Source organism: Pseudomonas sp. LBUM1652 (assembly GCF_059716105.1).
In genome coordinates this window covers 3,312,573-3,773,945 of record NZ_CP166804.1, presented here as the reverse complement: position 1 = coordinate 3,773,945, position 461,373 = coordinate 3,312,573, and the positions used below count along the sequence as shown (strand labels likewise).

Annotated in this window: 389 protein-coding genes, 3 tRNA genes, 1 pseudogene and 2 riboswitches (2 of these 395 running past the window's edge); of the genes and pseudogenes, 185 read left to right on the top strand and 208 right to left on the bottom strand. The window is 59.1% G+C overall.

All coding sequences use genetic code 11. The annotated features are described in order from the left end of the window. The 3 genes from preA to hydA form a co-directional block, all read right to left on the bottom strand. Nucleotides 1-1,182: the 5' portion of an NAD-dependent dihydropyrimidine dehydrogenase subunit PreA gene (gene preA, locus ACA069_RS16950; protein ID WP_497614476.1), read on the bottom strand. The gene continues 93 nt to the left of window position 1, outside the view; 1,182 of the gene's 1,275 nt are visible here — the first part of the coding sequence; it begins with the start codon at nt 1,180-1,182; its stop codon lies off the left edge, out of view. Further along, nucleotides 1,183-2,550, bottom strand: coding sequence for an NAD(P)-dependent oxidoreductase (locus ACA069_RS16945; protein ID WP_187681189.1), 1,368 nt, complete (start codon nt 2,548-2,550; stop codon nt 1,183-1,185). Nucleotides 2,551-2,707: 157 nt separating this feature from the next. Next, on the bottom strand, nt 2,708-4,147 hold the full coding sequence (gene hydA, locus ACA069_RS16940; protein WP_497614474.1) for a dihydropyrimidinase: 1,440 nt from the start codon (nt 4,145-4,147) through the stop codon (nt 2,708-2,710). A gap of 624 nt (nt 4,148-4,771) precedes the next feature. Between hydA and ACA069_RS16935 the strand changes: the two genes are divergently transcribed. Together ACA069_RS16935 and ACA069_RS16930 are read left to right on the top strand one after the other, a co-directional pair. Further along, nucleotides 4,772-6,256, top strand: coding sequence for an NCS1 family nucleobase:cation symporter-1 (locus ACA069_RS16935; protein WP_497614473.1), 1,485 nt, complete (start codon nt 4,772-4,774; stop codon nt 6,254-6,256). Nucleotides 6,257-6,388: 132 nt separating this feature from the next. After that, on the top strand, nt 6,389-7,672 hold the full coding sequence (locus tag ACA069_RS16930; protein ID WP_187681186.1) for a Zn-dependent hydrolase: 1,284 nt from the start codon (nt 6,389-6,391) through the stop codon (nt 7,670-7,672). An 86-nt stretch (nt 7,673-7,758) separates the two neighbouring features. Here ACA069_RS16930 and ACA069_RS16925 read toward each other — a convergent pair whose 3' ends face one another. Both ACA069_RS16925 and ACA069_RS16920 read right to left on the bottom strand, forming a co-directional pair. Further along, nucleotides 7,759-8,625, bottom strand: coding sequence for a CAP domain-containing protein (locus tag ACA069_RS16925; protein WP_497614471.1), 867 nt, complete (start codon nt 8,623-8,625; stop codon nt 7,759-7,761). Between the two features lie 242 nt (nt 8,626-8,867). Beyond that, entirely contained in the window at nt 8,868-9,638 is a 771-nt protein-coding gene (locus tag ACA069_RS16920) for an alpha/beta hydrolase (protein WP_497614469.1), read from the bottom strand. Nucleotides 9,639-9,750: 112 nt separating this feature from the next. On the opposite strand from ACA069_RS16920, the gene ACA069_RS16915 reads away from it, so the two are divergent. Further along, nucleotides 9,751-10,695 (top strand): aldo/keto reductase, encoded by a 945-nt coding sequence (locus tag ACA069_RS16915; RefSeq protein ID WP_497614467.1) that lies wholly within the window; start codon nt 9,751-9,753, stop codon nt 10,693-10,695. A gap of 7 nt (nt 10,696-10,702) precedes the next feature. On the opposite strand, the gene ACA069_RS16910 is transcribed toward ACA069_RS16915, so the two are convergent. Further along, the gene (locus ACA069_RS16910) at nt 10,703-11,596 is read right to left on the bottom strand and encodes a LysR family transcriptional regulator (RefSeq protein ID WP_497614465.1); all 894 of its coding nucleotides are present in this window, start codon (nt 11,594-11,596) and stop codon (nt 10,703-10,705) included. 95 nt (nt 11,597-11,691) lie between these two features. On the opposite strand from ACA069_RS16910, the gene ACA069_RS16905 reads away from it, so the two are divergent. Then, nucleotides 11,692-12,168 (top strand): (R)-mandelonitrile lyase, encoded by a 477-nt coding sequence (locus ACA069_RS16905; protein WP_497614463.1) that lies wholly within the window; start codon nt 11,692-11,694, stop codon nt 12,166-12,168. A gap of 90 nt (nt 12,169-12,258) precedes the next feature. On the opposite strand, the gene paoC is transcribed toward ACA069_RS16905, so the two are convergent. The 4 genes from paoC to ACA069_RS16885 form a co-directional block, all read right to left on the bottom strand. Continuing rightward, the gene (gene paoC / locus ACA069_RS16900) at nt 12,259-14,457 is read right to left on the bottom strand and encodes an aldehyde oxidoreductase molybdenum-binding subunit PaoC (RefSeq protein WP_497614462.1); all 2,199 of its coding nucleotides are present in this window, start codon (nt 14,455-14,457) and stop codon (nt 12,259-12,261) included. After that, the gene (locus ACA069_RS16895; RefSeq protein ID WP_401264438.1) at nt 14,454-15,410 is read right to left on the bottom strand and encodes an FAD binding domain-containing protein; all 957 of its coding nucleotides are present in this window, start codon (nt 15,408-15,410) and stop codon (nt 14,454-14,456) included. The genes paoC and ACA069_RS16895 overlap by 4 nt, the downstream gene beginning before the upstream one ends. Beyond that, nucleotides 15,407-16,030: an aldehyde dehydrogenase iron-sulfur subunit PaoA gene (gene paoA / locus ACA069_RS16890; protein WP_401264441.1), complete on the bottom strand. Its 624-nt coding sequence runs from the start codon at nt 16,028-16,030 to the stop codon at nt 15,407-15,409. The genes ACA069_RS16895 and paoA overlap by 4 nt, the downstream gene beginning before the upstream one ends. A gap of 279 nt (nt 16,031-16,309) precedes the next feature. After that, nucleotides 16,310-18,064: an L-lactate permease gene (locus tag ACA069_RS16885; protein ID WP_497614460.1), complete on the bottom strand. Its 1,755-nt coding sequence runs from the start codon at nt 18,062-18,064 to the stop codon at nt 16,310-16,312. 244 nt (nt 18,065-18,308) lie between these two features. Between ACA069_RS16885 and ACA069_RS16880 the strand changes: the two genes are divergently transcribed. After that, complete coding sequence (locus ACA069_RS16880; protein WP_187680490.1) at nt 18,309-18,521, top strand: hypothetical protein; 213 nt, start codon at nt 18,309-18,311, stop codon at nt 18,519-18,521. Nucleotides 18,522-18,564: 43 nt separating this feature from the next. Here the strand turns inward: ACA069_RS16880 and ACA069_RS16875 are convergent, their stop codons facing one another. Beyond that, nucleotides 18,565-18,840 carry a hypothetical protein gene (locus ACA069_RS16875; protein WP_305438430.1) on the bottom strand — a complete coding sequence of 92 codons (276 nt, stop codon included), beginning with the start codon at nt 18,838-18,840 and terminating at the stop codon, nt 18,565-18,567. A 283-nt stretch (nt 18,841-19,123) separates the two neighbouring features. Here ACA069_RS16875 and ACA069_RS16870 point away from each other — a divergent pair, with 283 nt between their 5' ends. Further along, a complete protein-coding gene (locus ACA069_RS16870; RefSeq protein WP_497614458.1) occupies nt 19,124-20,203 on the top strand; it encodes a hypothetical protein in 1,080 nt (359 codons plus the stop codon). Nucleotides 20,204-20,205: 2 nt separating this feature from the next. Further along, nucleotides 20,206-20,559, top strand: coding sequence for a DUF1428 domain-containing protein (locus ACA069_RS16865; RefSeq protein WP_187680494.1), 354 nt, complete (start codon nt 20,206-20,208; stop codon nt 20,557-20,559). 110 nt (nt 20,560-20,669) lie between these two features. Here ACA069_RS16865 and ACA069_RS16860 read toward each other — a convergent pair whose 3' ends face one another. Next, a complete protein-coding gene (locus ACA069_RS16860) occupies nt 20,670-20,864 on the bottom strand; it encodes a hypothetical protein (RefSeq protein ID WP_497614456.1) in 195 nt (64 codons plus the stop codon). Nucleotides 20,865-20,969: 105 nt separating this feature from the next. Here ACA069_RS16860 and thpR point away from each other — a divergent pair, with 105 nt between their 5' ends. Beyond that, the gene (gene thpR, locus ACA069_RS16855; RefSeq protein ID WP_187680496.1) at nt 20,970-21,488 is read left to right on the top strand and encodes an RNA 2',3'-cyclic phosphodiesterase; all 519 of its coding nucleotides are present in this window, start codon (nt 20,970-20,972) and stop codon (nt 21,486-21,488) included. Between the two features lie 236 nt (nt 21,489-21,724). On the opposite strand, the gene ACA069_RS16850 is transcribed toward thpR, so the two are convergent. The 5 genes from ACA069_RS16850 to ACA069_RS16830 form a co-directional block, all read right to left on the bottom strand. Beyond that, a complete protein-coding gene (locus ACA069_RS16850) occupies nt 21,725-22,822 on the bottom strand; it encodes a polyamine ABC transporter substrate-binding protein (RefSeq protein WP_401264451.1) in 1,098 nt (365 codons plus the stop codon). Nucleotides 22,823-22,929: 107 nt separating this feature from the next. Next, nucleotides 22,930-23,805: an ABC transporter permease subunit gene (locus tag ACA069_RS16845; protein ID WP_401264454.1), complete on the bottom strand. Its 876-nt coding sequence runs from the start codon at nt 23,803-23,805 to the stop codon at nt 22,930-22,932. Next, nucleotides 23,802-24,683 (bottom strand): ABC transporter permease subunit, encoded by an 882-nt coding sequence (locus ACA069_RS16840; RefSeq protein ID WP_187680546.1) that lies wholly within the window; start codon nt 24,681-24,683, stop codon nt 23,802-23,804. Before ACA069_RS16840 ends, ACA069_RS16845 begins: the two co-directional genes overlap by 4 nt. A gap of 29 nt (nt 24,684-24,712) precedes the next feature. Next, entirely contained in the window at nt 24,713-25,855 is a 1,143-nt protein-coding gene (gene potA / locus ACA069_RS16835) for a polyamine ABC transporter ATP-binding protein (RefSeq protein ID WP_187680499.1), read from the bottom strand. A gap of 249 nt (nt 25,856-26,104) precedes the next feature. Continuing rightward, nucleotides 26,105-26,866, bottom strand: coding sequence for a gamma-glutamyl-gamma-aminobutyrate hydrolase family protein (locus ACA069_RS16830; protein ID WP_187680500.1), 762 nt, complete (start codon nt 26,864-26,866; stop codon nt 26,105-26,107). 282 nt (nt 26,867-27,148) lie between these two features. Between ACA069_RS16830 and ACA069_RS16825 the strand changes: the two genes are divergently transcribed. The 4 genes from ACA069_RS16825 (at nt 27,149) to ACA069_RS16810 (ending at nt 32,533) form a co-directional block, all read left to right on the top strand. Next, nucleotides 27,149-28,525: a glutamine synthetase family protein gene (locus ACA069_RS16825; protein ID WP_489881479.1), complete on the top strand. Its 1,377-nt coding sequence runs from the start codon at nt 27,149-27,151 to the stop codon at nt 28,523-28,525. 263 nt (nt 28,526-28,788) lie between these two features. Further along, a complete protein-coding gene (locus ACA069_RS16820) occupies nt 28,789-30,279 on the top strand; it encodes an aldehyde dehydrogenase (RefSeq protein WP_497614453.1) in 1,491 nt (496 codons plus the stop codon). 52 nt (nt 30,280-30,331) lie between these two features. Continuing rightward, nucleotides 30,332-31,615 carry an NAD(P)/FAD-dependent oxidoreductase gene (locus tag ACA069_RS16815; RefSeq protein WP_187680503.1) on the top strand — a complete coding sequence of 428 codons (1,284 nt, stop codon included), beginning with the start codon at nt 30,332-30,334 and terminating at the stop codon, nt 31,613-31,615. 369 nt (nt 31,616-31,984) lie between these two features. Beyond that, on the top strand, nt 31,985-32,533 hold the full coding sequence (locus tag ACA069_RS16810) for a cupin domain-containing protein (protein ID WP_042558757.1): 549 nt from the start codon (nt 31,985-31,987) through the stop codon (nt 32,531-32,533). A gap of 337 nt (nt 32,534-32,870) precedes the next feature. Here the strand turns inward: ACA069_RS16810 and ACA069_RS16805 are convergent, their stop codons facing one another. From ACA069_RS16805 to ACA069_RS16795, 3 genes are all read right to left on the bottom strand, one after another. Then, nucleotides 32,871-33,113 carry an acyl carrier protein gene (locus tag ACA069_RS16805; RefSeq protein ID WP_497614450.1) on the bottom strand — a complete coding sequence of 81 codons (243 nt, stop codon included), beginning with the start codon at nt 33,111-33,113 and terminating at the stop codon, nt 32,871-32,873. Nucleotides 33,114-33,396: 283 nt separating this feature from the next. Beyond that, nucleotides 33,397-33,684, bottom strand: coding sequence for a fructose-bisphosphate aldolase (locus tag ACA069_RS16800; RefSeq protein ID WP_497614449.1), 288 nt, complete (start codon nt 33,682-33,684; stop codon nt 33,397-33,399). 610 nt (nt 33,685-34,294) lie between these two features. Continuing rightward, a complete protein-coding gene (locus ACA069_RS16795) occupies nt 34,295-34,726 on the bottom strand; it encodes a hypothetical protein (RefSeq protein WP_497614447.1) in 432 nt (143 codons plus the stop codon). A 221-nt stretch (nt 34,727-34,947) separates the two neighbouring features. Here ACA069_RS16795 and ACA069_RS16790 point away from each other — a divergent pair, with 221 nt between their 5' ends. The 3 genes from ACA069_RS16790 (at nt 34,948) to ACA069_RS16780 (ending at nt 37,103) form a co-directional block, all read left to right on the top strand. After that, entirely contained in the window at nt 34,948-35,370 is a 423-nt protein-coding gene (locus tag ACA069_RS16790) for an HD domain-containing protein (RefSeq protein ID WP_401269402.1), read from the top strand. A 141-nt stretch (nt 35,371-35,511) separates the two neighbouring features. Then, a complete protein-coding gene (locus ACA069_RS16785) occupies nt 35,512-36,531 on the top strand; it encodes an AbrB family transcriptional regulator (RefSeq protein ID WP_497614445.1) in 1,020 nt (339 codons plus the stop codon). A 125-nt stretch (nt 36,532-36,656) separates the two neighbouring features. Then, on the top strand, nt 36,657-37,103 hold the full coding sequence (locus ACA069_RS16780; RefSeq protein ID WP_497614443.1) for a hypothetical protein: 447 nt from the start codon (nt 36,657-36,659) through the stop codon (nt 37,101-37,103). Here ACA069_RS16780 and ACA069_RS16775 read toward each other — a convergent pair. From ACA069_RS16775 to ACA069_RS16765, 3 genes are read right to left on the bottom strand one after another with little or no spacing between them, the layout of a single operon-like run. Next, entirely contained in the window at nt 37,088-38,113 is a 1,026-nt protein-coding gene (locus ACA069_RS16775) for a DUF2955 domain-containing protein (RefSeq protein WP_497614442.1), read from the bottom strand. The genes ACA069_RS16780 and ACA069_RS16775 overlap by 16 nt on opposite strands. Further along, a complete protein-coding gene (locus ACA069_RS16770) occupies nt 38,103-39,221 on the bottom strand; it encodes an HlyD family secretion protein (protein ID WP_497614440.1) in 1,119 nt (372 codons plus the stop codon). The genes ACA069_RS16775 and ACA069_RS16770 overlap by 11 nt, the downstream gene beginning before the upstream one ends. Beyond that, nucleotides 39,214-40,767 (bottom strand): efflux transporter outer membrane subunit, encoded by a 1,554-nt coding sequence (locus tag ACA069_RS16765; RefSeq protein WP_497614438.1) that lies wholly within the window; start codon nt 40,765-40,767, stop codon nt 39,214-39,216. Before ACA069_RS16765 ends, ACA069_RS16770 begins: the two co-directional genes overlap by 8 nt. 118 nt (nt 40,768-40,885) lie before the next feature. Between ACA069_RS16765 and ACA069_RS16760 the strand changes: the two genes are divergently transcribed. Both ACA069_RS16760 and ACA069_RS16755 read left to right on the top strand, forming a co-directional pair. Further along, nucleotides 40,886-41,404 (top strand): transporter suffix domain-containing protein, encoded by a 519-nt coding sequence (locus ACA069_RS16760; protein ID WP_497614436.1) that lies wholly within the window; start codon nt 40,886-40,888, stop codon nt 41,402-41,404. Between the two features lie 253 nt (nt 41,405-41,657). Further along, nucleotides 41,658-42,443 (top strand): DeoR/GlpR family DNA-binding transcription regulator, encoded by a 786-nt coding sequence (locus tag ACA069_RS16755; RefSeq protein ID WP_497614434.1) that lies wholly within the window; start codon nt 41,658-41,660, stop codon nt 42,441-42,443. A gap of 103 nt (nt 42,444-42,546) precedes the next feature. On the opposite strand, the gene ACA069_RS16750 is transcribed toward ACA069_RS16755, so the two are convergent. From ACA069_RS16750 to ACA069_RS16725, 6 genes are all read right to left on the bottom strand, one after another. Continuing rightward, nucleotides 42,547-43,830 carry an NAD(P)/FAD-dependent oxidoreductase gene (locus tag ACA069_RS16750; RefSeq protein WP_401269423.1) on the bottom strand — a complete coding sequence of 428 codons (1,284 nt, stop codon included), beginning with the start codon at nt 43,828-43,830 and terminating at the stop codon, nt 42,547-42,549. Between the two features lie 59 nt (nt 43,831-43,889). Beyond that, nucleotides 43,890-45,254, bottom strand: a complete 1,365-nt coding sequence (locus ACA069_RS16745) for a glutamine synthetase family protein (protein ID WP_187680516.1) — start codon at nt 45,252-45,254, stop codon at nt 43,890-43,892. A gap of 539 nt (nt 45,255-45,793) precedes the next feature. Then, nucleotides 45,794-47,137 carry a chromate efflux transporter gene (gene chrA / locus ACA069_RS16740; RefSeq protein WP_497614432.1) on the bottom strand — a complete coding sequence of 448 codons (1,344 nt, stop codon included), beginning with the start codon at nt 47,135-47,137 and terminating at the stop codon, nt 45,794-45,796. Nucleotides 47,138-47,229: 92 nt separating this feature from the next. After that, nucleotides 47,230-48,129 carry a bestrophin family protein gene (locus ACA069_RS16735; protein ID WP_497614430.1) on the bottom strand — a complete coding sequence of 300 codons (900 nt, stop codon included), beginning with the start codon at nt 48,127-48,129 and terminating at the stop codon, nt 47,230-47,232. A gap of 35 nt (nt 48,130-48,164) precedes the next feature. Then, the gene (gene moaA, locus ACA069_RS16730; RefSeq protein WP_497614428.1) at nt 48,165-49,163 is read right to left on the bottom strand and encodes a GTP 3',8-cyclase MoaA; all 999 of its coding nucleotides are present in this window, start codon (nt 49,161-49,163) and stop codon (nt 48,165-48,167) included. Nucleotides 49,164-49,315: 152 nt separating this feature from the next. Continuing rightward, nucleotides 49,316-50,167 carry a CAP domain-containing protein gene (locus tag ACA069_RS16725; RefSeq protein ID WP_489881259.1) on the bottom strand — a complete coding sequence of 284 codons (852 nt, stop codon included), beginning with the start codon at nt 50,165-50,167 and terminating at the stop codon, nt 49,316-49,318. A gap of 199 nt (nt 50,168-50,366) precedes the next feature. Between ACA069_RS16725 and ACA069_RS16720 the strand changes: the two genes are divergently transcribed. Beyond that, nucleotides 50,367-50,987: a cell wall hydrolase gene (locus ACA069_RS16720; RefSeq protein WP_497614426.1), complete on the top strand. Its 621-nt coding sequence runs from the start codon at nt 50,367-50,369 to the stop codon at nt 50,985-50,987. On the opposite strand, the gene ACA069_RS16715 is transcribed toward ACA069_RS16720, so the two are convergent. Beyond that, entirely contained in the window at nt 50,984-51,871 is an 888-nt protein-coding gene (locus ACA069_RS16715) for a LysR family transcriptional regulator (RefSeq protein ID WP_497614424.1), read from the bottom strand. The genes ACA069_RS16720 and ACA069_RS16715 overlap by 4 nt on opposite strands. Before the next feature lie 103 nt (nt 51,872-51,974). Here ACA069_RS16715 and ACA069_RS16710 point away from each other — a divergent pair, with 103 nt between their 5' ends. Next, nucleotides 51,975-53,387 (top strand): MFS transporter, encoded by a 1,413-nt coding sequence (locus ACA069_RS16710; protein ID WP_497614422.1) that lies wholly within the window; start codon nt 51,975-51,977, stop codon nt 53,385-53,387. Nucleotides 53,388-53,506: 119 nt separating this feature from the next. Here ACA069_RS16710 and ACA069_RS16705 read toward each other — a convergent pair whose 3' ends face one another. From ACA069_RS16705 to ACA069_RS16690, 4 genes are all read right to left on the bottom strand, one after another. Continuing rightward, on the bottom strand, nt 53,507-54,913 hold the full coding sequence (locus ACA069_RS16705; protein WP_497614420.1) for a heavy metal sensor histidine kinase: 1,407 nt from the start codon (nt 54,911-54,913) through the stop codon (nt 53,507-53,509). Beyond that, nucleotides 54,910-55,581, bottom strand: a complete 672-nt coding sequence (locus ACA069_RS16700) for a heavy metal response regulator transcription factor (RefSeq protein WP_187680525.1) — start codon at nt 55,579-55,581, stop codon at nt 54,910-54,912. The genes ACA069_RS16705 and ACA069_RS16700 overlap by 4 nt, the downstream gene beginning before the upstream one ends. A 12-nt stretch (nt 55,582-55,593) precedes the next feature. Continuing rightward, nucleotides 55,594-55,851 (bottom strand): DUF2790 domain-containing protein, encoded by a 258-nt coding sequence (locus tag ACA069_RS16695; RefSeq protein WP_401269444.1) that lies wholly within the window; start codon nt 55,849-55,851, stop codon nt 55,594-55,596. Nucleotides 55,852-56,093: 242 nt separating this feature from the next. Then, nucleotides 56,094-56,807: a murein L,D-transpeptidase catalytic domain family protein gene (locus ACA069_RS16690; protein WP_497614418.1), complete on the bottom strand. Its 714-nt coding sequence runs from the start codon at nt 56,805-56,807 to the stop codon at nt 56,094-56,096. 152 nt (nt 56,808-56,959) lie between these two features. Here ACA069_RS16690 and ACA069_RS16685 point away from each other — a divergent pair, with 152 nt between their 5' ends. Next, nucleotides 56,960-58,576 (top strand): L,D-transpeptidase family protein, encoded by a 1,617-nt coding sequence (locus tag ACA069_RS16685; protein ID WP_497614416.1) that lies wholly within the window; start codon nt 56,960-56,962, stop codon nt 58,574-58,576. Nucleotides 58,577-58,579: 3 nt separating this feature from the next. On the opposite strand, the gene ACA069_RS16680 is transcribed toward ACA069_RS16685, so the two are convergent. Next, complete coding sequence (locus ACA069_RS16680; protein ID WP_187680529.1) at nt 58,580-59,095, bottom strand: HvfX family Cu-binding RiPP maturation protein; 516 nt, start codon at nt 59,093-59,095, stop codon at nt 58,580-58,582. A 198-nt stretch (nt 59,096-59,293) separates the two neighbouring features. Between ACA069_RS16680 and ACA069_RS16675 the strand changes: the two genes are divergently transcribed. The 3 genes from ACA069_RS16675 to ACA069_RS16665 all read left to right on the top strand — a co-directional run bounded on the left by ACA069_RS16675 (nt 59,294) and on the right by ACA069_RS16665 (nt 62,493). Further along, a complete protein-coding gene (locus ACA069_RS16675; protein WP_497614414.1) occupies nt 59,294-60,178 on the top strand; it encodes a LysR substrate-binding domain-containing protein in 885 nt (294 codons plus the stop codon). Nucleotides 60,179-60,277: 99 nt separating this feature from the next. Continuing rightward, complete coding sequence (gene aguA, locus ACA069_RS16670) at nt 60,278-61,393, top strand: agmatine deiminase (RefSeq protein ID WP_489881252.1); 1,116 nt, start codon at nt 60,278-60,280, stop codon at nt 61,391-61,393. A 2-nt stretch (nt 61,394-61,395) separates the two neighbouring features. Next, entirely contained in the window at nt 61,396-62,493 is a 1,098-nt protein-coding gene (locus tag ACA069_RS16665; RefSeq protein ID WP_497614412.1) for an extracellular solute-binding protein, read from the top strand. Between the two features lie 100 nt (nt 62,494-62,593). Here ACA069_RS16665 and ACA069_RS16660 read toward each other — a convergent pair whose 3' ends face one another. The 3 genes from ACA069_RS16660 to ACA069_RS16650 are packed head-to-tail and all read right to left on the bottom strand — an operon-like array spanning nt 62,594 to nt 65,125. Next, on the bottom strand, nt 62,594-63,211 hold the full coding sequence (locus ACA069_RS16660) for a DNA-3-methyladenine glycosylase family protein (RefSeq protein WP_497614411.1): 618 nt from the start codon (nt 63,209-63,211) through the stop codon (nt 62,594-62,596). Nucleotide 63,212: 1 nt separating this feature from the next. After that, on the bottom strand, nt 63,213-64,010 hold the full coding sequence (locus tag ACA069_RS16655; protein WP_497614409.1) for an isocitrate lyase/PEP mutase family protein: 798 nt from the start codon (nt 64,008-64,010) through the stop codon (nt 63,213-63,215). 32 nt (nt 64,011-64,042) lie between these two features. After that, entirely contained in the window at nt 64,043-65,125 is a 1,083-nt protein-coding gene (locus ACA069_RS16650) for a bifunctional transcriptional activator/DNA repair enzyme AdaA (RefSeq protein WP_497614407.1), read from the bottom strand. A gap of 109 nt (nt 65,126-65,234) precedes the next feature. Here ACA069_RS16650 and ACA069_RS16645 point away from each other — a divergent pair, with 109 nt between their 5' ends. From ACA069_RS16645 to ACA069_RS16625, 5 genes are all read left to right on the top strand, one after another. Further along, nucleotides 65,235-65,678, top strand: a complete 444-nt coding sequence (locus tag ACA069_RS16645) for a VOC family protein (protein WP_497614405.1) — start codon at nt 65,235-65,237, stop codon at nt 65,676-65,678. A 130-nt stretch (nt 65,679-65,808) separates the two neighbouring features. Further along, a complete protein-coding gene (locus ACA069_RS16640; protein WP_497614403.1) occupies nt 65,809-66,423 on the top strand; it encodes a biliverdin-producing heme oxygenase in 615 nt (204 codons plus the stop codon). After that, the gene (locus ACA069_RS16635) at nt 66,420-68,657 is read left to right on the top strand and encodes an ATP-binding protein (RefSeq protein WP_497614401.1); all 2,238 of its coding nucleotides are present in this window, start codon (nt 66,420-66,422) and stop codon (nt 68,655-68,657) included. Before ACA069_RS16640 ends, ACA069_RS16635 begins: the two co-directional genes overlap by 4 nt. Before the next feature lie 147 nt (nt 68,658-68,804). Continuing rightward, a complete protein-coding gene (locus ACA069_RS16630) occupies nt 68,805-69,392 on the top strand; it encodes a LysE family translocator (RefSeq protein WP_497614399.1) in 588 nt (195 codons plus the stop codon). Between the two features lie 163 nt (nt 69,393-69,555). Continuing rightward, a complete protein-coding gene (locus tag ACA069_RS16625; RefSeq protein ID WP_497614397.1) occupies nt 69,556-71,961 on the top strand; it encodes a YncE family protein in 2,406 nt (801 codons plus the stop codon). Nucleotides 71,962-72,009: 48 nt separating this feature from the next. Here the strand turns inward: ACA069_RS16625 and ACA069_RS16620 are convergent, their stop codons facing one another. The 3 genes from ACA069_RS16620 to ACA069_RS16610 all read right to left on the bottom strand — a co-directional run bounded on the left by ACA069_RS16620 (nt 72,010) and on the right by ACA069_RS16610 (nt 74,055). Beyond that, complete coding sequence (locus ACA069_RS16620; RefSeq protein ID WP_497614396.1) at nt 72,010-72,843, bottom strand: helix-turn-helix transcriptional regulator; 834 nt, start codon at nt 72,841-72,843, stop codon at nt 72,010-72,012. A gap of 62 nt (nt 72,844-72,905) precedes the next feature. Next, nucleotides 72,906-73,574 (bottom strand): class I SAM-dependent methyltransferase, encoded by a 669-nt coding sequence (locus ACA069_RS16615; RefSeq protein ID WP_497614394.1) that lies wholly within the window; start codon nt 73,572-73,574, stop codon nt 72,906-72,908. A 115-nt stretch (nt 73,575-73,689) separates the two neighbouring features. Beyond that, nucleotides 73,690-74,055 carry a DUF6124 family protein gene (locus ACA069_RS16610; RefSeq protein ID WP_497614392.1) on the bottom strand — a complete coding sequence of 122 codons (366 nt, stop codon included), beginning with the start codon at nt 74,053-74,055 and terminating at the stop codon, nt 73,690-73,692. 401 nt (nt 74,056-74,456) lie between these two features. Here ACA069_RS16610 and ACA069_RS16605 point away from each other — a divergent pair, with 401 nt between their 5' ends. After that, nucleotides 74,457-74,858: a GFA family protein gene (locus tag ACA069_RS16605; RefSeq protein WP_497614390.1), complete on the top strand. Its 402-nt coding sequence runs from the start codon at nt 74,457-74,459 to the stop codon at nt 74,856-74,858. Between the two features lie 124 nt (nt 74,859-74,982). Here the strand turns inward: ACA069_RS16605 and ACA069_RS16600 are convergent, their stop codons facing one another. Then, nucleotides 74,983-75,813 (bottom strand): alpha/beta fold hydrolase, encoded by an 831-nt coding sequence (locus ACA069_RS16600; protein ID WP_497614388.1) that lies wholly within the window; start codon nt 75,811-75,813, stop codon nt 74,983-74,985. Between the two features lie 240 nt (nt 75,814-76,053). On the opposite strand from ACA069_RS16600, the gene ACA069_RS16595 reads away from it, so the two are divergent. From ACA069_RS16595 to ACA069_RS16580, 4 genes are all read left to right on the top strand, one after another. Further along, nucleotides 76,054-76,509, top strand: coding sequence for a (2Fe-2S)-binding protein (locus ACA069_RS16595; protein ID WP_003224136.1), 456 nt, complete (start codon nt 76,054-76,056; stop codon nt 76,507-76,509). A 20-nt stretch (nt 76,510-76,529) separates the two neighbouring features. Then, complete coding sequence (locus ACA069_RS16590; RefSeq protein WP_497614385.1) at nt 76,530-78,692, top strand: xanthine dehydrogenase family protein molybdopterin-binding subunit; 2,163 nt, start codon at nt 76,530-76,532, stop codon at nt 78,690-78,692. 1 nt (nt 78,693) lies between these two features. After that, a complete protein-coding gene (locus tag ACA069_RS16585) occupies nt 78,694-79,272 on the top strand; it encodes a hypothetical protein (protein WP_497614383.1) in 579 nt (192 codons plus the stop codon). A gap of 61 nt (nt 79,273-79,333) precedes the next feature. Next, a complete protein-coding gene (locus tag ACA069_RS16580; RefSeq protein ID WP_497614381.1) occupies nt 79,334-80,299 on the top strand; it encodes a sensor domain-containing diguanylate cyclase in 966 nt (321 codons plus the stop codon). A 21-nt stretch (nt 80,300-80,320) separates the two neighbouring features. Here ACA069_RS16580 and ACA069_RS16575 read toward each other — a convergent pair whose 3' ends face one another. The 9 genes from ACA069_RS16575 to gloB all read right to left on the bottom strand — a co-directional run bounded on the left by ACA069_RS16575 (nt 80,321) and on the right by gloB (nt 94,643). Then, on the bottom strand, nt 80,321-83,755 hold the full coding sequence (locus tag ACA069_RS16575; RefSeq protein WP_497614379.1) for a hypothetical protein: 3,435 nt from the start codon (nt 83,753-83,755) through the stop codon (nt 80,321-80,323). Nucleotides 83,756-83,913: 158 nt separating this feature from the next. Then, complete coding sequence (gene fabI / locus ACA069_RS16570) at nt 83,914-84,708, bottom strand: enoyl-ACP reductase FabI (protein WP_095059904.1); 795 nt, start codon at nt 84,706-84,708, stop codon at nt 83,914-83,916. 19 nt (nt 84,709-84,727) lie between these two features. Beyond that, nucleotides 84,728-86,338: an ABC transporter ATP-binding protein gene (locus ACA069_RS16565; protein ID WP_497614376.1), complete on the bottom strand. Its 1,611-nt coding sequence runs from the start codon at nt 86,336-86,338 to the stop codon at nt 84,728-84,730. A gap of 1 nt (nt 86,339) precedes the next feature. Then, entirely contained in the window at nt 86,340-87,359 is a 1,020-nt protein-coding gene (locus ACA069_RS16560) for an ABC transporter permease (protein ID WP_497614374.1), read from the bottom strand. Nucleotide 87,360: 1 nt separating this feature from the next. Continuing rightward, entirely contained in the window at nt 87,361-88,434 is a 1,074-nt protein-coding gene (locus ACA069_RS16555; RefSeq protein WP_095190979.1) for a microcin C ABC transporter permease YejB, read from the bottom strand. Between the two features lie 4 nt (nt 88,435-88,438). Further along, nucleotides 88,439-90,280, bottom strand: coding sequence for an extracellular solute-binding protein (locus tag ACA069_RS16550; protein ID WP_497614373.1), 1,842 nt, complete (start codon nt 90,278-90,280; stop codon nt 88,439-88,441). After that, on the bottom strand, nt 90,277-92,109 hold the full coding sequence (locus ACA069_RS16545; RefSeq protein ID WP_497614371.1) for an extracellular solute-binding protein: 1,833 nt from the start codon (nt 92,107-92,109) through the stop codon (nt 90,277-90,279). Before ACA069_RS16545 ends, ACA069_RS16550 begins: the two co-directional genes overlap by 4 nt. Before the next feature lie 203 nt (nt 92,110-92,312). After that, on the bottom strand, nt 92,313-93,776 hold the full coding sequence (locus tag ACA069_RS16540; RefSeq protein WP_497614369.1) for a transglycosylase SLT domain-containing protein: 1,464 nt from the start codon (nt 93,774-93,776) through the stop codon (nt 92,313-92,315). A gap of 99 nt (nt 93,777-93,875) precedes the next feature. Beyond that, nucleotides 93,876-94,643 (bottom strand): hydroxyacylglutathione hydrolase, encoded by a 768-nt coding sequence (gene gloB, locus ACA069_RS16535; RefSeq protein WP_187678655.1) that lies wholly within the window; start codon nt 94,641-94,643, stop codon nt 93,876-93,878. A 66-nt stretch (nt 94,644-94,709) separates the two neighbouring features. On the opposite strand from gloB, the gene ACA069_RS16530 reads away from it, so the two are divergent. Further along, the gene (locus tag ACA069_RS16530) at nt 94,710-95,468 is read left to right on the top strand and encodes a class I SAM-dependent methyltransferase (RefSeq protein ID WP_187678654.1); all 759 of its coding nucleotides are present in this window, start codon (nt 94,710-94,712) and stop codon (nt 95,466-95,468) included. Between the two features lie 92 nt (nt 95,469-95,560). After that, nucleotides 95,561-96,022: a ribonuclease HI gene (gene rnhA / locus ACA069_RS16525; protein WP_187678653.1), complete on the top strand. Its 462-nt coding sequence runs from the start codon at nt 95,561-95,563 to the stop codon at nt 96,020-96,022. A gap of 36 nt (nt 96,023-96,058) precedes the next feature. Here the strand turns inward: rnhA and ACA069_RS16520 are convergent, their stop codons facing one another. Together ACA069_RS16520 and ACA069_RS16515 are read right to left on the bottom strand one after the other, a co-directional pair. Further along, nucleotides 96,059-97,039, bottom strand: a complete 981-nt coding sequence (locus tag ACA069_RS16520) for a TerC family protein (protein ID WP_187678652.1) — start codon at nt 97,037-97,039, stop codon at nt 96,059-96,061. A gap of 172 nt (nt 97,040-97,211) precedes the next feature. Further along, nucleotides 97,212-98,000 (bottom strand): AraC family transcriptional regulator, encoded by a 789-nt coding sequence (locus ACA069_RS16515; protein WP_187678651.1) that lies wholly within the window; start codon nt 97,998-98,000, stop codon nt 97,212-97,214. Between the two features lie 84 nt (nt 98,001-98,084). Between ACA069_RS16515 and ACA069_RS16510 the strand changes: the two genes are divergently transcribed. Together ACA069_RS16510 and ppk2 are read left to right on the top strand one after the other, a co-directional pair. Next, nucleotides 98,085-99,083: a bile acid:sodium symporter family protein gene (locus ACA069_RS16510; protein WP_187678650.1), complete on the top strand. Its 999-nt coding sequence runs from the start codon at nt 98,085-98,087 to the stop codon at nt 99,081-99,083. 93 nt (nt 99,084-99,176) lie between these two features. Then, nucleotides 99,177-100,010: a polyphosphate kinase 2 gene (gene ppk2 / locus ACA069_RS16505; RefSeq protein ID WP_187678649.1), complete on the top strand. Its 834-nt coding sequence runs from the start codon at nt 99,177-99,179 to the stop codon at nt 100,008-100,010. Between the two features lie 135 nt (nt 100,011-100,145). Here ppk2 and ACA069_RS16500 read toward each other — a convergent pair whose 3' ends face one another. Then, nucleotides 100,146-100,754 carry a LuxR C-terminal-related transcriptional regulator gene (locus ACA069_RS16500; protein ID WP_489881335.1) on the bottom strand — a complete coding sequence of 203 codons (609 nt, stop codon included), beginning with the start codon at nt 100,752-100,754 and terminating at the stop codon, nt 100,146-100,148. A 113-nt stretch (nt 100,755-100,867) separates the two neighbouring features. Here ACA069_RS16500 and ACA069_RS16495 point away from each other — a divergent pair, with 113 nt between their 5' ends. Beyond that, on the top strand, nt 100,868-102,493 hold the full coding sequence (locus ACA069_RS16495) for an ATP-binding response regulator (protein ID WP_489881334.1): 1,626 nt from the start codon (nt 100,868-100,870) through the stop codon (nt 102,491-102,493). A 1-nt stretch (nt 102,494) separates the two neighbouring features. On the opposite strand, the gene yecR is transcribed toward ACA069_RS16495, so the two are convergent. From yecR to ACA069_RS16460, 7 genes are all read right to left on the bottom strand, one after another. Further along, nucleotides 102,495-102,803, bottom strand: a complete 309-nt coding sequence (gene yecR / locus ACA069_RS16490; protein WP_489881333.1) for a YecR family lipoprotein — start codon at nt 102,801-102,803, stop codon at nt 102,495-102,497. Nucleotides 102,804-102,836: 33 nt separating this feature from the next. Next, on the bottom strand, nt 102,837-103,151 hold the full coding sequence (locus ACA069_RS16485) for a hypothetical protein (RefSeq protein ID WP_401266988.1): 315 nt from the start codon (nt 103,149-103,151) through the stop codon (nt 102,837-102,839). 194 nt (nt 103,152-103,345) lie between these two features. Further along, on the bottom strand, nt 103,346-103,915 hold the full coding sequence (locus ACA069_RS16480; RefSeq protein ID WP_497614364.1) for a hypothetical protein: 570 nt from the start codon (nt 103,913-103,915) through the stop codon (nt 103,346-103,348). Nucleotides 103,916-104,482: 567 nt separating this feature from the next. After that, nucleotides 104,483-105,655: a cystathionine gamma-synthase gene (locus tag ACA069_RS16475; RefSeq protein ID WP_401266994.1), complete on the bottom strand. Its 1,173-nt coding sequence runs from the start codon at nt 105,653-105,655 to the stop codon at nt 104,483-104,485. After that, a complete protein-coding gene (locus ACA069_RS16470; protein ID WP_187678643.1) occupies nt 105,652-107,028 on the bottom strand; it encodes a pyridoxal-phosphate dependent enzyme in 1,377 nt (458 codons plus the stop codon). The genes ACA069_RS16475 and ACA069_RS16470 overlap by 4 nt, the downstream gene beginning before the upstream one ends. A gap of 215 nt (nt 107,029-107,243) precedes the next feature. Then, nucleotides 107,244-108,179: a Ppx/GppA family phosphatase gene (locus ACA069_RS16465; protein WP_187678642.1), complete on the bottom strand. Its 936-nt coding sequence runs from the start codon at nt 108,177-108,179 to the stop codon at nt 107,244-107,246. Between the two features lie 253 nt (nt 108,180-108,432). Then, nucleotides 108,433-109,335, bottom strand: coding sequence for a LysR substrate-binding domain-containing protein (locus ACA069_RS16460; RefSeq protein WP_489881328.1), 903 nt, complete (start codon nt 109,333-109,335; stop codon nt 108,433-108,435). 166 nt (nt 109,336-109,501) lie between these two features. On the opposite strand from ACA069_RS16460, the gene ACA069_RS16455 reads away from it, so the two are divergent. The 4 genes and pseudogenes from ACA069_RS16455 to map all read left to right on the top strand — a co-directional run bounded on the left by ACA069_RS16455 (nt 109,502) and on the right by map (nt 111,549). Continuing rightward, nucleotides 109,502-110,110, top strand: a complete 609-nt coding sequence (locus ACA069_RS16455) for a LysE family translocator (protein WP_305438332.1) — start codon at nt 109,502-109,504, stop codon at nt 110,108-110,110. Nucleotides 110,111-110,239: 129 nt separating this feature from the next. After that, a pseudogene (locus ACA069_RS16450) lies at nt 110,240-110,389 on the top strand (helix-turn-helix domain-containing protein); the annotation flags it as partial. Between the two features lie 144 nt (nt 110,390-110,533). Beyond that, complete coding sequence (locus ACA069_RS16445; protein ID WP_007918027.1) at nt 110,534-110,761, top strand: ParD-like family protein; 228 nt, start codon at nt 110,534-110,536, stop codon at nt 110,759-110,761. After that, nucleotides 110,758-111,549: a type I methionyl aminopeptidase gene (gene map / locus ACA069_RS16440; RefSeq protein ID WP_497614361.1), complete on the top strand. Its 792-nt coding sequence runs from the start codon at nt 110,758-110,760 to the stop codon at nt 111,547-111,549. Before ACA069_RS16445 ends, map begins: the two co-directional genes overlap by 4 nt. A 57-nt stretch (nt 111,550-111,606) precedes the next feature. Here the strand turns inward: map and ACA069_RS16435 are convergent, their stop codons facing one another. From ACA069_RS16435 to ribBA, 5 genes are all read right to left on the bottom strand, one after another. Further along, the gene (locus ACA069_RS16435) at nt 111,607-112,761 is read right to left on the bottom strand and encodes an ABC transporter ATP-binding protein (protein WP_497614359.1); all 1,155 of its coding nucleotides are present in this window, start codon (nt 112,759-112,761) and stop codon (nt 111,607-111,609) included. A gap of 17 nt (nt 112,762-112,778) precedes the next feature. Continuing rightward, on the bottom strand, nt 112,779-113,588 hold the full coding sequence (locus ACA069_RS16430; RefSeq protein ID WP_007918021.1) for an ABC transporter permease: 810 nt from the start codon (nt 113,586-113,588) through the stop codon (nt 112,779-112,781). 6 nt (nt 113,589-113,594) lie between these two features. Then, nucleotides 113,595-114,542: an ABC transporter permease gene (locus ACA069_RS16425; RefSeq protein WP_489881337.1), complete on the bottom strand. Its 948-nt coding sequence runs from the start codon at nt 114,540-114,542 to the stop codon at nt 113,595-113,597. Further along, complete coding sequence (locus ACA069_RS16420) at nt 114,539-115,564, bottom strand: ABC transporter substrate-binding protein (protein ID WP_401267023.1); 1,026 nt, start codon at nt 115,562-115,564, stop codon at nt 114,539-114,541. Before ACA069_RS16420 ends, ACA069_RS16425 begins: the two co-directional genes overlap by 4 nt. Nucleotides 115,565-115,922: 358 nt before the next feature. Beyond that, complete coding sequence (ribBA, locus tag ACA069_RS16415; RefSeq protein WP_401267025.1) at nt 115,923-117,032, bottom strand: bifunctional 3,4-dihydroxy-2-butanone-4-phosphate synthase/GTP cyclohydrolase II; 1,110 nt, start codon at nt 117,030-117,032, stop codon at nt 115,923-115,925. A gap of 68 nt (nt 117,033-117,100) precedes the next feature. Here ribBA and ACA069_RS16410 point away from each other — a divergent pair, with 68 nt between their 5' ends. Next, nucleotides 117,101-117,394 carry a DUF1330 domain-containing protein gene (locus ACA069_RS16410; RefSeq protein ID WP_187678630.1) on the top strand — a complete coding sequence of 98 codons (294 nt, stop codon included), beginning with the start codon at nt 117,101-117,103 and terminating at the stop codon, nt 117,392-117,394. Here ACA069_RS16410 and ACA069_RS16405 read toward each other — a convergent pair whose 3' ends face one another. The 7 genes from ACA069_RS16405 to ACA069_RS16375 form a co-directional block, all read right to left on the bottom strand. Then, nucleotides 117,395-117,958: an NUDIX hydrolase gene (locus ACA069_RS16405; RefSeq protein WP_187678629.1), complete on the bottom strand. Its 564-nt coding sequence runs from the start codon at nt 117,956-117,958 to the stop codon at nt 117,395-117,397. A 1-nt stretch (nt 117,959) separates the two neighbouring features. After that, entirely contained in the window at nt 117,960-118,712 is a 753-nt protein-coding gene (locus ACA069_RS16400; protein WP_187678628.1) for a GntR family transcriptional regulator, read from the bottom strand. A gap of 58 nt (nt 118,713-118,770) precedes the next feature. Beyond that, nucleotides 118,771-119,160, bottom strand: a complete 390-nt coding sequence (locus tag ACA069_RS16395) for a carboxymuconolactone decarboxylase family protein (RefSeq protein ID WP_095125671.1) — start codon at nt 119,158-119,160, stop codon at nt 118,771-118,773. 133 nt (nt 119,161-119,293) lie between these two features. Next, nucleotides 119,294-119,779 (bottom strand): flavin reductase family protein, encoded by a 486-nt coding sequence (locus tag ACA069_RS16390; protein ID WP_221734027.1) that lies wholly within the window; start codon nt 119,777-119,779, stop codon nt 119,294-119,296. A gap of 12 nt (nt 119,780-119,791) precedes the next feature. Then, nucleotides 119,792-121,273 (bottom strand): aldehyde dehydrogenase, encoded by a 1,482-nt coding sequence (locus ACA069_RS16385; RefSeq protein WP_187678626.1) that lies wholly within the window; start codon nt 121,271-121,273, stop codon nt 119,792-119,794. Then, entirely contained in the window at nt 121,270-122,103 is an 834-nt protein-coding gene (locus tag ACA069_RS16380) for an alpha/beta fold hydrolase (RefSeq protein WP_401267039.1), read from the bottom strand. Before ACA069_RS16380 ends, ACA069_RS16385 begins: the two co-directional genes overlap by 4 nt. A 31-nt stretch (nt 122,104-122,134) precedes the next feature. After that, a complete protein-coding gene (locus tag ACA069_RS16375) occupies nt 122,135-122,725 on the bottom strand; it encodes an amino acid synthesis family protein (RefSeq protein ID WP_401267042.1) in 591 nt (196 codons plus the stop codon). Nucleotides 122,726-123,186: 461 nt separating this feature from the next. Between ACA069_RS16375 and ACA069_RS16370 the strand changes: the two genes are divergently transcribed. Together ACA069_RS16370 and ACA069_RS16365 are read left to right on the top strand one after the other, a co-directional pair. Next, nucleotides 123,187-124,230, top strand: a complete 1,044-nt coding sequence (locus ACA069_RS16370; RefSeq protein ID WP_401267044.1) for a WD40/YVTN/BNR-like repeat-containing protein — start codon at nt 123,187-123,189, stop codon at nt 124,228-124,230. Continuing rightward, nucleotides 124,227-126,611: an efflux RND transporter permease subunit gene (locus tag ACA069_RS16365; protein WP_497614353.1), complete on the top strand. Its 2,385-nt coding sequence runs from the start codon at nt 124,227-124,229 to the stop codon at nt 126,609-126,611. Before ACA069_RS16370 ends, ACA069_RS16365 begins: the two co-directional genes overlap by 4 nt. Before the next feature lie 76 nt (nt 126,612-126,687). On the opposite strand, the gene ACA069_RS16360 is transcribed toward ACA069_RS16365, so the two are convergent. Continuing rightward, nucleotides 126,688-127,407: a FadR/GntR family transcriptional regulator gene (locus tag ACA069_RS16360; protein ID WP_016984384.1), complete on the bottom strand. Its 720-nt coding sequence runs from the start codon at nt 127,405-127,407 to the stop codon at nt 126,688-126,690. 187 nt (nt 127,408-127,594) lie between these two features. Further along, nucleotides 127,595-129,331, bottom strand: coding sequence for an IlvD/Edd family dehydratase (locus tag ACA069_RS16355; protein ID WP_187678622.1), 1,737 nt, complete (start codon nt 129,329-129,331; stop codon nt 127,595-127,597). Between the two features lie 194 nt (nt 129,332-129,525). Here ACA069_RS16355 and ACA069_RS16350 point away from each other — a divergent pair, with 194 nt between their 5' ends. The 8 genes from ACA069_RS16350 to ACA069_RS16315 all read left to right on the top strand — a co-directional run bounded on the left by ACA069_RS16350 (nt 129,526) and on the right by ACA069_RS16315 (nt 136,171). Further along, nucleotides 129,526-130,848, top strand: a complete 1,323-nt coding sequence (locus tag ACA069_RS16350) for an MFS transporter (protein WP_497614351.1) — start codon at nt 129,526-129,528, stop codon at nt 130,846-130,848. A 53-nt stretch (nt 130,849-130,901) separates the two neighbouring features. After that, a complete protein-coding gene (gene araD1 / locus ACA069_RS16345) occupies nt 130,902-131,894 on the top strand; it encodes an AraD1 family protein (RefSeq protein ID WP_497614349.1) in 993 nt (330 codons plus the stop codon). Between the two features lie 9 nt (nt 131,895-131,903). Then, nucleotides 131,904-133,484, top strand: coding sequence for an aldehyde dehydrogenase (NADP(+)) (locus ACA069_RS16340; RefSeq protein ID WP_497614347.1), 1,581 nt, complete (start codon nt 131,904-131,906; stop codon nt 133,482-133,484). A gap of 178 nt (nt 133,485-133,662) precedes the next feature. Continuing rightward, nucleotides 133,663-133,953: a DUF5629 family protein gene (locus ACA069_RS16335; RefSeq protein ID WP_187678618.1), complete on the top strand. Its 291-nt coding sequence runs from the start codon at nt 133,663-133,665 to the stop codon at nt 133,951-133,953. Further along, nucleotides 133,940-135,115, top strand: coding sequence for a lactonase family protein (locus ACA069_RS16330; protein WP_401267062.1), 1,176 nt, complete (start codon nt 133,940-133,942; stop codon nt 135,113-135,115). Before ACA069_RS16335 ends, ACA069_RS16330 begins: the two co-directional genes overlap by 14 nt. A 156-nt stretch (nt 135,116-135,271) precedes the next feature. Beyond that, nucleotides 135,272-135,451, top strand: coding sequence for a hypothetical protein (locus ACA069_RS16325; RefSeq protein WP_435036303.1), 180 nt, complete (start codon nt 135,272-135,274; stop codon nt 135,449-135,451). Between the two features lie 253 nt (nt 135,452-135,704). Next, nucleotides 135,705-135,917 (top strand): hypothetical protein, encoded by a 213-nt coding sequence (locus tag ACA069_RS16320; RefSeq protein ID WP_187678616.1) that lies wholly within the window; start codon nt 135,705-135,707, stop codon nt 135,915-135,917. Further along, on the top strand, nt 135,914-136,171 hold the full coding sequence (locus ACA069_RS16315) for a hypothetical protein (protein ID WP_401267068.1): 258 nt from the start codon (nt 135,914-135,916) through the stop codon (nt 136,169-136,171). Before ACA069_RS16320 ends, ACA069_RS16315 begins: the two co-directional genes overlap by 4 nt. 176 nt (nt 136,172-136,347) lie before the next feature. On the opposite strand, the gene ACA069_RS16310 is transcribed toward ACA069_RS16315, so the two are convergent. The 3 genes from ACA069_RS16310 to ACA069_RS16300 are packed head-to-tail and all read right to left on the bottom strand — an operon-like array spanning nt 136,348 to nt 141,811. Then, complete coding sequence (locus tag ACA069_RS16310) at nt 136,348-136,932, bottom strand: glutathione S-transferase (protein WP_497614343.1); 585 nt, start codon at nt 136,930-136,932, stop codon at nt 136,348-136,350. After that, nucleotides 136,929-140,570: an SbcC/MukB-like Walker B domain-containing protein gene (locus ACA069_RS16305; protein ID WP_497614341.1), complete on the bottom strand. Its 3,642-nt coding sequence runs from the start codon at nt 140,568-140,570 to the stop codon at nt 136,929-136,931. The genes ACA069_RS16310 and ACA069_RS16305 overlap by 4 nt, the downstream gene beginning before the upstream one ends. Next, the gene (locus ACA069_RS16300) at nt 140,567-141,811 is read right to left on the bottom strand and encodes an exonuclease SbcCD subunit D C-terminal domain-containing protein (protein WP_497614339.1); all 1,245 of its coding nucleotides are present in this window, start codon (nt 141,809-141,811) and stop codon (nt 140,567-140,569) included. Before ACA069_RS16300 ends, ACA069_RS16305 begins: the two co-directional genes overlap by 4 nt. 453 nt (nt 141,812-142,264) lie before the next feature. Between ACA069_RS16300 and ACA069_RS16295 the strand changes: the two genes are divergently transcribed. After that, entirely contained in the window at nt 142,265-142,738 is a 474-nt protein-coding gene (locus ACA069_RS16295) for a PM0498 family protein (RefSeq protein ID WP_497614337.1), read from the top strand. A gap of 49 nt (nt 142,739-142,787) precedes the next feature. Continuing rightward, nucleotides 142,788-143,135 (top strand): DUF7957 family protein, encoded by a 348-nt coding sequence (locus tag ACA069_RS16290; protein ID WP_497614335.1) that lies wholly within the window; start codon nt 142,788-142,790, stop codon nt 143,133-143,135. A gap of 81 nt (nt 143,136-143,216) precedes the next feature. Here the strand turns inward: ACA069_RS16290 and ACA069_RS16285 are convergent, their stop codons facing one another. From ACA069_RS16285 to ACA069_RS16245, 9 genes are all read right to left on the bottom strand, one after another. After that, on the bottom strand, nt 143,217-144,854 hold the full coding sequence (locus tag ACA069_RS16285) for a BatD family protein (RefSeq protein WP_497614333.1): 1,638 nt from the start codon (nt 144,852-144,854) through the stop codon (nt 143,217-143,219). Next, nucleotides 144,851-146,587, bottom strand: coding sequence for a tetratricopeptide repeat protein (locus ACA069_RS16280; protein WP_497614331.1), 1,737 nt, complete (start codon nt 146,585-146,587; stop codon nt 144,851-144,853). The genes ACA069_RS16285 and ACA069_RS16280 overlap by 4 nt, the downstream gene beginning before the upstream one ends. Then, nucleotides 146,584-147,663, bottom strand: a complete 1,080-nt coding sequence (locus tag ACA069_RS16275; protein ID WP_497614329.1) for a vWA domain-containing protein — start codon at nt 147,661-147,663, stop codon at nt 146,584-146,586. Before ACA069_RS16275 ends, ACA069_RS16280 begins: the two co-directional genes overlap by 4 nt. Beyond that, entirely contained in the window at nt 147,656-148,153 is a 498-nt protein-coding gene (locus tag ACA069_RS16270) for a DUF4381 domain-containing protein (RefSeq protein WP_187678608.1), read from the bottom strand. The genes ACA069_RS16275 and ACA069_RS16270 overlap by 8 nt, the downstream gene beginning before the upstream one ends. Next, nucleotides 148,150-149,094, bottom strand: coding sequence for a DUF58 domain-containing protein (locus ACA069_RS16265; protein ID WP_497614326.1), 945 nt, complete (start codon nt 149,092-149,094; stop codon nt 148,150-148,152). Before ACA069_RS16265 ends, ACA069_RS16270 begins: the two co-directional genes overlap by 4 nt. 5 nt (nt 149,095-149,099) lie before the next feature. After that, entirely contained in the window at nt 149,100-150,059 is a 960-nt protein-coding gene (locus tag ACA069_RS16260; RefSeq protein ID WP_003218556.1) for an AAA family ATPase, read from the bottom strand. A 214-nt stretch (nt 150,060-150,273) separates the two neighbouring features. Beyond that, the gene (locus tag ACA069_RS16255; RefSeq protein WP_497614324.1) at nt 150,274-151,983 is read right to left on the bottom strand and encodes an ATP-binding cassette domain-containing protein; all 1,710 of its coding nucleotides are present in this window, start codon (nt 151,981-151,983) and stop codon (nt 150,274-150,276) included. 26 nt (nt 151,984-152,009) lie between these two features. Further along, entirely contained in the window at nt 152,010-153,203 is a 1,194-nt protein-coding gene (locus ACA069_RS16250; protein WP_497614322.1) for a YcaO-like family protein, read from the bottom strand. 544 nt (nt 153,204-153,747) lie between these two features. Beyond that, nucleotides 153,748-154,104 carry a hypothetical protein gene (locus ACA069_RS16245; RefSeq protein WP_401267098.1) on the bottom strand — a complete coding sequence of 119 codons (357 nt, stop codon included), beginning with the start codon at nt 154,102-154,104 and terminating at the stop codon, nt 153,748-153,750. Here ACA069_RS16245 and ACA069_RS16240 point away from each other — a divergent pair. The 3 genes from ACA069_RS16240 to ACA069_RS16230 all read left to right on the top strand — a co-directional run bounded on the left by ACA069_RS16240 (nt 154,103) and on the right by ACA069_RS16230 (nt 161,236). Next, the gene (locus ACA069_RS16240) at nt 154,103-154,252 is read left to right on the top strand and encodes a hypothetical protein (protein WP_497614320.1); all 150 of its coding nucleotides are present in this window, start codon (nt 154,103-154,105) and stop codon (nt 154,250-154,252) included. The genes ACA069_RS16245 and ACA069_RS16240 overlap by 2 nt on opposite strands. 213 nt (nt 154,253-154,465) lie before the next feature. Continuing rightward, nucleotides 154,466-155,860, top strand: a complete 1,395-nt coding sequence (locus ACA069_RS16235) for a hypothetical protein (RefSeq protein ID WP_497614318.1) — start codon at nt 154,466-154,468, stop codon at nt 155,858-155,860. Nucleotides 155,861-156,340: 480 nt separating this feature from the next. After that, nucleotides 156,341-161,236 (top strand): NAD-glutamate dehydrogenase, encoded by a 4,896-nt coding sequence (locus tag ACA069_RS16230; RefSeq protein ID WP_497614316.1) that lies wholly within the window; start codon nt 156,341-156,343, stop codon nt 161,234-161,236. A gap of 174 nt (nt 161,237-161,410) precedes the next feature. Here the strand turns inward: ACA069_RS16230 and ACA069_RS16225 are convergent, their stop codons facing one another. The 4 genes from ACA069_RS16225 to pdxR form a co-directional block, all read right to left on the bottom strand. After that, complete coding sequence (locus ACA069_RS16225) at nt 161,411-162,124, bottom strand: ATPase (RefSeq protein ID WP_497614314.1); 714 nt, start codon at nt 162,122-162,124, stop codon at nt 161,411-161,413. Between the two features lie 237 nt (nt 162,125-162,361). Further along, nucleotides 162,362-162,763 (bottom strand): cupin domain-containing protein, encoded by a 402-nt coding sequence (locus tag ACA069_RS16220; RefSeq protein ID WP_497614313.1) that lies wholly within the window; start codon nt 162,761-162,763, stop codon nt 162,362-162,364. Between the two features lie 198 nt (nt 162,764-162,961). Further along, nucleotides 162,962-163,255, bottom strand: coding sequence for a putative quinol monooxygenase (locus tag ACA069_RS16215; protein WP_497614311.1), 294 nt, complete (start codon nt 163,253-163,255; stop codon nt 162,962-162,964). A gap of 123 nt (nt 163,256-163,378) precedes the next feature. Continuing rightward, nucleotides 163,379-164,812 (bottom strand): MocR-like pyridoxine biosynthesis transcription factor PdxR, encoded by a 1,434-nt coding sequence (gene pdxR, locus ACA069_RS16210; RefSeq protein WP_497614309.1) that lies wholly within the window; start codon nt 164,810-164,812, stop codon nt 163,379-163,381. A 314-nt stretch (nt 164,813-165,126) separates the two neighbouring features. On the opposite strand from pdxR, the gene ACA069_RS16205 reads away from it, so the two are divergent. After that, nucleotides 165,127-165,567: a carboxymuconolactone decarboxylase family protein gene (locus ACA069_RS16205; protein WP_497614308.1), complete on the top strand. Its 441-nt coding sequence runs from the start codon at nt 165,127-165,129 to the stop codon at nt 165,565-165,567. Between the two features lie 193 nt (nt 165,568-165,760). On the opposite strand, the gene ACA069_RS16200 is transcribed toward ACA069_RS16205, so the two are convergent. Continuing rightward, nucleotides 165,761-166,105 carry a hypothetical protein gene (locus ACA069_RS16200; RefSeq protein WP_497614306.1) on the bottom strand — a complete coding sequence of 115 codons (345 nt, stop codon included), beginning with the start codon at nt 166,103-166,105 and terminating at the stop codon, nt 165,761-165,763. A gap of 207 nt (nt 166,106-166,312) precedes the next feature. Here ACA069_RS16200 and ACA069_RS16195 point away from each other — a divergent pair, with 207 nt between their 5' ends. The 3 genes from ACA069_RS16195 to ACA069_RS16185 are packed head-to-tail and all read left to right on the top strand — an operon-like array spanning nt 166,313 to nt 168,497. Beyond that, complete coding sequence (locus ACA069_RS16195) at nt 166,313-166,978, top strand: STN domain-containing protein (protein ID WP_497618258.1); 666 nt, start codon at nt 166,313-166,315, stop codon at nt 166,976-166,978. Further along, on the top strand, nt 166,975-167,526 hold the full coding sequence (locus ACA069_RS16190) for a sigma-70 family RNA polymerase sigma factor (RefSeq protein WP_497614304.1): 552 nt from the start codon (nt 166,975-166,977) through the stop codon (nt 167,524-167,526). Before ACA069_RS16195 ends, ACA069_RS16190 begins: the two co-directional genes overlap by 4 nt. Before the next feature lie 32 nt (nt 167,527-167,558). Beyond that, a complete protein-coding gene (locus ACA069_RS16185; RefSeq protein WP_497614302.1) occupies nt 167,559-168,497 on the top strand; it encodes a FecR family protein in 939 nt (312 codons plus the stop codon). A 495-nt stretch (nt 168,498-168,992) separates the two neighbouring features. Here the strand turns inward: ACA069_RS16185 and ACA069_RS16180 are convergent, their stop codons facing one another. Both ACA069_RS16180 and gspH read right to left on the bottom strand, forming a co-directional pair. Further along, entirely contained in the window at nt 168,993-169,601 is a 609-nt protein-coding gene (locus ACA069_RS16180) for a type II secretion system protein GspJ (protein WP_497614300.1), read from the bottom strand. Beyond that, entirely contained in the window at nt 169,598-170,044 is a 447-nt protein-coding gene (gene gspH / locus ACA069_RS16175) for a type II secretion system minor pseudopilin GspH (RefSeq protein ID WP_187678592.1), read from the bottom strand. The genes ACA069_RS16180 and gspH overlap by 4 nt, the downstream gene beginning before the upstream one ends. 120 nt (nt 170,045-170,164) lie before the next feature. Here gspH and ACA069_RS16170 point away from each other — a divergent pair, with 120 nt between their 5' ends. Continuing rightward, the gene (locus tag ACA069_RS16170; RefSeq protein WP_497614298.1) at nt 170,165-170,593 is read left to right on the top strand and encodes a type II secretion system protein N; all 429 of its coding nucleotides are present in this window, start codon (nt 170,165-170,167) and stop codon (nt 170,591-170,593) included. Nucleotides 170,594-170,865: 272 nt separating this feature from the next. Continuing rightward, nucleotides 170,866-171,864 carry a TIR domain-containing protein gene (locus ACA069_RS16165; protein ID WP_497614297.1) on the top strand — a complete coding sequence of 333 codons (999 nt, stop codon included), beginning with the start codon at nt 170,866-170,868 and terminating at the stop codon, nt 171,862-171,864. Nucleotides 171,865-171,987: 123 nt separating this feature from the next. Here the strand turns inward: ACA069_RS16165 and herA are convergent, their stop codons facing one another. Together herA and ACA069_RS16155 are read right to left on the bottom strand one after the other, a co-directional pair. Further along, nucleotides 171,988-173,751, bottom strand: a complete 1,764-nt coding sequence (gene herA, locus ACA069_RS16160; RefSeq protein ID WP_497614295.1) for an anti-phage-associated helicase HerA — start codon at nt 173,749-173,751, stop codon at nt 171,988-171,990. Then, nucleotides 173,748-174,998 (bottom strand): DUF4297 family anti-phage-associated protein, encoded by a 1,251-nt coding sequence (locus ACA069_RS16155; RefSeq protein WP_497614293.1) that lies wholly within the window; start codon nt 174,996-174,998, stop codon nt 173,748-173,750. Before ACA069_RS16155 ends, herA begins: the two co-directional genes overlap by 4 nt. Nucleotides 174,999-175,869: 871 nt before the next feature. Here ACA069_RS16155 and ACA069_RS16150 point away from each other — a divergent pair. Then, nucleotides 175,870-176,229, top strand: coding sequence for a DUF6124 family protein (locus ACA069_RS16150; protein WP_401266902.1), 360 nt, complete (start codon nt 175,870-175,872; stop codon nt 176,227-176,229). 350 nt (nt 176,230-176,579) lie between these two features. Here ACA069_RS16150 and ACA069_RS16145 read toward each other — a convergent pair whose 3' ends face one another. Continuing rightward, nucleotides 176,580-177,062, bottom strand: coding sequence for a GNAT family N-acetyltransferase (locus ACA069_RS16145; RefSeq protein ID WP_497614291.1), 483 nt, complete (start codon nt 177,060-177,062; stop codon nt 176,580-176,582). Nucleotides 177,063-177,585: 523 nt separating this feature from the next. Between ACA069_RS16145 and ACA069_RS16140 the strand changes: the two genes are divergently transcribed. Next, nucleotides 177,586-177,945 (top strand): DUF6124 family protein, encoded by a 360-nt coding sequence (locus ACA069_RS16140; protein ID WP_497614289.1) that lies wholly within the window; start codon nt 177,586-177,588, stop codon nt 177,943-177,945. 157 nt (nt 177,946-178,102) lie between these two features. On the opposite strand, the gene ACA069_RS16135 is transcribed toward ACA069_RS16140, so the two are convergent. From ACA069_RS16135 to gspI, 4 genes are all read right to left on the bottom strand, one after another. Next, on the bottom strand, nt 178,103-178,492 hold the full coding sequence (locus ACA069_RS16135; protein ID WP_497614287.1) for a hypothetical protein: 390 nt from the start codon (nt 178,490-178,492) through the stop codon (nt 178,103-178,105). Between the two features lie 141 nt (nt 178,493-178,633). Beyond that, a complete protein-coding gene (locus ACA069_RS16130) occupies nt 178,634-179,203 on the bottom strand; it encodes a LemA family protein (protein ID WP_401266897.1) in 570 nt (189 codons plus the stop codon). Nucleotides 179,204-179,206: 3 nt separating this feature from the next. Next, a complete protein-coding gene (locus ACA069_RS16125; protein ID WP_497614285.1) occupies nt 179,207-180,316 on the bottom strand; it encodes a hypothetical protein in 1,110 nt (369 codons plus the stop codon). A gap of 428 nt (nt 180,317-180,744) precedes the next feature. Next, on the bottom strand, nt 180,745-181,131 hold the full coding sequence (gene gspI, locus ACA069_RS16120) for a type II secretion system minor pseudopilin GspI (RefSeq protein WP_497614284.1): 387 nt from the start codon (nt 181,129-181,131) through the stop codon (nt 180,745-180,747). Nucleotides 181,132-181,279: 148 nt separating this feature from the next. Between gspI and gspG the strand changes: the two genes are divergently transcribed. From gspG to ACA069_RS16070, 10 genes are all read left to right on the top strand, one after another. Continuing rightward, complete coding sequence (gene gspG / locus ACA069_RS16115; protein ID WP_497614282.1) at nt 181,280-181,738, top strand: type II secretion system major pseudopilin GspG; 459 nt, start codon at nt 181,280-181,282, stop codon at nt 181,736-181,738. A gap of 8 nt (nt 181,739-181,746) precedes the next feature. Then, nucleotides 181,747-182,703, top strand: coding sequence for a type II secretion system minor pseudopilin GspK (gspK, locus tag ACA069_RS16110; RefSeq protein WP_497614281.1), 957 nt, complete (start codon nt 181,747-181,749; stop codon nt 182,701-182,703). Further along, complete coding sequence (gene gspL, locus ACA069_RS16105) at nt 182,700-183,878, top strand: type II secretion system protein GspL (RefSeq protein ID WP_497614279.1); 1,179 nt, start codon at nt 182,700-182,702, stop codon at nt 183,876-183,878. The genes gspK and gspL overlap by 4 nt, the downstream gene beginning before the upstream one ends. After that, nucleotides 183,871-184,419 (top strand): type II secretion system protein M, encoded by a 549-nt coding sequence (locus ACA069_RS16100; RefSeq protein WP_497614278.1) that lies wholly within the window; start codon nt 183,871-183,873, stop codon nt 184,417-184,419. The genes gspL and ACA069_RS16100 overlap by 8 nt, the downstream gene beginning before the upstream one ends. Continuing rightward, nucleotides 184,416-186,794, top strand: coding sequence for a type II secretion system secretin GspD (gene gspD / locus ACA069_RS16095; RefSeq protein ID WP_497614276.1), 2,379 nt, complete (start codon nt 184,416-184,418; stop codon nt 186,792-186,794). Before ACA069_RS16100 ends, gspD begins: the two co-directional genes overlap by 4 nt. Then, entirely contained in the window at nt 186,791-187,207 is a 417-nt protein-coding gene (locus tag ACA069_RS16090; RefSeq protein ID WP_497614274.1) for a hypothetical protein, read from the top strand. Before gspD ends, ACA069_RS16090 begins: the two co-directional genes overlap by 4 nt. Continuing rightward, entirely contained in the window at nt 187,204-188,610 is a 1,407-nt protein-coding gene (gspE, locus tag ACA069_RS16085; protein WP_497614272.1) for a type II secretion system ATPase GspE, read from the top strand. Before ACA069_RS16090 ends, gspE begins: the two co-directional genes overlap by 4 nt. Next, on the top strand, nt 188,610-189,821 hold the full coding sequence (gene gspF, locus ACA069_RS16080; RefSeq protein ID WP_187678575.1) for a type II secretion system inner membrane protein GspF: 1,212 nt from the start codon (nt 188,610-188,612) through the stop codon (nt 189,819-189,821). Before gspE ends, gspF begins: the two co-directional genes overlap by 1 nt. 416 nt (nt 189,822-190,237) lie before the next feature. Next, on the top strand, nt 190,238-191,341 hold the full coding sequence (locus ACA069_RS16075; protein ID WP_401266878.1) for a substrate-binding domain-containing protein: 1,104 nt from the start codon (nt 190,238-190,240) through the stop codon (nt 191,339-191,341). Nucleotides 191,342-191,515: 174 nt separating this feature from the next. Continuing rightward, nucleotides 191,516-204,001: a filamentous hemagglutinin family protein gene (locus ACA069_RS16070; protein WP_497614269.1), complete on the top strand. Its 12,486-nt coding sequence runs from the start codon at nt 191,516-191,518 to the stop codon at nt 203,999-204,001. 153 nt (nt 204,002-204,154) lie between these two features. On the opposite strand, the gene ACA069_RS16065 is transcribed toward ACA069_RS16070, so the two are convergent. After that, the gene (locus ACA069_RS16065; RefSeq protein WP_497614267.1) at nt 204,155-205,102 is read right to left on the bottom strand and encodes a SphA family protein; all 948 of its coding nucleotides are present in this window, start codon (nt 205,100-205,102) and stop codon (nt 204,155-204,157) included. A 211-nt stretch (nt 205,103-205,313) separates the two neighbouring features. On the opposite strand from ACA069_RS16065, the gene ACA069_RS16060 reads away from it, so the two are divergent. The 11 genes from ACA069_RS16060 to ACA069_RS16010 all read left to right on the top strand — a co-directional run bounded on the left by ACA069_RS16060 (nt 205,314) and on the right by ACA069_RS16010 (nt 216,076). Beyond that, nucleotides 205,314-206,354: an AraC family transcriptional regulator gene (locus tag ACA069_RS16060; protein ID WP_497614265.1), complete on the top strand. Its 1,041-nt coding sequence runs from the start codon at nt 205,314-205,316 to the stop codon at nt 206,352-206,354. Nucleotides 206,355-206,586: 232 nt separating this feature from the next. Beyond that, nucleotides 206,587-207,474 carry a Dyp-type peroxidase gene (locus tag ACA069_RS16055; protein ID WP_187679784.1) on the top strand — a complete coding sequence of 296 codons (888 nt, stop codon included), beginning with the start codon at nt 206,587-206,589 and terminating at the stop codon, nt 207,472-207,474. 27 nt (nt 207,475-207,501) lie between these two features. Next, on the top strand, nt 207,502-208,470 hold the full coding sequence (locus tag ACA069_RS16050; protein WP_497614263.1) for a Gfo/Idh/MocA family protein: 969 nt from the start codon (nt 207,502-207,504) through the stop codon (nt 208,468-208,470). 220 nt (nt 208,471-208,690) lie between these two features. Continuing rightward, nucleotides 208,691-209,443 (top strand): GntR family transcriptional regulator, encoded by a 753-nt coding sequence (locus tag ACA069_RS16045; RefSeq protein WP_016774450.1) that lies wholly within the window; start codon nt 208,691-208,693, stop codon nt 209,441-209,443. Beyond that, nucleotides 209,440-211,170 carry a fumarate reductase/succinate dehydrogenase flavoprotein subunit gene (locus ACA069_RS16040; protein WP_489879454.1) on the top strand — a complete coding sequence of 577 codons (1,731 nt, stop codon included), beginning with the start codon at nt 209,440-209,442 and terminating at the stop codon, nt 211,168-211,170. Before ACA069_RS16045 ends, ACA069_RS16040 begins: the two co-directional genes overlap by 4 nt. Before the next feature lie 26 nt (nt 211,171-211,196). Further along, complete coding sequence (locus ACA069_RS16035) at nt 211,197-211,442, top strand: 4Fe-4S dicluster domain-containing protein (protein WP_003225615.1); 246 nt, start codon at nt 211,197-211,199, stop codon at nt 211,440-211,442. A 143-nt stretch (nt 211,443-211,585) separates the two neighbouring features. Continuing rightward, on the top strand, nt 211,586-212,989 hold the full coding sequence (locus ACA069_RS16030; RefSeq protein WP_497614260.1) for an ABC transporter substrate-binding protein: 1,404 nt from the start codon (nt 211,586-211,588) through the stop codon (nt 212,987-212,989). Between the two features lie 219 nt (nt 212,990-213,208). Then, the gene (locus tag ACA069_RS16025) at nt 213,209-213,994 is read left to right on the top strand and encodes an ABC transporter permease (RefSeq protein WP_187679787.1); all 786 of its coding nucleotides are present in this window, start codon (nt 213,209-213,211) and stop codon (nt 213,992-213,994) included. Further along, on the top strand, nt 213,994-214,842 hold the full coding sequence (locus tag ACA069_RS16020; protein ID WP_497614259.1) for an ABC transporter ATP-binding protein: 849 nt from the start codon (nt 213,994-213,996) through the stop codon (nt 214,840-214,842). Before ACA069_RS16025 ends, ACA069_RS16020 begins: the two co-directional genes overlap by 1 nt. Next, the gene (locus ACA069_RS16015) at nt 214,839-215,801 is read left to right on the top strand and encodes a HEAT repeat domain-containing protein (protein ID WP_497614257.1); all 963 of its coding nucleotides are present in this window, start codon (nt 214,839-214,841) and stop codon (nt 215,799-215,801) included. Before ACA069_RS16020 ends, ACA069_RS16015 begins: the two co-directional genes overlap by 4 nt. After that, nucleotides 215,798-216,076 carry a DUF971 domain-containing protein gene (locus ACA069_RS16010; RefSeq protein ID WP_489879459.1) on the top strand — a complete coding sequence of 93 codons (279 nt, stop codon included), beginning with the start codon at nt 215,798-215,800 and terminating at the stop codon, nt 216,074-216,076. Before ACA069_RS16015 ends, ACA069_RS16010 begins: the two co-directional genes overlap by 4 nt. A gap of 34 nt (nt 216,077-216,110) precedes the next feature. Here the strand turns inward: ACA069_RS16010 and ACA069_RS16005 are convergent, their stop codons facing one another. Beyond that, on the bottom strand, nt 216,111-216,848 hold the full coding sequence (locus tag ACA069_RS16005) for a TorF family putative porin (RefSeq protein WP_497614255.1): 738 nt from the start codon (nt 216,846-216,848) through the stop codon (nt 216,111-216,113). 91 nt (nt 216,849-216,939) lie between these two features. Continuing rightward, nucleotides 216,940-218,682: an amidohydrolase gene (locus tag ACA069_RS16000; protein WP_497614253.1), complete on the bottom strand. Its 1,743-nt coding sequence runs from the start codon at nt 218,680-218,682 to the stop codon at nt 216,940-216,942. 103 nt (nt 218,683-218,785) lie between these two features. Here ACA069_RS16000 and ACA069_RS15995 point away from each other — a divergent pair, with 103 nt between their 5' ends. The 12 genes from ACA069_RS15995 to ACA069_RS15940 all read left to right on the top strand — a co-directional run bounded on the left by ACA069_RS15995 (nt 218,786) and on the right by ACA069_RS15940 (nt 233,586). Further along, nucleotides 218,786-219,703: a LysR family transcriptional regulator gene (locus ACA069_RS15995; RefSeq protein WP_497614251.1), complete on the top strand. Its 918-nt coding sequence runs from the start codon at nt 218,786-218,788 to the stop codon at nt 219,701-219,703. A gap of 38 nt (nt 219,704-219,741) precedes the next feature. After that, a complete protein-coding gene (gene lexA / locus ACA069_RS15990; RefSeq protein ID WP_497614249.1) occupies nt 219,742-220,359 on the top strand; it encodes a transcriptional repressor LexA in 618 nt (205 codons plus the stop codon). Then, nucleotides 220,359-220,976: a translesion DNA synthesis-associated protein ImuA gene (gene imuA / locus ACA069_RS15985; RefSeq protein ID WP_497614247.1), complete on the top strand. Its 618-nt coding sequence runs from the start codon at nt 220,359-220,361 to the stop codon at nt 220,974-220,976. Before lexA ends, imuA begins: the two co-directional genes overlap by 1 nt. A gap of 7 nt (nt 220,977-220,983) precedes the next feature. Then, a complete protein-coding gene (locus ACA069_RS15980) occupies nt 220,984-222,399 on the top strand; it encodes a Y-family DNA polymerase (RefSeq protein WP_187679796.1) in 1,416 nt (471 codons plus the stop codon). Next, a complete protein-coding gene (locus ACA069_RS15975; RefSeq protein ID WP_497614245.1) occupies nt 222,396-225,473 on the top strand; it encodes an error-prone DNA polymerase in 3,078 nt (1,025 codons plus the stop codon). Before ACA069_RS15980 ends, ACA069_RS15975 begins: the two co-directional genes overlap by 4 nt. Nucleotides 225,474-225,642: 169 nt before the next feature. Further along, entirely contained in the window at nt 225,643-226,329 is a 687-nt protein-coding gene (locus ACA069_RS15970; RefSeq protein ID WP_161986630.1) for a CsgG/HfaB family protein, read from the top strand. 29 nt (nt 226,330-226,358) lie between these two features. Continuing rightward, on the top strand, nt 226,359-226,727 hold the full coding sequence (locus ACA069_RS15965) for a DUF4810 domain-containing protein (RefSeq protein ID WP_497614243.1): 369 nt from the start codon (nt 226,359-226,361) through the stop codon (nt 226,725-226,727). Then, nucleotides 226,724-227,383 (top strand): DUF799 domain-containing protein, encoded by a 660-nt coding sequence (locus tag ACA069_RS15960; RefSeq protein WP_497614241.1) that lies wholly within the window; start codon nt 226,724-226,726, stop codon nt 227,381-227,383. The genes ACA069_RS15965 and ACA069_RS15960 overlap by 4 nt, the downstream gene beginning before the upstream one ends. A gap of 213 nt (nt 227,384-227,596) precedes the next feature. Further along, nucleotides 227,597-228,286 carry a GntR family transcriptional regulator gene (locus ACA069_RS15955; protein ID WP_187679800.1) on the top strand — a complete coding sequence of 230 codons (690 nt, stop codon included), beginning with the start codon at nt 227,597-227,599 and terminating at the stop codon, nt 228,284-228,286. A gap of 134 nt (nt 228,287-228,420) precedes the next feature. Next, nucleotides 228,421-230,532, top strand: coding sequence for a hybrid sensor histidine kinase/response regulator (locus ACA069_RS15950; protein ID WP_497614239.1), 2,112 nt, complete (start codon nt 228,421-228,423; stop codon nt 230,530-230,532). 29 nt (nt 230,533-230,561) lie between these two features. Further along, nucleotides 230,562-233,195 (top strand): excinuclease ABC subunit UvrA, encoded by a 2,634-nt coding sequence (locus ACA069_RS15945; protein ID WP_497614237.1) that lies wholly within the window; start codon nt 230,562-230,564, stop codon nt 233,193-233,195. 121 nt (nt 233,196-233,316) lie between these two features. Continuing rightward, the gene (locus ACA069_RS15940; RefSeq protein ID WP_497614235.1) at nt 233,317-233,586 is read left to right on the top strand and encodes a hypothetical protein; all 270 of its coding nucleotides are present in this window, start codon (nt 233,317-233,319) and stop codon (nt 233,584-233,586) included. Nucleotides 233,587-233,649: 63 nt separating this feature from the next. On the opposite strand, the gene ACA069_RS15935 is transcribed toward ACA069_RS15940, so the two are convergent. Continuing rightward, entirely contained in the window at nt 233,650-234,171 is a 522-nt protein-coding gene (locus ACA069_RS15935) for a DUF4142 domain-containing protein (RefSeq protein ID WP_187679804.1), read from the bottom strand. Between the two features lie 206 nt (nt 234,172-234,377). On the opposite strand from ACA069_RS15935, the gene ACA069_RS15930 reads away from it, so the two are divergent. Together ACA069_RS15930 and ACA069_RS15925 are read left to right on the top strand one after the other, a co-directional pair. After that, the gene (locus tag ACA069_RS15930) at nt 234,378-234,620 is read left to right on the top strand and encodes a DUF465 domain-containing protein (protein ID WP_187679805.1); all 243 of its coding nucleotides are present in this window, start codon (nt 234,378-234,380) and stop codon (nt 234,618-234,620) included. A gap of 109 nt (nt 234,621-234,729) precedes the next feature. Then, entirely contained in the window at nt 234,730-234,894 is a 165-nt protein-coding gene (locus ACA069_RS15925) for a hypothetical protein (protein WP_187679806.1), read from the top strand. A gap of 62 nt (nt 234,895-234,956) precedes the next feature. Here ACA069_RS15925 and ACA069_RS15920 read toward each other — a convergent pair whose 3' ends face one another. The 6 genes from ACA069_RS15920 to ACA069_RS15895 all read right to left on the bottom strand — a co-directional run bounded on the left by ACA069_RS15920 (nt 234,957) and on the right by ACA069_RS15895 (nt 241,394). Next, on the bottom strand, nt 234,957-236,033 hold the full coding sequence (locus ACA069_RS15920) for an SMP-30/gluconolactonase/LRE family protein (protein WP_497614233.1): 1,077 nt from the start codon (nt 236,031-236,033) through the stop codon (nt 234,957-234,959). Beyond that, entirely contained in the window at nt 236,030-237,175 is a 1,146-nt protein-coding gene (locus tag ACA069_RS15915; protein WP_497614232.1) for a sterol desaturase/SRPBCC family protein, read from the bottom strand. The genes ACA069_RS15920 and ACA069_RS15915 overlap by 4 nt, the downstream gene beginning before the upstream one ends. 112 nt (nt 237,176-237,287) lie before the next feature. After that, a complete protein-coding gene (locus tag ACA069_RS15910; RefSeq protein WP_497618256.1) occupies nt 237,288-238,151 on the bottom strand; it encodes a LysR family transcriptional regulator in 864 nt (287 codons plus the stop codon). Between the two features lie 239 nt (nt 238,152-238,390). Then, the gene (locus tag ACA069_RS15905; protein ID WP_497614230.1) at nt 238,391-240,109 is read right to left on the bottom strand and encodes a hydrogenase maturation protein; all 1,719 of its coding nucleotides are present in this window, start codon (nt 240,107-240,109) and stop codon (nt 238,391-238,393) included. 195 nt (nt 240,110-240,304) lie between these two features. Beyond that, nucleotides 240,305-240,619 (bottom strand): SCP2 sterol-binding domain-containing protein, encoded by a 315-nt coding sequence (locus tag ACA069_RS15900; protein ID WP_103302367.1) that lies wholly within the window; start codon nt 240,617-240,619, stop codon nt 240,305-240,307. A gap of 64 nt (nt 240,620-240,683) precedes the next feature. Then, on the bottom strand, nt 240,684-241,394 hold the full coding sequence (locus tag ACA069_RS15895) for a histidine phosphatase family protein (RefSeq protein ID WP_497614228.1): 711 nt from the start codon (nt 241,392-241,394) through the stop codon (nt 240,684-240,686). A gap of 204 nt (nt 241,395-241,598) precedes the next feature. On the opposite strand from ACA069_RS15895, the gene sohB reads away from it, so the two are divergent. Continuing rightward, nucleotides 241,599-242,630, top strand: a complete 1,032-nt coding sequence (gene sohB / locus ACA069_RS15890; protein ID WP_497614226.1) for a protease SohB — start codon at nt 241,599-241,601, stop codon at nt 242,628-242,630. A 64-nt stretch (nt 242,631-242,694) separates the two neighbouring features. Here sohB and ACA069_RS15885 read toward each other — a convergent pair whose 3' ends face one another. Continuing rightward, nucleotides 242,695-243,189: a DUF934 domain-containing protein gene (locus tag ACA069_RS15885; RefSeq protein ID WP_187679813.1), complete on the bottom strand. Its 495-nt coding sequence runs from the start codon at nt 243,187-243,189 to the stop codon at nt 242,695-242,697. Next, nucleotides 243,173-244,831 (bottom strand): nitrite/sulfite reductase, encoded by a 1,659-nt coding sequence (locus ACA069_RS15880; RefSeq protein WP_497614224.1) that lies wholly within the window; start codon nt 244,829-244,831, stop codon nt 243,173-243,175. Before ACA069_RS15880 ends, ACA069_RS15885 begins: the two co-directional genes overlap by 17 nt. Before the next feature lie 523 nt (nt 244,832-245,354). Here ACA069_RS15880 and ACA069_RS15875 point away from each other — a divergent pair. After that, entirely contained in the window at nt 245,355-246,428 is a 1,074-nt protein-coding gene (locus tag ACA069_RS15875; protein ID WP_497614222.1) for an ABC transporter substrate-binding protein, read from the top strand. Between the two features lie 6 nt (nt 246,429-246,434). Here ACA069_RS15875 and ACA069_RS15870 read toward each other — a convergent pair whose 3' ends face one another. Both ACA069_RS15870 and metH read right to left on the bottom strand, forming a co-directional pair. After that, nucleotides 246,435-246,653: a DUF2970 domain-containing protein gene (locus tag ACA069_RS15870; RefSeq protein ID WP_401266795.1), complete on the bottom strand. Its 219-nt coding sequence runs from the start codon at nt 246,651-246,653 to the stop codon at nt 246,435-246,437. A gap of 126 nt (nt 246,654-246,779) precedes the next feature. Then, a complete protein-coding gene (gene metH / locus ACA069_RS15865; protein WP_497614220.1) occupies nt 246,780-250,490 on the bottom strand; it encodes a methionine synthase in 3,711 nt (1,236 codons plus the stop codon). A 156-nt stretch (nt 250,491-250,646) separates the two neighbouring features. On the opposite strand from metH, the gene ACA069_RS15860 reads away from it, so the two are divergent. The 3 genes from ACA069_RS15860 (at nt 250,647) to nfuA (ending at nt 254,701) form a co-directional block, all read left to right on the top strand. Next, nucleotides 250,647-252,929: a fatty acid cis/trans isomerase gene (locus tag ACA069_RS15860; protein ID WP_497614218.1), complete on the top strand. Its 2,283-nt coding sequence runs from the start codon at nt 250,647-250,649 to the stop codon at nt 252,927-252,929. Nucleotides 252,930-253,022: 93 nt separating this feature from the next. Then, nucleotides 253,023-254,024, top strand: coding sequence for an acyltransferase family protein (locus ACA069_RS15855; protein WP_497614216.1), 1,002 nt, complete (start codon nt 253,023-253,025; stop codon nt 254,022-254,024). Nucleotides 254,025-254,116: 92 nt separating this feature from the next. Then, the gene (gene nfuA / locus ACA069_RS15850; RefSeq protein ID WP_003225494.1) at nt 254,117-254,701 is read left to right on the top strand and encodes a Fe-S biogenesis protein NfuA; all 585 of its coding nucleotides are present in this window, start codon (nt 254,117-254,119) and stop codon (nt 254,699-254,701) included. A gap of 208 nt (nt 254,702-254,909) precedes the next feature. On the opposite strand, the gene cobM is transcribed toward nfuA, so the two are convergent. From cobM to ACA069_RS15830, 4 genes are all read right to left on the bottom strand, one after another. Next, entirely contained in the window at nt 254,910-255,656 is a 747-nt protein-coding gene (gene cobM / locus ACA069_RS15845; RefSeq protein ID WP_489879480.1) for a precorrin-4 C(11)-methyltransferase, read from the bottom strand. A gap of 80 nt (nt 255,657-255,736) precedes the next feature. Then, the gene (locus ACA069_RS15840) at nt 255,737-256,150 is read right to left on the bottom strand and encodes a cobalamin biosynthesis protein (protein ID WP_187679821.1); all 414 of its coding nucleotides are present in this window, start codon (nt 256,148-256,150) and stop codon (nt 255,737-255,739) included. Further along, on the bottom strand, nt 256,147-256,848 hold the full coding sequence (locus tag ACA069_RS15835) for a CbtA family protein (protein WP_489879481.1): 702 nt from the start codon (nt 256,846-256,848) through the stop codon (nt 256,147-256,149). The genes ACA069_RS15840 and ACA069_RS15835 overlap by 4 nt, the downstream gene beginning before the upstream one ends. 11 nt (nt 256,849-256,859) lie before the next feature. Beyond that, the gene (locus ACA069_RS15830) at nt 256,860-257,057 is read right to left on the bottom strand and encodes a CbtB domain-containing protein (protein ID WP_187679823.1); all 198 of its coding nucleotides are present in this window, start codon (nt 257,055-257,057) and stop codon (nt 256,860-256,862) included. Between the two features lie 121 nt (nt 257,058-257,178). Then, a riboswitch (cobalamin riboswitch) is annotated at nt 257,179-257,401 on the bottom strand. A gap of 363 nt (nt 257,402-257,764) precedes the next feature. On the opposite strand from ACA069_RS15830, the gene ACA069_RS15825 reads away from it, so the two are divergent. The 7 genes from ACA069_RS15825 to ACA069_RS15795 all read left to right on the top strand — a co-directional run bounded on the left by ACA069_RS15825 (nt 257,765) and on the right by ACA069_RS15795 (nt 269,067). Continuing rightward, on the top strand, nt 257,765-257,944 hold the full coding sequence (locus ACA069_RS15825; RefSeq protein ID WP_497614213.1) for a hypothetical protein: 180 nt from the start codon (nt 257,765-257,767) through the stop codon (nt 257,942-257,944). A gap of 321 nt (nt 257,945-258,265) precedes the next feature. After that, nucleotides 258,266-258,481, top strand: a riboswitch (cobalamin riboswitch). Nucleotides 258,482-258,580: 99 nt separating this feature from the next. Continuing rightward, on the top strand, nt 258,581-259,651 hold the full coding sequence (gene cobW / locus ACA069_RS15820) for a cobalamin biosynthesis protein CobW (protein WP_497614211.1): 1,071 nt from the start codon (nt 258,581-258,583) through the stop codon (nt 259,649-259,651). A 3-nt stretch (nt 259,652-259,654) separates the two neighbouring features. Beyond that, on the top strand, nt 259,655-263,503 hold the full coding sequence (gene cobN, locus ACA069_RS15815; RefSeq protein ID WP_497614209.1) for a cobaltochelatase subunit CobN: 3,849 nt from the start codon (nt 259,655-259,657) through the stop codon (nt 263,501-263,503). Nucleotides 263,504-263,743: 240 nt separating this feature from the next. After that, the gene (locus ACA069_RS15810; protein ID WP_187679826.1) at nt 263,744-264,748 is read left to right on the top strand and encodes a magnesium chelatase ATPase subunit I; all 1,005 of its coding nucleotides are present in this window, start codon (nt 263,744-263,746) and stop codon (nt 264,746-264,748) included. Nucleotides 264,749-264,768: 20 nt separating this feature from the next. Beyond that, on the top strand, nt 264,769-265,413 hold the full coding sequence (locus ACA069_RS15805; protein ID WP_497614207.1) for a vWA domain-containing protein: 645 nt from the start codon (nt 264,769-264,771) through the stop codon (nt 265,411-265,413). A 160-nt stretch (nt 265,414-265,573) separates the two neighbouring features. Then, a complete protein-coding gene (locus ACA069_RS15800) occupies nt 265,574-267,220 on the top strand; it encodes a phospholipase D-like domain-containing protein (protein WP_497614205.1) in 1,647 nt (548 codons plus the stop codon). A 287-nt stretch (nt 267,221-267,507) separates the two neighbouring features. Beyond that, the gene (locus ACA069_RS15795; RefSeq protein ID WP_401263839.1) at nt 267,508-269,067 is read left to right on the top strand and encodes a TerC family protein; all 1,560 of its coding nucleotides are present in this window, start codon (nt 267,508-267,510) and stop codon (nt 269,065-269,067) included. An 88-nt stretch (nt 269,068-269,155) separates the two neighbouring features. On the opposite strand, the gene ACA069_RS15790 is transcribed toward ACA069_RS15795, so the two are convergent. After that, nucleotides 269,156-269,599 carry a thioredoxin family protein gene (locus ACA069_RS15790; protein ID WP_497614203.1) on the bottom strand — a complete coding sequence of 148 codons (444 nt, stop codon included), beginning with the start codon at nt 269,597-269,599 and terminating at the stop codon, nt 269,156-269,158. A 348-nt stretch (nt 269,600-269,947) separates the two neighbouring features. Between ACA069_RS15790 and ACA069_RS15785 the strand changes: the two genes are divergently transcribed. The 8 genes from ACA069_RS15785 (at nt 269,948) to ACA069_RS15750 (ending at nt 276,585) form a co-directional block, all read left to right on the top strand. Continuing rightward, a complete protein-coding gene (locus ACA069_RS15785; protein WP_497614201.1) occupies nt 269,948-270,796 on the top strand; it encodes a transporter substrate-binding protein in 849 nt (282 codons plus the stop codon). Nucleotides 270,797-270,848: 52 nt separating this feature from the next. Then, on the top strand, nt 270,849-271,511 hold the full coding sequence (locus ACA069_RS15780) for an amino acid ABC transporter permease (RefSeq protein WP_305438150.1): 663 nt from the start codon (nt 270,849-270,851) through the stop codon (nt 271,509-271,511). Nucleotides 271,512-271,520: 9 nt separating this feature from the next. After that, the gene (locus ACA069_RS15775) at nt 271,521-272,183 is read left to right on the top strand and encodes an amino acid ABC transporter permease (RefSeq protein WP_497614199.1); all 663 of its coding nucleotides are present in this window, start codon (nt 271,521-271,523) and stop codon (nt 272,181-272,183) included. Continuing rightward, nucleotides 272,180-272,977, top strand: a complete 798-nt coding sequence (locus ACA069_RS15770) for an amino acid ABC transporter ATP-binding protein (protein ID WP_187679948.1) — start codon at nt 272,180-272,182, stop codon at nt 272,975-272,977. Before ACA069_RS15775 ends, ACA069_RS15770 begins: the two co-directional genes overlap by 4 nt. Nucleotides 272,978-273,008: 31 nt before the next feature. Next, a complete protein-coding gene (locus ACA069_RS15765; RefSeq protein WP_007912330.1) occupies nt 273,009-273,398 on the top strand; it encodes a RidA family protein in 390 nt (129 codons plus the stop codon). A gap of 147 nt (nt 273,399-273,545) precedes the next feature. After that, nucleotides 273,546-274,310: an IclR family transcriptional regulator gene (locus tag ACA069_RS15760; protein ID WP_187679954.1), complete on the top strand. Its 765-nt coding sequence runs from the start codon at nt 273,546-273,548 to the stop codon at nt 274,308-274,310. Nucleotides 274,311-274,352: 42 nt separating this feature from the next. Next, a complete protein-coding gene (locus ACA069_RS15755) occupies nt 274,353-275,567 on the top strand; it encodes an amino acid deaminase (protein WP_497614195.1) in 1,215 nt (404 codons plus the stop codon). A gap of 85 nt (nt 275,568-275,652) precedes the next feature. Further along, on the top strand, nt 275,653-276,585 hold the full coding sequence (locus ACA069_RS15750) for a sugar kinase (RefSeq protein ID WP_497614193.1): 933 nt from the start codon (nt 275,653-275,655) through the stop codon (nt 276,583-276,585). 70 nt (nt 276,586-276,655) lie between these two features. Here ACA069_RS15750 and ACA069_RS15745 read toward each other — a convergent pair whose 3' ends face one another. Both ACA069_RS15745 and ACA069_RS15740 read right to left on the bottom strand, forming a co-directional pair. Further along, on the bottom strand, nt 276,656-276,931 hold the full coding sequence (locus ACA069_RS15745; protein ID WP_007912322.1) for a peptidylprolyl isomerase: 276 nt from the start codon (nt 276,929-276,931) through the stop codon (nt 276,656-276,658). Between the two features lie 51 nt (nt 276,932-276,982). Then, the gene (locus ACA069_RS15740) at nt 276,983-279,520 is read right to left on the bottom strand and encodes a PAS domain-containing hybrid sensor histidine kinase/response regulator (RefSeq protein WP_401263850.1); all 2,538 of its coding nucleotides are present in this window, start codon (nt 279,518-279,520) and stop codon (nt 276,983-276,985) included. Nucleotides 279,521-279,650: 130 nt separating this feature from the next. On the opposite strand from ACA069_RS15740, the gene ACA069_RS15735 reads away from it, so the two are divergent. Beyond that, nucleotides 279,651-280,763 carry a PilT/PilU family type 4a pilus ATPase gene (locus ACA069_RS15735; RefSeq protein ID WP_497614191.1) on the top strand — a complete coding sequence of 371 codons (1,113 nt, stop codon included), beginning with the start codon at nt 279,651-279,653 and terminating at the stop codon, nt 280,761-280,763. Between the two features lie 66 nt (nt 280,764-280,829). Here ACA069_RS15735 and ACA069_RS15730 read toward each other — a convergent pair whose 3' ends face one another. From ACA069_RS15730 to ACA069_RS15685, 10 genes are all read right to left on the bottom strand, one after another. Further along, on the bottom strand, nt 280,830-282,785 hold the full coding sequence (locus tag ACA069_RS15730) for an acetoacetate--CoA ligase (RefSeq protein WP_497614190.1): 1,956 nt from the start codon (nt 282,783-282,785) through the stop codon (nt 280,830-280,832). A 35-nt stretch (nt 282,786-282,820) separates the two neighbouring features. Then, the gene (hbdH, locus tag ACA069_RS15725) at nt 282,821-283,594 is read right to left on the bottom strand and encodes a 3-hydroxybutyrate dehydrogenase (RefSeq protein ID WP_489879497.1); all 774 of its coding nucleotides are present in this window, start codon (nt 283,592-283,594) and stop codon (nt 282,821-282,823) included. 7 nt (nt 283,595-283,601) lie between these two features. Then, nucleotides 283,602-284,993: a GntP family permease gene (locus tag ACA069_RS15720; RefSeq protein WP_187679939.1), complete on the bottom strand. Its 1,392-nt coding sequence runs from the start codon at nt 284,991-284,993 to the stop codon at nt 283,602-283,604. 293 nt (nt 284,994-285,286) lie between these two features. Beyond that, entirely contained in the window at nt 285,287-286,693 is a 1,407-nt protein-coding gene (locus tag ACA069_RS15715; RefSeq protein ID WP_489879499.1) for a sigma-54 interaction domain-containing protein, read from the bottom strand. Between the two features lie 96 nt (nt 286,694-286,789). Next, nucleotides 286,790-288,364: an ABC transporter ATP-binding protein gene (locus ACA069_RS15710; RefSeq protein ID WP_497614187.1), complete on the bottom strand. Its 1,575-nt coding sequence runs from the start codon at nt 288,362-288,364 to the stop codon at nt 286,790-286,792. A gap of 9 nt (nt 288,365-288,373) precedes the next feature. Next, nucleotides 288,374-289,396, bottom strand: a complete 1,023-nt coding sequence (locus ACA069_RS15705; protein WP_305438116.1) for an ABC transporter permease — start codon at nt 289,394-289,396, stop codon at nt 288,374-288,376. Next, a complete protein-coding gene (locus ACA069_RS15700) occupies nt 289,396-290,457 on the bottom strand; it encodes a microcin C ABC transporter permease YejB (RefSeq protein WP_187679935.1) in 1,062 nt (353 codons plus the stop codon). Before ACA069_RS15700 ends, ACA069_RS15705 begins: the two co-directional genes overlap by 1 nt. Next, nucleotides 290,457-292,325 carry an extracellular solute-binding protein gene (locus ACA069_RS15695; RefSeq protein WP_497614184.1) on the bottom strand — a complete coding sequence of 623 codons (1,869 nt, stop codon included), beginning with the start codon at nt 292,323-292,325 and terminating at the stop codon, nt 290,457-290,459. Before ACA069_RS15695 ends, ACA069_RS15700 begins: the two co-directional genes overlap by 1 nt. Nucleotides 292,326-292,458: 133 nt before the next feature. Continuing rightward, entirely contained in the window at nt 292,459-292,740 is a 282-nt protein-coding gene (locus ACA069_RS15690; protein WP_401263861.1) for a peptidylprolyl isomerase, read from the bottom strand. Between the two features lie 95 nt (nt 292,741-292,835). Further along, entirely contained in the window at nt 292,836-293,705 is an 870-nt protein-coding gene (locus tag ACA069_RS15685; protein WP_489879594.1) for a lipase family alpha/beta hydrolase, read from the bottom strand. Nucleotides 293,706-294,040: 335 nt separating this feature from the next. Between ACA069_RS15685 and ACA069_RS15680 the strand changes: the two genes are divergently transcribed. After that, nucleotides 294,041-295,126 (top strand): hypothetical protein, encoded by a 1,086-nt coding sequence (locus tag ACA069_RS15680; RefSeq protein ID WP_497614182.1) that lies wholly within the window; start codon nt 294,041-294,043, stop codon nt 295,124-295,126. 47 nt (nt 295,127-295,173) lie between these two features. On the opposite strand, the gene ACA069_RS15675 is transcribed toward ACA069_RS15680, so the two are convergent. After that, nucleotides 295,174-296,250: a 3-deoxy-7-phosphoheptulonate synthase gene (locus ACA069_RS15675; RefSeq protein ID WP_497614180.1), complete on the bottom strand. Its 1,077-nt coding sequence runs from the start codon at nt 296,248-296,250 to the stop codon at nt 295,174-295,176. Between the two features lie 618 nt (nt 296,251-296,868). Here ACA069_RS15675 and ACA069_RS15670 point away from each other — a divergent pair. From ACA069_RS15670 to ACA069_RS15630, 9 genes are all read left to right on the top strand, one after another. Then, entirely contained in the window at nt 296,869-297,630 is a 762-nt protein-coding gene (locus ACA069_RS15670) for a carbon-nitrogen hydrolase family protein (protein ID WP_497614178.1), read from the top strand. Further along, nucleotides 297,627-298,070 carry a GNAT family N-acetyltransferase gene (locus tag ACA069_RS15665; RefSeq protein WP_497614176.1) on the top strand — a complete coding sequence of 148 codons (444 nt, stop codon included), beginning with the start codon at nt 297,627-297,629 and terminating at the stop codon, nt 298,068-298,070. The genes ACA069_RS15670 and ACA069_RS15665 overlap by 4 nt, the downstream gene beginning before the upstream one ends. 127 nt (nt 298,071-298,197) lie before the next feature. Beyond that, nucleotides 298,198-298,839: a response regulator transcription factor GacA gene (gacA, locus tag ACA069_RS15660; RefSeq protein WP_016984198.1), complete on the top strand. Its 642-nt coding sequence runs from the start codon at nt 298,198-298,200 to the stop codon at nt 298,837-298,839. Between the two features lie 2 nt (nt 298,840-298,841). Then, the gene (uvrC, locus tag ACA069_RS15655) at nt 298,842-300,665 is read left to right on the top strand and encodes an excinuclease ABC subunit UvrC (protein WP_401263868.1); all 1,824 of its coding nucleotides are present in this window, start codon (nt 298,842-298,844) and stop codon (nt 300,663-300,665) included. A 32-nt stretch (nt 300,666-300,697) separates the two neighbouring features. After that, a complete protein-coding gene (pgsA, locus tag ACA069_RS15650) occupies nt 300,698-301,258 on the top strand; it encodes a CDP-diacylglycerol--glycerol-3-phosphate 3-phosphatidyltransferase (RefSeq protein WP_007950102.1) in 561 nt (186 codons plus the stop codon). Between the two features lie 60 nt (nt 301,259-301,318). Beyond that, nucleotides 301,319-301,394, top strand: a tRNA-Gly gene (locus tag ACA069_RS15645). 45 nt (nt 301,395-301,439) lie between these two features. After that, nucleotides 301,440-301,513, top strand: a tRNA-Cys gene (locus tag ACA069_RS15640). A 194-nt stretch (nt 301,514-301,707) separates the two neighbouring features. Then, a tRNA-Leu gene (locus ACA069_RS15635) sits at nt 301,708-301,794 on the top strand. 180 nt (nt 301,795-301,974) lie between these two features. Next, on the top strand, nt 301,975-302,850 hold the full coding sequence (locus ACA069_RS15630) for a LysR family transcriptional regulator (RefSeq protein ID WP_497614173.1): 876 nt from the start codon (nt 301,975-301,977) through the stop codon (nt 302,848-302,850). Between the two features lie 78 nt (nt 302,851-302,928). Here the strand turns inward: ACA069_RS15630 and ACA069_RS15625 are convergent, their stop codons facing one another. The 9 genes from ACA069_RS15625 to ACA069_RS15585 form a co-directional block, all read right to left on the bottom strand. Beyond that, nucleotides 302,929-303,213, bottom strand: coding sequence for a hypothetical protein (locus ACA069_RS15625; protein ID WP_489879506.1), 285 nt, complete (start codon nt 303,211-303,213; stop codon nt 302,929-302,931). A 261-nt stretch (nt 303,214-303,474) separates the two neighbouring features. Then, the gene (locus tag ACA069_RS15620; RefSeq protein ID WP_123449131.1) at nt 303,475-303,705 is read right to left on the bottom strand and encodes a hypothetical protein; all 231 of its coding nucleotides are present in this window, start codon (nt 303,703-303,705) and stop codon (nt 303,475-303,477) included. Nucleotides 303,706-303,825: 120 nt separating this feature from the next. Then, a complete protein-coding gene (locus ACA069_RS15615; RefSeq protein ID WP_187679926.1) occupies nt 303,826-304,056 on the bottom strand; it encodes a hypothetical protein in 231 nt (76 codons plus the stop codon). A 71-nt stretch (nt 304,057-304,127) separates the two neighbouring features. After that, nucleotides 304,128-305,765: an ABC-F family ATP-binding cassette domain-containing protein gene (locus tag ACA069_RS15610; protein ID WP_497614171.1), complete on the bottom strand. Its 1,638-nt coding sequence runs from the start codon at nt 305,763-305,765 to the stop codon at nt 304,128-304,130. A 146-nt stretch (nt 305,766-305,911) separates the two neighbouring features. Beyond that, nucleotides 305,912-306,949 (bottom strand): DNA topoisomerase IB, encoded by a 1,038-nt coding sequence (locus ACA069_RS15605; protein ID WP_497614170.1) that lies wholly within the window; start codon nt 306,947-306,949, stop codon nt 305,912-305,914. 72 nt (nt 306,950-307,021) lie between these two features. Continuing rightward, the gene (modC, locus tag ACA069_RS15600) at nt 307,022-308,101 is read right to left on the bottom strand and encodes a molybdenum ABC transporter ATP-binding protein (protein WP_187679923.1); all 1,080 of its coding nucleotides are present in this window, start codon (nt 308,099-308,101) and stop codon (nt 307,022-307,024) included. Nucleotides 308,102-308,104: 3 nt separating this feature from the next. Then, complete coding sequence (gene modB / locus ACA069_RS15595) at nt 308,105-308,785, bottom strand: molybdate ABC transporter permease subunit (RefSeq protein ID WP_187679922.1); 681 nt, start codon at nt 308,783-308,785, stop codon at nt 308,105-308,107. Continuing rightward, nucleotides 308,786-309,553 (bottom strand): molybdate ABC transporter substrate-binding protein, encoded by a 768-nt coding sequence (gene modA, locus ACA069_RS15590; protein WP_497614167.1) that lies wholly within the window; start codon nt 309,551-309,553, stop codon nt 308,786-308,788. 168 nt (nt 309,554-309,721) lie between these two features. Beyond that, nucleotides 309,722-310,786 carry an NAD(P)H-dependent flavin oxidoreductase gene (locus ACA069_RS15585; protein ID WP_497614165.1) on the bottom strand — a complete coding sequence of 355 codons (1,065 nt, stop codon included), beginning with the start codon at nt 310,784-310,786 and terminating at the stop codon, nt 309,722-309,724. A gap of 304 nt (nt 310,787-311,090) precedes the next feature. Between ACA069_RS15585 and acuI the strand changes: the two genes are divergently transcribed. Further along, nucleotides 311,091-312,074 carry an acrylyl-CoA reductase (NADPH) gene (gene acuI, locus ACA069_RS15580; RefSeq protein ID WP_497614163.1) on the top strand — a complete coding sequence of 328 codons (984 nt, stop codon included), beginning with the start codon at nt 311,091-311,093 and terminating at the stop codon, nt 312,072-312,074. 8 nt (nt 312,075-312,082) lie between these two features. Here the strand turns inward: acuI and ada are convergent, their stop codons facing one another. The 5 genes from ada to ACA069_RS15555 form a co-directional block, all read right to left on the bottom strand. After that, nucleotides 312,083-313,150, bottom strand: coding sequence for a bifunctional DNA-binding transcriptional regulator/O6-methylguanine-DNA methyltransferase Ada (ada, locus tag ACA069_RS15575; protein ID WP_187679918.1), 1,068 nt, complete (start codon nt 313,148-313,150; stop codon nt 312,083-312,085). 87 nt (nt 313,151-313,237) lie between these two features. Continuing rightward, the gene (gene alkB / locus ACA069_RS15570; RefSeq protein ID WP_497614161.1) at nt 313,238-313,903 is read right to left on the bottom strand and encodes a DNA oxidative demethylase AlkB; all 666 of its coding nucleotides are present in this window, start codon (nt 313,901-313,903) and stop codon (nt 313,238-313,240) included. A gap of 5 nt (nt 313,904-313,908) precedes the next feature. Continuing rightward, entirely contained in the window at nt 313,909-314,619 is a 711-nt protein-coding gene (locus ACA069_RS15565; protein WP_497614159.1) for a 2OG-Fe(II) oxygenase, read from the bottom strand. Between the two features lie 93 nt (nt 314,620-314,712). Then, on the bottom strand, nt 314,713-314,889 hold the full coding sequence (locus tag ACA069_RS15560; RefSeq protein WP_187679915.1) for a hypothetical protein: 177 nt from the start codon (nt 314,887-314,889) through the stop codon (nt 314,713-314,715). Nucleotides 314,890-314,917: 28 nt separating this feature from the next. After that, the gene (locus ACA069_RS15555) at nt 314,918-315,220 is read right to left on the bottom strand and encodes a DUF1883 domain-containing protein (RefSeq protein ID WP_042559354.1); all 303 of its coding nucleotides are present in this window, start codon (nt 315,218-315,220) and stop codon (nt 314,918-314,920) included. 210 nt (nt 315,221-315,430) lie between these two features. Between ACA069_RS15555 and ACA069_RS15550 the strand changes: the two genes are divergently transcribed. Both ACA069_RS15550 and ACA069_RS15545 read left to right on the top strand, forming a co-directional pair. Then, nucleotides 315,431-315,787: a hypothetical protein gene (locus ACA069_RS15550; RefSeq protein ID WP_187679914.1), complete on the top strand. Its 357-nt coding sequence runs from the start codon at nt 315,431-315,433 to the stop codon at nt 315,785-315,787. Nucleotides 315,788-315,858: 71 nt separating this feature from the next. Then, the gene (locus tag ACA069_RS15545; protein WP_187679913.1) at nt 315,859-316,089 is read left to right on the top strand and encodes a hypothetical protein; all 231 of its coding nucleotides are present in this window, start codon (nt 315,859-315,861) and stop codon (nt 316,087-316,089) included. Between the two features lie 3 nt (nt 316,090-316,092). Here the strand turns inward: ACA069_RS15545 and ACA069_RS15540 are convergent, their stop codons facing one another. Beyond that, entirely contained in the window at nt 316,093-316,374 is a 282-nt protein-coding gene (locus tag ACA069_RS15540; protein WP_497618255.1) for a hypothetical protein, read from the bottom strand. Nucleotides 316,375-316,530: 156 nt separating this feature from the next. After that, nucleotides 316,531-316,722, bottom strand: a complete 192-nt coding sequence (locus ACA069_RS15535) for a hypothetical protein (protein ID WP_401263892.1) — start codon at nt 316,720-316,722, stop codon at nt 316,531-316,533. Between the two features lie 258 nt (nt 316,723-316,980). Here ACA069_RS15535 and galU point away from each other — a divergent pair, with 258 nt between their 5' ends. Then, on the top strand, nt 316,981-317,820 hold the full coding sequence (galU, locus tag ACA069_RS15530; RefSeq protein WP_105345983.1) for a UTP--glucose-1-phosphate uridylyltransferase GalU: 840 nt from the start codon (nt 316,981-316,983) through the stop codon (nt 317,818-317,820). A gap of 129 nt (nt 317,821-317,949) precedes the next feature. Beyond that, on the top strand, nt 317,950-319,308 hold the full coding sequence (gene gorA, locus ACA069_RS15525; RefSeq protein ID WP_497614155.1) for a glutathione-disulfide reductase: 1,359 nt from the start codon (nt 317,950-317,952) through the stop codon (nt 319,306-319,308). Here the strand turns inward: gorA and ACA069_RS15520 are convergent. Beyond that, nucleotides 319,305-320,321: a DNA-binding protein gene (locus ACA069_RS15520; RefSeq protein WP_497614153.1), complete on the bottom strand. Its 1,017-nt coding sequence runs from the start codon at nt 320,319-320,321 to the stop codon at nt 319,305-319,307. The two genes, gorA and ACA069_RS15520, sit on opposite strands and share 4 nt — an antisense overlap. A 177-nt stretch (nt 320,322-320,498) precedes the next feature. Between ACA069_RS15520 and ACA069_RS15515 the strand changes: the two genes are divergently transcribed. The 3 genes from ACA069_RS15515 (at nt 320,499) to ahpF (ending at nt 323,826) form a co-directional block, all read left to right on the top strand. Beyond that, nucleotides 320,499-321,437, top strand: a complete 939-nt coding sequence (locus ACA069_RS15515; protein WP_497614151.1) for a site-specific integrase — start codon at nt 320,499-320,501, stop codon at nt 321,435-321,437. Between the two features lie 138 nt (nt 321,438-321,575). Next, nucleotides 321,576-322,139, top strand: coding sequence for an alkyl hydroperoxide reductase subunit C (ahpC, locus tag ACA069_RS15510; protein WP_034154256.1), 564 nt, complete (start codon nt 321,576-321,578; stop codon nt 322,137-322,139). A 124-nt stretch (nt 322,140-322,263) separates the two neighbouring features. Further along, complete coding sequence (gene ahpF, locus ACA069_RS15505) at nt 322,264-323,826, top strand: alkyl hydroperoxide reductase subunit F (RefSeq protein ID WP_401263899.1); 1,563 nt, start codon at nt 322,264-322,266, stop codon at nt 323,824-323,826. A 94-nt stretch (nt 323,827-323,920) separates the two neighbouring features. Here ahpF and gloA read toward each other — a convergent pair whose 3' ends face one another. Continuing rightward, on the bottom strand, nt 323,921-324,442 hold the full coding sequence (gene gloA, locus ACA069_RS15500) for a lactoylglutathione lyase (protein ID WP_497614148.1): 522 nt from the start codon (nt 324,440-324,442) through the stop codon (nt 323,921-323,923). Nucleotides 324,443-324,582: 140 nt separating this feature from the next. Here gloA and ACA069_RS15495 point away from each other — a divergent pair, with 140 nt between their 5' ends. Further along, the gene (locus ACA069_RS15495; RefSeq protein WP_497614146.1) at nt 324,583-325,101 is read left to right on the top strand and encodes a DUF4946 domain-containing protein; all 519 of its coding nucleotides are present in this window, start codon (nt 324,583-324,585) and stop codon (nt 325,099-325,101) included. Nucleotides 325,102-325,318: 217 nt separating this feature from the next. On the opposite strand, the gene ACA069_RS15490 is transcribed toward ACA069_RS15495, so the two are convergent. Both ACA069_RS15490 and ACA069_RS15485 read right to left on the bottom strand, forming a co-directional pair. Continuing rightward, nucleotides 325,319-325,684, bottom strand: coding sequence for a histone-like nucleoid-structuring protein, MvaT/MvaU family (locus ACA069_RS15490; RefSeq protein WP_187679905.1), 366 nt, complete (start codon nt 325,682-325,684; stop codon nt 325,319-325,321). A 236-nt stretch (nt 325,685-325,920) separates the two neighbouring features. Beyond that, nucleotides 325,921-327,456 carry an EAL domain-containing protein gene (locus ACA069_RS15485; protein WP_497614144.1) on the bottom strand — a complete coding sequence of 512 codons (1,536 nt, stop codon included), beginning with the start codon at nt 327,454-327,456 and terminating at the stop codon, nt 325,921-325,923. 493 nt (nt 327,457-327,949) lie between these two features. Between ACA069_RS15485 and hppD the strand changes: the two genes are divergently transcribed. Then, nucleotides 327,950-329,026: a 4-hydroxyphenylpyruvate dioxygenase gene (gene hppD / locus ACA069_RS15480; RefSeq protein WP_401263907.1), complete on the top strand. Its 1,077-nt coding sequence runs from the start codon at nt 327,950-327,952 to the stop codon at nt 329,024-329,026. Between the two features lie 65 nt (nt 329,027-329,091). On the opposite strand, the gene rarD is transcribed toward hppD, so the two are convergent. From rarD to ACA069_RS15460, 4 genes are all read right to left on the bottom strand, one after another. Continuing rightward, nucleotides 329,092-329,973, bottom strand: coding sequence for an EamA family transporter RarD (gene rarD / locus ACA069_RS15475; protein ID WP_401263908.1), 882 nt, complete (start codon nt 329,971-329,973; stop codon nt 329,092-329,094). Nucleotides 329,974-330,084: 111 nt separating this feature from the next. Next, nucleotides 330,085-332,196, bottom strand: a complete 2,112-nt coding sequence (locus tag ACA069_RS15470) for an acyltransferase family protein (RefSeq protein ID WP_497614142.1) — start codon at nt 332,194-332,196, stop codon at nt 330,085-330,087. A gap of 107 nt (nt 332,197-332,303) precedes the next feature. Beyond that, nucleotides 332,304-333,317, bottom strand: a complete 1,014-nt coding sequence (locus ACA069_RS15465; RefSeq protein WP_489879524.1) for an aldo/keto reductase — start codon at nt 333,315-333,317, stop codon at nt 332,304-332,306. 68 nt (nt 333,318-333,385) lie between these two features. Further along, a complete protein-coding gene (locus ACA069_RS15460; RefSeq protein WP_489879525.1) occupies nt 333,386-334,285 on the bottom strand; it encodes a LysR family transcriptional regulator in 900 nt (299 codons plus the stop codon). Nucleotides 334,286-334,383: 98 nt separating this feature from the next. On the opposite strand from ACA069_RS15460, the gene ACA069_RS15455 reads away from it, so the two are divergent. Beyond that, nucleotides 334,384-334,740, top strand: coding sequence for a VOC family protein (locus ACA069_RS15455; protein ID WP_187679899.1), 357 nt, complete (start codon nt 334,384-334,386; stop codon nt 334,738-334,740). A gap of 80 nt (nt 334,741-334,820) precedes the next feature. Here the strand turns inward: ACA069_RS15455 and ACA069_RS15450 are convergent, their stop codons facing one another. Further along, nucleotides 334,821-336,131: an MFS transporter gene (locus ACA069_RS15450; RefSeq protein WP_497614139.1), complete on the bottom strand. Its 1,311-nt coding sequence runs from the start codon at nt 336,129-336,131 to the stop codon at nt 334,821-334,823. A 170-nt stretch (nt 336,132-336,301) separates the two neighbouring features. Here ACA069_RS15450 and ACA069_RS15445 point away from each other — a divergent pair, with 170 nt between their 5' ends. The 4 genes from ACA069_RS15445 (at nt 336,302) to ACA069_RS15430 (ending at nt 341,810) form a co-directional block, all read left to right on the top strand. Then, a complete protein-coding gene (locus ACA069_RS15445; RefSeq protein ID WP_497614138.1) occupies nt 336,302-337,423 on the top strand; it encodes a sugar diacid recognition domain-containing protein in 1,122 nt (373 codons plus the stop codon). A gap of 175 nt (nt 337,424-337,598) precedes the next feature. Next, nucleotides 337,599-338,738 (top strand): glycerate kinase, encoded by a 1,140-nt coding sequence (locus ACA069_RS15440; RefSeq protein WP_497614136.1) that lies wholly within the window; start codon nt 337,599-337,601, stop codon nt 338,736-338,738. Between the two features lie 217 nt (nt 338,739-338,955). Further along, nucleotides 338,956-340,581 (top strand): methyl-accepting chemotaxis protein, encoded by a 1,626-nt coding sequence (locus ACA069_RS15435; protein WP_187679895.1) that lies wholly within the window; start codon nt 338,956-338,958, stop codon nt 340,579-340,581. Nucleotides 340,582-340,622: 41 nt separating this feature from the next. Further along, on the top strand, nt 340,623-341,810 hold the full coding sequence (locus ACA069_RS15430; protein ID WP_401263919.1) for a pyridoxal phosphate-dependent aminotransferase: 1,188 nt from the start codon (nt 340,623-340,625) through the stop codon (nt 341,808-341,810). A gap of 71 nt (nt 341,811-341,881) precedes the next feature. Here ACA069_RS15430 and ACA069_RS15425 read toward each other — a convergent pair whose 3' ends face one another. The 5 genes from ACA069_RS15425 to ACA069_RS15405 form a co-directional block, all read right to left on the bottom strand. Continuing rightward, nucleotides 341,882-342,859, bottom strand: a complete 978-nt coding sequence (locus ACA069_RS15425; RefSeq protein ID WP_497614133.1) for a 2-hydroxyacid dehydrogenase — start codon at nt 342,857-342,859, stop codon at nt 341,882-341,884. A 13-nt stretch (nt 342,860-342,872) separates the two neighbouring features. Beyond that, nucleotides 342,873-344,171, bottom strand: coding sequence for an MFS transporter (locus ACA069_RS15420; RefSeq protein WP_401263923.1), 1,299 nt, complete (start codon nt 344,169-344,171; stop codon nt 342,873-342,875). A gap of 55 nt (nt 344,172-344,226) precedes the next feature. Beyond that, nucleotides 344,227-345,246, bottom strand: a complete 1,020-nt coding sequence (locus tag ACA069_RS15415; protein WP_497614131.1) for a sugar kinase — start codon at nt 345,244-345,246, stop codon at nt 344,227-344,229. Continuing rightward, nucleotides 345,239-346,021, bottom strand: a complete 783-nt coding sequence (locus tag ACA069_RS15410) for a sugar phosphate isomerase/epimerase family protein (RefSeq protein WP_497614129.1) — start codon at nt 346,019-346,021, stop codon at nt 345,239-345,241. The genes ACA069_RS15415 and ACA069_RS15410 overlap by 8 nt, the downstream gene beginning before the upstream one ends. A gap of 111 nt (nt 346,022-346,132) precedes the next feature. After that, a complete protein-coding gene (locus ACA069_RS15405) occupies nt 346,133-347,158 on the bottom strand; it encodes a LacI family DNA-binding transcriptional regulator (protein ID WP_489879533.1) in 1,026 nt (341 codons plus the stop codon). Between the two features lie 230 nt (nt 347,159-347,388). Between ACA069_RS15405 and ACA069_RS15400 the strand changes: the two genes are divergently transcribed. The 3 genes from ACA069_RS15400 (at nt 347,389) to ACA069_RS15390 (ending at nt 352,917) form a co-directional block, all read left to right on the top strand. Next, complete coding sequence (locus ACA069_RS15400) at nt 347,389-348,213, top strand: hypothetical protein (RefSeq protein ID WP_489879534.1); 825 nt, start codon at nt 347,389-347,391, stop codon at nt 348,211-348,213. A 150-nt stretch (nt 348,214-348,363) separates the two neighbouring features. Further along, nucleotides 348,364-350,373, top strand: a complete 2,010-nt coding sequence (locus tag ACA069_RS15395; RefSeq protein WP_497614127.1) for a hypothetical protein — start codon at nt 348,364-348,366, stop codon at nt 350,371-350,373. Between the two features lie 144 nt (nt 350,374-350,517). Beyond that, nucleotides 350,518-352,917, top strand: coding sequence for an autotransporter outer membrane beta-barrel domain-containing protein (locus tag ACA069_RS15390; RefSeq protein ID WP_497614125.1), 2,400 nt, complete (start codon nt 350,518-350,520; stop codon nt 352,915-352,917). 63 nt (nt 352,918-352,980) lie between these two features. Here ACA069_RS15390 and ACA069_RS15385 read toward each other — a convergent pair whose 3' ends face one another. The 4 genes from ACA069_RS15385 to ACA069_RS15370 form a co-directional block, all read right to left on the bottom strand. Next, nucleotides 352,981-353,442 carry a hypothetical protein gene (locus tag ACA069_RS15385; protein WP_497614123.1) on the bottom strand — a complete coding sequence of 154 codons (462 nt, stop codon included), beginning with the start codon at nt 353,440-353,442 and terminating at the stop codon, nt 352,981-352,983. Between the two features lie 379 nt (nt 353,443-353,821). Further along, complete coding sequence (locus ACA069_RS15380; protein WP_489879538.1) at nt 353,822-354,463, bottom strand: DUF1345 domain-containing protein; 642 nt, start codon at nt 354,461-354,463, stop codon at nt 353,822-353,824. Between the two features lie 171 nt (nt 354,464-354,634). Then, the gene (locus ACA069_RS15375) at nt 354,635-357,733 is read right to left on the bottom strand and encodes a multidrug efflux RND transporter permease subunit (protein ID WP_497614121.1); all 3,099 of its coding nucleotides are present in this window, start codon (nt 357,731-357,733) and stop codon (nt 354,635-354,637) included. A gap of 15 nt (nt 357,734-357,748) precedes the next feature. After that, a complete protein-coding gene (locus ACA069_RS15370; RefSeq protein ID WP_489879540.1) occupies nt 357,749-358,906 on the bottom strand; it encodes an efflux RND transporter periplasmic adaptor subunit in 1,158 nt (385 codons plus the stop codon). 293 nt (nt 358,907-359,199) lie between these two features. On the opposite strand from ACA069_RS15370, the gene ACA069_RS15365 reads away from it, so the two are divergent. Together ACA069_RS15365 and ACA069_RS15360 are read left to right on the top strand one after the other, a co-directional pair. Then, entirely contained in the window at nt 359,200-359,901 is a 702-nt protein-coding gene (locus ACA069_RS15365; RefSeq protein WP_187678934.1) for a response regulator, read from the top strand. A gap of 4 nt (nt 359,902-359,905) precedes the next feature. Further along, a complete protein-coding gene (locus ACA069_RS15360; protein WP_497614119.1) occupies nt 359,906-361,207 on the top strand; it encodes an ATP-binding protein in 1,302 nt (433 codons plus the stop codon). A gap of 31 nt (nt 361,208-361,238) precedes the next feature. On the opposite strand, the gene pncA is transcribed toward ACA069_RS15360, so the two are convergent. Genes pncA through ACA069_RS15340 form a run of 4 tightly spaced genes read right to left on the bottom strand, consistent with a single transcriptional unit; the run spans nt 361,239 to nt 363,755 of the window. Beyond that, nucleotides 361,239-361,865, bottom strand: coding sequence for a bifunctional nicotinamidase/pyrazinamidase (gene pncA / locus ACA069_RS15355; RefSeq protein WP_497614117.1), 627 nt, complete (start codon nt 361,863-361,865; stop codon nt 361,239-361,241). A gap of 51 nt (nt 361,866-361,916) precedes the next feature. After that, nucleotides 361,917-362,675, bottom strand: a complete 759-nt coding sequence (locus tag ACA069_RS15350; protein ID WP_489879543.1) for an anti-sigma factor family protein — start codon at nt 362,673-362,675, stop codon at nt 361,917-361,919. After that, nucleotides 362,672-363,199, bottom strand: coding sequence for an RNA polymerase sigma factor (locus ACA069_RS15345; RefSeq protein ID WP_316249771.1), 528 nt, complete (start codon nt 363,197-363,199; stop codon nt 362,672-362,674). Before ACA069_RS15345 ends, ACA069_RS15350 begins: the two co-directional genes overlap by 4 nt. A gap of 22 nt (nt 363,200-363,221) precedes the next feature. Continuing rightward, the gene (locus tag ACA069_RS15340) at nt 363,222-363,755 is read right to left on the bottom strand and encodes a tetratricopeptide repeat protein (protein ID WP_401263943.1); all 534 of its coding nucleotides are present in this window, start codon (nt 363,753-363,755) and stop codon (nt 363,222-363,224) included. Between the two features lie 159 nt (nt 363,756-363,914). Between ACA069_RS15340 and ACA069_RS15335 the strand changes: the two genes are divergently transcribed. Next, on the top strand, nt 363,915-364,688 hold the full coding sequence (locus ACA069_RS15335) for a class I SAM-dependent methyltransferase (RefSeq protein WP_497614116.1): 774 nt from the start codon (nt 363,915-363,917) through the stop codon (nt 364,686-364,688). A 61-nt stretch (nt 364,689-364,749) separates the two neighbouring features. On the opposite strand, the gene ACA069_RS15330 is transcribed toward ACA069_RS15335, so the two are convergent. The 4 genes from ACA069_RS15330 to eco all read right to left on the bottom strand — a co-directional run bounded on the left by ACA069_RS15330 (nt 364,750) and on the right by eco (nt 366,741). Then, complete coding sequence (locus tag ACA069_RS15330) at nt 364,750-365,085, bottom strand: DUF2834 domain-containing protein (protein WP_497618253.1); 336 nt, start codon at nt 365,083-365,085, stop codon at nt 364,750-364,752. A 232-nt stretch (nt 365,086-365,317) separates the two neighbouring features. After that, on the bottom strand, nt 365,318-365,758 hold the full coding sequence (locus ACA069_RS15325; protein ID WP_497614114.1) for a hypothetical protein: 441 nt from the start codon (nt 365,756-365,758) through the stop codon (nt 365,318-365,320). A gap of 170 nt (nt 365,759-365,928) precedes the next feature. Then, entirely contained in the window at nt 365,929-366,234 is a 306-nt protein-coding gene (locus ACA069_RS15320; RefSeq protein WP_150591961.1) for an NIPSNAP family protein, read from the bottom strand. Between the two features lie 21 nt (nt 366,235-366,255). Further along, nucleotides 366,256-366,741 (bottom strand): serine protease inhibitor ecotin, encoded by a 486-nt coding sequence (gene eco, locus ACA069_RS15315; protein ID WP_497614113.1) that lies wholly within the window; start codon nt 366,739-366,741, stop codon nt 366,256-366,258. Nucleotides 366,742-367,112: 371 nt separating this feature from the next. Between eco and ACA069_RS15310 the strand changes: the two genes are divergently transcribed. After that, nucleotides 367,113-367,382 carry a DUF1652 domain-containing protein gene (locus tag ACA069_RS15310; RefSeq protein ID WP_489879548.1) on the top strand — a complete coding sequence of 90 codons (270 nt, stop codon included), beginning with the start codon at nt 367,113-367,115 and terminating at the stop codon, nt 367,380-367,382. On the opposite strand, the gene ACA069_RS15305 is transcribed toward ACA069_RS15310, so the two are convergent. The 6 genes from ACA069_RS15305 to ACA069_RS15280 all read right to left on the bottom strand — a co-directional run bounded on the left by ACA069_RS15305 (nt 367,379) and on the right by ACA069_RS15280 (nt 376,158). Then, complete coding sequence (locus tag ACA069_RS15305; protein ID WP_401263950.1) at nt 367,379-367,777, bottom strand: hypothetical protein; 399 nt, start codon at nt 367,775-367,777, stop codon at nt 367,379-367,381. The two genes, ACA069_RS15310 and ACA069_RS15305, sit on opposite strands and share 4 nt — an antisense overlap. A 90-nt stretch (nt 367,778-367,867) precedes the next feature. Continuing rightward, nucleotides 367,868-368,137 (bottom strand): DUF2790 domain-containing protein, encoded by a 270-nt coding sequence (locus tag ACA069_RS15300; RefSeq protein ID WP_497614111.1) that lies wholly within the window; start codon nt 368,135-368,137, stop codon nt 367,868-367,870. An 800-nt stretch (nt 368,138-368,937) separates the two neighbouring features. Next, nucleotides 368,938-370,014 (bottom strand): tetratricopeptide repeat protein, encoded by a 1,077-nt coding sequence (locus ACA069_RS15295; RefSeq protein WP_497614110.1) that lies wholly within the window; start codon nt 370,012-370,014, stop codon nt 368,938-368,940. Continuing rightward, a complete protein-coding gene (locus ACA069_RS15290; RefSeq protein ID WP_497614108.1) occupies nt 369,914-373,216 on the bottom strand; it encodes a hypothetical protein in 3,303 nt (1,100 codons plus the stop codon). Before ACA069_RS15290 ends, ACA069_RS15295 begins: the two co-directional genes overlap by 101 nt. A gap of 33 nt (nt 373,217-373,249) precedes the next feature. Next, nucleotides 373,250-374,113, bottom strand: coding sequence for a DUF4123 domain-containing protein (locus tag ACA069_RS15285; RefSeq protein WP_497614107.1), 864 nt, complete (start codon nt 374,111-374,113; stop codon nt 373,250-373,252). Then, nucleotides 374,104-376,158: a type VI secretion system Vgr family protein gene (locus tag ACA069_RS15280; RefSeq protein WP_497614106.1), complete on the bottom strand. Its 2,055-nt coding sequence runs from the start codon at nt 376,156-376,158 to the stop codon at nt 374,104-374,106. Before ACA069_RS15280 ends, ACA069_RS15285 begins: the two co-directional genes overlap by 10 nt. A gap of 375 nt (nt 376,159-376,533) precedes the next feature. Here ACA069_RS15280 and ACA069_RS15275 point away from each other — a divergent pair, with 375 nt between their 5' ends. Further along, nucleotides 376,534-377,835 carry an OprD family porin gene (locus ACA069_RS15275; protein WP_497614104.1) on the top strand — a complete coding sequence of 434 codons (1,302 nt, stop codon included), beginning with the start codon at nt 376,534-376,536 and terminating at the stop codon, nt 377,833-377,835. 179 nt (nt 377,836-378,014) lie between these two features. On the opposite strand, the gene ACA069_RS15270 is transcribed toward ACA069_RS15275, so the two are convergent. The 14 genes from ACA069_RS15270 to ACA069_RS15205 all read right to left on the bottom strand — a co-directional run bounded on the left by ACA069_RS15270 (nt 378,015) and on the right by ACA069_RS15205 (nt 396,243). Next, nucleotides 378,015-378,635 carry a transglycosylase SLT domain-containing protein gene (locus ACA069_RS15270; protein ID WP_497614102.1) on the bottom strand — a complete coding sequence of 207 codons (621 nt, stop codon included), beginning with the start codon at nt 378,633-378,635 and terminating at the stop codon, nt 378,015-378,017. 45 nt (nt 378,636-378,680) lie between these two features. Further along, the gene (locus ACA069_RS15265; RefSeq protein ID WP_497614100.1) at nt 378,681-379,619 is read right to left on the bottom strand and encodes a carbohydrate kinase family protein; all 939 of its coding nucleotides are present in this window, start codon (nt 379,617-379,619) and stop codon (nt 378,681-378,683) included. Between the two features lie 13 nt (nt 379,620-379,632). Beyond that, nucleotides 379,633-381,129 carry a xylulokinase gene (gene xylB, locus ACA069_RS15260; RefSeq protein WP_497614098.1) on the bottom strand — a complete coding sequence of 499 codons (1,497 nt, stop codon included), beginning with the start codon at nt 381,127-381,129 and terminating at the stop codon, nt 379,633-379,635. Nucleotides 381,130-381,261: 132 nt separating this feature from the next. Further along, the gene (locus ACA069_RS15255; RefSeq protein WP_497614096.1) at nt 381,262-382,734 is read right to left on the bottom strand and encodes a mannitol dehydrogenase family protein; all 1,473 of its coding nucleotides are present in this window, start codon (nt 382,732-382,734) and stop codon (nt 381,262-381,264) included. 18 nt (nt 382,735-382,752) lie between these two features. After that, nucleotides 382,753-383,856, bottom strand: coding sequence for an ABC transporter ATP-binding protein (locus ACA069_RS15250; protein ID WP_401263972.1), 1,104 nt, complete (start codon nt 383,854-383,856; stop codon nt 382,753-382,755). Nucleotides 383,857-383,889: 33 nt separating this feature from the next. After that, the gene (locus tag ACA069_RS15245; RefSeq protein WP_489879559.1) at nt 383,890-384,720 is read right to left on the bottom strand and encodes a carbohydrate ABC transporter permease; all 831 of its coding nucleotides are present in this window, start codon (nt 384,718-384,720) and stop codon (nt 383,890-383,892) included. 8 nt (nt 384,721-384,728) lie between these two features. Then, on the bottom strand, nt 384,729-385,655 hold the full coding sequence (locus tag ACA069_RS15240) for a carbohydrate ABC transporter permease (protein ID WP_489879560.1): 927 nt from the start codon (nt 385,653-385,655) through the stop codon (nt 384,729-384,731). Between the two features lie 153 nt (nt 385,656-385,808). After that, a complete protein-coding gene (locus tag ACA069_RS15235; RefSeq protein ID WP_401263978.1) occupies nt 385,809-387,119 on the bottom strand; it encodes an ABC transporter substrate-binding protein in 1,311 nt (436 codons plus the stop codon). Between the two features lie 319 nt (nt 387,120-387,438). Further along, nucleotides 387,439-388,344 carry an AraC family transcriptional regulator gene (locus ACA069_RS15230; protein WP_489879562.1) on the bottom strand — a complete coding sequence of 302 codons (906 nt, stop codon included), beginning with the start codon at nt 388,342-388,344 and terminating at the stop codon, nt 387,439-387,441. Nucleotides 388,345-388,437: 93 nt separating this feature from the next. After that, entirely contained in the window at nt 388,438-389,349 is a 912-nt protein-coding gene (locus tag ACA069_RS15225) for a phosphatidylinositol-specific phospholipase C domain-containing protein (protein ID WP_497614095.1), read from the bottom strand. Nucleotides 389,350-389,453: 104 nt separating this feature from the next. Further along, the gene (locus ACA069_RS15220; RefSeq protein ID WP_497614094.1) at nt 389,454-390,344 is read right to left on the bottom strand and encodes a phosphatidylinositol-specific phospholipase C domain-containing protein; all 891 of its coding nucleotides are present in this window, start codon (nt 390,342-390,344) and stop codon (nt 389,454-389,456) included. Nucleotides 390,345-390,462: 118 nt separating this feature from the next. Then, nucleotides 390,463-391,761: a glycosyltransferase gene (locus tag ACA069_RS15215; RefSeq protein ID WP_497614092.1), complete on the bottom strand. Its 1,299-nt coding sequence runs from the start codon at nt 391,759-391,761 to the stop codon at nt 390,463-390,465. Nucleotides 391,762-391,876: 115 nt separating this feature from the next. Beyond that, nucleotides 391,877-395,704, bottom strand: coding sequence for a M35 family metalloendopeptidase (locus tag ACA069_RS15210; RefSeq protein WP_497614090.1), 3,828 nt, complete (start codon nt 395,702-395,704; stop codon nt 391,877-391,879). A 179-nt stretch (nt 395,705-395,883) separates the two neighbouring features. Further along, nucleotides 395,884-396,243, bottom strand: a complete 360-nt coding sequence (locus ACA069_RS15205; RefSeq protein WP_497614089.1) for a response regulator — start codon at nt 396,241-396,243, stop codon at nt 395,884-395,886. Nucleotides 396,244-396,507: 264 nt separating this feature from the next. Between ACA069_RS15205 and ACA069_RS15200 the strand changes: the two genes are divergently transcribed. From ACA069_RS15200 to ACA069_RS15175, 6 genes are all read left to right on the top strand, one after another. After that, a complete protein-coding gene (locus ACA069_RS15200; RefSeq protein ID WP_497614087.1) occupies nt 396,508-400,005 on the top strand; it encodes a response regulator in 3,498 nt (1,165 codons plus the stop codon). Further along, a complete protein-coding gene (locus tag ACA069_RS15195) occupies nt 400,005-400,838 on the top strand; it encodes a CheR family methyltransferase (RefSeq protein ID WP_187678970.1) in 834 nt (277 codons plus the stop codon). The genes ACA069_RS15200 and ACA069_RS15195 overlap by 1 nt, the downstream gene beginning before the upstream one ends. Continuing rightward, complete coding sequence (locus ACA069_RS15190) at nt 400,835-401,428, top strand: chemotaxis protein CheB (RefSeq protein ID WP_497614084.1); 594 nt, start codon at nt 400,835-400,837, stop codon at nt 401,426-401,428. Before ACA069_RS15195 ends, ACA069_RS15190 begins: the two co-directional genes overlap by 4 nt. Further along, nucleotides 401,422-402,636, top strand: a complete 1,215-nt coding sequence (locus tag ACA069_RS15185; RefSeq protein ID WP_497614082.1) for a hybrid sensor histidine kinase/response regulator — start codon at nt 401,422-401,424, stop codon at nt 402,634-402,636. Before ACA069_RS15190 ends, ACA069_RS15185 begins: the two co-directional genes overlap by 7 nt. Before the next feature lie 44 nt (nt 402,637-402,680). Next, complete coding sequence (locus tag ACA069_RS15180) at nt 402,681-403,058, top strand: response regulator (protein WP_401263995.1); 378 nt, start codon at nt 402,681-402,683, stop codon at nt 403,056-403,058. A 568-nt stretch (nt 403,059-403,626) separates the two neighbouring features. Then, the gene (locus ACA069_RS15175; RefSeq protein WP_497614080.1) at nt 403,627-406,047 is read left to right on the top strand and encodes an RHS repeat domain-containing protein; all 2,421 of its coding nucleotides are present in this window, start codon (nt 403,627-403,629) and stop codon (nt 406,045-406,047) included. Between the two features lie 49 nt (nt 406,048-406,096). Here ACA069_RS15175 and ACA069_RS15170 read toward each other — a convergent pair whose 3' ends face one another. The 7 genes from ACA069_RS15170 to ACA069_RS15140 all read right to left on the bottom strand — a co-directional run bounded on the left by ACA069_RS15170 (nt 406,097) and on the right by ACA069_RS15140 (nt 418,638). Next, nucleotides 406,097-407,767: an ATP-binding protein gene (locus tag ACA069_RS15170; protein WP_497614079.1), complete on the bottom strand. Its 1,671-nt coding sequence runs from the start codon at nt 407,765-407,767 to the stop codon at nt 406,097-406,099. Then, nucleotides 407,764-409,266 (bottom strand): ATPase domain-containing protein, encoded by a 1,503-nt coding sequence (locus ACA069_RS15165; protein WP_401263999.1) that lies wholly within the window; start codon nt 409,264-409,266, stop codon nt 407,764-407,766. Before ACA069_RS15165 ends, ACA069_RS15170 begins: the two co-directional genes overlap by 4 nt. Nucleotides 409,267-409,397: 131 nt before the next feature. Beyond that, nucleotides 409,398-410,453, bottom strand: coding sequence for a tetratricopeptide repeat protein (locus tag ACA069_RS15160; protein WP_489879572.1), 1,056 nt, complete (start codon nt 410,451-410,453; stop codon nt 409,398-409,400). Between the two features lie 294 nt (nt 410,454-410,747). Further along, complete coding sequence (locus ACA069_RS15155) at nt 410,748-412,169, bottom strand: efflux transporter outer membrane subunit (RefSeq protein WP_497614077.1); 1,422 nt, start codon at nt 412,167-412,169, stop codon at nt 410,748-410,750. Then, nucleotides 412,166-415,357, bottom strand: coding sequence for an efflux RND transporter permease subunit (locus tag ACA069_RS15150; protein ID WP_489879573.1), 3,192 nt, complete (start codon nt 415,355-415,357; stop codon nt 412,166-412,168). Before ACA069_RS15150 ends, ACA069_RS15155 begins: the two co-directional genes overlap by 4 nt. Before the next feature lie 15 nt (nt 415,358-415,372). Then, on the bottom strand, nt 415,373-416,626 hold the full coding sequence (gene mexE / locus ACA069_RS15145; protein ID WP_401264004.1) for a multidrug efflux RND transporter periplasmic adaptor subunit MexE: 1,254 nt from the start codon (nt 416,624-416,626) through the stop codon (nt 415,373-415,375). 272 nt (nt 416,627-416,898) lie between these two features. After that, complete coding sequence (locus ACA069_RS15140; protein ID WP_497614075.1) at nt 416,899-418,638, bottom strand: dipeptidase; 1,740 nt, start codon at nt 418,636-418,638, stop codon at nt 416,899-416,901. 325 nt (nt 418,639-418,963) lie between these two features. Here ACA069_RS15140 and ACA069_RS15135 point away from each other — a divergent pair, with 325 nt between their 5' ends. Next, complete coding sequence (locus ACA069_RS15135; protein ID WP_497614073.1) at nt 418,964-420,139, top strand: sugar transporter; 1,176 nt, start codon at nt 418,964-418,966, stop codon at nt 420,137-420,139. Nucleotides 420,140-420,218: 79 nt separating this feature from the next. Here ACA069_RS15135 and ACA069_RS15130 read toward each other — a convergent pair whose 3' ends face one another. Next, nucleotides 420,219-421,133 carry a LysR family transcriptional regulator gene (locus tag ACA069_RS15130; protein ID WP_262410342.1) on the bottom strand — a complete coding sequence of 305 codons (915 nt, stop codon included), beginning with the start codon at nt 421,131-421,133 and terminating at the stop codon, nt 420,219-420,221. A 270-nt stretch (nt 421,134-421,403) separates the two neighbouring features. Here ACA069_RS15130 and ACA069_RS15125 point away from each other — a divergent pair, with 270 nt between their 5' ends. The 4 genes from ACA069_RS15125 to pgm all read left to right on the top strand — a co-directional run bounded on the left by ACA069_RS15125 (nt 421,404) and on the right by pgm (nt 427,649). Then, nucleotides 421,404-422,426: a zinc-dependent alcohol dehydrogenase family protein gene (locus ACA069_RS15125; protein ID WP_187678982.1), complete on the top strand. Its 1,023-nt coding sequence runs from the start codon at nt 421,404-421,406 to the stop codon at nt 422,424-422,426. Between the two features lie 551 nt (nt 422,427-422,977). Continuing rightward, on the top strand, nt 422,978-424,444 hold the full coding sequence (locus ACA069_RS15120; protein WP_497614071.1) for a hypothetical protein: 1,467 nt from the start codon (nt 422,978-422,980) through the stop codon (nt 424,442-424,444). Nucleotides 424,445-424,493: 49 nt separating this feature from the next. Beyond that, nucleotides 424,494-425,897 carry an aminotransferase-like domain-containing protein gene (locus ACA069_RS15115; RefSeq protein ID WP_497614069.1) on the top strand — a complete coding sequence of 468 codons (1,404 nt, stop codon included), beginning with the start codon at nt 424,494-424,496 and terminating at the stop codon, nt 425,895-425,897. A gap of 105 nt (nt 425,898-426,002) precedes the next feature. Beyond that, nucleotides 426,003-427,649, top strand: coding sequence for a phosphoglucomutase (alpha-D-glucose-1,6-bisphosphate-dependent) (pgm, locus tag ACA069_RS15110; protein WP_497614067.1), 1,647 nt, complete (start codon nt 426,003-426,005; stop codon nt 427,647-427,649). A 73-nt stretch (nt 427,650-427,722) separates the two neighbouring features. On the opposite strand, the gene ACA069_RS15105 is transcribed toward pgm, so the two are convergent. After that, nucleotides 427,723-428,418, bottom strand: coding sequence for a pirin family protein (locus ACA069_RS15105; RefSeq protein ID WP_187678986.1), 696 nt, complete (start codon nt 428,416-428,418; stop codon nt 427,723-427,725). Nucleotides 428,419-428,695: 277 nt separating this feature from the next. Between ACA069_RS15105 and ACA069_RS15100 the strand changes: the two genes are divergently transcribed. Then, nucleotides 428,696-431,170: a UvrD-helicase domain-containing protein gene (locus tag ACA069_RS15100; protein WP_497614065.1), complete on the top strand. Its 2,475-nt coding sequence runs from the start codon at nt 428,696-428,698 to the stop codon at nt 431,168-431,170. Nucleotides 431,171-431,220: 50 nt separating this feature from the next. Here ACA069_RS15100 and ACA069_RS15095 read toward each other — a convergent pair whose 3' ends face one another. Next, a complete protein-coding gene (locus tag ACA069_RS15095) occupies nt 431,221-431,493 on the bottom strand; it encodes a DUF1652 domain-containing protein (protein ID WP_187678988.1) in 273 nt (90 codons plus the stop codon). A 264-nt stretch (nt 431,494-431,757) separates the two neighbouring features. On the opposite strand from ACA069_RS15095, the gene ACA069_RS15090 reads away from it, so the two are divergent. From ACA069_RS15090 to ACA069_RS15025, 14 genes are all read left to right on the top strand, one after another. Next, nucleotides 431,758-432,573 (top strand): AraC family transcriptional regulator, encoded by an 816-nt coding sequence (locus ACA069_RS15090; protein WP_497614063.1) that lies wholly within the window; start codon nt 431,758-431,760, stop codon nt 432,571-432,573. A 52-nt stretch (nt 432,574-432,625) separates the two neighbouring features. Continuing rightward, nucleotides 432,626-434,032 (top strand): NAD(P)/FAD-dependent oxidoreductase, encoded by a 1,407-nt coding sequence (locus ACA069_RS15085; RefSeq protein WP_401264017.1) that lies wholly within the window; start codon nt 432,626-432,628, stop codon nt 434,030-434,032. 54 nt (nt 434,033-434,086) lie between these two features. After that, complete coding sequence (locus ACA069_RS15080; protein WP_187678991.1) at nt 434,087-434,431, top strand: cupin domain-containing protein; 345 nt, start codon at nt 434,087-434,089, stop codon at nt 434,429-434,431. Between the two features lie 55 nt (nt 434,432-434,486). Beyond that, complete coding sequence (locus ACA069_RS15075; RefSeq protein WP_187678992.1) at nt 434,487-435,572, top strand: polyamine ABC transporter substrate-binding protein; 1,086 nt, start codon at nt 434,487-434,489, stop codon at nt 435,570-435,572. Between the two features lie 401 nt (nt 435,573-435,973). After that, a complete protein-coding gene (locus tag ACA069_RS15070) occupies nt 435,974-437,440 on the top strand; it encodes a serralysin family metalloprotease (protein ID WP_489879581.1) in 1,467 nt (488 codons plus the stop codon). A gap of 92 nt (nt 437,441-437,532) precedes the next feature. Then, nucleotides 437,533-437,961 (top strand): AprI/Inh family metalloprotease inhibitor, encoded by a 429-nt coding sequence (locus tag ACA069_RS15065; RefSeq protein ID WP_489879582.1) that lies wholly within the window; start codon nt 437,533-437,535, stop codon nt 437,959-437,961. Between the two features lie 204 nt (nt 437,962-438,165). After that, nucleotides 438,166-439,944 carry a type I secretion system permease/ATPase gene (locus ACA069_RS15060; RefSeq protein ID WP_497614059.1) on the top strand — a complete coding sequence of 593 codons (1,779 nt, stop codon included), beginning with the start codon at nt 438,166-438,168 and terminating at the stop codon, nt 439,942-439,944. Then, nucleotides 439,941-441,290 (top strand): HlyD family type I secretion periplasmic adaptor subunit, encoded by a 1,350-nt coding sequence (locus ACA069_RS15055; RefSeq protein WP_187678996.1) that lies wholly within the window; start codon nt 439,941-439,943, stop codon nt 441,288-441,290. The genes ACA069_RS15060 and ACA069_RS15055 overlap by 4 nt, the downstream gene beginning before the upstream one ends. Before the next feature lie 2 nt (nt 441,291-441,292). Then, nucleotides 441,293-442,660 (top strand): TolC family outer membrane protein, encoded by a 1,368-nt coding sequence (locus ACA069_RS15050; RefSeq protein WP_187678997.1) that lies wholly within the window; start codon nt 441,293-441,295, stop codon nt 442,658-442,660. Between the two features lie 125 nt (nt 442,661-442,785). Next, a complete protein-coding gene (gene eprS / locus ACA069_RS15045; protein ID WP_497614057.1) occupies nt 442,786-445,737 on the top strand; it encodes an autotransporter serine peptidase EprS in 2,952 nt (983 codons plus the stop codon). A gap of 204 nt (nt 445,738-445,941) precedes the next feature. Beyond that, a complete protein-coding gene (locus ACA069_RS15040; protein WP_497614055.1) occupies nt 445,942-449,028 on the top strand; it encodes an autotransporter domain-containing protein in 3,087 nt (1,028 codons plus the stop codon). Nucleotides 449,029-449,090: 62 nt separating this feature from the next. Then, nucleotides 449,091-450,779 (top strand): polyurethane esterase, encoded by a 1,689-nt coding sequence (locus tag ACA069_RS15035; protein WP_497614053.1) that lies wholly within the window; start codon nt 449,091-449,093, stop codon nt 450,777-450,779. A 209-nt stretch (nt 450,780-450,988) separates the two neighbouring features. Then, nucleotides 450,989-452,842 carry a polyurethane esterase gene (locus tag ACA069_RS15030; RefSeq protein ID WP_497618251.1) on the top strand — a complete coding sequence of 618 codons (1,854 nt, stop codon included), beginning with the start codon at nt 450,989-450,991 and terminating at the stop codon, nt 452,840-452,842. Nucleotides 452,843-453,117: 275 nt separating this feature from the next. Then, nucleotides 453,118-453,492, top strand: coding sequence for a hypothetical protein (locus ACA069_RS15025; protein ID WP_497614051.1), 375 nt, complete (start codon nt 453,118-453,120; stop codon nt 453,490-453,492). 99 nt (nt 453,493-453,591) lie between these two features. Here the strand turns inward: ACA069_RS15025 and ACA069_RS15020 are convergent, their stop codons facing one another. Continuing rightward, on the bottom strand, nt 453,592-453,816 hold the full coding sequence (locus ACA069_RS15020; RefSeq protein WP_187681354.1) for a YgdI/YgdR family lipoprotein: 225 nt from the start codon (nt 453,814-453,816) through the stop codon (nt 453,592-453,594). Between the two features lie 194 nt (nt 453,817-454,010). On the opposite strand from ACA069_RS15020, the gene ACA069_RS15015 reads away from it, so the two are divergent. The 4 genes from ACA069_RS15015 (at nt 454,011) to ACA069_RS15000 (ending at nt 460,505) form a co-directional block, all read left to right on the top strand. Further along, the gene (locus ACA069_RS15015; protein WP_497614049.1) at nt 454,011-455,663 is read left to right on the top strand and encodes a VRR-NUC domain-containing protein; all 1,653 of its coding nucleotides are present in this window, start codon (nt 454,011-454,013) and stop codon (nt 455,661-455,663) included. Then, on the top strand, nt 455,660-457,978 hold the full coding sequence (locus tag ACA069_RS15010) for an ATP-dependent DNA helicase (protein WP_497614047.1): 2,319 nt from the start codon (nt 455,660-455,662) through the stop codon (nt 457,976-457,978). The genes ACA069_RS15015 and ACA069_RS15010 overlap by 4 nt, the downstream gene beginning before the upstream one ends. Before the next feature lie 5 nt (nt 457,979-457,983). Beyond that, a complete protein-coding gene (locus ACA069_RS15005) occupies nt 457,984-459,903 on the top strand; it encodes a hybrid sensor histidine kinase/response regulator (RefSeq protein WP_497614045.1) in 1,920 nt (639 codons plus the stop codon). Between the two features lie 65 nt (nt 459,904-459,968). Next, entirely contained in the window at nt 459,969-460,505 is a 537-nt protein-coding gene (locus tag ACA069_RS15000; protein WP_187681350.1) for a hypothetical protein, read from the top strand. A 54-nt stretch (nt 460,506-460,559) separates the two neighbouring features. Here the strand turns inward: ACA069_RS15000 and ACA069_RS14995 are convergent, their stop codons facing one another. Together ACA069_RS14995 and ACA069_RS14990 are read right to left on the bottom strand one after the other, a co-directional pair. Then, complete coding sequence (locus tag ACA069_RS14995) at nt 460,560-460,856, bottom strand: hypothetical protein (protein WP_497614043.1); 297 nt, start codon at nt 460,854-460,856, stop codon at nt 460,560-460,562. 153 nt (nt 460,857-461,009) lie between these two features. Further along, a protein-coding gene (locus ACA069_RS14990) for a cation:proton antiporter (protein WP_497614041.1) crosses the window boundary here: on the bottom strand, nt 461,010-461,373 show its 3' portion. The gene runs 980 nt beyond the window's last position; the window shows 364 of its 1,344 coding nt (coding positions 981-1,344); its start codon lies beyond the right edge, outside the window — the gene reads right to left on this strand; the stop codon is at nt 461,010-461,012.

Genomic DNA, 461,373 nt, shown 5'->3' with positions numbered 1-461,373 from the left:
CACCGGACAGGTGATCTGACACAAATTGCAGCCCACACACTCGTCATCGATCACTTCGTATTTATGCGTCCCGTCTGCTTGCTTCAGGCTACTGATCGCCTGATGTGAAGTGTCTTCGCAGGCAATGTGGCAACGCCCGCAACCGATGCACGCCTCCTGATCAATCTTCGCGATCACCTGATAGTTGATATCCAGATACTTCCAGTCCGTGGTGTTGCCCACGGCGCGTCCGGAAAACTCGGCAATGTTGGCGTAGCCCTGACTGTCCATCCAGCGTGACAGGCCATCCTTCATCTCCTCGACAATACGGAAGCCATGCAGCATCGCCGCCGTGCACACCTGCACCGCGCCGCTGCCCAGTGCCATGAATTCCGCCGCATCGCGCCAACTGCCGATGCCGCCGATCCCGCAGATCGGTAAACCTTGGGTCTGCGGATCACGAGCGATTTCCGCGACCATGTTCAGCGCAATCGGTTTGACCGCTGAACCGCAGTAACCGCCGTGGGTGCTTTTGCTGCCGACGGTGGGCAGGGCGACCATGTGTTCCAGGTCGACGCTGGTGATCGAGTTGATGGTGTTGATCAGCGACACCGCATCGGCGCCACCCCGATGCGCGGCGCGGGTGGCGACGCGGATGTCGGTGATGTTCGGCGTCAGTTTGACGATCACTGGCAGCGAGCAGTAGGTCTTGCACCAGCGCGTCACTTGCTCGACGTACTCCGGCACCTGACCGACCGCCGCGCCCATGCCGCGTTCGGGCATGCCGTGGGGGCAGCCGAAATTCAGTTCGATGCCATCGGCACCGGTGGCTTCCACCAGCGGCAGGATGTGTTTCCACGACTCTTCGACGCACGGCACCATCAGTGAAACGATGAGGGCGCGATCCGGCCAGTCCTTTTTCACCTGGGTGATTTCACGCAGGTTGATCTCCAGCGAGCGGTCGGTGATCAGCTCGATGTTGTTGATGCCCAGCACTTCTCGGTTGTTACCGTAGTGCGCCGAGTAGCGCGAAGAGACGTTGACCGCCGCCGGGTCTTCACCCAGGGTTTTCCAGACCACGCCACCCCAGCCGGCCTCGAAGGCACGAACCACGTTGTAGGCTTTGTCGGTCGGCGGCGCGGAGGCCAGCCAGAACGGATTGGGCGCTTTGATGCCGGCGAAGACTATCGAGAGATCGGCCATTTACGCAGCCTCCACGTTGAGCATCAGTTGAGCGTTGATGGCCTCGGCGGCCAGTTTGCCGTGCTGCACCGCTTGCACGGTGAGGTCCTGATCGAGGCTGGTGCAATCACCGCCGGCGTACACACCGGGGATGCTCGTGCGCAGATTTTCGTCGACCTGAATTCGCTCGCCCTGACGCTTGAGTTCACGCGCCAACGGGTCGGCGAGAGCGCTGCCGTCGAAGGCCTGGCCGATGGCTTTGAAGATCGCATCAGCAGCCAGCTCGAAGGTTTCCCCGGTGGTTTGCAGGCGACCGTCGACCAGATCGGTACGGGCGAAACGCATGCCGCGGACCTTGCCCTGTTCGTCGAGCAAAACCTCCTCCGGTTGTGCCCAGGTCAACAGGCGTACCTGATTGGCCTTGGCGATGTCTTGTTCGTGGCCGGTAGCGCCCATGTCCGTGACACCACGGCGATACACCAGATTGACATCGCGGGCCCCCAGGCGCGCCATTTGCACGGCCATGTCGATCGCGGTGTTGCCGGCGCCGAGGACGATGCAGCGCTCGGCCAGTGGCAGTTGCGTCAGGTCATCGGCCTGGCGCAGTTCGCGGATGTAGTCAGTGGCGGCGAGCAGTCCGGGAGCGTCTTCGTGAGCCAGACCAAGTTGCTTGCTGGCGTTGAGACCGAGGCCGAGGAACACGGCGTCGAACTGCTGATGCAATTCGCTGAGGGTCAGGTTGTCGCCGAGTTTGTGTCCGTGACGGATTTCGATACCGCCGATTTGCAGGAGAAAATCCAGCTCCTTCTGCGCGTAGTCGTCGACCAGTTTGTACTTGGCGATCCCGTATTCATTCAGGCCGCCAGCCTTCTCCCGCGCTTCGAAAATCACCACGTCATGCCCGTGCATGGCGCTGCGGTGAGCGCAGGACAAACCCGCCGGCCCGGCGCCGACCACGGCGATGCGTTTGCCAGTGTTAGCGGCGCGCTGGAATGGGTGTTCAGTGAAATTCGCGTTGTCCACGGCGTAGCGCTGCAACAGGCCGATCAGCACTGGCGCGCATTCCTGGGCGTTGTTGCGCACGCAGGCTTGCTGGCAAAGGATTTCAGTGGGACAGACTCGCGCGCAACTGCCGCCAAGGATGTTCGCCGAAAGGATTTTCTGCGCAGCACCGGGCACGTTGTCCTGATGGATATTGCGGATGAACGAAGGGATGTCGATCTCGCTCGGGCACGCATTGACGCACGGCGCGTCGTAGCAATACAGGCAGCGCGAGGCTTCCAGATGCGCCTGCCGAGCGTTGAGCGGCGGTGCCAGATCGGTGAAATGGCCGGCGAGGGCGGCCGCGCTTTCGTGCGGATGCGGGAGATGGTTCAGGGTCTCGATCACGGTTTTTTGCCTCACGGTTATTGAGGTGCTCTGCCTCTGATGGGCAGTGGTTTTTGTGTCGTTAGGGAGGGCCTCTTCGCGAGCAGGCTCGCTCCCACAGGGGAATGCATTTCAAATGTGGGAGCGAGCCTGCTCGCGAAGGCCAAAGGCCGGGATTTCAGCGTTTCACAGCAGTAGGCTTGTGCAACTCAGCCCGCTTGCTCAGCAAATCAAACACCGCCGGATACGCCGGCCGTTCGATGTAGCGTCCGGCCCCGCGCTCGGCACGCAGGTCGCCATTGGCCCAGACCACGCGGCCCTGGCTGACGGTGTGGCTCGGCACGCCGCGCACGGTCTTGCCTTCGAAGATGTTGAAGTCCACCTGCTGATGGTGGGTCTTGGCGGAAATCGTGCGGGTGCCTTGCGGGTCCCACAGCACCAGATCGGCATCGGCGCCGACCCGGATCGCACCTTTGCGCGGATAGAGGTTGAAGATCTTCGCGGTGTTGGTGGAGGTGAGGGCGACGAAGTCCTGCATCGAAAAGCGGCCGCTGTTGACGCCTTCATCCCACAGCACCGCCATGCGGTCTTCGATGCCGGCGGTGCCGTTGGGAATCTTGCTGAAGTCGTCGCGCCCGGCGGCTTTTTGTTCCGCGCAGAAGCAGCAGTGATCGGTCGCGGTGGTGTGCAGATTGCCGTTTTGCAAACCGTGCCACAGCGCTTCCTGATGCCCGCGCGGGCGGAACGGCGGGCTCATCACGTAACCGGCGGCGGTCTGCCAGTCCGGGTGTTGGTAGACGCTGTCATCGAGCAGCAGATGCCCGGCCAGGACTTCGCCGTAAACCGGTTGACCCTTGCTGCGTGCGTAGGTGATTTCGTCGAGAGCTTCCTTGGTCGAGACGTGTACCAGGTACAGCGGCGTGCCAATGGTTTCGGCGATACGAATGGCCCGGCTCGCCGCTTCACCTTCAACCTGCGAAGGACGCGACAGCGGATGCGCTTCCGGCCCGGTGATGCCCTGGGCCATCAATTTGCGTTGCAGGTGATAAACCAGCTCGCCGTTTTCCGCATGCACCGTTGGTACGGCACCGAGTTCCAGACAACGCTCGAAGCTCGCTACCAGCGTGTCATCGGCGGCCATGATCGCATTTTTGTAGGCCATGAAATGCTTGAAGCTGTTGATCCCGTGATGGCTGACCAGCTCGGCCATTTCCTCGCGCACCTGTTCGCTCCACCAGGTGATCGCGACGTGAAAGCCATAGTCCGATGCGGATTTCTCCGCCCAGCCGCGCCACTGATGAAACGCTTCCATCAACGACTGCTGCGGATTGGGAATCACAAAGTCGATGATCGATGTGGTGCCCCCGGCCAGACCCGCAGCGGTGCCGCTGAAGAAGTCTTCGCTGGCCACGGTGCCCATGAACGGGAGTTGCATGTGAGTGTGTGGATCGATGCCGCCAGGCATCAGGTATTGACCGCTGCCGTCGAGCACTTCGGCACCGGCGGGAATATCGAGGTTTTCACCAATGGCTTTGATCACGCCGTCGGCGCAATAGACGTCGGCGCGATAACTTTCATCATGGGTAATAACGGTGGCGCCACGGATCAACAGAGACATTCCGAGTTCCTCGCAGGCATGACCGACTGGTGTCGGTTCTAAATGTTTTATTGATGTACGGCGGTGAAGGGCGTATTCCTGTCAGCGCTGTCAGGAATAGAAACTAGTCGCAGTTTTGCAATAGATCAAGATTATTTTTTATAAGCTTATGACTGTTTTAAGTTATTGAAAAACAACGATAAAAATGGAAAATCACCAAAATGGTGAGGCTGCTCACCATTTTGACGCACTTGACAGGATGGAAATATGAGCAAGATTTCCTATGTGAAATCAGCCGCTTGAAGTTGAGCTGCGGTCGATCGCCAAGGAAGAAAAAAAGTGCAGTGCACCAGTTTGAGTCCTGACAGTTCGGACAACTTGCCCGGCGTTAAGCCTGAGCGTTCAGACAAGTTTTCGAAGACTCACCCGGTCAATAATTAAAACTGATAAATATCAGAAAGTTGCAAAGCGTTTAATGCACGGCCCAAGCGTTCAGCGCGGCACCCGGCACGTTTATTGATGCCGCCGCTGACACCATGGCCGGGGCATGAAAGTTGTCAGTTCCTCCGGCCATCGTCCGGCTCGCACCGTTATGTGCAGCCGCCTGATGAGCAAAAAAATAATCAGAAGAACAGTGGAGCGGCCATGCAACAGATCAGATCGCAAGTGACCGAGCGCGACGGCTTGTTTGAGCTTGAAGCCGGCAGCGACGTCCTCGACAGTCCCCGTTACAACCATGACATGGCACCGACCAAGGTGCGCGAACGAACCTGGAACAAATGGCACATCACCGCGCTGTGGGTCGGCATGTCGATCTGCGTGCCGACCTACACCCTCGGCGGCGTGCTGACAGCCTACTTCGGCCTGACCGTCGGCGAGGCGCTGCTGGCGATTCTGTTTGCCAACCTCATTGTGCTCATCCCCCTGACGCTCAACGCCTTTCCCGGCACCAAATACGGCATTCCGTTCCCGGTTCTGCTGCGCTCATCGTTCGGCATTCTCGGTTCCAACGTGCCGTGCCTGATTCGCGCGCTGGTGGCGTGTGGCTGGTTCGGCATTCAGACCATGTTTGGCGGGCTGGCGATTCACCTGTTTCTCGGCTCGGTGTTCGAGGGCTGGAAATCCCTCGGCGGGACCGGGGAGGTGATCGGCTTCATGATCTTCTGGGCGTTGAACCTGTGGGTGGTGATTCGCGGCGCCGAGTCGATCAAGTGGCTCGAAACCCTGTCCGCGCCGTTGCTGGTGGCAGTCGGCATCGGCCTGCTGGTGTGGGCGATGCCCAATGTGTCGATGACCGAGTTGTTGGCGATCCCGCCGAAACGTCCTGAAGGCGCCAGCGTGGTCAGTTACTTCGCTGCCGGGCTGACGGCGATGGTCGGCTTCTGGGCCACGCTGTCGCTGAACATTCCCGACTTCAGTCGCTACGCCAAAAGCCAGAAGGATCAAATCCTCGGGCAGATCTTCGGCCTGCCGCTGACCATGTTCCTGTTCGCCTCCCTCGGCGTGATCATGACCGCAGCGTCAGTGAAACTGGTGGGCGTAACCGTCTCTGATCCGGTCAGCCTGATCGGCCACATTCAGAGCCCGGTGTGGGTCGCGGTGGCCATGGCGCTGATCATCATCGCCACGCTGTCGACCAACACCGCCGCCAACATTGTCTCGCCGACCAACGACTTCCAGAACATCGCGCCCAAGGTCATCAACCGCACCAAAGCCGTGCTGCTGACCGGCGTTGTCGGGTTGGTGTTGATGGGGCATGAGCTACTGAAAAAGCTCGGGCTGATCGTCTCCGATGTGAGTCTGGAAACCGTGTATTCGAATTGGCTGCTGGGCTATTCGAGTCTGCTCGGGCCGATTGCCGGGATCATGGTGGTCGACTATTTCCTGATCAAGAAACAGCAACTGGATCTGGCCGGGTTGTACCGCGACGACGTGTATCCGGCGTGGAACTGGGCCGGTTTTCTCGCGTTCGGCGTTCCGGTGGTGTTGACCTTGCTGTCGCTTGGAAGCGATGCGTTCAGCTGGTTCTACAGCTACGGCTGGTTTACCGGCTCGGCGCTGGGCGGAATTATTTATTACGGGTTATGCGTGATGCGCGGTAACCCGGCGATGGCTAAAGCGCCTTCGTAATGATCGTTCCCACGCTCTGCGTGGGAATGCAGCCCGGGACGCTCTGCGTCCCAACAGCGGACGCAGAGCGTCCATGGATGAGTTCCCACGCAGAGCGTGGGAACGATCGGCATCAACACTGAGGAGATCCCCATGAACGCAGCCGTAGACGTTCTGCAATCGACCCATCAGCACATCAACCGCGACCGCCTCTGGGCGTCGCTGATGGAACTGGCCAAACTCGGCGCTACGGTCAAGGGCGGGGTCTGTCGCCTGGCCCTGACCGACCTCGACCGCCAGGCCCGCGACCTGTTCGTGCAATGGTGCAAGGACGCCGGATGCAGCGTCACGATCGATGAAGTCGGCAACATCTTCGCCCGCCGGCCTGGGCGTAATCCGAACCTGCCGCCGGTGATGACCGGCAGCCACATCGACACCCAACCCACCGGCGGCAAATTCGACGGCTGCTTCGGCGTACTGGCCGGCGTCGAAGTGCTGCGTACCCTCAATGACCTCGGCGTGGAAACCGAAGCACCGCTGGAAGTGGTGGTGTGGACCAACGAAGAAGGCTCGCGCTTCGCCCCGTGCATGATGGGCTCCGGCGTGTTCGCGGAAAAATTCACCCTCGAAGAAACGCTGGCCAAAGTCGATGCCGATGGCGTCACCGTTGGCGAAGCGCTCAATGCCATCGGCTATGCCGGCCCGCGCAAGGTTAGCGGGCACAAGGTCGGCGCTTATTTCGAGGCGCACATCGAGCAAGGCCCGATCCTCGAAGACGAACAGAAAACCATCGGCGTGGTGCTCGGCGCATTGGGGCAGAAGTGGTTCGACCTCAAGCTGCGCGGCGTCGAAGCCCATGCCGGCCCGACCCCGATGCACTTGCGCAAAGATGCCCTGGTCGGCGCCTCGGTCATCGTCGGTGCGGTCAACCGCGCCGCCCTTGGCCATCAGCCCCATGCCTGCGGCACCGTCGGTTGCCTGCAAGCCTATCCCGGCTCGCGCAACGTCATCCCCGGCGAGGTGCGCATGACCCTCGACTTCCGGCATCTTGAACCGGCACGCCTGGACTCGATGATCGCCGAAGTGAAACAGGTCATCGACGCGACTTGCGAAGAACATGGCCTGACCTATGAACTGACGCCGACGGCCGACTTCCCACCGCTGTATTTCGAAAAGGGCTGCGTGGACGCTGTGCGTGGCGCCGCCAAAGGCCTGGGCCTGTCGCACATGGACATCGTCAGCGGCGCCGGTCACGACGCAATCTTCCTCGCCGAACTCGGCCCGGCCGGAATGATCTTCGTGCCGTGCGAAGGAGGGATCAGCCACAACGAAATCGAAAACGCCGCGCCGGATGATCTGGCAGCGGGGTGTGCGGTGTTGTTGCGCGCGATGCTAGCGGCTTCGGCGGCTGTGGCGGGAGGGCAACGCGCGGCCTGATTTCTTTCATGAAGAGGTGCGACGTTGCCGTCCCTGCAAGGCAATTCAGGAGTGTGCAACGTCGTTCATCAACGTGATGACTTCGATCAAGGCGCACCAAACAGCATCGTCCAGTAAACCCCTTCATCACTACGCGCTTCACTGGCGAAGCCGGCGCCGACTTGGGTAAAAATCGGGCTCATCAGGTTGGCGCAATGGCCAGGGCTTGCCAGCCATCCGGCCATGGCTTTGCCCGGTGAACTCTGTCCGGCTGCGATGTTTTCACCAATTTGCCGACCTCGATAGCCGGCGGCGCGGGCGCGATCGGCAGGCAGGTCACCGTCCGGATCGCGATGGGCGAAATAGTTGCCGTAGGCCATGGCCTTGCTGTGCCCTTGGGCAGCGGCGCCGAGGGCGGCATTCCAGCTCAAGGGCCGGGCAGCGGCGAAGCGCTGGCGTCCACACATTCTTGGGCGGGCGCGGGCGGCGTTGACTTCGGCCAGCAGGGCTTTGCCGACGCTGCGGTTATCGCCGACACGGCTGTCGAGCACCGGCCGCGCCAACACCACTTGCCATTCGCTGCGCGCACGGCTGATGCCGATGTCGGCGTATTGAGTGTCCAGCAACGCGCCGCAGTAGTCGCTTTGCAGCCTGTCGAACGCTTCTTCGGCATCCTGCGCCCCGACAATGCGAATGCTGCGCACCGCCACAGCCGAGTACCCGGAAGACTTCAACGCTTCACGCAAGCCGCCGCCATATCGGTAGCCGACCGGCAAGGCCAGGTTCGACTTCAACGCCAACGGTGCCAGCCGTTGCGCGGGACGCCGATCGCAGCGTTGCGGGTGGGCACGGTAGTCGTTGATGGCCGCCACCAATTGGCGCTCGGCGCCGGCATGGGCAGTTTCGGCGAGCAGGGGCGAAAGGATCAGCAGGCACAGCGAAACGAAGCGAGACGAACGGACGGCGTGGCGCATGGGACGGGCAGCTCTGGAGAGGGACGGTGCTTGAGTGGGTTGGTCGCAGAACGCGGCGCGAATAGGACTGGGGTTTTTTGACTTGGTTCAGTAGGTAGCGTCTTCGCGAACAACGGCTCACACAAAATCCTGTAGGAGCTGTCGAGTGAAACGAGGCTGCGATCTTTTGATCCTGTTTTTTAAGATCAAGATCAAAAGATCGCAGCGTGCCGCAGCTCCTACAGGGTTGCCGTGCAGTGGTCTCAACGATTCAACCTGTCCGCCATCCACTGCAGATACTGCCTGCGCTCGGAAATCGAGTTATGACCCGAATCCGGCACCACCTTGAGCACGGCCACCCCCTTGGGAAAATTGCCCAGCAACTGCTCGGTACTGGCCCGGGGAATCACCTCGTCATCACTGGCCGCCAGCAGCAACGTCGGCACGCGGATATGCGCGGCGTACTTGCCCGACTCAAAGCGATCCTTGAGCAACCACTTCACCGGCACCCATGGATATTGCCGCGCGGCGATTTCTTCGAGACTGTTGTAGGGCGTTACCAGAATCAACTGCTGCACCGGCCGTTGACTGGCCAGACGCACCGCGACGCCCGATCCCAGACTGCGCCCGACCACGGCAATCTGCGGATGACTGGCAGATACCTGATCGAACAGCGCCAGCGCATCCTCGGCAATGGCTTCCTCGGAGGGCGAACCGCCGCTGCCGGCAAACCCCCGGTAGTTCAGCAGGTACAGCGCGTAATCAGGAAACGCTTGGGCAAACTCCGGCAGGTTGCGCGACACGTCCTCGGCGTTGCCGCCGAAATAGATCAGCGCCCGCGGCCCGTCGCGCTCGCGGGTGTTGACCCAGATATCGGCATCCGGCATCGACAGTTTCAGCCGTGAATCGGTGGTACTGACCGCACTGGGCTGCGGAAACCAGATCAACGAGCGCTGAAAAAAGAACAGTGCCGCGCACAGCGCCAGGTAAACGGCGACGATCAATGCGACGAGTGACATCAGGGTTCGGGACATTCGGCTACTTTTAACGGGGTGTGCGGGTTCGTTGTCGCAGTGTAGTCCAGCGCTTCACGCGGCCAGCGTTCGAACACAACGTGCAACAGATCCGCGGAGCAGGGGAACCAGCATGAGCCACACTGAGGGTTACTCCCGTCGCCGATTGATCACGCTGGCTGCCGGGGTGTCGGCGGTCTTCACCTTTGATCGGGCGCTGGCCACTGCCACATCGTCCGCCGCTACCGGAGGCCAAGCCATGCAGACTCGTGTCATCCCATCAAGCGCCGAGCCACTGCCCATGGTGGGGCTGGGCACGTATCGCGGCTTTGACGTCGCCCCTGGCGATCCGGCTTATAAGCAACTGCCAGCGGTGCTCGACGAACTGTTCGCCAAGGGTGGCACTGTGGTCGACAGCTCGCCGATGTATGGCCGCGCCGAAGAAACCACCGGTGAACTGCTGTCGATCCACGAACCGCGCTCACCGGCGTTTCTGGCTACCAAGGTATGGACGCGCGGACGTAAGGAGGGCATCGCGCAGATGGAGCAGTCATTCAGCCTGCTGCGCGCCGAGCGCATCGACCTGATGCAGATCCACAACCTGCTCGACTGGCAAATCCACTTGCCGACGCTGCGGGAATGGAAGGAACAAGGGCGCATTCGCTACATCGGCATCACCCATTACACGCCCTCGGCGTACGAAGAAGTTGAAGCGGTGCTGAAGACTGAACAACTGGATTTCCTGCAGATCAACTACGCCCTTGATGACCGTGGCGTGGAAAAACGCATTCTGCCGCTATGCCGTGAGCGCGGTGTCGCGGTGATCTGTAACCGGCCATTCGGCGGCGGTGGCTTGCTCGCCCGGCTCAAAGGCAAACCGCTGCCGGCGTGGGTGTCGGACGTGCAGGTCAACAGTTGGCCGCAACTGGCGCTGAAGTTTCTGCTGGCGCACCCGGCCGTTACTTGTGTGATTCCGGGTACCGGTAATCCACGGTATATGGCCGATAACGTCAAGGCAGGGTTCGGGCCGATGTTGACGGATGCGCAGCGTCATCAGTTGATTGCGTTAGTGGGCTAGGCCGATTTCAACCGCGATAACGCAACGCCTCCAGCAACAGCGCAAATGCCGGCGCCGCCTGGCGTCGGCTCGGGTAGTAGAGGTGATAACCGGCAAATGTCGGGCACCAGTCTTCCATCACCTGCACCAGCCGACCCTCCGCCAGATACGGCGCGACGATGTTTTCCGGGATATAGCTCAGGCCGAAGCCGTCCAGTGCGGCGTCGAGCAACGGGTAGACACCGTTCAGGGTGATCTGGCCGGAAACCCGCACCTTGAGGCTTTCACCATCCTTTTCAAATTCCCAGGTGTACAGCCCGCCGTTGGTGGGCAGGCGCAGATTGTTGCAGGCGTGTTCGGTCAGATCGCGGGGAGTTTGTGGGGCCGGATGCCTGGCGAAGTAGGCGGGCGAACCGACCACGGCCATGCGCATGTCCGGGCCGATGCGGGTGGCGATCATGCCTTGGGCAACGTCTTCGCCCAGACGTATACCGGCATCGAAGCCTTGGCCTGCGATGTCGACGAAACCGTAATCGCAACAGACTTCGACGGCGATGTCCGGGTACTTCGGTAAAAACTCCTTGAGCACCGGGCGCAGCAGCCAGTCCAGCGAATGGTCAGTCGCGCTGATGCGGATTTTGCCCGCCGGGGTTTCGCGCAAATTGCTCAGGGCCGCCAGCTCCTGCTCGATCTCTTCGAAGCGTGGGCCGACGGTTTGCAGCAGGTGCTCACCGGCCTCGGTGGGGGAAACGCTACGGGTGGTGCGGGTCAGCAGGCGCAGGCCGAGGCGTGCTTCGAGGGCGCGGATGGTATGGCTGAGCGCCGATTGCGAGACGCCGAGTTTGGCGGCGGCTTTGGTGAAGCTGCGCTCACGCGCCACGGCGAGGAAGGCGAGCAGGTCACTGGCGTTTTCCCGAAGCATTAATGAGTTTCCTGCATAAGTTTTTTCGAATTCTAGTCGATTATCTGAAGAGTCATGGTCGGTAAAGTTCAGGCATCACTTTTGGAGATATCGCCATGAACCCGATTGCTGCTTCTGCGCTGACCCTTTCCTTGCTGGCTGGCGATGTTCAGGCCAATGAAGCGCCGCGAGTGACCGTCACGCCCAATGGATCACAACCTTCAGTCCGCGGCCCGGCGGATTGGTTCACCGGAATTGTGCGGGTCGACGCGCCGTTCAAAGGTTCGGATCAGGCGCGGGTCAGTGGCGCCACGGTGACGTTCGAACCGGGTGCGCGCACAGCGTGGCACACCCATCCGTTGGGGCAGACGTTGATCGTCACCGCAGGTGCCGGTTATGTGCAGGAGTGGGGGCAGCCGGTTCGCGAAATTCGTCCAGGGGATACGGTGTGGATTGCTCCGGGTGTGAAGCATTGGCATGGCGCGGCGCCGAGCACGGCAATGACGCATATCGCGATTGCTGAAGTGCTGGATGGCAAGGTGGTGGAGTGGATGGAGCAGGTCAGCGAGGCGCAGTATCCCCGCGCTGAATAACCCCTTTGTAGGAGCTGCCGAAGGCCGCGATCTTTTGCTTTTTAAAGATCAAAAGATCGCAGCCTTCGGCAGCTCCTACAGGGTGAGATGTCAGATCATCTCCGGCAACGACGAAAGAATCTTGTCCAACGTAATCGGATATTCCCGCACCCTGGCCCCGGTGGCGTTGTAGATCGCATTCGCCACCGCCGCACTCACACCGCAAATCCCCAACTCACCAACACCCTTGGCCTTCATCGGCGAAGAAATCGGATCCGTCTCATCGAGGAAAATTACCTCCTGATGCGGAATATCGGCGTGCACCGGCACCTCATACCCGGCCAGGTCGTGATTGACAAAAAATCCAAGCTTCTTGTCCACTGCCAGCTCTTCCATCAGAGCCGCACCAACACCCATGGTCATCGCACCAATCACTTGGCTGCGCGCTGATTTGGGGTTGAGAATCCGCCCGGCCGCGCACACCGCAAGCATCCGTCGCACGCGCACTTCACCGGTCGCAGCGTCCACTGCGACTTCAACGAAATGCGCGCCAAACGTCGACTGCTGATACTGCTTGGCAAGGTCAGCGAATTCGATGCTGTCCTCCGCTTGCACCACGCCATTTTCTGCGGCGTGACGCAACGGCACACTTTTGCTGCCGAGCCGTACCTGACCGTCTACAAACTCGGCTTCACCGGCCGCCATGCCTAATTTGCCGGCCACCGCCTCACGCAGTTTCACACACGCGGCATACACCCCGGCCGTCGAGCAGTTGGCGCCGAATTGCCCACCAGAGCCGGCCGATACCGGGAAGTTCGAGTCGCCCAGCCGCACCACGACGTCGTCGATACCAACGCCCATCATCTCGGCCGCCGTTTGCGCGATGATCGTGTAGCTGCCGGTGCCGATGTCGGTCATGTCGGTTTCAACGGTGATCTTGCCGTCGCGTTCCAGTCGCACCCGCGCGCCGGATTTCAACAGCAGGTTGTTGCGGATCGCCGCGCCGACGCCCATGCCGATCAGCCAGCGACCTTCGCGACGTGAACCGGGTTTTGCGTTGCGTTTATCCCAGCCGAACTTCTCGGCACCGGTTTGCAGGCATTCGATCAGTAGTCGCTGGGAGAACGGCCGCTCGGTTTTCACCGGGTCGACCTGAGTGTCGTTGAGGATGCGGAACTGCACCGGGTCGAGTTTGAGTTGTTCGGCCATTTCGTCCATGGCGATTTCCAGCGCCATCAGGCCCGGGGTTTCGCCCGGTGCGCGCATGGCGTTGCCTTCGGGCAGATCCAGCGGTGCCAGGCGCATGGTGACCAGGCGGTTTTCGCCGGCGTAGAGCAATTGACTCGGTTGCGCCGCGACTTCGACCTTGCCGTCTTGCAGATTGCCCGACCAGCCTTCGTGGGCGATGGCCGTGAGTTTGCCGTCCGCCGTGGCGCCCATGCGGATGCGCTGGATGGTCGCCGGGCGATGGGTGGTGTTGTTGGCGATTTGCGGCCGCGCGAGGGCGACTTTCACTGGTCGGTTGGCCATGCGCGCACCGAGGGCAGCGAGGATCGCGTCGGCGCGGATGAACAGTTTGCCGCCGAAACCGCCGCCAATGTACGGCGAGATCAAGCGGACTTTCTCCTTGGGCAGACCGAGGGTTTCGGCGATGTCGCTGACGCTCCAGGCGATCATCTGGTTGGACGTCCACAGGGTCAGTTGATCGCCTTTCCACGCGGCCAGTGTCGCGTGCGGTTCCATCATCGCGTGGGACTGATCGGGGGTGGTGTAGGTCTGGTCGAACTGCACCGGGGCGGCAGCGAACGCCGTGGCAAAATCCCCGTGTTTGACGTCTGGCAGTTCTTCTTTCTGTTCGACACCCTGATCGCGAACGCTGGCCAGATCGAACTCGCCCTTGGCCGTGACGTAATCGACTTTGACCAGTTGCGCTGCGGCGCGGGCCTGTTCAAAAGTCTCGGCAACGACCAGCGCAACGGCCTGGTGATAGTGCTGAATTTCCGGCCCGGCCAGCAGATGCGCCGAGTTGTATTGGCCCTTGCCGAGTTTGCCGGCATTGGCGGCGGTGACGATGGCCAGAACCCCGGGGGCGGCTTTCGCCTCGTCGAGATCAATGTTGTTGATGCGGCCCTTGGCGATGGCCGAACCGACCATGAAACCGTAAGCCTGATTGGCCACCGCCTCATGCTGCTCGTAAGCGTACGGCGCCTGGCCGCAGGTTTTCAGTTTGCCTTCGATGCGGTCGGTGGGTTTGCCAATGACCTTCAATTGGTCGATCGGGTTGGTGGTGGCGGGCGTGTCGAATTTCATGCTTCGTCCCTCGCTTGGGCCAGCACCGAGCCGAGTGTGCGCTCGACCAGGGTCAGTTTGAATTGGTTGTCGTGGGTCGGCGTGGCGCCGTCGAGCAGGCGTTCGCTCACGACTTTGGCGCCCTTGGGCAGCAACGCCTCGGCGGCTTCCACCCGCCATGGTTTCGGCGCGACGCCACCGACGGAGATGCGGCCGCTGCCGTCCTTTTGCAGGATCAAACCGACGGAAACCAGGGCAAACGCGTAAGACGAACGATCGCGCACCTTGTGATAAACGTGGGTGCCGCCCACGGGCGCCGGCAGCGTCACGGCAGTGATGAACTCGCCGGGCGTAAGGCTGGTTTCAATATTGGGCGTATTGCCCGGCAACTGATGGAAATCGACCATGGCGATGCTGCGAGTGCTGCCATCGGGTCTGACCGTTTCAATCTGCGCATCGAGAGCGCGCATCGCAATCGCCATGTCGCTCGGGTGGGTGGCGATGCAGGCATCGCTGACGCCGATGATCCCCAGTTGTCGACTGACCCCGCCAATCGCCGAGCAGCCACTGCCGGGATTGCGTTTGTTGCAGGCTTGATTCGTGTCGTAGAAGTACGGACAGCGCGTGCGTTGCAGCAGGTTGCCGGCCGTGGTCGCCATGTTGCGCAACTGCCCGGAAGCACCGGCAAGCAAGGCGCGGGAGAGCAGGGCGTAGTCTTTTCGCACGCGCGCGTCGGCGGCCAGATCGGTATTGCGCACCATGGCGCCGATACGCAAACCGCCCTCGGGCGTGGCTTCGATCTGGTCCAGCCCCAGGTGATTGATATCGATCAGGTGCAGCGGGGTTTCGATGTCGAGTTTCATCAAGTCCAGCAAGTTGGTGCCGCCGGCGATGAACTTTGCGCCTTCCACTTGCGCAGCTTGTGCTGCGGCTGCGGCGGGGGAGTCGGCGCGGCTGTAATTGAACGCTCTCATGCCGGCACCTCCGCGACTTCGGTGATGGCTTCGATGATGTTCGAGTAGGCGCCGCAACGGCAGATATTGCCGCTCATGCGTTCCTGGAATTCGCTGGCGATCAGTTGCGGCGGCTCGGTCAGACTGGCGCTGGCGTGGCTGGGAATGCCATCGCGGATTTCCTGGATGACCGCCACCGCCGAACAGATCTGCCCCGGCGTGCAGTAACCGCACTGATAACCGTCGTGCTTGATGAACGCGGCTTGCATCGGGTGCAGGTTGTCCGGCATGCCGAGGCCTTCGATGGTGGTGATCTCGCTGCCTTCATGCATCACCGCCAGGGTCAGGCAGGAATTGATCCGCCGGCCATCGGCGATCACGGTGCAGGCGCCGCACTGGCCGTGGTCGCAGCCTTTTTTGCTGCCGGTCAGGTGCAGGTGTTCGCGCAGGGCGTCGAGGAGTGTGGTGCGGTTGTCGACTTCAAGGGCCTGAGGCTTGCCATTGACTTGAATGGTCACTTTGCTCATGGCCGGTTGCTCCAGATTGGCCGCGTAGGCCTTGAGGCTGATAAAGGGGGGCATCGCGAACGCCGTCGCGGTCACGGCGCCGAGGATCAGAAATTTACGTCGGGAAATCGGCATGGTTCGATTCCTTTTTCTCTCAATCAGGCGGCAGGGTTGCGAATGGCCCATAAGGGCGCGCCGGCATGCTTGCCAGTCTCGTTCTAGGAGTGACCGCTGGAGGGAGGAAAAGGTTTTTGCGGATTTGCGCTATAGAGTTATGCGCAGGATTCATCAATGCACTACACGACACTTCCCCCTGTGGGAGCTGGCTTGCCAGCGATGGGGTTGTGTCAGTCTGCCTATTGCTTAAATGACACACTGCCATCGCGGGCAAGCCCGCTCCCACAAGGGTTGTGTTTACTGCCCGCCGACGACCATGTAGGTGAACGGCGCCACATACGCCTGCAGCGTCACCAACCCGCCGACCAGAATCGCCAGCACAATCGAATGGAAGAACACATAGCGCAGAATCTCGCCCTCATGCCCGTACCATCGGGTGGCGGTGGAGGCGACCACAATCGACTGCGCATCGACCATTTTGCCCATCACCCCACCGGAGCTATTGGCGGCGGCCATCAGCACCGGGCTGATCCCGAGCTGTTCCGCCGTCACCCGTTGCAAGCCGCCAAACAGCACGTTCGAGGCGGTATCCGAGCCCGTCAGTGCCACGCCAAGCCAGCCGAGCAAGGTGCCGAACATCGGGTAGAAAATCCCCGTCGCCGCAAACGCCAGGCCCATGGTTGCGTCCAGCCCCGAGTAGCGCGTGAGGAACCCCAGCGCCAGCATCGCCGCAATGGTGATCAGCGAAAACCGCACCACCCACAGCGTGCGCAGGTATTGCTTGATCAGTTGCGGGATCGAGTAACCCATCAGCAAGCCGCCGACAATCGCCGCCAGCAGGATCCCGCTGCCGGTGGAGGTGAGCCAGGTGAACTTGTAGACCGCTTCTTCAGCTTTCGGCGCCGCCACTACTGGCGGGACTTTTTCGATTTGCAGGTGCAGATTGGTGAAGGTGATGGCCGGAGCGAAAATCGGATTGGCCTCGCGCAGCGGTTTGCCCTGCGGATCAAGCTTGGCCGATTGCGTGACCGGATCGATGGCAGGGCGGGTGTCGAACATATTCTTGAAGCCCTGAGTGCCCCAGGCGAACACGAACACGGTGAGGATGATCCACGGCATCCACGCGCGCATCACCGCCGGGCGCGCCTGATCGCTGAACGCTGCGCTGGCGGTGACTTTCTCTTCGTCGACTTTGGAATTGTCGACCCGCCCGGACAGCGCCGCCGAGGTATGGATCGTCGCCGGTTTCCAGACCTTCAAAAACAGCGTCAGACTGGCCATGGAAATCAGCGCAGCAATCACATCCACCAGCATCGGCCCGTGATAGTTCGATACCAGGAATTGCGGCACGGCGAAACTGACACCGGCCACCAGAATCGCCGGCCAGATCTCGAGCATCTTGCGCCAGCCGGCAAAGGCCCAGATCAGCCAGAACGGCACCAGCACCGAGAAGAACGGCAACTGCCGACCGACCATCATCGACAGCTCCATCTCATCCAGCCCGGTGACTTTGGCCAGGGTGATGATCGGCGTGCCGAGGGCGCCGAAAGCCACCGGCGCGGTGTTGGCAATCAGTGCCAGACCGGAGGCCGCCAGCGGTGAGAAGCCCAAACCAATCAGAATTGCCCCGGTCACTGCCACCGGTGTACCGAAACCGGCCGCCCCTTCGAAAAACGCACCGAAGCAGAAGGCGATCAGCAGCAACTGCAAGCGTCGGTCATCGGTGATCCGCGCCAGTGAATCCTGCAGCACTTTGAAGGAGCCGTTCTCGGTGGTCAGGCGATGCAAAAAGATGATGTTGAGGACGATCCAGCCGATCGGCAGCAGACCGTTGGCCGCGCCGAACAACGCCGCCGAACCGGCCATGCTCGCCGGCATGCCGAAGGCGAAGATCGAGATCAACAAGGCCGAAGCCAGCGCCAACAGGGCGGCCAGATGCGCCTTGACGTGGAAGAACGCCAGCGCCGCCAGCATCACGACCACCGGCACAGCGGCCATGAGCGTGGAGATCATCGGGTTGCCGAACGGGTCGTAAATCTGCTGCCAAACCATGGTGCACCTCTGCTTTTTGTTATTGAGGGCGCAGTTACATTGCGTGGTGATGGGTTGGGAGCAGTATAGGTGGCATTACGCCGCCGTTTGGCCGATCAGGACGAGGCGATAAACGGTCGTGGGCGGGCACTGAATCAAAGCCGATTTGCCCGGTCGTATTTGCGGCAGCGCGCACCGAGTCCCGGAGGCGAGGGCAGCGCTGGCCGATTCCGTCGTCAAAACCTTGGTTTTAGGGAAGTATTGAATGAAGCGCGCTACAACGATGCTGTTGACCGTGACTGCCGCCGTACTGCTGAGTGGCTGTATTGCGGACTTTGATGATGATCACCGCCATGGCCGGCATTACGACCGCGACCATGGGCGCAATTACGACCATGATCGTCGGGATAACCGTTGGGATGACCGCGATGACCGCCGCGATGGCCGTCGCTATCACCGCGATCGGGATGACGACTGATTGAACAAGAGAGGGCGTTCCCGCAAAGGAACGCCCTCGGTTCTCAAGAAAAATGAGCGCTCGCCTGGACGCGGGATCGCGCAGGCACTGAGGCCTCGATGTCCAGCAAATGGGTGGCGAGAATGTCGCTCAGAAAACGGAACTGATCGTTGATGCCGACCACTTCATTGCTGAAATGGTTAGTGGCGGCGGGCATCAGCAGATCTTCGAAATCTTCGTTGAACACCAACGTCTGCGCCTTGCGGTTTACGACGTGTTGTTCGTAGTAGTTGCTGCCGAACACCGGGAAACTCACGGAGAGTGCGATGGTGTGAATCATGATGTGTACTCCTCGTTGTGGTTCGGATGGCGCAATCGTGCCTTCGCCGGCCGGTGGGCGGAAGGCAATCGTCGCGATGGTGAATATCGACGGTATTGATGGTCGGGATTTTCACTGGGTTTGCCGGCCCCATCGCGAGCAGGCTCGCTCCCACATTTGAAATGCATTCCCCTGTGGGAGCGAGCCTGCTCGCGAAGGGGCCAGCCCAGCCACAACCAGACAAACGGCCCCCCACCGGCACCTATACTCAAATCTGTCTCTCCCGTTTCAAGGACATCCCACCGTGAACCTGCGCGCGCTGGTCGTCGCCGCACTGTGTCTGTTGGCCGGCTGTGCCTCTACGGCGCGGGCCCCGGTAACGGCGCCTGCCGTGGTGGTGTCGCCCGCGACCTGGCAGCGGATCGACCGCGAGATCGTCAGCGCTTCGCAACAATCCACCGAGCAGGTCAAGCTGTTCGCCCGTGGTTCGATGGAACATTGGCGCACTCGCGTCTATCAGCAAACTGAAGAAAATTTCATCCCGTGGTTCAGCAGCTACTGGACCCAGGAATGGCTGTCGATGAAGGTCAGTTGGTACACGATCAGTGCCGGCGGTGAGCAGGACGCTTCGGCCAAAAAGCTGGCGGCGTATCTGCTTGATCAATATCAGGAAAAGGTGCTCGCGCCGGTCGCCGTGGAAATCGATCCGGACGCGATCCTCAGTCAGGCCACGGCGTTCTATGCGCAACTGATGGCCCAGCAAATGCCGCTCATCGCCCAGCGTCACGGCGTGCCGGTTGCCCAGCTCAACGGTCGCTTGCAGAGAGTCCCGGCCATCGCCCTCGGCCCGCCAGCGGCGCGGGATGCCTCGTTGTATAAGGTCATCAGCACAGAGCCGTTGAACACGCTGCCGGCCTACGCCGCGTTGATCGACAAGATTCACACCGACGGCGGCGCCAAAGGCATCGCCTCGACCGATGCCGGCATGGCGCCCGTGGCCAAACGCGCGAGCCAACGCATCGAAGCGGAAATGGCCCCGCGCGGCGCGGCCAGTGCGGTGGCCGCAGCGGCGGGCAAACTGGCCGGGGCGATGATTTCCGTGGGGGTGATGGGCATCCGCGCCATTATCCAGGCCAACGACCGCCCCGACAGTGAAGCGCTGATCCGCAGCAGCCTGGGCAACACCTTCGACAAGGCCTGGCTGAAACTGGTGCAAAACCCGACCACCGGCGTGATGGCCGGCACGCTGCACATGGCCGGGCAGGTCGAGCGCAATCTGGGTGGGGGAGAAGAGCCGTCGGTCGGGCTGGGGGTGAATCGTGTCGAATGGCAGCCACCGCAATCGACTACCCAGCAGATCGAACCCACCGTACAAGGAGAATGAACATGGCTTACATCGATATTTTTGTAGCGCCGGTCCCGACTGCCAATCGTGAACAGTACAAAAAACACGCCGAAATCGCGGCAAAAATCTTCAAGGAGTACGGCGTCCTGAGTGTGGCGGAATGCTGGGGTGATGATGTCCCCGACGGCAAAGTTACGTCGTTCCCGATGGCGGTCAAACTCAAGGACGGTGAAACCGTGGCGTCGGGCTGGCTAATCTGGCCGGACAAGGCCACCCGCGATGCGGGCATGGCGAAAATGATGGAGGACCCCCGCATGCAACCGGACGTCAACCCGATGCCGTTCGATGGGCAGCGGATGATCTTCGCCGGGTTCAAATACCTCATTGAACCTTGATTCCCTTGTAGGAGCTGTCGAGTGAAACGAGGCTGCGATCTTTTGATTTTGTTATGAAAGATCAAGATCAAAAGATCGCAGCGTGCCGCAGTTCCTACGGGTAACCGGGGTCACTCGGAGGAGTGGGTGATCCGGCAGCCCTTGCGGTTGCGTATCTGCTCGTCCGTTGGCCGTTCGCGGACGAACGCAAAACGCGGTTCGCCTTCGCTGTAATGCACCAGCCAGCCCCATTCCAGTTCGGCTTCATCCTGCCCGGGGCTCGGTGGTCTGGCCCACCACGGTTCTTTGCTGAGGATCTCGCGCATGGCGTCCTCCGGTTGATGGCAATCCTTGAACTATAGACTTGTGTGGCGAGTCGTCAGAAAGGGACGGGTAGAATCGGCGATCACGAACCTTAAAGGAGTCAGGCCATGACGGATGAAAAGCGGCTGTTCTTTGCCCTCGACTGCCCACCAGCGCAGCGCAAGGCGATTGCTCAGTGGCGCAGCGAGTTGAGCCTGCGAGCCGGCAAGTCAGTGCCTGCGGATAACTTTCATCTGACGTTACTGTTTCTCGGCGCAGTGCCGTTGGCGCAGATTGGCGAGGTCTGCGAGGCCGCCAGCAAGGTACGCACGCCGGGGGAGGCGTTGAAAATTTCGCTGGATCGCGTGCAGGTCTGGCACCGTGCCGGGGTGTTGTCATTGGCGCCCGAGCAGGCACCGCAGGCGTTGCTGCGCCTGGTCTATGCGCTGGAACAGGCCATGCTGCCATTTGGTTTTGAAGAGCCGTCGCACGAGTTTCGCCCGCACCTGACGCTTGCCCGGGACTATCGCGCACCAGAGCCGGAGTCCGCCACGCCGCCTGAGTTCTTGCTGCGTGCCGAGCGTTTTGCCTTGTTCGAATCGCACAAGGGTCGTTACCGGATTGTGCAGGAATGGCCGCTGACCTGAGTGACAAAAAAAGGCGCCCGAGGGCGCCTGAAATTCACCTGAGCCGAGGGAGCCAGGTGAGGCCGTTCATTTGCAGGGTGCAGCGGTGGTAAGGCGCTGCGTGAACGGGAAAGCACTGCACAAAACCAGTGTGGGAGCGAGCCTGCTCGCGAAAGCTGTGGGTCAGGCAATGAATGGGTTAAGTGTGCCGACGCCTTCGCGAGCAGGCTCGCTCCCACAGTTGATTTGCGCTTGAATCACTTGCCGAGCTTCACCCGCGTCCAGCCGCGGGTCATGATGCGCTGGGTCGCTATCGGCTGATCGGGCACCGCATACAGCGTCGCCATCACCGCTTGCGACGGGTAAGAGCCCGGGTCGTTGCGGATCGCTTCGTCCACCAGCGGCGTGGCGGCCGAGTTGGCGTTGCTGTAGCCGTTGCTGTTGGTGATCTCGGCGATGATGTCCGGACGCATCAGGAAGTCCATGAACAGGTACGCGTTGTCGACGTTCGCCGCATCGCGCGGGATCGCGACCATGTCGTAGAAGCTGCCGGCGCCTTCCTTCGGAATGCTGTAGTTGATCTTCACCTTGTTGCCCGATTCCACCGCGCGGGCCTTGGCCTGCAGCACGTCACCGGAGTAACCGACCGCCACGCAAATGTTGCCGTTGGCCAGGTCCGAGATGTACTTCGAGGAATGGAAGTACGCCACGGATGGGCGGATTTTCATGAACAGCGCTTCGGCTTCGAGGATGTGCGCCTTGTCCTTGTCGTTCACCGGATAACCCAGGTAGTGCAGGGCGGCCGGGAGCATTTCGGTCGGCGAATCGAGGAAGCTGATACCGCAGGCTTTCAGCTTTTCAGCGTTCTCGGGCTTGAACAGCAAGTCCCAGGAATTGGTCGGGGCGTTGGCGCCGAGCACTTCCTTGACCTTGTCCGGGTTGAAACCGATGCCGATCGAGCCCCACATGTACGGAAACGCGTGAGCGTTGTCCGGATCACTGGCGGCGGCGTTTTTCAGCAGCACCGGGTTGAGATTCTTCCAGTTCGGCAGCTTCGATTTGTCCAGCGGCTGATAGACGCCAGCCTTGATCTGCTTGGCCAGGAAACTGTTGGATGGCACGACGATGTCGTAGCCGGATTTGCCCGCCAGCAAGCGCGCCTCAAGGGTTTCGTTGCTGTCGAAGACGTCGTAGGTCACACGGATGCCGGTCTCGTCTTCGAACTTCTTGACGGTGTCCGGCGCGATGTAATCGGACCAGTTGTAAACACGCAGCACCTTGTCGTTGGCTTGGGCGCCCATGACCATTGCGCCCATTAAGGACAGTGTCAGCAGAGTCCTGCCAAGCATTTTCATCGGTACAACTCCATTCTTTTTATTCACATTACGGAAAGCCCCTCACCCTAACCCTCTCCCAGAGGGAGAGGGGACTGACCGAGGGGCTGATTCCAGTTCCTGCAGGGTTATGCGGTGGCGGCGCGTGGCGGTTGCTGCCACGACTCGTTCGCGGTCTGATCCATCGCGTCCTGAATCGCACGTTTGCGGTTGGCTTCTGCCTTGCGGCCGAAGTACCAGACGAGGAAGGTCACCAGCGACACCGCCAGCAAAATCAGGCTGGCCACGGCGTTGATCTCAGGCTTCACGCCCAGACGCACCGCCGAGAACACTTCCATCGGCAGGGTGGTGGAGCCGGGGCCGGAGACGAAGCTCGCCAATACCAGGTCATCCAGCGACAGGGCAAAAGACATCATCCCGCCCGCCGCCAGCGACGGCGCGATCATCGGAATGGTGATCAGGAAAAACACCTTGAACGGCTTCGCCCCAAGATCCATCGCCGCTTCTTCGATCGACAGGTCCAGTTCACGCAGGCGGGCGGAGACTACCACCGCCACATAGGCTGCACAAAACGTGGTGTGGGCGATCCAGATCGTGACGATGCCACGCTCCTGCGGCCAGCCGATCAACTGCGCCATTGCCACGAACAGCAGCAACAGCGACAGGCCGGTGATCACCTCAGGCATCACCAACGGCGCGGTGACCAGACCACCAAACAGCGTGCGGCCCTTGAAGCGAGTCACGCGAGTCAGCACAAACGCCGCCAGCGTGCCCAAGGCGACAGCGGCAATCGCCGTGTAGCAGGCGATTTCCAGCGAGCGCAGCACCGAGCCCATCAGTTGCGTGTTGTCGAGCAGGCCGACGTACCACTTCACCGACCAGCCGCCCCATACCGTCACCAGTTTCGAGGCGTTGAACGAGTAGATCACCAGGATCAGCATCGGCAGGTAGATAAACGCCAGGCCGAAGATCAGCATGAATTTTGCAAAACCGAAGCGTTTCATCCCCGTGCCTCCATCTCTTTGGCCTGGCTGCGGTTGAACAGCAGAATCGGCACAATCAGGATCAACAGCATCACCACCGCCAGGGCAGACGCCACCGGCCAGTCGCGGTTATTGAAGAACTCTTGCCACAGCACACGACCGATCATCAGCGTCTCCGGGCCACCCAGCAGTTCCGGAATCACAAACTCACCGACCACCGGAATGAACACCAGCATGCAACCGGCAATAATGCCGTTCTTGGCCAGCGGCACGGTGATTTTCCAGAAGTTGTTGAAGTTGCTCGAACCCAGATCCGACGCGGCTTCCAGCAGGCTGCCGTCGTGCTTCACAAGGTTGGCGTACAGCGGCAACACCATGAACGGCAGGTAGGCGTAAACCACGCCGATATACACCGCCGTGTTGGTGTTGAGGATCTCGATCGGGTGATCGGTGAGCCCGGTCCACATCAGAAACCCGTTGAGCAAACCGTTGTTGCTGAGAATGCCCATCCACGCATACACGCGGATCAGGATCGCCGTCCAGGTCGGCATCATGATCAACAGCAGCAGGACGTTTTGCGTTTCCTTGCCGGTTTTGGTGATCGCGTAGGCCATCGGGAAACCGATCACCAGGCACATCAACGTGCTGAGTGCTGCGACCTTCAGCGAACCGAGGTAGGCGGACAGATACAGCTCGTCTTCGCCGAGCATGGTGTAGTTGCCGATGTTCAGCAGCAGCTGGAATTTCTGTTCGGCATAGGTGTAGATCTCCGAGTACGGCGGGATCGACAGCGCGGCTTCCGAGAAACTGATCTTCATCACCAGGAAAAACGGCAGCATAAAGAACAGGAACAGCCAGATGAACGGAATGCCGATTACCAGTTTTCGTCCGCTGGGCACCAGGCGCAGGAATTGCTGATTGAAGGTTCTCATGAGCGCAGTACCACGCCGCTGTCGTCTTCCCACCAGACGTAGACCGTGTCGTCCCAGGTCGGTCGCGCGCCACGGCGTTCGGCGTTGGCCATGAACGACTGGACGATCTTGCCTCCAGGCAATTGGACGTAGAACACCGAGTGACCGCCGAGGTAGGCGATGTCATGCACTTTGCCTTCGGACCAGTTGTAGCGAGTCTCTGGCTTGATCGTGCTGACGAGCATTTTTTCCGGACGAATCGCGTAGGTGATCGACTTGTCCTGCACCGAGGTGCTGACGCCGTGGCCGACGTAAATCTTCTGCTGCAAGTCCGGGCTGTGGATGATCGCGTGACCTTCAAGGTCTTCCACCACAGTGCCGTCGAAAGCGTTCACGTTACCGATGAACTCGCAGACCATACGACTGACCGGCGCTTCATAGATGTCGACCGGGCTGCCGATCTGGGCGATCCAGCCCAGGTGCATGATCGCGATGCGCTCGGCCATGGTCATGGCTTCTTCCTGGTCGTGGGTCACCATCACGCAGGTTACGCCGACGCGTTCGATGATCTCGACCAGTTCCAGCTGCATTTGCGAACGCAGCTTTTTATCCAGCGCACCCATCGGCTCATCGAGCAGCAGCAGCTTCGGACGCTTGGCCAAAGAGCGGGCGAGGGCGACGCGCTGGCGCTGACCGCCGGACAACTGATGCGGTTTGCGTTTGGCGTATTGGGTCATGTGCACCAGACGCAGCATTTCTTCGACGCGGGCGTCGATTTCGCTGGCCGGCAAACGGTCCTGCTTGAGGCCAAAGGCGATGTTCTGCGCGACGGTCATGTGTGGGAACAACGCGTAGGACTGGAACATCATGTTGATCGGCCGCTCATAGGGCGGCATGTCGGTGATGTCCACGCCGTCGAGCAGAATTCGCCCTTCAGTCGGGCGCTCGAAACCGGCGAGCATGCGCAGCAGGGTCGATTTGCCCGAACCGGAGCCGCCGAGCAGGGCAAAGATTTCACCCTGATGGATCTCCAGGGACACATCGTCCACGGCCGTGGTTTCGTCGAACTTCTTGGTCACGCGATCGACTTTCACCAGAACCTTTTTCGGTTGCTGATGACCTTCAAGAGCCTTCCTGTAAGTGCTGGAGGCGTTTGCCATGTGAAACTCCCAACAGATTTCAGTCGCCGGGCCAATGTGGCCTGGCTTAAGTGGATTGCAAGCCCAGGGCAACAATCCCCGTCACCACACGGCAGCGGGTTGCCCATTGCTTGTTCGGCGCCGCCGTCCTGGCTGCCTGGGTCGTACTTGTTGTTATTACGGTTTGTTGTTTTCACGGATGACGGATGCGCACACGCACAGCCGCCGACCCCGTGGGGGCAGTCAACAGTTATTGAATCCTGGGTTGTGTCAGCGCTTGTTGCGTCGCGCGGCCCGTTGCCGACAAGCCTCACCGAATGCCTGGAAAATCTTCAGGTAGTTCGGGTTGTCCAGCACCTGCCATTCCGGGTGCCATTGCACACCGAGGGCGAAGGTCGGGCTGTGCTCCACCGAGATCGCCTCGATCAGACCATCCGGCGCCACCGCTTCGGCGCGCAGGCCGGGAGCGAGGCGGTCGATGCCCTGACTGTGAATCGAGTTCACCTGGAACTCGCCCGGCAACTCCAGCGCTTCGAACACGCCGCCGCCAAGCACCGTGACGGCGTGAGCCGGTGCGTATTGCACAGCCACGTCCGGGCTGTCGGCTTCGCGGTGATCGAGCATGCCCGGCAGCTCATGCACCTTCTGATGCAGGCTGCCGCCGAAGGCCACGTTCATTTCCTGGAAGCCACGGCAAATGCCCAGCACCGGAACGCCCGCCGCAATGGCTGCACGCAATAAAGGAAGGGTGGTGGCATCCCGCGCCGGATCGTGATCCGTACCGGGAGCGCTGGCCGGGCCTTGATAGTGGAAAGGTTCCACATTCGAAGGAGAGCCGGTCAGCATCAGACCGTCGAGTTGACCGAGCAGGTCTTCGATTTCAGTCAGGTTGCCAAGGGAAGGAATGACCACCGGCAACCCCAGCGCCGCAACGCTGACAGCGCGAACGTACTTGTCGCCGCTGATGTGATAGGGGTGCAGGCCAATCTGTTTGACGCACGCTGTAACGCCGATCAATGGCTTGAATGCCATTTTTATTCACCTCGAAGTTTGACACTTGAACGAGCTTTTCCGGAGCTTAGCCTCGTTGATTTTAATTAACAACCGCCATGTAAAAAATTCTAAACGCCGCTCATCAAATCGTCAGGGTTTCTGGGCGTCTGGCGCTCGTATTGGCACGCAAGTGTTAAAAAAAGCCCTAAAAATAAAGGCTGAGCGGCAAGCTGTTCGCTATTGACTTCACTTTGCCGTTCGGGTTGACTGGCTCGGCGAAACAGCGGTGAACATAATAATTAACAGCTAAATAGGTGCATCATGTCGGTCCCTCTGCGTACCGTTCAACTCAACGAAGCAAACGCATTCCTTAAGAAATATCCTGAGGTTTTGTACGTCGACCTTCTGATTGCGGATATGAACGGTGTGGTGCGCGGCAAGCGCATCGAACGCACCAGTCTTCATAAGGTTTACGAGAAAGGCATCAACCTGCCGGCCTCGCTCTTCGCCCTCGACATCAATGGCTCCACGGTGGAAAGCACTGGCCTGGGTCTGGACATCGGCGACGCCGACCGCATCTGCTACCCGATCCCCGGCACCCTGAGCATCGAGCCGTGGCAGAAGCGCCCAACCGCGCAATTGCTGATGACCATGCACGAACTTGAAGGCCAGCCGTTCTTTGCTGACCCGCGTGAAGTGTTGGCCAACGTCGTGCGCAAGTTCGATGACATGGGCCTGACCATCTGCGCCGCGTTCGAACTGGAGTTCTACTTGATCGACCAGGACAACGTGAACGGCCGTCCGCAGTCGCCGCGTTCGCCGGTTTCGGGCAAGCGCCCGGTGTCGACTCAGGTCTACCTGATCGACGACCTCGACGAGTACGTCGACTGCCTGCAAGACATCCTCGAAGGCGCGAAAGAGCAGGGCATCCCCGCTGACGCCATCGTCAAGGAAAGCGCCCCGGCGCAGTTCGAAGTCAACCTGCATCACGTCTCCGATCCGATCAAGGCGTGCGACTACGCCGTCCTGCTCAAGCGTCTGGTGAAAAACATCGCCTACGACCACGAGATGGACACCACCTTCATGGCCAAGCCGTATCCGGGCCAGGCGGGCAATGGTCTGCACGTGCACATTTCGATTCTGGACAAAGAGGGCAACAACATCTTCGCCAGCGAGGATCCCGAGCAGAACGCCGCGCTGCGACACGCGATCGGCGGTGTGCTGGAGACCCTGCCTGCGCAAATGGCGTTCCTCTGCCCGAACGTCAACTCGTACCGCCGCTTCGGCGCACAGTTCTACGTGCCGAACTCGCCGAGCTGGGGCATCGATAACCGCACGGTTGCGGTACGTGTGCCAACCGGTTCCGCCGACGCCGTGCGTATCGAGCATCGCGTAGCCGGTGCTGACGCCAACCCGTACCTGCTGATGGCCTCGGTGCTGGCTGGTATTCACCATGGCCTGACCAACCAGATCGAACCGGGCGCGCCTGTCGAAGGCAACAGCTACGAGCAGAACGAGCAGAGCCTGCCGAACAACCTGCGCGACGCCCTGCGCGAGCTGGACGACAGCGAAGTCATGGCCCGCTACATCGATCCGCTGTACATCGACGTCTTCGTCGCGTGCAAGGAAAGCGAGCTGGCCGAGTTCGAAAACTCGATCTCTGACCTTGAGTACAACTGGTATCTGCATACGGTGTGATTGTTTGAGGGCCCCAAAAGCCCCTCACCCTAACCCTCTCCCAAAGGGAGAGGGGACTGACGGAGTTGTCTTGAGATATTCAGCGACCTGAACGATCCAGTCGATTATGGATTCGGCAAAGATTTTTCAGGTCGGCGGAGATTCTGAGCATCCCCCAATCGGTCCCCTCTCCCACCGGGAGAGGGCTAGGGTGAGGGCAGCCATCTCAAGCCAGACATCACAGCCAGACAACACCCCCAATTCCCCCTTGTCGAGCCACAACAATGACTACAACCCGCAACGACTGGGAACAACGCTTCCAGTCCCTGAGCATCGAATCCCGCGCCTTCATCAACGGCGAATACCGCCCTGCGATCAGCGGCGACACCTTCGAATGCCTGAGCCCCGTTGACGGCCGTTTCCTCGCCTCGGTGGCCAGCACCGATGAAGCCGACGCCAACCTCGCCGTTGAAGTCGCACGCCAGTCTTTTGAATCCGGCATCTGGGCGAAAAAAGCCCCGGCCGAGCGCAAGCGCATCCTGATCCGATTCGCCGATCTGATCCTGCAACACCAGGAAGAGCTGGCGCTGCTCGAAACCCTGGACATGGGTAAACCGATCAGCGATTCCATGAGCATCGACATCCCGGCGACCGCCAACGCGATCCGCTGGAGCGCCGAAGCCATCGACAAGATCTACGACGAAGTCGCCGCCACGCCGCACGACCAACTGGGTCTGGTTACTCGCGAACCGTCCGGTGTTGTCGCCGCAATCGTGCCGTGGAACTTCCCGCTGATCATGGCCAGCTGGAAGTTCGCCCCCGCGCTGGCCGCCGGTAACTCGTTCATCCTCAAACCTTCGGAAAAGTCGCCGCTGACTGCCATCCGCATCGCTCAGTTGGCGTTGGATGCAGGCATTCCAAAAGGCGTGTTCAATGTTTTGCCAGGCTTCGGTCACACCGTCGGCAAAGCATTGGCGCTGCACATGGACGTCGACGTGCTGGCCTTCACTGGCTCCACGGCGATTGCCAAGCAACTGATGATTTATGCCGGCCAAAGCAACATGAAGCGCGTCTGGCTCGAAGCAGGGGGCAAGAGCCCTAACGTGGTGTTCGCCGACGCACCGGACTTGCGCGCGGCAGCACAAGCGGCGGCCGGCGCCATTGCCTTCAATCAGGGCGAAGTCTGCACTGCCGGTTCGCGCCTGCTGGTCGAGCGTTCGATTCGCGAGCAGTTCATCCCGATGCTGGTGGAAGCGCTGCAAGCGTGGAAACCCGGTCACGCCCTCGACCCGGCCACCACTGTCGGCGCCGTGGTCGATCAGCGCCAACTCGACAACGTGCTGCGCTACATCAGCATCGGTCGCGAGCAGGGCGCTGAACTGATCGCCGGCGGCAAACGCACTCTCGAAGAAACCGGTGGCTTGTACGTCGAGCCGGCGCTGTTCGACGGCGTGACCAATGCCATGACCATCGCCCAGGAAGAAATCTTCGGCCCGGTCCTGTCGCTGATCACCTTCGACACCGCTGAAGAAGCACTGCAAATCGCCAACGACAGCATCTTCGGCCTCGCCGCCGGGGTCTGGACCAGCAACCTGAGCAAGGCGCACACCTTCGCCCGAGGCCTGCGCGCCGGCAGCGTGTGGGTCAACCAATACGACGGCGGCGACATGACGGCGCCGTTCGGTGGCTTCAAACAATCAGGTAACGGTCGCGACAAATCGCTGCACGCGTTCGACAAGTACACCGAGCTGAAAGCAACCTGGATCAAGCTCTGATTTTTCTAAAGCGGTGGTCGCCTTCAATGGGCGACCCTCGGAGAACAATAAAATGAAACAACAACACGTCAACAGCTACTACGCCGCCACCCGCAACGAAGTCATCGACTTCCCGGTTCTGGAAGAAGCGGTGGATTGCGATGTCTGCATCATCGGCGCCGGCTACACCGGCCTGTCCTCGGCACTGTTTCTCAGCGAGGCCGGCTATAAAGTGACCGTGCTTGAAGCGGCGAAAGTCGGCTACGGCGCCAGCGGTCGCAATGGCGGTCAACTGGTCAACTCCTACAGCCGCGACGTCGATGTGATCGAAGAGCGCTACGGCGACAAGACCGCAGAAATCCTCGGCAGCATGATCTTCGAAGGCGCCGACATCATCCGTTCGCGCATCAAGGACTACGACATCAAATGCGACTACCGCCCGGGCGGCATCTTCGCAGCGATGAACAAGAAGCAGCTCAACGGCTTGGCCGAACAGAAGCGCAATTGGGAACGCTACGGCAACCACAACCTGAAGATGCTCGATGCGGCGGACATTCGTCGCGAAGTCGGCTCCGACGCCTACGTCGGCGGCCTGCTCGACCTGCAGGGCGGTCACGTTCACCCACTGAACCTGGCCCTCGGTGAAGCCGCCGCCATCGTGCGTCTGGGCGGCAAGATCTATGAACAATCCGCCGCCGTGGAAATCACCTACGGCGAGCCAAACGTTGTGCGTACCGCCAAAGGCCTGGTGCGCGCCAAGTACCTGCTGATCGCCGGCAACGCCTACCTGCCGCAAGGCCTCGACAACCGCGTGACCGCGAAAAGCATGCCGTGCGGCTCACAGATCGTCGTCACCGAACCGTTGACCGTAAAACAGGCGCGCAGCCTGATCACCAACAACTACTGCGTCGAAGACTGCAACTACTTGCTCGATTACTACCGCCTCACTGCCGACAACCGACTGCTCTACGGCGGCGGCGTGGTCTACGGCGCCCGTGAACCGGACGACATCGAACAGCTGATCCGCCCGAAGATCCTCAAAACCTTCCCGCAGCTCAAAGACGTGAAAATCGATTACCGCTGGACCGGCAACTTCCTGCTGACCATGTCACGCATGCCGCAATTCGGCCGCATCGAGAAAAACGCCTACTACATGCAAGGCTACAGCGGCCACGGCGTCACCTGCTCGCACCTGGCTGGCAAACTGATCTCGGAAATGATCCGCGGCGACGCCGAACGCTTCAACGCCTTCGCCTCGCTCCCACACATGCCAATGCTCGGCGGCCGCACCTTCTCCGCACCGCTGACAGCCCTCGGCGCGGTCTACTACTCCCTGCGCGACCGCTTCGGCCTCTAAGTTAGCAATGTTCAAAATGTGGGAGCTGGCTTGCCAGCGATGACGGCCTGACAACCTCCACAAAGCTAACTGACACAAAAGAGATCCAACTGTGGGAGCGAGCCTGCTCGCGAAAGCGCCATATCAGCCAACATACATGTCGTCTGACACACCGCTTTCGCGAGCAGGCTCGCTCCCGCAGTGACTCTACTACCAAGGTAAGAAAGACTTTTCCCCCACCATCCATCGAACCTGCTGAGCTACACCATCAAACGTGATTTAATAGCCGCCTTTCACGGTTCCGGGACACGGGAGCAACGTGATCCGCGCCCCGGCGCGTCACCCGCCACCCACCCCCATTACCCTTAAGTACCTCAACATAAGGCAGTCATGGATACGGGTTCTCGACTCAAACTAGTACGCGAAAGCTACAAACTCTCCCAGCGCGAGCTGGCCCGGCGTAGCGGCGTGACCAATGCCACCATCTCCCTGATCGAACAGAATCGCGTCAGCCCCTCCGTCAGCTCCCTGAAAAAGCTGCTCGAAGGCATCCCGATGTCCCTGGCCGACTTCTTCACCTTCGACCAACCGCCGCGTGAGCATCAATACGTCTTCCGCGCCAACGAACAACCCGACCTCGGCCGCCATGGCCTGCGCCTGCTGCTGATCGGCGCCTCCGTGCCGAGCCGGCAGATGCGCTTGCTGCGCGAGCAATACGCACCGGGCGCGAGCTCCGGGGAAGAGCCGATTGTGCATTCGGAAGGTGAGGAGTGTGGGTTGGTGACGCGCGGGACTGTTGAGTTGACCGTGGATGGCTCGGTGAGTGTTTTGAATGCGGGGGATGGGTATTACTTTCCGACCACGCTGCCGCATAAGTTCCGGAATATCGGGGCGGATGAGGCTGAGATTATTAGTGCGAATACGCCGGCGAATTTTTGAAGAAAAGGATTTAATTCGTATAAAAATTTCCATGAAAGAGAAACCGCAGAGTAGCGGTTTCTCTTTTGAAGTTTGAGTTTAAATTTATCTTTGCTGGCAGCGGCCATCGCGTTTATCGGCTTCTTTACAGTCCTGTGAGTACACAGCTTTATCCCCGCGTACCGAATGGTCATTATGTACATTGCTAGCCATCGATGGGCTGCTGTATTTCCGTTGTCTAACTATCGTTGATCAGGACCATGACTGAACCTATAGAAACAACCGATAGAATCCGATATCTCATAGGGAAAGGATTCTGATGTTTGGAGTTGCAAGTGAAGTTTCTCAGGTGTTTTTGTCAAGGAAGATTGTTTTCGGCTAGATAATTTATAATTTCCTGAATGCTTGTTGCTTCATTTATTGTTCCTTCAGGGATGTCGATATGATATTCATCCTCTAACTCAAATATTATGCTGGATATATTTATGGTGTCTGCTTTTAAACTGTCTAGTCTGGCGTAGTTTTTTACAGCGCTCATGTCGTTTTTTAGTTCGGCTTGAACGATTTCTCTAACTTTCTCTTCAATTTTTTGAGTATTCATTGCAAGATTCCTTTAGTTTCTGTCTTAAGGGTTTGAATGCTGAAACTACCCTCGGCTGTAGTCTTTGCCTACTGTCAGAAATTACAGGGTTTAAGCTTTTTTTAGATATCTTTGTAATAACGGTGATAGTCGCTAATTCTATTTTGGTTTTAGTTCTCTGCTTGCTTTGTTGAAAAGGTGACTGTTGAAAAGGTGACAGATCTATTTTGTTAATGATCTGTCACCAGTGCTAATTATTGATCACTCGTGGTTGGGGGGGAGCCATTCCCACACTATTTTTCCTCTATATGGCGCTGTCAAACCCTCGTTGCTCAATAACCCGAAACACATCACTTACGTCCTGCACCATGATTCTGGCGATGTTGGTGACGGTGTTGATGTCACGCTCGGCGTAATCGGGGAGGCTGGTGCAGGCCATGAGGTCGAGGTATTTGAGGACGGCGTTGAGGCGTTCGGCGAGGCAGGCGTGAAGTTCACGCAGTGGGGAGTCGACGTCGATCAGGAGGACAGGGTGGTCGGTGGCTGGGTGGGACATGTGGGCGTAGTGGTGGAGCGGTTTTATTGTGGTCATGGTGTTAATCCTTAGTGAAGAAGAATTGCCACCGTTGTGCTGCGAATCAAAAGGGTGGCAGCTATGCGCGGGTTCGCAGACCGGAGAATTAACACCATGACCCGGCAGACCCGGAGGTCTCCCACGCACAACCGCCATAAAAACGTAGGCAGCCGGGAGCCGGCCGAGCCTGACGGAACAAGGTGTCAATCTTAAGGGCTGCGAAACCCTATCGCTAATTTAAGTTAGCGACAGCCCCACTCTAGGCAGCAATTCCCGCATCCACAACCGACCTGTAGGACGCAAACCCAACCCTGTGGCGAGGGGATTTATCCCCGATCGGCGACGCAGTCGTCGTAATCCGGGGCGTGCGGGGTGTCTGGAGAAATGAACTCGCCGGGTTGGGGCCGCTTCGCAGCCCATCGGGGATGAATCCCCTCGCCACAAGGGGTGTTTTCCTACGAGTTTTTCAGACTTCAAATTCGGTCGAATCTCAAATCATGGCTTTGTATGTTTGGTACAGGGGCTGCTTCGCAGCCCAGCGGGAGCAAGCTCCCTCGCCACGGTGATTGCATCGATATTTAAAAAGGGACACCCAGCGGTGTCCCTTTTTATGTGCGCTAAACAGCCGTTACTTCGCCTTCCAATCCCCACCCCCACTTTCACAATCAATCTTCGCCTGCCCCAGATTCTCCGCACCGTAGTAATAAGTAGTCACCTGCGCACCATCAGGAATATTCAACGCCTTGGCGTTTTTATCCTTGCTGGTGGAGTGCGGGTTGGCCAGGGATTCCTGGGTGAGGGTGGCGATGCAGGTGGCCTGGTAATGGTCATCGCACTGTTGGACCTTTTTCTTGACGGCGTTGACCATGTCTTTGCTTTCGTTGCTGCACGACCAGTCGATGGAATTGACGGGCACACCCTCATATTCGTAGCAGCTATGGCTCGAGACGGTGGGCACGGAGGCGCTGGAGGAGCGGGTTTCGACGTCGCAGCCTTCGGCCATGACGCAGGTGGGGATGACGCTGAAAGTGGCGATCAGAAGCAGGAATCGAATGTTCATCGGGCTTTCCTCTTCAATGGCGCCGGTTCTGATCAATGAGTGGGCGCTTATGGTTTCGAGATAGCGCAGGGGAAGGAGGTTCAATCAGGTTTTTGATTTGCGCTGTTCGAGTAGACTGAGAAACAATCGGACACATCTAGCGCCCCAAGGATTGGAATATTGCCCATGATTGAAATCTGTAGCCGCAATGGCACATCCGTTTCGCGCATTCGGAGACTTCCATGACGCAAACACTGGAACGCGCAATCGCCATCGCCGCCACTGCGCACGCGGGGCAGGTGGACAAGGGCGGGGCGCCGTACATTCTGCATCCGCTGAAAGTGATGTTGCGCATGACCACGCTGGAGGAACGCATCGTCGCGGTGCTGCACGATGTGGTCGAGGATTGCGATATCAGCCTGGATGACCTTCGCAAGGAAGGTTTCAGCGAAGAGGTGCTGAGCGCTATCGAATCAGTTACCAAAGTGCCGGGCGAGTCCTATGAGGATTTCGTCGAGCGCGCGGCGCAAAACCCGATCGGCCGGGTCGTGAAACTGGCGGATCTGGAAGAGAACAGCGACCTGTCGCGGATCGCCTCGCCGAGTTGGGAGGATCTGGAACGAGTCGAAAAATACCGTCGCGCAATCGGTCGGTTGCGCTCATAAAAATGGACACGCCCCTGTAGGAGCTGCCGAAGGCTGCGATCTTTTGATCTTGTTTTTTAGATTCAAAGTCAAAAGATCGCAGCCTGCGGCAGCTCCTACACGGGATCGTGTCGGGTCAGTTGAATAGCCAGGAAGGCGAATATGAAATCCATTCTATGTTTGTTGATCGCCGCCGGTTTTGGAGCTGTGTTGCAGTCTCTGGGTGTACCTCATGGCTTGCTGCTGGGGTCGATCCTCGTTACTGCGTTCGTCGTCACTAAATCCGGTTTTGCACCCGCGACACCTTATGGTTTGGGCTACATCCAGGTCACGCTGGGCATCGCCACCGGGCTGATGTTCGAAGCGTGGGACAGTGCGACGGCGTCGACGATGTTGCCGAGTCTCGGCGTGTTGCTGCTGTGCTTGACGGTGCAGATTGCCTTGGCCGGATGGTGGCTGACGCGCGGGGCAGGGTGGAACCGCACGGATGCGCTACTCGCGGTGTATCCGGGGGCACTGGCGGCGGTGTTCGATTTGCTCGAGTCGGAGAAGGCGTCGAGCAAGGTGATCATCGTGCACCTGATGCGATTACTGCTGATCACCGTGCTGGTGAGCTTTTTGATTCCGGGGCAGGTGTCGGTGGCTGCTGTTGAAAGCGATCCGTTGACCACCGGCATGGCGTTGACGGTTTTCTCGGTAATCGGCTTGAGCGTCGTGCTCGGTCGATTGCTGCTGGTGATCGGCGTGCCAGCGCCCTTCATGCTCACGGCGATCATCATCACTGCAGTCTTTGTAAAAGCAGGCTGGTTGCACGGTTTTCACATGCCCGACTGGAGCTTGAATCTGGCGGCGCTGATTCTCGGCGTGCGCATCGGCTCGCGGTTTCAGGGTTTGGGCGTCAGGGAATTGGGCCTGCATGGCCGCACGGCGCTGGTCTCGGTCGGGGTGATGATCGTGGTGGCGGCGGCATTTGCCGAAGGGGCGGCGCGATGGTTGGGCAGCGATCCGCTGTCTCTGTGGCTGGCGTACATGCCGGGGGCGATCGAGACGATTGCGATTGTCGCGTTTGCCGGCGGGCTGAATGTGGTGTTTATCCTCACTCACCACTTGGCGCGGATGGTGCTGCTGCATTTTGCGCCGGCGTTGTTGGTGCAGGTGCGGCGGGTGCGGGAAGAGTCCTGATTACACATCATCCGTCGCGGTGAGGGAGTTTGCTCCTTCACCGCTTAAATGAGTTTGTCACTGGTGAACTACACTATTTGATTACCCCGCATCACAGCCAACGCCAGGCCCCGCCGGAGGTAATCATGAACCGTTTGTCGTCCACCGCTCTCTTGATCGCCGCTCTTTGCGCCACGCAAGCCAATGCGCAAACCATCGTCCCGCTCAAGGGCCAGACTTCGCAACAAACCCAGATCGACATGAACGACTGCCATTCGGTCGCCGCCAGTTCCACCACTTCAACCCCGCAAACCGGTGGTCGCCTGAGGGGCGCTGCCGTCGGTGCTGCGGCCGGTGCAACAGCGGCTGAGGTGCGCGGCCGTCAGCACGATGAGTTTTATGATGCGGTCGACGATGATCGCAAGCAGGATTACCGGCAGAACCGCGCCGGGCAATCGGCTGCCGCCGGCGCGGTGGTGGGTGGTGCGCGACAGCGTCAGGATCGACGTGCGCAGAGCAAGACTGATGCAGCAGCCAGTTCCAGTGCTTACACCGGGTGTCTGCAAGGGCGCGGCTATCAGGTCACGCCTTGACGGCTGGGTTTGTGCGCTTCGAGCAGGCGCATCATCAACGCGCTGTAGAGCGTCACCAGAATGAACAGACCCATGCGCACGGCGAACGCGCTGTAGACGTCTTTGCCCGCGGCGCTGTCCTGCACCGATTGGCCGAGCAGGATGATCATCGTCACCAAGGTGTTGAGCCAGAAGCCGGGGCTGAAGGTTGTCGGGCTGAGGCGATAGAGTTTGCGCGCCAGCCACAGCCCGAACAGCAGCGTCCACAGAAAGAACATCCACACATGCACGAACAGGCTCAAGCCACACCAGAGCAGCACGGCCAGCAAGCCTCCGAGCAGGGTCGAGCCGAGCAGTTCGCGCCCGGCGTGATGGGTGTGGGGCGTGGAGCTTTGCTGGCCGAGGCTGACGGCTTTGAGGATGATCGGCAGGTAACTGGCCGGGTCGCTCAGGGCCAGTAGAAACGTCGGCAGCACGATCAGCGTGGCGCGCAGGGCTACGCGCGGGACTTCGTCGGCAGGCATTGCGGGCGGCTTGGGCGGGACGGGGCTATCAGGCCGCTCAGGAAACAGCGCGTGGCTGACACCGACCACCGCGACCGCCAGCAACAAGCCTTTGACGAGGGCGCCGATCACCGCCATCGCCAGATCGAATTCGGCAAATCCGGCGGCAGAAATCATGGTCATGCCGATCACCAGAAAGGTCACGATCAACGGGTTACCGCCGCGCAGGCCAAAGCGAAACACCACAAACAAACCGAGCCCAATCAACAACACACCACTCACCGGGTAATAGCGCAGCAACGGCACCAGCAGCAGGCCGATGCTTGTTGTCAGCGCGGCAACCAGTGCCAACACTATCGCGCCTTTGAGCGGTAATGGCCTTGGCAGACTGGCCAGCAACAACACCGCCAGCACGGGCGAAATAAACGCCAGCGGAAGCGCCAGCGCATAACTGGCGGCGGTACACAGCGCGGTGCCGAACGCCAGGCGCAAGGCCCGTTGCGCCGGGACGCTGCGCTCAGTAGGCATACGACAGCCAGCTCATCAGCCCGACAAACAAGCGCCCCAACGGGTTGAGCGGATTGCCTTCGCTGGGGAAGGCCATGACTTCCGCCTGACCGCCGGCACGGATGGCGCGGCTGTCGATCAGGCGTTTTTTCGCCTCTTCAGTGAATTCGATGATCACCGGAAAACGTTGCGCCGGACGCAGCCAGTCGCGGCTGTTCTGGATGCTCGGCAGGGTGCCGGGCGCCGGCGTCTGGCCGACACTGACGCCATAGCCGACGCTGCGCACCCGGCCGTCGAGGACTTCGCCGGGCAGTGCGTCAAGGACGATGGCCACCGGGGTTCCAGGTTGCACGCGGCCGAGGTTGTTTTCGGTCAGGTCAGCGCTGATCCATACGTCGTGGATCGCTATCAGGGTCATCAGCGGGCTGCCGGCGGCGGTGAACTGGCCGACGTCGGTGCGCAGGTCGGTGATCAACCCGGCCGAGCGTGCGCCGATGCGGGTGTTGGCCAGATCCAGCTCGGCTTTGGCCAGTGCCGAGGCGGCGCTGCGTAACTGCGCGTTGGTGTCGGTATTGCCACCTTCCTGTTCCTGCGCCCGTTGCACTTCGGCGCGGGCGGCGGCAACTTGGGCGACCGCTTGTTCACGGTTGGCTCGCGACACCTCAAGAAGACGGACGGAGACCGTGCCGGGATCTTGTTTGTACAAACCCTCGAGGCGCTGATTGTCCTGTCGTGCCTTGAGTTCGTTGGCTTGCGCGGCCCTTAAGGAAGCCTGTGCCGAGGCGATTCCGGCGCTGCTCGCGCCGACCTGACGTCGGGTCGATTCCAGATCGGCTTTTGCTCGATCGACGGCGATTTGCAGCGGCTGTGGATCAAGTTCGAAGAGGGTGTCGCCCGCTTTCACATCCTGGTTGTTGCGCACGTTGACCCGAATCACCCGACCCGCGACTTCCGCCGCCACCGGAATCACGAACGCACCGACCCGCGCCTGCTGGGTGTAGGGCGTGTAGCGGTCGGCGAGCAGATACCAGGCCAGGCTCAGTACGATCAGCAGTAGCACCCAGCGGATGCCTTTTTTCGCTGCGTCGGGCCGGGCAGGGGCAGGAGCGGGCGTCGTGTTTTCAGTCATGGCGGCTTTCCTGCGATGGAAGGGGATACGCCGGTTGGGCGGGTGGCGCGGTGAGCAAATCGCCCCAATCGGTGCGTTGTTGCATCTGTTGTCGGGTCGGCTCGTCAATCTGCGGCGCGTTGCTCTGCCAGCCGCCTCCGAGGGATTTGTACAGCGCGATCAGATTGCTCACGGCGTTGCTGCGGCTGACCAGATAGTTGTCCTGTAACTCCAGCAGCGCACGTTGGGCGTCGAGCACTCGCTGAAAGTCCGAATAACCTTCGCGGTATTGCGTGTTGGCCAGCACCAGCGAACGCCGCGCTGCGCCTTCGGCCTCACGCAAAATGCGTTCGCGTTCCAGCGCCTTGCTCAAGCCACTGGCGGCGTCGTCAGCCTCGCGCGCGGCTTGCCGAACCTTGTCGCGATAGGCTTCGATCAGTTGTTGCAAGCGTGCGTCCTGCACCCGTACGTTATTGCGGATGCGGCCGTAATCGAAGATGTTCCAGCGCAGGCTCGGGCCGCCAATCAGGTCGAGGCTGCGTGGGGTGGCGCCGAGGGAATCAGTCGACCAGACGATGCTGCCGAGCAAGGTCAGCGACGGGTACAGATCAGTCTCGGCAACACCGACCAGCGCCGATTGCGCGGCGACATTCAGCTCCGCCGCGCGCACGTCCGGGCGGCGCAGCAGCAGGTTGGCCGGGACGTCTTGCAGCACGGCGCGATCCAGCAATGGAATCAGCCCGGTTTGTTCGGCCAGCATCGCTGCGCCACCGGGCGGCTGGCCGACGAGCACCGCCAGGGCATTGCGCGTGCGCAGCAATTGGTCTTCGAATGCCGGAATGCTGCTCAGCGTGCCGAGGTATTGGGTTTTCGCCTGTTGCAGGTCGAGTTCGGCGCTCTGGCCGCTGGTGAAAAGCTTTTCGGTGATCTCGAAATTGCGTTTTTGCTGGACGGCGTTTTCCCGGGCGACGCGCAGTCGTGCTTCGGTGGTGCGCAGGGAAAAATAGGTGTCGGCGACTTGCGCGCGCAGCAGTACAAGGGCGTCTTCGTAGTTGGCCTGAGCGGCGAAGTAGCTGGCATCGGACGATTCGATGGCGCGACTGAAGCGCCCCCAGAAATCCAGCTCCCAACCGATATCGAAAGCGGCGCTGTGTTGCCAGAAGTGCAGATCCTGCGGGTTGCTGCCGCCGGACTGGTGGCGGTCGATGTAGAGGCTGTCGACCCCGACCTGTTGCAGTTGCGGGTAGCGGCCGCTTTCGGCGATGCCCAGTTGGGCGCGGGCTTCGAGCACCCGCAGGCCGGCGATTTTCAGGCTGCTGTTATGTGCATCCGCTTCGGCAATCAGGCGATCCAGCACCGGGTCGGCGAATACCTGCCACCACTGGCGCAGGTCTGGCTGGGCCGCACGTTCGCTGGCCTGCTCCAGCGCTGCGCTGTTCCATTGCTTGCTCCAGGCTTCGGCCGGCGGCTGGAAATCCGGCCCCAGACGCACACAGCCGCTGAAGCTCAGCGCGCCGAGCAACAACAGGTGACCGGGCCGCGTCAGCAGGGCTGTCGGTGCAGGCATTGCGTGTGTCCCCAATCGCCAATATCACTGGAGCATAGACCGCGAATTGCAGGTTGTTCGGGCGAATCTGCTGCTACGCTTTTCAGGCACGGCATCCCGCCAAAACAGGTACGAAACCATGGACACTGCCCAAGATCCGGTAACGCCGACCACCACCGCCAACTGGCGCTTCAAGGTCGGTGTGGCGATCATCTGCCTGATGCTCGGTTCGTGGCTGATGGTGCCACTGGCCGCCGCCCTCGATGTGCCCGGCTCGAAAGTGGCGGCGCTGACCGGTGTGCTGTTTATCAGTAACAAAGTGCTGTTGCTGCTGGTGATCGCGGTGATGGGCAAGGCCGGATTCGCCGAACTCAAGCGCAAGATCGGCGGTTATGTCTCGGGGATGATTCCGACACCGGTCGACGAGGTCGGGCCGCTGCGGCACAGGATCGGCGTGGTGATGTTTTGCCTGCCGTTGCTTGTCTCGTTTCTGGAACCGTATTTCGATAACTTCTGGCCGGGGTTGCGGCCCAATCTGTGGCAGCTGCAATTGCTTGGGGATCTGATGTTCGTTGGCAGTTTCTTTGTGCTGGGCGGCAATTTCTGGGAGAAGGCCCATGCGCTGTTTGTGCGTAAGGCGCGGGTGGTATCGGCCTGACGCCTCAGGCGTGGCCCAAAGCGATCGCGAACGACACGACGATCATGCAAGCAAACGCGAAATTGAGATTCATAAGGTGGTCATCCTGAGCCTGTTGAGAGTGGGGATATTCTGAACAGGCTGAATGCAAAGGAAAAATTCGGCTTTGTGATTCCAATGATCGAAACAATTGATATCCGCCGATTTGTGTTTACCCGAGGCTTTCGCTAGTCTCGGTGAAAACCTGCAACTACAAGCATAAACAGGCAGATCCATGCACGATCATTCGGTCACCGAACTTCCCTCCCTGCGCCGGCAGAAAATCCTCCTGATCCTCGAACGTGACGGCAAGGTCATGGCCTCCGAGTTGAGCCAGCATTTCGCCGTGTCCGAGGACACCATCCGCCGCGACCTCGCCGAGCTGGATAACGCCGGCCTGGTGCAGCGGGTACACGGCGGCGCGTTGCCGAGGCCGAAAGACACCGGCAAGGATTACTTCACCCGCATCAGTGAGACCGACGAGGTGAAAACCCGCCTGGCGCAACTCGCTGCCGGGAGGGTGAAGGATGGCCAGATCGTGCTGTTCGATTCCGGCACTACCACGTTGCAGATCGCGCGTTCGTTGCCGGCGGATATCAAGATCACAGCGGTGACCACCTCGCCGATGACCGCCATCACCCTCGCCGAATACAAGGGCATCAAGGTAATCCTGGCGGGCGGGCAGTTGAACCTGGCGACGATGTCGGTCAGCGGCCACGAGACCGTGCGCCTGCTGCAAAGCATCAAGGCTGATCTGCTGTTTACCGGGGTGTGTGCGATTCATCCGGAGGTGGGGTTGAGTTCGCTGTATTTCGATGAGGTTCCGGTGAAGCAGGCATTGTTCGAGAGCGCCGCGCAGGTGATCGCGGTGACCACGGCGGACAAGTTGGGCGCGGTGGAGCCGTTTGTGGTGGCGCCGTGCATGCGGGTGCATACGTTGATTACCGAGCGGCACCTGGCGTCGGGGAGTGTCGAGGATTACCGGCGATTGGGGATCGAGGTGGAGCAGTTGCCGGATTGAGGTTTGTAGTGAGGCTGCCGGCCTCTTCGCGAGCAGGCTCGCTCCCACATTGGAATGCATTTCAAATGTGGGAGCGAGCCTGCTCGCGAAAGGGCCAGTGCAATCAACGCAACTTTTCGAGCATCTGGTAGTACCACATCCCCGCCGCCAGTAACGGATTGCCCAGCAAATCCCCCATCGGCACGCGAATGTGCTGGCACGCCGCAAACGTATCGAACTGCTCCATCTGCCCGGTGATCGCCCGACTCATGATTTCGCCCATGATGTGGGTCGAGGCGATGCCGTGCCCGGAGTAACCCTGGCAGTACCAGACATTGTCCGAAAGCTTGCCCAGTTGCGGGATGCGGTTGATCACGATGCCCATCGCGCAGCTCCACTGGTAGTCGATCTGCACGCCTTTGAGCGCCGGGAAAGTCTGCTCGATGCACGGGCGCAGTTCGGCGGCGATGTCGCGCGAGTCCTTGCCGCTGTAGTTGGCGCCGCCGCCGAACAACAAGCGGCCGTCGGCGGTGAGGCGGTAGTAATCGAGGACGAAACGGCAGTCGTACACCGCCAGATCTTCAGGGTTGATCTGCCGCGCCAGATCGCCGAGCGGGGCCGTGGTGACGATGCCGCCCATGGCCGGAAAAATCTTGCCCTTGAGCTGGCCTGGTTCGAGTTTGTGATAGACGTCGCCGGCGAGCATCACTTGATTGGCGTCGATCTGGCCGTGGGCGGTTCTGACCCCAGGCGTATCGCCGTGAATGATCTCCAGCACTTCGCTGTTTTCGAAGATCAGCGCACCCAGACTTTCCGCCGCTCGCGCTTCGCCGATGCACAGATTGAGCGGGTGCAGGTGCATGTTGCGGGTGTTCTTGATCGCGCCGTGGTAGAGGTCACTTTGCAGCAGGTCGCGTACTTGGCTGCGGTCGAGCAGGCTGACTTCATCACCCAGTCCGCGTCGCACGGCTTCTTCGTAATCGCTGCGCAGATCGGTCATGTGGCTGGGTTTGTAGGCGGCGTGCAGGTGACCGTGTTTGAGGTCACAGGCGATGCCGTATTTCTCTACGCGCTGTTTGATGATCTCGTGCCCGCGCCAGCGCAGATGCCAGATGAAATCGTCGACCTCATCACCCAGTTTCGGGCGCATCTGTTTGCGCATCGCGCCATCGCCAGAGAGGCTGCCGGTGACCTGGCCGCCATTGCGCCCGGTGGCACCCCAGCCGATTTTGTTGCTCTCGACGATGGCGACTTTCAGGCCTTTTTCGGCGAGTTCGACAGCGGTGGCGACGCCGGTGAAACCGCCGCCGATGATCACCACATCGACCTTGTGCCGGCCTTGCAGGGTCGGGTAGTCGGTGTCCTGGTTGAGGGTGGCGGTGTAGTAGGAATTGCAGCGATTGGTCATGTCAGTGTCCACACAAAATTCGAGTTCGGTACGCGGTCCCACAGGGGAGATGTGAATATTCAGGCTTCAGTCAGATACCAGCGCCAATCCTGCTCACCCACTTCAGCCATGAACTGCCGGTACTCAGCGCGCTTCACCGCCAGATAAACCCCAAGAAACTCCTGCCCCAACGCATCCCGTGCCCAACTTGAATTTTCCAGCGCCTGCAGCGAAGTCAGCCAATCGGTTGGCAGTAATTCCTTCGCTTGCGCATAGCCGTTGCCCTCGACCGGTGCGCCCGGATCAAGGTTTTCGCGAATGCCGCGATGAATGCCGGCAAGGATCGCCGCTGCCGCCAGATACGGGTTGGCGTCGGCGCCGCAGATACGGTGTTCGATGTGTCGGGTGTTGGCCGGGCCGCCGGGCACGCGCAGGCTGACGGTGCGGTTGTCGACACCCCAGGTCGGCGCCAGTGGCGCATAGCTGTTGGCCTGAAAACGGCGATAAGAGTTGGCATTCGGGCAGAACAGCAGCAGCGAATCGAGCAAGGACGCGAGCATCCCGCCAATCGCCGTGCGCAGCAGCGGGGTACCGGCCGGGTCTTCGGAGGCGAACAGGTTGCGGCCTTCGGCATCGGCGAGGCTGACGTGCATGTGCATGCCGGTGCCGGCCAGATCATCGAACGGCTTGGCCATGAATGTCGCTTGCATGCCGTGCTTGTGCGCCACGGCTTTGACCAGGCGCTTGTAGCGCACCGCTTGATCCATCGCCTCCAGCGCATCGCCATGTTCGAGGGTGATTTCTACCTGACCCGGCGCGTATTCCGAGATCGCCGTGCGCGCCGGAATGCCATGCAGTTTGCAGGCGCCGTAAAGGTCGGCGAGGAACGGTTCGATCTGCTCCAGTTCACGCAAACCGTAGACCTGGGTGTGTCGCGGTCGACCGCCGTCAGCATCCAGCGCCGGTTGCGGGCGGCCGTTGTGATCGCGTTTGGCGTCGAGCAGATAGAACTCCAGTTCGCAGGCCATCACCGGGTAATAACCCTCGGCTTTGAGCGCGTCGACCACCTTGATCAACAGGTGGCGCGGGTCGGCGATGCTCGCCGGCATGCCCTCGGTGGGATGCATGCTGACCTGCACCGCAGCGGTCGGAATCTGCCGCCACGGCAGGCGCACCAGACTGCCTTCCAATGGATAGGCGCGGCAGTCGATATCGCCGACATCCCAGACCAGACCGGAGTTTTCGACGTCTTCACCCTGCACGGTCAGGCCGAGAATAGTGCTGGGCAGCGGGCGGCCGCTTTCATACACGGCGAGCAGTTCTTCACGGTGCAACAGCTTGCCGCGCGGTACGCCGTTGGCATCGAGGATGAACAGTTCGATCATGTCGATATCGGGGTTCTGTTCAAGGAACAGGCGTGCGTCTTCAATGGCTGCGAATTTCATAATCAATCACTCACGGTGGCGCCGCGAAGGCGCGCAGATTCGGGCCGGACGCGATGGATGGCGTCCTGGCAGGGATTTCAAAAAGGTCTTCAGTCAGTCAGACGCGACGATGAACCTGTGGCGAGGGGATTTATCCCCGATGGGGCGCGAAGCGGCCCCCAAAAGGCGTGACTGCTACGCAGTCCATCGGGGATAAATCCCCTCGCCACAGGCCATCATCCAGTTTGTGTTGTTGACTGACGGTAATCAGGAAATCAGCAGGCGATATCCGGCGGGCGTGCGGAGTGACGCAGCTTGGAACGGCGCAGGGCCATGGGGAGATTGACGATGCGATTCATGCGCGGCCTCTTTGACAGAGGGCGCACACAGCGGAGACGTTCAACGATTTTGGTTGTTGTAGTGACGTACTCATGACGCGTGTTTCCGTTGGCGGAAAACGTCGGTGGCGGGACTGACCCGCCGACCGGTGTGCCCGGATAGTAAGGGGCATTCCTCGGGCGTGTAAACGATTGATTGCGCATCGGCGATGCGACGGATGTTTAGCGCAGCAGGTGAAAGCCCAGCCCGACAAGGGCGCAAACGATCAACACTTCAATCACACCACGCTTGAAAACGAACAGCGCCAATGCCGCCATGACTGCCAGCGCTATCGAAAAAACATCCGGTTGCCCGGCGAAACCGCTCGGCCAGAACACGTGATACGCGAAAAAACACGCGAGGTTGAGAATCACCCCGACCACTGCCGCCGTGATCGCGGTCAGCGGCGCAGTGAACTTCAGTTCATTGTGAGTCGATTCCACCAACGGCCCGCCGGCGAGAATGAACAGAAACGAAGGCAGAAAGGTGAACCACGTCACCAGCGTCGCTGCCATTGCGCCAGCGGCGAACGAATGTTCCGCGCCGAATACCGGTTGCACATAACCGCCGATGAAGCCAACAAACGCCACCACCATGATCAACGGCCCCGGCGTGGTTTCGCCAAGCGCCAGGCCGTCGATCATCTGCGTCGGCGTCAACCAGCCGTAATGCCCCACCGCGCCCTGATAGACGTAGGGCAACACCGCATAGGCCCCTCCAAAGGTCAGTAATGCGGCTTTGGTGAAGAACCAGCCCATCTGCGTGAAGGTGCCGTCCCAGCCGAACAACGCCGTCAGCAAGGCCATGGGCAAACACCACAGCGCCGCGCCGACCAATGTCAGCCGCGAGAGCCGCGACAGACTGAATCGAGCGTGTTCGGGCGTCGGGGTGTCGTCATCAATCAACGCCGGGCCAAAGGATTTTTCACTGCTGCGCTGGCCGCCGTTATCGAATCGCTGCGGCGCCAGACGCCCGCCGAGATAACCGATCAACGCGGCGCCGAGCACGATCAGCGGGAACGGCACATTGAACGCAAAAATCGCCACGAACGAGGCCCCGGCAATCGCCCAGAGCCAGCCATTTTTCAAGGCTCGCGAGCCGATGCGATGGGCCGCGTGCAGCACAATCGCCGTCACCGCCGGTTTGATCCCGTAAAACACCCCGGCCACCGCCGGCACGTCACCGTAGGCGATGTACAGCCATGACAGCGCAATCAGGATAAACAGCGACGGCAGCACAAACAGCACGCCCGCAATCACGCCGCCCCAGGTGCGATGCAACAACCAGCCGATGTAGGTCGCCAGTTGTTGAGCCTCGGGGCCGGGCAGCAACATGCAGTAGTTGAGGGCGTGGAGAAAACGTCGTTCGGAGATCCAGCGGCGGCGTTCGACCAACTCCTGATGCATGATCGCGATTTGCCCGGCGGGGCCGCCGAAACCGATACAGCCGAGCTTGAGCCAGAAGCGCCAGGCCTGACGCAGGGTGACGGGATCGGGGCGGGGAAGATCCTGCGGCGGTGTACTCAAGTGCGGCTCCTGAGTCGAATTCTGGCGGAGCGGCTATCTAATCAGGCTTTTGTTAAATCCAATAGTGCTCAGACAAGGCTGTGACTGGCCGATCAACTCAGGACGTAATCGACGGGCGTCAACGCCGGTGGCAGTTGCGCAACACCCAGTTCAGCCAGAATGTCGCGCTCGATCGTGCGGACCAGGGCATCGGTTGGCAGGTCGTTTTCATCGCGGCCGAATGGGTCTTCCAACTCATCGGCTATCGCATCCAGACCGAAAAAGGTGTAGCTGACAATCGCGGTGAACAGCGGCGTCAGCCAGCCCAGTGGCTCGGCCATGGCGAACGGTAACAGGATGCAGAACAGGTAAATCGTGCGGTGCAGCAGCAAGGTATAGGGGAAGGGCAGCGGCGTGTTCTTGATCCGCTCGCACACGGCTTGAGCTTGCGTGAGGCTGGTCAGGTGATTGGCCAGCAGCATGTAGCGCCATTCGCTTAATGCGCCGGCCTGTTGCAGATCGGAGCATTGTTCGCCGATCCGGTGCAGGATCTGTGCGCTGTAGTCGGGCACCTGAGCGTCGGGTTTCGGGTCGACCCACGCGCCGCTGGCCGCCGCCTCGTCTTCACGCCGCAGTCGCGCGTTGAGGGAGTGGGCGAAGCCGCACAGATTGAGCAGCAGCGGCCGGCGTTGCTCCGATTCGCGGATGATGTGGGTTTCGCGAATGATCGAGCGGATATGCACGATCACTTCGCCCCAGGCCTTGCGCGCTTCGTACCAGCGGTCATAGCAGGCGTTGTTACGAAAACTCATGAAGATCGACAGCGACAAGCCCAGCAGCGTGAAGGGCGTGGCGTTGACCTTGGTGAAGCTGCTGGGATGGAGGATTTCCACCAGCACAATCGCCGACGCCAGCAGGGTGACCATCAGGGTGCGCAAGGCGATTCGCTTGGCAATCGAACCCTTGAGGGTAAAAAGGATGGCGAACTGACTGACCTTGGGTCTGATGATCATGCTGGGTGATCCCGATTACGCGTGGACGTGACGCATCAACCGCCGGTCATGTTCATGAATCGCACGATTTGTACGTCATCGTTCACTTCAAAGTTGTGCCTGTAGGGCTTGAGCTTCATCGCTTCGATGATCGCTTTCTCCAGACGTTCCGGTTGCCCGGGATGGGCGCGTAGCACGGCTTTCAAGTCCAGCGAATGCTCGTTACCTAGACACAGTAGCAAACGCCCCTCCACCGTCAGCCTCACCCGGTTACAGGTAGCGCAGAAGTTGTGGCTGTGCGGAGAAATAAAACCCAGGCGAATCTGCGGGGCTTCGGCCAGCCGCCAGTAGCGCGACGGGCCTTGGGTCGATTCGGCGGAGTCGATCAGGGTGTAGCGTTCGGCGATCCGTTCGCGCACTTGTGCGCTAGAGAAAAACGATTCGGCGCGGCTGTGTTCGTCAATCACGCCCAGCGGCATTTCTTCAATGAAAGAAATGTCCAGCTCACGGTCGATGGCGAAGCTCACCAGATCATTGATCTCTTGATCATTTCGGCCCTGCATCACCACGCAGTTGAGTTTGGTGCGAGTGAAACCGGCCTTGCGCGCGGCATTGATACCCTCGATGACCTGTGCCAGATCGCCGGTGCGGGTCATCTGTTTGAAGCGCTCAGGGCAGAGGCTGTCGAGGCTGATGTTGAGGCGTTTAACGCCGGCGTCGAACAGCGGTGCGGCGAGTTTGCCCAGTTGTGAGCCGTTGGTGGTCAGGCACAATTCGCGCAGGCCGGGCAGGGCGGCGATCTGCTCGCACAGTTGCACCACGCCGGGACGGATCAGCGGTTCGCCGCCAGTGAGACGGATCTTGCGCGTGCCCAGTGCGACGAAGCTTTGTGCCAATTGGTAGATTTCCTCCAGCGTCAGCACTTGCTGGCGCGGCAGAAACTGCATGTCTTCAGCCATGCAATACACACAGCGAAAGTCGCAACGGTCGGTCACCGACATGCGCAGGTAGTCGACGCGGCGATTGAAGCCATCGATCAAGACGCGCTCTGACATGACAGCCTCGCTGTGGGGAAAACCGCTAACCGCGGATCTGGACGGCGCAGGGTATGGGCAATGTCGAACAGCGTCCAATCACTCTTAATGACCGGGTGATTGATGCCGTCGATGATCAGCAGAACACCACAAAAAGACTGTGGGCTTGGGATTTACTGCGCCCCAAACATCGCCGTCCAGTAAATCCCTGCATCGCTCCTCGGGTCGGTCGCATAAGCGGCGCCGAGTTCCTTGTACTGCGGGTTCATCAGGTTGGCGCAGTGGCCGGGGCTGGCGAGCCAGCCGTCGACGACTTTGCCCACAGTGTCCTGGCCGGCGGCGATGTTTTCGCCGACCAGTTGACCGCTGTAGCCGGCCAGTTCGGCGCGGTCACCGGGGGTGCGGCCGTCGCGGTCCTTGTGGTCGAGGTAGTTTTTGTTGGCCATGTCGCGGCTGTGATCCTGGGAGACCGTGCCCAGCGTCGCGTTCCAGGCCAGCGGTGCGGCAGCGGCGAAGGCCTGGCCGCCGCACTGGCGTGGCTGGCTGCGTGCGGCGTTGAGCTGCTCAAGCAGTTTTTGCCCTTCACCCTGCGCATCGCCAAGTTTGGCCGACAACAATGGCCGCGCCAGCACAACGCGCCAATCGCGATCAGCGCGGCTGACACCGACATCGACGAACTGCGGATCGAGCACCACCTGACAGAAACTTTCTTGAATCGCCTGCATCGCCGACGCCGCATCGCGCGGGCCGTTGAGGGTGATCGCCTGTACGTTGACCATCGGGTAACTGGCGCTGGCCATGGCTTGCTGCAAATTGACAGCCCCACTGGCCGGTAGCCGCAGTCGCGGATCGGCCGACAGCGGTGGCAGTTCGCTGGATGCCTGAGCACCGCAACGTTGCGGTTCGCTGCGGTACTTGTTGATCGATTCGATCAGTTGCGACTCGTCGCTGGCCATGGTCGAGGCGGCAAAGGCCAGGCCGGCGGACAACGCGGCAAAGCGCAAAACGGATGGCATGAAGCGCATGGAGATCTCCCTTGAGCTGAATGCGCCCATGATGCGCGAAACGCCCCCGGTGGGTGCAATGTCTTTTTCTTGATTCGGCGGATTTTTCAGCGGAACGTTGCCCGCGATTTTGCCGTCTACACTCAGCCAAGACCCCGGGATGCGGGCGTCTCCCCTGCGTAACACCTTGCCCGACTCGGGCCCTGCCGGAAGAGCTGACATGGCATTGAAATGGTTGATTGGATGCGTTGCGTTAACCCTGTTGGCCGGCACTGCCATGGCCACCGATCAAACGCCGATCAAGGCAAAAGCCGAAGAGAAAGCCCAGGTGCTGGAAGAGAAAGCAGCGGACAAAGTCAGCGCGGCACCGGCGCCCAAATCCGAAGCCATCACCCCGACCGAAGTGCAAGCGGTGGACCCGGCCGGCGCCGCACCGCTGGATGATCCGATCACGTGCCTGGCGCGCAGTATCTACTGGGAAGCCAAAGGCAGGGACACCCCGGAGATGGAAGCCGTGGCCAGCGTGGTAATGAATCGCCTCGGCCATGAAGGTTTTCCCGACACCGTTTGCGCCGTGGTCAAGCAAGGCTCGGAAACCAAAAGCTGCCAGTTTTCCTGGTGGTGTGACGGGCGTCCGGATCAGGTCAAGGAGGATGCCGAATACGCGCTGGCCAAGGAAATCGCCGGCAAGGCGTTGAACCGTCAGCTCAAGGATCGCACCAACGGCGCGTTGTATTTCCATGATCGCAACGTGCATCCGAGTTGGGCCAAGGAATACCGGAAAACCGCCGAGACGAAAAAATTCCTGTTCTACAAACCCGCTGGCGGTGACGCGCGTTAGGCACAGACTTCCCGCACGCAGTTGCGCAACCAGCGATGCGCCGGGTCGGCATCCATGCGCGGATGCCAGAGCATGGACACGCTGATGGGCGGCATCTCGAAGGGCAGGGCGAAACTGTGCAGGCCGGTGCGCAGTTTGCTGGTGTGACGTTCCGGCACGGTGGCAATCAGGTCTGATTCACGAACCAGTGTGAGTGCCGCTGAAAATCCGCCGAATGAAGTGACAATGTCCCGCGTCAGGCCCAAGGCGAGTAACGCTTCATCGACCGGGCCGCTGCTGCGTCCGCGTCGTGAAATGAGAATGTGCTCTCCACCGGCAAAGCGCTTGGCGCTGATCTTGCCCGAACCCAATGGATGCCCCTCACGGACCACCCCGATCCAGTGATCTTCAAAGAGGATGCGGCTGTGCAGCGTCGGGTCGGTGCTGTCGTCGACCACACCAGTCTCCAGATCCACCCGGCCTTCGCGCAGCGGCGTGCTGTCCTTGTCGGCTTTCTGCACAAAGCGCAGGCGCACGCCGGGCGCTTCTTGCGCGATGCGGGCGAGCAGGGCAGCGGCGAAGGTTTCGACAAAACCGTCGGTGTTGCGCAGGGTGAACGTGCGCTGCAACTGGCCGGGATCAAGCACTTCGGCGGGACGCAAGACCGCCTCGGCGTCCTGCACCAGATGACTGACCCGCTCGCGCAACTCCAGCGCGCGCGGGGTCGGCACCAGCCCACGACCGGCGCGCACCAGCAACGGATCGCCGGTGGTTTCGCGCAGACGGGCCAGAGCACGGCTCATGGCCGACGGGCTCAGGCGCAGACATTTGGCGGCGCGGGCGACACTGCCTTCACGCAGCAGCACGTCGAGGGTGATCAACAGGTTCAGATCCGGTGCAGTCATGATATGGCGTTCTGTGCAGGTATTAAGTGCAAAGCATGCGTCTTGCGCCTTGTATTGTCGAGGCTCAGGCTACGACACATTAACTTTGCACAGTGAATGCGCCATGCCTCGACCACCCCTGAACACCACAGCCCGCTGGGCCCTGACCAGTCTGGCGCTGTCGATGTTGATGCCGTCGCTGGACACCAGCATTGCCAACGCCGGGTTGCCGATTCTGGCGGCGGCGTTTGAGGCGACGTTTCCACAGGTGCAGTGGATCGTTCTGGCTTACTTGCTGGCGATCACCACGTTGATTGTCAGTGTCGGGCGTTTAGGGGATGGCTTCGGGCGGCGGCGATTGCTGTTGATCGGCATCGGCATTTTTACTGCCGCGTCGTTGGCCTGCGCGCTGGCCCCGGGGCTGGGCTGGCTGATCGGCGCACGGGCGGTGCAAGGCCTTGGCGCGGCGATCATGTTCGCCTTGACGGTGGCGCTGGTGGCCGATGCGGTGCCCAAGTCCCGGGCGGGCAGTGCGATGGGATTGTTGGCGACCATGTCGGCCACCGGCACCAGCCTCGGCCCGTCGCTGGGCGGGTTGTTGATGACGCATGCCGGCTGGCATTCGATTTTTCTGCTCAACGTGCCGTTGGGCTTGCTCAATGCGTGGCTGGTGTATCGCTATCTGCCGGCGGATCGGCCAGTCCGGGTGCGTATTGCGTTTGATTATTTCGGCACCGGGTTATTGATGCTGACGCTGGCGGCCTATGCGCTGGCGATGACCCTTGACGGATTCACCCCGGCGTTGCTGCTGATCAGCCTGTGCGGCGCGGGATTGTTCATTGCGGTCGAGATGAAGACCAAGGCACCGCTGATTCGCTTGTCACTGTTCGCCGACCTGCGGCTGAGTGGCAGTCTGGCGCTGACGCTGCTGGTGACGACGGTCATGATGACCACGCTGGTGGTTGGCCCGTTTTACCTGAGCCGAGGGTTGGGCCTGACCAGCACGGTGGTCGGATTGGTGTTGTCGGTCGGGCCTTTGTTGGCGGCATTCGGCGGCGTACCAGCCGGGCGCTTGGTGGATCGCTTCGGCGCGCGGAGAGTGGTGCCCGGCGCGTTGCTCGCAATGGCCTGCGGTTGCAGCCTGTTAGCGCTGTTGCCGATGAGTTTCGGCCTGCCTGTGTACCTGCTGCCGATGACGGTGATCGCCGCTGGTTATGCGTTGTTCCAGGCAGCCAACAATACCGGTTTGATGGCCGGGGTCAGCCAGGATCAGCGCGGCGTGGTGTCGGCACTGCTCGGGTTGGCGCGCAATCTGGGCTTGATCACCGGAGCGGCGGCGATGGGCGCGGTGTTTGCCGTGGCCACTGGCGATCCGACCCAAGCCCCTGCTGCCGTTATTGCCACTGGGTTGCACATCACCTTCGGCGTCGCCACGGCCCTGATGGTCACGGCCCTGATCATCAGCCGAGCGCAGATCAACTGTAGGAGCGAGCCTGCTCGCGACAGCGGCGGCACAGTCAAAATCTCACCTGACTGACCCACCACCACTTTCTGTAGGAGCTGCGGCACGCTGCGATCTTTTGATTGCAAAGATCAGGATCAAAAGATCGCAGCCTCGTTTCACTCGACAGCTCCTACAGGGACTTGTGGTGGATGTCAGCCCCGGGATTCGCGAGCGGGGAAAAACAGTTCGAAGCACGTCTCGCCATCGACGCTGCTCACAGCATAGCGACCGTGATGCAACTGCATGATCGTCGCGACGATCGACAGGCCCAGCCCATTCGATTGCGCAGAGCGCTCGCGCGACGGGTCGACGCGGTAGAAACGTTCGAACAGTCGCGCCAGATGTTCCGGCGCAATCGTTACGCCCCGGTTGCGCACCCGCAGATAACTGCCGTCTGCCTCGGCAAACGCCTCGACCTGTACCGTCGAATCCGCCGCGCCGTACTTGATCGCATTGGCGCACAGGTTGGCCAGTGCCCGGCGCAGCAACATCGGCTCGGCCCAGATCACGCCGCTGCCTCGCGCCTCGATGCACACACCGACATCCGCCGCCAAGCCTTCAAAGTAATCGGCGATGCGTTGCATCTCATCGCTGGCGTCCAGCTCCTGACGTTGATTCAAGGCACTGGCCGGGTCGGTGCGCGCCAGAAACAGCATGTTGTCGAGCATGCGCGTCAGCCGCTCAAGCTCCTCGACATTGGAGGCGAGCAACTGCTGATACGCCTCGACGCTGCGGTTCTGATGCAGCGCGACCTGAGTCTCGCCGAGCAGGTTATTGATCGGTGTGCGCAGTTCATGGGCCATGTCGGTGGACACCTGGCTCAACTGCGCAAAGCCCTTGGCGAGGCGGTCGAGCATGGCGTTGAACGCCTCGATCATCGGCTGCAACTCTCGCGGTGCGCCATGGCTGCCGAGACGCTCACCGAGGTTGCCGACGCCGATACCGTGGGCGTGGTTGGCCAAGCGCCGCAACGGTAACAGTCCGCGATACACCAGCAGACAGCCAATCACCGCCAACATCAGCGCCGCCAGCGACGCGAAGCCATAAACACTCAAACGATAATTGGCGAGCATCGCCGTGCGCTCGCTCATCAGGCGCCCGGACTGTACTTGCAGATTGCCCAGATCGCCGGAATCGATGCTTGCCGCCACGGCCGAAAACGGCACACCGTTGACGTCGGGCAGATGCTGCACATCGTTCAGCGACAGCGGCCGGTCAATCGGCACCGCCGGCAAATTTGGCGTGGCCAGGTTACCGGGGTTGACCACCAACAGCGGCGGCTGGCCCGGCGCGCCGATGGTCAGCAGCGCTTCGTGGTTGCCGAGCATGTTCTGGAACAGCGCCGGTTTGTTCTTGATCAGCTCAAGGGTGTTGCTGTCGTTGAGGAAATTGCGCAACTGATCAACGCGACTGACCAGCGCCGTGTCGTCGCGCCGGATGAGTTGTTCTTCAAGCTCGCTGTACAGCGCCGCGCCGAGCCCGGCCAGTGAGGCAAAGGCGAGCAGGGCGAACACCAGTGCCAGGCGCAGGGTCAGGGAATACGGGCGGTTGGCGCTCATGGCTGAGTATCGAAGCGGTAGCCGATCCCGCGCACGCTGTGGATCAGCTTGAGCTGGAACGGGTCGTCAATCTTCGCCCGCAAGCGGCGCACGGCGACGTCGACCACGTTGGTATCACTGTCGAAATTCATGTCCCACACCCGTGAAGCGATCAGGGAGCGCGCGAGCACTTGCCCGGTGTGGCTGGCGAACAGTTGCAGCAGGGCGAACTCCTTGTTGGTCAAGGTGATCCGCACCCCGGCGCGGGTCACGCGGCGCTTGAGCACGTCTATCTGCAGATCGGCCACTTGCAGTTGTTCGTCTTCATGAATCGGCCCGCGTCGGGTCAGGGTGCGCAGGCGCGCCACCAGTTCGGCGAAGGAAAACGGCTTGATCAGGTAATCGTCGGCGCCCAGTTCCAGGCCCTTGACCCGGTCGGCAATGTCATCGCGGGCGGTGAGGAAGAGCACCGGCGTGTCGGCTTCCTTGCGCAGCCGGCGCAGGACTTCCCAGCCATCCATTTTCGGCATCATCACATCCAGCACGATCACGTCGAAGCTGTGCTCCAGCGCCAGATGCAGTCCGTCGGCGCCATCCCGGGCCAGGCTTACGCTGTAGCCCAGTTCCTGCAAACCGTTGAGCAGATAATTGCCGGCCTTGGGTTCGTCTTCGACAACCAGAATATTCATGGGCGATCAGTCTCAATGGTCGTTGGTGCAGCCGGTGCCTTGTACTTGATAGTCCAGCACATGTTCACGGCCCTGATGATCGAGGTAGTTCAGTTGCGCCGGAATCACGCCGCAGGCCTGTGAAATATCGGTGCTGGACAGGACTTTGTCGACATCCAGGTGCACGAAGAAGCCGGTTTTGTCATGAATCACGGCGGTGGCAGGCGTATCGGCGGCGAATACTGAACCGGTGGCGAGGAGGGCGGAGAAGGCGAGGATCAGGGTTTTCATGATGAGTCACTCAGTGGCTGAAGTTGATCGGCATTGGCGCCGGGACAACTTCAGGCTACCGAGCGATCCGCACGGCAAACCGACAACTGAATGACAAAGTTGTAATGAAACGAATTGCACAACGTCACCCCTGTAGGAGCTGCCGAAGGCTCGGGCCGCGATCGGACGATCTTTTGATTTTTTCAAAAAAAACAGATCAATAGATCGCAGCCTTCGGCAGCTCCTACAGGGTTTTGCGGTGTTTAGCTGGCGTGAGTACTCAAAATGCTCGCCACCTGCTGCGGCTGGCAATTGAGGTACGGCGACTTTTTCAGCCAGCGCTGATCCGGGTACCACGAAAACATGAACTGGCCGTCCTTGAGTTTGTCGATCACCTGCTTGGCAATCTGCGGCCGAACCGCCGGGCAACCCTGACTGCGGCCGATGCGACCCTGACGTTTGCTCCACAACGGATTCACATAGTCGGCGGCGTGGATGACGATGGCGCGGTCGCGGGCCATGTCGTTGAAGCCCGGTTCCAGGCCGTCCATGCGCAGCGAATAACCGTGAGTGCCACTGTAGCTTTCCTGAGTGCGGAACAGGCCGAGGCTGGACTGATAACTGCCTTCGACATTGGAAAACTGCGTGGCGAAGTTTTCCCCGGAATTGGAGCCGTGGGCGACCAGATCGCGCAGCACCAGTTTTTTCCGGTTGAGGTCGAAAATCCACAGTCGGCGCTCAGTGGACGGTTGCGAATAATCGATGATTGCCAGGTGGCGGGAAGGTTTGGCGCCGTTGTTGACCGCACATTGCATGGCGCTCAAGGCACCTTTCAGCGCTTGGGCATTGAGTTCTGGCGCGGCGTGCGCGAGGCTGGTGAACAAAACCGGCGATGGTTTGCCGGCGGCGAAAGCTGGGCTGGTCACGGCGACAAGGGGCACGGTGCTCAGCAGAAGTCGGCGCAAAAACGTCAACATTTATAAAGTGTCCTCAGCTTGCTACTTATTTGGCACTTTGGCTCCTGACGTCCAGTCGTAACCTGCAGGCCGGAAGATTCGAGCCTGACTGTTCAGCGCACCTGATGTAAGGTTGGCCATCATCTGGATGGCCATGGATTGGAGTAAAGCAGTTGTTCAAAAAGTACGCATGCTACTTGAGCATTTGTTTGCTCGCTGCGCCGTTTGTCGCTTGTGCCGATGAGCCGCTGCCACCCTTGCAGACGCTGCCGACGCCACCGGCCGAAATGCCGGTCGAGCCGCAAAGCCCTTTGCAGGCCGTGATGATCGGTCTGCGACAGTCATGCCCGGCGATTGCAACGCAGCTCAATGGCCCGGCGCTGGAACAGTTGAAAGGCTTCTACCAACAGCAGGACTGGATGCCGGTGTGGGCCAGTGAGTCGGGACGATTGCAGGCGTTACAGGGGCAATTGCAGTTGTTGGCCGACGATGGCCTCAGCCCAAAACGCTATCCGGTCGCCACCACTGCACCGCAGGACGGCGAGTTGTGCGCTGACATCGACATCAGCCGCTATTACCTGCAAGCGCTGCAGGATCTGCATTACGGCCGTCTGCTGCAATCGCACTTCGAACCGCTGTGGCACGCCGACGAAGCGCCGCGTGACCGTCAGGCGGAATTACTCGCCATCGCCGTACCGGGCATGCATGACATTCCGGCGGCGTTCGATCTCGCCCGGCCGCGTCTGGCGCAATACCTGAATCTGCGTCAGCTCTACGCCGCGCGAAGGATCACAGCCTTGCCGCAATGGCAGTCGGTCGGCAACGGCCCGCTGCTGCGCCCGTCCATGGAAGACAAACGCGTGCCGGAACTGGCGCTGCGTCTGCACAGCGAAGGCTATCTGACCGATTACATCGCCACGCCCGGCAATGCCTACGAAGGCGTGTTGGTGGAGGCGGTGAAAAGCTTCCAGGCCAACCATTCGTTGCAGGCTGACGGCGTGGTCGGGCCGGGCACGATTGCCGAACTGAACATAAGCCCGCTGACCCGCCGCGACCAACTGCGGGTCAACCTCGAACGTTTCCGTTGGATGGCCCAGGACATGGAGCCTGATGGGCTGCTGGTCAACGTCGCTGCGGCCGAGCTGATGCTGTATCAGGGCGGCCAGCCAGTCTGGCAGACACGCACCCAGGTTGGCCGTGCCGAGCGCCAGACACCGTTAATCAAATCCCGCGTCACGCGTCTGACCCTGAACCCGACCTGGACGGTGCCGCCGACCATCTGGAAGGAAGACAAACTGCCGGAGATTCGCAAGGACCAGACCTTCCTCAGCCGCCAGAACCTGCAAGTGCTCGATGCCAACGGCCAGCCGCTGGCCGCTGCGGACATCGACTGGGACAATCCTGGCAATATTCTCCTGCGTCAGGACGCCGGGCCGCGCAATCCGTTGGGGCAGATGGTCATTCGCTTCCCCAATCCGTTCTCGGTGTACCTGCATGACACGCCGAGCAAGGCGCTGTTCGACAAGGGGCCGCGGGCATTCAGCTCCGGTTGTGTGCGGGTCGAGCACCCGATGCAACTGCGCGATCTGCTGCTCACACCGGCGGAAAAGGCCCGCACCGAGACCTTGCTCGCCACCGGCACCACCCACGAGTTCCGCTTGTCGGCGCCGGTGCCGATCCTGATGACCTACTGGACCGCGCAAGTCGACAACGCCGGCCACGTGCGCTACGCGCCGGACATCTACAGCCGTGACAACGCGTTGTTGGTTGGGCTGGATCGCGCACATTGAGTCTCAGCGGGTGCTTCGCTTCCAGAACACCCGCGCCAGCCAGGCATCGACACTCAACTTGCCGGCCCCGGCGAAGACCAGCGGCACCAAAGCGGCCAGGTAAATCGCCGGCAGCTTGAAGTTGCCGAAGCCCTTGTTGGTGATCGCATAACCCTGCGCCAGCTCGCTCAACGACGACCAGTCGGCGGGCCAATGCACGGCGGCGGTGGCCACGACAGTCACCACAATCAGCGCGATGGCCGAAATTCGTGTGCCGAAGCCAATCAGAATCGCCAAGGCACAAATCAGCTCGGCCCACATCGACAGTTCCCAGTTCAGCGTCGCCGGCAGGTGGTCGAAGGGAAACGGGAAGCGCTCCTGAATGTCTTCGAACCAGTTCTGGCCGTTGAACTTCTCCAGCCCCGACTCGAAAAATTCCCAGGCGATAAACAGGCGCAAAGTCAGCGGCGCGAGCCAGGTGCCGGCGCGGTCGAGGTTCAGGTGCAGGCCTTTGAGGGCGGAGGAAAGGGTCGAGGTCATGGCAGTTCTCCGGTGGATTCTGGAAGTTGAATCGACCGGTGCATTTGAGCCTTGGGGTGTATCGGTGATGTGTCGTCGGGGTGGGGAATTGTGCGGTGTGTGTGTCTGCGGTGGGGCGATATACAGTGCGATACAGTCTGCACGTTGGACGCGCATCACCTGTCCGGTCAGCATGGCCGAAAAAACGGATCAAACCCCATGCGACGACTCCCCTCACTGGCCGCCCTGCGTACCTTCGAATGCGCCGCCCGCCATGCGCATTTCGGCCGGGCGGCGGCTGAGCTGTGTGTCACCGACAGCGCCGTCAGCCATCAGATCCGGCAACTGGAAGAACAGCTCGGCGTCTCACTGTTCATCCGCGAAGGTCGGCAGATTCGCCCGACCATCGCCGCCGGGCGTCTGATGCAAAGCCTGCAACAGGCCTTTGAACTGATCGGCGATGCCTGCGATGAACTGCGCGACCCGTCTTCGCTGGCGGTACTGCGCCTGGCCGTCACCGCTGAGCTTTCGCAGAAGTGGTTGATGAGTCGCCTCAGCGATTTTTACGCGCGCTATCCGCACATCACTTTGCACCTCTACGAACAACCCATCGACGCCAGCGCGCCGGGCGAGGATATCGATCTGGCGATCACCTACGGCACCGGCCCGGTGGACAGCAGCGCCTATTTCGTTCGCCCTTTGCCTGCGTTGCAATTCTTCCCGGTGTGCAGCCCCGGACTGTTCAACCAAGGCACCCTGAAAAACCCGAAGGATCTGGCTCGCCACTGCCTGCTGCACGATGATCAGGACGGCAAGACCTGGACCGCGTGGCTGACCAGCCATGCCGGCGATCAGCGCCCGCAACGCCAGTTGTATTTCGCCCACGCCGGGTTGGCGCTGGAGGCGGCGGCGCAAGGGCAGGGCGTGGCGATGGGCGACAATCTTACTGCCCAGGAAGACTTGCAGAACGGTCGGCTGGTGCGGCCATTTACTTCCAGCATGACGGCGCTGGGCCAATACGCGCTGGTTTGCGAACGGGTGCGACTGGAGCGTCCGGCAGTGGCGCAGATGCTTGAATGGTTCAACGATCAACTGGCTGATTGATGAGTTGAATTCAACTGTTCCGCAATAATCATCGTTGGCGGGCGTGCTGCGGACGACCTTAGCCTGTGGTCATTCCCATCCCGAAGACGAGGTTTGACCATGGCACGTTTGCTCGACTCCACCCCCAAACACGACGGCTTTCGTCTGCCCGGCGAATTCGAAGCCAAGTCTGGCTGCTGGCTCGGCTGGCCAGAGCGCACCGATGTCTGGCGCAACGGCGCCAAGCCAGCGCAGAAAGTCTGGGTGCAGATCGTCACGGCCATTTCGCAAAGCGAACCGGTCACCGTGTGCGCTTCTGCCGCGCAATTCGCTACCGCCCGCCGGCAGTTGCCGCCGCAAGTGCGCGTGGTGGAAATGACCTGCAACGACACCTGGTTTCGCGACAGCGGCCCATGCTTTGTGGTCAACGATCAGAGCGGTGAAGTGCGCGGTGTCGACTTCGAATTCAACGCCTACGGCGGTCTCGACGGCGGCCTGTATTACCCGTGGGACAAGGATGATCAGATCGCCAGCAAGATCCTTGAGATCGAACGCTTCGACCGTTATCGCGCGCCGTTGATTGCCGAACTTGGCGGCATCCAGAGCGACGGCCAGGGCAGCATCCTCACCACCGAACAATGCCTGCTCAACCGCAATCGCAACCAGCATCTGGGCAAGGACGAAGTCACCCGGCGCTTGACCGATTATCTCGGTGCCGAGCAAGTGATCTGGCTGCCACGGGGCTGCAAGTTCGATGAAACCGACGGCCATGTCGATGACCTTGCTTGCTTTGTTCGTCCCGGTGAAGTGGTCCTGCAATGGACCGACAACCGCGATGATCCGCAGTGGGAAATCTATCAGGAGGCCTACGACATCCTGCGTAGCACCCGCGACAGCCGTGGCCGCGAGTTGATCGTGCACAAATTGCCGCAGCCGGACGTGTTGGAGTGGACTGCCGAGGAGGCCGAAGGTCTCGATCAGCAAGACAGCACCCACACCCGGCAGGCCGGTACGAAAATCTGCGCGTCGTACATCAACTACTACGCCGGCAATAGTTCGATTGTCGTTCCCCTGTTTGGTGATCGCCAGGACAACATCGCCTTGGCGACCCTGGCCGAACTGTTCCCGCAGCACAAAATCGTCGGCATCGAAAACTCCCGGGAAATCCTCCTCGGCGGCGGCAACGTCGCGTGCATCACCATGCCGCAATACGCCGGCCTGAAGAAGGGAGCCTGAGCATGGGCCTGCACAAACTGACTCAAGCGTTAATGCTGGTGCTTGCACCCTTGTGTGTGCAGGCCGCCGACACCGCCAAACCGGTGGTCAATCTGTATATATGGGGTGAGTACCTGGCCCCGGATACCCTGAAGAATTTCGAGGCGAAAACCGGTATTCATGTGGTCGCCGATCATTTTGATTCGCTGGAAACGGTGGAGACCAAACTGCTCACCGGGCGCAGCGGTTACGACCTGGTGCTGACCGCCGGCCAGCACCTGTCGCGAGCCATCGAGAGCGGTGCGATCCAGCCGCTGGACAAGGCGAAAGTGCCGCACTTCGCCGGGGTTGGTGAGGAGTTTCGCCAGCACATGGCGGTGTTCGATCCCGGCAACCGTTATGCCGGGATTTACGCTTGGGGCACCACCGGTGTGGGGTATCAGGAGCAGGCGATCAAGCAGCGTTTGCCTGACGCGCCGACGGACAGTTGGGCGATGTTGTTCGACCCGGCGGTGGTCTCGAAATTCGCCGATTGTGGGGTGAGCCTGCTCAACGATCCCAACGAAGTGTTTGCTGCGGTCATGAAGTACATGGGCCTGGACATCAACCGGCAGAACCTTGATGACCTGAAACTCGCCGAGCAGCAACTGGCGAAAATCCGTCCGTATATTCGCTACTTCGACAACGACCTGAACATCAGCGACCTGGCCAACGGCAATACCTGCGTGGCGATGTCGTGGAATGGCAACGTTGCCATCGCCGCCGGGCAGGCGCAGGCGGCCGGCAAACCGTTCAAACTCAGTTATCGGATACCGAAGGAGGGCACGCTGATCTGGTTCGACGCCATGGTCATCCCCAAGGACGCACCGCACCCACAGGCAGGGCTGGCGTTGATGGATTATCTGATGACGCCGGAGGTGATTGCGCCAATCACCGACACCATTCACTACGCCAATGCGATCACGGCGGCGGACGGGTTGGTGGAGGCGGCGATTCGCAATGATCCGGGGACGTATCCGTCGGCCGACGTGAGGGCTTCGTTGTACAGCAAGAATGACAACGGCAAGGCGTTCAATCGGGCGTTGATTCGGGCGTTCAGTCGCTTGAAGTCTGGCCTGTAAATGGGTGTTAAATCGACTGACGCCTTCGCGAGCAGGCTCGCTCCCACAGGGAACTGCATTTCAAATGTGGGAGCCTGCTCACGAAGAACGATAACGCGGTCTAAGGCTTGGACACCCGCCACAAATACCAAGCCGCTACGGTCCGATAGGGACTCCACGCCACCCCAATCTCGACCATTTGCCTGCGCGTCGGCTGCACCTCCAGCCCCTTCAGCCGCCGATAGCCTTCGCGCACACCGAAATCATCCGCCGGCAACACATCCATCCGCTCCAGGCTGTAAATCAACAACATCTCCACCGTCCAGCGCCCGACGCCGCGCAAGCTGACCAGCCGCTCGATCAGCACTTCGTCGTCCATGGCCAGCGCCGTGGCGTAATCCGGCACCACGCCGTCCAGCGTGGCTTGGGCAATGCCTTGAATCGTCGCGATCTTGCCCGCCGAAAACCCGCAGCCGCGCATTCGATCAAAGTCGGTCGCAAGAATCTGCTCAGGCCGAGGAAACGACTGACCGGGAAACAACCCGACCAACCGCCCGATAATCGCATCCCCGGCCTTGGCATGCAGTTGCTGATAGGCAATCGCCCGCACCAGCGATTCGTAAGGATCACGCGCCGGATGCGGTTGATGCAGGCAAGGTCCGACAACCGCGACGTGCCGCTGCCAATCAGCATCGAGCGCGGCCAGAAATTCAGTTGCAGCCTGATAGACCTCGACCATGCTATTTCAGCAATCCGTTGACTTCGCCGTAGGAGAACGCCTTCAGATCGTGGGTATCGAGTTTGCCGGTGTCGAGGAAGCTTTTCACCAGCCCGCCCATCGCGCCATACATGAACTCGGCAATGCCGGAGCCGGCGCTCAAGCGGTGTACGCCCAGTGCTTGCAGCTCGGCAGGCGAGGGCAGGCCGGCTAAGCCCAGCACGTTGACCGGCAACGCAGTGCCCTTGCAGATGGCTTCAATCTCGTAGGCAGCGGTGACGCCTGCAGCAAACAGACCATCGGCGCCGGCGGCCTGATACAACGCGGCACGACTCAGGGTTTCGGCGACGCGGTCTTCGGCTGGCACCAGACCTTTGAGGTAAACATCGGTACGGGCATTGATGAACAGCTTCACATCGCGTTTATTGGCGACTTGCCGCGCCAGTTCGATCTTGCGCGCCAGCAATTCGGGATCAGCCGATCCGTCCTCGATATTGATCCCGACGGCGCCCGCTGCAATGAGCGCGTCGAGCACTTCGGCCACGCGCCCGAGGTCATCGGAGTAACCGGCCTCGACGTCGACGGTCAACGGCACGCTGATCACCCGGGCAATCGACTCCACGGTGGAAACCAGGCGTTCGAGGGGCAGGGTGTTGCCGTCCGGATAACCGTGCGCCCAGGCCACGGCGGCGCTGCTGGTGGCCACGGCTTTACCGCCCAGATGTTCGACCAGTCGCGCACCGGTGGCGTCGCCTACGTTGGTCAGGATCAGCAAGCCTTGCTGGTGCAATTGGTGAAACTGCGTGTCGAGCGCGTTCATCAAAATCCCTTCTTGTCGGTAGTGTCGAATCGTCAGAAAGCCAGTTGTTGCGTGATTTGCATCGCGGCGTTTTCCAGCCTCAGCAGAAACGCCTTGCGCGGCTGTCCTCCACCATAGCCGGTGAGCGAGCCATCCGCGCCGATCACCCGATGACACGGCACCACAATCGCCAAGCGGTTGTGCCCGTTGGCCAGGCCGACTGCGCGACTGGCGCCGGGTTTTCCCAAACCGGCGGCAATCGCGCCGTAGGTGGCGGTGTGGCCATAGGGGATTTGCAGCAGATGTGCCCAGACCTGACGGTCGAACGGGCTGCCGGGCAAGTGCAGGGCGACAGCAAACGCGGTCAGTCGGCCGGCGAAATACTCCGCCAGTTCGCCCTCGATCTGCTGCAAATGCGCATTGTGTCCCGGGGCGACTGCGTAGCCGTAACGGTTCTGCAGCTCTTCTACTTCGCGGGTCAGCGCCGGCCGATCAAGAAACTCCAGCAATACAAGTCCACGACGTTCGGCCATGGCAATCATCGGCCCCAGCGGCGTGGTCAGACGCGTGAACAGCAACGGCTCGCTGGCCGCCGCACGGCCCGGGGTGATGTGGAACGACTTCTGGAACGCGTCGCGAAAGCCGCTGAGGGATTCGTAGCCGGAGTCGAACGCCGCGTGATCGATCGAGGTGCCTTGCCTGATCCCGCCCAGTGCCATGCCGAGCCGACGGGTGCGCAACCACGCATGGAAAGTCATGCCGAAATGCTGCTTGAACCAGCGCCGCAGTTTCAGCGGCTCAATGCCTTCGGCGAGCAGTTGCGCATCGCTCCAGCGCATCTCGGGATCGGCCTCTACCGCGTTGAGCAGGCGCTGCACCCAGTCCGGCGCAATGGCCGCCGCGTCCAGCGGCTTGCAGCGCAAACACGCGCGATAGCCTGCAGACATGCATTCATCGGCATGGGCGAAGAATTCGACGTTTTCCGGTTTCGGCTTGCGCGCCGTGCAGCTGGGGCGGCAGAAGATCCCGGTGGTTTTCACGGCCGTGAAGAACACGCCTTCATAGGCGGTGTCACTTTCGAGCATGGCGCGAACCATTTCGGCGTGGGGCGGCAGGGCAGCGGTTTGTATGTTCATGGCGTGAGAGTAAAACCAGTTTGTCGATGGCTCCACCGAAAAATCGACAGTGAATTTTTTTGTATTTGCACCACAATCAACGGGTCGCTGAATGTAAGGAATCCAACCCATGCAACCGTTCGTCATTCAACACATCGATCACATCGTATTGCGCGTCGCGGACCTGCAACGCAGCATCGACTTCTACGGCCGTGTGTTCGGCGCCGAAGTGGTCAAATACAACGAGCCGCTGGGGCTGGTGCACCTGCGCGCCGGCACTTCGATGATCGATCTGGTCGATCTGCAAGGCGAACTCGGGCGAAAGGGAGGGGGAGCGGCGGGAGGCAAGCGGCGCAACGTCGATCACTTCTGCCTGCGCATCGAGCCGTTTGATGAGGCGGCCTTGACCGAACACTTGCTGGAACATGGTCTGACCGTGGAAAAAGCCGCCACCCGCTTCGGTGCCGAGGGCAATGGCCTGTCGCTGTACTGTTTTGATCCGGATGGCAATCAGGTCGAACTCAAAGGCCCGTCCCCAGACAAGTCGAACTTTCCGGACACGAGCCGAGTCTGAACGGATCTGAGGGTGATGGTTGCGCCAGATAACGCTATCTATCCGGCGAGCATAGGCGTAAGCCATGTAAGTTCCGCCCTTGTGTTGCGAACCCGAATGGCCCCAGGCGGCCCCACCAAGAGCGATATACATGCCAGCAAAGGCCCGTGAAATTTATGTGCCTCCCGTGCTGCAAGATCTGCGAGCCGGCACTGCCGAACTGCACATCGCACTGGAAAAACGCCTTCCTTTTTTCTCCGATACCCTCGATGCGCAAGCTTTTGGGCGCCTGATGCAGGCCTATTACGGTTTCTACGCGCCTCTGGAAAACGCATTGCAGCGCAGCGGTTCAGTCCCCGACGATTTTGATCTGACGCCACGTCTCAAGACCCACACGCTGCGCGGTGACCTGCGTGCACTGGGTATGGCAGACGCCGCGCTGGCAAGCCTGCCGATCTGCCAGCAGTTGCCGCTGATCGACTCCAGCGCTGCCTGCCTTGGCGTGTTGTACGTGCTTGAAGGCGCAACCCTGGGCGGGCAGATCCTGCGCCGGGAAATCGCCGCGCGTCTGGCTGTGGATGCCGACAACGGCGCGGCATTTCTGGATATTTACGGTGCCTCGACCGGTCGGCGCTGGCGTGATTTCATCGAATACCTGGGCAGTCGCCCGATGGACGCCACCGAGCGTGAGGCCGTCGTGTGTGCCGCCCAATCTACATTCAGCTGTTTCGAGCGCTGGCTCGAATGCCAGGAGGTACTGGCGTGACCGAGCAAGAAAAAGAGACTTTTGAACAACTGCTGAGCAATTGTGCCGATGAGCCGATTCGTTTCCCCGGCGCGATCCAGCCCCACGGCTTGCTGCTGACCCTGAGCGAGCCTGCGCTGGACATCATTCAAGTCAGCGCCAACGTCGAAACCCTGCTGGCCCGCGCGCCAGAAGAGCTCATTGGTCAGCCGCTGGAGCGCCTGATCGGCGACGTGGATGCCCAGGCCGTGCGCGTGGCGTTGCAGCAACCGGCACTCTTCGATGTGCCACCGCTGCGTTTTCAGCTCAACGGCACGGCGTTCGAAGGCTTGCTGCATCGCCATCAAGGCGTGTTGATTCTGGAGCTGGAAATCCACGCGGAGAACTTCCAGCCACGCAACGTTGCCGGTAATCAAACCCTCTTGGGGCGGATGCTCCAGCGCCTGCACGCGGCGACCACGTTGCAGGCGCTGTACGACATCAGCGTCCAGGAAATCCAGGCCCTGACCGGTTACGACCGAGTGCTGATCTACCGTTTCGAGGAGGAGGGCCACGGTCAGGTCATCGCCGAAGCCTCCTCCCCGTCGATGGAAGTGTTCAATGGCCTGTTCTTCCCGGCCTCGGACATTCCCGAGCAGGCCCGCGAGTTGTACCGCACCAACTGGCTGCGGATCATCCCCAATGCCGACTATCAACCGGTGCCGCTGGTGCCGAAGCTGCGTCCTGACACGCAGACGCCGCTGGATTTGAGTTTTGCCACGCTGCGCAGCGTGTCGCCGATTCACTGCCAATACATGAAGAACATGGGCGTGCTGTCGTCGATGAGCATTTCCCTGCTCAAGGGCGACAAGCTGTGGGGCCTGATCAGTTGCGGCAATCGTCAGCCGTTGCATGTGCCGCATGAATTGCGCAGCGCATGCCAGACCATCGGGCAAGTGCTGTCTTTGCAAATCAGCGCGATGGAATCTCTGGAAATCAGCCGTCAGCGAGAAGAGAAGCTCGATGCGCTGGCGCTGCTCAACCAAGCGATGATCGATTCGCCGCAAAACGTTTTCGATGGCCTTGCAAACCTGCCGCAAACCCTCATGGCGCTGACCAATGCGGGCGGTGTCGCGATCATTGAAGACAAGCAGATGCACCATTACGGTATCTGCCCGGAACCCGATGAGATCCGCGCTCTGCACAAATGGCTGCAAGAGAGCGGCCAGTCGGTGTTCGCCAGTCATCACCTGGCCAGCGTTTATCCGCCGGCCGCGCAATATCAGCAGGTAACCAGCGGCGTGCTAGCCATGAGTCTGCCCAAACCGGTGGCAAACGGCGTGCTGTGGTTCCGTCCCGAGGTGAAAGAAAACATCAACTGGAGCGGTGATCCGCGCAAACCGCTGGCGCTGGAAAATTCCGACGCCGGGTTGCATCTGCGTCCGCGCACGTCGTTCGAAATCTGGAAAGTCGAGATGGCCGGTATCTCCACCAAGTGGAGCCACGGCGACCTGTTCGCCGCCAACGACCTGCGCCGTTCGGCGCTGGAAAACGATCTGGCCCGCCAGGTGCGCCGCGAGCAGGATGCGGTGCACGCCCGTGATGAGTTGGTGGCAGTTGTCTCGCACGACCTGCGCAACCCGATGACGGTCATTTCGATGCTCTGCGGTCTGCTGCAAAAGGACTTTAGCTCCGAAGGTCACCATCCCTCGCGGCGCATCTCCACGGCCATCGACACCATGCAACAGGCCGCCGCACGCATGAATACGCTGCTGGAAGACTTGCTCGATACTTCGAAAATCGATGCCGGACGCTACACCATTACGCCGCAGCGGCTCGACGTGGGGCAGATGTTCGACGAAGCTCAAGCCTTGCTCGGGCCGCTGGCGCAGGACAAGGACATCCGCATTTCCTTCGAGGCCGATCCCGGCCTGCGTATCCATGCCGACCCCGAGCGCTTGTTTCAGGTTCTGTCTAATCTGGTCGGCAACGCGATCAAGTTCACCCCGCGCCTGGGCGCAGTCGATGTGCTGGCCAAATCTGTGGGCAGCGATATTGTTTTCACCGTGCGCGACAGTGGCGAAGGCATTCCCAAGGAAAACCTGGCCCGTGTCTTCGACCGTTACTGGACTGTGAAAGAGGGCAATCCGACCGGCACCGGCCTGGGTTTGTACATCAGCCAAGGCATTGTCGAAGCCCATGGCGGGCGGATTTTCGCCGAAAGCGAGGTGGGGCAGGGCAGCGAGTTCCGCTTCACCGTGCCGCGTCTGGACTGATCGCCGAAACACCTGAACCCCGTGTAGGAGCAGCCTGCGGCAGCTCCTGTACAGAGTGTGTTGTTGGCAGGGTGATTTTCTTCAATACCGGGGGCGGGGCGCTGGTTACCGTGAGCGCCTTGTTCCCCGATTTGAAGCAGGTGTGCGATGAGTCTGATTGTTTCGATGGCGGCGTTTGCCCTGGCCGCGTCCATTACCCCCGGCCCGGTCAACATCGTCGCGCTGAGTTCCGGCGCGCAGTTCGGCTTTCGCGCCAGCCAGCGGCATGTCCTCGGTGCGACGCTGGGGTTTGTGTTGCTACTGCTGCTGATGGGCCTTGGCCTGCATGAAGTCCTCAAGCTCTGGCCGTTCATGACCCGCGTGGTGCAACTGGCCGGGGTAGCGTTTCTGCTGTTCATGGCCTGGAAACTGGCGACAGACAACGGGCAACTGAATGTTGGCGATTCGGCACGCGCACCCTCGATGCTCTATGGCGCGGTCATGCAGTGGCTCAACCCGAAAGCCTGGCTGGCCTGCGTGGCCGGGATGGGCGCGTTTGTTGCCGATGGCGAGGCCCGGTTGGTCTGGCAGTTTACGGCGGTGTATCTGGTGATCTGCTATGTGTCGGTGGGCTGCTGGGTGTATGCCGGGACGTTCCTGCGCGGCTATCTGAGCAACGCGGCGGGGATGCGCCTGTTCAACAGGCTGATGGCGGGGTTGTTGGTGGTGAGTGCGATTTATCTGTTGTTGCCGTAGCAGCCAGGCAAGGTCACCCGATCGCAGACTTTTTTGGGGCTGACCGTCCGTCAGAAAACGCTGTCTACCTGTAATTTCTGACAGTGGGCGACACATTTACTCCGGGTGTTTAATCCCTTGTATAGCGGCCGCCTTGCGGCCCCATTATCAAGGACGGTTCCTCATGACATCTGATCAAGCAATCCCTGGCGTGCTCGTGCTCTATCCGCTGAAATTCGCCGGGGCGACCTCTGGCGTGATTGTCGATCCCGCACCGCCGGCCGGGACGCCGGTTGAAGGGCTGCCGCAATCGAGTTTCAAGGAAGTCATCAGGCGTGATGGCAGTCGGGAAGGGGCGGTGCAGGCTATCGTAGACCCGCCGACGGGCGGCAGTTATCTCAATATTGCGCTGTATGTGAAGGGGCCCCGGGATACACAACGGCAGTTGCTGGAACGCAAACCGGTGCCAACGGCTGATCAGAATAAGCAGACGTCGTTCAACGTCTTCCAGTCATCGCTCAATGATGGTGTGCACGTGTTCACGTATGACGTCGAGCGCGTGAGCGGGAATGCCTCCACTTCGACGGAATCATGGGCGCTTTACTACCGAGACCTTCCCGGTGGCAACGATGTGCCCGGCAGCGGCGCTCACCCCGACCTGACGCTCAGCCTGCCGGCGGAGTTGGGCGATCCCCCGCAGATCGGCAAGGACGAGGTCGACAAGGGGGTCCCCATTACGTTGTCCTATTCATTCATGAAAGCGTATGACCTGATCACGCTTGAGTTGAGCCGGGAGCGCTTCACTTACACCGTACAACCCGGCCAGGAAGGCCGGCCTTACGTGATTACCGTGACCCGGGCGATGTTCGAGCAGGCGGGTAGCAATGTGCGGTTTCCGATCGCCTACACCGTGGTCGATCAGGTCAACAACCCGACGGACAAGCGCCGTTGGTCAAGAACCATCGAGGCGAATGTCGACACCGAGCGCGCGACGCTGGTGGCGCCGGATTTAAGTGAGGATCCTGACGATCCGGCAGATGATCCTGACACCATTGACCTGGGAAAACTGAAGGATTTTCTCTATGTGCAGGTTCATGTTTTTGAACCATTGTGGGCAAAGGATGATGAAATTCGCGTGAGCTATACCTGCACGCCGCCTTCCGGATTAGCGGTGACGCACAGCGCCGAGGCAACGGTGGTCCGTTTGCCGTTTACGTATAAGTTGCAGGTGCCTGCGGCCAAGGTGCTCGCGGGTGGCAACGTGTCGGTGACGTATGAGCAAGTCAGGGGGGGCAAGGTGTTTGGCGTTTCCCGCGCGGCCGAGGCATGGGTCATCGGGCAAGGGGTTCCCGATGCGCAATTGAAGTTCCTCAACGAACCTTTCGTGGCGGCTGTGGCAGGGCGGTTGAAAGACATCAGGCTGAGCTTGACGCGATCGGGCAATCCCGTCGTTGGAGTCATTGCCGTGACTCTCCCGGACGGCACGACGTTTGCCGATGGCGCAGGGGGGACGCGCGAACTTACGACGCAAACGGACGGTACGCTGACGGTAAGCGGCGTAAAAGCGGCGATTACCCCGGGCGCCTATTCACTGACCGCAGCCTTTGGTAATGCCATCGCCACGGCGGAGCTGACCATCAATCAATACGGTCCGCTTGGGCCGATCGCAATGCCCCCCACAATCCGCGGTATCACACTCAGTTCGGACGGTAACTTCGCTTACGTCAATGGAACCGGAGCGTTGCATGTGATCGATACCGCAAGTTCCAGGTTGCTGACGCCAACGACTCTGCCGACCGGGTCGGGAGAAATCGTCCTCGACCTCTCCGGTTCACGTGCTTTTGCCTGCTGCTACGACGGTAACGTGGCGGTCATTGATACGGCCGGTTCCGCAGTAATCGCCAGGATTCCAGCGGCGGGTTATCCGGCCGGAATTGTATTGAGCAAGGACGGTTCAAAGGCGTTTGTCAGCACCTGGACCGGTAATACCGTTGTGGTGATCGATACTCTGAATTTAGAGGCAATCAAGACCATTACTGTTGGCCGAAGCCCCCGAGGGATGGACATATCGCCGGACGGTCGTCTGGTATACGTGGCTAATTACGAAAGCCAGACCGTTTCCGTCATTGACGCGCAGACACTCGAGGGTGTCCGAACGGTGCAAGTGAATATGGGCATTCACGATGTCGCGATCAGTCCGGATGGCAACAGTCTTTACGTCGGTGGAGGTCTGCCTAATCAAGGATCCGTGGTGCAATTGGACACGCGCGACTGGTCGAGGATCAGATCCATTTCCTTCCCTCAGTACGTCTCTGGTCTTGCCGTTAACCACGCCGGCACCAGAGCCTATGTTTGCGGATGGGGAAACCGAATCAGCACGGTTGACACGGCAACTGGCATCGTCATCGATACACCCATGGTTGGCACGGGGCCGGTGGCGGTTGCGATCAGCAATGACAATGCGCGAGCATTCGTGTTGTGCCCCTCGGGCAACACGGTATCAGTCATCTCGTTGGCGGAGGGCGCCGGTTTTGGCGCACAGAGCTTTAATGAACCGGGCGGAGAAGACATCATCCCGTTGCCATGGTAGCCGTCTGCGCCTGCCGGGGAGTTGCGATCCTCTGATCATGCTCTCGAGTCAGCCGCGATATTGGCCGGGGGTCGTCGCCAGATGCTGTTTGAACGCCCGTTGAAAGTGCGCTTGATCGGCAAACCCGGCTTCGAGCGCTACATCCGCAATCAACTGTCCTCTGCGCAACCGCTCGCGGGCGAACTGGATGCGCTGGTTGACCACAAACGCGTGCGGCGTCATGCCGTAATGCTGTTTGAAAGCGCGGATCAGGTAGGACGGTGACAGCTGCGCCGCGCTGCAAATGTCGTCGAGGCTCAGCAGCTCGGTGCAGTGTTCGCGGATGAAATCGGCGGCGCGTTCAAGCTTGAAATTCGGTTCTCGCACGGGCGCTTGCGCCGGGTTCAAGCGCAGTTGCAGATCGGTGAAAAACTCCACCGCGGCGCTGTGTTTGCGCAAGACATCCTGTTGGTCATTGACCAGCACCTCATACAACCCGTTGAGATCATTGAACAGCCTGGCGTCGTCGAGATGCGTGGTCGCGAAGCGACGAAATTCCACGTCGGCGGCAAACCCCAGTTGATGCTGCAAATCCGTCAGCCATGGCGTTTCCACGTACAGCATCACGTATGACCACGGCTGATCATCGATCGGATTGCACGCATGCACATCACCGGGATTCATCAACACCACGGTGCCCGCCGCCACTTCGAACTGCGTCTGTTCGTGCACATACGTGCTGCGCCCGGCGGTGATCGCACCGATAGAAAAATGCGCGTGAGAATGCCGCGCATAGCAAACCTCGCGCCCATCGGCGATGGCCCGCGCCTCGATAAAGGGCAGGGCGTCGTCGCGCCAGAAGCGTGGGGCTTTTTCAGGGTTTTTCGCGGCAGCGTGTTTCATCGAAGTCATCCCGGCAGGCCAGTGGCCGATTGTATTAGCTCTGGCCGGCAAAGGCTCTGAAACTAGCACCGCTCAGCCACTAGCAGCAAAGACTGCGGCACAGGGCTTTGCGGATGCTGTGGCTCTTGCAGTGCGGCCAGTTGAAATCCGGCCATGTCCAGCGCGTTGACCCAGCTCGACAACGTACGAAAGTACCAGGGCATCGGTTGCCACTGGCCCTTGAACCCGGCGAACGTCTCTTCCCGCCAGCCGTCCTGATAATCACCCGCCGCGACGACCCAAGGGTGCAATGTCTGAATCACCAGTGCGCCGCCGGGCACCAGCAACGCGTTCATCGCGGCGAGCAACGGGATGATGTCCTGTTGCAGCAAAGAGAAATTCGCACAGATGAGGTCATAGTCGCGACCGATGTCCACCGTAGCCTCAACCAACGCTTCATAACTGGCGACATGCGCCTGCGATGCACCGGCCAGACGCGCCGCTTCCACCAGCGTCGCATCGCCATCCACGCCCGTCGCCTCAATGCCCCGATCCACCAGTGCCCGCAACAGCCAGCCTTCGCCGCAACCGAGGTCGAGCACCCGCTGCGGTTGGCGGCCCATGATCGCCAACACAATCGCCTGATCGGTGACCTGTTGACGGCTTTCGATGGCCCCACTGCGGATCACTTCGATCCAGGCGTGGGCGTTGTTGTGCCAGCTTTGCAACAGGGTGGATTCGGGGGAGGGCATGTCGGTGTCCGGACAGTTGAGTGGAAGGATGCCGTTTGCAAAAAATCAGTATGGACGCCGGACTCAAGATCGCCATGCAGGATGCACTGGCCCTGCATGGCGATCCGTCAGCTACCTACTGCGGCAGGCGCAGCTTGTCCAGCAATCGGTTGACCAACAGCTCGTTCAACATGATCACCTGTTGCAGCGCCAGCAGCGGTTTACGCTCCGGGCCACCCACCGAGTCGGCGATGTTACCGGCCATGGCATGGGCGTATGACAGCGATTCACAGGCTTCGACCAGCAGGGTTTCGTCATCCAGCGTGGGGTCGACGAGAAAGACGGGGCGAGGCTTGGGCGAACTTGGCGGAGCCGCCAGGTTTTCGGGTTTGAGGTAGTAGTCGAGGGCGCGATCGGTCGCCTCTTTTACCTTTTGCGGGTCAAGCGCGGGGTCGTGGGGGATTGGATCGGTGTGTGGTGGGTTAGGCGTAACTTTGAACATATATCTAATTCCTAAAGTAGGGCCGCAACCGTTCTCTACTAAAAGAAGGGTGGCGGCTGTGCGCAGGTTAGTAGACCGGTGGAATTAGCAAGACCGGCGCGCCCGAGAGCGCCCTGCGCACAACCACCATCAAGTGCAGGAAAACGACCTACCTGACTGAATGGTGCTCATGCACTTACTAATACCAATCGGGCTACTAAACCCGACCACTGATCGGCAGTGGCAGGGAAACGATAGAGGTCGAGGACTAAGCGCACAAGCCGGCGGATTCTGGCGTACGCGTAGGTAACGGCGCAAGGTGTTGTAGCCTGTATGGCGTAACGCGGCGTGTCATTTAAACGCGCTCAGAGAATGATGTTTATGCATGAAAAATGTCGGATGGCGGAAGGAGGAGGTGCAACATGAACCCATTCACCGGCGGTTGCCTCTGCGGCGATGTCCGTTTCGAAGTATCAGGCCAGCCCTACCGCGTCGGCATCTGCCACTGCCTCGACTGCCGCAAGCGCCACGGCGCGCTGTTCGGTACCTCGGCCATATTTCCCGAGGATGCGTTGAAGGTCATCGGCGAAACCCGTGACTATAACGGGCGCTTTTTCTGCCCGCGCTGCGGTTCACCGGTGTTCACACGTTCGGCAGATGAAGTCGAAGTCAATGTGGGTTCGCTTGATGAACCGGACCAGTGCAAGCCCACCTATGAGCTCTGGACCATTCGCCGTGAGGCGTGGCTACCGGCGCTGCCACTGGCTCACCATTACGAACGTGACCGTGAAGGCACAGAGCGCACAGAGCGCACAGAGCAATAGTGGACCCATTGTGGGAGCGAGCCTGCTCGCGAAAGCGGTGGGTCATTCAGCTCAAGTGCAACTGACAGATTGCTTTCGCGAGCAGGCTCGCTCCCACAGGGGAAGTGGATGGCTGCTGTTCAACTCAGCCGCGAATAAAGGCTAAAAGATCCGCGTTAATCGTCTCCGCCTCTGTCGTCGGCATTCCGTGTGGGAACCCCGGATACGACTTCAACGTGCCATTTGGCAGCAGTTTCGCCGACATTGGCCCCGAGTTTTCGTACGGCACAATCTGATCATCCTCGCCATGCATGACCAGCACCGGCACGGTGACCTTCTTCAAGTCTTCGGTGAAATCCGTCTGCGAGAACGCCACGATGCCGTCGTAATGCGCCTTGGCGCCGCCGATCATGCCCTGACGCCACCAGTTGGCGATGATGCCTTCCGACGGCGTGGCCCCCGGCCGGTTGTAGCCATAAAAAGGCCCACTCGGAATATCGCGATAAAACTGCGCCCGATTCGCCGCCAGTTGCGCCTGCAAATCATCGAACACTGATTTCGGCAAACCACCCGGATTGCTCTCGGTCTGCACCATCAATGGCGGCACGGCGCTGATGAGCACCCCTTTGGCGACGTTGTCCTGGCCATGCCGGGCGATGTAATGGATGACCTCACCGCCACCGGTGGAGTGGCCGACATGCACGACGTTCTTTAAGCCCAGATGAGTGACCACCGCCAAGGCATCATCGGCGTAGTGATCCATATCGTGCCCGTCCCATACCTGACTCGAGCGCCCATGCCCGCGCCGGTCATGGGCTACCACCCGAAAGCCTTGCCCCAGAAAGAACAGCATCTGCGCATCCCAGTCGTCCGAACTCAGCGGCCAGCCGTGGTGAAAGTGGATGACCGGTGCGTCTTTGGGCCCCCAGTCCTTGTAGAAAATCTCGACGCCGTCTTTGGTGGTGACAAATCCCATGTTTGCTACTCCTGACCAGTGTGGAGGATCGGTTTGTATGACGAGCGTGCCCGCGCGCGCTCGGGTGAGAGCCGTTATCAACTGTAGGATTAAAGCCGACATCTGCACGACCGGCGGTCGCCGCACCTGGCCGTGCGCGCAAATTGCGCTTAGCTGAATGGGATAAGCCGAGGCGCGCGCAGGCATTGATGGCCGCAGCGACGCCCCTTCAGAACACCGTGAGTCTGAGGAAATTTCCCGATGCTGACCTTGAATATCAATGGCAAGGATCAGGAGCTCGATGTCCCCGCGGACATGCCGTTGCTCTGGGTCCTGCGCGATGTCGCGCACCTGACCGGTACCAAATTCGGCTGCGGCATGGCCCAGTGCGGCGCCTGTACCGTGCATGTCGATGGTGCGCCGTTGCGCGCCTGTATCACCCCGGCCACCGCCGTCGCCCATGGGCAGAAAATTCTCACCATCGAAGGCTTGTCCACGGACGGTTCGCACCCGGTGCAGCAAGCCTGGGCCGAACTTGATGTGGTGCAGTGCGGTTACTGTCAGTCCGGGCAGATCATGTCCGCCGCTGCTTTATTGGCGAAGATTCCCAAACCCACCGACAGCGATATCGATCAGGCGCTCTCCGGCAATATCTGCCGCTGCGGCACCTACCCAAGAATTCGTGCCGCGGTCAAACGTGCGTCCGAGATCGGTTGAACCTGACGGGGAGGTAGACCATGAACAGTCCCGTATCGCGTCGGGGTTTTCTCAAGGGCAGCGCCATGTTGGGCGGCGGTCTGGTGGTGGCGTTTGTCGTGCCCGGTGCCCATCGTTTTGCTTTGGCGGCAGAGAATGAAGGCAAGGTCTTCGCGCCGAACGCTTTCCTGCGTATCGCCGCTGATAACAGCGTCACCGTGCTGCTTGGTCATTCGGAAATGGGGCAGGGCATCTGGACTGGCCTGACCATGCTGATCGCCGAAGAGCTGGATGCCGACTGGTCGAAAATACGTGTCGAACATTCGCCGGCCTCGGCAGCGGATTACGGCATGCCCGGTTTTGGCGGCATGCAGATTACCGGTGGCTCGACGTCAACCTGGATGGAGTTCGACCGCTATCGGTTGGCGGGTGCTACGGCGCGGCAGATGCTGGTGGAAGCGGCGGCCAAGCGTTTTGAGGTGGCGCCTTCGACGATTCGCACCGAATCGGGTGTGGTAATCGCCGGCGATAAACGCGCGACTTATGGCGAATTGGCCGACGCCGCCGGGCAACTGCCAGTGCCGGACCCTAAATCCATCACGTTCAAAGAGGCCAAGGATTGGAAAGTCATTGGCAAACCCACCAAACGCCTCGACACCCCGGAGAAAATCACCGGTCGCGCCAAGTTCGGCATGGACGTGCAATTTGAAGGCTTGATGACCGCCATGGTCGCCCGCGCACCAGCGTTCGGGGCCACGGTCAAATCCTTCGAAGGCGCCGAGGCGCTGGCGGTGCCGGGCGTGCATAAAGTGCTGCAAGTGCCGACCGGTGTGGCGGTGATCGCTGACCATTACTGGGCGGCGAAGCTCGGTCGCGACGCGCTGAAGGTTGATTGGGATCTGGGGCCGCACGCGGATCTGAGCAGTGAAAAACTGCTCGAGAGCTTTCGCAAACTGGCCGCGACACCGGGCACTTCGGCCAGTCAGGCCGGGGATGCCAAGGGTAATTTCAGCAAAGCGGCGAAGAAAGTCGACGTCGAATACAGCGTGCCTTATCTCGCCCATGCGCCGATGGAGCCCTTGAATTGCACGGTAAAAATCAGCGCCGAGAAGTGTGAGATCTGGACGGGTACGCAGTTTCAGACGCTGGATCAGATGGTCGCCGGGAAAATCACCGGGCTGAAACCCGAGCAAGTGGAAATCCACACAGAATTCCTCGGTGGCGGTTTTGGTCGGCGGGCCAATCCGACCTCGGACTTTGTTGCCGAAGCGGTGGAGGTGGCGAAAGCGGCAGGCATGCCGGTGAAAACCGTGTGGTCGCGGGAGGACGACATTCGCGGCGGTTACTACCGTTCGATGTTTTTGCATCAGGCGCGTGTCGGCCTTGGCGCCGATGGGCTGCCGCTGGCCTGGCAGCATGTGCTGGTCGGCCAGTCGATCATGACCGGCACGTTGATGGAAGCGACCATGGTCAAAAATGGCATCGATCCGACCTCGGTCGAGGGCGTCGCCGACAGCCCTTACGTCAAAGACCTGGCCCATCATCAGGTCGAGCTGCACTCGCCGCAGACCGGCATCAATGTGTTGTGGATGCGTTCGGTGGGGCATACCCATACCGCGTTTGTCATGGAATCGCTGATCGATGAACTGGCCACAGCGGCGGGCAAGGACCCGCTGGAATATCGACGCACGCTGCTCAAGGCGCATCCGCGGCATCTCGGCGTGCTCAATCTGGCGGTGGAGAAGGCCAACTGGAAAGCGCCGTTGCCTGACGGCCATGCCTTGGGCGTGGCGGTACACGAGTCGTTCGGCAGTTATGTGGCGCAGGTGGCCGAGGTCTCGCAGGACAATCTGGCCATTCGTGTGCATCGGGTGGTGTGTGCGGTGGATTGTGGGATCGCGGTCAACCCGCAGAGCATCGCCGCGCAGATGGAGTCGTGCATCACCTTCGGCCTGGGCATGGCGCTGCACAATAAGCTCACGCTGAAGAACGGCGCGGTGGTGCAGTCCAACTATCACGATTATCAGGTGCTGCGGCTCAACGAGATGCCGGTGGTCGAGGTGCATATCGTGCCCAGCAGCGAGAAACCCGGCGGCATCGGCGAGGCCGGTGTGCCGCCGACCGCGCCGGCGGTGGCCAACGCGCTGTTTGCCTTGACCGGGCAACGCCTGCGCGAGCTGCCGCTGCAACTGTCGGGGGTGTGAGATGAAACGACATCTGCTGTTGGGAACGGTGGTTTTGCTTGGGTTGGGCGGCTACGCCTCAGACTTGTTCGCCGAGGATCAGGAAGCCTTGAAGGCGTTCGGCACGATTCAGAAAGTGTTCCAGAGCCCGCGCTGCCAAAACTGCCACATCCCCGGGGACTCACCGCTGCAGTTCGATGCCGGCACGCCACACGCGATGAACGTGGTGCGCGGCATGGACGGCAAAGGCGCCGCCGGTTTGCCCTGCGCCACCTGTCATGCCGAAAGCAATCCGCCGGCCAGTTACGGCCCCCACGCACCACCGGGCGCGCCGCACTGGAGCCTGCCACCGGCCGCGCACAAAATGGCCTGGATCGGCCTGCCGCCGGACAAGTTGTGCGCAATGATCAAGGACCGTTCCAGCAACGGTGACCGCGATTTTGCCGCGCTGATCAAACACGTCAGCGAGGACAAACTGGTGCTCTGGGGCTGGAATCCCGGAACAGGGCGAGCGCCGGTGCCGGTACCGCACGATATATTCGTGAACCAGTTCAAGCTCTGGGCCGATGCTGGCGGGCCATGTCCGGTGGCCGGGAGTTGACGGTGTGACCGGGCGGCGAATCAGGCTACTCTAAGGGCCACTGACCTCGATGGAGTGTGTGATGCTGGTTCCCGGAAAGCCCGCCAATGAAGCCGCGCGAATTCAAGTGCTGCACGGCCTCGACCTTCTCGATTCGGCTCCCGAAGAGCGTTTCGACCGACTCACGCGACTGGCCAAGCGTCTGTTCAATGTGCCGATCGCCTTGGTGACGCTGGTGGACAAGGATCGTCAGTGGTTCAAGTCCTGTGTCGGGCTGAATGTCACTGAAACCTCGCGGGACGTGTCTTTCTGCGGCCACGCCATTCTCAAGAATGACTTGTTACTGGTGCCTGATGCCCGCCAGGACGAGCGTTTTCACGACAATCCGCTAGTGACCGGCGAGCCGCACATTCGCTTCTATGCCGGCTATCCACTGACCGTGCCTACTGGCAACAAAATGGGCACGCTGTGCCTGATCGACACCAAACCCCGCGAACTCGACGAAGAAGAGCGCGCGCTGCTGCGTGATCTGGCAGAGATGGCCGAGCAAGAGCTGACGGCCGTGCAAATGGCGAGCATGGACGAGCTGACGCTGCTCTCCAATCGTCGCGGTTTCAAGCAATTGGCCCAGCATGCACTGGACGCCTGCGCGCGGCTGAACCGGCCGGCCACTTTGCTGTTTTTCGACCTCAATGACTTCAAGCAGATCAACGATCTCTATGGCCATGCCGAGGGCGATGGTGCATTGAAGACCTTCGCTGATGTGCTGCGCATTGCCTTTCGCGAAAGTGATGTGGTCGGGCGTCTGGGCGGCGATGAGTTTGTGGCGTTGCTGACCGGCTCCAGTCATATCGAAACCACGGCGATCATGGCGCGGCTCAAGGAAATCCTCGAAGAGCGCAACGCTACGTTGCACCGTGGTTATGCCATTCGTTTCAGCGTCGGCCAGATCGAATATGACCCGCAGCGGCATGACACGGTGGATCGACTGCTGGCAGATGCAGATGGGGCGATGTATGCCCATAAACAGGCCTTGAAGCGCATCTGATCGGGGCTTTGTGGTTCAAAGTCAAACGGTCGATGCCTGGATGGATTGAAAAAACGCCATCCAGGCCTGATGAATACCTTCAGCTTCTTGGAGCTCGATCGCACGGTTGGCTCGTTCCAGGGCCGAGGCCTGTTGAACGGCGAACAGGCGTTCTACTGCTGTGCTGGCAATCGTCTGGATTCTTGATGACGTGAATGTTGCGGGGATCTGTTGATAGGCGCCAACTGCCAACTGTTCTTGCTCGATTTCGATTCTTTTGATCTGGCCACGACAGGTGCCTGGGCTTCTTGTTGTTGCGCCTTGCAGGTACGTCTCTGCGTCGAATGGCAGGCTTGTGCTGGTCGTTTTCGCGGATGCCGACACCAGCGTGGAATAGTTGATGTCCTGACGCAGATGAACGGCTCGCTCTCGAATGAATATCTCGTAAATTCGTGGCAGCTCACTTTGGCAGGAGACGATCATGGCAAACAATCCAGCCGGCGGATTCTGCTTATCTGCGGCATCCTGGCCCGGGGGTTGTGCTGTTTCCGGATGCAGGGCGAAGAATTTCAGTGGGCCGGTCTCCAGATCGAGTCGTTGCTGAAGCGGTAATTCACAGAACGATTCCTTGATCAGGGCCACGTAGGCGTCCTTCATTCGTTCCAGTCGGCTTTTGAGCTGCACCAGGAACGCGCCGGCAACCGACGTGAGCTGGTCAAGCGACGGTGCCAGCAGCGATAGCTGTACTTGCGGGAGTGTCGAGCTCCAATTGCTCCATTCGGTGGTCAGCTTCTGCGCCATGTGCAACTCGACCAGCGAATACTTTTCGGTCGGCGCCGCGTCAGGCGCGGTCGGTGTGGCTGACTCTTTCCTGCATTTGGGCAGCCATATCAGGCACCTTTCTTCCAGGTACAACGCGTCAGGAAACACCTTGCGCAGATCTTGCAGGGCAACGGTGTACGGTGTTGCGAAGGGTGCGCGAAAGGCCAGCTCGGTATGGGTGAACATCCTCTGTCCATGCAGGACAAACGCATTGTCGGCTGCATTGAGTGTGGCGGCATCATAGAGCGCATCCGTCTGGGCCGAGTCGCGTTGAATCACGCCTCTGGCAATGGCCCAATCGGCTACCAGAGAGACGGGTGCTTTCTTCGAGCGGAACTCCTGCAGGTGGGGAATCATGGGCAGGGCGGACAGTGTCATGATTTCGTTGTAACTCATCAAACGGGTCATGCCGGGGGCGTGGTTTTCGATGAAGAGCACCACTTGTTTGAGCTTCACCCATGAGTGCGCGGTCATGTAGGCGAGTGAAGCGGGGATGCCGCGGACCAGAAATTCCGGAGCGATACCTGAGAGCAGTAGATGTGTCGCCAGGGTTTTCTGCTTGATGCGATGCAGCGCGAATTGCCCATCGATAAAGCGTCGGACATCCTTGTACGACTCACCCCAAAAAAAGCTGTCATTGAGCGGCTGATCGATCACCTTGCCTGGCTGCTGGCCTGCCAGAGGATCGAGACTGAGGATCAAGGCAGTCAGTAACAGATACTCACGATTGGTGGCTATGTCTTCCTTTCTCTTCCATTTTTCAGGATCAAGCTTTTCCAGCAGACGATTGCCCAATTGATGCGCACGTGGCGAAATCAGTATCTGGCTGAGCAGCGAATCGGCTTTGGCTTGCAGCACTGTGGCGCTCAGATCAGGTACCACGCCTTCGCTCAGATAATCGATCAATGCAACGCAAGTGTGCGCCAGGAATGCTGCGCTGGCGTCGATGATCAACTTGCGTCGCTCGGCGGTGAGGCCCGGCGAGCCGCTACCGGGGGAGCCGAGCATGTACCAGTGATTCGTAAAGCCTGGGGGAAGCAACTGGTAGGGTTTCATCCACTGCGCGATGATCCCGGCGACTTGCGCGTTTGCAGGCAGCGGGATTTCGTAGAAACCCATCATTTGCTTGAGTGTCACCAGTCCGTTGGTACGCAAGGCGCCGCCGGCCTTGTCGGCCAACAGCCGAAGTTCATCGCGTTTGGTTTTGAGCGTGCTGTTTTGTTCTACCTGCGTCGTCAGGTCCTCCCAGTTCTTTTTCTTCCCTGGTGTGCCGACATGACCTGAACGGGTCAGAAGCAGCGGGCTGTCGGCGGGCAGTTGGTTAGCCTTCAAGAGCCGCTGAAATTCGCTGCTATCTCTGAAACTCAGCAATCGTTGTTTGCCCGTCACTGTCTTTTCGCCCAATGCGGATTCCGGGTCTGGCGCACTGAGGTAGTAGAGGTCGATTTCGGCACCTGCCTCCTTGTTCCAGGCCAGTACTTCAAGGAGCAAATGGATATTGCGAAAGTCCTCAACATTCGCAAAAGCACGCTTGTAACGTTGGATGAGCTTGCGCGTCTGGATGTGTTCACTGACGTAGGGCAGGGGCGGCCATTTGTGCTGTCGCAGTCGAGTGAGCAAGTCGCGGGCGGCGTCGAGGGTGGCGGGTATCTCAAACCCGTAACACTCAAGAAGTTGATCGAGGTTGAAAAACTCATCGCTGGCGATGACGCAACCCAGTTTTCCTGCTGCGCTTATCAGCTCAGCCAATGAGTCGTCTGGCAGACCGTCATCGAACAGACTTTGTGGGTGTTCAATGATCGAACCATCGTTGCAAGTGAACGAAAATATCTGCTCCTTCAATGAGTAACGGCAGGTCACGAAGGGCGTGGCATCTGCGGCCAAGGTCAGAAACGCCTCATTGTGAACCAGTGCCATCATGGCCGTCGTCCCACGGTGCATGAGGGTGGTCAGCCAGGATCCGTGACGCAGACGTACGCGTGTAAGGTCCAACTGCAAGGGCTGGTTCTGTCTGAGGGTATTGATCGACTGCTCGAGCGCGGTAGCCAGAACCTGGTAGTCGGCCGTTTGCGCGTTGCGCTCGGCAACCACTGCCGACGTCGTGTGCGCATCGCTTGCGATCGGCGCGAATCCGCTGGCTTTTAGCTCATCGATGATCACCTGAGCCTGCATACGGTTTTCCGGCTCGGGATAACCGTAAAACGCCAGCACGAGCGCCCGGGGAATCAGGCAAAGCGGGTTGGCGGATTTGCCGCCGACGGAGGGTAGACCCAGTCCTGCGGGGTCGATTTTGCGGGCGATGGACAAGGGCGGAAACGCGACTTTCCACCACAGGGAGTCATCTTGCTGGGTGAACGTGCGCGTGGTGAGGACGCCGTCCTTGAGGGTCGAGGCGTGCAGCGTGTCACCTTTGAGGCTGAGGGTGTCCAGGTCGATGTCGAACGTGCTGGCCCAATCGAGAAAGCTCGAGCGATCAAGGCTGACCCAGTAGAGCTCCATCCATTCACGCAGCAGGCTGTTACGAGGGATATCGAGGGTTCGCGCGAGTGCGACCTCCGGCGTTGCGGTCGGGAGCGCCGAGAGCTCTTCGATCACGATCTGAACCATCGCAGGTTCGTGCTTTTCGTCAGGTGCAAGGGCTGGCTGAGGGGGCATGGGTGTTCTCCAGTAAGCAGCAAAAAGACTTGCTGGAGTGGATTGTCGAGCGGCAAGGAAAGCGGCTGGCGGTACATATGTATGCGTTGAGTAATGAGTTTTTTGCGAGCAAAAAAAACCCGCCTGAATCGGCGGGTTTTTTATCGGCTAACCGAAGATCACTCTTCGATGTTGCCCATGGCGGTGGTGTTGAAGCCGCCGTCCACGTACATGATTTCACCGCTGATGCCCGACGCCAGGTCGGAGCACAGGAAGGCGCCGGCGTTGCCGACTTCGTCGATGGTGACGTTGCGGCGCAGTGGGGTTTGCGCTTCGTTGGCGGCCAGCATCTTGCGGAAGTTCTTGATGCCCGAGGCTGCTAGAGTACGGATCGGGCCAGCCGATACGCAGTTGACGCGGGTGCCGTCCGGGCCCAGGGAGCCGGCCAGGTAACGCACGCCGGCTTCCAGTGAAGCCTTGGCCATGCCCATGACGTTGTAGTTCGGCATGGTGCGCTCGGCGCCCAGGTACGACAGGGTCAGCAGGCTGCCGTTGCGGCCTTTCATCATTTCGCGGCCAGCTTTGGCCAGGGCCACGAAGCTGTAGGCGCTGATGTCGTGAGCGATGCGGAAACCGTCACGGGTGGTGGCTTCGGTGAAGTCGCCGTCCAGTTGGTCGCCCGGGGCGAAGCCGACGGAGTGGACGATGCAGTCCAGGCCGTCCCACTTCTTGCTCAACTCTTCGAAGACCTTGGCGATTTCTTCATCGCTGGCCACGTCGCACGGGAAGCACAGCTCAGGGCTCGAACCCCAGCCTTGTGCGAACTCTTCGACACGACCTTTGAGTTTGTCGTTCTGATAAGTGAAGGCAAGCTCAGCGCCCTCGCGATGCATGGCGGCAGCGATGCCGGATGCGATGGACAGCTTGCTGGCGACACCGACGATCAGTACGCGCTTACCGGCGAGAAAACCCATGTGTTGCTCCTCTTTCAGGTTATTGCGCAGTGGCTGGTGCCAAAAAAGCGGCTTCCAGCAACTGCTGTGTATACGGATGTTGGGGGGCGGCAAAGATACTTTGCGCGTCTCCCTGTTCGACCACTTGGCCATGCTTGACCATCATCAACTGGTGGCTCAGCGCTTTAACAACAGCCAGGTCATGGCTGATAAACAAATACGTCAGGTTGTACTTGGCTTGCAGTGAACGCAACAGCTCCACCACTTGCCGCTGCACTGTCCGGTCGAGCGCCGAAGTCGGCTCGTCCAGCAGGATCAGCGCCGGTTTGAGCACCAAAGCCCGGGCAATGGCTATTCGTTGCCGTTGCCCACCGGAAAATTCGTGGGGGTAGCGGTGCCGGGTTTCCGGATCCAGACCTACCTCCTTCAATGCCGCAATAATCGCCGCTTCCTGCTCGGCGGCGGTGCCCATCTTGTGAATCCGCAGGCCTTCGCCAACGATGTCGCTCACGCACATCCGCGGGCTCAGGCTGCCAAACGGGTCCTGAAACACCACCTGCATCTCCCGACGCAACGGGCGCACCTCGTTCTGCGTCAGGCAGTCTAGCTGCTTGCCTTCAAAGCGGATGGCGCCTTTGCTGCCGATCAGCCGCAAAATCGCCAGACCCAGCGTGGATTTGCCGGAACCACTTTCCCCCACAATCCCCAGGGTCTGACCCTGAGGCAGGCTGAAATTGATGCCGTCCACTGCCTTGACGTGATCCACCGTGCGCTTGAGCAGGCCTTTCTTGATCGGGAACCAGACTTTCAGGTCCTCGACCTCAAGCAGCGGCGCCCCGATTTTATTGGTCGCCGGGCCTCCGCTGGGCTCCGCGCCGAGCAATTCCCGAGTGTACGGATGCTGCGGCGAACGGAACAGCTCTTCGCACGATGCCTGTTCGACGATGCAACCGCGCTGCATGACACATACGCGATGCGCAATTCTTCGCACCAGGTTCAAATCGTGACTGATCAGTAGCAGCGACATGCCCAATCGAGCCTGAAGTTCCTTGAGCAAATCGAGGATTTTCAGCTGAACGGTCACGTCCAGTGCAGTGGTCGGTTCGTCGGCAATCAGCAGTTCCGGCTCATTGGCCAGGGCCATGGCGATCATCACGCGCTGGCGCTGGCCGCCGGACAGTTCATGGGGCAGGGCCTTGAGGCGTTTGTGCGGCTCCGGGATGCCGACCATCTCCAGCAATTCCAGCGTGCGTCTGGTCGCGACTTTGCCGGTCAGGCCCTTGTGGATGCCCAACACCTCGTTGATCTGCTTCTCGATCGAGTGCAGCGGATTGAGCGAGGTCATCGGTTCCTGAAAAATCATCGCGATACGGTTGCCACGGATGTGGCGGATGGTCTTTTCGCTCAGGCCCAGCAGGTTTTGCCCGGAATAGTTGATGCTGCCGGCCGGATGTCGCGCCAAAGGGTAGGGCAGCAGGCGCAGGATCGAGTGCGCCGTCACTGATTTGCCCGAGCCGGATTCACCGACCAAGGCCAGGGTCTCGCCGCGCTTGATATCGAAGCTGACGCCCTCGACCACCCGGTGTATGCGCTCGCCAAAGCCGAATTCGACGGCGAGGTCGCGCACTTCGATCAGATTGTCCTGATTCATTTCACTTCCTCGGGTCGAAGGCATCGCGAGCGGACTCGCCGATAAACACCAGCAAGCTCAACATCAGCGCGAGCACAGCGAACGCGCTCATGCCCAGCCACGGCGCTTGCAGGTTGGATTTGCCCTGCGCGACCAGTTCACCCAGCGACGGACTGCCGGCCGGCAAGCCGAAACCGAGGAAGTCCAAAGCGGTGAGGGTGCCGATGGCGCCGGTGAGGATGAACGGCATGAAGGTCATGGTCGAGACCATGGCGTTGGGCAGGATGTGGCGGAACATGATTGCGCCATTCTGCATGCCCAGCGCCCGTGCAGCTCGCACATATTCAAGGTTGCGGCCACGCAGGAACTCGGCGCGCACCACGTCGACCAGGCTCATCCACGAGAACAGCAGCATGATCCCCAGCAGCCACCAGAAATTCGGCTGGACGAAACTGGCGAGAATGATCAGCAGGTACAGCACCGGTAAACCCGACCAGATCTCCAGAAACCGCTGACCGGCCAGATCGACCCAGCCGCCGTAGAAACCCTGCAAGGCCCCGGCAATCACGCCGATGATCGAACTCAGCACGGTCAGCGTCAGGGCAAACAGCACCGAAATGCGGAAACCGTAAATCACCCGTGCCAGCACATCGCGGCCCTGATCGTCAGTGCCCAGCAAGTTGTCCGCCGAGGGCGGGGCAGGGGCGGGGACTTTCAGGTCGTAGTTGATGCTTTGATAGTTGTACGGAATCGGCGCCCACAGCACCCACGCATCCTTGGCCTTGAGCAGTTCGCGGATGTACGGGCTCTTGTAGTTGGCTTCCAGCGGGAATTCGCCGCCGAAGGTGGTTTCCGGGTAGCGCTTGACCGCCGGGAAGTACCAGCTGTTGTCGTAATGCACCACCAGCGGCTTGTCGTTGGCGATCAGCTCGGCGCCCAGGCTCAGGCCGAACAGAATCAGAAACAGCCACAGCGACCACCAGCCACGCTTGTTGGCCTTGAACAGTTCGAAGCGGCGGCGGTTGAGAGGGGACAGGTTCATCTCAATGCTCCCGGCTTTCGAAGTCGATGCGCGGATCGACCAGGGTGTAGGTGAGGTCGCCGATCAGTTTCACCACCAGCCCGAGCAGGGTGAAGATGAACAGGGTGCCGAACACCACCGGATAATCGCGGTTGATCGCCGCTTCGAAACTCATCAGGCCCAGGCCGTCTAGGGAGAAGATCACCTCCACCAGCAACGAGCCGGTAAAGAAGATGCCGATGAAGGCTGACGGGAACCCGGCAATCACCAGCAACATGGCGTTGCGGAACACGTGACCGTAGAGCACGCGATGGCGGGTCAGGCCCTTGGCCTTGGCGGTGACCACGTACTGTTTGTTGATCTCGTCGAGGAAGCTGTTTTTGGTCAGCAGGGTCATGGTCGCGAAGTTGCCGATCACCAGTGCGGTCACTGGCAGTGCCAAGTGCCAGAAGTAATCGAGGATCTTGCCGCCGAGGCTTAACTCATCAAAGTTGTTCGAGGTCAGGCCCCTTAGCGGGAACCAGTCCAGATAACTGCCGCCGGCAAACACCACGATCAGCAGAATCGCAAAGAGAAACGCCGGGATCGCATAGCCGACAATGATTGCCGAACTGGTCCAGACGTCGAAATGGCTGCCGTGTCGTGTGGCCTTGGCGATCCCCAGCGGGATCGACACCAGGTACATGATCAGCGTGCTCCACAAGCCCAGCGAGATCGACACCGGCATCTTTTCCTTGATCAGGTCGATGACCTTGGCGTCGCGGAAAAAACTGTCGCCGAAGTCCAGCGAGGCGTAGTTCTTGACCATGATCCACAGACGTTCCGGGGCCGATTTATCGAACCCGTACATGTGCTCGATTTCCTTGATCAGCGCCGGGTCCAGCCCCTGCGCGCCGCGATAAGAGGAACCGGCCACCGACACCTCGGCACCGCCGCCTGCGATGCGACTGGTGGCGCCTTCGAAGCCTTCCAGCTTGGCAATCATCTGCTCTACCGGGCCACCGGGCGCAGCCTGGATGATCACGAAGTTGATCAGCAGAATGCCGAACAGGGTCGGGATGATCAGCAGCAGTCGCCGAAATATATACGCCAGCATCTGATTACTCCGTGCCCGCAGGGTCGGCTTGCAGTTTGGTTTCGACTTCTATTGCCGGTTTGGCATCGGGCTTGACCCACCAGGTGCTCGTGCCGATGTCGTACTTGGGCGAAACTTTCGGATGGCCGATGTGGTTCCAGTACGCCACGCGCCAGGTCTTGATGTGCCAGTTGGGGATCACGTAATAGCCCCACTGCAACACGCGATCCAGCGCTCGGGCGTGGGCCACCAGGCTTTTGCGCGAATCGGCGTTGATCAGGTTCTCGACCAGTTGATCGACGATCGGATCCTTCAGACCCATGGTGTTGCGACTGCTCGGTTTGTCGGCGGCGGCGCTCATCCAGTATTCGCGCTGCTCGTTACCCGGCGAATTGGACTGCGCAAAGCTGCCGACCATCATGTCGAAATCCCGCGAACGCACGCGGTTGATGTACTGCGAGACGTCGACGCGGCGGATCACCAGCTCGATGCCAAGGTCGCTGAGGTTGCGCTTGAGCGGCAACAGCACGCGTTCAAAATCGGTCTGCGCCAGCAGGAACTCAATGACCACCGGTTTGCCGGTGGCGTCGACCATTTTGTCGTCGACGATCTTCCAGCCAGCCTCTTGCAGCAGTTGGTAGGCCTCACGTTGTTGGGTACGGATCATGCCGCTGGCGTCGGTCTTCGGGTTCTCGAAGGCTTCGCTGAATACCTGCGCTGGCAGTTTGCTGCGGAACGGGTCGAGGATCGCCACCTGGTCAGCGTCGGGCAATCCGGTGGCGGCCATTTCCGAGTTCTCGAAATAGCTGCGCGTGCGTGTATACGCACCGTTGAACAACTGCTTGTTGGTCCATTCGAAATCGAACAGCAGGCCCAGCGCCTGACGTACTCGGACATCCTGGAACACCGGGCGGCGCAGGTTGAAGACAAAACCCTGCATGCCAGTCGGGTTGCTGTTGGGGATCAATTCCTTGATCAGGCGACCTTCAGTCACCGCCGGGACGTTGTAGGCGTTGGCCCAGTTCTTGGCGGTCATTTCCAGCCAGTAGTCGAACTGTCCGGCTTTCAGCGCTTCCAGCGCGACAGTGTTGTCACGGTAGTAATCGGTGGTCATCGTGTCGAAGTTGTAGAACCCGCGATTGACCGGCAGATCCTTGCCCCAGTAGTCCTTGACTCGCTCGTAGCGCACCGAGCGGCCAGCCTTCACTTCGGTGACTTTGTACGGGCCGCTGCCCAGCGGAATTTCCAGATTGCCCTTGCTGAAGTCACGATCGGCCCACCAGTGTTTTGGCAACACGGGCAGTTGACCCAGGATCAGCGGCAGTTCGCGATTGTTGGTGTGCTTGAACTTGAACAGTACCTTGAGCGGGTCTTCAGCGACAACTTCGGCCACGTCGTTGTAGTAACCGCGAAACAGCGGTGAGCCTTCCTTGGTCAGGGTCTGGAAGCTGAACACCACATCGTCGGCGCGCACCGGGTGACCATCGTTGAAGCGTGCTTCGGGTCGCAGGTAGAACCGTACCCAGCTGTTGTCCGGGGCCTTTTCGATCTTGCCGGCGATCAAGCCGTATTCGGTAAAGGGCTCGTCGAGACTGTGCTTGGTCAGGGTGTCGTAGATCTGCCCGATGTCATCGGCCGGTACGCCTTTGCTGATGAACGGGTTGAGGCTGTCGAACCCGCCGAACCCGGCCTGGCGAAAGATCCCGCCCTTGGGCGCGTCGGGGTTCACGTAATCGAAATGCTTGAAATCGGCCGGGTATTTCGGCGGCTCGTTGTACAGGGTCACGGCGTGTTGCGGGGCGGCCAAGGCCAGCCCGGCGAACAGCATGCCGCTGGCCTGCAGGAGCAGGGCGCGGATAGGCTTCATTGCTCTTTCTCCGAAGACTTCAGCCACCACGCACTCAGGCCCAGGGTGTAGGGCGGCGTGGTGACGAAGGCCAACCGGTTGCGGTAGGCCAGACGGTGATAATTGATGTACCAGTTGGGAATGATGTAGTGCTGCCAGAGCAGCACGCGGTCGAGGGCCTTGCCGGCGGCGACCTGCTCATCGCGGGTTTGCGCGGCGAGCAATTGTTCAAGCAGGTGATCGACCACCGGGTTGGCGATGCCAGCGTAATTCTTGCTGCCCTTGACCCCGACCTGACTGGAATGGAAGTACTGCCATTGCTCAAGGCCCGGGCTGAGTGTCTGGTTGAGCGTCATCAGGATCATGTCGAAATCGAACTGGTCCAGACGTTGTTTGTACTGTGCGCGGTCTACCGTGCGCAGGCGGGCGTCGATGCCGATACTCTTGAGGTTCTCGATATACGGCTGAAGGATACGTTCCAGATTCGGGTTGACCAGCAGCAGTTCGAAACTCAGTGGCTGGCCGGCGGCGTTGCGCAGGCGCTGACCGTTGAGCTTCCAGCCAGCCTCTGCCAGCAGCGCCAGGGCATTGCGCATGGTTTCCCGCGGGATGCCGCGCCCGTCGGTCTGCGCCAACGTGAACGGTTCGGTAAACAGTTTGGCCGGCAATTGGTCCTTGTACGGCTTGAGCATCAGCCATTCATGTCCGACCGGTACGCCGCTGGCGCTGAATTCGCTGTTGGGGTAGTAACTGGTGGTGCGTTTGTAGGCGTCGCTGAACAGCGCGCGATTGGTCCACTCGAAATCGAACATCAGGCCCAGGGCTTCGCGGGTTTTGACGTCGGCGAAGGTTGCGCGCCGGGTGTTCATGAACAGGCCCTGACTCTGGGTCGGAATCTGATGCGGGATCTGCGCTTTGATCACCTCGCCACGGCGCACGGCCGGGAAGTTGTAGCCGTTGGCCCAATTCTTGGCCTGATGCTCAATGTAGATGTCGAACTCACCGGCCTTGAACGCTTCGAACGCCACGTCGCTGTCGCGGTAGAACTCGACCTCCATGCGATCGAAGTTGTACTTGCCGCGATTGACTGGCAAGTCCTTGCCCCAGTAGTCCTTGACCCGTTCGAAGATCAATTGGCGACCCGGCGTCACCGAGGTAATGCGATACGGCCCACTGCCCAGCGGCGGCTCGAAGGTCGTGGCCTTGAAGTCGCGATCCTTCCAATAGTGCTGCGCCAGCACCGGCAACTCACCGAGGCGCAGGATCAACAGGGGATTGCCGGAGCGCTTGAGCACGAAGCGGATGCGCTGTTTGTTGAGAATGTCGACCCGCAGCACTTCCTGTAGCGCCGTGCGGTATAGCGGGTGGCCTTCCTTGAGCAGCAGGCGATAGGAGAACGCCACGTCGTAGGCGGTGATCGGCGTGCCATCGTGAAAGTGTGCTTCAGGGCGCAGATTGAACACCACCCAGCTGCGATCCTCGCTGTACTCCACCGATTGCGCGATCAAGCCGTAACTGGAGGCCGGTTCATCGCCGGACGGCGAGTACTGGCCGGTGCCGACCATTAGCGGCTCGTTCAGTTCGTTGATGCCGTACTGAAGAAAATTCCCGGTGGATACAGGGCTGCTGCCCTTGAACGTGTACGGATTGACCGTATCGAAGGTGCCAAACGCCATCACCCGCAACGTACCGCCCTTGGGCGCTTGCGGGTTGACCCAGTCGAAATGGGTAAATCTGGCCGGGTACTTGAGCGTGCCGAACTGCGCATAACCGTGACTTTCGGTAATCGTCGCGCTTGCGGGTGAGCTCAAGGCCAGGCTGATCAGGAACAGGAGGAGGGGACGCTTCAAGTCAGATCCGATCCAGGCGGCTTGGGCTTTGTGGGCCGTACAGTAACAGCTTGTATGGACAGGAAAAAGATAGGCGGTTAATGCAGTGTTAATGCAAAAAAAAATCGTCCGATCGCGGCCCTAGCCTTCGGCAGCTCCTACACGGATCAATGCAGGTGCTGCCGAAGGCTCGGGCCGCGATCGGACGATCTTTCGGTTTCTACTCAGTGCGGCTGATAAACCGTGAGCATCTGCCCAGGCTTCAACGCTTTTCCGGCACCCGGATTCCAGCGTTTGAGATGTTGCATCTCAACGTTGAAGCGCTTGGCGACCACATACAACGTGTCGCCGCGCTTGACCTTGTACTGGGTCTGCTGCGCGCTGTCGGCCTTGCCTTTGGTCTTGCTATTGGCCGCGATCACGGTGTTGACCCGGCCACTGTTGCGCGATGGGCTGCGTTTGGTGGTGTCCTGCATCACCAGCGTCTGGCCGACCTTGAGGTTTTTGCCACTCAGTTTGTTCCAGCGTTGCAGGTCCTTCACTTCGACCTTGTTGGCCTTGGCGATAGAGCCGAGGTTGTCGCCACGCTTGACGCGGTAAGCGCGCTTTAGCTGCGCCACTTCCGAAGGATCGGCGCCTTCAAACACCGGTTTCAGTGAGCGCGGGCTGATCAGTTCGTCAGGCCGCATGGTCTGCAGGCTGGCGGTCAGCAGTTGCGCCTTGGACGTCGGCACCAGCAAATGCTGAGGGCCGTCGATGGTGGTGCGCTGCTTGAAGGCCGGATTGAGCTGGAACAGTTCGTCTTCATCGATGTTGGCAACGGCAGCGACTTTGGACAGGTCCATGCGCTGGTTGATTTCGACGACCTGGAAGTACGGCTCGTTGGCGATCGGGTTGAGGTTCACGCCGTAGGCTTCCGGCGCCAATACCACTTGCGACAGCGCCAGCAGCTTCGGCACGTACGCCTGGGTTTCCGCCGGCAGCGGCAGGTTCCAGTAGTCGGTCGGCAAACCGAGCTTCTCGTTGCGCTCGATGGCGCGGCTGACCGTGCCTTCACCGGCGTTGTAAGCCGCCAGCGCCAGCAGCCAGTCGCCGTTGAACATGTCGTGCAGACGGGTCAGGTAATCCATCGCCGCGGTGGTCGAGGCGGTGATGTCGCGACGACCGTCGTAGAAGCGGGTCTGACGCAAGTTGAAGTAACGTCCCGTGGAAGGGATGAATTGCCAGAGACCCACCGCGTTGGCCCGGGAATAGGCCATCGGGTTGTAGGCGCTTTCAATCACCGGCAGCAGGGCCAGTTCCAGCGGCATGTTGCGTTCTTCGAGGCGTTCGACGATGTAATGAATGTAGAGGCTGCCGCGTTCACCGGCATTCTCGAGAAAAGAGGGGTTACTGGCGAACCACAGGCGCTGCTGCTCGATTCGCGGGTTCACGCCCAGACCTTCCTGCAGCTGGAAACCCTGGCGCATGCGTTCCCAGATGTCCTGGGGAACCTGTGGGCTGGGCTTCTCGGTCAGCCAGATCGGCTTCTGCTTGGCTCGCGCAGCAATGTTTGGCGTATGCGTCGCTTCAGTCTGCGGAGCATGGCTGGAACAGCCCGCCAGCGTGGCGGACACAGCCACCGCGATGGCTTGCGCCAAGCGGGTCAATGCGTCTGAATTGACGGACTTACGTATGGATGACGACATTGGCTGGAAGTAAGTTCCGGGCAAAAATGTCGGGCGATTCTAGAAAGCGCACCCCCTGCGGTCAACCATTCAGAATTTTTGGACCCGGCGTCGAGGCACTTAGAACGTATCTTTCCATGCCCGCAGAGCCGCAAAAACCTCACTCGGCGCCCGGTTTTGAGCGCCTGCCCGTTCGTCCACTTTTTGTGTAACTAATGTTTCAGTGGTGCGCAAAAACGGATTTGTAAGCTTTTCCAGGGCCAGGGTCGAGGGCAGGGTCATGACACCGTTTTGCCGTTGCTGGGTGACTTTTTCCAGACGGGCGGCAATGTCCGGGTTGCCCGGCTCGACCGCTGCGGCAAACTTCAGATTGCTCAGGGTGTATTCATGGGTGCAGTAGACCAGCGTATCTTCTGGCAAGGCGGCGAGACGGCCGAGCGAATGATGCATCTGCTCCGGGGTGCCTTCGAACAACCGGCCGCACCCGGCGGCAAACAGCGTGTCGCCGCAGAACAGCAGGCCGTGGTGGTAATAGGCAATGTGTCCCAAGGTGTGACCGGGCACGGCATAGACATCGAAGTCCCAGCCGAGCACGCTGACCTTGTCGTTGTCCTTGAGGGCAATATCGCGCGCCGGGATGTTTTCGCTGGCCGGACCATAAACGGTCGCGCCGCTGGCCTGCTTCAGGCGCTCGACGCCGCCAACGTGGTCATGATGATGGTGGGTGATCAGGATGTCGCTCAGCACCCAGCCTGGATGCGCCGCTAGCCAAGCCTGTACGGGCGCGGCATCGCCCGGGTCGACCACGGCGCAGCGCTGGGTACGGTGATCCTGTAACAACCAGATGTAGTTGTCGGTGAACGCGGGCAGGGCACTGATCTGTATCATCGTCGGAATTCGCCAAGCGGAAAACATTGGCGCATCTTAGTAGTTCCTGGCGCGTTGGAGAATGACATGACCGATAAAGCGTTCGCTCAGGCTGATCCGGACTGGCTGGCGTTGATCAGCGCCGCCCGTGAATGGCTGTCGGGCCCGCTCGGGCAATTTCTGTTGGATGAAGAGCGGCGCATGCTCGAAGACGAGTTGGGCCGCTTCTTTGGCGGCTATCTCGTGCATTACGGCCCATCGGCCGACACCCCGCCGTCGGCACCGCAAGTGCAGCGCAATGTGCGGCTCGGTGCGCCGCTGCCGGGTGTCGAAATCGTCTGCGAAGAGCAGGCGTGGCCATTGAGCGAACACGCCGCCGATGTGGTGGTCATGCAGCATGGTCTGGATTTCTGCCTGTCGCCCCATGGCCTGTTGCGCGAAGCCGCGAGCAGCGTGCGCCCCGGCGGGCACCTGCTGATCATCGGAATCAACCCATGGAGCACCTGGGGCCTGCGTCATGTATTCGCCCATGATGCGTTGCGCCAGGCCCGTTGCATCTCGCCGTCGCGGGTCGCCGACTGGCTCAATCTGCTGGGTTTTGCGCTGGAGAAACGCCGCTTCGGGTGCTATCGTCCGCCGCTTGCTTCGCCCAAGTGGCAGGCCCGACTGGCCGGCTGGGAACGCAAGGCCGGTGACTGGCAACTGTCGGGCGGCGGCTTCTATTTATTGGTGGCGCGCAAGATTGTGGTCGGGCTGCGGCCCCTGCGTCAGGAGCGTCGCGAGCCGATGGGCAAGCTGATTCCGCTGCCGATGGCCAAGGTCAACCGCCGCCGCATCGAACCGTAAACCTTCTTTTTTACAGTGGCCGGACCTGCTCCGGCCGCGGTCATCGTCAATCCGCGATTGGCGAGGCATGTATTTTTTCTGGATAGATTGGCATGAGCGAAAGCGTCGATAACGTAGAACTGTTCACCGATGGCGCCTGCAAGGGCAACCCTGGCCCGGGTGGCTGGGGTGCTTTGCTGGTGTGCAAGGGCGTTGAGAAGGAGTTGTGGGGCGGCGAAGCCAACACAACCAACAACCGCATGGAACTGCTCGGCGCCATTCGCGGCCTTGAAGCTTTGAAGCGACCATGTGAAGTGCTGCTGGTGACCGACTCGCAGTACGTCATGAAGGGCATCAACGAGTGGATGGCCAACTGGAAGAAGCGCGGCTGGAAAACCGCTGCCAAGGAACCGGTGAAGAACGCTGATCTGTGGAAAGAGCTGGATGAGCAGGTCAACCGCCACAAGGTCACGTGGAAGTGGGTGCGCGGACACATTGGCCATCACGGCAACGAGCGGGCTGACCAGTTGGCTAACCGTGGCGTTGATGAAGTGCGCGGTTACAAGCAGAGCTGATTGCCGGGAAATGAGCAGGCTTACTCGCACAGGGGCTTATGGTGACTGGTTCTCCGGCGTTTTGTCTCTGGTCAGCAGCAGACTCAACAACACCGACCCCAGGATCACACCACCCACCACCGCCAGCGACCACTCCACCGGCATGTGAAACCACGGCATCAGGGTCATCTTGCCGCCAATGAATACCAGCACAATCGCCAAACCGTACTTGAGCAGATGAAAGCGGTCGGCCATGTCCGCCAGCAGGAAGTACAGCGCGCGCAGGCCCATGATCGCGAAGATGTTCGAGGTGAAGACGATAAACGGGTCAGTGGTGACGGCGAAGATCGCCGGGATGCTGTCGACCGCAAACATCAGATCGCTGGCCTCAATCAGCACCAGCACCAGGAACATTGGCGTTGCCCAGCGTACGCCGTTCTGCAACACGAAAAACCGTTCGCCATGAAAACCGCTGGTGACGCGCAGATGGCCGCGCACCCAGCGTAATAAAGGATTTTTTTCCAGATCCGGCTGCTGATCGGCGAACACCAGCATCTTGATCCCGGTGATGATCAGGAACACGCCGAAGGCATACAGAAGCCATTCAAACTGCGAGACCAGCCACACACCGGCGAAAATCATCACCGCGCGCATCACGATTGCCCCAAGCACACCGTACAGCAGCACCCGGCGCTGCAACTCCGGCGGCACGGCGAAGTAGCTGAAGATCATTACGAAGATGAACATGTTGTCGATCGACAGCGATTGCTCGATCAGATAACCGGTGAGGAATTCCAGGGTTTTCTGTCGGGCGATTTCGCCGCCGAACGTGCCGTGCAGATACCACCACAGCAGGGCTGCGAACGACAGGGCCAACAAGCACCAGGCAATGACCCAGGCCAAGGCTTCGCGAACGGATACCCGATGCGCCTTGCGCCCCCCGAACACAAACAAATCCAATGCCAGCATGGCAAGAACGAAGACGATGAAGGCACCCCACATCCAGGGTTCGCCGATATTGATGTTCGTGGCTGGCATGTCACGCTCCCTGTCTTTGGTTGTAAGAGGGTCAGACGAGGCCATGCTAACGACGAGTTTGTGGCAAAGAAAAATCGTTTATTTCTTGGTCAGAGTTCGATAAAACCGAAGTGTCGGGGGGTAAAGCGGCAACCCGATGCTTGCTCGTTTTCCGGAAAAAATATTTGGCGCCTCAACGAAAAAACTCCCCCGGCGTTTCCCCAAACTGTTGACGAAATGCCGCGATAAACGCCGACGTCGAGTCATAACCACAGGCCAGCGCGACGTCCGTGACGCGCTCGCCTTTCTCCAGCGGTGTCAGGGCGCCGAGCAGGCGCAGGCGCTGGCGCCAGGCGCGGAAGGTCAGGCCGGTGTCGCGCAAAAACAGACGCGTGAGGGTTTTTTCGGTGACGCCGAGTTTCTCGCTCCAGTGGCTCAGCGTGGTTTGCTGTTCCGGGCGTTGCTCCAGGCTTTGGTAGATCTGCCGCAAGCGCGGGTCCTGCGGCAACGGCAGCATCAGGTCAATGTGCGGGGCATCGACCAGTTGATCGAGGATCACCTGCGCAAGGCGCCCATGCGCGCCGTTCTGGTCGTATTCCACCGGCACCTGACTGAACGCACGGATCAGTTCCCTGAGCAAATCGCTGACGCCGAGCACATGGCAATGCTCAACCGCCCAACCGACGACGCTGCAATCGATGTACAGGCTGCGCATCTCGGTATGTGGCGAGCTGAATACCCGATGCGGTACGCCGGCCGGAATCCACACCGCGCGCTCCGGCGGTGCAACGAACCGCCCAGCGCTGGTCTGCACCTCAAGCACTCCCTGAATTGCGTAGGAGAGTTGCACCCAAGGATGACTGTGGCGCCGGGTCAGAGCGCGATTGGGCAGCGATTCGGTGCGTCCGTACAGCGGGCGTGGCAGGCTTGGCAGCCCGGGAATACTGCGCCGGATACTTTTGTCATGTCCTTTAGGCGGCATCTGAAGGCTCTTCGGCGTTAGTCGGTAATTGGCTGTCACGTTAGAGTCGTCGTCACGCACTGGCAACCCCCGGATAAACACATCATGACGCGCCCAAGATTCCTCCCCGACAATTTCACCCTGACGCTGATAGGCGTCGTGCTGCTAGCCAGCTTCCTGCCCGCCAGCGGTCAGGTCGCGGTCGGCTTCGGCTGGCTGACCAACATTGCCATCGCGCTGCTGTTTTTCCTGCACGGCGCCAAACTGTCGCGGGAATCGATCATCGCCGGTGCCGGCCATTGGCGCCTGCACCTGTTGGTGTTCGGCCTGACTTTTGTCCTTTTCCCGCTATTGGGGCTGGCGCTGAAACCGCTGCTGTCGCCATTGATCGGCGACCAGTTGTACATGGGCATGCTTTACCTCTGTGCATTGCCGGCCACTGTGCAGTCAGCAATTGCCTTCACTTCGCTGGCGCGGGGCAATATTCCGGCTGCAATTTGCAGCGCGGCGGCGTCCAGCCTGTTCGGGATTTTCCTGACGCCGTTACTGGTGACACTGCTGCTCAATGTGCATGGCGACGGCGGTTCGACCCTCGATGCGATCCTGAAAATCAGCATGCAACTGCTGCTGCCATTCATTGCCGGTCAAATCGCCCGTCGCTGGATTGGCGCGTGGGTGGGGCGTAACAAGAATTGGCTGAAGTTTGTCGATCAGGGCTCTATTCTGCTGGTGGTCTACGGTGCGTTCAGCGAGGCGGTCAACGAGGGTATCTGGCGTCAGATTCCAGTCGTTGATCTGTTGGGCCTGGTGCTGGTCTGCTGCATCTTGCTGGCACTGGTGCTGGTGGCATCGACGCTGTTGGGCAAGGCGTTTGGCTTCAGCCAGGAAGACCGCATCACCATCCTGTTCTGCGGCTCGAAAAAGAGCCTGGCCACTGGCGTGCCGATGGCTCAGGTGTTGTTTGCCGGCAGCACCATCGGCGTGCTGATTTTGCCGCTGATGCTGTTCCACCAGATTCAACTGATGGTCTGTGCGGTGCTGGCGCAGCGTTATGCCAAACGGCCGGAGTCGGTGCCGGAACTGATGGCGCAGGTAGACCCATAGGTCGTAGAGGGCGAGAAGAGCGGCGTCATTGGCCTAAAACCGCCTCTGCACCTACGCTGTTCAGCTACCGACGATTAAATGAGGTGTTGGGTTATGGCAAAGGTAAAAGACAAGGACAAGAAAAAAACCGCCAAACACCGCGCCATTGCACCGGCAAAGCTGAAAAACAAGGATTATCTCGAGCAGTTGCGCCGCCTGCATATCGAGGTGGTCAAGCTTCAGGAATGGGTCAAGGCCAAGGGCATCAAGATCTGCATCGTTTTCGAGGGTCGCGATGGTGCAGGCAAGGGCGGTACGATCAAGGCGCTGACCGAACGTGTCAGTCCGCGGGTCTTCCGTGTCGTAGCGCTGCCGGCACCGACTGATCGCGAAAAAAGTCAGATGTATATTCAACGGTACCTTCCACACTTGCCGGCCGCCGGCGAGGTGGTGATTTTTGATCGCAGTTGGTACAACCGTGCCGGCGTCGAACGTGTAATGGGATTTTGCAGTGAAGAGCAGGTGGACGGTTTCCTCAATGCTGTCCCGGCGGTGGAGCGTGCCATCGTCGATTCCGGCGTGATCCTGCTCAAGTACTGGCTGGAGGTAAGTGAGCAGGAGCAGACCCGACGCCTTCAAGCGCGTATCCAGGACGGGCGCAAGATCTGGAAACTGACGCCCATGGACCTCCAGTCCTACAGCCGCTGGTACGACTATTCACGTGCTCGTGATGCCATGTTTGCGGCAACGGATTCCGAACACGCCCCGTGGAGAGTGGCTGATTCGAACGACAAGCGCCGGGCACGCTTGAACATCATCACCGATCTGCTCAGCCGCATCCCGTACAAGGAAGTCGAGCGTGAGCCGGTGATTCTGCCCAAACGCCAAAAACCCGGTGACTATCAGGAGCTGGATCACCCCTTCAAACGTGTGCCGGAAAAATTCTGAAGGAGCGCTGGCGTATCTGCTCCAGCGGTAGTCCGGTGCAGCCGTTGCGCGCGCTTGAAACTACGGTTATGGCCGAGACTTCCTGTCAGGTCGTGATGGCGAACTCCATGCCAAACGCCAGTAATCGATAAAAGGTCATTCACCCACCCCGGAATAACGCACCGCTGCAGCCGCCCGCGATGGCACGTTCAGCGTGCGCAGCAACGAAGAGACATGAATCCGCACCGTGAACGGTGAAATATCCAGTTCACGGGCGATTTCCTTGTTGGTCTTGCCTTGGGCGATCAATCGCAACACGTCCTGCTGACGGGGCGTGAGGGCAGTGCCGGTCTCCAGCGGCAGCAGGCCTGACGGGGCGAATTTCACCAACACTTCGCCTTCACGAATCGCCAGGATCGCCTGGCCAATCTCGCCCGGGGCAATGTTCTTGCCGATGAAACCGTCGATGCCGGCGGCCATGACTTCACTGATCAACGTTTCATCATCGACCATCGACACCACGATCAGGGTGGTACGCGGCAGGCGTCGGCGCAGTTCAGCGAGCTGGCTGACGCAGGTGAGTCCGGGAAAGCGCAGATCCAGAATCAGCGTGTCCGGCTCGTCGCCGCAGGGCAGCAGCGCCATTACGCTGGCCAGGTCGCCAGCCTCTTCGATACTCGCGTCGGGCAGCAGGCGCTGGACAGTGCGCAGCATGGCCTCGCGAAACATCGGGTGATCGTCGGCTATGATAATTCGGCATGTCATGGCGTGACCCTCCCTGGGTCAGGCTTGTTCTTGGCAAACACCTTAGCATTGGGCGCTTGGATTGCCTGTAGGCTCATTCCGAATATGACGATTGCGGCACAAGGACGTTAACGATGAAGTTCGAGAAAAACACCGAACTCGACCAGGCCAACCTGCGCATTATCATCGCTGGCATTGCCGTGGTTTATATCGGTGTACTGGGTTTTTTGCCGGGCCAACGCTTCGATACCTACCTGCCTGTGGTCACGTATATCTGTCTGTTTTTGCTGGCCTCGATTGTGCTGCGTCAGACGATTGTGCGCTGGCCGGGGCATTACCCGGCACGACGGATTTTCGCCATGGTTCACGATTACACCGGCACCTGTTTCGGGCTGGTGGTTGGCGGCGAAGCGGCGTTGCCGCTTTATGCGGTGATCATCTGGGTCAACCTCGGCAACGGCATGCGATACGGCTCGCGCTATCTGGCGATTGCCACGGTGTTGGCGTTGCTGGCGCTGCTCTGCGTTTATCGCCTGACGCCGGTGTGGCAGGCGCAACCGTTCATGGTGTTGATGCTGATGATCACCAGCACGGTGATCCCGTTCTACGCGCACCTGCTGCTGGAACGCACGCGCAAGGCCTCCGAGGAAGCGGTCGCGGCCAATCTGGAGAAGTCGCGGTTTCTCGCCCAGGCCAGCCATGATTTGCGTCAGCCGATTCACTCCATCGGCCTGTTTACCGCGTGCCTGCGTGAGTCGAGGCTGGGGGATGAGGAGCGGCGGCTGGTCGACAACATCGACCGTTCGCTGCTGAACGTATCGCAGTTGTTCCGCTCGATTCTCGACCTGTACACCCTCGATAACGGGCGGATTCTGCCAAAACTGCAAACCCTGAATCTGGGCGAATGGCTTGCCGATCTGATCCGCGAGAATGCCGAAGCCGCGCGTTGGGCTGGCGTGGAACTGCGCTTGCGACCCTGTCGTTACTGGGTTCGAACCGATCCGTCGCTGCTCGCGACCATGGTGCAGAACGTGCTTTCCAACTGTTTCAAATATGGTGCGCAGCGGCCGGTGCTGATCGGTGTGCGCACGCGCGGAGCAGGGCTGGCTATCGTGATTTACGATCAGGGCAGCGGCATTGCCGAAGAGCATTTGCCAAAGGTATTCGAGGAGTTCTACCGGGTTCGCCAAGTGCGTGACAAAGATGTCGAAGGTGTAGGGCTGGGCCTGTCGATCGTCAAGCGCCTGGGGCAGTTGATTGATCTTGATGTCGCGTTGCGCTCGCGAATCGGTCGGGGTACGGCTGTCATCATGTCGGGGCTGCCCACGACTGCGCCGCCGCAGCTATCGGTCAATCGCGATGAAGCGCGCCAGGTCGGCCTGTTGACCGGGCTGAAGGTGTGTCTGGTGGAGGACGATCGCAACGTATTGATGGCGACATCGGCGTTGCTGGAGCGCTGGGGCTGCGTGGTGCAGGCCGAGTTGACGGGGCAGGACTTGACCACCGATTGCGACATCATTGTTGCCGATTATGATCTTGGCGCCCATGCCACTGGTATCGAGTGTATTGACGAGGTGCGCCGCCAACGCGGCTGGGCGGTGCCGGCAATGATCATCACCGGGCATGACATCGAAAAAATACAGGCGGCCTTGCACGACCGCCAAATTGCCATCCTGTCCAAACCGGTACGCCCGGTCGAGTTGCGCGCGACCTTGCGTGCCCTGCGCGACCGGCAAACCGAGCCGGTCGAGCAGGTTTGAGTCAACGCTTGCAGAGGTAATCCTGAGTGATGGTGGTTTGCAGGCAGTTGTACTGACCCATGGTGCGGCAGATGTTTTTCTCCGAACCGGTGACCTCGGCGTTTTTGTAGCCCCAGGTCTTGCAGCGCTGTACAGCGACGGTCAGGCCTTGTTCGGCGCTGGTCTGGCCGCTTTCGAACTGGCCCAGCTCGTAGGAGACCTGGACGACACCATCGTTCTTGCTGCCGCCAGTGGCTTCCCATTGTTTTGGTGTGGCGCAGCCGGTCAAAAAAAGGGAGGCGAGGGTGAGAGTTGCGATCAGGGTTTTCATGACGGAACGTAGTCCTTTACCGAGGAAGAGGCATTATTGAAATGGAAGCGGCGAGGCACCTTTCGGCAGGCATGACAGCGGTGGCTTCATGATGCCCATGCTCGCCACGGCGATGATTGCGCCGCTGGGCAACTGGCAGTTGTATTCACCGGCCGGGGTGTGGGCGGTGTAGTAGGTGAGGGTGCTGTCGTTACGGATGTTGTCGATTTTCGAGACCGGTTTACCGATGACGGTCTGGGCGCGCTCTTTCATGCTGGCTTCGGTGGGTTTCATGGTCTGGCAACCGGTGGTGCCCAGGAGCAGGGCACCGACGGCGACGATTTTGCTGAGGTGTGCATGCAGTTTCATGGTGTTTCTTCCTTGGTGTTGTTCTGATTTCCGAGCACAACGATCCTGAGCACCGCCAAGCGGCAGTGTTTAGGAACATTGGGGGTTGCGGGGGAATATAGCGCCGGGCGGCAGAGCGGTCGATTAGCACAAATGTGCTAGTGCGGCGCCGAACGGACGGCTCATCGGAGCTGCCCGCTGGGTCCAGGGAGGGGTTATTGCGGGCTGTTGAACTGGTCGGAATAATTGCCCGTCATCAGTGCCGAGGCAACTTGGTCGGAACCGACGCCGGCGCGGGAATAGGCGAGGCGGTTAGCGTTCACGCGATCAGCGCCGTCCGCCGCAACAGCCCCGGCGCCGACACGGTCAGCGCCATCCGCCGCAACAGCCCCGGCGCCGACACGGTCAGCGCCGTCCGCCGCAACAGCCCCGGCACCGACCCGGTCAGCGCCGTCCGCCGCAACAGCCCCGGCACCGACACGGTCAGCGCCATCCGCCGCGACAGCCCCGGCACCGACCCGATCAGCGCCGTCCGCCGCAACAGCCCCGGCGCCGACACGGTCAGCGCCGTCCGCCGCAACAGCCCCGGCACCGACCCGGTCAGCGCCGTCCGCCGCAACAGCCCCGGCGCCGACACGGTCAGCGCCGTCCGCCGCAACAGCTCCGGCGCCGACACGATCCGACCCATCCGCAGCCACTGCTTGCGGCTGTGCTGCCCAGATCCCGGGCGCCGCAATCGTAGTCGCTACCGCTAATACAACGCCTGACAAAAGCTTGTGTTTCATGATCTTCTCCACGACCCATCAGCCACACCGCAATTGGGCAATGCCCGCCGTTAGATTTTTGGCGTTCGACTCACTGACTCGGGTCAAGCTGTTTGGCAATTGGCACGGGTGCACCGACTGGCGCACGGGTGTCGATGATTTCGATCGCACTTGGAAACGCAACTGGAGAAGTATAGATCGGCATTCGCTGCCCATCCTGCGGGATGACAAGGATATGGGCGATAGTCGTTTCACTTCCTTGCAGGCAGGGGCAAGAAGGAAATCAGTCTAAAAACGCCAACCCGGTTTTCCGTGCGTTTGCTAGGCTCAAAGTTGTAGGTGAAGACGCAGACTGATGCGCAATCGGATAGCAAGGGGGCGCGGGGCGCGTTCCGAAGGGTACACGGTTAGAAAGATCTCCGCGCTGAGATCCAGCCCTTACGCCGTGTGAAGCAGCCGAGGCACTACTTTTTCAAATTAGCCCGGTACTGTGAGAAGCCTGATAAACCTTGTAAGCCAGAGACCAGCGCTGGCCGCCTACTCGAACACCAAAGCCCGCATCGTGCGGGCTTTGTCGTTCTTGCAGGACTAGATCTGCTTGAGTGCGTGGGCCAGATCGGCGCGCAGGTCTTCGATGTCTTCGACACCCACGGACAAACGCACCAGCCCATCGCCGATCCCCAGTTTTGCGCGGGTTTCAGGGGGGATCGTGGCGTGGGTCATGATCGCCGGGTGCTCGATCAGACTCTCGACGCCGCCCAGGCTTTCGGCCAGAGCGAAGATCTTCACGTTCTCAAGAAAGCGTCGCGCGCCGGCCAGATCAGTGTTCAAGTCCACGGAAATCATCCCGCCGAAACCGCGCATCTGCCGCTTGGCCAATTCATGCTGAGGGTGTGATGCCAGACCCGGGTAGTAGACATGTTTGACCTGCGGCTGCTGCTCGAGCCACTGCGCCAGATCCAGTGCGTTGCTGCAATGGCGCTCCATGCGCAGCGCCAGGGTTTTCACACCGCGCAACGTCAGAAATGCATCGAACGGCCCGGAAATCGCGCCGACCGCGTTTTGCAAAAAGCCCAGACGTTCCGCCAGCTCGGCATTCTGCCCGACCACGGCAATACCGCCGATGACATCGGAGTGGCCGTTCAGATACTTGGTGGTCGAGTGCAGCACGATGTCGAAACCCAACTCCAGCGGCCGCTGGATATACGGGCTGGCAAAGGTGTTGTCGGCGACAGTGATGATGCCGCGTGCCCGGCAGATGCGCGCAATGGCGGCAAGATCCGACAGGCTCAACAAGGGGTTGGTCGGCGTCTCGACCATGACCATGCGCGTGTCGTCCTGCAGCGATGCTTCGAACGCTGACAGGTCAGTCAGATCGACGTAGCTGAAACGATGCCCGGCGCTGCGTTGGCGCACTTTGTCGAACAACCGGAAGGTGCCGCCGTACAGGTCATTGCCGGAAATGATGTGTGAACCGGCATCGAGCAGTTCCAGCACCGTGGAAATCGTCGCCAGCCCGGAAGCGAAGGCAAACGCCCGGGTGCCACCTTCCAGATCCGCCACGCAGCGCTCAAGGGCAAAACGCGTCGGGTTATGCGAGCGCCCGTAATCGAACCCCTTGTGCACACCGGGGCTGTCTTGCAGGTAGGTGGAGTTGGCGTAGATCGGCGGCATCAGAGCGCCAGTGGTCGGGTCAGGCTCTTGCCCGGCATGGATCACCCGGGTCGCGAAGCCTTGGGTGTTTTTGTCGTGCTGACTCATGCGAGGGATCTCCGTAATTGGTTGAGCATGTCGGTGCGGGTGATCAGGCCATGGAAGCCTGAAGCGTCGGCGATGATGGCGACGAGGCCGCGGCTGAGCACCGATTCCAGTTCAGCGAGAGGCGCGCCGGGGGCGAGGGTTTGCAGTTTGTCGGTCATCACGCTGGAGACCGATTGACTGAAGCGGGCGGCATCTTCGTGAACGGCCAGCAGAATGTCTGATTCGTCGATCACACCGACCAGTTCCTTGCCTTCAACCAGCACTGGCAGTTGCGAAACGTCCGCCAGGCGCATGCGCTGGAACGCGGTCAGCAACGTGTCGTCTGGACCGACGCTGATGACGCGGCCGTCCTCGAAACGCCGGGCGATCAGATCGCGCAGGTCGCCATAGCCCTTGCGCTGTAACAGGCCTTGGTCGGTCATCCACTGGTCGTTGTAAACCTTCGACAAGTAGCGGGTGCCGGTGTCGCAGACAAAACTCACCACGCGTTTCGGCTCGGTCTGTTCGCGGCAATAACGCAATGCTGCGGCGAGCAGGGTGCCGGTGGATGAGCCGCCCAGAATGCCCTCGGCTTTGAGCAATTGGCGAGCGTGATCGAAGCTTTCTTCGTCACTGATCGAGTAAGCGTGGCGAACGCTGGAGAGATCGGTGATCGACGGAATGAAGTCTTCGCCAATGCCTTCGACCGCCCACGAACCGGGGGTCGGCAGCGAGCCGTCACGGCTGTATTGCGCCATCACCGAGCCAACCGGATCGGCCAGGACCATCTCCAGATCCGGCTGCACGCGCTTGAAGAACCGCGTCAGTCCGGTCAGGGTGCCTGCCGAGCCAACGCCGACCACAATCGCATCCAGGTCATGTTCGGTCTGCGCCCAGATCTCCGGCGCGGTGCTGCATTCATGGGCCAGTGGGTTGGCCGGGTTGTTGAACTGATCGGCAAAGAACGCGCCGGGAATGTCTTTCGCCAGTCGTGCGGCGACGTCCTGGTAGTACTCGGGATGGCCCTTGCCGACATCCGAGCGGGTGATGTGCACTTCAGCGCCCATGGCTTTCAAGTGCAGGACTTTCTCGGTGGACATTTTGTCCGGGACAACCAGCACCACGCGATAGCCTTTGGCACGGCCAACGAGCGCCAGACCCAGGCCGGTATTGCCGGCAGTGGCCTCGACGATGGTGCCGCCCGGTTTAAGGCGACCATCACGTTCGGCGGCGTCGATCATCGCCAGACCGATACGATCCTTGATCGAACCGCCAGGGTTTTGTGATTCGAGTTTGAGGAACAGTGTGCAGGGGCCGGTATCGAAGCGAGTGACTCGTACCAGCGGGGTATTTCCTATCAGCCCAAGGACAGCAGGGCGGGATTCCTTTGACATTCTTCACCTCTTGTTGGTGATGGATCGCGTTCCGTTCGCGGGAAAAGCTCGCAAGCAACATAGGCTGTGGAGGGGGCTGCCGCAACCACCCGACGGGCGGAAAAGGCCAGCGATTTTGATCTAACTATAGAACTGAATTGGCGAGGGGATCAGGACGGGGATCGGCGGTGTTGCCGAACAAAAGCCGTGGGGCGGGCGGTGCATGTGGGACAGGATCAGTGTTTGCTCATCAAGCCGTGCAAAACACCGAGGCGCAGACCTGGCTCGGACGGCACCATCTGCGCAATGCCGAACACCTTGAACGCTGCCAGCATCAGCACCAGCCCGCCGGGCAGGATGCTTTGGCGGTGGGGTTGCAGACCGGCGAGTTTGAGTTGCTGAACATTGGTCACTTTCAGCAGAAGCAGCGACAGACGCAAGAGTCCGGCGTAGGTAATGCCGTCCTGGCCGAAGTCGTTCAGGCGATTGGCCTTGAGCACCTTGGCCAGCATGCGCGCGGTGCCGGAAGAGCCAATGGTCTGTTGCCAGCCCTGAGCACGATAGCGCCGAGCGACTTTTTCAAATTGCAGGATGGCGAAGCGTTCGGCTTCTTGCAGGGCACCGGGGGAAACTGCACCGTTGCGAAAAAAACGTGTACTCAAGGTGCCGCTGCCAATGGCAATGCTTTCGGTCAGCAACGGTTGCGAACCTTGGCCGAGAATCAGTTCGGTGGAACCGCCGCCGATATCGACCACCAGGCGCATGTCCTCGACCCCGGGCAAGGTGTGAGCCACACCGGCATACACCAGTCGCGCTTCTTCATCCCCGGAAATGACATCGATGCGAAAACCCAGATGCCGCTCTGCGCTGGCCAGAAACAACTGCGCATTGTCCGCCTCACGCACCGCGCTGGTGGCCACCGCTCGCACTCGTCCCGGCTCGAAACCGCGTAATTTTTTGCCGAAGCGGGCCAGTGCCTGCCAGCCGCGATCCAGAGCCGAAGTGTCCAGCGCACCGCCCTCAAAACCCTCGGCGAGCCGCACCGGTTCCCGCAAGGTTTTGACTTCCTGAATCATCAAGCCCTTTCGGCTGCGCACCGACTGGCCGATCATCAGGCGAAAGGCATTCGAACCCAGGTCGATGGCGGCAAACAGCGAGGCATCTTCTTTCATGGGAATCCTTGCAAAGCATCCGTCTAGGCTGGAGACGGTTTGCGAGGATTATGCCGCTGACTTGATGACATCCTGATGACGGGGCAGGGGCGGTTCAATGAGCGTGCGACTGTCATGACACTGTCATTATCCGCCGCCTAAGCTTGGGTCAACACATCGCGTGTTCTTAAAGTTTTTGCTGCCGTTTTTGGCAGCTTTTTTTTGCCTGCGATTTGGCGTTACCGGGTGACCGAGGCAAGGGGCGGGCGCAGGTTCATGACGAAACGCCCGCCGTGTCTTCATGAGCGAGGGAAAGCATCCAGTCAATAAAAATCCGGGTTTCGGCCGCAGATTCCCGGGCGACACCGTAGTAATAACGGGTCAGTGGCAAGCGCAGGGAAGGCAGCGGGCAGATCAACCGTCCAGTCGCCAGGTCCTTGCCGAGCAGGGACGCCGGGCACAGCGCTAGGCCGAGGCCATCGACGGCGGCTTGCAACACCAGGTGCATGTGATCGAATTGCAGGATGGGTTGCTGGCGCAACATCGCGATATCGGCGTGCTCGGCCCAGTTCTTCCAGTCCATCGCGCGCGTCTTGCCAGCCAGAAGGGTGTGGCGAGCAACGTCCTGCGCACTGTTCAACGGCACCGTTTGCAGGAGTGACGGCGCCGCCACCAGCATCATGTCATCTTCCAGCAATATTTGCGGTTGAACATTGGATGACCATCCGGCATCTCCCCGACGGATGACGACGTCGAATTTTTCCCGCGATTGATCAGGCGGCAGGGTGCTGGTGACCACTTCGGGCTGGATGTCCGGATACAGCGCCATGAAATTGGGTAAGCGCGGGATCAGCCATCGCACCGCAAAGGACGGACGTACGTTGATGATGACTTTGCGCAATGAAGCGCCACGGGTCAGCGCGGTGGCGGCGTTAGCGATCTGCGTCAGGGCTACGCTGATGTGCTCATAAAACGTCTGGCCGGCGGGCGTGAGCAAGGATTGGCGGGTTCGGCGCTCGAACAGCAATACCCCCAAATGCTCCTCCAGCAGCTTGATATGACGGCTGACGGCGCTGTGGCTGACATGCAGTTCTTCGGCTGCACGGCTGAAACTCTGGTAACGAGCGGCAGCGGCGAAGGCACGAACGGCGTTCAAGGGGGGGAGGTCTGAAATCATGTGTCTAATTTAGTCACATCTGCGGTGCAATTAAAGTGTTTGTCAGCGTTACGGCTTCACGCCAATCTGAAGGCCGCTTTTTGTCTTGCCGGCCGTTGATGAAATGTCAGTCCAAAATTATCGGTCACTCACGGCCTCCTGAATGTCCTGCTTGGTGGAGTGATTTATGGCTAGTTATGGACTGTTTCTGATTCTGGCAACCCTGACTGTTCTCAGCCCCGGTCCCGGGGTGGTGCTGACGCTTTCCAATGCGTTGCGGCATGGCTGGACCGGTTCGCTGCCCGGCATCCTCGGCATTGCGACAGGTGCCTTTATGGTGGCGGGTATTTCCGCCAGCAGCGTCGGATTGATCCTGGCGACCTCGGCCGTTGCATTCACGATTCTCAAATACATCGGTGCCCTGTATTTGTTGTACCTGGGGATAAAGATGTGGCGTACTCAGAGCTTCATCCCCGAACTCAAACTCACGTCGCCACGTCCGTGGCGTCGTTATGTCGAGGCGCTGTCGATTCAGTTGCTGAACCCCAAGGCCGGTTTCTTCTTCCTGGCCGTATTCCCTCAGTTCATCAAGCCGGAAGGTAATTACTACAGCCAGTTTTTCTTGCTGGTGTCCTCCTACAGCCTGCTCGTCGTGCTTGTGCACAGTGGCTACGCGCTGATGGCCAACGGCGCGCGGGGCTGGCTGTCGACGAACAAGGGCGCCAGAATTGTCGGCAAACTGTCGGGTATCACCTTTTTCTGCTTTGGCGTGCTTATGGCTTCGACCAGTAAGTAAAACGACTGAATTATTTGATCCGGAGGCAACATGGCCAAGAAGGCGATCCACTTTTTATTGGTGGACGAAGATCGCGAACGACTCAAGAAAATCGCTCGCTCCGGACTTCTGCCGTATAGAAGCGTCACCCGCGCGACGATCCTGCTGTTATTGGACAGCGGACTGTCCCCCAAGGAAGTCAGCTTCCGATTGAATATCTCGGCCCCGGTGGTATTCAAGTGGCGCAGCCGTTATCTGGCTTTTGGCATCGATGGGCTTGAGGACCTTCCCCGCAATGGGTTGCAGAAGGTTTTGCCGATGGTGGCGAGCGGCTGACGAGCGCTGGTATTGACGTAACCCAAGGGTGGTGTGGCGAGCGGTTTGCCTTTTTCTGCAATATACGATTAATATATAAAACATATATGAATCGTATGGGAAGCCACAATGGGCATCGTCAAGATTTCAGAGGACATGCACGAAAATCTGCGCATCTCCAGCAACGCACTCAGCCGCTCGATCAACGCGCAGGCCGAGCACTGGATGCGCATCGGCATGCTCGCCGAGCTGCACCCCAACCTCGACCACAGTGCCATTTGCCGCTTGCTGATCCGCGCCGAGCAGAACGGTGGGCTGGATTTGCAACAACTGACTCAGGAAGCCGTCAGCGCATGAGAAACCAGATCAAGATCAACACCCCGGCCGAGATCGCGCAATCGCGCGCCGCTGGCCAACTCGCCGCCGAGGTACTGGCGATGCTGGTGCCCCACGTCAAGGCTGGCGTGACCACCGATGAGCTGGATCGGCTGTGCAACGACTACATCGTCAATGTGCAAAAAGCCATCCCGGCCAACGTCGGCTACCACGGCTTCCCGAAAACCGTCTGTGCTTCGGTCAACGACGTGGTGTGCCACGGCATTCCGTCAGGCACACCGTTGGAGGACGGTGACATCGTCAACCTCGACATCGCCGTGATCAAGGATGGCTGGTTTGGCGACACCAGCCGCATGTATGTGGTCGGTGAGGCTACGCCTGAGGCGCAGCATCTGATCAAGACCACCTACGACGCCATGTGCGCCGGTATCCGCACGGTGCGCCCGGGTGCGACGCTGGGGGATATCGGCCATGCGATTCAGAGCCTGGCGGAGAAGGAAGGCTTCAGCGTGGTGCGCGAGTATTGCGGGCACGGCATCGGCAAGATCTACCACGATGAACCGCAGATCCTGCATTACGGTTTCCCGAATCAGGGGATGAAGCTCAAGGCCGGGATGATCTTCACCATCGAGCCAATGCTCAATGCCGGCAAGCGTCATGTGAAGAACATGCCGGACGGCTGGACCGTGCTGACCAGGGACGGGTCGCTGTCGGCGCAGTGGGAGCATATGGTGGCGGTGACGGAGACCGGGTTTGAAGTGTTGACGGCGTGGCCGGATCAGATCGAAGGCTTTACCCCGATAGCCTGAACACCACAAAATCACTGTGGAAGCGAGCAGGCTCGCTCCCACAGGGGGATCCGCAGGTTAGTGGGCCCCGGCGGCTTTGTTGAGGTCACTTTCAGTCCATTCGGTATAAACACAGGCATCCGCCGTAGCCCAACGCACCCGCACCTCATCGCCAGCCTTGAGCGGCATGCCCGCCGCCGACAGCGCCTTCACCGTCATCGACGTCCCACCCGAGGTGACCACGCTGCACGTCTGGCTCTCACCCAGAAACAGCACCTCCACCACCTTCGCCGACACCTGATTCCAACCCGCTGCCAATGGCTCATCAGTCGCCTGCTGCACACTCAATGCCAGCGCTTTTTCCGGACGCACCATGAGCAATACATCCTGATCGGTGTGCAATCCAGCCGTCAGTCGAATCGACAACGACTGCCCTTCAAAACTCGCCGCCGCGTTACCCTGCGCCTTGAGCTTGAGGAAGTTCGAATTGCCGAGAAACGAGGCGACAAACGCATTCGGCGGATTCTGATAAAGGTCATAACCGCTGCCCAGACCGACAATCTTGCCGTGACTGAAAATCGCAATGCGTTGCGACAAACGCATGGCTTCTTCCTGATCGTGGGTCACATAGACGATGGTGATGCCCAGGCGCCGATGCAGTTGGCGCAATTCATCTTGCAAATCCTCACGCAGTTTTTTATCCAGCGCACCCAGCGGTTCGTCCATCAGCAAAATGCGTGGCTCGTAGACCAGCGCTCGGGCAATGGCGACCCGTTGCTGTTGGCCACCGGACAGTTGCGAAGGGCGGCGATGGGCGAATTGTTCGAGTTGCACCAGTTTCAACATCGCATCGACGCGCTTGTTACGCTCGGCCGCCGCCAGTTTACGGATCGCCAACGGGAAGGCGATGTTGTCGCGTACAGACAGATGCGGGAACAGCGAATAGCGCTGGAACACCATGCCGATGTCGCGCTTGTGCGGTGGTACGTTGACCAGCGACTGGCCGTTGACGAGGATCTCGCCGCTGCTCGGCGTTTCGAAACCGGCGAGCATCGACAGCGTGGTGCTTTTACCGGAGCCGCTGGAGCCGAGGAAGGTCAGGAACTCGCCGTCCTTGATGTCCAGCGAGATGTTGTCCACGGCGGCGAAGTCGCCGTAGTGCTTGTTCAGGTTGCGCAGGCTGACCAGGGGTTTGTCGTTCTGCTGGGATGCGTCTTTGATCACGGCACTCATGTCGTACTCCTGGGCGCTCAGGCGCTGATTTCGTTGCGCCGGCGCAGGGCGGCGGCGATCACCATGACCAAGACCGACAGGCCGATCAGCAGCGTCGAAGCGACGGCGATCACCGGAGTCAGATCCTGGCGCAAGGTGGTCCACATTTTCACGGGAAGGGTTTGCAGGGTCGGGCTGGCCATCATCACGCTGAGCACCACTTCGTCCCACGAAACGAGGAAGGCGAAGAGCGCGCCGGCAACCATGCCCGGACGAATCGCCGGGAACGTCACCTTGAACACTGCTTGCAGGCGTGACGCACCGCAGATCACCGCCGCGTCTTCAATCGACTGATCGAACAGCTTCAGCGAGTTGATGATCGAGATGATGGTGAACGGCAGCGCGACGATCACATGGCTGACGACGAAGGCGAACATCGTCCCGGTGTAACCGAGCTTGAGGAACAGCGCGTACACCGCCACGGCGATGATCACCAGCGGCACGATCATCGGCAGGGTGAACAGGCCGTAGAGCATTTCCCGGCCGGGAAAACGCCCGCGAACCAGCGCAAATGCGGTCGGCAAACCGAGGGCCACAGCGCAAATCGTGGTCAACACGGCGACTTTAAGGCTGGCCGCTGCGGCGTTCATCCAGTCGGGGTTGGAGAAGAACTGGCCGTACCATTTCAGCGTCCAGCCAGGCGGCGGGAACACCAGCCACTGGGATGAACCGAACGACAGCAAGACGATAAACACGATCGGCAACAGCAGGAACAAACCGATCAACCCGGTGGTTGCATACAAGCCGAAGCGCATCCGCCGGCTCATGGCATTGGGAGTCAGGAGCATGTCGGCTTACCTCGCGTTACTGGCGCCAACCGGGGATTCCGGCTGAAGCTTCAGGTAGAAGTAGAACAGCACCAAAGTGATCGCGATCAGCAACGCGGCGCCAGCACTGGCCAGACCCCAATTGAGGAACGATTGCACCTGCTGAATGATGAACTCCGGCAGCATCATGTTCTGCGCCCCGCCGAGCAGCGCCGGGGTGACGTAGTAACCGAGCGACATCACGAACACCATCAACCCGCCGGACGCCAGACCCGGCCGGCACAGCGGCAGGAACACCCGGAAGAAGTTGGTCCATGGGCTGGCGCCGCAGATCGAGCCGGCCTGCAGGATCATCGGGTCGATGGCCTGCATGGTCGCCTGCAACGGCAGGACGATGAACGGGATCATGATGTAGCTCATGCCGATCACCACGCCGGTCAGGTTATGCACCATTTCCAGCGGCTGATCGATGATGCCCATCGCCATCAAAGCCTTGTTGATCACGCCCGAGGCTTGCAGCAACACCAGCCACGAATAGGTGCGGGCGAGCAGGCTGGTCCACATCGACAACAGCACGATGTTGAGAATCCAGCGACCCCAGCCGCGCGGCACCAGCGTGATCGCCCAGGCCAGCGGAAAGCCCAGCAACAGGCTGAAAATCGTCACCAGCCCGGCCACCGAAAAGGTGTTGAGCAGCACCCGGGCATAGGCCGAGTTGGCGAACAGTTGTTCATAGTTGCCAAGGCCTGGTGTCGGCTCCAGCACGCCGCGCAACAGCAGGCCAATCAACGGCGCGAGAAAGAACAGGCCGAGGAACAGCAGCGCCGGAGCGAGGTTGCCGGCGCCGCGCCAGCGTTGTCTCAGGGACGGGGTTTGCGACATCGCGATCGCCTGTTTTCCTTCGGCCGAACCGGCAGCGCTTGCGGCGCTCCCGGTGGCAGTGGATGGACGGGGCGCGGTGGCCGCCATTTTCATTTGACCAGCCATTCGTTCCACCGTGTCGCGATGGTAGGGCCGTTTTTGGCCCAGTACGCGAAATCAAGAGTGATCTGATCCTTGGCGTAAGCAGTCGGCAGGTTGGGAGCCAGCGTCGAATCCAGACGCTCCACGCTGTCGAGGTTGACCGGGGCGTAAGCGGTCAGGTTGGAGAAGTCGGCCTGGCCTTTGGCACTGCTGGCGTTGGCCAGGAACTTCATCGCCGCGTCTTTGTTTTTCGAGCCCTTTGGAATCACCAGAATGTCGGCCATGACCAGGTTCTGTTTCCAGCTCACGCCCACCGGCGCGCCATCTTCTTGCAGGGCGTGAATGCGGCCGTTCCAGAACTGGCCCATGCTCGCTTCACCGGATGCCAGCAGTTGCTGCGACTGCGCGCCGCCGCCCCACCAGACGATGTCTTTCTTGATGGTGTCGAGTTTTTTGAAGGCGCGATCCAGATCCAGCGGGTAGAGCTTGTCGGCCGCTACGCCATCGGCCAGCAGGGCCAGTTCGAGCACGCCGGGGCTTGGCCATTTATAGAGGGCGCGTTTGCCGGGGTAGGTCTTGGTGTCGAACAGGGCGCTCCAGTCCTGCGGCTTGTTGGCGCCGAGTTTGCCCTCGTTGTAGCCGAGGACGAAGGAGAAGAAGAACGAGCCGACGCCGTGATCGCTGACAAAGCGCGGGTCGATTCTGTCGCGCTGGATGACTTTGAAATCGAGGGGTTCGAGCAGGCCTTCAGCAGCAGCGCGCAGGGCGAAATCGGCTTCGACATCGACCACGTCCCATTGCACGTTGCCGCTTTCGACCATCGCCTTGAGTTTGCCGTAGTCGGTCGGGCCATCCTGCACGACGGTAATGCCGCTGGCCTTGCTGAACGGATCAGCCCAGGCCTGTTTCTGCGCATCCTGGGTGCTTCCGCCCCAGCTGACGAAATTCACGCTTTCGGCGGCCATTGCAGCCTGGCCGGTCACGCTGAGCAGTCCCGCAAAAAAGATTGCGGTTGCAGCTTTGTTCAACACCATTTTCACGCCCTCATTGTTGTGTTTTTGAGCGGGCCTTGCGTTGTTGCCCGCCTGTCGGGAGCAGTAGATGGACGTTCGTGGGAGTGTCCGGTCTATGGAATATCATATTATGGTATTCCAAACTTTGTGCAAGCACTTTGCCTTACCGGTTATCTGGCGAAGTAGTTTTTTGGGGGGCACCGAAAATGTGCAGTGGATGAAATTGTGGCGAGGGGATTTATCCCCGTTGGGCTGCGGAGCAGCCCTGAAAGCGGAAAACGCGCTATTCCTGAAGGATCGCGTTGGCAGGATTTGGGGCCGTTTCGCAGCCCAACGGGGATAAATCCCCTCACCACAGGGGCTCATCGATAACTGTGGGTTATTCGGTGTAGGGGATACTCTCGACCACTTCCAGGTCATACCCGGTCAGGCCGGCGTACTTGAGGGGCGGCCCAAGGTGCCGCAGTTTGCCAACTCCCAAGTTCTGCAGAATCTGCGCTCCGGTCCCCACCTCCGAATAAATCCGTGACTGCGACCGACTGAACTGCCGTGGCGGCTGCGTCAGTTGCGGTACCCGCTCCAGCAACGCCTGCGACGATTCATGATTGGCCAGCACCACGACAACTCCATGGCCCTCGGCCGCGACTCGTTGCAACGCCGCCCACAGCGTCCAGTTTGTCGGCCCGCTGTACTCGGCGCCGACCAGATCTCGCAGCGGATCGATCACATGCACGCGCACCAGCGTTGGATGCTCACGGCGTAGATCGCCCATGACCATCGCCATGTGAACCCCACCTTCGATACGGTCTTCGAAAGTGATCAAACGGAAAGTGCCATGCACCGTCGGCAGCTCCCGTTCGCCAATACGTTCGATGGTGTGTTCGGTACTCAGGCGATAGTGGATCAGGTCGGCGATGGTGCCGATCTTGATCCCGTGCTTGCGCGCGAAGACTTCCAGATCAGGGCGACGGGCCATGGTGCCGTCGTCGTTCATCACTTCGACGATGACCGACGCCGGGGTGAAACCGGCCAGCCTGGCCAGATCGCAACCGGCCTCGGTGTGACCGGCGCGGGTCAACACGCCACCTTCCTTGGCGCGAAGCGGAAAGATATGCCCGGGTTGCACCAGATCTTCGGCGCGGGCGTCTTTGGCCACGGCGGCGGCGACCGTGCAGGCACGATCGGCGGCGGAAATCCCGGTGGTGACGCCAACTGCCGCTTCAATCGACACAGTGAACGCGGTGCTGAAAACGCTGCCATTGCTCGGCACCATTTGCTCAAGACCCAAACGCTGGCAGTGTTCGTCTGTCAACGTAAGGCAAATCAGCCCGCGTGCCTCACGCGCCATGAAGCTGATCGCCTCGGGCGTGCAACAATCAGCGGCGAGTAACAGGTCGCCTTCGTTTTCCCGGTCTTCGTCATCGACCAGCAGAACCATTTTGCCGAGGCGATAATCTTCGATGATTTCTTCGATGCTGTTGAAGGCCATGCTGGACTCTCAGGGTTCGTTGGAAATATATTGGTATACCATAATACAAAATCAACAAAGAGGTCACTATGAAGGCGTACTGGATTGCTCACGTAGACATCACCGATCCCGACCAATACAGCCAATACACCCAGCGCGCGCCCAAGGCGTTCGCTGAGTTTGGCGGGCGGTTTCTGGCCAGAGGCGGGCGCAGCGAAGCGATGGAAGGGCGCAAGACGCCACAGCGCAGCGTGGTGATCGAGTTCGATAGCTACGAGCAAGCGGTCGCCTGCTACCGCTCGGCGGCGTATCAAGAGGCGAAGCGTTATCGCGAGGAATGGGCGAGGGCGGAAATCATCATTGTCGAAGGCATGGCGCCGTAATCAGCGGATGAAGTGGATCTTGCCGCTGTCATCATTGCCCATGTAGATCCCATACACCCCGGCCTGGCGTTCCTCGATATAGCGTTCGAGGATCTGCCGGATCGCCGGGTAGTAGATCTGCTCCCACGGGATGTCTTCGGGGGCGAAGAATTTGTAGTCGAGGGTTTCCGGGCCGTATTGGCCGGTAATCTCCAGGGCGATGGCGCGGAAGATGATGTACACCTCGCTGATCTTCGGCACGCTGAAGATCGAATAGGGCGAGACGATTTCCGCACGCACGCCGCTTTCTTCCCAGACTTCACGCAAGGCCGCCTCTTCGGTGGTCTCGCCGCTTTCCATGAAGCCGGCTGGCAGCGTCCAGGTGCCCGGACGCGGTGGAATCGCCCGTTGGCACAAGAGGTATTTGCCGTCCTGCTCGATGATGCAGCCGGCGATGATCTTCGGATTGACGTAGTGAATGTAGCCGCAGCCGCGGCACATCAGGCGCTCGTGCGTATCGCCCGGCGGCACCTGCTGACCGAGGTCAGGGCCACCGCATTTCGGGCAATAGCTCGGGCTGGACATGTCAGTGACCTATACGGGGTTCTTTCAGCGCGATGGGCAGGGTGATCGCAGGCACGTCGCCTGTTTCTTCCTGTTTGCGCTTGAGGTAGTCGAGGGCGACAGCAGCGGCGGCACGCACGTGATCGACGCACGCCTGATGCGCCGCCAGCGCATCGCCGCTCTTGATCGCCGCGACCATTTTTTCCATTTCCTGATTGCTTGCGCCGCGACGGTTTTGCTGGGACACCGAGGTCGCACGCAGATAACTGATGCGTGCTTGCAACTGACGCAACTGAGTGGCCGCGACATGGTTGCCCGAACCTTCGAGCAGGACGTCGTAGAAGCCTTGTACCGAGTCGATCACCTGTTGCAACTCGCCGTCCTTGAGGGCCTTGCGGTTCTCATCGAGGGCTTTTTCCAGGGCTTTGATGTCCTTGGCTTTGGCGCGCAGGGTGAACAGCTGAACGATCAGGCCTTCGAGCACGCAACGCAATTCGTAGATATCGACGGCATCGGCGAGAGTGATGATCGCCACCCGTGGACCTTTGGCATCGGCGAACTCGACCAGACCTTCGGATTCCAGGTGACGCAAGGCTTCGCGAACCGAGGTGCGGCTGACGCCCAGGCGATCACACAGATCGCGTTCGACCAGACGATCCCCTGGCATGAGCTGGAAATTCATGATCGCGCTACGCAGTTTATCCAGCACGATTTCGCGCAGGGTAACGGGGTTGCGATTGACCTTGAAGCTGTCGTCGAGTGGCTGGCGTTTCATGGGGTCCGCTCTTTACTGTGGCTGTCCATGCCAGACGGGCATCAAAACAGCCGAGGGGTTAACTGGAGGCCTCGGCGTCGGCTTCGGCGAAGGCTTCACGGGCGAGCCGGAAACTGTCCACGGCTGCCGGGACGCCGCAATAAATGCCGACCTGAAGCAGAATTTCGCGTATTTGCTCACGACTCAGGCCGTTACGCAAGGCGCCACGCACATGCAGCTTGAGTTCGTGCGGGCGGTTGAGCGCCGAGATCATCGCCAGGTTGATCATGCTCCGCTCCTTGAGCGACAAGCCCTCGCGACCCCAGACGTGGCCCCAACAGTATTCGGTGACCATTTCCTGCAGGGGGCGGGTGAAGTCATCGGCGTTGTCGATTGAACGTTGCACGTAGGCTTCGCCGAGCACCTGGGTGCGAATCTTCAGGCCTTTTTCGTACTTTTCGTTATTCATCATTCCTCCTGTTCACAGATGTTCCCTGTGGGAGCGAGCCTGCTCGCGAAGGCGTTGTGTCAGTCGATGCAAATGCTGAACGAACGACCGCTTTCGCGAGCAGGCTCGCTCCCACAAGGAATCTGTGTGGCAATCAGGCCAATGTCGGCAGGGCGCCCAACTTGCCCTTGTGATAAATCATCGGCGTCACCGGTTGCGCCGGCAGGATAAGGTTCTTCACCGCGCCGACGATGATCGCGTGATCGCCACCATCGTATTCGCGCCACAATTCGCACTCGATGATCGCCGTGGCCTTGGCCAGGATCGGGTTGCCGAGTTCGCTCAAGTGCCATTCGATGCCTTTGGCTTTGTCCTTGCCTTTACCGGCGAAGGCGTAGGCTTCAGCGGTCTGCTCGGCGGACAGCAAATGAATCGCGAAACGCTTGCTGTCGCGCAGCACCGGGTAGGTGTCGGAGGCGTAGTTGGGGCAGAACAGCACCAGCGCCGGATCAATCGACAACGCGCTGAACGCGCTGGCGGTGATGCCGACGATGCCGCCCGCAGGGTCAAGGGTGGTGACCACCGTGACGCCGGACGGGAACGAGCTCATGACGTCTTTGTAAATGCCGGGTTCGATCATTTCGCAGGACTCCTAGCGCATCACAAACGGATCAGGCATTGGCGCCTGAGAAAGATTGATCCACACCGTTTTCAGTTCGGTGTAGGCCAGCACCGAATCGATGCCGCTTTCGCGTCCATAGCCACTGTTCTTGAAGCCGCCGATCGGTGCCATCGCCGACACCGCGCGGTAAGTGTTGACCCAGATAATCCCCGAACGCACATCCCTGGCCAGGCGATGGGCACGGCCCAGATCACGGGTCCAGATGCCAGCGGCGAGGCCGAACTGCGAGTCGTTGGCGATGGCCAGCGCTTCGGCTTCGTCCTTGAAACGGATGACGGATGCCACCGGGCCAAAGACTTCTTCCTGCATGATTTTCATCGAGTTGCGGTCGCACTCGAACAACGTCGGCTCGTAAAACCAGCCCTCGCCGAGATTTGCAGGACGCTTGCCGCCCGTGCGCAAACGCGCACCTTCGGCGATGGCATCGGCAACCAGACCTTCAACCACGGCCAATTGCTGCGCGGTGGCCATCGGGCCCATTTCGCTGTTGTCTTCCTGCGGGTTGCCGATGCGGATGCGCTGGGCGCGTTCCACCAGTCGGCTGACGAATTCGTCGTAGATTTCGTCCTGCACCAACAGCCGCGAACCCGACACGCAGCTCTGTCCGGAGGCGGCGTAGATCCCGGCTATTGCACCGTTGATCGCGCTGTCCAGATCGGCGTCGGCGAAGATGATGTTCGGCGACTTGCCGCCCAGTTCCAGCGACAACTTGGCGAAGTTCTCGGCGCTGCTGCGCACCACATGCCGCGCGGTGGCCGCACCGCCGGTGAAGGCGATCTTGCGGATCAGCGGATGGCGGGTGAGGGCGGCGCCGGTGCTCGGGCCGTACCCGGTGACAACGTTGACCACGCCCGGCGGAATCCCGGCTTCAAGGGCTAGACGCGCCAGCTCCAGAATGGTCGCTGAAGCGTGCTCGGACGGCTTGATCACAATCGTGTTGCCGGCGGCGAGGGCCGGGGCCAGTTTAATGGCGGTCAGGTAAAGCGGGCTGTTCCACGGAATGATCGCGGCAACCACACCCATGGCTTCGTGCACGGTGTAGGCGAACAGGTCGGGCTTATCCAGCGGCAGGGTGCCGCCTTCGAGCTTGTCGGCCAAACCGGCGGTGTAGTGGAAGAACTCCGGCAGATAGCTGACCTGACCGCGGGTTTCGCGGATCAGCTTGCCGTTGTCGCGGCTTTCCAGCTGCGCCAGATGCTCTTTGTTTTCAGCAATCAAGTCTCCGAGGCGGCGTAGCAGTTTGCCGCGCGCGGTGGCGGTCAGGCCACGCCACGCGGGGCTGTCGAAGGCCTGTTGGGCGACTTGAACGGCGCGTTCGACATCGGCCTCATCGGCATCGGGCAGTTCGGCCCAGGCTTGGGCGGTGGCCGGGTTGAGGCTTTCGAAAGTCTTGCCGGAGAGGGCATCGACCCATTCTCCGCCGATGCACATCTGGAAGCGTGCGAGTGTCATGCAACGATCCCCTTTATATGGTTTTGTCGGGAGTGTGCGAATTCGAGAAATTCCAGCAACGTCTGGTTGACCAGTCGCGGGGACTCTACTGGCATCATATGCCGTTGCTCGGGCAGCACGGCAACCTTCGCGCCTGGGATGCGCCGGGCCAGTTGCTCGGCCATTTCGGGGGTCGAACCGGGGTCGAGTTCACCCGTGGCGATCAGCGTCGGCGCCTGAATACTGCCCAGATCATCGACGCGGTACATGTCTTGAGTGGCGAACAATTCGTAAGTGGTCAAGTAGCCCTGCGGATCATTGCCGGCGAGTGTCTGGCGGATCGCGGCGATCTGCGCCGGATTGGCCGCCTGATATTCGCGGCTGAACCAGCGTGACAGCGCCGCTTCGGCATTGGCATCCGGGCCGTGTTCGGCAGCCTGCGCGGTGCGCGCGATGACCCCGGCACGCTGTTCTTCACTGCGGTTGAACACGCTGTTGAGTACCACCAGGCTTTGCAGGCGCTGCGGGTAATGCAGGGCAAATGCCCGCGCCACCAGGCCGCCCATGGAGAAACCGATCACCGCTGCCTCGGGCAGGTTCAGGTGATCGAGCAACTCCAGCAACTGATCGGCGTAACCGAGCAGGTTGGTGCCACTGGCCGGTCGCGGGCTGGCGCCGTGGCCGAGCATGTCGTAGGCGATCACCCGGTACTGGGTCGACAGGCCAACGATCTGGCCGCCCCACATTTCTTTATTCAGGCCCACGCCGTGGATCAAAACCACGGGCTGGCCTTGGCCGGTCGCCAGGTAACTGGTGCCCGCCGGGGTGAGTTCAGCGGTGAGCCGAATCATGGAGCGCTCCTGCAATGCCTTTTTATTGTGATTACTGGGCTTTTTCGGCGGCCAGTTCTTCCAGATCGATGTAGCGGTTACCGATGCGCGGGTGCAGGCGGCCACCGTCGGCGCAACCCAGCACCACGACGATTTCGTCGGCACGCGGCGCGTCTTCGATCTGCATTTCCAGAGTGATGTAGTGCGAACGCAGACCTTCGTCGTCCTTGTGCATCATCGGGATCTGAATCGAAGTGCCCGGGCCGCCGCGCTTGTTGGTGAAGCTCAGGTAGCTCTTGGCCTTGACCGCTTCACGGTAATGGTTGCCAAAGCGCAGGGTGTGGATCACGGCGGAGGCGTGTTCGATTTCGCCGTCAGCACCGACCACTGCCGCTTTACCGTAAGCCTCGATCTTCTCGGCACCGCCAATGATGCCGACCAGACGCTCGACCATCATGGCGCCCAGGTCGGAGCAGTTGGCGCGGATCTGCGGTTTCAGGTCTTCGACAAAGCCGTTACCCACCCAAGGGTTTTTCATCACGACAGCGAGGCCGACCATGGTCACTGGCTTGTCAGTGGCTCTGCCGCCTTCGATAAAGGTCTCTTCGACATAGCTGACGATCTTGCGAATTTCGAAACTCATGAGCTGCTCCGTTGGGGGATTAAGAGTGTCTGTGCGTCTGATGGTATACCATAATACCAATCGCGCAAGTCCCCCTCGCAAGTTTTGCCTTATCCATCCGGCGAATGGCCATGCATTCACCCGCCACCGCAAATCCAAAGATCACCTCCGGCCCCTGTGGGAGCGAGCCTGCTCGCGAAAGCGGTGGGTCAGCCAACAAAGAGGGTGACTGTTACGCCGCCTTCGCGAGCAGGCTCGCTCCCACAGGGGAATTGCTTGGTTACAAGGGGCCGCTTTTGGTTAACAAAAGATAACGTGGCGCCGATTGTCAGACGTTTCTAAAGCCCGATAGGATGAGCCAGCTTCCGAAGGGGCTCTGGATTGCGGGTTTGAGGACTATGCTTCTTACCAGCGATTGGCGGAGCACCCTTGCGGCGCCCTTGAAGGCCAATGGCCTAACAATAATAAATAGGGGAAGGTCTATGAGTCGTTGCCGCCCGCCGGCGTTACGCAACACCGCGTTGCTGACCACAGCACTCGCGCTGCTGGGCTTTGCCACGTTGTCGGCACCTGTTATTGCCGCCGAGGCTCCGGCCGACGTGGTCTATGCCAGCGCATCCGCCAAAGCGGCGAAAAGCCTGATTCTCGATGTTGTCCACGCCGGAGCACGGCTGGTGGCGGTCGGGGATCGCGGGCACATTCTCTATTCCGATGACCAGGGCAAGACCTGGACCCAGGCCAAGGTGCCGAGCCGGCAGTTGCTGACGGCGGTTTATTTCGTCGATGACAAACACGGCTGGGCGGTCGGCCATGACGCGCAGATTCTCGCCAGCGAGGACGGCGGTCTGACCTGGACCAAGCAATTCGAAGACCTCAAACGCGAATCGCCGCTGCTCGACGTCTGGTTCAAGGACGTCAACAGCGGCCTCGCCGTGGGTGCTTACGGCGCACTGCTGGAAACGACCGATGGCGGCAAGAACTGGGAAGACGTCAGCGACCGCCTCGACAACGAAGACCAGTTCCACCTCAACGCCATCGCGGCGGTAAAAGACGCTGGGCTTTTTATCGTCGGCGAGTCGGGCAGCATGTTTCGCTCCGCCGACTGGGGCCAGACCTGGGAAAAACTCGAAGGCCCTTACGAAGGCTCGCTGTTCGGCGTGATCGGCACTGCGCAACCGCAGACGCTGCTGGCCTACGGCTTGCGCGGCAACCTCTACCGCTCCACTGATTTCGGCAGCACCTGGGAACAGGTTGAATTGAAGGCTGCACGCGGTTCGCTGGAGTTCGGCTTGTCCGGTGCCACGCTGCTTGAGGACGGCTCCATCGTCATCGTCGGCAACGGCGGCTCGGTGATCAGCAGCAGCGACAACGGCGAAACTTTCAGCGTGTTCAACCGCCCGGATCGCATTTCCCTGTCGTCGGTCACTGCTGCCGGCGACGGCAACCTGATTCTGACCGGGCAGGGTGGCGTCCACACCACACAGCCAAACGGCGCCGAGATCAACAATAAGAAGGCGGGGCTATGACTTCCTTGATTACTCCTCAGCAGGAAAAAGCGACGCTCCTCGAACGTCTGATTTTCAACAACCGCCCGGCCGTGATCCTGATCTGTCTGGTGGTCAGCATTTTCCTGTTCTGGCAGGCCACGCTGATCCGGCCGTCCACCAGTTTCGAAAAAATGATCCCGCTGCAGCATCCGTTCATCGAGAAGATGATGGAGCACCGCAACGATCTGGCGAACCTGGGCAACACCGTGCGTATTTCGGTGGAAGCCACCGATGGCGACATCTTCTCCAAGGAGTACATGGAGACCCTTCGTCAGATCAACGACGAGGTGTTCTACATCTCCGGTGTTGACCGCTCCGGTCTGAAGTCACTGTGGAGTCCGAGCGTGCGCTGGACCGAAGTGACCGAAGAGGGTTTCGCCGGCGGCGAAGTGATCCCGCAGAGCTACAACGGCTCGCAGGACAGCCTCGATCTGCTGCGCAACAATGTGCTCAAGTCCGGTCAGGTCGGGCGTCTGGTGGCCAACGACTTCAAGTCGAGCATCGTCGACATCCCGCTGCTGGAGTCCTACCCCGACCCGCAGGACCAGGGCAAGTTGCTGGCGCTGGACTATCGCAAGTTCTCCCATGAGCTCGAAGACAAGATCCGCAACAAGTTCGAAGCGCAGAACCCCAACGTCAAAATTCACATCGTCGGTTTCGCCAAGAAAGTCGGCGACCTGATCGACGGCCTGGTGATGGTGGTGTTGTTCTTCGGCATCGCCTTCGTCATCACCCTGATTCTGCTGCTGTGGTTCACCAACTGCGTGCGCAGCACCATCGCGGTGTTGAGCACGACGCTGGTGGCGGTGGTCTGGCAACTGGGGTTGATGCACTTTTTCGGCTTTGGCCTCGATCCGTATTCGATGCTGGTGCCGTTCCTGATCTTCGCCATCGGCATTTCCCACGGCGTGCAGAAGATCAACGGTATCGCCCTGCAATCCAGTGAGGCGGACAACGCCCTGACTGCCGCGCGGCGCACGTTCCGGCAACTGTTCCTGCCGGGGATGATCGCGATTCTGGCGGATGCGGTGGGTTTCATCACGCTGCTGATCATCGACATCGGCGTGATCCGCGAACTGGCCATCGGCGCGTCCATTGGCGTGGCGGTGATTGTGTTCACCAACCTGATCCTGCTGCCGGTAGCGATTTCCTATGTCGGCATCAGCAAGCGGGCGATTGACAAGAGCAAGAAGGACGCAAACCGCGAACATCCGTTCTGGCGCCTGCTGTCGAACTTTGCCAGCCCGAAAGTTGCCCCCATCTCTGTGGCTCTGGCGCTGATCGCCTTCGGCGGCGGCCTCTGGTACAGCCAGAACCTGAAAATCGGCGACCTCGACCAGGGCGCGCCGGAGTTGCGTCCGGACTCGCGCTACAACAAGGACAACAACTTCATCATCAGCAACTACTCGACCAGTTCCGACGTACTGGTGGTGATGGTCAAGACCAAGGCTGAAGGTTGCTCGCGCTTTGAGGCCATGGCGCCCATCGATGAGCTGATGTGGAAGATGCAGAACACCGAGGGCGTGCAGTCGGCGATCTCGCTGGTGACCGTGTCCAAGCAAATGATCAAGGGCATGAACGAGGGCAACCTGAAATGGGAAACCCTGTCACGCAACCCCGACGTGCTGAACAACTCGATTGCCCGCGCTGACGGTCTGTACAACAACAGCTGCTCGCTGGCCCCGGTGCTGGTGTTCCTCAACGATCACAAGGCGGAAACCCTTGATCGTGCGGTGCAGGCGGTGCAGGAATTCGCCAAGGACAACAACAAGGACGGTCTGGAATTCATCCTTGCTGCCGGTAATGCCGGGATCGAAGCGGCCACCAACGAAGTCATCAAACAGGCTGAGCTGACCATCCTGATCCTGGTGTACATCTGCGTGGCGGTGATGTGCATGATCACCTTCCGTTCGTGGGCGGCGACTTTGTGCATCGTCCTGCCGCTGGTGCTGACCTCGGTACTGGGCAACGCGCTGATGGCGTTCATGGGCATCGGCGTCAAAGTCGCGACCTTGCCAGTGGTGGCGCTGGGCGTAGGCATCGGCGTGGACTACGGCATCTACATCTACAGCCGTCTGGAAAGTTTCCTGCGGGCCGGCCTGCCCTTGCAGGACGCCTATTACCAGACCCTGAAGTCCACCGGTAAAGCGGTGCTGTTCACCGGTCTGTGCCTGGCCATCGGCGTGTGCACCTGGATCTTCTCGGCGATCAAGTTCCAGGCCGACATGGGCCTGATGCTGACCTTCATGCTGCTATGGAACATGTTCGGTGCGCTGTGGCTACTGCCGGCACTGGCGAAGTTCCTGATCAAGCCGGAGAAACTGGCGGGGCAGAAGGGGAATTCGTTGTTTGCTCACTGAGTTGAGTGCCTGAAATGACAAAGCCGCAACCCAAGGGTTGCGGCTTTTTTGTGGGTCAAGATCTTTTGACTTTGCCCTAAGAAAGTTCAGTGCCAAGCACGACACTCAACGCACTGCGGGCATCATCGAGTTGCACGAGCGTCGCATGCCGGGCGCCGAGGGCATCCCGATTTTCAATAGCCGTCAAAATCGCCTTGTGCCGTGGCAACGCCAACTCATGCAGATTCGGTCGCTGATTCGAATGCTTCAACGCCTCGGCAATCGCCACCGAGAGCATGTTGCACAGATTCGCCAGCAGATCGTTGTGGGTCGCATCGGCAATCCGGCTGTGAAAGTCCAGATCCGGTTGCAGCAGGGCTTCCGGCGTCGGCGCGGCTTCCATGCGTTGGTAAGCCTCACCGATGGCGGCAATGTCGGCATCAGTCGCATGCTGAGCGGCGAGGGCGGCGGCGGCCGGTTCGATGATGCTGCGCACGCTGGTCAGCACATTGAAGAATTCATTCTGCGGGCTGCTTTGCATCAGCCAGTGCAGCACGTCCGGGTCGAGCATATGCCATTCGCGGCGCGCCTTGACCACCGTGCCCACCCGCGGCTTGGAGTACACCAGCCCTTTGGCCACCAACACCCGTGTGGCTTCGCGCAATACCGGCCGGCTGACCGCGTATTCCTCGCACAACAAGGCTTCGGCGGGCAGTTTGTCGTCGGGCTTGAAGCGTCCGGAGACGATCTGCATGCCCAGTTCCTGGACGATGCGCGAGTGCATGCTTTTGCGGTCGGAGGGTTTGCGGTAATCCATGGGGAGCGGCGCGATCCTGAGCGATGGAGATGCCGCGCATCATAGCAGGCACCAGATAATCTTGAGGCAGACACAGAAATCAAATGTGGGAGCGAGCCTGCTCGCGAAGGCGGTATATCAGTCAAATAGGTGTCGACTGACACTCCCTCTTCGCGAGCAGGCTCGCTCCCACAGGGGAATTGTGTTGTCAGTGGGAGTGACGCGGTACTTCAGCCCCACGGCAGCCGACCAGGAAGTCGAAATCACAGCCCTGATCCGCCTGCAACACATGATCGATGTACAACTGACGATAACCACCCACCAACAGTTGCTGCGGCGGTTGCAGGTCAGCCATGCGCGCCGCCAGCTCGGCATCCGGAATATCCAGGTGCAACCGGCCAGTGGCGCAATCGAGTTCGATCCAGTCGCCTTCCTTCACCGTCGCCAAAGGCCCACCCGCAGCGGCTTCCGGCGCGACGTGCAACACCACGGTGCCGTAAGCGGTGCCGCTCATCCGTGCATCGGAAATGCGCACCATATCCGTCACGCCCTGAGCCAACAGCTTGGCCGGCAAACCCATGTTGCCGACTTCGGCCATGCCCGGATAACCCTTCGGCCCGCAGTTTTTCATCACCAGAATCGAGTTGGCATCGACATCCAGTTCCGGGTCATTGATCCGCGCCTTGTACATGTCGAAGTTCTCGAACACCACTGCACGACCGCGATGCTGCATCAGCTCGGGCGTGGCAGCAGACGGTTTGAGCACCGCACCGAGCGGCGCCAGATTGCCGCGTAACACACAGATGCCGCCGTCAGCGCGAATAGGATTGTCGAGGGTGCGGATCACTTCGTCTTCGCCGTAGATCGGTGCGTCTTTGGTGTTCTCGCCGATGGACTTGCCGTTGACCGTCAGTGCATTCGGATTGGGGATCAGATTGGCCTCACCGAGGCGGCGCAGCACGGCAGGCAATCCACCGGCGTAGTAGAACTCTTCCATCAGGAAACGTCCGGACGGTTGCAGGTCGACGATGGTCGGCATGCCGCGACCGATGCGCGTCCAGTCATCCAGATCGAGCTCGACGCCGATGCGTCCGGCAATGGCCTTCAAGTGAATCACCGCGTTGGTCGAACCGCCGATGGCCGCGTTGACGCGAATGGCGTTTTCAAAGGCTTCCTTGGTCAGGATCTTCGACAGTTTCAAATCCTCACGAACCATCTCCACCGCACGCATGCCGGACATGTGCGCCAGCACGTATCGCCGCGCATCCACCGCCGGAATAGCCGCGTTATGGGGCAGGGAAGTGCCCAGTGCTTCCGCCATGCACGCCATGGTCGACGCGGTGCCCATGGTGTTGCAGGTCCCTGCTGAGCGCGACATGCCGCCCTCGGCCGCGAGGAAATCATCGATGGTGATCGTGCCGGCCTTGACCTGCTCGCTGAGCTGCCAGACCACGGTGCCTGAACCGATGTCCTTGCCCTTGTGCTTGCCATTGAGCATCGGCCCGCCAGTGACGACGATGGCCGGCACGTCGCAGCTGGCCGCGCCCATCAGCAGCGCCGGGGTGGTTTTATCGCAACCGGTCAGCAGCACCACGCCGTCAATCGGGTTGCCGCGAATCGCCTCCTCAACGTCCATGCTCGCCAGGTTGCGGGTGAGCATGGCGGTCGGGCGCAGGTTCGATTCGCCGTTGGAGAACACCGGGAATTCCACCGGGAAGCCACCGGCCTCGATCACCCCGCGTTTGACGTGCTCCGCGATCTGGCGGAAATGCGCGTTGCACGGGGTCAGTTCCGACCAGGTATTGCAGATGCCGATGATCGGCTTGCCATGAAACTGGTGGTCGGCGATGCCCTGATTCTTCATCCAGCTGCGGTACATGAAGCCGTTCTTGTCGGCAGTGCCAAACCATTGGGCCGAGCGCAGGGTGGGTTTCTTCTCAGACATGATCGATTCTCTTATTGTATGACTATAGTGTTCGAGCTAAGACCTAACATAAGCGCAAATTTGCCGTTTTGGAAGTGGTTGTTGGGTAAATAGTATTACTATATAGTCGTTTTCGACGGAGGGATGGCCCTGGCGATTTTCCGCGAGAGGCGTCCCCCGAGGTTCTATAAAAACAACAATCGGAGACCGATCCCATGAGCCAGGAGTTGCGGCTTATTCGTCGCATTACACTGAAACTGATTCCCTTCCTGATCCTGCTGTACCTGATCGCCTATGTGGATCGCTCCGCCGTCGGCTTCGCCAAGCTGCACATGGGCGCCGACATCGGCATTGGTGATGCGGCTTATGGCTTGGGCGCCGGGCTGTTTTTCATCGGCTATTTTCTTCTCGAGATTCCCAGCAACCTGATGCTCGAACGCTTCGGCGCGCGGCGCTGGTTCGCGCGGATCATGATCACCTGGGGCGCCATCACCATCGGCATGGCGTTTGTCCAGGGCCCGCACAGTTTCTACGTGATGCGCTTTCTGCTCGGCGCGGCGGAGGCGGGCTTCTTCCCCGGCGTTCTCTACTACATCACCCAATGGTTCCCGGTGCGCCATCGCGGCAAGATCCTCGGGCTGTTTATCCTCTCCCAACCCATCGCGATGATGATTACTGGCCCGGTGTCCGGCGGTTTGCTGGGCATGGACGGCATCCTCGGCCTGCACGGCTGGCAGTGGCTGTTCATCGTCATCGGCACCCCGGCGATCCTGCTGACCTGGCCGGTGCTGCGTTGGCTGCCGGATGGCCCGCAACAAGTGAAATGGATGGATCAGGCCGAGAAGGACTGGCTGACCGGCGAACTGAAAAAGGATCTTCAGGAATACGGCCAGACCCGCCATGGCAATCCGTTGCATGCGCTCAAAGACAAGCGTGTGTTGCTGCTGGCGCTGTTTTATCTGCCGGTGACCCTGAGCATTTATGGCCTGGGCCTGTGGCTGCCGACCTTGATCAAACAGTTTGGCGGCACTGATCTGGTGACCGGTTTCGTGTCGTCGGTGCCGTACATCTTCGGGATCATCGGTTTGCTGATCGTGCCGCGCAGTTCCGACCGCTTGAACGATCGCTATGGCCATCTGGCGGTGCTGTATGTGCTGGGCGCTATTGGTCTGTTCCTGAGTGCCTGGCTGTCGCTGCCGGTGGCGCAACTGGCAGCGCTGTGTCTGGTGGCGTTCGCGCTGTTTTCCTGCACGGCGGTGTTCTGGACCTTGCCGGGGCGGTTCTTTGCCGGCGCGAGTGCCGCGGCGGGGATCGCGTTGATCAATTCTGTGGGCAATCTCGGTGGCTACATCGGACCGTTCGTGATCGGGGCGTTGAAGGAGTACACCGGGAATCTGGCTTCGGGGTTGTACTTCCTGTCAGGCGTGATGGTGTTCGGCTTGATTCTCACAGGGATCGTCTACCGCGTGCTTGAGCGCAAACACGTGCTGCCGGTCGACCAGTTCGCTGCCAGTGCACGCGGCGCGACCCGTACTTGAATGGCTCACTCCTACAAGGGATCTGCGGTGTTTTTGATGAATAGGAGAAAAATATGCATCTGGTTCAATTCGAATTAAGCAACGGCGAACGCCGCGTCGGCGTGGTCGAGCACGGTCTGGTGCGCGAAGTGCAAGACGCTCGTACCACACGCGATCTGGCGCTGGCCGCCATCGAAGCTGGCGGCACTCTGGAGCAGCAAGTACAAACCCTCGGCCTGGGCAACAGTCATGACTATGCGCAATTGCTCAAAGACCTGCGCATCCTGCCGCCGCTCGATCACCCGGACCCCGCGCACCTGCTGGTCAGCGGCACTGGCCTGACCCATCTGGGCAGCGCCTCGGCGCGGGACAAAATGCACCAGCAGGCCGGCGACGAAGCGGCGATGACCGACACCATGCGCATCTTCAAATGGGGCGTGGAGGGCGGTAAACCAGCAACAGGGCAGGCCGGTGTTCAGCCCGAATGGTTCTACAAGGGCGACGGCAGCATCGTCGTGCGTCCGGGCCAATCGTTCCCGCTGCCGCCATTTGCCGAAGACGCTGGCGAAGAGCCGGAGATGGCCGGCCTGTACATCATCGGTCACGACGGCAAGCCTTACCGCCTGGGTTTCGCGGTCGGCAACGAGTTCTCCGACCACGTCATGGAACGCAAGAATTACCTGTACCTGGCCCACTCGAAATTGCGCAGTTGCAGTTATGGCCCGGAACTTCGCGTCGGTGAGCTACCCCAACACCTTGCAGGCACCAGTCGCATCCTGCGTAACGGTGAAGTGTTGTGGCAGAACGAGTTCCTCAGCGGCGAGGCCAACATGTGCCACAGCCTGGCGAACCTCGAATACCACCACTTCAAGTACAGCCAGTTTTTGCGTCCCGGCGACGTGCACATTCATTTCTTCGGCACCGCGACGCTGTCGTTCGCCGATGGCATCCGCACTCAGCCGGGTGATGTGTTTGAAATCAGTCAGGCCGAATTCGGCGCGCCACTGGTCAACGGCATTGCTCCGGTCGAAGCGGCTTTCGAACCGGGCAGCATCGGCACCCTTTAAGGAGATCCCATGACTCAGATTCTCGGTCACAACTACATCGGCGGTCAGCGCAGCGCTGCCGGCAACGTCAAACTGCACAGCGTTGACGCCTCGACGGGGGAGCAACTGCCCCACGATTTCATTCAGGCCACCGAGCAGGAAGTCGACGCCGCCGCCAAGGCCGCCGCTGCCGCGTACCCGGCTTATCGCAGCCTCAGCGCTGAACGTCGCGCGCAGTTCCTTGATGCGATTGCCGATGAGCTGGACGCGCTTGGTGATGATTTCGTCGCCGTAGTCTGCCGCGAAACCGCGTTGCCGGCTGGGCGTATCCAGGGCGAGCGCGGTCGCACCAGCGGCCAGATGCGTTTGTTCGCCAAAGTGCTGCGCCGTGGCGATTTCTATGGCGCGCGCATCGACCTGCCGCTGCCGGATCGTCAGCCATTGCCGCGTCCGGATCTGCGTCAGTACCGCATCGGCCTCGGCCCGGTTGCCGTGTTTGGTGCGAGCAACTTTCCGTTGGCGTTCTCCACTGCAGGCGGCGATACCGCTTCGGCACTGGCGGCCGGTTGCCCGGTGGTGTTCAAGGCCCACAGTGGCCACATGGCCACGGCTGAACTGGTCGCCGATGCGCTGATTCGCGCGGCGGAAAAAACCGCGATGCCGGCTGGCGTGTTCAACATGGTCTACGGCGGTGGCGTCGGCGAGTGGCTGGTCAAGCATCCGGCGATTCAGGCGGTGGGCTTCACCGGCTCGCTCAAGGGCGGTCGGGCGTTGTGCGACATGGCCGCTGCTCGCCCGCAACCGATTCCGGTGTTTGCCGAGATGTCGAGCATCAACCCGGTGATCGTCCTGCCCCAGGCGTTGGCTGCGCGTTCGGAAACCGTGGCTCGTGACCTCACCGCATCAGTGGTGCAGGGCTGCGGTCAGTTCTGTACCAATCCGGGCCTGGTCATAGGTATCCGCTCGCCGCAATTCACTGCGTTCGTGCAACAGGTCGCCGGGCTGATCGGCGATCAGCCGGCGCAAACCATGCTCAACGCCGGCACCCTCGGCAGTTACGGCAAAGGCTTGCAGAAACTCCTGGCGCATTCCGGCATCGAGCAGTTGGCCGGTCATCCACAGCAGGGCAATCAGGCCCAGCCGCAGTTGTTCAGGGCTGATGTCAGCCTGTTGATCGATGGCGACGAAGTGCTGCAGGAAGAAGTGTTCGGCCCGACCACGGTGATTGTCGAGGTCGCTGATCAGGCGCAGCTCAGCGCCGCGCTCAATGGGCTGCATGGCCAGCTCACTGCGACCATCATTGGCGAGCCGGCGGACTTTGAGCAGTTCGCGGAACTGACGCCACTGCTGGAACAAAAGGTCGGGCGGATTCTGCTCAACGGTTATCCGACCGGTGTAGAAGTGTGTGATTCGATGGTGCATGGCGGGCCATATCCAGCGACGTCCGATGCGCGCGGCACTTCGGTTGGAACCTTGGCAATCGATCGCTTCCTGCGCCCGGTGTGCTTCCAGAATTACCCCGACAGCTTGCTGCCCGAGCCGCTGAAAAACGCCAATCCGCTGCGTATCCAGCGACTGGTCGACGGCAAACCGTCGCGCGACGCGTTGTAACTGACAGCCAATAATCCATGTGGGAGCGAGCCTGCTCGCGAATGCATTTTCCCAGTCAGCCTTCATGGCCTGACACACCGCATTCGCGAGCAGGCTCGCTCCCACAAGGGTTCCCATAAGGCCTCTGGATCACATTGAGCTATCATTGGCGCTTTCCCCCCTAGAAAGACTGTTTGCCATGACTGCCCAAACCCTTCTCGACGTCCTCGAACACTGTGATATGGTCGAAATCGATGGCCTGCACGCCTTCGAATTCTCCCTCGACGAAGACGACAATCTGCACATCGAATGCATTGATGGCCGAGCGGCCAAGCATTGGGTATTCACGCCGGCTCAGGTTGACGCAGCGATGTTTGATGTGACGCTGCAGAGCTGGTTGATCGTTGGCGATTCCGGCGAACACCGCCTGGTCTGCAGTGAAGCCTTTGGCGGCAGCAACGACGAGGAAGAAACTGATGACAATGCGTAAATTCTGGCCACTGTTGATGGCCGGCAGTGTCGGCGCGATGGGCCTTTCCACGGCATCTGCCGAAAGCTATCAATTGCTGGTCGGCTCCTACACTGCCGACACCAGCCAAGGCATCTATCGAATGAACTTCGACAGTGCCACCGGCCAGATTGCCGCCAAGCCGCTGCAAGTGGTCAAAAGCGAAAACCCGTCGTGGCTGACCCTGTCCAAAGACCAGAAACGTCTGTTCGTGGTCAACGAAAACGGCCCGGGCCAGACCGACCCGGTCGGTCGCGTCAGCAGTTACGCGATCGATCCGAAAACCCATGCCCTGAGCCTGATCAATCAGGTGCAAAGCCTGGGCAACGAGCCGACTCATTCGAGCCTGAGCGGTGACGCCAGCCATCTGTTCGTCAGCAACTATTCGGTGATGGAAGATCCGGGCGGCACCCTCGCGGTGTTGCCGGTCGGCGCCGACGGCAAACTCAAACCGGTGGTGCAGATGAGCGCCCACCCGGCGAGCCGGATCAATCCCGAGCGTCAGGCGTCGAACCATGTGCACTCGACGGTTTCTTCGCCGGACGGCCGTTACGTGTTCTCCAATGATTTGGGCGCGGACAAAGTCTTCGTCTATCTGTTCGATCCGAAGGCCAACCCGGACCTGCCACTGACCCCGGCGATGACGGCCGCAGTGGCCTTGCCGGCAGGCAGCGGCCCGCGTCACCTGCTGTTCAGCGCTGACGGTAAACACGCCTGGCTGACCATGGAAATGAGCGCCCAGGTTGCGGTGTTCGATTACAACGACGGCGTGCTGACCCAGACGCAAATGATCGATCTGGCGGCCGGCCAGCCGACTTCAGACAAGGCTGCGGCTGCGCTGCACGCGTCCGCCGACGGCAAATTCCTCTACGTCAGCAACCGTGGCACTGCCAATCAGGTGCTGGTGTTCGCTATCGATCCGGCGACCGGCCAGCTCAAAGAGCTGCAGCGACGTTCAGTGGAAGGTGATCACCCACGGGAATTCAGCCTCGATCCAAGCGGTAAATTCTTGCTGATCGCCAACCAGAAAAGTAACGAGATTGTCGTCGTCGAACGCGATGGCAAGACTGGTCTGCTCGGCAAAACCGTGCAGAAACTGCCGATGGACGCCCCGAGCGACCTCAAGTTTCTAGTGCGACAATAAGCCACAGGCCCCGGTTCACGGGGCCTGCCTCTTTGTATTAATCGCGCTGATAACTGCTAGTGCTACAAAGTATTTCAAGCGATCAACCCTCGAGCGTTAAGTTTGCTCCACAGCCCAACCGGGCAAGCAAGCCAACCGAACACGAGGGTTACCGCCATGAACTTCAATCTCTTCTCCGTGATTGCCGCTTCCGCCATCTCCGCTACCGTGGTTCTGCCAGCCAGTGCCAACGTCGAAATCAACAGCAAAAAATCCCACACCCAGAGCTACACCCAGAAATACCTGCAACAGAGCGCTAACTTCTACGCCGCCCTGGATCACAAAGTTCAACACTGAAATGCCCGACTCGCGCGACTCCCTGTAGGAGCTGCCGAAGGCTGCGATTTTTTGACTTTCAAGATCAAAAGATCGCAGCCTTCGGCAGCTCCTACACGTGTGTGCAAAGCACCACGATAGGTTTCTTCAAGCACCCGGATAGACTGGCTAAATAATCAACGAAGCTGATGGTTACTATGGGAAACCCTGAGTGGTTACCGCGGCTTTTTTGATCGATTCTGTGGGCTCTGAAACATGCCCACGGGAGAACACCATGGCCAGCGCAATCATCTCTTCTGCCAAACGCGGCGCCTACCTGGCCATCGGTCTTTACCTGGCTCTGGTGCTGATCGTCAGCGTCTCATCGCAGATGGAACACAACTTCGACGCACCGATTCAAGTCGCCAATCCCGGCATCCAGTTTGAACACCGTTCGCAAAGCGTGATGGTCGATCGGGCTGAACTCGCAGGAGTCGGCGGAGCATGAAAGGCTACAGGCTTTGGGTCATCGCAGGTCTGGCGTTCATGACCAACGGCGCTTCATTGCTGGGGATAGGGCAGGGCTCGGTCGGCGGCCTGGCCCGAGCCATAGAGGCCAACCACAACATCGCGCACAACATTGAGCGGGCCAATACCCTGGGGCTGATGGCCGGTAATCCACCGGTGAAAGTTGCCGGTGATTTTCTCGGGCCGTTTGAGGTGGATTGCATGGCACTTGGCATGTGCGGCGCGCTGGCGTAGACAACGCGATTTATTGTGGTGAGGGGATTTATCCCCGATGGGCTGCGAAGCAGCCCCAAACCCGATACACCGGATTGTTCTGATACACCGAGGTGAATGATTTCAGGGCCGCTTCGCAGCCCATCGGGGATAAATCCCCTCGCCACAGGGTTACCCCTCTTGCAGGAGAACTGGCCTTACTTCTTCATGACTGCGGTGAAGAGCTCGGATTGCAGAAAGTGTTGTAGCCACGCTTGCAAGCGTACGTAAGGCGTCTGCGCAAACCAATCGCGATCAACGTGGGCGAACTGGCGAACGAACGGCAGCAGTGCGATATCCGCCAGACATGGGCGATCAGCCAGCAAGTAATCGCGGTCCGTTAGCAACTCATCCAGCTTCTGCAAAAACAACGAACCCTGCGCGCGATAGACCTCCATCGGCTGCTCGGGATAACGCTCAGCGTACTTGTAGCGATTCAGATGAACCTTGAACACTTGATCATTGGCTTCGATCAAGTCGGCAATCCTCGCATCTCCCTCCAGCAACCAATCCTGCGGATCATTCTGCGCCAGTGCCCAACGCATGATCTCCAGACTCTCATCGATCACCCGTCCATCCGCATCCAGCACCGGCACCGTACCCTTGGGCGAGATCGCCAGCATCTCGGCCGGTTTGGCCTTGAGGCTGACCTCGACGATATCTACCGGCACGCCCGAATAACGCAGCGCCATCCGTGCCCGCATCGCGTAAGGGCAGCGGCGGAAAGAATACAGCGTATTCATTTCACCTCCAGGGTGCTCAAACCGTTGCCCTGACGCTGCACCTGAATCTGCACCGGAATCCGCTCGTGCATTTCCTGCACGTGGGAAATCACCGCGACCTTGCGGCCCTGGGCCTGCAAGCCGTCGAGGGCGTCCATCGCCAGTTGCAGAGATTCCGGATCGAGGCTGCCAAAGCCTTCGTCGATAAACAGCGATTCGATTTTCAGCGTGCTCGACGCCATCGACGCCAGGCCCAACGCGAGTGCTAACGAAACGAGGAACGTCTCGCCGCCGGACAGCGAATGCACCGAGCGCAGCTCATCGCCCATTTCCGTGTCCATCACCAACAGGCCGAGCATGCTGCCGCCGCGCTTCAAACGATAGCGTTTGACCAGTTGGCGCAGTTGCACGTTGGCGTGATGCACCAGCAAGTCGAGGTTGTAGGCCTGGGCGATCTTGCGGAAAGTGTCGCCGGTGGCGGAACCGATCAAGGCACTCAGGCGTGCCCAGCGCTGGTACTCGGCATAGGCGTCGGCGATCTGCTGCGCCAGTGCCTGATTGGCGTTCTGTCGGCGCTGGTCTTCGGCCTGTTCGGCACGCAGCTCAGCGCATTGCTGCTCGCTGACGTTGAATTGGTTTTGCACATCGGCGAGGGCGCCGGCCAGTTGTTCGGCATCGAGATTGCCATTGTGCTGGGCCTGATGATCAAGCAAGCGCTGGTCGCGCTCCTGCACCAGTACCATGGCCTGTTCGATGGCTTTTTCATTGAGCTGCAAACGTTGGCGCAGCTCAGCGACTTGCCCGTCGTCGACGCGCAGCAGATCTTCGAGGCCGCCGTCATCCAGCTCCGGATGACGGGCGCGCCAGTCGGCAATCTTGCTGGCCACCTCCTTATCTTCAATTTCCAGCGCCTGCAAACGCTCTTGCTGCGCCTTGAGTTCGGCGGCGGTTTGCACGCGTTGCGTGCGCACGTTTTGCAGTTCCTGAGCGGTTGTGGTTTCAGCGTTGCGCGCCTGCTCCACGGCCTGTTCCAGTTGCTGCTGCCAGTGTTCGGCGCTGCTGTGCTCGCCAAGCAACTGCATGAGTTTTTGCTGGCAGGTTTGCTGCTGTTCGGCCAGGGCATTGAACTGCTGTTCGGCGCTTTGCAATTGCTGGACGCGGGTTTGCTGGCGATCCTGTTCTTTCTCCAGCGTCTGCTGGCGTTGCAGCTGTTCGGCCAGTTCTTCTTTCTGCTGATCGACTTGCGTCAGGCGCTCGGCGATCTGCCGATCAAGCTGCATGAACGTCGCCGCCGGCTCATGGCGTAGAGCCTCAACTGTGTCGGCCGGCAGCAGGTTACCGAACGCGCTGAGTTCTTCATCGAGGCGCTGGCGGTCGCTGCTCAATTCGCGCTGCTGATTGCTCAGATGCTGCGCCGCTTGCTGATGAGCGGTTTCGGCCTGACGCAACTGCTGGGTCAGACGCGCGGCGTCCTGTTGCAGGGTGAGCAGGGCGTTTTGGCGTTGTTCGTCCTGCGTGATGCTCTGGTTCAACTGCTCGTTTTGCCGGGTCAGCCAGGCGTCGCGTTTGTCGGCGTCCTGGTTCATCAACTGCGCCGCTTGCGGGTGAGCATCGAGACTCGGCGCCAACGCTTGTTGCTGGGCGGCCAGTTGCTCCTGTTGTTGCAGCAGTTCCTTCTGCTGAGCGATGACGCCGCCAACTTCGGCGCGCAGTTCGATGAGCTTTTCCTTGAGCTGATCGACCACTTTCTGGGCGTTGGCCTGCTCACTTTCATCGTGCCGGCCGAGACTTTGCAGCAGCGCTTCGGGCTGGTGATACGGATGCTCATTGCTGCCGCACACCGGGCACGGCTGATCATCCTGCAACTGCGCGCGCAGCTCTTCGACACTGGCACTGCGCGCCAGACGCTGACGCTCAAGCAGTTCGCGGGTGACGTTGAGGGTTTGTTCGGCGACGGTCAGTTCAGACTTGGCTTTCACACCGTCCTGAGTCAGGCGCTCGCGTTCCTGCTGAGCGCTGAGCTGACGTTGCTGCAACTCGGCGCCGCGCTTGTCCAGATCCTGTCGGGTGGCCCACAGGCGTGACAGGTCTTCGATGGCGCGCAATTGTTTGCGGTTGTCCTGCAACAAATTGCCGAGGATGCCGATCTGCTCGGCGACGGCATCCGGCTCGGCGCCAGCCTCTTTGAACAGCACTTCCAGTTGCTGTTTCTGCGTGGCGAAGGCTTCGGCGCTGCGAGTGGCGTTCTCTTCCAGCGAGGCCAGTTCGGTCTGGCCCTTGTTCAAGCGATTGCCGATCAACATCAGCTGTTGCAGGCGATCGCGGTAGGCATTCCACGCATCGCTCAACGGCGCGAGATGGGCGCTCTGTTCCAGTTCGGTGGCAATCTTTTGCAGGCGTTCGGCGACTTGAGTCTGCTTTTCCAGCAGCGCCGCAATGGCGCTCTGGCCTTGGGTGCAGGCCTGCTCTGCGTTCTGTTTCGCTTCGGCACTGAGTGCAACGTCCTTGACCAGACGGGCGAGGGTGCTTTGCTCTTCAAAGGCCTGACGCAGCAGCGGGGCACCTTCAGTTTGCCGTTGCTGTGCCTCGCTCAAAGCAAGTTTCGCGGCGTCAAGGTTTTGCTCCAGTTGCGTCTGGCGCTCAGTCAGTTCAGCGTGTTGCCGGGTGTGCGCGGCAATCTGCGCACCCAAAGGGGACAAGAGCGCGTCGAGTTCAGTCTTGCGGGCGAACTGGTGCCGCTGTGGGCCGAGCTGTTCCAGTCGCGTCAGTTTTACCCGTTCACCGGCCAGACCTTCCCTTTGTTGTTGGGCACTGTGCAGTTGCTCGGCGGCGGCTTGTTGCGCGTCCTGCAACTGACGTAAATCCTTGAGCCAGCTGTGCTGCTGCTCCAGCTGCTTGAGTTGCGCCTGTTGCAACTTCATCTGTTGCTGCGCGGCGTTGTAGCGCTCATCCAGCTCGGCGCGTGCTTCGGGAGCCAGCGGCGTGACACCGGTGGCCTGATCCTGCAACAGCTTGTGCGCTTCGCGGGCCTCTTTGGTCTTGTCGAACGCGCGACGGCCGAGGCGGGTGTACAGCGCGGTGTCGGTGAGTTTTTCCAGCAGTTCGCTGCGGTCGTTGTCGTCAGCCTTGAGGAACGCACTGAACTCGCTTTGAGCCAGCAGCACGGCGCGGGTGAACTGTTCGAAGTTCAAACCCAGCGCGGCTTCCAGTTGCGTTTTGTATTCGCCTTTCTGGCTGGCGAGCAGTTGATCCTGATCGATATCGCGCAGGCTCTGCCGACTGGCCTGCAACTTGCCGCCAGCCTTTTCCCGGGCGCGGTTGGCTTCCCAGCGCGCGCGATAGCGACGGCCATCGACACCGACAAAATCCACCTCGGCATAACCTTCGCCGGTGCCGCGACGTAGCAGGGTGCGCGGGTCGCCGGTGGCGATCTCGCCGTCGGCGTCCGGGACTTTGGCGTCACGCCCCGTGTTGTTCAGGCGCGGTACGGCGCCGAACAGCGCCAGGCACAAGGCGTCGAGCAGGGTACTTTTGCCGGCGCCGGTGGGGCCGGTAATGGCGAACAGACCGGCGCTGGCCAGCGGTTCGGCGGTGAAGTCGATCTCGAACGGACCGGCCAGCGAGGCGAGGTTTTTCAAACGAATGGCGAGAATCTTCATGGTTGCTCGCCCTCCATTTGCACGTCTTGCAGCAGTTCGGCGAAGTCCTTGAGCGTCTGTTCATCGACCTCGTTGCCATAGTTGTCGAGCCACGCGCGGCTGAACAATTCCTGCGGCGTGAGTTGATCCAGCTCGATCAGCGCAGTGCCTTCTTCCGCGCCATCAGCGCCACGGTTGCCGGCGTATTCAGCGGCGATACGCACCAGCCGCACGGCTTTGCCTTGCAGGGCGCTTTCCACTTGATGGCGCAAATCCGGTTGCGGCTCATCGAGACGCACACGCACCTCCAGCCACGGCTGGCGCTGGGTTTCAGCGAGTAGATCAATGTTCGGCAAGTCCGCCAGTTGCAGCAGGATCTCCGCCAGCGGCGCCGGGCCGATGCGTTGCAGGTTGACCGATCGCGGGATCAGTTTCGGCTCGACGCTGACCAGGGTTTCGCCATCAAGGGTGACGTCGAGAATCTGGTGCTGATAGCTGATTTCCGAAAACGACAGCGGAATCGGCGAGCCGCTGTAGCGGATACGTTCCTCACCGTTGACCTTCTGCGGCTTGTGCAAATGACCGAGGGCAACATAGCTGATGCTCGGCCCGAACAGGCTGGCCGGCAGCGCTTCGGCGTTGCCGATGATCAGACTGCGCTCGGAGTCTTCCGACACCGAACCGCCGGCCATGTGCGCGTGGCTGATGGCGATCAGCGCCTGACCCGGCTTGCGCTTGGCGTTCGCGGCTTCAATCAGCCATTCATGAACCTGACCGATACCGCGCAAATAGTTGTCGCCCAAATGCGCCCCGGTGACCTCCGCCGGGCGCAGGAATGGAAGCGCCAGACACCATGCGGCGATTTCACCTTGTGCATTCGGTAGTGGCAAAAGCAGACGATCAGCGTCGAGTTGGCCGTCATCCAACCACAACACCCGACCCAGCGCATGGGTGCGCAAACGGCGCATCAATGGCGCGGGCAGTTCGATGCGCGAGCCGGAATCGTGGTTGCCGGCAATCATCACGATGGTCAGCAATGGCTGCTGCTCGTGGGCGCTGACGATGAAATCGTAGAGGCGTTCCTGGGCTTTGACCGGCGGATTGACCGTGTCGAAGATGTCCCCGGCAATCAACAGCACATCCGGCTGCGCCAGTTGCAGTTGGCGCAGCAGCCATTCGAGAAAGCACGCATGCTCGAAATCGCGCTCCTGGCCGTGCAGGTTTTGCCCAAGGTGCCAGTCGGAGGTGTGAAACAGACGCAAGGCAGACTCCGCTACAGATAAAGAGGTGGTGGCCGCAGGAAAATGATGGGGCGGCGAAAGAGGGGAGAGTTTACAGATTATTACGGTGGGAGGGCTTGTCGGTGGAGGGAGGGGCTGGCTATTTCGGTGAATCCATTAATTGACGCCCAAATAGCCGCTATCTAGTATTGAGCCATTATATTGATATCGATTCGGTTTGAACTGGCTTCTCACGACATCTCAGGAACTGAGCGGCTTTTAAATTATGTGAAGGTATATGACGTTTTTGGTCAATACGGAAATGGTGTGTCGCCAAGCGTATTTCTTCAACTGCGCGCCGTCATCGGATTTTCGTGGCGCATGGTGCTGAAGGAAAAATTTCCGGAAAAGTCATTTTCCGTAGATGTTTCGAATTCAGAACAGGGTTACGGCCCCGTTGTCACGTTCTATCAATTGAAACGATGAGTGATAGGAATGCTGAAATACAACAAAGCAATGGCCCAAGCGCTATCTACATTGCAGCCATTGAATACACTTGCTGCCGAACTGACTTTAGTAGCCGGGAAAGGATTTTTCCATAAGGATGGTTGTAAGTTTTTAAAGCACTTCGAAGCAACAAGTACCAATGTTGGTTTGGGACATTTTCCAGATCGCACGGGTTATGAATGCTTTGTCAATTCGCTGCATGTCGATGACTACGTTGAATCGGAATGGTTGAGTAGCGCGCTTCAATTTGCCAGCCAGCTGCTTGAGGCTTGGTCAGTAACTTCGGATGCCGAAATACTAGAGGTCATTGTGTCAAGTGATGAGTTTGATGCGGTGGTAAAAGCTCATATAGTGCGCGATGGTGAGTGTTGGCTGGTTGATGATTTGGACCAATATGATGGTCCGGTATTGCTGGCTACCTCTGAAGGATCGGAGCTTGGTGACCTATTGGATAACATGTAGGCCTGGCCGCCATTACACTGGCTGATTTGTAGAGACTGAGGCAAGTTCAGTGAGCGAAATTGATTTTTACACCGAGAGTGTGAGGTTGTTTGCTGGAGGAACTCCCGTTGATCTTCCCTATGCGGTGGTAGAGATTTTACGGCTGGCAGACCTATGTGTGGTCAGAGTTGAGCCCCCTGCTGGTGTCGTTTTCAATAGAAACGTATTTGCCGTTGCTACGCATGGCGTGACCCGTTGGCAAATTGCCGAGAGCCCGCACGGAGCGCAGTTAGATAAGCCGTATATGAATATCACGTGTGACAAAGAAGGGCGGCTCATTGCGGGGAATTGGATAGGTATCGATTATTTAGTGGGTCTGGAGACTGGTGAGGTTTCAGCTGTGACTTTTAATCGATAGCAGAATCAAAAGATCGCAGCCTTCGGCAGCTCCTGCAGGGATTAAGTGTAGGAGCTGCCAAAGGCTGCGATCTTTTGCTTTTTACTTCGGATAAAGCGGCGGCAACCCGCTGTCACCCACCGGATCCTGCACCCGTTCCGCCGCCGGAATCGTGCGGATTGCCCGCCACAAATCCTCACCCTGCCAATGCTGGCCCGTCTCGCTGTACAGCGCACCATTAAGCCCATCCAGCGCATCCGACAACGGTACAAACCGCGCCGCCATATCCGCCAGCGTTTCCGGCTGCTGACGCGCCCATGCGTCCAGCGCCTGACGAGTCGCCTGCGGATCGTTGGCCTGGCTGGCACGCTTGATGTCGTCCATCAAGGTGCGTGGGCTCGGGCCGGTTTGTGCGGCGCGATGGACTGCCGGTTGCCAGCGCGCGCGCCACCACAGGCCGAAGCCAAGGAGGGTAGTGCAGGCGAGGATCAGGGTGCTGAGTTTCCACCACCACAACACATCGTTATCGACCGTGCTCGGTTGCAGGCTACCGGTCGGGGTGTCGACTTGCAGGCTCGGGTTGTTCGCCACTTGCAGGGTGCGCGCCGGCAGGCTGGTGTGTTCCAGATGATCTTCAAAGGTGTTCCACCACACCACATCGACTGTCGGTAATTCAATCGAGCCGCTGCGGCTGGCCACCAGTGCTTCGCGTTCTTCGCGGCTGCCGATCAGGCCGCGGTCGCTGCTCTGGTTGTTCAGCACCGGTTGATCCGGGTAGCGGCGCAGGCCGTTGACTTCGGTGGCGGGCAGCGCGGGCAATTGAGAGCTGGCGAGGCCTTCGACTTTGAGGGTCAGGCTGCGGGTCAGGGAGTCGCCGACCTGTGTGTGCTCGGGCTCGGGATTCCAGCTTTCGCTCAGGCTCAGGCTGCGCGCTGGCAGCCATGGCGCATCGGCGGGGTAGGTCAGCGGCTTGGGTTTGACCGTCAGCGGAATTTGCGTGGAGCTGACCCGCAGCAGCTTGCCCGGTTTCGGCCCTTGCGCTGTCGCGTCCTGGGAGGGCTGAGTGTCGACCAGCGTCGCGCTGAACGTCTGGGGGGCGATGGTCAGCAAACCGCTGTGCTGCGGATAGATCGCGTAGCGCATCTCGATCACGCCGTGCCGCACGCCGTTGATGTCTTTCTCGTAGGTGCGGGTGTCGCCGAGTTGCTCGACCCGCGCATCGGCGAGTTGCAGCGGCGTCAGGCTGCTGTCGTCGTACAGCGACACCGAATGGTAGATGCGCAGGGTCAGGATCGCCTGGGCCTGCACGTAGACACTGGACTGGTCGAGGCTGGCCTCGATGAACACCGGATCAAGGCTGTTCTTGTCTTCGCGGGTATCGCTCTCGACCACTTGCACTGTGATGGGCTGGCTCTGTGCGTCACCCATTTGTAATGGCGGGATCACCACGCTGCCGTTCTCTTTCGGCAGCAGGGTGATGATCCAGCGCGTGGTCGCGCGGTCAGCTCCATTTAGCGTGTTGAGCTGGTTGACTTGCCGCGTGCCGCGCACTTCGAACTGTGTCTCCAGCGGCGTCAGGTCGGGTTTGCCGAACTGGGTGACATCGCTGGTTTCGAGAGTGAGCTCGACCGTCTCGCCGGAGTTCAGGCGACTGCGATCCACACTGGCCGTCAGCTCGGCCGCCTGTGCGGTGGCTGTGCAGATCAGCAGTGGCAGCAAGAGAGCGGTGAAGCGGGTCATCGAGTGTTTTCCTGATCCTGATGTTGTTGCTGTTCGTACCAGAATTTGCGTCGCAGCAATTCGCCCGGGTCGTCCGGGATCTTGCCCAGCCATTGCTCCAGTGCCTGGCGTTGTTCGCCTTCGAGGTTGCCCTCGCCGGGATGCAGCAGCTGCACCTCGTTCTGTTCTTCGTCCGGTTCGCTGCCCGGCACTTCATTGGGGCCCGGTTGCGGCGGGGTAGTCGGCGGTGGTTCGCTGGCCGATTCGGCGGGCTGGGCCTCGCTCTGGGTTTCACTTTTTACTGCCGGTGGTGGCGTAGTCGCTGGCGGCGGTTCATCACCAGGCAGATTTTGCTCCGACGGTTGGGGCTCCGGCTCGCTGGGCGGCGGCGTGGTCTTCTGCTTCAGCAGTTTTTCCACCAGCGCCTTGTTGGTCTGCGCCGGGCGCAAGTCCGGTTGCAGTTCCAGTGCCTGTTCATAAGCATCAATTGCCGCTTCCAGCTCACCGCTTTTTGCCAGGGCATTGCCACGATTGTAGTGGGCGCGAGCATCGCTGCCTTCGGCGAAACGCTGGGCGGCGCCACTGTAGTCGCCGGCCTCGTACAACGCCACCCCTTGCCACTGGTGATCGGCAAAATGTTGCGCCGCTTCGGCCGGGCGCTTTTGTTTGAGCAAGTGCAGGCCTTGTTGATCGGGGCGCAACCACAGGTCTTCGAAGTCAAAAGCGTAGCTGGGTTGCGGCAGGCAGAACAGCAGCGGCAGGCAGAACAACCAGCCGCGTCGCCCCGCACACGCAGCCAGCAACAAGAGTGGCAACAGCAGCCAGTAACCCTGATCGGCCCAGGTATCCAGACGCACGGTCTGGCCGTCATCGCGCAAGCTGCGCGGGCCGTTGAGCAGGCCGAGGGAGCCAAGGTCACCTTCGTCCAGGCGGGCCGGCTGGTATTCACCACCGACGCTGTTGAGGAACGCCGAAAGGCCCGGGCTGTCGAGTTGCGGCACGCGAATCGCGCCTTGTTCGTCCTTGAGGAAACTGCCGTCCTCCTGAGCGATCGGTGCCCCTTCGGCGGTGCCGATGCCGAGCATCAAAAATTGCGCCGATTGCCCACTAAGTGCGCGGTGAATGCCTTGGCGTTCTTCCTCGCTCAGCGACGAGCCGATCAACAGGATCCGGCCCTGACCGAGCGCGCCTTGCTTCAATAAGGCCAGCGCTTTACTCACCGCCAAATCAGCGCGATGCCCGCTTTCCGGCATCAACGATGGCTTGAGCGCATCGAGCAGATTGCGACTGGTCGCCAGGTCATCTGACAGCGGCACCAGCGTGTGGGCGCTGCCGGCGTAAACGACGATAGCGGTTTGCGCATCGCTGCGCGCCTGCAACAGGTCGAACAGCTTGCGCCGCGCCTGTTCCAGTCGCGTCGGCGGTGAATCGGTGGCGAGCATTTCCGTGGTCAGCTCCAACACCACCACCAACGGGTCGGCGGGCTTTTGGCTGGTCTGTTCGACGCGCTCCCAACTCGGGCCGAGCAGCGCCAGAATCGTCAGCAACCACGCAACGCCAAGAGCGACCCACGGCAATTTGCTTTCACGACCGTTACCGCCACTGAGCAGAGTGGCGTGAAACGCTGGCGGCAGAATCATCTGCCAGCGTCCGGCGCGCTTTTGGCGGTGCCAGAGCTGCCAGATCAACCAGCCGAGCAGCGGCAGTAGCAACAACCACCACGGGCGGAACCAGTGCGGCCAGAGGGCGATCATCGGCGCCTCCGCAGACGCAGGCGTTTGAGACGCTCGCGCCAGTCAGGCAGCGGACTTTGCAGATATAGCTGCTTGGTGAACAGGCGTTGCAACGGGTTGTCCGGCCACAATTCGCGGGCGACCAGTAACAAACTGAGCCACAGGGCCAGCGCCAGCGGCCATTGATACAAGGCTTGCGCCGGGCGTGCCTGAGTCGGTTGCTGGGTCACCGGTTCGAGCTGGTCGAGGGTTTCCTTGATCGCTTGCAGCTCTTTACCGTCGTGTGCGCGGAAATACTGGCCGCCGGTGACTTCGGCGATGGCTTTGAGTGAAGGCTCGTCAAGATCCAGGCTCGGATTGACCCCGAGCAAAGCGGTGGAACCGCTTTCTTCAGGGTTTGCACCGATGCCGATCGGGTAGATCTTCACGCCTTCGCTGGCGGCCAGTCTTGCGGCGGTCAGCGGATCGATTTCACCACCATTGTTGGCGCCGTCGGTGACCAGAATCAGCACGCGGCTCTGCGCCGGGCGCATGCGCAGGCGTTTCAGCGCCAGACCGATGGCGTCGCCGATGGCGGTGTTCTTGCCGGCGATGCCAATCCGCGCTTCGTCGAGCCAGACGCGCACGGTGTGGCGGTCGAAGGTCAGCGGTGCTTGCAGGTAGGCCTGACTGCCAAACAGGATCAAGCCTACGCGGTCACCGTCACGGCTTTCGAGGAAGTCGCCGAGCAAGTGCTGCACCAGGTTCAGACGGCTGACGTCTTCGTCCTGCCATTGCATGTCGGGGAAATCCATCGAGCCGGACACGTCCACCGCCACCAACAGATCACGACCGCTGGCGGCAATCGGCAACGGTTCGCCGAGCCATTGCGGACGCGCGGCGGCGGTCAACAGCAACAGCCATAGCAGCATGAACGGTGCCTGCTGACGCCACGCCGGCAGGTTGGCCCGAGCACGGCGGCGGGCGAGACCTTCCAGATCAGACAGGAAACTGACTTTAAGCGCCGGCTCGCCGCTGTCGGCCACGGGCAGCACGAGGCGCATCACCCAAGGGAGCGGGAACAGGACAAAGATCCACGGCCAGGCGAATTCAAACATGCTTGCGAATCCACGTGTCGACCGCTTGGGTCAGGCCGGCGATGGCCTTGTCGTCGAGTTTGCATTCCGGTTTGTAGGCGCCTTCGACCAACACCATCCAGCGCGTCAGGCCCGCCGCCGGGCAGCGGTTGTCGAGAAACGCCAGCCATTTGCGGCCATTGAGCGTGTGGCTCTGGCTATAGGGGTAGTGGTTGCGGCACAGGCGTTTGAGCAAACCGTTGAGTTGTTGCAGCCACGCCCCGGCCGGCGCGCCGTCGTAAGGTTTGGGCATTTGTGCCAGTTCAGCGAGGGCGGCGATGCGCACTGGATCAAGGGGCTGTTCGGCTCGCACGATCGGGCGTTTCTTGATCGGGATGAAACGGCGCAGACGCCATACCGCGAAACCGAGCAGCGGTAGCAATAGAAGCAGCAACCACCAGCCCGGTGCCGGCGGCCAGAAGGCTATCGGCGGGGGGGACATCAGTGGTTGCAGTTGTTCGAGGCCGTTCATCGACCTTTCCCCGGACGCTGCGGATTGAGGAACTCGCGCATCTGCTCGACCATTTCACTCTGCGTGCTCAATGGCATCAGCAGCACCCGCAGCTTTTGTGCGAGCAATTCCCAGCGGGCGATGCGTGCTTCAGCCTGAGCGCGATAGGTCTGACGCAGGTCGAAGTTGAGGGTGTCGATTTCGAGTTGTGCGCCGCGCTCGGCGAATCTTAAAAGCCCGGCGGCAGGCAGGGCGTGATCAAGCGGATCGGACAGCGGCAGCATCAACAGATCGCAATGGCGCGACAACAGACTCAATTGCTGTTCGGCGCTGTCGGATAGCGCACGCTCATCGCAAATCACAATCACCAGACTGCCCGGGCGCAGGACTTCGCGGGCACGGCGCAGGGCGACGCCAAAGGAATCGCGATCCGGCACACGCTCGCTGTGCAGCGATTGGTTGACCTTCACCAAACGGTTGAGCAATTGCAGCAGGCTTTGCTTGCTGCGCCGTGGCTTGATTTCGTAATGCTCGTTATCGCCGAACACCAGCCCGCCGACCCGGTCGTTATGGCCGAGCGCGGCCCAGCCAATCAGCGCCGCCACTTGCGCCGCCAGCACCGATTTGAACATCAGCCCGGAGCCGAAAAACAGCCGCGTGCTTTGCTCGACCATGATGAAGATCGGCCGTTCGCGTTCCTCATGGAACAGCTTGGTGTGCGGCTCTTGCGTGCGCGCCGTCACGCGCCAGTCGATAGTGCGCACGTCGTCGCCGGCCTGATAGACCCGCACCTGATCGAAGTCGACGCCACGCCCGCGGAATTTCGAGTGATGCAGGCCGATCAGCGGGCTGCGCTGACTCGGCGTGGAAAACAGCTGCACTTCGCGCACACGGTGGCGCATCTCGATCAGCTCGGCGAGGCTGATGCGGATGCCCGGTTCGGACGGCAGGGGGGTGTTCATGGGGGTCAAGCGACGGCTACGACGTCGAGAATCCGCTGCACCACCCGATCCTGATCGATGCCGGCGGCTTCGGCTTCAAACGACAGAATGATGCGATGACGCAACACGTCGAACAGCACGGCTTGAATGTCTTCCGGACTGACGAAATCACGCCCGGCCAACCAGGCGTGGGCCCGGGCGCAACGGTCGAGGGCGATCGAGCCGCGTGGGCTGGCGCCATAGGCGATCCACTCGGCCATTTCCGGATCGAACTTGGCCGGCGTGCGCGTGGCCATGACCAGTTGCACCAGGTATTCCTCCACGGCGTCGGCCATGTACAGACCGAGGATTTCCTTGCGCGCGGCGAAGATCGCCTGCTGGCTGACCCGGCGCTCGGGCTTGGTCTCGCCGTTCAGTGCTTCGCCACGGGCCTGCTGGAGGATCCGGCGTTCAACGGCGGCATCGGGGAAACCAATCTTGACGTGCATCAGGAAGCGGTCGAGCTGCGCTTCCGGCAGCGGATAGGTGCCTTCCTGCTCGATCGGGTTCTGCGTGGCCATTACCAGAAACAGCGGCGATAGCTCGTAAGTGCTGCGTCCGACGCTGACCTGACGCTCGGCCATGGCCTCGAGCAAGGCCGATTGCACCTTGGCCGGGGCACGGTTGATTTCGTCCGCCAGCACCAGATTGTGGAAGATCGGCCCTTGTTGGAACACGAAACTGCCGGTTTCCGGGCGATAGATCTCGGTGCCGGTGATATCGGCAGGCAACAGGTCAGGGGTGAACTGAATGCGATGGAACTGGGCTTCGATGCCCTCGGCGAGCTCTTTGATCGCTTTGGTCTTGGCCAGACCCGGTGCGCCTTCGACCAGCATGTGGCCGTCGGCGAGCAGGGCGATGAGCAAACGCTCGATGAGTTTTTCCTGGCCGAGAATCTGCGTTGAAAGAAAGGTTCGCAGCGCCAGCAGCGCTTCACGATGTTCCATCGGTGACTGTTCCTGGAAAGGGTGGCCACGGGCGTTCGGATAACGCCGGGGCTGGGGGCGTTACTTTAATCCATCGCGGGGGGTGGCGACTAACGGCATTTTGCAGAAATGTGTGGATGAGAGCGAAGATCAAAAGATCGCAGTCTTCGGCAGCGTCTACAGCAGATTGCATTCCAATGTGGTTGCTGCCGAAGGTTGCAATCTTTTCGCGCTTTTATTGCTCGGTAGTTTGAAGCTCATTGAGCAGCAACTTGATCGCTGCCCTGTCGACCAGATCATGCCAAGGGCCATCTTCAATGATTTCGCCGTTATGCATAACGATGACACGGTCGAATCGGTGTAGATGGCTGACATCGTGCGTAACACAAATCAAACCTTGCCCGGCAAACGTCTCGAAAAGCAAATCCCAAACCGGTGAGGCGAGCCTCGGCTCGATTGAAGCGCTCGGTTCGTCAAACAGGTTAAATTTACCCGGCCGATTAATCAGTCGCAGCAGCGAGAGGCGCTTGGCTTCACCGCCGGAAATATTGGTGGCATTTTCGCTGATGTCGCGGTGGCTGACGATCTCTTCAAGCTGTAAGCATTGGATCGCTCTGCGCAAATGCAGCGCAGGATTAACGCCGAACAGGACTGACCTGTCGAAGCTGCCCTCAAGGAATTGCGGGGATTGAGGGCAGTAACGCAGTATTTGCAGATGGCTTCGAGCGTTCAAACGATCAACGGATATGTCATCAATGTTCAGTTGACTCCTCACTGAAGTGTTCAGTCCGGCCAGTGCTTCCAGCAGAGTGGACTTGCCAGCGCCGCTGGGGCCGGTGATCGCAACGGATTGCCCCTGTTTAAAGTCGATCGGGTTTGCGATTGATAGCCGGACGGCACCATTGTCGGTGATCACGCAGGGTTCCAGGCGTAACGTTGATTCTTCGTGCTCGGTCAGTTCGATTTCACGGCCTTCGTGATCAAAATCGGCTGATTTGAGCAGCTGCTGGAGGCGGCGTTGATCCGCTAAAAACTGATCCAGCACTCGATAGCCTTCGGTCAGGGCTGAGATGTTGAGCAGGAAGGTCCCTGCGATGGAAAAAATCGCGACTAATTGCCCGACGCTGATGCTCGCTGACCCCGACAACTGATCGACAACTCCCCAACTTAGCAACCCTCCTGTGGAAAGGCTGATAAACAAGACTTTTGCCCCGCTCAACAAACCGCCGGATCCTGCGACGGTCACTGCCGCTTCGGCATATTGATTAAAGGCCCTGTTCAATGGTTGCAGTGCAGTGTGCTCAGCGCGCTCCAGTTTTATCGATTTTCCTGCCTTCAAGGTGTTGAACAGAACCGCGCTCAGTTCATCTTCCTGCTCATTCACGGCATCAATATGTTTTCTGCGCCACCTGATGATTCGATGGGTGGCAAACAGGTAAAGGACCCCAAGGCTCGCCATCGCAAGAAAAATCCAGGTGCCGCCCATGTACCAAAATGCGGCGGCAACGATCAGAAACTCCAGGCACAGTGGAAACCCCACTGTGACGAAGAATGTCAGCAGTTGTTCGTGGGCGGTGATTCCGCGCTCTACCGATTTGATGAAGTGACCGATGCGCCAGGTGCTAAATCGACAGAACTCCTTTCCCATCAATTGCGCCAACCATGTAATCGACGCGTTCATCACAATCCGTTGGACGAGTTTTGAAAGAAGCAGTGTCTGCAGGGGCGCAATAATCGACTGAGCACATCCGGCCAAGGTAAAGGCCGCCGTAAAGATAAGCAGTGTGTTGAGGGTGGTGTGGTCTGCGTTACTCAGCGAGTCGACAATGGCGCCCAGAAGCAATGGAGGCGCAAGGGCTAGCAGCTTTAGCGAAATAATGGCGGTGATTGTTGTGACCAATAGCAGTCGATGCTTTTTGCAAGCTGTACTAATGAGTATCCGCATGGAGATCTACCTGTTGGTCGTGTTTGTTAATTATCAGGTGCGGAAGTCTTAGTCTTATTTAGCAGGATGTGCTGCGGTGCTACCAATTGACCGTTTCTGATGATGTTGAATCTATCAAGGCCGGGTATGTATGTCTGGATGACGATGTTTGTGTTTGAGTACTGTGCGACAGTTCTATGGAAAATTGCTCTGTCGATGGCTTTCAATTTTCGCTGCAGTAATTCTATTTGTTGTGTGACGGAACTGGTCAATTTTTTTGAGAAGGGTTCAAGAACTCGGAGTTTCAGGTTTTTCACCGGGGCGAAGTCTATTAGGTTTTTTAAGGCGTCACAGCTTGAAAGCATGTCAAATGTTTTGCGGTCAGAGGCTTCTTCACTGACGTCATATAGTGTGCTTGACTGGAATTGTTCCGTGACTGCCCTTTGAACAGCAATGCAGATATCCAATGAGCATCCAGAGCCAATGGGGGAAATATGCAGGTCACCTGGTCCCATCTTGGGGAACGCAACCGAAAAATAGACACCGGACTCATCTCTGATAATTATAATTTGCAACTTGCTTGCTGCCTCTAAAGCATACGGGCGATGCAGCAATGCTTGAGCGAGTAATGCTTTGGAAGGCGTGTAAAGGTCCATTGCAGGCCGTATCGCGCAAACGGCGAGAAAAAAACGCGACAACAAGTGTCTTTCTATGACTTCAAGAGCGCCATGGAGCAATGCCTCTGCCTTGGTGCATCCGAATGCGATCCCGGAGTTTGAGGCGTAGCGGCTTAAGAAGCGGGTTTCTTGAGCAACTGTTTCGTTCTTGCCGGCATCTGGATGCAGGAGAATGCATGGCACAAATAGTTCGTGCTCGTCATCAAGGGCTGTAAGGCGAAAACACTCCAGAGATTCGCCGGTGCTTGGCAGGCTTGCAAGTAAGCCGTCGCATTGAGCATCCTGCTGAGCGGCGATCACATCGCAGCTTAAACCTAATCGCTGCGACTGCTTGCAGTGGAAGGTGCCGTAGTGTTCAAGGCTCTCGGCCAGCGCGCCGATGAGGGCATCAGGTCCCTTGCCTGCTCCAGACTCAATCAGTTTTTTGTCGTTGTCGTAAAGTTCAGCGATTGCAACCATATCGCCAGCGCCGACATAACGAACAAGTGCTTTGAGTCCTAACGCCTGGATGGAGTTGGTTATTTCTGTCAGTGCTCTGCTGGGTGTTAGTTCGCGCTCGGACATTGCATGCCTCATCGGATTTAAATGCCGAAAGCCAAACTTTCGGCACTTACTGTGGGCTGGTTGGTAGATCCAATCAGCGAGTTAATGAAGCGAAGAATTTCAACTCGGTTGCGAGGAAACCTTCTGAAAGACCTGTGATCTGTGACATGTCATCGAAGGTGTTTATTTCAGAGCGTTTTTTACCCATGGTAGTAACTCCATTTGATATTGAATTTTCGATGCTGTTGTGTCAGCGCCGAACTTGCGAGGTTGTCCGCAAGTGGGTTTATTAATAGCAATGAACGCACGGCCAAACAATCAGATGACGGCGTAAGACTTCCGATGGTTGCGTAGGGCAGTTCTGGTTGGGAAGTAGGATGGAACTTTGCGGGAGTAAACGTGAAAGGTAGTGCGCTCGCGCACTTGGTGAGATTGATAGTCTCTGAGTGTTTAAGGCTTTCAGCGAAGGTTGATGCGAGACGTTCGTTACAGGACTGACAATGGCGCGACGCAATTTATTTGAGCGCCATCGCCATCCATTTTCCGAGTGAGGGAGATGGCCTGATCAGTTGAGCTCACTGATATAGGTGCCAGTACCATCGAGGATGTTCCTCAGGGTTTCTTCAACTTCGGCTAGATCATCCGCGCCGGTGCTGTGGGTGATCTCCAGCACATCATCCCCATTCAAAGCATCGGCATCCCCCGCGGCAATCTCGATCTTCAGCAGAGTCGGAGTCAGGGTCACCTTGACGCCATCCAGCGTCGAAGGCTCGCCATCCAGTGTGATCTCCAGCTCATCCTCGTCCGGGTAGCGGCTCATCAGGAACATGTCGCCCTTGTCGCTGTGGCAGCAGAGCATGGCCATGTTGTCTTCTTCGTCATCGCACGGGTTGACGATGAGTAGGGCGGTGGTCATTTGCATGGGGGGTATTCCTGATGGGCGGCGTAATGAGTGCAAGGCAAAACGCGATTTTGCCAGTCACGGCGCATTTACGCTGCTGCCATGTTCAATTCCTTTTGGAAAAAACCTGCACCACCCAATTGAAAAGCTGATTGAAGAGCTCGTTTGACGCTCAGTGGATGAAAAATGTAGGGGTGTTCCTTCATCCACTTCCGCTCACCGGTAGAGAAATATCCGACGGCATTGTAAGGCATTTGTTTTGGCGGGGTTTTTCGGTGTTTTTATGGGTTTTCGCTTGTTTTCGCGGCACTTTAGCGATTAGTTTCGCCGTTCGAACGCAAAGGAGTGCTTAACGAAAACTGAAAGAAAAGGACCTCTTTTCATGCACCAATATTTTGAGCTCGCCGAAGAAGTCAGACACTTGACCGAAGAACAGATCGAGCAGGTTTATCAGCGTTATCTGGAGGGGGAAAAAAGTGCCGCACTCATGGCCGAATTCCGAATCCCCTCGACTGTGCGCAGCTTGTTGAAAGTGCTGCCGCCAATCGTCAGACAAGACCTCACGTGCCCCTATTGCGATCTGCCGATGTGGGTTCGTCGGCATGCCAGGGGCACCCCTGTAACGCTGCGCAACCCGTTCAAGTGCGTACGTTGCGAGCATCGTTATTTTGCGACAGGCGTGAATGTTCGACGCACACCTTGTACGTGCAAGGAATGCTTCAAGGTTCGCCAGCAGCAATTGGCGGCTCAGGCAGAGCGCGATCGTCTCGAGCTTGAGGTTCGCTACGGAGCGTCAAGCCCCACAGTGCCTTACACAAAACTGGGTTTTGTACAAAAGCTGGCATTGCTGGCCTTGCTCGACGACGGCAATGGCGCCAATGTTCAATGGATTGCGCCGCTGAGCGCGCCATCCAGAGGCGAATCCCTTGCGCCGACCGACGAAGCCAGTGAGGAACTGCTGAAAGATCTTCACGAGACCGGCGTATTGGCTGTTGCGACGGATTCCGATATCAAAGCCTTTGATCGAACGGATGGCTGCTCTATCAGCGATTATTCAGCCGTGCGCTGGCGACCTAACGTAGCGGTGGAGGGGGATGTACGCAGTACGCGCGACAGTTTGTACCTGGCGCTGTATCAGGAATTGTCCGGGAACGTTCAGCCAGCGTGGAAAACCGAGCTCTATTCGTTGATCTTCAATCTGGCCCGGGAGGAGTCGATTCAATACATCCATGTGTTGGCCAATGAAGTGAGTTTTGCATTCACCGCCGAAGCCCGTGCCGAAACGGTCGTGGGGCAGCTGTTGCAAGACTTTTCGGTGAGCCAGCTCTATTACTTCGCGCGCCTGGCGGTAAAAAATGCCGCGCATTTCTACGCAACCGGTAACTCCAAGGGGCGCAACCACGCGTCCAATACCATCCCGCGTAACATGCTCGGGACGGCACAGGATGCCCTGGCGCGAAACTGGCGCAAAAACGCTCACCGCGACTCGCGAGTGCCGCAATCAGCCCTGCATCGATTGTTGTATGACGTCGTGCTCAAAGACAGCGGAGCGGGGTTTTCCAAATCCCCGGGGATGTATTGGCGTGATGAGCTGGTGCCACAGTTCTTTTCTGGCACAGCTTTCGATGCTGATCTGGTCGGCCATCTGCAACTGTTCTGCCGCGAATGCGACTCGAGCAATATCGACGCCAGCATGGACAAGATGATCTTGCAGATGATGTGTTACGACTGCGCTACCGTGAGCAAATTCAAGGCTTACGAAGAGTTGCCGGACTGACCCGCGTCAACCGCTGGCGCTGAACCCGATGTCACGCTCAAGGTCGATAGAACGGCCTTGGGCGTTTTCGTTTCTGGATATGTAGCGGCAAAAGGTCTGCACCTGGCACGAATGTCCCGTAAATACGGGCATTCAGACCAGCGTTTTTCGCCCTGACTGCTAGTGTTTACCGGTGCCAAAGCCTCGGTTTACGTGCCAATGACCGAATATGTCGCAGCACCGCAAGCAGACACATTGTCGCACCCATTAAGCTGCGCATCGGATGAGCACCCGTAAAGGCATTGTCGGCGGTCCTGACAGTCGTTTTTGCAGATGCCCATTCAATGGAAGGTGAATGTGACCTGAGTGTCTCGTCCAGCTTCACCCACCTGTCCCCCTGTTTCCTCTGCCCGAGAATCAGGAGCAGGGTGACTCAAGCCCCGGAAGGGGTGTTGCACGCGACGCTTTCCATCAATAACAAGCTTAAGCGGAGTACCACAGATGGCGTTCTTCACCGCAGCCAGCAAAGCCGACTTCCAGCACCAACTGCAAGCGGCACTGGCGCAGCACATCAGTGAACAGGCACTGCCACAAGTGGCGCTGTTCGCTGAACAATTCTTCGGCATCATTTCCCTGGACGAGCTGACTCAACGTCGCCTCTCCGACCTCGCTGGCTGTACTCTTTCTGCGTGGCGCCTGCTTGAGCGCTTCGATCACGCGCAACCCCAAGTGCGCGTCTACAACCCCGATTACGAGCGTCATGGCTGGCAGTCGACCCACACCGCGGTCGAAGTGCTGCACCACGACCTGCCGTTCCTGGTCGACTCGGTCCGCACCGAACTGAACCGCCGCGGCTACAGCATCCACACCCTGCAAACCACCGTGCTCAGCGTGCGTCGTGGCAGCAAGGGCGAGTTGCTGGAAGTCCTGCCAAAAGGCAGCACCGGCGAAGGCGTCCTGCATGAGTCGCTGATGTATCTGGAAATCGACCGCTGCGCCAACGCGGCCGAATTGAATGTGCTGAGCAAAGAGCTGGAACAGGTTCTCGGTGAGGTCCGCGTCGCGGTCGCCGATTTCGAGCCGATGAAAGCCAAGGTGCAGGAAATCCTCGCCAAGCTCGACAACAGCGCTTTCGCCGTCGATGCCGACGAAAAGACCGAAATCAAAAGCTTCCTGGAATGGCTGGTGGGCAACCACTTCACCTTCCTCGGCTACGAAGAGTTCGTGGTCACCGATCAGGCCGATGGTGGCCACATCGAGTACGACCAGAACTCCTTCCTCGGCCTGACCAAACTGCTGCGCACCGGTCTGACCAACGAAGACCGTCACATCGAAGACTACGCGGTGAACTACCTGCGCGAGCCGACCCTGCTGTCGTTCGCCAAGGCTGCGCACCCGAGCCGCGTGCACCGTCCGGCCTACCCGGACTACGTGTCGATCCGCGAAATCGACGCTGACGGCAAAGTCATCAAGGAACACCGCTTCATGGGCCTGTACACCTCCTCGGTGTATGGCGAGAGCGTGCGGGTTATCCCGTTCATCCGCCGCAAGGTCGAAGAGATCGAGCGCCGCTCCGGCTTCCAGTCCAAGGCTCACCTGGGCAAGGAACTGGCGCAGGTTCTCGAAGTACTGCCGCGTGATGACCTGTTCCAGACTCCGGTCGACGAACTGTTCACCACCGTGATGTCGATCGTGCAGATCCAGGAACGCAACAAGATCCGCGTGTTCCTGCGCAAAGACCCGTATGGTCGCTTCTGCTACTGCCTGGCCTACGTGCCGCGCGACATCTATTCCACCGAAGTGCGCCAGAAGATCCAGCAGGTTCTGATGGAGCGCCTGAAGGCCACCGACTGCGAGTTCTGGACGTTCTTCTCCGAGTCCGTGCTGGCCCGTGTGCAGTTGATCCTGCGTGTCGACCCGAAAAACCGTATCGACATGGACCCGCTGCTGCTGGAAAAAGAAGTCGTACAAGCGTGCCGCAGCTGGCAGGACGACTACGCCGCACTGACCGTCGAAAGCTTCGGCGAAGCCCACGGCACCAACGTGCTGGCGGACTTCCCGAAAGGCTTCCCGGCCGGCTACCGCGAGCGTTTCGCTGCGCATTCGGCCGTGGTCGACATGCAGCACCTGCTGAGCCTGAACGAAAAAAATCCGCTGGTGATGAGCTTCTATCAGCCGTTGGGCCAGGTGTCCGGCCAGCGCGAGTTGCATTGCAAGCTGTATCACGCTGACACCCCGCTGGCGCTGTCCGACGTTTTGCCGATTCTGGAAAACCTTGGCCTGCGCGTACTGGGCGAGTTCCCGTACCGCCTGCGCCACACCAATGGCCGCGAGTTCTGGATTCATGACTTCGCGTTCACTGCCGCTGAAGGCCTGGACCTCGACATCCAGCAACTCAACGACACCCTGCAGGACGCGTTCATCCACATCGTCAGCGGCGATGCCGAGAACGATGCGTTCAACCGTCTGGTACTGACTGCCGGCCTGCCATGGCGCGACGTGGCGCTGCTGCGCGCTTACGCCCGTTACCTGAAGCAGATCCGTCTGGGCTTCGATCTGGGTTACATCGCCAGCACCCTGAACAACCACACCGACATCGCTCGCGAGTTGACCCGGTTGTTCAAGACCCGTTTCTACCTGGCGCGCAAGCTCGGCAGCGATGATCTGGAAGACAAGCAACAGCGTCTGGAGCAAGCGATTCTGACCGCACTGGACGACGTTCAGGTGCTCAACGAAGACCGCATCCTGCGTCGTTACCTCGACCTGATCAAAGCCACCCTGCGCACCAACTTCTATCAGACTGATGCCAACGGCCAGAACAAGTCGTACTTCAGCTTCAAGTTCAACCCGCACGCCATTCCTGAGCTGCCGAAGCCAGTACCGAAGTTCGAAATCTTCGTTTACTCGCCACGCGTTGAAGGCGTGCACCTGCGCTTCGGTAACGTGGCGCGTGGTGGTCTGCGCTGGTCCGATCGTGAAGAAGACTTCCGTACCGAAGTCCTCGGTCTGGTTAAAGCTCAACAAGTGAAGAACTCGGTCATCGTGCCAGTGGGTGCGAAGGGCGGCTTCCTGCCGCGTCGCTTGCCACTGGGCGGCAGCCGTGACGAGATCGCGGCCGAGGGCATCGCCTGCTACCGCATCTTCATTTCGGGCCTGTTGGACATCACCGACAACCTGAAAGACGGCGCACTGGTACCGCCGGCCAACGTCGTGCGTCATGACGACGATGACCCGTACCTGGTGGTGGCAGCGGACAAGGGCACTGCAACCTTCTCCGACATCGCCAACGGCATCGCCATCGACTACGGCTTCTGGCTGGGTGACGCATTTGCGTCCGGTGGTTCGGCCGGTTACGACCACAAGAAAATGGGCATCACCGCCAAAGGCGCGTGGGTTGGCGTACAGCGCCACTTCCGCGAGCGCGGCATCAATGTTCAGGAAGACAGCATCACTGTGGTCGGTGTCGGCGACATGGCCGGTGACGTGTTCGGTAACGGCTTGCTGATGTCCGACAAGCTGCAACTGGTTGCCGCGTTCAACCACCTGCACATCTTCATCGATCCAAACCCGAACCCGGCGACCAGCTTCGTCGAGCGTCAGCGCATGTTCGATCTGCCGCGTTCGGCCTGGACCGACTACGACACCAGCATCATGTCCGAAGGCGGCGGCATCTTCTCGCGCAGCGCGAAGAGCATCGCCATCTCGCCGCAGATGAAAGAACGCTTCGACATCAAGGCGGACAAGCTGACCCCGACCGAACTGCTGAACGCCTTGCTCAAGGCACCGGTGGATCTGCTGTGGAACGGCGGTATCGGTACTTACGTCAAAGCCAGCACCGAAAGCCACGCCGATGTCGGCGACAAGGCCAACGATGCACTGCGCGTGAACGGCAACGAACTGCGCTGCAAGGTTGTGGGCGAGGGCGGTAACCTCGGCATGACCCAACTGGGTCGTGTGGAATTCGGTCTCAATGGCGGCGGTTCCAACACCGACTTCATCGACAACGCCGGTGGCGTGGACTGCTCCGACCACGAAGTAAACATCAAGATCCTGCTGAACGAAGTGGTTCAGGCCGGCGACATGACCGACAAGCAACGCAACCAGTTGCTGGCGAGCATGACCGACGAAGTCGGTGGTCTGGTGCTGGGCAACAACTACAAGCAGACTCAGGCCCTGTCCCTGGCGGCGCGTCGTGCCTACGAGCGCATCGCCGAGTACAAGCGTCTGATGGGCGATCTGGAAGGCCGTGGCAAGCTGGACCGTGCCATCGAGTTCCTGCCGACCGAAGAGCAGATCAACGAGCGCGTTGCGGCAGGCCATGGCCTGACCCGTCCTGAGCTGTCGGTGTTGATTTCGTACAGCAAGATCGACCTCAAGGAACAGCTGCTGGGTTCCTTGGTGCCGGACGACGATTACCTGACCCGCGACATGGAAACGGCGTTCCCGCCGACCCTGGTCAGCAAGTTCTCCGAAGCCATGCGTCGTCACCGCCTGAAGCGCGAGATCGTCAGCACCCAGATCGCCAACGATCTGGTCAACCACATGGGCATCACCTTCGTTCAACGACTCAAAGAGTCGACCGGCATGAGCCCGGCGAACGTGGCTGGCGCCTACGTGATCGTGCGTGACATCTTCCACCTCCCGCACTGGTTCCGTCAGATCGAAGCGCTGGACTACCAAGTCAGCGCTGACGTGCAACTGGAGCTGATGGACGAGCTGATGCGTCTGGGTCGCCGTGCTACGCGCTGGTTCCTGCGTGCCCGTCGTAACGAGCAGAACGCTGCCCGTGACACCGCGCACTTCGGTCCGCACCTGAAAGAGCTGGGTCTGAAGCTCGACGAACTGCTGAGCGGCGAAATCCGTGAAAACTGGCAGGCGCGTTATCAGGCGTACGTCGAAGCCGGTGTGCCGGAGTTGCTGGCGCGTATGGTCGCGGGTACCTCGCACCTGTACACCCTGCTGCCGATCATCGAAGCCTCCGACGTGACCGGCCAGAACCCTGCCGAAGTGGCCAAGGCCTACTTCGCCGTGGGCAGTGCGCTGGATATCACCTGGTACCTGCAACAGATCAGTGCTCTGCCGGTTGAAAACAACTGGCAGGCCCTGGCCCGTGAAGCGTTCCGTGATGACGTCGACTGGCAGCAACGTGCGATCACCATCTCCGTCCTGCAACAGGGCGACGGCACTCAGGACGTGGAAGCACGTCTGGCGCTGTGGATGGAACAGCACGAAGGCATGATCTCGCGCTGGCGCGCCATGCTGGTGGAAATCCGTGCTGCGAGCGGTACGGACTACGCCATGTATGCGGTCGCCAACCGTGAACTGCTGGATCTGGCATTGAGTGGACAAGCGGTGGTGCCTGCGGTTGCTGCGAATGCCGAGCCTGAATTGGCGTAAGTAGTGGCTGAATGAGAAAGCCCCGGTATCGTGAGATGCCGGGGCTTTTTTATGTCTTAAGGTTTTGTGGTGTCTGGTCTGGCCCCTTCGCGAGCAGGCTCGCTCCCACATTGGTTTTGTGATCGACACAAGTCCCCTGTGGGAGCGAGCCTGCTCGCGAAAGGGCCCTTACATTCAATACAACTTCTGACCTTGTTTACTATCCAGCCTCGACACTTTATCTGTCGGCCTGGTCAATAAATTACTGAGCGACTGGTCAAACTTCTGCAATGCCCTTACTTGAACGTCTTGTTGTTGATTGATGTCAGCCACAATCTCTTCAGACCGTTTGAAGTCTGCCCATATCGGTGTCAGTTCTTTCGCGTCCGAACCTTTAGCCGTGCCGATGTAGTTGAGTTGTGCATCATAAAAATCGGCACTCACGTCCGCCTTGATATCGGAGCTGCGTGAGGTAATCAATTGGCTGTGGGTGCCGATGATTGCCACCACATCCGGCCTGGCCGCACGCAGGCTTTGCATATCCGGGTAGACCGTCACCGAGCCGAACTGGCGTTGCAGGGAAGCGTTGACCCATTCCACCGCCATGTCCGGTTTTGACGTCGCGACATAGGCGTCATGGATCGGTTGCACCAGCAGACTCTGGCCGAAACCGGTGCCGGCATTGGCCTGATAGTCGCGCAGGTATTCGCGATTGGTTTGGGTGCTTGGGCTGTAAACGACACCGAGCGCGACGCCGGGACCGCTTTTCACCTGAGTGGCACTGCTGCGGCCGGTCGGATGGGGCAGTAGCGTGTCAAGGGATGAGACCGCTCGGGGAGCGCTGGGTACGGAACAGGCGGAGAGGGCTAAAACGGAAATTACCAACGTACTGGCCAACGCAAGTTTCATGGTGGATCTCCCGTGAAACAACTTCAGTCGGAAAGTTGCAATTGCCGAGTTTTAAAAGGGCGCTCGGCGTTAATTCAGACTAAACCGGAGAACCTGTAAGGCAGCTGACAATTTATCGGTTTATTAGCGCGTGGATAGTTTCATTTGCTTTAAACGGCATCGGTTAATTGCGCCGAGCAATAAAAAGGCTCAAATCAGTGATTTGAGCCTTTTTATTTATGGCTGGCCAGACAGCCATCAGTCTTTCAGGGGGATCAACACCTGCTCGTCCGGGGCCAACACCATAAACACCAGCAACTTCGCCGGTTTGCTCTTACTGGTATTTTTCGACACCAGATGTTCGGAGCCGGCCGGTTCGTACCAGAATTGACCCTTCTTGTAAGTGGTCGGCTGTTCACCCTTGACCTGGGAAATCACTTCGCCGTCCAGCACGTAAGCCATGGCGGTGCCCTCGTGTTTGTGGGCGATGGACGATTGGCCGGGCTTGTAGTCGACTTCGATCATCATGGCCTTTTTGCCGGGGGCGTTTTTCAGCATCTGGTCTTGCAGCACCGTGACTTTCTCGGACGACTCATGGGCCAGTGCCGAGGCGGAAATCGTCAAGGCGAGGGCGGCGGTGAGGACGTGCAGGGCTTTCATGGCGGATCACCTGTGAAGTGGGGATTTAGGTGATCACAGTAGTGCGCGGGGTGGCGCATTCAAACGGCCAATATTCGGGAAGATCGGGTGACCAATCTGATCTGCGGGGTGATCAAAAGCAAAAGATCGCAGCCTTCGGCAGCTCCTACAGAAATCGGTGTAGGAGCTGCCGAAGGCTGCGATCTTTTGCTCTTGCTTCTAAACGATAGGAAAACTGTTGAAATCCACGCTATTGGCCAGACGGCTGTCGATCAAGTCGATAAAGCCCTGCGCCTCGGGCCGGTTGAAATGCGCCTGCATCGCCGCTTCTGACTGCCAGTGGGCGCTGACCGTCCAGCGGTGGCTGTCATCGGGGCAGCGGTCGACCATATAGGAGTCACAGCCCGGCGTTTCGCGCAGGGTTTCGACGATCTTCTGCAGTTGCCTGCCCAGTTCATCCGAGCGGCCGGTGGCGGCCTGCACCTGGACGGTGTTGATCACTTCGTTGGACATTGCTCACACTCCTGAATCAGGCCGGACGAATCCTGCTCATTGAGGGATAACGCCTGTGCAGGATAGGCCTGCCACCCCGTATCACCAATAACCAATCGGCGGTTAATCCGTTAGGCCAATCACTCAAGCCACTTGCTGAAGGATGTCGCGCAGGCGATCCAGTGCGATATCGATGTCCAGCGTCTCGATGGCGCCAAAGCCGAAGTACAGACCGCTTTTCACCGGTTGCTGATAATAGAAACCGTCGATGGCGTACAGCCCGACTTCGACCTTTTTCGCCAGCTCAATCACCAATGGCAGGTCGATCGGCTTCTTGCACAGCGCGGCCATGTGGAACCCGGCGCTGGGTGGCACGGCCTCAAGCCACGGCGACAGATCGCTGGCCATGCGCGCCAGAATCCGCTCGCGGCGCTGGGCGTAAATCGCATGGCAACGGCGGATATGTTTGAGCAGGCAGCCCTCGGCGATGAACTTCGCCAGCGCCCATTGCGGCAGGGTAGAGGCGTGCAGGTCGGTGAGTTGCTTGGCGCGGATCACCGCTTCAAGAATCGCCGGCGGCAGGATCGCATAACCCAGCCGCAGCTCCGGCAGCAGTGTTTTAGAGAAGGTCCCGACGTAGGCGACGATGCCGCGCTGGTCGAGACTGAACAGTGAGTCCGTGGGCCGGCCCTCGTAGCGAAACTCGCTGTCATAGTCGTCCTCGATGATGATTGCGCCCAGTTCATGGGCGCGGGCCAGCAAGGCTTCGCGACGCGCCGGACTCATCGGCATGCTCAGGGGAAACTGGTGCGACGGGGTGACGTAAATCAGCCGCGTGCCCTCGGGAATTTGCTCAACCACAATGCCTTCGGCATCCACGGGCACGCCGACCACTTCCGCGCCGTGGGTGCCAAACAGCAGACGGGCCGGCGGGTAGCCCGGGTCTTCCATCGCCACCCGGCTGCCGGGGCTGATCAGTACGCGAGTGATCAGGTCGAGCGCTTGTTGCGCGCCGTTGCACACCACAATGTCTTCGTCCTGGCAGTTCACCCCACGGGAAAACGCGATGTGCCGGGCAATCGCATTGCGCAGCGCCGGCAAACCTTCGGGCACGCTGTAGAAGCCTTTTGAACCGCCCATCTGGCGCATGGCGTGGGAGACACAGCGGCGCCAGTCGTCATGGGGAAACTGGCCTTTGCTGGTGGCACCGCCAATGAAGTCGTAGCGCAACGAGCCTTCCAGCGTCGGGTGGCGCAGGAACACCGGCAGGTTTCTCCAGCGCTCGATCACCTCGGCGCTGGCCAGCTCGGTGTGGCTTTGTTTGCGCTGGACTTGTGCCGGGCGTGCGTTGACGTAGGTGCCTTTGCCGATCACGCCGGTCAGGAAATTTTCGTAGGTCAGTTGGGCGTAGGTGTCGGCAATGGTCTTGCGCGAAATCCCCAGTTGCTCGGCCAGCAAGCGGCTGGGCGGCAACTGTGTGCCAGCGGCCAGACGCCCGGATTCGATGGCGCCACGCAGTTGCTGATACAACTGACCGGCCAGATCCTTGCGGCCGTTGATCACAACGTGAAGTTCCATACCGACGCGGCTCCGGGGGGCGAATTGACGTGTCGGCCAGATTACCGCTGTTGCCTGATCGGCAGTAGTTGCGCAGCCGAAAATCCCCAAATTGGCCCCAATCCCTGTAGGAGCTGCCGAAGGCTGCGATCTTTTGACTTTGGTTTTTTATAAACAAAAGCAAGATCAAAAGATCGCAGCCTTCGGCAGCTCCTACACGGGATTTGTGTTTGGCCGGGATGCAGTGGTGTGCCGGTTTTCCGTGCAATTGGGGCTGTAATGCGTCGCTGTCGGCGTTTACGGTGAAGTCATTATTCCGTCTACCGAGAACAGCCATGTCCCTGCGCCTGGATTACTACAACGCTTCGCCCAAGGCGATGAAAGCCATGATTGCCATGGAGGCGCTGACCAGCAACCTGAGCATCGAGCAGCCGCTGCTGCAACTGATCAGGATCCGCGCCTCGCAACTCAACGGCTGCGCGTTCTGCACCGACATGCATTCGGTGGACGCGCGACGGGCCGGGGAGAGTGACCGGCGCTTGTATGCGATTGCGGTGTGGCGCGACAGCAACTTCTTCAACCCCCGCGAACGTGCGGCGCTGGGGTGGGCCGAGGCGGTAACGCTGCTCGCCGAAAGCCATGTGCCAGATGATGTTTATCAGCAGGCACGCGAGCAATTCAACGAAGGGGAAATGGTCGACCTGACGATGGCCGTGACCACGATCAACAGCTGGAATCGGCTGGCGGTGAGCTTTCGCCAAACCCCGAGCGACTGACTGACGCATAACTCTGTGACTGAGGTATTTCCAGTGATTGAGGTATTCCTTGTGGTGAGGGGATTTATCCCCGATGGGCTGCGCAGCAGCCCCAAAACGTTGCGACTCGGTACATCAGGCACATCCCGTGTAACGGCTTCGCGACTGCTGCGCAGCCGATCGGGGATAAATCCCCTCGCCACAGGTGTTTGATTCATTTATTGATTATTGGTGAGGTTGCAGTGTTGGCTGGTGGGCGCTGCGGTTTCACCGATGTGCCAAAGGTGTTGCCCATCCGCGTACTGGTCGCGGCCGGTGTTGCCAGCCCGAGCGTATTCGGCGGTCGCTTGTTCACCGGCACGTTCAGCGCCTCCTGATTCTTTTCCGCCGCCGCCGCGCCTTCGGGGTTGTTACCCATCTGCTGGCTCAGGCAATCGTAATTCGGCGCCTTGTAGCCGCCGACCGTCACTTCCACGCAGCCCAGCGGTTGCTCGGCGTGGGCGCTGACGAATGCGCTCAGCATCAGCCCGCCAAGGGCGATTTTCCACAGTGATTTCATGCAGGCCTCCTGGCCGGCCCGAAGGGGCCGCGCTATGGAAGAAGTCTAGTGCACGCCGTGCGCAAATCCCGTGATGGTTTTTTTGCAGTGCCCGTCACACCAGATTCATAAACAGCCCTCAGGATGACGATTTTCAGGGATACGTCAGCCGTGCAGCGAGGCAGTTCCAGGGACGGTCTTCAGCGTTCAACGACTCTTGTGCGCCGGCTGGGTCTGGGGGTGCTGCTTGCCTGGCTGACGGGCACTGCGACAGCGGACCCAGTGCCGGCAGACATGCGCATGACGCTGCACATTCCTGCGCAGGATCTGGCCCGGGCGCTCGATCAATACAGCCACGCCACCGGCGTCGCGGTGCTGGTCGACAGCCAGTTGAGTCGCGGCAGACGTTCCCTGGCGGTGGATGGCGAATACACCGCCGCCGACGCGCTGCGCCGCCTGCTCGGTGGCAGTGGTTTGATGGCGCGCTATGCCCGTGGTGATGCGTTCACCTTGCAGGTGGCGCAGGTCGAAGACGTGCCAGCGCCGCCGCAAAAACAGTCGCCCGAAAGCGTGGCTGTCAGCCGCAATTACGCCACGGCGGTGCAAGCGGCGATCGAGCGCAACCTGTGCCGTTCGCCGCTGACCCGTCCGGGCAGTTATCGCGCGGTGTTGCAGGTCTGGGTCGGGCGCGATGGCCTGGTGCAATACAACCGGTTGGTCACTTCGACCGGTGATGTACGGCGCGATACCGCGCTGGTGGAAAGCTTTCGCAATCTCAGGATCGACCGGCCGACGCCCAGCGCCTTGCGTCAGCCGGTCACGTTGCTGTTGTTACCGGAGTCGTCAGGAAAACGCATGGAATGCACCACATGGGAAGGAGTTTCCGGGGGATGAAAGACACCGGACAAGGTTCGCTGGTCCAACTGTTCCTGACGTCCTACGAGGACTTTCGGGTGCGCCTGCGTCGGCGTCTGGGCTCGGAGGATCTGGCCAACGACGTGCTGCACGAAACCTACCTGCGCGTTGATCGCATGGAGACGCCGGCCAATATCGCCCGGCCCAACGCCTACCTCTATCGCATGGCCCTGAACATCGCCGCCGACCGGCGTCAGGCCGATGCGCGCCTGCTCACCGGCAGCGAGGTCGAAGAGCTGCTGCAAATCGGTGACGAGGCGCTCGACCCGGCGCGGGTGGTGGGCGGGCAAAAGGAAATCCAGTCGTTGCTCAAGGCGCTATACGAACTGCCGGCGCGGCGTCGGCGGATTTTTATCGCGGCGCGTCTGGAAGAGGCGCCGCACCTGGAGATTTCCCAGCGATTCGGCATTTCCACGCGCATGGTCGAGAAGGAAATCAAAGCTGCCTTGGGCCATTGCGCCGCCAAACTTGAAAGAAAAGTGTTTCAGCGGTTCGGTCGCGGGGCCGGAAAACCGTCTTCAGAGTAGTGCCCGATTAATCCGTTGAGAATCTGCGCGTCTTGAACATCTTTCGACTGACACCTGCCGAGCCTTCGGCCGCCGAGCGCTTGCAAAGCGAAGCCCGCGACTGGCTGATCCTGCTGACCTCGGGCCGCGCCACCGTCGCCGACGCCCGGGCGTTACGCCAGTGGTGCGCGCAGAGTCCTGAACACGCGAGCGCATTCGAAGAGACCAAAGCCCTGTGGCAATTGCTGCAACCGGCGGCAGAAGGTTTGCAGGCGCCGCGTGGGTTTGGGCGGCGGGCGTTTCTGGGTGGCGCCATCGCCGCGTCGGCGGCGTTCTTTTTGGTGCGCGGGACGATCCCCGGAGGCTTCGGCGGGTTGGGTGCCGATTTCATCACCGAGGTCGGGCAGCAGCGGCGTTTTGAACCGGTGGAGGGTGTGAGCCTGGAGTTGAACACGCAGACCCGGATCAACCAGCGCGCGGTGGATGACGGTGTGCAGGGCTTTGAATTGGTCAGTGGTGAGGTTGAGGTGCAGACCGCGCGGTTGCCGCTGGCGATGCAGGCTGGGGGCGGGTGGTTGCGGGCGAGTCAGGCGCGGTTCAATTTGCGTAATACCGATCAGCAGGTCTGTGTGACTTGCCTTGATGGTGCGGTGGAAGTGGATGTTGAAGGGCGCCGTTTGCGTCTGGAGCCGGGGCAGCAAGTGACTTATGACGCGCGGCAGGTTGGCAGTGTGCAGAGTGTCGACACGGCGGCGGTGATGAATTGGCGGCAGCAGGTGTTGGTGTTTAATGGGGCGACCCTCAGCCAGATGATCGACGAGATTAATCGCTATCGACCGGGGATGCTGTTGCTGCTGAACCGGGAGCTTGGGCAGCGGCGGGTGCAGGCGCGGTTTAGCCTCGACCAACTCGCGGGCGTCGCGTTGTTGATTCGGGATGCTTATGGGGTTAAGTGCACCGAGTTGCCGGGCGGCGTCATCGTCCTTAGCTAGTGGGGTGGATGGTGTACATATCCGTTGCTGCGGTAATGGCTGCTTAGGGTTCCGCCCTGACGGCGGGTCACTTTTGACAAACGCCTCAAAAGTAACCAAAAAGTCTTTGCCCTGACGTTCGGCCCTCGCCGTGGCTCGGGTTCCTTCGCTCCGGGATCGATCCGGGCGCATCGCCTCCGGTTTGCTGCGCTGCACCTCCTCTCGATGTGTTCGACTTCGTCGAACGGTCGCTTCGCTCCCACCCCCGGATCAATCCCTCCACTCAGCCTTCCGACGGGCGTTTAGATCAAAAGCGGTACTCGAGCTAACGCTCATTGTTTTGAGTGGGGCGGCATGCGCCGCGTGCGGGGGCACTCAATCCCAATGTAGGAGCTGCCGAAGGCTGCGATCTTTTGATTTTGTTTTTCAGAAGCAAAATCAAAAGATCGTCCGAACGCGGCCCGAGCCTTCGGCAGCTCCTACAGGGGGGAAGGGGTCGGGGATATCAGGCGGGACTCATTCCAACGGCCCAATCACCTGCCGATATTTCTCCACCCCCTGCGGCGTCTGCCGAGTCAACCGAATCTCCAGCCCTTGCGGGTCCTCCCGCCGATTACCACTCAACTGACGCCAGCCCTTATCCGTTTCCCAAACCCGAACCTGTGCATCGCTAACATCCTTCAGCACAGCAACCCCGTCAGTTGGCGCCGGCAACGGATACCGACTCCGCGCCGCCGCCACCGCCCGATACAGCGTGTCGCCCTTGACCCACCACCGCACCCGCTGCAACGCCCCCGGCTGATCCGCCGCCGTGCGAATGATGTCCAGGCGAAAGCCCTTGCTGTCACTGCTGCGCACAGTCAGCGCGGGCGGGGCGCTCGGCGGTTCATCGTCCACACCAACTTTCTTCGGCTCACTCAACTCAATCCCCGCGCGCATGTCCACATCCCGCTGCAACTGATTCAACGCCCGCAACAGGCTGTCACTCTGCTCACTGCTGGCCTGCAAATGGCTGTCAGCCCGAGTCACGCTGTCGAGCCCACGCCAGGCAATCAAACTCACCACCGCCATCAGCAGAATCGCGACCATCACCTCAATCAGGGTGAAACCTTGTTGGTCCTTCATTGCACGCTGATCCGGCCGGCGCCATCGCGCAACACGCTCAGGCGATTGAAACCATCAGACAAGGTCAATTGCAGCGGCGGGTTGATCCATTCGGCATTGAGCACGACTTTCTGTTTCGGCTCCACGCGAACCTCCATCTTCGGGCTCTGCCATGGCCGTGGGCGTAATTGCGGGTCCTGGCTGAAATGCTCGAAACCCTTGCCGCTGTCACTGCGCCGACTGAAGCGAAACCCCTTGGCATCACTCACCCAGACAATCGGCCGGCCATCAGCGCGGGCCTCCGCCTGTGCCACTTGCAGCAACTGCGCCACACGCTCGGCATCCTTGCGCAGCAATTGCAGCGGGTCGGGCTTGATGCTCAGGCTGATCGCCGCACTGGCGATACCGATGATCACCAGCACCACCATCAACTCGATCAGGGTAAAGCCCCGTTGCCTGTTCATCGATTGCGCGCTCCTTTGCGTTGAGGAACATCCTGCACGGCCAACATGTAAGACGTGTGAAATAAAACCGTGAGAATTGCCGCGTAGTCTGTGGGCAGGGACTAAAAGGAGATTCAGCCCATGATGTTCACCGCACGCTTTTCCCTACCGCAAATGGTTCAGGCCGCCGCACTGCTCGCCGCGCTGGTCGGCGTGGCGACGTGGTCGTCGCTGCTGCTGACCTCCGCCGAATCCCACACCCCGCCGGCAGCCCCGCAATTGCTCGCGGCACGCAGTGATAGCCCGGCGTTGCAGTGGTTTTCCAATGAAACGGCGCCGGTGGACATCAAGGTGAGCGGGGTGATGGCGGGAAGTCGGGGGGCGGTGGCGATACTGAGCCTGAATGACGGGCCGCCGCGTAGTTTTTTGCAGGGGGAGAAGGTGGGGCCTGGGGTGAAGTTGTTGGCGGTGGAGGGGGATGGGGTGGTGATTGAGCAGGGTGGGGAGAAGGTGCGGTTGGGGGTGGAGAGGTTGGGGGAGGGGGTGGTTTTGCCGAGGTTGGTGAGGTGAGTTCAGTGGTTTTGTTTCGCTTGGGATAGAGCTTTCTACGCTGCCAGTTTGAGCGCTTCGGCACAAGAATATGGCTGGCAAGATATTGAATGCTCCGGCTAAAAGTGCGCATTTGGGGCATTTAGTTCGAGTGAAAGAGGCTAGGTGACTGTAGGCAGGTTCCAGATTCTAGCCGGATGATGACCTACAAAAAACTTTTTTCGTGCGATATTAACTTCGAGGCACAGTTAAAGGGCGCCTTCTGAAAATTGAGATTTTTAAAGGATTAGAGTATGTCGGGCAATCGTGAATTTGATATCGCTCTCTCGTTTGCTGGAGAGGATCGTGGTTATGTCGACCAAGTAGCAAACCTTCTTCGAGACTCCGGTGTAAAAGTTTTTTACGACAAGTTTGAGGAGGCAAACCTGTGGGGTAAAAATCTCTACGATTACCTAACAGATATTTACATGAATAAGGCTATGTATACGATCATGTTCGTGTCAGAGCATTATGCAAAGAAGCTTTGGACAACCCATGAACGTACAGCCATGCAAGCTCGAGCTTTTCAGGAAAGTCAAGAATACATACTTCCCGCCCGTTTCGATAATACAGATATACCCGGTGTGCTACCAACCACGGGGTACATTTTACTAGCCGAGCGCTCGCCAGAAAAATTCGTTGAAGTAATTCACAAGAAACTTATAAATAACGGTAGAACGGTGCCTTCGGAATCAATTCGTAAAGCACTGTTTTCGACCAAAACAATACCCCGTTTCGAGCCTCAAACTCCGAGCATATCGGTAATTTCTTCCACTGGCGCCGCCGTGGCGTCAGCCACTATCGTAGCCATTGCGGATAACGGGACCACGAAGAGCGGACAGACAGATGCGAACGGAAAAGTCACACTAACATTCCCCACTCGGCGTCACTATCAACTACTTGTGGCACATTCTGATTACCCAGCCGCCTTGATCTCTTCATGGGATCCAGCTGACGGCATCCAGATAACGTTAACGGAAACCGGAAATACAGGGTCGGTTATTTGTCACAGCACTGGATACATTCCTGGGCTTGAGGGGCGGCTTAATCCTATTTTTAATACCGATAGTACAGCACACCTTTACGCAGATAATGTTGCGATAGACGGTGGTAAGAAACAGCCTGCTTTCTTAAAGATAAACGAGCCATTTGAGCTTGAGGATTCAAATGGCGTGATTATGGAGGTTCGTATAATACATATTCAAGGGAGAACGTCTCTAATTCAGTTTGTCCGTCCTCGCTATGACAGCTAAGAAACGGTAGGGGTGAAGTGAAATGGGAGGCAGATTTATTTTTGTTAAATAAATCAGCCTCGTTGATGAAATGTTGGTCGCTCTCATTCTTGATGTAATTAAAGATTAAATATGGGGGGGCGCTTATCTCATCCATTCGTTTGTGATGTCGTCGAAGCTCAGGTCTTTCCACTCATCTTTCCAGAGTTCCCAGTACGGAATGTCGGCGGACGAAGGCGCTGGATCACAAACGTCAATCTTCACTAAAGAAGGCATCACCAACGAGTCTCCAATTAGGAGGGCTTCGCCGGCGCCTAGGTTAGGCATTTTTTCAATCAGTTTGCCCAACGTATCAGGGAGTAACCTGCGAACATAATTCTGGTCGCTAGGGTTGGTTAGACGCATGGCGACAAAATTGTTGCATTGAGAAAAGATCGTTTCTGAGATTTCTGACGGTCGCTGGCTGGAAAGCAAAAGTGTCACGCCATATTTTCGACCTTCTTTAGCGATTCGTTCGATAGACTGTTTTGCTGCTCTGTATTTTGTAAGTTCACTAGTGGGCACATACTTGTGAGCCTCTTCGTAAACTAACAGAATCGGTGCATCATTATTTATTGATTCGCCATTCTTTGTTCTGTAGACCTTGTAATGATAGCCGTGCTCGAATATTAGTCTCGAAATGAGAGAGACAGTAATGCTCAATACTTCAAACGGAATCCCACTCAGGTCAAGAACTGTTACGTTAGCATTTTTTGCTAGTTGATAACCTATGAGGTTTCGGAGAGTGCCTTCCAGTGAAGCCGCTTTGGCATTAGGCCCAAATAGGAAGCTCAAACGCTCTTGTGCGATTTTGGATTCAAAGCGGGTATAAAACTTATCTAACGAGCCATCGGCGTAACTGCCATTGGTTATGCTTTGAGGCTTGGTTGGGTGAAAGTCTAATTTGCTTTCAAAGTACTTTTGTATACGCTTTTCGTCATCAAGCAGTATGCCAGTGGTAGGATCCGTTTTGCCTTCACTTAACAAGGAATAGGTTCCATCATTGATCATATAAAGATTGGCGTTTTTCGCATTTATTGTTTCGTTTTTAATGTTGTAGAGTGCATTCAAAACTTCATGTATGTCAAAGAAAACTGGGCTATCGTAAAAAATTTTTCTGAATGCACTATTGTGCTTCTTCTTGTTTTCAGTAACTAGGTGGCGAAAAACGGAGGACTGGTTGTAATTGTCGCGCTCTCCAGTGTCGAGGAGGACTTCCTCTAGCTCTTCGCTATTAAGTAGCCAATAGGGGAGATTTAGACTGTTAATATCGATGTGGTTAGCATTAGGGAAGGCTGTTTTGTATTCGGAGTGAATGTCAAAAATTATAGCGTGTGAGTTGTTAGGTGCTCCAGTGGCTGTTTTTGCAGTGGAGGTTTGAATGATTCGAGTAACTGTGTTGGACTTGCCCGCTCCCGTAGATCCTACAACGGCGATATGCTTATTGAAGAATTTGTTGCCATCAACGGGAACTCTAATTTCAGGATCGGCAAGCAGTCCTGAGAATTCTAATTTTTTATGCTCTGGTACTGAGTCCTCGAAAATTTTCTTAATGTCTTGGAGAGTAGCAGGCTCAACACCAGTCGGTGGTATTGTCAATGCATCTCCTCCTCGAATAAATTTTCCGTCTTTGATTACTCCCAGAGGTAAGGCTTCGATCACATGTCGGCGATTTGCTCGATCATCAACTTCAATGAGGAAGCTTTCAACTATGGCAATGAGAACGCAATCTTCGTGGTCGGTAACTCTGAGATAGGAACCCACTCTCAGTAAAGGATGTCCGTGTGTAAAGCTGCCTAGATCGTCTACGCAGATTCTAACTTTGTTGGGATAAACTGCTATAACTTCTGCTTGCGGCTTGCCTGTCATTTAAGAATCTCCTTGATGTCTTCGAGGGAATCAATTTTTATAGCTGCATAAAGCGCTGCTACGGGGATGTCTAGCCCGGTAGTGGGCGTATCGTGATAGAACTCAAATATTTCAATGGGGCGACGGTGGTGTGCTTGCAATGTGTAATTAAGGTCGTCCAGTTCGTCAATCAGCTTAAGTCGCGTATTCCTATGTGAGGTAGGAGGGGGGAGGATTGAGTCGACAGAGAAGCCTGAGTCTTTGAAGTCATGACCGTCTAGAAAAATTATGCTTGCTCCTCGAAGAGAATGTTTGAGCTCTTTGTACCTGAAATCATCCATGTCGGAAAAATGGAGGTAGGGGCAATATCTATCGCTGTCGGGAGTTCTGGAGCTAGGACGACTAGAGAATTTACTGCTAACTATTAGTGCTAGATCAAGCACGTTGGGGGTGCCGAGATAGTTGAGGGGGAGGTTTATAATGAAAAATCTTGCCTTGTTTTCGATCGATGTTGCTGAGTGGTGTTTGAAATATTTATCACGTATTAGTTGAATGTATTTTTTTACGCCTTGGTATTGCTTTAGCCAGCTAGTGAAAAGCTGACTTTTGTTGTTTATTTCATTTATAAAACGGCTTTTTGTGGTCTGCCGCGCAGTTAGGTTATGTTGGATTGCAAGAGCTCTTATGTTGTTTATAGATGCAGGGTAAAATAAGTTTTCCACATCTTCCTGTGTGGTGCCAGGAATGTTTGCGATTAAAAGTTTTCTTATGTTGTCCATCTGGATTTCATAGCTTACGGCGTAAACATTAATTTCTAACTGTCTGGCGAATTGACGTATTTCAAGGTCGGTGATTTTGTGCAGTTCATGAATTAGTTCAGTTGGAGCGTCTTTCTTGAGCGTTGTCAAAAAGTGGGTTTTTATGAAATCTACAGTTATCTTGCTTTTTTCGGGGAGTTTTTCTTGGCCGCTTTTGTAGTGACCATAAAGTTTATAGGTGGGTGGAGGGTTCTTTTTTGAACCTATTGTTTTGAAGTGAATAATCATGGCGGCAATGGCGGGCTTAATTACAGAGTGGTTGTAATCTGTAGAGGAGTAATACTTGCATTGAATGTACTTTTCACTAGCGACATCATCGATGTCGACGTCTTCAATACCTTCAATGGTGAAGGTTGAATGCTCATCTACGGCCTGTAATAGCTGTGAAATTGCATAATCAAACTGGTAAAAATAGCCCTTAATAGTCGCGTTTGCAGCCCGGTTAACCATTATTATTTCCTATTAAAGCTGAACCTGCATAAATGGATGTCTTTCACATCGATTAGGTCATAAGGGAAGGGACGCTGTGTAAGGATTTATTAACTTTTTTGCTGCATTCGCACTTTAGATACAATATCTAACAGTTGGCTGGCTTAGGGGGCGTGCATCAGTCGTACTTTTATCGTCTTGAAGCAATCCTAGTAAGTTGTTCCGGGCTAATAAAGCATCAACATTGTAAGCGTAGCGTGCAAACGTGAGGATTCAAGCCCGCAGGTGCGGATTCGCAACAATTGTCCGTTATGGGCGTCGGGCACAAACGGTTACAACTCAAATAGACAGATTTTTAAGACCAGGCTCACTCACTCCTTTCTGTGACTTCTGTTCGAAAAAAGCGGCTTGCCGCGAGGTCCTGCGAAACTCCGTGCACAGTGATACGTCACCACTCCCGGCACGCTTGAGTTTCTTGTCGGGATAACGGGTAAAGGGACGGATCTATTTCGGGAGAGGTGACGCAGTAAGGTCTCGATAAACACCAACGTTTAAAAAGACATCTCCAGACACTCTCCAAGGCTACACATCCTTGCGCCTTTGCCTACAGCTACGCCAGAATCCGCCGGCTTGTGCGCCTTGGGGGCGGGTTCTATTGTGGTGCGGTCGCTGACGAATCAGTGATCGGATTTGACCGTCCGCCCAATATCAAGGCGCGCCAGCGTTCTGCACGTGTTCAGGCATTGTCTGAAATCATGTCGCGGTGGCTGTGCGTGGGACACCTTCGGGTGTGCCGGATTCCTTGATGTCCGGTCGGTCAACCCGCGTACAGCTGCCACCCTGTTTGTTTGACCGCGAACGGTGGCAGCTCCAGTCATCAAGGAGCTTCACTATGATCAAACCAACACCCAACCCGCCCGAAACCGATTCGGTTTCCCCTTACGAATCCCTCGATTCCAGAAAACTCCACGAAGCCGCCGACCGCGCGCTCGACCATTACCTCTGTCCGCCCGGTTCCACACCGCCTCCACGTAAAAACCGTGGGATGTATGCCGTGACGGCGGACCACAAGAATGAAGAACTGCTGATCGATGCCAGTGAAACACTCGCTTCGGCCCAAACCATCGCCCAGAACGTGGCCAGTCTGTTGCCGGCGTCGCAGCGTCGGGCGTTGTTGGGGATTGCGCAGTTGATCATGCTGGGGGAGTTGGCGGTGAATCGGGCGTTGGATAATTTGCAATTGCCGGGGTGATGCGGGTGCCGGGATCACTTGGTGACTAATCGGGTGTTCATTCTGGCGCCTTCGCGAGCAGGCTCGCCCCCACCTTTGAGCGTGTTCCAAGGTGGGAGTGCGCTGGCACTTCAGCCGCGATAAATTTCGCGACGATGTACGCGTATCTCTGCTCGCGAATGGCGGGCTTTCTTTGCGTCAATCGACAGTCAGGTTATCCCGGGCCCACTGTTCAGCCGTGGTGACCTGAATCGACTGCTGTTAAGAGGAAAAGGGGACGGATTTATTTTTGAAAAATAGATCCGTCCCCTTTGAATGCAGATGCCCATCTAACCGTGCAACCTCTGACGGGGCACCGCAACAAGATCTGCCTAGTCGCCCAAATTAACGGCATTACCGTTAGCCCAGACATAATAATTATCGAATTCACCGCTTTCGACGAACACGAAGCCATGGCGAGTGTAAAAACGATTTGAAGCGCTTTCCTTGAGAGCACCCACCTTGATGGGACGCCCGATCTCATCAGCCTCTCTGAAAATCCGAGTAAGCACTTCAGAGCCGATTCCTGCTCCTTGAGCACTGGGTATCACATACAAGTGGTCAAGCAGAAGTTCGCTCTGATGGTCTTTGATTACGACAAAACCGACCAGATCACCTGATACTTCTATGCGGCGTGTGCTGTTAGCGTCGAACCCATCAAGAAATCGTTCGCGCGCACGATCTGGGTTAAATCGTCCAAGCCGTTCAAGGCTCTCGCGCATGGCCTCAATCCTGATGGCTACCAGGTCTTCCAGGTCGTTATTGGAAGCTGCGCATAAAACGACAGCGGAGTTTTGATCAGCGGAGGCTGGCATAACAAGCACCCTAAACATGGCCGGTCAGTGATTATAGAGAACAGAATCCGCATAACTGCTACTGCCCCGGTTGAATGGGGGCGATGGCTCCCTATCAGCTTCAGGGGGATGTATTCGCCGGACGCTTACGTCTGTTGGGGCAAGGGGACGGACGCAATGAGGATTCCGATAAACACCAACGTTTAAAAAGACATCTCCAGACACTCTCTCAGGCGACATATCCTTGCGCCTTTGCCTACAGCTACGCCAGAATCCGCCGGCTTGTGCGCCTTGGGGGCGGGTTCTATTGTGGTTCGGTCGCTGACGAATCAGCGATCGGGTTTCGCAGCCCGGATCAATCAAGGCGCACAGCGCTCCCAATCTCGTTGCCATTTTCGGCAATGGTGCTTTATGGCGGCTGTGCGCGGGATACCTTCGGGTATGCCGGGTGCCTTGATTCCCGGTCTGCGAACCTGCGTACAGCTGCCACCTCTCTTCGTTTCGCAGCGAAATGTGGCGGCTCCAATAATCAAGGAGCTTCACCATGATCAAACCAACGCCCAACCCGCCCGAAACCGACTCGGTTTCCCCTTACGAATCCCTCGACTCAAAAAAACTCCACGAAGCCGCCGACCGTGCGCTCGACCATTACCTCTGTCCGCCCGGTTCCACGCCGCCTCCACGTAAAAACCGTGGGATGTATGCGGTGACGGCGGACCACAAGAATGAAGAGCTGCTGATCGATGCCAGTGAAACACTCGCTTCGGCGCAAACCATCGCGCAGAACGTCGCCAGTTTGTTGCCGGCGTCGCAGCGTCGGGCGTTGTTGGGGATTGCGCAGTTGATCATGCTCGGGGAGTTGGCGGTGAATCGGGCGTTGGATAATTTGCAATTGCCGGGTTGATGCGGGTGCCGGGATCACCTGGTAATTGATCGGGTGTTCATTCTGGCGCCTTCGCGAGCAGGCTCGCTCCCACAGGGTTTTGTGCTGATTGCAGATGCTGTGTACGACTCTGAAACCTTTGGGAGCAGTTGATTATTACCGTGCCGTCTTCGTGTGGTTATTGAGACGGCTCAGGACATTCACGGATCCATCGCGTCACCGTCATGTCATTGAATTGCTCACCGATGGTATCGACGCGTAGGCAAGTTCCTTTCTTCGCGTAGTACAAGATGCAGCGCGAGCTATCAAACGAGCAGGTATCCAGTTCGAAGAACTTGCGTGCAGCCAGCTCGCGCTCCACGCCACTGTATTCATAGCCGTCGGTGGTATGCATCTGCGTCGGCTTCCATGCTTGTTTGACTAGCTTGGACTTGGCGGCAACCAGACGCTCACCGACGACGATGCCTGCTGGGCCGCGCTTGTCGTTTGGCGCCTGTGAGCCATCGTCAAACGCTGCGCTGATTCCCATGCAATAAAGTGCGGCAAGTACGAGGGTAGAAGCCTTCATTTGACAGTTCCTCCAGCCGGGGCTGTCCACCTTGTTGCTGCTTTCGGCATCGCGCTTGGAAAAATTGGCGGCGGATCTATTTGAGGAGGGAGGTGATCGACCATCACCCTCACGGGTGATGGGTTCGATGCATCGTGCGGATTAGATATTCGGGGTGTAAGAGAAACCTTGCGAAGCTTCGGTATCGGAGAACGGCGTTACACGAGTTTTCTTGTTGATCAGGCCATTGACGACCGAGCCGGGGAACATCTCGATAGTGTTGTTGAACAGTTCGACGTTGCGGTTGTAGATGGTGATGGCTGCGCCGACGTTCTCTTGTTGTTCGGCGATTTCACGCATCATGTTGTTCGCCGCTTCTGATGCTTTCAGGTCAGGGTATGCCTCGAAAGCGATGCGCAGGCCACCCATCAGCTCTCTCGAGGCGGTTTCAACTTTGGTGAGGGCATTGCCGTCCGCTGCAGCGGGCAGGGCGTGGACCGCGCTGCGCAGGCCGGTGATTTTTTCGAGGAGGCTAGCCTCAAAGACCATGAAGTCGGCGAGTACCTTTTGAAGCTGATCGATCACCTTGGTCTTTTGGCGTTCGTAAACGAGGACGTCCGACCAGGCACGTTGTACTGCGTTGTGTCCCCCGATAATGTCGTTGTAGATCCCCACGCCCACCAAGATGATGACGACGGCGATAACAGCGGAGAGGATGAGTGCAATGTCCATGGCTTACTTCTCTTTGCGTTTTTTTGGGGGAGTGGCGGTAAAGGTAAAGTTGTCATCGTGCAGTTCAGTGAGTGCATGGCTCCATTGGAGCGCAGACATCAGGCGCGGCAGATCGACACCTGCATCAATCTCTGCGTAAAACTCGTTGGGTGATGCCAGCGAATACTCATTACCGAACGCGAACAGGTCGCTGCTCGCGAAGCTGAGGCAGAGCTTTCCATTTTCGGAGAACTCCAGGTTCGGACGATCGAGGATGTCGAACAGCTTCAGCAAGTGCAGCACCGTCGATGGTTTGATGAATTTCGCACAGAGTATCTCGCTGCGACCTGTCAAACAGAACGCTTTATTGAAATCCGGAGAAGCCGTGTCCATGGGCCACGGATAGTCGTTCTCTGATTGGTCATCGGATCTAACCGATATCCCGGTGACCCATGGAAAGTCGATGACCAGACTGTATCGGTCGTAGTGGTCATAAACCACTCGAGTCTCCGTTCGGGTTTTTCCCTTTTCGTCGGTAACAGTGGTTTGCACTGTTCGCCTGTTAACGTAGTGCAACTGGCGATAGTGGTAAGGGAGGTTGCGCAGCGTGCCGGTAAATTCACCCTGTATCGACTCGACCAACTCGCGGCTGTAGTTGCCCCGGCTGTAATCACTAAATTGCGCATTCAGCTTGTCGAGGGTCCGGTCCGAGTCTTCTTCGAGGAAAGTCAATCCGTTGTGGAAGTAGGATGACAGTTCAGCAATTCTGCGGCTGAGTGAAGGCAAGCGATCAGCTTTGGAGCTCATCCATGCCAGACTCCCACCGGTAAACGCGATGCCAAGCAAACCAGGGACCATGCCGAACAAGACGGGATCAATTTGCAGACGGTAAAAAAAAGATAAGACGGTATAGGTGTTCATGTACCCATAAAAGGCCACTGTGCTCGCAATCAGTAACAGGCCCGTGCCGAAAAACCACCATGCGCATTTGTTATTGAATTTGAGCGGGCCATTGTATGAAGCGAACTCATGGATCACGTTCAATAGGTCGGCTTTGGATTCAGCGCTGTCAATACTGGCTTCGTTCACAGCCAGCAATTCATTGAATCTCGCGTTCTGCGATGTGTTGGTCATGTCAGGTATCCATTGATTCAGGGATGCCTGGTGCGGGAGCAACGGCCCGGATTGAGGGTTTGGCTCTGTTCATAATCTGTCAGAAATTTGAAAAAGGAGGGGACGATAGCATTGTCATGGCAATGATGGCTTCTGGCCTGTCTCCGATTCTGGAAATGATTCTTTCGGGATGGGGGGCAGAAGCTACCCTCACCCCAACCCTCCCGAAACGTCGGACCGCCCGGAGGGAGAGGGGGCCGACCGAGGTGTCTTGCGGGGTACATCGACCTGGAAGACCTTGGTGATTATGGCTTTGGTGAAGGGCCTTCGATTTGGCTTTGTGAACTTGGCAATTGTCGATTCAAAGAGAGACGTTCAGGTCGGTGCAGCTCTCGAATATCCCCGAATCGGTTCCCTCTAACTATGGGCGGTCCGACGTTTCGGGAGGGCTAGGGTGAGGGGCTTTCCGTTCGGGACAGCAACGTCTCAAGCCTTGCCAACGGCGGCGCATCCTGACTCCGGTCAAACACCTGCACGCCAACCTTGAGCAACCGCCCATTCTCCGCCGCGCCAATCACCTGCTCACACCGCAACAACAACCGCCCCTGATCACACTCCACCGCTTTCATCCCCATCGGCAACCGACCTTCCAGCCGCAACTCCGCCATGCGGCTTTGCCCGGCCAGTAAAGCAATCGACCGATCCCGCAACACCCCGTTGGTCTGCGTCATCAACCCCGCCACGCGCACGGCCGCTGACATCGCCACGGCAATAATCGCCAGTGCCACCAGCACTTCAATCAGGGTGAAACCTGCTTCTCGGGAACGCGCACGCATAAATGGCCCAAAACCAAAGCACAGCCCTCGACGCTAACCCCCGTCCTTGACGGCTTGACGACGAAAACTCCCGAGGATTTTCAACATCCCTGACATATCTTCTTGCAACACTGCGCGTCGAATCGAATCAAGCCAAAGGAATGTCGAGATGGATATCGCACCGTGCACACCGCCTGAGCAGTCTCCGCGCAAGCCCCGTGGGCAGCAGGGTTTTACCCTGATCGAGATCATGGTGGTGGTGGTGATTTTGGGGATTCTGGCGGCGATGGTGGTACCCAAAGTGCTCGACCGGCCGGATCAGGCGCGGGCGACGGCGGCGAAGCAGGACATTGGCGGGTTGATGCAGGCCTTGAAGCTGTATCGCCTCGACCACGGCAATTACCCGAGCATGAATCAGGGCTTGAAAGTGCTGGTGGAGCGGCCGGCGGATGCGAAGAACAGCAACTGGCGTTCGTACCTGGAGCGTCTGCCGAATGATCCGTGGGGCCGTCCTTATCAGTACCTCAACCCGGGCGCCAACGGCGAGATCGACATTTTCTCGCTCGGTGCCGACGGTCAGCCGGACGGCGACGGCGTCAATGCCGATATCGGTTCCTGGCAGCTGTAAGGCCGGCCATGAACAGACGTTCGCCTGATGGGGCGAAGCAGCAAGGCATGGCGATTATCAGCGCGTTGCTGATTGCGGCCGTGGTGGCGGTGATTGCGGCGGGTATGTTGACGCGCCAGAGCGTTTCGACCCGTGCGCTGGAGGCCGATCAGCAGCGTGTGCAGGGGCGCTGGATTGTGCTGGGCGGCGTGGAGATCAGTCGCCAATTATTGTGGGACGCTCGCCAGCGCGATCCGCTGACCCGGCTCGATCAGCCGTGGGCACAGCGCTTGGTGGCTCAGGGTTTCGAGGGGCGACTGGAGGACGAGCAGGGCAAGTTCAACCTACGCAATCTGGTGGCCAACGAGCGTATTGATGAGGCGCAGGTGCAGGCGTTTGAGCGCTTGTGTGAGTTGATCGGGGTCAGCGCCGGTTTGAGTCAGCGCATCCGTCAGCGGGTGATCGAGTCGTACCCGCGACTGTTGAATCCGCAAATGGCCGAGAACAACAACGGCGTCGACAGCGGTCGGGCGACATCGCCTAATGCCTCACGCAAACCACAAAATCCGACGTTGCCGATGCTGCGCAGTCTCGATGATTTGCGCAGTGTTGACGGCGTGAATGACGCGGTAATTGGCAAACTGGCGCCGTACCTGACGGTGATTCCCGCGACCACCTGGGTCAACGGCAACACGGCCACCGCGCCGGTGCTGGCGGCGTATGTGCCGGGGCTTTCGCTGGAGCGCGCGCAGGCGTTGATCAATGAGCGTGACGCCGGGCGCTGGTTTATCAACCGTGGCGACTTCGTCAACCGCTTGCGCATGCCGAATCTGGAAGTCAGCAGCGTCAAGATCGGCATCACCAGCGACTGGTTTCGCCTGCGCGGTGAAGCGCGACGCGAGCAGCGTCGGGTCAGCCTCGAGGCGTTGTTGCATCGCAGCCAGGATCGTTTGCCGCAGGTGATCTGGTCGCGGGTGGGCGTATGACTCAGTTAAGGGTTGCGCTGCCGCCATTGGCGGAGCTGGACTTGGACAGCACGGTGAATTGCGCATGGCTGGATCGTCAGGGCCAGGTCAGCCGTGAAGACTGGCTGACGTTGGCGCAGTTGATTCAGCTGCCGAAACTGCCGCCATTGCTGTGTTTTTTGCACCCGGCGGACAGCCTCGTGGCGAGTATCGATTTACCGCCGCTGCCGGCCAACAAAACGGCGGCAGCGGTGCAATGCGCGGCGCAGGCGCTGATGCTCGGCAACAGCAGCGAGATGCACATCGCCCACAGTCCGCGTGATGAAGCGGGGCGGGTGCAGATTGCGTGGGCGCCGCGTCAACACTTGCTGCACCTTGCGCAGCTACTCAAGCAATCCGGCCTGAACCTGCGCGGTTTGTACCCGGCGGCGTACAGCTTGCCGGTGCTGCCGGGCATGGTCGCGTGCGTGCAGGACGGCCATCTGTTGCTGCGCGAAAGTCTGCAAGCGGCGCGGGTGCAACCGTTGTTTGATGAAGGCGTCGACAACACGCTGTGGGAGCCGGGCGTCACGCTGCACTGGATCGGCGCTGAGCCGCCACCCGGTGCCGAACTGCCGATGAGCGAAGCCCAGCGCTGGACCGGGCCGGTACCGGGTTGGGGCTTGCACGGTGTGCTGCAACAGCAAGTCACTGAACATCGTGGTTGGGGGCGGGCGCTTGGGTTGGCGGCGCTGGCCGTGGCGGTGTGGGTGATCGGTTTGAACCTGTATGCCGCGCGCGAGGCCAGTCAGGGTCAGCAGCTCAAGACGCAAATGAGTCTACGGGTGAAGCAGGCGTTCCCCGAGTTGCCGGTGATCCTCAACCCGCTGCAGCAGGCCCGCCAGCAATTGGCGGCGCGGCAGCAAGGCGCGGTCGATGATCCGGCGCAGAACTTCAGTCGCCTGGTGTTGCAGGCGGGCACCGGCATGCCGTTCATGGCCGGTAGCGTCGAGCGTCTGGCCTATGTCGACGGGACGTTGCAACTGAGCCTGTTGAGCGATGCCCGTCGCTCCGGCAATGACAAGGATTGGCAAAGCACCCTGACCCAGGCCGGGATCAGCGTGACGGCCGATGACGATGGCTGGACCTTACGTCCGGCCGCTGAAACCAGCGCCAGTGAAAACCAAGACAACAGCAGCGAGGCAGACGATGAATAAGGCCGCGCTTGCGATGTACCGCGCCCGTTGGCAGCGCTTCAACAGTCAGTTGCAGGCCCGTTGGCAGCCGTTGGCGTTGCGCGAAAAACGCATGGTCGGCGGCATGGCAGTCGCGCTGCTCGGTTTGCTGATTTGGGTTGCGCTGATCCAGCCACCGCTGAAAAAAATCAGCTATTGGCAAACCGAAACCCCGAAGCTGCGCGCCCAGACCGAAGCGCTGGAAGTGCTGCTGCGCGACGTCAGCGTGCGCCCGAATGGGCAAAGTGTTGGCCAGTCACTGGAGCAAACCCTGCAGGCCAGTGGCCTCGGCGGGCACTATCAATTACAGGCGGCGGATGCCGGTTCATGGCAGTTGACCTTCGACGCCGCGCCAGCCGACGCAGTACTCGACTGGCTGCTGAGCCAGCCGTCGCAACTTTCTCAGCAAGTGGTCGAGGCCCGTTTGCAACGCGTGGAAAACGCTTCGACCGAAGTCACTGCCGGCACTTTGTCAGGCACCGTTCGCATGGATCAGGCGCTGGGCGCTAAGGAAGCTTCATGAAGGGGTCAGGATCCAAACCGGTACGCATGGCACTGCCGATGCTGCTGATGGCGTTGAGCGCGTGCAGCAACACCAGCACACCGCAGAACCAGCCGCCGTTGCTGGTCGACAGCGAACTCGGCCGGCCGCTGGCCAACACTCAGCGCAGCGGTGATGCGGTACTCGACCGCGAGCGGGCGCAGGCCCAAGCCAGACCGGCGCCGAAGCAATTGCACAACATCACCGAGCGCAGCCGTGGCGGTGGCGTTGCTCGTGGAACCACATTGCCGAGCAATCCACTGGGCGAGCAACCGGTGACGCTGAATTTCGTCGATGCCGATATTCAAGCGGTGGTGCGCGCGTTATCGCGCTCGACCGGCCAGCAGTTTCTCGTCGATCCACGGGTCAAGGGCAACATGACGCTGGTTTCAGAGGGGCAGGTGCCGGCGCGTCAGGCTTACGACATGCTGCTGTCGGCGCTGCGCATGCAAGGCTTCGCCGTGGTCGATGTCGGTGGCGTCGCCCAGGTGGTGCCGGAGGCCGACGCGAAACTGCTTGGCGGGCCGATCTATAGCGCGGACAAACCTGCCGGCAACGGCATGCTCACGCGTACGTTTCGCCTGCAATACGAGAACGCGGTGAACCTGATTCCGGTGCTTCGGCCGATCGTCTCGCCGAACAACCCGATCAACGCTTACCCCGGCAATAACACCATTGTCGTCACCGATTACGCCGAGAACCTCAATCGGGTTGCGCAGTTGATCGCGGGTATCGATACCCAGAGCGCCATCGACACTGATGTTGTGCAGATCCAGAACGGCATTGCCGCTGACATCGCACCGATGGTGGCCGATTTGCTCGACGCGCCTGGCAACGACCCGACGCAGAAAATCGCCGTGATTGGCGATCCGCGTTCGAACACCATCATCATCCGCGCCGGCAGCCCCGAACGTACCGAGCTGGCGCGCAATCTGATCTACAAACTCGACAACGCGCAAAGCAATCCGAGCAACTTGCATGTGGTGTATCTGCGTAACGCGCAAGCGGCGAAACTGGCGCAGGCGTTGCGCGGTTTGCTCACTGGCGAGAGCGACAGCGGCACCAGCGACAGTGCACGTTCGGTGCTCAGTGCGATGGGCAGCAACGGTAGCAATGGCGGTTCGAGTGCTCAGAGCGGCACGCAAACCAGCGGCACGACCTCGACCACTTCCAGCAATGGCAGCACTGGCGGCAGTTATGCGCAGGGCAGCAGCCCAACCGGCAGCAGCGGCACTCAGGCCAGCGAACAAAACGTCGCCTTCAGCGCTGGTGGCGTGACGATTCAGGCTGACGCGACCACCAACACCTTACTGATTTCGGCACCGGAGCCGCTGTATCGCAACCTGCGCGAAGTCATCGACTTGCTCGACCAGCGTCGTGCGCAAGTGGTGATCGAAAGTCTGATCGTCGAAGTCGGCGAGGACGATGCCAGTGAGTTCGGTGTGCAGTGGCAGACGGGCAATCTGGGTGGCAACGGCGTGATTGGTGGCGCGAATCTTGGTGGTTCCGGATTCAATCTCAGCGGTAAGACCAGCATTGATGCGCTGCCGCAGGGTTTGAACCTCGGCTACGTCAACGGTACGGTCGATATTCCCGGCATCGGCAAGATTCTTGATCTGAAAGTGTTGGCGCGAGCGCTGAAGAGCAAGGGCGGCACCAACGTGTTGTCGACGCCGAACCTGCTGACGCTGGACAACGAAGCGGCGAGTATTTTCGTCGGCCAGACCATTCCGTTTGTCAGCGGCAGCTACGTCACCGGCGGTGGCGGCACCAGCAACAACCCGTTCCAGACCGTGACCCGCGAAGAGGTGGGTTTGAAGCTCAACGTGCGTCCGCAGATTTCCGAGGGCGGCACGGTCAAGCTCGATATCTATCAGGAAGTCAGCAGCATTGACGAACGTGCCTCCGCCAGTTCGACCTCGGCGGGTATCGTCACCAACAAACGTGCAATCGACACCAGCATCCTGCTCGACGACGGCCAGATCATGGTGCTCGGCGGTTTGCTGCAGGATGGCTACAGCCAGAGCAATGACGCGGTGCCGTGGTTGTCGACCATTCCGGGCATCGGCGCGCTGTTTCGCAACGAACGGCGAGCGATCAGCAAGACCAACCTGATGGTGTTCCTGCGCCCGTACATCATTCGCGACAGCGAAGCGGGGCGCAGCATTACGCTCAATCGCTACGACTTCATGCGCCGCGCACAGGGTGGTTTGCAGCCGGAGCGCAGCTGGGCCATGCCGGATATGCAGGCGCCGCAATTGCCTGCGGCGGCGCAAGGGGTTCCTGATTCGGTTCCGGCTTCGGGACCCCGTGCGACCATCAAAGCCGTGCCGATCAAAGTAGGCCCACGGTTATGAGCGCCGATCCCAAAGTTGCAGTGAATCCTGTGGTGAGGGGATTTATCCCCGACCGGCTGCGCAGCAGTCGCAAAGCCTGCACCCGCGCAGTGTCTGGTAAAAATCTGTTGCAGGTTTTGGGGCTGCTGCGCAGCCCATCGGGGATAAATCCCCTCGCCACAGGGAATCTCAGTGCCACAGGGAATCTCATTGCCACAGGGAATCTCATTGCCACAGGAAATCTCATTGCCACAGGGAATCTCAGTGCCACAGGGAATCTCATTGCCACAGGAAATCTCATTGCCACAGGGAATCTCAGTGCCACAGGGAATCTCAGTGCCACAGGGAATCTCATTGCCACAGGAAATCTCAGTGCCACAGGGAATCTCATTGCCATTGGGAATTGCATTCAATCGGGGAGGGCGACTTCATGAGTTCGTTGCCTTACGCCTGGGCCAAGGCCCAACGCATTCTGCTGCGCGACGGGGTGTTGACGGTGTGCCCGTCGACGCCGGGTTGGTCGATCAGTGAGGTGCGTCGGCAGTTCGGTGCGGCGAAGGTCGAGCGGGTGCGCGACGATGAACTCGATGGGTTGCTCACCAGTGCTTACGCCGACACTGGCAGCGCCGCCGCTGTGGTCGGTGCCGCCGAAAACGAAGTCGACCTCGATCGCCTCATGCAGGACATGCCGGAGATCACCGACCTGCTCGACACCCAGGACGGCGCGCCGGTGATTCGCATGATCAACGCCTTGCTCACCCAGGCCGCCCGCGACGAGGCCAGTGACATTCACATCGAACCGTTCGAAACCCATTCGGTGGTGCGCTATCGGGTCGACGGCACCCTGCGTGACGTGGTCTCGCCACGCAAGGCCTTGCACGGTGCGTTGGTGTCGCGGATCAAGATCATGGCGCAGCTCGATATCGCCGAAAAACGCCTGCCGCAGGATGGTCGGATTGCTTTGCGTGTGGCGGGTCGGCCGATCGATATTCGCGTCTCCACCGTGCCCACGGGCCACGGCGAACGGGTGGTCATGCGGCTGCTCGACAAACAGGCCGGGCGTTTGCATCTGGAAACGTTGGGCATGGACGCGCAGGTGTTGGCCAAGCTCGATCACCTGATCCGCCAGCCCCACGGCATCGTGCTGGTCACCGGGCCGACCGGTAGCGGCAAGACCACCAGCCTCTACGCGGCGCTGGCGCGGCTGGATGCGAGCACCAGCAACATCCTCACCGTGGAAGACCCGGTGGAATACGACTTGCCGGGCATCAGCCAGATTCAGGTCAACGCCAAGATCGACATGACCTTTGCCCTGGCGCTGCGGGCGATTCTGCGGCAAGACCCGGACATCATCATGATCGGCGAGATCCGCGATTTGGAAACCGCCCAAATCGCCGTGCAGGCCTCGTTGACTGGCCACTTGGTGCTGGCGACGCTGCACACCAACGACGCGGTGTCGGCGGTCAACCGCTTGATCGATATGGGTGTGGAGCCGTTTCTGTTGGCGTCGTCGATGCTCGGGGTGTTGGCGCAACGGTTGGTGCGACGGTTGTGCAACCAGTGCAAACAGGAAGATCCGGCCAGCCCCGGTACATGGCGGCCCGTCGGCTGCGCAGCGTGCAATCACACCGGCTACAGCGGTCGCACCGGCATCCACGAATTGTTCTGCATCGACGACGACATCCGCACGCTGATTCACCAAGGGGCAGGGGAGCAGGCCTTGCGCGCGGCCGCCGCCAAGGCCGGGATGTTCAGCCTGCGCGAGGACGGTGAGCGCTGGATTCGCAGCGGCGCCACCGCCCCCGAAGAAATCCTCCGTGTGACAAGGGACGCCTGATGAATCGCTATCGTTTTGAAGCCGCCGACGCGACCGGCAAGATCGAATCCGGGCATCTGGAGGCCGAGAGTCAGACGGCCGCTTTCAGTGCCTTGCGCGGGCGCGGTTTGACCGCGTTGTCGGTGCAAAAGGAAAGCAATGTCGCCCAGCATGGCGGCGGTGGATTGTTCAGCGCGAAACTCTCGGACAACGATCTGGCGTGGGCCACGCGGCAACTGGCGAGCCTGCTCGGCGCCAGTCTGCCACTGGAAGCGGCGTTGAGCGCCACGGTCGAGCAGGCCGAGAAAAAGCACATCGCCCACACCCTCAGCGCCGTGCGTGCCGACGTGCGCAGCGGCATGCGTCTGGCCGAATCGCTGGCGGCGCGGCCACGGGATTTTCCCGAGATCTACCGCGCGTTGATCGCGGCGGGGGAAGAGTCTGGCGATCTGGCGCAGGTGATGGAGCGGTTGGCCGATTACATCGAGGAGCGAAATAACCTGCGCGGCAAGATTCTCACCGCGTTTATCTATCCGGGCGTGGTCGGGCTGGTGTCGATCGGCATCGTGATCTTCCTGCTCAGCTACGTGGTGCCGCAGGTGGTCAGTGCGTTTTCCCAGGCGCGGCAGGATCTGCCGGGGCTGACGCTGGCGATGCTCACCGCCAGTGATTTCATTCGGGCGTGGGGCTGGTTGTGTGCGGCGGTCATGGCCGGGGCGTTCTGGAGTTGGCGTTTGTATTTGCGTAATCCGGCGGCGCGCCTGAGTTGGCATCATCGGGTGCTGAAGTTGCCGCTGTTCGGGCGTTTCATATTGGGCCTGAACACCGCGCGCTTCGCCTCGACGCTCGCGATTCTCGGCGGCGCTGGCGTGCCGTTGTTACGGGCGCTGGAAGCGGCGCGGCAAACCTTGTCCAACGACCGCTTGAGCCTGAGCGTCAGCGATGCCACGGCCAAGGTGCGCGAAGGCGTGAACCTTGCGGCGGCGTTGCGGGTGGAGAATGTGTTTCCGCCGGTGTTGATTCACTTGATTGCCAGCGGCGAGAAAACCGGCTCGCTGCCGCCGATGCTTGAACGCGCGGCGCAAACCTTGTCCCGGGATATCGAGCGCCGGGCGATGGGCATGACGGCGCTGCTTGAGCCGCTGATGATTGTGGTGATGGGCGGGGTGGTGTTGGTGATTGTGATGGCGGTGTTGTTGCCGATCATTGAGATCAATCAGTTGGTGCAGTAGCAGGTTTTGATGGTGTCTGATCGGGCCTCTTCGCGAGCCTGCTCGCGAAGGGGCCAGTCAAGGCAATAAATAATCCAGATTTTTTCCCAGGACTTCAGCATCACCCGACCGTTGACTCAACCATCCTCGGGTTCTCCTTTCTGTCATCTGCAACGACCCGTCAACGGCTCCAGCCCGATTCAGCCAAAGCCTTGATCCAGACGCTGCGCATATCCCCCTGAACACCCGAGAAATCCCCCCGAAAATCACCGCGCACCTCCCGAGGTTTTTTCCTTTATCTGTCACCGGAAGCTGCGAATTTCTCAGTGCGACTTAACCAAGGCCAGCGCTAGCGAGGGCCCGGTGAGTCCTCCCGGTTTCATGCAAGTTCCCTGAAAACCTGTGTTCAAACACCAACGTTGAAAAGGAGATTCTTCATGTTCAAGCGCACTCTGATCGCAGCTTCCCTGACCGTCGCCGCCCTGGCCTCCGCTCAAGCCATGGCCGTTACCGGTGGTGGCGCTTCACTGCCTGCCGCTCTGTACAAAGGCTCTGCCAACAGCATCCTGCCTGCCAACTTCAGCTACGCCGTGACCGGTAGCGGCGTCGGCAAAAGTGCTTTCCTGACCAACAACGCTGCACAGTTCAGCACCACCGGCACTGTGCATTTCGCCGGTAGCGACTCGATCCTCAGCGCTTCGGAACTGAGCACCTACACCACCAACTTCGGTACTTCGTACGGTCCGCTGATCCAGTTGCCATCGGTGGCCACGTCGGTTGCCATTCCTTACAAAAAAACCGGTCAGACCGCACTTAACCTGACCAGCGCTCAACTGTGCGATGCGCTCTCGGGCACCGCGACCACTTGGGGCACTTTGCTGGGCACCGCCGACACCACGCCGATCCGTGTGGTTTACCGCAGCGTTTCCAGTGGCACCACTGAAATCCTCAGCCGCCACCTGAATGCCGTCTGCCCAGGCAAATTCGCCGTCAACTCCACCTTCACCAACGCTCGTCTGCCAGCCGGTTCTGCACTGCCATCGACTTGGGTTGGCGTAGCCAACACCGCTGAAGTGGCGACTGCCGTGAACGCTGTAGACGGTTCCATCGGTTATGTCGGTCCGGACGGCGTGAATGCCACCAGCAATGCCGTGGTTGCCCGCATCAATGGCGTTCAGCCAACCAACGCCAACGTGACGCTGGCGCTGAGCACCGCAGCCCTGCCAACCACGCCTTCCAACCCTGCACAGTGGGCGCCAGTCGTGCCTAACCCGGCCAGCGGTTATCCAATCGTGGCGTACACCAACTTCATCTTCGGCCAGTGCTACAAGGACGCAGCCGTGGCCGCTGATGTCAAAGCCTTCCTGACCACTCACTACAGCAACCCGGGCAACAACGTTGCCACCGTCGCTCACAGCTTCACGCCGGTTCCAAACAACTGGAAAACCGCTGTGACCGCCAACTTCATCACCAACACCTCGGGCAACAACCTGGACATCAACAACGCCAACGCCTGCAACGGCATTGGTCGTCCTCAGTAAGCCTCGTTTCAAGCGCAATAAAACGGCAGCAGCCTTCGGGCTGCTGCTTTTTTTTGCCGATTTACACCTTGATCATGAAGTTTGTGTGACATCCGTTCGGTCGTGAGGCTCGCCAACCGCCTATGTCGTAACAGCAGGGCTGATCCGACCTGCCACCCAAAAGGACCTGTAGTGATGCTTGCTCGCACCTCCCGTCGCAGTACCCGTATCCAGCCGATCAAACGTGGGGTGGGCGATCCCGCACAGTGGCTGCTCAAGCCATTGGCGCAAGCCGTCGCCTTGTGTCTGGTGGCGGGCAGTGCCGAAGCGGCGACGGCGTTCAGTTCTGGTTGGTTTGCCGCCAAGGGGGCGGCGCAGCAGGCGGCGGCATCGCGTCCGGGTGTGGGCGGTCTGCCGGGGATGACTCCGCCGCTGGCGCAGCAGCAACGGGCCAGCCAGCAGCTGCAGCGTTCTTTGCAGACACTCAATAACACCGTGGCGGCGATCGCCGCTCAGCAGGCGGCACAAGCCGCTGGGCGTGCCGCCGCGTTCGGCAGCGTGCAGGTCGTTCCGGATGGATTGGGCGAGGGCGGCCTGAAGGTCGATAACAGCCTGTCTCAGGGTTGGATGAACGCCAAAGGCCCGCAACAAACCCAGGCGGACGGCAAGACCACGGTGAAGATCGAGCAGACCGCCGACAAGGCGATTCTCAACTGGGAAACCTTCAACGTCGGGCGCAATACCACGGTGGAATTTGCCCAGCAGTCCAACTGGGCGGTGCTCAACCGCGTCAACGATCCGAGCGCACGGCCCAGCCAGATTCAGGGGCAGATCAAAGCGGACGGCACGGTGATGCTGATCAACCGCAACGGCATCGTGTTTAGCGGCAGTAGTCAGGTCAATGTGCGCAATCTGGTGGCGGCAGCCGCGAACATGAGCGATGCACAGTTTCGCGATCGGGGTCTGTATTTCGACAGCACCGGCAGTCAGCCGACGTTTACCGATGCCGCTGGCAATGTCCTGGTGGAGCGTGGCGCGTCGATACAAACGCATCAACCTGCGCTCTCGACCGACTCCGGTGGCTACACCTTGTTGCTTGGCCAGGAAGTGCACAACGACGGTTCTATCAGCACGGCCAAAGGTCAGACAGTGCTGGGCGCGGGCGACCGTTTCTACATCCGCAAGGGCTCGGGCACCGAAGGCAATGGTTATTCCACCACTTTGGGCAGCGAAGTCATTCCCGGTTTCAAGGCTGACAGCACTGGCAAGGTCAGCAACACCGGTCTGATTCAGGCGTCTACCGGCGATATCACCCTGACCGGCCGCGACGTTCGGCAGAACGGCGTGCTGTTGGCGAGCACCTCGGTCGCGACGCGCGGCACCGTGCATTTGCTCAATCCAGCCAGCGATGCTCAAGGCAGTGTGACGCTGGGTGAAGGCAGCGTCAGTGCGATCTTGCTCGACAGCAGCGATCTGACTGCCCTGGACAGTCAGCGCGAGGCGGCGTTGATCGGTGTGAACGCCAATAACCGGATTCGCAGCGACCAGTCGCGGATTGATATCGGCAGTGGCGGCACCGTCGAATTCAAAAGCGGCTCGATCACGCTCGCCACCGGCGGGCAGGTGGCGGTCGCCGCCGGACGACGCAGTCTGTTGCGCGAGGGGGCGGTGGTCGACGTGTCCGGCGCGCTGGGCGTGAAAGTGGCCATGGACGCCAACAACATCAAGATCAATGTGCAGGGCAACGAGCAGCGTGATGCGCCGGTCAATCGCGAGAAGGGTGCGCTCAACAGTAACGATATCTGGGTCGATGTCCGCGAACTGGTGTTCGTGCCGGCCGGCACCAACGGTTACGCTACCGACCGCTGGTACACCGCCGGTGGCTTGTTGGAGGTCGGCGGATACCTTGGCACTCAGGGCCATGGCATCGGTGAATGGATGGCTCAGGGCGGCGAGGTGCGTTTTTCCGGGAATGACGTGATCAGCGAAAAAGGTTCGCTGATCAATGTGTCCGGCGGCACGCTCGATGTGCAAGGCGGCGAGATTCGCCAGAGTTGGCTGCGCGGTACGGACGGGCGGTTATACGAAGTGTCGCGTGCGCCGGGCGATATTCTCTACAGCGGTCTTTACAAAGGTTACGAAAGTCACAGCGAGCGCTGGGGCCAGACTGAATATTTCTATAGTCCGCTGATCGCGCCGACACGTCGTCAGGAAGCCGGGTACACCGTGGGCCGTGACGCCGGACAGTTGGTGATCGCCACGAGCAACGCCGTGCTGGACGGCCAGTTGTTGGGTGAGGTGTTTCAGGGCGAACGGCAGAACCAGGCACCGCGCGCAGGCCTGGACGGTTATGCCCAGGCCCAGACCGCCCGGGCGCGGCGCGGGCAGTTGGTCATTGGCAGTTACGACGCCGCTTATGTTGCCGCCAGTGCGGGCGTGCTCTATCAGCTCAACCCGTTGCTCGATCAGGTGCAGGTGGGTGGCGAGCGTGCCAGCGCTGTGAGCGCAGGGCTGACAGACGCGGTTGCTGAAGAGCGTCAGGGCAAACTGTTTCTCGATGCCGGGCTGCTCAATGGTTTCCAGCTGGGGGCGCTGAAGATCTCGGCCAAAAACACGATTGAAGTCAATGACGGCGTGACGGTGGATCACGGGGCAGACATCACCCTGTTCAGCCCTGACGTGCAGATCAATGCCGATCTGGTTGCGCAGGGCGGCAGCCTGCATCTGGGCAACGTTTTGAACCAGCTCGCCACGGATCGGCGTGATGACACCGCTCTCCAGGTGCCAGCAGGCCAGCAGGCTCGCGTCACGGTTGCGCAAGGTGTGCAGCTGCAGACTCGCGGCCTGTGGAGCAACCTGTTGAGTAGCCCGGACGACGCTGCCAGCCTGGCGTACCTCAATGGCGGGACGGTGTCGATCCGCAGCAGCGGCGACATTCAGTTGGCCGGCGGCAGTCTGGTCGATGTCACCTCGGGCGGCGCTGTCTTGGCCAACGGCAAGACACGGGGCGGCAAGGGCGGCGACGTGACCCTGGAAGCCAGCGCCAACAGTGCGCCCGGCCAGTCACGCATGGTGCTCGATGGCGATGTGCAGGGTTATGGCGTGAGTGGCGGCGGTACGCTGACCGTGCAGGCCAACAAGGTCCTGATCGGGTCCTCCGGCAAAGTTACCGATGAACAGACCTTGCGTCTGACTCCGGAGTTGTTCCGCACGGGGTTCAGCGCTTACAACATCATCGGTCTGAAGGGCCTGGAAGTGGCCGATCAAACCGCCGTCGATGTGCTGATGCCGGTCTATCGATTCGGCGAATCCGTCTCGACCCTTGCCTCCGGTACGTCGCCGCGCACGGCGCTTGAGCTGTGGACGCCTTCGCTGTTCCAGGAAAACCCGCTCAAGGGCGTATTGACGCAAAGGGCCGGCGCTTCTGTCACCTTACAGGCAGGCGGGACGCTAGTGGGCTTGATTGATCCCGCCAACAGCCCGTTGTCGATTGGCGAGGGCGCACGTATCAGCGTCGATCCCGGCCAGCGCATCAGCGTGCGCGGGGCCGGTCAGATCACGGTTGACGGGGAACTCAACGCCTGGGGCGGCGCCATCGATATCCGTCAACAGCAATTCGGTTCGATTGATGTGGCGACGTCCTTGCAGGAGGCCGATCCGACGGCACACAACCGTTCTATCTGGATCGGTGAACATGCCGTGCTCGACGTGGCCGGCCGGGCAGCGACTGCTGTTGATGCGCTGGGCCGCGTTTACGGCCAGGTCGGCAAGGGTGGCTCGATCATCCTCGGTGGCGAGATTGATGCGAAGAAGATCACTGCGACCGCCGCCGACGCTTATGTCATCGTCCGTCAGGGTGCGCGCCTGGACGCGTCCGGTACGCAAGCCGTCCTCGACAACGGCGGACAAGGTCCCGCTCGCGTAGCCACCGATGGCGGCCGGATCACCCTGAGTTCCTACAATGGCCTGTTCATCGAGGGCAGCCTGCAGGCCAATGCAGGTGGTGCAGGGGCGGCGGGCGGGCGTCTGGAGATTGCTCTGGATACACCGGCGTACGGTGCTGCGAACTTGAGCAATGCGGTACGGGTGCCACGGGAACTGATCATCGGCCAAGGGCCGGCACAGGCACTGCCGCAGGCGCTGCAAGCGGGGCAAGCCTCGCCACTTTTGCGCTACGGACGTACGCGCTTGAGTGCTGATCAGTTGATGAGCGGCGGCTTCGATAGCGTGAGTCTGCTGAGCAATGGACTGATGACATTCGATGGCGATGTCGACCTGCACATGGGGCAGAGCCTGAGTCTGTTCGCCGGTTCCCTGTCCCTGGCCGAGTCGGCGAAAGACAGCGCCCGGATCAATCTCAGCGCACCTTATCTGCGCCTGTCAGGGCCGGGCACTTACCTGAGTTCGGACGCCAAGATTCGTCCACGGGTCCTGAGCAACCCGACCGCGCACTTGTCCAGCGCGCAATTCAATGCCAGCGCGAACCTGCTGGACCTGGGCAACTCGCTTTCATTCGGTACCGAGGGGACCCTCGTGCAATCGGGCGCACCCGCGCTTGCGGTCAGCCGACGTGGCTTTGGTCTGGTGACGCTCGACAGCCAGGGTGATATGCGATTCCTCGCGCCGACCGATGAACAGCAGCGAAGCCGTCTGTGGACTCCGGGTGACATGCAGTTGCGGGCTGCGCAAATCTACCCGGCCAGCGGGGTCTCGGCTGAAGTGCGAGTGGGCTATCAGAGTCAGGCCGGATCGGTGCCGGAGCATACGTTGCGTATCGGCAGCCACGGGCCAGCGCCGACCACACTGCCTTATTCGGTGTTCGGCAGCCTGACGCTCAGTGCAGGTCAGATCGAGCAGGGTGGCGTCCTTCGTGCGCCTTTGGGGTTGATCTCCTTGGGTGACGACATCCTTGTCAAAACCCGTGAGCTTCATCTGCTGCCGGGGAGCGTGACGTCTGTCAGCGCCGCCGGACTGGTCATGCCTTATGGTGGCACCACCGACGGCATCGACTATCAATACAACGGCAAGTCGGTGATTCTGAATGGCATAGCCGGTGCGGTCTCCGGGGTCATACTCGATGCGCAATACACCGATGTGCAGGCCGGAGCGCTGATCGATCTTTCGGGTGGCGGCGATTTGCGCGGGGCCGGTTTTGTTTCCGGGCGAGGCGGCTCTACCGACGCGCGTTTCAATCCGCTGGTACGCAATGCCACCGATGGCACCTTCAGTCTGCCGGGGCTGGCGAGCAACCCGGTGTATGCCATCGTCGCGGGTGACCAGAGCCGCTACGCGCCGATGCTGGCCGAGGCCGGTGCAGTCGATCCGCGTATCGGCCAGCAAATCACTCTCGGGGCGGGTATCGCAGGGCTGGCGCCAGGCACCTACACCTTGTTGCCATCGACCTTTGCCTTGTTACCCGGTGCCTTGCGGGTCGAAATCAATGGTCAGGCGATTGCCGGTCCCATGGGCAGTGCGTTGAAGTTGCGCAATGGTTCGTGGACCACGGCCGGGCAGATGTCGATTGCCAACACCGGTATTCGCGACAGCCTGCCCAGCCAGGTGACTGTGACGTCGGCCGATGTCCTGCGGCGCTATTCGCAGTACAACGAAACCGGGTTCACCCAATTTGTGCTCAACGATGCTGCGCGACGCGGTCTGCCGCGCGCCCGCACCCCGCTGGACGGCAACACGCTGCACCTGCGCATGGTCAGCGGTGGCGACCATGACTCGGCACTGGACTTCAACGGGCAAGTGCTGTTCAAGCCTGCCGACGGCGGGGTCATCGGCACTGCGGTTGTCCAGGGCGGTTATACCGGCGGTGAGTTCGAGATTCTCGGCACGGGGCATACGCGAACGGCGGGGTTCGCCGGTGTATCGCTGTACGCCGACACCCTCAACGGGTTGAATGCCGGACGTCTGACCATCGGTGGCACCCCGACCGTGTATTACGGTTCGGAGGGCAGCTCGATCAAGGTGCTCAGCAATACCTCCGCCATCCGCCTGCGGGAGGGCGCGATCCTGTCAGCGCCGGAAGTTGTTTTGAGCACCAACAGCGAGAGTGGCGGCATCACCATTGATGCGGGAGCGGGCATCAATACCTTGGGACGAGGTGCCGTCCCGTACGATGCGGCGGCCGGTTTCGTCTATGTACCGGAGCGTTCCAGCCTGCTGGTGGTCTCCAACGGTTGGACGCCGGTGCTTGCGCCTGCCGGGGGCGGAGGTGGCAGCATTCGTATCGGCAACTGTCCGACGGCTGAGTGCACCGCCCCGGCGTTGCTGTACTCCAACGGCAGCATCATCGCCGCCACCGACAAGGACTTCGAACTGGGCGAGAGCGTGCGCTTCGGCACCCGCCAACTCGGACTGTCGGTTGGCGTGGTCAATGCCGGCAGTACGCAAGCACTGGCAGCGGCCAGCGGCCGTATGCCGGCGGGCCTGACGCTTAACCAGAACGTGCTGGATCGGCTGTTGCAGGGCGACACGCAATTTGGCGCACCGGCCCTGGAAACCCTGAATCTGGTGGCCCGCGATGCGTTCAACTTTTTCGGCAGCGTTACCCTCGACACACTAGACCCACAGACCGGCGAGAGCCGCTTGCAGAATCTGGTGCTGGGCACCCCGGCCATATACGGTTCGGGCGCGGCCAGTGACGTGGCGACGATCCGCACCCGGAATCTGATCTGGAACGGGGCGACTCAGGCGCCGGGAACGGTGGTCACGGATGGCGCCGGTAACGGGCACGGCACGCTGGATATTCAAGCGCAACGGATCGAACTGGGTTATGGCCCGAATCCGCAACCCAACGGGCTGGATCTCAACAACCGCCTGACCTTGGGTTTTGCCAACGTCAACCTCAATGCCAGCGAGCGCATCACCGCCAACCACAAGGGCAGCCTGGCGGTGTACGAGTCCCAAGGGGCTTACGACGCGGTCACGGGTTTGAGCTACAGCGGTGGCAATCTCAATCTGCGCACGCCACTGTTGACCGGGGAAGCCGCCTCGGTCAGTGAACTCAAGGCCGGCAACCACCTGACCCTGAGCGGCACCGCGACAACGGCCGCGGCGGATGCCCTCGGTGCGCAACTGAGTCTGACGGCACGCAGCGTTGTGCTCGACAGCCGCATCGTGCTGGCCAGCGGCAAACTGCTGGTCAATGCCGAGGATGATCTGATCCTTGGCGGCGGCGCGCAGGTGGACATGGCGGGTCGGGTTCTGCCGTTCAACGATGTGAAGAAATACAGTTGGGGCGGCGATGTGTCGTTGCACAGCAACAACGGCAATATTCGTCAGTCGGCCGGTTCGCGAATCGATCTGTCGGCCGTCAATAATCAGGCCGGTCAATTGAGCGTTGTGGCCCTGGCCAGCGGCGCCGGACAGGTTGATCTGCAAGGGCAGATCGTCGGCACCAGCAGCGGCTACTACGATGCCGGCGGCACGTGGGTACCGTACAAGGCCGGGGGTGTGGACATTCGTGCCCAGCGCCTGGACGGCGAGTTGAGCCCGGCCTTTGCCAGCCTCAACCAGCGCCTTAATGCGGGAGGGGTGACCGGCAGTCGCAGCTTTCAGTTCAAGCAGGGTGATCTGGTCATCGGTAACGAGCTCAAAGCAGGCGAGGTCAATGTCTCGGTGGACAGCGGTAGCCTGACCGTGGCCGGGCTGATCGATGCCAGTGGAGAGCGGGTCGGCAGCATTCGCCTGGCCGGCAAAAACGGTTTGAGCCTGACGGGCAACGCGGTGCTGGATGCCCATGGCCGCGTACTGCGTGTCGACAGCTACGGCAAGATCATCGACGCCCCGAACCGGGCCATGGTCGAACTCAATTCCGGTGATGGCGTGCTGACATTGGCGGCCGGCGCACGAATCGACCTGCGCCACGGCACCGATGCGCTGGCTGGAAACCTGGCGGGACAACGCGATGGCTTGCCGCGGGGAACGCTGGAACTGAATGCACCACGCCTGGGTGGCAATGACATTGCCATCGATGCCAGCGGTGCCGTCAATATTCAAGGTGCCCGCTCTATTGGGCTGAACGCCGTGCGTCGCTACAGCGATGCCGCCGACGGCACCGACCCGGCGGCCAGCGGTCGTCCGTATCAAGTGATCGATCAGGCCTACCTGGACCGCATTCACACGGACAGCGACGGCTTTATCAATGCGGCGCTGAACAACAGTGATCTGCTGCAACGCAAACTGGCCGGCCTCAACAATGCGGCCTATACGGATGTGTTTCACTTGCGCCCGGGTGTCGAAATCGTCAGCAAAACCGCCGAGGGTGATCTGGTGGTGCAGGGCGACCTCGACTTGTCCGGCTACCGGTATGCCAGCCTCAACCCGCACACTCGCCGCACCTCGGTGTATGGCAGCGGCGAAGCGGGCAGCCTGCTGATTCGTGCCGGCGGCAACCTCGATATCTACGGCAGCATCAACGACGGTTTCGCGCCGCCGCCGGAAACCGTGGACGACGCCGGCTGGAAACTGGTGCCGGGGATACAGCCGTTCGGTGGTGATCTCATCGTGCCGGGCGCCGGGGTCAGCCTTGCCCCTGGTACGCTTTTCCCGGTCGGCGCCACCTTGAACTACGACTTGCCGATTCAGGCCGCCACGCTGGCAGCGGGCACGGTGTTACCCGCACAGGGCACGCTGGCCGCAGCCTATACGCTTCTGGCCGGAACCGTGCTGGCCGGCGATGTGCATGACGCGGCGGGCAATCTGCTGTATGCCGCCGGCACGTTGCTCGACAACGGTGTGACCCTGCCGGCCGGCAGTCGTTTGGGCGCGGGTATCCGCCTGAACAACGCCACCGCATTGCAGGCCCTGCTCTGGCCCAAAGGCGTGCCGCTGCCGGGCGCTGTCGATGCCGACAATAAAACGGTCGGTGTCATGCTGAGCACCACGCTGGAGCTGTTGCGTGGTTCGCTGATTCCCTCCATGACCGATGTGAAGCTGGCAGATGGCACTGTGTTCCTGGATCTGCGTCCCTCCAACGGCACACAACAAGGTCGCAACTGGGCCATCGCCAGCATGTTGCCGGCAGGCAGTGCGTCGTGGTCGATGCGCATGGTGGCAGGGGCTGATCTCTCGGCGGCCGACAGCCGTTCCGTGAGGCCTCAGGCCAGCGCCGGTCATTTGCAGTTGGCGGACACCCATTACGGTCTGACCATGGTCGAGGTGGCCGGCAAACTGGTCTGGGCCGTGGGTAACGAGTATGGCTTTACACCGTACGAGCCGGTTCCCGAGGAATACCTCGTGCTCTGTGACATCGCGCCAGCCGCCTGTGCGCCGATGGCGCGCACGGTGTGGGCGCCGGGTAACTGGATGGGCATGCCGGATTACACGCCGATGAACGATGACGAATTGTTCTGGTGCACCATCGATCCGGCGCTGTGCATTGAAAACAATCCCCGCAAGAGCGCCGAAGCCCATACGCAGATGTTCAGCGTTTTGCGCACCGGCACCGGCGACCTGGATCTGATGGCTGCCGGTAACGTGAGCATGGCTTCACCTTTTGGCGTGTACACCGCCGGCACTCAATCGAGCAACGTCGATGCGCGTTACAACCAGGCGCGAGGGCGCTTGTCGGCTGATGGTTCGGTGTTGGGCAGCGCCGGCAGCGATGCCGAAAAATGGGTCGATGGCGGCACTGCCAGCCTTTACCAGGCCTGGTATCCGCAGATGGGCGGTAATCTGACGATCAATGCCGGCGGGTCGGTGTCCGGTGATGTGCTCGGTCGTCGTGCGGTCGGCACGGGCGACGGTACCCGTGAGCAGGTTCCAAGCGTCGCGGTGGGCAATTGGCTGTGGCGCCAGGGCAGCGGCAACAACGATGTGCCGACGGCCTGGTGGATCAATTTCGGCAGCTACGCAGCGCAGCCATTGCCAGAACAGGGCGTGGAAAGCAAACCGTATCTGGTGGGCTTTACCGGATTCGGCACGTTGGGCGGCGGTAACCTCAGCCTGAGTGCCGCCGGGGATGCCGGCATGCTCAAGGCCATGGGGGACGACAAGTATGCGTCGTACCCTCGCAGTCAGGGTTTGATCGTGGCTGTCGGCAGCACGGGGCGCGTGGACAGCGACGGCAACCTGCAACTGACCGGCGGCGGCGACCTGGATATTCGTCTGGGTGGCACCCTCAATCCCTCTCTGCAAGCACGTGCCGGCCTGTCGGGCAGCGGCACGCCGACGCATGACTTGCAGGGCGCGATCATCAACCTGCGCGGTGCGGCACAACTGACGGGCGCCGCATTGGGCGGGATCAATCTGCAGTACGGCGCGTCCGCGCTGTTTCACGATCCACGGGAAACGCGTGCCTTCGATCCGTTCAATTCGACGGCCAGTAACGCCAGTGGCGGGGTGGTGCTGATTCCCGGCGACTCGGGCATGCGCCTCAATACCCGAGGTGATCTGGTACTGGGTGGTGCGACTGACCCAGGCCGTGTGCGTTTGCAGAACTCCACACCGTTTACCACGGCCGATGGCGTTTACCACGCCGGTGGCGGCTTGACTGGTTTTTCGCTGTGGACCGATCACACCGCCATCGATTTGTTCTCGGCGGGCGGCAACCTGACGCCGAACACCCAGTTGCTGGAAACCACCGGGCAGGGTCCTGTCGCCGGGCTTAACACTTCGCCCACCGATGATCGCTACGTGATCCCGTCGATACTGCGCGCCGTCGCTGGCCAGGGTTCGATTTATCTCGGGCCGTCAGCGGCTTACGGTGTAGGCAACGCGGCACCGGCCTTGACCTATTCGCTGCTGCTGGCGCCTTCGAACGCGGGGCAGCTCGAACTGATCGCCGGTGATTCGATCTATGCCGGGGGCTACGCCATCAACCAGTCGGGTGCCAGCCCATCGGCGCTCGCCACACCGTTTACGCCTGCGTTCAATGGCTACGGCAACAACACATTCAGTCGCCCGATCATGACCAACGCCGGCAGTGACGGTGTGCTGGCGGAGACCAATTCGCGCTATCCACTCTTTGCTTTTGGTCCCGATAGCTACTCGGGTTTGAGCAGTGTTCAGGGGCCGGCGCGCTTCTATGCCTTGACCGGTGATCTGGTGGGTATTCGCACGGGTGAAACGCTGGCGTTCGCGACCACGAAACGCACCTGGTATGAATCGGCAGGCCCGGTCTGGATGGTGGCGGGGCGCGACATCGTGGCGTCCGGTACCAACTTGGGGCAACCCACGTTTGCGCCCACCGGGGGCATGGGGCGCAACAACGAACAGATCCAGTCTACGGGCAATCTGTTCGTGCACAGTCGGCCAGGCGATGTCTCTCGGGTTTCGGCCGGGCGCGACATCCTTTACAGCAGTTTCGACATCGCGGGGCCAGGGGTTCTGGACGTGAATGCCGGGCGCAACATCCTTATGGATAATCGCGCCAGCATCAACAGCATAGGGCCGGTGGTGGCGGGGGATAACCGGCCGGGTACGAGCGTGGTATTGCAGGCTGGCGCGGGCGCACAAGGTCCGGACTATTCGCGCTTCATCGCCCGGTATCTGAACACGCAGAATCTCGCCAATCCGGATACCTCGTTGAGCGCTCAACCGGGCAAAGTGGTCAAGACCTACGTGGACGAATTGCAGAGCTGGCTGACCCTCGGCTACGGCTTCAGCGGCAACGCAGAACAGGCGCAAGCCTTCTTCGCCGCACTGCCGAGCGCCGAGCAGGCGATCTTCGCCCGCCAGGTGTACTTCGCCGAACTGCGTGCCGGTGGCCTGGAATACAACGATGTCGATGGGCCGCGTCAGGGCAGTTATCTGCGTGGTCGCAACGCCATTGCGTCGTTGTTCCCGACGGTTGATGTGGCGGGCAATCCGATCCGCTACGACGGCGATATCACCCTGTACGGCGGCGCCGGGGTCAAGACTCTGTTCGGCGGCGACATCCAGATGCTCACCCCGGGCGGTGGTCAGGTGTTCGGCATCGAAGGCGCGGCGCCGCCCTCGACGGCGGGGATCATCACTCAGGGTTCGGGCAATATTCAGCTCTACTCGCAGGGCAGCATTTTGCTTGGCCAGAGCCGGATCATGACGACGTTTGGTGGCTCGATTCTCGGCTGGTCGGCCGAGGGTGATATCAACGCCGGTCGCGGCTCGAAAACCACTGTGGTCTACACCCCGCCCAAACGCGTTTACGACACTTGGGGCAACGTCTCCTTGTCGCCATCGGTGCCGAGTACAGGTGCCGGTATCGCCACGCTTAATCCGATTGCGGAAGTGAAGCCGGGCGACATCGACCTGATCGCGCCGTTGGGCACCATCGATGCGGGCGAGGCGGGCATTCGTGTGTCGGGCAACGTCAACATCGCCGCCCTGACGGTGGTCAACGCCGCCAATATCTCGGTGCAGGGCAAGGCGACCGGCGTGCCGGTGGTTTCGGCGGTCAACACGGGCGCGATCACCTCGGCCAGCTCGGCCGCATCGTCTGCCACCCAGGCTGCCGAAGATGTCGCGCGTCAGCAACAAGCGGCAGCGCGGCAGAACCAGGCGTCGGTATTCACCGTGCAGGTGTTGAGTTTCGGCAACGAACAACTCGCCCCGTCCCGCGATGGCGCCAGCCGCACACAGGTGCCGGGCTACAACCCGAACAGTCCGGTGCAAGTGCTGGGGGCAGGGGCGCTGGATGAACAGGCGAAGCAGCAGTTGACCGAGGAGGAGCGTGGGCAACTGACCTTGTAAAAGACTCTCGTGTAGTACGTTTGGGCGGCCAGTGGTCGCCCTTTTTTTTTCTTGCTACCTGTAGGAGCTGCCGAAGGCTGCGATCTTTTGATCTTGCTTTTGAGGATCAAAAGATCGCAGCCTTCGGCAGCTCCTACAGGGGGGCGTTGTCGATCAAAAGGCGTAAGGGATGCTGACTTTGGCCCAGAGCATCTCGCCCTCAGGCCGATTTTCCACGTCAAACTCCTTGGCCCAGCGAATCTCCGCGCTTGCGTATTTGAGGAAGGTGAAGTGCAGCGCCGGGCCAATCGCGAAGACTTTGCCGCGCACACCGTCGTTCACGTCTTCGCCGGCAAACTGCACGGTGTGGCCGAACTGTTTGTCGTCGCTGGTTTGCTTGAGGTAGTAGCCGTTGATGCCGAGCATCAGGTCGTCGGTGAGCTTGTAACTGGCCGAATAATCGAAGTGGAAGATCTGCCCGGATTTGTAATCGGTGTCCTTGTTCTTCTCGTTGAAGCTGTAGGTGGTCTTCATCGAGACCTCGGTCCTGTCCGTCGGCAGCCAGGTGAAGGAGAACAGCGGTTTGTAGGTGTAGAAGTTGTTGCTGGTATTGGCCAGCCGATCGACGCTGTATTCACCGGTGGGCACGGTGATTTCCACGGCCGCGCCGAGGGTCAGATTCTTGCCCATGTCCCACAGAATGATCGGTGCGATGGTGGTGTCGCCCATGCCTTCGCGGGTGTCGCTCAAGCCGAATACCGAGACTTCCTGCTTCAGCCACGGCTGGGCGATATAGCCGGCCAGACGACCACCGATTACGCGCACCGGACTCAGATAGTCGATGCGCGGGATCACCGCCGTGGACTCGATCTCGACATTGGGCACCTTGCCGCCGAGCGAACTGATGTTGAGCTTTCGCGCCTTGTAATGGTTGTAGTAGAGGTTAAACGCGACCATGTTCTCAGGAAGGCTGTCGACCTCCATCGGCAGCATGAAAAAGCCGTCGGTGCCGGTGCCGATGTTGTCGACGCCGGCTTCGGTGGCCAGGGCCGGCAGGGTCGCGGCGCAGCCAAGCAAAGTCAGGGCCAGGCGCAAGGGCAATGTCGCGCGATTCGGGTGCATATCCGTCCTCATTATTATTGTGGTGGGGCGCAACGCCGGCACGCAGAACGCCCGGCACTCTAGAAATAAGCGCTTGGCGCCCGACGGGGCAGGGTATTGGCGGACACTGAGGGGGGCTTCTGCGGACAGTCGGCAATCCCTGTGCTAACTTCCTTCGACATAGCCGGTAACAAAAATAACAATCAAGCGTGCTCCGGAATGTCTCGCCCCCATGAACGTAAAAGTCCAAGACCCGACCTTTGAGCTGGCGCTGGTCTCGCCGTTTCTTCTGCAAACCCTCGCCGAAGTCGCGCAGAGCAAGGGCGTCGAGCCCGAGAGCCTGTGTCGTGGCCTGGGATTTACCCTCGAAGATTTGCAGGACCCGACGCAGCGGATTTCCTATCGGCAGGCTGTGGCGATGATTCAGCGTGCGCTCAAAGTGCTGCCCAATCAGGGCCTGGGTTTGTGGGTCGGGGCACAGAATGTTCTCGGCACGCTCGGTTTGCTCGGCCATGTGCTGTCGCTGTGCAAGACCCTGCGCGATGCCTTTGCTCTGGGCATTCGCCATCAGCACACCACCGGCGGGATTGTGGTTTCCAGCGTCGATGTGGTCGGCGAGCACGTGCATGTGGATGCCGAATGCCGCTTGCCGTTCGCCGATGTGCAGGTGTTCGCGGTCGAGGAGTTTTTCGCCAGTCTGCTGGTGTACGGGCGGGCGTTGGCCGGTGCCGATTTCAAGCCGATAGCCGTGGAGTTCGTGCATGCCACACCGGATTACCTCAGCGAATATCACCGGTTGCTCGGCCCGGACGTGCGCTTCGGTTGCCTGCACAATCGCATGCTGATTGATGTGCGGTGGCTGGACGTAAGCCTGCCCAATCATCATTCGCTGGCGTTGCGTCAGGCGGTGGCCTTGCTGGAGCTGGAAGCGGCGCAGGTGCACCAGAAGCTTGACCTGATTCAAGCGGTGGAGCGGGCGATTGCCCGGGATCTCAGTCACGGCAGTCATATCGAGAAGATTGCCGGCGACCTGAACATGAGCAGCCGCACCTTGCGCCGGCGCCTGACCGAACATTCGTTGACCTTTGAGGCGTTGCTGGAACAAGTGCGCCAGGCGCGGACGATGAGTCTGCTGGCCAATCCCGACATGCCGATCGAGCGCATCACCGAAGAGGTCGGTTACAGCGATGTGCGCAGTTTTCGCCGAGCGTTCAAGCGCTGGACGGGGATGAGCCCGAGTGCGTGGCGGCAAGAGAGTACCGCAACGGTTTAGATGAACCCTGTGGCGAGGGGATTCATCCCCGATGGGCAGCGAAGCGGCCCCAAAAACCTGCAAGCGCGGTTTTTCTGGAAGGCGGCATATACCTGTTTTGCGACGGCTGCGCCGCCGATCGGGGATAAATCTCCTCGCCACAAGGGAACTTCGTGCTCAGTACATCGGCGTTTCAACCCCACAAACCCTCCGGCCACAGGTAAACTCCCGCGCACTTTCCCAAGGAGTTCACATGAGTTACTACCAGCCGGGCATTCTCGCCACCCCTGTTCCTGCGCAAGCACGTCATCTGTTTTTCGCCCTCGCGTCGGTTGAAGCACTGCCGCAGGCGATCGACAACCTGATGAATCTGGTGGACGGCAAGTCGGCGGTGGTCGGCTTCGGTGAATCCCTGGCCAAGGCGCTCAACGTGCAAATCGACGGCCTGCGCAGCTTCCCGGCCATGACCGGCGTCGGTGTGGAAAACCCGTCGACCCAGCACGCCCTGTGGGTCTGGTTGCACGGCGTCGACCGTGGTGAACTGCTCAACCGCTGCAATGCTTTCGAAGCCGCACTGGCCCCGGCCCTGCGTCTGGTTGAGGCTCAGGAAGCCTTCCGCCACAAGGACGGCCACGACCTGACCGGCTACGAAGATGGCACCGAAAACCCCCACGATGACGCCGCTGTTGCCGCCGCCCTGCAAAGCGCGGGTGCCGACGGCCTGGTCGGTGGCAGCTTCGCCGCGATCCAGCAGTGGCAGCACGACCTCAAGGGCTTCCATCAGTTGTCCGCCGAAGACAAGGACAACATCATGGGCCGTCGCCTCAGCGACAACGAAGAGATTGACGACGCGCCGGTTTCCGCCCACGTCAAACGCACCGCGCAGGAAAGTTTCGCGCCTGAGGCGTTCGTCGTGCGCCGCTCGATGCCGTGGATCGAGGGTGATCGCGCGGGTCTGATGTTCCTCGCCTTCGGTTTCTCGCTGGATGCGTTCGAAGCGCAACTGCGGCGTATGAGCGGTCTGGAAGATGGCATCACCGATGGTCTCTATCGCATCAGCCGTCCGATTACCGGCGGTTACTACTGGTGTCCACCACTCAAGGACGGGCATCTGGATCTGCGCGCTTTGCGCATTGGCTGATCTTCAAGACAAAAGGGAGCAAAACAAATGGACGTGGTGCGTTGGGGCATGATTGGTTGCGGTGACGTCACCGAGCGCAAGAGCGGGCCGGCCTTCTACAAGGCTCCCGGTTCGGCGTTGGTGGCGGTGATGGGCCGGCGTCTTGAAGCGGTGAGCGATTACGCCGCGCGCCACGGCATCGCCCGGGTCTACACCGACGTCGATGCACTGATCAACGATCCCGAGGTGGACGCGGTGTACATCGCCACGCCACCCGACAGCCACCACGCCTACAGCCTCAAAGTCGCCGCCGCTGGCAAGCATTGCTGCGTGGAAAAACCCATGGCACTCAGCTCGGGGCAAAGCCGCGAGATGCAGCAGGCGTTTGCCGACGCCGGTTTGCACCTGTTCGTTTCCTACTACCGCCGTTCGTTGCCGCGCTTTCAACAAGTGCGCCAATGGCTGGAGGAAGGGCGCATCGGCGCGGTGCGGCACCTGAGCTGGACATTGACCAAGGCGCCGTCGGCGGCAGACCTGGAGGGCAGCAACAACTGGCGAACCGACCCCGCTGTGGCCGGCGGTGGCTACTTTGCCGACCTGGCCAGCCACGGTTTCGACCTGTTCCAGTACCTGCTCGGCGACATCGTTGAAGTCGCCGGATTCACCGCACGACAGGCTGGCTTGTATGCGGCTGAAGATGCGGTCAGCGCCAGTTGGCGGTTTTCATCCGGAGCGCTGGGCATGGGTTGCTGGAGCTTTGTTGCGGACAAGCGAGAAGATCGGGTCGAGATCATCGGCAGCGAAGGGCGAATCAGTTTTTCAGTGTTTGATGAGCACCCGGTGCAGTTATTTGCCGACGAACAGATCAGCCTGCAAATCCCGCATCACGAACACATCCAGTGGCATCACGTATTGGGCATGAATGCGCATATCCGTGGTGACGCGCAGCATCCGGCGGTGGCCGAGCAGGCCGTGAAAACCGACTGGGTCATGGATCAGATCCTCAAACGGCACTGATCCCCCTGACATACAACATCCCCTGTGGGAGCGAGCCTGCTCGCGAAGGCGTCGTGTCAGGTTCCCATTCGAATACTGACACACCGTCTTCGCGAGCAGGCTCGCTCCCACATTTGCTCCTGTGTTGTCGCATCTAAGGATATGCCCAAACAATATTTCTCAACCTTGTCATAACAACTCTAAGATCACGTCATAACTCGTTATGACAAGTGATCCCGTGATGACCGATAACGTTCTCTCCCTAAGCAGCGTTCCTCTGCACACCCAACTGCGCGACGTCCTCCGCGCGCGCATTCTCGATGGCGAATACCCGCAAGACAGCCAGATGCCGTCCGAAAGCGAACTCGGCGCGCTGTTCAAAGTCAGCCGCATCACCGTGCGCCAGGCGCTGGGTGATCTGCAAAAGGAAGGGCTGATCTTCAAGATCCACGGCAAAGGCACATTCGTTGCCAAGCCCAAAACCTTCCAGAACGTCAGCAGCCTGCAAGGCCTCGCCGAGTCCATGACCGGTCGCGGCTACGAGGTGATCAACCGCCTGCGCAGCTTCAAATTCATCCCGGCCGACAAGCGCGTCGCCGAGCGTTTGCAGGTCGCCGAGGGCGAGATCGTCGCGCAGATCAAACGCGTGCGGTTGATCAACCGTGAGCCGATCTCGCTGGAAATCACCTACCTGCCCAAAGCCGTCGGCGAGCGGCTGGAGAAGGCTGATCTGGTTACTCGCGACATCTTCCTGATCCTCGAAAACGACTGCGGCATCGCCCTTGGCCACGCCGATCTGGCCATCGACGCGGTGCTCGCTGACAGCGACCTGACTCAGGCGCTGAACGTCGAGGCCGGCTCGCCGATAATGCGTATCGAACGTCTGACCCACGACGCGCAGGGGCAGCCGCTGGACTTTGAACACCTTTACTACCGTGGCGATGCGTTCCAGTACCGCCTGCGGATCGACCGGCAAAAAGGGGAGCAGGCATGACACGCAGCACGCTTGAGCAGGAATACGACATCGTCGTGATCGGCGGCGGCACTGCCGGCCCGATGGCCGCGATCAAGGCCAAAGAGAAGAACCGTGATCTGCGCGTGCTGCTGGTCGACAAGGCCAACGTCAAACGCAGCGGCGCGATCAGCATGGGCATGGACGGCCTGAACAACGCGATCATCCCCGGCCACTCGACGCCCGAGCAGTACACCAAGGAAATCACCATCGCCAACGACGGCATCGTCAATCAGGCGGCGGTGTACGCCTACGCCACCCACAGCTTCGAAACCATCGAGCAACTCGACCGCTGGGGTGTGAAGTTCGAGAAGGACGAAACCGGCGATTACGCGGTGAAAAAAGTCCACCACATGGGCGCCTACGTGCTGCCGATGCCGGAAGGTCACGACATCAAGAAAGTCCTTTATCGCCAGTTGAAGCGCGCGCGGGTCAGCATCACCAATCGACTGGTCTGCACCCGTTTGCTGACCGACGAAGAGGGCGCGGTCAACGGTGTGATGGGCTTCGATTGCCGCACCGCCGACTTCCATGTGATCAAGGCCAAAGCGGTAATTCTTGCCTGTGGTGCGGCCGGACGCCTCGGTTTGCCATCGTCGGGCTATTTGATGGGCACCTACGAAAACCCGACCAATGCCGGCGACGGCTACGCGATGGCCTATCACGCCGGGGCCGAACTGGCGAACCTCGAATGCTTCCAGATCAACCCGCTGATCAAGGATTACAACGGCCCGGCGTGCGCCTATGTCACCGGCCCGCTGGGCGGCTACACCGCCAACAACAAGGGCGAACGCTTCATCGAGTGCGACTACTGGAGCGGGCAGATGATGTGGGAGTTCCACCAGGAACTGGAAAGCGGCAACGGCCCGGTATTTCTCAAACTCGATCATCTGGCCGAGGAAACCATCCAGAACATCGAGGAAATCCTGCACAGCAACGAGCGCCCGAGTCGTGGCCAGTTTCACGCCAATCGCGGCACCGATTACCGCACGCAGATGGTCGAGATGCACATTTCCGAGATCGGTTTTTGCAGCGGCCACTCGGCGTCCGGTGTGTGGGTCAACGAGCGCGCCGAGACTTCGGTGAAAGGCTTGTATTCGGCCGGGGACATGGCTGCCGTGCCGCACAACTACATGCTCGGCGCGTTTACCTACGGCTGGTTCGCCGGGCACAACGCGGCGGAGTTTGTTGCCGGACGTGAGTTTTCCGCGTTGGATGCCGGGCAGATCCAGAAAGAGAAAGCGCGGGTCTACGCACCGCTGGATCGCGAACACGGCCTGCCGCCGGCGCAGGTCGAGTACAAGCTGCGGCGCTTCGTCAACGACTACCTGCAACCGCCAAAAGTGACAAAGAAGATGCAGATCGGCCTGCAACGCTTCAGCGACATCGAACGTGATCTCGACCAGATGAAGGCCAACAACGCCCACGAACTGATGCGCGCCATGGAAACCAGCGTGATCCGCGACTGCGCCGAAATGGCTGCCCGCGCTTCGCTGTTCCGCGCCGAAAGCCGCTGGGGGCTTTACCACTACCGGGTCGATCACCCGCAGCGCAACGACGCTGAATGGTTCTGCCATTGCCACCTGAAGAAGGGCGACGACGGCCAGATGACCAGTTTCAAAAAAGCCGTCGAGCCTTACATCATCCCGCTCGATGCCGAAGAAATGCAGGCTTACGACCGCTTGCGGGTCGGCGCTTTTGCCGCGTGATGCATCACCCATAGAGAACCCGAACCATGGCCTATCAAGCCCAGGAAATCTTCTTCCGCTCCAACGCCCCCGTCACCGTGGACGAGGACAAATGCATCGCCGAAAAGGGCTGCACCGTGTGCGTCGACGTCTGCCCGATGGATCTGCTGGCGATCAACCCTGCCACGCAAAAGGCCTACATGGCGTTCGATGAATGCTGGTACTGCATGCCGTGTGAGAAGGATTGTCCGACCGGTGCGGTGAAAGTCGATATCCCTTATCTCCTGCGTTGAAACCCGCTCCCACATTGGAACTGTGAGAACACAAAGCCATCCGGAAACCCCGGACGCTGGATTCAAAAACACCCCTCGTTTCCCACCGCGCCCTGATCGCGGCGGAGACGAACATCCTATAAATGATTCGAGGGGAAACACTCATGTTGCGTGCAGCAATCGCCGGTCTCGTACTGGCCTCGTTCACCTTCTCGGCCTCGGCCGAAACCATCCGTATTGCTATCGGCACCCAAGACACCACCATCAACTGCGCCGCCGGCGGTCTGTTGATTCGTGAGCTCGGCCTGCTCGACAAGTACCTGCCCCACGACGGCGCCTACAAAGACGCGAAATATGACGTGCAGTGGAAGAACTTCACCAGCGGCGCACCGCTGACCAACGAAATGGTCGCCGGCAAACTCGACTTTGGCGCCATGGCCGATTTCCCCGGTGCGTTCAATGGCGTGGCATTCGAAACCGCCGGCAAGCACAGCCTGTTCATCAGCGTGTTGTCGGGCAGCACCAAGGGCAGCGGCAACGGCATCGTCGTGCCGAGCGCGTCGGGCGTGCAGTCGCTGAGCGAACTCAAGGGCAAGACCATCTCCGTGCCGTTCGCTTCCACGGCGCACGGTATGTTGCTGCGTGCGGTGGCGGAGCAGGGCTGGGACCCACTCAAAGACGTGAACATCATCGCTCAGCCGCCAGAAGTCGCCGGCTCCGCGTTGCAGGCCGGCAAGATCGACGCCCATGCTGATTTTGTGCCGTTCGCCGAACTGTTCCCCAGCCGTGGTTTCGCTCGCAAGATCTATGACGGCGCCCAAGCGAATTCGCCGACCTTTCACGGTGCTCTGGTCGATCAGGCGTACGCGAAAAAGTACCCGGAAATCGTCGTCGCTTATCTGCGCGCAAGCATCGAGGCCAATCAGTTGCTGGCCGCCGAGCCTGAGAGGTACAGCGAGCTGATCGCCAAAGTCACTGGCGTCGATGCCGAGGTCAATTACCTGTTCCACGGTCCGCTCGGTGTGCAGACCCGAGATCTGAGCTGGAAGCCGGAATATCGCCAGGCAGTCGGAACGGCCATCGACACATTGAAACTGCTGAAAAAGGCTGATCGTGGACTCGATCTGAACAACTTCATCGACGACCAGTACATCCGCGCCGCATTCAAGGCTTCGAACCTGGATTACACCGCGCAACTCGCCAACTACGCGCAGACGCCGCTCAAGACTGTTGATTCCGCCAGCGGTAAAGCCATCACGGACTTGCGCCACGTCGCCGAAATCTGGGTGCGCGGTGAAGACAAAGTGCGCCAGTACGCCTCGGCGCAAGCGGCGTTCAGCGCATTGGCCGGTTTGAAGCAGGACGGTAAAAGCATCCGTGCGGTGTATGCCCAGGCCAGCGACAGCGGGATCAAGTTGCTGGCGGATCAGGCGTGGTTTGCCAGTGATGCCAAGGGGCGTTTGAGTGCATTCCTGCTCAAGGGCCAGGCCCAGCAATTTGCGGCGGCGCAGGGGGGGAAGGTTTTCGACTTTACCGATGCCACGGCACAGGCTGTGGTCGCTCGTTAAGGGCAGATCAAGAGCCCCTCACCCTAACCCTCTCCCGGAGGGAGAGGGGACTGACCGGGATGTTTGGGCGAGATACGCCGACCTGGAATACCGAGCCGAACTCAGGTTTTGAAACACACAAAATCGGCTCCCTTTCCCCCTCGCCCCCTTGGGGGAGAGGGCTGGGGTGAGGGGGTAAATCTTAGCCGTCACACAGATCCGGAACTGGAAACCCGCTCCATGAAAACACCTTCCGCCTTGCGCTGGACATCAAGATCCGCCTCACTGCTGCTCTGCCTTCTATTCTGGCAACTCGCCGCCAGCCACCACTGGAACCTCGGCCTCGTCACCTTCGCCAATGTGCCTACGCCATTGGCGGTCATCGAAGCCGCACTCGGTCTGGGCGACTCCGGCAAGCTCCTGCAACACCTGACCGCCAGCCTCAGCCGCGTCTTCGCCGGCTACCTCGCTGCACTGGTCGTCGGCATCGCATTGGGCCTGGCCATCGGCCGTTCTAAATGGGCTGAAGACCTGCTGCTGCCACCGCTGGAAGTCCTGCGCCCGATCCCGGCCGTGGCATGGATTCCATTGGCGATCCTGATGTTCCCGTCCTCGGAGTTGTCGATGGTCTTCATCACCTTCACCGGCGCGTTGTTCCCGATCCTGCTCAACACCGTGCACGGCGTCGAAGGCGTCGATCCACGCCTGATCGCTTCGGCAAAAAGCCTCGGAGCAGGGCGCCGGGCGATTCTGCTGGAAGTGATCCTGCCCGGCGCCGCGCCGAGCATCATCACGGGATTGGCGATCGGCATGGGCACCTCATGGTTCTGTCTGGTGACCGCGGAAATGATCTCTGGCCAGTTCGGCATCGGTTACTACACCTGGGAGTCCTACACCATTCAGAACTACGCCGACATTGTCGTCGGCATGTTGCTGATCGGCGTACTGGGTATGGGCAGCAGTTTGTTGATCAAGCGTCTGGGCGGGTTGTTCACGCCTTGGCATCGTCCACGAGGTAAAGCCTGATGAGCATGATGCAAACCCCGGAAGGGCGGATTGATATCCGCAAGTTGTCCATCGTCCTCGGCGAAGGTCGGCACGCGTTTGAAGCGGTGCAGGGCCTCGATTGCCAGATCGAATCCGGCCAGTTCGTGTGCATTCTCGGCCCGTCCGGTTGCGGCAAATCGACCTTGCTCGGCGCCTTGGCCGGGCACTTGAACGCGCATGCCGGTAGCCTCAAAGTCGATGGCGCCGAGGTGTCCGGCCCGTCGCCGCAGCGCGGCATGGTGTTCCAGCATCACACGCTGTTCCCGTGGCGCACGGTGCGCGAAAACGTCGCCTTCGGCCTGAAGATGCAGGGCATCGGCAAGGCTGAACGTCATCGCGCCGCCGACGAAATTCTCAAACTGGTGGGCCTCGACGGTTTCGCCGAACGCTGGCCCGACCAACTCTCCGGCGGCATGCAGCAACGGGTGGAGATCGCCCGGGTGCTGGTCAATCGTCCACGGCTGTTGCTGATGGACGAGCCGTTCGGCGCGCTGGACGCCTTGACCCGGCTGAACATGCAGGAACTGTTGCTGGACATCTGGACGCGCATCCGCACCACCGTGGTGTTCGTCACCCACGACATCGACGAGGCGCTGTTTCTTGCCGACCGTTTGCTGGTGATGAGCGCGCGGCCGGGGCAAATCATCGAAGATCTGCGCCTGGATTTCCCGCGTCCGCGCACTACTGAGCTGGTCACCAGCCATGAATTCTCGCGTCTGAAGCGCCACTGTCTCGACCTGTTACGCCACGACAACGACCGACCGCTGCCGCGCCTCAATCCGCTCGGCCTGCCTCCCGAAAACCCTTTGCCGCGATTTGCCCTATGACCTCTATTTTTGCTGTGACCGATAACCAAGACATTCTCGACCTGCAACCACGACTGACCGCTGAAGACGCTGGCGTGCGGCGCATTGCCCTGATCGATCTGGCCGATCTCGAAGAACCCGATGGCTTGTTGTGGCTGGTAGAACGCCTCGGGCATGATCCCGCAGAAGAAGTCCGCGCTGAAGCCGCGCGGTTGTTGGAGGCACGGGAAGATGAGCCGGTGGTAGCGGCACTGTGTCAGGCCCTGACCGACTCGTCGCCAGCCGTGCAATCTGCCGCCGCACAGAGCCTCAGCCTGCTCAAGACCGAAGCCGCCGGGCGGGTGATTCTGCCGTGGACTGATCACGCTGAAGTCAGTGTACGGATCGCCGCGTTCCGTGCTTTACGTGAGTTGCGTTTTGTCGCTGCCGCGCCCGCTGCAGTCGCCGCACTGCAGGATGCCGACGCCCATGTACGCCGCGAAGCCGTGGGCGTGCTCGGCTGGCTCAAACAACTCGACGCACTGGCGGCATTGGCGCGACTGGCCAGCGCTGACCCTGACATCGAGGTGCGCCGCGCCGCCACCGGCGCTCTCGGTCTGGCCTCTGGCGCCGATGTGCTGCCGGCCCTGCGCCAAGCCTTGCAGGACGACGCCTGGCAAGTGCGCGAGGAAGCGGCGACTACGTTGGGCAAAGTCGGTCACATCGACGCCGGCCCGGCATTGATCGAAGCGCTGGGCGACGATTACTGGCAAGTTCGCCTGCGCGCCACCCGCAGCCTAGGTCGCTTGCGTTTCGCTCCTGCGCTCGACGCCTTGATCGAAACCCTTGGGCACCGCATCAGCAACCTGCGCAAGGAAGCCGCGTTGGCCTTGGGCGAGTTGAATGATCGCGGTGCAGTGGCGGCGTTGCAGGCCGCGCAGGACGATGGTGATCCGGAAGTGCGCAAAGCGGTGCGGATAGCCCTGAGTCAGCTGCAATGAACCCGCTGTCAGTCGGCAACTCGCAGAGTGAGCAGACCCTTCGACTAAGCTGGCCTGATGGCAGCGAATCGGTGCTCGATCACGCCGAACTGCGCCGCCAATGCCCCTGCTCGCAATGCCGCGCTTTTCGTCTGCGCGGCTTGACGCCGCTGGTGGATGAACGCGTGCGCCTCATCGAAATCAATCCCCAAGGCTATGGCGTGCAGCTGGTGTTCAGCGATGGCCACCAACGCGGGATCTACCCGTGGCAATATCTCGCACAGCTCACTTCCTGAACCCACCAAAAGCCCAATGTAGGAGTGTGGTGTGTCAGAAAGATTTACTGACGCTGGCAACCACAGTCGCGGTGCACACGTCCTTGAATCCCCAGTTGCTCAAGCACTGGGTTTGCGACAGATCGGTGTCGATGTAGCTCAAACCCAGCAGCACTCCGGCCAGATTGTGGGTGACTTTCACTTCCCATTCGCGGTACGACGCTTCGCCATGCCCGGAGGCCGAATACACATGCGGATCCTTGAAATCCATATGGCCATAACGCAACTTCAGGCCCGAATCGAACGGCAGTTCGGTTTCATAGCTGACGTAGCTGTAAAGCGAACTCTGCTGGCTATCGATGCCGGGCGCATCGCTTGAGTGATACGCCGCAAATTTCACCCCGTACACACCGAGAATCCCGTACACCTCACTCTGGTTGAACTGACTTTCCCCGGGATAGGCGTATTTGAGATAGCCCAGATCCAGGCTGACCTCTTCGGTCGCCTGCCACAGCCAACCGGCGTAGTAATCGACTTCCTGACGGGTTTTCAGGCCGCCGCCGAAATCGACGTTGGAACTCCAGGCGCCGAGGTACAAACCGCTGCTGTGGGCGAGGGTCAAACCGGCCTGCACGGCGGGGTCGTTCTGGGTCTGCGAGATGCCGCGAGTGCGGTAATCGCTGGCCACAGTCAAATCCACCAGCACGGCGAAGTCGTCGTTCAAGGGGACCGCGTGGCTGCTTAAAGGCAGCAGGCTCAAGGAACTCAGGGCGAACAGGGGCAAGGCTTTCATGTGAAGTCCCGATGTTGTGATTGTTATGGGGGCAGAAAGAGAAACCTGTAGGAGCTGCCGAAGGCTGCTCCTACAGGGAGGGGCGGTGTTGTTATTGAGCGGCGGTGTAGACCTGACGGCCGCCGAACCAGGTTTGCAGGACCTGGGTGTCATGCAGGGCTTTGTCGTCGACGCTGAACACGTCGCGATCAAGGACGATGAAATCCGCCTGTTTGCCCGGCGTCAGCGAACCGATCTGCTTGTCCAGGCCAATGGTTCGCGCGGCGTTGGCGGTGTAGGCGTAGAACATGGTTTCGCGGTCCAGACGCTCCTCGGCATTGAGCACGCCCAGCGGGCCGGCGCGGGTGATGGCCTGGGCCATGGCGTTGAACGGGTTCGCTGACGACACCGGCCAGTCACTGGCGCCGGCAATCGTCGCGCCCTGTTTGAGCAGCGAGTGCGCCGGGTATTGATAACGGAAGGCGAGTGCGCTGACGTAGGGCTTGATCATGTCGGTGGTGTAATCGTCGGCACTGGCCCACAGCAGCTGCATCGAGGCGATCACGTTCAGTGGTTTGAAACGGGCGAATTCTTTCGGGTTGACCATTTGCAAGTGAGTGATCGAGTGCGTCACGCCGCTTTGCCGATCCTGGCGCGCCTGGGCGATGCCGTTCAACGCTTCGCGCACCGCACGGTCGCCGATAGCGTGGATGTGCACTAGCCAACCGCGTTGATCAATGGCGCTGACCAATGCGCCGAAATGCTGCGGGTCGATCAGCAATTCGCCCTGTTTGTGCGAGTTGCTGTACGGGTCGATCATCGCCGCACTTTGCGCCGGGTATTCGATCACCCCGTCAGCGAAGATTTTGATGCCGGGCAGGGTGAGGTTGGGGATGCCCTGAAACTGCTGGCGAACCTTGTCGAGGGTATCGAGATCGGCAGGTACGCTTTTCGAATTGGCCACCAGCAGCGCGGCGACGTGCACGCTCATGTCGCCGCTTTCTGCCAGCGCCTTATAGGCCGGCAGCACACCGACGGTTTTCTCGGTGGGTTTGAGGGCGAATACCGGCTCGCCCGGTGCGGCGTTGGCGGCGGGGTCCATCCACGCCGTAATGCCGAGGCTGTTGTTGTAGCGCACGGCGGACTTCGCCGCGTTGAGCATGGCGGCGGCGCTTGGCACCGGCATTTTCGAGGCGACCCGATCCCAACCGGCATCGACCAGAAAACCGTTGGGTTCGCCGTTGGCCAGTTTGCCGATCGTATCTTTTTCCGCGTCTGGCAGGCTTTTCAGCAGCGCGGCGTCGATACCTGCGCGTTTGAGCATCACGTTGTTGGCCCACGCGGTGTGGTGGTCGCTGCCGGTGAACACCACCGGCACGTTGGTCCATTCACCGTTGTTGAAGGTTTTGCCCAAGGCTTCAGCCTGCGCCCAATACTTCGAACTCATGCCGGCAATGCTCAGCACATCGCCATGCCTGGCCGTGCCGTCGTCTCGCCAGGTGCGCAGTTTTTTTTCCAGTTCGTCGAGGGCAACGACTTCGTCTTCCATGTTCGCCGAGACCATTTCCAGACCACCGAAAATCGCGTGGGAATGGCTATCGATCAGACCGGGCATCAGCGCTTTGCCGCCTAGATCGATAACTTTTGTGCCGGGTTCGATCAGCGCTTTGATCTGTGTATCCGTGCCGACTTTCAACACTTTGCCGTTCTCTACGGCCAGCGCCTGCACCTTGGGTTGAGCGCGGTCGGCGGTGAAAATCTTGCCATTGACCAACACCAGATCGGCAGCGGCCATGGCTTCCATCGAGGCAAAACTTACTGCAGCGACAAGCAGATTCGGGATGAATCTTTTCATTGAAGATTTCCTTGTTATTGCGTCTGATGGCCAGATTAGTGGCTGGCAACGACCGACAGAACGCCTCCCTCACGAAAAACGTTTTTGCCTGAATGGAAAAAGCATGGACAAGTTGGGTGCATTGAAAATGTTTGTGGTCACCGCGCAACTCGGCAGTTTCAGCCGCGCCGCCGAGCAACTAGGCAAGACGCCGTCGGCGCTGACCAAAGCGGTCAACCACCTGGAAGCCGAACTCGGGGCGCGGCTGTTTGAGCGCAGTACCCGGCGGATTTTGCTCACCGAAATCGGCCGGGTGTATCTGGAAACCGCACGCTTGGTGCTGCAGCGCCTGGAAGAGGCCAGCGAGGAAATCGAGCAACTGCAGCACGGTTTGCGCGGCAGCCTGAAAATCACCGCGCCGCTGGCGTACGGGCGGGCGTTTCTCGATCAAGTGTGCGACGGCTTTTTGCAGCAATACCCGCAGATCAGCCTGCAAGTGGATCTGTGCGACGAGTTCGTCAATCTGCTGGAAAGCGGCTACGACCTGGCCTTGCGCGAAGGTCACGATGACTTGCCGGGGCTGATCGCGCGGGTGGTCGGCAGCAATCGCCTGGCCCTGTGCGGCAGCCCTGAGTATCTGGCGCGCAAGGGCTTGCCGGTGAATCCGCAAACCCTTGATCAGCATGAATGGCTGCTGTACCGGCACCCGTTGCTCAGCCGTGAATTCTGGTGGGCCGAGCGTGACGGTCAGCGCCTGAGCCTGCCGCAACCGGCAACGCCACGCTTGCGCAGTGACAATTACGACTTGCTGCTGGCCAGCGCTTTGGCCGGGCGCGGTTTACTGCATACACCGTTGTGGAGCGCTGCGCCGTTTATCGCTGACGGGCGACTGGTGCGGGTCATGGCTGACTACGAGATCGACCCGGACAGCTTCGGCCCGCACATTCTCGCGGTGTACCCGAGCCATCGGCGCGCCACGGCGAAAGTCGTGGCGTTTATCGATTACATCGCAGGGTTTCTGGCCGAGCGTGGTTTGAGCTGACTGGCGGTGCTTGTCAGGAAAATCCTACAGGAGTACAAATGTACTCCATGACGAACCTGACTCCCCGCCGTACCGCCATCCTGACCTTTATCCGCGAACGCATCGCCGAACACGGTCAGCCTCCAAGCCTCGCTGAAATCAGCGAGGCTTTTGGTTTTGCCTCGCGCAGCGTGGCGCGCAAGCATGTGCTGGCGCTCACCGAAGCCGGTTTTATCGAGGTCAACCCGCATCAGGCCCGGGGCATTCGCTTGCTCGGGCAACCGGCACGTGCGGAGTTGCTGGAGATTCCTGTACTTGGCCGGGTTGCCGCCGGTGCGCCGATTGGTGCTGATGCCGACATTCATAACCGCCTGATGCTCGACCCGGCGCTGTTCTCCCGCACTCCTGATTACATGCTGCGGGTGCAAGGCGACTCGATGATCGAGGACGGCATTCTCGATGGTGATCTGGTCGGTGTGCGGCGTAATCCCGAGGCGCTCAACGGCCAGATCGTCGTGGCGCGGCTCGACGGTGAAGTCACCATCAAGCGTTTCGAGCGCGTCGGCGATGTGGTGCGGCTGTTACCGCGCAACCCGGCGTATCAGCCGATTATCGTGCGTGACGATCAGGATCTGGCCATCGAAGGGGTGTTCTGCGGTCTGGTGAGGCAAGGCTGATGGGCGCCGTCGTTGCGTTGGATACCCTGTTCAATGGCGGCCAGGTCTGGAAGGGCCGTCCTGCGCCACCGGCCGCCAGCCCACAACCGACCGGGCATGCCGCGCTGGATGCAGCATTGCCCAGCGGTGGCTGGCCGGAAGCGGCATTGAGCGAAATTCTCTTGGCCGGCCCCGGTGTCGGTGAGCTGCAACTGGTGTGGCCGACGCTGGCGCGGTTGTCGGCGGCGGGTGAGCGCATCGTGCTGATAGCGCCACCTTTCATGCCGTACCCGCAGGCGTGGGAGAACGCCGGGGTCGACCTGCGTCAGTTGTCGGTGATTCAGGCCAGTGAACGCGATGCCTTGTGGGCGGCGGAACAATGCCTGCGTTCAGGCAGTTGCGGCGCGGTGCTGTGCTGGCCGCACAAGGCTGATGACCGCGCGTTGCGGCGTTTGCAGGTGGCGGCGGAAACCGGCCAGACCCTGGCCTTTGCGTGGCGCCCCTTAAGCGAAGCGATCAATCCGTCACCGGCAGCGTTGCGCATCGCCATCGACGCAAAACCGGCCCAATTGCGTGTACTCAAGTGCCGTGGCGGACTGGCTCGCGCGGCGCCGATTGCCTTTGCCGTGGGGCATTGAGGTCGTCATGCGCTGGGTGTGTATTCTGTTCCCGCAATTGGCCCTCGACGCCGTCTTGCGTCAGCGGCCCGATCCCGATGAGCCGTTGGTGTTGCTCAGCGGCCCGGCCCAGCGCCGGGTGCTGCAAGCGGTCAACCCGGCAGCGCGCAAACTCGGCTTGCGTCCCGGCCAGTCGATGACCGCTGCGCAAGCCCTGAGCAAAGGTTTTGCCACCGCCGATTATGAAGTGGCCGAGGTCGAACACTGGCAGCAGTTTCTGGCCGCATGGGCCTACCGCTTCAGCGCGCAGGTCAGCGTGCATTACCCGCGCACCGTGGTGTTCGAGATCGAATCGAGCCTGGGCCTGTTCGGTTCCTGGGCGCAGTTCGAAGCGCGGTTGCGCAAGGAACTGACCGATCTGGGTTTCCGTCATCGCATCGTCGCTGCACCCAACCCGGTGGCGGCACGCATTCTGGCCAACGCCTATGACGGACTGGTGGTGCCGGACGGCGAAGCCTTGCAGCATCATCTAGGGCAATTGCCCATCGACCGGGTCGGTCTGGAGCCGGGCGTGGCCACAGCATTGTCGCGCATGGGCCTGCGCAACCTGAGTCAGGTGCAGAGCCTGCCGCGTCAGGCACTGGCCCGACGCTTCGAAGCGCCGATGCTCAAACATCTCGACACCTTGTTTGGCGCGCGGCCGCTGGCGCTGGCGTTCTACCTGCCGCCGGATCGTTTCGATGTGCGCATCGAGCTCAATTTCGATGTGCAATCCCATCAGGCGCTGCTGTTCCCTTTACGACGCTTGACCGGCGATCTGTCGGCGTTTCTGTGTGGGCGCGACAGCGGCGTGCAGCGTTTCGACCTGCATCTGGAACACGCCGGGTTGCCGGACACCTTGATCAAGGTCGGCCTGCTCAGCGCCGAACGCGACCCGGCGATGCTCTTCGAACTGGCCCGTGGAAGGCTGGAACAGGTGCAGGTTGAGGCGCCAGTGCGCGGTTTCCGTTTGCGTGCCGAAGATTTGCCGAGTTTTGTGCCGCAGTTTCAGGAACTGTTCGATGACCGTCCGCAGCAGACCTTGCCTTGGGAGCAATTGCGCGAACGCCTGCGCGCACGGCTGGGCGATGACGCCGTGCAAGGCCTGCGCTTTCAGGCCGATCATCGGCCCGAGTGCGCGTGGCAGAACGGCGTCGACAAACAACGTTGCGCCGGTTTGCCGAGTGTCTACCGCCCGGGCTGGTTGCTCGGTGAACCGCAGAGCGTGGCGCAAGGTTCGGCACGCATCCTCATGGGCCCTGAGCGCATCGAATCCGGCTGGTGGGACGGTGACGATGTGCGCCGCGATTACTACCTGATCCAGAACCGCGCCGGTCAGCAAGGCTGGGCCTATCGGGCGGTGGGCGAGGGCGGTCCGCTGTGGCTGCAGGGCTGGTTCGGATGAACGATGGCTACGCCGAACTGCATTGCCTGTCGAACTTCAGTTTCCAGCGCGGTGCGTCCAGTGCGCTGGAGTTGTTCCAGCGGGCGAAAAAGCACGGCTATCAGGCGCTGGCGATCACCGACGAATGCACGCTGGCGGGGATTGTCCGGGCCTGGCAAGCGGCGAAATCCGTTGAATTGCCGCTGATTATCGGCAGCGAGATTCGCATCGACAACGGCCCGAAACTGGTGCTGCTGGTGGAGAACCTTGAGGGGTATCAGGCGCTGTGCGGCTTGATCACCCGCGCCCGGCGGCGCACGCAAAAGGGCCAGTATCAGGTGCTGCGCGAGGACTTCAACGAAGCGCTGCCCGGGTTGTTGGTGTTGTGGGTGCCGGACTCGGTTGATGACGTGCAAGAGGGCCGTTGGCTGAAACAAACCTTCGGCGAACGGCTGTGGCTGGCGGTGCAGTTACATCGCGGGCAGGACGATCAGCGGCGGCTGGCGGCGTTATCGAGTCTGGCGGGTGAGTTGGGGATTCCTGCCGTGGCCAGTGGTGATGTACACATGCATGCCCGAGGCCGACGCGCCTTGCAGGACACCATGACTGCGATTCGTCATCACGTCCCGGTGGCGGAAGCCGGATTGCGCCTGCACCCCAATGGCGAGCGGCATTTGCGCAGTGTCGAGGTGTTGCGCGAACTGTATCCGCCGGCCTTGCTGGAGGCGTCGGTGAGTCTGGCCCGGCGCTGCACCTTTGATCTGGGCCAGTTGCGTTATCAATATCCCAAAGAGCTGGTGCCGGACGGGCACTGCGCCAGTTCCTGGTTGCGCCACCTGACCGAAGAAGGCATCGCCTGGCGCTGGCCGAAAGGGCCACAGGCGAAAGTGCTCAAGCAGATCGACGATGAGCTGGAGTTGATCGCCGAACTCGGCTACGAAAGCTACTTCCTCACCGTGCATGACGTGGTGCGCTTCGCTCGCGAGCAGCACATTCTCTGTCAGGGCCGTGGTTCGGCGGCCAACTCGGCGGTGTGCTTTGCCTTGGGCATCACCGAAATCGACCCGGATCGCACCACGTTGCTGTTCGAACGCTTCATGTCGAAAGAGCGCAACGAGCCGCCGGATATCGACGTCGACTTCGAGCACGAACGCCGCGAGGAAGTCCTGCAATACGTGTTTCGCCGTTACGGCCGCCATCGCGCGGCGCTGACAGCGGTGGTCAGCACTTATCACGCCGCCGGTGCGGTACGCGATGTGGCCAAGGCGTTGGGCCTGCCGCCGGATCAGATCAATGCGCTAGCCGATTGCTGCGGCCATTGGAGCGATGAAACACCGCCAGTGGCACGCCTGCTTGAGGGCGGATTCGATCCCGACAGCCCGGTGCTGCGCCGGGTGTTGAGCCTGACCGGGCAACTGATCGGTTTCCCCCGGCACCTGTCGCAGCACCCCGGTGGTTTTGTGATTTCCGAGCAACCGCTGGACAGTCTGGTGCCGGTGGAAAACGCCGCCATGGCCGACCGCACGATCATTCAGTGGGACAAGGACGACCTAGACGCGGTCGGGTTGCTTAAGGTCGACATCCTCGCGCTGGGCATGCTCAGCGCGATTCGCCGCTGTTTCGATCTGCTGCGCCGTCATCGCCATCTGGATCTGACACTGGCGACGATCCCTGCCGAAGACAAACCGACCTACGAGATGATCAGCCGCGCCGACACCATCGGCGTGTTCCAGATCGAGTCCCGCGCACAGATGTCGATGCTGCCGCGCCTGCGACCGGCGAAGTTCTACGATCTGGTGATTGAGGTGGCCATCGTCCGGCCGGGCCCGATTCAGGGCGGCATGGTCCATCCGTACCTGCGCCGGCGGAACAAGGAAGAGCCGGAAACCTATCCGTCACCGGAACTGGAAGTGGTGCTCAAACGCACCCTCGGCGTGCCGCTGTTTCAGGAACAAGTGATGCAGATCGCCATCGTCGCCGCGGACTACAGCCCCGGCGAGGCCGATCAGTTGCGCCGCTCCATGGCCGCGTGGAAACGCCACGGCGGGCTTGAGCCGCACAAGGAGCGACTCGCCGCCGGCATGAAGAAAAACGGCTACACGCCGGAGTTCGCCGCGCAGATTTTCGAGCAGATCAAAGGCTTCGGCAGCTACGGTTTTCCCGAATCCCACGCGGCCAGTTTCGCCTTGCTGACCTACGCCAGTTGCTGGCTCAAGTGTCACGAACCGGCGGCGTTCGCTTGTGCGCTGATCAACAGTTGGCCGATGGGCTTCTACAGCCCCGACCAGATTCTTCAGGACGCCCGTCGGCATCAGCTGCAGATCCGCCCGGTGGACGTGCGCGCCAGTGACTGGGATTGCAGCCTGGAACCGATCAGCGGCGCACAACCGGCGATTCGCATGGGGCTGCGCATGATCAAGGGTTTTCGCGAGGACGATGCCCGACGCATTGAAGCGGCGCGGATGCGCGGGGCATTTGCCGATGTTGCCGATTTGGGCGAGCGGGCCGCACTCGACAGTCGGGCGCAGGCGCTGCTGGCAGATTCCGGAGCGTTGCGCGGCCTGGCCGGTCATCGGCATCGGGCGCGCTGGGAGGTGGCGGGGGTGCAGAAACAGCTGGGTTTGTTTGCCGGGTTGCCGAGTCAGGAAGAGCCTGACGCGGTGCTACCCAAGCCCAGTGTCGGTGAAGATCTGCACGCCGATTACACGACGGTCGGCACCACCCTGGGGCCGCATCCGTTGGCGTTGTTGCGCGACGAACTGAAGGCGCGGCGTTGCCGCAGTTCAAAAGAGTTGCTCGACGTTGAGCATGGTCGCCCGGTCAGCATTGCCGGGCTGGTGACGGGCCGGCAACGACCGGGTACTGCCAGCGGCGTGACGTTTGTCACCCTGGAAGACGAGTTCGGCAACGTCAATGTGGTGGTCTGGCGCGACCTGGCCGAGCGTCAGCGCCAGGTACTGGTCGGCTCGCAATTGCTCAAGGTCGATGGCCGCTGGGAGCGCGAGGGCGACGTACGCCACTTGATCGCCGGCCGCCTGAGCGACCTGAGTCCGCTGCTCAACGGCATCCGCGTGCAGAGCCGCGATTTCCACTGACACCACAAAATTCTCTGTCTGATCGTTCCCAGAGCAGCCAATCCATTGGCGTCAAAAAAAACCTGTCATCAATGATGGCACTTTGTCATAATGCCGCCCCTTTTCCGCTCCCCACCGCGTTGCTGTGCCGGGACACCCCCGTTTTTCAAGAAGGAAATACTCAGTGAGAATGATCTCCCGGATGCTGGTCTCAGGCGTTGCGATTGCCGTGCTGGGCACAATCGCCGGCACGCTCGCCGGTTGCGCGACCGAAAGCTCCCGCGCGCTGCCGGTGGCCAAGGTTGAAAGCGCCACGCAAGTCTGGACTGGCGTTCGCGTGCCGATGGCCGTGGGCAAGTTCGATAACCGCTCCAGCTATATGCGCGGGATCTTCTCCGACGGCGTCGACCGTCTCGGTGGTCAGGCCAAGACCATCCTGATCACGCACTTGCAGCAGACCAACCGTTTCTCCGTGCTGGATCGCGACAACATGGGCGAAATCCAGCAGGAAGCGGCGATCAAGGGCCAGGCCCAACGCCTCAAGGGCGCTGATTATGTGGTCACCGGTGATGTCACCGAGTTTGGCCGCAAAGAGACCGGCGACCACCAGTTGTTCGGCATTCTTGGTCGCGGCAAAACTCAAGTGGCCTACGCCAAGGTCAACCTGAACATCGTCAACATCAGCACTTCGGAAGTGGTGTATTCGACCCAGGGCGCCGGCGAATACGCCTTGTCCAATCGCGAAATCATCGGCTTCGGCGGCACCGCTGCCTACGACTCCACCCTCAACGGCAAAGTCCTGGATCTGGCCATGCGCGAGGCGATCAATCGCCTGGTTGATGGCATGAACGCCGGTGCCTGGAAACCGGGCAACTGATCGACGCCCATTGCAAGGAGCAACAACCCATGAATTTGACTCTGTCGCGGTCGCTGATAACCCTGACGCTGGCCGCCAGCGCCTTGCTGGCGGGTTGCGCCGGCCCGCAAACCCTGTACCAGTGGGAAGGCTACGAACCCCAGGTCTACGAGTATTTCAAAAGCGAAACACCGAAAGAAGCCCAGGCTGAAGCACTGGAAGCCGACCTGCAGAAGATCCGCTCCACGGGTAAGGCCGTACCACCGGGTTACCACGCGCACCTCGGTCTGCTGTACCTGAGCATGGGTAAGGACGATCAGATGGTGCAGCAGTTCCGTACCGAAAAGACCCTGTTTCCCGAGTCCGGCACGTACATGGATTTCCTGCTTAAAAACGCCAAGACCGGAGACGCCAAATGATCCCGCGTGCAGTGAAACTGCTGGTGGGCGTGCTGGCACTGACCCTTCTGGGTGGCTGCGTAAAACCCAAGACCGTGGATTACTCGGCGTATAAGCAAGCGCGTCCGAAGACCATTCTGGTGCTGCCGCCGCTGAACACCTCGCCGGACGTCAAGGCCTCCTACAGCCTGTTGTCGCAAGTGACGTTTCCGCTGGCCGAGGCCGGTTATTACGTGCTGCCGATCGCGCTGGTTGACGAGACGTTCCGCCAGAACGGCCTGACCACGCCGGATGATATCCATCAGGCACCGCCCGACAAACTGAAGGAAATCTTCGGCGCGGATGCGGCGCTGTACATCACCGTGACCGAGTACGGTATGCGTTACATGGTGATCAGCAGCGAAACCGCAGTGACCGCTACCGCCAGACTGGTCGATCTGAAATCCGGCACCACGCTGTGGACCGGTTCGGCGCGGGCCTCGAGTGAAGAGGGTAACAACGGTAACGCGGGTGGCCTGGTTGGCATGCTGATTACCGCAGCGGTGAAGCAGATCATCAACAGTTCTACCGACGCCGGTTATCCGATTGCCGGTGTCGCCAGTAATCGTCTGTTGTCGGCCGGACATCCGGCGGGCCTGCTGTACGGGCCACGTTCGCCTAAATACGGCACGGACTGACAGCGAAGATAAAACGATCGCAGCCTGCGGTCGCTTCTTGTAAATACATTTGCGAGAAGCGGCAACAGGCTGCGATTTTTTTTGCCTGAACACTTCTCGACTTTCTTCGATATCGACTTGCAATCAAGACCCTGCATCTTGCGGCCGAAGGCGATATCCTGCGCGACAGTTCATGCGCCATGGCAACGTTGCCAGCACGGAAGGAGCTTTCGAGTGACCGAGAAGAAACCGGAAACCACCGTCGACCGCGTCTACCAAGGGGTTTACGAGGCGATCAGCAAGCGTTCGCTGCGTCCGGGGATGAAACTGGGCGAGGCTTCGCTGGCGGAGTTGTTTAATGTCAGCCGCACGTCGGTGCGCGCTGCGCTCAAGCATTTGGAGGCCGACGGACTGGTGACTACCGAGCCCAATAAAGGCGCATCGGTTTCGTTGCCCAGTAACGAAGAGATTCGTTCGCTGTTTGAAACCCGGCGCCTGATCGAGATCGGCATTGTCACCGAGCTATGCCGACGCAAAGACATCGCCGCCATGCAGGTCCTGCGCGAACACTTGCTGCTGGAAGATCAAGCCCATGAGGCCGGCGATCACGAGCGACTGATCTACCTGCTCGGGGAGTTCCACCTCAAGCTTGCCCGCAGCCTGAATAATCCGGTGCTGCTCGACTGGTTCCAGAAGCTGATTTCCCGCGCCTCGCTGTACATTGCCGCACTGGATGACGACAGCCACGAAGCCTGCCGCGACAATGAGCACCTGCGCTTGATCGAGTACATCGAGGCCGGCAATCAGAGCGCCGCCATCGAACTGACCTGCGTGCACCTGAACGGTATCGAGAAGGCCATTCTCGACGTCGCCGCCAAAATGAAAACTGGCTACCATCCGCTCAAACATCTGATCGGTGTTTAAACCTGAACGGCGTCTGAAATCGGCTATACATCTAATGAAACCAATACGCTCGGCGATGCTCGAAACAGACGGGCATCGCGTCCTTACGGCGTCGCGGTTTATCGGGCAATCAGCACAGGACACCGAGTCAACCGATGCAGTTTTTATCCGATAGCCACGGTTGTGACGGTTGGAAAGGCGAAATGGCCGGGCGCATTTGTGCGTTCGACTGGAGCCAGACTGACCTGGGGCCGCTGGATACCTGGCCCACCAGCTTGCGCAGCGCCGTGCAGATGCTGCTTGCTTCGCCGTTGCCGATGGTCATGCTGTGGGGGCGCGCTGGCTACATGATCTACAACGACGGTTATTCGGAGTTCGCGGGTGGCCGGCATCCCTACCTGCTGGGTTCACCGGTGGAACTGGGCTGGCCGGAAGTCGCCGAGTTCAACCGGCATGTGGTGGATACGTGTCTGGCCGGTGGCACCTTGTCTTACCGCAACAAGGAACTGGTATTACTGCGCGATGGCGTGCCCGAAGACGTCTGGATGGATCTGTATTACAACCCCGTACCCGACGACACGGGCGCGCCTGCCGGTGTGATGGCGACGGTGGTGGAAACCACTGAACGGGTGGTTGCCGAACAGCTGCGTCAGGCCGCCGAAGATGCCTACCGCGCCGATAACGAACGGGTGCGTCTGGCATTGAATGCCGGCGCCTTGCTCGGCTCGTTTGTCTGGGATGTGAAAAGCGACACGATGTCGGCAGACGAACGTTTCGCCCGGACGTTCTCTTATCCACCGAACCAGGATCTGAGCAACCTGGCGCAAGACGTCGCTCGCTCGCGCATCCACCCCGATGACTTGCCCTGGGTGAAGGAGCGGGTCGTCCATTCAATGCAGACCGGTGAGCCCTACAACGCCGAATACCGTGTACAGCGCAGCGATGGCAGTTATCTATGGGTATTGGCCAGCGGTGCCTGCGAGTTCAATGAACAGGGCGAACCGTTTCGTTTCCCCGGTGTGTTGATCGACATCCACGAGCGAAAGATCGCCGAAGAGTCCCTGCTCAAATTCACCCGCAACCTTGAACAACGGGTGGCCAGTGAAGTGGGGGCGCGGCTGGCCGCCGAGGAGCAATTGCGTCAGTCGCAGAAGCTCGAAGCGATCGGCGGACTGACTGGCGGCGTGGCCCATGACTTCAATAACCTGTTGCAAGTGATCGCCGGCAACCTGCACTTGCTGGCACGCCATGAACCGGACAATGCCAACGTGCAACGGCGCGTCAGTGCCTCGCTGGCGGCAGTCGAGCGCGGTGCCAAGCTGTCCTCGCAATTGCTTGCGTTTGCCCGGCGTCAGCCGCTATCACCGGCAGTGTGCAAACCGCAGCAGATCTTCGACGGCGTGGGCGAGTTATTGCAACGGGCGTTGGGCGAAACCATTCAGATCGATATGCAGTTGCCGCAAGAACCGTGGCACATCAACGTCGACCGCAATCAACTGGAAAACGCGATTCTCAACCTGGCGATCAACGCCCGGGACGCGATGCAGGGTGAGGGCACCATTGTCCTCAGCGCCCTCAATACCCGACTCGACAGCACGTTTTGCGCCGGTAAAGGCATCTGCGCAGGCGATTTCGTGCGGGTGGCGGTCAGCGATACCGGTCCAGGCATTCCGCCGCAGATGCTGGAGCAGGTGTTTGAACCGTTCTTCACCACCAAGGCCGACGGCCAGGGCACCGGGCTGGGCCTGAGCATGGTGTTTGGTTTCGTCAAACAAAGTGGCGGGCACGTCGAGATCGACAGTACGCTCGGCGAGGGCACGCGGGTGCAGCTGTATTTCCCGCGCAGCCTGCGGCCGATCCGCGAAGAGACACCGAGCATCGACAATCATCAGAGAGGTGGTCACGAGACGATTCTGGTGGTCGAGGACAACGACGCGGTGCGCACCTCGGCCGTCGAGTTGTTGCGTGAAGAAGGTTACCGGGTGTTGACCGCAGGCAACGGCGATGCGGCCATGCAGATGCTGCTGGAGGGCGTCGATGTCGATCTGATTTTCACCGACGTGGTCATGCCGGGGCTGATCAAGAGTTCCGATCTGGCCGCATGGGCCAAGGTGCAGGCACCACAGGTGGCAGTGCTGTTCACCTCCGGGCACACCCGAGACATCATTTCGCGCAATCACCAACTCAGCCCCGACACACATTTGCTGGGCAAACCCTATGGCCCCGAAGCGCTATTGCAGATGATTCGTGCGGTGCTTAACGACTGAGCTGAAAACTCCCTCACCAAGGCAGGCTGATGACTTCCAAACGCACCTCCAAAGCACCCGCCGGTATGGTTCGGGTGCGTGGCGCCCGTGAGCACAATCTGAAGAACGTCGACGTCGACATCCCCCGCGATGCGCTGGTGGTGTTCACCGGCGTGTCCGGTTCGGGCAAGTCGTCGCTGGCGTTTTCCACCTTGTATGCCGAAGCCCAGCGCCGCTATTTCGAGTCAGTTGCGCCGTACGCGCGACGGCTGATCGATCAGGTGGGTGTGCCGGATGTCGATTCTATTGAAGGCTTGCCGCCCGCCGTAGCCCTGCAACAGCAGCGCGGTACGCCGAGCACACGCTCGTCGGTGGGCAGCGTGACCACGTTGTCGAGCCTGATCCGCATGCTTTATTCCCGCGCCGGCAGTTATCCGCCGGGTCAGGCGATGTTGTACGCCGAGGACTTTTCACCGAACACCCCGCAGGGTGCCTGTCCGGAGTGTCATGGGCTGGGCCGGGTGTATGAAGTCACCGAAGCACTGATGGTGCCTGATCCAGACCTGACCATCCGCCAACGGGCCGTCGCTTCCTGGCCGTTGGCCTGGCAGGGGCAGAACCTGCGCGACATCCTCGTGACCATGGGCATTGATGTCGATATCCCGTGGCGCAAACTGCCGAAAAAGCAACGCGACTGGATTCTCTTTACCGAAGAAACCCCGACCGTGCCGGTGTATGCCGGGCTGACGCCAGAAGAAACCCGCGTCGCCCTCAAGCGCAAAATGGAGCCGAGTTATCAGGGCACTTTCACTGGCGCCCGTCGCTACATCCTGCACACGTTCACCCACTCGCAAAGTGCGCTGATGAAGAAGCGCGTTTCTCGGTTCATGCTTGGCAGTCCTTGTCCGCTGTGCGATGGCAAACGCCTGAAGCGCGAAGCGTTGTCAGTGACGTTTGCCGGCTACGACATCGGTGAACTGTCGCAGATGCCGTTGCTGCAAGTCGCCGAAGTATTGAAACCGGTGGCGGCGGCCAGTTATCTGGAACACGTCGAAGAAAGCGGCGAAACCTTGAGCCATGCGCAGACCCGCGAAGCGCGCCAGCAACGCGTCGTCCACGGTGCGAGCGGCCATGCCGGCGCGCCGGATGTGCGCCACACGCCGAACCTGTCGCTGGAAAAGCGTCTGGCGGCGCAGCGCATTGCCGAGGACCTGCTGGAGCGGGTCAGTACGCTGACCGATCTGGGGCTGGGTTATCTGGCGCTGGAGCGCAGCACGCCGACCTTGTCGTCCGGTGAATTGCAGCGTTTGCGCCTGGCCACACAATTGGGTTCGCAGTTGTTTGGCGTGATCTACGTGCTCGACGAACCGTCCGCCGGGCTGCATCCCGCTGATGGCGAGGCGCTGTTCGAAGCCTTGCAGCGTTTGAAGGCCGACGGCAACACCCTGTTTGTGGTCGAACATGATCTGGAAACCATGCGCCGCGCCGACTGGTTGATCGACGTTGGCCCGGCGGCGGGTGAGAAGGGTGGGCAGATCCTGTACAGCGGCCCGCCAGCGGGTCTGGCCGACATCGAACAATCGCAGACCCGCGCTTATCTGTTCGCTGAGCAGCAGCGTCCGACACGAGCGGCGCGCAAGCCATCGGGCTGGCTGAAACTCGATGGCGTCAGCCGCAATAACCTCAGTCATCTCAGCGCCGAATTTCCTTTGGGTTGCTTCACCTCGGTGACCGGCGTGTCCGGTTCCGGCAAGTCGAGTCTGGTCAGTCAGGCCTTACTGGAATTGGTCGGCGCGCAACTGGGGCGGCCGAGCGTTGATGCCGAACCTGAAGAACTCAGCCTTGAGGACGACGCGCCGCAGGTCAGCAGCGGTCAGGTCGTCGCCGGGCTGGAGTCGATCAAGCGCCTGGTGCAGGTCGATCAAAAGCCCATCGGCCGCACGCCACGCTCCAATCTGGCGACCTACACCGGTCTGTTCGACAACGTGCGCAAGCTGTTCGCCGCGACGCCCGAGGCGCAGGCGGCCGGTTATGACGCCGGGCAGTTTTCCTTCAACGTCGCCAAGGGCCGTTGCCCGACGTGCGAAGGAGAGGGTTTTGTCAGCGTCGAGTTGTTGTTTATGCCCAGCGTGTATGCGCCGTGCCCGACCTGTCATGGCGCGCGTTACAACCCGCAGACCCTGGCGATTCTCTGGGAAGGCTTGAGCATTGCCCAAGTGCTGCAATTGACGGTCGATGAAGCGGTGACGGTGTTTGCCGGACAGCCGGGTATTCGTCGTTCGCTGGAGGTGCTGCGTGATATTGGCCTCGGTTATCTACGGCTGGGGCAACCGGCCACGGAACTGTCCGGCGGCGAGGCGCAGCGGATCAAACTGGCCACCGAACTGCAGCGCAACCAGCGCGGCGCGACCTTGTATGTGCTGGATGAACCGACCACCGGCCTGCATCCACGGGATGTCGATCGATTACTGGAACAGCTCGATACGCTGGTGACAGCGGGGCACACGGTGATCGTGGTCGAGCATGAAATGCGCGTGGTCGCCCAGAGTGACTGGGTGATCGACATCGGCCCGGGGGCGGGGGATCAGGGCGGCAAGATTGTTGTGGCGGGTACACCGCAGAAAGTCGCAGCGAGTAAAAAGAGCCGGACAGCGCCGTTTCTGGCCCGGGCCTTGAGCCGATAGTCGCGCGCGTCGATGGGCACGGCTGGCGAGTGCGATGTTTTGAACGTTGGCGCGGCGCCGGCTTCGAACTTTCAAGGCCCGACTGTTTTCAGTCGCGCTGGCTTTGAACAACGAGGTGCTTATGAACGAGCAACAGCAAAATCAGTCGGGGCAGCCGATCAATCGCAATGATCCGGCCATCGATCCGCAAGTGCCGGGGCAACCGGCGCCGACGCAACCTGCACAACGCCAGGGTGTTACGGAGCAGGCGCAAAGTGCTGATCCGGCGGTGGATCAGAAGAACCAGCACACCGACAACGACAACGAGTTCAGCCCGGGTTTCGAGCCTGAGCCGGATCGTGCGAAACCGGGTGAGGAGACGGATGCAGATATAGACACGGATGGGGGTTAATCAGGGTCGCAAATAACGAGGCCGCATCCATTGGATGCGGCCTCGTTATTTGCAGCCGATCATTTATTTGCTCGGATGCTTGGCTTGCAGTTCCTTCGCCGCTGCCAGATGTTTTTCCAGCGCCGGCAGCATTTTCTGGGCGAACGCTTTCAGCTCAGTCGCGCCTTTGACCTTGTCATCCGTCACGGTGTTGGCCTGCTTCTTGAACAACTCGATGGTGTCTTCGTGAGCCTTCACCTGATTGTTGGCGTAGGCCGCGTCGAAGGACTCGTCGCGCATGTCGAGGATTTTCTCTTTGGCCTGCTTGACCAGCGTGGTGGTGTCCGGCACCTCGATGTCATGGGCCTTGGCAATCGTCGCCAGTTCATCATTGGCGTTGCCATGGTCGGTAATCATCATGGTGGCGAACGCCTTGATGTCCGCTGATTGGCTTTTTTCCAGAGCGAGGCGGCTGGTTTCGATTTCAGCGATGCCACCGGCAGCGGCGTTATCGACGAAGTTGTTGTCGGTGGCAGCGAAGGCGCTGCTCATGCCAGTGCTCAAAGCGACAGCCAGTACCAGATGACGCAGCTTGAATCCGTCCATTTGTGTATCTCCACGCAGTTTGTTGTGAGCGTTATGCAGTGGAGGCAGGGCGACGGACAAAGGTTTTATCGCATTTGCGAGAGGGCGACGAACGGCCACCGCTGGTCTGACAGGTGGTCGACAGAACGGCTCAACCGAGGCCATTCTGGTAACTGGCCAGCGCAATCGGTCGCGTTGGCCACCCGATCAACTGATGGAGGTGTTCCATGCCGGTTCCCCATGACCTGTTACAGGACTTGAAGATTGCAAAGGAAGAGATCCAGCACAAACGCTCCAACGATCCGTTACTGGATTCATTGATCAACAAGTATGCCGAAGCTGATGCCGAAGTGGTCAAGGCCGAAACCGCCCAGTCGGATGCCCCCAGTGACGACGCACTGAAGAAACTCAAAGAGAAGCGCTTGCAGGTCAAAGACAAGATCGTCCAGCAGTTACAGGCGAAAGCCTGACCCCTGATTAACCTGCCGACCTACGGTTGCAGATTGACTGGAACGACGGCCACGCCCGGCACCTCGAATGTTCAGAGTCTTCCATCACCGACTCTTTGCGAGGTGCCTTATGAACGATCCCAAATTCCCCAGTGAAGAGCAGGGCGCATTCGACCCGGTTCCGACCCATCCCGAGCCTAATAGCCCGGCGCATACCACCGCATTCCCTGAAGAGCCGGTTGAAGAACTGCCGGAGGATGAAGACCCCGACAAGTTCGATAAATCCTCTAATTGACAGACCTCCATCGCTGGCAAGCCAGCGATGGCGTCAGTCAATCCAGCGCAAATTCAGCAGGCTTACTTCAGGGCTTCAGTCAGTGGCAACCGCGCCATATGCGTTGCCTTGAGCGATCCGAAATACAACCAGTCCCCATACTCGCGCACCGTGGTGATCGGCGAATAATTGCCGCTGCTGGCATCCTGCAAATTGGCAATCACCTTGCCCTCAAGATCCAGCCCCAACACAAATCCGCGCTTTTGCATCGGTTTGGGGAGTACGGTCAGCGCCCGCACGATCATCTTGCGTACGAACGGATATCCGGCAGTGCCATCCAGTAACGCATTGCGCGGTGCATAGAGGGCCACCCAAAAGCGGTTGCTGCCATTGAACGCCAGGTTGTCCGGCAGCCCCGGCAAATTATCGATGAACACGTCGTGGGTGCCAGCCTTCGGCCCGGTCAGCCAGAAGCGGCTGATGCGGTAGGCGCCGGTCTCGTTGACCAGCACGTAGGCGTCATCCGGGCCGAGGGTTACACCGTTGGCGAACTCCAGTTTGTCCAGCAGTACGCTGGTTTTGCCAGTCTGGAAGTCATAGCGCAGCAGACGGCCGTCGCCGCCGTGCTCGATGATTGCCTCGCCGTCATGGCCGTAACCCCAGCGACTGGAGGCATCGCTGAAATAGGCGTAATGCCCGGACTTGTCGATCGCCACGTCGTCGGTGAAACCAAATTCAAGGTCGTTGGCAGCGGTGGTCAAGGGAATCAACTGGCCTTGAGCATCCAGCGAGAGCAAGCCTTTGACCCCGTCGGCGATCACCAGCAACCCGTTGGGATGCCGCGCCAGCCCCAACGGTCTTCCGCCGGTATCAGCCAGAACTTTGCGCGTCTTGCCGTCGAGACTGGTGCGGATCAGCCGCCCGTCATGCAGCCCGGTGATCAGAAAATCGCTCTCCAGTAGTAGCGCTTCCGGGCCTTCGATATCACTCGGCCCAACCTGTTCGGTCGCTTTGAGACGCTGGTTGTCGGCATAGACGCCTTCGCTGAGGGAGGGCGCCGACGCCGGTTTCCACGCGACCGGTTCCACCCGGGTGGGCATCAGCAGCAGATACGCGATGACGACAACAATCAGCAGCAATAGAAACCGCCGCCACCTCATGCGCTGGCCCTCACGGACGCCAGATGCTGTGCCGCTCTATCGCGCAACGCGAGCATCGATGCCGCCGACTCCCGCTCGATGCGGCGTTTGAGCAATAACTGATTGGCAATGCGCATGCCCAAACCGTCGAAGCGATAATCAAGCGTGCGCACAAACCGTGTGCCGTTGCCTTCAGCCGAGCACTCGTAGGTCAACAGCAACGACAAACCGTGATCGCCTTGCGCTCGCGCGCACCAGCGTCGGCCGGGCAGGTACTCGGTGACTTCCCAACTGAGGTGACCGGCACGTCCGCCGGCATGAATATCTTCTTCAAACCGTGACCCGGCGTGCAACGGGCCTTGCGCGCCGTCGATCTTTAATGAAGACGGGTGCCACTCGGGCCAGTGGCTGACACTGGCGGCATAGGCGAGCACGGCAATCGGGTCGCCGGCGATATCTATCGTGTGCTGCATGCGGGTCATGGGCATTCTCGAATAGCTCGAAGGGGAGGTTTCCGGCTCCCAGTACAGGGTGCCGAACAGGTAGTCCATCAATGGCAGGACGATATTGAAATTGCGCTCCTGCATGCGCTCGCGACGGTGATGCAGTTCGTGCAAACGCCGCATCTGGCGAATCCACGGCAGGCGCGTCAGCGGGTTGTCTGGCGGCAGGTGTTCAGCGGCGTGAAACACCTCGTAGGCCAGATAACCCAGGACCATGCAGCCGCCAAACAACCCGGCAACATTGGCGTTGACCTGCGCGAAAAGCCACCACAACGGCAGAGTGATGACCAGCGTGTGAATCACGATCAACCACGCCGGGAACAGAATCACTCGCCAATCCCGGGCGCTGTCGTAGGTCATGTGGCCGGGGGTGAAGAAGCTGTGATGGTCGCCCGCATGCCGGGCGTAGAACATTTTTGCGAAAGTTTTTTTATGGTGGCCGAGATGGCGATGGACCATGTACACGCCAAAGTTGAAAAACAACAGCGTCAGCGGCACGGTCAGCCATTCCAGCCAACCGACCTGTTGCACGGTGTTCCAGAACGCACCGATGGCCAACACACCGAACAGCAGCACGAAGACGCCGTGCAGCCACGGGTTGTAAAACGGATGGATCGCCGCGCGATAGCGGCTGCGAAATGCCTCGGTGGTCTGCCTCACTGCGTTCACCTGTGGGTATTGTTGTTATACCCGGCAGATTAGCCGATCCCGCCGTTTGTGCAGCCCAGACCTTGAGGCCACATGCGCCATGCTGCGCGGCAAATCGGTAGCCTCAGCTCAACGGGTTCCAGCGTTGTGACCAGTCGTCATCGGTGCGGATCACTTCGCGCAGCAGATTGAAGGCTTGCTGCAGCGTCGCCGAGTCGCGATCGCGCGAGTACACCAGATAGGTCGGATAGCCGAATTCAGGGGCTTTGGTCACTGGTTCCAGTGCGCCGCTTTCCAGATAGGTGCGCACTACGCGCGTACGGAAGTAGCCGCTGCCGCCATTTTCGAGGATGTATTGCAGGGCCAGCGGGCCGAGATTGAAACTCAGCGCGGCTTTGGCTTTTTCCGGCAGAGCGGCATCATGCTGACGGCGGAAGTCCGGCCCCCAGTCGATGTAAACGTACGGATCGGGCCGATCCGGCGCACGCACCAGAATCAGTTTTTCTTCCAGCACCTGCTCGACCTGCAATCCCGGCCAGTATTCCGGTTGATAGACCAATGCGGCGTCGAGCACACCGAGTTCGAGTTGGCGCAGCAGGTTTTCGCCATCGCGGATTTCCATGCGCAGGGCATGGCCGGGGATTTTCTCGCGCAATTGGGCCGCCCAACTGAGCATCAACGGGTTGCACAGGCTGACTTCACCGCCGATGTGCAGCACGTTGTGATAACCCTCGAGCAGCGGCAAATCGCGGCGGGCGGCTTCCCAGGTCTGCACCAGTTGATTGGCGTAGACCACGAACGCTTCGCCATTGGGCGTCAATTTCGCCCCGGCGCGATTGCGCACAAACAAGGTACTGCCCAACTGACTTTCGAGCTTTTGTACCCGGGCGGTGATAGCCGTTTGCGTGACGAACAACTTCTGCGCAGCGGCGGCGAGACTGCCGTGGCGGACGATTTCGAGGAAGGTGCGGGCGAGGTCGATGTCCATGGGCGGGCCGGTGTTTGAGGTGGCGAGCATTGTAAAGGCAAAAGCCCCTCACCCTAACCCTCTCCCTGAGGGAGAGGGGATTGACCGAGGTGTCTTGCGTCACACATCGACCTGAAAGATCGAATCGATTATGGATTCAAAGCAAGACCCTCAGGTCGGTTTAGATCGCCAATATCACCGGCTCGGTTCCCTCTCCCTCGGGAGAGGGCCAGGGTGAGGGGAAAGCGGTCACCACCGACTCAACTGGCCAACTCGACCGAACGCACCCGCGCCCAATCCTCCACCAGCCGCGCCGGGGTGCCACACGCCTTGCGCTTGTAAACAAAATTGCGGCATTTCTCGGCAAACCCGTTGCGGTTGTAAAGCATGTCTTCCTGCATTTCCTGCAACTCGCTTTCGCGGCATTGCTGGATCAGCACTTGATCAATCCGTGACTTGCGTTCACGCACAGCGGCGTAAGTCGGATCGCTCAAAACGCTGTTGGCCCGTTGCAGTAACCACAACGAAAACTCATCAGGGCAACGCGGGCCGATTTCCTGAACCATGCCCAGTTGCAGCGCCTGGCTGGCACTCACCGGCAGACACGCTTGAGCCAACTGCTCGGCCATTGCCGGGCCGACGGCGCGGGGCAGGCTGTACGTCCAGTATTCCGAGCCATACAGGCCCATGCTCTTGTAATGCGGATTGAGCACGATATCGGCCCGGGCAAACACGATATCGGCAGCCAGAGCGAGCATCACGCCACCGGCGCCGGCATTGCCCGTAACGCCGCTGACCACCAGTTGCCGTGCACTCAGCAACTCTTCACAGACATCATCGATCGCCTGAATATTCGCCCAGGCTTCAGCGCCCGGATCCTGCGCGGCCTGAATCACATTCAAATGCACACCGTTGGAAAAGCTCCCGCGCCCACCCTTGATCAGCAACACCTGAGTGTCGCGGGACTTGGCCCAGCGCAACGCTTCAACCATGCGCCGGCATTGCTCAGTGCTCATGGCGCCGTTGTAGAACTCGAAGGTCAGCTCGCCGACATGCCCGGACTCGCGGTAACGAATCGGCTGATACGCTTCGTCGCTAAACGGCTGACTGGCAATCGACCAGTCCAGCGTCGGTACATCGACCAATTGCCCGGCCAGCACGTGCCGCGCCGGTTGCTTGAAGGTCTCTGCGCCGGGCTGCGGTTTGCGCCGCAGCGAGCCGATCCACACACTCTGATCACCGGTCGCGACCAGCACCGCATCGTCATGCACCGCGAGAATTTCGCCGGGCATGCCAGTGCGCGAGTCCAGGTGCGCGTCGTACACGTAATACTGCCCGCCGGCCAGGCTTGCCAGCACGCCGGGCTGGCCGTCCGCCGCGTCTATGCTGCGTTTGATGAAGCGTGCGCAATCGTGCCAACTGAAGCTGCGATCAACCTGCTTCATGTTCGGCTGCAAACGCCCGCGTACTGTCGGGTCGGTGTCGTCCAGCACCACTGGCACGAAGCCTTCAACGAATTTTTCCACCACTTCGCGAATGCAGCGAATGGCCGCATCACTGACTCGACCGTTGTACAACTCGGATTTGCGCAATCCGGGCGGCAGATTGAATTCGCAGGTAGCCCAGACCGGCCCGGCGTCCATTTCCTCGACCGCTTGCAGCGCCGTCACGCCCCAGCGTGTCAGCTCGTTGGTAATCGCCCAGTCCAGCGCACTGGCGCCACGATCGCCAACGATGCCGGGATGGATGATCACCACCGGGCGTTCAGTATTGCTCCACAGTGCTTGCGGGACGCGGTCTTTGAGGAACGGGCAGACCACCAGATCGGCGCCGCTGTGTTCAATCTGCTCGCACACTGAGGCCTCGTCGGTAAACACCACGACACTGGGCGAATGCCCAGCTTCACGCAGGTCCAGCCAGGCACGTTGGGTCAGGCCGTTAAACGCCGACGACAGCAGAATGATGTTGAGTGGTCGCATGAAAATTCTTCCTTGAATGGGATCAGCCGCAGGCTCCCGGTGAGCCTTCCCTGGCCTTCGATGGAGCCGGAAGATTAATCAGTGACCGCTCGCACACCAGTGATCGAGATCAACGTTGTGTCAGCCAATTTCTTTGGCGCTCAAACGCAAAATCCCGCCATAAGGGCGGGATTTGTTTGAAGCTGAACTGCAGTCTTACGAAGGGAACAGCTCGGACAGTTTCATTGCCAGCATCATGTCGCCTTCAGCGCGCAGTTTGCCGCCCATGAACGCTTGCATGCCGTCGGTCGAACCGTCGACGATGCCTTCCAGGGTTTCGCCGTCCATCACCAGAGTGACCTGTGCGTCCGGGTTCTCGCCTTCTTGCAGTTCACAGGTGCTGTCTTTGACGATCAGCGAGAAGTTTTTGGTCTCGTCGATGCGGAAACCGAAGACCAGATCCAGACCGGCAGCAGCGGCTGGGTTGAACTTGGCTTTCATTGCTTGTACGGCATCAGCTACGGAGGTCATGGTTCGATCCTTTCTTGGGTAATAAGAGCTGGTTGATTACAGCAAGGGTCACAGTAATCCGGACTCAGCGAAAAGTGATGAGTTCCGGGGCCTTCAACAGTTGCAGATGGGCATGACTGTTGAAGGAGGCCAACGCCACCTCGCGACCGCGGAATTTCAACTGGTTGAGCGAGGTGTTGACGATTTGCCAGTTCAGTTCAAAGGCCTGTCTGGCAGGCATTTGCGTAATGAGGTGGAGCAGGGCAGTGATGGTGCCACCGGACGTGAACACGGCGATTTTCTGGTTTTTCTCTGCTTGTTCGAGAATCCGGTGCAATCCGGCCTGGACCCTCTCGACAAAACCCAGCCAGCTTTCCAGCCCCGGGGTGTCGTAAGTGCCAGCCAGCCAGCGCTCGATGATCAGGGCGAAAATGCGCTGGAATTCACTGCGGTTTTGCGCGGCGTTGCGCAGGATGTCGAGGGCTTCCGGCTCGTCCGGGAGCATCGCCGGGAGCAGGGCGCGGATCACCGCGTCGGCATCGAATTCGTTGAACGCGGAATCGGTTTCCAGGGTTGGCACCGACAGGCCTTTTGCGGTGAATTGCTCCAGCGCGCTGGTAGCCGTGTGCTGCTGGCGGCGCAGGTCACCGCAGAGGCAGCGATCGAAGCTGATCCCCAGTTCGGCGAGGTGTTGACCGAGGATTTCTGCCTGGCGCACACCGGTCGGCGACAGGACGTCATAGTCGTCTGCACCAAAGGAGGCCTGGCCATGTCGAATCAAGTAGATGCTGCCCACGTCCGCGTCATCCCGGTACGTTGAAGGTTTGGCGAGGTTATGAGGATGATGGAGAGCTGTCAATGAAAAAACATACGCTTGTTTGAAATGCCCGTTACAGGCGTGTTGCCAGAGGTTTCACGGCTGGCCGACGAGCCAGCGCATGGGTATGCTGGAGCCATCCCGCGTGTGTGTTACATCCACGCATCGTTTTAAGGAGTCTCTGTGGAGTTTTTGTCCGAATACGCCAGCTTCCTGGCCAAGACCGTCACTCTGGTGATCGCCATTCTGGTGGTGCTCGCCAGTTTTGCCGCATTGCGCAGCAAGGGTCGGCGCAAGTCGGCTGGCCAGTTGCAGGTCAGCAAGCTCAATGATTTCTATAAAGGCCTGCGTGAGCGCCTGGAGCAAACCCTGCTCGACAAGGATCAGCTCAAAGCCTTGCGCAAGAGCGAGGCCAAGGCCGAAAAAAGCGAGAAGAAACAGAAGAAAAAGCCTGAGGTTAAACCACGGGTGTTTGTGCTGGATTTCGACGGCGACATCAAAGCCTCGGCCACCGAGAGTCTGCGTCATGAGATCACTGCGCTGCTGACCCTCGCCACACCAAAGGACGAAGTCGTCCTGCGTCTGGAAAGCGGCGGTGGCATGGTGCACAGCTATGGACTGGCTTCGTCGCAACTGGCGCGAATCCGCGAAGCCGGCGTGCCGCTGACCGTGTGCATCGACAAGGTCGCGGCGAGCGGCGGCTACATGATGGCGTGCATCGGCGAAAAGATTATCAGCGCGCCGTTCGCGATTCTCGGCTCGATTGGCGTGGTCGCGCAATTGCCCAACGTCAACCGCTTGCTGAAAAAACACGACATCGATTTCGAAGTGCTGACTGCCGGTGAATACAAACGCACCCTGACCGTGTTTGGCGAAAACACCGAGAAAGGCCGCGAGAAATTTCAGGAAGACCTCGACATTACCCATCAACTGTTCAAGAACTTCGTTGCCCGCTACCGCCCGCAACTGGCTATCGATGACGTGGCGACCGGCGAAGTCTGGCTCGGCGTCGCGGCGCTGGACAAGCAATTGGTCGATGAACTCAAGACCAGCGATGAATACCTCGCACAGAAAGCCAAACAGGCCGAGGTTTATCACCTGCATTACGCCGAACGCAAAAGCCTGCAGGAACGCATTGGCATGGCGGCCAGCGGTTCGGTCGATCGCGTGCTGTTGAGTTGGTGGAGTCGTTTGACCCAGCAACGCTTCTGGTAAACAGTCAGGCATAAAAAACGCCGGTCAATGACCGGCGTTTTTTTGTGTCCAGTAAACCGCAGGCTTAGCGGCGACGGAACAGCGGCAGCGGTTCGTCAGTGGCGGCCTGATAGGTCACCGAGAAGTCCTTGAGACCTTCGAGGGCTTCATAGGGATCTTTGTCCGGACGTACGGCGAAGGCGTCGAAACCGCAGCGATGCATGTAGAACAGTTGGTCGCGCAGCACATCGCCAATCGCCCGCAGTTCACCTTTGAAACCGTAACGGTCACGCAGCAGACGCGCGTTGGAGTAGTTGCGGCCGTCGGTAAACGCCGGGAAGTTCAGCGCGATCACCTGGAAATCGGCGACGTCGTCACCAATCTCCTCGGCTTCTTCATCGGCGTCCAGCCATACGCCCAGGCCGCCGTCGCGGGCCTTGAGCATACGGCTATGTTCGCGCCACAGCTGCAATGGCACGATCAGATCGTCACAGTTGCTGATCTCGTCGATGTTGAAATCCTTCGGCAGCAGATGCCAGGTTTCGTCGACGACTTCGTTGTTCTTAATGATTCGCTGCATAGACGCGCTCCTTGAAGAGGTCGATGCCAATACGCTGATAGGTGTCGATGAAGCGCTCGTCTTCGGTACGTTTTTCCACGTACACGTCGATCAGCTTCGAGATGACGTCAGGCATGGCTTCCTGAGCGAAGGACGGGCCGAGGATCTTGCCCAGACTCGCGTCACGGCTGGCACTGCCGCCGAGGGACACCTGGTAGAACTCTTCGCCTTTCTTGTCCACCCCGAGGATGCCGATGTGGCCGACGTGGTGGTGACCGCAGGCGTTCATGCAACCGGAGATGTTCAGGTCCAGTTCGCCGATGTCGAACAGATAGTCCAGGTCGTCGAAACGACGCTGGATCGATTCGGCAATCGGGATCGACTTGGCATTGGCCAGCGAGCAGAAATCACCGCCCGGGCAGCAGATGATGTCGGTCAGCAGGCCGATGTTCGGCGTGGCAAAACCGCCTTCACGCAGCTCGCCCCACAGGGTGAACAACTGGCTCTGCTCGACGTCGGCCAGAATGATGTTCTGCTCATGGGAGGTGCGCAGTTGACCGAAGCTGTAGCGGTCGGCCAGATCGGCGACGGCGTCAAGCTGCTTGTCGGTGATGTCGCCCGGCGCGACGCCAGTCGGTTTCAGCGACAGGGTCACGGCCACATAACCCGGCTTCTTGTGCGCCAGGGTATTGCGGGTGCGCCAGCGAGCGAAGCCTGGATGTTCTTTATCGAGATCGGCCAACTGGGTAGTCTGGTTTTCCAGCGCCTTGTAGTCCGGGTCGACGAAGTGCTTGGCGACGCGATCCAGTTCGGCTTCGGTCAACGTGGTCTGGCCACCGCGCAGGTGTTCCATTTCCGCATCGACTTTCTGTGCGAACACTTCAGGCGTCAGTGCCTTGACGAGGATCTTGATCCGCGCCTTGTATTTGTTGTCGCGACGGCCGTAGCGGTTGTAGACCCGCAGGATCGCGTCGAGGTAGCTCAACAGGTCCTGCCACGGCAGGAACTCATTGATGAACGCGCCGACTACCGGGGTACGACCGAGGCCGCCGCCCACCAGCACGCGGAAACCCAGCTCGCCAGTTTCGTTGTGCACCGGCTCAAGGCCGATGTCGTGGACTTCGATGGCTGCACGGTCAGCGGTCGAACCGTTGACGGCGATCTTGAATTTACGCGGCAGGTAAGCGAATTCCGGGTGGAACGTGGTCCACTGACGGACGATTTCGCACCATGGGCGTGGGTCGATCACCTCGTCGGCGGCGACACCGGCGAACTGGTCAGTAGTGACGTTGCGCAGGCAGTTGCCACTGGTCTGGATCGCGTGCATCTGCACGGTGGCCAGTTCAGCGAGGATGTCCGGGATGTCTTCCACCGCCGGCCAGTTGAACTGCACGTTCTGCCGCGTACTGATGTGGGCGTAGCCCTTGTCGTAGTCACGGGCAATCTTGGCCATCATGCGGGTCTGACGCGAAGTCAGCTGGCCGTAAGGCACTGCCACACGCAACATCGGCGCAAAACGCTGGATGTACAGGCCATTTTGCAGGCGCAGGGGGCGGAACTCTTCTTCGCTCAGCTCACCTGCCAGATAGCGTCGGGTCTGATCACGGAACTGCTTGACGCGGTCCTCGATGATCCGCTGATCGTACTCGTCGTATACGTACATATAAGTCCTGTTCTCAGGCTTGGGCTACTCGGAAAACGCTGCGTTTTCGCTTGCTGGAGTCCGATTTTGCCTCTGCAATTCTGCGCGCACGGCCGCGCACTCACTAACGGAGCCGGGGCAATATACCCGTTTGCAGTTATGCGCAAAAGTGATGTTTGAGTATATGTAAAGAACCAAATCGCCTAACGAGAACGGTTATTAGCTAATCCACATTTGTCGTGCGGACAATCATCGTCTTAACTGTGGACGAGTCTTTCTGCAATCACCGATAAAACCGATAAGAGGCGATGCAATGAGCAATCCGACCAAAGCAAGGAAAAGCGATAGCAGCGTTGATGCCTGGGCAATTCTGTTCCTGATCATTCTGGTAGTAGGGACGGCGGTATTCTGGGTCAGTCATCAGTAAACGACCCGTCCGGGCCCGGCCCCGACGATTGTCGGACAAAAAACGGGATCAGGCGTCAATAGCCGGTGATTGAATGGCTATAATGCGCGGCCATTTTTCCTCGGGCCCGGATGCTTCATGTGCAAGTTTCTTCACCTCAGTCTGCTGCTGTTCGGCGCGTTTTTCACAACCTGCGCACGGGCGGAGTCGGTGCTGTTCCTCAATCCGGGCTCGACCCAGGAAGCCTTCTGGGTCAGCTATTCGCAATTCATGCAGGCGGCCGCTCGGGACCTGGGCATTGATCTACAAATCCTCTATTCACAGCGCCAGCCCGAACTGACGCTGGCTCAGGCCCGCGTTGCGTTGCAGGGGCCGAATCGTCCTGATTACCTGATATTCGTCAACGAACAGTATGTCGCGCCGCAGATTCTGCGTCTGGCCGATAACAGCGGGGTGAAGCTGTTCATGGTCAATGCCGCCCTGACGTCTGATCAGCAGGCTTTGGTGGGCGAACGCAGCGACCGGGTCGGCAGTCTGGTGCCGAACGACGAGGAGGGCGGGTATTTGATGATGAAGGAATTGATTCGTCTGCACCCGCCCGTGGCTCGGAATGAGCCTATCGAACTGCTCGCGTTTTCCGGGTTGAAGATCACCCCGTCTGCGCAGTTGCGGGAGCGCGGTATGCAGCGCGCGTTGGCCGAGCATCCGCAGGTGCGCTTGCGCCAATTGGTCTACAGCGGCTGGACGCAGCAACGTGCCTATGAACAGGCGAAACAGTTGTTCGCCCGCTATCCGAACGTGTCACTGGTGTGGTCGGCCAATGATGAAATGGCGTTTGGTGCGATGCGGGCGTTTTCCGAGACTGGCAAGAACCCAGGCAAAGATGCGTTATTCAGCGCGGTCAATTCCTCACCCGCAGCATTGCAGGCACTGATCGACGGCCGCTTGAGCGCGTTGCTGGGCGGACACTTCACCTTGGGTGGCTGGGCGCTGGTAGAGCTGCATGATCATGAGCAGGGCGTCGATCTGGAGCAGTACGGCGGTCGCGATCGTCAGTTGCCATTGATGCAACTGATCGACAAGGTCCACGCCCGGCGAATGCTGGCCATGGGTGCCTCGCCGAATTACGGCGTGAATTTCCGCAAGCTCTCGGCCAAGGGGCGCCCGGCCTCGTACCGCTATCCGTTCAGCTTGCAGACCCTGATGCACTGAAGCGCGTCAGACACCGGCGAAATGCACCACCAGTTTGACGATGGCAAATAGCGTCAAGGCAAACACCGCAGTGAACAGAATGCCCAACATCACGAAATGGCTGGGCTTGCCATGGGTGAAGTCCCTTGCCCGATTCTTTCCGCTCTGCACCCCGAACGCCGCCGCCATCACGCTGTGCAGCATCTGCCAGAAGCTCGGCGGTTTGTTGTCGACTGGATCGTCCATAAATCCCTCGTCTGCCGTGTGTGTCAGACAAGCATAGCCAACCCCTGAAAAAAAGATCGCAGCCTCCGGCAGCTCCTGCACTGGAATGAGTTCACCCTGCAGGAGCTGCCGAAGGCTGCGATCTTTTTAGTTGTCGTAACCCAGGTTCGGCGCCAACCACCGCTCGGTCACACTCAACTCCTGACCTTTGCGCGAGGTGTAACTCGCCACCTGATCCTTGTCGACCTTGCCCACGGCAAAGTACTGCGCCTGCGGGTGGGCGAAATACCAGCCGCTGACCGCTGCGGCCGGGAACATCGCGTAGTGTTCGGTGAGGAACACACCGCTGCGTCCGGCGCGCATTTCCTGTGCCTCGGGATCGAGCAGGGCAAACAACGCGGCTTTTTCGGTGTGATCCGGGCAGGCCGGGTAGCCTGGAGCAGGTCGGATGCCGCTGTATTGCTCTTTGATCAGCGCTTCGTTGTCGAGGGTTTCGTCCTTGGCATAACCCCAGTGCTCTTTACGCACTTGCTGGTGCAGCCACTCGGCGCAAGCTTCGGCCAAACGGTCGGCCAGAGCCTTGACCATGATCGAGTTGTAATCGTCGCCGGCGTCCTGATAGGCCTTGGCCACTTCTTCGGCGCCAATGCCGGCGGTGGTGATGAAGCCGCCGACATAGTCGGTCACTTCGCTGTCTTTTGGCGCAACAAAGTCGGCCAGCGAGAAGTTCGGCTTGCCGTCGGTCTTGATAATCTGCTGGCGCAGGTGATGCAGCTTGGCCAATGGCTTGCCGTCGTCACCGTACAGCTCGATATCGTCGTCATGCACCTGATTGGCCGGCCAGAAACCGAACACGGCGCGGGCACTGATCAGTTTCTCGTCGATCAGCTTGGCGAGCATCTCTTGCGCGTCCTTGTACAGCGAGGTGGCGGCTTCACCGACCACTTCGTCTTCGAGGATGCGCGGGAACTTGCCGGCCAGATCCCAGGAAATGAAGAACGGCGTCCAGTCGATGTATTCGGCCAACACCTTGAGATCAATGTTATCCAGCACCTTGCTGCCGGTGAACGTCGGTTTGACCGGCTCGTAAGTCGCCCAGTCGAACTGCGGCTTCTTGGCGATGGCGGCGGCGTAGCTCAGGCGCTCGGTACGGGCGCTGCGGTTGGCGGTGCGCTCGCGCACTTCGACGTATTCGGCACGGGTTCTTTCGACAAACCCGGCTTTCAATTCTTTCGACAGCAACTGCGTCGCCACGCCCACGGCGCGGGAGGCGTCGGTCACGTAGACCACCGCGTCGTTGCTGTACTTCGGCTCGATCTTCACGGCGGTGTGCGCCTTGGAAGTGGTCGCACCACCGATCATCAGCGGCAAATGGAAATCCTGACGCTGCATCTCGCGGGCCACGTGAACCATTTCATCCAGCGACGGCGTGATCAGGCCGGACAGGCCGATGATGTCGCATTTCTGCTCTTTGGCCACTTGCAGGATCTTCTCCGCCGGCACCATCACGCCGAGGTCGACGATGTCGTAGCCGTTGCAACCGAGCACCACGCCAACGATGTTCTTTCCGATGTCGTGCACGTCACCCTTTACGGTGGCCATGAGGATCTTGCCCTTGGCCTCCGGCTTGTCGCCTTTTTCCAGTTCGATGAACGGGATCAGGTGCGCTACGGCCTGTTTCATCACGCGGGCGGATTTCACCACTTGCGGCAGGAACATTTTGCCGGCGCCGAACAGGTCGCCGACGATGTTCATACCCGACATCAGCGGACCTTCGATCACCTCGATCGGACGGGTGAACGACTGGCGCGATTCTTCGGTGTCTTCGACGATGTGTGTGGTGATGCCCTTGACCAGCGCATGCTCCAGGCGCTTGTTGACGTCCCAGTTGCGCCACTCCTCGGTCTCGGCTTCCTTGACGCTGCCGTCGCCCTTGTACTTGTCGGCGATGGCGAGCAGGGCGTCGGTGCCGTTCGGGGTGCGGTTGAGCACCACGTCTTCGACGGCGTCGCGCAGCTCCACAGGGATCTGGTCATAGATTTCCAGCTGCCCGGCGTTGACGATACCCATGGTCAGGCCGGCGCGGATCGCATACAGCAGAAACACCGAGTGAATCGCTTCACGCACCGGGTTGTTGCCTCGGAACGAGAACGACACGTTGGACACGCCGCCGGAGGTCAGCGCATACGGCAGTTCGTCGCGGATGTAGGCGCAGGCATTGATGAAGTCCACAGCGTAGTTGTTGTGTTCTTCGATGCCGGTGGCCACGGCGAAGATGTTCGGGTCGAAGATGATGTCTTCCGGCGGGAAGCCGACTTCATTGACCAGAATGTCGTAGGAGCGTTTGCAGATCTCTTTCTTGCGCGCTTCGGTGTCGGCCTGACCCGCTTCGTCGAACGCCATCACCACCACGGCGGCGCCGTAGCGCTTGCACAGCTTGGCGTGATGGATGAACTGCTCGACGCCTTCTTTCATGCTGATCGAGTTGACGATGCCCTTGCCCTGAATGCACTTGAGGCCGGCTTCGATCACTTCCCATTTCGAGGAGTCGATCATGATCGGTACGCGGGAGATGTCCGGCTCACCGGCAATCAGATTGAGGAAGGTCACCATGGCCTTCTTCGAATCGAGCATCCCTTCGTCCATGTTGATGTCGATCACCTGCGCGCCGGCCTCGACCTGTTGCAGGGCCACTTCCAGCGCTTCGGTGTAGTTGTCTTCACGGATCAGACGGGCGAATTTGGCGGAACCGGTGATGTTGGTGCGCTCGCCGACGTTGACGAACAACGAGCTGCGATCGATGGTAAACGGCTCCAGACCCGACAGGCGGCATGCCTTGGGAATGTCCGGAATCTGTCGCGGCGCATAACCGGCCACGGCTTTGGCGATGGCTTCGATGTGCCCCGGCGTGGTGCCGCAGCAACCGCCGACAATATTGAGGAAGCCGCTTTGAGCGAACTCTTCGATGACCTTGGCGGTTTCCGATGGCAGTTCGTCGTACTCGCCGAATTCGTTCGGCAGGCCGGCGTTCGGGTGCGCGGAAACGTGGGTGCTGGCCTTGTTCGACAGCTCTTCGAGGTACGGACGCAATTCACTGGCGCCGAGTGCGCAGTTCAAGCCGACTGAAATCGGCTTGGCGTGGGCCACGGAGTTCCAGAACGCTTCGGTGGTCTGGCCCGACAGGGTGCGGCCGGAGGCGTCAGTAATGGTGCCGGAAATCATGATCGGCAGTTCGATGTGCAGCTCTTCGAACACGCCTTGCACCGCGAAGATGGCTGCTTTGGCGTTGAGGGTGTCGAAAATGGTTTCGATCAGGATCAGGTCGGCGCCGCCCTCGATCAGACCTTTGGTGGCTTCGGTGTAGTTTTCAACCAACTCATCAAAGGTGACGTTGCGGTAGCCGGGGTTGTTGACGTCAGGCGACAGCGAGCAGGTTCGGCTGGTCGGGCCGAGCACGCCGGCGACGAAACGCGGCTTGTCCGGGTTCTCGGCGGTCTTGGCATCGGCGATCTTGCGTGCCAGGCGCGCGCCTTCTACGTTGAGTTCGTAAGCCAGTTCTTCCATGCCGTAGTCGGCCATGGAAATGCGCGTGGCGTTGAAGGTGTTGGTTTCCAGAATGTCGGCGCCGGCATCCAGGTAAGCTTTTTCGATGCCACCGATCACGTCCGGACGGGTGATCACCAAGAGGTCGTTGTTGCCTTTGACGTCACTCGGCCAGTCCGCGAAGCGTTTGCCGCGATAATCCTGCTCTTCGAGCTTGTAGCTCTGGATCATCGTGCCCATACCGCCGTCGAGTATCAGGATGCGCTCTTTGAGGGCTTGCTTGAGAGCTTGAAGGCGGACACTGCGATCGGACATGTGGACTACTCGGAAAGACCATTACGAAGGAGCGGGATCATAACAAACCTGTGCGCTTTTAGAGCATGCAGGGGTTTTTCATGAATATCGCTCATGTTGGTACGAACGTCATACTGTAGAATCGCGGCGTTTTTCTTCAGGATCGGGATCAAGGGCATGTCGTACCGCGTCATCAGCACTATGTTGCTGTTTTTAAGCTGGGGCGCCGTTGCGCAAGAGCCCACGATCTCTTATAGCCGCGATATCCAACCGATATTCACCGAGAAGTGCGTTGCTTGCCATGCGTGCTACGACTCCGCTTGTCAGCTCAATCTGGGCAGTGGCGAAGGGGTGGGCCGTGGCGCAAGCAAGATGCCGGTCTACGACGGCGAGCGCACTGAAGCGGCGCCGACTACCCGATTGTTTTACGACGCCTTCGGCAAACGTGCCTGGCAGCAGAAAGGCTTCTATTCGGTGCTCGATGCCCAGGGCAGTCAGGCCGCGCTGATGGCGCGCATGTTGGAGCTGGGGCACAAAACTCCTTTGACGCCCAACGCCAAATTGCCGGAAGACATTGTGCTCGGCCTCAATCGTGAAAACATGTGTGCAATGCCCGCCGAGTTTGACGGCTATGCCGGTGCTCACCCGAAAGAGGGCATGCCGCTGGGCGTGACCGGGCTGACCAATCAGCAATACCAGACCCTGCAACGCTGGCTGGCGTCCGGCGCGCCGATTGACGAACAAGGCCTGGCGCCGAGCGCCAAAGAGGCGATGCAAATCGTCCAGTGGGAAAACCTGCTCAACACTCCCGGCGCCCGGCAAAGTCTGGTCGGGCGCTGGTTGTTCGAACACTGGTATCTCGCGCACATCTATTTCAAGGATGGCGAGCCGGGGCATTACTTTCAGTGGGTGCGATCGCGCACGCCGACTGGTCAGCCGATCGACCTGATCGCTACCCGTCGCCCCAACGATGATCCAGGGACGCAGGTGTATTACCGCTTGTGGCCGGTACAAGGGGTGATCGTGCACAAGACCCACATCACTTATCCGCTGAGCGCGGCGAAGATGGCGCGGGTCAAAAGCCTGTTCTACAGCGGCAACTGGCAAGTCAGCGCCTTGCCGGGCTACGGGCCACAGAGCCGGGCCAATCCGTTTGCCACGTTTGAGGCGATTCCGGCGCAGGCGCGCTATCAGTTCATGCTCGATAACGCCGAATATTTCGTCCGCACGTTTATTCGCGGTCCGGTGTGCCGTGGCCAGATCGCCACCGACGTGATCCGCGATAACTTCTGGGCGCTGTTCCAGGCGCCGGAGCATGACCTCTATATCACCGACCCGAACTATCGCGGCCAGGCCACACCGTTGCTGGCGATGCCCGGGCAGAACGACGATGTCGGCAGCGTCCTGGGCTTGTGGCGCAATTACCGTGACAAACGTAACGAATATGAAGCCCTGCGCCGCGACAGCTATGCCGATTTGCCGGCGCCGAGCTGGTCGACCCTGTGGGCCGGCAACGACAACGCGCTGCTGAGCATCTTCCGCCACTTCGACAGCGCCTCGGTGACCAAAGGCTTGATCGGCGAGGTGCCGCAAACCATGTGGCTGTTTGACTATCCGCTGCTGGAACGCACTTATTACCAGTTGGCGGTCAACTTCGATGTGTTCGGCAACGTCTCACATCAGGCGCAAACACGCCTGTATTTCGACCTGATTCGCAACGGCGCCGAGCAGAACTTCCTGCGCCTGATGCCAGCCGACTCCCGCGAGGACTACCTCGACGATTGGTATCAGAGCGGCGGCCAGTTCAAGATGTGGCTCGATTACGAAGCCATCGACGACGACAAGCCGACCGGGCTGAAACTGGATGAGAAAGATCCGAAGTACGATTTCGCCATGCAATTGTTGTCGCGTTATGGCGATCTCAACGCGCGGCCTGATCCGATCAACCGCTGCGACGGCGCCTATTGCTCGCGGCCGAATATTGATCCTGCATTGCAAAATGCCGAACAGGCGCTGAGTCGCCTGGCATCGCGTCCGGCCGCCGGCCTGAAGGTTATCGAACAGTTACCGGAAGCGACGATGTTGCGCATCGAGACTGCCAGCGGCAAACGCGAGGTTTACAGCCTGTTGCGCAACCGCGCGCACAGCAACGTGGCGTTTTTGCTTGGTGAATCGCTGCGGTATCAGCCGGGTTTGGATACCTTGACCATTTATCCCGGCGTGCTGAGCAGCTATCCGAACTTCATGTTCAACATTCCCGCAGACCAGGTCTCTGAGTTTGTCGATGCGATGGAAAACGCCAAGGACGCCAATCGTTTCGAGAAAATCGTCGAGCGCTGGGGAATTCGCCGCAGTCATCCGCAATTCTGGTTCTATTTCCACGATCTGAGCCAATCCATGCACGAGACCGAACCGGTGGAAGAGGGTGTGCTGGACATGAACCGCTACGAGAATCTTTGATCGATTAAGGTGCGCGGGCAGTCCCAACTTCTTGAGGCGCCCGTAGCCCCTACAAAGTGGTCAATTATAAAGTTTTGCAATGGAGGGCCGTCGATGTTGATTTCAGTGCAAGCGCTGCGCGCACTGGCCGCCTGGATGGTGGTGGGGCATCACGTCATGCAGATTTTCTATAACTTCGAGCCTGATGGGCCAGTAGGTCGAGTGTTTGTCGACCAAGGGGCGGCGGGCGTCGATATATTTTTCGTCATCAGTGGCCTGGTGATGTATTTGTCGACGGCGGACAAAGACCTGACACCCAGGCAATTCATGACAATGCGGTTGATGCGTATCGCGCCGGCTTACTGGTTTTACACGCTCCTGGCGGCACTGTTGCTGATGGTAATTCCGGAGGCGTTCCCCGATGAACGGCTGGGCTGGACGAATTTTCTGTTGTCGCTGTTGTTCGTCGCCAGCGAAAACCCCGGCGGCTTCGGTGTTTACCCGACGTTGAACGTCGGATGGACGCTGAACTTCGAAATGCTTTTTTACCTGCTGTTTGCCGGCGCATTGCTGTTCCCGCTCAATGCGCGGATAGCAGTGGTCGCGTTTCTGTTGTTATGCGTTTGCTATGGGCTGACCGCCTTGGGCTGGATCAGTGAGTTTTACCGTTCGGAACTGGTCTTCGAGTTTTTGCTGGGAATGGGCGTTGGCATGCTTTATCACCGCGGCTGGATCAGGCCGGGTCTTTGGCTGCCGATTCTGGCAATCGCCATGGCACTGCTGGCGATCTATTACTGGTTCGGCGAATCGCAGGTATTGGCCTGGGGCGTTCCGGGTGCAGTGCTGGTGACGGCGGCGCTGTCCCTTGAGCGCTTTGCCAAAAACAGTCGGCTGCTCAAAGCGTTGGGCGACTGCTCCTATTCCGTCTATCTACTGCATACGCTGGTGTTGATGCTTGGGCATTATCTGGCACAGCGTCACTCGCTCAACCCGCACGGGGTGATCGCGGTTTGTCTGGTGTTGATCGCCGGCGGCAGCTGGGCCAGTTACCGCTGGATCGAAAGGGCCGGATATCGGCACTTGCAGCATTGGCGTGAGCGACCGTCGCAAGCCTGATGCGTCTGGTTCGCTTTCCTGACAAAAATACTGGGACTTTGTCCGGCGCGCCGATTGGCGTAAACTCCGCCACAAGCCTGCGAGGAGTTTCCATGACCGCTATTACCATTACCGACGCCGCCCACGATTACCTGGCCGATCTGCTCTCCAAGCAGAACACCCCGGGTATCGGTATCCGCGTCTTCATCACCCAGCCTGGCACCCAGTACGCCGAAACCTGCATTGCCTACTGCAAGCCGGGCGAAGAAAAACCTGAAGACACCGCGCTGGGGCTGAAAAGCTTCACCGCTTATATCGATTCGTTCAGCGAAGCATTCCTGGATGACGCGGTAGTCGACTACGCCACTGATCGCATGGGCGGCCAGCTGACCATCAAGGCGCCAAACGCCAAAGTACCGATGGTCAACGCCGACAGCCCGGTCAACGAGCGCATCAATTACTACCTGCAAACCGAAATCAACCCGGGGCTGGCCAGCCACGGCGGTCAGGTCAGCCTGATCGATGTGGTTGAAGACGGCATTGCCGTGCTGCAGTTCGGCGGCGGTTGCCAAGGCTGCGGTCAGGCCGACGTGACGTTGAAGGAAGGCATCGAGCGCACATTGCTCGAGCGTATTCCTGAGCTCAAGGGCGTTCGCGATGTGACCGACCACACGCAGAAAGAAAACGCCTACTACTAAGTAAGGTGTTCACTGCGAACATAAAAAACGGCGCCCCGTGAGCGCCGTTTTTTGTGCCTGCGATTAATGAGTGACTAATGACTTTGTGGCGAGGGGATTTATCCCCGATCGGGTGCGAAGCAGCCGCAAAACTGGAACTGCTGCGCAGTTCATCGGGGATAAATCCCCTCTCCACAGGTTTTGTGTCTGGCCACAAAAGTCCTTCAAATCAGGGTCGATAAAGATGCGCATGCCCCGCGCGATACAGCGATGACTCGCTAAACACCTCACTCCCCAACACCCGCCCAACCAGAATCAATGCCGTGCGCCGAAACCCCTTGGCCACTACCTTCTCGGCAATATCCTCGATTGTTCCCACCACCCAATCCTGATCCGGCCATGTTGCCCGGTGAATCACTGCAATCGGGCAATCCGCGCCGTAATGGGGGAGTAGTTCAGCGAGGATCTTCTCCAAATGATTGACCCCCAGATGAATCGCCATCGTCGCGCCATGCTGCGCCAAACTGCCCAGCTCCTCGCCCGCCGGCATTGCGGTTTTGTCGGCATAGCGGGTCAGAATCACGCTCTGTGAGACATCGGGCAGAGTCAGTTCGGCACCCAGCAATGCTGCGCACGCGGCGGTAGCCGTCACCCCTGGAATGATTTCGAACGGAATATCCAGCTCACGCAAATAGCGAATCTGCTCGCCAATCGCGCCATACAGGCTCGGATCGCCGGAATGTACTCGCGCCACATCCTGGCCCTTGGCATGGGCGGCTTTGATCAGGTCGATGATCTGTTCCAGATGCAGCTCCGCGCTGTTTATCACGGTTTCTGCTTGATGACCGTCGAGCACAGCCGCCGGTACCAGCGAACCTGCATAGATGATCACCGGGCAACTGCGGATCAGCCGCTGACCTTTGACGGTGATCAGTTCCGGGTCGCCGGGGCCGGCGCCGATGAAGTAAACAGTCATCGTTGAATCCTTTGGAAAAGAGGCGCAGCAATGCTTCAGATGAAGATCGCTCATGATCGATGGTGGGGATTATCGGGATTTTACGCGGCGCCGGCCAATGCCAGCGTTGCCTGCGCGTACTTTTGCCGCGAGATCAGCAGTTTGGCCGGCGCCTGAATCAGTTGTTCAGCCAGTGCCAACGCCGCACTTTCTGCTACTCCATAGCAACCGGTGCGTTCATAGGCGATCTGCGAGTGGTGACTGAGCTGTTGCTGGTAACTGGCCAATTGTTCACTGCTGAAGTACAGCAACGGCAAGGCCAATTGTGCGGCGAGTTCTTGTAAGCCCGGCTCATCACGCTTCAAGTCGATACTGGCCAGGGCTTTGACTGCTTCCAGTTCGATGCGATGGGCCTGCAAGGCTTGATCGAGTAACGCGCGCAGCGTGCTGGCGGGGCAGCCGCGCTGGCAGCCCAGACCGACCACGAAAGTCGGCGCTGCGCGGTCATTCGTCATGCGTGGTAGTGGCCATCGCTTTTGCGGCGGAACAACCAGGCACTGATCAGGCCCAGGGCCAGCCAGAACGCCACGTTGGTCAACTGCGAAGCGATTTTGAACTGTGCTTCGAGGGCTTCTGGCGCCAGCATCGAGTGCACTTCCGGTTGCGGGGCGCCAATCACATGCGGCACGGCAAGGATCGCCACGCCGAGGATCTTCATCAGCCAGTGACGGCTGAACGCGATCAATGCCAGACCTGCGGCGGTGGAGGCGGCTGTGCTGATCCACCAGAGCTGCCGGGAAGCCAGATCCGCCGCAGCAGTGCCTGGCAATTCAGGCGGCAAGCCCAGGGTCGGTGCCAGAACGAACGTAGCGTAACCGGCCAGACCCCAGAGCAGACCTTGCGAAGTTTTGGTCGGTGCACGCAGGGTGTACAGGCCGGCAAGCATCAGGGCAAAACCCACGGCCACTACCAGATTGCCGCCGGTGGTCGATACCACGCGCTGCCAGCCGTCTTCCGGCTCCCAGGCTTCGGCATCGTGAGTATGGGCAGTGGCACCGGCAGCGTGTTCGTGAACCTCAGCCGCCGGTTCGGATTTTTCGTAGGTCTCGGCCTGCAGAATCAGCGGCGAAACCCAGAAACTTTGCAGCAGCGTAAGGAGCAGGGCGGCCAGAAGACCGGTGAAACCTGCGGTTTGCGCAATTCGCTTGATCATGTCGGCAGGTCTCAGTGGCACGGGAACGCGGCGCTGTGGCGGGTATCGTGGGCGGCGTTGTGCACTGCTTCGATGTGCGAGAAACCGGCGAAATAAACCAGGCTGGCGCCGAGGATCGACGCGAAGATGGCGGCGGTCAGGCGTTGGCTCAGGGTGCTGGTACTGGCGATTTTATCCGTGTTGCTGCCGGTGCTGCTGATGATCGACATGGCGCTTCCCTCTGGAATGTCAGCGGGGTAATAGAGCGCATGAAAACCCCTGCGAATCGGGCACGCAGGGGTTCGAACAGCGCCCGCCCACCGCGGGTTTGTTATGTTCAGCGACGCAAGTGCGCACTGTGTGTTGCGGGCCGGTCTCCGGGCTCACGAGGGGTTGGCGTCAGGCCGACCTGCAAGCGTCACCTTCCCATGCCGTCATGGCACAGTGGATTCGACGCTTCTCTCGCTTACCGTTGCGGGGGCAGCACCGGACTGACATGGCTTTAGAGTAAAGCACATGATTCACCGGTTTCCCGTTTCACCCTGTGAAGGGCACCCGTAACAAGTTGCTTAGGAGAGCATGTTGGGGGGATTTGAGTCAATTGAATGGGGGCATATCCGTTGCTGCGGTGATGGCTTATTACGGTTCCGCCCTTACGGCGGGTCACTTTGGCAAACGCCCCAAAGTAACCAAAGGTCTGTGCCCTGACGTTCGGCCCTCGCTGTGGCTCGGGTTCCTTCGCTCCGGGATCGATCCGGGCGCATCGCCTCCGGTTTGCTGCGCTGCACCTCTTCTCGATGTGTTCGACTGCGTCGAACGGTCGCTGCGCTCCCACCCCCGGATCAATCCCTCCACTCAGCCTGCCGACGGGCGCTTAGATCAAAAGCGTTACTCGAGCTAACGCTCATTGTGTTGAGTGGGGCGGCATGCGCCGCGTGTGGGGGGTATTCATATCCTTGTGGGGGCTGCCAGCGATGGCGGCCTGACAGCCGACCAAGGGCAGGGCGCGATTTATTCCCTTGTAGGAGCTGCCGAAGGCTGCGATCTTTTGATCTGCTTTGGCTTTGGCTTTGGCTTTGGCTTTGGCTTTGGCTTTGGCTTTGGCTTTGGCTTTTGACGTTGCTTTTGATCTCCAGGCCCATCGGCAGGCCGAGCGAAGGTGTTCATCCGGGGGGTTGGCGCGCAGCGCCGTGCGGCGAAGCCGCATCCATCGAGAGGAGGTGCAGCGAAGCAAACCGTAGGCGATGCCCCCGGATGGACACCGTAGCGAGGGAACACTGAGCCTAGGCGAAGTGCCGTACGTCAGGGGGCAGCCTTTTTGGTTACTTTTTCGGCGTCTGGAAAAAGTGACCCGCCGTAAGGGCGGAACCCTAATCAGCAACACCCGCAGCAACGGATATGCCCCCAATCCAAACATTGACCCGCCCCCACACCATGCGTAGCCTTGCGCTTTCGAGGTTCTTCGGCGCGTGCCGAAGCTAAGAAGGGAACGCGGTCAAAGCCGCGGCTGCCCCCGCAACTGTGAACGGTGATGTTCGCTGCCACGCCACTGCCAGCCCCTGCAAAAGGGCGCCAGCGGGAAGGCGCAGCAAACGCCAGGCCCCAACGCCTGAACACCGTCAGCCAGGAGACCTGCCTCGTCACAGATTCTCACTACAACCGGGCGGGGTGATCCGGTGGCGAATGCTTCCGGCGCGTGCTCGCGTTGCCGGTTCTCGTCCCGTATGCCCGCCACCTTGCCAAAGGGCATCCGATGAAAACACTGGCCAAACTCCCCGTCACCATCGTCACCGGCTTCCTCGGCTCGGGCAAAACCACGTTGCTGCGGCACATGCTCGACAACGCTCAGGGCCGCCGCATCGCGGTGATCGTCAACGAGTTCGGCGAGCTGGGCATCGATGGTGAGATCCTCAAGCAATGCACCATCGGCTGCACCGAAGAAGAAGCCACCGGCCGCGTTTACGAACTGGCCAACGGCTGCCTGTGCTGCACCGTTCAGGAAGAGTTCTTCCCGGTGATGCGCGAACTGGTTGCCCGTCGCGGCGACCTCGACCACATCCTCATCGAAACCTCCGGTCTGGCCCTGCCAAAACCACTGGTACAAGCCTTCCAATGGCCGGAAATCCGCAGCGCCTGCACCGTTGACGCGGTGATCACCGTGGTCGACAGCCCGGCCGTGGCTGCTGGCACCTTCGCCGCGTTCCCGGATCAGGTCGACGCCCAGCGCAAACTCGACCCGAACCTGGACCACGAATCGCCGCTGCACGAGCTGTTCGCCGACCAACTGGCCAGCGCCGATCTGGTCATCCTCAACAAGGCCGATCAGACCAGCCCGGAAGACCTTGCGCGCGTACGCCTTGAAGTCGCCGAAGAACTGCCGCCAGCAGTCAAAATCGTCGAAGCCAGCAACGGTCGCCTGCCGCTGGACGTGCTGATCGGCCTCGGCGCCGGTTCCGAAGAACACATCGACAGCCGCCACAGCCATCACGATCACCACCACGACGGTGACGACGACCATGATGACCACGATCACGACGCTTTCGATTCGATCTCCATCGAGCTGCCGCAAGCCGTCGAAAGCCTGCTGCTCGACGCCCTGACGCAACTGGTGGTCCAGCACGGCATCCTGCGTGTGAAGGGTTTTGCAGCGATCCCGAACAAGCCTATGCGCCTGCTGATTCAAGGCGTGGGCACGCGTTTCGACAAGCATTTCGACCGTCAGTGGGGCGCCGAAGAAGCGCGCGTCACACGTCTGGTGTTGATCGGTCAGGAGCTCGACGCTGCTCAACTCGAAGCGCAACTGCGCGCTGCGCTTAGCGTTTAAGCCATGCACCTGCTCAGGACCCAGCCCGGCGGTTTCGTGTCGGATGACAACATTGCCGACCTTGGCCAAACCCCCGCCGAGCTGGTGATCCTGTGCAGCGGCGACTCCAGCCTGGCGCTGCTCGCCGAAGCCGCGCAGCAGTTGCCCGAGGATTATCCGAGCCTGCGTCTGGCCAATCCGATGCAGGTGCAGAATCACGCCTCGGTCGATTTGTACGTCGACGAAGTGTTGCGCCATGCCAAGGTGATTCTGATCTCGCTGCACGGCGGCATTGCGTATTGGCGCTACGGTGTCGAGCGTTTGGTCGAGCTAGCCGAGCGTGGCGTGCAGGTGATCATGGTCCCGGGCTGCGATCGCCCCGATCCGGAACTCAGCGATCTGAGCACCGTCGCAGCCGAGGATCGCGACCGGCTCTGGCAGTTTTTGCGTCAGGGCGGCATGGGCAACGCGCTGGATTTCTTCAGCTGTCTGGCCAACCGTTGGCTGGCTCGCGATTACACCTGGGGCGAGCCGCAAACCCTGCCGCGCACGGCGATTTACCATCCTCACAAAACCTCCGCCGCACTGAGTGACTGGCAAGCCGAATGGCTGCCCGAGCAACCGGTGGCGGCGGTGCTGTTTTACCGCTCGCACCTGCAAGCGGCGAACACGGCGTTCATCGATGTTTTCTGCCAGCGTTTACAGGCGGCGGGGCTCAATCCGTTGCCGATCGCGGTAGCCAGTTTGAAAGAGCCCGGCTGCCTCTCGGTGGTCGAAGATTGGCTGGATGAAGTCGAGGCGGGGGTGATTCTCAACACCACCGGTTTTGCCCAATCCAGTCCTGAAGCACCGGATCTGCGGCCGTTTCGTCGCAACATTCCGGTGATTCAGGCGATCTGCGCCCAGGACAACGAACCCGGCTGGCGTGACAGCGAGCAGGGCCTCGGCCCTCGCGATCTGGCAATGCACATTGCCTTGCCGGAACTTGACGGGCGCATCATCAGTCGGCCGATCAGCTTCAAGGATCTGGCCTGGCGCAGCGAGCGCAGCCAGTCCGATGTGGTCTGCTATCGGGCGCAACCCGAGCGCATGGATTTCGTCGCCGAACTGGCGCGCCGCTGGATCGATCTGGCGCGGGTGCCGAATGCCGAGAAACGGATTGCACTGATTCTCGCCAACTACCCGACCCGCGACGGACGCATCGGTAACGGCGTCGGCCTCGACACGCCGGCGGCGGCGCTGAATATCCTTCGCGCATTGCAGGCTGAGGGTTATCCGGTCACGGCAGAGTTGCCGAATACTGGCACCGAGTTGATTCAGCAATTGCTCGGCGGCGTCAGCAACGATCTCGACACGATTGATCTGCGTCCATGCCAGCAAAGTCTGGCGATGGACGACTATCTGTTGATGTTCAACGCGCTCCCCGAGGCCAATCGCGCTGCGGTAGTCGCGCGTTGGGGCTCGCCGCAAAACGATCCGATGTATCGCGACGGGCGAATGATGATCGCCGGCCTGCGCTTTGGCCTGACCTTCGTTGGCATCCAGCCGGCGCGGGGTTATCAGGTCGATCCGAGTGCGGTCTATCACGACCCGGATCTGGTGCCGCCCCACGGTTATCTGGCGTTCTATTTCTGGCTGCGCAACACCTACGGCGCCCACGGTGTGATCCACGTCGGCAAGCACGGCAACCTCGAATGGCTGCCGGGCAAAGGCGTGGGGCTGTCGGAAAACTGCTGGCCGGATGCGTTGCTCGGGCCGCTGCCAAACATCTACCCATTTATCGTCAACGATCCGGGCGAGGGCGCCCAGGCCAAACGGCGCACGCAAGCGGTGATCATCGACCACCTGATGCCGCCACTGACTCGCGCCGAAACCTATGGGCCGCTGCGTAATCTGGAACTGCTGGCGGACGAATATTACGAGGCGCAACTGCTTGATCCGCGTCGTGCCCGCGAGTTGCAACGGGACATTCTGCAACTGGTGCGTGACACGCAGATCGACCGTGAACTGCAACTCGACGCGGCGCTGGACAGCGACGCCGATGCGGCGATCTGGCTGCCGCGTCTCGACACCTATTTGTGTGATCTGAAGGAATCGCAGATCCGCGATGGCCTGCACATTTTTGGCGAATCGCCGAGCGGGCGGTTGCGCATCGATACGTTGCTGGCGCTGCTGCGCATTCCTCGGGGCGATGGCAAAGGTGCGCAGTCGAGTCTGCTGCGGGCGTTGGCCAAGGCGTTTGAGTTGGGTTTTGATCCGCTTGATTGCGCACTGGCTGATCCGTGGACGGGCCCGCGTCCTGTCGAACTGCAAGCGGTCAGCGATGAAGTCTGGCGTACTGCCGGCGATACCCGCGAGCGCCTGGAGTTGTTCGCCACTGAGTTGATCGCAAAGACACTGCACAACCCCTGTAGGAGTGAGCCTGCTCGCGAAGGCATTATGTCAGTTGACATCTCTTCCACAGAAACACCGCTATCGCGAGCAGGCTCACTCCTACAGGAAGCGGGTTGGGGGCAAGTCAGCGCCATCATCGACAACCTGCGTGAAGTCGTCGCCCCACGCCTGGACGCCTGTGGCCCGGCGGAAATGCGCGGATTGCTCGATGCCCTCAGCGGCCGTTTCGTCCCCGCCGGCCCGAGCGGCGCGCCAAGTCGCGGTCGTCTCGACGTATTGCCCACCGGCCGCAACTTCTACTCGGTCGACGTGCGCAACCTGCCGACCACCACCGCGTGGCGCATCGGTTTCCAGTCGGCCACGCTGATTCTCGAACGGCACTTGCAGGATCACGGCGATCACTTGCGTCAGCTAGGCCTGTCGGTGTGGGGCACCGCGACCATGCGCACCGGTGGCGATGATATCGCCCAGGCCATGGCGCTGATGGGCGTGCGGCCGGTGTGGGCCACCGGCAGTCAGCGCGTCGATGATTTCGAGATTCTGCCGCTGAGTTTGCTGGACCGACCTCGGGTCGACGTGACGTTGCGGGTTTCAGGATTCTTCCGCGATGCGTTTGCCAACCTGATTCGTTTGTTCGATGCGGCCGTGCAAGCGGTGGCTGCGCTGGACGAGCCGGATGATCTCAACCCGTTGGCCGCCAAGGTGCGCGCCGAGCGTGAGGCTCTGCTGCAATCGGGTCTGGATGAAGAGGCCGCGCGGCGTCAGGCCGGGTGGCGAATCTTCGGCGCCAAACCGGGTGCCTACGGCGCGGGCGTGCAGGGCGCCATCGACGGTCGTTTGTGGCAGAGTCGCGAGGATCTGGCTGAGGTTTACCTTAACTGGGGCGCCTACGCTTATGGCGGTTCTGATGAGGGCACCGCCGCTCGCGAACAATTCGTCCAGCGCCTGAGTCAGGTACAAGCGGTTCTGCAAAACCAGGACAACCGCGAGCACGACTTGCTCGATTCCAACGACTACTACCAGTTCCAGGGCGGCATGCTCGCTGCCGTCGAGACTTTGCGGGGCGAAGCGGCGGCCAGTTATCACGGCGATCACAGCCAGCCGGATCTGCCGAAGATCCGCACGTTAAAAGAAGAGCTGAACCGGGTAATCCGCTCGCGGGCGGCGAATCCAAAATGGATCGACGGGGTCAAGCGTCACGGCTATAAAGGCGCGTTCGAAATGGCGGCGACCGTGGATAACCTGTTTGCCTTCGATGCCACCACGCAGTTGATCGACGATCACCAGTACGCGCTGCTGGCCGATGCTTATCTGCTCGATCCGGCAACGCGCGATTTTGTTCGTGAGCATAATCCGCATGCGCTGCGGGACATGACCGAGCGCATGCTTGAAGCGCAGCAGCGCGGGATGTGGCAGGAGCCGGGGGCCTATAAAGAGGCGCTGGAGAATTTGTTGCTGGATATAGAAGAAGACATGTAGCGCTTCAATAAAGCCACCCCCTCACCCCAGCCCTCTCCCCCAAGGGGGAGAGGGGGAAAGGGAGCCGATTTGCAGGGCGTTCAAAACTTGAGTTCGACTCGACAGTTCAGGTCGGTGGACCTTGAAAGAGCACCTCGGTCAGTTCCCTCTCCCACTGGGAGAGGGCTAGGGTGAGGGCAACTCCACCTGACACACCAAAACTCTCAAGAACACCGACGACCACGACAGAGATCAATCCAAATGACCGACACCCCACATTTCCCACTCTCCGCCGTGGTCGGCGCCGACGATCTGAAACTCGCCCTGTGCCTCACCGCCATCGACCCGAAAATCGGCGGCGTACTCATCGAAGGCCCACGCGGCATGGCTAAAACCACTCTGGCGCGAGGCTTGGCGGATCTGCTCGCCAGCGGCCAGTTCGTCACGCTACCGCTGGGCGCCACCGAAGAGCGGCTGGTCGGTACGCTCGATCTCGACGCGGCCCTGAGCGACGGTCGCGCGCAGTTTTCCCCCGGTGTGCTGGCCAAGGCCGATGGCGGCGTGCTCTACGTCGATGAAGTCAACTTGTTGCCTGATCACTTGGTGGATCTGCTGCTCGATGTCGCTGCCAGCGGCACCAACCTGATCGAGCGCGACGGCATCTCCCACCGGCATTCGGCGAAGTTCGTCCTGATCGGCACCATGAACCCGGAAGAGGGTGAGTTGCGCCCGCAACTGCTCGACCGCTTTGGTCTGAATGTCGCCCTCAGTGGCCACACCGCACCGACCGAGCGTGGGCAGATCATCCGTCGTCGTCTCGACTTCGATAGCGACCCGCAAGCGTTCTGCGCGCTTTGGGAAACCGAGCAGCAAACCCTTCGCGAACGTTGTGAACATGCCCGAGTCACCTTGGCCGATATTCCTCTGGATGATGCGGCGCTGGCGCAAATCACCGAGCGTTGTTTTGCCGCTGGCGTCGATGGTTTGCGCGCGGATCTGGTGTGGTTGCGCGCTGCCCGCGCTCACGCGGCATGGCGAGGAGCTGAAGTGATCGGCGAAGAAGATATCGACGCCGTGGCCGAATTTGCCTTGCGCCATCGTCGTCGTGAACAAACCCCGTCGAGTCCTCAGCAACAACCCGCGCAATCCCCAGCCAACGCGCAGGCCAACCCGAACGAAGGGCAGGGCCAGTGGGGCGACATGCCGGCTCCAGCGCTTGCCACCGGCAGCCGTCGCGAAGTGCCGAGCTGGCCAAAAAAGATGTAGGCATTCGCCCCCGGTCTGATGTGGGGGCGAATGCCAGACCCCGTGCCGGACAACTCGACAACGGACGCCAGGGCAAACGTCATGCAGCCCGCAGTGGCTCGGTGAACTGGCCGGGAACGCTGCTCAATGGCCGTCCGCAAAGCCGTGAAGATCTGCTGTTTCAACTGCGCACGCGTTCGCCCCATGAGTTGTGGCTGGTGATCGTCGATGCCTCGGCCTCAACGCGCCGTCATAACGCACTGAGCGATGCCAAAGGTCTGCTTGCGCAACTATTCGATGACGCCTATCGCCAGCGCGCGCGTTTGGCGTTGTTGACCGCCAGCGGTGCGGCGCCGCAATGGCAGGTGCAGGGTTTGAAGGCGTCCAGCGGTTTACGCATCTGGCTGGATGAATTGGGCGCGGGCGGCGGTACGCCGTTGCTGGCAGCGCTGAATCAGGCGCAGCAATGGCTGACGGTGCGGCGCAAGCGCTTTCCCGCCGAGCAACAGCGGTTGCTGGTAGTCACGGATGGACGTTTGAAGACGTGGTCGGGATTACCGGCGCTGGGGTGTCCGGGGCTGTTGATCGATATCGAGCGTGGGCCGATCCGGTTGGGTCGGGCGAAGGATCTGGCGGGAGCGCTGGAGGCGGAGTATCGGCATATCGATGAGCTGATTGAGCTCTGATACCTGTAGGAGCTGCCGAAGGCTGCGATCTTTTGACTTTGATCTTAAAAAACAATATCAAAAGATCGCAGCCTTCGGCAGCTCCTACAGGGTTTGGCATGATTAGCCAATTTTGCTTCTTGCTCTATGCTGCACCCAGCCCAATCACAAAGAGTGAGCGATGCGAGTACTGGTCAGCAATCCTCAAGACGATTTCCGCGTCAAAGCCTACGCCGGCACCAATGGCGTGCTGTTGGCGATGGAACTCGCGGAGCCGCGTCGCAAAGGCTTGCTAGGGTTCGCCATCGAAAAGCAGCAAGGCGCCAAGCCGTGGCTGTTCCTCTTCAACAGCCTGACGTTCCCCGGCAAAGCCCACACTTTCCCGCAGTTTCACGCCACGCCGAGCGATAAAGCCCCGCTGCAAAAATTCCGCTGGGCCGATTACGCGGTCAATCCGGGGATGACGATTCACTATCGCGTTCACCTGGCTTATGGTACGCCCGATGCGCCGCAACTGGGCGAGTCGCTTGAGCTGACGATCAGTTCAGACGACGGTCACCCGGCCAACCAAAGCGTGATCTTCAACCGTGCGGTCGCTGCCAGCCAGGCGTTTCAGCGCAAATTTCCCGATCTTGATGCACAGATCAGCGCCAACAAAAACATGCCCATCGAAGCCTGGCCGGATGCGCCACGGCAATGGCTGGAGAACGGCTTGCTCGGGCGTTTGCGGGGTTTTATCGAGCGAGCCGTTGATGCTGACTGGGCGCTGGACATTGCCATTTACGAATATCAGTTGCAGGCCATCGTCGAAGCCGTGAATGCGGCATTTGCGCGGGGTGTGCAGATTCGAGTGCTGTATCACGCCCGAATCGACGACGAAGACACCACAATCAACGAGGCGAGTCTGGCGAAACTGCCGGCGACGAGCAAACGTGGGCGGGTGACGCACAACATCTTCCACAACAAATTCATCGTCCTCAGCCGACTCGACGCAGCGGGGCAGCGCCAACCGCAAGCCGTGTTGTGCGGCAGCACCAATTTCACCGCCAATGGCGTTTATCGGCAGGCGAATGTGGTGCATGTGCTTGATGACGCTCCCGTGAGTTCGAGCTATCTGCGGATTTTCGAAAGGATCTGGGACGATCCCGATGATCTCGGTGCCACCCGTGACTGGATCACCGAACACAACCCGATGGACGCTGCGCAGTCGCTGTTTGCCGGGTTCTCGCCACGCACCGGCGGCGGTGATCTACGCGAGTTCGTCGAGATCATCGAAGCGGCGAAGAAGGATGTCCTGTTCGTCACTGCGTTCGTCTTGCCTGACGCGATTCTCAATGCTTTGCTCGGCCAGCCACACGACGACATCCTGCGTTACGGCCTGCAAAACACCACCAGCCGAATCACCGGTTTTCACGCCGACCGCAGCGCCGAATTCGCCGCCACCGCATTGCTCAACACAGGGCTGGAAGGCTGGCTGCGCGAGAACATGAAGGGCCAGAAGGGCAATCTGCTGGTGCATACCAAAGCGGTGGTCATCGACTTCACGACGGACACGCCGACTATTATCAGCGGCAGCCACAACTTCAGTGCCTCGGCCAGCAACGGCAATGACGAAAACTACCTGATCATTCGCGGCGACACCGATCTGGCGGATCGTTATGGCCTCGAGCTGCTGCGGTTTTACGAACATTACCGGTTTCGTTACTTCGCGAAGAAACTGGCGTTGAAGCAAGTGAATCCGTTGGCGGTGGATGATCGCTGGACCCAGGATTATTACGTCGATGGGGATTTGCGGCAGTTGTCGCGATTGCGTTTTGCCGGGCGTTGAAGTGTCGCCCTGGCAGGTAATACAGATTTTGAAATGATTTGGGACTGTAGGAAAAGTCACTTCAGGCTGTACGCTTCAAGGCCTTTTTTCATTCAGGATTTACATGAACACCCGCTCGGAGCCTCCCAGTCGTTCCTTCCCCTCGTGCCACGGCGCGGTCTTGACGCACTTGCAGCATCCAGTTTTCCGACACTCGACTATCGTTGATAACGCGGCTCCAGAGCCTTTGCGTTGCGCTTTGCCGTGTCCGGCAGCCTGAATTTACTGAATAGAGATCGAGACGTTTTATGGAATGGTTAGCGGATCCCACGGCCTGGTTAGGCTTGTTGACATTGATCGTGCTGGAACTGGTGCTGGGTATCGACAACCTGGTGTTCATCGCAATCCTCGCGGACAAACTGCCGCCGCATCAGCGTGACCGTGCGCGGATCATCGGTCTGTCGCTGGCACTGATCATGCGCCTGGGCCTGCTGGCGAGTATTTCCTGGCTGGTCACCCTTACGCAGCCGTTGTTCGAGGTGTTTGACAAGAGCTTCTCCGGCCGTGACCTGATCATGCTGTTCGGCGGTGTGTTCCTGTTGTTCAAGGCCACCATGGAGTTGCACGAACGGCTGGAAGGCCATGTCGGCGAGCGCTCAAGCAACACCGCTTATGCGCTGTTCTGGCCGATCGTCGCGCAGATCGTTGTGCTCGACGCCGTGTTCTCGCTGGACGCAGTGATTACCGCTGTGGGCATGGTCGATGAACTGGCGGTGATGATGATCGCGGTGATCATCTCCATTGGCCTGATGATTGTCGCGAGCAAGCCGCTGACCCGCTTCGTCAACGCGCACCCGACCGTGATCATGCTGTGTCTGGGCTTCCTGATGATGATCGGTTTTGCCCTGACCGCCGAAGGCCTGGGCTTCCACATCCCGAAAGGCTATCTGTACGCGGCCATCGGTTTCTCTATCCTGATCGAGGTGTTCAACCAGATCGCCCGTGCCCGACGCAAACGCTCGATGCAGGGCCTGCGCCCGATGCGCGAACGCACGGCGCACGCGGTGCTGCGCTTGCTTGGCGGACGCAAACTGGCGGTGGAGGAGGTCGGTGAAGAGCTTTCCGACCTGTTGGACGACGGTGATGCGCCAAGCGCGGAGCTGTTCGACCGTCGTGAGCGGGTGATGATCAGTGGCGTGCTGCAATTGGCCGAGCGGCCGATCCGCAGCCTGATGACCGTGCGCGCCGACGTCGACACTATCGATCTGGCTGACGATGCCGAGGCGATCCGGACGAAGTTGATGCACTCGTCCTACTCGCGTCTGCCGCTGATTCGCGATGGTGTTGTGGATGAACCCTTAGGCTTCGTGCACAAGAAGGAATTGCTCAAGGAGTACCTGGCCGGTGCTGAGCCGAATCTGGAGCACTTGGCGCGCAAGACCATCAATCTGCTCGACAGCTACTCGATCCTCAACGCGCTGGAACAGATGCGCGCGGCGTCGACCCACATTGCCTTTGTAGTCAATGAATTCGGCGACTTTGTCGGCGTGTTGACCATGACCGACATTCTCGAATCGATTGCCGGCGAGTTGCCCGATGCCAGCGAAATCGAAGGCCCGGACGTAGTCGAGGAGCAGGGCGGCTTCATGGTCAGTGGCGCATTGAACCTGGCGCGTGTTCGCCAGCGTACCGGTTTTGGCGCCGAGCCAACCGAGGATTACCAGACCATGGCCGGATTGGTGATGAGCTTGCTGGATCGGCTGCCGATGATGGGTGATCGTCTGGAATATGCGGGCTGGCAGATGACCGTCAAGGCTGTGGAAGAGCGGCGGGTGACGCGGGTGTTGTTGGTGCGTGAGGCCGCGTAAACACGAATCTCCCTTGTAGGAGCTGCGGCACGCTGCGATCTTTTGATCTTAAAAAACAAAATCAAAAGATCGCAGCGTGCCGCAGCTCCTACAGGGATATCGCGTGGTGTCGAAGTGACTGCGCACGCGGGATGCTGCAATAGCTTCTCAAGGTGCGTCGAAGCCAACTCAAATCATGCCGCTGCTTACGCAGCACCATTGGTGCCTTGGTTTTGCCAATGTGCCGGGCGAAGTCAGCCGCCAACGTTTCTTCAGTGCCAATCCCCTTGAGTTTTTTCACCAGCCTGCCGTCCTGGTAGAACAGCACCGTTGGCGTGCCAGTCACCTGTGGATGGCGCGGCGATTCGCTGGTGTTAAGCATGTAGATATTGGCGCGATGCCGGTACGGCTCGGCAATCTGACGAAAAATCGGCCCGGCCCATTCGCAAGCAGGGCAGTGTTCGTTGGCGAAATACAGGATTACCGGGCGCCAGGTATTCAGGGCTTTGCGGTAGGTGTCGGGCAGGTCTGGACGCTGTGTTACAGGGCGCATATCAACCTCGTTGCACTGGTGATTTCGACTGGGTTGACGGTAATACTCCGCAAGGCGTTGATCTACTGTCAGAGTTGACAGGTGACAGTGCGAACCAGGTGTGCAGTTTCAATAATGTTGCACCGAGATGTGGCCCCGCTACCCGCAATGTGTGGCCTGCGGTAGCGCACGATGGAGGCACCTCGCTAGACACCGTCTTGTGCGACTCTCGTATCCCTTTGATTCCCCGAACATTTCAATCCGTTGCAGATTCCTCGCGAATCCTGTGGCACACTTTCTGCTGTCTATTCCGTAGTAACAAGCCGTGTTCCGGTATAGCGGAATAAACATCATCCTGGAGTGCTTGCCATGCATCGCCGACCTTCCTTGTTCAAAGCGTGTGTTTTTGTTCTTGCGGCTTCGTCCGCTGTCATGGGTATGGCCCAGGCAGCCGACAGCAAGCTCGACAGTGTTCTGGCCCGTGGGAAACTGATTGTGGGTACTGGCAGCACCAATGCGCCGTGGCACTTCCAAGGCGCGGACGGCAAGTTGCAGGGGTTTGATATCGACATCGCCAGGATGGTGGCCAAAGGTCTGTTCAACGATCCGAGCAAAGTCGAGTTCGTCGTTCAGTCGTCCGATGCACGGATTCCCAATCTGCTCACCGACAAGGTCGACATGAGCTGCCAGTTCATCACTGTGACCGCCAGCCGCGCCCAGCAAGTCGCCTTCACCCTGCCGTATTACCGCGAAGGCGTCGGCCTGTTGCTGCCGAACAACAGCAAGTACAAGGAAATCGAAGACCTGCAGGCTGCCGGCGACAGCGTCATTGTGGCCGTGCTGCAAAACGTCTATGCCGAGGAACTGGTGCACCAGGCACTGCCCAAGGCCAAGGTCGATCAGTACGACAGCGTCGATCTGATGTATCAGGCGGTGAACTCCGGCCGCGCCGATGCCGCCGCCACCGATCAGTCCTCGGTCAAATACCTGATGGTGCAGAACCCTGGCCGCTACCGCAGCCCGGCCTACGCCTGGAGCCCACAGACCTACGCCTGCGCGGTTAAACGCGGCGATCAGGACTGGTTGAACTTCGTCAACACCGCGCTGCATGAAGCCATGACCGGCGTTGAATTCCCGACTTACGCGGCGTCGTTCAAGCAGTGGTTTGGTGTGGATCTGCCGTCCCCAGCCATCGGTTTCCCTGTCGAATTCAAATGATCCCGTGAGAGTGGGGCGCCGATAACGCGCCCCGCTCAAGGTACTGCTGACCATGAACTATCAGTTGAACTTTGCCGCCGTGTGGCGCGATTTCGACACCTTGCTGGCGGGGCTCGGTCTGGGCCTCGAACTGGCGCTGGTGTCGATCGCCATCGGCTGCGTGATCGGCCTGCTGATGGCGTTTGCCTTGCTGTCAAAGCATCGCGCCTTGCGGGTGTTGGCTTCGGTGTACGTCACGGTGGTCCGTAACACGCCGATTCTGGTGTTGATTCTGTTGATCTATTTTGCCTTGCCGAGCCTGGGCATCCGCCTGGACAAGATCCCGTCGTTCATCATCACCCTGTCGCTGTATGCCGGGGCGTACCTGACCGAAGTGTTCCGAGGTGGTTTGCTCAGCATCCCGAAAGGTCTGCGCGAAGCCGGGCTGGCGATTGGCCTGGGCGAGTGGCAAGTGAAAGCCTACGTCACCGTGCCGGTGATGCTGCGCAACGTACTGCCGGCGCTGTCGAACAACTTCATTTCGCTGTTCAAGGACACCTCGCTGGCCGCCGCAATTGCGGTGCCGGAGCTGACCTATTACGCGCGCAAGATCAACGTCGAGAGCTACCGGGTGATCGAAACCTGGCTGGTGACCACGGCGCTGTATGTCGCGGCCTGTTACCTCATTGCCATGCTGCTGCGGTATCTCGAGCAGCGTCTGGCGATCCGCCGATAGGAGGCTGCGATGTACGAATCCCCCAGTTGGTTGCATGAATTGTGGGTGGCGCGCGAGCCACTCTGGCAAGGCTTCCTGACCAGTGTGCAGGCTTCGGCGCTGGCGATTCTGTTCGGCACGATTCTCGGTGTGTTTGCCGGTCTGGTGCTGACCTACGGCAAGTTCTGGATGCGCGCACCGTTCCGCTTTTACGTCGACATTATTCGCGGCACCCCGGTGTTTGTGCTGGTCCTGGCCTGTTTCTACATGGCGCCGGCGCTTGGCTGGCAGATCAGCGCGTTTCAGGCCGGCGCGTTGGGGCTGACGCTGTTCTGCGGCTCTCACGTCGCCGAGATCGTGCGCGGTGCGTTGCAAGCGTTGCCCCGTGGGCAGTTGGAAGCCAGCAAGGCCATCGGTCTGACGTTTTACCAATCCCTCGGCTATGTGCTGTTGCCCCAGGCACTGCGGCAGATCCTGCCAACCTGGGTCAACTCGTCCACCGAAATCGTCAAGGCATCGACCTTGCTTTCGGTGATCGGCGTCGCCGAATTGCTGCTCAGCACTCAACAGATCATCGCCCGGAACTTCATGACCCTGGAGTTCTATCTGTTCGCCGGTTTTCTGTTCTTCGTCATCAACTTCGGCATCGAATTACTCGGCCGGCACATTGAAAAGCGGGTGGCCTTGCCATGACTGAAGCTCAAGTTTCCAACGTTCAAAACGGCCAGCCACTGCTGGACATCCGTGGCCTGCATAAACAGTACGGCACTGTGGAGGTGCTTAAAGGCGTCGACCTGAGCATGCAACGCGGCAACGTCGTCACGCTGATCGGCTCCAGCGGTTCCGGCAAGACCACGCTGCTGCGCTGCGTGAACATGCTCGAAGAGTTCCAGGGCGGGCAGATCCTGCTTGAGGGCGAATCGATCGGCTATGACGAGGTCAACGGCAAACGCGTGCGCCATGGTGAAAAAGTCATCGCTCGCCATCGCGCCATGACCGGCATGGCGTTCCAGCAGTTCAATCTGTTCCCGCATCTGAGCGCGTTGCAGAACGTCACCCTGGGACTGCTCAAGGTGAAAAAGATGCACAAGGATGAAGCCGTGGTGCTGGCCGAGAAATGGCTGGAGCGGGTCGGCCTGCTGGAACGGCGCAATCACTTTCCCGGTCAGTTGTCCGGCGGTCAGCAACAGCGCGTGGCCATCGCCCGGGCGATTGCGATGAACCCGAGCCTGATGCTGTTCGATGAAGTCACTTCAGCCCTCGACCCGGAGTTGGTCGGCGAAGTGCTCAACGTGATCAAGGGCCTGGCCGAAGACGGCATGACCATGTTGCTGGTGACCCACGAGATGCGTTTCGCCTTCGAAGTCTCGGACAAAATCGTTTTCATGAACCAAGGGCGGATCGAAGAGCAGGGGCCTCCCAAGGAGCTGTTCGAACGCCCGCAATCACCGCGTCTGGCTGAGTTTCTGAAAAGCACGCGGTTCTGAATTTTCACTTTTGTAATCAGGAGAAACACCCATGAGCATTACGCGTTACGGTACCGGCAGCACCGCCGCTGGTGGTCAGCCTCGTCCATTCGCTCGCGCCGTTGAAGCGGATGGCTGGCTGCACGTGTCCGGCCAGGTGCCGGCAGTGGATGGCGAGATTATTGTTGGCGGCATCGTCGAGCAGACGCACCAGACCATGAAGAACCTGATCGCGATTCTCGAAGAGGCCGGTTACGGCCTGGAAGACGTGGTGCGTGCCGGCGTGTGGCTGGACGATCCGCGTGATTTCAGCAGTTTCAACAAAGTCTTCGGCGAGTACTTCAAACCGGAACACGCTCCGGCGCGGGCGTGTGTGCAAGCGAGCATGATGGTGGATTGCAAGGTTGAGATTGATTGCATTGCTTACAAGAAGAAGGCCTGAAATCTGTGCTGACTTCTTCGCGAGCAGGCTCGCTCCCACATTTGAAATGCAATCCCCTGTGGGAGCGAGCCTGCTCGCGAAAGCGGCCTACCAAGCGATGCAATACTCTCGGTAAACTCCCGGCGACTTTGAATGGGAACCACTGAAATGACCGAAGACACCATCAAACGCAGGGCCCGAGGTCTGGACCGGGCGTTCGATATCCTCGATTTCCTCAAGGAAGTCGGCCAGCCGCTGCGTCCGAATGACATCGCCAACGGCATCGGCAGCCCGAAATCCACGGTCTATGAACTGGTCGCCTCGTTGCTGGAGCGACGAATCCTGGAACCGGTGGGCAAGGACGGTCACGTCTATCTCGGCCGGCAGCTGTACTTCCTCGGTCAGGCGCATTTGCGCCATTTCGACCTCAGCCGCGAAGCCGATCACGCCTTGCAGGAGATCGTCAGCCAGACTCGCGAAACCGCGCAGATGTGCCTGCTCAACGGGCGCAAATACACCGTGGCGCTGATGAAGGAGGGCGAGCGGCACTTCCGCATTTCCTCTGATATCGGCGAGAACGCGCCGATCCCATGGACCGCGTCCGGGCGCTTGCTGCTCGCGCACCTGAGCGATCAGCAAATCATCGACCTGATCGACGAAGACGACTACATCCTGCCCGACGGTGAACGCCTGCCGCTGGAGCGGTTTTTGGCAGAAATCCGTCAGGCCGGCATCGATGGATTTTTCTCCTTCGACAGTGTTGCCGACACCTTCACCCATTGCTTCGCGGCACCGGTCAAAGACCCTTCCGGCGTTGCAATCTGCACCCTGTGCATCGTCGCCCCACGGGCCGACGCGAAGAACAATTACAACGACTATCGCCGGGTTCTGATCGAGAGTGCCAACAGCCTCGCCCGGCGAATCAACGAATAACCGCGGCTGTCTGCGCCGCGAATGAATGCGAGGAGTTTGACCATGACGACTGCCATCAATACTGCTGTGGAAAAGGGCGATGCCGCCATCGGCGCGCACCTGGTACGAGACGTCAGCCTGCCGGCGCTGGTGCTGCACCGCGGGGCGCTGGAGCACAACATTCGCTGGATGCAGAAGTTCGTCAGTGACAGCGGCGCCGAACTCGCGCCTCACGGCAAGACCAGCATGACCCCGGCCCTGTTCAAGCGTCAGCTTGACGCGGGCGCCTGGGGCATCACCCTCGCCAGCGCTACCCAGACCCGCGCGGCATATGCCCACGGCGTGCGCCGGGTGTTGATGGCCAACCAATTGGTCGGCACGCCGAACATGGCGCTGATTGCCGATCTGCTGGTCGATCCGTCGTTCGATTTCCATTGCATGGTCGATCATCCGGACAACGTTGCCGACCTCGGCGCCTACTTTGCTTCGCGCGGGGTGAAGCTCAACGTGATGATCGAGTACGGCGTGGTCGGTGGTCGTTGCGGGTGCCGCAGCGAGCAGGAAGTCATTGAGCTGGCCAAAGCGATTAACGCGCAACCTTCGTTGGCGCTTACCGGTATCGAAGGTTACGAAGGCGTGATTCACGGTGATCACGCGGTCAGCGGTATTCGCGCGTTCGCCGCGTCGCTGGTGCGTCTGGCGGTGCAATTGCAGAACAGCGGGGCGTTTGCCATTCCCAAGCCGATCATCACCGCTTCGGGATCGGCGTGGTATGACCTGATCGCCGAATCGTTCGAAGCGCAGAACGCTGGCGGCCGCTTCCTCAGTGTGTTGCGTCCGGGCAGCTACGTGGCACACGACCATGGCATCTACAAAGAAGCGCAGTGCTGCGTGCTCGATCGTCGTAGCGATTTGCATGAAGGCCTGCGGCCGGCGCTGGAAGTCTGGGCGCACGTACAGTCGATGCCGGAACCGGGGTTTGCGGTGATTGCCCTGGGCAAGCGTGATGTGGCGTTCGATGCCGGGCTGCCGGTGCCGCTGCTGCGTTACAAGGCAGGCGTGTTGCCGGCGGAGGGCGATGATGTCAGTGCATGCAAGGTGACAGCGGTGATGGATCAGCACGCGTTCATGACCGTGGCGCCGGGCGTTGAACTGCGCGTCGGCGACATCGTTTCCTTTGGTACTTCGCACCCGTGCCTGACCTTTGATAAGTGGCGCGTGGGGTTGCTGGTGGATGAGCAGTTGTCGGTGATCGAGAGCATGGAAACCTGTTTCTAAGACTCGAAACCGAGTAGTGATCATCGCTGGCTTGCCAGCGATGAGGCCAGACCAGACACCCGCGAATCAGCAGAGACACCACCCAATGACCACCCTCAGCCCCTTGGGCCCCAACGCCCCGCGCATCGCCCTGATAGGCGAATGCATGATCGAACTCCAGCAACGCGCCGATGGCAGCCTGCAGCAGAGCTTTGGCGGCGACACGCTCAACACTGCCGTTTACCTGTCTCGCGCCTTGGGCGACAAGGCTCAGGTCGATTACGTCACGGCGCTGGGCGATGACAGTTTCAGCGACGCCATGTGCCAGATCTGGACCAGCGAAGGTATTGGCCTTGACCTGGTGCAGCGCCTGCCCGGTCGCTTGCCGGGCTTGTATTGCATCCAGACTGACGCCAACGGCGAACGGCGCTTTCTCTACTGGCGCAACGAAGCGGCTGTGCGCGATTGCTTCACCACCCCGGCCGCCGAGCCGATTCTGGCCGCGTTGCCGGATTACGACGTGCTGTACTTCAGCGGCATCACCCTGGCCGTGCTCGGTGCGCAGGGCCGCGAAAGATTGATTCAGGTGTTGATCGAAGCGCGTCAGCGGGATGCACGGATTGTCTTCGACAATAACTACCGACCACGTTTGTGGGCGTCACTGGCAGACGCGCGGGCGGCCTATCGCAGCGTGTTGCCGCACATCGATCTGGCGTTGCTGACGGTGGATGACGAGCAGGCGCTGTTTGGTTTTGCCGATTGCGATGCGGTGTTCGACGCTTACGCGCAGATCGGCACGCCGGAAGTGGTGCTCAAGCGCGGCGCCGAGGCATGCCTGATTCGCTGTGACGGTGAAGCGTTTGAAGTGCCGGCGCAGAAGGTCGAGAAGGTCGTGGACACCACGGCGGCGGGGGATTCTTTCAGTGCGGCGTATCTGGCCAGTCGTTTGATGGGTGGCAGTCCCGCCGATGCAGCCGAAGCGGGACATAGGTTGGCAAGCCGGGTGATTCAAGTGCCGGGTGCGTTGATTCCGAAGTAAACGGTGAATGGCCGCTTGCTGTGCAATCGATTCGCGGGCTTGCCCGCGAAGAGGCCCGAAAGCCAACCCCTCAATCGCGGTAAAACACCTGCACCAGGTGATAACCGAACTTGCTCTTGATCGGTCCATGCACCGTACGCAGCGGCTTCTTGAAAATCACCGCATCAATCGCCCCCACCATCTGCCCCGGTCGCACTTCACCCAGATCACCGCCGCGTTTGCCGGACGGGCAGGTGGAAAATTTCTTGGCCAACACATCAAACGCTTCGCCCTTGGCGATACGTTGTTTGAGCTGTTCGGCCTCTTCGGCGGTTTTCACCAGAATGTGGCGGGCTTGGGCTTTCATCTTGCGATACCTGATAACGGGGTGAAGGCGGGGCGCGGATTATGCCTCAACTCAAGAGGTTTGGCTGATCATCGCGCGGATCTTGCTGGCCAATAGCTCGATGGAAAACGGTTTCGCCACCATGTCCATGCCGTCCTCGAGAAAGCCCTGGCGTTCGGCGGCTTTCTGAGCATAACCGGTCATGAACAATACTTTGAGGCCCGGGCGATGCTGACGGGCGATTTCCGCGAGTTGGCGACCATTCATGCCCGGCAGGCCGACGTCGGTAACCAGCAGGTCCACCCGTAGATCGGATTCGAGCAACGGCAGGGCCACCCGGGCGTCCTCGGCTTCGTGCGCCTGATAGCCCAACTCCTTGAGCAGATCGAGCACCAGCATGCGCACCGCCGGGTCGTCTTCGACCACCACCACGGATTCACCGGTGGCCGTGGCCGGTTGCGGCTCGGTGGGCTCGACTGGCAGACGTTCCGCTTCCAGGCCAACCATTCGCGGCAAGTACAGACGCACGCAGGTGCCTTGGCCGGGCAAGCTGTCGAGGCTGACATGCCCACCCGATTGCTGGGCAAAACCGTAAATCATCGACAGGCCGAGCCCGGTGCCCTGGCCGATCGGTTTGGTGGTGAAGAAGGGATCGAACGCCTTGGCCCTGACCGATGGCGTCATTCCCGTGCCGTTATCGCTGACCGCCAGCATCAGGTAATCGCCGGCCTTGACCGGTTCGAGGGTGGTGATGTCGCTGCCGTCGAGGAAGACGTTTGCCGTTTCGATCAGCAAGTCACCGCCCTCAGGCATGGCATCGCGGGCGTTGATCACCAGATTCAACAGGGCGTTTTCCAATTGACTGATGTCAGTGCTCACCGGCCACAAGTCGTCGGCCAACTTTAACTTGAGGTCGATTGGATCGCCCTTGGTGCGGCGGATCAGGTCTTCCAGCGAGTGAATGAGTTCGTTGACGTTCAGTTGCTTGCGATCCAGCGATTGCCGCCTCGAGAACGCCAGCAACCGGTGAGTCAAGGCGGCCGCACGGTTCGCCGAGGCGACGGCGGCTTCGGTAAAGCGGCCGATCTCGCTGGCGCGACCGTTGGCGATGTAGCGCTGCATCAGGTCGAGGCTGCCGATGATCCCGGTGAGCATGTTGTTGAAGTCGTGGGCAATGCCGCCGGTAAGCTGACCGACCGCCTCCATCTTCTGCGCATGGCGCAACGCATCTTCAGCGCGCTCGCGTTCGAACATCTCGTTCTGCAAACGCTGATTGGCCTGGGCCAATTGCTCGGTGCGGGCGCTGACACGCTCTTCAAGGGTTTCATTGAGGTTACGCAGGGCTTCTTCGGTTTTCTTGCGCTCGGATTCGTCGATCACAAAGATGTAGAAACCGTTGACCGAACCGTCCGCACCGTGGCGCGGCAGGTAATTCATCAGGGCATGGCGGCTGCTGCCGTCGCGGTGGGGCGTGTACAGGCTGAACGAACAGGATCGACCGGCGAGTGCTTCGGCGATATACGGCGCGCGCAGGAAATACGCTTCCTCACCGATCACTTCACGAATGGTTCGGCCGCACAGCTCTTGGGGTGTGAGGCCGTACCAGTCCAGATAAGCCGCATTATTGAGGCGAAAGCGTTCTTCGTGGTCGACATAACTGATCAGGATCGGCATGGCGTTGATGATCAGCTGCAACTCAGTCTGGCTCTGGCGCAACGCCTGTTCGGTGTGTTTGCGCTCGGTCAGGTCCAGCGCAGCGCCGAGAAAACGCACCGGCCGGCCATGGTGATCCTTGTAGCAGCGGCCGCGGGCAAACACCCAGCGTTGCTCACCGCCGGGCAGCAACAAGCGGTATTCCTCGGCATATTCGGTGCCGTGGGTGATGCAATGTTTGATGCTGCGAGCCACCAGCGCACGGTCTTCAGGATGGACTCCGTGCAGGTAATCACTGATGGGCAATTGCGCGGCGCGAGACGGATCAATGCCGTGCAATTGGGCGAAGTGGGCGTCGGCAATGAAGCGGTCTTCGCCGATATCCCAGTCCCAGGTACCGACCGCATCTGTCGCGGCGAGGGCCAGTTGCAAGCGCTCTTCGGTTTCGCGCTGAGCCTTGAGGCTGTCGTCGGAGCGCTGCTGCAGCTCCAGGGCGATACGTCGGCGCTCATTGGTTTCGATCGCCGTAACCAGAATTCCGGCGACCTGCGCGTTTTCATCGCGGATCGGGCTGTAGGTCAGATCCAGCCAGAAGTCGGTGTCTTTACCGTCGCGCTGCAGGGTGAAGCGTCGTTCACTGTAGGTGCGTACCTGGCCTTGCAGGACGGCGCTGTAAATCGGGTCAGTGAAGTCTCGAAGTTCCGGCCATATAAGGTGCGCAGGCTGTCCGAAAGCGTGGGGATGTTTGTTGCCGGCGAGCAGGGCGAAGCCGTTGTTATAAATTTGCGTGAGTTGCGGCCCCCACAACAACAGCATCGGCATCGGCGAATGAATCACGATATCCACCGCGGTACGCAGGCTCTGCGGCCAGGTTCCTGCCGCGCCCAGTGGACTGCGGCTCCAGTCGGTGCGGGCGATCAGTGCCTGCGCGTCGTCGTTGGTCGGTGCAGCGTTCATCACATCAATCCTGAGCGTCGGTCGGTGAGGCGGCGTCTATCATTGTTGCAGGCTATAGACGCTGTATGGCTCGTCGCGTCACGACGGCGGCCAATTCTGCTCATTGAATGCTTCGCAGGTGCTTTTTGCCATGGAAATCGATGCACTGTTATCTCGTTTGTCCAACTTACAGGGTTCTGACCTGTTCCTGTCTACCGCCGCGCCGCCCAGTGTAAGAGTAGACGGTGTACTGACGGCATTAAGCGACGAACCCTTCAAATCCGGTGAAATTGCCGCCATGGCGGCCTCACTGATGGACGCCGAGCAGCGCCGAGAGTTCGACCGGGATCTGGAAATGAATCTGGCGATCTCCCGAGCCGGGATTGGCCGCTTTCGGGTCAATATCTTCAAGCAACGCAACGATGTGTCGATCGTCATTCGCAATGTAAAACTCGACATTCCGCGTTTCGAAGACTTGAAACTGCCGCCGGTACTCCTCGAAACCGTGATGCTCAAACAAGGCTTGATCCTGTTTGTCGGCGCCACCGACTCGGGCAAGTCGACGTCGCTGGCAGCGTTGATCGATCACCGCAACCGCCACAGCACCGGGCACATCATCACCATCGAAGACCCGATCGAGTACATCCATCGGCACAGGCTGTCGATCATCAATCAGCGTGAAGTCGGCGTCGACACGCGCAGCTTTCATGCAGCGCTGAAAAACACCCTGCGCCAGGCGCCGGACGTCGTGCTGATCGGAGAAATCCGTGACCGCGAAACCATGGAACACGCCTTGGCATTTGCCGAAACCGGGCATCTGGTGCTTTCCACGTTGCACGCCAACAACGCCAACCAGGCGCTGGATCGGATTATCAACATGTTTGCCGAAGAGCGACGCCCGCAGCTGTTGCATGCGTTGGGTAACCACCTTAAAGCGTTTGTATCGCAACGACTGGTACGCACCCTGGACGGGCAGCGCAGAGCGGCGGTCGAGGTGATGCTGGGTACGCCGACGGTCGCGGATCTGATTCGCCGTAACGAGTTGGGGGAACTGAAGGCGATCATGGAGAAGTCTGCCGAGCTTGGGATGCAGACCTTTGATGCGGCGCTGTTTACGTTGGTCGTGGAAGGTGTCATCAGCGAGGAGGAGGCGCTCAACCATGCGGACTCAGTGAACAACCTGCGTCTGCGCCTGAAACTGCATGATGATAGGGTGCCCGGGCCGCCGCCAGCCGCTTCGGGGGAGTGGGGGTTGGTGGATTAGACAGCCTCAAAAGATCACAGCCTGCGCCGGGCGTGTCTCCCCGGCCGCAGGCTGTGATCTTTACGATCAACTGCGCAACTCGTTTCTATTGCGAAATTGCTCCAGTGCCTCCGGGTTGGCCAGCGCATCGGTGTTTTTCACCGGCTCTCCGTGCACCACGTTGCGCACCGCCAGCTCCACGACCTTGCCGCTGATGGTGCGCGGAATGTCGGCGACCTCGACAATCTTTGCCGGTACATGCCGTGGGGTGGTATTGGCGCGGATCACTTGGCGGATTCGTTGCTCCAATGCTTCATCCAGCTCGACGCCCTCGCGCAATTTCACAAACAGCACCACCCGCACATCATCCTGCCATTGCTGACCGATAGCCACGCTGTCCAGCACCTGCGAAATCTTCTCGACCTGGCGATAGATCTCCGCCGTACCGATGCGCACGCCGCCGGGATTGAGCACGGCGTCGGAGCGACCGTGGATCATCATCGCGCCATGGGGCAACTGTTCGGCGTAATCGCCCTGCGCCCAGACACCGGGGAACAGGCTGAAATAGGATTTGCGCAACTTTTCCCCATCGGCATCGTTCCACAACCCGATTGGCATCGCCGGAAAATGCCGCGTGCAGACCAGTTCACCCTTTTCGCCGATCACGGGTTGCCCGGCGTCATTCCACACTTCAACTGCCATGCCCAGGCTCTTGCCCATGATTTCACCGCGACGCACTGGCGACATCGGGTTGCCATTGACGAAGCAGGAAACGATGTCGGTACCGCCGGACATCGAAGCCAGGCACACGTCGGGTTTGAAGTCGCGGTACACGAAGTCATAACTCTGCGGCGACAACGCCGAGCCGGTGCAAAGCAGGGTTCTCAGGCTGCTGAGATTATGGCTCTCGCGCGGTCTGAGCCCGTTGCTTTCCAGCGTCGCGAGGTATTTGGGGCTGGTGCCGAAGACGCTGACGCGTTCGTCGTCGAGCAGATCCAGCAAACGCTCCGGGCCCGGGTGAAACGGCGAACCGTCGTACAGCACCACGGCGCTGCCGACCGCGAGTGCCGACACCAGCCAGTTCCACATCATCCAGCCGCAGGTGGTGTAGTAAAACAAGCGATCGCCTGGGCCGAGGTCGACGTGCAGGCCATGTTCCTTGACGTGTTGCAGCAGCACGCCGCCGGTGCTGTGCACGATGCATTTCGGCACGCCCGTGGTGCCACTGGAATACAGCACGTACAGCGGATGAGCGAAAGGCACCGGGACGAAGCGCGGCTCATCGCCGGGCTGATAAAAGTCGTCCCACAGGGTGACATTGGCTTGCGTGCGATAGTCTTCGATGCGCGCTTGCGCACGTGCATAGGGAACGATGATCAACTGTTGCAGCGATGGCAGTTGCGCAAGGATTTCATTGAGCTTCGTCGTCTGGTCTATCTCTTTGCCGGCATAGCGGTAACCGGCGCAGGTGATCAGGACTTTCGGTTCGATCTGGCCAAAACGATCAATCACGCCGTGGGTGCCGAAATCCGGCGAAGAGCACGACCAGATTGCCCCAAGGCTGGTGGTTGCGAGCATCGCCACCAGCGTCTGCCAGGTGTTGGGCATACACGCCGCCACCCGGTCGCCGAGACCCACGCCCACGGCTTGCAGACTGGCCTGGAAACCGGCGACCTGGTGAGCCAGTTCGGCCCAGCTCAATTGCTCGCGCTGACCGTTCTCGGCCAGACTTACCACCGCCACGGCGTCATCACGGCGCCGCAATAAATGTTCGGCAAAGTTTAGGGTGGCGCCGGGAAACCATTCGGCGCTGGGCATGTATTCACCTTCGCGTAACACGGCGTCTGGCTGGGTATGGAAGCGAATGTCGAAGAAGTCGACGATGGCTTGCCAGAACGCTTCACGCTCTTCGATGCTCCATTGGTGCAGGGCAGGGTAGCCTTCCAGATTGAGCGAATGGCGCTGATTGACGAAGCGTCGGAAGGTATCCATGCGCGACTTGGCGATGCGGTTGGCGTCGGGCTGCCAGAGGATGTCGGACATTTGTTTGCCTCTTGTTTTCCTGAAGGTGTCGCGGCTTATTGCGCCAACCACCCACCGTCAATATTCCACGCCGCACCACGCACCTGGCTGCCTGCTTCGCTGCACAGAAACAACACCAGTTCCCCCAGATGCTGCGGCGTAACGAACTCCAGCGATGGCTGTTTCTCGGCCAGCAAATCATGCTGCGCCTGCTGCGGATCGACGCCCTTGGCGGCGCGATCATCGATCTGCTTCTGCACCAGCGGCGTCAGTACCCAGCCCGGGCAAATCGCATTGCAGGTGACGTTGCTGGTCGCGGTTTCCAGACCGACCACTTTGGTCAGGCCGATCACCCCGTGTTTGGCAGCAACGTAAGCCGCTTTGCCTGTGGAACCGACCTGGCCGTGTACAGAGGCGATATTGATGATCCGCCCCCAGCCTTTGGAGCGCATGCCCGGCAGACTCAGGCGGGTGCTGTGAAACACCGAAGAGAGGTTGATGGCGATGATCGAGTCCCAGCGTTCAATCGGAAACTCTTCCACGGCGGCGACATGCTGGATGCCCGCGTTGTTGATGAGAATGTCCACGCCACCGAACTCGCGTTCGGCGTAGGTGATCATTTCGGCAATCTGCGCCGGGTCGCTGACATCCGCCGGATGATGGCCGACCTTGCCGCCGAACTGCGCCACCTCGCTAATCACTTTGGACGCATCGCCAAAGCCATTGAGAACAACATTGGCTCCAGCCTTGGCCAGCACGAGCGCAATGCCCAGGCCAATGCCGCTGGTGGAGCCGGTAACCAGTGCGGTCTTGCCAGTAAGAGTCGTCATGAATGCCTCACACAATGCCAGTGGCGTAGAAAGTGCCGATCACCACGAAAACCGCCAGGGTTTTGATCAGCGTAATACAGAAAATGTCTTTATAGGCTTCACGATGGGTCAGGCCAGTGACCGCCAACAGCGTGATGACCGCGCCGTTGTGCGGCAGGGTGTCCATGCCGCCGCTGGCCATCGCAGCCACGCGGTGCAACACCTCCAGCGGAATGTTCGCCGCATTGGCGGCGCTGATGAACTGCTCGGACATTGCCGCCAGCGCAATGCTCATGCCCCCCGAAGCAGAGCCGGTAATACCCGCGAGCAAGGTCACGGTGATCGCTTCGTTGACCAGTGGATTGGGGATTTGCTTGAGCCAGTCGGCCAGCACCAGAAAGCCCGGCAGCGAGGCGATCACTGCGCCGAAACCATATTCGGAAGCGGTGTTCATCGCTGCGAGTAACGCGCCACTGACCGCACTTTTGCTGCCCTCGGCCAGTTTGCTGCGAATCGCCTGAAAGCCGAACGCCAATACCATCAGAATCCCGACCAGCAATGCGGCTTGAACGGCCCAGATCGCCGTGAGTTTGGCGATTTCAGTGGTCACCGGTGTGGCCATGCCTGGCAGCGCCAAGCTGTGGGTCTTGCCGTACCACTGCGGAATCCAGTGGGTGAACAGCAGGTTCATGATGCCCACCGCCAACAACGGCGACAGCGCAAGCCAAGGGTTCGGCAGCGTCAGGTCTTCGGCGGTTTCCGGCTCGTTGCGCAGTTCGGTGCCATAGCCTTCACCGGCGCGTTGAGCCTTGTTGCGTTGACGTTGCAGAAACAGCATGCCGGCGCAGAACACGAAAATCGTGCCGATCACACCCAGCCACGGCGCCGCCCACGCGGTGGTATTGAAGAACGTGCTGGGGATGATGTTCTGGATTTGTGGTGTCCCGGGCAGGGCGTCCATGGTGAACGAAAACGCGCCGAGGGCGATGGTGGCCGGGATCAGACGTTTGGGGATGTTGCTCTGGCGAAACATCTCCGCCGCAAACGGGTAAACCGCGAACACCACCACGAACAGCGAAACGCCACCGTAGGTGAGGAGGGCGCAGACCAGCACGATCACCAGCATGGCCTGCTTTGTGCCTAACAGACGGATGGCCGCCGCAACGATCGAGCGCGAGAAACCCGACAGTTCGATCAATTTGCCGAACACGGCACCGAGCAGAAACACGGGGAAATACAGCTTGATGAAACCGACCATTTTCTCCATGAACACCCCTGTGAAGGCTGGGGCAACGGCGGACGGGTCAGTCAGCAGAACAGCGCCGAGCGCGGCGATGGGTGCGAAGAGGATAACGCTGTAGCCACGATACGCAGCGACCATCAACAGCGCCAGGGCTGCCAAGGCAATGATCACACTCATGGTGTGTCTCTCCAGAATTGTTATTTTTGTGGTTGAAACGGGTGTAGGAAGGGGCAAAGCGAGATGTGTGCCAAGTTGTTAACGTGTTGAAATTTAAGGAAATTATTCTCTATTTTGAATATGTGGATAGAGTTTTGTCTCAATCGGGAGATTTCGTCGGCCAAAAAAGGTCGCAGCCTTCGGCAGCTCCTACAATTTGAAGCCTATCCACCCTGTAGAAGCTGCCGAAGGCTGCGATCTTTTGATCTTTAAGGTCTTATCCAGAAATAGAGATAAGTATCTCTTTATTGAGACTAGACGATCCCCAGCGCCACCATTTTCTTGTACAGCGTCGACCGTCCAAGCCCCAATCTAGCCGCCGCCTCCGGCACCTTACCCCCGCATTGCGCAAGGGCAGACTGAATCAACTGCCGATCAAACCGCTCCCGCGCCTCAGCGAATGTCTCCTCGGCCAACGACTCAATCATCGGTGCCGAAGCACGCTCCACCGGCGTAAACGTACCGATGGCTGCGCGAATGTCGTTCTCGGTGAGCATCAGGTCATCACTCAGCAGCGCTGCTCGTTCCAGCACATTGCGCAGTTCTCGAATATTGCCCGGCCAGGCATGCTGCCCAAGCAACGTCAACGCTTCACGGTTCAGCTCATGTTGACTGCGAAGCTCTTCCAGAATGGCTTCGCTGAGTGCCGGCAGATCGTCGAGCCTTTCACGCAGCGGCGGTACATTGATCGGCAACACGTTGAGCCGGTAATAAAGGTCCGCGCGGAATTCGCCGCGTTTGATCGCCGCTTGCAGATCCGTCGACGTGGCGGCAATCACCCGCACATCACTTTGGATCACGTCGTTCGAACCCACCGGCTCGAACTCCTTCTCCTGCAGCACGCGCAGCAATTTGCTTTGCAGCGGCAGCGGCATGTCGCCGATTTCGTCAAGGAACAGCGTGCCGCCCTGAGCGATTTGCAGCTTGCCGGTACGGCCCTTGCGGTCGGCTCCGGTGAACGCGCCTGGGGCGGTGCCGAAAAACTCCGCTTCCAGCAGCGCCTCGGGAATCGCCGCGCTGTTGATGCTGACGAAGGCTTTGTGCGCTCGGGGTGAGGCACTGTGGATGGCTTGTGCCAGCAATTCCTTGCCGGTACCGGTTTCACCCAGCAGCAACACAGGAGACTCGGCACTCGCACTGCGCCGCGCACGGCGTTTGACGTCGAGGCTGGCGGCACTGGTGCCGATGAAATGGGCGAAGTTGTATTTGGTCTGCCGCGCGCGCAGCAAGGAGCGAGTCGAGGCCAGCTCTTCCTGCATGCTCAGGTAACGCTTGAGCATCGGCGACAGGGTACGCAACTCATCGAACAGGGCGAAGCCGATGGCGCCAATGACCGTGCCCGCGTCGTCGTGGATCGGCAGGCGCATCACTACCAGCGGTTCTTTTGGGGTGTCCTGCATGTCCAGCAGAATGGGGCGACCGGTGCGCACCACCTCACGCAGGAGACTTCCGGGGATCACCCTTTCACAGGGCTTGCCGATGGCGCCTGCGGCGGATTCCAGACCGAAACGCCGGGCGTAACGCTCATTCATCCAGACGATGTTGGCGTCACGATCGACAATCACCGTGCCTTCGCTCGACTGCTCGATGATCTCGAACAGCGAACGGATCGCCAGAGTGCGAACCCTTTGGTAGTCCTTGAGGCTTTCGGTGGTGTTCATGAAGGCTGGTCCGAGGTTTGTGTTGTCAGTGCCGACGCCATCGCGGGCTCGCCAGCGATGGCCACGACCGGGTTTCAAATCGAGCGCCGATTATGCCTATCCCGGATGCGCCGCCGCCAACAGCTCTTTGGTGTAAGGATGCTGCGGCGAATCAAACACCTCGTGACTGGCGCCACGCTCGACCACTTTACCGTCCTTGATCACGATCATGTCGTGGGCCAAAGCGCGGACCACCGCCAGGTCGTGGCTGATAAACAGATAGGTCAGACCATGTTTCTCCTGAAGCTGACGGAGCAGGGCGACCACTTGTTTCTGCACCGTGCGATCCAGTGCCGACGTCGGTTCATCCAGCAGGATCAGCGCCGGTTTCAGTACCAATGCCCGGGCGATGGCGATGCGCTGACGTTGACCGCCGGAAAACTCGTGAGGGTATCGATGACGACTTTCAGGATCGAGACCGACTTCCTTGAGTACACGGATCACTTGCTCATCGCATTCGCCAGCGGTGGATTCGCAATGCACTTCCAGGCCTTCGCTGATGATCTGTGCTACCGACATACGCGGGCTGAGGCTGCCGAACGGATCCTGAAACACCACTTGCATCTGCCGGCGCCAGGGTCGCAACTGCTTCTGATTGAGGCCGTCGAGCGCTTCGCCCTGGAAGCGGATACTGCCTTCGGAGTCGAGCAAACGAAGAATCGCCTGACCGAGTGTCGACTTGCCCGAACCGGACTCCCCGACGATGCCCAATGTCTTGCCGCGCTGAATGTTCAGGCTAATGCCGTCGACCGCGCGCAGGTATTGTTTGCGCTGAAACAGGCCGCCACCGACGGCAAATTCGACCCGCAGGTTATCGACTTCCAGCACGTTCTCACGCTCGTCCCTCGGCAGTGCTTCGCCTTCCGGTTCGGCATTGAGCAGGACGCAGCTGTAAGGATGTTTCGGCTCGGTAAACAGGGTTTCGCACGGTGCCTGTTCGACGATTTCTCCGGCCTTCATGACGCACACGCGTTGAGCGATGCTACGCACCAGATTGAGGTCGTGGCTGATCAGCAGTAGCGACATGCCCAAACGCTGTTGCAGGGATTTGAGCAGCAACAGGATCTTGCGTTGCACGGTGACGTCGAGCGCTGTAGTTGGCTCGTCGGCAATCAACAATTCCGGCTCGCAGGCCAGGGCCATGGCGATCATTACCCGCTGGCGTTGTCCGCCGGACAGTTGATGAGGGTAAGCCTTGAGCCGCTCCTTGGGTTTCTGGATGCCCACTAGTCCGAGCAGTTCGAGAATGCGTGCTTGCGCCGCTTTGCCACCGAGGCCGCGATGCAGCAGCAGGGTTTCGCCGATCTGTTTTTCGATGGTGTGCAGCGGATTGAGCGAGGTCATCGGCTCCTGAAAGATCATGGCGATACGGTTGCCGCGCAGTTCGCGCAGGACCTTGGGGTCTGCCCCTACCAGTTCCTGCCCGCGATAGCGAATGCTGCCGATGGTTTGCGCTTCACTGTCAGGCAGTAATTGCAGGATTGAATGAGCAGTCACCGATTTACCCGAGCCCGACTCGCCGACCAGCGCCAGGCACTCGCCAGGGCGGATGTCCAGGCACAGGTCGCGCACCACGGGCTGGCCATGGAAGGCAACGTTGAGGTTACGGATTTCAATCAGGTTGTCAGTCATGGCCACGCTTCAGGATCGAGGGTCGAAGGCGTCACGTAACGCCTCGCCGATGAACACCAGTAAAGAAAGGATCAGCGCCAGGGTGAAAAACGCCGTCAGCCCCAGCCAAGGCGCCTGCAGATTCTGCTTGCCCTGACCGATCAGTTCGCCCAGCGAAGCGCTGCCGGCCGGCATGCCGAAACCGAGGAAGTCCAACGCGGTAAGGGTGGAAATCGCCCCGGTCAGAATGAACGGCAAGTAGCTCAATGTCGCATTCATGGCGTTGGGCAAGATGTGCCGGACAATCACTTTGCGGTCAGTCAGACCAAGGGCTCGCGCGGCTTTGACGTATTCCAGATTACGCCCGCGAAGGAACTCGGCACGAACCACGTCCACCAGCGCCAGCCAGGAAAACAGCGCCATGATTCCCAGCAGCCACCAGAAATTCGGCTCGACGAAACCGGAAAGGATGATCAGCAGGTACAGCACCGGCAGTCCCGACCACACCTCAAGCAGACGTTGCCCGATCAAGTCGACCCAGCCGCCGTAGTAGCCCTGCAACGCGCCGGCAGCGATGCCGATCAGCGCACTGACAAACGTCAGCATCAGGGCAAACAGAATCGATACCCGCGCGCCGAAGATCACCCGCGCCAAGACATCCCGCGACTGATCGTCGGTGCCCAGCCAGTTGACTGCCGTGGGCGGGCTCGGTGCCGGTTTGGTGAGGTCGTAGTTCGGTGTGTCGTCGCTGAAGGGAATCGGCGGAAACAGCAGCCAGCCACCGTCCTTGCGGATGAGGTTCTGCACATAATCGCTGCGGTAATCGGCCTGGAACGGCAGTTGTCCGCCGAACTCCTGCTCGGTGTGGCGCTTGAACACCGGGAAGTACCACTGGCCCTGATAGCTGACCACCAGCGGCTTGTCGTTGGCGATCAGTTCGCCACCCAAGGTGACAATAAACAGCCCGATAAACAGCCACAACGACCACCAGCCACGACGGTTCTTCTTGAATCGCTCAAAGCGACGACGGCCCAAAGGCGAGAGCTTGAACATCAGGCGTTCCTCGCGGCGAAGTCGATGCGCGGATCAACGAGGGTGTAGCACAGGTCGCCGATCAGTTTTATCAGGAGGCCGAAGAGGGTGAAGATGAACAACGAGCCGAATACCACCGGATAATCCCGGGAAACCGCTGCTTCGTAGCTCATGCGGCCGAGGCCGTCGAGGGAGAAGATTACTTCGATCAGCAGCGAGCCGGCGAAGAACACGCTGATGAAGGCTTGAGGAATGCCCGACACCACCAACAGCATTGCATTGCGAAACACATGGCCATAGAGCACCCGACGCTCACTCAGACCCTTGGCCCGTGCGGTAACCACGTATTGGCGGGTGATTTCATTGAGGAACGAGTTTTTGGTCAGGATCGTCAATGTCGCGAAACCGCCGATCACCAGTGCCGTCACCGGCAGCACCAGGTGCCAGAAGTAGTCGGCGATCTTGCCCAGGGTCGACAGCGATTCGAAGTTGTCCGACACCAGCCCCCGTACTGGAAACCAGTTCAGTGAGGTGCCGCCGGCGAACAGCACGATCAGGAACATCGCAAACAGGAACGCCGGCATTGCGTAACCGATGATGATCGCCGTGCTGCTCCAGATATCGAAATGGCTGCCATGGTGCACGGCTTTGCGGATGCCCAGCGGTATCGACACCAGATAGGTAATCAGCGTCGCCCACAGACCGAGGGAAATGGTCACCGGCATTTTTTCCAGGATCAGGTCGGTGACCGTCGCGCCGCGAAAGAAGCTTTTGCCGAAGTCCAGTTGCGCATAGTTCTTGAGCATCAGCCACAGACGTTCATGAGCGGGCTTGTCGAAGCCGTACTGTTTTTCGATGTCTTTGATCAACTGCGGGTCGAGACCACGGCTGGCACGGGATGTGCCACTCATGGTTTCGCTCGCGCCGCCGCCGACACTGGCACCACCGATACCTTGCAAGTGCGCGATCGCCTGCTCGACCGGGCCACCCGGCGCGGCTTGAATGATCACAAAATTCACCAGCAGGATGATCACCAGTGTCGGAATGATCAGGAGCAGGCGCCGCAGTATGTAACCCCACATCAGTGCGGTCCTCCGGGTCTGCCGCGAGAGATTTTTTCAGCGGTCATCTGTTGATTGGTCAGCGGTGTGCTGCTGATTTCCCACCAGCTCTCGATGGCTTCGTCATTGCTCGCCTGAACCGACGGCATGCCGAAACGGTTCCACCAGACAGTCGAGGTACCCGGCGGATAGTAGTTGGGAATCCAGTAGTAATTCCATTGCAGCACCCGGTCCAGCGCGTGGGCGTAGTGCAGCATGTCGGATTGGGTCGAGGCGCGCATCAGGCCGTTGATCAAGGTATCAACCGCCGGGTTTTTCAACACCATGTAGTTGTTGGCGCCCGGATCGTTGGCCGACGCTGAACCGAAGTAGTTGAGCAACTCGCCACCCGGAGACGTGGTGACGGGGTAGCCGGTGACGATCATGTCGTAATCGCGGCTCATCAGGCGGTTGACGTATTGCGAGGAGTCGATACGGCGAATATTGAGATCGATGCCGATCTGTTTCAGCGTGCGCTTGTACGGCAGCAACAGACGATCCATGCCGTTCTGGCTGACAAGGAAGGTAAAACTCAGTGGCTCGCCTTCGGCGTTGACCAGTTGATCGCCATCGGGTTTCCAGCCGGCCTGTTCCAGCAAATCGAGGGCTTGCAACTGCTTGTCGCGGATCAGGCCGCTGCCATCGGTTTTTGGCGCTTCGAATACTTTTGAGAAGACTTCGTCGGGAATCTGCCCACGCAGCGGCTCAAGGATTTTCAACTCTTGCGCATCGGGCAGTTCGCGAGCCGCGAGTTCGGTATTGGAAAAGTAGCTTTGCTGGCGGATGTACAGGTTGCGCATCATCTGCCGGTTGCTCCACTCGAAATCCCAGAGCATGGCCAACGCCTGACGCACGCGCCGATCCTGGAAAGTCGGTTTTTGCAGGTTGAACACAAAACCCTGGGCCGATTGCGGCGCTTCGGTGGCCAAGTGGGCTTTTTGCAGGCGCCCGTCGCTGAGGGCGGGGCTGTCATAACCGATCGAGTAGCCGGTGGCGGAGAACTCTCGGTTGTAGTCGTAGGCGCCGCCGCGCAACACCTGACGTGCAACGTCGGTGTCGCCGAAATACTCGATGCTGAAGTGATCGAAGTTGTACAGGCCGCGGCTGACCGGCAAATCCTTGCCCCACCAGTCGGGATTACGCTCAAACGTAATGCTGCGCCCCGAATCGACTTTGCCGACACGATACGGGCCGCTGCCCAGCGGTGGCTCGTATCCGCCACCGCCGGCGAAATCGCGGTTCTTCCACCAATGTTCGGGGAACACCGGCAGGGTCGCGATATCCAGCGGGAGGGTGCGGTTTTCATTACTTTTGAAGTCGAAACGCACAGTCAGCGGCGCTTCCACTTCGACGCCTTTGACGTCGGCGAATTGGGTGCGGTAGCGCAGGCTGCCCTGGGTCATCAACAAATCGTAGGTATAGCGCACGTCTTCGGCGGTAATCGGTTTGCCGTCGGCGAAGCGTGCTTTGGGATTGATGAAGAAACGCAGCGACAGGCCGTCGTCCGAGCGCTCCATCTTCTGTGCGACGAGGCCGTAAACGGTGTAGGGCTCATCCATCGAACGCTGGGCCAGCGGCGAATAAAGCAGGCCGTCGATCTGAGTGACGCCGATGCCTTTGTCTATATAAGGAAGGAGATGGTCGAAGTGACCGATTTCGATCGCCGAGCGGCGCATCGTTCCCCCTTTGGGGGCCTGCAGGTTGGTGTAATCGAAGTGACTGAAACCGGCAGGGTATTTGGCAGGTTCGCCATACACGGTCAACGCATGTTGCGGTGCCGCGTTCACACCGGCGGCGCCCGACAGCAGGGCGAGGGCGGTGAGCATCAATGTGGGGAAAACCAGTCGCATTGTCAGCCTTGGAACCGGGTAATCGATAAGCGCAAGTTGTACGCGAGAGGCGCGTCAGTCGCCAGCCGTATGTGTAACTGAAACACAACGGCCCACCAGAAGGCGGGCCGTTGGACAGCGCTCAGGCGACGGATCAGTCCTGACGGCTGGTGACTTCCAGCAGGTGATAACCGAACTGGGTTTTTACCGGGCCTTGCACGACGTTGATTGGCGCGCTGAATACCACGGTGTCAAATTCCTTGACCATTTGGCCTGGACCGAACGAACCCAAGTCGCCACCCTGACGGCTGGATGGGCAAGTGGAGTTGGCCTTCGCGATTTCAGCGAAATCAGCGCCGCCTTCGATCTGGGCCTTGAGTTCGTTGCATTTGGCTTCGTCGGAAACCAGGATGTGACGGGCAGTGGCTTTAGCCATGAGAAAACTCTCCAATCTATTTCAATAAAGTGCGGAGCCTACCGGATTCAGTGGTCGAATTCTCGGCAAAGTTCCGTTCGGTTGTCATGGCCTGATCAGAGATTCGCTGCTTGCAGGCGCGCGGCATGCTCAACGTAAAGGTCTATCGGGTCGAACTGACCGGTTACCTTGCCGGCGCAATGGCGCAGGCTGCTCAGATGATCCAGCGGATAGTCGGAACGGATGACTTGACCCAAGTGAGAGCTGAAACGCCCGACGAAGCCGTCATTCTGCTCCCCCTCGGTCATGAAATACTGCGACAGCGCCCGGCAGGCTCCCTGCACCGGGTCGAGTGTTGCTAGCCCAATGGCCGGAAGAACGCCGCTCCAGGAGTAATACCGTACACCATTGACCTGTTCGGGGCCGTGTCCGCCCCAAGTGCCGGGTAATCCCTGTGGAAACCTGTCGTTGAAGTCACCCACTCCCTCGGTCGTCAGTGCATTGAGCGCCGCCAATGCATTCTGCGGCAGCGTGGTACTGCCGCTAAGCAACGAAAGAAAATCGGCAAATACCGTCGCCACGTTCTGCGCGACGACTTCCGGCAGCCGACCTGGAACCAGGGCCTTGCGCAAAAAGTCAGCCAATTCCGAGCCATGATTGGGGCCGCTGACTGAAGTCACTGAGGCCACGGCGTGTGGGGCAAGCGCTGCGGCGTATCGAGCTGCCAAAGCTCCCTGGCTGTGCCCGATGAGATTGACTTTTTCGGCACCTGTGCCCCGCAGGACACTGTCAATCTGCGTCAGCAGTTGCTTACCCCTGACTTCATTGTCGTGGGTGGCGGAGAGGTGTGGAACGAACACTCGGCAGTCAGCGGTTTTCAAAGCGTCCTTGACGTCATGAAACAGCTCGAAATGGCCGATACGCTCAAATCCAAACAGGCCGTGTACCAACAGTATGGGATAACGAGTTGTAGCACTCCGTTGCATGTTCTTACCTTTTTCGCAGAAGTTCATCGGGGAAATCTGTTGGCCACTCTAAAACACACACCTCGTTGAAGAAGTACGAAGAGGCTTCACTTGGCCGTTGAATTCGGACTAGAGGCTGTACGAATTTTCAGATACTTACGAAATCCAAATCGGAAGTTCTAGCCGTCCTCCGCCTGGTGAAGGTCGATTTAGTGTTGGTTGCCTACCGGGCTTGTAGCTTTTGCGCCATGGCTGCGGTGTATCGGGCTGATATCGAGAACACCAGCAATCGCGTTCAATGTTGGCTGTCGACGCCGTCATGAAGACAGCGTTTTATCCAGGGAATGGAGTTGCGAATGAACATGCATGAAATCGAGTTTTGCTATCGAATGCGTCACCCCGCCAGCCCCAAGGCGACACATGAACAGTTGCCAGCAGCAACGCTTGATTCTCTACAGGGGAGCGTGCTCGATCCCGCTCTGAGCAAGGCCGTCGTTCGTATCGCGCCTTATGCAAACATGGCGTGTGGCGATCAGTTGCTGATGAGTTGGGAGGGGCTGGATGTCGAGGGTTTTGTTTATCAGCACGAAATGGTCCGCTTTGTCAGCGAAGCTCAGGTAGGCAAAGACGTCGTCTTCGTTATCAAAGGCATGCACGTCGCGGCCCTGGATGGCGGTTCACTGGAGGTCTACTGGACACTTGTCAGCGCGGCCCTGCCCGAACCTGCATCGTCTGCGCGCTTGCAACTGACAGTGGGGGATTCAAGGCCTCAGTTACTTGCCCCGCACGTCGAAGGTGCAATCGGTGGGGCCCTGGATCCGGCGCGGGTCGTGGAAGGGGCACTCGTCACTCTCCAGCCCTACGCACGAATGGCGGCAGGCGATCAGGTGTCACTGAGCTGGTGCGCAGACGCGTCATCCGCATCGTTCCACGACAGATTGAAGGTCGAAACCTTTGCTGTTTCAGATTTGCTGTCTTTCTGGGTTCCACCTGAGTACATCGCAGCAAATCTCGGTGGTGAGGTGTCGGTACGCTACCGAGTCGAGCAGTCCAATGGCGTGGCACGTGAGTCCGAGCCGACGAGGATTCTCATCAACCCGTTTCTTCGTGGCGAACTGGACGCACCCGACGTACTTGAAGCTGAGGACGGCGTACTGCTTGCGGAAAACTCGATTGATGGCGTAACCGTCGTGATCGGCAACGCTCAGGCGCAAGAGGGTGAGCTGGTTTATCTCAAATGTGACGGAGACTTTTTCAATCATCGGGATGATCGCGAAATCACCCGGGAAACCGCAGGAAAGCCGCTGATTTTTATCGTTCCACATCGCTTCTGGCGCGAGCACCACGGATCTTCCGTGCGCGTTGCGTACACGGTTGAGCGTTTGGACGATGTCAGTCAGGAGTCCGCAGTGACGCGGGTGCAGGTAGAGGCGAAGCTGTAACGCTGACGGCCCTCCAGTTTGAATAAGCCGGAGGGCCTGTCTCGCAATCAGCGTCTGGCGTGTGCGCCAAGACGCTGAGCAGCATCGACCAACAATCGCTCTGTTGCGCTGAAACCGAGGCAGCCATCAGTGATCGAAACGCCGTAGCGCAGCGATGCACTCAGCGGCTGACAGCCTTCGAACAAATGAGACTCCAGCATCATGCCGATGAGTGAACGATCACCGTGTAAGCGTTGTTCAAGCACTTCATTGAAAACGCCAGGTTGACGCAATGGGTCTTTGCCGCTGTTGGCGTGGCTGCAATCGACCATGATTCGGCTCGGGATCTTCAGTCGGTCCAGATCGGCGTGAATGCTGGCAATGCTTTCGCGATCATGGTTGGGGCCTTTATGTCCGCCGCGCAGTACCAGATGGGTGTCAGGGTTGCCAGGCGTCTGGATGATGGCTGGGTGTCCCTGGCTGTCGACCCCGAAATGGCGATGCGGGTGTGAGGCCGAGCGCATGGCATCGACAGCCACGGTCGCGCCGCCGTCGGTGCCATTTTTGAATCCTACCGGCATGTTCAAGCCGCTGGCCATCTCGCGATGGATTTGTGATTCGGTTGTGCGTGCGCCAATGGCAACCCAACTGAGCAAGTCGTCGAAGTAGCCAGCTGCCATGGGTTGCAACAATTCGGTCGCCACGGGCAAGCCGAGACGGATCATTTCCAGCATCAGCCCACGGGACAGGGACAGGCCTGCGGCCATGTCATCACTACCGTCCAGGTGCGGGTCATAAGCCAGGCCTTTCCATCCGACTGTAGTGCGCGGTTTTTCGATGTAGGCACGCATCACCAGCAGCATTTCATCGCTGACTTCTTCTGCCAGGCGGGCGAGTTTTCCGGCGTATTCAAGAGCGGATTGAGGGTCGTGGATAGAGCAGGGGCCAACGATTACCAGCAGGCGCTGGTCCTCACCGTTGAGGATCGCGCGAACCGCTTGGCGGTGGGCGGCGACTTGTTGGCTCAAGGCATTGCTCAATGGCAATTGCTGTTTGAGTTGCAACGAGCTGGGCAGACGCAGGGTCAGTGCTTCGTTGGCAGAATCGAGGGTGGACAGTGGCAGAGCAGAAACTGACGAGTTCATATTCGGTCTTCCTGGGCTGGCGGCGGGCTTTTCCCGCGCGCTCGGCCCTACTGGGGTGTTCGACAATTGGCCGTATTGGCTACGTGTGCATGTTTGCCACCTGTAGGTGACCGATCGGAGGCGGCAGGCTGTCCCGAGCGGAGGCTGCTAAATCGCCAGGCGCTAAAGCTGTCGTAACGGTAATAAGTGGCGTAGTTCATTGCGTAAATCCTCAAGGTGTCTGATGTGTTGCTGAAAAATCTTGGGCCTGAAAAAACAAAACCCCCGGTCGGGAAGCCGACCGGGGGTTGAGAAATCTCTGGTAGGCGACCCGTTTTTATGGGCGCCGTTTGGGTATCAGGCGCGCCAGTGGCTAAACCAATACCCAAAATAAAAGCTGACCGGAGCGCAAACGTCATTCGCCCGGGCAGCCGCAACCGAGCGCAGTGCGCTGGCGGTACGAAGCTGTGAGAGGGCGTTGAACATGGTCTGTCTCCGATGAATGCGCCGAGCTTACTAGAGGCCGACACGCCTCAGCAATCAGAAAATGCTATAGCGCGGCTAGCCAAATGCCTATTGCTTGAGCGCTGCATGAGTTGTGACACACTCAGCGTTTTGCCTGATGACCAAGGTTGAATCATGTCGACATTGAACATTGCAGCCGCCCAGACTACTTCCATTGCTGGCGATCTTGCCGCAAACATCGCCAGCCATATGCGCTTCATCGAGGTCGCGGGGGAGCAGGGTGTGGAGTTGCTGGTGTTTCCTGAGCTGTCACTGACCGGCTACGAAGGCGAGGTGGCTGCGGCATTGGCCATCGATCCACAGGATGCTGTGCTTCAGCCACTACGGGATCTGGCGCACGCACTGGGTGTGACGGCTGTCGTCGGCATGCCGATTCGACTGAAACACAGTTCGGCGGTATTGATTGGCGCACTGGTTCTGGGCGCCGACGGATCGCTTGGGGTGTACAGCAAACAACATCTGCACTCGGGCGAGGAGCGGGTCTTCGCCGCTGGGTTCGGCGGGTCACCCCTGAGCATCGGTAACGATAAGGTAGCGCTGGCGGTCTGCGCCGATTTCTCTCATGCCAGCCATGCGGCTGCGGCCGCTGATCTAGGCGCCGACCTTTACGCTGCGGGTGTGTTAATCAGTGAGCAGGGCTACGACGCAGACGCCGCGGTGCTGCAGGGTTATGCCCGACAACATGCGATGGCGGTGCTGATGGCCAACCATAGTGGCCTTACCGGCGGTTGGCAGTCGGCGGGGCGTAGCGCGATTTGGTCCGAGGACGGTTCACTGATTGCTGCGGCGCCGGGGTCGGGTGATCTTCTCGTGGTCGCCCGGCGTGACGCCGGTGCATGGCAGGGGCGAGTCATTTACGTGGAACAGGCTCAATGACATTCCAGGCACGCCCTGCGACAACAGAGGACCTGGCGTTTTCGCGCTACCTTACTTGTCAGAACATGCTGCGTTACTACATTCACCATGACCTGTTGTGGCAGGACGAGGCATTCGATGTTGCATGGCTGGGGCGCGAGAACTGGCTGATATTGCGCGATGAGGTGCCGGTAGGTTTTTTCAGTCTCAGCCGAGATGCGCGGGCACTGTATATTCGTGAGCTGCAGATTGCTGAAGCCTTTCAGCGGCAGGGTGCAGGTTCCTGGGCGATTGATCAGGTTATTGGCATGGCTCATCAGGAAAGGCGCCCGGCTTTGCGACTCACCGTGTTTGAAAATAACCCGGCGAAATATTTGTATGAAAGAAAAGGACTACGCGTGCAAGGCGAGGACGAGTGTTTCCTGCGGATGCAGCTGGATATCGGTACACCTGTGCTCTGAAACCCACGGCGGGCAAGCCCTCAATGATGAATTGAAACTTTTTAAATGATGCTTGCCGCTAGGTCTGTCCGGTACTTTTTGCTAAGGTGTCCGGCATCCCAATAAGACCATATCGCGAGGTGTCTGCTTGATTAGGGTGCTAGTGGTCGATGACCACGATCTCGTTCGTACAGGCATTACACGGATGCTGGCCGATATTGATGGCTTGCAGGTGGTGGGCCAGGCCGAATCCGGGGAAGAATCCCTGATCAAGGCCCGAGAGTTGAAACCCGATGTGGTGTTGATGGACGTCAAGATGCCCGGCATCGGCGGCCTGGAAGCCACGCGAAAACTGTTGCGCAGTCATCCGGACATCAAAGTGGTCGCGGTTACGGTGTGTGAGGAGGATCCTTTTCCTACTCGGTTGCTGCAGGCAGGTGCTGCTGGCTATTTGACCAAAGGCGCGGGTTTGCCGGAGATGGTTCAGGCCATTCGCCTGGTCTTTGCCGGTCAGCGCTATATCAGCCCGCAGATTGCTCAACAATTGGCGATCAAGTCCTTTCAGCCGTCCAACGATTCGCCCTTCGACGCTTTATCCGAGCGTGAAATCCAGATCGCTTTGATGATTGTCGGCTGTCAGAAGGTGCAAATCATTTCCGACAAGTTGTGCCTGTCGCCGAAAACCGTTAACACCTATCGCTACCGTATTTTCGAAAAGCTTTCGATCAGCAGCGACGTCGAGTTGACACTGTTGGCGGTTCGTCACGGCATGGTTGATGCCAGCCTCTGACCATGATTGAAACATTCGATTCCAGCGCCTTCCTGTCTACCGTCAGCGGGCGCCCCGGCGTCTATCGCATGTTCGACAGCGATGCGCGCCTGTTGTATGTCGGCAAGGCCAAAAACCTTAAGAAGCGCTTGGCGAGTTACTTTCGCAAGACCGGGCTGGCGCCGAAAACGGCTGCATTGGTTGGTCGCATTGCTCAGGTCGAAACGACCATCACCGCCAACGAAACGGAAGCGCTGCTGCTTGAACAGACACTGATCAAGGAATGGCGGCCGCCGTACAACATCCTGCTACGCGACGACAAATCCTATCCCTATGTTTTTCTGTCAGATGGGCAGTTCCCGCGTTTAAGCATCCATCGCGGGGCAAAAAAGGCCAAGGGCAAATACTTCGGGCCTTATCCAAGTGCCGGCGCCATTCGCGAAAGCCTGAGTTTGCTGCAAAAGACGTTTTTCGTTCGTCAGTGTGAAGACAGTTACTACAAGAACCGCACACGCCCATGTCTGCAATATCAGATCAAGCGATGCAAGGCACCTTGCGTCGGGCTGGTCGAGCCTGATGTTTATGCCGAAGACGTGCGCCACTCGGTGATGTTTCTTGAAGGGCGCAGTCATGCGCTGACCAATGAGCTGTCCACGGCAATGGAAGAGGCGGCGATCAACCTTGAGTTCGAGCGTGCCGCCGAGCTGCGTGATCAGATCGCATTGCTACGCCGCGTGCAGGACCAGCAGAGCATGGAAGGGGGCACGGGTGATATTGACGTCATCGCTGCCTTCGTCAACCCGGGCGGTGCCTGCGTGCATCTGATCAGTGTCCGTGGCGGACGCGTGCTGGGCAGCAAGAATTTCTTCCCGCAAGTCGGGATCGAAGAAGACGTTTCTGAAGTCATGGCGGCGTTTCTTGGGCAGTATTTCATCAGCAGCCCGGAGCGCGACCTGCCGAGCGAACTGATTGTTAACGTCGTGCATGAGGACTTCCCGACACTGATCGAGGCGATTAGTGAACTGCGCGGTCGCGAATTGGCCATCAGTCATCGGGTGCGCGGCACCCGCGCGCGCTGGCAGCAACTGGCCGTCACCAACGCAGAACAGGCGTTGGGCGCACGCCTTGCCAATCGGCAGCACACGGCAGCGCGTTTTGATGCACTGGCTGAGGTGTTGAACCTGGATGAGCCGCCACAGCGTCTGGAATGCTACGACATCAGTCACTCCAGCGGCGAGGCTACGGTCGCGTCCTGCGTGGTCTTTGGCCCGGAGGGCGCAATCAAGTCGGATTACCGTCGCTATAACATCGAAGGTGTCACGGCAGGTGACGACTATGCCGCCATGCACCAGGCGCTGACGCGACGATTCAGTAAGCTCAAGGACGGCGAGGGCAAGTTACCGGATATTCTGCTGGTCGACGGTGGCAAGGGGCAGCTATCGATGGCCCGTGACGTTCTCAATGAGCTTGCAGTCCCGGATCTGATCTTGCTCGGTGTGGCCAAAGGCGCAACCCGCAAGGCCGGCTTTGAAACTTTGTATCTGAATGATGCCGCGCACGAGTTCACCTTGCGCGGCGACTCACCCGCATTGCACTTGATTCAGCAGATCCGCGATGAGGCCCACCGATTCGCAATTACCGGACACCGCGCACGCCGCGGGAAAACCCGCCGCACGTCCACACTGGAAGGCGTTGCCGGCGTCGGGCCGACCCGACGTCGCGACTTGTTGAAACATTTTGGTGGATTGCAGGAGCTGTCTCGTGCAAGCATCGAAGAGATCGCCAAAGCCCCGGGGATCAGTAAAAAGCTCGCAGAGTCGATTTATGCAAACCTGCATAGCGAGTAGAATGCCCCTTCACCTCGTAGCCAGTTGTGCCGATGAATATCCCTAATCTGATTACCGTTCTACGCGTCCTGCTCATTCCGATCTTCATTTTGCTGTTCTATCTGCCTTACCAGTGGAGTTACATGGCCTCCGCCTCGGTGTTTGCCTTTGCGGCAGCCACCGACTGGCTGGATGGTTATCTGGCCCGCCGTCTGGAACAAAGCACTCCGTTCGGAGCTTTTCTTGATCCGGTCGCCGACAAACTCATGGTTGCGGTGGCGCTGGTACTGCTGGTGCAGGAACACGGCAATCTCTGGCTCACGCTGCCGGCTGCCGTGATCATCGGTCGTGAGATTGTCGTATCGGCATTGCGTGAATGGATGGCCGAACTCGGCGCCCGTGCTCATGTAGCTGTATCGAATCTAGGCAAATGGAAAACCGCTGCGCAGATGCTGGCGCTGGTCATTCTACTGGCCAATCCGAAAGACTTCAGTTTCTGGGTGATCCTCGGTTATGCCTTGCTGATGGTGTCGGCAGGTCTGACTTTGTGGTCGATGGTTCAATACCTTCGCGCTGCCTGGCCACATCTGAAAACCGATGTTGAAAAGAAATAAAACTTTTTTGAATCAAAGGGTTGACGGGGCTTCTGAAATCTATAGAATGCGCCACACCAAGCGGGAATAGCTCAGTTGGTAGAGCACGACCTTGCCAAGGTCGGGGTCGCGAGTTCGAGTCTCGTTTCCCGCTCCAATTTGTACGTGTTTGTTGTTGTGCTACTGACAGCAGATGCTTTGAGGCCGAGTAGCAAAATGGTTATGCAGTGGATTGCAAATCCACCTACGCCGGTTCGATTCCGACCTCGGCCTCCACTATAAGCAAGCTCCGTAGATCCATGATTTACGGAGCTTTTTTATTTCCAGTGCGCTGCAAGATTTTGTCTTGAATACGGCCATTGCGAACTTGCTTCACCGGGAAGTGATGTATATATTTCCCGCTCTGCTGCTTAGCGTGCATCCTGTCAGGATTGCGACTCGGCAGTTGAAATGAGCTACACCGCGCTACCGCCCGAATGGCGAAACTGGTAGACGCATGGGACTTAAAATCCCCCGCTCGTAAGGGCGTGCCGGTTCGATTCCGGCTTCGGGCACCATGAATATCAAGGGCTCGCATGAGATTTCTCATGCGAGCCCTTATTTTTTGCCCGCCATAATATGGACTGTGCACCGCGATTCACTCGCAAATAGTCATATCCTTCGACGAGCCATAGCCCACGTGATTTTTTGTAACGTCACCATTGGCTCCTGCCTTGTAGGCCCAAAGAAAGTCACTCTTGGAACGTCGCCGGCGCAACCGGGTAATCCACGTAGCCACGGTGATCGCCACCAAAGAAAGTGCTCGGCTGACGCGCCAAGTGGCGGGACTGGAAAACGAGCTCGGCGCCAGCCTGCTCAACCGCACGACTCGCAATACCAGCGTTACTGTCGCCGGGCAAACCTATTTCGAGAAAGCCGTGGCCATTCTCGACGCCATCGATGAGGCCGACGCGGTCGTCGCCGATCGTGGCAGCGAGGCGCAAGGCCGACTGCGAATCAGCGTCCCCGTCGAGTTTGGCCGACGCATCATTGCGCCGCATTTGAGTCGCCTGCTGGATCGTCATCCGGGGCTGGAAATCAGCCTGTCGCTGAGCGACCAGGTCAGTGATCTTTTGAGTGAGCAGATCGATGTTTCCGTGCGCCTCGGCTCCTCGGTGGTCAGCGACGATATCGTCAGCAAGCGGGTAGGGGCGTTCCAGCGCTGGGTGGTGGCCAGCCCGGATTATTTGAGTCGGCACCCGACGCCATGCCATCCCCGCGACCTGCTCGAACACCAATGTCTGCGCTTTGATTACGCTGGCTTCCACCTGCACTGGACCTTTCAGGGCGACGAAGAAACCATCCAGCTCAACGTCCACGGTCGCCTGCAAAGCAACAACGCCGATATTCTGCGCGAAGCATCAATAGCGGGCGGCGGGGTGACATTGCTGGCCGATTGGCTGGTGCGCGACGACGTCGCGGCAGGGCGACTCACCCGATTGCTGGAACACTATGAGGTCAATCCCGGCAGTGCGAGCAGTTGCATCAATGCGCTGTATTTGCCCAATCACCGGGGGTCTAGCCGGGTCAATGTGTTTATTGATTTTCTTGAGGAGATTCTCGCTGCGAGATAGATCCCTGGCGAAACTGTCTTCTGAGTAACAACTAACGCAAAAATGGGCCGACTTGCTCGGCCCATTTTTTATCCCGCTCTAAACAAATGCCTGCCCGGCAAATCCACGAGGCAAGCGTTGAAGCCCGGCCATCGCCGTGAGCCGCTCGATCCATTCTGCGCGCCAGTTTGTTGCGCCATGAGTGGTTTTTGCGTGCCGTGCGCTACGTCGGGCTGCATTGCGTTGATCTTTTCTCGCCTGTTTGTAGGCATCGGTATTACGGCAACTGCGGCACTTCACGCGATTGAGTTCCTTGCTCGCAGTGAGTTGCTTGCCTTTGTGGCCGCAGGCCAGATGCCCTTCGACGTTGAAATGGATAACCATGGACCGTCTCCTTCGTGACGTGTACAGGTTATGACAACTCGTAGATAGCGCCGTTCGGTGAGTGGAACTGCAGGCAAAAAAACACCCGCATGCGGGCGGGTGAGAGGGGGACTTTCTAAAGGAGTAATTTCACTTTAAGCGCTTAGATGTGATGGTTATGTGAAAAGAACCAAATCCCTGAGCGAAGAATATAAATGCCGCACAGGCGACGCCGCGGTGGCACAAGCGTCACCGCGTATGAAGCCTTATTGCCAACCGGTGCTATCTGAACCGAGGTAGCGGCCGATCGATTGGCTTGAGCGCTGTCAGCGTGTTGCGAATCAGCGGCGCGTCTTTCTCGATGTCGTTCAGGCGATCGCGGATGCGCAGGGCGGTCGGGTGTCCGCCTTGGTGATCGACCCAGTCGGCGATCTCTTTGCAAGCGGCCGCGAGGCGCGCCTGCCGGGCGTCGAGCAGGGTGAGGAGGGTGGTGATGGACTCTTTTTCGGACATGGAACACCTCCGTTCGTGAAACCGTTGAGCGGCAGCAAAAAGCCCGCTATTTGCGAGCCTTCTGCCGTTGGGGCGCCGCTCCTTCAGCTGGTTTCAGTATAGACCCGCTTCTGCTCGGCATCAGCCGGAAGACTCGCGGGCCGGAATGGGCGAACTGACTGCATTGAGACGTGTGCATTCGCGCCGAGCGTCTGCTTCCGCGTCGTAGCCATCGCCGATGAAGCCGCCTGTTCGGGTATCGCAAATGCGGAACCAGCCAATGGCTTCGGCGGGATCATGCTGGCTGTCCTCGGCGCGTCGACCGTGAATAATGATCTTGTTGCAACGCTTCACGACGAAAATGTCTTCCATGGCGTCACCGCAGCTGATTCGTGTCACATCAACTATAGAAGCCCCCGGCGATCGTGCAAAAAATAGACAGGTCAACTCGTCGGTTGCAGGTGCCAGCCTTGCGGATGCCAAATCAAATCGTGGGTCGGGTTTAAGGCGCGTAGAAACGTTTGATCATGGGAAACGGCGACGATCGCCCCGGGAAATGTCTGCAATGCCCGCTCGAAAGCTTCCACGGATGCCAGATCAAGATGATTGGTCGGCTCATCAAGCAGCAACAATTGCGCCGGCGTCTGGCGCCACAATGCCAGGGCCAGCGCGGCTTTCAGGCGTTCACCGCCACTGAGCGAGGCACAGGGCAAGGTGACGCGCTGCGCATTAAGTTGCAGATGCGCCAGATAGCTGCGCAAGGTGCCTTCGTCCAATGGCGTTTGTTGTGCCTTCAGTTGCTCAAGGATGGATGTCCGCTCATCCAGCAGCGTCAATTGTTGATCGATGAACGCAAAAGGCACGTGGGTCAGGCATTCACCGCTCACAGGTCTCAGCTCATTGGCGAGGATGTTCAGCAGAGTCGATTTGCCACACCCGTTGGGGCCGCTGACAGCAATGCGCATCGGCCCGTGGATGGCGAGGCTCACCCGCGTAGAAGGCGCACCAATCGGCAGCCATGGCAGGCACGCATCGACCAGTGTGCAGACCTGACGCTTGCTCGGCACGACGTTGCCCGGCAGGTTGATCAGCACCCCGTCGGCGGGCACGACGTTCGCATAAGCGTCGCGCACACGAGTATCCAGATCGGATTTACGTGCCTGATGCCCGTGGCGCACCTTGCCCATGATTTCTCGCGCAGCCGCTTTAGCGGCCACTCGTTCGAAGCTGGCCACGTTGGCAGTCTCAGCTTTACGCCGGCTGCCGGCAGCATGGCGCTGGATCGCATCGTGCTCGCGTTGCAGTCTCGAACGCTCGCGCTGGCGTTCGATCCGGGCTTGATCAAATTGAGCTTGCGCAGCGGCTTGATGGATTCGGCGTTGTTCGGCAAATTCCGAATAACAACCGCTGAAGACGCTGGCGCCCAAAGGCGTGAGTTCAACGATTTTGCGCATTTGCTCCAACAACTGCCGGTCATGGCTGACGACGATCAAGCCACCGCGCCATTCTTCGAGTTTTTTCGTCAGCCACTGCCGGCCCGCGCTGTCGAGATGATTGGTCGGTTCATCCAGCACCAGTAATTGTGCCGGGCTCAGCAGCGCGCCAATCAGGGCGATCCTGGCTTGTTGGCCGCCGCTGAGGTTGGCCGTCAGATCGTTCGCCGCGATGTCGGTCAGTCCGCACTCATCGAGTAACTGGCGCAAGCGTTCCGGCAAATCCCAGCGTTCGCCAATGATGTCGAAATCCCCGGCACTGGCCTGCCCCAGGTTGAGTCGCCCCACGGCCGCCAGAACGGAGGCCGCGCCTGTTGCGTCGGCCACGGTTTGCCCCGGTGGTGCGACGAAGTTTTGTGAGACGTAATGCACAGTAAAAGAACTCACCACGCTGCCGGTTGTGGGCCGCAGCTGCCCGGCAATTAGCCGCGCGAGTACGCTTTTGCCGACACCGTTGCGTCCGACGAGGGCGGTCGGCAGATGATCGAATGTCAGATTCAGGTCGTTGAAAATCGTCTCGCCATTGGCGAATTGAAAACCCAGTTGATTCAGCGAGACGAGTGCGGGCGTACGCGAGACGTGAGTCATCGGCACCTCCAGAAAAATGTCGTGAAAACTGACAGGCGCCGTTTGCGGCGTGTCGCGATTACATTTTCAGAGGGCTGAGTTGTTCACTTCTGCGGTCGTCCTGAGGAGGGGAAAGGTGGCTAGCCTAGAGGACGACGCGCAATCGATCAAGGTGTAGCCGTTATCTCGCTCATGCGTTCGAGAAACATCGCCAACGCTACTTCCTCGGCGCGCAAACCCTTGCGTACACGTGGCCGGGGCAATTCGGCGAGGGCGCCGAGCATGAATTTTTCCACCACCGCCGGGTGGATGTAGCACTTGCGGCACACCGCTGGCGTGTTGCCCAACTGTTTGGCGACACCCTTCACCATTTCCACCACGTGCCGTTTGGCTTCCGTTTCGGACTCGTGTTTAAGCTCGCGCAAAACCGCCAATGCCAAGGCACTGCCGGCCCAAGTGCGATAGTCCTTGGCAGTGAAATCGGCACCGGTAAGGGTTTGCAGGTAAGTGTTGACGTCGGAGGAGCTGACGGTGTGCCGCTCGCCGTTTTCGTCCAAGTACTGGAACAGGTTCTGCCCGGGAAGCTCCAGGCAGCGCTTGACGATCCGCGCCAGGCGTCGATCTTTCACGGTGATTTGGTGTTCGATGCCGCTCTTGCCCCGGAACTGGAACAGGATCGCACTGCCGTTAACCTCGACATGCCGACTGCGCAGGGTGGTCAGGCCGTAGGAGCGGTTGTCGCGCGCGTACTGCGTATTGCCGACCCTGATCAGCGTGGCGTCGAGCAGGGTGATCACCGTGGCCATGACTTTGTCGCGGCTGAATCCGGGGGCCGTCAACAGGGTTTCCAGCTGTTTGCGCAACTTCGGCAGCGCCAGACCGAACTCGCGCAGCCGCGAGTACTTGTCGGCGTCGCGCACTTCGCGCCACCGCGCGTGATAGCGGTATTGCTTGCGGCCACGGGCATCGCGGCCGGTGGCTTGCAGATGGCCGCGTGGGTCGAGACAGATCCACACGTCGGTGTAAGCCGGCGGCACGGCGAGGGCGTTGATGCGTTTGATTTCGTCGGGATCGGTAATGCGCTGGCCCGACGGTTCGAAGTAGCTGAACTTGCCCCGCAGTTTTTTGCGGGTGATGCCGGGCTGTGTGTCATCGACGTAATGCAGGTCGGATGGCAGTGCATCGGTCAGCGCGGTGTCGGGCATGGCGGCTTCCTTCGTTGGCGCGGCGGTCTGTAAAACGATTGACCGCGCACTGATGCCGTCGTGCCAACGGATTTAGGCGAGCACCGCGACTGCCTTGATTTGCGCCCAGAGTTGCTGACCCGGACGCACACCCAGTTGGTCGCGCGAGTACCGTGTGATGCGTGCCAGCAGCGGAGTGCCGCCAGCGTCGAGACGGATCAGCACATGGGCGGCGTTGTCTGCCGCTTGCTCGCTGATCACGGTCACCGGCAGGCGATTGAGGATGCTACTGAAAGCGTCGTTGTGCAGGGCCAGGCTGATGTCGCGCGCGTGTACCTTGCAGCGCAAGGCCTGGCCCACGGCCATCGGTGCATGAGTGACGCGGATGTTCATTTCGGTGGCCGGCAGTTGCAGGCTCAGCAACTGATAGTCCGTATCGTAGGCGCTGACCTGACCTTCAATGATCACGCCGGCGTCATCGCCCATTGCCATCGGCAAGTCCAGACGGGCGAGGGTTTCGCCGATCGGGCCGCTGGCCAGGGCCTTGCCATCGTTGAGCAACACCAGATGGTCGGCCAGACGAGCGACTTCATCCTGCGCATGGCTGACATACAGCACCGGAATATCCAGTTCGTCATGCAGGCGTTGCAGGTAAGGCAGGATTTCGTTTTTGCGCTGGCTGTCGAGCGCGGCCAGCGGCTCGTCCATCAGTAGCAGTTTCGGACTGGTCAGCAGCGCGCGAGCGATGCCGACACGCTGACGCTCGCCACCGGACAAATGCTGCGGATGCCGCTCGAGCAAATGACCGATCCCCAGCAATTCGGTAGCGTGCGCCATGTCTACGCGACGCTGCGACTTGGCGATGCGCTTGAGGCCGAATTGCAGATTGGCCAGCACCGACAAATGCGGGAACAGGCTGGCTTCCTGAAATACATAACCCAGTGCGCGTTTGTGCGGCGGGACGAAAATACCGTTTTCGCTGTCCTGCCAGACTTCTTCGTTGATCCGGATAAAACCGTGGTCGGCGCGCTCAAGCCCGGCAATACAACGCAGGCAGGTGGTTTTGCCCGAACCGGAATGGCCGAACAGTGCGGTGACGCCGCGGCCCGGCAAGTGCAGATCGACATCCAGGCTAAAGCCTGAGTAAGCCAGTTGAAGACGTGCATCAATCATTGATCAGCTCCAGCCCGCGCGGGTTTTACGGCTGGAGTACAGCACCAGCAACACCAGAAACGAAAACACCAGCATCGCGCCCGCCAGCCAGTGAGCCTGGGCGTATTCCATCGCTTCGACGTGGTCGTAGATTTGCACGGAGACCACGCGGGTCTTGTCGGGAATATTGCCGCCGATCATCAGCACGACGCCGAACTCACCGACGGTATGCGCGAAGCCCAGGATCGCCGCAGTGACAAAACCGGGACGGGCCAGCGGCAGGATCACGCTGAAAAACGTGTCCCACGGGTTGGCGCGCAACGTCGCGGCCACTTCCAACGGGCGGGTGCCGATCGCCGAGAACGCGTTTTGCAACGGTTGCACCACGAAAGGCATGGAATAGATCACCGAACCAATCACCAGTCCGGTGAAACTGAACGTCAGGGTGCCGAGCCCCAGCCATTGGGTGAACTGGCCGAGAAAGCCGTGTGGCCCCATCATCAGCAACAGATAGAAGCCGATGACGGTCGGCGGCAGCACAAGGGGCAGGGCGACGATCGCCCCGATCGGGCCGCGCAGCCACGAGCGGGTGCGCGACAGCCACAGGGCGATCGGAGTGCCGACAATCAACAGGATCACGGTGGTCAGGGACGCCAGTTTCAGGGTCAGCCAGATCGCCGCGAAATCAGCACTCGTCAGCGACATTTAGAGCTGATAACCGTAAGACTTGATCACCGCAGCGGCTTTCGGGCCTTTGAGGTATTCAACCAGCGCTTTGGCAGCGGCGTTGTCCTTGCCTTTGTTGAGGATCACCGCGTCCTGTTTGATCGGGTCGTGCATGCTGGCCGGGACGATCCACGCCGAACCGCTGCTGACTTTGCCGTTCTTGTAGATCTGCGACAGCGCCACAAAGCCCAGTTCGGCGTTGCCGGTGGAGACAAACTGATAGGCCTGAGTGATGTTCTGGCCTTCAACGATTTTGGCTTTGGTGGCTTCGGTCAGCTTGAGCTTTTCCAATACCTGTGTGGCGGCCAAGCCGTATGGCGCGGCTTTAGGGTTGGCGATGGACAGGTGCTGGTATGCGTTCTTCTTCAGCACTTCACCCTGGGCATCGACGTAACCGTCCTTCGCCGACCACAGCGCCAGAGTGCCGATGGCGTAGGTGAAGCGCGAGCCTTTAACCGTGTCGCCTTCTTTTTCGAGTTTTTCCGGGGTGGTGTCGTCGGCCGAGAGGAACACTTCAAACGGCGCGCCGTTCTTGATCTGAGTGTAGAACTGGCCGGTGGCGCCATAGGCTGCGATCAGTTTGTGCCCGGTGTCTTTTTCGAAGTCGGCTGCGATGGCTTGGATCGGAGCGGTGAAGTTGGCTGCAACCGCTACCTGTACTTCGTCAGCCTGAACTGCGCCAATGGCGAAGACCGCCAGCAAGGATGCAAGGCAGGCAGGGGCAAAACGTGAGGCAAGAATGGTCATGTAACAGCTCCGTTATTGGCGGTGCAGAGGGCAGTTCTTATTGGAATGGACTGCGCCGATGCAGAGGTGAAATCGCTATATAGCGAAATATATAGCGAAATGCCGCCAAACGGGAAGCTCTGCTGGGAATCAGGGTAAAGACCTTTGCTCCCTCACCCTGTTCACCCTTCAACGACGAGTCAGCTTAGCCAACGCACCTTCGGCCAATTGCCGCGTCAGCTCGGCGCTACTGATGTCCTTGCCCAGCGTGAAGGCCTGACCGGCCCACAGGTTGGCGAACTGCGCGTCATCTTCCGCACGCAATGGCATCAATGCTCCACCGGCCAATGGAAATGCCGGTGCTTTCGGCGACATCGGCCCCAGTTCACGCATGACGCGGTTGAGAATGCCGCGAGCGGGACGTCCGGTGAAAAGGTTGGTGATCGCTGTTTCGCTTTCTTTGGCCGTGCGCAGGGCCTTGTGATGCGAGGCGCTGACTTTCGCTTCGGGGGTGAACAGATACGCGGTGCCGACCTGTACCGCCGAAGCGCCCAGCATGAACGCCGCCGCAACACCGCGGGCATCGGCAATCGCCCCGGCGGCAATCACCGGCACTTTCACTGCATCGACTACCTGCGGCACCAGGGCAAACGTGCCGACCTGGCTGCTCAAGTCATCACTGAGAAACATCCCGCGATGGCCTCCGGCCTCATAGCCCATGGCGATGATCGCGTCGCAACCGTTCTGCTCCAGCCAGACCGCTTCATCGACGGTGGTTGCAGAAGAGAGGATTTTTGCGCCGGTGGCCTTCACTCGATCAAGCAAGGATTTTTCCGGCAGGCCGAAGTGAAAACTCACCACCTCAGGCCGGAATTCCTCCAGCACTTCGCACGCCGCCGCATCGAACGGCGCCCGGTTGGACACGGGTGTTGGCGCATCGAAGTCGACGCCTAACTCGCGGTAGTACGGCTCCAGCAGATTCTTCCAGTCGCGCGCCCGCTGCTCATCGGCTGCGGGCGGCTGGTGACAGAAAAAATTCACGTTGAAAGGCTTGTCGGTGTGCTGACGAATCGTCTTCAGTTCTTCGCGCAACTGCTCGATGCTCAGCAACGCCGCCGGCATCGACCCGAGGCCGCCGGCGTTGCACACGGCAATCACCATGGATGAGTTCGTGGCACCGGCCATTGGGCCCTGGATGACTGGCAGTTCAATGCCGAGCAAGTCGACGATGCGGGTATCTGGCCATGGGCTCATGGGAGCGGTTCTCCGAACGATAAAACGGGGCAGGGACGGTAGAGCCGGTTTTTTAACAGTAAAACCGGATAAAGGGCCACTCTGAAATACAGAACGTCACATTCAGATTTTCAGCGTTGACGGAATCTGCCTCCGCCAAATGAATGGTTCAGGAATTGCGAGCAGCTGTGAAAACCTCGGGTACGCTGATTGCAAAAGTTGTTGGCGGGGATTCGCCGATTGGCGGAAAGTCGAGTGTGGCAACCTGTTGCGATGTGCTATTTGAATGGCATGACTACCGCAAACCCTTCCATGAGAGGCCATCATGTTCAACGGTATTTTGATCAATAAAGACGACAACGGTTACCGCGCCAACCTGCAACAGATCAACGAAGAGCAGTTGCCCGAAGGCGATGTCACGGTCAACGTCGCCTACAGCACGTTGAATTTCAAGGACGGTCTGGCGATTACCGGCAGCAGCCCGGTGGTGCGCAAATTTCCGCTGGTGCCGGGGATTGATCTGGCGGGCACGGTCGAAGTCAGTTCCCATCCTGACTATAAAGTGGGCGACCAGGTGCTGCTCAATGGCTGGGGCGTCGGCGAAAGCCACTGGGGTGGCCTGGCGCAAAAGGCCCGGCTCAATGGCGACTGGCTGATTCCGTTGCCCAAGGCTTTTACGGCAGCACAGGCGATGGCCGTCGGTACCGCCGGGTACACTGCAATGCTGTGCATTCTGGCGCTCGAACGTAATGGTGTGACCCCGGAGCAGGGCGAGGTACTCGTCACTGGCGCTAACGGCGGCGTCGGCAGTTTCGCTATCGCGCTACTGAGCAAGCTAGGCTATCGAGTAGTGGCGTCCACCGGCCGGGTAGCCGAGCATGAATACCTGAAGCAGTTGGGCGCCAGCGAAATCATCGACCGCGCGACCCTCTCCGAACCGGGCAAGCCGCTGGCCAAGGAACGCTGGGCAGCGGTAATCGACTCGGTCGGCAGCCATACGTTGGCCAATGCCTGCGCCAGTACGCGTGCAGAAGGTACCGTCGCCGCGTGCGGTCTGGCGCAGGGCATGGATTTTCCAGCGTCGGTAGCGCCGTTCATTTTGCGTGGTGTCACCTTGGCGGGTATCAACAGCGTGACCCAACCCAAGGCGCGTCGCCTTGAGGCGTGGGATCGTCTGGCCCGGGATCTGGACTTCACTTTGCTGCCATTGATCAGTCATGAAATTGCCTTGAGCGAAGTCATTGAAGCCGCGCCAAAACTACTGGCGGGGCAACTTCGCGGACGGGTTGTGGTTGACGTCAATCGCTGATTAAGTCGCTAAGGCTGCGTCTCGCGCTCAAGCAATTGCCGTTTGCGCTCCACCCCCCAGCGGTAGCCCGAGAGATTGCCATCGCTGCGCACCACGCGGTGGCAAGGGATCGCCACTGCCAGGCGGTTGGCCCCGCACGCTTGAGCCACGGCGCGCATGGAGGTCGGCGCGCCGATGCGCTGGGCAATCTCGGTGTAACTGGCGGTGCTGCCGAGCGGAATTTCCCGAAGCGCCTGCCAGACGCGTTCCTGAAAAGCCGTGCCGCGCACATCCAGCGGCAAATCCAGGCCAATGGCCGGTGTCTCGATAAAACCCACCACTTTGGCGATCAACTGTTCAAATCCAGAGTCGGCGCCAATCAGGTTCGCCTTGCGGAACTGGTCCTGGAGGTCACACACCAGTTGGTGAGGATCGTCGCCTAGCAGGATCGCGCAAACGCCGCGTTCGCTCTGTGCCACCAGAATCGCCCCGAGTGAACATTGCCCAACGGCGAAACGTATGTCGTTGTTCCGCCCGGCGGCGCGGTAGTCGCCGGGCTTCATTCCCAACAACTGATCGGCGGCTTCATAAAAACGGCTGTTGGAATTGAAACCCGCGTCATACAGCGCATCGGTCACAGAACCTCCGTCCGCCAGACGTTCACGGACTTTGCGCGAGCGGTGCGCACTGGCGTAACCCTTGGGCGTCAGTCCTGTCGCGGCTTTGAATACACGGTGGAAATGAAAGGGGCTTAACCCGGCTTTCTCAGCGAGTTCGTTGAGTGCCGGCAAGGTTTCGGCGGACTCGATCTGGCGGCAGGCTGTCGCCACCGTGGCGGCATGCTGAGCGCTCACGTCACTCTGATCCTTGCTGGCTCGTTTGCTGGGGCGATAACCGGCGGCTTCAGCCTGTTGGGCGGTGTCGAAGAACTCGACATTCTGTGGTTTCGGCAACCGCGCAAGACTGCTCGGGCGGCAGTAAATGCCAGTGGTTTTCACGGCATAGACAAATTGCCCGTCTGCCCTTGGATCCCGCGCTACCACGGCGGCCCAACGTGGATCGTCTTCAGCGTTGACGCGGGTTGAAAGCGTTTTCATGGTGGGTAATCCGTTGACCTGTTTGATTCAGGTTAACCAGCGTGGGCGGACGCAACACTCCGGGCCTTGCGGTCAAACTTTTGCAGCTTATCCAGCAACGCGAAAAGTCAGATTGATCCGTTGTTCACCCAGTCGTGGATGCCGACCCTGCTTGATCGGTAAAACCCCATGAAAGCGCAAGCGATCGACGCCGCCCCAGATCACCATATCGCCATGCAGCAAAGGAATTCGCTGGCTCTTGTCGCTTCGAGCGAATCCGCCGAACAGAAACATCGCCGGCAACCCTAGCGACAGCGAAACGATCGGCGCCGCGTAGGCGTTTTCGTCTTTGTCCTGATGCAGTGACATCTTCGCGCCGGGGACATATTGGTTGATGAGACAGGAGTCTGCCTTGAAGTCGGAAAACCCCGATTCCAGCGCCGCCGCATGCGCCAGCTCAGCAAACACTGCTGGCATCTGCGGCCAAGGCAATCCGCTAAGCGGATCGACACGCGAGTAACGATAGCCGCTGCGATCGGTGATCCAGCCCAGCTCCCCACAACTGCTGGTGCCCACCGACATGCTGAAACCGCCCGGTGTGACCATGTGGCGAAGCGGGGCGGCGACAAGAATGGCATCCAGCGCCGGCAGCAATTGCTCGATAAGCGGCAGGGCAAACCCGCGAAGCACCCACGATTGTTCGCCGATCTGTTCGGCGCGTGATTGTTGTGCGGGTTCGTTGTCAGCGAACAAATCGAACGTGTGAGGCTGCATGGCGGTTATGTGGCGTCGTGAAAGATGATGCCTAGGGTATGCCTTTTTCCACTGTGCAGGCGACTGACACCATGACGCATGGTCACCCGATAGTCACCGCGCACGCCTTTGACCGGACGTTGGTTGACAGCAAAAATCACCGCGTCGCCTTTCTTCAAGTCCAGCACTTGCGGCCGGGACTGCATGCGCGGGCGTTGTTCGGTGAGCACAAACTCGCCGCCGGTAAAGTCGTGCCCGGGCTCTGACAGAAGAATTGCCACTTGCAGCGGATAAACCCGTTCGCCATACAGGTCTTGATGCAGGCAGTTGTAGTCCTGTGGGCCGTACTGCAATAACAGAGGAGTAGGGCGTAACTGCCCGGCGCTATGACAGCTCTGCAGAAATGCTGCGTGGGTCGGCGGGAAGCGAGTGGGCAGGCCCATCCGTTCGTGCCAGCGGTTGGCGATTGGCACCAGGCGCGGATAGAGCGCAGTGCGCAGACGTTCTACGGTCGTAGGAAGTGGATAGCGGAAGTACTTGTATTCGCCGCGACCGAAACCGTGGCGGGCCATGATGACCTGCGAACGAAAGGGTTCGGTCTGCGGATACAGGCCGCTCAAGCGATCACAGCTCTCGGCATGCAGCAGCGAACGGATGATCGCGCAGCCGTCCTGATCCAGTTGCTGTTCCAGGCTGACCCAGTCGAGCGCATCCAGCCGGGAGGGTGACATCGACATGCTGACTCCTTGACTCAAGGTCGAGGCGGTCAGTCTAGGCAGGCCCCAGCGGCAGATCACTCCGCCGCTTGCGGTTGAATTCCTGCCGCAGTCTTACAGCGCTTTGCTGACGGCGATCTCGCTGATCACGTCTTCGCTCTGGCCGTGGATCGCGTCCAGCGCAGCTTTGGCTTCTTCGGCGGTGCCGTTTTCCAGCTGCGCGAACTCGAAGCGGCGTTCACCGTTGAGTTTGTACTTGATGACGTATTTGGTCGTTTGGGCCACGGTCATGAATACCTGTCTGTGTGGGCGGGGCGGCTCAGCTGAGTTTGGAGCTGGAGCGGCGGATGATCTTGATCGAATGCGTCAGCGTCGGTTTGCGTGTAACGCTGATTGCCCGGGTGGTGACGGTGTCGATGGTGATGTTCCAGAAACCGGTGCTCGGCGCGGTGATACGCGCCGGGAACGTGTCGAAAGCGCCGCCGTGGTAAGAGTGACGACCGCCATTTTTGAAGCTGCGGAAGTTGGCGTCGCTCATCAAACGGATGTTGCAGGTTTGCGAGCACTGGATGACGACGATGTCGTCTTCGTTGAGGTGCTCGCGCTGGTGAATGAATTTCATGGGCGCCTCCAGAAGGGCTTTTTCTACTAAATCAAAACGATAGCTTGTAATTGCGCGCAGTTTATCAGCCCGCACGGGTTATTATCGGGCCGTCGGGCGTTGCTTTGACAATTTTGAACAGATATTCGCGATTGGATGCGGGTTAAATACAGAAGGCCCCGGAGAAAAACGGCATTTTTGCTGTCGGACGGTCTTTAACGGAGGTTTTGTATGAAGTGGGGTGTGGTGTGTCTGCCGTTGGTTTTGGCTGTGGGTGGTTGTGCGAGCGTTTCCGAAATCAATGAAACGCTGCCGACTGTGAGCGTGATCTCCGGAAAGAAACCCCAGGAGTACGCGCAGTGCCTGACCGAAAAACTGGCTGACAGCCGCGGCGCGCTGCAGGTGCAACCGCACAAGGATGGGGTTCGCGTTATTGTTCCGGGCAAACTGTCCTCAGGCCCGGCCGCCGTATTCGATATCGAAGATCGCTCCGGCGGCAGCAGCATCAAGCTGCATGAGCGCATGTCCAATGTGCCTGTTCGCCCGCACGATGTGCGTAACGCTGCCAATGCGTGTATTTCCGGCTGATAGACTGTGGGTCATCAGCATCGATGCCGTCACAGTCATGCTGTGACGGCATTTTCATTTATGGAGTCGCGATGAAGCGAGAGCAAGTGCGGGAGCGCCATGTAGAGGGCCTTATCTCTGCCACCCATGTAATCCAGAACCCGGCGAACTCGGGCGAGTGGATCGTATTTTTCAAGAAAAGCGCCGGCCGCAGCTACTTTCTGGTGGACGAGAACGACGAAGTCGAGTCATTCAATCGACTCGACGATCTGATCGAAGTCGTGCGCGGGCTCGGAATCAAATTCGCTGAAATTCACATGTAGCGTCTATTTGCAGACCACCACCACGCTGCGGTTCTTGTAGTTGCCGACATCGACGCCCAGTGTCTTGTCGCTTTCCTTAGGCGCTGGCGTACCGTCGGTGCCGATGATGCGATAGCCGGTACCGGCACAGGATGCGTCTGCCTTCTCATAGCAGGTGGCCCAGGAGTTGGCTTCGCCGGAGCAGTCGATGGTGAGGCCCTGTTCGCCGTTGTTCAGGGTGGTAGGTTCGGAAGTGGCACAGCCGCTCAGTACCAGTACCGCAATCAGTGGCAAAAATACTTTCATGTTCATAGTTGTCGTCTTCAGCGAGGGGGGGACTAGACGCTCTGACAGCGCCGGTGTGAAAAGGTTATAGCGATTGGCCACTTGTTTGCGACTGTTGTTTGGCCAGACACAAAAAAGCCCTGCACGATGGCAGGGCTCTGCTTGCGCCGCTGGAGATCAATCCTGATCTTTATCTTTGCCGCGACGCTTCGCCGACGCTGGGGTATCGGTGAATACCGACGCTACATCAGTCGCCAGCTGTTCGCTGTCGAAAGGCCCGGCGACATGTTCGCCATTGGTAGTAGTCAGAGTCCACTTGCCGTCTTTCTTGTCGATCACATACCCGTTGATGATTTTTACCGCGGCCATCTATCTGTCTCGTTCGCTGGTTCAAAGTCGCCATGATACCGGCAAATGCTCGCATTGGGGGGCGATGAGCGTATGGTGGTTCTGCTTGCCGGCATCTTTGAGCTACGCTGATCTGGTTGCGCAAATATGCCGATGGAACTATCAGCGAGAATATTTCTCTATGTTGGCATCGGTTAGCCAGTGCGGGGCATTGTAAGGTGCACGCCGCCTGATTAGACTGCGCCGAAACTCGTACACACAGCCCTTTCAAGGACTTATATGATCAAGAAATGCTTGTTCCCAGCAGCCGGTTACGGTACTCGCTTCCTGCCAGCGACTAAAGCCATGCCCAAAGAAATGCTGCCGGTGGTAAACAAGCCACTGATCCAGTACGGCGTTGAAGAAGCTCTGGACGCTGGCCTGACTGAAATCTCGATCGTTACCGGTCGTGGCAAGCGCGCTCTGGAAGACCACTTCGACATCAGCTACGAGCTGGAAAACCAGATCAAGGGCACCGACAAGGAGAAATACCTGGTTGGCATCCGCAAACTGCTGGACGAGTGCTCGTTCTCCTACACCCGTCAGACCGAAATGAAAGGTCTGGGCCACGCGATCCTGACCGGTCGCCCGCTGATCGGTGACGAACCGTTCGCCGTGGTGCTGGCGGACGACCTGTGCGTCAACCTCGAAGGCGACGGCGTACTGACCCAGATGGTCAAGCTGTACAAGCAGTTCCGCTGCTCGATTGTGGCCATCCAGGAAGTCGATCCGCAGGAAACCAACAAGTACGGCGTTATCTCCGGCGAGATGATCCGCGACGACATCTACCGCGTTCACAGCATGGTCGAGAAGCCAAAGCCGGAAGATGCTCCGTCGAACCTGGCAATCATCGGTCGTTACATCCTGACCCCGGACATCTTCGACCTGATCGAACAGACCGAGCCAGGCAAGGGCGGCGAAATCCAGATCACCGACGCTCTGATGAAACAAGCCCAGAACGGCTGCGTAATGGCCTACAAGTTCAAAGGCAAACGTTTCGACTGCGGTGGCGCTGAAGGCTACATCGACGCGACCAACTTCTGCTTCGAAAACTTCTACAAGACTGGCAAGGCTTACTGATAGCGCTTGATCCGTCTGTACGAAAAAGCCACCTTCGGGTGGCTTTTTCATTTTCCGTCCTTATATGGATAGCAGTGCTTGCCCAATGGATGTCTACAGGTATGCTGATCCCCTGCCGAGGAGATAGAAATGGCCTACGATTTTGACCTTTATGTGATTGGTGCCGGTTCCGGCGGTGTGCGGGCTGCGCGTTTTGCTGCCGGGTTCGGTGCGAAAGTGGCGGTTGCCGAGAGCCGTTATCTGGGCGGTACTTGTGTCAACGTTGGCTGCGTGCCGAAAAAACTGTTGGTGTACGGCGCGCATTTTGCCGAAGACTTTGAGCAGTCCGCAGGCTTCGGCTGGAGCCTGGGTGAGGCGGATTTTGATTGGTCGACGTTGATCGCCAACAAGGATCGCGAGATCAATCGCCTTAACGGCATCTATCGCAATCTGCTGGTTAACAGTGGCGTGACCCTGCACGAGGCGCACGCCAAAATCGTCGGCTCGCATGAGGTTGAGGTGAATGGCGACCGCTTCACCGCCAAAAATATTCTGATTGCTACCGGTGGCTGGCCGCAGATTCCGGAGATTCCGGGGCATGAGCACGCGATCAGCTCCAATCAGGCGTTCTTCCTTAAAGAGTTGCCCAAGCGTGTATTGGTTGTGGGCGGTGGTTACATCGCGGTCGAATTCGCGGGGATTTTCCATGGTCTCGGCGCGAACACCACATTGCTGTACCGCGGCGATCTGTTCCTGCGCGGTTTCGACGGTTCGGTACGCAAGCATTTGCAGGAAGAGTTGACCAAGCGTGGCATGGATCTGCAATTCAACGCCGACATTGCACGCATCGACAAGCAAGCCGACGGCAGTCTGAAAGCCACCCTCAAGGATGGTCGCGTGCTGGAAGCGGATTGCGTGTTCTACGCGACCGGTCGCCGTCCGATGCTGGACAATCTGGGGCTGGAAAACACTGACGTGCAGCTCGATGACAAAGGCTTCATCAAGGTCGACGAGCAGTATCAGACCAGCGAGCCATCGATTCTGGCGTTGGGCGATGTGATCGGTCGTGTGCAGTTGACGCCGGTGGCGTTGGCTGAAGGTATGGCGGTAGCGCGGCGTCTGTTCAAGCCGGAGCAATACCGTCCGGTTGATTACAAGATGATCCCGACGGCGGTGTTCAGTCTGCCGAACATTGGCACTGTCGGCTTGACCGAGGAAGAGGCGCGCGATGCAGGTCACGATGTGGTGATCTTCGAGAGCCGCTTCCGGCCGATGAAGCTGACCCTGACCGAATGTCAGGAGAAAACGCTGATGAAGCTGGTGGTCGACGGCAACACCGACAAAGTGCTCGGTTGCCACATGGTCGGCCCGGACGCGGGCGAAATCGTCCAAGGCCTGGCGATCGCGTTGAAAGCTGGCGCGACCAAGCGCGACTTCGACGACACGATCGGGGTGCACCCGACCGCCGCCGAAGAGTTTGTCACCATGCGTACGCCGGTTGGCGCTTAAGCGTCCTTCGGTTTGGCCGAGTCTGGCGCTGCCGCAACGGTAGCCGCCAGACGCTGGCTCTCTTCCAGGCTCGCCCGAGCTTTGCTCAATGCCTTCTCGAGTGACTGATTAAGCTGCGTTTGCTCTTCGGCGTTCTGCTTGAGCGTCTGGGTTTCCAGTGATGCCACGCGCAAGCGTTCCTGGAGGAGGGTGCGCTCGCTGTCGACGCGGGTCGCTTGCTCCAGCAGTTGATCCTGGCGCTGATTGCTGTGCTTGAGCTGATCCTGCATCAGACTAAGTTCGCGCTGGGTGCCGCGGTTTTCGGTAAGCAGGCGTTCGTTGTCACGGTGCAGTTGAGTGATCTCGTCCTGACGTACCAGCGCACTCTGTTGCGCCTGGCGCAGTTCTGCCTGCAACTGCTGCACTTGCCCTTCGTGGCGACTCTGTTCCTGTTCGCGCTGTTCTTTGGTGGCGTTGCGGTAATGCTCCAGCGCGTCGCGTGCATGCAGATGCTTTTCTTCCAGTGAGCGAATCTGCTCGTCCTTGTCCTGCAAGCGCAACTCAAAATCGGCCAATGCCTGATTCAGGCCGGCGTTGCGGGTTTGTTCGGTCTGCAGCATTGAGCGGGTGTTGCTCAGCGCTTCGGATTCACGTTCCAGTGCGGCGCCTTGGATCTCGTGCTGTTGCTCCAGTTGTTCCAGTGTCTGGCGCAGCTGTTTCAGTTCGGATTCGAGTGTCTCTCGCTGTTCTTCAAACTGCTCGCGAGCCTGCTCGATAGGCTCTTGTGCCTGTTCTTTCAGTCTCTGTGCAAGGCGTGAAACCAGTGCGGTCAGCTCATCATCGATCGGCTCGGCCGACGCTTCGACGAGCGGGGCGCCGTCATCCAGCTCTTTCAAATAACGATGGATCGTGGTTTTCGAGCCGGTATTGCCCATTTCAATGCGTACTGCATCGATGCTCGGGTGTTCGCCGCGGGCCAGGATCGCTGTGCGCGCGATCTGAACCAGCGCTTTGGTAATGCCGCCACGGGCCATGTGAACTCCTACGGTTACGTACTGTGGTACATGCCACTAAAGTACGCAGTGTACCATCTGAGGAATAAAGGTAAATCTTTGAAATTAAAGAGGCGGGATATACTGGTATTACCCAGTGTCAGACGGCAAAATGCGTTTCTGCATCCTTGAATCAGTACGCTAGAGAGAAAACAGCCCATGAGCGATCTTGATCGCTATCTGCAAGCCGCTACCCGTGACAACACCCGCCGCAGTTATCGCGCGGCCATCGAGCATTTCGAAATCACCTGGGGTGGTTTCTTGCCGGCCACAGCAGAAAGTGTTGCGCGTTATCTGGTGGCGCATGCGGGCGTGCTGTCGATCAACACGTTGAAGTTGCGTTTATCTGCGCTGGCGCAATGGCACAACAGTCAGGGGTTTGCCGATCCGACAAAGGCGCCGATGGTGCGCAAGGTGTTCAAAGGCATTCGGGCGCTGCATCCGGCGCAGGAAAAACAGGCCGAGCCTTTGCAATTGCAGGATCTGGAGCGGGTTGTCGATAGGCTGGAACAAGAGATTCAAACCGCCAGAGAACAACAGGATCGTCCGTTATTGCTCAAGGCTTATCGCGACCGGGCGCTGATTCTTCTGGGCTTCTGGCGCGGCTTCCGCAGTGATGAGTTGTGCCGCTTGCAGATTGAGCATGTGCAAGCGCACGCAGGGCGTGGCATTTCGTTGTATCTGCCGCGCAGCAAAGGCGACCGGGAAAACCTTGGCCAGACCTACCAGACCCCGGCACTGTTGAAGCTGTGCCCGGTGCAGGCTTACATCGACTGGATCACCGAAGTGGCGCTCGTGCGCGGTCCGGTGTTCCGCGGTATCGATCGCTGGGGCAATTTGAGCGAGGAGGGCTTGCATGCCAACAGCATCATCCCGTTATTGCGCCAGGCTCTGGAGCGTGCCGGGATTGCCGCCGAACGTTACACCAGCCACTCGTTGCGCCGCGGCTTCGCAACGTGGGCGCATCAAAGCGGCTGGGATCTCAAATCACTGATGAGTTACGTAGGCTGGAAGGATATGCAGTCAGCCATGCGCTATGTTGAAGCCAGCCCCTTTCAAGAGATGGCTCGGATTACGGATAAACCGGCTTCGTCGTAGATATCGTTTTCTTCTATTAATACAGTCTGCTAATAGCGAAAACAAATCAGCAGCATCAGGTTTGCCAATGAGCCATCCGTCGAGTGAGTGGGTAGGATTCACCCCATCAACTTCATAACCCCTGACGGAGAGTCATCAATGCCTATCATCAACAGCCAAGTAAAACCGTTCAAAGCTACCGCGTTCAAAAACGGCGACTTCGTTCAAGTCTCGGACGCTGACCTGAAAGGCAAGTGGTCGGTGGTGTTCTTCTACCCAGCTGACTTCACCTTCGTTTGCCCAACCGAACTGGAAGACCTAGCTGACAACTACGCTGCCTTCCAGAAGCTGGGCGTAGAGATCTACAGCGTTTCCACCGACACCCACTTCGCTCACGCTGCCTGGCACAACACTTCGCCAGCCATCGGCAAAATCGAATACACCATGATCGGCGACCCGACCCACGCCATCTCCCGCAATTTCGACGTACTGATCGAAGAAGCTGGCTTGGCTGACCGTGGCACCTTCGTGATCAACCCTGAAGGCCAGATCAAAATCGTTGAACTGAACGATGGCGGCGTTGGCCGTGACGCTTCCGAGCTGCTGCGCAAAATCAAGGCTGCTCAGTATGTTGCCGCTCACCCGGGCGAAGTTTGCCCAGCCAAGTGGAAAGAAGGCGAGGCCACTCTGGCTCCGTCCCTGGACCTGGTCGGCAAGATCTAAGTCTGTGACACGCAACTCAGGGCGGAACTCCGCACCTACTTAAGTAAGCTGCACCGCCCAATAGAAAAGCCCGGGCGAGATTCGCTCGGGCTTTTTTTCGCCTCAAATAAAGGAAATCGCCCGTATGTTGGACGCCAATCTTAAAGCCCAGTTGAAATCGTACCTGGAACGGGTCACCCAGCCGATCGAGATCGTTGCTTCTCTCGACGACGGTGCGAAATCCCGTGAAATGCTGGAACTGCTGAAAGACGTTGCCAGTCTTTCGAGCCAAATTACCCTGATCGACAGCGGTGATGATGCGCGCAAGCCATCGTTCTCGATCAATCGCCCGGGCGCCGACATCAGTCTGCGCTTCGCCGGCATCCCGATGGGCCACGAATTCACATCGCTGGTGCTGGCCCTGCTGCAAGTCGGTGGCCACCCATCGAAAGCCAGTGTTGAAGTGATCGAGCAGATCCGCTCGCTCAAAGGTGAGTTCAGCTTCGAGACTTACTTCTCGCTGTCCTGCCAGAACTGCCCGGACGTCGTCCAGGCACTGAATCTGATGGCCGTACTCAACCCGAACATCCGCCACGTCGCCATTGACGGCGCGCTGTTCCAGGACGAAGTCAACGATCGCAAGATCATGGCCGTGCCAAGCATCTACTTGAATGGTGAGAACTTCGGCCAGGGCCGTATGGGCCTGGAAGAAATTCTCGCCAAACTCGACACTGGTGCCATCGAGCGTCAGGCAGAGAAAATCAGCGCCAAAGAAGCCTTCGACGTGCTGGTCGTCGGCGGTGGCCCGGCCGGTGCTTCGGCAGCTATTTACGCTGCACGTAAAGGCATTCGTACCGGCGTTGCGGCTGAGCGTTTCGGCGGTCAGGTGCTGGACACCATGGCCATCGAGAATTTCATTTCCGTGCAGGAAACCGAAGGCCCGAAACTGGCCACTGCACTGGAAGAACACGTCAAACAGTACGACGTCGACATCATGAACCTGCAGCGCGCCGACAAACTGATCCCGGGCAAAAACGGCGAGCTGCATGAAGTCCGCTTCGCCAGCGGCGCGACCCTCAAAGCCAAGAGCGTGATTCTGGCGACCGGTGCACGGTGGCGTGAAATGAACGTCCCGGGCGAGCAGGAGTACCGCAACAAAGGTGTGGCGTACTGCCCGCACTGCGACGGTCCGCTATTCAAAGGCAAGCGTGTCGCGGTGATTGGCGGTGGTAACTCCGGCGTTGAAGCGGCGATTGACCTGGCCGGTATCGTGTCTCACGTAACCTTGCTTGAGTTTGATGTACAGCTGCGTGCTGACGCCGTGTTGCAGCGCAAGTTGCACAGCCTGCCGAACGTCACTGTGATCACCAGCGCGCAAACCACCGAAGTCACCGGCAATGGTGAAAAGGTCAACGGCCTGCGTTACAAAGATCGCAAGACTGACGAACTGCGCAACGTCGAACTGGAAGGGATTTTTGTGCAGATCGGTCTGCTGCCGAACACTGATTGGCTCAAAGGCACTATCGAGCTGTCGCCACGCGGCGAGATCATTGTCGATAACCGTGGTGAAACGTCGATCCCGGGCATCTTCGCTGCCGGTGACGTGACCACTGTGCCGTACAAGCAGATCGTGATCGCGGTGGGCGAGGGCGCCAAGGCTTCGCTGAGCGCGTTCGATCACTTGATCCGTACTTCGGCTCCGGCGTAAACGCCAAGCCTTAAAGCACAAAACCCCATGAGTGATCATGGGGTTTTGTGTGGGTGTAACAAAAGATCGCAGCCTGCCGCAGGCTGCGATCTTTTTACATCGGTGCTGGCTGGATGATCTCAACCCAATAGCCATCCGGGTCCTTGATAAACGCCAGACTCTTCATGCGGCCATCGGTGAGGCGTTTCTGGAAATCACAGCCCAGTTCTTCAAAACGCGCGCAAGCGGCGACGATATCCGGCACCGAGATGCAGATGTGGCCGAAACCACGCGGGTCGGTGTTGCCGTTGTGATAGGCAAACTCAGCATCGTTTTCGGTGCCGTGGTTGTGGGTCAATTCCAGAATGCCCGGGATCGACTTCATCCACTCGGTGCGGGCGGCGGCGTCGGCAGGGATCTGCGCTTTGTCGACCAGGGCCAGGAAGTACAGGCTGAACTCCGCTTCCGGGAAGTCGCGTTTCTCGACCAGCGAGAAACCCAGCACGCGTGTGTAGAAGTCCAGCGACTGGGTGATGTTCTTCACACGCAGCATGGTGTGGTTGAAAACGAAGTTGTGGGTTGCGCTGTCCGGGGTGGCAGTGACGCCAGGGAAAGTGTTCAGTTCGTGCAGGCTCATAGGCCCTCCGTAACAATGGGGCGAGTGAATGGGCGCAATGATACGCATGCCTGCCGGCATCGCCAAACCCAAAGCGCGGGCTTGCTCTGTGTGCGGGTGGGCCTCAGACTTTGTGGTTCAATCTGCGAGTGTTGCCGGCAATGATCCGACTGTTCAAAACCCTGTTTGTTTTCTTTGGCCTGGCGTTTGTCGCGCCGGCCGTGTTTGCCGACCCGCCACGCATCACTTGGCCCGCAGGTTGGGAGGTCGAAGCGCTGGCTGATACGGCGCCGCAGGTTTTCCGGCAGCGGGCAGTGAAGAATGATGCCGATGGCAATCAAGTGATGGTGATGGAATTGACCATGACTCAGGTGGAGCCGGGTCACCAGGTCAATTTGCAGGGCGTGTTGCTGGAAATGCGCAAGTCGATACAAAAGGACTTTTTTCAGGGGGGTTATCAAAGTGTCTGCAACAAGGTGCATCCTGCGACGCTCGGTTCTTTGTCTGCGCTGGAGACGACTTGTACGGTGACTGAAAACGGTCGGCATGTGTTATCGCAAACGCTCGTCGCAGCCATCGAAGCGGATAAGGCTTATGTCCTTTCGTATGCCGGTCAGGCTGAGGTCTATAAGGCGAGTTCAGACGAAATAGCAGCAGTGAAAAACAGCCTAAAACTTTAGACGCCTGCTCTATTCAAGACAGGATTAGATACCCGAAGGGATTAAGCATAAAGTTTAACGTTGCTCCAGGTCGCAACATCGAGCAGCAAAATGTTTAGCTCGCCGGCTCGGAAACGTTACAGAAAAGTCGCAACTTTAACGATGAAATTCATTTCATTTGTTAGATATTGTCAATAAAAAAAGCCCTGCGTATGCAGGGCTTTTTGTTGGCGTCAGATTAACCGCGCAACCAGGAGTCAACGGTGCCTGCACCGTATTGTTCCTTCCAGGCTTTCAGGCCTCGGTGGTTGCCGCCCTTGGTCTCAATCAGTTCACCGGTATGCGGGTTATGATAGACCTTGACCACGCGAGCGCGGCGGGTTTTAGGTGCTGCAGCGGTTTGCAGGCCGGATTTAGCCGGATTCGGGTCGAGAATGGCGATGATGTCTTTCAGGCCTTTGCCGTAGGTTTTCATCAGCCCCTGGAGCTTTTCTTCGAATTCGATTTCTTTCTTGAGCCCGGCATCGTTCTTCAGCGATTCCAACTGCTTGAGCTGTTCCTGAAGGGCCTTTTCAGCTGCACGAAATTCAGCGAGTCTGGACAATATCTTTACTCCAATAGTGTATTTGGCTGATACCAACCGCAAACAAAGCTATAAGCCAAGAGCCCTGTAGCGACTCGGTGATAATTGGCTCACCTGCCAATCTTTGCGCAGGCAAGAAAAATTGTAGTTGTTAATCCCTCAGGAGTAAATCCTGATGTTGTCTTCATGTAACAGCAGTGGACTTTTTGTATCAATTTGGTGCGCCTTGTCGGCGTGTCACGCTTAAGTCAATTTAGTTAATGGTGACTTAATGCACTAATGAAGTCTGCCGCCGGCATGGGTTTGCCGTACAGATAGCCCTGTAGAAAGTTGACCTTGTGCGCGGTCAGATAGTCGGCTTGCGCCTGAGTTTCGACACCTTCGGCAACAATGCCCAGATCAAGCTTGGCCGAGAGTTCGATGATGGAGTCCAGTATGTGCCGTGAGAGCGCATCGATGCCGATCATGGCAACGAAGCTCTGGTCGATCTTGAGGAAGTCCACATTGAATTTGCGCAAGTAACCAAGACTCGAATGACCGGTGCCGAAGTCGTCGATGGCGATCATCACGCCCAGCGCGCGCAACTGTTCGAACAGTTGTCGTGTCGTGTCGGTGGGCTCGATCAGCTCGCGCTCGGTGAGCTCCAGCACCAAGTGGATGCTGTCGGGAACGAAGGCGGCGAGAAACTCGCGGCAATCCTTCACCAGTACCAGATCCTGACAATGGCTTGCCGTGATGTTTATGCCGATGTGAAACGGTGTGGCGAAGGTCGATGACTGTGGCCCGAGCAATGCTGCGGTCTGCTGCATCAAGGCGCGGGTCATCGGCACGATCAGGCCCGAATGCTCGGCGAACGGGATAAACAGATCCGGACGCACCAGGCCTTCCTTGGGGTGATTCCAGCGCATCAGGACTTCGGCGCCCGACCATTTCTTGCTATCGCCATGAACCACGGGCTGGAAGTACGGAATGAACTCGCCGGCTTCCAGGGCACGGAGCATTTCATGGCTCGGCGAAGTGGAGCGCTTTTGCAAGACGTGCCCGATTGCGCCGGAGACCACACCAAAAAAAATCAACAGGCTGAACAGCGGCGGGTATTCGTGGGCCATATAACGCCAGGTTTCACCGCTGGCAAACCCGGCAGACACGTTGAATGCATAGCGGGAAGAATCCAGCATGCTTTGCGCTACCGGGAAAGCGGGCAGGGCACCTTGATGGACTTTGCCATCGGCGGACAACCAGTTGTCGCCCACTTGCAGCAACAGCAGCGTCTGCCGGCCGATCAGGCGCAGCATGTTGCTCAAGTGATAGCCATCCAGTGTCGTCAATGCACCGCCGCGACCTTCACTGAGTCGATACACCAGCAATGCCGTATTGGGCGTCACCGGGTTGCCGTTCATCAACCACAACTTGCCATCGTTGTAGTCGCCGGCATTGACGGCTTCCTTATAGTCTCCGAACAACGAGCTGCAATAGAGGTTGTCTTCCCACACCAGATTGGTGGAGCGTACGAAAGGGCGGCGGGTGACTTGCTCGCGCAGGGCCAATTTGACGTCTTCGCAGCGTTGGCCGGCCAGTGGGAGCAGTTCCTGAGCGGCTTGGGCGGTGTTGTCGAGCATCAACTCAAACTGACGCAACGCCTCCTCGGCGGTCTGTTGTGAACTTTGCTGCAGCGTTCGTTCCGCCTGCATATAAAGAATTAAGCTGCCCAGTAAAACCGGGAGCAAGCCACTGAACAGCGTGACGACGATGCGGGTCATGCGCTTGCGGCGGGTTCTGATAGTTAAAGGCATGAGCGCATCCTGTCGCATGAAAGTGGGATCTTGAATGCAGGCCGGGCAACGGCGCATCACTGAGAAACTGCTCAGTTAGAAGGGATGATAGATGGCCGTTCACGCTTGCGCCGCTCATCGTCAGCTAGGCGTGCGGCCAACTCTATAAGTAGCCGCGCTGGCCATCTGCCGGGGATGTGCGGAATGCAGGGCAATATACGTTAGCAACAATCTCCTTGCACCAGCGCCAAAAAAGCGGATTTTATAGAGAGGGCAGACAACCCTATTTACGCTGTGTAGAATCGGGTTACGCATACAATAATAATCGTCTTCTGGCAGCAGAAGCCTCGCCCGCAAGAGCCTTGGGTCGACAATGAAGATATTCGGGTTTCAACTGATCTACGGTGACTTCCTCGCCCGCAGTGTGCGTGGCATCTCCTGCGCGCCACCCACCGGTCTCAGCATTACTGACAAATAACCCTGGTTAATTGATAAGAAATGATGAGGCGCCACCATGGCAGATTTATACGAAAACCCAATGGGCCTGATGGGCTTTGAATTCATCGAGCTCGCATCGCCTGTTCCTGGCACCCTTGAGCCGATCTTCGAGATCATGGGCTTCACCAAAGTCGCGACCCACCGCTCCAAGAACGTGCACCTGTATCGTCAGGGCGCGATCAACCTGATCCTCAACAACGAACCGAACAGCGTTGCTTCGTACTTCGCAGCCGAGCACGGCCCGTCGGTATGTGGCATGGCGTTCCGGGTCAAGGATTCGCAAAAAGCCTACAACCGTGCACTGGAACTCGGCGCCCAGCCGATCCACATCGAAACCGGTCCCATGGAACTGAACCTGCCAGCGATCAAAGGCATTGGCGGTGCGCCGCTGTACCTGATCGACCGTTTCGGCGAAGGCAGTTCTATCTATGACATCGACTTCGTCTTCATCGAAGGCGTTGACCGCAACCCGGTCGGTGCCGGCCTGAAGATCATCGATCACCTGACCCACAACGTGTACCGCGGTCGCATGGCTTACTGGGCGAACTTCTACGAGAAGCTGTTCAATTTCCGCGAAATTCGTTACTTCGACATCAAGGGCGAATACACCGGCCTGACGTCGAAAGCGATGACTGCGCCGGACGGCATGATCCGCATCCCGCTGAACGAAGAGTCCTCGAAGGGCGCCGGGCAGATCGAAGAGTTCCTGATGCAGTTCAATGGCGAGGGCATCCAGCACGTCGCATTCCTCTCCGACGACCTGATCAAGACCTGGGATCACCTGAAAAAAATCGGCATGCGCTTCATGACCGCGCCGCCGGAAACCTATTACGAAATGCTCGAAGGCCGCCTGCCGAACCACGGCGAACCGGTTGATCAACTGCAAGCGCGCGGCATTCTGCTCGATGGCTCGTCGGAGCAGGGCGACAAGCGTCTGCTGCTGCAGATCTTCTCGGAAACCCTGATGGGGCCAGTGTTCTTCGAATTCATTCAGCGTAAAGGCGACGATGGTTTCGGCGAGGGCAACTTCAAGGCGCTGTTCGAATCGATCGAGCGTGACCAGGTGCGTCGTGGCGTACTCGCGACCGAGTAACCTGCTACTGAAATGAAAAATCCCGGCCTGCAGTGATGCAGGGCCGGGATTTTTTTGTGTTGGATTTAAGGCCTGCGTTGCCGCATCAAGTGCTTGAAACCTTCAAAAACCAGCACAACGACCGCCAACCAGATCGGAATATACGTCAACCATTCACCGGACTTGATGCTTTCACCCAGCAACAACGCCACACCGAGCAACAGCACCGGCTCAACGTAACTCAACAAACCAAACAGACTGAATGGCAGTAACCGGCTGGCAATAATGTAAACCACCAGCGCCGAAGCACTGATCAGGCCGAGCAGCGGAATCAGCCACATCAACGCCGGATACTGGTCGAACACGGCCAGGCCTTGCTCGCCGCCCTGAACAAACCAATAGGCCACCGGCAGCATCAGGGTCATATCAACCCACAAGCCGCCGAGGTTGTCGGTTTTCAGGTATTTGCGCAGCACGAAGTACAACGGATAGCCGACCACGACCACCAGCGTCGCCCAGGAAAATCCGCCGACCTGATACAACTCGTTCAGCACACCCAGACTCGCGAAGAACACCGCGACCTTTTGCAGGTACGACAGGCTCTCGCCATAGGCAATCCGCCCGGTCAGCACCATGGCCAGTGGCAGCAGGAAGTAGCCCAGCGACACATCGAGGCTGTAACCGTTGAGCGGCGCCCACATGAACAGCCATAACTGCACGCCGAGCAGGCCGGCCGAAACAATCAGTCCGCCGATCAGTTTCGGCTTTGCCGCCATCAGGCGAACCAACTCCAGCACCCGCCGCCATTCCCCGGACACCAGCATGAATACGGTCATGCACGGCACGGTCAGCAGCATCCGCCAGCCAAAGATTTCCACGCCGCTCAACGGGGTGAGCAGCGAGGTGTAGTAATACATGACGGCAAACAGCACCGAGGCTGAAACCGATAGAGCGATACCTTTAGACAAACTGTCCTCGCGAGTGGGTGATCAAACGGGGCGCGAAGGATACGTGGTTTTTGTGCTGAATATTGGCCAGATGCTCATTATTTGCCACACACACACAAGCGTAGTCAGTTTTTACGGCCTGGCCTTCAGCGGATTGCCATAGCGCTTGAGGTACATCTCCCCGAACCGGTAAGAGGCGTAGTCAGTCACGTGGCCGATGTCACGGTAGACCGGCAAACCGTCGACCATCGTCACGCAAGTGCCGTCTTTGCATTGCGTGCTTTTCGGATCGATAACAATCAACGTCGGATATTCGGCCGTCAGGTCATTGAAGAGTTTTTCCAGCACGGGGTCTTTATCGCCTGCCCATGGCACCGTAGCGCAGAGACGGCTTTGCTCGGTACTCCCCATCAAACCCCGCAACTTGACCTGTTTTAACAGGCACTCGTTGATACCCGGCGGCATTGGCAGGGTGTTCTCCAAAAAGACTGGGGTAGCTCCTGATTTGACGATGATATCCAGGGCTTCGCGGATCGCCACGCCCAGGCGCTGTTGCGACAGTTCATAACTGCGCGGGTCATCCAGTTTGGTGACGATGGCATCGGTGAGATAGGCCTCCCAGAACTGGCCAACAATCACATACTGAAAATGCTTCTTCGCGATCATGGCGTAGTAGCGCTGGGCGGCATCGTGGCACTTTTGATAAAGCGCGTTCTTGTATTTATTCCAGTTGTACAAATAGATTCCGGGCAGCGCCAGACATGCCGGGTAACCCTGAACAAGAACTGAAAGATTGGCATCCGTCGCCAATGTTTCAACAAAGCCCCAGTAGTGATTTGAAAACGAATCACCCATCAGTAGTACTTGCGGCGCTGCCTGCGCGCTGCCAATCAGGCAGCCGGGATCGGCACCATCGCTGACACCCAGGCAACCCTCACGGCTCACCGGAACAGCCGCTTTCAAACCGTTGAACAGGTTGGTGTAGCCTTCGTTGAAGCGGTTCGGCCAACCCTCGTGTCTATCGCTGGCTGAGTGGAGGATCGACAGGCAGATGGCAGGCAAAATCATCAGCACTACCAGGGTTTTGGTAAAACCAGCCCGGGCTTTTCGATATCTGTTTTCAATCAGCACAAAGGACAGCCAGGCAACCACGAAGGTGGAGACGAAGTAGACGACCGTCATCATCGGCGTGAGGGCGATGCCCAAGTAAGTCATCACCGCCAGAATCGGCCAGTGCCACAGGTACAGGGAGTAAGAGAGCGTGCCAATAAACACGAGAGGTTTGAACGCCAGCAATTTTGACGTGATGCTGGCGTCGCCTATGCCCTGAAAGAGCAGCACTGCGGTGGCGAGACACACGGCAATGGCGTAGTAGTCCGGAAAACCCGACACGATATCTACCCGGGTAGCGCAGTAGATAATAGTGGCAAGTGAGAGCGCACAGAGCAGGGACGCGCTGAGGCGATTGAGTCTGAACCTGTCCGTGCTGAAGATCACGGCACAGGAGCCGATCATCAATTCAAAGATTCGCGCGGTGAAGAAGTAATAGTTCTTTTCGGGGTGCGCGTAAGACAGATACAACGCGAGTGCCATTGCCGCCACGGTCAAAGCGAAGACCGTCGCTTTGAAGGCTTTTTTCGCCACATAACGGTTGATCAACCACATCCCCAGTGGCAGAACCAAATACCACTGCCATTCGATAGCCAGCGACCAGGTGTGCAACAGCGGCAGGCTTGCCGCATCGGGCGTGGCATAACCCGTTGTCACTTTGGAAAAGTACTGGTTGGAGATGATTAACGATGTGTACTTTTCGCTTTTCAGAAAGTCGACATAGTCATCGGGCAGGTACAGCAGCGTTGTGACGATTAGTGTCGCTACCAGCAACGCGATGACGGCAGGTTGCAATCGCCAGATCCGACGCGTGTAAAACCCGGAAAAAGTGAATGTGCCGTTGTTCAGCGACTTCAGGATGATCGAGGTCGTCAAATACCCCGAAATCACGAAGAAGATATCGACGCCAATAAAACCGGAGGGGAAAAGCGCCAGTCCGCCGTGAAAAATCAGTACGAGCAGAACAGCGATTGCGCGAAGTCCATCAACATCAGCGCGGTAATTAATGGAGGGCGTGCGATCCCCGGCAGTTACGGCCGCAACGGGCTGACGCCACTGCTTTTTCTCGCCGAGTAGATTAAACAGCAGCCCACGCAAAGACTTTTTTGATACCTCAACGGGGCGATTGAACATGATTAATCCCTGGCGATGTCCGAACGATCACTGATTCCGTTTGATCGTGCTCGATTCAATGAAAAAACAGCCGATTGTATCGGCTGTTGCAGGGATAGGGAAAAATCTTAAGCCCGGTGCGGTTTGCGACCCGACACAAAATGGCTTACATCGTTGAACCCCGGTGTCGAGGCATGGCCTGGTGTCACCAGCGAATCGATAAACGCTTCATCCTCCGCCGTGATCTTCACGGATTGCGCCTTGGTGTACGCGTCCCACTGCGCTTCAGTACGAGGCCCGACGATTGCCGACGTGACTGCGCTGTTGTTCAACACCCAGGCAATCGCAAACTCGACGATGCCGACGCCACGGCCCTCGGTGTATTGCTGAATCTGCTGGGCAATGCGCAGCGACTCCACCCGCCATTCGGTTTCCAGAATGCGTTTGTCCTGACGCCCGGCACGGCTGTTGGCGTCTGGCGTTACGTCTGGCGCGTATTTGCCGCTGAGTACGCCTCGGGCGAGTGGGCTGTAAGGCACCACACCCAGACCATACGTCTGCGCAGCGGTAATCTGTTCAGTCTCGGCCTGACGGTTGACGATGTTGTACAGAGGCTGGCTGATCACCGGGCGATCAATGCCAAGTTTGTCGGCGATGCGAATCACCTCGGCGATCCGCCAGCCACGATAGTTCGACAGGCCCCAATAACGAATCTTGCCTTGACGAATCAGGTCGCCGATCGCCGAGATCGTCACTTCCAGTGGCGTGTTGTGGTCTTCGCGGTGCAGGTAATAGATGTCGAGGTAATCAGTGCCGAGCCGAGTCAGGCTGGCATCGAGTCCGTTGAAGATATGTTTGCGGCTTAAACCGCTGCGGTTTGGTACGCCGTCCACCGGGCCGAATCCCACCTTGGTCGCCAAGACCCATTCATGGCGATTGCCGGCAATCGCTTCGCCGACGATCTCCTCCGAGCGACCATTGGTGTACACGTCAGCGGTATCGATGAAGTTGATGCCCTGATCCCAGGCCTTGTCGATGATGCGCAGCGACTCCTCGGTGCTGGTCTGTTCGCCAAACATCATCGTGCCGAGGGTGAGGGTGGACACCTGCAACCCCGAGTGGCCCAGTGTGCGATAGCTCATGCCAAAATCCTTTTGTCGGTGGGAATGCCTTAATCAAATACCAGAAGCGTGCGACGCGGCAAAGTGAATTATCGGCTCAAGCCTCGGCAGCGTGCCTGCAAAAACGCCTGCAACACACGGACCCGTTCCGATACCTGCACCCGATGTGGGCAGAGTAAATTGAATGGCACACTTTCACCTTGCCAGTCATCGAACAAGGTCATCAGTCGCCCGGCACGCACGTCTTCGGCGACATCGAGCCAGGCTTTGTAAGCGATGCCATGCCCGGCCAGTGCCCAACGGCGGGCGACTTCGCCGTCGTCGCTGAGATAGTCGCCATGGACTTCGACTTCAAGCGTTTCATCGTCGCGACTGAAACGCCAGGTGTTGTAAGGCCGACCATTGCGTAAGTAGAGCAGGGCACTGTGCTTCGTTAATTCGCTCGGGTTTTGCGGTGTGCCATGACGGGCTAAATAGGCTGGACTGGCACAAGCCACGCGACGATGCTCAGGCAGGATCGGCAACGCCACCAGCGTCGAATCGCTCGGTACGCCGAAGCGCAGCGCCACGTCCACGGTTTCACGAAACAGATCGGCATGGCGGTCGTTCAGCAGCAGTTGCAACTGAACGTGCGGATGTTCGCGTTTGAAATCATCCAGCCACGGCAACAACACATTGCGCCCGAAGTCCGACGGTGCCGCCAGTTGCAGTACGCCGCTCAGGCCTTCGCTCTGCTGCTTGAGCGCCTGCTCACCCTCGGCCAGTGTCGCGAGGGCAAGGCGCACACTTTCCAGATAGCGCCGGCCTTCTTCAGTCAGGCGCATGCTGCGGGTGGAGCGCGCCAGCAGGCGTATGCCGAGGCGGGTTTCAAGACGCTTCAAGGCGATGCTGGCGGCGGCCGGTGTCAGCTCCAATGCGCGGGCGGCGGCGGAAATGCTCCCGGAGTCGGCGACGCGGACGAAGATCTCCAGATCGAGAATCGAGCTCATTGGTAAAAATCCTTTAAAGATCTTTGCGTTTTAGCCGGATTTTTCCGTGATTGGCAAGTGTGGATACTGCAATCAGTGAATAACCGCAGGAGATGAGCATGACGTGGACATTCGATCATCTGGCTTTCAACACCGCTGACGGCCAGACGTTGCAGGACAATTTCGCGGCATTGCTGGGGCTGGCACCGGGGCGTCGGCCGCCGTTTCCGTTTCCCGGCCGCTGGCTGTATCAGGACGCGCACGCCGTGGTGCATGTGATCGAGCAGCCGACTTTCGATGATACTGAACTCAGCCACATTGCGTTTCGCACCGATGAGCCAGCGGAAACTGTGTTGCGGCGGGTGCGTGAGAGTGGATTGCCGTACCAGCTGGCGCAAGTGCCTGGCGAGGGGATTTGGCAGATCTTTGTGCAGATGCCGGGTGGATTAGTAATTGAGTTGGATGCGTTTTCCTGACAGCAAAAGATCGCAGCCTTCGGTAGCTCCTACACCGACTGTAGGAAATGCCGCAGGCTGCGATCGTTTGATCTTCTAAATCAAACCCGCAACGTCCGCGTCATCCGCAACGCCAGCAGGCTCCCGCCGACAATCACACCCGCCAGCAGATACAACGCCGCATCGGTCGACCCGGTGCTGTCCTTGACCCAACCCACCAGATACGGGCTGAGGAACCCGGCCATCTGCCCCATCGAGTTGATCAACGCCAGACCACCCGCTGCTGCGCCTGCACTGAGCATCGCCGTCGGCACCGGCCAGAACATCGGCAGGCCGGTGAGGGCGCCCATGGTCGCAATGGTCAAACCGAGAATCGCAATCGCCGGGTTGGCCGCAAAGTTCACCGCAATCACCAGACCAATCGCACCCATCAGCATCGGCACCACCAGATGCCAGCGACGTTCTTGGCGCAGGTCTGCCGAACGCCCGACCACCAGCATGAACACCGCCGCCAGCAAGTAAGGAATCGCACTCAACCAGCCGATGACCAGGTTATCGCTGAAACCGAGGTTCTTGATGATCGACGGCAGCCAGAAGTTGATCGCGTACACGCCGCTCTGGATGCAAAAGTAGATCAAGCCAAACGCCCAGATCGCCGGGTTCTTGAATACCGCCAGCAGTGAATCAGATGTGGTTTTTGGCTTGTTCGCCAAGTCTTCGGCCTGATCCGCTTCGAGCACGGCGCGCTCATATGGGGTCAGCCATTTGGCGTTGGCGAAGCTGTCGCTCAGCAGGAAATACGCCAGCGCACCCAGTATCACGGTCGGAACGCCTTGCAGCAGGAACATCCACTGCCAGCCGGCCAAACCGCCCTGGCCCGCCGCGAAATGGTTGAGAATCCAGCCGGAAAACGGGCTGCCGAGCAAACCGGAGACCGGGATCGCCGACATGAACAACGCCATGATCCGGCCACGACGGAACGTCGGGAACCACTGCGAGAGATACAGCACAACGCCCGGGAAGAACCCGGCTTCGGCCGCACCGGTGAACAGGCGCAGGGTGTAGAACTCGGTGGGGGTGGTGACGAACAACAGGCAGGTCGACAGCGTGCCCCAAGTGATCATCATCAGCGCGATCCAGCGCCGCGGACCGAATTTGGTCAGCGCCAGATTGCTTGGTACGCCGCACAGCACGTAACCGATGAAGAAAATACCGGCACCGAGGCCGTAGATGGTTTCGCTGAATTTCAGCGCGTCGAGCATCTGCAGTTTGGCAAATCCAACGTTTACCCGGTCGAGGTAGTTGAACAGATAGCAGATGAAGATGAAGGGGATTAAACGCAGGGTGATGCGTTTATAAACGGCGTTTTTACCGTCATCGATGGTCTGGGTAGCTGCGGCGCTCTGCGACATAGCGGCTCTCTCTTTATTATGATTTTTTGCGATGCAAAGGGTAACGTTGATCGCCCTGAGAGTCTCGGCCACCTTTGGCCGGATTGTCTTTGTGCCTGAGCACAGGGTTTGCCGCCAAGCCCTGTGCGCGTGAACAACCGTCCGCCCCGTTTTTAAGGATCTTGCCCACCATGTTCGAACTCGATCACGACCTCGCGCAGGACATCGTCGACCGGGCCATGGCTATTTTGCCGTACAACGTCAACGTCATGGACAGCCAGGGGCTGATCCTCGGCAGCGGCGAACCGGAGCGGATCAACACCCGACATGAAGGCGCGCAACTGGTATTGGCCAACGGTCGGGTGGTCGAAATCGACGCGCCGACAGCCCAGCATTTGAAAGGCGTGCAGCCGGGGATCAACCTGCCGTTGCTGCTCGATCAGCGTCTGATCGGCGTGCTTGGCATCACCGGTGAACCGGAACAACTGCGCACCTACGCCGAACTGGTGCGCATGACGGCGGAAATGTTGGTAGGTCAACGCAATCAGCAGGCCGAGCAGCAATGGCGGCGTCAACGTTGTGATGATCTGCTGGCGCTGCTGTTAAGCGAGGCGGGAGATTCACCACGGCTGGTCGATGAAGCGCAGCAACTCGGTCTCAAACCGCAATTGACGCGGATCCCGTATTTGCTCGAATTGGGGCCGGAACATGGCCCGGGGCAAACCGTCGAGGCGCTGAGTGCCTGGCTGATGTCACGCTATCCGGACAGTTGGTGCGTGAGCTCGGCAAAGTCGTCGCTGCTGTGGTGTCGGCCGGCGAGCCACAACGTCGAGCATGATCGCTTGCTGGAGAAGCTCGACGGCCTGGGCTGGAACGTCCTGCGCATTGCCGTGGGTGGGCAGGCGGACGGGTTGAGCGGGTTGCGTCGTTGTTATCGCCGGGTGGGCGATCTGCTTGCCTATGGCCGCGAGGTATTGCCGCATTCACGTCTGTTGACCCTCAATCGCTATCGCTTGCCGGTGATGCTCTGGCGGCATCGCAACGACGATGCGCTCGATGAACTGCTCAAGCCTCTGCGCAAGGTGATCGCCAAGGACAGCAACGGCCAGTTGCTGGCGACGTTGCGCAGTTGGTGCGATCACGATGGGCAGAGTCAGGCGTGTGCCGATGCACTGGGGATTCATCGCAATAGCCTGCGCTATCGGATGGAAAGGATTGCCGAGATCAGTGGGGTGGATCCGTTGAGGCTGGAAGGGATGTTGGCGCTGTATCTTGGGGTGCAATTGCTGCCGCAGACTGATCCCTCTGCATGAGGTGTTTTTGAAGACGCCATCGCTGGCTTGCCAGCGATGGCGCCGGGACATTCAGCATCCACTCCAGGGCTTTTGTAGAAATGAACAATAAACGCCTGCGCCCATTGTGCAGCGGACCGGCGTCAATGCGCAGACCGACTGGCAGCATGATGAGCATTGGAACTGGAGAATTCGCATGAAGATCGTCATCGCCCCCGATTCGTTCAAGGACAGCCTGAGTGCCCAAGGCGTCGCCGAGGCCATTGCTCTGGGTCTGGCACAAGTCTGGCCGCAGGCCACACTCATCAAATGCCCGATGGCTGACGGCGGCGAAGGCACGGTCGAATCGATTCTCGCCGCGTGCGAAGGCGAGTTGCGCCGCACTCGCGTGCGTGGCCCGTTGGGTTCAGCGGTTGACGCCGCGTGGGGCTGGTTGCCGCATAACCACACCGCGATCATTGAAATGGCTGAGGCCAGCGGCTTGCAATTGGTGCCGCCGGGGCAGCGCGATGCGTGCATCAGCAGCACCTTCGGCACCGGCGAACTGATTCGCGCAGCGCTGGATGCCGGGGCACAACGGGTAATTCTGGCGATCGGCGGCAGTGCCACCAATGATGGGGGCGCCGGAGCCATGCAGGCGTTGGGGGTAAAGTTGCTGGACGCACAAGGTCAGGCGTTGGTGCCCGGCGGCCTGGCGCTGGCGCAATTGGCACATCTGGACTTGAGCGAACTGGACCTGCGTCTGGCTCAGGTGCGTTTCGATATCGCCGCCGACGTTAACAACCCGTTGTGCGGCCCACACGGTGCCTCGGCGATTTTTGGTCCGCAGAAAGGTGCATCGCCGACGCAAGTGCAGCAACTTGATCAAGCGTTGAGGCATTTCGCCGAACTGAGCGCGCAAGCCTTGGGTAAAGATGTTCGCGATGAACCCGGCAGCGGTGCGGCGGGTGGTTTGGGTTTTGCCGCCAAGGCATTTCTCGGTGCGCAGTTTCAGGCCGGGGTCGAGGTGGTCGCCGAGTTGGTCGGGTTGGCCGAGGCGATCAAAGGCGCGGATCTGGTGATTACCGGCGAAGGACGGTTCGACGCGCAGACGTTACGCGGCAAAACCCCGTTCGGCGTGGCGCGGATTGCCAAACAACACAACGTCCCGGTGATTGTCATCGCGGGGACATTGGGCGAGGGTTATCAGGAGCTGTACGCTCATGGCATTGATGCTGCGTTCGCCGTGACCAGCGGGCCGATGACGCTGGAGCAGGCTTGCGCGCAAGCGCCGCTTCTGCTGCGCGAGCGAGCGTGTGACATCGCTCGAGTCTGGCGACTCTCCACCAAACCCTGACCAACCCCCTGCACGGGGCGTGCGCGCGGTGTTTCAATGGTGTAACACACAGAAAAATATTTGCTCTTTACACGCAACCTTCCTAAAGCATGGCCGATACAGCCAATAGGCGCGCACAAGAATCCCAAAAACAGTGACGCCGGACTGAAGCCCGCCCCCCACGGGTCAGTGATCACGGCATGGACGCTCGTAGTTTCTATCTTCCGAGAGTCCAACTATGTCCTTGCGTAACCTGAATATCGCGCCCCGTGCCTTCCTCGGTTTTGCCTTTATTGCCCTGCTGGTAGTCGTGCTCGGCGTGTTCGCCGTGAACCGCATGACGATCATCCGTCAGGCGTCAGTCGAGATGGACTCGACGCAGTTACCCAGCGTGACCCAGCTTGCCATCGTCACGGAAAACGTCCTGCGTCTGCGCATCCTGTCGTTCCGGGTTCTGGTGAACCGCGACCCGGCCGCCCTGCAAGAAGCACAAACCCGCATCGGCGTTCTGGTGGACAAGGTTCGCAGCGGCCAGGCCAAGTACGCCGCGCTGCCGGCCGGCCCGGAAGAACGCGCGATTTACCAGACGTTCGCGACGACGCTGGACAACTACCTGCAAGCGCAAAACCAGATGCTGGAGCTGTCGCGTCAGGACAAAGTTGACGAGATGCGTACCCTGATCAACACGCGGATCAAGGACGGCACCGACCAGATGGGTGAGCAACTCAACAAGCTCATCGCGATCAACGCTGCCGATGCGAAAACTGCTTCCAATAAGGCTGGCGAACATTACGACAGCGCCATCACCGGTATCGTCATCGTCGCCGTGGTTGCTGCGCTGGCCACCGTGTTGCTGGCGCTCTTGCTGACTCGCAGCATCGTCACGCCGCTGAACCGCGCCGTCGAGGCTGCGCGGACCATTGCCGACGGCAACCTGACCAAACTCATCGAAGTCGACGGCAAGGACGAACCGGCGCGCCTACTCGAAGCCCTCGCGGCGATGCAGACCAACCTGCGCAAAACCATCGAGCAGATCGCCGGTTCCGCCACGCAACTGGGCGCCGCCGCCGAAGAGCTCAGCGCGGTGACAGAAGAAGCGTCCCGTGGCCTGCAACAGCAGAACAATGAAATCGAACAAGCTGCCACTGCCGTCAACGAGATGACCGCTGCCGTGGAAGAAGTGGCGCGTAACGCCGTGTCGACCTCCGAAGCCTCCAATCAGTCGACCCACGCCGCCCGTGAAGGCCGCGATCAAGTGGTGAAAACCGTCGACGCGATTCAGACCATGACCCACGACGTGCAGAACACCGCGCAAATGATCGAAGGTCTTGCCACGCAAGGTCGTGACATCGGCAAGGTGCTCGACGTTATCCGCGCCATCGCCGAACAGACCAACCTGCTGGCGCTCAACGCCGCCATTGAAGCGGCCCGTGCCGGTGAGGCCGGACGTGGTTTTGCCGTGGTGGCTGATGAGGTGCGGGCACTGGCCCATCGCACCGCGCAGTCGACGCAAGAGATTGAGAAAATGGTCGCCGGCATCCAGAACGGCACCGGTGAAGCGGTTTCCTCGATGCAGCAAAGCAACCAGCGCACCCAATCCACCCTGGAAATGGCCCGCGCCGCTGGCGTGGCGCTGGAACAGATCACCCAGTCGATCCACCAGATCAACGAACGCAACCTGGTCATCGCCAGCGCTTCCGAAGAGCAGGCGCAGGTGTCTCGCGAAGTCGACCGCAACCTGGTGAACATTCGCGATCTGGCCACGCAATCGGCAGCAGGCGCCAACCAGACCAGCGCAGCAACCCACGAACTGTCGCGTCTGGCGGTCGACTTGAATGCCATGGTGGCGCGTTTCGTGATTTGAGATAGGGTGAAGGCTGGAGACTGCGCAATCAGGAGACGTACATGCGCTATTCAGCCTTGACCCAACGAATCGCCGGCGAGGGAGCAGCGGCCTGGCAGATTCATGACCGAGCGCTGGAGTTACGCGCCGAGGGTGTCGATATTCTGCTGCTGAGCGTGGGTGATCCTGATTTCGACACACCACTGCCGATTGTCCACGGCGCCATCGACAGCCTGCTGGCGGGCGATACACATTATTCCGACGTGCGCGGTCGCTTGGCCCTGCGCCAGTTGATTGCCGCTCGCCATCGCCGACGCAGTGGCCAGGTGGTCGACGCCGACCATGTGATTGTCATGCCCGGCGCACAATGCGCGGTGTATTCAGTGGCGCAATGCCTGCTGGATCCGGGCGACGAAGTGATCGTCGCCGAGCCGATGTACGTCACCTACGAAGGCGTGTTCGGCGCTTGCGGTGCGACCGTGGTGCCAGTGCCGGTGCGTCCGGAAAACGGCTTCCGTGTCGATCCCACGGATGTCGCCGCACGCATCACCCCGAAAACCCGCGCCATGCTGCTTAACAGTCCGAACAATCCCTGCGGCGCGAGCCTGTCGCTGCTGATCTGGCAGGAACTGGCGGCGTTGTGCATTCACCACGACTTGTGGCTGATCAGCGACGAGGTCTATAGCGAGCTGCTTTATGAAGGCGAGCACATCAGCCCGGCTAGTCTGCCCGGCATGGCCGAGCGGACGGCAACGATCAACAGCCTGTCGAAATCCCATGCGATGACCGGCTGGCGTATCGGCTGGATGATCGGGCCAAAATCCTTGGCCGAACATCTGGTCAATCTGTCATTGAGCATGTTGTTCGGGCTGCCGGACTTTGTGCAGAAAGCGGCGCAGGTGGCGCTGGAAAGCGATTTGCCGGAAGTGACGCAGATGCGCGAGGAATATCGCCTACGGCGGGATCTGGTGTGCGAGCGCTTGCGCGGTTGCCCGGGGTTGCAGCCGATCCGCCCGGATGGCGGGATGTTCGTGATGGTCGATGTGCGCCAGACCGGGCTCGGTGCCCAGGCGTTTGCCGAACGATTGCTGGAAGGTTATGGCGTTTCGGTGCTGGCCGGTGAAGCGTTCGGGCCGAGTGCGGCGGGGCATATTCGCATCGGGTTGGTGGTGGATCGGGTGAAACTGGCAGATGCCTGTGCGCGGATTGCGTTGTGTGCGGCGCAGCTGTTGCAGGCGCGCAGTGCCTGACAATCTTGAACTGCCCGCACAGGCCTCATCGCTGACTTGCCAGCGATGAGGCCCGTTAGGCACAGGAGATCTCAACCCAGCCAGGCATCCCGGTTCACCAGATTCAAAGGCTTCTCCCCAGCCAAAGCCGCCAGCAGATTCTCCACCGCACAGCGCGCCATCGCCTCGCGCGTTTCATGCGTCGCCGACCCCATATGCGGCGTCGCCACCACATTGTTGAGCTGCAACAACGGCGAGTCATGATTCAACGGCTCACGCTCGAACACATCCAGCCCCGCCGCGCGAATCCGGTTGTGACGCAGCGCATCGATCATCGCCGCCTCGTCCACCACCTTGCCCCGCGAGATGTTGATGAAGATGCTTTCCGGGCGCATCAACGCAAACTGCTCGGCGCCGATCAGGCCTTCAGTCTGTGCCGTCAGTGGCAAGGTCAGGCAAATGAAATCGGCCTGCTGCAACAGCTCTTCAAGGCTTCGATATTGCGCATCAAATCGATCTTCGACCGCCGGTTTGCGCGACTGGCTGTGGTAAATCACCGGCATGCCGAAGCCGAAATGCCCGCGCTGCGCCAGCGCCTCGCCAATCCGGCCCATGCCGATAATCCCTAGCGTCTTGCCATGCACATCGGTACCGAAATGCGCCGGGCCGATGTTGCGGTGCCACTGGCCGCTGCGCACCATGTTGGCCAGTTCCACCACACGCCGGGCGGCGGCGAGGATCAGCGCGAAACCGGTGTCGGCCGTGGTTTCGGTGAGTACGTCGGGGGTGTTGGTCAGCAGGATCTTGCGGTGGGTCAGGTAGTCGATGTCGTAGTTGTCGACGCCCACTGACACGCTGGCAATGGCCTCCAGTTGCGGTGCCAGATCCAGCAAAGCGGCGTCGAGTTTCAAACTGGCACCGAGCAAACCGTGGGCGCGGGGCAGGGCATCGCGCAGTTGCATCAGGCCTTGGGCGTCGAGGCTTTCGATCAGCGTCACGTCAAACTGTTCTTGCAGGCGCGCCATCAGCGCGGGCGAGAGTTTCTTGTACAGCACGACCTGTTTTTTCATGGCAAAAATCTCTTCAGGAATGAGCCGGCACGGGACGCGTGGCGACGGCTTTGGCGACGACGCGATCACTGGCGCCGGGCTTGAGAAAAATCGTCAGCACCACCGACAGCAGCAACGCGCCGCTCATCAGCAGGTACGAGGAACCGGGCGAACCGGTGGAGCTGTTCAGGTAACCCACCAGATATGAACCGCCGAACGAACCGAGTGCGCCCATGCTGTTGATCAGCGCCATCGCGCCGCCGGCGACGTTGGCCGGGAGAATCTCCGGCACGATCGCGAAGAACGGCCCGTAGGGCGCGTACATGCAGGCACCGGCAATCACCAGCAACGTGTACGACCACCAGAAATGTTCCGCGCCCAGTGCGTAGGAGCCGTAAAACGCAATCGAGGCGATCAGCAGCGGTGGCCAGACGAAGCGTTTGCGTTTTTGCAGTTTGTCCGAGCCCCACGACACGAGGAGCATGCCAATCACCGCCGCCAGATACGGCAGCGCCGACAGCCAGCCGGCCTCGATCATGTCCATTTGCGCGCCGGCCTTGAGGATCGACGGCAGCCACAGCACAAAGCCGTAAACGCCAATGCTCCAGCAGAAGAACTGCAACGCCAGGATGATCACCTTCGGCGAACGGAACGCCTCGGCGTAGTTCTTCACCGCTTTGATCCCGACCTGCTCGGCGGCCAGAGCGCTTTCCAGGTCCTGCTTTTCCTGGTCGTTTAGCCACTTGGCCTGGGCTGGACGATCATCGGCCAGACGCCACCAGATAAACGCCCAGAGCACCGCCGGCAGACCTTCGATGATGAACATCCAGCGCCAGCTGAAATGCTGCACCAGATAACCCGAGACCACCGACATCCACAGCATCGTCACCGGATTACCGAGGATCAGGAAGGTGTTGGCCCGCGAGCGTTCGGCACGGGTGAACCAGTGGCACAGATAGACCAGCATCGCCGGCATCACGGCGGCTTCGACCACGCCGAGCATGAAACGGATGACGATCAGCCAATAGGCGTTGGAGACCACGCCGGTCAACGTGGCGAGCCCGCCCCAGAGGATCAGGCTGACAAAAATCAGTTTCTTCACGCTGTGCTTTTGCGCGTAGATCGCCCCCGGCACCTGGAAGAAAAAGTAGCCGAGGAAGAACAGCGCACCGAGCAATGAAGACAGGCCCGGGGTGATCATCAAATCTTCGGCCATGCCGGAGGCGGCGGCGAAGCCGTAGTTGGCGCGATCGAGATACGCCAGGCTGTAGGTGATAAACACGATCGGCATGATGTACCACCAGCGGCGGGCGGCGAGGGTTGCGGTTTTCATGGTGTTGCTCCTGAGCTTGTTGTTTTTGTCGCAGCAGGTTCAAATTTTTCGCTGACTAGGCTGGCCTCTTCGCGAGCAGGCTCGCTCCCACAAGGGAATGCATTTCAAACGTGGGAGCGAGCCTGCTCGCGAAGGCAGACTCAAATTCAACCGATAACTCCAGGCGGGTCGGCAAACCCTCCATATCCCCGCGACTCTGCACCGCCCGACTGCCAATCCAGTTCGCACGCTGCACCGCCTCGGCAAAACTCTGGTGTTCGAGCAGGGCACTGATCATCCCCACCGCAAAGCCGTCACCGGCACCCACCGTGTCGACGACATGGGCCACTGGCACCCCGGCGACAAAGCCCTGATCCAGATGCGTGCGGTAATAGGCACCCTGTGGGCCAAGTTTGATCGCCACCGCTTCGGCGCCTTGATCGAGATAAAACGCGGCAATGTCCGCCGGATCTTCAAAACCGGTGAGCAAGCGACCTTCGCTCAACCCCGGCAACACCCAATGGGCGAGGGCCGCGAGGCGGTTGATCTCAGTAATCATTTCGCGTTCGCCGGCCCACAGGCTCGGGCGCAGATTGGGGTCGAACGACACGCTGCGCCCGGCATTGCGCATGCGGCTCATCAGCTCGAACGACATTTCCCGCGCTGACGCCGACAGCGCTGGCGGAATGCCCGTGGCATGAAGATGCCGGGCGCTCAGCAGGCTTTCGGTGATTGAGCGTGGTGACAGATGACTGGCCGCCGAGCCGCGACGGAAATATTCGACTTGTGGATCACTGCCATCGTCGGTGCGCGACTTGAACTGGAAACCGGTGGGGTGCGCTGTGTCGACATCGACATGGCTGCAATCGAGACCTTCTTTGGCCAGTGTCTCGACCACGAAGCGACCCAGCGAATCGGCACCCACCCGGCTCAGCCAGGCCACATTGAAGCCGAGCCGCGAAAGGCCGATCGCAACGTTGCTGTCGGCGCCGGCAATGCGCTTATGAAAGTGCTCGACCGCCGCCAGATCACCGCATTGCTCGGCCACCAGCATCGCCATGGTTTCGCCAAACGACAAAATATCGATCTCAGACATGGGCAGGCTCCAGACGGGATTGGCCAAGGCGGGCGAGGGCGGCGACGTGCGCAGTGGTCAACTCGACCAGATCATCACCCTGCAACGGATACTCGGCCGCGCGCATAACGCCTTGGGCCATGTGCCGCAAGAGTTGTTCCCACAGATGCAAATCGCTGACAGCAGGTGGCACCGCAACCAGTTTGCCGTCGGCACGCCGGGCCACGGCTTTGCAGTGCACGTAGCCGACGTGGCGACCGAGCAGGCGTGCGGCGCTGGTGGCGGACTGGTCTTGCCACTGCCAATTGCCGATGTCGAAGGTCATCTTGATTGGCAGGTTGTGCTGTTCGACGGCGGTGAAGAAACGCTGAAAAGGTTCGATCCGCCCGCCGTGCAGGGTCTGGTCGTTCTCCACCAGCAATTGCACTGGGCTGTTATTGAGCCGTTGCTTGAGGACTGACAGATCACAGTTGTCGGTGAAGTAGCCGAGGGAGACTTTCAGCCACTTCGAACCGAACGCTTCGGCGTGCTGCAGGGCGCTGATCAACTCGGGATTGGGTTGTGCCTGGCCGGCGAGCCACAGTTCGGTCGGTGAGGAATAGATGCTTTGCAGTCCAAGCGCGGCGGTGGCAGCACTCAATTGCGCGGGCACTTCACGGGTCAGCAATTCCTCGCGCCACTCGATGCGATCGGCACCGGCAGCGGCTAGCACGTCAATAAAAAAGTCTTGCCCGCGTTGACGCACAAGCTCGGCGCCGTAGCTGGACAGGCTGATGGAAACGGCAGGTTTATTCATTGTTTTTTACCTCTGAAACCGGTTTCATTTTTGTTCAAAAAAATATCAGTGAGTGATGTGCTCTTCTTTCGGTCCTCTTCGCGAGCTTGCTCGCGAAGAGCGCCGGCCAATTCACCGCAAATTCCCGAGGGTCGAACCGCGTTCAACCAACACAGGCGCAAAATCCAGCACCCGCGCCTCGCCAGCATCCCCACGCAAGCGCTTGAGCAAACACTCAAACGCCCGCGCACCAATCGCCTCCGTCGGCTGGGCAAGCGCGGTAATCCCGCTGCCCACCAACGGATACCAATCCAGATCATCCAGGGCAATCAGCCCGACATCCTCGAACAGCCGACAGCCGATCTCACGCAATGCGCGAGTGCTGGTCAGCGCCGCCACGCCATTGGCGCAGAACAGTGCCTTTGGCCCATTTGCAGGTTTGTTTAGAAAATTTTGCAGACCAGCCGCCAGCTCATCGCCGGTCTCCAGTACCGCGCCAGTCAACCCGGAGCGCTGCGCAATCTGTGCCTGAAAACTGCTGACCCGCTCGATCCGCGAACTGGTCCCGTCATAGGGCTCGGTCACCAGCAACACATCGCGATAACCGCGCTGTTCAAGATGGGCGAGGGCCATCTCCACTGCCTGCGGGTTGTTCAGCCCGACCATGTCGCTGTCGAGTCCGTCGACTTTGCGGTCCACCAGCACCAGCGGCATTTCGCGATGCAGTTCATGCAGTTCGTCACGGTGATGGCCGAGGGTGTTAACGATCAGCCCTTCGATGTTGTACGAGCGCAGCAGCGCCAGGTGCTGGCGTTCCTGTTCGTCATCGCGGTCGGTGTTGCACACCACCAGGCTGTAGCCGTGCGCACGGCAGGCGGTTTCCACCCCGTGCATCACGGCAATCGAATAAGGGTTACGGATATCGGCCACCAGCATGCCGATCAGGCGAGTGCGACCGCGTTTAAGGCCACGGGCCATCTGGTTCGGGCGATAGCCGAGTGCGCTGATCGCTTGCTCGATGCGCAAGGCAATGGCGTCGGAGAGCAGGGCGCGGTCATCGCCGATGAAGCGCGACACGCTGGCCTTGGAAACACCGGCGCGTTCGGCGACATCTAGCATGGTGACGCGGCTGCGTTGGGCGGCAGAGAAATCGTTCAAGGGATTGACCTTATTTTTGTAGGAAACGCCTGAAACCGGTTTCAGAAGACACGATAAACCTCACTCCCGTCAACCCACTCTCGCGCAGAATTCCCTCTAACTCCCGACAGACGGTCGCATTACCTGTCAGATATGACAGTAGGCAGTTGGAGTGAATCGGCGCTCAATATCTGAAAGCGTCATTCAACAAGAATATGCGCTGAGACCACCTCACAGAGCGAGAATCCGCGATGCCAGAGCCTAATGAACACGTCACCGCTGCAGGTTTGAAAATTGACGGTGTAAGCGAGAGCGATTCGGAAGGCCGTGTACCTTTGGAGCAACTGATTAACGGGACGATCATCAGAGTTCCCAGGTGGGATCGTTTCCCTGATCGACCCGGACGGTTTTCGATCCTTCATATCTTCTGGAAACAGAACAATGTTGAGAAGGAAATATATACCGAGACATACACCGAAGTAGATGACCAGCCAGAGTTTACTTTTCCATTGACGCCCCAACAAATGAGGGAGGATGGGGTCGCTTTTATCTATTATATCCTTGAAGGCTATGATGGGAACGATGATCCTTCTCCTATAAAGAAGCTGACAATTGATCACGCTTTGGCACCAACTCTTAAGGCGCCCGGCTTTCCGGACGCAAATATATCGGGATATATTGGATGTACTCCTGAATATCCAGACAGTCCGCCTGTTTGGGAGTGCATCAGATTAAAAATTTCGGCGGAACTCGTTTTTCGAGAGTTTGACGAGTTTGTCCTTGAGTGGCAGGGCTTCCCGAATCTCAACATCGAACCGCCCCCGCTAACCCAGTTGTTTCGGTTAACCAAAACATTGAGTTTAACGGACGCGAGAGATGGGTTTTTCTTTGAGATACCTTTTGAGCCCTATGTAAGGCCGATGTTTAACAAGCACTCGGGGGCGGCGCAATACACGATAGTTAGAAATGGTGTGCCGTTTGCAAGGTCTTTTAAAGAATATGTGAAGATAGATCGAACTACCAATGGTGAACCCATTCCCTGCGGTGGATTCCCGTTGGGATATGAAGAAGTTTGAAGTTTTCCTGCGTTTTGCGGTGCCGTTGTGTTTCATAAACAGGTAGCCAGTCGCCCGGTGAGAGTGTTGACGTACTTTTTATGCCGTTTCGTCAAACTTCGTAACATGCCGGGATTGATTTGGCTTGGATGTTTTATTCGGAGAAAAAAGATGACTATCCAAGAGAAAATCGGTAAAGGAAAGAAACTAACAGCCCAAGAAGTGTCAGCGAATTCTCGTTTGGCGTTGCGTACGTCCACCGTTAACGTAGGTATTCTCGCTGATCCACCCGTCATTGTGGGGCAGATTGTAGACAATCTGATTCCAAAATCGATTCTAGACCCAGGACCGATGATTGTCAGATTCGACACTAAAACAATTACGCTTCCTCATGATAACGATGAATGGGAACTTTGGCAGCGCAAAGGACCGTCCGGGACTGAAACGATAGTTGACTCTGATGCTTTTGGGCCTATAGCCACTCGCCCTGAATTTTTAGACATCCCGGTACCTACAGCAGGGCTTGTTGATGATGATGTGACGAAGATTTCGACAACTTATCAATTTCAGTTTACGCATTTCAGAGGTATAGATGGCAATCCGGACGATACCGGATGGGTGACGGCGGAGATTGATCGCACTGCGCCTGAAGAGGATAAAGCTTCCGGTACTAAGTACAAGCCGGAGGCATTTACCTTCTTGAACTTGCCAGCGCCCAGATTGATTGATGATGAGTGGCTAAAGAATAACTCGCAACTTTCTTTGAGTGTCAATATTAGCTATGAGAATTATCGCTCTGATGATCATATTTTTGTCTATATCGACACAAATTATGGGGCGGGTACAGCTGTCCATAGTCAGCCGCTGACCTCGGCCACTGTGAATATTCCACAAGCCCAACTTCCAAAACTCGATTCACTTTACTTTATCTGGTACGTATTGCGCGATGTAGTGGGTAATGAAAGTGCTCCCGCTCTTTCCGGATCGTTTAATGTTCGGCGCCTTCCGCCCCCTTCTTTGATTCCTTGTGTAATTCCCAAGGGCATTTCGCCGGACGTCATCGACCTTGAAGATATTGAAGGTCCTGTTTTTGTGAATGTGCCGTATACCACCAATGGTAATGAGAATGACCGCATTACCACATCGGTCACCAATGGTACATTGCCGATCTCACTGGGCACTCAACCCTTGGGCACAGCGCCAAGAACACTTCAGTTCCAGATTACTACCAGTAGATTGTTGGCGCTTTGGGGCAACGCTACAGCGGAAGTTCCGATTACCGCCAATTACAAGTTTTCACGTGGCCTTGAACCGTTGATTGACTCAGTCGATACGGATTCCGCTCTGGACTTTACCTACCGAGGCCCTGTCAATCCGGTCTTCCCTAGTAGGGAAAACCCAAATATGACGAAGGTCACCGTTCTAGGGGATTCTAAAACACCTAATCATATTACTGCGGATGACCGAGGTAAAAATGCGGACATCAGCACACCAATGATTACTGCTCCCGTAGTATGGGTGCCACTAGGGGACGAAACTGCAAAACTCTGGTTCAATGGCAATGCTGTAGATACCCAGTTGCTGACTGCCGGTTCAACAACACCAATAACCTTTTCGATGCTTCCTGATGTTATTGACGCAGCGGGCCCAGGTACAAAAATCGCTTACTGGACGATTGAAGAAACGGGTGGACGCAATGTAATGAAGTCACCTGATACTGAGGTGATTATTGACAATGTTCGGGTTACGCTGCCCCCGCCATCAGTTCGATTGTATAACTTGTTGGTATCATGCCGGTACTTGACTCGCCCCGCTTATGAGTTGCCAGTGACAGTTCCGATTGATCCGACTCATATGCCGACAGGCACGTCCGTAACATTAAAATCGGTAGGCACTGTGGACTCACAAGGCCTCAGAGTAATTCCAGGTACAGAGTTCAGCAAGTCTTACACTATTACCGGCGCTGAAACAGGTGGTGTGTTTATAGAAACTATCCAGCCATATTTGACGAAGTTGAAGCCCATTCAACCGCCAAACAGCTCCGGTCTTCCGAATGGATATATCAAGATCTGGTATGAGGTCACCATTTCTGGTGTGCCGACACCGTCGTTGGACTTCTTTAATGAGGTTTCCTTGCTGAACGATAGCGGAAACTACTGTGAAGGAACGGCAACCAATTAAATCTGACTGAGTATTTACCGGGGGAGCACGCTCTCCCGGTATTTTTCCCATTGCAGTAGGTAAGACTTCCCTGTTGAGTCTCGGATTATTCCTACATACCAGGGTTACGCTTAGTTGTAGTGTGCCGGCGTTAATGAGCGACATATGGTCGCTCACCCATTTCACTTCCTCGTTTCTCCAAGAGCGAAAAAAGCGGAAAACTCTATTATGTGGACAAAAAAAAATCTCTCCCGAACGATGATGGCGAGAAGGTGGGCGGATGGGTCCTCGGTGTGTCTTTTTTCATTGTTGATGTCTCAGACCGCTAACGCCGGAACATTGGTGGGCGGCACCCAAACGATTACGAGTGGCTCCAACGTGGAGGGCTGGACGCTTTCTCAAAACGCCACTTTGAATGTCGATGGAGCTCAAACACTCGGTATCACCGCGTTTCAATCAACGTTGAACGCTGATGGTGCGCAGACCCAACAGATCTCTGTTAACCAGGGGTCGACAGTCAATCTCGTCAACACTACCGTCGTGGGAGGCAACGCACGCGCGGGTCTTGAACTGACCAACAGCACTGCGTCTATCAGTGGCAGTACCATCAGTGGTAATCGGTTAGGTTTGCAGGTGGCGCATTTGGTTGGCTCAACTACGGGGTCGAGTGCAGCGCTATCGGATAGCAATGTCACTGGTGTAACCGGCGGTGCGCGCGTAACGGCTTTCAGCACGCTTGAGTTAGACAATTCGACGCTGGAGGGCACGGGGGCGGGCAGCAATGGCCTCACTTTGCTCAGCGGGACTGCGTCCGCGGTAAACGGCTCACACATTGTCGGCGCGCAAAGCGGCGTGACATTGGGCCTGGAGGGGACGGAATTAACGGCCAGTCAATTGCGACTGGATCAATCGAGTGTCGAAGGCAGAAACGGCTCTGCCATCGTTGTTGACAATGCTGGTAATGCGGTGCCGGTTTCTCGAATTGATGTACTCAATGGATCAACACTGACCAGTAGCAATGGAACAATTTTGGACGTGAAGGGCTCGAGCGACGCTGTGTTTAACGTCGAACGCAGTGATCTGACAGGCAATCTCCAAGTGTCGGACAACAGCCGCGCAACATTGAGCTTTACCCAGGCTTCGCTCATTGGAGATGTGAGCGCAGATACCGGCAGCACAGCAACTATCTCGCTTCAGCAAGGTTCGCAATTAAGTGGTGTAATGAGTAATGTTGCCACAGTTGGCATTGATGCCACCTCCAGATGGAATCTGACAGGTACCAGCCAGGTTGGTGACTTGGTGTTGAGCGGTGGCACGGTGAAACTGGGGGCTGATAACGAATACTTCCAGTTGAACGTTCAAAATCTGTCCGGCAGCGGTTTGTTTGAGATGGGAACCAACTTCACGACAAACCAGACAGATTTTCTGAATGTCACCGGTACGGCCACCGGTGACCATCAATTGCTGATTGCCAGCACCGGCACCGAACCAGCCAGCGGCGAGCCAATTCAGGTTGTCCACACCGAAAGCGGAGATGCCCGATTTTCGTTGGCCAATGCTGAGGGCCAAGTCGATCTGGGGGCATATTCCTATGGACTGAAACAGGGCGGAACCGGCAACGACTGGTTTCTTGACCCTGAGACTCGCACGATAAGTCCTTCCACACGTGCAGTGACGGCACTGTTCAATACGGCTCCCACTGTTTGGTACGGCGAATTGACGTCGTTGCGCAGTCGTATGGGCGAACTTCGATTCAATCCGGACAAATCAGGCGTGTGGCTCAGAGCTTATGGCAACAAGTACAACGTCAACGATGCTTTTGGTGATGGATATCGACAAACCCAGCAAGGTTTTACGCTCGGTGCCGATGCTCCTCTGCATCTGGGTGACGGGCAATGGCTATTGGGTGTGATGGCTGGCCATAGTTCATCAGATCTGAATCTGCATCGTGGCACGTCCGGCACGATTAAAAGTTACTACGTGGGCACATATCTGACGTGGATGGATGACGTAAGTGGCTACTATGTTGACAGCGTGCTTAAACTCAATCGGTTCCAGAACGATGCCAAGGTCGGTATGACTGACGGCAATCGATCCAAAGGCGATTACGACAACACGGGGATCGGTGGTTCTGTGGAAGTGGGTCGACATATCAAACTGGAAGAAGGTTATTTCATCGAACCTTTTACTCAATGGTCCGCCGTAGGTATTCAAGGTAAAGATTACAAGCTGGACAATGGATTGCAGGCTGAAGGTGATCTCACCCGCTCTTTGCTTGGCAAGGTCGGGGTGACCGCTGGGCGTGATGTGCAGTTGAAGGGTGGGACGAAGTTACAACCTTATGTTCGCGGAGCGTTCGCCCATGAGTTTTCATCAAACAATAAAGTCGAAGTCAACAATAATGTGTTCAATAACAACCTTTCTGGCTCAAGGGCTGAGGTCGGGGCGGGCATCGCGATTAATCTTTCGGAACGCTGGCAGGCGCACGCGGAAATTGAGTATATGAGTGGTAAAAATATTGAAATGCCAATGGGTGCCACTTTAGGTGTGCAATTCAAATGGTAGTCAACTGTGTCGTGTAATTAGATGTAAAAGGGCCTGGGTCAAATACCAAGGCCCTTTTTTACTTTATCGAACAAGCGCTGGGCTGGAACGACTGAGTATCGTATCGAAGTGAGCTCTACACAGGTACTGTCCGGAGCCATCAGATTTGTCTATGTCGGCGTTGAATGAGCCCTTCAACGTCATTTCTTTAAGATCCAGTGTATATTGGATCGTACCTGTTCTAGCTTGTTGAAGGGTTGGATTGTCAATATCTTCATAGTTATTGTAGAAAAGCGAAACCTCATCATCACCGTCGGTGATTTTGCCGATATTACTTTCAATGTCTTTCGAGAAGGAGATGGTGAATGTTTTTGCACTGTCGTCTCTTCGGTCAGTGGCGATGACAACCCAGATGTCGCCCCGCCCCGGGGTTGACGAACTCCTGAGCTCAGTAAGCGTTGCGACAAAGTTTTTGCCATCTTTCAGGTTAGCGCTGAAGGTTTCCTCCAGAGTCGAGGCGCAAGCATTCAAGGCGGTATTGCTCATGATTAAACTCTCCATATTTGTGACAGGGAAGTCCAGGCCGCATCTTTCGATGTGAGTTGCTTGGATGTTTCATATAAGACCAACGCCCTGCTTTTGTACACTGTCAGATATAGCAGCTATACAAGGTGTGGAATATGTGTTGGAGGTTTTAGCGTCGATGGCTGTCTTGTATGGCGAGCAAAGCATTTACACGTAACTTTATAACCAGATGTACTGACGGTCCCATCGTCATTCATATAAAGGCTAATATTGGATTTAAATCTTCAGGGTATGAGGATGTGCATTCGTGCATTTCAGGAGCGCTGATACCGCAGCTGTATGTCAGGGGCATCCAAACGGCGCCGGACTTGCGCGGCTGGCTGGTTGGTCGTGGTGACTGTCAGCCAAACAAACCCGCCGCGATGTTGATTGAAAACCCCAGAATCGCCGTATTGAACACAAAACCGATCAACGATTGCGCCAGCACGATCTTGCGCATGTCCCGTGTCGCAACGCCGACATCAGCCGTCTGCACGGCCACGCCGATGGTGAACGAAAAGTACAGAAAGTCCCAGTAGTTAGGCGTTGTCAGACCCTCCGCAAAGCGCAATGCCGGTTCCTTGCCGTCCCAGGTGTAATACAACCTTGCGTAATGCACGCAGAAAATCACCCCGATCAGCAACCATGAGCCGATGACGGTCAATGCGGTGAAACCGTAGTGCATGAGCTTGCGGGTGGTTTCCAGATCCTTGCTGCCGGCCAGTTCGAAGGTGATGGTCGCCAGACTGGCCAGCGCGGCAATGCACACCACAAACAGTACCAGCCCGGCGTTTTCATCTTCGACTTCGGCAATGCGTTTGACGTCCGGTGCCTTGGCGCGGGCGGTGAGCCAGAACATCAGGATCAGGTACGTCCAGACGCCCGCGTTCCAGCCGATCAGGATTTTGCTGACGATGGAGTCGGCGGGGGCCAGAAGACCTGTGGCGAGACCAAGCAGGGCGGCGGCAGAGAGGCGAGGGTGGGTGCGGGCGAGAAAGCGCATGGAGGCTCACATCAGTGATCGATGCCTGCACCATAGCGCACGCCACCGGGCTTTTGTAGGAGCTGGCGCAGGCTGCGATCTTTTGGCCTTGGGACGCAGAGCATCCACAGCGTCGTTCCCACGCAGAGCGTGGGAACGATCAGATCGCAACCTGCGGCAGCTCGTACAGGGTCAGTGGGGTTTGGTGAATCTTTTTACGAGTTTCATCACGACGACGAAGAACACCGGGACGAAGATCACCGCCAAGGTTGCCGTGATCATCCCGCCGATCACTCCGGTGCCGATGGCTTGCTGGCTCGCCGAGCTGGCGCCAGTGGCAATCGCCAGCGGTACTACGCCGAGGATGAACGCCAGCGACGTCATCACGATCGGGCGCAGACGCAGGCGTGCGGCCTGCAATGTCGCGTCGATCAAGTCGTGGCCTTCGTCGTACAGGCTCTTGGCGAACTCGATGATCAGGATCGCGTTCTTCGCCGAGAGACCGATGATGGTGATAAGGCCGACCTTGAAGAACACGTCGTTGGGCATCCCGCGCAGCGTCACCGCCAGTACCGCGCCGAGCACCCCCAAAGGCACCACTAGCAACACCGAAGTCGGAATCGACCAGCTCTCATACAGCGCTGCCAGGCACAGGAACACGATCAGCAGCGACAGCCCGAGCAGAATCGGCGCCTGACTACCGGACAAGCGCTCCTGCAACGACAGGCCCGTCCATTCTTGCCCCAGACCTTTCGGCCCTTGCGCGACAAGGCGTTCAACTTCGGCCATGGCTTCGCCCGTGCTGTGACCGGGCGAAGGCTCGCCGGAAATCGCAATCGCCGGGTAGCCGTTGTAACGCGTCAGTTGCGCCGGGCCCTGAATCCACTTGGCCTGCACGAATGCCGACAGCGGCACCATTTTTCCGGCGTTATTGCGCACATGCATTTTCAGCAAGTCATCGACCTGACTGCGTTGATCGCCTTCAGCCTGCACCACAACCCGCTGCATGCGCCCCTGATTGGGGAAGTCGTTGATGTACGCCGAACCCACAGCGGTGGACAGCACATTGCCGATGTCTGCGAACGACACGCCCAAGGCATTGGCCTGCTTGCGGTCCACTTCCAGTTGCACCTGCGGTGCTTCGGCCAGCGCGCTTTCACGAACGTTCATCAGCACCGGGCTTTTCTCGGCGGCTGCCAGCAACTCGGTACGCGCCTGCATCAGTGTTGCGTGGCCGAGTCCGCCGCGATCCTGCAAACGGAACTCGAAACCGCTGGACGTACCGAGGCCGTCCACGGGGGGCGGCAGCACGGAAAACGCCATGGCGTCCTTGATCTGGCTCAAGGCGATGTTGGCGCGGTCGGCAATCGAGCTCGCTGAATCTTCGCTGCTGCGTTGCGACCAATCCTTCAGCGTCGAGAACGCCAATGCCGCGTTTTGCCCACTACCGGAGAAGCTGAAACCCAGAATCACCACACTGTCGCTGATACCCGGCTCGCCAGCGTTATGTGCTTCAAGCTGTTCGGCCACTTGCACCGTACGGTTCTTGGTCGCGCCGGGTGGCAGTTGAATGTCAGTGATCGTGTAGCCCTGATCTTCCACCGGCAAAAACGAGGAGGGCAGACGCATGAAGCAAATACCCAGGCCAACCAGCAACACGACGTAGATCAGCAGATACCGTCCGGTACGTTTCAGCGCATAACCAACCCAACCCTGATAGCGGTTGGTCAATTGCTCGAAGCGGCGGTTGAACCAGCCGAAGAAGCCGCTTTTCTCATGATGCTCGCCTTTGGCAACTGGCTTGAGCAGCGTTGCGCACAGCGCCGGGGTCAAGGTCAGTGCGAGGAACGCCGAAAACAGAATCGACGTTGCCATCGACAACGAGAACTGCTGGTAAATGACCCCGACCGAACCCTGCATGAACGCCATCGGTATGAACACCGCCACCAGCACCAGGGTGATGCCGATGATGGCGCCGGTAATCTGCGTCATCGCCTTGCGTGTCGCTTCCTTGGGCGACAAGCCCTCGGTGGCCATGATCCGTTCGACGTTCTCCACCACGACAATGGCATCGTCCACCAGAATACCGATGGCCAGCACCATGCCGAACATGGTCAACACGTTGATCGAGAATCCCAGCGCCAGCATGGTCGCGAACGTGCCCATCAGCGCCACCGGCACCACCAGTGTCGGGATCAGTGTGTAACGCACGTTTTGCAGGAACAGGAACATCACCGCAAACACCAGCAACATCGCTTCGCCGAGGGTATAGACCACCTTGGTGATCGAGACCTTCACGAATGGCGAGGTGTCGTATGGGATCTTGTATTCCACGCCGGCCGGAAAGTAACGCGCCAGCTCATCCATCTTCGCCCGCACCAGCGTCGCGGTATTCAGTGCGTTGGCGCCCGGCGACAACTGCACGCCAACGGCGGTGGACGGCTTGCCATTGAGGCGAGTGCCGAATTGATATTCCTGACTGCCGATCTCGACCCGCGCCACATCTCCAATACGAACGGTGGAACCGTCCGGGTTGGCCTTGAGCACGATGTCGGCGAATTCCTGCGGCGTCGACAATTGGCCTTTGACCAGAATCGTCGCGGTGATTTCCTGCGTCGACGGCGCAGGCAGATCGCCGATGCTGCCCGCCGACACCTGGGCGTTCTGCGCGACGATGGCGGCGTTGACGTCTGCCGGGGTCAGGTTGAAACCGATGAGCTTCTGCGGATCGATCCAGATGCGCATGGCCCGTTCGGCACCATACAACTGCGCTTTGCCAACGCCATCCAGGCGCTTGATTTCGTTCATCACGTTGCGCGCCAGATAATCGCTGAGCGCTACGTCATCGAGCTTGCCGTCGCTGGACGTCAGGGTGATCAGCAACAGGAAGCCGGAGGAGACTTTCTCCACCTGCAAACCTTGCTGGTTCACCGCTTGCGGCAAGCGCGACTCGACTACCTTGAGGCGGTTTTGCACGTCGACCTGCGCCAGTTCCGGGTTGGTTCCCGGTTGGAAAGTCGCCTTGATCGTGGCGCTGCCCAGGCTGCTTTGCGATTCGAAGTACAACAGGTGATCGGCGCCGTTGAGTTCTTCCTCGATCAGGCTGACCACGCTTTCATCGACGGTCTGCGCCGACGCGCCGGGGTACACGGCGTAGATTTCGATCTGTGGCGGCGCGACGTCGGGGTATTGCGCCACTGGCAATTGCGGGATGGCCAGCGCACCGGCCAACAGGATGAACAGTGCGACTACCCAGGCAAACACCGGGCGGTCGATAAAGAACTGCGGCATATAAAAGCGTCCTGCTTACTGACCAGAGGTCTGGGCAAGTGGAAGAGGGGTCTCGTCGATCTGTACTTTCTCGCCGGGGCGAGCGTGCTGCAGGCCTTCGATGACAATACGGTCGCCGGGTTTGAGGCCGCCAGTGACGATCCAGCGATTGTTCTGTACCGCGCCCAGTTGCACCGGTTGCTCGGCCACGCGCATCTGTTCGTCGACAGTCAACACGTTCGCCACTCCGGCACTGTCTCGCTGCACGGCGCGTTGCGGGACGGTGATGCCATTCTGGATGGTGCCCTGTTCCAGGCGCACGCGGATGAAGCTGCCGGGCAACAGGTCGAGATCCGGGTTTGGGAATTCGCTGCGCAGAATGATCTGGCCGGTGCCCGGGTCGACGGTGATGTCGCTGAACAAAAGTTTGCCCGGCAGCGGATACAGACTGCCGTCGTCCTGAATCAGCGTGGCCTTGACCTGATCCTGCCCGACTTCCTGCAATTGCCCGGAACGGAATGCGCGGCGCAATTCGTTGAGTTCGCGGGTCGACTGGGTGAGGTCGGCATAAATCGGGTTGAGTTGCTGAATCAGCGCTAACGGCGTGGTTTCGTTCTGGCCGACCAGTGCGCCTTCGGTGACTAGCGCACGGCCAATACGCCCTGAAATCGGTGCGGTGACGGTGGCATAACCCAGGTTCAGCTTCGCCCGTTCCACCGCGGCTTTGCTGGCGGCGACATCGGCGGCCGTTTGCCGTGCATTGGCGCGAGCGTTGTCGTAGTCCTGGGCGCTGATGGCCTTGTCGTCGATCAACTGGGCGTAGCGCTGCTCTTGCAACTTCGCCTGAAAGGCATTGGCCTCGGCCTTGCGCAAGGCGGCATCGGCGCTGTCCAGATCAGCCTTGAACGGTGCCGGATCGATGCGGAACAGCACGTCGCCCTTTTTCACGTCGCTGCCTTCGCGGTAGGTGCGTTGCAGCACCACGCCGGGCACCCGGGCACGCACTTCGGCAATGCGCGGCGCGGCGATGCGGCCGCTGAGTTCGCTGCTGATCGACAGGGGGCGGGCTTCGATGGTCTCGGTGCGCACGGTGGCTGGCGGCGCCTGCTCTTCGGCGTTCGAAGACGAGTCACAGGCGCTCAGCGTCAGCGCCATGGCGATCAGGCCGAGCCCGGCCAGCAGTTTGTTCGACATTTACCACCCCCAATATTGATGCCCGCATCCTACGGGCAGTTGCCGAGAGTAGCGGTGAAGCTTTGTAGGCGCTGTGTGAAATTGTGTAAGGGTTTTACTCAGGAGTGGGTGAGGGCGTATATCCTTTAGCCCTTGAAATTTATTGCGACAGTTCAATAGCTATCGCGAGCAGGCTCACTCCTACAGTGTTTGTGGCGGTCACAAAATTTGTGGCTGACATAGAACCAATGTAGGAGTGAGCCTGCTCGCGATGAGGCCCGACCAGTCGCCACAGCACTTTTTCTGGAACACCCATGCCCAACATCCTGCTGGTCGAAGACGACACCGCCCTCGCCGAACTGATTTCCAGCTACCTGGAGCGCAACGGCTATTCCGTCAGCGTGATCGGCCGTGGCGACCATGTGCGTGAACGGGCGCGGGTCAATCCGCCGGATCTGGTGATCCTCGACCTGATGTTGCCGGGGCTTGATGGCCTGCAAGTCTGCCGTTTGCTGCGTGCCGACTCGGCGACGCTGCCGATCCTGATGCTCACCGCTCGCGATGACAGCCACGATCAGGTGCTGGGCCTGGAAATGGGCGCTGACGATTACGTCACCAAACCCTGCGAACCGCGCGTGTTGCTTGCACGGGTGCGTACTTTGCTGCGCCGCAGCAGCCTGGGCGAACCGTTGACGGTCAACGACCGCATCGTCATGGGCAACCTTTGCATCGATTTGTCCGAACGCACCGTGAGCTGGCGCGATCAGCCGGTCGAGTTGTCCAGCGGCGAGTACAACTTGCTGGTGGTATTGGCGCGACACGCCGGCGAAGTGCTCAGCCGCGACCAGATTCTGCAACGCCTGCGTGGCATCGAATTCAACGGCACTGACCGTTCGGTGGATGTGGCGATTTCCAAGCTGCGGCGCAAGTTCGATGACCATGCTGGCGAGGCGCGCAAGATCAAGACGGTGTGGGGCAAGGGTTATCTGTTCAGCCGTTCCGAATGGGAATGCTGATCTGATGTTTCGCATCCTGTTTCGTCTGTATCTGGTGACGATTGTCTCGTACAGCGCGGCCATCTATCTGGTGCCGGATCTGGTGGTCATGGCTTTCCGGGAGCGCTTTGTCACCTACAACCTCGACTACTCCCGTGGCCTGCAATCGCTGATCACCAAACAGTTTCACGCCGTGCCGCAGGAACAATGGCCCGCCGTGGCAGCGTCGATGGACAAGGACTTCCAGCCACTGAACATCGTGCTGGCGCGCATCGACGATGCCGACTTCACCGCCATTGAACGTGAGCGACTGCGGCGTCGCGAGAACGTGGTGCGCATCGGCGATTGGGGCTGGCGCACACTCGCGGTCACGCCGCTGGACGACACCATGGCGGTGCAAATGGTGGTGCCGCCCGACCCGATGGACGTCGATCTGTTGTACTGGAGCATCAACGTCTTGATCGGCGCAACGCTGCTCGCCTGTCTGTTGATGTGGCTGCGTCCACACTGGCGCGATCTGGAACGCCTCAAGGGCACTGCCGAGCGTTTTGGTAAAGGTCATCTGAGCGAACGCACGAATATCGCCTCGAGTTCGAACATCGGCAGCCTGGCCAATGTGTTCGACACCATGGCCGGTGACATCGAGAACCTGCTCAACCAACAGCGCGACCTGCTCAACGCGGTCTCCCACGAATTGCGCACGCCGTTGACGCGCCTGGATTTCGGCCTGGCGCTGGCGCTGTCCGACGACTTGCCGGCAGCGAGCCGTGAGCGTTTGCAAGGGTTGGTCGCACATATTCGTGAGCTGGATGAATTGGTACTGGAATTGCTGTCTTACAGCCGCTTGCAGAACCCTGCGCAGTGTCCGGAGCAGGTCGAAGTGTCGCTGGACGAATTCATCGACAGTATTCTGGGCAGCGTCGACGAGGAACTGGAGTCGCCGGATATCGTCATCGATGTGCTGCTGCACGGACAGCTCGAGCGCTTCTCGCTTGATCCGCGACTGACTGCCCGGGCGATCCAGAATCTGGTGCGCAATGCCATGCGGTACTGCGAAAAGCGCATTCAGATCGGCGTACAGGTTTGCGCAAAAGGTTGCGAGATCTGGGTGGATGACGACGGCATCGGCATTCCCGACGATGAACGCGAGCGGATTTTCGAGCCGTTCTATCGACTTGATCGCAGCCGTGATCGGGCGACAGGTGGGTTCGGCCTTGGACTGGCCATCAGTCGTCGGGCACTGGAAGCGCAGGGCGGGACTTTGACGGTCGAGTCTTCTCCGCTGGGGGGCGCGCGATTCCGACTGTGGCTGCCAACGTCAGTCTGACGGCCGCTCGCCACAGGGGAATGGTCGCCGATCAGCTGATTTCAGTGGATTGAATCAACCCGACCCCTGCGCCCTGCATCCGGTCCATCGCCGCCGCCAGTGATCCATCCAGATCAATCGCCCGACAGGCATCCAGCACCACAAACGTATTGAACCCCGCCGCCCGCGCATCCAGAGCGGAAAACATCACGCAGAAATCCAATGCCAGACCAACCATGTAGACCGTATCTATGCCGCGCTCTTTCAAGTAGCCGGCCAGCCCGGTGGTGGTGCGCCGATCGGCCTCCAGAAACGCCGAATAGCTGTCGATGTCGGGATTGCAGCCCTTGCGGATGATCAACTGGGCGTGGGGCAGATCCAGCTCCGGGTGAAACTGGGCACCGGGAGTGGCTTGCACACAATGGTCGGGCCAAAGTGTCTGTGCACCGTAAGGCAGTTGAATGACATCGAAGGGTTGACGGCCGGGGTGGCTGGAAGCGAAAGAAACATGTCCCTTCGGGTGCCAGTCCTGGGCAATTAAAACCTGTTTGAAGTGGCCGGCAATGCGATTGATCAGCGGCACAATCTGGTCGCCTTCAGGCACCGGCAATTGACCGCCGGGAATGAAGTCGTTCTGAACGTCGATCACCAATAATGCAGTGCGAGACGAAATCGGCATCGGTGGAATACTCCTTGGAAAATTACTTTTCCAGCATAGAAGTGGTTTTTCTCATACGGCTAAACGACTTCTCAACAAATTTGCCTTTTCTTCGAGCCCTGCGGCGGTGTCATGGCCGATCAACATCCACGCATGCTCTCGCTCGGTCCAATACACCACATTCATCCCTTGCCGGCGTTCGTGCGCCAAAGGTTGACTGCCGCTGTTCGAACGCCTGGCGCACAGCGCCAATGGCCCATGTTTCGCGTCCAGATACACGATCTGCGCAATCGGTACGCCGTCGTACTCAAGCATTTGCGCGCGCTTGAATTCGGCGCCCGGCAGTTTCAGCGCGGCAGCGGAAAGATTCAGGCCAAGGCGTGCGTCGACGCTGCGTAACTGTGCGCGCTGTGTAACGTCGTCAGTGGGCAAATGCTCCAGTGTCTGCGGCACATACAGCGCCATATAGTCGCCAACCAACCCACGCCAGTTGTGTGATTGCTGCGCCTGCCAGCCGAGCAACAATCGGTCCGCCAGCACCCCGCCAGCCACCAACGTGGCTGCTGTGGCAGCGATAAACCAGCGGCGACTCAGCCCCGGCTTTTGTGGCGAAGGAATGGCATCCAGGCGTGCTTGCAGACGATCCAGCGGCGCTTGTTGCGCCAGTTCATCGTAGGCGTTCTTGAACGGCAGGCTGCTGCGGCTCAGCCACTGCGCGCGCAGGTTGAGCAGCGGGTCGTCAGCGATTGCGTTGTCGAGTCGGCGGCGATAATCCGGGTCGAGCTCATCGTCCAGATAGGCCACCAGTTGCTCGTCCGAAGGTGTATTCATGAGCGGTCTCCTTCGGTAGGTTTCGGCACGGATTGCAGCGGCGGATATTCGGCGAGTTTGAGGCGGGCGGTGGCCAGACGACTCATCACGGTGCCGATCGGCACCTGCAGAATCTCCGCGACTTCGCGATAGGACAGGCCCTCGACATACGCCAGGTACACGGTTTCACGCTGAGTTTCAGGCAGCGCATCGACCCGACGAATCACTTGCGCCGCCATGACGTGCGTCTGCGCCGCGTGCTCACCGTCGAACGCCAGTTGCCCATCGGCATCGACCTGACCGGTACCGTGGCGCACGCGGCGAGCGCGCACTTCATTGAGCCAGATCGAATGCAGAATGCTCAGCAGCCAACGATCCATGCGCGTGCCGGCCGCGTACTGCGCAGAACGCTCCAGCGCCCGCACGCACGTGGCCTGCACGAGATCCTCGGCTACGTGTCGATTGCGCGACAGTAGCAAGCCGTAGCGCCACAATCGCGCCAGATGCTGGCCGAGTTCTGCTCTGAATGCCTGATCGCTGACGATGATCGCCTCCGTTGATTGATGCTCAGGTTTTCGATGAATCGTTGATGGCTTCAGCCAAATCCTGGTACTCCTCGCAGGACGTGCCGCAAATCGATTTGATCTGCTGCAACTGTTCCTGCGCCAGGTCGACGCGGCCTTTGATCACATAGGCCTCGCCGAGGTATTCGCGCACTTGCGCATATTGCGGATCGAGTTTCACCGATTGCAGGTAATAGCTGATGCCTTCGTCGGTACGGCCCAGTTTGCGCGTGGCATATCCGCGATAGTTCAGGGCCTTGGCGGTGTTCGGTTGTTGCAGGGTATCGAGCAGCGCCAGCGCTTCGTCGTAGCGACCGTCCTTGGCGAGGCGATAGGCGTAGTCAGTACGATCAGCGTCGGGCAACAGGCTGCTGGTTTGCAATACGCACTTCTGCGTTTTGCTGTCCCAGACCTGGCCTTTGGGGCATTCGGGCTTCTTGACCGGCTCGTCTTCATCGCCATTGGCAAACGCCAAATGGCTGGACAGGGCAGCGGCCAGCAGCAACGGGGCGGCGAACATAACGGAACGGATAGTCATGGGCAAGGCTCCACAGAGGGTTATGTCTGACTTTGAACACCACAGGGTGAAATTTTATTCATTGCTTTGTCAGTGACTGTTCAAGGTAGGCGTAAATTCAAGCGCTATGCTCGTGGGCATCCGCCGTTGATCCGAAGCTTTGCCGCAAGGGGAGTTGCCATGAAAGATCAGGTCCATCACTCAGCCGCCGCCGGCTACAAAATCGCTGCCGATACCTACGTCAAAGGACGGCCGGATTATCCGCCGCAGGTCAGCGAATGGCTGACCGCCACATTGGGTCTGGATGGTCATAAAACCGTGATTGATCTGGGCGCTGGCACTGGCAAGTTTACCGGGCGGCTGGTGGCGACCGGCGCGCAAGTGATTGCCGTGGAACCGGTGGCCCAGATGCTGGAAAAACTCTCTGATGCCTGGCCGCAGGTACTGGCGGTGAGCGGGACGGCAACGGACTTGCCATTGCCCGATGCTTCAGTGGACGTGGTGGTCTGCGCCCAGGCGTTTCACTGGTTCGCCAGCACTGAGGCGCTGACCGAAATCGCCCGAGTGCTCAAATCCGGGGGCAAGTTGGCGTTGATCTGGAACCTGCGCGATACCCAAGTCAGTTGGGTGCCGAAACTCGATGCAATCGTCAACGCACTGGAGGGCGACACGCCGCGCTATTACACCGGTGCCTGGCGGGCGGCGTTTCCGCATCCGGCGTTCGGCGCGTTGCAACTCCAGCAGTTTCACCATGGCCACACCGGATCGCCGGAAGATGTGATTTTCAATCGAGTGCGCTCCACCAGTTTTATCGCCGCGTTGCCGGACGCGCAGCGGACGCAGGTCGATGAGCAGATTCGCGCGCTGATCAACTCCGAGCCAGAGCTACGCGGTAAAGATGTGGTGACAGTACCTTACGAAACCGCAGCCTTCTTCGCCGTAAAACTTGGCTGAGTCTCCCTGTGGGAGCGAGCTTGCTCGCGAAGGCGGATTCAGCATCTACACAACATCCGGATCAGCTCAACTGAGGCGCATCGACAACTTTCTTCCGCTCCCGAACCCCACGAACCACCAGATACAACAACAGCCCAACCGACACAAAAACCGCCGTCAGCAACAAATAAGGCACTACCGACCACACAGTCTTCCCGCGCGCCTTGGCATCCTTGACCATCCACACCCCGGCCAGTGTCGCCAGCAAATAAAGATCAATCACCACCTGCGCAGTATCCGGGCGCGACATCAGACTGATCCCGAAGTCGATCAGCGACTGCTCGGCCTGAAGCATCACCGAAACGGTATAACCAGCAAAAGCGAGCAAAGCCGTGAGGGGCAGGGCAATAGGCATCATGCATTCGTTCCTTGAAGTGATGAGCAGAATCGCCAGCCTACCTTTGTCGCGCGGAATTGGCCATTGAAGCGCGAGCACCGCTCGGGCTAATTTCCAGCCCATGACTTCCACCGTATTGCGCTGCCAGCCAAGCATTATTACCGCCATTCCTCATTTGGCGGGCTAGCTCACGACTGCAGCACCCAACCCGCCCTAGAGGCGGGTTTTCATTTGCAGCGGTGCCGATGTAATTTCAGGCCTGTTCAGTCAGATTGAATTGGCCATTGGTGATCCTGACTTGCTTGTCTTGGTATTTGCCGGTGAATGAAACAGTGCCCTCCAGCCGCTTATTGTCAGGCGACGGCACAGTTTTCAGCGTGACCTCGCCGCTTATGGATAGATACGCCTCAATATTTCCGGACCTCTGAATGCCATAACTTGCCCAAACTTCTCCCTCACCAATCTTATAGATTCCTGGCGCCACGCCCTCGGCGACGAAGACACTCAGGTGTACCTGCACCGGATCAAATGGGTCTGAGGAGATGTCCTGAGTACCGAAACCTTGCCAATGTGGGGTCGGTATTGAAGAAAGCCTGTCGATTATTTTCGTATTGTCTGCACTGAACAAAGGACGTTCGCCTCCATTTACGTCGGCAGTAAATACATTGGCAGTGTTTGATTTTGAAAGGCTCATCGCAATGCTCCTGATGCATGAACACGGTGGGAGTGAATTCCCGGTGAATGCTCAAACTACGGCATCAGGATGAGTTGCATAACTGTCAGAGTTGACAGGTATAACCAGGTTGGCAATCGCTATTTGATCAAGCTGTATTCGTCGCGCTGCTGCTTGCTGCGTGATGGCGATCAGGGCAGCAATGGGCGCAGGAAACTGCGCTCGTAGCTGATGATGAACTTCTTCTCGACCAGTGATTCCACCAACGCGGTGCTCTCCGGATCGGTCATCGCGATGTGCCGATAGCTTTCGTAATCGGCCAGCGACGGAAAACTGAACAGACAATAAGCGATATTGCTCGCACCCTCGGACGGCAGAAAGTAGCCGTGATGGGTACCGCCCAAGCGTTCGACAATGCCGAGCCAGGCCTTGGCGTAGGCCTCGAACTCGGTCAACTGGTAAGGATCGATCACGTATCTGACGTGGCAGGTAATCACGGATGATGCTCCTTGCTCAGATCATTCCTGAAGGGCAGTGCCGACTTTGTCCGAGGCGGACCAGATGCGATAACGCACTTCGACGTCCGACGGAGCATAAACCACCACTGGCAACTTGCTGTTGTAACGCAGCATGAAGCCATCCCCGACCACGGGCACGAACGCGCGCTTCTTCTGGGAGCCGGGTGGGCAGGCCATCTTCGTGCTCATCGGGCCGATGACTGTTTCCAGTCGGTAGAACGAGTAACCCCAGCCTTCGAGGTTCTTCTCATCCAGCATGCCACCCAGACGTTGGCGATTGCAGTCCACTTCAAGGGTTTTGCCAGCGAGGATCTCGACTTGAAAGTTCTCTTCCTGATCCTGCTTGGGCAGGTGAATGACCTGACGAGTGAAACCGACCTCAGCCTTTGGATACGGCGCCACATCTTCCAGTTTGGCCGCGTGGGCGAGGGAGGACAGGCTGGCAACGATCAGGCCGGTGGTCGCGTAAGTACGGAAAGAACCCATGGAAGCCTCCTTGCGGGTGTAGTGTGGATTGAGGGGCATTCTTACCCCCACGCGCGTCGAATGCAAACCGACGCCGAGTTGCAATTTGCAGGGCCTGGAAGTCCTTTTCTTGCATTTTGCAACTGGCCAAATGCTGGCCTCATCGCCAAGTGCTTGATTTTACGAGGGTCAAAACGATCCGATGGAAGGCACGCTTTATGCGTCTGTTTGGTGCAGCGCACCGGGTTCGGGCGCCTACACTCCAAAAGGCATTTCGCAGTACAACCGCTTGCCGCACCAGGGAAACAGCGGGGACACACCCGTGCAGGGGCAGCAAAAGCGGTCAACGTGAAGCGTTGATTGGCAGTTTCATTTAGAAGGAGAGGTTCACCATGTTTCTGTCTGCCTTGGAACTACGCAATATCATTGAAAGCAGCTTTCTGCCTAAACGCTGCCAATGCACGCTGTCGCCGGAATTGAAGATGACCGTCAAGGTTTTCGGCGATCACCAGACCGATCAGGTCGATCTACACGTCAGCGACATTGATGCCAGCCACCTCAATGGCTGTCGCGAAATCAATGAATTGATCGCCGGGCTGCGCTCGGATCTGGAGCGACAGGCGACGCCGCATCACTACAGTCCACGATCCAGAGCCGTTTAACGCACCGTTTCACCCAGTTCGACCGTCACGCGCCGGGCCTGCACAAAACCAAGGCCCAGCGCGAACTCGACCAGCACCGCGAGCAGAATCCCGGGGCCGGCGTGACCGTTGAGCCATTCTGCAAAACCCAGCACCGCCAAACCAAAACAGCCAACGATAAACCCATTGCTTAGCGCGTTGCGCCCAAGCGATGGCGGCGCGCTGCGCACCAGATAAAACATCAGCCCCAGCGCTGCAAACAGCACCGCACTGCGCCGCGCGACAAAACCGGCTGAGTCGGAATACGCGATGCTCCAGATCGCCAGCAACACGTCGGGGAAAAAGCCCCAGACCAACGCCAAGAGAAAACACAACGAAGAAGTTAGAGTCGACAACGTGCGAAACGACAACTGCATGGCGAATCCTTGCGGCAGTGAGGAAGGCCCCGAGCATAACCTCGCGAAACACTTCCCGCCTACCGCAAACCCGCAAATCAGAGCTTTCCGTCAGTTTTGATAACTGCACGCGTCAGACAACTTCCGATAACTGATTTCCGCAGGCTTGCCGTTGTTATCGATGTACTTCATGTCGGCAGTGATCACCTTGCAATCCAGAGTGGGCGGCTCGGTCAGCGAAACGACCTTCGCCACATGCAGCGGCATGCCGTACTCATAAGGCACAGCGTTGGACGTGGCAGACGAGTCATTGGCCTGGGCGAGCCCAGCGAACGCGGTGCAGGCGAGGGCAGTGGTGAGCAGGAAAGGACGGATATTCATGAAAGGACTCCCGTGTGACGGTTCTAGAGTTCGGCGTGATTCAGCCAAACCTGCCGCACTGGGCGTCAGCCAATAGCGCTGAGGGCGTGCGGTTCAGTAGAGTTTTTGACCGCAGCGTTAAGCGATGGTTAACCGGGCTGAACACCGGCTGTCAGGGAGTGGGTCGATTTCCTGCGGACGCAGGCCGGATTCCTACAAGGACAGATGCCTTGTCTGCTTTCGACGGCTGGAGTGGGGCGGTTATGGTTTCGCGTCGCTGCAAAATCAGCGATTCGGGTTTGGTCACCTGAGCACTACACCATTGCAGATGTGCCATCATTTGCGTTGCGGACATCTATGTCTTCGCAGTGCACTGTTGTGGCGGCTGTGTGCAGGGCGCCTTCGGGCGAGCTGAGTTTTGGTGTTGTCTCGGTTGACCAATCCTGCACGCGGCCGCCTCCCACTGTTTGGTCACGGTGCTGGCGGTTACTTTCGAAAAAATCGAGTAATCAAAATGCCAATAATTAAAATGCTACAAAACCGCTATCTTCCCCTCCTCAGCAACGTCACCGAACCCCCGACAATGCTCATCGACACCCAAGCCAGCCCGAAAAATAGCTCCCTTTCAGCAGGTTTGTATTGATTGAAAAAATTAATCCTTTATTTTTTTGTGTCTTGCTGTTCAACGGTCATTCCGGCAATTGCGCCATCACCAAATACAGTGCAAAAAAGTACCAGACTGAAACCCATAGCTCGCCGTACGGCTAAGTCACTACACGCATGAGCGTTGCCTTTTATGGTGTAAAGCTCTTGAGCCATATTTAGAAACCCAATTTTTCTGGATAGAAAGAAAGAGGTGGGTGAGTAGCCTTCCATTCAATCGCATATTTTTTTGCTTCCTCAATTTGAGCGGGCGTCATTTTCTCCGCTATTTGAGGTAACTTGCCTTCGACATAAGCTTGAATGTTTCCTCCGCCATCCAGTTCTTTAAGCAAGGATACCAGTGCGTAGCCTTTAACTAGATCTATGGAGTAGCCAACTTTGTCGGGAGTATGGGATAGATACGCACCATAACTTGCAACGGCGGCTTGGTAACCGGTTTTTGCCGCCACTTCCCACCAATGTCGAACACTTTCTAAATCGTTCCGTTGGAAAAGAATCGATATATATTCAATCATCGCTGGGGGGTAGCCACCTTCTGAGGCGGATTTCAGCAACTCCTCCTCAGCGTCCTTCCTCTTCCAAGGAAGTAAAAATGTGCCTTCGCCCTCGGCATAACGATTGGCGAGTAACCACTGTGAAGGTGCATACCCAGTTGCCGCTGACTTTTCCAACCACTTCAAGTCTGCAGTTGCATTGTACAAAATCGCCATTGCTTCGCCATCTCCACTTACGGCGCGAGGAGTTGCGGTTTTTATCAATAGGTCTAACCATTCACTCGGTTTTTTGCTTCCTGGAGGACATTGATTGATGACGGAGCAAAGATCTCCTGAAGTCGTTGCAAGTTTGAACATTGCATAGTAATCGCCCTGGGAGGCTGAAGCCTCATACCATTTTTGTGCCTCTACAGTCATTCGCTGCTTTTGCTGGCGAAGTTCATCTGCTAGATAGAACTGTGCCTCCGAATCTCCGGCCTCTGCGGCAACGCGGAGTTCAGATTCTGCAGGTTTGTATTGCTTGAATAACATTATCCCGCGAATTTTTGCGGCTTGCTGGTAAGGAGTCAGTTGGGCGAGCGTATGTCCAGAAAACAGTATTGTGATTGCAGTGAGAATGTTTATTAGTGTGCGTGACATATTATTTTTCCCCTTCAAGTTGTTGGGGAGGAGCTGTATAGGTTGCTTTTCCACCGGGAACAAAAGTTTTTCCGTAATATTGGACTCGATGGCATGAGCCATCTAATCTGGCTCCTAAAAGCCTCACATGTGATTTGTAGCGCGAGCGCATCTCGTCATTTTCATCGTTGTGTAATCTTAGAACAGCCTCTGACATAAAGTTGTCCATACGCAACCGATTCTCGCAATAATTTTGTTCTGCGCCAGTAGCTGTTTTGGTCCCAAAGCGATTCATGCTCATACAAGCTTCTTCAAATTGTGCTTGAGCAAGCGGTATCGTTCCTTGTGCGTTAGCTTGACGTACGATCAGTCCAAGCATACGCTCAATAGCTTGTTGTTGAAGTAGTTGACACTGGTCTTTTGAGTATGTTTTTGTTTTTGCGCCGCTTCCGCCGTATTCCTCTATCTTAAACTCTTCAGCAGCGGAAATTAGTGTCATGAACATAGGGCCAAGCGCACCAGGGGTTGCTGTTAAGATCCATTGGTCCAGCTCAGTTTGATTACGATAGTTCATAATCGTATGAGCGATCGTCGCCCCTTTTCCTCCGCCGGTTAACGCCTCATACAACGACATTACGATATCAACACCTTGCATGTAAAACATTGCGACTTCAAAGCCATTAGCCCCTAGGAAGTTCAGTTTGTCGATGTACTCGGCAGCTTCATCAGTAACAAAAATCAGCGATTTATCCTGATTTTTGTGCATCTCACGGCGCAGGAGGTTAATCAGGTCAGTGACACCGTCATAACCGACTTCGAACTGGAATTCGCCGCCGGCTCCGGCACCGACAATGACGGATGCCTTGAACCGCATGATGAAGCGGCCTTCGTGCAAGGAAATACCGATGTCTGCTGATGCACCGAGGCCGTATGCGGCGGTGAAACCGGCGGTCAGTCGCGCCAGACTCGACCATTGGCTGGCTTTGGTGCTGTTGACGCTGTTGGCCATTCCTGGTGAAGGCGCGGTGCGCAATGCAGCGATTTCTTTTGGCGGCGCCCAGTTCAAGGCGCCTGTCAGTAGAATCCCTGCCTGCACTCCCGCAAAGAGGTTGAACTGGGCTTTGGCGCCGTCCTCTACTCGAACTTTTGCCGCGTTACCTTCCAGCACCGGTTCGCTTCTCGCGGTTGCAGCGGTTTCATGTGTCGTATCCGGTCGTTTTGCGTCGGTGATTTCCGGTAGGTTCAGGCCGCCTTGTACGTTTGCACGCCCCAACTGCACGCTCGAGGAAAGGAGGAGGGTGGCGCCGGTGTATCCCCAGGCTCTGGCGCCCAAGTGGATCGAGAACCGACCGAGATTCAGGTTTTTGCGGTTTTTCTCATAGTCGAGGTAAGGGATCAGGATGTCTTTGGCCTGATCTCTGCCCGGAAGATCCATTTTCATCAATTCAACTTCGCCACGGGCGAGGTCAATGCCCAGACTCACTTCAGCCTTCGCGGAGGCTTTGAAGTTATCCGCCACACTGAATGTCGGGCCGGTTATTTTGGCGCCGGTGTGGATTGATGGCTGTGGCGGTGTGAGGCAACGCACGAGTTGAGCTTGAGGGCTATTGTCGAACAGGCGCAAGGAGCTTCTGACTTCTTCCTTGAACAGCAACTGACGAAGACGAAGTCCCCAATCCTTGCGGGCTCCGGCATCCTCAAAGGTTTCGACCTTGTAGTTCTTCGACTTCAGGTAAGAGTGGAACATTTCCACATCAAACCAGCCTTTCTCATCAAACCAGTCACTCTGCTGATCTTTGATTGCGAGTGCACCTTCAAGCCGCAGCCACTCATGGAAAGGATTGTCGTCGGTGTCCGACGTTGCTTTCCCGGTGCTGTTCCCCGGAAGTTTCTGCAAGTCTTTACTTGCCTTGGCGCCGATTTCACTCGCGTCCTTTTTCAATACCTTCGTGATGCCTTCGAGATTGAGCAGGCTCAGGTGTTTGACAGGATTGTTGGGGCTATTGAAAAGTGCTACTTCGCGCAAAGGAAAGCCTGCTTTGACCAAGCGTTCTTCCGGTTTCGGCTGAAATTGCTCGGGCTCCCACAGCAGATGTCGCAGCGGCAGGGCTGCGGCCACTGCAGCCTCTGCGTCATCGCGAAGTTGCAGGCGATCTTGCTGAATGCGCTGCCATTCTGCCTGTTCTGCCTCCACGATACCTGCAGGTGCCGCGATGTTTTGCCCGCTGGCGTCAATCCAGGCTTTATATTTCGTGCGGATCTGCTCCGTGAGCTTGATCTGCCGCTGCTCCATCTCGAGATATGCCTTGAATTTCTCGATACCTGCGCTGATGTCGGCAGTTTCAGGAATTAGCGCAAATTCCGGTAGGGCCAGCCCATAGTCGGCAACTTTCAAAATCGCATCGATATAAGCAGCAAAGTCTTTTTCGACTTTTTCGCGCTCGTTGGCGACTTCCTTTAAATAACCACACATCCGGGCTTTGCCATCGATGACGCAGTTTGTGGCGTCCAGATAGGCTTTTTTGTTTTTCTGAAAGTCTGCCTCTTTCAGAGTCGTCAACTTGCCACTCTTGGTGAGCGCAGCGCGGGCTTTCAAGTAAGTCTGCACGCGATTTCTTGCTTCGATCGCCCCTGGGGAAAACAGGTTGCCGCTTTCGTAGGTGTAGCCAGCAATTTTTGCCTGTGCGACCGCAACCGCTTTCAGCTTTTTCCATTCGTTGTAGAGGCGCTGCAGTTTCTGCCCATCAGAGTTGGCTTCAAGCAGGCTCGCTTGCTGTTGATTGGCAAGCTCCCGATTGCGAGCGTATTCGCTTTGGTCCGGCAGTTTGTCCAGCGCTGCGGAGTTTCGAGCCTCTCGGCTGACAGCCTTCAATCGCATAGCCATGGTGGGCTGCGCGATATCGGGTTCCTGAGCCTCGATTTCGAGCATTCGGCTTTTTTGCTCGCCTTGCAGGAAATTACTCAGCTTCGGCTCCAGGAAGTATTCCAGAAGCCCTGCGGTGTTCATCCCCTTGAGTCGTTCTTCTGGAGACTTGCTGGCGCTGATATGTTGCTCGAGTTCATTCATCGCCTCTTTGATCGAACTGGCCGCACGCTTAGGCAACAGGTAAAACATTTTTTCTTTGGTGGCGTAGATCACTTCGCCATATTCCGTCGAGCAGGCCGTCTTTACCTGGTCGAACGCGTTGGAACAACTGTCAGGCGCTTCAGGCTGGGGATCAAGTTCCAGGGCAGGCTTGCTCTCGACAGGTACCGCTGAAGTCGATGGGTTCGCAGCTGGTTTATTGAAATCTACCTTGGGTGCTTTCGAGATATCAGTTTCCATTTCGCTTCCATTCATTCTTTACGGACGGGGTCATCAAGCAGCGCTGATAGCGAGTTGCTGCAGCTGCTGAACTTTGATGAACGACTCTTCCCTGGATTGCAGGATGGCCATTATCTGAGGCTGCGTTTCAAGCAGCGGGCCGTTGGTGATCTGGCCCAGTTTCAGTAAATGACGACCTTCGTAAATGTTGTGGGCAACCAGCACGTTGAGGTTTTCCACGAGGTTGGGCAGTTGTTCGTCGGTGGGTTCGCTGTAGGCTGCGTATTGCTCGTCTGCCCAGTAAACCCATCCGAGATGCTCCTGAACTTTCGGTGCTGCTTTTGGAAGGTCGAACGCTGAGACGTCGCCCAGCCATTCGAGTTCCGAGACGGCGCGCCAACTCAGCCACAATCCGCGATTGCGGCCAAAGTGGACGGGCGCGGGACTGTAGACGTGCTGCCAAGGGCCAAAGAGCTGGTGCGAGTTTTCGCCTGCGGTGTAGGCCAGCGCGGCCCACAGGCTGGGTTTGTGGTAACTCAACAGGCTTTGGCCACCGGAACCGTCGTTGGCGCGCAGCAGCCAGCGGGCGTGAGCGAGTGCTTTGGCTGGATCGTCGGTGACCAGTGCGATACCGGCAAAGTTTTCTTCGCAGAGTTTTGCCGCTTCCGCGGCCAGGCGACTGCCCCACGGTGCGGTCAGCCACAGTGGGCCTTCAGCAGCCATTTCAGCGAAGTCGGTGCTCAGGAAAAGGCCTTGGCAGTGGACTGGCTCGCCAATGCGGTAGAGACGACTTGTAGCCTCTGGCTGGCGGGTGCGATCGATGATGAAGCACAGCGTTGAACCCGAGCTTTCTTTTGGCAACTGCTCGAATTCGTGGCGCGGGGCATCGAGGAGGGCGTTCAGCGCTTTTACATGCATGTGCAATCCTTACGGCTGCAAGCGCCGTTGCTTTGTTTGCCGCACAGCGGCGTGATACCGGACTCGTTCAGGCGCTTGGGGAGGGGAACAAGTACTTTGCCAGCCTTATCCGCATCCGCCACCTTCATCGGCCCCGGCAGCAACGGTGCCGCCGGCGTACCAACCCCCGGCGCACCGCCGGTATTAACCTTCACTTCAGCGCCACTAATCGTGACACCACCCGCATCAACCTTCACAAAACTCCCACCAGCCTTGGCCGTGAGTTCCATGCCACCCTCAATCACAACCTTTTCGCCAGCGTGATAGTGAATCTCCGTCCCAGCCTCAACAAACTGCGCCGTACCCACCTTCACATGCTGTGTCACCGCAACCGTCAGGTGATCATCCGCACGCATTTCGCTTTTGCGATCCAGATGGGTAATCCGGTGTTCCTCAACCTTGAACTCGCTCAGGGTGTTGGCTTCAACCGTGTCGTGCCGTTCATTGCCGACACGAATCTTCTGGTCGTGCTCGATGTTTTCGTCCCAGTCGCGCTGGGCGTGGATGTAGATCTGTTCGACGCCTTTTTTGTCTTCGATGCGGAATTCGTTGTAGCCCTTGCCGCCCGGTGAGCTGAGGGTTTTGAAGGTGCTGCGGGTTTTGTTCGCCGGGAGGTCGTAGGGGACGACGTTTTCCTTGTGGTACAGGCAGCCGGTGACGAGTGGCTGGTCGGGGTCGCCTTCGAGGAAGGTGACGAGGACTTCCATGCCGATGCGCGGGATGGCGAGGCCGCCGTAGGCTGCACCAGCCCAGCCGCTGGCGACGCGCATCCAGCAGGTGGTTTTGTCGTCGCCCTGGCCGTCGCGGTCCCAGTGGAACTGGACTTTGATGCGGCCGTATTGATCGCAGTGGATTTCTTCGCCGGCGGGCCCGGTGACGACGGCGGTCTGGCTGCCGAGGACTTTTGGTTTCTGGTGTTCGAGGGCAGGGCGGTAGTGCGCGTCCCACGGGGTGGCGAGGAAGCTGTTGCGGTAGCCCTGGTGGAAATCGCTTTTGTTGTCGGTGACGTCGCTGGTGACGTTTTCGCCGAGCACTTGCGGTTGTTTGCCTTCGTGGAAGACTTCCAGCAGCAACCACATATCGTTCCACTCGGCGCGCGGGTGTTCGGCGAGGGTCAGGAAGTGGCCGCTGGTGAGGGTCGGCTCGTCACCTTTGCCTTCGGCGAGTTTGTAGTCGCTGCGATGGCGTTCCAGTGCGCGGGTCGAGAGGAACTTGCCGCGCTCGCGGGTGGTGAAGCGGCCGGGGTAGTCGTAATCCTCAAGGTCCGGGGCGAACTCGGATTTGACCGCGCCTTCGGGCAGGATCTTCGGTTTTTCGAAGTCGTAGTCGCGGCGGCTGACGCGGGTGGTACGGGTTTCCAGACGCAGGTTGAAGCGTTTGATCACCGGTTTGTCGGCGCTCATGCCGGAGTCTTGCTGGTAGCTCACAGCTTTGAGTTTGCGGAACACGGTCTGGTCGTCGCCGAACACCAGTTTGTGGCCGCTGCTGCTGTGCTGGAAGTGGAAGTGGATGCCTTCCTCTTCACACAGGCGCTGGATGAAATGCAGGTCGGATTCGTCGTACTGCACGCAGTAATCGCGTTCCGGGTATTCGGCGCTGAGTTGGAAGCTGTAGGCGTCGGCGAGAATGCCGCGATCCTCCAGCACCCGGGCGATGATCTTTGGCACGGTCAGTTGCTGGAAGATCTGCTGGTCGTGGTTGTGCCGCAGGTAGGCCAGTTGCGGCACCAGGCTGATGCTGTAGCGGGTCAGGGTCTTGCCGGAATCGCCTTGCTCGATGCGGTACACCAGGCCATGGATCTTGCCTTCGCCAGTGGCGCCGAAGGTCAGGACGCCGGGCTTGTGCAACAGCTCTTCGAGTTTCAGGTCGGGACGGGCGCTGACCAGTTCGAGGTCGAAACGGAACGGTTCGTTGAGGGCTTCGCGACCGGTGAAGCTAAGGACTTGCAGGTCGGCGTTGGCACCTTCGAGCGTGAGGGTGATGTGGGTTGCGTTGGCGTCCAGCATGCCTTGAATTCCGTCCGTTGAATAAGCAGGAGACGGATGATGGAGGATTAAACCGCCTCATTCAAGGCGCAAATGCCGTAGGAAGGCGCCCCTTGACCCCTAGGGAAAACCCTTAGGCCGGCCTTTTTTTCTAATGAATCCGGGCGTTTGCTGGATTTTTACGACAAAAGTTCAGGTGCAATCAACTGGCCATGCGCTAAAGAATTGCCGGTCAGTTTCAGACTAGAGTCGCCTGTAGCACGTCAAAGCCATCTGCCATCATTGCAACTCACCCCCGCGTGTTCACTTCCTCTCGGCTCAGTATTGACCCGGGACGGGAGCTATTTTTCTGGCTTATTGCGCCTGTGCGCAAACGCTGCATTGTTGGAGTTTTTGATGCGTCCCCCATTTCCCCTCATCACCCCGCGCCTGTCATTGGGCTTCGGAGCCGTTGTGTTGTGCGCCGGTTTTACCGCGCCGGTTCAGGCCAGCGGTTTTCTTGAAGACAGCACGGCGAAAATCGAATCGCGCACGGTGTATTTCAACCGCGATTTCCGTGATGGGCACACGTCCAACGATCAAGGCGCGTCCAAGCGCGAAGAGTCGGCTCAGGGTTTCATTCTCAATCTGCAATCGGGTTACACCGAAGGCACCGTGGGTTTCGGTATCGATGCGCTTGGCATGCTCGGCTTCAAGCTCGATTCCAGCGCCGACAGCAGCAACAGCGGGTTGCTGCCGTCCAGCGGGCAGGACCCGCGCGGTTCGAAGGATCAGTACGCGAAGCTGGGGTTGACCGCCAAAGTGCGGGTGTCCGATACGGTGCTGAAATACGGCGCACTGCTGCCGGATCTGCCGTTGCTCAAGTACAACGACGGGCGTTTGCTTCCAACGATGTTCAACGGTGCGATGTTGACTTCAAAAGAAGTGAAGGATCTGACGTTTATGGCGGCGCGTCTGGACAAGTACACCGCGCGTGATTCCACCGACTCGCAAGACATCCGCGTGCACTGCAAGAACAAGCGCTACGCGTGCAACACCACTGCCGACCATTTCGACATGTACGGCTTCGACTACAAGATCAATGATCGCCTGACCGCGCAGTATCACTACGCGGAACTTGAGGACATCTATCGTCAGCACTTCGTCGGGCTGTTGGGTAATCAGCCTTTGGGCGGCGGTGTATTAAAGGCCGATGTACGCCTGATCAAGAGTGCCGACAGCGGCGCAGAACGGGCCGGTTCCATCGATAACCGCGCGTTGAGCGGCATGCTGTCTTACGCCATCAGAGGCCACACGTTCAGTGGCGGTTGGCAGCGCATGAACGGCGACAACTCGATGCCGTACCTCGATGGCAGCAACCCGTATCTGGTCAACTATGTGCAGGTCAACGATTTCGCCGCCGCGCAGGAACGCTCCTGGCAGTTGCGTTATGACTATGACTTCAAGGCGATCGGCATCAATGGCCTGAGTTTCCTCACTCGCTATGTGAACGGTGATCACATCAAGGTATTGGGCAGCGATCAGGAAGGTAAAGAGTGGGAACGCGACAGTGAGTTGAAGTACGTGATTCAGACCGGCACGTTCAAGGATGTGAGTGTGCGTTTGCGTAATGCGACTTACCGCACCAACTATGAAAAGTTTGCCCGGGATGTGGATGAGACCCGGTTGATTGTGAGTTACAACTTTTCGGTGTTGTAAGCCGTTGGGCGTTTTGCGTCTGAACGGACGCTATCGCTAGCAGGCTAGCTCCCACAAGGAGGACGGCTTAACACACCAACCCTATGTAGGAGCTGCCGCAGGCTGCGATCTTTTGATCTTGTTTGTGAAAATCAAAGTCAAAAGATCGCAGCCTGCGGCAGCTCCTACAGGGGGCCGTGTTATAGCCAATGCCAGAACCGGCTCCAGAACCCGCGATTCAAATCTTCCTTGCACCCGGCATATTGCTGGGCATACATGTCGGAGCGATTCTGCACCTTGCGCGCCGTCGGCATCAGCCAGGCTTTGGCGGCGTAAGTCTTGTTGCGATAGCCGCCCCAGCCTTCGTGGTAGTTGAGGTACTGGCCATAGGCGTCGTATTTGTAGACGCCATTGATCGACGTGGTTTTGTCCATGTACCAGCCGACGAAGTCGATGGCGTCGTCGAAGTCTTCGCGGTCTGCCCAGTTTCTGCCGGTGCTTTTCTGATAGTCAGACCAGACTTCATCCTTGGCCTGGGCATAACCCGAAGCGGTCGACACCCGGCCCCACGGAATTACCCAGAGCAGGTATTTACGCGGGGTCTTGGCGTCGTAACGGTAGCCGGATTCCTGATACATGATCGCGAACGGCACCTGAATCGGCACCCCCCAGCGCTTTTGCGTGACTTGCGCAGCGTCGTACCAGTCACTTTTCTCCCGGAAGATCTCGCAGATGTTTTCCGGCGAACGGGGCGGCGAGGTGCCGCAACCCGTCAACAGCGCCGCGAGTGCCAGTAGTCCAACTGTTTGCCCTGAATTCAAAAGCCGTCATCCGTCATGCGCGAAAAAGGGCGACAGTCTACGCGCTCAGGTCAATTGGTGACGATAGGGCAAATCCGGACCGGTCTTGCTGCACGTCAGCGCTGCGGCTTGCACGGCGAACTTGAGCATGCCGTCGATTTGCTCGCGACCGAGTTGCTGCACGCCATCAACCGAGTCCAGACCGTGCTCGGTCAGCCAAGTGATCAGCGCGGCCTGGAAGGTGTCGCCGGCACCGACGGTATCGGCGATCTTCACCGAGCAGGCTGGCACCGACCATGAGCCATGGGCGCGACTGAACACGGTCGCGCCTTCGCCACCGCGAGTGAGGAAAACGACTTGGCAGCGATGTTCCAGCCAGCCGTCGATGACGCGCTGCGGATCCTGTTCGGGATAGAGCAGGCTCAAGTCTTCGTCGCTGACTTTGATCAGATCCGCCAGTTGCACCAGCGTGGCGATTCGCTCGCGCCACAAGTCGATATTCGGCTCGGGATTGAGGCGTACGTTGGGATCGAGGGTGATCAGGCGTTTGCCGCTTTCACGCTGGACCAAGGCGAGCAGGGTGTCGGCAATCGGCTGCACCACCAATGAATACGAACCGATGTGCAAGCCGCGCACCTCGTCGCCCAGCGACGGCAGATGGCTTGGATTCAGCTGCCGATCCGCACAGCCTTCACCGCGAAAGCTGTAATGCGGCGAGCCGTTGGCACCGACAGCGACCATCGCCAGAGTGGTCGGCGCGGCGAAATCCACCAGAAAGTCCGGGCGTACGCCTTCTTCCTTAAGCACTTGCTGCAAGCGGCGGCCGAGGTAGTCGGTGGACAGGCCGGCGAACAAGGCTGAATCCACGCCCAAACGGCGCAAACCCACGGCGACGTTGAACGGCGAGCCGCCGGCAATCGCCTTGAAATTCACTTTCGATACCAGACCGCTGACGTCGTCTTCGCTGAAAAAATCAAACAGGGCTTCGCCACACACCAAATACATAATTGTTTGCTCTTTATAGGGTTGCGACATGCTGTTGATAGCGTTCATAAGCCTGCTGAAACGCCGCGACATTGGCGGCGACCGGCAGGGTTTCACTGTTCAGGTCGAGCTTCACGCAGCGCTGGCACAGGTCGGCCAGTGTGTCCTCGTGACCGTTCGACCATGACTTGCACCACGCTGCTTGAATCGCTGCGCCAAGGGCGGCAGCTTCGCTTTGTTCAGTGCAGATCACCGGCGTGTTCATGATGTCGGCGACGATCTGTCGCCACACCGCGCTTTTCGAACCGCCGCCGATCAGGCAAATGCTGCGGCTTTGTAAACCATTCTGACGGAGCAAATCCAGTCCATAACGCAGGCCGAAGGTCGTGCCTTCGACGGCGGCGCGGCACAGATTGGCCTGGGTCAGGTTATCCAGCGTCAAACCGTGCAGGCTGCCGGTGGCATGGGGCAGGGCGGGGACGCGCTCACCGTTGAGGAACGGCAGCATGCTCACGCCTTCGGCGCCAATCGGTGCCTGAGCGACGAGGTCGTTGAATTGCTCGAGATCGAGGTCGAACAGGTCGCGAATCGCGCCCGTGGCGTTGGTCAAGTTCATCGTGCAGATCAGCGGGAGCCAGCCGCCGCTGGAGGAGCAGAAGGTCGCGACCGAGGCGTCCGGGCTGACTTTCGGCGCGTCGGCGTAGGCGTAGACGGTGCCGGAAGAGCCGAGGCTCATGGTGATCGCACCGGGTTGAATATTGCCGGTGCCGATGGCGCCCATCATGTTGTCGCCGCCGCCGCTTGCGACCAGTGCGTTGCGGTTGATGCCGAGGTGTTCGGCGATGGCCGGCAGGATCGTGCCCACGGCTTCATGCGCATCGATCAACTCAGGCAACGCGGCTTGCAGGCGACCGCTGGCGTCGATGTCGCGCAGCAGCTGCAAATCCCACTGACGGGTGCGCACGTTGAAATAGCCGGTGCCGGAGGCGTCGCCGTATTCACTGCACGAACGGCCGGTGAGCCAGAAATTGAGGTAGTCGTGGGGCAGCAGGATGCGGACGATGCGCGAAAACACCTCCGGATGCTGCTCTTTGGTCCACAGCAGTTTCGACACCGTGTAACCCGGTGCAATGACCACGCCGAGGCGTTCCAGCGAACCTGCTTCACCGCCCAGATGGCTGAGCAGTCGATCGTTTTCGGCGCTGGTTTCGGTGTCGCACCAGAGCTTGGCCGGGCGCAGGACTTCGCCTTGATCGTCGAGCAAAACCAGGCCGTGTTGCTGGCCGGATACGCCGATGCCCAGGATTGACTGGCCGTCGACATTCGCCGCCAACAGTGCCTGACGGGTGGCGAGTGCGAAGGCTTCCAGCCATTGTTGCGTGGCTTGTTCGCGGCGGCCGTTGGCGCCGCTGATCATGGTGTGCGCGGCGGCGCCTTGGCCGAGCACCTGACCGCTGGCGGCATCGAGGATGATCGCTTTGGTGCCTTGGGTGCCGCAGTCGATGCCGAGGAAGAGTTGTCGGGTTGTCACTGGGATATCCTCAGGGGATCAGGTCTTTCGCGGTGAAGCGATTCGCGAGCAGGCTCGCTCCCACAGGGGGACGCATTTCAAAATGTGGGAGCGAGCCTGCTCGCGAATGGGTCATTAAAGTCACCGCATCACTCAAACCAGAACCCGCTCCAGAGTCTGCGAAACCCCCACCTCGCGCAAGCTGTCACAGCACCACTCGAACGCCGCCACAAACTCTGCCGACTGAGCAATCGCCGTGCCAAAAATCTCTTCAACCCCAAGCAACCGCTGGGTAATCAACGCATCATCCGCCACCAACGCCTGACAAAACGCCGCCCGAGGATCCGGAATCGAATACGTATCGCCATTCTCATCCACGCCTTTCAAGTAAAGCGCCCAGGCCGCGACCACCAACGCCGCGCGTTTGGTTTCCTGGCCATCGGCAATCAACCGATTGATGGTCGGAATGGTGAACTTGGGAAACTTCGACGAACCATCCGAACACACTCGCTCAAGTTGATCGGCAATCGCCTGATTGGAAAACCGCGCCACCAGCGTGTTCTTGTACTCGGTCAAATCGATGCCCGGCACCGGTGCCAGTTGCGGCGTGACATCCAGATCCATGTAAGCGCGCATGTAACGCACGAACAACGGGTCATTCATGGTCTCGTGGACAAAGCGATAGCCCTTCAAAAAGCCCAGATACGTCAGCGCCAGATGGCTGCCGTTGAGCAGTTTGATCTTCATCTCTTCATACGGCGAAACGTCGTCGGTGAACTGCACGCCGACCTTTTCCCAGGCCGGGCGACCGTTGACGAATTTGTCCTCCAGCACCCACTGCACAAACGGTTCGCAAACCACCGGCCATGCGTCGTCTACGCCGTGTTTGTCGGCCAGTTGCAGGCGATGCGCGGTGCTGGTCATCGGCGTGATGCGGTCGACCATGGCGTTGGGGAAACTGACGTTGGCGTCGATCCAGCTGCACAGGTCGCTATTGCGCAGCGTGGCGAATGCCAGCAATGCCTTGCGGGTCACGGCGCCGTTGTGCGGCAGGTTATCGCAGGACATTACGGTGAAGGCCGGAATGCCCGCCGCCCGACGTTTTTCCAGGGCCGCGCACAAAAAGCCGAACACGGTTTTTGGTGCATCGGGATTGGCAAGGTCATGCTGAATCTGCGGCAGATGCGCCATGAATTCGCCGTTGCTGTCGTCGATGCAATAGCCGCCCTCGGTGATGGTCAGCGAGACGATGCGGATCTGCGGATCGGCGAGTTTGTCGATCAACGCCTGAGCGCTGTCTTCGGCCAGCAGCATGTCGCGAATCGCGCCGATCACGCGCACTTCGGTGTCGTCGCTGTCACCCAGTTCAAACAGGGTGAACAGGTAATCCTGTTCCTTTAGATCGTCGCGGGCGCGGCGATCTTCAGCGCGCAGGCCAACCCCGCAAATCGCCCAGTCCAGCGCTTCGCCGGTATTCATCAAGGCATCGGTGTAATGCGCCTGATGCGCGCGATGGAAACCGCCGACGCCGATGTGCGCGATGCCCTGACGGGTGTCGCTGAGGCTGTAGGCCGGCAGTTTCACTTCGGCGGCGAGGCGGTTGAGGTTTTGTTTATTCAGGTTCATTGGGCAAGTCTCGAAAAATCAGGCCGCAGCACGCAGCGGACGGGTCAGTGCCACACCTTCGGCATCGAACAAGTGGCAGTGGGCGGCGTCCAGATACAGGTTCAGTTGCTCGCCATAACGGCTGGCCAGGTCACCGCGCACGCGCATGGTCAGCGCTTCGCCGGCGTTGGTCTTGACGTGGCAGAAGGTGTCGCTGCCCAGCCGTTCGCTGACATCGGCGGTGACTTGCAGGGTGCAGTCCCCCGGTTGCGCCAGTTCCAGATGCTCCGGGCGAATGCCCAGAGTCACGGCGCTGCCGACGGCCAGGTTGGCGGCGTTGAAGGGCAGGGTGATGCGGGTGCCGGCGTCCAGTGCGACTTCGCAGGTTTGGCCATCGACCCGGGCGATCTTGCCCTTGAGGAAGCCCATCTTCGGCGTGCCGAGAAACCCGGCGACGAACAGGTTGGCCGGGTTGTGATACAGGTCCAGCGGCGAGCCGACTTGTTCGATTTTGCCGCCATTGAGCACCACGACTTTGTCAGCCATGGTCATCGCTTCGACCTGATCGTGGGTCACGTAGATCATGGTCGCTTGCAGGTCCTTGTGCAGGCGCAGCAGTTCCAGACGCATTTGCACCCGCAGTGCGGCGTCGAGGTTGGACAGCGGTTCGTCGAACAGGAAGATTTTCGGGTTGCGCACAATCGCGCGGCCGATGGCGACACGCTGGCGCTGACCACCAGAGAGCTGCTTCGGTTTGCGCTCAAGCATCGGCCCCAGTTCAAGAATGCGTGCGGCTTCGCCGACTTTTTTCTCAACCTCGGCTTTCGGTACGCCGGCCAGATCGAGGGCGAACGACATGTTCTTTTTCACGGTCATGTGCGGATACAGCGCGTAAGTCTGGAACACCATCGCCAGATCGCGCTTGGCCGGGCTGACTTCAGTGATGTCGCGGCCATCGAGTTCGATGGTGCCGCCGCTGACTTCTTCCAGGCCGGCGATCAGGCGCAGCAGGGTGGATTTGCCGCAGCCGGACGGGCCGACGAAGACCACGAATTCCTTATCGTTCACCTCAAGGTCGATGCCCTTGATGATGGAAAAACCTTCGAAGCCTTTTTGCAGATTCTTGATTTTCAGGTTGGCCATGGTGGCGCTCCTTTTGTGCTTATTCTTTGAGGGCTATTTCACGGCGCCGAACGACAGGCCGCGCACCAGTTGTTTCTGGCTGATCCAGCCGAAGATCAGGATCGGCGCACAGGCCAGGGTCGACACCGCCGACAACTTGGCCCAGAACAATCCTTCGGGACTTGAATACGAGGCGATCAGCGCGGTCAGCGGCGCGGCTTTCGAGGAGGTCAGGTTCAGCGACCAGAAGGCCTCGTTCCAGCACAGGATCAGCGACAGCAGCACGGTCGAGGCAAGGCCACCCTTGGCGATCGGCAGCAGTACGCGAACCATTTCCTGCCACAGCGTGGCGCCGTCGAGGCGGGCGGCTTCGAGGATGTCTTTGGGGATGTCCTTGAAGTAGGTGTAAATCATCCAGACCACGATCGGCAGGTTGATCAGCGTGTAGATCACGATCAGTGAAATGCGCGTGTCGAGCAGGCCGAAACTCTTGGCCAGCAAGTAGATCGGCATCAGCACGCCCACTGGCGGCAACATCTTGGTCGACAGCATCCACAGCAGCGTGCCTTTGGTGCGCTGGGTTTCGTAGAACGCCATCGAATAGGCCGCCGGCACTGCGATCAGCAGGCACAGAGCTGTGGCGCTGAAGGAAATCACCACCGAGTTCCAGGCAAAGCTGAAGTAGTCGCTGCGCTCGTTGATGTGCAGGTAGTTCTCCAGCGTCGGCGTGAAGATGAACTGCGGCGGCGTGGCGAAGGCGTCGATTTCGGTTTTGAAACTGGTCATCACCATCCAGAAGATCGGGAAGAAAATCACGATCGCGATGGCCCAGGCCAAGGTGCCGAGCAGCAGGCTTTGCAGCCGGCGGGATTGTTGAAGAGTCATGGCGGGCCTCAGGCTTTGTCAGTCAGGTTTTTGCCGATCATCCGCACCAGAATGATCGCGGCGATGTTGGCGATGACCACGGCAATCAAGCCGCCCGCCGACGCCATGCCGACGTCGAACTGCACCAGCGCCTGGTTGTAGATCAGGTAGGCGAGGTTGGTCGAGGCGTAGCCGGGGCCGCCGTTGGTGGTGGTGAAAATCTCGGCAAACACCGACAGCAGGAAGATTGTTTCGATCATCACCACCACGGCAATCGGCCGGGCCAGATGCGGCAGGGTCAGGTGCCAGAAGATCGCGATCGGGCCTGCGCCATCCAGGCGCGCGGCTTCTTTCTGTTCCTGGTCGAGGGACTGCATGGCGGTCATCAGGATCAGGATCGCGAAGGGCAGCCATTGCCACGAGACAATGATGATGATCGACAGCAGCGGGTAGTGCGCCAGCCAGTCCACCGGTTGCGCGCCGAACAGTTTCCAGATGTAGGCGAGGATCCCGGACACCGGATGGAAGATCAGGTTTTTCCAGATCAGCGCGCCGACCGTGGGCATGATGAAAAACGGCGAGATCAGCATGACCCGCACGATGCCGCGACCAAGGAATTCACTGGCCTCCAGCAGTGCGCTGATCAACACGCCCAACACCACGCTGATCAGCAGCACACTGCCGACCAGCAACAGCGTATTGGTGGCGCCGGGCATGAAGCCCGAGTCGGTCAGGAAGTAGGAGAAGTTCTCAAACCCGACGAACTCGTTTTCGCCAGGGTTGAGCAGGTTGTAGCGGATCATCGAAAAGTAAAGGGTCATGCCCAGTGGCACGATCATCCACAGCAGCAGCAGGGCCACCGAAGGGCTGACCAGAAACCAGCCGGGATTGGCTACGCGGTTTTTGCGCTGTGGCTTGGCGAGGTCGATGTGGGCTTTGGCAGTTGAAGTATTCATGGTGATCACAACCGAGTCATACAGACCTATGGAGATCCCATGTGGGAGCGAGCCTGCTCGCGAAAGCGGTGGGTCAGTGCCATGTGTATTGGCTGGAAAGACGCCTTCGCGAGCAGGCTCGCTCCCACAGGAGGCAGGAGCGAGCTTTACGGGTTACTTGGGATAACCGGCGCGCTTCATCTCGCGTTCGGTGGTTTGCTGCGCGGCGGTGAGCGCCTGGTCGACCGTGGTCTGGCCGATCAGCGCTGCCGAGAAGGACTTGCCGACCTGGGTGCCGATCCCCTGGAATTCAGGAATGGTCACCAGTTGAATGCCGATGTAAGGCACCGGTTTCAGCGTCGGTTTGCTCGGGTCTGCAGCTTTCAACGACTCGAGGGTCACCTTGGCGAACGGCGCAGCGCTCATGTAGGCGTCGCTGTAAGTCGAGGCGCGAGTGCCTGGCGGTACGTTGGCGATGCCGTCGGTTTTGGCCACCAGTTCACCGTATTCCTTGGAAGTCGCCCAGGCGCTGAACTCTTTTGCCGCATCCTTGGCCTTGGAGCTGGCAGGAATCGCCAGCGCCCAGGAATACAGCCACGCCGAACCTTTATCTGTGACCTGATGCGGTGCGAAGGTGAAGCCGACGTGATCGGCGACCTTGCTCTGGGTCTTGTCGGTCACGAATGAGCCGGCGACGGAAGCGTCAACCCAGATCGCGCACTTGCCGCTGTTGAACAGGGCGAGGTTCTCGTTGAAGCCGTTGCTGGAAGCTCCCGGCGGGCCGGATTTTTTCATGGTGTTGACGTAGAAATTCAGCGCGTTCTTCCACTCGGGGCCGCTGAATTCCGGCTTCCACTGCTCATCGAACCAGCGTGCGCCATAGGCGTTGGCGACCGTGGTGACCAACGCCATGTTCTCGCCCCAGCCAGCCTTGCCACGCAGGCAGATGCCGTACTGTTCCTTATCCTTGTTGGTGAGTTTTTCGGCGAAGCCTGCGATCTGTTCCCAGGTCGGACGCTCGGGCATGGTCAGGCCGGCATCCTTGAACAGGTCGGTGCGGTAATAGGTGATCGAGCTTTCGGCATAGAACGGCAGGGCGTAGAGCGAACCCTTGACCGACAGGCCTTCTCGCACTGACGGGAATACATCGTCGAGGGCGTAACTGGCCGGCAGATCCTTCATCGGTTCCAGCCAACCCTTGCCGCCCCACAGTGCCGCTTCGTACATGCCGATGGTCAACACATCGAACTGGCCACCCTGGGTGGCGATGTCGGTGGTCAGGCGCTGGCGCAGGACGTTCTCTTCCAGCACCACCCAATTGAGCTTGATGTCCGGATGCTCGGTCTCGAAGGTTTTCGAGAGTTTTTGCATGCGGATCATGTCGCTGTTGTTGACGGTGGCGATGGTCAGGGTCTGGGCGCCAAGGCTGACGCTGCTGAGGGTCATGCAGGTGAGGGCAAGCAGAGCTTTTGCAGTGGGTTGCATCGTGCACTCCTTTTCTGAACCCAGAGGGGGCAGAAGGACAGTTATTGTTTTTGTGTCTTCCTGTGCAGGAAGAATGTGCACTGATTACAGCCTTCAATCGACAGACTGACAAATCATCCATCGCACTTTTATCAATACTTTTTTGCACTGAGCTTTGCGTGAAGAAACACAGGGAAGGGGTTTACAGCGAAACTGAGCTATCGAATGTGTACAGGTTTTCAGGGTGTTCAAAGCACAAATCAAAAGATCGCAGCCTTCGGCAGCTCCTACAGGGATCGGTGTAGGAGCTGCCGAAGGCTGCGATCTTTTGATCTTGGCTTTAAATATGATTTTGTTCGGTGAGGCGTTGTACAGCGAGGCGCCGATAGTGTGAAGGCGTCATGCCCTTGAGCTGTTGGAAGCGCCGATTGAAGTTGGAAATATTGTTGAAACCCGACTCAAAGCACACATCGGTCACCGGTTTATCGCCGTCCGCCAGCAGTTCGCAGGACTTACTGATGCGCAAACGATTGACGAATTCGATGAAGTTGCGCCCGGTCGCCTGTTTGAACACGCGACTGAAATACGTCGGCGTCATGCCCAGATGCTCGGCGACTTCTTCCAGCGAAATATCCCGGGCGTAGTGGCTGAAGATGTAATCAACGGCGCGGTTGGTGCGATCGATGTTGTGTTCATCGGCCAGTTGCGGCGTGGTGGCGCCGGACAACAACTGGAAATCATCGCTGGCGGCGAGCAACTCCATCAGGATGAAGAAGTGCCCGAGCCGGGTGATGCCTTGAGTATCGGCGATACGCTGCATCAACGTCATGGCTTGACGGATCGTACGCTTGCAGCGGAATTCGATGCCGTACTGAGCGCGCTCCAAGAGCGGTGCAAGCGTTCGGAGTTCAGCGAATACCTGATGGCCGCTCTCGAACAACTCATCGGTAAAATTGACGAGCATGTCGCGCTTTTCCACCACTTCGTCTTCGGCCACCTGGCTGATCCAGTTGTGCGGCAGATTGGGACCCGTCAGAAACAGGGTCTCGGGATAGAAGTTGCCGATGTAGTCGCCTATGAACACTTTGCCAGAGCTGGCGACGATCAGATGCAGTTCGTATTCCTTGTGGAAATGCCAGCGCACCAGTGGGCAGGGGAAACCATGCTGGCGGTAGATGATGGACAACCCGTTGTGGTCATCCATCAACTCGTATGAAGGGTCGGTCACGCGGGCAGTTCGGGTCATGGCGGGTAGCTTCTTTTCGTAGGAGCCTTGCGATCATGCCTCGTTTGTCCTGCCGTGCGCCAGTTTGCCGCGATGGACATCCGTTGCGCAGGTTCAGCCAACGTGCTGCAGGTGAAGCGTTGCCGTGGACTTCGCAATCGCTTTCTGCAGATTGGCTTGCTGGCAAAACAACACGATGTTCGAATTTTTAATGAAGTCGAAATTGATGATGTTGCAGTTTTGCGCCCAATCACTGTTCGCCGGATCAAACCAGGCGTCGAGCTTTTCATAAATCCGTTGAGGGCCGGTTGCATTCCAGATGGCTGCCGAAAGCGACCACAGCAGGGTTCTCGAAGGCGGCCTCTTCATCACCTCGGTCAGGTAGTTTTGTAGCGTAAACGTCGGCAACAGGGTTTCCAGAACATAGGCGTTACCCGCCCACTTATGAATCACCTGGTGGCAAAACCACTGCCCGTCGATGTTGGAATGAGAGGGGGTTGCCACCAGCAAACGTTGCATTCGGCTGATGTTCTTCAATTCGCCGAGGCTCAGATGTTTGTTTTTTTCAGGGATTATGTACTCGCCGAGATGTTGCAACATCACGTCGTTGAAGTACTTGAAGTCGAAGGGCGTGTCACCGTCCCTTAACTCGTGAAAGTCAAGGACGATAAATTCATCGTAACTGCGCTCGAGAAAACCTTTGAGATCACGAATGAGATCTTCCAATGTGCGCGATGACCAGACCTTGTCATGAAAGAATCGGAATTTCGCCAGCCCTGTGGCGTGGCTGTCATACACCAATCGCAGATCAAGTGCCCTGGCACCGCGATTGAGCTGGGAATAAAAAGGCACATCCTGGCAGACCGCCCAGTTTGCGGCGATCGAGGGGTTGTAAGAGGCCTCCCAATCACAACCGGCATTATGCGTGCCCGGTAAAGTCATCTCGAATAATGACAAGTTATCGAGTTGCGGTGTGGCGGCCATCCATCGATTGGGCTGGAAGTGTTGAAGGTCAAGATCATGCATTTGCTGAATCCTGTGTGGACATACTGGAAATCGTAATGGCATTAGAGGATGGACGACCCGTTTGGTCGTCCATCAATTCGTAAAGGAGTGCTCACACAGTGAACTTAATCTGCTTGCACACGAGGTGCTATCAGCGATTTCTTATTGGCTTTGTCAATGTTGGCCGATTGGCAATAGAACACGATGTTCGAGTCTTTAATGAAGTCGAAATTGATGATGTTGCACTTTTGGGCCCAGTCCGATCTGGCAGGGGAGAACCAGTTGTCCAGATCATTGAGAATTCGCTGGGGACCAATACTAAAAGTCGTCGCTGATAAAGACCAGAGGCGTAGCCTGCTCATAGGTTCGCTCATCACTTTTGTAATGTAGCCGTGCAGATCACTGGTGGTAACGATTTTTTCACCGATCCATTTGTGGCCGATCGGCGAGTTGAACCTGTTGTCGTTTGTGTCCCACGTCATGGACGCCGCTACCAGAATGCGTTGCAGGGGGCTTGCTTGTTTCAGTTGCCCCAGCGTCATATGTATATTGTGAGAAGGAATCATCCGTTTGCCGAGATGTTCGAGCATCAGATCCCTGAATTTGGCGTGATTGAATTCGGCGTCACCTTTCTCCAGTTTATGAAAGTCCAGAATGATGAATTCTTCCGGATTGTCCTCAAGAAACTTGTTGACGTCTCGTACAAGGTCTTCAAGGTTTCGAGAAGAAAGGAACCCGTTGTGCTGAAAGCGAAACTGATTAAAGCCTTGTGCTTTGGCATTGTAAACCAGTCGAACATCCAGAGCTCTGGCGCCAAGATGGAGTTGTGAATAGAAAGAATCATCCTGGCATGCAGTCAGGTTTTTGCCTGGGAACAATGCGTAAGAGGCTTTCCAGTCACAGCCGGCATTATGGGCTCCTGGTATGGTCAGTTCGAACAGTGACAAGTTGTTGATTTGTGGAGTTGCGGCCATCCACCGATGAAGAGGCGAGGTTTCATGCTGGGTGTTATTCATTTGTTTATCCTGCGTTAAGTAGTATTTAAGTTGTGCGCGCAGGATGTTTATAGTGCTTAATACTTGTTTGGCCAATGCTTGTTTTAATGCAAGTCGTGTACGGGGTAAAGTTATCTATTCAGTCAGTAGGTGAATGGCGGTTTTTTGCTTCAATCCACTGCGACATGTATTGAGTGCTTTTATGAAAATGGTGGCGCAACATGCTTCCGGTAAAATTGCTGGTTCTAAGTATTTGTAAATGCTGCTGGCAATAGCGCAGTTTTTCAATAAGTGCCTGACCGTGTACAGCGTATTGATAGCGCTCGCTGAGCAACATGGTTCCTGCCTGCTGAGCCGCTTGCCAAAGTGTTTGATCCTTATACAACCGAACGGCACTGTCGGCGATATCACATGCGTTGTGTGCGACAGCGCCAGGCCAAGGGTGGTCGCCATACATGCCTTCGGCGCCGATCGGCGTCGTGACACTTGGGGTGCCGCACAGCATCGCATCAACCAGTTTGCCCTTGATCCCGGCCCCGAAACGCAACGGCGCCAGGCACACCCGTGCAGCCGACATGACCTGCAACGCATCTTCGGCCCAGTTCATGATGTGAAAACCCTGCGCGGCGTTGTGCAAAGCCGTGGCCTTGGGCGGCGTGTAGGCGCCATAGATATGCAAATGCGCATCCGGCAATTGTTGACGAATGAGTGGCCAGACCGTGGTTTTCATCCACAGCACGGCATCCCAGTTGGGCGCGTGACGGAAGTTGCCGATGCTCAGGAAATGCTCGCGATCGGCAAATGCCCGCGCGGGTGCCGAAGGGAGTTCAACCATCAGTGGACACCAATGCAACAACTGACGCGGCAAGCCGAATTGCTCGACCAGCAACTCGATTTCAACTTCGGAGATCATCAGGTTCAGATCGCAACGGTACAACGCCGCGATTTCACGTTTGGCCAGATCTGTATCGGCCATCAATTCAAACTCTTCGCGCAGTGCAGGCGCAAACAGCTCGCTGAAGTCATCCTGATCGCTGTTGGCTTTCAGGCGATCCTTGAGCCGCTGATGGCGGGCATGCCGCAGGCTCTGCAGGTCGGAGGTTTCGAGCACACGCAGGGCTTCGGGGCAGTGCTTCTCAACCCGCCAGCCGAACTGCTCCTCCATCATGAACTGGTCGAACAGCACAATATCCGGCGCCAGTTCACTGATGAACACGTCGAAACTGCTGTTGTTGAGTTCAATGGATACTTCGCGAATACCCAGCACTGCCAGATCCGCTTTATGCTCGCCGGGGCCGGCGGGGCTGCTGAAGGTGATGTCCCAACCCTGTTGCAAAAACGTTTCGAGGATCTGCATGACGTGGCCACTGGCGGCGGACGAGCGCGGTTCGGGCCAGACATATCCGATGACCAGGACTTTGGTGACGGGCTGAGTCATTAGCGGTGATCCTATGCAGCAAAGCGGGGGCGAAAAACGGGCGCAATTAAACCACAGTGGTGGTTGCTTGCACCCGGTTATCAATCAGGCCCGGTGGCGGAAATACAGGTACGACCTACGCTTTGCCCAGGTTGAGGCCCAGAGTGCCGAGGAATGGTTCGGCTGCGGAATTTTTCAGCGCTGATTCGATGGTCGACATGTTTATGCCAAATCCAGCTGGATCGGATTTGATTTGATTAATCAAAGAAACCGCTACTTCGTAAGATTCTGCGTTGTACAGAGCCGGGTGCTTCTGAATCAAAGTCGGAAGACTCGGACGAATGGAATCAAACTGATGCAGATGGGTGAAGCTGTCCGTGCTCACTGTTCTGTAAGGATTTGAGAACGTCGGATCGACCATGCGCGGGTTTCGTGCGAGATCAATCAGGGAAGCCACATCGGTTTGCGCGTGTTCCAGGGTCTTTCCGTAATACAGATCGAGTGTGCCGGGTGCGCCATGGGACATCTCATGGATCAGAACATCCGCTATCCGGGTTTCGTCGTATTTGGATGTGCGATATAGATCATCCAGATGTTCCGGAAAAATCTTGATGAACCTTTTGATTGATTCCTGATGTACGGTGCCCTTGACGACTGCCTTTTTCCATCGTTTGTAATCGGGCACATGCAAGGCTGCCACCGCAGGCACATCGGTCCTTTTGAATGATACGTTGGCGAGCGTGAAAGCATCCAGATCCTTGCGCATTGCCTGCAGTCTCGACCCGATGTGCTTTACGGCTTCGTCAGACCCAGTGCCAAACAAATAAGTAAGAATCTTGCGAACTTCGAATTCCCATTCCGAGTCGCCCAACAAGGCGATGGCATTGTTGAGTTTGGTTTTGGCGGCGGGGATTGCTTTTTTCAAATACCGTTGGGTGTAACTTTTTGGCATGAGCTTGCGCCAAGGTAGGGAAGGCAGTTTGAACTTGTAATTCAGACTGTCCATTTTGGCTCCCCATGGTTCGCCCAAACGGTTCAACGCGTACCATTCATCACTGTGGCGTATGCCCCAAACCTGGAACACGTCTGCGGATTCTTGCGCAGTTTGTCGGATGCCCAGGCGGATAGTGTCTGGATCGACAGCCTTCGAAAGTGCGTGATAGGGCGTCTTTCCCGACCATTTGCGTGCATCGTAAATAGCGTTTTCGAGTGCAGCCACACCGCTGTGCCAACCTTTGCGCAAAAGTTTGGCACCATTCACAAGCAAATCGGTTGCGCCATCCAGCGGATTGAGCAAGTTGCTGACCAATCCAGCGCCTGTGGAAGCTATCTTGCTGGCCTTGGTGGCGATACTCATGCTCGTGGCGGCCAGGCTGGCAATCTTTGCGATGGCTCCGACCACTAACAGAACGGTCATCGCGGCTTCCAGCGTGCACGCCTTGGCTCCGTCCAATTGTCGCTCGATGTCGCCTGAACCGAGATCTTCGATGCATGACTTGAAGGGCACGACAAAGTTGAGGAGCGTGTCCAGGTCCTTTTCCCGTTTTGCACGCAATGCTTCAAGCCGGGTCTGGCCCCAGCACTCTTTAACCAACTCATCGTAAGTCGCGACGGGTCTGTGCTTGAGTACGAAGTTCACCAGACGGTCGAACTCTGTCGAGTAGAAACTCTGGTAGTACCCATTTATTGGCTCCAGCGGCGCGACGGCTGACAACTCGGCAACTTTGTCGATCACCCCCGAACTGACGTCCACGAGACCGGGCGTTACACCATGGGTATAACACTCGATGTTCATCGGCAGTTGATGAATTTTCGCAGGCGCAGAGTAATTCGTCTCATTGCTGCGAGCGGGAGCGCTCAACAGGTTTTCCCTTTGCACAAGCTTGGCCAACTCGGTGTTTTCGCGACAGACGCCGTGCAGCGTGAATAATTCGTAACAGGTCACCCGGCCTTCGAACTCGCTGCAGACCACTACGCCGTAGCGACCCTTTGCTTCATCTATTTCTTTATGACTTTCCGTCGGTTTGCGCTCAGTCGTTTTCAGAATGGCGTCAAGGGTCGCCGCGATAGGATTGGCGGAGATACCGGTAATCGATTGGAGTCTGGCGACCGAGGGCCTGACGGTGAACATCGTCACCTTGCCCTTGAGCAATCGAATCCGGTCGAGCAATGGCATTGAAGTAAATGCTTGCTTCAAATGCGTATTCATCGCTTGCGCATGCGCCAGATAGGCCCGATTGAACTGACGGTAGAACTCATCGTCGGGAGAAACCAGATTACGGCGCATGTTGGGGAACGCTGTATAGATGCTTTCCCCTTTTTTCAAATCCCAATTGCCGGTCGCCAGATCGTTGGACATATGCAACTCGACAGGTGACATTTTTAGCGAAATGTAAGCGTCTTCCAGCGGTCGATTGCGCGTTTGCTGAAGGACGTCGCTTTCAAGATAAGTGCAGCCCTTGGCGACCTGCTTGAGGATATCCAGTGCGACGCTTTTGCGGGTTGGCAGTTGACGCGTCAGTGTTTCAGCGTTTTCGGCAAGCGTCCTCGCATGTCGGGCGTAGGCGTCCGTGGCGACTGTCAGTGAGTCAGTGACTGATTTTTCGACGTCATCAGGCGTGACGATTTTGTTGAGCACTGCCCAATCAATCACAGGATCCACGGCGGCCAAAGCGTCGAGCAACTTGCGTGATTCGGTCACTGGTTCCAGTGTCGAAAGTTGCTGCAATTGCGCGTAAGTCATGGATCGAGTCGAGCCTGGCGCTATGATTTCTTGCACCGCCACGATTCGACAAAATTCCACGCATTGCGGCGTTCCCACTAGCAGGGTGGCAGGTAGACCTTTGACCAGAAATTCCGGCGCAGGCTCCGCCAGCAGTAAGTGAGCGGCCAATGCTGCATTCTTTTTACTCACCCTGTGATGCTCGATCAGGTGATTCTCGAAATCGGTTTGAATCTCGGCGAAGGATTTTTCCATATGCTTGGCAGCATACAAATCGAAACCGGCAACATGATTTCGCGGTACATCTTCGCCAACTTGAGGATGAAGATTGAGCAGCAGCGAAGTCAGGACAACCTGCTTGCGCGACGTTTCCGATTGCGGTTGGTTGTCGCGCGCGCCGTACCAGCCAAGATCCCGTACGTAAGCGTCGGCCCAGTCAGCAGCGATGGGGCTGGAAACAAGTGCCTTAATAATGTCCTCAGCCTCGGCACGTGTGAAGGGCGTAGTTCGTCCGCCAAAAATGCTCTCCGACAAATGCTCCAGTAACGATTGATCCTTGATGTAACTGGCGATGAGTTTGCGGAACTCACTGCGCTCAGTTGCAGAAAGCGTCGCCGAGTTGCCTTCTCCAGTCTTTATCATTTCCCAATAGTTGCTCAACTCTGGGCTTGCAGGAGGGGCGGCTTGCATGAATGCCAGTAACCGGGAAACGTCGGCGGCATGGTGAGGTATCAAGTAACCGTGGAAAGCCAGCCATTGTGCTAAATCAACTTCGTCTGCGGTGGAAATTTTGCCACCGGTCAAATGGGCCATTTCAACCAGTATCTGCAGATCGTCTTTCAGATCGGGGGAAAGTTTGAAGGCGTTAGCAAAACTCGTGATATCACCGGAGTGCTTTGCATTTATTTCGCCTTCAGCGGTCACTTCAAAGTCTGAGTACTCGGAAAGTCTTAGCTTGCCCACCAGTCTTTTGAAGGAATCTTGTTCGGACATCCGTTGCAACAGTTGCCTGCCGGGAAGCAGGGCGTCTTCAAGTGACGATCCCGACTCCACAGAAAGTTTTGCGCCTTCCAGTGAAATTCTTTGCGAAGGAGCAAGATGTTCTGAGCGCTGCTTGAGTTTATATATCACTTCCTCTCGTTCGCGGTTATCGCATGCAACGTATTCACGGTGGAGGTTAGAAGAAGGGGCAGGTCGGGATAAGTAACGTTGATTCAGGGAGTTTGAATGTTTTAGGGTCATAATAAATTCGTTTATGTTGGTTTGTATGTTTGAGTGATCCTCTTTTGTTGGAGCGTGTTTATCAAGAAGCATTATGTGAGTGTGTTTTTCAACAGCTCGCCAGCTTAAGTTTTATTCGCGAAAATATGAGACCGGACTGCCCCTTGAAGTTGTTTGAAAGGGGCGGTCCGTTGAGTTATTTATTGAATGATGTTTTTTACTTTGTCGCGCAATTGATCGATCGAAAAGGGTTTGCCGATGACATGCATGCCTTCGGGCACTTCGATACTTTCAGCGTAACCACTGGCAAACAGGATTGGCAGGGCGGGGCGCACGATGCGTGCCTGATTCGCCAACTCACGACCATCCATACCCGGCAAACCTACATCGGTCATCATCAAATCAATGTTCTGGTCCTTATCATTGAGAAACTCCAGCGCCTGTTCGCTGCCGTCAGCCTCCAGCACCTTGTACTCCAGCTCCTCCAGCACATCGACGATCAGCATGCGCACAATGGCATCGTCTTCTACTACAAGGATGATGGACGCTGGGGTGGACATAATAGAGGCTCTCAAAGATAGAAATTCAGGGGTATCGGCCGGTCGAATCTGCCGGGCTCATGCATGAGTAAGTGGCGCATGGCCACAAGTTCCCGGTTTGATACAAAAAACATTCACTGCAAAGGGACAGGCAAGGATAACTGTTGGCGTGGCTCTAGACGCGAGCAAATGTAGGAATTTGCTGCCAAAGCTGTGAGAAAAATGGATCCACGCCGCTTGTTGGGGCAAACTCTCGGGTTTTCAACAGTTCGACAAGGCTGCCCCATGTCCTCTCCGTCTTCGGTTGATGAGCAACGGTTTCGCAAACTCCTGAGTCGCAACATCAGCCTGCCGCTGGGTGTTGGTGTGCTCAGTGCCGTGTTCTTCGTTTCGCTGATCACGTATCTGCTGTCGGTCATTCAGTGGGTTGAACACACCGACCGGGTGATCAATAACGCCAACGAAGCGGTGAAACTCACCGTGGACCTGGAAACCGGCATGCGCGGTTTTCTGCTGAGCGGCGACGAGCACTTCCTTGATCCCTACGAGACGGCCAAGCCGCGTATTGCCGTGGCGCTCAATACCTTGCTCGAACTGACCGCCGACAACCCTGTGCAGACCGACCGTTTGCGCCGTCTCCAGGCGTTGCAGACCGAGTGGGCGACCTATGCACAATCGATGATCGATTTGCAGCGCAGCAGCGGGGATTATCGCGGTGCCGTGAAGGCTGGACGTGGCAAGCGCCTGACCGACGAGATTCGCAAGCAGTTCGAAGACGTCATCGACATGGAGCAGCAGTTGCGCACCACGCGCAATGAAGAAGTGCGCCGCACCACGATCTGGAGCATCACCCTTTATCTGCTGTTTGTTGCAGGCATCAGCGCATTGCTGGCGTACATCGGTCGGCGAGACCTGGTCAATCTGTCCGAAAGCTACGGCGCCACATTGGCGGCGCAGCAGGCCAGTGCCGAGCGTCTGGAACAGCAAGCCTGGCTGCGCAACGGGCAGACCGAGTTGGCCGAACAGGTGCTGGGGCAACTGACGCTCAATCTGCTCGGTCGCAACATTCTGCAGTTCTGCGCGCAATACCTTGGCACGGCCGTAGCGGCGTTGTACGTGCGCGAAGAGCACGGTGGCCTCAAACGTGTGGCGACTTATGGGTTTTCTCGCGAACAGGAAGATCAGGACCAGTCGATCTACAGCGGCGAAGGTATTGTCGGTCAGGTCGCGCAGCAGGCGCGGCTTATCCGTCTCGATTCGGTACCGTCGGATTACTTCAAGGTCAGCTCCGGACTCGGCGAAGGCCTGCCGCGCAGCGTTGTGGTCGTGCCGACCAGCGATGACGAACGGGTCAACGGCGTGATCGAACTGGGTTTCCTGCGTCCGCTCAACGACCGCGATATCGAGCTGCTTGAATTGATTGCCGGCAACGTCGGCACTTCCATCGAAGCGGCGCGTTATCGTCAGCGTTTGCAGGAAGTGCTGGCCGAAACCCAGCAGCTCAACGAAGAGTTGCAGGTGCAGCAGGAAGAGTTGAAGACTGCCAACGAAGAGTTGGAGGAACAGTCGCGGATCCTCAAGGAATCCCAAGCGCACTTGGAAACCCAGCAAGTCGAGTTGGAACAGACCAACGAACAACTCGCGGAACAGGCGCAGACCTTGGCCGAGCAGCGCGATGCCATGGATCTGAAGAACACCGAACTGAATCAGGCGCAGGTGCAACTCGAAGAGCGCGCCGAAGAGTTGCAGCGCTCAAGCAAGTACAAGTCCGAGTTCCTCGCCAATATGTCCCACGAACTGCGCACGCCGCTGAACAGTTCGCTGATCCTGGCCAAGTTGCTGGCGGAAAACCCGCAGGACAATCTCAGTGCCGAACAAGTCAAGTTTGCCGAGTCGATCTACTCCGCCGGCAACGATCTGCTCAACCTGATCAACGACATTCTCGATATTTCCAAGGTCGAGGCCGGCAAGCTTGAAGTGATCCCGGAAATCACCAGCGTGGCGCGTCTGGCCGATGGCCTGCGCAGCGTGTTCGAACCGCTGGCGGCCGACAAACGACTGACCTTCAGCGTGGAGTTGCTCCCGGATGCGCCGGTGACACTGTTTACCGACCGTCAACGTCTGGAACAAGTGATCAAAAACCTGCTGTCCAACGCCGTGAAATTTACCGAGCAGGGCACGGTGAGCCTGACCATCAGCGGCCAGCCGAATGATCGCATTGCGTTCATCGTGCGCGATTCGGGCATCGGCATTGCCGCGGATCAGCAGGAAAGCATCTTTGAAGCGTTCCGTCAGGCCGATGGCACCACCAACCGCAAATACGGCGGTACCGGGCTGGGCCTTTCGATCTCGCGGGATCTGGCGACCTTGCTGGGCGGCTCGATCAGCGTCAGCAGCGCACCGGGGCAGGGCAGTGTGTTCACGCTGGTATTGCCGCAGCAGTACAACGAGTCCACTGATGTATCGAAAGCGCCATTGACCTTCACTCCGCCAGTCCAGACCGTGACGGCGACCGTAGCGCCTGCGGTGGTGGTTTCGCCTCTGGCGCCGGTTCACATCCCGCGCTTTGCCGACGACCGCGACAAGGCACCGTTCGCCACCCGTTGCATTCTGGTAGTGGAAGATGAGCCGAACTTTGCGCATATCCTCTACGATCTGGCGCACGAACTGGGTTATCAGTGCCTGGTTGCCCATGGCGCAGACGAAGGTTATGACCTGGCCCGCGAGTTCGTGCCGGATGCCATTTTGCTCGACATGCGTCTGCCGGATCACTCCGGATTGACTGTGTTGCAGCGTTTGAAAGAACACGCCGAAACCCGCCACATCCCCGTGCACGTGATTTCGGTCGAGGATCGGGTCGAAGCGGCGATGCACATGGGCGCCATTGGCTATGCAGTCAAACCGACCACCCGCGAAGAGCTCAAGGACGTGTTCGCCCGTCTGGAAGCCAAGCTGACCCAGAAGGTCAAACGCGTGTTGCTGGTTGAAGACGACGATCTGCAGCGCGAGAGCATTGCGCGGCTGATCGGCGATGACGACATCGAGATCACGGCTGTCGGTCTGGCGCAGGACGCGCTGGAGAAACTGCGTACGACGATCTATGACTGCATGGTCATCGACCTGAAGCTGCCGGACATGCTCGGTAATGACCTGCTCAAGCGCATGTCCACCGAAGATATCTGCTCGTTCCCGCCGGTCATCGTTTATACCGGTCGTAACCTGACGCGCGATGAAGAGGCCGACCTGCGCAAGTACTCGCGCTCGATCATTATCAAGGGCGCACGCTCACCGGAGCGTCTGCTCGATGAGGTCACACTCTTTCTGCACAAAGTTGAATCGCAGTTGTCCCATGAGCGGCAGAAGATGCTGAAGACCGCGCGCAGCCGCGACAAGGTTTTCGAGGGTCGCAAAGTGCTGCTGGTGGACGACGATGTGCGCAACATCTTCGCCCTGACCAGTGCCCTGGAGACCAAAGGCGCAGTCGTGGTGATCGGGCGTAATGGCCGTGAAGCGATTGAAAAACTGAATGAAGTCGAAGACATCGATCTGGTGTTGATGGACGTGATGATGCCGGAGATGGATGGTTTCGAAGCCACCATCGAAATCCGCAAGGACCCGCGCTGGCGCAAACTGCCCATTATTGCGGTCACGGCCAAGGCCATGAAGGACGATCAGGAGCGCTGCCTGCAGGCGGGCGCCAACGATTATCTGGCCAAGCCCATTGATCTGGATCGCCTGTTCTCGCTGATTCGCGTGTGGTTACCGAAGATGGAACGCATTTAGTGGAACGCAATCATCCAGCGGAACGAAACAGTGAAATCGAATTACGGCTGTTGATCGAGGCGATCTACCTCAAGTACAGCTACGATTTTCGCGATTACTCCGGCGCTTCAATCAAGCGCCGGGTCCAACACGCGTTGGGTCAATTCGAATGCGCGACGATTTCGGCGTTGCAGGAAAAAGTCCTGCACGACCCGACGGCGTTTATGCAGTTGTTGCAGTTGTTGACGATTCCGGTCAGCGAGATGTTTCGCGATCCGTCGCACTTCCTGGCCATTCGCAAGGAAGTGGTGCCACTGCTCAGAACCTATCCTTCGATCAAGATCTGGATCGCCGGGTGCAGCACGGGTGAGGAGGTCTATTCGATGGCGATTCTGCTGCGCGAAGAGGGTCTGCTCGATCGCACGATCATTTACGCCACCGATATCAATCCGCGCTCGCTGGACAAGGCCAAGCAGGGGATATTTTCAATGGAAAACGTCCGTGCCTATACCGCCAACTATCAACAGGCCGGTGGGCAGCGATCATTTGCCGACTATTACACCGCGGCCTATGGCTATGCGATTTTCGACAAGAGTCTGTGCGAGAACGTGACGTTTGCCGACCACAGTCTGGCCACCGACAGCGTGTTCTCCGAAACCCAATTGATTTCCTGCCGTAACGTGTTGATCTATTTCAACAAGAAGCTGCAGGATCGAGCGTTCGGACTGTTCCATGAATCCCTGTGTCATCGCGGTTTTCTGGTGCTCGGCAGCAAAGAGACGCTGGATTTTTCCAGCTATGCAAACCAGTTCGAACCGCTGGTGAAACAAGAACGGATCTACCGCAAATCATGAACGACATTGCGGATCTGCCTCGAATCGAGGCTATTGTGGTCGGGGCTTCCGCCGGTGGCGTTGAAGCCTTGTTAAACCTGCTTGGGCCGCTGGGCAAAGGTTTTGCGCTGCCGATCATCATCGTGCTGCACCTGCCGGAAGAGCGCCGCAGCCAGTTGGCCGAGGTATTCGCCCGGCGTCTGGCGTTGCCAGTCGAGGAGGCCACGGACAAGCAGGTTATCGAGGCGGGCACGGTGTATTTCGCCACGCCCGGTTATCACCTGTCGGTGGAGCAGGATCGCAGCCTGTCGTTGAGCCAGGAGGATCGCAACCATCATTCCCGGCCGTCGATTGACTACTTGTTCGAGTCCGCCGCCGACGCCTATGGCCCGAAACTGGCAGCTGTGCTGTTGACCGGTGCCAACCAAGATGGCGCGCGCGGACTGGCACAAGTCAAACGCCACGGCGGACTGACCATCGTCCAGGATCCCGCCGACGCCCAAGTCGCCACCATGCCTCTGGCTGCCCTGAAAATCCGGCAGCCGGATCATGTTTTACCCATCCACGGCATCGGCCGTCTGCTTGTCGAGCTGGAACGAATCGCATGCTGAGTAATATCCAGGCAAAACTGCTGATCGTCGACGATCTGCCCGAGAACCTGCTGGCTCTTGAAGCGCTGATCAAACGCGAAGACCGCACCGTCTATAAGGCGCTGTCGGCAGACGAAGCATTGTCGCTGCTACTGCAACACGAATTCGCCATGGCCATTCTCGACGTGCAGATGCCGGGCATGAACGGCTTCGAACTGGCCGAGTTGATGCGCGGCACCGAGAAGACCAAGAACATCCCGATCATTTTTGTCAGCGCTGCCGGTCGTGAACTGAACTATGCGTTCAAGGGCTATGAGAGCGGGGCAGTGGACTTTCTGCACAAGCCGCTGGATATCCACGCGGTCAAGAGCAAGGTCAACGTTTTCGTCGATCTGTACCGACAGAGCAAGGCCATGAAGCAACAGGTCGAAGCGCTGGAACATGCGCGTCGCGAGCAGGAAGCGCTGTTGCAACAGTTGCAGAGTACGCAGTCGGAGCTTGAGCAAGCCGTGCGGATGCGCGATGACTTCATGTCAATCGTCGCCCACGAAGTGCGCACCCCCCTCAATGGCCTGATACTCGAAACCCAATTGCGCAAGATGCACTTGGCGCGGGATAACGCGGCGGCGTTCACCCTCGACAAGATGCACGCGATGGTCGACCGCGACGAGCGCCAGATCAAAAGCCTCATCCGGCTGATCGAAGACATGCTCGACGTCTCCCGGATACGTACCGGCAAGTTGTCGATCCGGCCTAACCGTTTCGATCTGGTGCAGTTGGTGGGCAATCTGCTGCAAAACTTTGCGCAGCAGATCGAAGCAGCGGAAACGACGGTCAGCTTCGAAGCGGACATGCCGTTGGAAGGTTGCTGGGATGAGTTCCGCATCGAGCAGGTCATTTCCAATCTGCTGACCAATGCGCTGCGTTATGGCGGCAGAAGCTTGATTCAGGTGCGCGTCTACCGCCAAGGCAACGAAGCTCGGGTCGAGGTTCAGGATCACGGGATCGGCATCAGCGAAGAGAACCAAAAGCGTATTTTCCAACAATTCGAACGGGTTTCCGCCAAGACGGTAGTCGCCGGGCTCGGGTTGGGTCTGTTCATTTCCGAGCAGATCGTCGCCGCCCATGGCGGCTCAATCGTCGTCGAGAGTGAAATCAACGAGGGCGCCCTGTTTCGCGTTTGTCTGCCGATAGAGGAAAACGGCAAATCCGACGCAACCTCTGAGTGACCACACGGTCGTATCAGCAGCTATTGACCGAACAAAGGCTTCCCATGAGCGTAGATGCACAAGATGTAGTACTTATCGTCGAAGACGAACCGAATATCTTGATGATTCTGTCGATTTATCTGAAGGATCAAGGGTATCGCGTGCTCGAAGCCGAAAACGGCGAGCAGGCGTTCGAAATCCTCGCGAGCAAGCCACATTTGGATCTGTTGATCACCGACTTCCGCTTGCCTGGCGGCATCTCCGGCGTACAGATCGCCGAGCCCGCCGTGAAGCTGCGACCCGACTTGAAGGTGATTTTCATCAGCGGTTACCCGCAGGAAATCCGCGAGACCGGCAGCCCGATCACGCTCAAGGCACCTATTCTGGAAAAGCCGTTCGATCTGGACGTGCTGCAGGAAAAGATTCAGGAGCTGCTGGCCTGAAAACGCGTTATTTCTAAGCCCGACCTGTAATTTCTGACAGTTGACGTGATCGCCTCCACGGCTGATAAAGACCTCGTGAACCACGTCGAGGTCGCCGCTCATGCATCGTCATACGCCAACGCTTGCCGTAATCGACCCTCGCGGTGCTGCGGTACGCGCAGTCGCGTATTGTCGGTCGTCGGGCATAGACGATCTTCAAGTACACGTCTCGCAAACGGTGCATGACCTTCAGTGTCGCGCCAGCCACACGCGTGACCCGCGCCTGTTTGCGCTCTTTCAGACAGACGACTCAACCCCCGCCAATCAGACCACCATTACCAGCCTGCCCGGGACATCGTTGCTGTCGGTCAACGTGGATGCCGGTTGGCGTTTGAGTTTGACGGGGGCGTCTGGCCAGCCGCTTGAAAGCTGGGATCAAAAACTCAATCGGCGCCGTGTGCAATACGATGCCTGCCTGCGGCCGGTGTTTGTTTTCGACCTTGAGGCCGGTGAACTGGAGCGGCGCAGTGAATGCCTTTGCTACGGCGATGCCAGCGCCGAATCAGCCCGGCATAACCGCTGCGGACAATTGATTCGTCACGACGACACGGCGGGGTCGGCGTACCTCAGTGAATTCAGTCTGAGCGGTGCTTCCATCGAACAAGCCCGGCGATTTCTCAAGGCGCTGAACGAATCAGACTGGCCACAGGATCAGACCGAACGTGACGCTTTGCTGGAGAGTGAAAGTGCCGTGACCCGCATGGGATACAACGCCTCAGGCGATCTGATACATCACGTTGATGCACTGCGCAATGAACAATTGCTGCGCCAGACGCTGGCCGGCGAATTGTCCGGGATCTTCCTCAAGTCAGTCAGCACTGACACTTACACCCCACTGGTCAGCGATATTCACTGCAACGCTTCTGGCCAGATAGAACAGCAAACCGCCGGTAACGGTGTCGTCACGCGCAGCGCCTTCGATCCCGCGAACGGGCGACTGAGCACCTTACTCGCGCAAGTTGAAGGGGGGCCGCCGTTGCAGGGTCTGGCGTATGCCTACGATCCGGTGGGCAATCTGATCAGCATCACTGACAGTGCCCAGCCGATTCGCTACTTCCGCAACCAACGGGTCGCCCCTCTAAACACCTATCGTTACGACACGCTTGGCCGATTGATCGAAGCCTTTGGCCGTCAGCGGATCTGCGCGCCGGGCGGGCCACCGTTGCCGGAGTTCATGTCGCCGCCGGATTCGGCTCAACTGGAAAATTACCGGCAGACGTTTGAATACGACTGCGGTGGCAACTTGCATACCTTGAACCACGTCGCCGGCCTTGGTTCGCGCTGCGAACGCACGGCTATGGCAGCGACTAGCAATCGCAGTTTGCCGTACACCGCCGCAGGTGAAAGGCCGGACGAGGGTGAGATCGCCAGGCGATACGACGTCACCGGCAATCTCAACCTGCTGCAAGAAGGCCAGAATCTGTTTTGGGACCCGCGCAATCAATTACGCCAGGTTGATCAGGTGATTCGTGAAGATGGGCCCAACGACAGTGAGCGCTACGTCTACGACAGTGCCGGTCAACGCCTGCGAAAAGTCCGCACGGCCCAAAGCTCCGGACTGACCCGCACCCACGAAACCCGCTACCTGCCCGGGCTTGAAATCCGTACCACGCCTGAAGAGGTCCTGCACGTCATCAGTATTCAGGCGGGCCGCTGCACCGTGCAGATCCTGCAGTGGGAAAAGGGTCGGCCCGCGCACATCGCCGAGGAGCAACACCGGTACATCCTGACCGATCACCTGGGCTCCAGCAGCCTGGAGCTTGACGCCGATGCCCGGTTGATCAGCCAGGAAAGCTACTACGCCTATGGTGGAACGGCGTGGTGGGCGGGGCGCGACAAGGTCGAGGCGGGTTACCGGACGTTGCGTTATTCAGGGCAGGAGCGCGATGCGACAGGTTTGTACCATTACGGTTTTCGTTACTACATGCCGTGGCGTCAACGATGGTTGAGCGCCGATCCGGGAGGCACCCACGACGGGTTGAATCTGTACGGTATGGTCGGTGGTAACCCGGTGGGGTATGTCGATTTGCAGGGTTTGTCTCGATGGGAGACGGCCAAGGCAATGATGTGGGCCGGAGTGTTTGACTTTGCGGCAAAACTGCCCGCAGCCGCCGTGGGCTATGTCATGAAAGTCTCGAGTCCGGCGAGTTGGGGGCTGACGGCAGCAGGAGGGGCCTCGGCAGCGATCAACGGTGCTATCACGGGAGCGGCGTGGGTCGCTCAGAATCAGGCTGAGGATATCGGTAACGTGCGGCGTTATGCTGAACGTTCGGCGGGAGCCTTCGCTGGCGCTCTGTTAACCGCTGCTCCTGTTGCGGTTGAACACTTTTTCAGCCCGGGTTTGAATCTGGCGGCAATCGATCAGATCAGCTCATTGGGCGATAACGTCGGCTTTGAGTTCTTTTCTCAATTTGAATCAAGCTGGCCGAACAATGAATGGGCAGGGGCGCCCCCAAGAGCAGGCATTAATGCTGAAATTGGCACCACGGTGTTGACAAAAGGGGCCTCGCAAATCCTCAAGTACAATCTGTTTGATCCTGCTCCATCCTTGGCGTTAAGCCTTGCCCAAGAGGTGCTGTACCCCGCAGCGACCAAAGGAGTGGTTGCCATGAATATGAGTTTTGCCCGCAGTTTTTTTCCGGAGGAGGCGCCATACCAGGAGTCTCGAGACGTATCGCAGTTCTCGGTTGTAAAACAGCTCAGCAATGTGGCCGGCCGCGATGCTTTTAGCGCAGTGCCTCGACTGGTGGCGCAGGGGCTGCAGTCCGATGCCGTGGCCGCAGTGATTGGCGATGGGGGGCAGCAAGTCGTAAATTTCGTTGTGAATTCCGGGTTTCAGACAGTACGAAATGCCTACAAACGAGACATAAAGTCCGGTCTTCAGAAAATGATGACGACGAATCGCCCGGCGCTTGCTGATAAAGCGATTCAAAGTTATGGCGCCGTTTAATGAAGTGAACGCCATCTCCACTTGATGTTCGCCAAAGAAATACAACCGATCACCCCCGGATCATCTCCCGCACCTTGGCGGTGAGCAGATCGAAAGTGAACGGTTTGGTGATCATCTGCATCCCCGAGTCGAGGAATCCGCCACGTACCGCCGCATGCTCGGCGTATCCAGTGATGAACAAGACCTTGAGCCCCGGCCGGTATTGCCGCCCGATTTCCGCCAGTTGGCGGCCGTTCATGCCCGGCAGCCCGACGTCACTGATCAGCAGATCGATGCGCTGCGCGGAGTTGAGAATAGGCACGGCGCCGTCGGCATCCCCGGCCTCCACGAACGCATACCCCAACTCACTGAGTACCGCACTGACCAGCACACGTACGGCCGGATCGTCTTCGACGATCAGCACGGTCTCGCCATCCATCGCGTGCGGGGTTTGCAGGATGTCGCGAGCAGGCTGCTCCAGTTCTTCACCACGAAAACGCGGCAGGTAAAGGTTGACCGTTGTGCCCTGATCGATTTCGCTGTCGATTGAGACATGACCGCGTGATTGCTTGCTGAAACCGTAGATCATCGACAGGCCCAGACCGGTGCCCTGACCAATCGGCTTGGTGGTGAAAAACGGGTCGAACGCGCGGTTGATCACGCTCTGCGGCATGCCGCTACCGTTGTCGGTGACACTCAACATGACGTAGTCACCGGGTTCGAGATTGCTGTAAGCCTCGGTGAACTCACTGTGCAACACCTGGTTGCTGGTCTCGACCACTAGTTTGCCGCCTTCGGGCATGGCGTCGCGGGCATTGATGACCAGATTGAGCAGGGCGCTTTCCAGTTGATTGGGGTCCGCCTCGGCCACCCACAGTTTTTCGTTCAGACGCATGTCCAACTGAATGCTTTCGTTGAGGCTGCGCTGCAACAGCTCGCCCATGGACAGGACGAGGGTGTTCATCTGCACCGCCTTGGAATCGAGCGACTGGCGACGGGAAAACGCCAACAGACGATGGGTCAGGCCGGCCGCGCGATTGGCGGACGTCACGCCCAGATCGATCAGACTGTCTAGGTCTTCGGTGCGCCCACGGGCCAGGCGCCGGCGCAGCAATTCGAGGCTGCCTATAATGCCGGTCAGCATGTTGTTGAAGTCGTGAGCGATACCGCCAGTGAGCTGGCCGACGGCTTCCATCTTCTGCGACTGACGCAACGCTTCTTCGTTGTGGCGCAGTTGCGCGGTGCGTTCCTCGACCTGTTGCTCAAGGGTTTCCAATGTCGATTGCAGACGTCGTTCGCTTTCACTCAGATCGATCAGACGGTCGCGGGCTTCGTACTGTCGTCGTCGGCCGCGCAGGGCGGCAGACACCAGGCTGATCAGCGTCGCGGGATGAAACGGGCGCTCGAGGAACGTCACGTTGCCTAACAGGCTGCTCAGGTGCGAGGAGGGGCCTTGCTCTTGTCCACCGTGATGGGTGAGCAGAACAATGGGGAGATCCGACCATGCCGGTTGCTGTTCCAGGTAAAGGAACAAGGCTTCCATTTCCGGCCCGCGCAACGCTTCTGCGGCGATCAACAGAAGACCGGCGCCGGGCTCCAGCTCAGTGCACAGCGAACCGAGATTCGGCGTCACCAGCCCTTCGTAACCGGCCTCGTTGAGGATCATCAGCGCAATTTGGCTGTCGCGACCCACAGGCGCCAGAATCAACGCCCGTTCGGCCAGTGTTACCGAAACCGTCACGAAGCCTCTTCCCGAAGCAGTGGATTGCTCGCGCCGAGGTAGGTCGGTACGCCGCGCAGCACGCCCTGGAATGCTTCCAGCGGCTCACCGATGGTCATGCCCTGCGTAGAAATGCGGTATTCGCGAATCGTCGATTCGTGGCTGCCGGTGCGTTTCTTGATGATGGAAATCGCGCGGCGGACTTTGCCGAGGGCTTCGAAGTATCGCAACAGAATCACCGTGTCGGCCAGATAAGTGATGTCGACCGGTGCCTGCATGTCGCCGACCAGACCATGCTGGGCAACGGTCATAAAGGTCGCGGCGCCTTTGCGATTGAGGTACAGCAGCAGTTCGTGCATATGGAGCACGAGGGCGTTCTCTTCAGGCATTGCCGCCTGGTAGCCGTTGATACTGTCGATGACCACCGTCTTGATCTGGCCTTCATCGACGCATCGGCGCACCCGGTGAGAGAACTCGCCCGGTGACAGCTCAGCGGCATCCACCTGCTCGATCAGCAGATTGCCGGTGGCTTGCAGGGCTTCGAGATCAATGCCGATATTGTTCATGCGCTCGAACAGCAGGCCGAGTTCTTCATCGAAGATAAACAGTGCCGCTTTTTCACCGCGAGCGACCGCTGCCGCCGCAAAGATCATCGTGATCAGCGACTTGCCGGTACCTGCCGGACCAAGAATCAGTGTGCTGGAACCGGTTTCTACGCCGCCGCCGAGCAAGGCGTCCATTTCTGGAATGCCACTGGTCAACTGCAAACGCGGGTAATTACCACGGTGTTCGGCCGCCACCAGACGCGGGAACACATGTACGCCGTCCCCCATGATGGTGAAGTCGTGAAAACCGCCGCGGTACTTCTGCCCGCGATACTTGATCACGCGGATCCGCCGCCGCTCGGCGCCGTAATTAGGCGTCAGCTCCTCAAGGCGGATCACGCCGTGGGCCACACTGTGCACGGTTTTATCGAGGGACTCGGTGGTCAGGTCATCTAGCAGTAGAACCGTGGCGTCGTAACGCACGAAGTAGTGCTTGATCGCCAGAATCTGCCGGCGATATCGCAAAGAGCTTTGCGCCAGCAAACGAATCTCCGACAGGCTGTCGAGCACTACGCGGGTCGGCTTGAAGCGCTCGACCACTTCGAAAATCTGTTTCGTCGCCTCACCCAATTCCAGATCGGAGGAGTACAGCAGGCTCTGCTGGTGTTCGGCATTGAGCAGGCTTTCCGGCGGCGTCAGCTCGAAGATTTCGATGTTTTCATTCAGATCCCAGCCGTGGGACAGCGCCCCTTGGCGCAATTCACGCTCGGTTTCCGAGAGCGTGATGTATAACGAGCGTTCGCCGGCTTTTGCGCCGGCCATAAGAAAATGCAAGGCGACTGTGGTTTTGCCGGTACCGGGCTCGCCCTCCAGCAAAAACACATGACCGCGAGACAAACCACCGGCGAGGATGTCATCCAGGCCCACAATGCCGGTGGCGGCTTTCGCACTGATCAACTCGTTAGATGTAGACAAAAAATGCCCTCTCATGACTACAGGGGTCGAGGCCGCCGACTGAGTTCGGCGACCTGAATTACTTGACCCCACGCGTTGATGGCGGTTCCGCTTTTTCTCCCACAATGTGTCAGGAAGGCTGCCGACAGCGCTTAAAGCCCTTGCTGCAAAGCAGGGTCATCCGGATTGAGCTGCTCGAGTTGGGCCAACAGGATCTGCACGTTTTGCAACTGGCCACTTTCTTTCCAGTAGTTGATCAGCAGAACCCGCGCCTTGCGGTCGGCCGGGTGGCGCTGGACGATTTCCTGTAGCTGGTTCTGTGCCGCTTCCAGCTCCTCCGCACTGTGCAGAGTGGTAGCGAGGTCGTAGCGGTAATCCTTGTTGTCAGGTTCCAGCTCGACCGCCTTGGACAAGCCGAGAAGGGCGTACTCACGTTGACCGTGGTGCAGCAGCCACAGGCCGAGGGCATGTTGCAGATAAGCGGAGTCAGGTTGGGCTTTAAGCTGTTGGGCGAGCAACTGCCGGGCGGCGTCGCTCTGGCCCTGGCGGTCGAGCACATCGATCTGCATCACCAGGGCCGCAAGGTTGCCGGGCTCCAGACGAAGCGTATTGTCGAGTGCAAGCTGCGCCTGTTTCAGTTCGGAGTTATGGATATAAAGTCGCGCCAGTTGCGCGTAAGCCGCGGCGCTTTCCGGTTCTCCTTTGAGCGCTTCTTCCCAGCCATCGATGGCCTGCTGCAGCGGGGCGAAATACAGGCCCAGCTCATCCGGGGTCAGGCCGAGCAAAGCGTTGATCGCGGCAAAGCGAACCGTTTGATCTTCATCATCGAGCATCGGCCCCAGCAACAGGCTGCGTTGCCCGCCCGGCACCAGTCCAACCACACTTTTGATCGCTGCCAGCCGCACTTGGGGTGCTTCGTTCTGCAAGTCCGCGTCGGCGAGTTTCAGCGCCTGTGGACTGGGGTAGTTAGCCAGTTCGCCATGCAGCCAGACGCGCCGCTTGACCGACAAATCCGGCCGCCCCAATTGCTGATACAACTGGCGCGCCGCGCCGGGCTCACCGGTGCGGGCGGCACCCAGCGCTTCGCTATAGCCATGCTTGATCGCGTCCGGAATGACTGGGGCGGCGCTGCGCAGGGACAGCCATGCGACGACGACAACAAGCACAAGGCCAAGGCTGATAAGCAGGTAGCGGCGGGACTGAGGCATGCAGGTTTCCGAAAACTGGCGTACTTGAGCAGAGGGGCAAGCTTCGGTCAGCTCGGGCTGTGAGTCAAACCCCGCGCGAGCGAATCGGCCTACAAGTTCTGTCGACTCCGTTGGCCGTCAAATTCTCGATGCAGTGTCTACGCTTGCAGGTGTCGCTTGCAGGCGGGCACAACATCCACTGTCAATGTGCTTGAAAGCAAAAAGGATCAGGCAAAAAAAGCCCCGCGACCGAATGATACGCGGGGCAAAAAAATTGGTTGGTTGCGGCCAACCAAAGGAGCTCTTTAACAACTGTTACTTACTGGCGACCGTCTCTGGTTGCCAGCCACCGCCAAGGGCTTTGTAGATCGCGACAATGCCGCGGTACAGATCGACTTCGGCCTTGGCCTGGCTGTCTTCGGCATTCAGACGTTCACGCTGCGCATCGAGCAGCACAAGGAAGTCAGTGGTGCCTTCGCGATAGCGGATCTCCGCGAGATCGGCAGCCTTTCGGCTCGATTCACTCTGGCGGATCAGCGAGATCAGGCGCTGCTGCCGTTTGCCGTAGTCGCTGAAGGCGTTTTCCGACTCTTCCAGTGCCAACAACACTTGTTGCTCGTAGGTCGCCAGCGCGCCTTCAGCATCCGCGTCGGCACCGCGCAAACGGGCCCGCACACTGCCAAGGTCGAATGCTGCCCAGGTGATGCTCGGGCCCAGTGCCCAGGCGTTGGCCGCCGAGGAACCGATCTGCGAACCGCGCCCGGCCGTCCAGCCCAGGAAACCGCTGAGGCTCACCCGTGGGAACAGGTCAGCTTTTGCCACGCCAATGCGCGCCGTGGCCGAGGCCAGTTGGCGTTCAGCGCTGAGGATGTCCGGACGACGTTGCAGCAGCTCGCCCGGGTTGCCAATCGGCAATGCCTTGGCAATCGCCGGCAAGTCTTTAGGGCTCAAGTCCACTGTGAGCTTGTCCGGGCGTTCACCCAGCAGAGTGGCGATGCGGTTTTTCTGGCGAACCTGTTCCGCCTGGAGTTGCGGCACACTGGCTTCGACCGACGCCAGGCGCGCATCGGCACGTTCCACATCGAGCTGATCGCCAACACCAGCGTCACGCAGGCTGATGGTGATCTTGCGCGACTCCTGCTGGTTGTTCAGGTTGGCCACGGCGATCTTTTCCCGCAGTTGCGCGCCACGCAGTTGACCGTAAGCGTCCACCAGTTCGGCAATCATGGTGACTTGCAGTTGATACAAGTCGGCTTCGGCGGCCTGCTGGTCGGCATCGCTGGCTTCCAGATTGCGCTGGATACGACCGAACAAGTCCAGCTCCCAGGCCATGTCCAGACCCAGGTCATAGCGTTCGCTGTTGACCCGATTGGTGGTCTGGCCGGGGATTTGTCCCTTGGCCAGATCGCTGGAGGCGCGGCTGGTGATGGTCGGCATGGCGTCGTTGCTGGCGTCGTCGCGGATCGCCCGGGCAGCTTTCCAGCGAGCGAAGGCCACGCGCAGTTCACGGTTGCCTTGCAGCGATTGCGTCACCAACTGGTTGAGGGTCGGATCGTCGAACTGCTGCCACCAGATGCCTTCGAACTTCGAACGGTCAAAGTTCTTCTGACCGTTGGCGCCGTCGGTGGCGGTCGTGATGTTGGCCGCCTCCGTCGCCGGGGTCTTGTAGTCGGGGCCGACGGCGCAGGCGCTGAGGGCCAGCACCAGCAGACTCGGCAGGAAGACTTTCAGACTCATTGTTGCGCCTCCGGTTGCTTTTGAAGATTGTTCGCCTTGGCCGCTTTGCGCTGCTCGCTGCGTTCGACAAAGTTACGGATCAATACGTAGAACACGGGTGTCAGCAACAGACCGAAGAAGGTCACCCCGAGCATCCCGGAGAACACCGCCACACCCATGGCGTGACGCATCTCGGCACCGGCACCACTGGAGAGCACGAGCGGCACCACACCCATGATGAACGCGAAGGAAGTCATCAGGATCGGCCGCAGACGCAGACGGCAGGCTTCCAGTACCGCAGCGAGCGGGTCGAGGCCTTCTTCCTGTTTATCCTTGGCAAATTCGACGATCAGAATCGCGTTCTTACACGCAAGTCCCACCAGTACGATCAAACCGATCTGGGTGAAGATGTTGTTGTCACCGCCAGAGATGATCACACCGGTGATGGCCGACAGCAGGGTCATCGGTACGATCAGGATCACCGCCAGTGGCAGGCTCCAGCTTTCGTACTGAGCAGCAAGTACCAGGAACGCCAGCAGTACGCAGAGCGGGAACACGAACAGCGCGGTGTTGCCGGACAGAATCTGCTGGTAGGTCAGGTCGGTCCATTCGTAGGTCATGCCGTTCGGAAGTTCATCCTTGAGCAGTTTCTCGATGGCTTTTTCCGCCTGGCCGGAGCTGTAGCCGGGGGCTGCCGCACCGTTGATTTCCGCGGTGATGAAGCCGTTGTAGTGCATCACGCGATCCGGCCCCGAGGTGTCGCTGACCTTGATGAAGGTCGCCAGCGGGATCATTTCACCTTTGTTGTTGCGCACTTTAAGTTGACCGATCTGATCGGATTCGAGGCGGAACTGTTGCTCGGCCTGGACGTTGACCTGATAAGTGCGGCCGAAACGGTTGAAGTCGTTGGCATACAGCGAACCCAGATAGATCTGCAGGGTGTCGAAGATGTCGCTGACCGCAACGCCATGGGTCTTGGCTTTTTCACGGTCGATGGCTGCATCGACCTGCGGCACGTTCACGGTATAACTGGTGAACAGGCCTGCCAGTTCCGGCACGCTGTGACTCTTGTTGATGATGTTCATGGTTTCTTTGTACAGCTCGTCGTAGCCCAGGTTGCCCCGGTCTTCGATTTGCAGGCGGAAACCACCAATGGTGCCCAGACCTTGTACCGGCGGTGGCGGGAAGATCGCCATGTACGCCTCTTGAATGTTCGCGTACTGGCCGTTCAAGGCACCGGCAATCGCACCGGCGGACATGCTCGGATCTTTACGCTCGTCGAACGGTTTCAGGGTGACGAACACGATGCCGGCGTTCGGGCTGTTGGTGAAACCGTTGATCGACAGACCCGGGAAAGCTACTGCGCTTTCCACGCCTGGCTGTTTCAGCGCCAGGTCGGACATGCGCTTGATCACGTCTTCGGTGCGATCCAGGCTCGAGGCGTCCGGCAACTGTGCGAAGGCCACCAGGTATTGTTTGTCCTGGCCAGGTACGAATCCGGTCGGGGTGCTGGAGAAACCGAAGAAGGTCAGCACCATCAGGCCTGCGTACAGCAACAGGGCGATGCCGCTGCCGCGGATAACCCGGCGCACGGTGCCGACGTAGCCATGGCTGGCACGGTCGAAGAAACGGTTGAACGGACGGAACAACCAGCCACCGAAGATCTTGTCGAGAACCTTGGAGAAGCGGTCTTTCGGCGCGTCGTGACTTTTCAGCAACACAGCGGCCAGCGCTGGCGACAGGGTCAGCGAGTTGAATGCCGAGATCACTGTCGAAATGGCAATGGTCAAAGCGAACTGCTTATAGAACTGACCTGTGAGGCCGGAGATGAAAGCCGCCGGAACAAACACCGCACATAGCACCAGTGCCGTCGCAATGATCGGGCCGGTCACCTCACGCATGGCGCGTTTTGTGGCTTCTACCGGGGTCAAGCCAAGTTCGATGTTCCGTTCGACGTTCTCTACCACCACGATGGCATCGTCCACCACGATACCGATGGCCAGTACCAGGCCGAACAGTGACAGCGCGTTGAGCGAGAAACCAAACAGGTGCATCACCGCAAACGTACCGATCAACGATACCGGCACCGCCACCAACGGAATGATCGAGGCGCGCCATGTTTGCAGGAACAGAATCACCACCAGCACCACGAGGATCAGCGCTTCGAAGAGCGTATGAACCACCGCTTCGATCGAGCCGCGCACGAAGATCGTCGGGTCATAAACGATGCTGTAATCCATGCCCTGCGGGAAACCTTTCTTCAACTCGTCCATCTTCGCCCGAACGTCGTTCGAGATATCGATGGCGTTGGAGCCTGGACGCTGGAAGATCGGGATGGCCACGGCTGGTTGGTTGTTCAGCAACGAACGCAGGGCGTATTGGCTGGAGCCCAGTTCGACGCGAGCAATGTCTTTGAGCCGAGTGATTTCACCGTTGTCGCCTGCGCGAATGATGATGTTCTCGAACTCTTCCTCAGTTACCAGACGGCCCTGAGTGTTGACCGACAGCTGGAAGCTTTGCGCAGTCGGGGCAGGGGGCGCGCCCAGTTGGCCGGCAGCCACCTGACGGTTCTGTTCGCGAATTGCGGTGACTACATCGGTCGCAGTCAGGTTACGCGAAGCGGTCTTGTTCGGATCGAGCCACACACGTAGCGAGTAATCGCCCATGCCGAACAACTGCACATCACCGACACCGCCCAGACGCGCGAGCTCATCCTTGATGTTCAGGATTGCGTAGTTGGACAGGTAGAGCATGTCGTAGCGCTTGTCCGGCGAGGTCAAGTGCACAACCATGGTCAGGTCGGGTGATGCCTTGTCGACGGTGATACCGATGCGCGTCACTTCTTCGGGAAGCTTCGGTTCGGTACGGGTCACGCGGTTTTGCACCTGCACCTGCGCATTGTCCAGGTCAGTGCCCAGGGCGAAGGTGATGGTCAGCGTGATCTTGCCGTCAGCAGTGGACTGCGAGGACATGTACAGCATGTTTTCGACACCGGTGATGGCTTGCTCCAGCGGAGCGGCCACGGTCTCACCGATGACTTTGGGGTTGGCGCCCGGGAAGTTGGCACGTACTACCACGGTTGGCGGCACGACTTCCGGGTATTCGCTGATCGGCAACTGGAACAGCGAGATCGCACCGGCGATCAGGATCAACAGCGACAACACCGCTGCGAAGATCGGCCGTGAAATGAAGAATTGGGAAAAATTCATCGGAGTTATCGTCCCTTAACCGCGTGGGTTCGTAGCAGCCAGCTTCACAACCGAACCGGACGCGCCTTTGGCAGGGGCGACTTTTGGCAGGTTGCTGGCTTCCAGCGCTTGACGTTGTTGAGCGAGTGCCGCGAGGGTTTGCTCGCTGGCCATCGGCACCACTTCAGGGGTAACCGGTGAGCCAGGACGAACCCGTTGCAGACCCTTGACGATGATCGTGTCGTCCTTGTTCAGGCCGGTACGGACGATGCGCAGGCCTTCGATCTTCGGACCGAGTTCAACTGGGCGGTAGGCGGTTTTGTTGTCCGCATCCATTACCAGCACGAACTTCTTGCCCAGATCGGTACCGACGGCTTCGTCGTTGATCAACATGGCGTTGTAGGTGCCGCTGCCGACCAGTTTCAGGCGTGCATACAGGCCAGGGGTGTAGTTGCCGTCGCTGTTGTCGAACACCGCGCGGCCACGGATGGTGCCGGTTTTCGGATTGACCTGGTTGTCGACGAAGTTCATCTGGCCCAGGTGCGGGTTGCCGTCTTCATTCGACAGACCCATGTACACCGGTGTAGTGGCACCGCGCTGACCCTTACGGGCGAGTTGGGTGTATTTGAGGAACACACGTTCGTCGGCGTCGAAGTAGGCGTAGACCTTGTCGGTGGAAACAACGCTGGTCAGCGGAGTAGTGTCGGCGGTCACCAGGTTGCCGGCGGTGATTTCGGCACGGCTGACGCGGCCGCTGATCGGCGAAGTGACGCGGGTAAAGCTCAGGTTCAGTTTGGCCAGATCCAGTTGCGCTTGCAGTGCACCGACGGCGGCGCGGGCTTCTTGTGCAGCGCTGGTGCGCGAGTCGGCCAGTTCAGCGGAGATGGCGTTGCTGGCGCGCAGACGTTCACCGCGTCCGGCTTCGTTTTCACTGCGGGTGGCGTTGGCACGGGACTGGGCAACCAGGGCTTCGAGGCGGCGAACTTCAGCCTGGAACGGGCGGGGGTCTATCTGGAACAGCAGGTCGCCTTTCTTGACCAGTGCGCCTTCAGTGAAAGCGACATCGTCGATCTGGCCGGAGACCCGTGGACGGATTTCAACGGTTTCCGGCGCTTCAAGGCGCCCGGTGAATTCGTCCCACTCGTTGACCGGTTGTTCCAGCACTTTGGCCACGCTGACTTTGGCAGCGGGCAGGGTGGCGGCAGTCTCCGGAGTCTTGCCGCAGGCGCTCATCACCAGTACGGCCAACATGGCCAACGGGAAGCGCAAATGTTTGAGTGACTGTTCCATGGATGCATCCGCCAATGTATTGAAGATGGGCGGATGATGCTCGGCGGGGTGGTATGGCACGAATCGAATGAAGCAAAGGTAACTATCATTCGGAATGATATAAGACTCGAGCGAGCCCTCTAGCATGCACCTTTCGTTAGGTGGCTATCAATCTCGTCGATGGCAATGCTGTGTTGTCTGCTTTGCAACGATCAGGGCTGAGGCTGAGAGAAGGGGATTATGTGGCGATTAAAAAGAAGAACCCGCCAATGCGGCGGGTTCGAATTTCATGATCAGAGTTTCGGCAACTGACCGATCCGCGCAATCATCTCCGTCACGATCTGCAGATCGAGCTGGAACTGATCCACGGTCTTGAATTCACCATCAGTGTGGCCGGTGTACTTGACCTCTGGCCGGGCCAGCCCGAATTGCACACCGTTGGGCAGTTCATGCACCGAGGTAGCACCGGCGGAAGTGCCGAACTCATGTTTCATGCCCAGGTTTTCTGTGGCAACCGCCAGCAGCGCCTTGACCCACTCACCCTCAGGATTGCGGTACATCGGCTCGGCAATCGAATAGTCGAAAGCTACGGCCACATGGCTCTTCTGGCTCCAGACCGCCAGTTTTTCGGCGATTTCTGTCTTGAGCTTCTCAGGCGATTTGCCCTTCGGAACGCGCAGGTTGACTGCAAGCTTGAAGGTCTTTTCATCCATCCCGACGTAGGTCAGCGACGTGGTCAGCGGCCCCATGAAGGCATCGGAGAAACCGACCTTCAGTTTATTGCCAAGGTAATCCAGGCCCCAATTGTCAGCGGCGTAGCGCGCAGCATCGGTAATGTGGTTCTGCTTGAGCGCCACTACGCCATCAAGGCTATTGATGAAGTCGAGCATTCGCGCCACCGGATTGACCCCGGACTCGGGTTCGGAGGAGTGCGCGGACACACCGGTCACCGTCAACTTGACATCTTTGCCATCGACCTTCGCCGCTACTTCAAAATTGCCACCGTTGCGCTTGGCGTAATCAGCGCCGGCCTTTTGCAGGCTGGCAGCCAGTTCGGCAGGCTTGTCGGTCAGCAGTGTGGCGACCGATACGGAAGGAATCTGGTTGGTCGCCAGGCCTCCGGTCATCGAAATGATTTCTGCACCTTCGCCTTCGCCCTTGCGTTTGGCGAAGTTGGCCATGACCGTGCCGTAGCCCTTCTCGGCAATCACCACCGGGTAACCACCGTCCAGCGCCAGGTTGTAGTTTGGCGTCGGATTGCGCTCGAAGTAGTAGGGGATCGCGTCGCCGGTGGTTTCTTCAGTGGTGTCCACCAATAGCTTGAAATTGCGCGCCAGTGGCAGTTTTTCGTCCTTGATTACCTTCATTGCATACATCGTCACCACGATGCCGTTTTTGTCATCTTCGGTGCCGCGGCCATACATGCGATCACCGATCAGGGTGATCTTGAACGGGTCGAGGCGGGTGCCGTCCTTCAGTACCCAGTTTTCCGGCGTTACCGGAACTACGTCGGCGTGTGCATGAATGCCGACCACTTCATCGCCCGTGCCTTCGAGAGAGATCTCATAGACGCGGTTGTCGATGTTGCGGAAATTCAGATTGAAAGACTTAGCCAGGCTTTTGATCTTCTCGCCGATCTTGATGAACTCCGGGTTTTCGTGCTGAGCAACGCCGTCCTTGCGATAAGTCGGGATCTCGACCAGTTCGCGCAGAGTCTCGGTTGCAGCCGCGCTGTATTTCACGCGTGCGTAGATGCCGAGCAGGCGATAGATCTCGTTCTGCTGTTCAGCCGTCAGCGTTTTGTTGTCGAGGAAAGCGCCAATGGCCGGACCGATATCAGCAGTCTTGGCCAGATCGCTTTTGGCCAGGCTGCCGAGGAACTGGCGGAAATCGGTGGTCGATTCGGCCTTGAAGGTTTTGAGGATTTCAGCGCTTTGCTGTGGAGTGATATTGGCCTGAGCCGGTGCGGTGAAAGCTGACAGCCCCGCCAGCATCAAGGTCGCTGCGGCGAGTTTTTTGAAAGGGAAATTCATTACGAAGGGCATTCCTTTGCAGGGCAGTGAGTTGGGAGTGTCTCAACGATGAGACACATACACTTACAAACTAACACTGCTGTAGAGCATCGCGGGAGCCCTGAAACGGGATTTGTCGCACAGAAATGCAAAAGCGACGCAGAAACGAAAGTGGTTCTGGCTCAGCCATCGAACTCTTTTCGGGCCAGCAGCGGACGCTGGTCGTCGACGATCGATTCACTTTTTCTTTATAGTGCGGTCCCCAGCGAACTACCGGTCGCCTGAGGTTTTGGCCGACGGGTAAGCATAAACGTTCGCGATTTTCGAGTGAGTAATACGCCCTTCAATGAGCAATTCAACGGCTACAACTAATGGTAATTGGTACGCGGTGATTGCGTTGGCACTGGCAGCGTTTGTGTTCAACACCACTGAGTTTGTGCCTGTTGGCCTGTTGAGTTCGATCGGCAGCAGCTTCGATATGTCGTCGGCGCAGGTCGGTTTGATGCTGACGATCTATGCGTGGGTGGTGTCGCTGACATCGCTGCCGATCATGCTGCTCACGCGTAACATCGAGAGGCGCAAACTGTTGATCGTGCTGTTTGGGATGTTCATCGTCAGTCACGTGTTGTCGAGTTTCGCGACAAGCTTCGCTGTCCTGTTGGTCAGCCGTATCGGTGTGGCGTTGGCACATGCGCTGTTCTGGTCGATCACTGCTTCGCTGGCCGTGCGTCTGGCGCCACCGGGCAAGCAAGTTCAAGCCTTGGGTTTGCTGGCAACCGGTACTTCGCTGGCGATGGTGCTGGGTATACCCCTCGGTCGGTTGTTGGGCGAAGCCATGGGCTGGCGCACGACCTTCATGGTGATCGCTGGTTTGGCGGCCACGCTGGTGTTGTGCCTAGCCAAGGTTCTACCGTTGCTGCCGAGTCAAAACTCAGGCTCCCTGAGAAGCCTGCCTTTGTTGTTCAAACGACCTGCGTTGGTGGCGGTGTACATCCTGACGGCAATGGTAGTGACTGCCCAGTTCACCGCTTACAGCTATATCGAGCCGTTCGTTGAAGGAGTGGCGGGTTTGAGTGGCGATGCAGTAACGCTCATCCTGCTGTTATTCGGCGGTGCAGGTATTTTCGGATCGCTGCTGTTCAGTTGGCTGCACAGCTATAACCCGCAGCGCTTCCTGATCGTCACCGTGGTGGTGCTCGCGTTGTGCCTGATGTTGTTGCTGCCTTTGAGCGGTGAGGTGTCGTACCTGGGCCTGCTGAGTCTGTTCTGGGGAATGGCGATCATGGGATTTGGGCTGGCGTTGCAGTCGAAGGTTCTGGTGCTGGCTTCGGACGCCACCGATGTGGCGATGGCGATGTTTTCAGGGATCTACAACATCGGCATCGGCGGCGGCGCACTGCTGGGAAGCTGGGTAGGCGGCCAGTTAGGGTTTGCTTACATAGGGATAGTCGGCGGCATGCTGGCGGCGTCGGCGCTGTTGTTCTACTGCCTGTCGATCTACCGCTTTACTCGGTCTGCTTGAGCTGGGGTTGTTTGAATAAGATGAACGCTTGAGCAGAGTGGCGTTAACGGGTAACGCCACTCTGCTCCGCTAAGACTTTTCAAAGACTGTCCGGATCCCCAAAAAACATCTGAATCCGCGACCTCAACCAGCGCTCACCCGGATCGTTATCCTGCGACCCGCGCCAGGCCATGTGCAGTTCAAACGTACGCGTCGGCAGCGGCGGATCTTCCGCGCGAACACCGCCAGCAGCCGTCAGTGCATCAGCGGTGTAGTCCGGCACGGTGGCGACAATGTCAGTGCCCGCGAGCAATGTACTCAAACCATTGAACTGCGGCACGGCTAGCACTACGTGGCGTTTGCGGCCGAGTTTCTCCAGTTCCTCATCAACAAAGCCGCTGAGGTCGCCAGCGAACGACACCAGCGCATGCGGCCGGGCGCAGTAATCGTCGAGGCTCAGCGGGCCGGGCACGGTGTCGGCGCGCAGCAGCTTTGGCGCACTGCGTCGCAAGACTTTGCGCTTGGCATTGGCCGGCAAATCGGTGGTGTAGCTGACCCCGATGGAGATTTCGCCGGATGCCAGCAAACCCGGCATCAGAATGTAATTGACCCGACGCACTACCAGCACAATCCCCGGCGATTCGGCCCGCAGACGTTTGAGCAGCATTGGCAGCAGCGCGAATTCAACGTCATCGGACAAACCGATCCGAAATACCGAAGTGCTGGTCGCCGGGTCGAATTCCGCCGCACGGCTGACCGCTGTCGAAATCGAATCGAGGGCAGGCGAGAGCAGGGCGAAGATTTCCACGGCACGGGCGGACGGTTCCATGCTCCGGCCGGTGCGGACGAACAAAGGATCATCGAACAGGCCGCGCAGGCGCGAAAGCGCCGCACTGATCGCCGGCTGACCGAGGAACAATTTCTCGGCGGCACGGGTCACACTGCGTTCGTGCATCAATGTTTCGAATACGATCAACAGGTTCAGGTCGACACGACGCAGGTCATTACGATTCATCTGGAGTCCTGGCAGAGTCATCAAGCTTGACGAGGGCGACCATATGAGAACAATGGCCGGCATGAATCTTACGGGGAAAGGCTGGTACTCTGCACCGGAAAATTCAGCTTTACTGCGACGGTGTGAGCAGTTTTTTCAAGGATTTTGCGAATGCCGCCCATACTGCGGAATCAATGACAGGCATGTCGACTATTAATAGCCACTGATAGTCTTGGGTCAAAAGCCCAGATAGAGTTCAGGGCATTAGAGGTTACTTTGACGAGGTTTGCGATGTCCCGCACGATCCGTTTTCACAAGTTTGGTCCGGCCGAGGTGCTCAAATGCGAAGAGCATGCGGCCGCTCAGCCAGGTCCTGGCGAAGTGCAGGTGCGTGTCGAGGCTATCGGCATCAGCTGGTATGACACGCTGTGGCGTCAGAATCTGGCGTCTTCCCAGGCACGCCTGCCCTCCGGGCTTGGCCATGAAATGGCTGGCGTGGTTACGGCGGTTGGTGCTGATGTCGAAGATCTGTCCGTCGGTGACAAGGTCGCCAGTTTTCCGGCCGAGAGTCCGAACGACTATCCGGTCTACGGTGAGTCGATTGTACTGCCGCGTACCGCGCTGACCCGTTATCCGGATGTGCTCAGCCCGATCGAAGCCAGTGTGCATTACACACCGCTGTTGATCGCCTATTTCGCTTACGCCGATCTGGCGCGGGTCAAACCCGGGCAATTTGCCCTGGTTACTGACGCCAGCCATTGCGCCGGCCCTTCGTTTGTTCAACTGGGCAAGGCGATGGGTGTGCGGGTGATTGCTGCCACCAAAGAGGCGGAAGAGCGTGAATACCTGCTCTCACTCGGTGCAGAAAAGGTGATTGTCACCGAAGAGGAAGATCTGTTGATGCGAATCAACAAAATCACCGAAAACCGTGGCGTGGACGTGGTTTTCGATGGTCTCGGCGGTCCGCAGATGTCGCTGCTTGGCGATGTTCTGGCGCCGCGTGGCAGCCTGGTTCTTTACGGCCTGCAGGGTGGCAACCAGACGCCGTTTCCGGCGTGTGCAGCGTTCCAGAAGAACATCCAGTTCTTCGTGCACTGCATCGGCAACTTCACCGGTAAGCCGGAGTTAGGCATCACCCAGGACCACGTCGCCTTGCAACGTGCCTTGCGTGACATCAACCAGTTGACCGCTGATCGTGTTTTGCTGCCACTCAAGACCCGTGTGTTCCCGTTCAATGAGTTCGTCGAGGCACATCGTTACATGGACGAATGCCCTTGCCGCGAACGGGTCGCTCTTCAAGTCGAACCAGCGTAAAGCCAGCAATCAGAGTCCGTGGCCCCACGGACTCTTGCGTGTTAATCCCCCCCCCCCTGAAGAACAAAACGCCCGGTGCTGTGCCGGGTATCAGTTCAGTAACTGAACTGGTTTTTACTCTCGATCTGTATCTTCTAATCGCAATATAAGCCCTGATAATTGAATGATTACTTTCATCTCAAGGAATGAGTCATGGCTGTGCATTCAATTTGCCCTGCGCGCAATAAATCGACCCACTCTGTTGGTCGCGCCCACTACTGTTTAATTGTTGTAGGTTTATTCGGAAACTGCTTCTCTTTTTCTTGTACTCATTTGTCGTGGGACGTTGTGGGAAGTTTCCTAGGAATCCAAAATAAAAGAAAAACATCAATGATTACAGCCGCTTGAAGCGCCACGTCTGCATTTGGCGGTTTTTTTATAGCTTAAGTGTTTCAAGTGACTACAGATTTGTAAGTGTTAGCATCTGAATGTCTATTACTTATTGATGAATTGTCGTGCGACTGATGTTTCGGTTTGCGCGGCATGAAACTTTTGATACCGGGTAAATACCGATGAGCACGATCCATGATCAGGCAATGAATTATGTCTACCAGCAAGTATTGCAACGTTTGCTGAGTTTCTTCTCTCGCGCCGAACGCACGGCATTGCAGTTGTTGATCCAGCGACTCGTCGTGGCGGCTGGCGGCATGGAGAACATCGGTCATTTCAAGGTGCTGGTAAACCAGTCCGGATCACGCGACAGCTGTTACACGCTGGCCTTGTTACGGGCGGCGCAACTGAGTATTGCGGGGCGTGCGCCCGCGACTTTTCAACTGCGGGTGGCGACCCTGCGCTGGAGTGGCAACAGTCATACCGCACTGCAGAATATGCACCGCAGCTACAGCGCGCTCTTCCTTTATGACGATCCTCGGGTCGAACTGTTGATGGTGGATCATCGCCAGGTCTTGCCCTTCGATCATCAGGCACCCATCTGCGAAGAGGGGCGTGAAGCCAACCGCGTCAATCTGCTGCTGATCGGCCATCGTAGAACCTTCAGTGAAGTGCTCGAATTGTGGGATGACGCTTATCTGGCCACGGCCGAGTTCTACGGTCAGATCGCCCGATGGAACAATGGCGTCGATGCAATGATCGGCAGTGAGTCTGCGCGTCGTCAAAAGCACTTTCTCGACGGATTGAGTCGCGCAGTGCAGAAAGCGGCAATTGCCGGGCCGATTGTCGGTGGTTCAGGCTTTGAGATTTTGTTCCCATTGCTTGACGGTCTGGGCGGGGATTATTACCGCGAATTTTATACGGAGGAGGAGCGTGTAGCGTGGCGGCCCGAAGGTCAATTTGAAACCTGCCGGCGCACCGGCTTCATTAACATCAATGACATGATTGTCGGCAAGCTCGAAGAGCGTTGGCCCTTGCTCAGCGACTTCCTGGGATTTCAGACGGATGAGCTGACGCTTTATCAGGGTGACGATGAATACGCGGACCCCTTGGTGGCAGCGCATCTGCAAGGTATGCAGGCGCAATTCATCGAGGATCGCACTTACGAGTCTGGAATCAGTGACTACCTTCAAAGCAGCTTGAATGCGATGCGCCGCAAGCAAGTGCCTGAGCCGGTGTGTGAACAATTGCTATGCAGTTTCGGCAATCCGCAAGAACCTGAACAGTTGCGACAGCAGGCAGAGAGCTGCCTGATGGCCAACTTCGATCTGAACGAAATTCAGCTGACCTGCCTGTTGTTTGCGCCGTTCATTGACAGCGGCGCCGGTCTTGAACGGTTTTTACGCAGTTGCCATCCCGGCATGTTGGTGGCACTGCCAGATTTGCATCGAGCGATGCAGGGCTTGCATGCTCCGGAACAGGTACTCAAGTGGATGACGGACGTCAGCGGATTGCCCGTCAGTTTGATCGTCCGTCTCTACGCAATGGGGCCGATTCGCATCATCGCATCCAGCGACTTGGTCTCGCAGGACGGAAGTCTGGACAAGGCGGGCTCCGGATCGGCAGCCGATCGGTCGGCGGAAGGCTGATTGTGAGTTATTTACCGGAAAATGAATCGGTATCCCGGGATGTGGGTTCGTGAAAGCGTTGCGCGAAAACGACTTCATTTATCAGGCGGTTTACCGATATCTGACATTGCTGATCGACGAAGCGGGAGGCAACTCGGCGGCGCGTTTGCCCTCATTGCGGCAACTGGCAGAGCGGTTGAATGTGTCCATCTCGACCGTCCAGTACGCTTATTCGCTGCTGGAAAAGGAAGGACGCGTCTATTCGATAGCCAAGTCCGGATATTTCGCGCAAGCGCTACCGAGCATGCAACTGCCCGGTGATGGCACAGATCTGCTCGAAACCGTCTACGTCAACGCCAGGCGACCGGGCATGTGTGTGTTGAGTGACGACGAGCCGGCTTCACTGCAACCGCTCGACAGCCCATTGTTGATGCTCGAACGGGAGCTGCTTCGCCAATATCCGCGCCAGCCACAATTGGCGGTGCAACCCTGCGGCGAACTGGAGTTGCGCACCGTACTGGCTGCGCGCTATACCTCGTCAACGGTGAATTTCTGGCATGCGGATGACGTTTATATCGGCGCAGACCTGCGCGGTGTGTTGGAAATACTGATTTCTGTACTCCAATTGCGGCGCGCCACCGTGGTGGTTGAATCGCCGTGTGACTGGGTAATCTTGCGCCTGCTGGAAGCCGCCGAAGTACGGGTTATCGAATTGCCGCTACTGGCCGGTGGAGTGATCGATCCCCAACGGCTGGAGTCGTTGCTCAAGAGCGAACCTGTGCGGTTGATCCTGTTGTCTTCAGCGTTGAGCATGCCTCAGGGGAGCCTGTTACCCCATGCCAATCGTCAGGCCATCGCCCATTTGCTCGGGTGTCATGGCACCTGGGTTCTGGAAAACGACTGCTACAGCGAACTCGATGATGAAGGGGGCGACTCTCGGCATCTGCGCGACTGGCTCGACCCTGATCGTTTGCTGGTGTTTTCCACGTTCGAGAAATTCATCGGTGCAGAAGCGCCTTTCGGATTTGTCCTGTCGCACCATTGGCGCAGTGAGCTGCAGCGCCATTTCCTGTTGCGCGCATTCCGTTTATCACCGATCCGCCAGAAAGCGATCGCCAGGCTGTTGGCCGGCGGCCGGCTGGATCAGCATTTGTGCATACTGCGGCGGATGCTCAAGGAGCGCCGTACGCAATTGATTCAGCTGTTGCGTGAGCGCCTGGGCGATGCGTTGCAGATTATCGAGCCGCAGGGCGGGGCGACGGTGTGGGCGCGCTCGCTACGCCCGGTGGACATGGGCAACGTGTTCCATCGCCTGCTCAAGCAGCAGATCATCATTGCGCCCGGGGAGTTGTTCAGCCTGCAGGGTTTGCATGCGCACCATCTGCGCTTGAGCCCATTGACTCATGGCGATCACGATCTGGTCAGCGTCGTCGGGCTGCTGGGCGATGCATTGCGGTTGGCACCGGATGAGTAACGTTAAAAAACATCGGAAGAGTTCCGGATAGATCCCTTCGCATAGCGGTCAAACTGCCAGTAAACTGCGCTCTATTCCTGAACCACTCTATTTCAGAGGTCATGCATGACTATCAGTCCTTTTGCGGGCAAACCGGCACCGGCAGAATTGTTGGTCGACATCCCGCGACTGGTAACGGCTTATTACACCGGCCAACCTGACGCTTCCATTTCCACACAGCGTGTGGCGTTCGGCACCTCCGGTCACCGCGGCAGTTCCTTCGACTTGAGTTTCAACGAATGGCACGTTCTGGCCATTAGCCAGGCAATCTGCCTGTACCGGGAAGCCCAAGGGATTACCGGCCCATTGTTTGTCGGCATCGACACTCATGCACTGTCGACCCCGGCCGGTGCCAGTGCGCTGGAGGTTTTGGCAGCCAACGGTGTGACCGTGATGATCGCCGAAGGCGATGAATATACGCCGACGCCTGCCATATCCCACGCCATTCTCTGCTACAACCACGGCCGTACCTCGGGCCTTGCCGACGGCATCGTCATCACGCCGTCGCACAACCCGCCACAAAGCGGTGGCTACAAATACAATCCAACCAACGGCGGCCCGGCCGACACCCACATCACCAAGTGGATCGAAGCCAAGGCCAATGAATTGCTGGTCAACAAACTGGCTGGCGTGAAACGCATCAGCTACGAGCAGGCGCTGAAGGCCAGCACTACCCATCGCCACGACTACGTGAATACCTACGTTGCCGATCTGATCAACGTGATCGATTTCGACGCCATTCGTGATGCCAAACTGCATCTGGGTGTCGATCCTTTGGGCGGAGCAGGGGTGCGCTACTGGTCGGCCATCGCCGAGCACTACCGTCTGGATCTGGACGTAGTGAACAAGCAAGTCGATTCGACCTTCCGTTTCATGACCGTTGACTGGGACGGCCAGATTCGAATGGACCCGTCGTCCAGCCACGCGATGCAAGGCCTGATCGGTCTGAAAGAGCGTTTCGACGTGGCGTTTGCCTGCGACCCGGATCACGACCGCCACGGCATCGTCACGCCGTCGGGTGGCCTGCTTGCGCCAAACAACTATCTGGCGGTGTCCATCGATTACCTGTTCCAGAACCGTCCGCAATGGCGTGCCGATGCTGGCGTGGGTAAAACCGTGGTCAGCAGCGGTTTGATCGACCGCGTCGCAAAGCGTCTGGGTCGTCGTCTGTATGAAGTACCGGTCGGTTTCAAATGGTTCGCTGACGGCCTCTTCGACGGTTCGCTGGGTTTTGGTGGCGAAGAAAGTGCCGGCGCCTCGTTCCTGCGCAAGGACGGCGGCGTATGGAGTACCGACAAGGACGGTCTGATTCCGGCATTGCTTGCTGCAGAAATGACTGCTCGTACCGGCCGCGATCCAAGCCAGGCTTATCGCGCGTTGACCGAAGAACTGGGCGAGCCGTTCTCGGTGCGCGTCGACGCCAAGGCCAATCCGGAGCAGAAAGCACTGCTGAGCAAGCTGTCGCCAACGCAGGTGACCTCGACAGAACTGGCAGGCGAGAAGATTCAGAGCATTCTCAGCCACGCGCCGGGCAACGATCAGGCCATTGGCGGCTTGAAGGTAATGACCGAAAACGGCTGGTTCGCCGCACGTCCGTCTGGCACCGAAGACATTTACAAAATCTACGCCGAAAGCTTCATCGGCGACGACCACCTCAAGCAATTGGTGGCCGAGGCGCAGACCCTGGTGGATGGTGCTATCTCCAGCAAGTGATGCTCCTTGAAATCGCAGCATAAAAAAGGGCAACCCTCGCGGTTGCCCTTTTTTAAGCCTGCAATTCAAGCACTCAAGCCAGATCCACCAACACGATCTCACTGTCTTCAATCGCCGTAACCGTCAGCACCTGTTCATGCGCCACCGCCACACCGTCGCGCGCTTGCGCACGCAGGCCGTTGACTTCAATTACGCCAGTGGCCGGCACCAGATAAGCCCGGCGCCCTTCGTCGAGGCGATATTCAGCTGTTTCCCCAGCCTTGATGTTCGCCGCGACCAAGCGTGCATCGGCGCGAATTCGCAGGCTTTGATCATCGCCATCCTTACCGCTGGCAAGCGTTACAAAGCCTTCACGCTGGCCTTTCGGGAAGGGTTTCGCGCCCCATGACGGCGGCGCGCCGGTTTCAGTGGGCAGAATCCAGATCTGGAAGATTTTCGTGTCTGCGGCTTCCAGATTGTATTCACTGTGCGCGATGCCGGTGCCGGCACTCATCACTTGCACGTCGCCAGCCTCGGTGCGGCCCTTGTTGCCCAGATTGTCCTGGTGGGTGATCGCACCTTCACGTACATAGGTGATGATTTCCATGTCGCGATGCGGGTGCTGCGGGAAACCGGTGCCTGCGGCAATCACGTCGTCATTCCACACCCGCAGATTGCCCCAGCTCATGCGTTGCGGATCGTAGTATTCGGCGAACGAAAAATGGTGATGGGCATCCAGCCAGCCATGATGGGCGCCGCCCAGCGAGCTGAAAGGTCTGAGTTCAAGCATGATCGTCTCCTCAAAAGGTTTGTCGCGGGGCGAGAGAGCCGCACCCGGCGCAAGACCGGTGGTTTATGACGGCGATCATCTATCAGTCAATCATCGATAAAAAGCGTAAAAAATGCGGCATTATCATCGGATAAATTGATAGAAGAGGGCGTCGAAACCGTTTCATCTCACCTTCAATTCATCGCCTAAACCAATGACGCGTAAGCATTTCGCTAGAACTCAACGGTAAATAAAGACACCATAGCCGCAACAGCCTTACCCACTGGAGCCCATTAGCGTGGCGCAACACACCCCCGATCTTCCTCCTGAACTCCGTCCGCTGGCTGAGATGCCTTGGTTCAAGCGCCTGGCCGCACGTTTCTTTGGTCATGGTTTGACTCGGTTGCGGGCTCAGCACCGTGCGTCATGGCTGCACGGCCAGGCTGACGGCTTTCGCAGCGGTCACACTGCGGGCGTCGAGTACGGCTTTAAAGAGGGCAAGCTCGAGGGGCTGGAGGAAGGCCGGCAAGTGTTGCTGATCCGCGACAGTCGCAGCACCGATCATCGTCCGCCGAGCGTCGACAATCACTTGTTCGACGATTGGCGCCTGCCACTCACCGCCGAGCTGAAGAAACGCATCAAGGCCGATGTCGCTAGATTGTTGCCGGAACACGCTCAGCCGAGTGCCGCGCAATGGAAGATGATTTTCAGCGAGACACCGTCAACTTCCGTGGTTGCTGGTGCCGGAGCGGGCAAGTCGACCACGCTGGTGCTGCGCATTCTGCTGCTGACCCAGTATCTCGGCTTTGAAATCGATTCGATGACCGTAGTGACCTTCACCCGCGAGTCGCGCAAGGACTTCATCAACAAACTGATCGAGATTTTTGCGCTTTGGGGTCAAGTATTGAGCTTGAAACAGGCGCGGGAACTGGTGCGAACCTTTCACTCGCGCATTCTGCCGATGGTGCGCAGCCTGCCGGGATTCGAACGTTTGCAGGCATTCGAGAACCTCAGCCATCGCGCGCAGGGCGCTGACGAGGAGGTCGACAGCAATCCATTCGACCTGCGCATCAACGATGCTCAGCGCCAGCAGCTGAACGCCTGCTACCACCGCTTATTCAGCCAGGACGAGCGTTTCCGCCAGTTGATTCAGCCTATGGCCAAGGCGGGCTTGCAGCTCAGAGAGCTGGAGCGCGATCACCCGGATGTGCAAAAGCGTATGGCTGTCACCGAGCTGGCGGCCAAACGCGACGAAGAACTCTGCGATGTCATTGAAGATTTGTGGTTTCGTGCGGGTGCCTGGCCCATCAAAGGCATCGAACCAAACCGTCAGACTTTCGAAATCAACGGGGCGAAATTCCATTGCCATGGCTATATCCCAAGCCTCGACGCCTGGGTGGTGCTCGGTTTCGATCCACGGGAAAACCCACAGCTCAGCCGGCCCAATGCCAAGCTCTCCGTTCGCGCAGAGTGGGCGGTCAAGCGCACCCTGTTTCAAGCTTTCTGTCGTAAGCCATTGATTTGGATAGATAGTTACGAGTCGGCCAAGCGCGTGCTCGCGACATTGGCGGCGGATGCCAGCGCCGGTCCGGGCTTCGATTACAAAGTCAAAGGCGAACTGGCCTCCGCGCCTTTGCTCGACTGTTTCGTTGCAGCAGCAGGCTTCATCGAGAACCTGGGACTGGATGTGCCTGACGCTGTCGGACGTATGAGCTTCGCCAAGGACGATCCGGACCGGTTTTTCTTCGAGGCGCTGAGCCTGTTCTGGCGTGCTCTGGAAGATCATCTGCTCGACCAGAAGCCGCCGATCATGACCTACAATCGCATGTTCGCGCTGTTCAGTGAGCACTCGCCAGAGAACCTCAAGCTGCTCAGCGATGAATTGCTCCGGCCGATGGCGCACCTGATGATCGATGAATTTCAGGACGTTTCGCCGCAGATCGTTTCATGGATCCGCGCAAGCCTCAACGAAATCCGCAGTCGTGGCCCCGCGATGCATGTCGGGCGGGGCGCGCAGCGTTCATCGCTGCTCTGTGTCGGCGATGATTGGCAGTCGATTTATGGCTGGCGCGGCAGTTCACCAAGCTATTTCATGGAGTTCAACAAGGAATTCCCCTCTCCGAGCACCACACGGGTAATGCTCAGCGACAACTATCGAAGTCATCAGCACATCATCGATGCGGCTGAACACATCGTTCGCGCTGCGCCGGCGATCCCCGGCAAGAAAGCCAAGGCCAGTGGCGAACCCAAGGTTTTGCAGCCAGTCAACGTGCTGGAGCGTGACGATCAAGCCTTGGGGCAACGCCTTGCCGAACACTATCGACAGGGCCATTCAATCCTGATGCTTTATCGAAAAAGCAGCGATAAGTTGTTGATTGAAGAGCATATTCAGTCGGTAGTTAATGTTGATTCGAGCTTGCCGTACGAAGCCAGAAGACTCAAACAGCTGACTTATCACAGCGCCAAAGGCTTGCAGGCAGATGCGGTGTTTCTGCTCGGAGACTGCCAGCACCTGACCAGTTCGCCGTACAAGAATCAGGTGTATCGCATGGCTGGTCTGGGCAAAAATGGCGACAGCGAGCCATACGATACTGCGCAAAAGGATGAAATCCTGCGCCTGGCCTACGTCGGGATTACGAGGGCAGTCAGCCATTGCTACTGGTATGTCGAGCCGCAAGAAGTGCAAGCGGTGAATATGCCCCGGGCGTCTGATCGGGTGGTGAAGGACAAGCCGTTCTTCCTCGATCATCGAACGGAAAAGTCCACCGCATGAGCCACAAAAAAAGCCCGCAAACTGTGCGGGCTTTTTTGTAAATCAAGAGGTTATGCATAACTCCTGAGAGATTCTGGAGGAATGAAAGTCTCAAGCTCATCCTCCACAGCCTCGATAATTCGCTCGACATCGGCCGCATTCATCACCGTGGCACACGGGATGCCAGCAATGGCGATCATGGTTTCGCCGCTGGCGCGATCAAACAGACGGGCAATCATGCTGCCGGGCGCATCCATCGTCGCCTCGAAACCCATGGGATGAAAATGCCAGCGCATCAGCTGGCAGGCATTGGGGAATGTGACTTTGCTTGAACCTTTATTCATATGTTGCCCGCCTTCTTCATCGAGCGCTTCCGTTTGCTCATGTTAGGTGGGAAGAGCCTTCATTGGCTCAACCGGTGACTTGCCATTAAAAGTAGCATCTCGATGTGAAATTTCTGTGAGAGTTTTCAGTTCATTTTGCGATTGCTTCGCATCTTTTGATGTAGGTCATGGCCTACGCGATCATCGCCGCAGTGCCACTGCAGATTAGCCATTGATGCACGTGCCGAACTTGGGCAAGCTCGGTTCTTTTTCGCCGAGCTCCTTATGCACGCCGACGACGACGGCCCAGAACAGACCAAGGCCACAGCTGCCACGGTCATGCGCTACCATTTGAGCTGGAAACACCGCGAGCTGGACAGTGTCATGGCGCTGTATCACCCGGATATCCAGTACAACGATTTTTTCCAGAACCGCGTACTGGGCCTCGACGAGTTGCGCGAGTATGTGCGCGTCAGCATGCCGCGGGAATTCGACGAAGCGCTGGAGCATTGCGACCGGATCCGTGTCGACGGCAACACAGCGTTCATTCAATACGAAGTGACCTTGCGCGGTGGCGACGGTCTGGTGTCGTTCCGTTCCAGTGAGGCGATCACGGTCAGGGACGGTTTGATCTGGCGTGTCAACGAGTACGCCTCACTGGTGCGTGGGCAAACCAGTGACAAGACAACGCCGAGCCAGCGTCCGGCCGTCAGTCGATTGGGACTTTCTCCGCGCCAACTGAGCTTCATGGCTGACGATCTGCAGCAATATTTCGAACGGCAACAGCCGTATCTTGATCCTGAGCTTGATCTGCAACGGGTGGCGAAGGAGTGCGGATACAGCCGTAACCAGATTTCCTACCTGCTCAATCAAGTGCTTGGGCAAAGCTTTTATCGCTACGTCAATCAGGCACGGTTACAGCATTTGCTCAAATCCCTGGACGCCGCCACGCCGCCAGTGCGTATCGATGAGCTGGCCTTTGCGGCCGGATTCAACTCGCTATCGGCGTTCTACAGCTGTTTCCGGCAGCACACCGGTCAGTCGCCCAAGGCTTACGTCAAACAAATTTCTTTGCGGACACGCGCGCAAGACATCCTCTGAGCTTGCGCACTAGGATCGACGCCATCGAAGGTTTTCAGTGGCGGAGTCTTGCATGCCGGCGTGGCGCACTATCAGTTTGTGGATGGATCAACTCGACGAGCCGCTGATCGCGCGGCCGGAGCTTGAACGGGATCTGGACGTCGACGTGGCGATCATCGGCGCCGGTTACACCGGGCTGTGGACGGCGTACTACCTGAAGAAACAGGCCCCGGACCTGGACATCGCGATCATTGAGGCGCAAACCGCCGGGTTCGGCGCGTCCGGCCGCAACGGCGGTTGGCTGATGGGCAATCTGCTCGGTGAAGATCGTCTGCTGGCCGGTTTGTCGCCAGAGCAGCGTCGCGCCTCGTTCGATCTGCTGCACAGCATCCCCGATGAAGTGGAAGTTGTCCTCGAACGCGAAGGCATTGACTGCGATTACCGCAAGGGCGGCGTTTTGTACTGCGCCGCGCGTTACCCGGAGCAGGAAGCCAGTCTGCGTGAATACCTCGCCAGCCTGCACGCCCAAGGCCTGACCGACAACGACTACCGCTGGCTCAGCCCAGAGCAACTGGCGCAGCAGATCCGCATCGCCAAACCGTACGGCGGCATTTATGCGCCACACGTGGCGACCATCCACCCGGCCAAACTGGTTCGAGGCCTTGCGCGCACCGTGCAGAACATGGGCGTGAGAATTTACGAAAACAGCCCTGTCACGCACTGGCAGTCGGGTAGCGTGCGCACGGCCAAGGCCAGTGTGCGCAGTCGCTGGATCGTGCCGGCGGTTGAAGGGTATGCGGTGACATTGCCGCCGCTGGGGCGCTATCAGTTGCCGGTGCAAAGCCTGATCGTCGCCACCGAGCCGTTGTCCGCCGCGACCTGGGACGAGATCGGCCTCAGTCGCGGCCAGGCCTTCAGCGAGTTCAGTCGCCAGGTGACGTATGGCCAGCGCAGTGCCGACAACCGTTTGATCTTCGGCGCCCGTGGCGGCTATCAGTTTGCCGGCAAGCTGCGCCACAACTTTGACCTGACCCGCGATGAGGTCGAACTGCGTCGCTACTTGTTCGGTGAGCTGTTCCCGCAACTGAAAAACGTACAGATCACCCACGCCTGGGGCGGCAATCTTGGCATGTCCCGGCATTTCAAGCCGCACATGCTCTGCGATCGGGCCAACGGCATTGCGCTGTCCGGCGGCTATGGCGGGGAGGGTGTCGGGGCCAGCAATCTCGGTGGCCGCACTCTGGCGGATCTGATTCTGGAACGCGACAGCGAATTGGTTAAACAGCCGTGGGTGCTGCCGGATGGCGGAATTCACGCGCTACGTGCGTGGGAGCCGGAGCCGTGCCGCTGGCTCGGCTACAACGCGATCATCAAAAGCTTCGTCCACGAAGACCAGACCCTGGCCAACCCGGCGACCGCGCCATGGCGGCGCAAGCTCGCCAGTCAGGTGGCCGGTTTCATGGAAGGTTTCATGCACTGAGCGTCAACGCAATCCAAAAAAAGCCACCAAGAAAGCCCCAAGACAGGTAACGCCATGAGCATCACCCAGTTCAAAAACACCGCCACGCTCCAACTGGAAGAATCCAATCCGGTGGCCGTACCGCTCGGCGAACCGATCGCCATTGCCTCGACCACCAGCGTCGAGCGTGAAGACGGCGTCGAAACCGGCGTCTGGGAGTGCACGCCCGGGCGTTGGCGCCGGCAGATTACCGCTCAGGAGTTCTGTCACTTCATCTCCGGGCGCTGCACGTTCACCCCGGATGACGGCGGCGAAACCCTGCATATACAAGGCGGCGATGCACTGATGTTGCCGGCCAACACGCTCGGTATCTGGGATATCCACGAGACCGTGCGCAAGACCTACGTACTGATTTTCTGATTGTTTGATCCTTTGATTGCCTGCCAACAACAATAGCCTCTACAGGAATCGACCCATGATCCAGAAAACCCTCGCCCTGGCGCCGCTGCTGCTGGTCGCCTCCATCAGTCACGCCGCCGACACGGTAAAGGTCTACAACTGGTCCAGCTACATTGCGCCGGACACCACCAAGAATTTTCAGAAAGAAACCGGCATCGGCGTCACCTATGACGTGTACGACAGCAACGAAACTCTCGACGGCAAGTTGATGACCGGCAACTCAGGTTATGACGTGGTGTTCCCGTCCAACCACTTCATGGCCCGGCAGATTCAGGGTGGGGCGCTGAAGAAGCTCGACAAGAGCCAGTTGCCGAACTGGAAGAATCTCAATCCGGTGCTGCTCAAGGCTTTGCAGACCAACGATCCGGGCAACGAGCACGGTTTTCCTTATCTGTGGGGCAGCACCGGCATCGGTTACAACGTCGCCAAGATCAAAGCGGTGCTGGGCGACGACGCACCGGTGGATTCCTGGGATCTGATCTTCAAGCCCGAGTACATGGAAAAACTGCAGAAGTGCGGCGTAGCCATCCTCGACAATGGCCCGGAACTGCTCCCGGCCGCGCTCAACTACCTGGGCCTGCCGCACCACAGCAAAAATCCCGAGGATTACAAGAAGGCCGAAGCGCTGCTGATGAAAGTGCGGCCGTACGTGAGCTACTTCCATTCCTCCAAATACACCAGTGACCTGGCCAACGGTGATATCTGCGTGGCCGTCGGTTTCTCCGGCGACATCCTGCAAGCCGAGAGCCGCGCCAAAGAAGCGAAGAACGGTATCGAAATCGGCTACGCAATTCCCAAGGAAGGCGCGGCGATCTGGTTCGACATGGTCGCCATGCCCAACGACGCACCGGACGAGAAGGCCGGTTATGCGTTCATGAACTACCTGCTGCGCCCGGACGTGATGGCGGACATCAGCAACTCCGTGCACTACGCCAATGGCAACGAACAATCCGACAGCCTTATCGACCCGGCCATCAAGAACGACACCAAGGTTTACCCGAGCCCGGAGATGATGGGCAAGCTGTTTGCGCTGGAGGCGATGCCGCTGAATATCGACCGGATTCGCACGCGGGTATGGAACAAAATCCGCACCGGTAGCTAACACAACAAAAATCCTGTGGGAGCGAGCTTGCTCGCTCCCACAATGAGTTTTAAGTGGCTGTTATTGATTGATATCAATCCGCTGGCACGCACTAATAATGTGCAGAAAAGTGAGACGTATCCAACAAAAAGCAACTTACCCATATTTAATATTTAAATAGAAAATCGTCAGACAATTAGGCAATGCCCCGCCCTTTAAAACATTCTTTCGCCCCCCCCGCGCGCATTGTTTACGGGAGTTTCCCGGAACAGCCAGATTCGATCTCAAAAAAATCCTTTACGACAGATTTCGAATTGTGTCAGGTTTCTTACGCCTTCATTGGGCGAGTGATAGGACGATCTCGCCAGAGATTGTCGCTATCTGACAAAAACTGTTCCATTGCTAAACAAGGAAGTGTGTTTATGTCGAAAGTTAAATCGAATGCTATTGATACTGCCGAACAGGCTTTTCTGCTGTCCGCGGCGCCGCAACCTCTGGCCGCAGCCAGCTCGGCGTACAACCAGATCAATAGCTTCAGCCATCAATATGATCGTGGCGGCAACCTCACGGTCAATGGCAAACCCTCCTTCTCCGTTGACCAGGCCGCAACCCAGTTGCTGCGCGACGGCGCTGCCTACCAAGACAAGGACGGCAGCGGCAAGATTGAACTTACCTACACGTTCCTGACGTCGGCATCGTCCAGCACGATGAACAAGCACGGGATCAGCGGGTTCAGTCAGTTCAGTGTTCAGCAACAAGCCCAGGCCAAGCTCGCCATGCAATCCTGGGCCGATGTGGCCAATGTCACCTTCACCGAAAAAGCCTCGGGCGGCGACGGCCACATGACCTTCGGTAACTACAGCGGTGGTCAGGATGGCGCTGCAGCATTCGCTTATCTGCCAGGCACCGGCGCCGGCTACGACGGCACCTCGTGGTACCTGATCAACAGTGGCTACACGCAAAACAAAAATCCGGAGTTGAACAACTACGGTCGTCAGACTCTGACTCACGAGATCGGTCACAGCCTCGGTCTGGCCCACCCTGGCGACTACAACGCCGGCAATGGCAACCCGACTTACAACGACGCTTCCTACGGGCAAGACACCCGCGGCTACAGCGTCATGAGTTACTGGAGCGAGAGCAACACCAATCAGAACTTCAGCAAGGGCGGCGTAGAAGCCTATTCCTCCGGCCCGCTGATGGACGATATCGCTGCGATCCAGAAGCTTTACGGTGCCAACACCACCACCCGTACCGGTGACACCACCTACGGCTTCAACTCCAACACCGGTCGCGATTTCCTCAGCGCTTCGTCGTCGAGTGACAAAGTGGTGTTCTCGGTGTGGGATGCGGGCGGCAAGGACACTCTGGACTTCTCGGGTTTCACCCAGAACCAGAAGATCAACCTCAATGACGCTTCGTTCTCCGACGTGGGCGGCCTGGTGGGCAACGTGTCCATCGCCAAGGGCGCGATCATCGAGAACGCCATCGGCGGTTCGGGCAACGATCTGCTGATCGGCAACAGCGTGGCCAACGAGCTCAAGGGCGGTGCCGGCAACGACATCCTCTGGGGCGCTGGCGGTGCCGACAAGCTGTTGGGCGGCGCCGGTTCGGACACGTTTGTGTTCGCGGCCAGCTCGGACTCCAAGCCGGGTGCGATCGATCAGATCCTCGATTTTGTCAGCGGTCTCGACAAAATCGACCTGACCGGTATCACCAAAGGCGCCGGCCTGCACTTTGTCAGCAGCTTCACCGGTGCAGCCGGCGATGCGGTTCTGACTTCGTCGGGCGGCAACAGCCTGCTCTCGGTGGATTTCTCCGGGCACGGCGTGGCCGACTTCCAGGTCAGCACCGTTGGCCAGGCAATAACCAGCGACATCGCGGCTTGATGTGAAACAGGAGAGCGGCGCGTGATGCGCCGCTTTCTCGCTTGCATCGTCCTGCCCGGTAGGCAAGGCTAGGCATCGGAGTGAAATGTCCTATGAGTCGAAACGCTTTTACCTACAAGACGCTGGCGTGGCTGATGGCAACGCTGATTATGATTTCTGGAGAAACAAGCATGGCAAGCAGCCTGAGACTCGAAGAACCCTCGGTATTCGCCGGTCAGTGGCAGGCGACCTTGTCGGCTCGGGGCGACTCGCCCGAAGCACAAAAAATGCAAGACAAGCCTTCGAATACCTGCCTTGTGGAACTGGCTTCAAACAAGACGCTGGGCAAGGGCGCCGACTGCCTGGGCGCATGGCTTGAGGAAGTGCCGATCGGTTGGTTTCCGGATCCTGACGGTTTGTCGATTACCGGCAAGGAGGGCTCAAGAATTCAGTTCTTCAGCCGACAACGTGATGGGCTTTACCTGACGACTTTGAAATCAGGCCTGGTCATTACACTTCAACGCACTGCGCAATCGTCGTGATGATCAAGTAGCTGACAGAGTTTTAATATAAGGCCCTGCTGCGTGGTTATAAGCAGGCTCTTTTATGGCAACTGCACCGTAATAGATAACGGAAGTTGTTATGAAAGTGTAAGCGGCCACCTGAAAAGCAAGTTCCGGCATCGCGCGGATAACTAATTCAAGTCTCGCCCAGAGTTGGCGAGAGATATTGACCAGGAAGAATCAATGAAGATGGCGAAGGCCCCAGCCACCGCTCCCTTATTCAAGGCATTGGGTGACTATAAAAGCATTCTGATCAGCGTCGGCTGCTTTACCGCACTGATTAACGTGCTGATGCTGGTGCCCTCCATCTATATGCTCCAGGTCTATGACCGGGTGCTGTCGTCGCAGAACGAAACCACTCTGGTGATGCTGTCGCTGATGGTCGTCGGTTTCTTCGCTTTCATCGGCCTGCTGGAAGTGGTGCGCAGCTTTATCGTGATCCGTATCGGCAGCCAACTGGAGCGCCGTTTCAACCTGCGGGTCTATCAGGCGGCGTTCGAACGCAACCTGTTCAAGGGCGAAGGCAACGCCGGCCAGTCGCTGGGCGACCTGACTCACATTCGCCAATTCGTCACCGGGCCTGCGTTGTTCGCGTTTTTCGATGCGCCCTGGTTCCCGGTGTACCTGTTTGTGATTTACCTGTTCAACGTCTGGCTCGGTGTACTCGCCACTGCGGGTGCGCTGCTGCTGATCGCATTGGCCTGCCTCAACGAATACATGACCAAAAAGCCGTTGGGCGAAGCCGCCGGTTTTTCGCAGAAGTCCAGCCAGTTGGCCACCAGTCACCTTCACAACGCCGAGACCATTCAGGCGATGGGCATGCTCGGTTCGCTGCGCAAACGCTGGTTCCAGGTGCATTCGCGCTTTCTCGGTCTGCAGAATCAGGCCAGCGACACCGGCGCCGTGATCAGTTCTCTGAGTAAAACCTTGCGTTTATGCCTGCAATCGCTGGTGCTTGGCCTGGGCGCGTTGTTGGTCATCAAGGGCGACATGACTGCCGGGATGATGATCGCAGGTTCGATCCTGATGGGCCGCGTGCTGAGTCCGATCGACCAATTGATTGCCGTGTGGAAACAGTGGAGCGGGGCGAAGCTGGCTTACCGGCGTCTCGACGCATTGTTGCAAGCCTTCCCGCCAAGTGATGACGCCATGTCGCTGCCGGCGCCGAAAGGCCAGATCACCTTCGAGCAAGTCAGCGCCGGCCCGCCGGGGCAGCGTGCCGCGACGTTGCATATGGTCAACTTCAACCTTGGCGCTGGTGAAGTGCTGGGTGTACTGGGTGCGTCCGGCTCCGGCAAGTCGACGCTGGCCCGTGTACTGGTCGGCGTGTGGCCGACACTGGGTGGCACGGTGCGACTGGACGGCGCGGATATCCATCGCTGGAATCGCGACCAACTCGGTCCGTACATTGGCTACTTGCCGCAAGACATCGAACTGTTCAGCGGCAGCATTGCTGAGAACATTGCGCGTTTCAGCGAGGCCGATGCTCAGAAAGTCGTGGCCGCTGCGCAACAGGCGGGTGTCCACGAAATGATCCTGCGCCTGCCGCAAGGCTACGACACGCAACTGGGTGAGGACGGCAGCGGCCTGTCCGGCGGTCAGAAGCAGCGCGTGGCACTGGCTCGCGCGATGTACGGCATGCCAAGTCTGGTGGTGCTGGATGAACCCAACTCCAACCTCGACACCGTCGGTGAAGCGGCATTGGCCAGCGCCATCGCCCAGCTCAAGGCCCAAGGCACCACCGTTGTTTTGGTGACGCATCGTTCTTCGGTGCTGGCCCAGGCCGACAAGCTGCTGGTGCTCAACGACGGGCGTTTGCAAGCCTTTGGCGCCAGTCAGGACGTGCTCAAGGCGCTGTCTGGCGCCGCCAATGAACAACCTCGCGAGAAAACTGCGCAAGCACCGGGCGGGCTCAGCATGAGTCGGCAGTACCAGCCCACGACAAGGAATTCGGGTGTATGAGCAGCGTCAGCATGAACACTGAAAACGAAGCGAGCATGGAACACGCGTACATTACCGAACGCCCGGAACGCGATGCGAAGTTCTTTGCGCGTATGGGCTGGATTCTGGCGATTGTCGGCGCCGGCAGTTTCTTCACCTGGGCGGCTCTGGCGCCGCTGGATCAGGGCATTCCGGTGCAGGGTACTGTGGTGGTCTCGGGCAAACGTAAAGCGGTGCAGTCGATGAGCAGCGGCGTTGTCAGCCGGATTCTGGTGCGCGAAGGCGAAATCGTGAAACAGGGGCAACCGCTGTTTCGCCTCGACCAGACGCAAGTCGCCGCCGATGTGCAATCGCTTCAAGCGCAATACCGCATGGCCTGGGCCAGTCTGGCGCGCTGGCAGGCCGAGCGTGACAACCTCAAGCAAGTGACCTTTCCGGCCGAGTTGAGCAACGACCCGGACCCGCGTCTGGCGTTGGTCCTTGAAGGTCAGCGTCAGTTGTTCAGCAGCCGCCGCGAAGCGTTCTATCGCGAGCAGGCCGGATTGCGCGCCAGCATCGAAGGCGCCACTGCGCAACTGGCCGGTATGCGCCGCGCGCGCACTGACCTCAATGCACAGGCGGACTCGCTGCAACAACAGTTGAGCAACCTGCAACCACTGGCCGACAACGGCTACATCCCGCGCAACCGCTTGATGGAATATCAGCGCCAACTGTCGCAAGTGCAGCAGCAACTGGCGGAAAACACCGGTGAAAGCGGTCGCGTGGAGCAGGGCATCCTCGAATCGCGCCTGAAACTGCAACAGCACAGCGAGGAATATCAGAAGGAAGTCCGCACGCAACTGGCCGACGCGCAGTTGAAAAGCGTCACTCTGTCCGAACAATTGACCTCCGCCGGTTTCGATCTGCAACACAGCGAAATCGTCGCCACGGCGGATGGCGTGGCGGTCAATCTGGGCGTGCATACCGAAGGCGCGGTGGTGCGTCAGGGCGAGACCCTGCTGGAGATCGTTCCGCAAGGCACCACCCTGGAAGTGGAAGGACATTTGCCGATCAACCTGATCGACAAGGTTGGCACGCACCTGCCGGTCGACATCCTGTTTACCGCGTTCAACCAGAGTAAAACGCCGCGTGTACCCGGTGAAGTCAGCCTGATTTCCGCCGACCAGATGGTCGATGAGAAAACCGGCGTGCCTTACTACGTGTTGCGCAGCAGCGTCAGCGATCAGGCCATGGAAAAGCTCAATGGTCTGGTGATCAAGCCCGGCATGCCGGCAGAAATGTTTGTGCGCACCGGTGAACGTTCACTCCTCAACTATCTGTTCAAACCGCTGCTCGACCGGGCCGGCTCTGCGTTGACCGAAGAATAAGGATGTCCGGCTGTATGAATAAGCTTTCCATGCTCGGGGCGGCATTGATGCTGCTCGCGAGTCACTCGGCAGTGGCGGCGATGGGGCCGTTCGAGATCTACGAACAGGCGTTGCGCAATGATCCGGTGTTCCTCGGTGCGATCAAGGAGCGTGACGCCGGCCTGGAGAACCGCGCCATTGGCCGCGCCGGGCTGCTGCCGCGAATCGGTTACACCTATAACAAGGGCCGCAATACGTCGAAGGCCACGTCCCTCGATGAACGAGCGCGCAATCGTACGGACGAGCGCAATTACAGCAGTTACGGCTCGGCCCTGACGCTGCAACAACCGTTGCTCGATTACGAAGCCTATGCGGCATATCGCAAGGGCGTGGCGCAGTCGTTGTTCGCTGACGAGAACTTTCGCGGCAAGAGCCAGGAACTGTTGGTACGGGTGCTGGATAACTACACCAAAGCCTTGTTTGCCCAGGATCAGATCGATATCGCCCAAGCGAAGAAGAAGGCCTACGAACAGCAGTTCCAGCAGAACGAGCACATGTTCAAGCAGGGCGAAGGCACGCGCACCGACATTCTCGAAGCCGAGTCGCGTTATGAGCTGGCGACCGCTGAGGAGATCGAAGCGCGCAACGAACAGGATGCCGCGCTGCGTGAACTGGGCGCACTGGTTGGCGCACCTTTCGTGGACATCAGCGATCTGGCGCCGCTGGATCAGAATTTCCAGACCTTCGCGCTGATGCCGGCCAATTTCGACACCTGGCACGAAATGGCGATCAGCAATAACCCGAACCTGGCCTCCCAACGTCAGGCCGTGGAAGTGGCGCGGTACGAGGTAGAGCGCAACCGTGCCGGGCATCTGCCGAAAATCAACGCCTATGCCTCAATGCGGCAGAACGAATCGGAAAGCGGCAACACCTACAACCAGCGCTACGAAACCAACACCATCGGCCTGGAAGTCAGCGTGCCGTTGTATGCCGGCGGCGGGGTGTCGGCCTCGACGCGTCAGGCCAGCCGCAGCATGGAACAGGCCGAGTACGAACTGGATGGCAAGACCCGCGAGACGCTGATTGAACTGCGTCGTCAGTTCAGCGCCTGCCTGTCCGGAGTGAATAAATTACGCGCCTACCAGAAAGCCCTCACCTCGGCGGAAGCGCTGGTGGTTTCGACCAAGCAGAGCATTCTCGGCGGTGAACGGACCAATCTCGATGCGTTAAACGCCGAGCAGCAGTTGTTCACCACCCGCCGCGATCTGGCACAGGCGCGGTACGACTATTTGATGGCCTGGACCAAGTTGCATTACTACGCCGGCACCTTGAACGAACAGGATCTGGCGCGGGTGGATGAGGCCTTCGGACAAGGCCCGAAAACCCGATAACACCGCAAATCCCTGTAGGCGCTGCCGAAGGCTGCGATCTTTTGACTTTGTGTATTGAAGATCAAGATCAACAGATCGCAGCCTGCGCCAGCGCTTACACAACAATAAGAAAGTGAGTGGTGAACATGGAAGTACGCATCAAGCCGATATCGGTCGGCACCCTGTTGCTCGCAGTTTCCGTTTCCCAGGCCCAGGCTCAATACCTGGAATCCGGTAAACCCGGCGATCCCGCCAGTTGGCGCAGCGCCGAGTTCCTGCGTGACTGGGGCCTTCAGCGCATGCAGGCCGATCAGGCTTACGCGGCGGGCATCACCGGCAAAGGCGTGAAAATCGGCGCTCTCGATTCCGGCTTCGATGCCGCTCATCCCGAGTTCGCCACCGACCGTTATCACCCGGTACTGGCCAGCGGCAGTTACATTGACGGCTCGCTGTTCAACGTCGACGGCACCCTCAACCCCAACAACGATTCCCACGGCACTCACGTGGTCGGCACCATGGGCGCGTCCCGTGACGGCACGGGTATGCAAGGCGTGGCTTACAACGCGCAGATCTACGTCGGCAACACCAACAAGAACGACAGTTTCCTGTTCGGCCCCAACCCCGATCCGCGTTATTTCAAAGCGGTGTACGACGCACTGGCCGATGCCGGCGTGCGCGCGATCAACAACAGTTGGGGCAGCCAGCCGCCGGATGTCAGCTACCGCACACTGGCCGACCTGCACGCCGCTTACGCCCAGCACTTCAACAAAGGCACCTGGCTCGACGCGGCTGCCGATGTTTCCCGTCGTGGCGTGATCAACGTGTTCAGCGCCGGCAACAGTGGTTATCCGAACGCCAGCGTACGCTCGGCGCTGCCGTACTTTCAGCCGGATCTTGAAGGCCACTGGCTGGCGGTCTCCGGGTTGGATCAGAGCAATCAGCAGAAGTACAACCAGTGCGGTATCGCCAAGTACTGGTGCATCACCACCCCCGGGGCGAAGATCGACAGCACGATTCCTGGCGGCGGTTATGCGATCAAGTCCGGCACGTCGATGTCGGCGCCGCACGCCACTGGCGCACTGGCGTTGGTGATGGAACGTTACCCGTACATGAGCAATCAGCAGGCACTCGAAGTGCTGCTGACCACCGCCACGCAACTCGATGGCTCAGTGACCGATGCACCCACCGAGCGGGTCGGCTGGGGCGTGGCCAACCTGAACCGGGCGATGCGCGGGCCGGGGCAATTGCTCGGGGCGTTTGACGCTAATCTCGCGGCCGGGCAAAGCGATGTCTGGAGCAATGACATCTCCGACAAGGCGCTGATCCAGCGTCAGAGCGAAGACCTCGCCGAACACAGCGCCTGGCAGCAGACCTTGCAAGACAAAGGTTGGCAGAACGGTGTTGCCGCCGGTGCCAGTCAGCAGGATCAGACGGATTATGCCGTCGGTATGGCCCGCGATGCTGCTGCGGCAACCCGGGTTTATCAGGGCACCCTGATCAAGTCCGGAGCAGGGCGTTTGCTGCTTACCGGGGAAAACACCTATCGCGGCCCGACCACGATCAACGGCGGCCTGTTAAGCGTCAATGGCTCGCTGGTTTCGGCGGTTACCGTCAATAACGGCGGCACCCTGGGTGGCTCCGGACAGATCGGCTCGCTGACCGCCAACAGCGGCGGCCGTGTTGCGCCCGGCAACTCCATCGGTACCTTGAACGTCGCCGGTGACGTTACCTTCGCGCCGGGCTCTACCTACGCCGTTGAATTATCGCCGACCAGCAGCGATCGCATCGTCGCCGGTGGCACAGCAAATATCAGCGGCGCCACGGTCAGCCTGTCGCTGGAAAACAGCCCGACCTTGCTCAGCACCGCCGAGGCGCAAAGCCTGCTCGGCCGTCAGTACGACATCTTGCAAGCAGCCGGTGGCATACAGGGGCAGTTCGGTGCGGTGCTGCCGGATTACCTGTTCATCGGCGGCAGTCTCGATTACGCGGCCAACGGCATTCAACTCGATATCGAACGCAACGCGACGTCCTTCGCCAGCGTCGGCCAAACCCCGAACCAGCGTTCGGTGGCCGCTGCCGTCGAAGGTTTGGGCGCGGGCAACTCAGTCTACGAAAGCTTGCTGCTGTCGGCGGACGCAGCTTCCGCACAACAAGCCTTCCAGCAGCTGAGCGGCGAAATCTACCCAGCGATGGGCACGATGCTGATCAACGGCAGCCGTCAGCTGCGCGATGCCGTGGGCGAACGCCTGCACGATGCCTCGGCCAAACAAAACAACGGCTGGATCAAGGCACTTGGGGCGTGGGGCTCGACTGATTCAAACCATGACACGGCGGGTTACAGTACCTCATTGGGTGGGTTGTTGGCCGGTGTTGACGGCGCACTGGACGAACAGACCCGCATCGGTCTGGTCACCGGTTACAGCGATAGTTCGTTGAGCATGGGCTCGGGCACGCACTCGTCAGCCAAAGTCGACAGCTATCACCTCGGCGCTTACGCCGGACGCGAGATCGGCGCCTGGCGTCTGAGCACTGGCGCGGCCTACAGCTGGCATCGCGCCGATGTGAAGCGCGATCTGCAATACGGCAACGTCAGCGCCAAACAGAAAGCCAAGGTTGATGCGGCGACCACTCAAGTGTTCGGCGAGGCGGCTTATCGACTGCACCTGCAACCGTTGGCGCTGGAACCGTTCGCCAATCTCGCTTACGTGCATCTGGACACCGAAGGCTTCACTGAGAAGGGCGACGCAGCCGCGCTGAAAAGCTCCGGCGATCAGCGTGATGCGGTGCTCAGCACCCTCGGTGTGCGGGCGATCAAGACCTTCAACCTGTCGGCGCAGCAGACACTGGATGTCAGCGGCCATCTCGGCTGGCAGCACAGCCTGAGCGATATCGATTCCGAGCAGCATCTGCGCTTTGCCAGCGCTGGCACGCCGTACTCGGTGGAGAGTTCGGCACTGGTGCGTGACGCCGCGCTGGTCGGTGTGCAGGCCAGTCTGGCGTTGAGCAAGGACGTGCGGGTGAACCTGGATTACAACGGACAACTGGCCAGTCGCGAGAAGAGCCACGGCGTTGGTTTGAGCTTGAACTGGCAGTTCTGAACCACCGTTGATCACATACCTGTGGCGAGGGAGCTTGCTCCCGCTGGGGCGCGAAGCGGCCCCTGCATTTTCCAGTGGAATCGCGGATGCAGGTTTTGCGGCTGCTGCGCAGCCGATCGGGGATAAATCCCCTCGCCACAGGAAGATATTCTCAGCATTTGAGATAGACGGATTTTTCGCAACATCACTAAGGAAGGTCGCTGGATGAACAACAACAATACCCCCGCGCAAACGGGTGGCCGCTTTGCCCTGAAAACGCTGACTTGCGCCGTGTTGTACGCACTCACCACCCTGGGCTCCGCGCACGCTGCGTCCTATGTGGAAAGTGGTCGCACGGGCGATCCGACGAGTTGGCGCAGCGCCGAATTCCAGGCGGACTGGGGTTTGGGCGCCATCGGTGCCGATCATGCCTACGCTGCTGGCTACACCGGCAAAGGCGTCAAACTGGGCATTTTCGACCAGCCGGTTTACGCCGCGCATCCGGAGTTTTCCGGCAGTAACAAAGTCATCACCCTGGTCACCAGCGGCATTCGCGAATACACCGACCCGTACATTCCGGTGAAAGCCGGGGATGCGTTCCGCTATGACGGTTCGCCCTCGGTTGGCTCTGACGGCAAGCTCGGCGCCCACGGCACTCACGTCGGCGGCATTGCGGCGGGCAGCCGTGACGGCGGGCCGATGCACGGCGTGGCGTTCGGCGCGCAGATCATCAGCGCTGACAACGGCGACCCGGGCCCGGAAGATGGCATCGTTCGCGGTAACGATGGCGCGGTGTACAAGGCCGGTTGGGACGCGCTGATCGCCAGCGGCGCGCGGATCATCAACAACAGTTGGGGCATCGGCATCACCGACCGTTTCGACCTCGGTGGCCGCGACCCTGCGTACCCGCACTTCACCGTCAACGACGCGCAGGTGCAGTTCAACGAGATCCGCACGTTGCTCGGCACCAAACCCGGCGGCGCCTATGACGGCGCCATCGCCGCCGCGCGCAGCGGGATCGTGACGATTTTCGCCGCCGGCAACGACTACAACCTCAATAACCCGGACGCCATCGCCGGCCTCGGCTATTTCGTCCCGGACATCGCACCGAACTGGATCACCGTCGCCGCGTTACAACAGAATCCGGATCTGGCCAGCGCCAATCCGTACATCATGAGTACGTTCTCTTCGCGCTGCGGTTATACCGCGAGCTTCTGCGTCTCGGCGCCGGGTACGAAAATCTACAGCGCGATCATCGAAGGCACCAACGCCGACAACCTGACCACCGGCTACAAAAATTACAACGGCACCTCGATGGCTGCGCCACACGTGGCCGGCTCCATGGCGGTGCTGATGGAGCGCTTCCCGTACATGACCGGCGACCAGGTCGCCACAGTATTGCGTACCACCGCGACCGACCTCGGCGCACCGGGCATCGACGCCTTGTACGGCTGGGGCATGATCAACCTGCGCAAGGGCATTGATGGCCCGTCGATGTTCGTCACCGAGCAGGACATTCCTGAAGAGTTTCGTATTCAGGGGGCGTACGGTTCCGGCCAGTTCGTTGCGGATCTGCCGGGCATCGGCGCGATCATCGATCAGGGCAAACCCACCGAGCGTGTGTGTACCGACATCACTTGCGGCCTCGACACCTGGCGCAACGACATTTCCGGCCACGGCGGTTTGACCAAGCAAGGTATCGGCACTCTGGTGCTGACTGGCAACAACACCTACAGCGGCCCGACCCTGGTCAATCAGGGCCGACTGGCCATCAACGGTTCGCTGCAATCGGCGGTCACCGTCAATGACGGCGGCATCCTTGGCGGCAATGGCCGCATCGGTATGTTGTCGGTGAACAGCGGCGGCACTGTGGCGCCGGGCAATTCGATCGGCACCCTGAACGTGGCGGGTGACGTGACTTTCGCGCCGGGTTCGACCTACGCGGTAGAGCTGTCGCCGACCAGCAGCGACCAGATCGTCGCCACTGGCAAAGCAGTAATCGAAGGCGCCACAGTGACCATGTCGCTGGAAAACAGCCCGACCTTGCTGACCACCGGCGAAGTCAAAAGCTTGCTCGGTACGCAATACAACATCCTGCAAGCGGCCGGCGGCATTGAAGGACGCTTCGGTCAGGTGCTGCCGGATTATGCGTTCCTCGGCGGCACGCTCGCTTACTCGGCGAGCGGCATCCAGCTGGCCGTGGGGCGTAACGACGCGTCGTTCGCCAGCGTCGGCCTGACGCCTAACCAGCGTGCTGTCGGTGCCGCTGCCGAGCGCTTGGGCGCGGGCAATGCGCTGTTCGAAACCCTGCTGTTGTCGCCAAATGCCGCTTCGGCGCAGCAAGCCTTCCAGCAGTTGTCCGGCGAGATTCATCCGGCCATCGGCACGATGCTGATCAACGACAGCCGTTACCTGCGCGATGCCGTGGGCGAACGCTTGCGGGAGCGTGATCTGTTCGACGCCAGTGCGCCGACTGACGATCGCAGCAACGTATGGGTCAAGGTGCTCGGTGCCTGGGGCAAAAGCGATGGCGGGCATGACTATGCCGATTCCAACAGTTCCATCGGTGGCTTGCTGGCCGGTGTCGACGGCTTGATCGCTGAAGATACTCGCCTCGGCTTCGTTACCGGTTATAGCGACAGTTCGTTGAGCATGGGCAGTGGCACGCATTCGTCGGCATCCGTCGACAGCTACCACTTGGGTGCGTATCTGGGCCATGAAATCGACGCACTGCGTCTGACCGTTGGTGGCGCTTATAGCTGGCATCGCATCGACGTGAAGCGTGATCTGCAATTCGGCGACGTCAGCGGCAAGCAGAAGGTCAAACGCGATGCGACCACGGCGCAACTGTTCACCGAAGCGGCCTATGACTTGGGGCTGCAACCGATGAACCTGGAGCCGTTCGCCAATCTGGCTTACGTGCACCTGAACAGCGACAGCTTCACCGAGAAGGGTGATGCCGCCGCACTGAAGGGCGGTGAAGACAATCGCGATGCGGTGTTGTCGACCCTCGGTGTCCGCGCCAAGCGCACGTTTGCCCTGTCGGACAAGCATCAACTGGAACTGGGCGCGACGCTGGGCTGGCAGCACAACCTGAGCAGCGTCGACTCTGAAAACCATCTGGCATTCGCCAACGGCAACAGCGCGTTCAATGTGCAGAGCGTGTCGCTGGATCGTGATGCGGCGGTGGTCGGCGTGCGCGCCGGGCTGGCGCTCAATCGCGATGTGCGGGTGAACCTTGATTACAACGGGTTGATCGGTAGCAACGAGAAAGACCACGGTGTGGGTCTGACCCTCGACTGGCAGTTCTAAAGGAGTGCTGGCCGTTCCAGAGGGAACTGCCAGCACTTGTTTGAAGGAAGAGAGAGCACAACATGGGACTTTTTGATTACAAAAATGCCGATGGCAAAGCGTTGTACAGTGATGCCATCGCCCTGACGCTGTATGCCTACACGCCGACCGGGCAAGCCTTGCCGGGGACTGCCTGGAAGCCGGTCAGCGCGACGGCGCTGGGATACCAAGGCAAGGTCGGTGCGCAGGGCACGTTCTTCGGCGAGAAGGACGGTTTCACCAGCGCCGAGGCCGAAGTGCTCGGCAAGTACGACGCTGCCGGGAAGTTGATCGGTATTGGCATTGCCTTTCGTGGCACGGGCGGGCTGGGTTACAGCGACACCTTCGGCGACTTGAAAAACAATCTGCTGGCCGCCGTCGGGCCGTCGGATTACGCCACGCAATACGCAAAAAACGCCTTCGACAATTTGCTCAAGGCTGTTGCGGCGTTCGCCATCGTCAATGGCATCGCGCCCAAAGACGTGCTGATCAGCGGCCATAGCCTCGGCGGGCTCGGGGTTAACAGCGTTGCGGAGTTGAGCGCGAGCAATTGGGGTGGTTTCTTCAAAGACGCCAACTATGTGTCTTTTGCCTCGCCGACCCAGAGCAGCACCGGCAACAACGTGCTGAACATCGGTTACGAGAACGATCCGGTGTTCCGCGTGCTCGATGGCAGCACGTTCAGCACTGCGTCGATGGGCAAGCACGACAAGCCGCACGATTCGACCACCGACAACATCGTCAACTTCAACGACAACTACGCGTCTACCGCGCAAAACCTGGTGCCGTTCAGCATCGTCAATCCGCTGAACTGGTCGGCCCACAGTTCGCTGGGCTATGCCGATGGCTTGAACCGGGTGATCGATTCGAAGTTCTACAACCTGACCCACAAGGACTCGACCATCGTCGTCTCCAATCTGGAGGAAGCGTCCCGGGGTAAAACCTGGGTCGAGGACTTGGGTCGCAGCGGCGAGCCGCACACCGGCAGCACGTTCATCATCGGCACGCAAAGCAACGACTGGCTCAAGGGTGGGGCGGGTAACGACTTCCTTGAAGGTCTGGGCGGTGATGATCGTTTCCGTGATGACGGCGGCTTCAACATCCTGCTTGGCGGCCAGGGCCACAACACCTTCGAGTTGCAGAAACCGTTGCAGAACTTCAGCTTCGCCAACGATGGTGACGGCACGCTGTACGTGCGAGATGCCTATGGCGGCATCAGCATGACCCGCGACATCGGTGCGCTGGTGAGCAAGGAGTCGGGGTCGTGGTGGGGCAGCAAGGAGATCACTTGGGGCGTCACGGCCAAGGGTTTGACCAATGGCAGCGAGCTGACCCAGTACAACCATTCGCTTAGCGGCGATGGCTACGGCAATGCGCTGCACGCCACCAATGACAGCGACTGGTTGTTCGGGCTGGGCGGCGACGACAAGCTGATCAGCGACAAGGGCCAGGTGACCTTCGTCGGCGGTGCCGGCAATGATGTGATGACGGCGGTGGGTGGCAACAACACCTTCCTGTTCAGCGGTGCGTTCGGCTTTGATGCCATCAACGGCTATCAGGGCAGCGACAAACTGGTGTTCATGGGCGTCGAAGGCGCGGGGCAGGGCTACGACTACAAGCAGCATGCTTCGCAGTCGGGCGGCGATACCGTGCTGAAGATTGGCGAGTTTGCCGTGACCCTTGTGGGGGTTGGAGTGGCTAACCTGTCGGACGCAAGTTTCGTGTTCACCTGAACAGTAATCCTGTAGGAGCTGTCGAGTGAAACGAGGCTGCGATCTTTTGATCTTGCTTTAAAGAGCAAAGTCAAAAAATCGCAGCCTTCGGCAGCTCCTACAGTGTCCGCGTTAAGAAGTGTTGTATCGAAATGCTCCGGGGCGTCCCGCGAGGGGCGCCCTGGCTGTGAGCTATCTCTGACAATTCCAACAAAAGAGAGGCAATGGCAATGGGTGTGTATGACTACAAAAACTTCGGTACAGCCGATTCCAAGGCGTTGTTCAGCGACGCCATGGCCATCACGCTGTATTCCTACCACAACCTCGATAATGGCTTTGCCGCCGGTTATCAGCACAACGGCTTCGGCCTGGGCCTGCCGGCCACGCTGGTCACCGCGCTGATTGGCGGCACCGATTCTCAAGGCGTTATCCCCGGCATTCCGTGGAATCCAGACTCGGAAAAACTCGCCCTTGAGGCCTTGAAAAAGGCTGGCTGGACGCCGATCACTGCCTCGCAATTGGGTTACGACGGTAAGACCGACGCGCGCGGAACCTTCTTCGGCGAGAAGGCCGGATACACCAGCGCTCAGGTGGAAATCCTCGGCAAATACGACGCCCAGGGCCATCTCACCGAACTGGGCATTGCCTTTCGCGGCACCAGCGGCCCGCGAGAAATCCTCATCGGCGATTCGATTGGCGACGTGATCAACGACCTGCTTGCGGCATTCGGCCCCAAGGACTACGCCAAGAATTACGTCGGTGAAGCGTTCGGCAACCTGCTCAATGACGTGATGGCGTTTGCCAAGGCCAACGGCCTCACCGGTAAAGATGTGCTGGTCAGCGGCCACAGCCTCGGCGGGTTGGCGGTCAACAGCATGGCGGACTTGAGCGGCGGCAAGTGGGGCGGGTTCTTTGCCGACTCCAACTACATCGCCTACGCCTCGCCAACCCAGAGCAGCAACGACAAGGTGCTCAACGTCGGCTACGAAAACGACCCGGTATTCCGCGCTCTCGACGGCTCGACTTTCACCGGTGCCTCGGTCGGCGTTCATGATGCACCCAAGGAGTCGACCACCGACAACATCGTCAGCTTCAACGATCACTACGCTTCGAACGCATGGAATGTGCTGCCGTTTTCGATCCTGAATATTCCGACGTGGATATCGCACCTGCCGACGGCTTATGGCGACGGCATGAACCGGATCGTCGAGTCAAAGTTCTATGACCTGACCAGCAAGGACTCGACGATCATCGTCGCCAACCTGTCAGACCCGGCGCGGGCCAACACCTGGGTGCAGGATCTGAACCGCAACGCCGAGACTCACAAGGGCAGCACTTTCGTCATCGGCAGCGACGGCAATGACCTGATCCAGGGCGGCAGCGGCAACGACTATCTGGAAGGCCGCGCCGGCAACGACACCTTCCGTGATGGCGGCGGCTACAACATGATCCTTGGCGGGCAGGGCAGCAATACGCTGGACTTGCAGAAGTCGGTGAACACCTTCGACTTTGCCAATGACGGCGCGGGCAATCTGTACATTCGCGATGCCAGCGGCGGGATCAGCATCACCCGCGACATCGGCGCCATTGTCACCAAGGAACCGGGTTTTCTCTGGGGATTGTTCAAGGATGATGTGACCCACAGCGTCACGGCCAGCGGCTTGAAGGTTGGCAACAATGTCACGGCCTATGAGTCGAGCGTGAAGGGCAGCAACGGCGCTGACACACTCAAGGCTAATGCCAGCGGCGACTGGTTGTTTGGACTCGATGGCAACGATCACTTGATTGGTGGCGCGGGCAACGATGTGTTTGTCGGTGGCGCCGGCAATGATCTGATGGAGTCGGGTGGCGGGGCGGATACGTTCCTGTTCAATGGCGCGTTCGGGCAGGATCGGGTGGTCGGCTTTACCGCCAACGACAAACTGGTGTTCCTTGGCGTGCAGGGTGTGTTGCCGAACGACGACTTCCGCGCCCACGCCACGGCGGTCGGGCAGGATACGGTGCTGAAGTTTGGCGGCGATTCTGTGACATTGGTTGGGGTTGCGCTGAATAGCCTGAGTGGCGATGGCATCGTGATCGCCTGACACATCGATAACCTGTGGCGAGGGGATTCATCCCCGATGGGTTGCGTAGCAACCCCAATTGCGCCGACCGTGGCAGGCCTGAAACACCGCCTGCCCGGATTTTACGACTGCTGCGCAGACGATCGGGGATAAATCCCCTCGCCACAAAGTGTATTTGACGTGACTTGTTAGCCACTCTCCGACTCAAACCCTGTGCAAACAGAAAATGCGGCCTAAAGCCAGCACGTGCACACACGTTCTATAGCTAGCCGCCATTGAGCACAGGAGATTCAATCGTGAAAGGTTTCAAGGGGTATGTTGGTGTAGCGGGACTGGCGCTGTTAGCGGCCAATGCCTGGGCCGATCTGCCTCAAAGCTCGATTCTGAGCCGTTATGGCGTCACCACCGATCAATTGCCGAGCCCGGCGAAAACCGAGGTGGTTGAACCGGTTGTAGAGAAAAGCCGCTTTCAGATCCAGCCCGAACAACCGTTCGTGACGATTCGTCTGGGCGATGGCAAGCAGCCACAAACCACCGGCAACCTGAGTATTGACCGTATGGCGCAGCAGGATCTGGAACGTTGCCAGCGTTTGCAGGGCGAACTGGCCAAGCGTGGCGGAACGTACTTGAACTGCGACAACAGCATCCCGGGCATGACTGTCGATCAATGATGTTTTTGTAGGAGCTGCCGAAGGCTGCGATCTTTTGATCTTGAACTTGCAAATCAAAAGATCGCAGCCTTCGGCAGCTCCTACAGGGGTATTGCTTCGTCAGTCTTCCTTGCGCACCGTGGCCACTTCATCGGCCCGCACTTTCACCTTGGCGCCGGAAATATCCTCGAACTCATAGAAGCCGTCGTCGGTTTTGGTCTTCGGCATGTCCTTGGTCAAATACTGGGTGCCGTTCTGCAAGGTGACCACGGTCTGGGTCGAGCAACCGCCCAATGCCAGCAGGGCAGCTACCGCCAGCGGGATGCCCAGAGTCTTGATTTTGATACCCACGTCTAATTCCTCATTCGCTGTGATACCGAGCATTGTCGGTGTTCTAACGCGGTTGGTGCCATAGCGCCGGAAAAAGTTCGATAGGCCGGTGAAAAAATGCCATTGATCTTTTTCCGTTTGCGCCGGGGCGGGCAGAGCTGTTATCTGTACGCATAACCAGTACTCGCTCGCCATGGCCCTGAATCCCCGTGACTGCCAATCCCCTCGATGATCCGTTCTATTACCTCAACAACTTCCGGCAAGTGCTTGATTGGCTTGAGCTTCGCTACGCCGATTTGATGAGCGAACACGAGCTGGCATTTATTCACGATTTCAAAGCGTTGCCCAAAGCCTCGCAGGGCTTGCTGGTGCGAATGGTGATGCGCAAGGGTGTGCATTTTCGCGCGGGCAAGCTCAACTATGTGGAAATCGGCGATATCGCCCACGCGGCGCAGCCATTGCTGGATCAGGGCTGGATCGACGAACACGCCCCACTGGCGATTGCCGAACTCTTCGACGTATTGCTCAAGGCCGAAATTCTGCAAGCCTTCGGCGCCGTTATCGAACAACCCAAGGGGCGCAAGGACGACTGGCTGCCGCTGCTTGCCGGGCAATTCGCCGAACCGCGCAGTTTGCGCGAATGGGCACCGGCGCTTGCAGATCGATTGTTCAGCCTGGCCATCATGGACCTTTGCGATCGCTTGCGCCTGATGTTCTTCGGCAACCTGTATCAGGATTGGTCCGAGTTCGTGCTGGCTGACCTCGGCATCTTCACCTACGAGAAAGTCGAATTCAGCGCCGATTCCCGAGGCTTGCGCAGCCGTGAGGACGTCGACGCCTGCCTGTTTCTGCACAACTGCCAATTACGTTTCGAAGCTGGCGAACCGCTGGCAACCATTGTCGAACAAGTCAGTGCCTTGCACTTCGACAACCCGTGGCTGCAGCGTCGGCGCAACAAGGTACTTTTCCAGATCGGTCAGTACTGTGAGCGCATCACCGAGTTCGCCCTGGCCCTGAACATTTACCGCAATTGCGCCTATCCCGGCGCCCGATTGCGGATGATCCGCGTCCTTGAGCGTTGCAGTGAATACGCTTTGGCGCTGGAAATCGCCACGCTCGCCGAGCAGGCACCGCAAAGCGCCACCGAGCAGCAAGGCTTGCAGCGCATGGTGCCGCGACTGCGCCGCAAGCTCGGTGGCCCGCCACTCAAACGGCTGGCGCCTAGACCGGTGGAACGTCTCGATCTGCACTTGCCGCGCACTGATCCGGCGCTGTCGGTGGAGTTTTACGTGCAGGCGCATCTGCATGACGACGACGGCCCGGTGCATTACGTGGAAAACAGCCTGATCAACTCATTGTTCGGTCTGTTGTGCTGGCCGGCAATTTTTGCGCCGCTGCCGGGGGCGTTTTTTCACCCGTTCCAGCGTGGCCCGGTGGATCTGCTCAATGAAGATTTCCAGCAGCGCCGTGCCGATCTGTTCGACGCTTGCCTCGCCGAACTCGATGACGGCCGTTATGCCGACACCATCCGCGCGCGGTTTGTCGCCAAGTGGGGCGTGCAGTCGCCGTTCGTGTTCTGGGGCGCCTTGAATGAAGCGCTGCTTGAGCAAGCGCTGGCCTGCCTGCCCGCCGAACACCTCAAACACTGGTTCAACCGTTTGCTGCTCGACATCAAGGCCAACCGCGCCGGGATGCCCGACCTGATCCAGTTCTGGCCGCAGCACAAAACCTACCGGATGATCGAAGTCAAAGGCCCGGGCGACCGTTTGCAGGACAATCAACTGCGTTGGCTGGAGTTCTGTCACGAGCACCAGATGCCGGTGGCCGTGTGTTACGTGCAATGGGCGGAGCAGAGCGCTTGAGCTACAGCATTGCGGTGCGGGCGCTGTGTGAGTTCACTGCCAAGACCGGCGACCTCGACCTGCGTTTCACCCCATCACCCACGGCGCTGGAGGGCATTGCCGGCCATCGCACAGTGGCCTCGCGGCGTAATGACCAGTACCAGAGCGAAGTGGCGCTCGAAGGTGAGTTTCGCCAGTTGAAGGTCAAGGGCAGGGCGGACGGCTACGATCCGGCGCAGAACTGCCTGGAAGAAGTCAAAACCTATCGCGGCGACCTGAGCAAGCAACCGCCCAATCACCGCCAGTTGCACTGGGCGCAAGCGAAGGTCTACGGCTGGCTGATGTGTCGCAAACTCGATCTTGCGCAGATCAACGTGGCGCTGGTGTATTTCGACATCGTCAGCGAGAAGGAAACCTGCCTGGTCGAAGCCTTCAGCGCCGAGGCCTTGCAGGTCTTTTTCGAGCAGCAATGCAGCTTGTTCCTTTATTGGGCCGAGCAGGAAATGGCCCACCGCGACGCCCGCAATCTGGCCGCGCAGCATCTGGCCTTTCCTCACCCGGACTTTCGTCCCGGCCAACGGCATCTGGCTGAATCGGTGTTCAAAGCGGTGAGTACCGGCCGTTGTCTGATGGCGCAGGCGCCAACCGGCATCGGCAAAACCCTCGGCACGCTGTTCCCGATGCTCAAGGCGCTGGCGCCGCAGCAACTGGACAAGGTGTTCTTTCTGACCGCCAAGACGCCCGGGCGCAAACTGGCGCTGGATGCCAGTCAGGTGTTGTTCGATCAATCCGAGACCTTGCCGCTGCGAGTATTGGAAATGGTCGCCCGGGACAAGGCCTGTGAACACCCGGACAAGGCCTGCCACGGTGAATCCTGCCCCTTGGCCCAAGGCTTCTATGATCGTCTGCCCGCCGCCCGGGAAGCGGCCAGTCGCATCAAGCTGCTCGATCAGGCCGCGATGCGCAAAGTCGCCGCGCAGCATACGGTGTGTCCGTATTACCTGAGCCAGGAAATGGCTCGTTGGGCTGATGTGGTGATCGCCGATTACAACTATTACTTTGATTTCAGCGCGCTGCTGTACGGTCTGGCGCAGCTCAATCAGTGGAAGGTCGCGGTGTTGGCGGACGAGGCGCACAACCTGGTCGAGCGCGGCCGGCAGATGTACAGCGCCAGTCTTGATCAGGCGACGCTGGGCGGTGTGCGCAAAACCGCGCCCGAAGCGCTGAAAAAGTCCCTGCAACGGGTCAACCGCGAATGGAATGCGCTGCATGCGCCGCAACTGGCGGCGTATCAGGCCTACGACAAAGCCCCGGAAAAACTGCTTCAGGCGATTTCACTGTGTTGCTCAGCCATCGGCGATTACCTCAATGATCATCCGCAAGGGCTGGACAGTGGCTTGCAGAACTTCTACTTCGACCTGCTGCAATTTGGCCGGGTGGCGGAGCTGTACGACGAGCATTACCTGTTCGACATCAGTAAACGCGACCTCGACCGCAAACGCCCGCTGTCTCAGCTGTGCCTGCGCAACGTGGTGCCCGCGGCATTTATTGGTCCGCGCCTGAAATCTGCGCGTAGCAGCGTACTGTTTTCCGCCACCCTCAGCCCGCGCAACTATTACGCCGACTTGCTCGGCACGCCGGCCGACACCGTGTGGATCGACGTCGAGTCGCCGTTCAGCGCCGAGCAATTACAGGTGCAGATCGTCAGCCGCATCTCCACGCGATTCAATCATCGGCAGGCGTCGCTGGCTCCCATCGTTGAACTGATCGCCCGTCAGTTCAGTGAACGGCCGGGCAATTATCTGGCGTTCTTCAGCAGTTTCGATTACCTGCAGCAAGTGGCGACTTTATTAGCCGAGCGGCATCCGCACATCACCCTGTGGCAGCAATCGCGCGGCATGGTCGAGGGCGCGCGGCAGGCCTTTCTCGATCAGTTCACCGCCGATAGCCAGGGCGTCGGCTTTGCCGTATTGGGCGGCGCCTTCGGTGAGGGCATCGATTTACCCGGCGCGCGGTTGATCGGCGCCTTCATCGCCACGCTGGGGCTGGCGCAGCTCAACCCGGTCAATGAACAGTTGAAACGGCGGATGGCGGCGATCTTCGGTGCCGGTTACGACTACACCTATCTGTTCCCCGGCGTGCAGAAAGTGGTGCAGGCCGCAGGGCGCGTTATCCGCACCCGCGAGGATCGCGGCGTGGTGATGCTGATCGACGATCGCTTCGCCGAGAGCCGGATCAAACAACTGTTGCCGCGTTGGTGGGCCATCCAGCATGAACCGGTCGCTTCCCAAATGTCCGGATTGCCGCATACTCCTGCCCATGACTTTGTGCGGTGAATGTAATGAGCGAAAAGAACAAGTCCGCGGCGATCGAAGAGATGCGCTTTCGGCTGTTGATCGACGCGGTGGTCGACTACGCGATCTACATGATCGACCCGGACGGCATCATCACCAGTTGGAACTCCGGCGCCAAGCGCTTCAAGGGTTACGAGGAGGCGGAGATCCTCGGCGAGCATTTTTCGCGGTTCTATACCGCTGATGATCGCGCGGCCGGCCTGCCGCAAAGGGCGCTCGACACGGCGATCCGTGAAGGACGCTTCGAAGGCGAGGGCTGGCGGGTGCGCAAGGACGGCACGAACTTCTGGTCACACGTGGTCATTGATCCGATCATTGACCCGAGCGGCAAGCTCCTGGGGTTCGCCAAGATCACTCGCGACCTGACCGACCGCAAGATGGCGGAAGAAACCCTCAAGCAGAGTGAGCAACAGTTCCGCCTGCTGGTGCAGGGCGTCACCGACTATGCGATCTACATGCTCAGCCCTGAAGGGCGAGTCAGTAACTGGAATCAGGGCGCGCAGCGGATCAAGGGTTACCTGCCGGAGGAAATCATCGGTCAGCATTTTTCGATTTTCTATACCCCCGAAGATCGTGAGCGCGGCGAGCCGCTGCGGGCGCTGGAGATCGCTACACGAGAAGGTCGCTTCGAGAACAAGAGCTGGCGCGTGCGCAAGGACGGCACGCGGTTTCTGGCGCATGTGGTGGTCGATGCGATTCGCGGGGAAACCGGTACGTTGCTCGGGTTTGCCAAGATTACCCGTGACGTCACCGAGGCCCATGAGGCGCAAGTCGCCCTGGAAAAGACTCGCGAGGCGCTGGCCCAGGCGCAGAAGATGCAAGCCATCGGTCAGCTCAGCGGCGGTATTGCCCACGACTTCAATAATCTGCTGACGGTCATTCTCGGCAACCTTGAGATCGTTCAGAAGCGCGTCGGCGACGACGCGAAGATCAGACGCTTGCTGGAAAACGCCACGCAAGGCGCTTTGCGCGGTGTGTCGCTGACCCAGCGCATGCTGGCGTTCGCCCGCCGTCAGGAACTCAAGACCGAATCGGTCGACATTCCACTGTTGGTGCAAGGCATCACCGGGCTGTTGCGCAGCTCCCTGGGGCCGGGTATTCGCATCGAGACGCAGTTTCCCGCAAACCTTGAACCGGTACTGGCGGACACCAATCAATTGGAGCTCGCCTTGCTCAACCTGGCGACCAACGCCCGCGATGCCATGCCTGAGGGTGGCAGTGTCATCATCAAGGCGCAGCCGGAAGTCGTGTTTGAACTCGGTCATTCTGACTTGGCGGCGGGTCGATATGTCTGCCTGAGCCTGACCGACACTGGTGAAGGGATGGATGAGCACACGCTGGCCATGGCCAAGGATCCGTTTTTCACCACCAAGGGCGTGGGCAAGGGCACCGGATTGGGGTTGTCGATGGTCTATGGTTTTATCGAGCAACTCGGCGGCCGCTTTATCCTCAAGAGCGAGAAAACGCAGGGCACCACGGCTGAACTGTGGATACCCGTGGCCGTTGAGGGCGAAACGGCCAAGCCGGTGTATCCGTCGACCGAACTTATCGCGGTGCCACGCCTGAGCGTATTGGTGGTGGACGACGATTCACTGGTGTTGACCAGCACCAGTCTGCTGCTCGAAGACCTCGGCCATCGCGTGGTCAGCGCCACGTCCGGTACCCAGGCCCTGGCGTTGTTCGATCAAGGCGAGGTCATTGACCTGATGATCACAGACATGGCAATGCCGCACATGAGCGGGGCGCAACTGGCGCATGCGGTGCGTCTGCTCAAACCGGATCTGCCGATCATCCTCGCCACGGGTTACGCCGAACGTCTGGAGGGTTTTTCGGCGCAATTACCGCGTCTGTCCAAGCCGTTCACGCAATTGAATCTGGTGGAGATCATTGCTCAGTCGATGAAATGAATCCGGCTGAACTTGTCCGTGGCAGAGCGCTTCTAAACGTTTTCCTGCTTCGGAGCGTGCGTCCCGTGCCTCGCATTTTGACTCAGCCCACCGCTGAAGAAACCCTGACCGAACATGACGCCAAGATGTTCGGCTCACCCAAGGAACGACTGGATTTCTATCGCCGTGAGATTCAGTACGAAACCAGCATCCTCGCCAATCGCACCGATGCCTATCTGGCGGCGCAGTCGTTTCTGGTGATTGCCTTTGCATCGTGCATGTCCAACCTCAACCCGGAGTGGGGCAAGTTGTTTACGCTGGTGGTGCCACCGTTCCTGGCGCTGCTCGGTCTGCTCAGCTCGCTCAACGCCTGGCCGGGGATTCGCGCAGCGTATGACATCATCGATCACTGGCACTTCAAACAGAGTCATTTGCTGCTCAGCGAGCCGTTAATGGGGCTGGCCTATGACGAGTCGCCGCTGTTCAGCGAGACGGAATCGAGCCACAAGGGTTATCGCAAGTCGCTGCTGTTCTCGGTGCGCACGCCATGGATCTTTGCGACGTTTTGGGTGGTGTTGGGGAGTTATGCGGTGTTTATTCAGGTGACCAATCCGGGGGGATGAGTGCCGGACAGAAAAAGCCCGGTTTTCAACAGCCGGGCTTTTTCTTCGCTTCGGTCACTCGGTGGTCTCAAGCTGCCGCCGCAGCCCCTGCGAGTTCTGCACCGACATCGGAATCGGTGGGAAATCTTCATTCAGCACGCACAGATGCTCAATTGCATCGGCAAACTTCACATCGGCTTTTCGGCGTAACGCCCTGTATTGCTCAAACTGTTCGACATCCAGTTGCCCGGTTTCGAGTAACTCATGAGCCGCCCGATTCAGCGCCTGCGCTTCTTCGAACAATTGACGATTGCGCTCCAGAGCCAACGCTCTGCAAGCCTTGATTTGCGCAGGAGTCGAGCATTCTTTCATGACCGTGACCTTAAGTTTTCAAGGATTCCTTTTCATAGGCTTGTCGCCGCAGGGGAACCGAACCTGCCGGACCCCGTCGGACCGGGCCAGCGGGGGGTTATGGTTGTGACCATCGACCTTTACGCAGAGATCCATTTTTTTGCAGAAGATTTTCTAGGGCTTTTGATGCTTGCGTTGTTCATAACGAGCAAGGATCGGTTGGGTGCTGATCCCGTGCAGCAAAATGCTAAGCGCCACGACAGACAGCGTGATGTCGGTACACAGCGCCGCAACCGAGTCGCTCAGGCCATGATTCAAGGCATAAAACAAATAGAAAAGACTGCCGATTCCGCGGATACCGAACCAGCCGATCAACAACCGCTGTCGTCCCTCCAGCAACGAACCCCATGGCATCAGCGCTACGCAAACCGGGCGAATCACGCAGAACAACACGCCGCCGACCAGCAAGGCCCGCCAGTCCCAATGTGTCACCAGCACCACGCCGAGCAGCGTTACCAGAAACACCTCCATTGCCCGT

What these genes read in the sequence shown, in the direction of transcription:
- hydA (WP_497614474.1), bottom strand. Translation starts at nt 4,147, where the DNA reads ATGTCTCTGTTGATCCGTGGCGCCACCGTTATTACCCATGATGAAAGT.
- ACA069_RS16935 (WP_497614473.1), top strand. Translation starts at nt 4,772, where the DNA reads ATGCAACAGATCAGATCGCAAGTGACCGAGCGCGACGGCTTGTTTGAG.
- ACA069_RS16930 (WP_187681186.1), top strand. Translation starts at nt 6,389, where the DNA reads ATGAACGCAGCCGTAGACGTTCTGCAATCGACCCATCAGCACATCAAC.
- ACA069_RS16925 (WP_497614471.1), bottom strand. Translation starts at nt 8,625, where the DNA reads ATGCGCCACGCCGTCCGTTCGTCTCGCTTCGTTTCGCTGTGCCTGCTG.
- ACA069_RS16920 (WP_497614469.1), bottom strand. Translation starts at nt 9,638, where the DNA reads ATGTCCCGAACCCTGATGTCACTCGTCGCATTGATCGTCGCCGTTTAC.
- ACA069_RS16915 (WP_497614467.1), top strand. Translation starts at nt 9,751, where the DNA reads ATGAGCCACACTGAGGGTTACTCCCGTCGCCGATTGATCACGCTGGCT.
- ACA069_RS16910 (WP_497614465.1), bottom strand. Translation starts at nt 11,596, where the DNA reads ATGCTTCGGGAAAACGCCAGTGACCTGCTCGCCTTCCTCGCCGTGGCG.
- ACA069_RS16905 (WP_497614463.1), top strand. Translation starts at nt 11,692, where the DNA reads ATGAACCCGATTGCTGCTTCTGCGCTGACCCTTTCCTTGCTGGCTGGC.
- paoC (WP_497614462.1), bottom strand. Translation starts at nt 14,457, where the DNA reads ATGAAATTCGACACGCCCGCCACCACCAACCCGATCGACCAATTGAAG.
- ACA069_RS16895 (WP_401264438.1), bottom strand. Translation starts at nt 15,410, where the DNA reads ATGAGAGCGTTCAATTACAGCCGCGCCGACTCCCCCGCCGCAGCCGCA.
- paoA (WP_401264441.1), bottom strand. Translation starts at nt 16,030, where the DNA reads ATGCCGATTTCCCGACGTAAATTTCTGATCCTCGGCGCCGTGACCGCG.
- ACA069_RS16885 (WP_497614460.1), bottom strand. Translation starts at nt 18,064, where the DNA reads ATGGTTTGGCAGCAGATTTACGACCCGTTCGGCAACCCGATGATCTCC.
- ACA069_RS16880 (WP_187680490.1), top strand. Translation starts at nt 18,309, where the DNA reads ATGAAGCGCGCTACAACGATGCTGTTGACCGTGACTGCCGCCGTACTG.
- ACA069_RS16875 (WP_305438430.1), bottom strand. Translation starts at nt 18,840, where the DNA reads ATGATTCACACCATCGCACTCTCCGTGAGTTTCCCGGTGTTCGGCAGC.
- ACA069_RS16865 (WP_187680494.1), top strand. Translation starts at nt 20,206, where the DNA reads ATGGCTTACATCGATATTTTTGTAGCGCCGGTCCCGACTGCCAATCGT.
- ACA069_RS16860 (WP_497614456.1), bottom strand. Translation starts at nt 20,864, where the DNA reads ATGCGCGAGATCCTCAGCAAAGAACCGTGGTGGGCCAGACCACCGAGC.
- thpR (WP_187680496.1), top strand. Translation starts at nt 20,970, where the DNA reads ATGACGGATGAAAAGCGGCTGTTCTTTGCCCTCGACTGCCCACCAGCG.
- ACA069_RS16850 (WP_401264451.1), bottom strand. Translation starts at nt 22,822, where the DNA reads ATGAAAATGCTTGGCAGGACTCTGCTGACACTGTCCTTAATGGGCGCA.
- ACA069_RS16845 (WP_401264454.1), bottom strand. Translation starts at nt 23,805, where the DNA reads ATGAAACGCTTCGGTTTTGCAAAATTCATGCTGATCTTCGGCCTGGCG.
- potA (WP_187680499.1), bottom strand. Translation starts at nt 25,855, where the DNA reads ATGGCAAACGCCTCCAGCACTTACAGGAAGGCTCTTGAAGGTCATCAG.
- ACA069_RS16830 (WP_187680500.1), bottom strand. Translation starts at nt 26,866, where the DNA reads ATGGCATTCAAGCCATTGATCGGCGTTACAGCGTGCGTCAAACAGATT.
- ACA069_RS16825 (WP_489881479.1), top strand. Translation starts at nt 27,149, where the DNA reads ATGTCGGTCCCTCTGCGTACCGTTCAACTCAACGAAGCAAACGCATTC.
- ACA069_RS16820 (WP_497614453.1), top strand. Translation starts at nt 28,789, where the DNA reads ATGACTACAACCCGCAACGACTGGGAACAACGCTTCCAGTCCCTGAGC.
- ACA069_RS16815 (WP_187680503.1), top strand. Translation starts at nt 30,332, where the DNA reads ATGAAACAACAACACGTCAACAGCTACTACGCCGCCACCCGCAACGAA.
- ACA069_RS16810 (WP_042558757.1), top strand. Translation starts at nt 31,985, where the DNA reads ATGGATACGGGTTCTCGACTCAAACTAGTACGCGAAAGCTACAAACTC.
- ACA069_RS16805 (WP_497614450.1), bottom strand. Translation starts at nt 33,113, where the DNA reads ATGAATACTCAAAAAATTGAAGAGAAAGTTAGAGAAATCGTTCAAGCC.
- ACA069_RS16800 (WP_497614449.1), bottom strand. Translation starts at nt 33,684, where the DNA reads ATGACCACAATAAAACCGCTCCACCACTACGCCCACATGTCCCACCCA.
- ACA069_RS16795 (WP_497614447.1), bottom strand. Translation starts at nt 34,726, where the DNA reads ATGAACATTCGATTCCTGCTTCTGATCGCCACTTTCAGCGTCATCCCC.
- ACA069_RS16790 (WP_401269402.1), top strand. Translation starts at nt 34,948, where the DNA reads ATGACGCAAACACTGGAACGCGCAATCGCCATCGCCGCCACTGCGCAC.
- ACA069_RS16785 (WP_497614445.1), top strand. Translation starts at nt 35,512, where the DNA reads ATGAAATCCATTCTATGTTTGTTGATCGCCGCCGGTTTTGGAGCTGTG.
- ACA069_RS16780 (WP_497614443.1), top strand. Translation starts at nt 36,657, where the DNA reads ATGAACCGTTTGTCGTCCACCGCTCTCTTGATCGCCGCTCTTTGCGCC.
- ACA069_RS16775 (WP_497614442.1), bottom strand. Translation starts at nt 38,113, where the DNA reads ATGCCTACTGAGCGCAGCGTCCCGGCGCAACGGGCCTTGCGCCTGGCG.
- ACA069_RS16770 (WP_497614440.1), bottom strand. Translation starts at nt 39,221, where the DNA reads ATGACTGAAAACACGACGCCCGCTCCTGCCCCTGCCCGGCCCGACGCA.
- ACA069_RS16765 (WP_497614438.1), bottom strand. Translation starts at nt 40,767, where the DNA reads ATGCCTGCACCGACAGCCCTGCTGACGCGGCCCGGTCACCTGTTGTTG.
- ACA069_RS16760 (WP_497614436.1), top strand. Translation starts at nt 40,886, where the DNA reads ATGGACACTGCCCAAGATCCGGTAACGCCGACCACCACCGCCAACTGG.
- ACA069_RS16755 (WP_497614434.1), top strand. Translation starts at nt 41,658, where the DNA reads ATGCACGATCATTCGGTCACCGAACTTCCCTCCCTGCGCCGGCAGAAA.
- ACA069_RS16750 (WP_401269423.1), bottom strand. Translation starts at nt 43,830, where the DNA reads ATGACCAATCGCTGCAATTCCTACTACACCGCCACCCTCAACCAGGAC.
- ACA069_RS16745 (WP_187680516.1), bottom strand. Translation starts at nt 45,254, where the DNA reads ATGAAATTCGCAGCCATTGAAGACGCACGCCTGTTCCTTGAACAGAAC.
- ACA069_RS16735 (WP_497614430.1), bottom strand. Translation starts at nt 48,129, where the DNA reads ATGATCATCAGACCCAAGGTCAGTCAGTTCGCCATCCTTTTTACCCTC.
- moaA (WP_497614428.1), bottom strand. Translation starts at nt 49,163, where the DNA reads ATGTCAGAGCGCGTCTTGATCGATGGCTTCAATCGCCGCGTCGACTAC.
- ACA069_RS16725 (WP_489881259.1), bottom strand. Translation starts at nt 50,167, where the DNA reads ATGCGCTTCATGCCATCCGTTTTGCGCTTTGCCGCGTTGTCCGCCGGC.
- ACA069_RS16720 (WP_497614426.1), top strand. Translation starts at nt 50,367, where the DNA reads ATGGCATTGAAATGGTTGATTGGATGCGTTGCGTTAACCCTGTTGGCC.
- ACA069_RS16715 (WP_497614424.1), bottom strand. Translation starts at nt 51,871, where the DNA reads ATGACTGCACCGGATCTGAACCTGTTGATCACCCTCGACGTGCTGCTG.
- ACA069_RS16710 (WP_497614422.1), top strand. Translation starts at nt 51,975, where the DNA reads ATGCCTCGACCACCCCTGAACACCACAGCCCGCTGGGCCCTGACCAGT.
- ACA069_RS16705 (WP_497614420.1), bottom strand. Translation starts at nt 54,913, where the DNA reads ATGAGCGCCAACCGCCCGTATTCCCTGACCCTGCGCCTGGCACTGGTG.
- ACA069_RS16700 (WP_187680525.1), bottom strand. Translation starts at nt 55,581, where the DNA reads ATGAATATTCTGGTTGTCGAAGACGAACCCAAGGCCGGCAATTATCTG.
- ACA069_RS16695 (WP_401269444.1), bottom strand. Translation starts at nt 55,851, where the DNA reads ATGAAAACCCTGATCCTCGCCTTCTCCGCCCTCCTCGCCACCGGTTCA.
- ACA069_RS16690 (WP_497614418.1), bottom strand. Translation starts at nt 56,807, where the DNA reads ATGTTGACGTTTTTGCGCCGACTTCTGCTGAGCACCGTGCCCCTTGTC.
- ACA069_RS16680 (WP_187680529.1), bottom strand. Translation starts at nt 59,095, where the DNA reads ATGACCTCGACCCTTTCCTCCGCCCTCAAAGGCCTGCACCTGAACCTC.
- ACA069_RS16675 (WP_497614414.1), top strand. Translation starts at nt 59,294, where the DNA reads ATGCGACGACTCCCCTCACTGGCCGCCCTGCGTACCTTCGAATGCGCC.
- aguA (WP_489881252.1), top strand. Translation starts at nt 60,278, where the DNA reads ATGGCACGTTTGCTCGACTCCACCCCCAAACACGACGGCTTTCGTCTG.
- ACA069_RS16665 (WP_497614412.1), top strand. Translation starts at nt 61,396, where the DNA reads ATGGGCCTGCACAAACTGACTCAAGCGTTAATGCTGGTGCTTGCACCC.
- ACA069_RS16660 (WP_497614411.1), bottom strand. Translation starts at nt 63,211, where the DNA reads ATGGTCGAGGTCTATCAGGCTGCAACTGAATTTCTGGCCGCGCTCGAT.
- ACA069_RS16655 (WP_497614409.1), bottom strand. Translation starts at nt 64,010, where the DNA reads ATGAACGCGCTCGACACGCAGTTTCACCAATTGCACCAGCAAGGCTTG.
- ACA069_RS16650 (WP_497614407.1), bottom strand. Translation starts at nt 65,125, where the DNA reads ATGAACATACAAACCGCTGCCCTGCCGCCCCACGCCGAAATGGTTCGC.
- ACA069_RS16645 (WP_497614405.1), top strand. Translation starts at nt 65,235, where the DNA reads ATGCAACCGTTCGTCATTCAACACATCGATCACATCGTATTGCGCGTC.
- ACA069_RS16640 (WP_497614403.1), top strand. Translation starts at nt 65,809, where the DNA reads ATGCCAGCAAAGGCCCGTGAAATTTATGTGCCTCCCGTGCTGCAAGAT.
- ACA069_RS16630 (WP_497614399.1), top strand. Translation starts at nt 68,805, where the DNA reads ATGAGTCTGATTGTTTCGATGGCGGCGTTTGCCCTGGCCGCGTCCATT.
- ACA069_RS16625 (WP_497614397.1), top strand. Translation starts at nt 69,556, where the DNA reads ATGACATCTGATCAAGCAATCCCTGGCGTGCTCGTGCTCTATCCGCTG.
- ACA069_RS16620 (WP_497614396.1), bottom strand. Translation starts at nt 72,843, where the DNA reads ATGAAACACGCTGCCGCGAAAAACCCTGAAAAAGCCCCACGCTTCTGG.
- ACA069_RS16615 (WP_497614394.1), bottom strand. Translation starts at nt 73,574, where the DNA reads ATGCCCTCCCCCGAATCCACCCTGTTGCAAAGCTGGCACAACAACGCC.
- ACA069_RS16610 (WP_497614392.1), bottom strand. Translation starts at nt 74,055, where the DNA reads ATGTTCAAAGTTACGCCTAACCCACCACACACCGATCCAATCCCCCAC.
- ACA069_RS16605 (WP_497614390.1), top strand. Translation starts at nt 74,457, where the DNA reads ATGAACCCATTCACCGGCGGTTGCCTCTGCGGCGATGTCCGTTTCGAA.
- ACA069_RS16600 (WP_497614388.1), bottom strand. Translation starts at nt 75,813, where the DNA reads ATGGGATTTGTCACCACCAAAGACGGCGTCGAGATTTTCTACAAGGAC.
- ACA069_RS16595 (WP_003224136.1), top strand. Translation starts at nt 76,054, where the DNA reads ATGCTGACCTTGAATATCAATGGCAAGGATCAGGAGCTCGATGTCCCC.
- ACA069_RS16590 (WP_497614385.1), top strand. Translation starts at nt 76,530, where the DNA reads ATGAACAGTCCCGTATCGCGTCGGGGTTTTCTCAAGGGCAGCGCCATG.
- ACA069_RS16585 (WP_497614383.1), top strand. Translation starts at nt 78,694, where the DNA reads ATGAAACGACATCTGCTGTTGGGAACGGTGGTTTTGCTTGGGTTGGGC.
- ACA069_RS16580 (WP_497614381.1), top strand. Translation starts at nt 79,334, where the DNA reads ATGCTGGTTCCCGGAAAGCCCGCCAATGAAGCCGCGCGAATTCAAGTG.
- ACA069_RS16575 (WP_497614379.1), bottom strand. Translation starts at nt 83,755, where the DNA reads ATGCCCCCTCAGCCAGCCCTTGCACCTGACGAAAAGCACGAACCTGCG.
- fabI (WP_095059904.1), bottom strand. Translation starts at nt 84,708, where the DNA reads ATGGGTTTTCTCGCCGGTAAGCGCGTACTGATCGTCGGTGTCGCCAGC.
- ACA069_RS16565 (WP_497614376.1), bottom strand. Translation starts at nt 86,338, where the DNA reads ATGAATCAGGACAATCTGATCGAAGTGCGCGACCTCGCCGTCGAATTC.
- ACA069_RS16560 (WP_497614374.1), bottom strand. Translation starts at nt 87,359, where the DNA reads ATGAACCTGTCCCCTCTCAACCGCCGCCGCTTCGAACTGTTCAAGGCC.
- ACA069_RS16555 (WP_095190979.1), bottom strand. Translation starts at nt 88,434, where the DNA reads ATGCTGGCGTATATATTTCGGCGACTGCTGCTGATCATCCCGACCCTG.
- ACA069_RS16550 (WP_497614373.1), bottom strand. Translation starts at nt 90,280, where the DNA reads ATGAAGCCTATCCGCGCCCTGCTCCTGCAGGCCAGCGGCATGCTGTTC.
- ACA069_RS16540 (WP_497614369.1), bottom strand. Translation starts at nt 93,776, where the DNA reads ATGTCGTCATCCATACGTAAGTCCGTCAATTCAGACGCATTGACCCGC.
- gloB (WP_187678655.1), bottom strand. Translation starts at nt 94,643, where the DNA reads ATGATACAGATCAGTGCCCTGCCCGCGTTCACCGACAACTACATCTGG.
- ACA069_RS16530 (WP_187678654.1), top strand. Translation starts at nt 94,710, where the DNA reads ATGACCGATAAAGCGTTCGCTCAGGCTGATCCGGACTGGCTGGCGTTG.
- rnhA (WP_187678653.1), top strand. Translation starts at nt 95,561, where the DNA reads ATGAGCGAAAGCGTCGATAACGTAGAACTGTTCACCGATGGCGCCTGC.
- ACA069_RS16520 (WP_187678652.1), bottom strand. Translation starts at nt 97,039, where the DNA reads ATGCCAGCCACGAACATCAATATCGGCGAACCCTGGATGTGGGGTGCC.
- ACA069_RS16515 (WP_187678651.1), bottom strand. Translation starts at nt 98,000, where the DNA reads ATGCCGCCTAAAGGACATGACAAAAGTATCCGGCGCAGTATTCCCGGG.
- ACA069_RS16510 (WP_187678650.1), top strand. Translation starts at nt 98,085, where the DNA reads ATGACGCGCCCAAGATTCCTCCCCGACAATTTCACCCTGACGCTGATA.
- ppk2 (WP_187678649.1), top strand. Translation starts at nt 99,177, where the DNA reads ATGGCAAAGGTAAAAGACAAGGACAAGAAAAAAACCGCCAAACACCGC.
- ACA069_RS16500 (WP_489881335.1), bottom strand. Translation starts at nt 100,754, where the DNA reads ATGACATGCCGAATTATCATAGCCGACGATCACCCGATGTTTCGCGAG.
- ACA069_RS16495 (WP_489881334.1), top strand. Translation starts at nt 100,868, where the DNA reads ATGAAGTTCGAGAAAAACACCGAACTCGACCAGGCCAACCTGCGCATT.
- yecR (WP_489881333.1), bottom strand. Translation starts at nt 102,803, where the DNA reads ATGAAAACCCTGATCGCAACTCTCACCCTCGCCTCCCTTTTTTTGACC.
- ACA069_RS16485 (WP_401266988.1), bottom strand. Translation starts at nt 103,151, where the DNA reads ATGAAACTGCATGCACACCTCAGCAAAATCGTCGCCGTCGGTGCCCTG.
- ACA069_RS16480 (WP_497614364.1), bottom strand. Translation starts at nt 103,915, where the DNA reads ATGAAACACAAGCTTTTGTCAGGCGTTGTATTAGCGGTAGCGACTACG.
- ACA069_RS16475 (WP_401266994.1), bottom strand. Translation starts at nt 105,655, where the DNA reads ATGAGTCAGCACGACAAAAACACCCAAGGCTTCGCGACCCGGGTGATC.
- ACA069_RS16470 (WP_187678643.1), bottom strand. Translation starts at nt 107,028, where the DNA reads ATGTCAAAGGAATCCCGCCCTGCTGTCCTTGGGCTGATAGGAAATACC.
- ACA069_RS16465 (WP_187678642.1), bottom strand. Translation starts at nt 108,179, where the DNA reads ATGAAAGAAGATGCCTCGCTGTTTGCCGCCATCGACCTGGGTTCGAAT.
- ACA069_RS16460 (WP_489881328.1), bottom strand. Translation starts at nt 109,335, where the DNA reads ATGATTTCAGACCTCCCCCCCTTGAACGCCGTTCGTGCCTTCGCCGCT.
- ACA069_RS16455 (WP_305438332.1), top strand. Translation starts at nt 109,502, where the DNA reads ATGGCTAGTTATGGACTGTTTCTGATTCTGGCAACCCTGACTGTTCTC.
- ACA069_RS16445 (WP_007918027.1), top strand. Translation starts at nt 110,534, where the DNA reads ATGGGCATCGTCAAGATTTCAGAGGACATGCACGAAAATCTGCGCATC.
- map (WP_497614361.1), top strand. Translation starts at nt 110,758, where the DNA reads ATGAGAAACCAGATCAAGATCAACACCCCGGCCGAGATCGCGCAATCG.
- ACA069_RS16435 (WP_497614359.1), bottom strand. Translation starts at nt 112,761, where the DNA reads ATGAGTGCCGTGATCAAAGACGCATCCCAGCAGAACGACAAACCCCTG.
- ACA069_RS16430 (WP_007918021.1), bottom strand. Translation starts at nt 113,588, where the DNA reads ATGCTCCTGACTCCCAATGCCATGAGCCGGCGGATGCGCTTCGGCTTG.
- ACA069_RS16425 (WP_489881337.1), bottom strand. Translation starts at nt 114,542, where the DNA reads ATGAAAATGGCGGCCACCGCGCCCCGTCCATCCACTGCCACCGGGAGC.
- ACA069_RS16420 (WP_401267023.1), bottom strand. Translation starts at nt 115,564, where the DNA reads ATGGTGTTGAACAAAGCTGCAACCGCAATCTTTTTTGCGGGACTGCTC.
- ribBA (WP_401267025.1), bottom strand. Translation starts at nt 117,032, where the DNA reads ATGGCCTTCAACAGCATCGAAGAAATCATCGAAGATTATCGCCTCGGC.
- ACA069_RS16410 (WP_187678630.1), top strand. Translation starts at nt 117,101, where the DNA reads ATGAAGGCGTACTGGATTGCTCACGTAGACATCACCGATCCCGACCAA.
- ACA069_RS16405 (WP_187678629.1), bottom strand. Translation starts at nt 117,958, where the DNA reads ATGTCCAGCCCGAGCTATTGCCCGAAATGCGGTGGCCCTGACCTCGGT.
- ACA069_RS16400 (WP_187678628.1), bottom strand. Translation starts at nt 118,712, where the DNA reads ATGAAACGCCAGCCACTCGACGACAGCTTCAAGGTCAATCGCAACCCC.
- ACA069_RS16395 (WP_095125671.1), bottom strand. Translation starts at nt 119,160, where the DNA reads ATGAATAACGAAAAGTACGAAAAAGGCCTGAAGATTCGCACCCAGGTG.
- ACA069_RS16390 (WP_221734027.1), bottom strand. Translation starts at nt 119,779, where the DNA reads ATGATCGAACCCGGCATTTACAAAGACGTCATGAGCTCGTTCCCGTCC.
- ACA069_RS16385 (WP_187678626.1), bottom strand. Translation starts at nt 121,273, where the DNA reads ATGACACTCGCACGCTTCCAGATGTGCATCGGCGGAGAATGGGTCGAT.
- ACA069_RS16380 (WP_401267039.1), bottom strand. Translation starts at nt 122,103, where the DNA reads ATGATTCGGCTCACCGCTGAACTCACCCCGGCGGGCACCAGTTACCTG.
- ACA069_RS16375 (WP_401267042.1), bottom strand. Translation starts at nt 122,725, where the DNA reads ATGAGTTTCGAAATTCGCAAGATCGTCAGCTATGTCGAAGAGACCTTT.
- ACA069_RS16370 (WP_401267044.1), top strand. Translation starts at nt 123,187, where the DNA reads ATGAGTCGTTGCCGCCCGCCGGCGTTACGCAACACCGCGTTGCTGACC.
- ACA069_RS16365 (WP_497614353.1), top strand. Translation starts at nt 124,227, where the DNA reads ATGACTTCCTTGATTACTCCTCAGCAGGAAAAAGCGACGCTCCTCGAA.
- ACA069_RS16360 (WP_016984384.1), bottom strand. Translation starts at nt 127,407, where the DNA reads ATGGATTACCGCAAACCCTCCGACCGCAAAAGCATGCACTCGCGCATC.
- ACA069_RS16355 (WP_187678622.1), bottom strand. Translation starts at nt 129,331, where the DNA reads ATGTCTGAGAAGAAACCCACCCTGCGCTCGGCCCAATGGTTTGGCACT.
- ACA069_RS16350 (WP_497614351.1), top strand. Translation starts at nt 129,526, where the DNA reads ATGAGCCAGGAGTTGCGGCTTATTCGTCGCATTACACTGAAACTGATT.
- araD1 (WP_497614349.1), top strand. Translation starts at nt 130,902, where the DNA reads ATGCATCTGGTTCAATTCGAATTAAGCAACGGCGAACGCCGCGTCGGC.
- ACA069_RS16340 (WP_497614347.1), top strand. Translation starts at nt 131,904, where the DNA reads ATGACTCAGATTCTCGGTCACAACTACATCGGCGGTCAGCGCAGCGCT.
- ACA069_RS16335 (WP_187678618.1), top strand. Translation starts at nt 133,663, where the DNA reads ATGACTGCCCAAACCCTTCTCGACGTCCTCGAACACTGTGATATGGTC.
- ACA069_RS16330 (WP_401267062.1), top strand. Translation starts at nt 133,940, where the DNA reads ATGACAATGCGTAAATTCTGGCCACTGTTGATGGCCGGCAGTGTCGGC.
- ACA069_RS16325 (WP_435036303.1), top strand. Translation starts at nt 135,272, where the DNA reads ATGAACTTCAATCTCTTCTCCGTGATTGCCGCTTCCGCCATCTCCGCT.
- ACA069_RS16320 (WP_187678616.1), top strand. Translation starts at nt 135,705, where the DNA reads ATGGCCAGCGCAATCATCTCTTCTGCCAAACGCGGCGCCTACCTGGCC.
- ACA069_RS16315 (WP_401267068.1), top strand. Translation starts at nt 135,914, where the DNA reads ATGAAAGGCTACAGGCTTTGGGTCATCGCAGGTCTGGCGTTCATGACC.
- ACA069_RS16310 (WP_497614343.1), bottom strand. Translation starts at nt 136,932, where the DNA reads ATGAATACGCTGTATTCTTTCCGCCGCTGCCCTTACGCGATGCGGGCA.
- ACA069_RS16305 (WP_497614341.1), bottom strand. Translation starts at nt 140,570, where the DNA reads ATGAAGATTCTCGCCATTCGTTTGAAAAACCTCGCCTCGCTGGCCGGT.
- ACA069_RS16295 (WP_497614337.1), top strand. Translation starts at nt 142,265, where the DNA reads ATGCTGAAATACAACAAAGCAATGGCCCAAGCGCTATCTACATTGCAG.
- ACA069_RS16285 (WP_497614333.1), bottom strand. Translation starts at nt 144,854, where the DNA reads ATGACCCGCTTCACCGCTCTCTTGCTGCCACTGCTGATCTGCACAGCC.
- ACA069_RS16280 (WP_497614331.1), bottom strand. Translation starts at nt 146,587, where the DNA reads ATGATCGCCCTCTGGCCGCACTGGTTCCGCCCGTGGTGGTTGTTGCTA.
- ACA069_RS16275 (WP_497614329.1), bottom strand. Translation starts at nt 147,663, where the DNA reads ATGTTTGAATTCGCCTGGCCGTGGATCTTTGTCCTGTTCCCGCTCCCT.
- ACA069_RS16270 (WP_187678608.1), bottom strand. Translation starts at nt 148,153, where the DNA reads ATGAACGGCCTCGAACAACTGCAACCACTGATGTCCCCCCCGCCGATA.
- ACA069_RS16265 (WP_497614326.1), bottom strand. Translation starts at nt 149,094, where the DNA reads ATGAACACCCCCCTGCCGTCCGAACCGGGCATCCGCATCAGCCTCGCC.
- ACA069_RS16260 (WP_003218556.1), bottom strand. Translation starts at nt 150,059, where the DNA reads ATGGAACATCGTGAAGCGCTGCTGGCGCTGCGAACCTTTCTTTCAACG.
- ACA069_RS16255 (WP_497614324.1), bottom strand. Translation starts at nt 151,983, where the DNA reads ATGCGGATACTCATTAGTACAGCTTGCAAAAAGCATCGACTGCTATTG.
- ACA069_RS16250 (WP_497614322.1), bottom strand. Translation starts at nt 153,203, where the DNA reads ATGTCCGAGCGCGAACTAACACCCAGCAGAGCACTGACAGAAATAACC.
- ACA069_RS16240 (WP_497614320.1), top strand. Translation starts at nt 154,103, where the DNA reads ATGGGGGGTATTCCTGATGGGCGGCGTAATGAGTGCAAGGCAAAACGC.
- ACA069_RS16245 (WP_401267098.1), bottom strand. Translation starts at nt 154,104, where the DNA reads ATGCAAATGACCACCGCCCTACTCATCGTCAACCCGTGCGATGACGAA.
- ACA069_RS16235 (WP_497614318.1), top strand. Translation starts at nt 154,466, where the DNA reads ATGCACCAATATTTTGAGCTCGCCGAAGAAGTCAGACACTTGACCGAA.
- ACA069_RS16230 (WP_497614316.1), top strand. Translation starts at nt 156,341, where the DNA reads ATGGCGTTCTTCACCGCAGCCAGCAAAGCCGACTTCCAGCACCAACTG.
- ACA069_RS16225 (WP_497614314.1), bottom strand. Translation starts at nt 162,124, where the DNA reads ATGAAACTTGCGTTGGCCAGTACGTTGGTAATTTCCGTTTTAGCCCTC.
- ACA069_RS16220 (WP_497614313.1), bottom strand. Translation starts at nt 162,763, where the DNA reads ATGAAAGCCCTGCACGTCCTCACCGCCGCCCTCGCCTTGACGATTTCC.
- ACA069_RS16215 (WP_497614311.1), bottom strand. Translation starts at nt 163,255, where the DNA reads ATGTCCAACGAAGTGATCAACACCGTCCAGGTGCAGGCCGCCACCGGC.
- pdxR (WP_497614309.1), bottom strand. Translation starts at nt 164,812, where the DNA reads ATGGAACTTCACGTTGTGATCAACGGCCGCAAGGATCTGGCCGGTCAG.
- ACA069_RS16205 (WP_497614308.1), top strand. Translation starts at nt 165,127, where the DNA reads ATGTCCCTGCGCCTGGATTACTACAACGCTTCGCCCAAGGCGATGAAA.
- ACA069_RS16200 (WP_497614306.1), bottom strand. Translation starts at nt 166,105, where the DNA reads ATGAAATCACTGTGGAAAATCGCCCTTGGCGGGCTGATGCTGAGCGCA.
- ACA069_RS16190 (WP_497614304.1), top strand. Translation starts at nt 166,975, where the DNA reads ATGAAAGACACCGGACAAGGTTCGCTGGTCCAACTGTTCCTGACGTCC.
- ACA069_RS16180 (WP_497614300.1), bottom strand. Translation starts at nt 169,601, where the DNA reads ATGAAGGACCAACAAGGTTTCACCCTGATTGAGGTGATGGTCGCGATT.
- gspH (WP_187678592.1), bottom strand. Translation starts at nt 170,044, where the DNA reads ATGAACAGGCAACGGGGCTTTACCCTGATCGAGTTGATGGTGGTGCTG.
- ACA069_RS16170 (WP_497614298.1), top strand. Translation starts at nt 170,165, where the DNA reads ATGATGTTCACCGCACGCTTTTCCCTACCGCAAATGGTTCAGGCCGCC.
- ACA069_RS16165 (WP_497614297.1), top strand. Translation starts at nt 170,866, where the DNA reads ATGTCGGGCAATCGTGAATTTGATATCGCTCTCTCGTTTGCTGGAGAG.
- herA (WP_497614295.1), bottom strand. Translation starts at nt 173,751, where the DNA reads ATGACAGGCAAGCCGCAAGCAGAAGTTATAGCAGTTTATCCCAACAAA.
- ACA069_RS16155 (WP_497614293.1), bottom strand. Translation starts at nt 174,998, where the DNA reads ATGGTTAACCGGGCTGCAAACGCGACTATTAAGGGCTATTTTTACCAG.
- ACA069_RS16150 (WP_401266902.1), top strand. Translation starts at nt 175,870, where the DNA reads ATGATCAAACCAACACCCAACCCGCCCGAAACCGATTCGGTTTCCCCT.
- ACA069_RS16145 (WP_497614291.1), bottom strand. Translation starts at nt 177,062, where the DNA reads ATGCCAGCCTCCGCTGATCAAAACTCCGCTGTCGTTTTATGCGCAGCT.
- ACA069_RS16140 (WP_497614289.1), top strand. Translation starts at nt 177,586, where the DNA reads ATGATCAAACCAACGCCCAACCCGCCCGAAACCGACTCGGTTTCCCCT.
- ACA069_RS16135 (WP_497614287.1), bottom strand. Translation starts at nt 178,492, where the DNA reads ATGAAGGCTTCTACCCTCGTACTTGCCGCACTTTATTGCATGGGAATC.
- ACA069_RS16130 (WP_401266897.1), bottom strand. Translation starts at nt 179,203, where the DNA reads ATGGACATTGCACTCATCCTCTCCGCTGTTATCGCCGTCGTCATCATC.
- ACA069_RS16125 (WP_497614285.1), bottom strand. Translation starts at nt 180,316, where the DNA reads ATGACCAACACATCGCAGAACGCGAGATTCAATGAATTGCTGGCTGTG.
- gspI (WP_497614284.1), bottom strand. Translation starts at nt 181,131, where the DNA reads ATGCGTGCGCGTTCCCGAGAAGCAGGTTTCACCCTGATTGAAGTGCTG.
- gspG (WP_497614282.1), top strand. Translation starts at nt 181,280, where the DNA reads ATGGATATCGCACCGTGCACACCGCCTGAGCAGTCTCCGCGCAAGCCC.
- gspK (WP_497614281.1), top strand. Translation starts at nt 181,747, where the DNA reads ATGAACAGACGTTCGCCTGATGGGGCGAAGCAGCAAGGCATGGCGATT.
- gspL (WP_497614279.1), top strand. Translation starts at nt 182,700, where the DNA reads ATGACTCAGTTAAGGGTTGCGCTGCCGCCATTGGCGGAGCTGGACTTG.
- ACA069_RS16100 (WP_497614278.1), top strand. Translation starts at nt 183,871, where the DNA reads ATGAATAAGGCCGCGCTTGCGATGTACCGCGCCCGTTGGCAGCGCTTC.
- gspD (WP_497614276.1), top strand. Translation starts at nt 184,416, where the DNA reads ATGAAGGGGTCAGGATCCAAACCGGTACGCATGGCACTGCCGATGCTG.
- ACA069_RS16090 (WP_497614274.1), top strand. Translation starts at nt 186,791, where the DNA reads ATGAGCGCCGATCCCAAAGTTGCAGTGAATCCTGTGGTGAGGGGATTT.
- gspE (WP_497614272.1), top strand. Translation starts at nt 187,204, where the DNA reads ATGAGTTCGTTGCCTTACGCCTGGGCCAAGGCCCAACGCATTCTGCTG.
- gspF (WP_187678575.1), top strand. Translation starts at nt 188,610, where the DNA reads ATGAATCGCTATCGTTTTGAAGCCGCCGACGCGACCGGCAAGATCGAA.
- ACA069_RS16075 (WP_401266878.1), top strand. Translation starts at nt 190,238, where the DNA reads ATGTTCAAGCGCACTCTGATCGCAGCTTCCCTGACCGTCGCCGCCCTG.
- ACA069_RS16070 (WP_497614269.1), top strand. Translation starts at nt 191,516, where the DNA reads ATGCTTGCTCGCACCTCCCGTCGCAGTACCCGTATCCAGCCGATCAAA.
- ACA069_RS16065 (WP_497614267.1), bottom strand. Translation starts at nt 205,102, where the DNA reads ATGCACCCGAATCGCGCGACATTGCCCTTGCGCCTGGCCCTGACTTTG.
- ACA069_RS16060 (WP_497614265.1), top strand. Translation starts at nt 205,314, where the DNA reads ATGAACGTAAAAGTCCAAGACCCGACCTTTGAGCTGGCGCTGGTCTCG.
- ACA069_RS16055 (WP_187679784.1), top strand. Translation starts at nt 206,587, where the DNA reads ATGAGTTACTACCAGCCGGGCATTCTCGCCACCCCTGTTCCTGCGCAA.
- ACA069_RS16050 (WP_497614263.1), top strand. Translation starts at nt 207,502, where the DNA reads ATGGACGTGGTGCGTTGGGGCATGATTGGTTGCGGTGACGTCACCGAG.
- ACA069_RS16045 (WP_016774450.1), top strand. Translation starts at nt 208,691, where the DNA reads ATGACCGATAACGTTCTCTCCCTAAGCAGCGTTCCTCTGCACACCCAA.
- ACA069_RS16040 (WP_489879454.1), top strand. Translation starts at nt 209,440, where the DNA reads ATGACACGCAGCACGCTTGAGCAGGAATACGACATCGTCGTGATCGGC.
- ACA069_RS16035 (WP_003225615.1), top strand. Translation starts at nt 211,197, where the DNA reads ATGGCCTATCAAGCCCAGGAAATCTTCTTCCGCTCCAACGCCCCCGTC.
- ACA069_RS16030 (WP_497614260.1), top strand. Translation starts at nt 211,586, where the DNA reads ATGTTGCGTGCAGCAATCGCCGGTCTCGTACTGGCCTCGTTCACCTTC.
- ACA069_RS16025 (WP_187679787.1), top strand. Translation starts at nt 213,209, where the DNA reads ATGAAAACACCTTCCGCCTTGCGCTGGACATCAAGATCCGCCTCACTG.
- ACA069_RS16020 (WP_497614259.1), top strand. Translation starts at nt 213,994, where the DNA reads ATGAGCATGATGCAAACCCCGGAAGGGCGGATTGATATCCGCAAGTTG.
- ACA069_RS16015 (WP_497614257.1), top strand. Translation starts at nt 214,839, where the DNA reads ATGACCTCTATTTTTGCTGTGACCGATAACCAAGACATTCTCGACCTG.
- ACA069_RS16010 (WP_489879459.1), top strand. Translation starts at nt 215,798, where the DNA reads ATGAACCCGCTGTCAGTCGGCAACTCGCAGAGTGAGCAGACCCTTCGA.
- ACA069_RS16005 (WP_497614255.1), bottom strand. Translation starts at nt 216,848, where the DNA reads ATGAAAGCCTTGCCCCTGTTCGCCCTGAGTTCCTTGAGCCTGCTGCCT.
- ACA069_RS16000 (WP_497614253.1), bottom strand. Translation starts at nt 218,682, where the DNA reads ATGAAAAGATTCATCCCGAATCTGCTTGTCGCTGCAGTAAGTTTTGCC.
- ACA069_RS15995 (WP_497614251.1), top strand. Translation starts at nt 218,786, where the DNA reads ATGGACAAGTTGGGTGCATTGAAAATGTTTGTGGTCACCGCGCAACTC.
- lexA (WP_497614249.1), top strand. Translation starts at nt 219,742, where the DNA reads ATGTACTCCATGACGAACCTGACTCCCCGCCGTACCGCCATCCTGACC.
- imuA (WP_497614247.1), top strand. Translation starts at nt 220,359, where the DNA reads ATGGGCGCCGTCGTTGCGTTGGATACCCTGTTCAATGGCGGCCAGGTC.
- ACA069_RS15980 (WP_187679796.1), top strand. Translation starts at nt 220,984, where the DNA reads ATGCGCTGGGTGTGTATTCTGTTCCCGCAATTGGCCCTCGACGCCGTC.
- ACA069_RS15975 (WP_497614245.1), top strand. Translation starts at nt 222,396, where the DNA reads ATGAACGATGGCTACGCCGAACTGCATTGCCTGTCGAACTTCAGTTTC.
- ACA069_RS15970 (WP_161986630.1), top strand. Translation starts at nt 225,643, where the DNA reads ATGATCTCCCGGATGCTGGTCTCAGGCGTTGCGATTGCCGTGCTGGGC.
- ACA069_RS15965 (WP_497614243.1), top strand. Translation starts at nt 226,359, where the DNA reads ATGAATTTGACTCTGTCGCGGTCGCTGATAACCCTGACGCTGGCCGCC.
- ACA069_RS15960 (WP_497614241.1), top strand. Translation starts at nt 226,724, where the DNA reads ATGATCCCGCGTGCAGTGAAACTGCTGGTGGGCGTGCTGGCACTGACC.
- ACA069_RS15950 (WP_497614239.1), top strand. Translation starts at nt 228,421, where the DNA reads ATGCAGTTTTTATCCGATAGCCACGGTTGTGACGGTTGGAAAGGCGAA.
- ACA069_RS15945 (WP_497614237.1), top strand. Translation starts at nt 230,562, where the DNA reads ATGACTTCCAAACGCACCTCCAAAGCACCCGCCGGTATGGTTCGGGTG.
- ACA069_RS15940 (WP_497614235.1), top strand. Translation starts at nt 233,317, where the DNA reads ATGAACGAGCAACAGCAAAATCAGTCGGGGCAGCCGATCAATCGCAAT.
- ACA069_RS15935 (WP_187679804.1), bottom strand. Translation starts at nt 234,171, where the DNA reads ATGGACGGATTCAAGCTGCGTCATCTGGTACTGGCTGTCGCTTTGAGC.
- ACA069_RS15930 (WP_187679805.1), top strand. Translation starts at nt 234,378, where the DNA reads ATGCCGGTTCCCCATGACCTGTTACAGGACTTGAAGATTGCAAAGGAA.
- ACA069_RS15925 (WP_187679806.1), top strand. Translation starts at nt 234,730, where the DNA reads ATGAACGATCCCAAATTCCCCAGTGAAGAGCAGGGCGCATTCGACCCG.
- ACA069_RS15920 (WP_497614233.1), bottom strand. Translation starts at nt 236,033, where the DNA reads ATGAGGTGGCGGCGGTTTCTATTGCTGCTGATTGTTGTCGTCATCGCG.
- ACA069_RS15910 (WP_497618256.1), bottom strand. Translation starts at nt 238,151, where the DNA reads ATGGACATCGACCTCGCCCGCACCTTCCTCGAAATCGTCCGCCACGGC.
- ACA069_RS15905 (WP_497614230.1), bottom strand. Translation starts at nt 240,109, where the DNA reads ATGCGACCACTCAACATCATTCTGCTGTCGTCGGCGTTTAACGGCCTG.
- ACA069_RS15900 (WP_103302367.1), bottom strand. Translation starts at nt 240,619, where the DNA reads ATGACCTCCGTAGCTGATGCCGTACAAGCAATGAAAGCCAAGTTCAAC.
- ACA069_RS15885 (WP_187679813.1), bottom strand. Translation starts at nt 243,189, where the DNA reads ATGCAGCGAATCATTAAGAACAACGAAGTCGTCGACGAAACCTGGCAT.
- ACA069_RS15880 (WP_497614224.1), bottom strand. Translation starts at nt 244,831, where the DNA reads ATGTACGTATACGACGAGTACGATCAGCGGATCATCGAGGACCGCGTC.
- ACA069_RS15875 (WP_497614222.1), top strand. Translation starts at nt 245,355, where the DNA reads ATGTGCAAGTTTCTTCACCTCAGTCTGCTGCTGTTCGGCGCGTTTTTC.
- ACA069_RS15870 (WP_401266795.1), bottom strand. Translation starts at nt 246,653, where the DNA reads ATGGACGATCCAGTCGACAACAAACCGCCGAGCTTCTGGCAGATGCTG.
- metH (WP_497614220.1), bottom strand. Translation starts at nt 250,490, where the DNA reads ATGTCCGATCGCAGTGTCCGCCTTCAAGCTCTCAAGCAAGCCCTCAAA.
- ACA069_RS15860 (WP_497614218.1), top strand. Translation starts at nt 250,647, where the DNA reads ATGTCGTACCGCGTCATCAGCACTATGTTGCTGTTTTTAAGCTGGGGC.
- ACA069_RS15855 (WP_497614216.1), top strand. Translation starts at nt 253,023, where the DNA reads ATGTTGATTTCAGTGCAAGCGCTGCGCGCACTGGCCGCCTGGATGGTG.
- nfuA (WP_003225494.1), top strand. Translation starts at nt 254,117, where the DNA reads ATGACCGCTATTACCATTACCGACGCCGCCCACGATTACCTGGCCGAT.
- cobM (WP_489879480.1), bottom strand. Translation starts at nt 255,656, where the DNA reads ATGACTGTTTACTTCATCGGCGCCGGCCCCGGCGACCCGGAACTGATC.
- ACA069_RS15840 (WP_187679821.1), bottom strand. Translation starts at nt 256,150, where the DNA reads ATGACGAATGACCGCGCAGCGCCGACTTTCGTGGTCGGTCTGGGCTGC.
- ACA069_RS15835 (WP_489879481.1), bottom strand. Translation starts at nt 256,848, where the DNA reads ATGATCAAGCGAATTGCGCAAACCGCAGGTTTCACCGGTCTTCTGGCC.
- ACA069_RS15830 (WP_187679823.1), bottom strand. Translation starts at nt 257,057, where the DNA reads ATGTCGATCATCAGCAGCACCGGCAGCAACACGGATAAAATCGCCAGT.
- cobW (WP_497614211.1), top strand. Translation starts at nt 258,581, where the DNA reads ATGAAAACACTGGCCAAACTCCCCGTCACCATCGTCACCGGCTTCCTC.
- cobN (WP_497614209.1), top strand. Translation starts at nt 259,655, where the DNA reads ATGCACCTGCTCAGGACCCAGCCCGGCGGTTTCGTGTCGGATGACAAC.
- ACA069_RS15810 (WP_187679826.1), top strand. Translation starts at nt 263,744, where the DNA reads ATGACCGACACCCCACATTTCCCACTCTCCGCCGTGGTCGGCGCCGAC.
- ACA069_RS15800 (WP_497614205.1), top strand. Translation starts at nt 265,574, where the DNA reads ATGCGAGTACTGGTCAGCAATCCTCAAGACGATTTCCGCGTCAAAGCC.
- ACA069_RS15795 (WP_401263839.1), top strand. Translation starts at nt 267,508, where the DNA reads ATGGAATGGTTAGCGGATCCCACGGCCTGGTTAGGCTTGTTGACATTG.
- ACA069_RS15790 (WP_497614203.1), bottom strand. Translation starts at nt 269,599, where the DNA reads ATGCGCCCTGTAACACAGCGTCCAGACCTGCCCGACACCTACCGCAAA.
- ACA069_RS15785 (WP_497614201.1), top strand. Translation starts at nt 269,948, where the DNA reads ATGCATCGCCGACCTTCCTTGTTCAAAGCGTGTGTTTTTGTTCTTGCG.
- ACA069_RS15780 (WP_305438150.1), top strand. Translation starts at nt 270,849, where the DNA reads ATGAACTATCAGTTGAACTTTGCCGCCGTGTGGCGCGATTTCGACACC.
- ACA069_RS15775 (WP_497614199.1), top strand. Translation starts at nt 271,521, where the DNA reads ATGTACGAATCCCCCAGTTGGTTGCATGAATTGTGGGTGGCGCGCGAG.
- ACA069_RS15770 (WP_187679948.1), top strand. Translation starts at nt 272,180, where the DNA reads ATGACTGAAGCTCAAGTTTCCAACGTTCAAAACGGCCAGCCACTGCTG.
- ACA069_RS15765 (WP_007912330.1), top strand. Translation starts at nt 273,009, where the DNA reads ATGAGCATTACGCGTTACGGTACCGGCAGCACCGCCGCTGGTGGTCAG.
- ACA069_RS15760 (WP_187679954.1), top strand. Translation starts at nt 273,546, where the DNA reads ATGACCGAAGACACCATCAAACGCAGGGCCCGAGGTCTGGACCGGGCG.
- ACA069_RS15755 (WP_497614195.1), top strand. Translation starts at nt 274,353, where the DNA reads ATGACGACTGCCATCAATACTGCTGTGGAAAAGGGCGATGCCGCCATC.
- ACA069_RS15750 (WP_497614193.1), top strand. Translation starts at nt 275,653, where the DNA reads ATGACCACCCTCAGCCCCTTGGGCCCCAACGCCCCGCGCATCGCCCTG.
- ACA069_RS15745 (WP_007912322.1), bottom strand. Translation starts at nt 276,931, where the DNA reads ATGAAAGCCCAAGCCCGCCACATTCTGGTGAAAACCGCCGAAGAGGCC.
- ACA069_RS15740 (WP_401263850.1), bottom strand. Translation starts at nt 279,520, where the DNA reads ATGAACGCTGCACCGACCAACGACGACGCGCAGGCACTGATCGCCCGC.
- ACA069_RS15735 (WP_497614191.1), top strand. Translation starts at nt 279,651, where the DNA reads ATGGAAATCGATGCACTGTTATCTCGTTTGTCCAACTTACAGGGTTCT.
- ACA069_RS15730 (WP_497614190.1), bottom strand. Translation starts at nt 282,785, where the DNA reads ATGTCCGACATCCTCTGGCAGCCCGACGCCAACCGCATCGCCAAGTCG.
- hbdH (WP_489879497.1), bottom strand. Translation starts at nt 283,594, where the DNA reads ATGACGACTCTTACTGGCAAGACCGCACTGGTTACCGGCTCCACCAGC.
- ACA069_RS15720 (WP_187679939.1), bottom strand. Translation starts at nt 284,993, where the DNA reads ATGAGTGTGATCATTGCCTTGGCAGCCCTGGCGCTGTTGATGGTCGCT.
- ACA069_RS15715 (WP_489879499.1), bottom strand. Translation starts at nt 286,693, where the DNA reads ATGAACACCACCGAAAGCCTCAAGGACTACCAAAGGGTTCGCACTCTG.
- ACA069_RS15710 (WP_497614187.1), bottom strand. Translation starts at nt 288,364, where the DNA reads ATGACTGACAACCTGATTGAAATCCGTAACCTCAACGTTGCCTTCCAT.
- ACA069_RS15705 (WP_305438116.1), bottom strand. Translation starts at nt 289,396, where the DNA reads ATGTTCAAGCTCTCGCCTTTGGGCCGTCGTCGCTTTGAGCGATTCAAG.
- ACA069_RS15700 (WP_187679935.1), bottom strand. Translation starts at nt 290,457, where the DNA reads ATGTGGGGTTACATACTGCGGCGCCTGCTCCTGATCATTCCGACACTG.
- ACA069_RS15695 (WP_497614184.1), bottom strand. Translation starts at nt 292,325, where the DNA reads ATGCGACTGGTTTTCCCCACATTGATGCTCACCGCCCTCGCCCTGCTG.
- ACA069_RS15690 (WP_401263861.1), bottom strand. Translation starts at nt 292,740, where the DNA reads ATGGCTAAAGCCACTGCCCGTCACATCCTGGTTTCCGACGAAGCCAAA.
- ACA069_RS15685 (WP_489879594.1), bottom strand. Translation starts at nt 293,705, where the DNA reads ATGCAACGGAGTGCTACAACTCGTTATCCCATACTGTTGGTACACGGC.
- ACA069_RS15680 (WP_497614182.1), top strand. Translation starts at nt 294,041, where the DNA reads ATGAACATGCATGAAATCGAGTTTTGCTATCGAATGCGTCACCCCGCC.
- ACA069_RS15675 (WP_497614180.1), bottom strand. Translation starts at nt 296,250, where the DNA reads ATGAACTCGTCAGTTTCTGCTCTGCCACTGTCCACCCTCGATTCTGCC.
- ACA069_RS15670 (WP_497614178.1), top strand. Translation starts at nt 296,869, where the DNA reads ATGTCGACATTGAACATTGCAGCCGCCCAGACTACTTCCATTGCTGGC.
- ACA069_RS15665 (WP_497614176.1), top strand. Translation starts at nt 297,627, where the DNA reads ATGACATTCCAGGCACGCCCTGCGACAACAGAGGACCTGGCGTTTTCG.
- uvrC (WP_401263868.1), top strand. Translation starts at nt 298,842, where the DNA reads ATGATTGAAACATTCGATTCCAGCGCCTTCCTGTCTACCGTCAGCGGG.
- pgsA (WP_007950102.1), top strand. Translation starts at nt 300,698, where the DNA reads ATGAATATCCCTAATCTGATTACCGTTCTACGCGTCCTGCTCATTCCG.
- ACA069_RS15625 (WP_489879506.1), bottom strand. Translation starts at nt 303,213, where the DNA reads ATGGTTATCCATTTCAACGTCGAAGGGCATCTGGCCTGCGGCCACAAA.
- ACA069_RS15620 (WP_123449131.1), bottom strand. Translation starts at nt 303,705, where the DNA reads ATGTCCGAAAAAGAGTCCATCACCACCCTCCTCACCCTGCTCGACGCC.
- ACA069_RS15615 (WP_187679926.1), bottom strand. Translation starts at nt 304,056, where the DNA reads ATGGAAGACATTTTCGTCGTGAAGCGTTGCAACAAGATCATTATTCAC.
- ACA069_RS15610 (WP_497614171.1), bottom strand. Translation starts at nt 305,765, where the DNA reads ATGACTCACGTCTCGCGTACGCCCGCACTCGTCTCGCTGAATCAACTG.
- ACA069_RS15605 (WP_497614170.1), bottom strand. Translation starts at nt 306,949, where the DNA reads ATGCCCGACACCGCGCTGACCGATGCACTGCCATCCGACCTGCATTAC.
- modC (WP_187679923.1), bottom strand. Translation starts at nt 308,101, where the DNA reads ATGATTGATGCACGTCTTCAACTGGCTTACTCAGGCTTTAGCCTGGAT.
- modB (WP_187679922.1), bottom strand. Translation starts at nt 308,785, where the DNA reads ATGTCGCTGACGAGTGCTGATTTCGCGGCGATCTGGCTGACCCTGAAA.
- modA (WP_497614167.1), bottom strand. Translation starts at nt 309,553, where the DNA reads ATGACCATTCTTGCCTCACGTTTTGCCCCTGCCTGCCTTGCATCCTTG.
- ACA069_RS15585 (WP_497614165.1), bottom strand. Translation starts at nt 310,786, where the DNA reads ATGAGCCCATGGCCAGATACCCGCATCGTCGACTTGCTCGGCATTGAA.
- acuI (WP_497614163.1), top strand. Translation starts at nt 311,091, where the DNA reads ATGTTCAACGGTATTTTGATCAATAAAGACGACAACGGTTACCGCGCC.
- ada (WP_187679918.1), bottom strand. Translation starts at nt 313,150, where the DNA reads ATGAAAACGCTTTCAACCCGCGTCAACGCTGAAGACGATCCACGTTGG.
- alkB (WP_497614161.1), bottom strand. Translation starts at nt 313,903, where the DNA reads ATGCAGCCTCACACGTTCGATTTGTTCGCTGACAACGAACCCGCACAA.
- ACA069_RS15565 (WP_497614159.1), bottom strand. Translation starts at nt 314,619, where the DNA reads ATGTCGATGTCACCCTCCCGGCTGGATGCGCTCGACTGGGTCAGCCTG.
- ACA069_RS15560 (WP_187679915.1), bottom strand. Translation starts at nt 314,889, where the DNA reads ATGACCGTGGCCCAAACGACCAAATACGTCATCAAGTACAAACTCAAC.
- ACA069_RS15555 (WP_042559354.1), bottom strand. Translation starts at nt 315,220, where the DNA reads ATGAAATTCATTCACCAGCGCGAGCACCTCAACGAAGACGACATCGTC.
- ACA069_RS15550 (WP_187679914.1), top strand. Translation starts at nt 315,431, where the DNA reads ATGAAGTGGGGTGTGGTGTGTCTGCCGTTGGTTTTGGCTGTGGGTGGT.
- ACA069_RS15545 (WP_187679913.1), top strand. Translation starts at nt 315,859, where the DNA reads ATGAAGCGAGAGCAAGTGCGGGAGCGCCATGTAGAGGGCCTTATCTCT.
- ACA069_RS15540 (WP_497618255.1), bottom strand. Translation starts at nt 316,374, where the DNA reads ATGAAAGTATTTTTGCCACTGATTGCGGTACTGGTACTGAGCGGCTGT.
- ACA069_RS15535 (WP_401263892.1), bottom strand. Translation starts at nt 316,722, where the DNA reads ATGGCCGCGGTAAAAATCATCAACGGGTATGTGATCGACAAGAAAGAC.
- galU (WP_105345983.1), top strand. Translation starts at nt 316,981, where the DNA reads ATGATCAAGAAATGCTTGTTCCCAGCAGCCGGTTACGGTACTCGCTTC.
- gorA (WP_497614155.1), top strand. Translation starts at nt 317,950, where the DNA reads ATGGCCTACGATTTTGACCTTTATGTGATTGGTGCCGGTTCCGGCGGT.
- ACA069_RS15520 (WP_497614153.1), bottom strand. Translation starts at nt 320,321, where the DNA reads ATGGCCCGTGGCGGCATTACCAAAGCGCTGGTTCAGATCGCGCGCACA.
- ACA069_RS15515 (WP_497614151.1), top strand. Translation starts at nt 320,499, where the DNA reads ATGAGCGATCTTGATCGCTATCTGCAAGCCGCTACCCGTGACAACACC.
- ahpC (WP_034154256.1), top strand. Translation starts at nt 321,576, where the DNA reads ATGCCTATCATCAACAGCCAAGTAAAACCGTTCAAAGCTACCGCGTTC.
- ahpF (WP_401263899.1), top strand. Translation starts at nt 322,264, where the DNA reads ATGTTGGACGCCAATCTTAAAGCCCAGTTGAAATCGTACCTGGAACGG.
- gloA (WP_497614148.1), bottom strand. Translation starts at nt 324,442, where the DNA reads ATGAGCCTGCACGAACTGAACACTTTCCCTGGCGTCACTGCCACCCCG.
- ACA069_RS15495 (WP_497614146.1), top strand. Translation starts at nt 324,583, where the DNA reads ATGATCCGACTGTTCAAAACCCTGTTTGTTTTCTTTGGCCTGGCGTTT.
- ACA069_RS15485 (WP_497614144.1), bottom strand. Translation starts at nt 327,456, where the DNA reads ATGCCTTTAACTATCAGAACCCGCCGCAAGCGCATGACCCGCATCGTC.
- hppD (WP_401263907.1), top strand. Translation starts at nt 327,950, where the DNA reads ATGGCAGATTTATACGAAAACCCAATGGGCCTGATGGGCTTTGAATTC.
- ACA069_RS15470 (WP_497614142.1), bottom strand. Translation starts at nt 332,196, where the DNA reads ATGTTCAATCGCCCCGTTGAGGTATCAAAAAAGTCTTTGCGTGGGCTG.
- ACA069_RS15465 (WP_489879524.1), bottom strand. Translation starts at nt 333,317, where the DNA reads ATGAGCTATCGCACACTGGGCCACTCGGGGTTGCAGGTGTCCACCCTC.
- ACA069_RS15460 (WP_489879525.1), bottom strand. Translation starts at nt 334,285, where the DNA reads ATGAGCTCGATTCTCGATCTGGAGATCTTCGTCCGCGTCGCCGACTCC.
- ACA069_RS15455 (WP_187679899.1), top strand. Translation starts at nt 334,384, where the DNA reads ATGACGTGGACATTCGATCATCTGGCTTTCAACACCGCTGACGGCCAG.
- ACA069_RS15450 (WP_497614139.1), bottom strand. Translation starts at nt 336,131, where the DNA reads ATGTCGCAGAGCGCCGCAGCTACCCAGACCATCGATGACGGTAAAAAC.
- ACA069_RS15445 (WP_497614138.1), top strand. Translation starts at nt 336,302, where the DNA reads ATGTTCGAACTCGATCACGACCTCGCGCAGGACATCGTCGACCGGGCC.
- ACA069_RS15440 (WP_497614136.1), top strand. Translation starts at nt 337,599, where the DNA reads ATGAAGATCGTCATCGCCCCCGATTCGTTCAAGGACAGCCTGAGTGCC.
- ACA069_RS15435 (WP_187679895.1), top strand. Translation starts at nt 338,956, where the DNA reads ATGTCCTTGCGTAACCTGAATATCGCGCCCCGTGCCTTCCTCGGTTTT.
- ACA069_RS15430 (WP_401263919.1), top strand. Translation starts at nt 340,623, where the DNA reads ATGCGCTATTCAGCCTTGACCCAACGAATCGCCGGCGAGGGAGCAGCG.
- ACA069_RS15425 (WP_497614133.1), bottom strand. Translation starts at nt 342,859, where the DNA reads ATGAAAAAACAGGTCGTGCTGTACAAGAAACTCTCGCCCGCGCTGATG.
- ACA069_RS15420 (WP_401263923.1), bottom strand. Translation starts at nt 344,171, where the DNA reads ATGAAAACCGCAACCCTCGCCGCCCGCCGCTGGTGGTACATCATGCCG.
- ACA069_RS15415 (WP_497614131.1), bottom strand. Translation starts at nt 345,246, where the DNA reads ATGTCTGAGATCGATATTTTGTCGTTTGGCGAAACCATGGCGATGCTG.
- ACA069_RS15410 (WP_497614129.1), bottom strand. Translation starts at nt 346,021, where the DNA reads ATGAATAAACCTGCCGTTTCCATCAGCCTGTCCAGCTACGGCGCCGAG.
- ACA069_RS15400 (WP_489879534.1), top strand. Translation starts at nt 347,389, where the DNA reads ATGCCAGAGCCTAATGAACACGTCACCGCTGCAGGTTTGAAAATTGAC.
- ACA069_RS15395 (WP_497614127.1), top strand. Translation starts at nt 348,364, where the DNA reads ATGACTATCCAAGAGAAAATCGGTAAAGGAAAGAAACTAACAGCCCAA.
- ACA069_RS15390 (WP_497614125.1), top strand. Translation starts at nt 350,518, where the DNA reads ATGGTCGCTCACCCATTTCACTTCCTCGTTTCTCCAAGAGCGAAAAAA.
- ACA069_RS15385 (WP_497614123.1), bottom strand. Translation starts at nt 353,442, where the DNA reads ATGAGCAATACCGCCTTGAATGCTTGCGCCTCGACTCTGGAGGAAACC.
- ACA069_RS15380 (WP_489879538.1), bottom strand. Translation starts at nt 354,463, where the DNA reads ATGCGCTTTCTCGCCCGCACCCACCCTCGCCTCTCTGCCGCCGCCCTG.
- ACA069_RS15375 (WP_497614121.1), bottom strand. Translation starts at nt 357,733, where the DNA reads ATGCCGCAGTTCTTTATCGACCGCCCGGTGTTTGCCTGGGTAGTCGCA.
- ACA069_RS15370 (WP_489879540.1), bottom strand. Translation starts at nt 358,906, where the DNA reads ATGTCGAACAAACTGCTGGCCGGGCTCGGCCTGATCGCCATGGCGCTG.
- ACA069_RS15365 (WP_187678934.1), top strand. Translation starts at nt 359,200, where the DNA reads ATGCCCAACATCCTGCTGGTCGAAGACGACACCGCCCTCGCCGAACTG.
- ACA069_RS15360 (WP_497614119.1), top strand. Translation starts at nt 359,906, where the DNA reads ATGTTTCGCATCCTGTTTCGTCTGTATCTGGTGACGATTGTCTCGTAC.
- pncA (WP_497614117.1), bottom strand. Translation starts at nt 361,865, where the DNA reads ATGCCGATTTCGTCTCGCACTGCATTATTGGTGATCGACGTTCAGAAC.
- ACA069_RS15350 (WP_489879543.1), bottom strand. Translation starts at nt 362,675, where the DNA reads ATGAATACACCTTCGGACGAGCAACTGGTGGCCTATCTGGACGATGAG.
- ACA069_RS15340 (WP_401263943.1), bottom strand. Translation starts at nt 363,755, where the DNA reads ATGACTATCCGTTCCGTTATGTTCGCCGCCCCGTTGCTGCTGGCCGCT.
- ACA069_RS15335 (WP_497614116.1), top strand. Translation starts at nt 363,915, where the DNA reads ATGAAAGATCAGGTCCATCACTCAGCCGCCGCCGGCTACAAAATCGCT.
- ACA069_RS15330 (WP_497618253.1), bottom strand. Translation starts at nt 365,085, where the DNA reads ATGATGCCTATTGCCCTGCCCCTCACGGCTTTGCTCGCTTTTGCTGGT.
- ACA069_RS15325 (WP_497614114.1), bottom strand. Translation starts at nt 365,758, where the DNA reads ATGAGCCTTTCAAAATCAAACACTGCCAATGTATTTACTGCCGACGTA.
- eco (WP_497614113.1), bottom strand. Translation starts at nt 366,741, where the DNA reads ATGGGTTCTTTCCGTACTTACGCGACCACCGGCCTGATCGTTGCCAGC.
- ACA069_RS15310 (WP_489879548.1), top strand. Translation starts at nt 367,113, where the DNA reads ATGTTTCTGTCTGCCTTGGAACTACGCAATATCATTGAAAGCAGCTTT.
- ACA069_RS15305 (WP_401263950.1), bottom strand. Translation starts at nt 367,777, where the DNA reads ATGCAGTTGTCGTTTCGCACGTTGTCGACTCTAACTTCTTCGTTGTGT.
- ACA069_RS15300 (WP_497614111.1), bottom strand. Translation starts at nt 368,137, where the DNA reads ATGAATATCCGTCCTTTCCTGCTCACCACTGCCCTCGCCTGCACCGCG.
- ACA069_RS15295 (WP_497614110.1), bottom strand. Translation starts at nt 370,014, where the DNA reads ATGGCTCATGCCATCGAGTCCAATATTACGGAAAAACTTTTGTTCCCG.
- ACA069_RS15290 (WP_497614108.1), bottom strand. Translation starts at nt 373,216, where the DNA reads ATGGAAACTGATATCTCGAAAGCACCCAAGGTAGATTTCAATAAACCA.
- ACA069_RS15285 (WP_497614107.1), bottom strand. Translation starts at nt 374,113, where the DNA reads ATGCATGTAAAAGCGCTGAACGCCCTCCTCGATGCCCCGCGCCACGAA.
- ACA069_RS15280 (WP_497614106.1), bottom strand. Translation starts at nt 376,158, where the DNA reads ATGCTGGACGCCAACGCAACCCACATCACCCTCACGCTCGAAGGTGCC.
- ACA069_RS15275 (WP_497614104.1), top strand. Translation starts at nt 376,534, where the DNA reads ATGCGTCCCCCATTTCCCCTCATCACCCCGCGCCTGTCATTGGGCTTC.
- ACA069_RS15265 (WP_497614100.1), bottom strand. Translation starts at nt 379,619, where the DNA reads ATGTATTTGGTGTGTGGCGAAGCCCTGTTTGATTTTTTCAGCGAAGAC.
- ACA069_RS15255 (WP_497614096.1), bottom strand. Translation starts at nt 382,734, where the DNA reads ATGAACCTGAATAAACAAAACCTCAACCGCCTCGCCGCCGAAGTGAAA.
- ACA069_RS15250 (WP_401263972.1), bottom strand. Translation starts at nt 383,856, where the DNA reads ATGGCCAACCTGAAAATCAAGAATCTGCAAAAAGGCTTCGAAGGTTTT.
- ACA069_RS15245 (WP_489879559.1), bottom strand. Translation starts at nt 384,720, where the DNA reads ATGACTCTTCAACAATCCCGCCGGCTGCAAAGCCTGCTGCTCGGCACC.
- ACA069_RS15240 (WP_489879560.1), bottom strand. Translation starts at nt 385,655, where the DNA reads ATGAATACTTCAACTGCCAAAGCCCACATCGACCTCGCCAAGCCACAG.
- ACA069_RS15235 (WP_401263978.1), bottom strand. Translation starts at nt 387,119, where the DNA reads ATGCAACCCACTGCAAAAGCTCTGCTTGCCCTCACCTGCATGACCCTC.
- ACA069_RS15230 (WP_489879562.1), bottom strand. Translation starts at nt 388,344, where the DNA reads ATGACCCGAACTGCCCGCGTGACCGACCCTTCATACGAGTTGATGGAT.
- ACA069_RS15225 (WP_497614095.1), bottom strand. Translation starts at nt 389,349, where the DNA reads ATGCATGATCTTGACCTTCAACACTTCCAGCCCAATCGATGGATGGCC.
- ACA069_RS15220 (WP_497614094.1), bottom strand. Translation starts at nt 390,344, where the DNA reads ATGAATAACACCCAGCATGAAACCTCGCCTCTTCATCGGTGGATGGCC.
- ACA069_RS15215 (WP_497614092.1), bottom strand. Translation starts at nt 391,761, where the DNA reads ATGACTCAGCCCGTCACCAAAGTCCTGGTCATCGGATATGTCTGGCCC.
- ACA069_RS15210 (WP_497614090.1), bottom strand. Translation starts at nt 395,704, where the DNA reads ATGACCCTAAAACATTCAAACTCCCTGAATCAACGTTACTTATCCCGA.
- ACA069_RS15205 (WP_497614089.1), bottom strand. Translation starts at nt 396,243, where the DNA reads ATGTCCACCCCAGCGTCCATCATCCTTGTAGTAGAAGACGATGCCATT.
- ACA069_RS15200 (WP_497614087.1), top strand. Translation starts at nt 396,508, where the DNA reads ATGTCCTCTCCGTCTTCGGTTGATGAGCAACGGTTTCGCAAACTCCTG.
- ACA069_RS15190 (WP_497614084.1), top strand. Translation starts at nt 400,835, where the DNA reads ATGAACGACATTGCGGATCTGCCTCGAATCGAGGCTATTGTGGTCGGG.
- ACA069_RS15185 (WP_497614082.1), top strand. Translation starts at nt 401,422, where the DNA reads ATGCTGAGTAATATCCAGGCAAAACTGCTGATCGTCGACGATCTGCCC.
- ACA069_RS15180 (WP_401263995.1), top strand. Translation starts at nt 402,681, where the DNA reads ATGAGCGTAGATGCACAAGATGTAGTACTTATCGTCGAAGACGAACCG.
- ACA069_RS15160 (WP_489879572.1), bottom strand. Translation starts at nt 410,453, where the DNA reads ATGCCTCAGTCCCGCCGCTACCTGCTTATCAGCCTTGGCCTTGTGCTT.
- ACA069_RS15155 (WP_497614077.1), bottom strand. Translation starts at nt 412,169, where the DNA reads ATGAGTCTGAAAGTCTTCCTGCCGAGTCTGCTGGTGCTGGCCCTCAGC.
- ACA069_RS15150 (WP_489879573.1), bottom strand. Translation starts at nt 415,357, where the DNA reads ATGAATTTTTCCCAATTCTTCATTTCACGGCCGATCTTCGCAGCGGTG.
- mexE (WP_401264004.1), bottom strand. Translation starts at nt 416,626, where the DNA reads ATGGAACAGTCACTCAAACATTTGCGCTTCCCGTTGGCCATGTTGGCC.
- ACA069_RS15140 (WP_497614075.1), bottom strand. Translation starts at nt 418,638, where the DNA reads ATGAATTTCCCTTTCAAAAAACTCGCCGCAGCGACCTTGATGCTGGCG.
- ACA069_RS15135 (WP_497614073.1), top strand. Translation starts at nt 418,964, where the DNA reads ATGAGCAATTCAACGGCTACAACTAATGGTAATTGGTACGCGGTGATT.
- ACA069_RS15130 (WP_262410342.1), bottom strand. Translation starts at nt 421,133, where the DNA reads ATGAATCGTAATGACCTGCGTCGTGTCGACCTGAACCTGTTGATCGTA.
- ACA069_RS15125 (WP_187678982.1), top strand. Translation starts at nt 421,404, where the DNA reads ATGTCCCGCACGATCCGTTTTCACAAGTTTGGTCCGGCCGAGGTGCTC.
- ACA069_RS15120 (WP_497614071.1), top strand. Translation starts at nt 422,978, where the DNA reads ATGAGCACGATCCATGATCAGGCAATGAATTATGTCTACCAGCAAGTA.
- pgm (WP_497614067.1), top strand. Translation starts at nt 426,003, where the DNA reads ATGACTATCAGTCCTTTTGCGGGCAAACCGGCACCGGCAGAATTGTTG.
- ACA069_RS15105 (WP_187678986.1), bottom strand. Translation starts at nt 428,418, where the DNA reads ATGCTTGAACTCAGACCTTTCAGCTCGCTGGGCGGCGCCCATCATGGC.
- ACA069_RS15095 (WP_187678988.1), bottom strand. Translation starts at nt 431,493, where the DNA reads ATGAATAAAGGTTCAAGCAAAGTCACATTCCCCAATGCCTGCCAGCTG.
- ACA069_RS15090 (WP_497614063.1), top strand. Translation starts at nt 431,758, where the DNA reads ATGCACGCCGACGACGACGGCCCAGAACAGACCAAGGCCACAGCTGCC.
- ACA069_RS15085 (WP_401264017.1), top strand. Translation starts at nt 432,626, where the DNA reads ATGCCGGCGTGGCGCACTATCAGTTTGTGGATGGATCAACTCGACGAG.
- ACA069_RS15080 (WP_187678991.1), top strand. Translation starts at nt 434,087, where the DNA reads ATGAGCATCACCCAGTTCAAAAACACCGCCACGCTCCAACTGGAAGAA.
- ACA069_RS15075 (WP_187678992.1), top strand. Translation starts at nt 434,487, where the DNA reads ATGATCCAGAAAACCCTCGCCCTGGCGCCGCTGCTGCTGGTCGCCTCC.
- ACA069_RS15070 (WP_489879581.1), top strand. Translation starts at nt 435,974, where the DNA reads ATGTCGAAAGTTAAATCGAATGCTATTGATACTGCCGAACAGGCTTTT.
- ACA069_RS15065 (WP_489879582.1), top strand. Translation starts at nt 437,533, where the DNA reads ATGAGTCGAAACGCTTTTACCTACAAGACGCTGGCGTGGCTGATGGCA.
- ACA069_RS15060 (WP_497614059.1), top strand. Translation starts at nt 438,166, where the DNA reads ATGAAGATGGCGAAGGCCCCAGCCACCGCTCCCTTATTCAAGGCATTG.
- ACA069_RS15055 (WP_187678996.1), top strand. Translation starts at nt 439,941, where the DNA reads ATGAGCAGCGTCAGCATGAACACTGAAAACGAAGCGAGCATGGAACAC.
- ACA069_RS15050 (WP_187678997.1), top strand. Translation starts at nt 441,293, where the DNA reads ATGTCCGGCTGTATGAATAAGCTTTCCATGCTCGGGGCGGCATTGATG.
- eprS (WP_497614057.1), top strand. Translation starts at nt 442,786, where the DNA reads ATGGAAGTACGCATCAAGCCGATATCGGTCGGCACCCTGTTGCTCGCA.
- ACA069_RS15040 (WP_497614055.1), top strand. Translation starts at nt 445,942, where the DNA reads ATGAACAACAACAATACCCCCGCGCAAACGGGTGGCCGCTTTGCCCTG.
- ACA069_RS15035 (WP_497614053.1), top strand. Translation starts at nt 449,091, where the DNA reads ATGGGACTTTTTGATTACAAAAATGCCGATGGCAAAGCGTTGTACAGT.
- ACA069_RS15030 (WP_497618251.1), top strand. Translation starts at nt 450,989, where the DNA reads ATGGGTGTGTATGACTACAAAAACTTCGGTACAGCCGATTCCAAGGCG.
- ACA069_RS15005 (WP_497614045.1), top strand. Translation starts at nt 457,984, where the DNA reads ATGAGCGAAAAGAACAAGTCCGCGGCGATCGAAGAGATGCGCTTTCGG.
- ACA069_RS14995 (WP_497614043.1), bottom strand. Translation starts at nt 460,856, where the DNA reads ATGAAAGAATGCTCGACTCCTGCGCAAATCAAGGCTTGCAGAGCGTTG.